This is a genomic window from Burkholderia sp. AcTa6-5 (assembly GCF_017815075.1).
In the GTDB taxonomy this organism is placed as follows: Bacteria; Pseudomonadota; Gammaproteobacteria; order Burkholderiales; family Burkholderiaceae; genus Burkholderia; species Burkholderia sola.
Genome location: NZ_JAGIQE010000001.1, coordinates 172605 through 633977 on the forward strand (window position 1 = coordinate 172605; position 461373 = coordinate 633977).

General features: G+C 67.7%; 402 protein-coding genes, 2 pseudogenes and 1 riboswitch (2 of these 405 running past the window's edge). Of the genes and pseudogenes, 196 read left to right on the top strand and 208 right to left on the bottom strand.

From position 1 onward, the window contains the following. On the top strand, positions 1-64 hold the end of the coding sequence (locus tag J8I33_RS00700; RefSeq protein WP_209929306.1) for a DUF3331 domain-containing protein. 410 nt of this gene lie to the left of the window's left edge; 64 of the gene's 474 nt are visible here — the last part of the coding sequence; the start codon falls outside the window, past its left edge; its stop codon occupies positions 62-64. A 24-nt stretch (positions 65-88) separates the two neighbouring features. Here the strand turns inward: J8I33_RS00700 and J8I33_RS00705 are convergent, their stop codons facing one another. After that, the gene (locus tag J8I33_RS00705) at positions 89-1291 is read right to left on the bottom strand and encodes a GNAT family N-acetyltransferase (RefSeq protein WP_209932597.1); all 1203 of its coding nucleotides are present in this window, start codon (positions 1289-1291) and stop codon (positions 89-91) included. A gap of 195 nt (positions 1292-1486) precedes the next feature. On the opposite strand from J8I33_RS00705, the gene J8I33_RS00710 reads away from it, so the two are divergent. The 7 genes from J8I33_RS00710 to J8I33_RS00740 all read left to right on the top strand — a co-directional run bounded on the left by J8I33_RS00710 (position 1487) and on the right by J8I33_RS00740 (position 9634). Next, positions 1487-2965, top strand: a complete 1479-nt coding sequence (locus J8I33_RS00710; RefSeq protein ID WP_209932599.1) for a PLP-dependent aminotransferase family protein — start codon at positions 1487-1489, stop codon at positions 2963-2965. Positions 2966-3007: 42 nt separating this feature from the next. Next, positions 3008-3409, top strand: coding sequence for a hypothetical protein (locus J8I33_RS00715; protein WP_244140539.1), 402 nt, complete (start codon positions 3008-3010; stop codon positions 3407-3409). A 368-nt stretch (positions 3410-3777) separates the two neighbouring features. Further along, a complete protein-coding gene (locus J8I33_RS00720; protein WP_209929304.1) occupies positions 3778-4623 on the top strand; it encodes a type II CAAX endopeptidase family protein in 846 nt (281 codons plus the stop codon). A gap of 44 nt (positions 4624-4667) precedes the next feature. Further along, positions 4668-5573, top strand: a complete 906-nt coding sequence (locus tag J8I33_RS00725; RefSeq protein WP_245170536.1) for a hypothetical protein — start codon at positions 4668-4670, stop codon at positions 5571-5573. A gap of 347 nt (positions 5574-5920) precedes the next feature. Next, complete coding sequence (locus J8I33_RS00730; protein ID WP_209932601.1) at positions 5921-7522, top strand: trypsin-like peptidase domain-containing protein; 1602 nt, start codon at positions 5921-5923, stop codon at positions 7520-7522. 227 nt (positions 7523-7749) lie between these two features. Further along, on the top strand, positions 7750-8961 hold the full coding sequence (locus J8I33_RS00735; protein WP_209932603.1) for an MFS transporter: 1212 nt from the start codon (positions 7750-7752) through the stop codon (positions 8959-8961). A 133-nt stretch (positions 8962-9094) separates the two neighbouring features. Continuing rightward, a complete protein-coding gene (locus J8I33_RS00740; RefSeq protein ID WP_050012752.1) occupies positions 9095-9634 on the top strand; it encodes a DUF4303 domain-containing protein in 540 nt (179 codons plus the stop codon). A gap of 55 nt (positions 9635-9689) precedes the next feature. Here the strand turns inward: J8I33_RS00740 and J8I33_RS00745 are convergent, their stop codons facing one another. From J8I33_RS00745 to cobA, 6 genes are all read right to left on the bottom strand, one after another. Next, the gene (locus J8I33_RS00745) at positions 9690-10388 is read right to left on the bottom strand and encodes a fumarylacetoacetate hydrolase family protein (protein ID WP_050012751.1); all 699 of its coding nucleotides are present in this window, start codon (positions 10386-10388) and stop codon (positions 9690-9692) included. Positions 10389-10505: 117 nt separating this feature from the next. Continuing rightward, on the bottom strand, positions 10506-11447 hold the full coding sequence (locus J8I33_RS00750; RefSeq protein WP_050012750.1) for a helix-turn-helix transcriptional regulator: 942 nt from the start codon (positions 11445-11447) through the stop codon (positions 10506-10508). A gap of 90 nt (positions 11448-11537) precedes the next feature. Further along, a complete protein-coding gene (locus J8I33_RS00755) occupies positions 11538-12137 on the bottom strand; it encodes a uracil-DNA glycosylase family protein (protein ID WP_209932605.1) in 600 nt (199 codons plus the stop codon). A 121-nt stretch (positions 12138-12258) separates the two neighbouring features. Further along, positions 12259-13311, bottom strand: coding sequence for a CmpA/NrtA family ABC transporter substrate-binding protein (locus tag J8I33_RS00760; protein WP_176015753.1), 1053 nt, complete (start codon positions 13309-13311; stop codon positions 12259-12261). A gap of 5 nt (positions 13312-13316) precedes the next feature. Then, positions 13317-13910, bottom strand: coding sequence for an ANTAR domain-containing protein (locus tag J8I33_RS00765; RefSeq protein ID WP_050012747.1), 594 nt, complete (start codon positions 13908-13910; stop codon positions 13317-13319). A 120-nt stretch (positions 13911-14030) separates the two neighbouring features. Continuing rightward, positions 14031-14792, bottom strand: a complete 762-nt coding sequence (cobA, locus tag J8I33_RS00770; RefSeq protein ID WP_050012868.1) for a uroporphyrinogen-III C-methyltransferase — start codon at positions 14790-14792, stop codon at positions 14031-14033. A 659-nt stretch (positions 14793-15451) separates the two neighbouring features. On the opposite strand from cobA, the gene J8I33_RS00775 reads away from it, so the two are divergent. The 4 genes from J8I33_RS00775 to J8I33_RS00790 are packed head-to-tail and all read left to right on the top strand — an operon-like array spanning position 15452 to position 23968. After that, the gene (locus J8I33_RS00775; protein ID WP_050012746.1) at positions 15452-16777 is read left to right on the top strand and encodes an MFS transporter; all 1326 of its coding nucleotides are present in this window, start codon (positions 15452-15454) and stop codon (positions 16775-16777) included. A 21-nt stretch (positions 16778-16798) separates the two neighbouring features. Continuing rightward, positions 16799-19372 (top strand): nitrite reductase large subunit NirB, encoded by a 2574-nt coding sequence (nirB, locus tag J8I33_RS00780; RefSeq protein WP_209932607.1) that lies wholly within the window; start codon positions 16799-16801, stop codon positions 19370-19372. 38 nt (positions 19373-19410) lie between these two features. After that, positions 19411-19758 (top strand): nitrite reductase small subunit NirD, encoded by a 348-nt coding sequence (gene nirD / locus J8I33_RS00785; RefSeq protein WP_209928396.1) that lies wholly within the window; start codon positions 19411-19413, stop codon positions 19756-19758. Positions 19759-19774: 16 nt separating this feature from the next. Beyond that, positions 19775-23968: a bifunctional nitrate reductase/sulfite reductase flavoprotein subunit alpha gene (locus J8I33_RS00790; protein WP_209932609.1), complete on the top strand. Its 4194-nt coding sequence runs from the start codon at positions 19775-19777 to the stop codon at positions 23966-23968. 139 nt (positions 23969-24107) lie between these two features. Here the strand turns inward: J8I33_RS00790 and J8I33_RS00795 are convergent, their stop codons facing one another. The 5 genes from J8I33_RS00795 to J8I33_RS00815 form a co-directional block, all read right to left on the bottom strand. After that, positions 24108-25211: a type VI secretion system ImpA family N-terminal domain-containing protein gene (locus tag J8I33_RS00795; protein ID WP_209928403.1), complete on the bottom strand. Its 1104-nt coding sequence runs from the start codon at positions 25209-25211 to the stop codon at positions 24108-24110. Continuing rightward, positions 25208-26281: a type VI secretion system baseplate subunit TssG gene (tssG, locus tag J8I33_RS00800; RefSeq protein WP_209932611.1), complete on the bottom strand. Its 1074-nt coding sequence runs from the start codon at positions 26279-26281 to the stop codon at positions 25208-25210. Before tssG ends, J8I33_RS00795 begins: the two co-directional genes overlap by 4 nt. Then, positions 26281-28170 (bottom strand): type VI secretion system baseplate subunit TssF, encoded by a 1890-nt coding sequence (gene tssF / locus J8I33_RS00805; RefSeq protein WP_124680966.1) that lies wholly within the window; start codon positions 28168-28170, stop codon positions 26281-26283. Before tssF ends, tssG begins: the two co-directional genes overlap by 1 nt. Positions 28171-28202: 32 nt before the next feature. Continuing rightward, complete coding sequence (tssE, locus tag J8I33_RS00810) at positions 28203-28760, bottom strand: type VI secretion system baseplate subunit TssE (protein ID WP_209928407.1); 558 nt, start codon at positions 28758-28760, stop codon at positions 28203-28205. A gap of 133 nt (positions 28761-28893) precedes the next feature. Continuing rightward, on the bottom strand, positions 28894-29565 hold the full coding sequence (locus tag J8I33_RS00815; protein ID WP_050012738.1) for a TagK domain-containing protein: 672 nt from the start codon (positions 29563-29565) through the stop codon (positions 28894-28896). 488 nt (positions 29566-30053) lie between these two features. On the opposite strand from J8I33_RS00815, the gene tssH reads away from it, so the two are divergent. The 17 genes from tssH to icmH all read left to right on the top strand — a co-directional run bounded on the left by tssH (position 30054) and on the right by icmH (position 54707). Then, positions 30054-32747 carry a type VI secretion system ATPase TssH gene (gene tssH / locus J8I33_RS00820; protein WP_209932613.1) on the top strand — a complete coding sequence of 898 codons (2694 nt, stop codon included), beginning with the start codon at positions 30054-30056 and terminating at the stop codon, positions 32745-32747. A 38-nt stretch (positions 32748-32785) separates the two neighbouring features. After that, complete coding sequence (tssB, locus tag J8I33_RS00825) at positions 32786-33328, top strand: type VI secretion system contractile sheath small subunit (protein WP_050012736.1); 543 nt, start codon at positions 32786-32788, stop codon at positions 33326-33328. Between the two features lie 27 nt (positions 33329-33355). Continuing rightward, positions 33356-34849 carry a type VI secretion system contractile sheath large subunit gene (gene tssC / locus J8I33_RS00830; protein WP_124639598.1) on the top strand — a complete coding sequence of 498 codons (1494 nt, stop codon included), beginning with the start codon at positions 33356-33358 and terminating at the stop codon, positions 34847-34849. 93 nt (positions 34850-34942) lie between these two features. Then, on the top strand, positions 34943-35428 hold the full coding sequence (locus J8I33_RS00835) for an Hcp family type VI secretion system effector (RefSeq protein WP_050012734.1): 486 nt from the start codon (positions 34943-34945) through the stop codon (positions 35426-35428). Positions 35429-35515: 87 nt separating this feature from the next. Further along, complete coding sequence (gene tssJ / locus J8I33_RS00840; protein ID WP_209932615.1) at positions 35516-36022, top strand: type VI secretion system lipoprotein TssJ; 507 nt, start codon at positions 35516-35518, stop codon at positions 36020-36022. 31 nt (positions 36023-36053) lie between these two features. Further along, on the top strand, positions 36054-37400 hold the full coding sequence (gene tssK / locus J8I33_RS00845; RefSeq protein ID WP_209928416.1) for a type VI secretion system baseplate subunit TssK: 1347 nt from the start codon (positions 36054-36056) through the stop codon (positions 37398-37400). Between the two features lie 34 nt (positions 37401-37434). After that, the gene (locus J8I33_RS00850) at positions 37435-38520 is read left to right on the top strand and encodes a hypothetical protein (protein WP_209928419.1); all 1086 of its coding nucleotides are present in this window, start codon (positions 37435-37437) and stop codon (positions 38518-38520) included. 140 nt (positions 38521-38660) lie between these two features. Continuing rightward, positions 38661-41198 carry a type VI secretion system Vgr family protein gene (gene tssI / locus J8I33_RS00855; RefSeq protein WP_209932617.1) on the top strand — a complete coding sequence of 846 codons (2538 nt, stop codon included), beginning with the start codon at positions 38661-38663 and terminating at the stop codon, positions 41196-41198. 7 nt (positions 41199-41205) lie between these two features. Then, a complete protein-coding gene (locus tag J8I33_RS00860) occupies positions 41206-42057 on the top strand; it encodes a DUF4123 domain-containing protein (protein WP_124554903.1) in 852 nt (283 codons plus the stop codon). Next, the gene (locus J8I33_RS00865) at positions 42054-44609 is read left to right on the top strand and encodes a T6SS effector BTH_I2691 family protein (RefSeq protein WP_209932619.1); all 2556 of its coding nucleotides are present in this window, start codon (positions 42054-42056) and stop codon (positions 44607-44609) included. Before J8I33_RS00860 ends, J8I33_RS00865 begins: the two co-directional genes overlap by 4 nt. A 1-nt stretch (position 44610) precedes the next feature. Next, complete coding sequence (locus tag J8I33_RS00870) at positions 44611-45552, top strand: DUF6708 domain-containing protein (RefSeq protein ID WP_209928427.1); 942 nt, start codon at positions 44611-44613, stop codon at positions 45550-45552. A gap of 79 nt (positions 45553-45631) precedes the next feature. After that, positions 45632-46552 carry a DUF6708 domain-containing protein gene (locus J8I33_RS00875; RefSeq protein WP_209932622.1) on the top strand — a complete coding sequence of 307 codons (921 nt, stop codon included), beginning with the start codon at positions 45632-45634 and terminating at the stop codon, positions 46550-46552. A gap of 110 nt (positions 46553-46662) precedes the next feature. After that, on the top strand, positions 46663-47733 hold the full coding sequence (locus J8I33_RS00880) for a DUF2167 domain-containing protein (protein ID WP_209928434.1): 1071 nt from the start codon (positions 46663-46665) through the stop codon (positions 47731-47733). Positions 47734-47762: 29 nt separating this feature from the next. After that, positions 47763-48041 carry a PAAR domain-containing protein gene (locus J8I33_RS00885; protein ID WP_209928480.1) on the top strand — a complete coding sequence of 93 codons (279 nt, stop codon included), beginning with the start codon at positions 47763-47765 and terminating at the stop codon, positions 48039-48041. After that, complete coding sequence (gene tssL, locus J8I33_RS00890) at positions 48038-49339, top strand: type VI secretion system protein TssL, long form (RefSeq protein ID WP_209932624.1); 1302 nt, start codon at positions 48038-48040, stop codon at positions 49337-49339. The genes J8I33_RS00885 and tssL overlap by 4 nt, the downstream gene beginning before the upstream one ends. A gap of 25 nt (positions 49340-49364) precedes the next feature. Further along, on the top strand, positions 49365-53474 hold the full coding sequence (gene tssM, locus J8I33_RS00895) for a type VI secretion system membrane subunit TssM (protein ID WP_209932627.1): 4110 nt from the start codon (positions 49365-49367) through the stop codon (positions 53472-53474). Between the two features lie 18 nt (positions 53475-53492). Next, positions 53493-54707, top strand: coding sequence for a type IVB secretion system protein IcmH/DotU (icmH, locus tag J8I33_RS00900; RefSeq protein WP_209928443.1), 1215 nt, complete (start codon positions 53493-53495; stop codon positions 54705-54707). Positions 54708-54912: 205 nt separating this feature from the next. Here icmH and J8I33_RS00905 read toward each other — a convergent pair whose 3' ends face one another. Further along, a complete protein-coding gene (locus J8I33_RS00905; RefSeq protein WP_050012727.1) occupies positions 54913-55689 on the bottom strand; it encodes an SDR family oxidoreductase in 777 nt (258 codons plus the stop codon). Positions 55690-55693: 4 nt separating this feature from the next. Next, positions 55694-56137 (bottom strand): heme-binding protein, encoded by a 444-nt coding sequence (locus J8I33_RS00910; protein WP_050012726.1) that lies wholly within the window; start codon positions 56135-56137, stop codon positions 55694-55696. 105 nt (positions 56138-56242) lie between these two features. On the opposite strand from J8I33_RS00910, the gene J8I33_RS00915 reads away from it, so the two are divergent. From J8I33_RS00915 to J8I33_RS00930, 4 genes are all read left to right on the top strand, one after another. After that, positions 56243-57157 carry a LysR family transcriptional regulator gene (locus tag J8I33_RS00915; protein WP_209928450.1) on the top strand — a complete coding sequence of 305 codons (915 nt, stop codon included), beginning with the start codon at positions 56243-56245 and terminating at the stop codon, positions 57155-57157. A gap of 79 nt (positions 57158-57236) precedes the next feature. Continuing rightward, positions 57237-57671: a hypothetical protein gene (locus J8I33_RS00920; protein WP_124554896.1), complete on the top strand. Its 435-nt coding sequence runs from the start codon at positions 57237-57239 to the stop codon at positions 57669-57671. Between the two features lie 425 nt (positions 57672-58096). Next, the gene (gene mprF / locus J8I33_RS00925; RefSeq protein ID WP_124592815.1) at positions 58097-60691 is read left to right on the top strand and encodes a bifunctional lysylphosphatidylglycerol flippase/synthetase MprF; all 2595 of its coding nucleotides are present in this window, start codon (positions 58097-58099) and stop codon (positions 60689-60691) included. Then, positions 60688-61968 carry an AcvB/VirJ family lysyl-phosphatidylglycerol hydrolase gene (locus tag J8I33_RS00930; protein WP_124680957.1) on the top strand — a complete coding sequence of 427 codons (1281 nt, stop codon included), beginning with the start codon at positions 60688-60690 and terminating at the stop codon, positions 61966-61968. Before mprF ends, J8I33_RS00930 begins: the two co-directional genes overlap by 4 nt. Before the next feature lie 83 nt (positions 61969-62051). Here J8I33_RS00930 and J8I33_RS00935 read toward each other — a convergent pair whose 3' ends face one another. The 5 genes and pseudogenes from J8I33_RS00935 to J8I33_RS00955 all read right to left on the bottom strand — a co-directional run. Next, positions 62052-62489, bottom strand: a complete 438-nt coding sequence (locus J8I33_RS00935; RefSeq protein ID WP_050012721.1) for a DUF934 domain-containing protein — start codon at positions 62487-62489, stop codon at positions 62052-62054. After that, positions 62486-64270, bottom strand: coding sequence for a nitrite/sulfite reductase (locus J8I33_RS00940; protein WP_209932631.1), 1785 nt, complete (start codon positions 64268-64270; stop codon positions 62486-62488). The genes J8I33_RS00935 and J8I33_RS00940 overlap by 4 nt, the downstream gene beginning before the upstream one ends. A gap of 195 nt (positions 64271-64465) precedes the next feature. Then, positions 64466-64855 (bottom strand): hypothetical protein, encoded by a 390-nt coding sequence (locus tag J8I33_RS00945; RefSeq protein ID WP_050012718.1) that lies wholly within the window; start codon positions 64853-64855, stop codon positions 64466-64468. A 95-nt stretch (positions 64856-64950) separates the two neighbouring features. Next, complete coding sequence (locus tag J8I33_RS00950) at positions 64951-66384, bottom strand: PLP-dependent aminotransferase family protein (RefSeq protein WP_209932633.1); 1434 nt, start codon at positions 66382-66384, stop codon at positions 64951-64953. 130 nt (positions 66385-66514) lie between these two features. Then, positions 66515-66754: pseudogene (locus tag J8I33_RS00955) on the bottom strand (MFS transporter); the annotation flags it as partial. A gap of 142 nt (positions 66755-66896) precedes the next feature. Here J8I33_RS00955 and J8I33_RS00960 point away from each other — a divergent pair. Next, positions 66897-68024, top strand: coding sequence for an extracellular solute-binding protein (locus tag J8I33_RS00960; protein WP_209928464.1), 1128 nt, complete (start codon positions 66897-66899; stop codon positions 68022-68024). Beyond that, positions 68021-69793: a GGDEF domain-containing protein gene (locus tag J8I33_RS00965; protein ID WP_209932636.1), complete on the top strand. Its 1773-nt coding sequence runs from the start codon at positions 68021-68023 to the stop codon at positions 69791-69793. Before J8I33_RS00960 ends, J8I33_RS00965 begins: the two co-directional genes overlap by 4 nt. Positions 69794-69877: 84 nt before the next feature. Here the strand turns inward: J8I33_RS00965 and J8I33_RS00970 are convergent, their stop codons facing one another. Both J8I33_RS00970 and J8I33_RS00975 read right to left on the bottom strand, forming a co-directional pair. After that, positions 69878-70177, bottom strand: coding sequence for a DUF4148 domain-containing protein (locus J8I33_RS00970; RefSeq protein ID WP_209932638.1), 300 nt, complete (start codon positions 70175-70177; stop codon positions 69878-69880). A gap of 281 nt (positions 70178-70458) precedes the next feature. Then, complete coding sequence (locus tag J8I33_RS00975; protein ID WP_006478949.1) at positions 70459-70716, bottom strand: hypothetical protein; 258 nt, start codon at positions 70714-70716, stop codon at positions 70459-70461. Between the two features lie 222 nt (positions 70717-70938). Between J8I33_RS00975 and J8I33_RS00980 the strand changes: the two genes are divergently transcribed. Beyond that, positions 70939-71835 carry a LysR family transcriptional regulator gene (locus J8I33_RS00980; protein ID WP_050012712.1) on the top strand — a complete coding sequence of 299 codons (897 nt, stop codon included), beginning with the start codon at positions 70939-70941 and terminating at the stop codon, positions 71833-71835. A gap of 116 nt (positions 71836-71951) precedes the next feature. Then, complete coding sequence (locus J8I33_RS00985; RefSeq protein ID WP_124554889.1) at positions 71952-72578, top strand: LysE family translocator; 627 nt, start codon at positions 71952-71954, stop codon at positions 72576-72578. A gap of 76 nt (positions 72579-72654) precedes the next feature. Here J8I33_RS00985 and yddG read toward each other — a convergent pair whose 3' ends face one another. The 3 genes from yddG to J8I33_RS01000 form a co-directional block, all read right to left on the bottom strand. Further along, complete coding sequence (gene yddG / locus J8I33_RS00990; protein ID WP_148093451.1) at positions 72655-73599, bottom strand: aromatic amino acid DMT transporter YddG; 945 nt, start codon at positions 73597-73599, stop codon at positions 72655-72657. 184 nt (positions 73600-73783) lie between these two features. After that, entirely contained in the window at positions 73784-74071 is a 288-nt protein-coding gene (locus J8I33_RS00995) for a hypothetical protein (protein ID WP_209932640.1), read from the bottom strand. 106 nt (positions 74072-74177) lie between these two features. Continuing rightward, the gene (locus J8I33_RS01000; protein WP_209932643.1) at positions 74178-75863 is read right to left on the bottom strand and encodes a fibronectin type III domain-containing protein; all 1686 of its coding nucleotides are present in this window, start codon (positions 75861-75863) and stop codon (positions 74178-74180) included. 293 nt (positions 75864-76156) lie between these two features. On the opposite strand from J8I33_RS01000, the gene J8I33_RS01005 reads away from it, so the two are divergent. The 7 genes from J8I33_RS01005 (at position 76157) to J8I33_RS01035 (ending at position 81466) form a co-directional block, all read left to right on the top strand. Continuing rightward, on the top strand, positions 76157-76456 hold the full coding sequence (locus J8I33_RS01005; RefSeq protein WP_050012707.1) for a YXWGXW repeat-containing protein: 300 nt from the start codon (positions 76157-76159) through the stop codon (positions 76454-76456). Between the two features lie 237 nt (positions 76457-76693). Next, complete coding sequence (locus J8I33_RS01010; protein ID WP_080334195.1) at positions 76694-77488, top strand: RNA polymerase sigma factor; 795 nt, start codon at positions 76694-76696, stop codon at positions 77486-77488. Then, positions 77485-77904 (top strand): hypothetical protein, encoded by a 420-nt coding sequence (locus tag J8I33_RS01015; protein WP_050012706.1) that lies wholly within the window; start codon positions 77485-77487, stop codon positions 77902-77904. Before J8I33_RS01010 ends, J8I33_RS01015 begins: the two co-directional genes overlap by 4 nt. Further along, a complete protein-coding gene (locus J8I33_RS01020; protein ID WP_050012705.1) occupies positions 77901-78404 on the top strand; it encodes a periplasmic heavy metal sensor in 504 nt (167 codons plus the stop codon). The genes J8I33_RS01015 and J8I33_RS01020 overlap by 4 nt, the downstream gene beginning before the upstream one ends. 231 nt (positions 78405-78635) lie before the next feature. After that, on the top strand, positions 78636-80030 hold the full coding sequence (locus J8I33_RS01025; RefSeq protein ID WP_209932644.1) for a DUF1800 domain-containing protein: 1395 nt from the start codon (positions 78636-78638) through the stop codon (positions 80028-80030). After that, a complete protein-coding gene (locus J8I33_RS01030) occupies positions 80027-81190 on the top strand; it encodes a DUF1501 domain-containing protein (protein WP_176015738.1) in 1164 nt (387 codons plus the stop codon). Before J8I33_RS01025 ends, J8I33_RS01030 begins: the two co-directional genes overlap by 4 nt. Positions 81191-81247: 57 nt before the next feature. Beyond that, positions 81248-81466 (top strand): YXWGXW repeat-containing protein, encoded by a 219-nt coding sequence (locus J8I33_RS01035; protein ID WP_050012702.1) that lies wholly within the window; start codon positions 81248-81250, stop codon positions 81464-81466. A gap of 147 nt (positions 81467-81613) precedes the next feature. Here the strand turns inward: J8I33_RS01035 and J8I33_RS01040 are convergent, their stop codons facing one another. Then, on the bottom strand, positions 81614-82810 hold the full coding sequence (locus J8I33_RS01040) for a tyrosine-type recombinase/integrase (protein WP_209932646.1): 1197 nt from the start codon (positions 82808-82810) through the stop codon (positions 81614-81616). Between the two features lie 296 nt (positions 82811-83106). Here J8I33_RS01040 and J8I33_RS01045 point away from each other — a divergent pair, with 296 nt between their 5' ends. After that, positions 83107-83487 carry a DUF4377 domain-containing protein gene (locus J8I33_RS01045; RefSeq protein ID WP_089489398.1) on the top strand — a complete coding sequence of 127 codons (381 nt, stop codon included), beginning with the start codon at positions 83107-83109 and terminating at the stop codon, positions 83485-83487. 9 nt (positions 83488-83496) lie between these two features. Here the strand turns inward: J8I33_RS01045 and J8I33_RS01050 are convergent, their stop codons facing one another. Next, positions 83497-84885 carry a DHA2 family efflux MFS transporter permease subunit gene (locus tag J8I33_RS01050; protein ID WP_050014114.1) on the bottom strand — a complete coding sequence of 463 codons (1389 nt, stop codon included), beginning with the start codon at positions 84883-84885 and terminating at the stop codon, positions 83497-83499. A 91-nt stretch (positions 84886-84976) separates the two neighbouring features. Continuing rightward, on the bottom strand, positions 84977-86254 hold the full coding sequence (locus tag J8I33_RS01055; protein WP_244137957.1) for an acyltransferase: 1278 nt from the start codon (positions 86252-86254) through the stop codon (positions 84977-84979). Positions 86255-86763: 509 nt separating this feature from the next. Here J8I33_RS01055 and J8I33_RS01060 point away from each other — a divergent pair. The 4 genes from J8I33_RS01060 (at position 86764) to infA (ending at position 88733) form a co-directional block, all read left to right on the top strand. Next, on the top strand, positions 86764-87000 hold the full coding sequence (locus J8I33_RS01060) for a DNA-binding protein (RefSeq protein ID WP_069618041.1): 237 nt from the start codon (positions 86764-86766) through the stop codon (positions 86998-87000). After that, the gene (locus tag J8I33_RS01065; RefSeq protein ID WP_209932648.1) at positions 86987-87403 is read left to right on the top strand and encodes a type II toxin-antitoxin system VapC family toxin; all 417 of its coding nucleotides are present in this window, start codon (positions 86987-86989) and stop codon (positions 87401-87403) included. Before J8I33_RS01060 ends, J8I33_RS01065 begins: the two co-directional genes overlap by 14 nt. A 398-nt stretch (positions 87404-87801) precedes the next feature. Next, positions 87802-88005 carry a cold-shock protein gene (locus J8I33_RS01070; RefSeq protein ID WP_006483056.1) on the top strand — a complete coding sequence of 68 codons (204 nt, stop codon included), beginning with the start codon at positions 87802-87804 and terminating at the stop codon, positions 88003-88005. A 464-nt stretch (positions 88006-88469) separates the two neighbouring features. Beyond that, positions 88470-88733 carry a translation initiation factor IF-1 gene (infA, locus tag J8I33_RS01075; RefSeq protein ID WP_006483034.1) on the top strand — a complete coding sequence of 88 codons (264 nt, stop codon included), beginning with the start codon at positions 88470-88472 and terminating at the stop codon, positions 88731-88733. 245 nt (positions 88734-88978) lie between these two features. On the opposite strand, the gene J8I33_RS01080 is transcribed toward infA, so the two are convergent. Both J8I33_RS01080 and J8I33_RS01085 read right to left on the bottom strand, forming a co-directional pair. Beyond that, positions 88979-89227, bottom strand: a complete 249-nt coding sequence (locus tag J8I33_RS01080) for a hypothetical protein (protein WP_209932650.1) — start codon at positions 89225-89227, stop codon at positions 88979-88981. Between the two features lie 12 nt (positions 89228-89239). Then, positions 89240-90610 carry an MFS transporter gene (locus J8I33_RS01085; protein ID WP_209932652.1) on the bottom strand — a complete coding sequence of 457 codons (1371 nt, stop codon included), beginning with the start codon at positions 90608-90610 and terminating at the stop codon, positions 89240-89242. Positions 90611-91012: 402 nt separating this feature from the next. Between J8I33_RS01085 and J8I33_RS34365 the strand changes: the two genes are divergently transcribed. Together J8I33_RS34365 and J8I33_RS01095 are read left to right on the top strand one after the other, a co-directional pair. Next, positions 91013-91363: a hypothetical protein gene (locus tag J8I33_RS34365; protein WP_245171262.1), complete on the top strand. Its 351-nt coding sequence runs from the start codon at positions 91013-91015 to the stop codon at positions 91361-91363. Next, positions 91360-91608 (top strand): hypothetical protein, encoded by a 249-nt coding sequence (locus J8I33_RS01095; RefSeq protein ID WP_050014104.1) that lies wholly within the window; start codon positions 91360-91362, stop codon positions 91606-91608. The genes J8I33_RS34365 and J8I33_RS01095 overlap by 4 nt, the downstream gene beginning before the upstream one ends. 65 nt (positions 91609-91673) lie before the next feature. Here the strand turns inward: J8I33_RS01095 and J8I33_RS34710 are convergent, their stop codons facing one another. Further along, positions 91674-91802 (bottom strand): hypothetical protein, encoded by a 129-nt coding sequence (locus J8I33_RS34710; RefSeq protein WP_256975775.1) that lies wholly within the window; start codon positions 91800-91802, stop codon positions 91674-91676. 26 nt (positions 91803-91828) lie between these two features. On the opposite strand from J8I33_RS34710, the gene J8I33_RS01100 reads away from it, so the two are divergent. The 5 genes from J8I33_RS01100 to J8I33_RS01120 all read left to right on the top strand — a co-directional run bounded on the left by J8I33_RS01100 (position 91829) and on the right by J8I33_RS01120 (position 95485). Next, complete coding sequence (locus J8I33_RS01100; protein WP_050014103.1) at positions 91829-92128, top strand: hypothetical protein; 300 nt, start codon at positions 91829-91831, stop codon at positions 92126-92128. A gap of 167 nt (positions 92129-92295) precedes the next feature. Further along, a complete protein-coding gene (locus tag J8I33_RS01105; RefSeq protein WP_124639839.1) occupies positions 92296-92940 on the top strand; it encodes a DUF1326 domain-containing protein in 645 nt (214 codons plus the stop codon). Further along, positions 92937-93728 (top strand): DUF2182 domain-containing protein, encoded by a 792-nt coding sequence (locus tag J8I33_RS01110; RefSeq protein WP_050014101.1) that lies wholly within the window; start codon positions 92937-92939, stop codon positions 93726-93728. The genes J8I33_RS01105 and J8I33_RS01110 overlap by 4 nt, the downstream gene beginning before the upstream one ends. A gap of 53 nt (positions 93729-93781) precedes the next feature. Beyond that, positions 93782-94129 carry a copper-binding protein gene (locus tag J8I33_RS01115; RefSeq protein ID WP_124651106.1) on the top strand — a complete coding sequence of 116 codons (348 nt, stop codon included), beginning with the start codon at positions 93782-93784 and terminating at the stop codon, positions 94127-94129. A gap of 264 nt (positions 94130-94393) precedes the next feature. Further along, positions 94394-95485: a collagen-like triple helix repeat-containing protein gene (locus tag J8I33_RS01120; RefSeq protein ID WP_209932657.1), complete on the top strand. Its 1092-nt coding sequence runs from the start codon at positions 94394-94396 to the stop codon at positions 95483-95485. Between the two features lie 111 nt (positions 95486-95596). Here the strand turns inward: J8I33_RS01120 and J8I33_RS01125 are convergent, their stop codons facing one another. Next, positions 95597-96058, bottom strand: coding sequence for an Lrp/AsnC family transcriptional regulator (locus J8I33_RS01125; protein WP_050014099.1), 462 nt, complete (start codon positions 96056-96058; stop codon positions 95597-95599). Positions 96059-96175: 117 nt separating this feature from the next. Between J8I33_RS01125 and J8I33_RS01130 the strand changes: the two genes are divergently transcribed. Then, positions 96176-96808 (top strand): LysE family transporter, encoded by a 633-nt coding sequence (locus tag J8I33_RS01130; RefSeq protein ID WP_050014098.1) that lies wholly within the window; start codon positions 96176-96178, stop codon positions 96806-96808. 70 nt (positions 96809-96878) lie between these two features. Here the strand turns inward: J8I33_RS01130 and J8I33_RS01135 are convergent, their stop codons facing one another. The 7 genes from J8I33_RS01135 to J8I33_RS01165 all read right to left on the bottom strand — a co-directional run bounded on the left by J8I33_RS01135 (position 96879) and on the right by J8I33_RS01165 (position 103678). Beyond that, positions 96879-97223: a DUF6331 family protein gene (locus J8I33_RS01135; RefSeq protein WP_235356228.1), complete on the bottom strand. Its 345-nt coding sequence runs from the start codon at positions 97221-97223 to the stop codon at positions 96879-96881. A gap of 6 nt (positions 97224-97229) precedes the next feature. Then, the gene (locus J8I33_RS01140) at positions 97230-98231 is read right to left on the bottom strand and encodes an alpha/beta hydrolase (protein ID WP_209932659.1); all 1002 of its coding nucleotides are present in this window, start codon (positions 98229-98231) and stop codon (positions 97230-97232) included. 22 nt (positions 98232-98253) lie between these two features. Then, the gene (locus J8I33_RS01145; protein ID WP_348522293.1) at positions 98254-98805 is read right to left on the bottom strand and encodes a TetR-like C-terminal domain-containing protein; all 552 of its coding nucleotides are present in this window, start codon (positions 98803-98805) and stop codon (positions 98254-98256) included. Positions 98806-98933: 128 nt separating this feature from the next. Next, positions 98934-100862 carry a TonB-dependent receptor gene (locus J8I33_RS01150; protein WP_089489393.1) on the bottom strand — a complete coding sequence of 643 codons (1929 nt, stop codon included), beginning with the start codon at positions 100860-100862 and terminating at the stop codon, positions 98934-98936. A 216-nt stretch (positions 100863-101078) separates the two neighbouring features. Beyond that, positions 101079-101272, bottom strand: a riboswitch (cobalamin riboswitch). Between the two features lie 223 nt (positions 101273-101495). Beyond that, positions 101496-102470, bottom strand: a complete 975-nt coding sequence (locus J8I33_RS01155; RefSeq protein ID WP_209932661.1) for a threo-3-hydroxy-L-aspartate ammonia-lyase — start codon at positions 102468-102470, stop codon at positions 101496-101498. Between the two features lie 51 nt (positions 102471-102521). Continuing rightward, a complete protein-coding gene (locus tag J8I33_RS01160; RefSeq protein WP_050014093.1) occupies positions 102522-103160 on the bottom strand; it encodes a helix-turn-helix transcriptional regulator in 639 nt (212 codons plus the stop codon). Continuing rightward, positions 103157-103678, bottom strand: coding sequence for a YbaK/prolyl-tRNA synthetase associated domain-containing protein (locus J8I33_RS01165; RefSeq protein WP_209932664.1), 522 nt, complete (start codon positions 103676-103678; stop codon positions 103157-103159). The genes J8I33_RS01160 and J8I33_RS01165 overlap by 4 nt, the downstream gene beginning before the upstream one ends. A 401-nt stretch (positions 103679-104079) precedes the next feature. Here J8I33_RS01165 and J8I33_RS01170 point away from each other — a divergent pair, with 401 nt between their 5' ends. Further along, on the top strand, positions 104080-105663 hold the full coding sequence (locus J8I33_RS01170) for an isocitrate lyase (RefSeq protein ID WP_050014091.1): 1584 nt from the start codon (positions 104080-104082) through the stop codon (positions 105661-105663). Between the two features lie 789 nt (positions 105664-106452). After that, entirely contained in the window at positions 106453-108318 is a 1866-nt protein-coding gene (locus J8I33_RS01175) for a phosphoenolpyruvate carboxykinase (GTP) (RefSeq protein WP_209928655.1), read from the top strand. A 98-nt stretch (positions 108319-108416) separates the two neighbouring features. Here J8I33_RS01175 and J8I33_RS01180 read toward each other — a convergent pair whose 3' ends face one another. After that, a complete protein-coding gene (locus J8I33_RS01180; protein ID WP_209932666.1) occupies positions 108417-110081 on the bottom strand; it encodes an acid phosphatase in 1665 nt (554 codons plus the stop codon). A gap of 457 nt (positions 110082-110538) precedes the next feature. Between J8I33_RS01180 and ftsH the strand changes: the two genes are divergently transcribed. Beyond that, positions 110539-112515 (top strand): ATP-dependent zinc metalloprotease FtsH, encoded by a 1977-nt coding sequence (gene ftsH / locus J8I33_RS01185; protein ID WP_209932668.1) that lies wholly within the window; start codon positions 110539-110541, stop codon positions 112513-112515. 157 nt (positions 112516-112672) lie between these two features. On the opposite strand, the gene otsA is transcribed toward ftsH, so the two are convergent. Further along, a complete protein-coding gene (otsA, locus tag J8I33_RS01190; RefSeq protein WP_209928659.1) occupies positions 112673-114079 on the bottom strand; it encodes an alpha,alpha-trehalose-phosphate synthase (UDP-forming) in 1407 nt (468 codons plus the stop codon). Positions 114080-114594: 515 nt separating this feature from the next. Continuing rightward, positions 114595-116679, bottom strand: a complete 2085-nt coding sequence (locus tag J8I33_RS01195; protein ID WP_209932670.1) for a TonB-dependent receptor — start codon at positions 116677-116679, stop codon at positions 114595-114597. Positions 116680-117061: 382 nt separating this feature from the next. On the opposite strand from J8I33_RS01195, the gene adhP reads away from it, so the two are divergent. Further along, entirely contained in the window at positions 117062-118090 is a 1029-nt protein-coding gene (adhP, locus tag J8I33_RS01200) for an alcohol dehydrogenase AdhP (protein WP_050014086.1), read from the top strand. Between the two features lie 70 nt (positions 118091-118160). Here adhP and J8I33_RS01205 read toward each other — a convergent pair whose 3' ends face one another. The 3 genes from J8I33_RS01205 to J8I33_RS01215 form a co-directional block, all read right to left on the bottom strand. Beyond that, positions 118161-119606: an exo-alpha-sialidase gene (locus J8I33_RS01205; protein ID WP_209928663.1), complete on the bottom strand. Its 1446-nt coding sequence runs from the start codon at positions 119604-119606 to the stop codon at positions 118161-118163. Positions 119607-120061: 455 nt separating this feature from the next. After that, on the bottom strand, positions 120062-120493 hold the full coding sequence (locus tag J8I33_RS01210) for a MarR family transcriptional regulator (protein ID WP_209932673.1): 432 nt from the start codon (positions 120491-120493) through the stop codon (positions 120062-120064). Then, positions 120490-121407, bottom strand: a complete 918-nt coding sequence (locus tag J8I33_RS01215) for an alpha/beta hydrolase (RefSeq protein WP_209932675.1) — start codon at positions 121405-121407, stop codon at positions 120490-120492. Before J8I33_RS01215 ends, J8I33_RS01210 begins: the two co-directional genes overlap by 4 nt. A gap of 306 nt (positions 121408-121713) precedes the next feature. Between J8I33_RS01215 and J8I33_RS01220 the strand changes: the two genes are divergently transcribed. Beyond that, positions 121714-122673 (top strand): ABC transporter substrate-binding protein, encoded by a 960-nt coding sequence (locus J8I33_RS01220; RefSeq protein WP_050014082.1) that lies wholly within the window; start codon positions 121714-121716, stop codon positions 122671-122673. 70 nt (positions 122674-122743) lie between these two features. Continuing rightward, positions 122744-123838, top strand: coding sequence for an LLM class flavin-dependent oxidoreductase (locus J8I33_RS01225; protein WP_209932680.1), 1095 nt, complete (start codon positions 122744-122746; stop codon positions 123836-123838). Positions 123839-123908: 70 nt separating this feature from the next. Here the strand turns inward: J8I33_RS01225 and J8I33_RS01230 are convergent, their stop codons facing one another. From J8I33_RS01230 to J8I33_RS01255, 6 genes are all read right to left on the bottom strand, one after another. Continuing rightward, the gene (locus J8I33_RS01230) at positions 123909-124841 is read right to left on the bottom strand and encodes an ABC transporter substrate-binding protein (protein WP_209932682.1); all 933 of its coding nucleotides are present in this window, start codon (positions 124839-124841) and stop codon (positions 123909-123911) included. A gap of 34 nt (positions 124842-124875) precedes the next feature. After that, positions 124876-126675, bottom strand: a complete 1800-nt coding sequence (locus tag J8I33_RS01235; RefSeq protein ID WP_209932684.1) for an amino acid ABC transporter permease/ATP-binding protein — start codon at positions 126673-126675, stop codon at positions 124876-124878. Positions 126676-126743: 68 nt separating this feature from the next. Next, on the bottom strand, positions 126744-128096 hold the full coding sequence (locus J8I33_RS01240) for an LLM class flavin-dependent oxidoreductase (RefSeq protein WP_209932686.1): 1353 nt from the start codon (positions 128094-128096) through the stop codon (positions 126744-126746). A 10-nt stretch (positions 128097-128106) separates the two neighbouring features. Beyond that, a complete protein-coding gene (locus J8I33_RS01245; protein ID WP_209932688.1) occupies positions 128107-129156 on the bottom strand; it encodes an LLM class flavin-dependent oxidoreductase in 1050 nt (349 codons plus the stop codon). A gap of 46 nt (positions 129157-129202) precedes the next feature. Beyond that, positions 129203-130156, bottom strand: coding sequence for an ABC transporter substrate-binding protein (locus J8I33_RS01250; RefSeq protein WP_050014077.1), 954 nt, complete (start codon positions 130154-130156; stop codon positions 129203-129205). A 57-nt stretch (positions 130157-130213) separates the two neighbouring features. Continuing rightward, the gene (locus J8I33_RS01255; protein WP_124593377.1) at positions 130214-130774 is read right to left on the bottom strand and encodes a GNAT family N-acetyltransferase; all 561 of its coding nucleotides are present in this window, start codon (positions 130772-130774) and stop codon (positions 130214-130216) included. Between the two features lie 11 nt (positions 130775-130785). Between J8I33_RS01255 and J8I33_RS01260 the strand changes: the two genes are divergently transcribed. Beyond that, positions 130786-131121, top strand: coding sequence for a hypothetical protein (locus J8I33_RS01260; protein WP_209932690.1), 336 nt, complete (start codon positions 130786-130788; stop codon positions 131119-131121). Positions 131122-131246: 125 nt separating this feature from the next. Here J8I33_RS01260 and J8I33_RS01265 read toward each other — a convergent pair whose 3' ends face one another. Beyond that, complete coding sequence (locus J8I33_RS01265) at positions 131247-132170, bottom strand: recombination-associated protein RdgC (protein WP_124639837.1); 924 nt, start codon at positions 132168-132170, stop codon at positions 131247-131249. 214 nt (positions 132171-132384) lie between these two features. Between J8I33_RS01265 and J8I33_RS01270 the strand changes: the two genes are divergently transcribed. Then, the gene (locus tag J8I33_RS01270) at positions 132385-133455 is read left to right on the top strand and encodes a hypothetical protein (RefSeq protein WP_209932692.1); all 1071 of its coding nucleotides are present in this window, start codon (positions 132385-132387) and stop codon (positions 133453-133455) included. Between the two features lie 67 nt (positions 133456-133522). Here J8I33_RS01270 and J8I33_RS01275 read toward each other — a convergent pair whose 3' ends face one another. The 3 genes from J8I33_RS01275 to J8I33_RS01285 form a co-directional block, all read right to left on the bottom strand. Further along, positions 133523-134557, bottom strand: coding sequence for a succinylglutamate desuccinylase/aspartoacylase family protein (locus J8I33_RS01275; protein ID WP_050014070.1), 1035 nt, complete (start codon positions 134555-134557; stop codon positions 133523-133525). A gap of 248 nt (positions 134558-134805) precedes the next feature. Further along, positions 134806-135081, bottom strand: a complete 276-nt coding sequence (locus J8I33_RS01280) for a hypothetical protein (protein WP_050014069.1) — start codon at positions 135079-135081, stop codon at positions 134806-134808. A 253-nt stretch (positions 135082-135334) separates the two neighbouring features. Then, a complete protein-coding gene (locus J8I33_RS01285) occupies positions 135335-136891 on the bottom strand; it encodes a sensor domain-containing diguanylate cyclase (protein ID WP_209932696.1) in 1557 nt (518 codons plus the stop codon). A gap of 453 nt (positions 136892-137344) precedes the next feature. Between J8I33_RS01285 and J8I33_RS01290 the strand changes: the two genes are divergently transcribed. Genes J8I33_RS01290 through J8I33_RS01300 form a run of 3 tightly spaced genes read left to right on the top strand, consistent with a single transcriptional unit; the run spans position 137345 to position 142172 of the window. After that, positions 137345-140221 carry a molybdopterin cofactor-binding domain-containing protein gene (locus J8I33_RS01290; RefSeq protein ID WP_209928688.1) on the top strand — a complete coding sequence of 959 codons (2877 nt, stop codon included), beginning with the start codon at positions 137345-137347 and terminating at the stop codon, positions 140219-140221. After that, positions 140218-140916 (top strand): (2Fe-2S)-binding protein, encoded by a 699-nt coding sequence (locus tag J8I33_RS01295; protein ID WP_209928691.1) that lies wholly within the window; start codon positions 140218-140220, stop codon positions 140914-140916. Before J8I33_RS01290 ends, J8I33_RS01295 begins: the two co-directional genes overlap by 4 nt. Next, entirely contained in the window at positions 140913-142172 is a 1260-nt protein-coding gene (locus J8I33_RS01300) for a cytochrome c (protein ID WP_124630227.1), read from the top strand. The genes J8I33_RS01295 and J8I33_RS01300 overlap by 4 nt, the downstream gene beginning before the upstream one ends. A gap of 87 nt (positions 142173-142259) precedes the next feature. Here the strand turns inward: J8I33_RS01300 and J8I33_RS01305 are convergent, their stop codons facing one another. The 3 genes from J8I33_RS01305 to J8I33_RS01315 form a co-directional block, all read right to left on the bottom strand. Continuing rightward, the gene (locus tag J8I33_RS01305) at positions 142260-142415 is read right to left on the bottom strand and encodes a hypothetical protein (protein ID WP_185731853.1); all 156 of its coding nucleotides are present in this window, start codon (positions 142413-142415) and stop codon (positions 142260-142262) included. A 128-nt stretch (positions 142416-142543) separates the two neighbouring features. Further along, a complete protein-coding gene (gene pal / locus J8I33_RS01310; protein WP_050014064.1) occupies positions 142544-143035 on the bottom strand; it encodes a peptidoglycan-associated lipoprotein Pal in 492 nt (163 codons plus the stop codon). A 420-nt stretch (positions 143036-143455) separates the two neighbouring features. Next, positions 143456-144667 (bottom strand): porin, encoded by a 1212-nt coding sequence (locus J8I33_RS01315; RefSeq protein ID WP_209932698.1) that lies wholly within the window; start codon positions 144665-144667, stop codon positions 143456-143458. Positions 144668-145053: 386 nt separating this feature from the next. Here J8I33_RS01315 and J8I33_RS01320 point away from each other — a divergent pair, with 386 nt between their 5' ends. After that, on the top strand, positions 145054-145863 hold the full coding sequence (locus J8I33_RS01320; RefSeq protein WP_245171265.1) for a hypothetical protein: 810 nt from the start codon (positions 145054-145056) through the stop codon (positions 145861-145863). Positions 145864-146160: 297 nt separating this feature from the next. On the opposite strand, the gene J8I33_RS01325 is transcribed toward J8I33_RS01320, so the two are convergent. From J8I33_RS01325 to J8I33_RS01360, 8 genes are all read right to left on the bottom strand, one after another. Further along, positions 146161-147606, bottom strand: coding sequence for an NAD-dependent succinate-semialdehyde dehydrogenase (locus J8I33_RS01325; protein WP_050011075.1), 1446 nt, complete (start codon positions 147604-147606; stop codon positions 146161-146163). 153 nt (positions 147607-147759) lie between these two features. Continuing rightward, positions 147760-149064, bottom strand: a complete 1305-nt coding sequence (locus J8I33_RS01330) for a cytochrome c (protein ID WP_050011074.1) — start codon at positions 149062-149064, stop codon at positions 147760-147762. A gap of 16 nt (positions 149065-149080) precedes the next feature. Then, entirely contained in the window at positions 149081-151300 is a 2220-nt protein-coding gene (locus tag J8I33_RS01335) for a xanthine dehydrogenase family protein molybdopterin-binding subunit (RefSeq protein WP_124554275.1), read from the bottom strand. A gap of 1 nt (position 151301) precedes the next feature. Then, entirely contained in the window at positions 151302-151757 is a 456-nt protein-coding gene (locus J8I33_RS01340; protein ID WP_006479019.1) for a (2Fe-2S)-binding protein, read from the bottom strand. Positions 151758-151901: 144 nt separating this feature from the next. Continuing rightward, a complete protein-coding gene (locus tag J8I33_RS01345) occupies positions 151902-152201 on the bottom strand; it encodes a putative quinol monooxygenase (RefSeq protein ID WP_050011072.1) in 300 nt (99 codons plus the stop codon). Positions 152202-152293: 92 nt separating this feature from the next. Then, positions 152294-153352, bottom strand: a complete 1059-nt coding sequence (locus J8I33_RS01350) for an NADP-dependent oxidoreductase (protein WP_050011071.1) — start codon at positions 153350-153352, stop codon at positions 152294-152296. A gap of 234 nt (positions 153353-153586) precedes the next feature. Beyond that, positions 153587-154207, bottom strand: coding sequence for a TetR/AcrR family transcriptional regulator (locus J8I33_RS01355; RefSeq protein ID WP_050011070.1), 621 nt, complete (start codon positions 154205-154207; stop codon positions 153587-153589). Positions 154208-154376: 169 nt separating this feature from the next. Beyond that, positions 154377-155396 carry a DNA-binding protein gene (locus tag J8I33_RS01360; protein WP_050011069.1) on the bottom strand — a complete coding sequence of 340 codons (1020 nt, stop codon included), beginning with the start codon at positions 155394-155396 and terminating at the stop codon, positions 154377-154379. Between the two features lie 270 nt (positions 155397-155666). Here J8I33_RS01360 and J8I33_RS01365 point away from each other — a divergent pair, with 270 nt between their 5' ends. The 3 genes from J8I33_RS01365 (at position 155667) to J8I33_RS01375 (ending at position 158259) form a co-directional block, all read left to right on the top strand. Then, entirely contained in the window at positions 155667-156332 is a 666-nt protein-coding gene (locus J8I33_RS01365; protein WP_050011068.1) for a cation diffusion facilitator family transporter, read from the top strand. A gap of 176 nt (positions 156333-156508) precedes the next feature. After that, complete coding sequence (locus J8I33_RS01370) at positions 156509-156916, top strand: helix-turn-helix transcriptional regulator (protein ID WP_050011067.1); 408 nt, start codon at positions 156509-156511, stop codon at positions 156914-156916. Positions 156917-156918: 2 nt separating this feature from the next. Then, positions 156919-158259 carry a type II toxin-antitoxin system HipA family toxin gene (locus J8I33_RS01375; protein WP_209932700.1) on the top strand — a complete coding sequence of 447 codons (1341 nt, stop codon included), beginning with the start codon at positions 156919-156921 and terminating at the stop codon, positions 158257-158259. A 45-nt stretch (positions 158260-158304) separates the two neighbouring features. Here J8I33_RS01375 and J8I33_RS01380 read toward each other — a convergent pair whose 3' ends face one another. After that, on the bottom strand, positions 158305-159432 hold the full coding sequence (locus J8I33_RS01380) for a VOC family protein (RefSeq protein WP_209932701.1): 1128 nt from the start codon (positions 159430-159432) through the stop codon (positions 158305-158307). Between the two features lie 359 nt (positions 159433-159791). Between J8I33_RS01380 and shiA the strand changes: the two genes are divergently transcribed. The 3 genes from shiA (at position 159792) to J8I33_RS01395 (ending at position 163788) form a co-directional block, all read left to right on the top strand. After that, positions 159792-161099, top strand: a complete 1308-nt coding sequence (shiA, locus tag J8I33_RS01385) for a shikimate transporter (protein ID WP_089489376.1) — start codon at positions 159792-159794, stop codon at positions 161097-161099. A 231-nt stretch (positions 161100-161330) separates the two neighbouring features. Beyond that, positions 161331-162632 carry a UDP-N-acetylglucosamine 1-carboxyvinyltransferase gene (locus tag J8I33_RS01390; RefSeq protein WP_124554271.1) on the top strand — a complete coding sequence of 434 codons (1302 nt, stop codon included), beginning with the start codon at positions 161331-161333 and terminating at the stop codon, positions 162630-162632. A 382-nt stretch (positions 162633-163014) separates the two neighbouring features. Then, positions 163015-163788, top strand: a complete 774-nt coding sequence (locus tag J8I33_RS01395; protein WP_050011062.1) for an IclR family transcriptional regulator C-terminal domain-containing protein — start codon at positions 163015-163017, stop codon at positions 163786-163788. A 15-nt stretch (positions 163789-163803) separates the two neighbouring features. On the opposite strand, the gene J8I33_RS01400 is transcribed toward J8I33_RS01395, so the two are convergent. The 5 genes from J8I33_RS01400 to J8I33_RS01420 all read right to left on the bottom strand — a co-directional run bounded on the left by J8I33_RS01400 (position 163804) and on the right by J8I33_RS01420 (position 169889). Next, a complete protein-coding gene (locus J8I33_RS01400) occupies positions 163804-166104 on the bottom strand; it encodes an ATP-dependent DNA helicase (protein WP_124554270.1) in 2301 nt (766 codons plus the stop codon). Beyond that, positions 166101-167795, bottom strand: a complete 1695-nt coding sequence (locus tag J8I33_RS01405) for a VRR-NUC domain-containing protein (protein WP_209932703.1) — start codon at positions 167793-167795, stop codon at positions 166101-166103. Before J8I33_RS01405 ends, J8I33_RS01400 begins: the two co-directional genes overlap by 4 nt. Positions 167796-167889: 94 nt before the next feature. Continuing rightward, the gene (locus J8I33_RS01410; protein ID WP_124554268.1) at positions 167890-168771 is read right to left on the bottom strand and encodes a MipA/OmpV family protein; all 882 of its coding nucleotides are present in this window, start codon (positions 168769-168771) and stop codon (positions 167890-167892) included. A 203-nt stretch (positions 168772-168974) separates the two neighbouring features. Next, entirely contained in the window at positions 168975-169286 is a 312-nt protein-coding gene (locus tag J8I33_RS01415; protein WP_041492268.1) for a hypothetical protein, read from the bottom strand. Positions 169287-169589: 303 nt separating this feature from the next. Continuing rightward, on the bottom strand, positions 169590-169889 hold the full coding sequence (locus J8I33_RS01420; RefSeq protein WP_050011058.1) for a hypothetical protein: 300 nt from the start codon (positions 169887-169889) through the stop codon (positions 169590-169592). Positions 169890-170010: 121 nt separating this feature from the next. On the opposite strand from J8I33_RS01420, the gene J8I33_RS01425 reads away from it, so the two are divergent. The 3 genes from J8I33_RS01425 (at position 170011) to J8I33_RS01435 (ending at position 171667) form a co-directional block, all read left to right on the top strand. Further along, positions 170011-170259: a hypothetical protein gene (locus J8I33_RS01425; protein WP_089489373.1), complete on the top strand. Its 249-nt coding sequence runs from the start codon at positions 170011-170013 to the stop codon at positions 170257-170259. A gap of 373 nt (positions 170260-170632) precedes the next feature. Further along, complete coding sequence (locus J8I33_RS01430) at positions 170633-171064, top strand: CBS domain-containing protein (RefSeq protein ID WP_012340039.1); 432 nt, start codon at positions 170633-170635, stop codon at positions 171062-171064. Between the two features lie 99 nt (positions 171065-171163). Continuing rightward, positions 171164-171667 carry a PRC-barrel domain-containing protein gene (locus J8I33_RS01435; RefSeq protein WP_209932705.1) on the top strand — a complete coding sequence of 168 codons (504 nt, stop codon included), beginning with the start codon at positions 171164-171166 and terminating at the stop codon, positions 171665-171667. Positions 171668-171698: 31 nt separating this feature from the next. Here the strand turns inward: J8I33_RS01435 and J8I33_RS01440 are convergent, their stop codons facing one another. From J8I33_RS01440 to J8I33_RS01455, 4 genes are all read right to left on the bottom strand, one after another. Next, complete coding sequence (locus J8I33_RS01440) at positions 171699-172322, bottom strand: DUF4142 domain-containing protein (RefSeq protein ID WP_209932707.1); 624 nt, start codon at positions 172320-172322, stop codon at positions 171699-171701. A 50-nt stretch (positions 172323-172372) separates the two neighbouring features. After that, positions 172373-172918 carry a hypothetical protein gene (locus tag J8I33_RS01445; protein ID WP_209932709.1) on the bottom strand — a complete coding sequence of 182 codons (546 nt, stop codon included), beginning with the start codon at positions 172916-172918 and terminating at the stop codon, positions 172373-172375. Between the two features lie 79 nt (positions 172919-172997). Beyond that, on the bottom strand, positions 172998-173408 hold the full coding sequence (locus J8I33_RS01450) for a BON domain-containing protein (RefSeq protein ID WP_209925185.1): 411 nt from the start codon (positions 173406-173408) through the stop codon (positions 172998-173000). A gap of 66 nt (positions 173409-173474) precedes the next feature. Then, entirely contained in the window at positions 173475-175451 is a 1977-nt protein-coding gene (locus J8I33_RS01455) for an ATP-binding protein (RefSeq protein WP_209932711.1), read from the bottom strand. A 391-nt stretch (positions 175452-175842) separates the two neighbouring features. Here J8I33_RS01455 and J8I33_RS01460 point away from each other — a divergent pair, with 391 nt between their 5' ends. Continuing rightward, positions 175843-176883 (top strand): sigma-54 dependent transcriptional regulator, encoded by a 1041-nt coding sequence (locus tag J8I33_RS01460; protein ID WP_209932713.1) that lies wholly within the window; start codon positions 175843-175845, stop codon positions 176881-176883. Positions 176884-176904: 21 nt separating this feature from the next. On the opposite strand, the gene J8I33_RS01465 is transcribed toward J8I33_RS01460, so the two are convergent. Both J8I33_RS01465 and J8I33_RS01470 read right to left on the bottom strand, forming a co-directional pair. Further along, positions 176905-178704 carry a methyl-accepting chemotaxis protein gene (locus tag J8I33_RS01465; protein ID WP_089489369.1) on the bottom strand — a complete coding sequence of 600 codons (1800 nt, stop codon included), beginning with the start codon at positions 178702-178704 and terminating at the stop codon, positions 176905-176907. Between the two features lie 186 nt (positions 178705-178890). Continuing rightward, positions 178891-179145 (bottom strand): DUF3562 domain-containing protein, encoded by a 255-nt coding sequence (locus J8I33_RS01470; protein ID WP_050011051.1) that lies wholly within the window; start codon positions 179143-179145, stop codon positions 178891-178893. A gap of 542 nt (positions 179146-179687) precedes the next feature. On the opposite strand from J8I33_RS01470, the gene J8I33_RS01475 reads away from it, so the two are divergent. Then, complete coding sequence (locus J8I33_RS01475) at positions 179688-180122, top strand: hypothetical protein (protein ID WP_050011050.1); 435 nt, start codon at positions 179688-179690, stop codon at positions 180120-180122. 462 nt (positions 180123-180584) lie between these two features. On the opposite strand, the gene J8I33_RS01480 is transcribed toward J8I33_RS01475, so the two are convergent. From J8I33_RS01480 to J8I33_RS01500, 5 genes are all read right to left on the bottom strand, one after another. Then, the gene (locus tag J8I33_RS01480; protein WP_089489367.1) at positions 180585-181520 is read right to left on the bottom strand and encodes a universal stress protein; all 936 of its coding nucleotides are present in this window, start codon (positions 181518-181520) and stop codon (positions 180585-180587) included. Between the two features lie 209 nt (positions 181521-181729). After that, entirely contained in the window at positions 181730-183112 is a 1383-nt protein-coding gene (locus J8I33_RS01485) for an amino acid permease (protein WP_209932719.1), read from the bottom strand. 459 nt (positions 183113-183571) lie between these two features. Next, entirely contained in the window at positions 183572-184597 is a 1026-nt protein-coding gene (locus tag J8I33_RS01490) for a DedA family protein/thiosulfate sulfurtransferase GlpE (RefSeq protein ID WP_209932721.1), read from the bottom strand. 185 nt (positions 184598-184782) lie between these two features. Next, entirely contained in the window at positions 184783-185289 is a 507-nt protein-coding gene (locus J8I33_RS01495) for a cupin domain-containing protein (RefSeq protein ID WP_209932722.1), read from the bottom strand. A gap of 310 nt (positions 185290-185599) precedes the next feature. Then, entirely contained in the window at positions 185600-186070 is a 471-nt protein-coding gene (locus tag J8I33_RS01500) for a universal stress protein (RefSeq protein ID WP_209932724.1), read from the bottom strand. A gap of 321 nt (positions 186071-186391) precedes the next feature. Here J8I33_RS01500 and J8I33_RS01505 point away from each other — a divergent pair, with 321 nt between their 5' ends. Continuing rightward, entirely contained in the window at positions 186392-188494 is a 2103-nt protein-coding gene (locus J8I33_RS01505) for a PAS domain S-box protein (protein WP_209932726.1), read from the top strand. Then, a complete protein-coding gene (locus tag J8I33_RS01510; RefSeq protein WP_006479054.1) occupies positions 188491-189138 on the top strand; it encodes a response regulator transcription factor in 648 nt (215 codons plus the stop codon). Before J8I33_RS01505 ends, J8I33_RS01510 begins: the two co-directional genes overlap by 4 nt. Before the next feature lie 68 nt (positions 189139-189206). On the opposite strand, the gene J8I33_RS01515 is transcribed toward J8I33_RS01510, so the two are convergent. The 7 genes from J8I33_RS01515 to J8I33_RS01545 all read right to left on the bottom strand — a co-directional run bounded on the left by J8I33_RS01515 (position 189207) and on the right by J8I33_RS01545 (position 197232). Further along, on the bottom strand, positions 189207-189611 hold the full coding sequence (locus J8I33_RS01515) for a lysozyme inhibitor LprI family protein (protein ID WP_050011038.1): 405 nt from the start codon (positions 189609-189611) through the stop codon (positions 189207-189209). 298 nt (positions 189612-189909) lie between these two features. Continuing rightward, on the bottom strand, positions 189910-190239 hold the full coding sequence (locus tag J8I33_RS01520) for a DUF4148 domain-containing protein (protein ID WP_105132824.1): 330 nt from the start codon (positions 190237-190239) through the stop codon (positions 189910-189912). A gap of 223 nt (positions 190240-190462) precedes the next feature. Next, complete coding sequence (locus tag J8I33_RS01525; RefSeq protein WP_089489361.1) at positions 190463-191341, bottom strand: PilZ domain-containing protein; 879 nt, start codon at positions 191339-191341, stop codon at positions 190463-190465. 79 nt (positions 191342-191420) lie between these two features. Then, the gene (locus tag J8I33_RS01530) at positions 191421-194006 is read right to left on the bottom strand and encodes a transglycosylase domain-containing protein (RefSeq protein ID WP_209932728.1); all 2586 of its coding nucleotides are present in this window, start codon (positions 194004-194006) and stop codon (positions 191421-191423) included. A 175-nt stretch (positions 194007-194181) separates the two neighbouring features. Continuing rightward, entirely contained in the window at positions 194182-195189 is a 1008-nt protein-coding gene (gene lhpH, locus J8I33_RS01535; protein ID WP_089489359.1) for a trans-3-hydroxy-L-proline dehydratase, read from the bottom strand. A 68-nt stretch (positions 195190-195257) separates the two neighbouring features. Then, on the bottom strand, positions 195258-196379 hold the full coding sequence (locus J8I33_RS01540) for a branched-chain amino acid ABC transporter substrate-binding protein (RefSeq protein ID WP_209925201.1): 1122 nt from the start codon (positions 196377-196379) through the stop codon (positions 195258-195260). A 115-nt stretch (positions 196380-196494) separates the two neighbouring features. Then, positions 196495-197232, bottom strand: a complete 738-nt coding sequence (locus tag J8I33_RS01545) for a GntR family transcriptional regulator (protein ID WP_209925203.1) — start codon at positions 197230-197232, stop codon at positions 196495-196497. A 263-nt stretch (positions 197233-197495) separates the two neighbouring features. Between J8I33_RS01545 and lhpI the strand changes: the two genes are divergently transcribed. The 3 genes from lhpI to J8I33_RS01560 all read left to right on the top strand — a co-directional run bounded on the left by lhpI (position 197496) and on the right by J8I33_RS01560 (position 199810). Beyond that, positions 197496-198431 carry a bifunctional Delta(1)-pyrroline-2-carboxylate/Delta(1)-piperideine-2-carboxylate reductase gene (gene lhpI, locus J8I33_RS01550; RefSeq protein WP_209932730.1) on the top strand — a complete coding sequence of 312 codons (936 nt, stop codon included), beginning with the start codon at positions 197496-197498 and terminating at the stop codon, positions 198429-198431. 181 nt (positions 198432-198612) lie between these two features. Next, on the top strand, positions 198613-199017 hold the full coding sequence (locus J8I33_RS01555; protein WP_050011030.1) for a response regulator transcription factor: 405 nt from the start codon (positions 198613-198615) through the stop codon (positions 199015-199017). 16 nt (positions 199018-199033) lie between these two features. Further along, a complete protein-coding gene (locus J8I33_RS01560) occupies positions 199034-199810 on the top strand; it encodes a helix-turn-helix domain-containing protein (RefSeq protein WP_089489355.1) in 777 nt (258 codons plus the stop codon). A 29-nt stretch (positions 199811-199839) separates the two neighbouring features. On the opposite strand, the gene J8I33_RS01565 is transcribed toward J8I33_RS01560, so the two are convergent. The 6 genes from J8I33_RS01565 to J8I33_RS01590 form a co-directional block, all read right to left on the bottom strand. Then, positions 199840-200190, bottom strand: a complete 351-nt coding sequence (locus tag J8I33_RS01565) for a metal ABC transporter ATPase (RefSeq protein WP_209932732.1) — start codon at positions 200188-200190, stop codon at positions 199840-199842. Positions 200191-200307: 117 nt separating this feature from the next. Continuing rightward, positions 200308-200547 carry a hypothetical protein gene (locus J8I33_RS01570; RefSeq protein ID WP_006479066.1) on the bottom strand — a complete coding sequence of 80 codons (240 nt, stop codon included), beginning with the start codon at positions 200545-200547 and terminating at the stop codon, positions 200308-200310. Between the two features lie 16 nt (positions 200548-200563). Then, a complete protein-coding gene (locus J8I33_RS01575) occupies positions 200564-200854 on the bottom strand; it encodes a DUF1488 domain-containing protein (RefSeq protein WP_209925207.1) in 291 nt (96 codons plus the stop codon). 120 nt (positions 200855-200974) lie between these two features. Beyond that, positions 200975-201373 carry a DUF488 family protein gene (locus tag J8I33_RS01580; RefSeq protein ID WP_050011026.1) on the bottom strand — a complete coding sequence of 133 codons (399 nt, stop codon included), beginning with the start codon at positions 201371-201373 and terminating at the stop codon, positions 200975-200977. A gap of 167 nt (positions 201374-201540) precedes the next feature. Next, complete coding sequence (locus J8I33_RS01585) at positions 201541-202743, bottom strand: amino acid aminotransferase (protein WP_124554254.1); 1203 nt, start codon at positions 202741-202743, stop codon at positions 201541-201543. Between the two features lie 46 nt (positions 202744-202789). Next, positions 202790-204175: an amino acid permease gene (locus J8I33_RS01590; RefSeq protein WP_050011024.1), complete on the bottom strand. Its 1386-nt coding sequence runs from the start codon at positions 204173-204175 to the stop codon at positions 202790-202792. A gap of 324 nt (positions 204176-204499) precedes the next feature. On the opposite strand from J8I33_RS01590, the gene J8I33_RS01595 reads away from it, so the two are divergent. Continuing rightward, positions 204500-204973, top strand: coding sequence for an Lrp/AsnC family transcriptional regulator (locus J8I33_RS01595; protein ID WP_069616529.1), 474 nt, complete (start codon positions 204500-204502; stop codon positions 204971-204973). Positions 204974-205002: 29 nt separating this feature from the next. Here J8I33_RS01595 and J8I33_RS01600 read toward each other — a convergent pair whose 3' ends face one another. Then, positions 205003-205860 carry an EamA family transporter gene (locus J8I33_RS01600; RefSeq protein WP_209932736.1) on the bottom strand — a complete coding sequence of 286 codons (858 nt, stop codon included), beginning with the start codon at positions 205858-205860 and terminating at the stop codon, positions 205003-205005. 402 nt (positions 205861-206262) lie between these two features. Between J8I33_RS01600 and J8I33_RS01605 the strand changes: the two genes are divergently transcribed. Both J8I33_RS01605 and J8I33_RS01610 read left to right on the top strand, forming a co-directional pair. After that, the gene (locus J8I33_RS01605; protein WP_124554250.1) at positions 206263-207936 is read left to right on the top strand and encodes an alkaline phosphatase family protein; all 1674 of its coding nucleotides are present in this window, start codon (positions 206263-206265) and stop codon (positions 207934-207936) included. Positions 207937-208032: 96 nt separating this feature from the next. After that, positions 208033-209454 (top strand): cytochrome c peroxidase, encoded by a 1422-nt coding sequence (locus J8I33_RS01610; RefSeq protein WP_209932738.1) that lies wholly within the window; start codon positions 208033-208035, stop codon positions 209452-209454. A gap of 24 nt (positions 209455-209478) precedes the next feature. On the opposite strand, the gene J8I33_RS01615 is transcribed toward J8I33_RS01610, so the two are convergent. The 5 genes from J8I33_RS01615 to J8I33_RS01635 all read right to left on the bottom strand — a co-directional run bounded on the left by J8I33_RS01615 (position 209479) and on the right by J8I33_RS01635 (position 213869). After that, positions 209479-210210 (bottom strand): class I SAM-dependent methyltransferase, encoded by a 732-nt coding sequence (locus J8I33_RS01615; protein ID WP_124554248.1) that lies wholly within the window; start codon positions 210208-210210, stop codon positions 209479-209481. Positions 210211-210288: 78 nt separating this feature from the next. Then, complete coding sequence (locus J8I33_RS01620; protein ID WP_209932740.1) at positions 210289-211599, bottom strand: FAD-binding oxidoreductase; 1311 nt, start codon at positions 211597-211599, stop codon at positions 210289-210291. Beyond that, a complete protein-coding gene (locus tag J8I33_RS01625) occupies positions 211596-212351 on the bottom strand; it encodes an amino acid ABC transporter ATP-binding protein (protein ID WP_050011017.1) in 756 nt (251 codons plus the stop codon). Before J8I33_RS01625 ends, J8I33_RS01620 begins: the two co-directional genes overlap by 4 nt. Further along, positions 212348-213004: an amino acid ABC transporter permease gene (locus J8I33_RS01630; protein ID WP_050011016.1), complete on the bottom strand. Its 657-nt coding sequence runs from the start codon at positions 213002-213004 to the stop codon at positions 212348-212350. Before J8I33_RS01630 ends, J8I33_RS01625 begins: the two co-directional genes overlap by 4 nt. Before the next feature lie 88 nt (positions 213005-213092). Next, a complete protein-coding gene (locus tag J8I33_RS01635; RefSeq protein WP_089489349.1) occupies positions 213093-213869 on the bottom strand; it encodes an ABC transporter substrate-binding protein in 777 nt (258 codons plus the stop codon). A gap of 159 nt (positions 213870-214028) precedes the next feature. Between J8I33_RS01635 and J8I33_RS01640 the strand changes: the two genes are divergently transcribed. Next, positions 214029-214820, top strand: a complete 792-nt coding sequence (locus J8I33_RS01640) for an IclR family transcriptional regulator (RefSeq protein WP_175977248.1) — start codon at positions 214029-214031, stop codon at positions 214818-214820. 54 nt (positions 214821-214874) lie between these two features. Here J8I33_RS01640 and J8I33_RS01645 read toward each other — a convergent pair whose 3' ends face one another. Then, positions 214875-215327 (bottom strand): type VI secretion system amidase immunity protein Tai4, encoded by a 453-nt coding sequence (locus J8I33_RS01645; protein ID WP_209925451.1) that lies wholly within the window; start codon positions 215325-215327, stop codon positions 214875-214877. Between the two features lie 288 nt (positions 215328-215615). Between J8I33_RS01645 and J8I33_RS01650 the strand changes: the two genes are divergently transcribed. The 4 genes from J8I33_RS01650 to J8I33_RS01665 all read left to right on the top strand — a co-directional run bounded on the left by J8I33_RS01650 (position 215616) and on the right by J8I33_RS01665 (position 219725). Further along, a complete protein-coding gene (locus J8I33_RS01650) occupies positions 215616-216326 on the top strand; it encodes a GntR family transcriptional regulator (RefSeq protein ID WP_060219264.1) in 711 nt (236 codons plus the stop codon). A gap of 73 nt (positions 216327-216399) precedes the next feature. After that, positions 216400-217206: an SDR family oxidoreductase gene (locus J8I33_RS01655; RefSeq protein WP_124554243.1), complete on the top strand. Its 807-nt coding sequence runs from the start codon at positions 216400-216402 to the stop codon at positions 217204-217206. 35 nt (positions 217207-217241) lie between these two features. After that, on the top strand, positions 217242-218174 hold the full coding sequence (locus J8I33_RS01660) for a 3-keto-5-aminohexanoate cleavage protein (protein ID WP_209932742.1): 933 nt from the start codon (positions 217242-217244) through the stop codon (positions 218172-218174). A 222-nt stretch (positions 218175-218396) separates the two neighbouring features. Next, positions 218397-219725, top strand: a complete 1329-nt coding sequence (locus tag J8I33_RS01665; RefSeq protein WP_050011009.1) for an MFS transporter — start codon at positions 218397-218399, stop codon at positions 219723-219725. A 14-nt stretch (positions 219726-219739) separates the two neighbouring features. On the opposite strand, the pseudogene J8I33_RS01670 reads toward J8I33_RS01665, so the two are convergent. The 5 genes and pseudogenes from J8I33_RS01670 to codA form a co-directional block, all read right to left on the bottom strand. After that, a pseudogene (locus tag J8I33_RS01670) lies at positions 219740-219886 on the bottom strand (TIGR00366 family protein); the annotation flags it as partial. A gap of 115 nt (positions 219887-220001) precedes the next feature. Then, on the bottom strand, positions 220002-221261 hold the full coding sequence (locus tag J8I33_RS01675; protein ID WP_209932744.1) for a type II toxin-antitoxin system HipA family toxin: 1260 nt from the start codon (positions 221259-221261) through the stop codon (positions 220002-220004). After that, complete coding sequence (locus tag J8I33_RS01680; RefSeq protein ID WP_338025138.1) at positions 221258-221569, bottom strand: helix-turn-helix transcriptional regulator; 312 nt, start codon at positions 221567-221569, stop codon at positions 221258-221260. Before J8I33_RS01680 ends, J8I33_RS01675 begins: the two co-directional genes overlap by 4 nt. A gap of 255 nt (positions 221570-221824) precedes the next feature. Beyond that, positions 221825-223159 (bottom strand): chloride channel protein, encoded by a 1335-nt coding sequence (locus J8I33_RS01685; protein ID WP_209925228.1) that lies wholly within the window; start codon positions 223157-223159, stop codon positions 221825-221827. A gap of 164 nt (positions 223160-223323) precedes the next feature. Further along, on the bottom strand, positions 223324-224565 hold the full coding sequence (gene codA, locus J8I33_RS01690) for a cytosine deaminase (RefSeq protein WP_050011005.1): 1242 nt from the start codon (positions 224563-224565) through the stop codon (positions 223324-223326). A gap of 335 nt (positions 224566-224900) precedes the next feature. Here codA and J8I33_RS01695 point away from each other — a divergent pair, with 335 nt between their 5' ends. After that, positions 224901-226043, top strand: coding sequence for a porin (locus J8I33_RS01695; RefSeq protein WP_209932749.1), 1143 nt, complete (start codon positions 224901-224903; stop codon positions 226041-226043). 213 nt (positions 226044-226256) lie between these two features. Then, positions 226257-226559 carry a DUF4148 domain-containing protein gene (locus J8I33_RS01700; RefSeq protein ID WP_050011003.1) on the top strand — a complete coding sequence of 101 codons (303 nt, stop codon included), beginning with the start codon at positions 226257-226259 and terminating at the stop codon, positions 226557-226559. Between the two features lie 110 nt (positions 226560-226669). Here the strand turns inward: J8I33_RS01700 and J8I33_RS01705 are convergent, their stop codons facing one another. Further along, positions 226670-227617: a LysR family transcriptional regulator gene (locus tag J8I33_RS01705; RefSeq protein ID WP_050011002.1), complete on the bottom strand. Its 948-nt coding sequence runs from the start codon at positions 227615-227617 to the stop codon at positions 226670-226672. A gap of 198 nt (positions 227618-227815) precedes the next feature. On the opposite strand from J8I33_RS01705, the gene J8I33_RS01710 reads away from it, so the two are divergent. Both J8I33_RS01710 and J8I33_RS01715 read left to right on the top strand, forming a co-directional pair. Continuing rightward, complete coding sequence (locus tag J8I33_RS01710; RefSeq protein WP_209932754.1) at positions 227816-229999, top strand: FUSC family protein; 2184 nt, start codon at positions 227816-227818, stop codon at positions 229997-229999. 136 nt (positions 230000-230135) lie between these two features. Continuing rightward, positions 230136-230348, top strand: coding sequence for a hypothetical protein (locus tag J8I33_RS01715; protein ID WP_012338215.1), 213 nt, complete (start codon positions 230136-230138; stop codon positions 230346-230348). A 168-nt stretch (positions 230349-230516) separates the two neighbouring features. On the opposite strand, the gene J8I33_RS01720 is transcribed toward J8I33_RS01715, so the two are convergent. Then, entirely contained in the window at positions 230517-231626 is a 1110-nt protein-coding gene (locus tag J8I33_RS01720; RefSeq protein WP_209932758.1) for a P1 family peptidase, read from the bottom strand. A gap of 64 nt (positions 231627-231690) precedes the next feature. Next, entirely contained in the window at positions 231691-233097 is a 1407-nt protein-coding gene (locus J8I33_RS01725) for an APC family permease (RefSeq protein ID WP_209932760.1), read from the bottom strand. 132 nt (positions 233098-233229) lie between these two features. On the opposite strand from J8I33_RS01725, the gene J8I33_RS01730 reads away from it, so the two are divergent. Then, a complete protein-coding gene (locus J8I33_RS01730; RefSeq protein ID WP_050010997.1) occupies positions 233230-234033 on the top strand; it encodes a helix-turn-helix transcriptional regulator in 804 nt (267 codons plus the stop codon). Between the two features lie 97 nt (positions 234034-234130). Here J8I33_RS01730 and J8I33_RS01735 read toward each other — a convergent pair whose 3' ends face one another. Then, positions 234131-234508 carry a nuclear transport factor 2 family protein gene (locus tag J8I33_RS01735; protein WP_050010996.1) on the bottom strand — a complete coding sequence of 126 codons (378 nt, stop codon included), beginning with the start codon at positions 234506-234508 and terminating at the stop codon, positions 234131-234133. A 406-nt stretch (positions 234509-234914) separates the two neighbouring features. On the opposite strand from J8I33_RS01735, the gene J8I33_RS01740 reads away from it, so the two are divergent. After that, positions 234915-235289 (top strand): hypothetical protein, encoded by a 375-nt coding sequence (locus tag J8I33_RS01740; RefSeq protein ID WP_050010995.1) that lies wholly within the window; start codon positions 234915-234917, stop codon positions 235287-235289. 128 nt (positions 235290-235417) lie between these two features. On the opposite strand, the gene J8I33_RS01745 is transcribed toward J8I33_RS01740, so the two are convergent. Both J8I33_RS01745 and J8I33_RS01750 read right to left on the bottom strand, forming a co-directional pair. Beyond that, positions 235418-236935 carry a CoA-acylating methylmalonate-semialdehyde dehydrogenase gene (locus tag J8I33_RS01745; protein WP_209932761.1) on the bottom strand — a complete coding sequence of 506 codons (1518 nt, stop codon included), beginning with the start codon at positions 236933-236935 and terminating at the stop codon, positions 235418-235420. A 49-nt stretch (positions 236936-236984) separates the two neighbouring features. Continuing rightward, positions 236985-238340: an aspartate aminotransferase family protein gene (locus J8I33_RS01750; protein ID WP_175976165.1), complete on the bottom strand. Its 1356-nt coding sequence runs from the start codon at positions 238338-238340 to the stop codon at positions 236985-236987. 105 nt (positions 238341-238445) lie between these two features. Here J8I33_RS01750 and J8I33_RS01755 point away from each other — a divergent pair, with 105 nt between their 5' ends. Then, a complete protein-coding gene (locus J8I33_RS01755; protein ID WP_209932763.1) occupies positions 238446-239396 on the top strand; it encodes a LysR family transcriptional regulator in 951 nt (316 codons plus the stop codon). Between the two features lie 18 nt (positions 239397-239414). Here the strand turns inward: J8I33_RS01755 and J8I33_RS01760 are convergent, their stop codons facing one another. The 3 genes from J8I33_RS01760 to J8I33_RS01770 are packed head-to-tail and all read right to left on the bottom strand — an operon-like array spanning position 239415 to position 241496. Beyond that, positions 239415-240656, bottom strand: a complete 1242-nt coding sequence (locus J8I33_RS01760) for an MFS transporter (RefSeq protein ID WP_050010991.1) — start codon at positions 240654-240656, stop codon at positions 239415-239417. Then, complete coding sequence (locus J8I33_RS01765; RefSeq protein WP_209925241.1) at positions 240653-240988, bottom strand: hypothetical protein; 336 nt, start codon at positions 240986-240988, stop codon at positions 240653-240655. Before J8I33_RS01765 ends, J8I33_RS01760 begins: the two co-directional genes overlap by 4 nt. A gap of 37 nt (positions 240989-241025) precedes the next feature. Continuing rightward, positions 241026-241496, bottom strand: coding sequence for a MarR family transcriptional regulator (locus tag J8I33_RS01770; RefSeq protein WP_209925243.1), 471 nt, complete (start codon positions 241494-241496; stop codon positions 241026-241028). 168 nt (positions 241497-241664) lie between these two features. Between J8I33_RS01770 and J8I33_RS01775 the strand changes: the two genes are divergently transcribed. Further along, entirely contained in the window at positions 241665-242156 is a 492-nt protein-coding gene (locus J8I33_RS01775; RefSeq protein WP_050010988.1) for a 2,4'-dihydroxyacetophenone dioxygenase family protein, read from the top strand. Positions 242157-242257: 101 nt separating this feature from the next. Here J8I33_RS01775 and J8I33_RS01780 read toward each other — a convergent pair whose 3' ends face one another. After that, positions 242258-243406 (bottom strand): epoxide hydrolase family protein, encoded by a 1149-nt coding sequence (locus tag J8I33_RS01780; protein ID WP_209932768.1) that lies wholly within the window; start codon positions 243404-243406, stop codon positions 242258-242260. 78 nt (positions 243407-243484) lie between these two features. Then, a complete protein-coding gene (locus J8I33_RS01785) occupies positions 243485-244444 on the bottom strand; it encodes a GlxA family transcriptional regulator (RefSeq protein WP_050010986.1) in 960 nt (319 codons plus the stop codon). Positions 244445-244577: 133 nt separating this feature from the next. Between J8I33_RS01785 and J8I33_RS01790 the strand changes: the two genes are divergently transcribed. Next, positions 244578-245378 carry an SDR family oxidoreductase gene (locus J8I33_RS01790; protein WP_050010985.1) on the top strand — a complete coding sequence of 267 codons (801 nt, stop codon included), beginning with the start codon at positions 244578-244580 and terminating at the stop codon, positions 245376-245378. Here J8I33_RS01790 and J8I33_RS01795 read toward each other — a convergent pair. The 3 genes from J8I33_RS01795 to J8I33_RS01805 form a co-directional block, all read right to left on the bottom strand. Then, positions 245375-246724 (bottom strand): MFS transporter, encoded by a 1350-nt coding sequence (locus J8I33_RS01795; protein ID WP_124638105.1) that lies wholly within the window; start codon positions 246722-246724, stop codon positions 245375-245377. The two genes, J8I33_RS01790 and J8I33_RS01795, sit on opposite strands and share 4 nt — an antisense overlap. Before the next feature lie 94 nt (positions 246725-246818). Next, the gene (locus J8I33_RS01800; RefSeq protein WP_124679545.1) at positions 246819-248171 is read right to left on the bottom strand and encodes an MFS transporter; all 1353 of its coding nucleotides are present in this window, start codon (positions 248169-248171) and stop codon (positions 246819-246821) included. Positions 248172-248354: 183 nt separating this feature from the next. Next, entirely contained in the window at positions 248355-249314 is a 960-nt protein-coding gene (locus J8I33_RS01805) for an MBL fold metallo-hydrolase (RefSeq protein ID WP_050010982.1), read from the bottom strand. Positions 249315-249491: 177 nt separating this feature from the next. Between J8I33_RS01805 and J8I33_RS01810 the strand changes: the two genes are divergently transcribed. Further along, complete coding sequence (locus J8I33_RS01810) at positions 249492-251141, top strand: IclR family transcriptional regulator C-terminal domain-containing protein (RefSeq protein ID WP_209932770.1); 1650 nt, start codon at positions 249492-249494, stop codon at positions 251139-251141. 804 nt (positions 251142-251945) lie between these two features. On the opposite strand, the gene J8I33_RS01815 is transcribed toward J8I33_RS01810, so the two are convergent. After that, positions 251946-252428 carry an Lrp/AsnC family transcriptional regulator gene (locus J8I33_RS01815; protein WP_006479115.1) on the bottom strand — a complete coding sequence of 161 codons (483 nt, stop codon included), beginning with the start codon at positions 252426-252428 and terminating at the stop codon, positions 251946-251948. Between the two features lie 285 nt (positions 252429-252713). Between J8I33_RS01815 and J8I33_RS01820 the strand changes: the two genes are divergently transcribed. The 3 genes from J8I33_RS01820 to J8I33_RS01830 all read left to right on the top strand — a co-directional run bounded on the left by J8I33_RS01820 (position 252714) and on the right by J8I33_RS01830 (position 256034). After that, positions 252714-253379 (top strand): LysE family translocator, encoded by a 666-nt coding sequence (locus J8I33_RS01820; protein WP_209932772.1) that lies wholly within the window; start codon positions 252714-252716, stop codon positions 253377-253379. A 90-nt stretch (positions 253380-253469) separates the two neighbouring features. Next, the gene (locus J8I33_RS01825) at positions 253470-253901 is read left to right on the top strand and encodes a YqaA family protein (RefSeq protein ID WP_050010979.1); all 432 of its coding nucleotides are present in this window, start codon (positions 253470-253472) and stop codon (positions 253899-253901) included. Positions 253902-254039: 138 nt separating this feature from the next. Beyond that, positions 254040-256034, top strand: coding sequence for a methyl-accepting chemotaxis protein (locus J8I33_RS01830; protein ID WP_209932774.1), 1995 nt, complete (start codon positions 254040-254042; stop codon positions 256032-256034). Between the two features lie 37 nt (positions 256035-256071). On the opposite strand, the gene J8I33_RS01835 is transcribed toward J8I33_RS01830, so the two are convergent. Beyond that, positions 256072-257724 carry an acyl-CoA synthetase gene (locus tag J8I33_RS01835; RefSeq protein ID WP_050010977.1) on the bottom strand — a complete coding sequence of 551 codons (1653 nt, stop codon included), beginning with the start codon at positions 257722-257724 and terminating at the stop codon, positions 256072-256074. Between the two features lie 168 nt (positions 257725-257892). On the opposite strand from J8I33_RS01835, the gene J8I33_RS01840 reads away from it, so the two are divergent. From J8I33_RS01840 to J8I33_RS01870, 7 genes are all read left to right on the top strand, one after another. Further along, complete coding sequence (locus J8I33_RS01840) at positions 257893-258636, top strand: Crp/Fnr family transcriptional regulator (protein ID WP_050010976.1); 744 nt, start codon at positions 257893-257895, stop codon at positions 258634-258636. A gap of 185 nt (positions 258637-258821) precedes the next feature. Then, complete coding sequence (locus tag J8I33_RS01845; protein WP_209925253.1) at positions 258822-261989, top strand: efflux RND transporter permease subunit; 3168 nt, start codon at positions 258822-258824, stop codon at positions 261987-261989. Positions 261990-262025: 36 nt separating this feature from the next. Further along, positions 262026-263255, top strand: coding sequence for an efflux RND transporter periplasmic adaptor subunit (locus tag J8I33_RS01850; protein WP_050010974.1), 1230 nt, complete (start codon positions 262026-262028; stop codon positions 263253-263255). A gap of 5 nt (positions 263256-263260) precedes the next feature. Continuing rightward, positions 263261-264772, top strand: coding sequence for an efflux transporter outer membrane subunit (locus J8I33_RS01855; protein WP_209932943.1), 1512 nt, complete (start codon positions 263261-263263; stop codon positions 264770-264772). Positions 264773-264805: 33 nt separating this feature from the next. Next, positions 264806-265501: a heavy metal response regulator transcription factor gene (locus J8I33_RS01860; protein ID WP_124554216.1), complete on the top strand. Its 696-nt coding sequence runs from the start codon at positions 264806-264808 to the stop codon at positions 265499-265501. After that, the gene (locus J8I33_RS01865) at positions 265498-266982 is read left to right on the top strand and encodes a heavy metal sensor histidine kinase (protein ID WP_209932776.1); all 1485 of its coding nucleotides are present in this window, start codon (positions 265498-265500) and stop codon (positions 266980-266982) included. Before J8I33_RS01860 ends, J8I33_RS01865 begins: the two co-directional genes overlap by 4 nt. Before the next feature lie 98 nt (positions 266983-267080). After that, on the top strand, positions 267081-267668 hold the full coding sequence (locus J8I33_RS01870; protein ID WP_050010964.1) for a LysE family translocator: 588 nt from the start codon (positions 267081-267083) through the stop codon (positions 267666-267668). Positions 267669-267680: 12 nt separating this feature from the next. Here the strand turns inward: J8I33_RS01870 and J8I33_RS01875 are convergent, their stop codons facing one another. Further along, positions 267681-268526, bottom strand: coding sequence for an AraC family transcriptional regulator (locus tag J8I33_RS01875; protein WP_209932778.1), 846 nt, complete (start codon positions 268524-268526; stop codon positions 267681-267683). Positions 268527-268686: 160 nt separating this feature from the next. Between J8I33_RS01875 and J8I33_RS01880 the strand changes: the two genes are divergently transcribed. Further along, on the top strand, positions 268687-269481 hold the full coding sequence (locus J8I33_RS01880; RefSeq protein ID WP_050010962.1) for an SDR family oxidoreductase: 795 nt from the start codon (positions 268687-268689) through the stop codon (positions 269479-269481). Between the two features lie 39 nt (positions 269482-269520). Here the strand turns inward: J8I33_RS01880 and J8I33_RS01885 are convergent, their stop codons facing one another. The 5 genes from J8I33_RS01885 to J8I33_RS01905 form a co-directional block, all read right to left on the bottom strand. Continuing rightward, complete coding sequence (locus J8I33_RS01885; RefSeq protein WP_089489329.1) at positions 269521-269895, bottom strand: hypothetical protein; 375 nt, start codon at positions 269893-269895, stop codon at positions 269521-269523. Positions 269896-270115: 220 nt separating this feature from the next. After that, on the bottom strand, positions 270116-271186 hold the full coding sequence (locus tag J8I33_RS01890; protein WP_050010960.1) for an AI-2E family transporter: 1071 nt from the start codon (positions 271184-271186) through the stop codon (positions 270116-270118). 139 nt (positions 271187-271325) lie between these two features. Next, positions 271326-272435, bottom strand: coding sequence for an NADH:flavin oxidoreductase/NADH oxidase (locus tag J8I33_RS01895; RefSeq protein ID WP_209925273.1), 1110 nt, complete (start codon positions 272433-272435; stop codon positions 271326-271328). 138 nt (positions 272436-272573) lie between these two features. Continuing rightward, positions 272574-273260 (bottom strand): type 1 glutamine amidotransferase domain-containing protein, encoded by a 687-nt coding sequence (locus tag J8I33_RS01900; RefSeq protein ID WP_050010958.1) that lies wholly within the window; start codon positions 273258-273260, stop codon positions 272574-272576. A gap of 373 nt (positions 273261-273633) precedes the next feature. Continuing rightward, positions 273634-274662, bottom strand: a complete 1029-nt coding sequence (locus tag J8I33_RS01905) for a substrate-binding domain-containing protein (protein WP_209932780.1) — start codon at positions 274660-274662, stop codon at positions 273634-273636. A 187-nt stretch (positions 274663-274849) separates the two neighbouring features. On the opposite strand from J8I33_RS01905, the gene J8I33_RS01910 reads away from it, so the two are divergent. After that, a complete protein-coding gene (locus J8I33_RS01910) occupies positions 274850-276433 on the top strand; it encodes a glycoside hydrolase family 68 protein (RefSeq protein WP_050010956.1) in 1584 nt (527 codons plus the stop codon). A 173-nt stretch (positions 276434-276606) separates the two neighbouring features. Then, positions 276607-278244 carry a glycoside hydrolase family 32 protein gene (locus tag J8I33_RS01915; RefSeq protein ID WP_209932783.1) on the top strand — a complete coding sequence of 546 codons (1638 nt, stop codon included), beginning with the start codon at positions 276607-276609 and terminating at the stop codon, positions 278242-278244. Positions 278245-278289: 45 nt separating this feature from the next. Here J8I33_RS01915 and J8I33_RS01920 read toward each other — a convergent pair whose 3' ends face one another. The 3 genes from J8I33_RS01920 to J8I33_RS01930 form a co-directional block, all read right to left on the bottom strand. Continuing rightward, a complete protein-coding gene (locus J8I33_RS01920) occupies positions 278290-279039 on the bottom strand; it encodes an SDR family oxidoreductase (protein ID WP_209932786.1) in 750 nt (249 codons plus the stop codon). 122 nt (positions 279040-279161) lie between these two features. Beyond that, a complete protein-coding gene (locus J8I33_RS01925; RefSeq protein ID WP_089489325.1) occupies positions 279162-280079 on the bottom strand; it encodes a LysR family transcriptional regulator in 918 nt (305 codons plus the stop codon). A 144-nt stretch (positions 280080-280223) separates the two neighbouring features. After that, on the bottom strand, positions 280224-281516 hold the full coding sequence (locus J8I33_RS01930; RefSeq protein ID WP_124593318.1) for an MFS transporter: 1293 nt from the start codon (positions 281514-281516) through the stop codon (positions 280224-280226). A 308-nt stretch (positions 281517-281824) separates the two neighbouring features. Here J8I33_RS01930 and J8I33_RS01935 point away from each other — a divergent pair, with 308 nt between their 5' ends. Then, entirely contained in the window at positions 281825-282730 is a 906-nt protein-coding gene (locus tag J8I33_RS01935; RefSeq protein WP_209932788.1) for a ketopantoate reductase family protein, read from the top strand. Positions 282731-282879: 149 nt separating this feature from the next. Here the strand turns inward: J8I33_RS01935 and J8I33_RS01940 are convergent, their stop codons facing one another. The 4 genes from J8I33_RS01940 to J8I33_RS01955 form a co-directional block, all read right to left on the bottom strand. Further along, entirely contained in the window at positions 282880-284343 is a 1464-nt protein-coding gene (locus tag J8I33_RS01940) for a catalase (protein WP_209925283.1), read from the bottom strand. 210 nt (positions 284344-284553) lie between these two features. Beyond that, the gene (locus J8I33_RS01945; protein WP_245171274.1) at positions 284554-285396 is read right to left on the bottom strand and encodes an anti-sigma factor; all 843 of its coding nucleotides are present in this window, start codon (positions 285394-285396) and stop codon (positions 284554-284556) included. 20 nt (positions 285397-285416) lie between these two features. Then, on the bottom strand, positions 285417-285965 hold the full coding sequence (locus tag J8I33_RS01950; protein ID WP_050010948.1) for an RNA polymerase sigma factor: 549 nt from the start codon (positions 285963-285965) through the stop codon (positions 285417-285419). Between the two features lie 216 nt (positions 285966-286181). Next, a complete protein-coding gene (locus tag J8I33_RS01955) occupies positions 286182-286598 on the bottom strand; it encodes an organic hydroperoxide resistance protein (protein ID WP_209932792.1) in 417 nt (138 codons plus the stop codon). Between the two features lie 252 nt (positions 286599-286850). Here J8I33_RS01955 and J8I33_RS01960 point away from each other — a divergent pair, with 252 nt between their 5' ends. After that, entirely contained in the window at positions 286851-288116 is a 1266-nt protein-coding gene (locus J8I33_RS01960; RefSeq protein WP_348522255.1) for a condensation domain-containing protein, read from the top strand. Positions 288117-288150: 34 nt separating this feature from the next. Here the strand turns inward: J8I33_RS01960 and J8I33_RS01965 are convergent, their stop codons facing one another. The 4 genes from J8I33_RS01965 to J8I33_RS01980 all read right to left on the bottom strand — a co-directional run bounded on the left by J8I33_RS01965 (position 288151) and on the right by J8I33_RS01980 (position 291898). Next, positions 288151-289341, bottom strand: coding sequence for an MFS transporter (locus tag J8I33_RS01965; protein WP_209932794.1), 1191 nt, complete (start codon positions 289339-289341; stop codon positions 288151-288153). Between the two features lie 172 nt (positions 289342-289513). Next, on the bottom strand, positions 289514-290590 hold the full coding sequence (locus J8I33_RS01970) for a HAMP domain-containing sensor histidine kinase (RefSeq protein ID WP_209932796.1): 1077 nt from the start codon (positions 290588-290590) through the stop codon (positions 289514-289516). Between the two features lie 142 nt (positions 290591-290732). Further along, complete coding sequence (locus tag J8I33_RS01975; RefSeq protein ID WP_050010944.1) at positions 290733-291116, bottom strand: response regulator; 384 nt, start codon at positions 291114-291116, stop codon at positions 290733-290735. A gap of 128 nt (positions 291117-291244) precedes the next feature. Beyond that, positions 291245-291898 carry a response regulator gene (locus tag J8I33_RS01980; protein WP_089489320.1) on the bottom strand — a complete coding sequence of 218 codons (654 nt, stop codon included), beginning with the start codon at positions 291896-291898 and terminating at the stop codon, positions 291245-291247. A 599-nt stretch (positions 291899-292497) separates the two neighbouring features. Between J8I33_RS01980 and J8I33_RS01985 the strand changes: the two genes are divergently transcribed. The 3 genes from J8I33_RS01985 to J8I33_RS01995 all read left to right on the top strand — a co-directional run bounded on the left by J8I33_RS01985 (position 292498) and on the right by J8I33_RS01995 (position 294001). Continuing rightward, on the top strand, positions 292498-292728 hold the full coding sequence (locus J8I33_RS01985; RefSeq protein ID WP_209932798.1) for a DUF4148 domain-containing protein: 231 nt from the start codon (positions 292498-292500) through the stop codon (positions 292726-292728). Between the two features lie 110 nt (positions 292729-292838). Further along, on the top strand, positions 292839-293384 hold the full coding sequence (locus tag J8I33_RS01990; RefSeq protein WP_209925291.1) for a sigma-70 family RNA polymerase sigma factor: 546 nt from the start codon (positions 292839-292841) through the stop codon (positions 293382-293384). Positions 293385-293569: 185 nt separating this feature from the next. Beyond that, positions 293570-294001 carry a universal stress protein gene (locus J8I33_RS01995; protein ID WP_050010940.1) on the top strand — a complete coding sequence of 144 codons (432 nt, stop codon included), beginning with the start codon at positions 293570-293572 and terminating at the stop codon, positions 293999-294001. 23 nt (positions 294002-294024) lie between these two features. Here J8I33_RS01995 and J8I33_RS02000 read toward each other — a convergent pair whose 3' ends face one another. The 3 genes from J8I33_RS02000 to J8I33_RS02010 all read right to left on the bottom strand — a co-directional run bounded on the left by J8I33_RS02000 (position 294025) and on the right by J8I33_RS02010 (position 296685). Next, complete coding sequence (locus J8I33_RS02000) at positions 294025-294486, bottom strand: DUF3331 domain-containing protein (RefSeq protein ID WP_245171298.1); 462 nt, start codon at positions 294484-294486, stop codon at positions 294025-294027. An 87-nt stretch (positions 294487-294573) separates the two neighbouring features. Further along, positions 294574-294963, bottom strand: a complete 390-nt coding sequence (locus J8I33_RS02005; protein ID WP_050010938.1) for a BON domain-containing protein — start codon at positions 294961-294963, stop codon at positions 294574-294576. A gap of 339 nt (positions 294964-295302) precedes the next feature. Continuing rightward, positions 295303-296685 carry an ATP-binding protein gene (locus J8I33_RS02010; RefSeq protein ID WP_050010937.1) on the bottom strand — a complete coding sequence of 461 codons (1383 nt, stop codon included), beginning with the start codon at positions 296683-296685 and terminating at the stop codon, positions 295303-295305. A 332-nt stretch (positions 296686-297017) separates the two neighbouring features. Here J8I33_RS02010 and J8I33_RS02015 point away from each other — a divergent pair, with 332 nt between their 5' ends. From J8I33_RS02015 to J8I33_RS02070, 12 genes are all read left to right on the top strand, one after another. Next, positions 297018-297695 (top strand): TetR family transcriptional regulator, encoded by a 678-nt coding sequence (locus tag J8I33_RS02015; protein WP_050010936.1) that lies wholly within the window; start codon positions 297018-297020, stop codon positions 297693-297695. 56 nt (positions 297696-297751) lie between these two features. Continuing rightward, positions 297752-298606 carry an FAD binding domain-containing protein gene (locus tag J8I33_RS02020; RefSeq protein ID WP_050010935.1) on the top strand — a complete coding sequence of 285 codons (855 nt, stop codon included), beginning with the start codon at positions 297752-297754 and terminating at the stop codon, positions 298604-298606. Next, positions 298587-301409, top strand: a complete 2823-nt coding sequence (locus J8I33_RS02025; protein ID WP_209932800.1) for a molybdopterin cofactor-binding domain-containing protein — start codon at positions 298587-298589, stop codon at positions 301407-301409. The genes J8I33_RS02020 and J8I33_RS02025 overlap by 20 nt, the downstream gene beginning before the upstream one ends. A 29-nt stretch (positions 301410-301438) precedes the next feature. Beyond that, positions 301439-302716, top strand: a complete 1278-nt coding sequence (locus J8I33_RS02030) for an MFS transporter (protein WP_050010933.1) — start codon at positions 301439-301441, stop codon at positions 302714-302716. 103 nt (positions 302717-302819) lie between these two features. After that, positions 302820-304304 carry a PLP-dependent aminotransferase family protein gene (locus J8I33_RS02035; protein WP_050010932.1) on the top strand — a complete coding sequence of 495 codons (1485 nt, stop codon included), beginning with the start codon at positions 302820-302822 and terminating at the stop codon, positions 304302-304304. 95 nt (positions 304305-304399) lie between these two features. Further along, positions 304400-304837: a carboxymuconolactone decarboxylase family protein gene (locus tag J8I33_RS02040; protein ID WP_209932802.1), complete on the top strand. Its 438-nt coding sequence runs from the start codon at positions 304400-304402 to the stop codon at positions 304835-304837. 10 nt (positions 304838-304847) lie between these two features. After that, positions 304848-305267, top strand: coding sequence for a cupin domain-containing protein (locus J8I33_RS02045; RefSeq protein ID WP_124630287.1), 420 nt, complete (start codon positions 304848-304850; stop codon positions 305265-305267). Between the two features lie 273 nt (positions 305268-305540). Then, positions 305541-306236, top strand: coding sequence for a TetR/AcrR family transcriptional regulator (locus J8I33_RS02050; RefSeq protein WP_050010929.1), 696 nt, complete (start codon positions 305541-305543; stop codon positions 306234-306236). Next, entirely contained in the window at positions 306233-307198 is a 966-nt protein-coding gene (locus tag J8I33_RS02055) for an HlyD family efflux transporter periplasmic adaptor subunit (RefSeq protein WP_124554191.1), read from the top strand. Before J8I33_RS02050 ends, J8I33_RS02055 begins: the two co-directional genes overlap by 4 nt. Continuing rightward, on the top strand, positions 307195-308145 hold the full coding sequence (locus tag J8I33_RS02060; RefSeq protein ID WP_124638088.1) for an ABC transporter ATP-binding protein: 951 nt from the start codon (positions 307195-307197) through the stop codon (positions 308143-308145). The genes J8I33_RS02055 and J8I33_RS02060 overlap by 4 nt, the downstream gene beginning before the upstream one ends. Beyond that, entirely contained in the window at positions 308142-309296 is a 1155-nt protein-coding gene (locus J8I33_RS02065) for an ABC transporter permease (RefSeq protein WP_050010926.1), read from the top strand. The genes J8I33_RS02060 and J8I33_RS02065 overlap by 4 nt, the downstream gene beginning before the upstream one ends. A gap of 10 nt (positions 309297-309306) precedes the next feature. Further along, entirely contained in the window at positions 309307-310785 is a 1479-nt protein-coding gene (locus J8I33_RS02070; RefSeq protein ID WP_209932804.1) for an efflux transporter outer membrane subunit, read from the top strand. A 68-nt stretch (positions 310786-310853) separates the two neighbouring features. On the opposite strand, the gene J8I33_RS02075 is transcribed toward J8I33_RS02070, so the two are convergent. Both J8I33_RS02075 and J8I33_RS02080 read right to left on the bottom strand, forming a co-directional pair. Beyond that, positions 310854-312068 carry a porin gene (locus tag J8I33_RS02075; RefSeq protein ID WP_050010924.1) on the bottom strand — a complete coding sequence of 405 codons (1215 nt, stop codon included), beginning with the start codon at positions 312066-312068 and terminating at the stop codon, positions 310854-310856. 464 nt (positions 312069-312532) lie between these two features. Next, on the bottom strand, positions 312533-313597 hold the full coding sequence (locus J8I33_RS02080; protein WP_050010923.1) for a phytoene/squalene synthase family protein: 1065 nt from the start codon (positions 313595-313597) through the stop codon (positions 312533-312535). A 369-nt stretch (positions 313598-313966) separates the two neighbouring features. Here J8I33_RS02080 and J8I33_RS02085 point away from each other — a divergent pair, with 369 nt between their 5' ends. Then, positions 313967-315112 (top strand): glycerophosphodiester phosphodiesterase, encoded by a 1146-nt coding sequence (locus J8I33_RS02085; protein WP_209932806.1) that lies wholly within the window; start codon positions 313967-313969, stop codon positions 315110-315112. A gap of 70 nt (positions 315113-315182) precedes the next feature. On the opposite strand, the gene J8I33_RS02090 is transcribed toward J8I33_RS02085, so the two are convergent. Both J8I33_RS02090 and J8I33_RS02095 read right to left on the bottom strand, forming a co-directional pair. Continuing rightward, positions 315183-316808 (bottom strand): rhodanese-related sulfurtransferase, encoded by a 1626-nt coding sequence (locus tag J8I33_RS02090; protein ID WP_209932811.1) that lies wholly within the window; start codon positions 316806-316808, stop codon positions 315183-315185. A 105-nt stretch (positions 316809-316913) separates the two neighbouring features. Further along, positions 316914-317480: a cysteine dioxygenase gene (locus tag J8I33_RS02095; RefSeq protein WP_006482085.1), complete on the bottom strand. Its 567-nt coding sequence runs from the start codon at positions 317478-317480 to the stop codon at positions 316914-316916. Positions 317481-317497: 17 nt separating this feature from the next. Between J8I33_RS02095 and J8I33_RS02100 the strand changes: the two genes are divergently transcribed. Next, a complete protein-coding gene (locus J8I33_RS02100) occupies positions 317498-318472 on the top strand; it encodes a LysR family transcriptional regulator (RefSeq protein WP_179233168.1) in 975 nt (324 codons plus the stop codon). A 79-nt stretch (positions 318473-318551) separates the two neighbouring features. Here the strand turns inward: J8I33_RS02100 and J8I33_RS02105 are convergent, their stop codons facing one another. Beyond that, a complete protein-coding gene (locus tag J8I33_RS02105; protein WP_204384240.1) occupies positions 318552-319910 on the bottom strand; it encodes an acyl-CoA dehydrogenase family protein in 1359 nt (452 codons plus the stop codon). Positions 319911-320150: 240 nt separating this feature from the next. Between J8I33_RS02105 and J8I33_RS02110 the strand changes: the two genes are divergently transcribed. The 10 genes from J8I33_RS02110 (at position 320151) to J8I33_RS02155 (ending at position 329968) form a co-directional block, all read left to right on the top strand. Further along, complete coding sequence (locus J8I33_RS02110; protein ID WP_209925307.1) at positions 320151-321236, top strand: LLM class flavin-dependent oxidoreductase; 1086 nt, start codon at positions 320151-320153, stop codon at positions 321234-321236. Positions 321237-321259: 23 nt separating this feature from the next. Beyond that, positions 321260-322099, top strand: a complete 840-nt coding sequence (locus J8I33_RS02115) for a class II aldolase/adducin family protein (RefSeq protein ID WP_209925309.1) — start codon at positions 321260-321262, stop codon at positions 322097-322099. Between the two features lie 33 nt (positions 322100-322132). Continuing rightward, positions 322133-323167 (top strand): ABC transporter substrate-binding protein, encoded by a 1035-nt coding sequence (locus tag J8I33_RS02120; protein WP_027782912.1) that lies wholly within the window; start codon positions 322133-322135, stop codon positions 323165-323167. A 4-nt stretch (positions 323168-323171) separates the two neighbouring features. After that, positions 323172-324269, top strand: a complete 1098-nt coding sequence (locus J8I33_RS02125) for an ABC transporter permease subunit (RefSeq protein ID WP_209932812.1) — start codon at positions 323172-323174, stop codon at positions 324267-324269. Then, on the top strand, positions 324263-325084 hold the full coding sequence (locus J8I33_RS02130; protein WP_209925317.1) for an ABC transporter ATP-binding protein: 822 nt from the start codon (positions 324263-324265) through the stop codon (positions 325082-325084). Before J8I33_RS02125 ends, J8I33_RS02130 begins: the two co-directional genes overlap by 7 nt. A 50-nt stretch (positions 325085-325134) precedes the next feature. Continuing rightward, positions 325135-326319, top strand: a complete 1185-nt coding sequence (locus J8I33_RS02135; protein ID WP_209932814.1) for a cytochrome c — start codon at positions 325135-325137, stop codon at positions 326317-326319. Between the two features lie 33 nt (positions 326320-326352). Beyond that, positions 326353-327306 carry an ABC transporter substrate-binding protein gene (locus J8I33_RS02140; protein ID WP_050010912.1) on the top strand — a complete coding sequence of 318 codons (954 nt, stop codon included), beginning with the start codon at positions 326353-326355 and terminating at the stop codon, positions 327304-327306. 94 nt (positions 327307-327400) lie between these two features. Then, the gene (locus J8I33_RS02145) at positions 327401-328267 is read left to right on the top strand and encodes an MOSC N-terminal beta barrel domain-containing protein (protein ID WP_050010911.1); all 867 of its coding nucleotides are present in this window, start codon (positions 327401-327403) and stop codon (positions 328265-328267) included. Between the two features lie 117 nt (positions 328268-328384). Beyond that, positions 328385-328951, top strand: coding sequence for a TetR/AcrR family transcriptional regulator (locus J8I33_RS02150; protein ID WP_089489307.1), 567 nt, complete (start codon positions 328385-328387; stop codon positions 328949-328951). 63 nt (positions 328952-329014) lie between these two features. Beyond that, positions 329015-329968 carry a quinone oxidoreductase gene (locus J8I33_RS02155; RefSeq protein ID WP_245170193.1) on the top strand — a complete coding sequence of 318 codons (954 nt, stop codon included), beginning with the start codon at positions 329015-329017 and terminating at the stop codon, positions 329966-329968. A 77-nt stretch (positions 329969-330045) separates the two neighbouring features. Here J8I33_RS02155 and J8I33_RS02160 read toward each other — a convergent pair whose 3' ends face one another. From J8I33_RS02160 to J8I33_RS02170, 3 genes are all read right to left on the bottom strand, one after another. Continuing rightward, complete coding sequence (locus tag J8I33_RS02160; RefSeq protein WP_209932945.1) at positions 330046-331449, bottom strand: sensor histidine kinase; 1404 nt, start codon at positions 331447-331449, stop codon at positions 330046-330048. A gap of 151 nt (positions 331450-331600) precedes the next feature. Continuing rightward, on the bottom strand, positions 331601-332275 hold the full coding sequence (locus J8I33_RS02165; protein WP_050010908.1) for a response regulator: 675 nt from the start codon (positions 332273-332275) through the stop codon (positions 331601-331603). A 125-nt stretch (positions 332276-332400) separates the two neighbouring features. Beyond that, a complete protein-coding gene (locus J8I33_RS02170; protein ID WP_209932817.1) occupies positions 332401-333642 on the bottom strand; it encodes a multidrug effflux MFS transporter in 1242 nt (413 codons plus the stop codon). Positions 333643-333744: 102 nt separating this feature from the next. Between J8I33_RS02170 and J8I33_RS02175 the strand changes: the two genes are divergently transcribed. The 5 genes from J8I33_RS02175 to J8I33_RS02195 all read left to right on the top strand — a co-directional run bounded on the left by J8I33_RS02175 (position 333745) and on the right by J8I33_RS02195 (position 340719). Beyond that, a complete protein-coding gene (locus J8I33_RS02175) occupies positions 333745-335223 on the top strand; it encodes a PLP-dependent aminotransferase family protein (protein ID WP_209932819.1) in 1479 nt (492 codons plus the stop codon). 192 nt (positions 335224-335415) lie between these two features. Next, positions 335416-336516 carry an ABC transporter substrate-binding protein gene (locus tag J8I33_RS02180; RefSeq protein WP_124593296.1) on the top strand — a complete coding sequence of 367 codons (1101 nt, stop codon included), beginning with the start codon at positions 335416-335418 and terminating at the stop codon, positions 336514-336516. A gap of 121 nt (positions 336517-336637) precedes the next feature. Continuing rightward, positions 336638-338410 carry an iron ABC transporter permease gene (locus tag J8I33_RS02185; protein ID WP_209932821.1) on the top strand — a complete coding sequence of 591 codons (1773 nt, stop codon included), beginning with the start codon at positions 336638-336640 and terminating at the stop codon, positions 338408-338410. Further along, positions 338403-339470, top strand: coding sequence for an ABC transporter ATP-binding protein (locus tag J8I33_RS02190; protein WP_050010903.1), 1068 nt, complete (start codon positions 338403-338405; stop codon positions 339468-339470). Before J8I33_RS02185 ends, J8I33_RS02190 begins: the two co-directional genes overlap by 8 nt. 157 nt (positions 339471-339627) lie before the next feature. Further along, a complete protein-coding gene (locus J8I33_RS02195) occupies positions 339628-340719 on the top strand; it encodes a porin (protein WP_089489303.1) in 1092 nt (363 codons plus the stop codon). Between the two features lie 142 nt (positions 340720-340861). On the opposite strand, the gene J8I33_RS02200 is transcribed toward J8I33_RS02195, so the two are convergent. The 5 genes from J8I33_RS02200 to J8I33_RS02220 all read right to left on the bottom strand — a co-directional run bounded on the left by J8I33_RS02200 (position 340862) and on the right by J8I33_RS02220 (position 344393). Continuing rightward, the gene (locus J8I33_RS02200) at positions 340862-341215 is read right to left on the bottom strand and encodes a hypothetical protein (protein ID WP_245171301.1); all 354 of its coding nucleotides are present in this window, start codon (positions 341213-341215) and stop codon (positions 340862-340864) included. A gap of 143 nt (positions 341216-341358) precedes the next feature. Further along, positions 341359-342546 (bottom strand): DUF6402 family protein, encoded by a 1188-nt coding sequence (locus J8I33_RS02205; protein ID WP_209932823.1) that lies wholly within the window; start codon positions 342544-342546, stop codon positions 341359-341361. Between the two features lie 78 nt (positions 342547-342624). Then, positions 342625-342969: a hypothetical protein gene (locus tag J8I33_RS34370; RefSeq protein ID WP_245171304.1), complete on the bottom strand. Its 345-nt coding sequence runs from the start codon at positions 342967-342969 to the stop codon at positions 342625-342627. Between the two features lie 178 nt (positions 342970-343147). Continuing rightward, complete coding sequence (locus J8I33_RS02215) at positions 343148-344110, bottom strand: zinc-binding alcohol dehydrogenase family protein (RefSeq protein WP_209932825.1); 963 nt, start codon at positions 344108-344110, stop codon at positions 343148-343150. 31 nt (positions 344111-344141) lie between these two features. Beyond that, positions 344142-344393 carry a hypothetical protein gene (locus J8I33_RS02220; RefSeq protein WP_050010900.1) on the bottom strand — a complete coding sequence of 84 codons (252 nt, stop codon included), beginning with the start codon at positions 344391-344393 and terminating at the stop codon, positions 344142-344144. Positions 344394-344488: 95 nt separating this feature from the next. On the opposite strand from J8I33_RS02220, the gene J8I33_RS02225 reads away from it, so the two are divergent. Next, on the top strand, positions 344489-345280 hold the full coding sequence (locus J8I33_RS02225) for a helix-turn-helix transcriptional regulator (protein WP_089489301.1): 792 nt from the start codon (positions 344489-344491) through the stop codon (positions 345278-345280). A 75-nt stretch (positions 345281-345355) separates the two neighbouring features. Here J8I33_RS02225 and hpaI read toward each other — a convergent pair whose 3' ends face one another. Genes hpaI through J8I33_RS02260 form a run of 7 tightly spaced genes read right to left on the bottom strand, consistent with a single transcriptional unit; the run spans position 345356 to position 351254 of the window. Continuing rightward, positions 345356-346162: a 4-hydroxy-2-oxoheptanedioate aldolase gene (gene hpaI, locus J8I33_RS02230; protein WP_050010898.1), complete on the bottom strand. Its 807-nt coding sequence runs from the start codon at positions 346160-346162 to the stop codon at positions 345356-345358. 12 nt (positions 346163-346174) lie between these two features. Continuing rightward, positions 346175-346978 (bottom strand): 2-oxo-hept-4-ene-1,7-dioate hydratase, encoded by an 804-nt coding sequence (hpaH, locus tag J8I33_RS02235; RefSeq protein WP_089489299.1) that lies wholly within the window; start codon positions 346976-346978, stop codon positions 346175-346177. A 20-nt stretch (positions 346979-346998) separates the two neighbouring features. Continuing rightward, positions 346999-347391, bottom strand: a complete 393-nt coding sequence (locus J8I33_RS02240; protein ID WP_209932829.1) for a 5-carboxymethyl-2-hydroxymuconate Delta-isomerase — start codon at positions 347389-347391, stop codon at positions 346999-347001. Between the two features lie 28 nt (positions 347392-347419). Beyond that, positions 347420-348268, bottom strand: a complete 849-nt coding sequence (gene hpaD / locus J8I33_RS02245; protein WP_050010896.1) for a 3,4-dihydroxyphenylacetate 2,3-dioxygenase — start codon at positions 348266-348268, stop codon at positions 347420-347422. A 46-nt stretch (positions 348269-348314) separates the two neighbouring features. Next, positions 348315-349778 (bottom strand): 5-carboxymethyl-2-hydroxymuconate semialdehyde dehydrogenase, encoded by a 1464-nt coding sequence (gene hpaE, locus J8I33_RS02250; protein ID WP_050010895.1) that lies wholly within the window; start codon positions 349776-349778, stop codon positions 348315-348317. 25 nt (positions 349779-349803) lie between these two features. Further along, the gene (locus J8I33_RS02255) at positions 349804-350568 is read right to left on the bottom strand and encodes a fumarylacetoacetate hydrolase family protein (protein ID WP_050010894.1); all 765 of its coding nucleotides are present in this window, start codon (positions 350566-350568) and stop codon (positions 349804-349806) included. Continuing rightward, positions 350565-351254, bottom strand: coding sequence for a fumarylacetoacetate hydrolase family protein (locus J8I33_RS02260; protein WP_050010893.1), 690 nt, complete (start codon positions 351252-351254; stop codon positions 350565-350567). The genes J8I33_RS02255 and J8I33_RS02260 overlap by 4 nt, the downstream gene beginning before the upstream one ends. 152 nt (positions 351255-351406) lie before the next feature. Here J8I33_RS02260 and hpaR point away from each other — a divergent pair, with 152 nt between their 5' ends. Further along, a complete protein-coding gene (hpaR, locus tag J8I33_RS02265; protein ID WP_050010892.1) occupies positions 351407-351847 on the top strand; it encodes a homoprotocatechuate degradation operon regulator HpaR in 441 nt (146 codons plus the stop codon). Between the two features lie 55 nt (positions 351848-351902). Here the strand turns inward: hpaR and J8I33_RS02270 are convergent, their stop codons facing one another. Then, positions 351903-353114, bottom strand: coding sequence for an SDR family oxidoreductase (locus tag J8I33_RS02270; protein ID WP_124554172.1), 1212 nt, complete (start codon positions 353112-353114; stop codon positions 351903-351905). 650 nt (positions 353115-353764) lie between these two features. Here J8I33_RS02270 and J8I33_RS02275 point away from each other — a divergent pair. Further along, positions 353765-354112, top strand: a complete 348-nt coding sequence (locus tag J8I33_RS02275; RefSeq protein ID WP_050010890.1) for a DUF3564 family protein — start codon at positions 353765-353767, stop codon at positions 354110-354112. Between the two features lie 414 nt (positions 354113-354526). Further along, positions 354527-356389, top strand: coding sequence for a penicillin-binding protein 2 (locus J8I33_RS02280; protein ID WP_209932832.1), 1863 nt, complete (start codon positions 354527-354529; stop codon positions 356387-356389). 27 nt (positions 356390-356416) lie between these two features. On the opposite strand, the gene J8I33_RS02285 is transcribed toward J8I33_RS02280, so the two are convergent. From J8I33_RS02285 to J8I33_RS02300, 4 genes are all read right to left on the bottom strand, one after another. Beyond that, positions 356417-358132: a cation:proton antiporter gene (locus J8I33_RS02285; RefSeq protein WP_050010888.1), complete on the bottom strand. Its 1716-nt coding sequence runs from the start codon at positions 358130-358132 to the stop codon at positions 356417-356419. 209 nt (positions 358133-358341) lie between these two features. Then, entirely contained in the window at positions 358342-359769 is a 1428-nt protein-coding gene (locus J8I33_RS02290; RefSeq protein WP_209932834.1) for a cytochrome c, read from the bottom strand. Further along, complete coding sequence (locus J8I33_RS02295) at positions 359766-361544, bottom strand: GMC family oxidoreductase (RefSeq protein ID WP_011547848.1); 1779 nt, start codon at positions 361542-361544, stop codon at positions 359766-359768. The genes J8I33_RS02290 and J8I33_RS02295 overlap by 4 nt, the downstream gene beginning before the upstream one ends. Further along, complete coding sequence (locus J8I33_RS02300) at positions 361544-362284, bottom strand: gluconate 2-dehydrogenase subunit 3 family protein (protein ID WP_209932836.1); 741 nt, start codon at positions 362282-362284, stop codon at positions 361544-361546. The genes J8I33_RS02295 and J8I33_RS02300 overlap by 1 nt, the downstream gene beginning before the upstream one ends. 591 nt (positions 362285-362875) lie before the next feature. On the opposite strand from J8I33_RS02300, the gene J8I33_RS02305 reads away from it, so the two are divergent. After that, entirely contained in the window at positions 362876-363463 is a 588-nt protein-coding gene (locus J8I33_RS02305; protein ID WP_209925349.1) for an RNA 2'-phosphotransferase, read from the top strand. Positions 363464-363482: 19 nt separating this feature from the next. Here J8I33_RS02305 and J8I33_RS02310 read toward each other — a convergent pair whose 3' ends face one another. Further along, a complete protein-coding gene (locus J8I33_RS02310) occupies positions 363483-363899 on the bottom strand; it encodes a DUF3995 domain-containing protein (protein ID WP_050010881.1) in 417 nt (138 codons plus the stop codon). A 287-nt stretch (positions 363900-364186) separates the two neighbouring features. Between J8I33_RS02310 and ald the strand changes: the two genes are divergently transcribed. Beyond that, positions 364187-365302: an alanine dehydrogenase gene (gene ald / locus J8I33_RS02315; RefSeq protein WP_124650926.1), complete on the top strand. Its 1116-nt coding sequence runs from the start codon at positions 364187-364189 to the stop codon at positions 365300-365302. 274 nt (positions 365303-365576) lie between these two features. Here ald and J8I33_RS02320 read toward each other — a convergent pair whose 3' ends face one another. The 3 genes from J8I33_RS02320 to J8I33_RS02330 form a co-directional block, all read right to left on the bottom strand. Then, the gene (locus tag J8I33_RS02320) at positions 365577-365969 is read right to left on the bottom strand and encodes a TraR/DksA family transcriptional regulator (protein WP_050010876.1); all 393 of its coding nucleotides are present in this window, start codon (positions 365967-365969) and stop codon (positions 365577-365579) included. A gap of 384 nt (positions 365970-366353) precedes the next feature. Then, entirely contained in the window at positions 366354-367760 is a 1407-nt protein-coding gene (locus J8I33_RS02325) for an undecaprenyl-phosphate glucose phosphotransferase (protein ID WP_209932841.1), read from the bottom strand. Positions 367761-367771: 11 nt separating this feature from the next. Further along, positions 367772-368554, bottom strand: coding sequence for a Crp/Fnr family transcriptional regulator (locus tag J8I33_RS02330; protein ID WP_050010874.1), 783 nt, complete (start codon positions 368552-368554; stop codon positions 367772-367774). Between the two features lie 916 nt (positions 368555-369470). Here J8I33_RS02330 and J8I33_RS02335 point away from each other — a divergent pair. From J8I33_RS02335 to J8I33_RS02360, 6 genes are all read left to right on the top strand, one after another. Continuing rightward, entirely contained in the window at positions 369471-370253 is a 783-nt protein-coding gene (locus J8I33_RS02335) for a Crp/Fnr family transcriptional regulator (RefSeq protein ID WP_175976075.1), read from the top strand. A gap of 180 nt (positions 370254-370433) precedes the next feature. After that, positions 370434-370685 (top strand): acyl carrier protein, encoded by a 252-nt coding sequence (locus tag J8I33_RS02340; protein WP_006490451.1) that lies wholly within the window; start codon positions 370434-370436, stop codon positions 370683-370685. Continuing rightward, complete coding sequence (locus tag J8I33_RS02345; RefSeq protein ID WP_176015334.1) at positions 370682-371878, top strand: acyl-CoA dehydrogenase family protein; 1197 nt, start codon at positions 370682-370684, stop codon at positions 371876-371878. The genes J8I33_RS02340 and J8I33_RS02345 overlap by 4 nt, the downstream gene beginning before the upstream one ends. Further along, positions 371875-372858, top strand: coding sequence for an amino acid--[acyl-carrier-protein] ligase (locus J8I33_RS02350; protein ID WP_124554166.1), 984 nt, complete (start codon positions 371875-371877; stop codon positions 372856-372858). The genes J8I33_RS02345 and J8I33_RS02350 overlap by 4 nt, the downstream gene beginning before the upstream one ends. Next, on the top strand, positions 372855-373910 hold the full coding sequence (locus tag J8I33_RS02355; RefSeq protein WP_050011084.1) for a DUF1839 family protein: 1056 nt from the start codon (positions 372855-372857) through the stop codon (positions 373908-373910). The genes J8I33_RS02350 and J8I33_RS02355 overlap by 4 nt, the downstream gene beginning before the upstream one ends. Beyond that, positions 373907-376393 (top strand): glycoside hydrolase family 2 protein, encoded by a 2487-nt coding sequence (locus J8I33_RS02360; RefSeq protein WP_209932846.1) that lies wholly within the window; start codon positions 373907-373909, stop codon positions 376391-376393. The genes J8I33_RS02355 and J8I33_RS02360 overlap by 4 nt, the downstream gene beginning before the upstream one ends. Positions 376394-376434: 41 nt before the next feature. Here J8I33_RS02360 and J8I33_RS02365 read toward each other — a convergent pair whose 3' ends face one another. Then, complete coding sequence (locus J8I33_RS02365; RefSeq protein WP_175976070.1) at positions 376435-377826, bottom strand: sigma-54 dependent transcriptional regulator; 1392 nt, start codon at positions 377824-377826, stop codon at positions 376435-376437. Between the two features lie 1197 nt (positions 377827-379023). On the opposite strand from J8I33_RS02365, the gene J8I33_RS02370 reads away from it, so the two are divergent. Together J8I33_RS02370 and J8I33_RS02375 are read left to right on the top strand one after the other, a co-directional pair. Continuing rightward, positions 379024-379602, top strand: coding sequence for a drug:proton antiporter (locus tag J8I33_RS02370; protein ID WP_050011082.1), 579 nt, complete (start codon positions 379024-379026; stop codon positions 379600-379602). Continuing rightward, positions 379599-381176, top strand: a complete 1578-nt coding sequence (locus J8I33_RS02375) for a mannose-1-phosphate guanylyltransferase/mannose-6-phosphate isomerase (RefSeq protein ID WP_124594676.1) — start codon at positions 379599-379601, stop codon at positions 381174-381176. The genes J8I33_RS02370 and J8I33_RS02375 overlap by 4 nt, the downstream gene beginning before the upstream one ends. 62 nt (positions 381177-381238) lie before the next feature. Here the strand turns inward: J8I33_RS02375 and J8I33_RS02380 are convergent, their stop codons facing one another. After that, positions 381239-382525, bottom strand: a complete 1287-nt coding sequence (locus J8I33_RS02380; RefSeq protein ID WP_209925359.1) for a right-handed parallel beta-helix repeat-containing protein — start codon at positions 382523-382525, stop codon at positions 381239-381241. 289 nt (positions 382526-382814) lie between these two features. Between J8I33_RS02380 and J8I33_RS02385 the strand changes: the two genes are divergently transcribed. The 4 genes from J8I33_RS02385 (at position 382815) to J8I33_RS02400 (ending at position 387614) form a co-directional block, all read left to right on the top strand. Then, positions 382815-383861, top strand: a complete 1047-nt coding sequence (locus J8I33_RS02385; protein WP_209932848.1) for a glycosyltransferase family A protein — start codon at positions 382815-382817, stop codon at positions 383859-383861. Positions 383862-384181: 320 nt separating this feature from the next. Continuing rightward, positions 384182-385330 carry a glycosyltransferase gene (locus J8I33_RS02390; RefSeq protein ID WP_209925369.1) on the top strand — a complete coding sequence of 383 codons (1149 nt, stop codon included), beginning with the start codon at positions 384182-384184 and terminating at the stop codon, positions 385328-385330. Positions 385331-385351: 21 nt separating this feature from the next. After that, positions 385352-386431: a glycosyltransferase family 1 protein gene (locus tag J8I33_RS02395; protein ID WP_209932947.1), complete on the top strand. Its 1080-nt coding sequence runs from the start codon at positions 385352-385354 to the stop codon at positions 386429-386431. Positions 386432-386561: 130 nt separating this feature from the next. Further along, positions 386562-387614 (top strand): acyltransferase, encoded by a 1053-nt coding sequence (locus J8I33_RS02400; protein ID WP_209932850.1) that lies wholly within the window; start codon positions 386562-386564, stop codon positions 387612-387614. 42 nt (positions 387615-387656) lie between these two features. Here the strand turns inward: J8I33_RS02400 and J8I33_RS02405 are convergent, their stop codons facing one another. From J8I33_RS02405 to J8I33_RS02415, 3 genes are read right to left on the bottom strand one after another with little or no spacing between them, the layout of a single operon-like run. Further along, positions 387657-389039, bottom strand: a complete 1383-nt coding sequence (locus tag J8I33_RS02405; protein ID WP_245170195.1) for an oligosaccharide repeat unit polymerase — start codon at positions 389037-389039, stop codon at positions 387657-387659. Continuing rightward, positions 389036-391315 (bottom strand): polysaccharide biosynthesis tyrosine autokinase, encoded by a 2280-nt coding sequence (locus J8I33_RS02410; RefSeq protein WP_209925372.1) that lies wholly within the window; start codon positions 391313-391315, stop codon positions 389036-389038. The genes J8I33_RS02405 and J8I33_RS02410 overlap by 4 nt, the downstream gene beginning before the upstream one ends. A gap of 59 nt (positions 391316-391374) precedes the next feature. Continuing rightward, on the bottom strand, positions 391375-392592 hold the full coding sequence (locus J8I33_RS02415) for a polysaccharide biosynthesis/export family protein (protein ID WP_050010859.1): 1218 nt from the start codon (positions 392590-392592) through the stop codon (positions 391375-391377). A gap of 134 nt (positions 392593-392726) precedes the next feature. Here J8I33_RS02415 and J8I33_RS02420 point away from each other — a divergent pair, with 134 nt between their 5' ends. Continuing rightward, positions 392727-393158 (top strand): hypothetical protein, encoded by a 432-nt coding sequence (locus tag J8I33_RS02420; protein WP_124680717.1) that lies wholly within the window; start codon positions 392727-392729, stop codon positions 393156-393158. A 161-nt stretch (positions 393159-393319) separates the two neighbouring features. On the opposite strand, the gene J8I33_RS02425 is transcribed toward J8I33_RS02420, so the two are convergent. Then, a complete protein-coding gene (locus J8I33_RS02425) occupies positions 393320-395173 on the bottom strand; it encodes an alpha/beta hydrolase (RefSeq protein ID WP_209932852.1) in 1854 nt (617 codons plus the stop codon). A 558-nt stretch (positions 395174-395731) separates the two neighbouring features. On the opposite strand from J8I33_RS02425, the gene J8I33_RS02430 reads away from it, so the two are divergent. Beyond that, complete coding sequence (locus tag J8I33_RS02430) at positions 395732-396991, top strand: oligosaccharide flippase family protein (RefSeq protein WP_050010854.1); 1260 nt, start codon at positions 395732-395734, stop codon at positions 396989-396991. 501 nt (positions 396992-397492) lie between these two features. After that, positions 397493-399694, top strand: a complete 2202-nt coding sequence (locus tag J8I33_RS02435) for a glycoside hydrolase family 3 C-terminal domain-containing protein (protein WP_209932854.1) — start codon at positions 397493-397495, stop codon at positions 399692-399694. Between the two features lie 82 nt (positions 399695-399776). Here J8I33_RS02435 and J8I33_RS34720 read toward each other — a convergent pair whose 3' ends face one another. Both J8I33_RS34720 and J8I33_RS02440 read right to left on the bottom strand, forming a co-directional pair. Next, the gene (locus J8I33_RS34720) at positions 399777-399899 is read right to left on the bottom strand and encodes a hypothetical protein (protein WP_280884144.1); all 123 of its coding nucleotides are present in this window, start codon (positions 399897-399899) and stop codon (positions 399777-399779) included. After that, complete coding sequence (locus tag J8I33_RS02440; protein WP_209932856.1) at positions 399899-400477, bottom strand: DUF4865 family protein; 579 nt, start codon at positions 400475-400477, stop codon at positions 399899-399901. The genes J8I33_RS34720 and J8I33_RS02440 overlap by 1 nt, the downstream gene beginning before the upstream one ends. A gap of 130 nt (positions 400478-400607) precedes the next feature. On the opposite strand from J8I33_RS02440, the gene J8I33_RS02445 reads away from it, so the two are divergent. Beyond that, positions 400608-401465: a LysR family transcriptional regulator gene (locus tag J8I33_RS02445; RefSeq protein ID WP_209932858.1), complete on the top strand. Its 858-nt coding sequence runs from the start codon at positions 400608-400610 to the stop codon at positions 401463-401465. A gap of 163 nt (positions 401466-401628) precedes the next feature. Continuing rightward, entirely contained in the window at positions 401629-402216 is a 588-nt protein-coding gene (locus tag J8I33_RS02450; RefSeq protein WP_124630314.1) for a YigZ family protein, read from the top strand. A gap of 142 nt (positions 402217-402358) precedes the next feature. On the opposite strand, the gene ppk2 is transcribed toward J8I33_RS02450, so the two are convergent. Both ppk2 and ggt read right to left on the bottom strand, forming a co-directional pair. Beyond that, positions 402359-403309 (bottom strand): polyphosphate kinase 2, encoded by a 951-nt coding sequence (gene ppk2, locus J8I33_RS02455; protein WP_050010849.1) that lies wholly within the window; start codon positions 403307-403309, stop codon positions 402359-402361. A gap of 298 nt (positions 403310-403607) precedes the next feature. Further along, positions 403608-405329, bottom strand: coding sequence for a gamma-glutamyltransferase (gene ggt, locus J8I33_RS02460; protein WP_050010847.1), 1722 nt, complete (start codon positions 405327-405329; stop codon positions 403608-403610). Between the two features lie 398 nt (positions 405330-405727). On the opposite strand from ggt, the gene J8I33_RS02465 reads away from it, so the two are divergent. From J8I33_RS02465 to J8I33_RS02475, 3 genes are all read left to right on the top strand, one after another. Then, positions 405728-406252 (top strand): metal-dependent hydrolase, encoded by a 525-nt coding sequence (locus tag J8I33_RS02465; protein ID WP_209932861.1) that lies wholly within the window; start codon positions 405728-405730, stop codon positions 406250-406252. Positions 406253-406529: 277 nt separating this feature from the next. After that, positions 406530-411041 carry a DEAD/DEAH box helicase gene (locus J8I33_RS02470; RefSeq protein ID WP_209932863.1) on the top strand — a complete coding sequence of 1504 codons (4512 nt, stop codon included), beginning with the start codon at positions 406530-406532 and terminating at the stop codon, positions 411039-411041. A 139-nt stretch (positions 411042-411180) separates the two neighbouring features. Beyond that, a complete protein-coding gene (locus J8I33_RS02475; protein WP_124650949.1) occupies positions 411181-412455 on the top strand; it encodes an amino acid permease in 1275 nt (424 codons plus the stop codon). 96 nt (positions 412456-412551) lie between these two features. On the opposite strand, the gene J8I33_RS02480 is transcribed toward J8I33_RS02475, so the two are convergent. The 4 genes from J8I33_RS02480 to J8I33_RS02495 all read right to left on the bottom strand — a co-directional run bounded on the left by J8I33_RS02480 (position 412552) and on the right by J8I33_RS02495 (position 415211). Beyond that, positions 412552-412848 (bottom strand): XRE family transcriptional regulator, encoded by a 297-nt coding sequence (locus J8I33_RS02480; RefSeq protein ID WP_012338300.1) that lies wholly within the window; start codon positions 412846-412848, stop codon positions 412552-412554. Positions 412849-412921: 73 nt separating this feature from the next. Then, positions 412922-413281: a type II toxin-antitoxin system RelE/ParE family toxin gene (locus J8I33_RS02485; protein ID WP_124554150.1), complete on the bottom strand. Its 360-nt coding sequence runs from the start codon at positions 413279-413281 to the stop codon at positions 412922-412924. A 128-nt stretch (positions 413282-413409) separates the two neighbouring features. Continuing rightward, positions 413410-414396 (bottom strand): pca operon transcription factor PcaQ, encoded by a 987-nt coding sequence (gene pcaQ, locus J8I33_RS02490; RefSeq protein WP_050010839.1) that lies wholly within the window; start codon positions 414394-414396, stop codon positions 413410-413412. A gap of 77 nt (positions 414397-414473) precedes the next feature. Further along, positions 414474-415211 (bottom strand): helix-turn-helix transcriptional regulator, encoded by a 738-nt coding sequence (locus J8I33_RS02495; RefSeq protein ID WP_050010837.1) that lies wholly within the window; start codon positions 415209-415211, stop codon positions 414474-414476. A 120-nt stretch (positions 415212-415331) separates the two neighbouring features. Between J8I33_RS02495 and J8I33_RS02500 the strand changes: the two genes are divergently transcribed. From J8I33_RS02500 to pcaG, 3 genes are all read left to right on the top strand, one after another. Then, positions 415332-415898, top strand: coding sequence for a YiiX/YebB-like N1pC/P60 family cysteine hydrolase (locus J8I33_RS02500; RefSeq protein ID WP_050010835.1), 567 nt, complete (start codon positions 415332-415334; stop codon positions 415896-415898). 275 nt (positions 415899-416173) lie between these two features. Next, complete coding sequence (pcaH, locus tag J8I33_RS02505) at positions 416174-416881, top strand: protocatechuate 3,4-dioxygenase subunit beta (protein WP_006489685.1); 708 nt, start codon at positions 416174-416176, stop codon at positions 416879-416881. A gap of 3 nt (positions 416882-416884) precedes the next feature. Then, positions 416885-417478: a protocatechuate 3,4-dioxygenase subunit alpha gene (gene pcaG, locus J8I33_RS02510; RefSeq protein ID WP_050010832.1), complete on the top strand. Its 594-nt coding sequence runs from the start codon at positions 416885-416887 to the stop codon at positions 417476-417478. Positions 417479-417907: 429 nt separating this feature from the next. Here the strand turns inward: pcaG and J8I33_RS02515 are convergent, their stop codons facing one another. Beyond that, entirely contained in the window at positions 417908-418687 is a 780-nt protein-coding gene (locus tag J8I33_RS02515) for a helix-turn-helix transcriptional regulator (RefSeq protein ID WP_209932865.1), read from the bottom strand. A 143-nt stretch (positions 418688-418830) separates the two neighbouring features. Here J8I33_RS02515 and J8I33_RS02520 point away from each other — a divergent pair, with 143 nt between their 5' ends. After that, positions 418831-419610 carry an alpha/beta hydrolase gene (locus J8I33_RS02520; protein ID WP_209932869.1) on the top strand — a complete coding sequence of 260 codons (780 nt, stop codon included), beginning with the start codon at positions 418831-418833 and terminating at the stop codon, positions 419608-419610. A gap of 35 nt (positions 419611-419645) precedes the next feature. Here J8I33_RS02520 and J8I33_RS02525 read toward each other — a convergent pair whose 3' ends face one another. The 8 genes from J8I33_RS02525 to J8I33_RS02560 all read right to left on the bottom strand — a co-directional run bounded on the left by J8I33_RS02525 (position 419646) and on the right by J8I33_RS02560 (position 428967). Next, positions 419646-420473 carry a M55 family metallopeptidase gene (locus tag J8I33_RS02525; protein WP_209925387.1) on the bottom strand — a complete coding sequence of 276 codons (828 nt, stop codon included), beginning with the start codon at positions 420471-420473 and terminating at the stop codon, positions 419646-419648. Further along, positions 420470-421552, bottom strand: a complete 1083-nt coding sequence (locus J8I33_RS02530; RefSeq protein ID WP_209932871.1) for a P1 family peptidase — start codon at positions 421550-421552, stop codon at positions 420470-420472. Before J8I33_RS02530 ends, J8I33_RS02525 begins: the two co-directional genes overlap by 4 nt. After that, positions 421552-422445 (bottom strand): glutathione ABC transporter permease GsiD, encoded by an 894-nt coding sequence (gene gsiD / locus J8I33_RS02535; RefSeq protein ID WP_050010827.1) that lies wholly within the window; start codon positions 422443-422445, stop codon positions 421552-421554. The genes J8I33_RS02530 and gsiD overlap by 1 nt, the downstream gene beginning before the upstream one ends. 7 nt (positions 422446-422452) lie before the next feature. Next, the gene (gene gsiC, locus J8I33_RS02540) at positions 422453-423373 is read right to left on the bottom strand and encodes a glutathione ABC transporter permease GsiC (RefSeq protein ID WP_050010825.1); all 921 of its coding nucleotides are present in this window, start codon (positions 423371-423373) and stop codon (positions 422453-422455) included. A gap of 67 nt (positions 423374-423440) precedes the next feature. Then, positions 423441-425003 (bottom strand): glutathione ABC transporter substrate-binding protein GsiB, encoded by a 1563-nt coding sequence (gene gsiB, locus J8I33_RS02545; RefSeq protein WP_089489285.1) that lies wholly within the window; start codon positions 425001-425003, stop codon positions 423441-423443. 102 nt (positions 425004-425105) lie between these two features. After that, complete coding sequence (locus J8I33_RS02550; protein WP_209932873.1) at positions 425106-427010, bottom strand: dipeptide ABC transporter ATP-binding protein; 1905 nt, start codon at positions 427008-427010, stop codon at positions 425106-425108. A gap of 26 nt (positions 427011-427036) precedes the next feature. After that, complete coding sequence (locus tag J8I33_RS02555; RefSeq protein WP_209925389.1) at positions 427037-428026, bottom strand: isoaspartyl peptidase/L-asparaginase; 990 nt, start codon at positions 428024-428026, stop codon at positions 427037-427039. Further along, complete coding sequence (locus J8I33_RS02560) at positions 428023-428967, bottom strand: MurR/RpiR family transcriptional regulator (protein WP_089489282.1); 945 nt, start codon at positions 428965-428967, stop codon at positions 428023-428025. The genes J8I33_RS02555 and J8I33_RS02560 overlap by 4 nt, the downstream gene beginning before the upstream one ends. A gap of 472 nt (positions 428968-429439) precedes the next feature. Between J8I33_RS02560 and J8I33_RS02565 the strand changes: the two genes are divergently transcribed. The 5 genes from J8I33_RS02565 to J8I33_RS02585 all read left to right on the top strand — a co-directional run bounded on the left by J8I33_RS02565 (position 429440) and on the right by J8I33_RS02585 (position 437107). Continuing rightward, positions 429440-430711 carry an MFS transporter gene (locus J8I33_RS02565; RefSeq protein WP_124594658.1) on the top strand — a complete coding sequence of 424 codons (1272 nt, stop codon included), beginning with the start codon at positions 429440-429442 and terminating at the stop codon, positions 430709-430711. Between the two features lie 27 nt (positions 430712-430738). Continuing rightward, complete coding sequence (locus tag J8I33_RS02570; protein ID WP_209932875.1) at positions 430739-433159, top strand: glycoside hydrolase family 31 protein; 2421 nt, start codon at positions 430739-430741, stop codon at positions 433157-433159. Between the two features lie 115 nt (positions 433160-433274). Continuing rightward, positions 433275-434462 (top strand): porin, encoded by a 1188-nt coding sequence (locus J8I33_RS02575; protein WP_209932877.1) that lies wholly within the window; start codon positions 433275-433277, stop codon positions 434460-434462. A 315-nt stretch (positions 434463-434777) separates the two neighbouring features. Next, a complete protein-coding gene (locus J8I33_RS02580) occupies positions 434778-436799 on the top strand; it encodes a BCCT family transporter (RefSeq protein ID WP_124594655.1) in 2022 nt (673 codons plus the stop codon). Beyond that, positions 436796-437107: a hypothetical protein gene (locus J8I33_RS02585; protein WP_124554138.1), complete on the top strand. Its 312-nt coding sequence runs from the start codon at positions 436796-436798 to the stop codon at positions 437105-437107. Before J8I33_RS02580 ends, J8I33_RS02585 begins: the two co-directional genes overlap by 4 nt. A gap of 103 nt (positions 437108-437210) precedes the next feature. On the opposite strand, the gene J8I33_RS02590 is transcribed toward J8I33_RS02585, so the two are convergent. Next, a complete protein-coding gene (locus J8I33_RS02590; protein ID WP_176015344.1) occupies positions 437211-438059 on the bottom strand; it encodes a class I SAM-dependent methyltransferase in 849 nt (282 codons plus the stop codon). Positions 438060-438222: 163 nt separating this feature from the next. Between J8I33_RS02590 and J8I33_RS02595 the strand changes: the two genes are divergently transcribed. The 3 genes from J8I33_RS02595 (at position 438223) to J8I33_RS02605 (ending at position 441452) form a co-directional block, all read left to right on the top strand. Continuing rightward, entirely contained in the window at positions 438223-439686 is a 1464-nt protein-coding gene (locus J8I33_RS02595) for a metallophosphoesterase (RefSeq protein WP_209932879.1), read from the top strand. Continuing rightward, on the top strand, positions 439683-441077 hold the full coding sequence (locus J8I33_RS02600) for a cytochrome c peroxidase (protein WP_209932881.1): 1395 nt from the start codon (positions 439683-439685) through the stop codon (positions 441075-441077). Before J8I33_RS02595 ends, J8I33_RS02600 begins: the two co-directional genes overlap by 4 nt. Before the next feature lie 96 nt (positions 441078-441173). Then, on the top strand, positions 441174-441452 hold the full coding sequence (locus J8I33_RS02605; RefSeq protein WP_209925398.1) for a hypothetical protein: 279 nt from the start codon (positions 441174-441176) through the stop codon (positions 441450-441452). Between the two features lie 84 nt (positions 441453-441536). On the opposite strand, the gene J8I33_RS02610 is transcribed toward J8I33_RS02605, so the two are convergent. Then, positions 441537-443030 carry a PLP-dependent aminotransferase family protein gene (locus tag J8I33_RS02610; protein WP_209932883.1) on the bottom strand — a complete coding sequence of 498 codons (1494 nt, stop codon included), beginning with the start codon at positions 443028-443030 and terminating at the stop codon, positions 441537-441539. A gap of 204 nt (positions 443031-443234) precedes the next feature. On the opposite strand from J8I33_RS02610, the gene J8I33_RS02615 reads away from it, so the two are divergent. Beyond that, entirely contained in the window at positions 443235-443585 is a 351-nt protein-coding gene (locus J8I33_RS02615; protein ID WP_124638530.1) for a hypothetical protein, read from the top strand. Between the two features lie 109 nt (positions 443586-443694). On the opposite strand, the gene J8I33_RS02620 is transcribed toward J8I33_RS02615, so the two are convergent. From J8I33_RS02620 to J8I33_RS02650, 8 genes are all read right to left on the bottom strand, one after another. Beyond that, on the bottom strand, positions 443695-444117 hold the full coding sequence (locus tag J8I33_RS02620; RefSeq protein WP_124554133.1) for a DUF6691 family protein: 423 nt from the start codon (positions 444115-444117) through the stop codon (positions 443695-443697). Between the two features lies 1 nt (position 444118). Next, on the bottom strand, positions 444119-444553 hold the full coding sequence (locus J8I33_RS02625; RefSeq protein ID WP_209932885.1) for a YeeE/YedE family protein: 435 nt from the start codon (positions 444551-444553) through the stop codon (positions 444119-444121). Continuing rightward, positions 444543-444893: a metalloregulator ArsR/SmtB family transcription factor gene (locus tag J8I33_RS02630; protein ID WP_050010798.1), complete on the bottom strand. Its 351-nt coding sequence runs from the start codon at positions 444891-444893 to the stop codon at positions 444543-444545. Before J8I33_RS02630 ends, J8I33_RS02625 begins: the two co-directional genes overlap by 11 nt. Before the next feature lie 98 nt (positions 444894-444991). After that, the gene (locus tag J8I33_RS34725; protein ID WP_256975748.1) at positions 444992-445126 is read right to left on the bottom strand and encodes a hypothetical protein; all 135 of its coding nucleotides are present in this window, start codon (positions 445124-445126) and stop codon (positions 444992-444994) included. 82 nt (positions 445127-445208) lie between these two features. Then, positions 445209-446477, bottom strand: a complete 1269-nt coding sequence (locus tag J8I33_RS02635) for an FAD/NAD(P)-binding oxidoreductase (protein ID WP_209932887.1) — start codon at positions 446475-446477, stop codon at positions 445209-445211. Then, the gene (locus tag J8I33_RS02640; protein WP_050010794.1) at positions 446474-446707 is read right to left on the bottom strand and encodes a 2Fe-2S iron-sulfur cluster-binding protein; all 234 of its coding nucleotides are present in this window, start codon (positions 446705-446707) and stop codon (positions 446474-446476) included. Before J8I33_RS02640 ends, J8I33_RS02635 begins: the two co-directional genes overlap by 4 nt. A gap of 130 nt (positions 446708-446837) precedes the next feature. Continuing rightward, positions 446838-447965, bottom strand: a complete 1128-nt coding sequence (locus tag J8I33_RS02645) for an FAD-dependent oxidoreductase (RefSeq protein ID WP_209932889.1) — start codon at positions 447963-447965, stop codon at positions 446838-446840. Next, positions 447962-448894, bottom strand: coding sequence for a 4-hydroxyproline epimerase (locus tag J8I33_RS02650; protein ID WP_209932953.1), 933 nt, complete (start codon positions 448892-448894; stop codon positions 447962-447964). Before J8I33_RS02650 ends, J8I33_RS02645 begins: the two co-directional genes overlap by 4 nt. A 251-nt stretch (positions 448895-449145) precedes the next feature. Here J8I33_RS02650 and J8I33_RS02655 point away from each other — a divergent pair, with 251 nt between their 5' ends. From J8I33_RS02655 to ilvD, 5 genes are all read left to right on the top strand, one after another. Beyond that, a complete protein-coding gene (locus J8I33_RS02655) occupies positions 449146-450066 on the top strand; it encodes a dihydrodipicolinate synthase family protein (RefSeq protein WP_089489277.1) in 921 nt (306 codons plus the stop codon). Between the two features lie 236 nt (positions 450067-450302). Continuing rightward, complete coding sequence (locus J8I33_RS02660; protein WP_124680050.1) at positions 450303-451928, top strand: APC family permease; 1626 nt, start codon at positions 450303-450305, stop codon at positions 451926-451928. A gap of 72 nt (positions 451929-452000) precedes the next feature. Then, positions 452001-453593 (top strand): aldehyde dehydrogenase (NADP(+)), encoded by a 1593-nt coding sequence (locus J8I33_RS02665; protein ID WP_209932891.1) that lies wholly within the window; start codon positions 452001-452003, stop codon positions 453591-453593. Beyond that, positions 453586-454608: an Ldh family oxidoreductase gene (locus J8I33_RS02670; protein ID WP_209932893.1), complete on the top strand. Its 1023-nt coding sequence runs from the start codon at positions 453586-453588 to the stop codon at positions 454606-454608. The genes J8I33_RS02665 and J8I33_RS02670 overlap by 8 nt, the downstream gene beginning before the upstream one ends. Before the next feature lie 337 nt (positions 454609-454945). Next, positions 454946-456805, top strand: coding sequence for a dihydroxy-acid dehydratase (gene ilvD, locus J8I33_RS02675; RefSeq protein WP_124594646.1), 1860 nt, complete (start codon positions 454946-454948; stop codon positions 456803-456805). A 120-nt stretch (positions 456806-456925) separates the two neighbouring features. Here the strand turns inward: ilvD and J8I33_RS02680 are convergent, their stop codons facing one another. Beyond that, entirely contained in the window at positions 456926-457771 is an 846-nt protein-coding gene (locus J8I33_RS02680; protein WP_209932899.1) for an SH3 domain-containing protein, read from the bottom strand. Between the two features lie 28 nt (positions 457772-457799). Further along, the gene (locus tag J8I33_RS02685; RefSeq protein WP_124594644.1) at positions 457800-458222 is read right to left on the bottom strand and encodes a hypothetical protein; all 423 of its coding nucleotides are present in this window, start codon (positions 458220-458222) and stop codon (positions 457800-457802) included. Positions 458223-458519: 297 nt separating this feature from the next. Here J8I33_RS02685 and J8I33_RS02690 point away from each other — a divergent pair, with 297 nt between their 5' ends. Both J8I33_RS02690 and J8I33_RS02695 read left to right on the top strand, forming a co-directional pair. Then, positions 458520-460046, top strand: a complete 1527-nt coding sequence (locus tag J8I33_RS02690) for a sigma-70 family RNA polymerase sigma factor (protein WP_124554123.1) — start codon at positions 458520-458522, stop codon at positions 460044-460046. Positions 460047-460228: 182 nt separating this feature from the next. Next, the gene (locus tag J8I33_RS02695) at positions 460229-461110 is read left to right on the top strand and encodes a helix-hairpin-helix domain-containing protein (protein ID WP_124650978.1); all 882 of its coding nucleotides are present in this window, start codon (positions 460229-460231) and stop codon (positions 461108-461110) included. 146 nt (positions 461111-461256) lie between these two features. Here the strand turns inward: J8I33_RS02695 and J8I33_RS02700 are convergent, their stop codons facing one another. Beyond that, a protein-coding gene (locus J8I33_RS02700) for a helix-turn-helix domain-containing protein (protein ID WP_050010773.1) crosses the window boundary here: on the bottom strand, positions 461257-461373 show its final stretch. It continues 309 nt past the right edge of the window; the window shows 117 of its 426 coding nt (coding positions 310-426); its start codon lies beyond the right edge, outside the window — the gene reads right to left on this strand; its stop codon occupies positions 461257-461259.

The window sequence follows — 461373 nt, forward strand, 5'->3', positions numbered from 1 at the left end:
TTCGGCGTGCGATGGCGCGCCGGAGGACGGCGACGCACGCCGGACGGCCGATATTCATGGCTGAACATCGGCCGTCCGGGCGACGACGTTACTTCTTCAGATCGTGCCGGTACTGGATGAACCCGGCGTTGTTCGCGAGCTTGTCGTACAGCGCACGTGCGGTCGTGTTGGTTTCGTGCGTGAGCCAGTACACGCGGTTCGCGCCGGCTTCGCGGGCCCGTTCGTACACGGCCTCGATCAGCGCGCCGCCCGCGCCTTGCCCGCGCGCGTCGGGCGCCGTGTACAGGTCCTGCAGGTAGCAGTACGGCCCTTCCGTCCAGCACGAGCGGTGGTAGATCGCATGCACGATCCCGACCATCGCACCGGACGCGTCGAACGCGCCGAGCCCGAACATCGGCTCGGCCGGGTCCATCAGGCGCGCCCAGGTCGTCGCGAACACCGCGCCGCTCAGCGCGGTGTCATAGAACGTCTGGTAACCCTGCCACAGCGGACGCCACGCGGCTTCGTCGGCGGCGACGAGCGGGCGCACCGTGACGCGCGTGGCGTCGTTTGCGCGGCTGGCCGCATCGCGCGCGGCGGCTTGCGCGTGGCGGATCGCGGTGAGCGACTGGCGCTGGTTGCCTTCGGCGTCGAAGTTATCCGGGGCGAGCCACGCGTCGAACGCGGCGCGGACGTCCGGCCATTCGCCGTCGATGATCGAGAACCACGCGGTGTCGCGATTGCGGCCGCGGTAGACGATCGCCTGCCGGAACGTGCCTTCGTAGCGGAAGCCGAGGCGCGCAGCCGCCTTGCGCGACGGCGCGTTCAGGTCGTCGCACTTCCATTCGTAGCGCCGGTAGCCGAGCGTGTCGAACGCATACTTCATCAGCAGGAACTGCGCTTCCGTCGACACCGGCGTGCGCTTGAGCAGTGGCGAGAACGTGACGGAGCCGACCTCGATCACGCCGTTGGCCGGATCGATGCGCATCAGCGCGAGCGTGCCGACCGCGCGGCCCGTGGCGCGATCGATCACCGTGTAGTGGAGCGGATCGGCGCTCGCCTGCGCGCCGCGCGCGTAGTCGCGGTAGCTGGACGCGTCGGCGTACGGGCCGTGCGCGAGATAGGTCCAGTCGCTGCCGTCGGGCGCTTGCGCGTAGGCGGCGTACAGGTCGGCCGCGTGGCGCTCGGCGTCGAGCGGTTCGAGTCGGCAGTAACGGCCTTCGAGCGCGATGCGCTCGGGGCGCGGACGCGCGGACCAGTCGGGAACGGGGTGGCCGATGGGCTGCTGGAAAGCGTTGGTGAGCGTGGGCAAGGTCGATCTCGCTTCGGTTGTCGGCCGGCGACATGCCGGCATGCAGACGATCGTAGTCCCGGCGAGGTACCATGAGAAGCGCCAGAGTATGGCAAATTTATGGTGCCACGAGCGGTGGCCGTCAGGCGTATGAGCGCTTACCGGTGCGCCACCGCCCATCCGTCCCGTTCCCACCTTTCACGCTGCAATGTTCCGATGACGACTGCCTTTCCTTCCGCCGACGCGCCGTTGCTGCCGCTCGATGCGCCGCTGGCGCGCGCGCCCGGCGCGCCTTCGCTGCAGCGCCAGTTGCTGCGCCGCGTGCGCGACGCGATTCTCGGCGGCGCGATGCCGGCCGGCACGCGGCTGCCCGGCACGCGCGCGCTGGCCGAAACGCTCGGCGTGTCGCGCAATACGACGGCCGCCGTGTACGAGCAGCTCGTCGCCGAAGGCTTCCTGCAGTCGGATCGTCGTGGCACGCGGGTTGTCGGGCTGTCGCGGCCGGCGCCGCCGCGCCGGCGTGCGGCGCCGCCGGCCGTCGCGCAGCGGCTCGGCCGGATTCGCCCGAGCCTCGTCGGCACCGGCGAATCGGAGGGTTTCCGGCCGGGCGTGCCCGCGCTGTCGCATTTCCCGGTGGACGCGTGGCGGCATGCGATCGACCGTGCGTTGCGCCGCGCCGGCCGCGACCTGCTGGCGTACGGCGATCCGCTCGGCGAGCCCGCGTTGCGCGAATCGATCGCGCGCCATCTGGCCGTCACGCGCGGCGTGCGCTGCGACCCGGAGCAAATCGTGATCACCGAGGGCGCGCAGGGCGCGATCGCGCTGTGCGCGCAGTTGCTGACGAATCCGGGCGATACGGTGTGGGTCGAGGAGCCCGGCTATCGCGGCGCGCGCACCGCGATGCAGGCGGCGGACCTCGACGTTGTGCCGATGCCGGTCGACGCGGAAGGGCTGCGCGCGGAACCGGACGACTGGCGCGAGCGACCGCCGCGCCTCGTCTACACGACGCCGTCGAACCAGTTCCCGACCGGCGCCGTGCTGTCGATCTCGCGCCGGCTCGCGCTGATCGATGCGGCGCGCCGCCATCGCGCGTGGATCATCGAGGACGACTACGACAGCGAATTCCGTCACACCGGCGAGCCGATCGGCGCGATGGAGGGGCTCGCGCCCGATTCGCCGGTCGTCTATCTCGGTTCGTTCAGCAAGACGATGTTTCCGGCGCTGCGGATCGGCTTTCTCGTGCTGCCCGACACGTTGCTGGCCGCCGTGCGGCCGGCGCTGCCGGAGATGCTGCGCGGCGGGACGCGCCACGTGCAGCTCGCGCTGGCCGATTTCATCGAGACGGGCGAGTACGGCCGGCATCTCGGGCGGATGCGCCGGCTGTATCGCGACCGGCGGCGTTTGCTGCTCGCCGCGCTCGACAGCAGCCTGAGCGTGCCGCACCAGGTCGAAGGCGGTCCATGCGGGCTGCACCTCGCGCTGCGGCTGCCGGCGCGTTATCGCGATCGCGCGATCGTCGAAGCGGCACGCGCGCATGGCATCGGGCCGTTTCCGCTGTCGGGTTTCGCGATCGATGCGGCGCGGGCCGGCAACGGACTCGTGCTCGGTTTCGGCAATACGTCGGCCGACGCGTTCGAGCCGATGTTGCGGATGGTGTCGGCGATCGCGGAGCGGGTGGGCGCGGGTGGCGCGTGATGGTATGGTTTCGCGATTTCAACTGCTTGCTGCCCGATCGTGATGACGCTCCGCCCATCCCTGCTGTTCGCTGTCATTGCCTGCACGTCGTGGGCGACCGTCGCCGCTCACGCGCAACCGACGCACGACGGCTTCATCTGCGATACCGACAAGCATCACATCGTGATCGACCACGCGGCGGATCGCGCATTGCGCTACCGCGCATGGAACAAGCCGCATCCGGTCGACGGGAAGCCGGACGTCGACGTGCGCGGCGGCACGGAAACCACGGGCGGAACGGATCCGTGCGTGAGCACCGACTGGTCGTTCAAGCGCGGCAATATCACGTACGAGGTATCGGACAGCGCCGCCTGCACCGACGGCAAACCGCCGCGCGGCGCTTACGGGACGGTCTCGGTGACAATCAACAAGGAATTCGCGGCGCGTTACTGGTGCGTCAAGTAACCGGTGCTTTAAAACACCGAAAGGCTGCGCCGTCGGCAAAACATTCAATATTTTAAAAAATCGGCCGATATCCCGATATTGAAGTTTCCTGAACACGCGACGTGAATCGAAAGTCTTGCTTTTTCGATCGTAAGGAATGGTCAATGGCGCTTGCCACGACACATGCCATGAGCGACGATTCTGCCCCGTGACAAGCGGTTACTTTTTCACGATGAATGGATAGTGGAGGACGAAGGCCGGCGCAAGTCGCGATGCGTCGCATCGGCCATGTGCTCCCATAAATAAAAATGCCGATCCGATGAGATCGGCCGCAGGCATCCGAGCGCGCAATCACCGCGTGTGCCGTCTGCGAAATCGAACCGAGCCAGATGAAATCCGATTCAAGCCACTATTGCTTCCCGAATCTGCTGGAAGCATTTTTTATCGTCGTCGTGCTGAACCTGGTCGAGTATTTGACGAACTCGATTATCTGGTCGCTCGGCCGCAGCGCAGGGCTTCAGACGATGGCGATCGCCAGCATCGGAAGGGTGCTCGCGAACGGGCTCTTATTTACGGTGCTGCTTCATCACAGCAAATTGACCTACCGTAGCCTGCTGCACGACAGCGTGGATTCCTGGCGAACGACGATCAGGCGATTTCTCGTGCCCGTTTTGCTGATCACACCGGCATTGCTCGTGGCGATGAGCGTGCTTGAAGTCGGCATCGGGCAGTTTTTCCCGTGGAGCGGAAGCCGGGAGGACGCCGGCGAGGTTTATGCGAATGGCGGACTCGGCCTGATCGTATTGACCTGCCTGATTGCGCCGCTACTCGAAGAGATGTTGTTTCGCGGCGTGATGCTGCGCAGCTTCTTGCGACAGTACCCGGAGGGAACGGCTATCGCGCATTCGGCCGCCGTGTTCGGTCTCGCACACTTGAATGTGTATCAGTTCGCGCTCGCATTCGGACTCGGTTTGTTGATCGGAAAGCTCTATGCGGCTACCCGATCGTTGTTGCCGGGAATGTTGATTCACGCCTGCTACAACACCGCGGTGGTCATCGTCGCACTGAAATCGCCGTTCGTCCTCACCCGGGAGAGCTTGCTCGAGATCTGGCCGACGTCCTGGTGGTTCGGCGCGCTCGCGTTGGGCGGCGTCGGCGCATGGGGGCTGGTCAAGTCGGTGGATGCGCTGCGAATGGCGCCAGCGCGTACGGCAAACGACAACGGCGCGAACTGAGCGCGCGTCATGATGGTTTCTACAACGAGAAAACGAGGTAAAGCATGCGGGGCAAGCAAGTCTGTCTGGTGGGTCTGGCGAGTACGGTGTTGATGCTGGCGGCGTGTGGCGGCGGCGATGACGGTGGCGCGGCCAAAACGGGCAGCAACGCATCGAACAACGATACGGCGGGAACGCCGACGGTCACGCCGCCCGCCACGCCGGCGCCGGGCGCGCCTACCCAGCCGTCCGCGCCCACGGCCTGCCGACCGAACGGCCGCTTCAGCTATTCGGGCGCGGCGTCGCCGGTTGCGGCGAACAACGGCCAACTGGCGGTGCTCGTGGTGCCGAATTTGCCGAGCGAGTGGGCGAAGAACCGCAACATGACGGCGGTCAATGTGCCGGCGACGAGCCTGGTTCAGCAGGGAAGCGGCGCGTTTACGACGCTGGCGTCGTCGGCGGCGGCGACCGACTGCCTCGGCCTCGACCACGGGGCCGTGACCGAGATCCAGGGCGTCGGCACCGATGTGGCGATCGGCCGGTGGAATCGCGCGATGGACACCGACGGCAATACCTATACCGATGCGCAGGGCGTGCACTACGCAGTCGGCACGCCGCTGTCGTTGCCCGCCACGGGCGCTCCGCTTTCGTGTACGCAGGTAATCTCCGACACGGTGGCGAGCAACAACGGCGGCGCGGACGGGACGCTCGTTTCGGCTTCGGCCATGCTGGATCCGGTCACGCGCATGCTCACCACGCTGAACCTGTCGATCCAGCTCGGAAGTGCGCAACACGGGCTGACATATATGCAGGTGCCGTTGAACGGTGTGTTGAAGACCACCGGGCCCGCAACGATTCAATCGATCGTTGTCGGACATGACGCGGCCCAGCCGCTGGTCGCCGTCGGTTACACGGCTGCGTTGCCGAACACGCAAGGCGTCGGCGGGGTGGCGGTATTGTCGTGCCACTGAACGGAGCGGGTGCCGGCGCGTCGACGGATGCGGACCGCTGACCGGCCATCCGCGGTTTGCATGCTGTCTGTCTGTGATGCGCGACAGCTGATGATTGCCCGCAGACCGTCACGCTGACGCCGACACGCGCACCGCTGCGTGGTGGATATTCGGATTGACGAACCGCGCGCTTTGTTCGAAACGAACGCCGTCGCGGTTCCGCCGCCACGGCGCCTCCCGGCATACGGGTTTCGATTCGTGTGTTCCAACCGGCGCGTGCGCTATAAATGGTGGGGTGTACCGGTGCTTGTCGGGCGCCTGCGCGTCTCGCGCAGGGTAGCGTCGCGGCTGCCGGGGGAGGTGGCACCGTGGTTTGCCAGACGCTTGCTCGCGCCGTGCTTCGCACCGCGTTGATCGGGGGCGTGTTTGCCGGATGTTGGCCGCCGCCCGCCGCCGTTGCCGGCACCCTCGCACCGCACGCCGCACCACCGGCGATGAAGGTGCGGCCGCCCGCCGCGCCTTACGCGATGCCGGTCGATTTCCCGGCGATCGTCGAGCGCTACGGCCCGGCGGTCGTGACCATCGTGGCCGCCACACCCGATCCGCAAACCGGCGGGCCGGCCTTTGCCGCCCTCGATCCCGACGATCCGCTCGCCGCGTTCTTCCGGCACGGTGCGGCGCCGCCCGCACCGGCGGCGCCGGCGCCCGATACGCCGCCGCGTGCGGTGTCCGGCAGCGGCTCGGGTTTCATCGTCAGCGCCGACGGCCTGATCCTCACGTCCGCCCACGTGGTCGACGAGGCGACCGACGTGACGGTGCGGCTCACCGACCGCCGCGAATTCAAGGGGACGGTGCTGGCCGTCGATCCGCAAAGCGATGTCGCCGTGCTGCGCGTCGACGCGACCAAGCTGCCGTTCGTGCGCGTCGGCGATTCGTCGAAGGTCCGCGCGGGCGAACCGGTGATGACGATCGGCGCGCCGGACGGATCGGGCAACACGGTCACGGCCGGCATCGTCAGCGCGACGTCCCGCCGCTTGCCGGACGGCAGCGCGTTTTCGTTCTTCGAGACCGACATCGCACCGAACCCGGACAACTCGGGCGGCCCCGTGTTCAATCGCGCGGGCGACGTGATCGGCATCGCGGTGCAGGTCTATACGGGCACCGATCGCTACGCAAGCACGACGTTCGCCATCCCGATCGCATTCGCGGCAAGGATGCGCGCCCAGTTGCGCGCGCAACAGCAGGCGCAGATGCAGACGCAACAGCAGGCGCAGCAGGCCCAGGCGCCTGCGCCGGGCACGCCGTCGGGCAATGCGTTCGGCGCGGACGTGCAGGACGTCGGCGTCGGGCTGGCCGCGGCGTTCGGGCTGCCGCGTCCGGCAGGCGCGCTCGTCAATGGCGTCGCGCCCGGCTCGCCGGCCGCCGCGGCCGGCCTCAAGCCCGGCGACGTGATCGTGAAGATGGGCGACAAGACCATCGGTCGCTCGGCCGAACTGGACGACCTGGCCGCCGCGCTGCCGCCCGGCGCGAAGGCGCCGCTGCGCGTGATCCGCAACCGTGCGCCGGTGAAGCTGACGATCACCGGCGCCGACGACGCGGGCATGAGCGCGGCCGCCACGGTCGGCATGGCCGCACCTAAGTCCGCTGGACGGCCGGGGCCGGGACCCGGCGAGCCCGGCGACGGCGGTGCCAGCGGTGACCGCGGCGATCGCCTCGGGCTGACGATGCACGCGCTGAGCGACGCCGAGCGTCGGTCGACGGGGCTCGCGGTCGGGATGATGGTGGACGCGGTGCACGGCCCGGCCGCGCGCGCCGGCATCCTGCCCGGCGACGTCGTGCTGGAACTCAACGACACGCTGCTGGAGACGCCGGACGACGTGCAGACGCTCGAAGCGAGCGGCGGCAGCGTGATCGCCGTGCTGATCCAGCGCAACAACGCGCGGAAGTTCGTGTCGGTGCGCGTGCGGTAGGGCGTTGACGCGGCTGCTAGCGTCCGCCTAACATCGTCCGGTATCGCTGGCGGTCCGCCACGCATTCAGGAGCCACTCGGCATGAAAACGGCTTGCTTCATCGTAGTAGTCCACAGGCGCAGGGTCCGGTAGCGGCACCGCGCCGGCACCCATGCGCCCCCGACTCGTTCGGGGGCTTTTTTTGTGTTGCGCACGGCCGTGCGGCCCGTGCGCGGGAGGGCATCCGCTTGTCATCGAACCTGTCGACCGCTTCCGATCCAGCGTCGCCGCGACACGCAACGTTGATCCTGTTGTGCGCGTTGTCGGTGCTGCCGCTGAGCCTGTTCCTGCCGTCGCTGCCGGCGATCGTGCGCGACCTGCACACCGACTATGCGCTCGTCGCGCTGTCGCTCGGTGGTTATGCGGCGGTGGCCGCGTCGCTCGAATGCGTGACGGGGCCGCTGTCCGACCGGTTCGGGCGGCGGCCGATCGTGCTGACGAGCGTCGCGATATTCGCGCTCGGTTCGCTCGGCTGCGCGATGGCGACCGATATTCGCGTATTTCTCGGCTGTCGGATGATGCAGGCGGCGATCACGTCGGTCTATCCGGTGTCGATGGCGGCGATCCGCGATACCGGCGGCGGGGCGCGCGCGGCGAGCCGGATCGGCTATGCGGCGATGGCCGCCGCGTTCGCGCCGATGCTCGGCCCGACGCTCGGCGGCGTGCTCGATCAGACGGTCGGGTGGCGCGCGAGCTTCTGGCTGCTCGGCGCCGTCGGCAGTGCGCTGTTCGGCTGGTGCGCGTTCGATCTCGTCGAAACCCATACGCGCCGGCCGTCGAGCTTCGCGCAGCAGCTTCGTGCGTATCCGGCGCTGCTGCGTGCGCGCCGTTTCTGGGCCTATGCGCTGTGCATGGCGTTTTCGACGGGCACGTTCTATGCCTTCCTGGCCGGCGCGCCGCTCGCCGCGAAAACGCTGTTCGGCATCGCGCCGGCGGAGATCGGCTTCTACATGGGGACGATCACGGCCGGTTTCGTGGGCGGCAGCTTGCTGGCCGCGCGGGTCGCGCGCCGCTACGCGCTGGCCACGACGATCCTGTGCGGGCGGGTCGCGGCGTGTGCGGGTCCGCTGACCGGCCTCGCGCTCGTGTTCGGCGGCGCGACGCACGCGCTCGCATGGTTCGGTCCGTGCGTGCTGGTCGGCATCGGCAACGGGCTGAGCAATCCAGGCGCCCATGCGGGCGCGGTGTCGGTGCGCCCGGAGCTGGCAGGCAGCGCGTCGGGGCTGGCCGGCGCGATGACGATCGGCGGCGGCGCCGCGCTGTCGTCGCTGACAGGCGCGCTGCTGACCCCGCGCAATGCCGGCTACCTGCCGCTCGCGATGATGCTGCTGTCGGCGGCGATCGCGCTGGCGGCCGCCGTGTGCGTGCGGGCGTTCGACGGGCAGGACGCCGGGCGGTGAGCGCGGGTGCGCCCCGGTACCGGCGCGCGGCCGATTGACGGACAATCGACAATCCGCCGCATGCCGGGAGACGACGCATGATCCGCGCGCCGCGTGTCCCGGCGAGCGCGAAGGGCGACTGGACGAGGATGCGATGAGCGACTTTTCTGATTTCCAGCGGGACATTGCCGACGCCGCGAGGGCGACCTTCAGGGCGCTGCGGGCGTTGCACCCGGACGAGCATTTCTATGCGTTTGCGCTGTACACCGACAGCGGCGCGATGACGGTGGTGCCGGCCGCCAATTCTGTCGAAGGGCTGCGCCGAATCCGCGCGCAACAGGCGGTGGCGGACGACGATCCGTGGTTCGTGTGGGGCGTGTCCGAATGGGCGTACGCGGCGGCCGAGGCGTCGCCGTTCAACGCGATCTGCGGCAGGCTCGCCGACGAAGTGCTGAGCCCGCAGTTCGTCCAGTCGCGCTTCAGCGAATTTTCCCGGCAACTGCACGTCGACATGATCGCGGCATTGCGGCTGCTCGATCGCGACGGCGTGTTCGGCACGGGCGACGACCGGGCGGCCATCACGCTGTTCGTGTCGATCAGCGACGACGACGCGGCCGAGGCGCTGGAAAACGCATCGGCGAAAGCGCTGAATCCGCCCGCCGTCGCCGACGCGTTCCTGCGCCGCTACGACTGACCGGCATCAGAATCTCGTACGGCGGCCCGGGCACGCGGCCGCCGCGCATGTCGCGTTACGGCTTCGCGCCGACCACGAATTCGAACGTCGCGATGCCGTCGACGCCGCCCGTCACGCGATCGCCCGGCTGCAGCGCGCCGACGCCGGCCGGCGTGCCGGTGAAGATCAGGTCGCCGGCCTTCAGCTCGACCGAGCGCGACACGTACGCGATGACGTCGGGCACGGGCCAGATCATGTCGGCGAGGTCGCCTTGCTGGCGCGTGTCGCCGTTGACCGCGAGCCAGATGCGGCCAGTCGCCGGGTGGCCGGTGGCCGTCGCCGCGCGCAGCGCGGTCACCGGGCCCGATGCGTCGAAACCCTTCGCCCAGTCCCACGGCCGGCTCAGCTTCTTCGCTTCGGCCTGCAGGTCGCGGCGCGTGAGGTCGACGCCGACGCCGTAGCCCCACACGTGCGACAGCGCGTCGGCCGGGTCGATCGACCGGCCGTCCTTGCCGATCGCGACGACCAGCTCGATTTCATGGTGGAGGTCGTTCGTCAGCGGCGGATAGGCGACCGTGCCGCTGGCCGGGACGATCGCGTCGGCCGGCTTCGTGAAGAAGAACGGCGGTTCGCGGTCGGGGTCGGCGCCCATTTCGCGGGCGTGGTCGGCGTAGTTGCGGCCGACGCAGAAGACGCGGCGCACCGGAAAGCGCGCGGACGACTGTTCGACTTCGACGGAAGGACGCTCGGCGGCGTCGATGACATAGGCGGACATCGGATTGGCCTCGTTCGGTAGGAAGACGGACGACCGGCGCGTCGGCCGGCATGCGTGCAACGATACCCGACGCGCGTGCGCGCGGATGCGACGCAACTGCGTTTTACCGGGACAAAACTACGCGTCGGCGGCCGGCTGCGCGTCGTCGGCGGCGGGCAGCGCGGCGTTCGCGTCGCGGTACGCCTTCGGCGACACGCCGACCCGCGCACGAAAGCGCCGTGCGAAATAGCCTTCGTCGCGAAAGCCGACCGAGCGTGCGATGTCCGCGATGCGCCGGCTGGTATGGGCCAGCAGCGACTGCGCGAGCGCGATCCGGCGCTCGGTCACGAGATCGGTGAAGGTGCTGCCGGTTTCCTTGCGCACCAGGTGCGCGAGGTAGTTCGGCGACAGAAACGCGGCTTCGGCGGTCGCGGCGAGCGTCAGGTCCTCTCGGGTCAGGTTCGCCCGCACGTGGCGCAGCACGCGGGCCAGTGCGTCGCGCCGGCCGGCGCGCTGGGCGCCGCGTTGCGCGAGCTTGTCGAGCGCGCCCGCGTACTGCGTGCAGACGAGCCCGATCAGTTGCAGCAGGTAGCCGCGCAGCAACGTGGTCGAGCCGAACGTGCGCACGCGATCGGCGTCGAGCATGCACAGCGCGAGGCGGCGCGCTTCGTCGTACGTATCGCCGGTCAGGATGAAATCGACGTGCTCCTGGAAGCGGAACGGCGTCAGCTCGGGGAAGCGGTGCGCGGGCACGTCCTCGAGATCGAGCGGATCGACGTCGAGATCGGCGCGCAGGAACGCCTGGCTGAAGTTGATCACGATGAAATGCGCGCCTTCCGGGTGCGGAATCAGGTGCTCGCGGTGCGGCAGCACGAACGCGAGCGCGCCGCGCGGGAACGGCCGCGTGACGCCGCCGATGCGCTGCTCGGTGTCGCCGCCGAGATTGAACTGGATCTGGAAATACGCGTGCCGGTGCGGCTCGGTGATCGCCTGGCGCGACGCCTGGTCGCGGATGTAGAAATCGAGCCGGTCGCTGCGTTCGGGCATCCCGTACAGGCGCGGCGGGGCGGTGGAGGGCATGAAGGATTGTGCTGTTCGTGACGCGGTGGAGCCGCGATGGTACAGCGAACCGGGCGCGACGGGGACGGGCGCGGCCCCGCGCCTACCCGGTCAGCCCGTCGCGAGCGGCGCGACCCGGCGCCGCAGTTCGGGCACGACGTCGGCGTCGAACCACGGATGGCGCTTGAACCATGCCTGGTTGCGCGGCGACGGATGCGGCAGCGGCAGGATCGCGGGGCCGTAGTCGCGCCAGGCCTGCACGGTGTCGGTCAGCGTCGCCTTGCGCGCGCCGCGCAGGAAATGCCGCTGCGCGTACTGGCCGATCAGCAGCGTGAGCCGGATCGACGGCAGTTCGGCCAGCAGCCGGTCGATCCACAGTGGCGCGCATTCGGGGCGCGGCGGGTTGTCGCCGCTCGCGCCGCGGCCCGGGTAGCAGAAGCCCATCGGCACGATCGCGAAGCGCGTCTCGTCGTAGAAGGTGTCGGCGTCGACGCCGAGCCAGTCGCGCAGCCGCTTGCCGCTCGCGTCGTCCCACGGGGTGCCGCTCGCATGGACGCGCGCGCCCGGCGCCTGCCCGACGATCAGGATGCGTGCGTCGCGATGCGCGCGCACGACCGGGCGCGGGCCGAGCGGCAGGTCGGCTTCGCATGCACGGCACGCGCGGATTTCGGTGAGCAGCACGTCGAGCGGCGCGCGCGTTGGTTTCGGCATTGATTCGGAGCGGGGATGAGGTGGCAACGCGGTGTCGCCCGAGCGGCACGAGCGGCCGGCGGTCGGCGGCCGGGCCCCCTCCGGGGCGCCGGCGGGTACCGGCTGCACTGCGCGGTGCGCGCTACGCCAGCGACAGACCCGCCGCGCCGCCTTCGGCGACCGCAGCATCATACAACGCGGTCTGCGCGATCGCCGCGGCGATGCCCGCGTCGTCGTGCGAGCCGTCGAGCATGCCCCAGCGCCGGTATTGCGACAGGAACCACAGGCCCTCGCGCGGATCGGGCCGGTTCACCGCGCCGCCGTCGTGAAAGCGGATCGGCAGCGGCGGCGTCGCAAACGGCCCCGCGCCGTAGTCGCCGAGCAGGCGCGGCGCGATCAGCCGGGCCGGCACGCCGAGCGCGTCGGGCGACGCGAGCCAGTCGGCCGCCTCGCGGCGGTGCGCGGCGCTGTCGAGCCACGCGCATGCGTCGACAAGCGTGCGGACCAGCGCACGTGAGGCGGCCGGATACAGTGCGACGAAATCGCGCCGGGTCGCGAGCACCTTCTCCGGGTGATCGGGCCAGATCTCGCTCGTGACGGCGACGGTGCGGCCTGCGCCGCACGCTTCGGCCACCGCGTGCCACGGCTCGCCCGCGCAGAAGCCGTCGAGCTCGCCGCCCGCGAGTGCCGCGACCATCTCGGGCGGCGGAATCACGACGCTGCGCACGTCGCGCAGCGGATCGACGCCGTGCGACGCGAGCCACGCGTTCAGCCACATCGCGTGCGTGCCGGTCGGGAAAGTTTGCGCGAGCAGCGGCTTGCGGCCGAGCGTCGCGAACGCGGCGCGCACGCTGCCGGTCTCACGGTAAGCGTCGGCGAGGCCGCGCGATAACGTGATCGCCTGGCCGTTGCGGTTCAGCACCATCAGCGCGGCCATGTCGGCCTGCGGGCCGCCGATGCCGAGCTGCAGCCCGCAGACGAGCCCATACAGCGCATGCGCGGCGTCGAGCTCGCCGCTGAGCAGCTTGTCGCGCACGGCCGCCCACGACGGCTGGCGGCTCAATTCGAGCGTGAGGCCATGACGCGCACCGAGGTTCAGGCGTTGCGCGACGATCAGCGGGGCCGCGTCGCTGAGCGCGACGAACCCGAGGCGAAGATGCGCGCGTTCCGGCGCGGCGGGAGGAGAGGTATTCATTGGACTCATGACTGGGGTGACGCGTCGAGCAATTGTCGCGCGACGTCGACGATGCGCAGGCCCTGATCCATCGCGCGCTTGCGCAGCGCCGCATAGGCGTCGTGTTCGGACAGCTTGCGCTGGTCCATCAGCACGCGTTTCGCGCGGTCGATCAGCTTGCGCTCCTCGAGTTCGCGCTCGACGTCGGCCAGCCGGCGGCGCAGCGCGTCGTCGTGCGAGAAGCGCGCGAGCGCGACTTCGAGAATCGGCGCGAGGCGCTCGGCCGACAACCCTTCGACGAGATATGCGCTGACGCCCGCGCCGACCGCCGCGCGGATCAGTTCCTGGTCGGCGTCGTGGCTGAACATCAGCACGGGGCGCGGCGCGGTTGCATGCATGACCGCGAGTTGCTCGAGCGTGTCGCGCGACGGCGAATCGGTATCGATGATCACGACGTCGGGGCGTTGCTCCTCGACGGCCGCCGGCAGGCGCGCGGGCGTCGCGACGTCGTTCAGCATCTCGTAGCCGAGGCGCGCGAGCGCGTCGCCGAGTTCGCCGATCGGCTTGTCGGTATCGGTGACGAGCAGCACGCGCAGGCGGGCGGGGGCGGACGAACTCATGAGGCGGGCAACAGGAGCAGTGATGCGTCGGTGCAACCGGCGAGCGATGCAGGCAGGCCGCACGCGCGGCCGGGGCGAAAGGAAACGGAGAGCGGCTGAGGCCGCGCGATGCCGCGCATGTCAGGCGGCCCGCGCAAGCGCCGCGTCGGCTGCCGCGTCCGCGTCCTGCGCGGCCGCTTCGCCGATCGCGCCGCCGACGAGGATCACGGCCGGGCTGCCGAGCCGCGCCGCTTCGACGCCGCGCGCGAGCGTGCCGAGCGTGCCGGTCCAGCGGCGCTCGTCGGGCGTGCCGGCCCATTGCACGGCTGCCGCCGGCGTCGACGCGGGGAGCGCGGCGAGCAGGCCGGCCGCGATGCTGTCGACGCGGCTCATCCCCATGTAGATCGCGAGCGTGGTGCCGGTCGCCGCGAGCCGTGCCCAGTCGGGTTCGCCATGGTCCTGGCGGTGCGCGGTGACGAACGTGACGCCCTGGCAGTGCTCGCGGTGCGTGAGCGAGATGCCGAGGCTCGCGGCGGCGGCGAATCCCGACGAGATGCCGTTGACGATCTCGACCGGAATCGCGGCCGCGCGCAGCGTCGCGAGCTCTTCGCCGGCGCGCCCGAACAGCAGCGCGTCGCCGCCCTTCACGCGCACCACGTGCGCGCCGCGCAGCGCGTAGCGACGCATCAGCTTCTCGATGAACGCCTGCGGCGTGGAGCGGCAGCCGCCGCGCTTGCCGACGCGGATCACGCGCGCCTGCGGCGCGAGTCCGACAATGCCGGGCGCGACGAGATCGTCGAGCAGCAGCACGTCGGCGGCGGCCAGCGCCTTTACCGCCTTCAGCGTGAGGAGATCGGGGTCGCCGGGGCCGGCGCCCAGCAGCGTGACTTTGCCTGTCGTCATTGTCGTATTCCTGTGCCGCATCGCATCGCTGCTGCGGTCTGATGTCGCGTTGTTGCGCGGCGGCGGCGGGCGGTCGAAACGCACCGGCATCCGGCCGTGCCGTGCACGGGGGGACGCCGTTGTCCTGTCGGACCCGCCGTGAAGGGCGGGCAGGGTTTTGCGGGGACTGCCCACCGGCGCCGTTGCCGGTGATGCATAGCGTTCAGCAATATCCGGGCCAACCGACGCAACGCGCGGTCAGCGCATGCCGCGATGCACTGCGCGATGGCCGCACGCGTGCATGCGCATGCCTCACATAGGCCGTCGCCATGTCGCATGGGTGTGCATCGTGCGCCGTCCGCGCGCACCGCGATGTCGCACGGCGACAGTGCTGCAGCGCACCACATCTGTGCCTCGGTGCATCGCGACGGAGAGCGCGCGATGCGTCGCCTCGCGTCGCGTGCTGTCCGGCAAGCCTTGTGCGAAGAGGCTTTCGGCCGGATTCGTGCCGATATGGCACGGCGTTTGCGTAAGCTGGTTCGGGCGGATCAACGGCGATTCGCCCGCAGTACCGAATACTGACGCGCCCGGCAACGGGCTTCATGGGCAACGGCGTCCTACGCATCGGGTCTCGACGAGACCGGGTGCGCAGGACGCCGTTTTTCGTTTGGGCGGACGACATGACCGACAAAGCTACCCGTATCGATCTCTTCAGCCTCCGCACCGCGCCGATGCGCGCGTTCCATCTGACGTGGATGGCGTTCTTCGTATGCTTCTTCGCGTGGTTCGCGTGCGCGCCGCTGATGCCGCTGATCGCGCGCGAATTCCATCTCACGGCGGCGCAAGTCGCGAACATCAACATCGCCGCGGTCGCCGCGACGATCGCCGTGCGGCTGCTGGTCGGCCCGATGTGCGACCGCTTCGGCCCGCGCCGCGTGTATGCCGGGCTGCTGCTGCTCGGCGCGATTCCCGTGTTCGCCGTGTCGTTCACGCACGACTACCTGTGGTTCCTGATCTGCCGGCTCGGCATCGGCGCGATCGGCGCGGGCTTCGTGATCACGCAGTACCACACGTCGGTGATGTTCGCGCCGAACGTGGTCGGCACCGCGAACGCGACGACGGCCGGCTGGGGCAATGCCGGCGCGGGCGCGACGCAGGCGCTGATGCCGCTGCTCGTCGCCGCGGGCCTGATGCTCGGCTTCGGCGAGGATTCGTCGTGGCGCATCGCGCTGGTCGTGCCGGGCGTGGCGATGCTTGTGATGGCGTGGGCGTACTGGCGTTTCACGCAGGACTGCCCGCAAGGCGATTTCGTCGCGCTGCGCAAGCAGGGCGTAACGATCGACAGCGGCAAGAAGGGCGGCTGGGCGAGCTTCTTCGCGGCCTGCGGCAACTACCGCGTGTGGATGCTGTTCGTCACGTACGGCGCGTGCTTCGGCGTCGAGGTGTTCATCCACAACATCGCCGCGCTGTACTACGTCGATCATTTCAAGCTGTCGCTGAAGGACGCCGGCTTCGCGGTCGGGATGTTCGGGCTGCTCGCGCTGTTCGCCCGCGCGCTCGGCGGCTGGCTGTCCGACAAGATCGCCGCACGCCGCAGTCTCGACGTGCGCGCGACGCTGCTGTGCGCGCTGATCATCGGCGAAGGGCTCGGGCTGATCTGGTTCTCGCATGCGCAAGGCATCGGCATCGCGCTCGTCGCGATGCTCACCTTCGGCCTCTTCACGCACATGGCGTGCGGCGCGACCTACGCGCTGGTGCCGTTCATCGACCGCAAGGCGCTCGGCGGCGTCGCGGGCATCGTCGGCGCGGGCGGCAACGTCGGCGCGGTCGCCGCGGCTTTCCTGCTGAAGGGCGTCGGCGACGTGCAGCACACGTTGAGCCTGCTCGGCCTTGCCGTGACCGCGACCGCGTTGTGCGCGATGGCCGTGCGCTTCAGCGAAGAACACAAGGCGCGCGAAGCCGAGCTGCGCGATCGCGCGCTGGCCGCCGCGAGCGCCGCGAACTGATCGACCGAAGGAACCGTCATCATGAAACTCATCGTCATCGGCCACGGCATGGTCGGCCACAAGCTCCTCGAATGCGTCTCGGCGCAAGCCGGCGTGGCCGGCGCGCTGCAGGTCACCGTGCTCGGCGAGGAGCCGCGCCCGGCCTACGATCGCGTGCATCTGTCGGAATTCTTCGCCGGCAAGTCGGCGGACGAGCTGTCGCTCGTCGAACCCGGCTTCTTCGCGCGCCATCCGCAATTCGACCTGCGCCTGAACGCGCAAGTCGCATCGATCGACCGCGCCGCGCATACGGTCACGCTCGCGTCGGGCGAAACGCTCGCGTACGACAAGCTGGTGCTCGCCACCGGCTCGCGTCCGTTCGTGCCGCCGGTGCCGGGCCGCGATCGCGCGGGCTGCTTCGTGTACCGGACGATCGAGGATCTCGAAGCGATGCAGGCGTGCGGCGCGCACGCGAAGCGCGGCGTCGTGATCGGCGGCGGGCTGCTCGGCCTCGAATGCGCGAAGGCGCTGCGCGACATGGGGCTTGAAACGCACGTCGTCGAATTCGCGCCGCGCCTGATGGCCGTGCAGGTCGACGACGGCGGCGGCCGGATGCTGCGCGCGAAGATCGAGGCGCTCGGCGTGACCGTGCATACCGGCAAGAACACGCTCGAAATCGTCGACGGCGACGAAGGCGCGCACCGGATGGCGTTCGCCGACGGCTCGCATCTCGACACCGACATGATCGTGTTCTCGGCCGGCATCCGTCCCCGGGACGAACTGGCCCGCGCGTGCGGGCTCGAGATCGGCCCGCGCGGCGGCATCGCGATCGACGACGCGTGCCGTACGAGCGACGCCGACATCTATGCGATCGGCGAATGCGCGGCCTGGAACGGCATGGTGTACGGCCTCGTCGCGCCCGGCTACGACATGGCGCGCGTGGTCGCGAAGCAGCTCGCGGGCGACGCGGACGAAGCGGCGGACGCCGCGTTCGCCGGCGCCGACATGAGCACCAAGCTGAAGCTGATGGGCGTCGACGTCGCGAGCATCGGCGACGCGCACGGCACGACGGCCGGCAGCCGCACCTACCAGTACGCGGACGAGCGCCGCCAGGTCTACAAGAAGCTCGTGGTGTCCGACTGCGGCAAGTTCCTGCACGGCGCGGTGATGGTCGGCGATGCGGCCGAGTACGGCACGCTGCTGCAGATGATGCTGAACCGCATCGAGTTGCCCGAGTCGCCGGAATTCCTGATCCTGCCGTCGTCGGATGGCGCGGCGAAGCCGGCGATCGGCGTCGATGCGCTGCCGGAAGGCGCGCAGATCTGCTCATGCAACAACGTGTCGAAGTCGCAGATCTGCGCGGCCGTCGCAGACGGCGCGACGAGCCTCGGCGCGCTGAAGACGTGCACGGGCGCCGGCACGTCGTGCGGCGGCTGCGTGCCGCTCGTCACGCAGATCATGAAGGCCGAGATGAAGAAGCAGGGCCTCGCGGTCAACAACCATCTGTGCGAGCACTTCCCGTATTCGCGCCAGGAGCTGTTCCACCTGATCCGCGTCGAGCGCATCACGACGTTCGACGCATTGCTGCACAAGCACGGCCGCGGGCTCGGCTGCGACGTGTGCAAGCCGGCCGTCGCGGGCATCCTCGCGTCGTGCTTCAACGAGTTCGTGCTGAAGAAGGAGCACGCGGGCCTGCAGGATTCGAACGACTACTACCTCGCGAACATCCAGCGCGACGGCACGTATTCGGTCGTGCCGCGCATGCCGGGCGGCGAAGTCACGCCGGAAGGGCTGATCGCGGTCGGCCAGGTCGCGAAAAAATATGGCCTCTACACGAAGATCACCGGCGGCCAGCGCGTCGACCTGTTCGGCGCGCGCGTCGAGCAACTGCCGTCGATCTGGGAGGAGCTGATCGCGGCCGGCTTCGAATCGGGGCACGCGTACGGCAAGGCGCTGCGCACGGTGAAGTCGTGCGTCGGGTCGACGTGGTGCCGCTACGGCGTCGACGATTCGGTCGGCCTCGCGATCGACCTGGAAAATCGCTACAAGGGGCTGCGCGCGCCGCACAAGATCAAGTTCGGCGTGTCCGGCTGCACGCGCGAGTGCGCGGAAGCGCAGGGCAAGGACGTCGGCGTCATCGCGACCGAGAAGGGCTGGAACCTGTACGTGTGCGGCAACGGCGGGATGAAGCCGCGCCACGCGGAACTGCTCGCGTCCGATCTCGATCGCGACACGCTGATCCGCTATATCGACCGCTTCCTGATGTTCTACGTGCGCACGGCGGACCGGCTGCAACGCACCAGCGTGTGGCGCGACAACCTCGAAGGCGGCCTCGATTATCTGGCCGGCGTCGTCGTGCACGACAAGCTCGGGATCGCGGCCGAGCTCGAAGCCGACATGCAGCACGTGGTCGACACCTACGAGTGCGAATGGAAGCGCGCCGTCACCGATCCCGACACGCGCAAGCGCTTCCGCCACTTCGTGAACAGCGACGCGCCGGATACGACCATCGAGTTCGTCGAGACGCGCGGCCAGATCCGGCCCGCGACGCCCGGCGAGCGCGGGGGCGGGAAACCCGTGTCGATTCCCGTCGTCGCCGAACCCGCAACCGTTTGACTCTGACCGACACCAGCGTCTTTTCCAAGGAGCTCATCATGAACGATCGTCTTCCGCTGTCCTGGACCCGCGTGTGCCCGCTCGACGACATCGTGCCGAACACCGGCGTATGCGCGCTCGTCAACGGCGAGCAGGTCGCCGTGTTTCACGTCGCGCATGCCGAGGAAGGCGGCGTGTTCGCGATCGACAACGTCGATCCCGTGTCGCAGGCCGCCGTGATGTCGCGCGGGCTGATCGGCAGCCTCGGCGAGCGCGTCGTCGTCGCGTCGCCGTTGTACAAGCAGCACTTCGACCTGCGCACCGGCGAATGCCTGGAAGCGCCCGATAAATCGGTGAGCGCGTATCCGTCGCGGGTCGAGGACGGCTTCGTATGGATTGCGGCCTGAGCGCCCCGGAGCACGCATGACCGCCACCCCCGTCAAGAGCGTGTGCCCGTACTGCGGCGTCGGCTGCGGGATGGTGCTGCACGTCGAGGATGGCGAAGTCGTCAAGGTGTCCGGCGACGCCGACCATCCGACCAACTTCGGGCGGCTGTGCACGAAGGGTTCGTCCGCGCACGTCGCGCTGCGCCGCTCGGGGCGGCTCGACCGTGCGTTCGTGCGCCGCGCCCGCGAGGACGACCTCGTGCCGCTGCCGGCGCGCGACGCGATCGCCGAGACCGCGCGGCGGCTGCGGGCGGTGCTCGATACGCACGGGCCCGATGCGCTGTCGTTCTACGTGTCGGGGCAGATGTCGATCGAGGCGCAGTACCTCGTCAACAAGCTCGCGAAGGGCTTCGTCGGCACCAACAACATCGAGTCGAATTCGCGGCTGTGCATGGCGAGCGCGAGCACAGGCTACAAGCAGTCGCTCGGCGCGGACGGCCCGCCCGGGTCGTACGAGGATTTCGATCGCGCGAACCTGTTCTTCGTGATCGGCGCGAACATGGCCGACTGTCATCCGATCCTGTTCCTGCGGATGATGGATCGCGTGAAGGCCGGCGCGAAGCTGATCGTCGTCGATCCGCGCCGCACCGGCACCGCCGACAAGGCCGACCTGTTCCTGCAGATCCGGCCGGGCACCGATCTCGCGCTGACCAACGGGCTCTTGCATCTGCTGCATGCGAACGGGCGCACCGACGCCGCGTTCATCGATACGTACACCGAAGGCTGGGACGCGATGCCCGCGTTCCTCGCCGACTACACGCCCGAGCGCGTCGCCGAGATCACGGGGCTCGCGGAAGCCGACATCCGCACGGCCGCGCAATGGATCGGCGACGCGCAGGAATGGATGAGCTGCTGGACGATGGGGCTCAACCAGAGCACGCACGGCGTGTGGAACACCAACGCGATCTGCAACCTGCATCTCGCCACGGGCAAGATCTGCCGCACCGGCAGCGGGCCGTTCTCGCTGACCGGCCAGCCGAACGCGATGGGCGGGCGCGAGATGGGCTACATGGGCCCCGGGCTGCCGGGCCAGCGCTCGGTGGCATCCGACGACGATCGCCGTTTCGTCGAGAACCTGTGGCGCGTGCCGGCCGGCACGCTGCGCAAGGAGACGGGGCAAGGCACGGTCGACCTGTTCTCGCGGATGGCGGCCGGCGACATCAAGGCATGCTGGATCGTCTGCACGAACCCGGTCGCCACGGTGCCGAACCGGCAGAACGTGATCGCCGGGTTGCAGGCCGCCGAGCTCGTGATCGCGCAGGATGCCTTCCTCGACACCGAGACCAACCGCTATGCGGACATCCTGCTGCCCGGCGCGCTGTGGGCCGAAGGCGACGGCGTGATGATCAACTCCGAGCGCAACATGACGCTGATGCGCGCGGCGGTCGCGCCGCCCGGCGACGCGCTGCCCGACTGGCGCATCGTCGCGGAAGTCGCGCGCGCGATGGGCTTCGGCGATGCGTTCGACTATGCGTCGGCGGCCGACGTGTTCGACGAGATCGTCCGCTTCTCGAATCCGGCGACCGGCTACGACCTGCGCGGCGCGAGCCATGCGGCGTTGCGCGACGGGCCCGTGCAGTGGCCGGTCGCGCCGGGCACCGCGCGCGAGCGGCACCCGATCCGCTACCTGAACGACGGCGTGAACCAGGCGCTGCGCCCGGCAGCCGTCGGCAACGACGCGCCGCGCATCGTGTTCCCCACGCCGTCGGGCAAGGCGCGCTTCTTCGCGCGGCCGCACGTCGATCCGGCCGAGCTGCCCGACGACACGTTCCCGATCGTGCTGAACACCGGGCGGCTGCAGCATCAGTGGCACACGATGACGAAGACGGGCAAGGTCGCGATGCTGAACAAGCTCAACCCGCGCCCGTTCGTCGAACTGCACCCGGACGATGCGAGCGCGCTCGGCATCGCCGCGAAGGACAGCGTCGAGATCCGTTCGGCGCGCGGCCGCGCGGTGCTGCCGGCCGTCGTGACCGACCGCGTGCGGCGCGGCAACTGCTTCGCGCCGATGCACTGGAACGACGTGTACGGCGACGACCTGTGCATTAACGCGGTGACGAACGACGCGATCGACGCGGAATCGCAGCAACCCGAACTGAAATACTGCGCGGTCGCGCTGACGCGCGTCGACACGGACGCGTTCGCGTCGACCGCCGACGACACGGCGCGCACCGACGCACGCGAGGACGATGCACCGCCCGCGTCCGTGCCCGCGATAGCGCCGATCACGGCCTCACAGGAATCCGACATGGCAGACATCGACACTTTCGCGGCCGCGCTCGGCGTCGCCGATTTCGCGCCGCCGCCGCTGACCGACACCGAGCGGCTGTACGTGGCCGGCCTCGTCAGCGGGTTGAAGGCGAGCGCCGGCCGTCGCGAAGGCAGCGTGCCCGTGCTGCCGGCCGGCGCGCCGTTGACGCCGCCCGTGCGGTTCTGGCTCGACGGCATGCTCGCGGGGCTGTTCAGCCGCTCGCTGCCCGCGCACGCCGCGGAGCGTGCCGCGCCCGCGCTGCCGCCCGACGCTGCGGCGGCCGGCGGCGTGCGCATCGTGCGCCCGCGCCCGAAGGTCACGTTGTTGTGGGCGTCGCAGACCGGCAACATCGAATCGTTGACCGACGATTACGCGACCAAGCTGATGAACGCGGGCTTCGAGATCCGCACCGCGTGCATGTCCGACTATCCGGTCGCGTCGCTGGCCGGCGCGCAATACGTGCTGCTGATGACGAGCACGTTCGGCGACGGCGATGCGCCCGACAACGGCAGCGAGTTCTGGGACGCGTTGCAGGGCGGCAGCGCCGCGCGCCTCGACGGCGTGCATTTCGCGGTGCTCGCGTTCGGCGACCGCAACTACGACCAGTTCTGCGGCCACGGCCGCCGGCTCGACGCGCGGCTCGCGGAACTCGGCGCGGCGCGCCTGTGCGCGCGCGTCGATTGCGACGTCGAATTCCAGCACGATGCCGATCAATGGCTCGAGCGCGTCGTCGCGCGGATCAAGGAGGCCGATGCCGCGCTGCACGCGGTGCCGGCCGGTGGATTGAGCCCGTCGGGGCTGCTGCCGACGAAAGCGCATCCGGCGCCGTCGAAACTCGTCGCGAACCTGCGGCTGAACCGGCCGGGCGCCGCGAAGGACACGCGCTACGTGTCGCTGTCGACCCAGGGCGCGAACCTCGAATACGAAACCGGCGATGCGCTCGGCGTGTGGCCGACCAACTGCCCGGAGCTGGTCGACGAACTGCTGTCCGTCACCGCGCTGAAGGCCGATGCACCCGTGTCGGTGCCGGGCGTCGGCGATATCCGGCTCGGCGACGCGCTCGCGCGCCACTTCGACATCACGCGCCCGCATCCGGACACGCTGGCCTTCATCGCGTCGCGCAGCGCGAACGGCGCGCTGAAGTCGCTGCTCGGCGACGATCGCAAGGCCGACCTCAAGCAATGGTTGTGGGGGCAACAGCTTGCGGACGTGCTGCACGAATACCCGGTCGAGCTGTCGGGCGCGGAGCTGGTCGGCATGCTCAAGCGCATGCAGCCGCGCCTGTATTCGATCGCGTCGAGCCCGAGCGCGCACGCGGGCGAGATTCACCTGACCGTGTCTGCCGTGCGCTATCACAACGGCCGGCGCGCGCGCAAAGGCGTCGCGTCGACGTTCCTCGCCGATCGCGCGGACGACGGCCGCGTGCCCGTGTTCGTGCAGAAGTCCGCGCATTTCCGGCCGCCGGTGAACGGCGACGTGCCGATCGTGATGGTCGGTCCCGGCACCGGCGTCGCGCCGTTCCGCGGCTTCCTGCACGAGCGGCAGGCGCGCGGCGCGCGCGGGCGCAACTGGCTGTTCTTCGGCGAGCAGCACGCGCAGACCGACTTCTACTACGGCGACGAGCTGAGCGCGATGCGCGACAGCGGGTTCCTCACGCGGCTCGATCTCGCGTTCTCGCGCGACCAGGCCGACAAGGTCTACGTGCAGGACCGGATGCGCGAGCAGGGCGCCGAGCTGTTCGCATGGCTGGAGGAAGGCGCGCACTTCTACGTGTGCGGCGACGCCGCGCGGATGGCGAAGGACGTCGATACGGCGCTGAAGGCGATCGTCGCCACGCACGGCGGCATGTCGGACGAAGCCGCGAACGATTACGTCGCGCGGCTTTCGAAGGCACGGCGCTATATGCGGGACGTGTATTGACCGGGCGAGCGACGGGCGTCTTGGGGCGCTTGCCGCTCCGCCGTCAGCTTGGAAACGCTAACCACATGAATGGCGGGGCGATTAATCCGTCGCGCGCTCGATGAGCCTATACGATGTTTCGCTGACGAGGAGGCCATGGTCATGAACCGCTGGTTTCTTCCCACTGCGCCAGAAGCTCGGCCGGAATTGCCGTGACGACCTCAGCGTAAGGCTTGCCGACGAACCGCTCCGCACGCTTGAGCAATACGGGAATCGGGCTGCTGGGTTCGTGGGTCTCGAACCATGTTCGCGCCGTACGAATCAGAGTGAGCGCGGCCTGGCGGTCTGCGGGTGAGGATGTCGGTCGGGCCGTGATGTGGTCGTTGGCAGCAACCGTTTTGTCATTCGCCGGTTCTAGTTGCACCGACGCATCGCTCTCTGAGGATGCGTCGTGGACTCGAGCAGGATCGGGGGCTTCTTCCATCTGTTCGGGGGTGTTCGCCGACACCGTGACACTCAGCTTGCCGAGCAGCCGAGTGAGTGACGCCAGATCGGGCAGATATCCTTCGAGATGACGGGCGCACCACGCATCGACTGCAGCGAGATGCGCAATCGCATCATCGAAACCCGTCATCACCTCTGGCTGCACCGCGCGCACATCCAGCAACTGCTGCGTAACGGACTCGGGCGCGAGCGCATCGGCGGGGCGAGGGTGCGCAAAAGCACGCTCGACATCGCGCACCTGCAGTCGCGCCAGCGTCGACTTCGAAAGCACGATCTCGCGCACGTCTGCGAGCAGTCCTTCCGGATCGGCGAGGGCCTGTATCGCATTCATCCGTACTTCACTTGCGGCGCCGTGCCCACCGTCGATATCGGGCTGGGGATGGACGTGTTCGGCAAATGCATCGAGCCACGCGGCCAGCAGTTTCGTGCCATCCGCGAGACCTGCGGCACCGGCGAGCCGCGTGCGACACCGCGTATATAGCACGGCGACCCGAATGTCTTTCGTCCGCACCATGAGCCGTCGGCAGTCGCGCTCGAGCTCGCTCCAGTTGATGGGATCGGGTGCGCCGACGAACGCGCCGTACTGCACATCCTGCCTGGGCGCCGCACGCGCGAACAGCACGACGAAATCGTGGTCGTATTCGAGGTCGGGGCCGCAGGGCATGGAATCGCTCACGGGCGCGAGCCAGTCGCGATGCGGCGTGTCCTTCGCGGTACCTTGACCGGATACGGACCGTCGGGTTGATTGCTTTTTGCTCATGGTCGATTGTCGGATTCAGCCGTGCGCCGTTCGAAATGCCGTACGTAACGCTCGGGTTCGAACCGCATGCCGGTAATCGGCCGGTCGGGGTTCGGGCGGCCAAGCCACCCGGACCATCCGATGCGTTGGCGGCCGCCCATCACGGCCGGCGGCGCACTTTCGGGCTTGATGCGCAGTTCAAGTTCCCATTCCAGTTCGTAGCCGACGAATGCCCGCACCCATTCGACGAGGCGCGGCAGATCCTCGCCCTGCGGTGTGAAGCGCAAATACGCGTCGAGATCGATGGGGCCGATCACGATGCGGAACCGGTGCTGACGGTCCGGTGCCACGCGACCGAGCATCGCGGCTTGCCCCATCGTCGCGGCGGGGCCAGGCCGGCCCATGCGTCCCTGATCGGCCGCATCGATTGCGATCCAGTGGAACACGTGCTCGTCGATCGCGACCGGCACGCCGAAGTAGTGCTCGAGTGTGGCGCGCAGGCCGTCCGCGTCGCGCGACTCGCGGACGAGATGCGCGGACGCCGCCAATCGCGCGTGCGAGGGCAGGGGGCGCCGCGCGATTTCCGCGGTGTCGTGGCCCGTGAGGCTCGCAACGTAGAACGAAAACCGCTCGTCGTCTTTCCGGTCGAGGCCGGCTGTCGACTGTGCCGATGCCCACGCACGATAGAACAGCGTCAGGAACCGGTGATGGAAGATGTCGAAGAAGTCGACCGTCGTCGTGTCGCGACGGCTCTCTTCGCGTTCACGCGCCCATTCGGTCACATGGATCGGCAGGGGCCCGTTCGGACCGAGCATGCCGAGACCGAAGAGCCGTACCTTGAGCCGTCCCGCCGCTTCCTGGACGCTGGCGATTTCGCGCGGCGCGAAAGCGAGACTCGGTTGTTGTCCGAGCCGGAACGGCTCCGACCGTGGTCGGCGGGCAGTGCCGACGGGGTCGACCGCGGGATTCGCGCCGATGCGCCGCAGCAGTGACAGGAACCCGAAGCGCCACGGCTCCATTTGAAGACTCTCCAGCAGGTCGGGCGAGAGCGTGCTGTCGCGCACGAGTGCCGGCAAGGTAGCGCGTTCCATCACAGCACTCCGCGGGTCCCGGTGCGCACGGGCCAGCGTGCGATACGGCCGCGCTGCATCGAATGCAATTCGGTCTGAGTGAAGCTGTTGATCGATACATGCCGCGCCAGCCAGTGCTCGAGAATCGTACCGAACAGATAGGGGCTCACACCGGAGAAACCGGTCTCGTCGACCGTGACCGCACACTCGATGCCACGCCCGAACGTCATCGGGCCGGTGCCCGGCAGCTTGCGCGTGACCGCGCGAGTATTGACGCCGACGAGGCTTTCGATCTGCCGCAGCTGTTCATCGTTGTCGTTCGACACGGTCAGGCGCAGCAGGTCACGTATTCCCTGCCCCCCGTCACGATGATCGAGACCTTCGAGCGGCAGGTAGTTGAAGTTGAGCTGGCGGATCAGGCGCCACGCCATTTCTCGTTCCGCATACGGCGCTTTCGGCGGACTCGGCGGGCGAATGAGGCCAATACTTTCGACTGGCGTGGACGCGTCGGTTGTGAGGTCGCGCACGCCATTGCGCGGCACGAGCGTGGCGAGATCGCGGTTCGTCAGCAGCGCGGCGACCGACAGAAAACGAATGTTCTCGCCATAAGGCGCCTCGTTCTGATCGACCAGCGAGAGGAACACTTCGGTGCCGACGTAGGGCGTCCGTGTGCCGTAACGGCGCGCTGAATCCGACACGATCCGTCGTTCGCGCCGTGTCGAGAAATACCGGCCGTGATTGCCTTCGTCGTTGTTCAGTGTCTGATAGAGCGGACGGAATTCCAGTTCGTTCGAGGTTGCAGCGACCTGTCCATGCACGGTCTCGACCGAGAACACTTCGTAATCGAGCGGTGCGAGCCGGGCGGGCACCAGATGAGACTCGGTCTCGCGGGGAGAAATCTCGATGCGGTCGGTGTGCCGTTTGAAGAGATTGATGACGGGGGTGCAGAACAGCGCGAAACGCGACGCATCGACGAGGTTCGCGAGTTGGCCCGGCGCTCGGTCGAGCAGCACGACGATTTCGACCTCGCGACCGTTCACGCGAGACAGCCCTTGCGCCAGACCGTTGAGTGCGAAGAACCAGAATCGTGCGGGGCACGCGAAGTATTCGTGCAGCAGGTTATGGCCGTGAAACTTCGTCCAGGTCAGTGGCAGCAAGTTCTGATCGGTGCGCAAGCCCTCGTGTTCGATTGCGCCGTGCGTCACGGCGGCGGGAGCGCCCCCCGGTACGCCGAACTCGCCCGGCGCGGCAATCACGGACGCGACGCCGGCGACGTGCAGCAGCTCGAACAGGTGAGAGGCGACCTGTTCGTCGCCGGCCAGATACACGGGCAGCCGATCGAGCCCCTTCAGATCGGCGATGAGCATGTCGCCTGTCGTCGCCAGCCGCAGCCGTAATGCGCCGCGCACCTGTCGGTCGGGTGGAACATAGCGGTCGAGCGCCGGGATGTCGGGCGGAATGCCCGTCAGGCGCGCATCGGTGATCGTGAGCGGCCAGAGCGTGACGTCCTGGCCACTCGTAAACTGGCAGGCGGTTTTTTCGCCATCGGGAATCCGCGCCTTGAACGACGTGCCGCGCGCGATACGGTAGCCTGCGGCCAGATTGCCTTCGGCCTGGCCGGGATACAGGCGCGCGACCGCGATCGACGGCGTGGGCGCGACGTAATTCGGGTAGATCACTTCCAGTAGCCGCCCGGTGAAGCGCGGAAACTCCGCATCGAGCTTGAGCTGCATGCGCGCGGCCATGAAGCAGAACGACTCGATCAGGCGCTCGACGTAGGGGTCTGCCACTTCGCCGGCCTGCATGCCGAGCCGGCGCGCGATTTTCGGATGCGCCTGTGCGAACTCGGTGGCGAGTTCGCGCATGTAGACAAGTTCCTGGTTGTAATAGTCGAGTAGCCGCGGGTCCATAGGAAAGGTCTCGTTGTGTCGTTGTGCCGTGCCTACCCGGCGCGCATGCCGGTGATCTGGATCTCGCTCGTCTCGAGATCGAGCGAGCTCTGCACCATGAATTCGAGCGGATACGGATCCATGTGAACCAGGCCGCGCACGTCGAACGCGAGCACATTGTGATGACCGCTGGCGTCGTCACCTTGACGGGGCGACACCACCAGCGAATCGGCGATCAGCCGCGGCTCGAAATCGGTGATGGCCCGCCGGATCATCTGCTCGATGTCGTTCCATTGGCGCGACGCGAGAAAAGTGCCGGCGAGCGGCGGCACGCCGAAATTGACGGTGGACGCGGCCGCCTGCGGATAGTGCGCGCGCTCGATCTGGTCTTCGATGCTCGTCGTGTTCAGCAGATAGGCGAGATCGCGCTGGACGATATCGCGCATCTGCTTGCGCGTGACGGCGTATTCTTCGGGCGCTTCGACGAGTCGAAGCGGTGCGTCGTCCCGCAGCCGGTCCAGCAGGGTCGGCATCAGGCGCGCGTTTGCCTGCCTCGGTGGGCGGGGAACGGCCGAGTCGCCCCGCACTGGACGCTGTTTGCGCTCGGTCATCGCCCGATTCTCCGGTAGTGGTGGCCGCCACACACGAGCCAAATTACGCGCGGGCCAGCTCGAAGAGACCGAAATCCCCGCGATTCGTTGTTCGGGGCGTGACTGGACGGCTCTGCGGCTGCAAATGGCATCTTCATGCTTCGCTCTCGCGTACAGGCGCGGACAGCGGGCTGTCGACCGACAGCGCGTGATGCTCACGCCGGGTGAGCGCGGGCGGCAGAGGCGGTGCGCGGTGCGCTTGCGCCGCATGGAATTCGGCCGGCGCAAAGAGGCGTAACACTTCCGGAACGGATTCGACTTCCAGATCGGGCATCAAACTCTGCTCCAGCTGTCCGAACGCGTCCTCGAGATTGTGTTTGCCAGATAGCAGCACTTCGATGGAACCAGCGCTGGCTGGATTTGCCGGTGTCAGCTGTACGTCGTGCAAATCGGGCATCACTGACGCGACAGGCGTCGCAGGGGAGTCGAGCTGTTCGCGCCATGAGTCGGACAGGGCGGTGTGCGGGTCCGTTAGCGCGCGCCAGTACTGCGCGTGAAGCGTTTCGACGAGGTCGTCGGTGCGTTCAGGGGCCGGCGTCGCAAGCGATCCGCCGCCGAGCTTCTCGCGGACGCCGTTTCCGCTGATACCGTGGCTGCCAATCAGATCAAGGATCGACTGACCGCGGCCAGCGAGACCCGACGATTCGAACGGGAGTGCGGCTGCGCCGTCCTCCTGCTTGTCGGGACCGCGCGGCGCGTTACGCAACTCGGGCTCGGCAAGCGAGGTGTCGAGTCGACGGTGCCACGGCAAGCGGAATGAGCGCATGGAAGAGTCAGTGATGGCGGATTGCGCATTTTACTCATGGATGTACGTAATTGGACGATTTTAAATGGGCCGATCAATTTGAAAATATTATCGAGATGAAATCTCAAAATGATAAATTCATGTGATGCATGGATTACGCGCGTCGAATATTGGGATAGTTGGGGTTGGCGGGTGATTGTAAAAAATTTCGTTCACGTTTAATTTCGTATTTTATCAATTTAATCAATTGGTTAGTGGGTTTGTCATTTGGGTGGTTGCCTCTCTCGTTCGGTACGTGGGACGAACGCGGAATAGCTTTGATTGGCTGGGTGCTTGCCCGTTTGAGTGGATTGACGGCGGAGAAAGTTAATTGAAATAATGTTCGGCCTGAGAGGCTTGCACATTATTTATGTGCGAAATGCGGCAGCAGGCCAATGCCGCATGAACAGGATTCCTGATCGCTCCGGCCAGAGCCGGGAAAATATCGAATCAACAACAAGAAGGTTCGCATGACGATTTCACGCCAGGCGCTGTTCGGCAAGCTCGGGGTTCAGCTCTACCGCAGCATCGAATCGGCGACACGGTTCTGCAAGCTGCGCGGTAATCCGTACGTGGAGCTCGTCCACTGGTTGCATCAGCTGCTGCAGCAATCCGACAGTGACCTGCATCGCATCGTGCGGCACGCTGGCATCGATCGCGACGCACTGGATCGGGATTTCGCAACCGCGTTGGCCGCGCTGCCGGCCGGTGCCAGTTCGATCGGCGATTTCTCGTGGCACATCGAGACGGCGATCGAACGCGCGTGGGTGCTCGCGACGCTGAGTCACGGCGATCGGCGAGTGCGCGGCGCATGGCTCGTCGCTGCGCTTGTTTCGACCCCCGAGTTGCGGCGCGTTCTGCTGTCAATCTCTGTCGCGTTCAGCAAGATTCCTGTCGACGGGCTGGGCGACAAATTGCCCGCATGGATCGACGGCTCGCCGGAAGCCGCCGATGCGCCATACGATCACAGCGACTTTTCGGCGGCAACGCCGGGCGAAGCGTCCGGTGCAATTCCGGTCGTATCGAAGGGCGGTTCGCTCGACCAGTACTGCGCAGACCTGACAGCGCGCGCTCGCGCGGGCGAGATCGATCCGGTCATCGGCCGTGAACTCGAGATTCGCACGATGATCGACGTCCTGTTGCGCCGTCGGCAGAACAACCCGCTGATAACGGGGGAGGCCGGCGTCGGCAAGACGGCCGTCGTGGAAGGGCTTGCCCGGGCAATTGCATCGGGCGATGTGCCGCCGAAGCTGGCCGACGTGCGACTGCTGTCGCTCGACGTTGGCGCATTGCTCGCTGGCGCCAGCATGAAAGGGGAGTTCGAAGCGCGCCTCAAAGGGCTGCTCGAAGCCGCTGCAAAATCCCCGGCGCCGGTGATCCTCTTCATCGACGAGATTCACACGCTGATCGGCGCGGGCGGTCAGGCGGGTACGGGCGATGCCGCCAATCTGCTGAAGCCCGCGCTTGCGCGTGGCACGATCCGTACGATCGGCGCGACGACCTGGGCGGAGTACAAACGCCACATCGAGAAAGATCCGGCGCTTACCCGACGCTTCCAGGTGCTGCAGGTCGCGGAGCCGTCCGAGGCTGCCGCGGTCGATATGGTACGCGGGCTCGTGCAAACGTTTTCGCGGCATCATGGTGTCGTGGTGCTCGACGAAGCGATCCGCGCGGCGGTGACGCTCTCGCACCGTTACATTCCGTCGCGTCAGCTGCCGGACAAGGCCATCAGCCTGCTTGACACCGCCTGCGCGCGTGTGTCGCTGTCGCAGCATGCTGCGCCGCGTGAACTGGACGATGTGCGCCAGCGCTTCGCGGCCGCACGTGCCGAGGAAGCGTTGCTGGTGCAGGAAGCCCGTATCGGCCTGGATACCGACAGGGCGCTGACGGCCGTGCGCGCGCGCATCGATACGTTGGCGAGCGAAGAGTCGGCAATCGAACATCGCTGGCGCGCTCAGGCGGCTGCCGCACAGGCGCTGCTCGCCGCACGCGAAGCCATTGAACCCCACGACGGCGAAACCCCGCAGGACGATGCGGCAGCGCTTCCGAAGCTGCGCGAACTCGAACGCGCGCTCGCGGCGCTGCAAGACGATGCGCCGCTCGTCTTTCCCGAAGTCGACGAGGCGATCGTCGCGGCAATCGTGTCCGACTGGACCGGCATCCCTGTCGGCCGGATGTTGACCGACGAGGTCGCCGCGGTGCGCACGTTGCCCGACACGCTCGAGGCACGCGTGATCGGCCAGGCCGATGCGCTGCGTCAAATTGGCGAACGTGTGCAGACTGCACGCGCAGGTCTCACGGATCCGAAGAAACCACTCGGGGTGTTTCTGCTCGCCGGCCCCTCTGGCGTCGGCAAGACGGAAACCGCGCTGGCGCTCGCCGAAGCGCTGTACGGTGGTGAACAGAATCTGATCACGATCAACATGAGCGAGTATCAGGAGGCACACACCGTCTCGGGCCTGAAGGGCGCGCCCCCGGGTTATGTCGGCTACGGCGAGGGCGGAGTGCTGACCGAGGCGGTGCGCCGCCGTCCGTATTCGGTGGTACTGCTCGACGAGATCGAGAAGGCCCACCGCGACGTGCACGAGATGTTCTTCCAGGTATTCGACAAGGGCTACATGGAAGACGGCGACGGCCGCTATATCGATTTCCGCAATACGACGATCCTGCTCACGAGCAACGTCGGTTCCGAACTGAGCACGAGTCTTTGCGCCGATCCGTCGCTTGCGCCGGATCAGGACGGCCTGCGGGCAACACTGATGCCTGAACTCCTGAACACATTCCCGGCGGCATTCCTCGGGCGCGTGACCGTCGTGCCCTACCGGCCACTTGCCGACGGTGCGCTCGCCAGCATCGTCCGCCTGCATCTGGGCCGGGTCGTCAAGCGTATGGCCGACGGCCATGAAATCGCGCTGACGTACGACGACGCGGTCGTCGATTACATCGTCGGCCGCTGTCTCGTGCAGGAAACCGGCGCACGCGTGTTGATCGGATTCATCGAGCAGTACGTGCTGCCCCGCTTGTCGTCGCTGTGGCTCGAGGCCTTCGAGGCGAAGCAGACCCTGTCGCGTATTTCGATCGGCGTGGTCGATCCGTCCGGCGCACCGGGGCAGGCCCTCGCGTTCGACGCTACCGCCCTTCATTCAGACGAGCCGGTTCGCTGAGCTCGCCGTCCCACCACCACTGTTCAGGAGTTTCATTCATGGCCGCTTCCAGCAGTTCGCAGAAATTCATTGCGCGCAACCGTGCGCCGCGTGTGCAAATCGAGTACGACGTCGAGGTCTACGGCTCGGAGAAGAAGGTCGAGCTGCCGTTCGTGATGGGCGTGCTCGCCGATCTGTCGGGCAAGCATCCGGCCGAGCCGCTGCCAGCGGTATCGGACCGGCGCTTTCTCGAAATCGACATCGACAATTTCGACGAGCGCATGAAGGCGATCCGGCCGCGTGTCGCGTTCGCCGTGCCGAATACGCTGACGGGCGACGGGCAGATGATGGTCGACATGACCTTCGAGAGCATGGAGGATTTTTCGCCTGCCGCGATCGCGCGCAAGGTCGAGCCGCTGCGCCAACTGCTTCAAGCGCGCACGCAGCTCGCCAATCTGCAGACCTACATGGACGGCAAGTCGGGTGCCGAGGCGCTCGTCACGCAGCTGCTTCAGGACCCGGCGCTGCTCAAGTCGCTGGCCGCGGCGCCGAAGCCCGAGCGCCATGCGGACGAAACCGCCGCACAAGACGGCGCGAACTGACCGACGAACCGATAAAGGATGACCATCATGGCGAAACAGGAAGCACGGGGCGCAGTGGCGCAGACGAATACCGAATCCGATTTCACTCAGCTGCTGGAGCGCGAATTCCGACCCAAGACCGACGACGCGCGCGAAGCCGTCGAACTGGCCGTTCAGACGCTCGCCGAGCAGGCGCTGGCTCAGACGGCAACGATCAGCGACGATGCGTACAAGAGCATCGCGGCGATCATCGCGCAGATCGATCACAAGCTCTCCGAGCAGATCAACCTGATTCTGCACCACGACGATTACCAGGCGCTCGAATCCGCGTGGCGTGGCCTGAATCACCTCGTGTCGAACACCGAAACCGACGAGCATCTGAAAATTCGCTTCATGGATGTCTCGAAAGCCGAGCTGCATCGCACGATGCGTCGCTACAAGGGCTTGGCCTGGGATCAGAGCCCGCTTTTCAAACAGATCTACGAAGAGGAATATGGTCAGCTCGGCGGCGAACCGTACGGGTGTCTCGTCGCAGACTACTACTTCGACCATACGCCACCGGACGTCGACCTGCTCGGCTCGATTGCGAAGGTCTCGGCTGCCGCACACACGCCGTTCATCACCGGTGCCGCACCGTCAGTTTTGCAGATGGAGTCGTGGCAGGAGCTCGCGAACCCGCGTGACCTGACGAAGATTTTCACGCAGAACCTCGAATACACCGCGTGGAACTCGATGCGCAACACCGAAGATGCGCGCTATGTGGGGCTTGCAATGCCGCGATTCCTCGCGCGCTTGCCGTATGGCGCGAAGACCAACCCGGTCGACGAATTCGATTTCGAGGAAGACACGAACGGTTCGGACCATGGGCGCTATGGCTGGGCGAACGCGGCGTACGCGATGGGCGTCAACGTCAACCGCTCGTTCAAGCAGTACGGCTGGTGCTCGCTGATTCGCGGTGTCGAATCGGGCGGCACGGTCGAGAACCTGCCGACCCACACGTTCCCGACCGACGATGGCGGCGTCGACATGAAGTGCCCGACCGAAATCGCGATCTCGGACCGACGCGAGGCCGAGCTGTCGAAGAACGGCTTCATTCCGCTCGTGCACCGCAAGAACACCGATCACGCGACGTTCATCGGCGCCCAATCGCTGCAGAAGCCGGCCGAGTATCACGATGCGGACGCGACGGCCAACGCGAACCTGTCCGCGCGCCTGCCGTACCTGTTCGCGTGCTCGCGGTTCGCGCACTACCTGAAGTGCATCGTGCGCGACAAGATCGGCGCGTTCAAGGAGCGCGAGGACATGCAGCGCTGGCTGAACGAATGGATCATGCATTACGTCGACGCCGATCCGACCAACTCGTCGCAGGAGACGAAGGCGCGCCGGCCGCTTGCGGCCGCTGAAGTGGTGGTCGAGGAGGTCGAGGGAAACCCTGGCTACTACAACTCCAAATTCTTCCTGCGTCCGCACTTCCAGCTCGAAGGGCTGACCGTCTCGCTGCGGCTCGTGACGAAGCTGCCGTCGATCAAGGAAGCGGCTTAACCATCCGGTAGGTCCAGCAGGGGCGGACATCGAACGCCTTTGGTGGACGATGATCGCCCGGTTTCAAATCATTTAATAAGAGGAGTACTACGCATGGCACAAGACATTTTCCTGAAGATCGACGGCATCAACGGTGAATCGCTCGACGACAAGCACAAGGACGAAATCGAAGTTCTGACCTGGGAGTGGGACATCCAGCAGGAATCGACGATGCACGCCGGTAGCGGCGGCGGCGCCGGCAAGGCCACCGTCAAGGACCTGACGTTCGAGCACAACATCGACCGCGCCAGCCCGAACCTGATGAAGTACGCGCTCACGGGCAAGCACATCGACCAGGCAACGCTGGTGATGCGCAAGGCCGGCGGCAACCCGCTCGAATACCTGAAGCTCACGATGAGCGACGTGATCGTCACGCGCGTGAAGCCGTCGGGCAGCAAGAACGACGCGGAAAAGAGCCGTGAATCGGTGTCGCTGTCGTTCGCGAAGGTCAAGCAGGAGTACGTCGTGCAGAACGCGCAGGGCGGCAGCGGTGGCGCCGTGACCGCGAGCTTCGACATCAAGGGCAACAAGGAAGCGTAATCGCATCGATGCCTCGCAACCGGTGCAGGGGAATCGTCTCCGTCGGTTGTGGGGCGTCCCACATTGGGAATAAGGGTTCATAGCTGCATGCGCTCGATACCGACCGTCGCCACACTTGTCTGCGCGCTCGCGCTTTCCGCTTGCGCAAGCAGTGGCGAGCCGAAGCAGAAGGAGCCGATTCGGCTCGATATGCGCGTGAACGCGCTGCCCGATGTCAATCCGGACGACCGGGGAAGGGCTGCGCCGATCGTCGTGCGCGTTTACGAACTGAAGAACGACGGTGCCTTCGAGGCAGCCGACTTTTTCACGCTGCAGACCCAGGACAAAACGGTGCTGGCCGACGACGTGGTGAAACGCGACGAGTTGCAGTTGCGCCCTGGCGAGCACCGGACGTTCGTGCGCCGGCCCGATCCGGCCACGAAGGCCATCGGCGTGATCGCGGCTTATCGCGACTTGCCGAATGCGGTGTGGCGAGCAGTTTATGTGATGCCGACCGCACCGGACAAGGCGTGGTACCGCCTTTTCACGCCGAAGCTGAAACTGACCATCGATCTCGAGGCCAAGGCCGTCAAGATCACGGAAGCGAAAAAATGAAACACGTCGCGCAACAAAACGGACGGCACGCATGAGCTGGTACGCCAAGGTCGCCTGGCAGGAAGGGCTGTTCTTCCGCCCGCAGCTGTTCCAGCAGCAGGACCGCTATTTCGAGAAATACGCGCATCAGCGTGCGGCGCCGCTGTCGCCGTTCTTTTTCGGCTTCACGCACTACGCGCTCGACCATGAAGCGCTGGCGCTCGGCAAGGTGGTCGTCAAGTCGGCGGCCGGGGTGTTCGCCGACGGCACGCCGTTCGATGCGCCGGGCAACACGCCGTTGCCGCCGCCGTTGACGATTCGGCAGGAGCATCTGGATCAGGTCATCTATCTGGCCGTGCCTGTCCGGTTGCCGAATTGCGAGGAGACCACCTTCGACAACACACCCGATTCGCTCGCACGTTATCAGGTGTTCGACACGGAGCTGCGTGACACGAACTCGATCGGCCTTGCGCCCGAATCGGTGCAACTGTCGAACTTGCGAGTGCGCCTGCTGCCTGAAAAGGAGTTGGGCGATGCATGGATCGGTCTCGCACTCACGTGCGTGAAGACGATTCGCGCGGATGGCAGCATCGCGCTCGACGACACGCTTGTGCCGCCCGTATCCGGTTACGGCGCGAGCGATCTGCTCACGAGTTGGGTGACAAAGATTCATGATCTCGCGCGCTTGCGCGCGAATGCGCTGGCGCAGCGCCTGGCCGGAACCGATGACACCACCGCGAGCGCGGCGACTGTTACCGATTACCTGCTGTTGCAGATTCTCAACCGCTACGAGCCGCTGCTTCAGCATCTGCTGCGGGTGCCGGCGACATCGCCATCGGACGTATACGCGCTGCTGATCGGCATGGCTGGCGAGTTGTCGACGCATCTGCGCACCGATACGCGCCGTCCGCTCGAAACGCATCCGATGTATCAGCATACGACGCCGCATGTGTGCCTGAAGCCGGTTGTCGACGACACGCATCGGCTGCTCAACGCCGTGCTGGTGCGCAGCGCGCAGAGCATCGCGCTCGAGGATCGCGGTCACGGCATGCGCAACGCGGTGGTCGATCCGGTCGACATGCAAGGGTTCACCGCGCTGGTGCTGGCCGTGCATGCGGCAATGCCTGCGGATGCGCTGAAGCAGCAGTTTCTCGCGCAGGCGAAGGCGGGGCCGTCGGACAAGCTGCCGAGCCTCGTGCGCAGTCACTTGCCGGGTATTGGCCTCGAAGCGTTGCCGGTGCCCCCGCGGCAGATTCCATTCAACGCGGGCTACATCTATTACGAATTGACTCAGGGCGGGCCGCTTTGGGAGGAAGTCGTGCGGCATGGCGGCGTTGCGTTGCATGTCGCGGGGGAGTTTCCGTTGTTGAGGCTTGAGTTGTGGGGCGTGCGCGCGTAGTCAGCGACCGTTAATTTTTGGATAAATCTCGTATATGCGCAATATTTTTCTCTTGAAAAGAAGTATTCCGGCGTTGATTTTGTCGGTTCTCGCAAGCGGGGTGTTGGCAGCGTCAGACTCGATGATCAGGCTCTGTCAGGACGAAGATTGTCGGATGCCGTTGGTAAGCGAACCTTATAAATGGATGACGATCGGCGGGCGGACTCTGATCGGTGGGGTGACTGATGAGAACGGTAACGCTCGCGTCGTTTCCGAATCCGACGCGACGGAGTATGTGCTTGAAACTGTCAATCGTCGCCTGGACTATTACGTTGAGCCGCGATGCTGGAACGCCGACTTCGAACGTTGCGTCAAGATGAATGATTCGAGACATATTGACGGTTTCGATGCGCCAGAATCGCGCAAGAGGCGTGGGCAGGAAGCTGCGATCGAAGAAGCCGAGAAGAACCAAATAGTCCAGACGCAGCTGAGTATTTATAGAGAAATAGCGGAAAATAATGACGATCCACTGGCGTGGCTTGGGCCGTTGCCGAAAGAATGGCCGCAAGACGATGTGCGCTTGCGCTGGAGCAGACTCACGGATCGCATATCAGAGGATGTCGTCGTGTTTGCCGAATCGGGCGATTCATTCGAGAATTTTCGTTGCAAAACACCTGCGGAATTTGGCGCAGTTCCGGACAAAAGCGCCGTGGAGAATTTCATGGCCGAGTCTGGCTCTGGCAAGGTGAATGACGCTACGTGGGACGGTGTCATGCTGGCGGCCCGAAAGGGCAATTGGCAGGCTCGATGGTTCGTATATGCGAAGTACAGAGATGTTATCCGTCGCGGAAACAATCTTGCATTGTTTTACCGAGTGCTGCAATTGAAGGAATGGTTGGTGTCTCACCAGATAGGTCCGGTCTATTTGGAATTCTCGAATGATTTGGCTGCGACTGGTCTGGGGGGCAGGTTCTCTGGATCTATGTCGCCAGAAATTCTTCTGGCTGCTCAGCGAGGTAGCTATACGGCAATGTCGAAGGTGGGGCATTCGCTCGAGCACGACGAATCGCCTGACCTTAAAAGGATAGGAAAAGCTATGGTCGCTTGTGCGAAGTCCGTCGTGCCGGAAGCGATGCGATGAAAGGCAGTAGATAAAGAAATTCGAGGCTGGGCTAGACAGTTGACCTGCGCGGTGGTGCGGGCGTTGGCGCCAGTGGCAACGAAGAGACCCGCATAGTTATAGCTCGTCGGTGAATCAAGTGATTCAATGGAGATGCCGGAATGGCTTTATTTGATGTGAGCCGGACATTGTCGGTTTCCGGTGCTGCGCTACCGCTGTGCGGCGGGCAGTCGATCCTGACGCCCGTAAAACTCACTGGTGACGAAACCATTGGAGAACTGTTCGAGTACACGCTTGAGTTGAAAACACCGGATTCACTCGGGTTTTCGCAGAGCGTCGCGGCGAACGTCGAACTCGACGAGCTGATCGGCACGGAAGTGACCGTATCGATTCAGCTCGAGGGCAAGGGCCGCTTCATCCCCGGCTTGGCCGGCAATGCTGGCATGGCCAATCTCGGTGCGGGCGCACGCGAGATCACCGGTATCGTCAGCCACGCGACGATCGTGCGCGAGGATGGTAGTTCGATCGTGTATGCGCTCACACTGCGGCCGTGGCTCTGGCATGCAACCAAGAATTGCGACTGTCGTATCTTCCAGGGCATGTCCGTGATCGAGATCACTGATGCGGTGCTCTCGTCCTATCCGTTCCCGGTCGAAAAACGGCTCACGACACCGCGGCCGAACAAGGCATGGCCCAAGCGGGACATTCAACGCCAGCACCTCGAAAGCGACTGGGTGTTCCTGCAGCGTCTGTGGGAAGAGTGGGGTATCTACTACTTCTTCGAGCATAGCGAAGGCAAGCATCGGCTCGTGCTATGTGACTCGATGGGCGCGCTCAAACCGCTTGGTGACGCTTATGTTGCGCTTCGCTACGAGCCGCCGACTGGTCGGCGGCTTGACGAGGAGCACATTCAGGATTTCTCGGTCTCCCATGCGCTGACCACAGGTGCGGTGACGAGCGTCGACTACGACTATACGTTGCCGCGTGCGGATCTGAAGGTGACGCGCGAAGATCCTCGCGACACGGGGCTCGCCCACCAGGAGCAATACACATGGGGCGATTACGCGCAGCCGCAAGCTGGTGCGGCTGGACTCTCGGGCGATCACAACGAGCCGCGCACGGAAGCGGAGTACCTGACGCTGGTGCAGATGGAGGCTTGGCGTTGTCAGGGGTTGAGGGCTTACGGCAAAGGCAACCTGCGTGGCGTGGTGACCGGCCAGACATTCGTGCTGTCGCACTATCCGCAGGATGCGGCGAATCGCGAGTATGCGGTGATCTCCTGCAAGCTGACGATCGAGGAGATTGGCGAAGCGTCGGGTTCCGGCCAGCGATACAGTTGCGAAGCTGATTTTACGGTGCAGCCGACCAATGAGCCATTCCGGTTGCTGCGTACGATTGCGAAGCCGCGCATGACGGGCGTTGAATATGCCATCGTGACGTGTCCGGAAAATCAGGAAATCTGGACCGATGCCTATGGCCGGGTGAAGCTCCAGTTTCTGTGGGACCGGCTTGGCAATAACGACGAGCGTTCAAGTTGCTGGGTGCGCGTGGCCGGCGCGTGGCATGGCGATCAGTTCGGCGGAATTTTTCTACCGCGCCGAGGCCATGAGGTCGAAGTCGCTTTCGTCAATGGCGATCCGGACTTGCCGATCATCATGGGGAGTGCGGCCAATGCATTCAACATGCCGCCGTTCGCATTGCCGGAGAATCAGGCACTGGCCGGCTATCGCAGCAGGGAGATCGGCGGTCGTCGGGCGAATACGCTCGCCTTCGACGATACGAACGGAAAAATTCAGGCGCACCTGTCGAGTGACGAAGGCGCCTCGCAGTTGAATCTGGGGTATATCACGCGCATTGCCGGGAATGCGGGGCGGCAGGATGAGCGTGGTCGGGGCTTCGAATTAGTAACGAGCCTGTGGGGCGTGGTGCGCTCGGCGATGGGAATGCTGATTACGACCGAGGCACGGCTGGATACGCAGGGGCGTGCCAAGGATATGGGTGAGACGGTCCAGCGACTCACGGACGCGCGCGACACCCATGAACGTTTGACTGAGCTGGCTCAGCAAAACTTTGCGCAGGACGCGAACGGCGATCAAAGTGAGATAGCGGCCGCGTTGAGCGTTCAGAACGATGCGATACGAGGTGGAGCAACGTCAGACGATGCCCCGTTTCCGGAGTTTGTCGAGCCACACCTGACGCTTGCCAGTCCGGCCGGCATCCAGACAACAACAGCGCGTAGCACGCACGTCGCAAGCGGTGAGCACTTGGCGTTGACGACGGGCGAACATCTTGGCATTGCGACTGGACGATCGCTGTTTGCAACCGTCAAGGAAAAATTGCGGATATTTGTCTACGAGGCGGGGATCAAACTTATTGCCGGCGCTGGCTCAATCGACATCGAAGCCCTCAAGGACGCCATTAACCTGATGGCGAAAATCAGGATCCGGCAGACCGCGACGCGGATTGAAATCTGGGCCGAAGAGGAACTATCGCTACGTGGCGGGAAGAGCTTCATCACGCTCAATCATTCCGGTATTACCAACGGCACGCCGGGACAGTGGCAGTCCTATGCCGCAACTCACCAGATGCCGGGACCGAAAAGTTCGCCGGCAGATGTGCCGGCCGCCGAACTAAAGGTCTGTGAGCTGAGTACGGTCAAAGCGGCGGCTCAGCATGCGGCGATCGTGCCGCTTTCGTGAGGGACGCATGCAAAGCTACTCACTTTCCGATGCAATGTCGGTCAGTACGCATCTGCTCGCTGATCGTCTCCTCATTCAGGATTGGGCGGAAGATTTGCCTTGGCATGATGTCATGCCTGACTGGCTTGCAAATGAACGCCATTTGCTCCCGGCAGTGCTTCGCCTCAAGGAGCTTGATGATACCCAGCGTGAACGGGTCGAGCAGTATCTGATCAGTGACTCTGCAGAGGTCGGGGCGGCGATGTTGATCTGCAGCGAATTGAGTGCCGAGGCCCAAGCGCGTCAATTGGCTCGCCACGTCGTCATCACATTGGACGATGACTCGCGTGCGCTGCTGCGCTTTGCAGACCCTGCCGTGTTCGTTCATCTGCTGTGGGTGTTGCCACTTCCGCATCTTGCCTCGCTTTGCGACGGCGCGAGTCGCTGGTGGCTGCCCTTTCAGGGCCTCTGGTATGAACTCGAGTTCAGCGGCAGACCGGAAGCCCGGTGGAGCAAGCTCGACGAGTTCCAATCGATTGCGTTGACCAACGTGGGGCTGGTCAATGATGCGCTCGCGACAATGCCGGAACCCCTAGACATAAAGAGGATGTGGCGCCGCAGTCAGGAGATAAATCAATGGCTGGGCGTGGCTCAGAGCGAGTTCGGTCTGGTGAATGCGCACGACTGCGTGGCTTTTGCGCGGCACGGTTACCTTCTCGGCCGCGGTTTCAGCAACCACCCGAAGCTGGTGCCTCATCTCCGAGATGCGGTCGCAACGCCCGGACTCTACGCACAAGCGACGGCATTGTTCTCGGAGAAAGAATGGAACAACTTGATCGCAGACATCGAACGGATTAACCAGAAGCAGGAGGCACCGTGACCAACGCAAGTTCTTCATCGACATCATTGGCTAAGGCAAAAGAGACTGCATTGGGCGACTGCGAGTTTTGCCGAAAATCAGGCCTTGCAATTCTCCCGATTCGCGCAGCAGTCATGCATCCCGATTCTGGCGCACCAAAGCTGCCTGACAATCTGCATCCCGTTGATAGTGATGGGGGAAAGAATCTTCCGTTGAAAGGAGCGGCCGCCTATACGGGCCGGACATTGCGCAGTGGCTTCCTATACGTGTACGACGAACGCGGGGTGTGGGAGAAGTACTGGATTACCAAGCATGGCTATCTGATGAAGGTGCCGGTGGGCGTGCCGTTGAATGGTGCTTATGCCGTGGGCCGTGAACCTTGCGACAAGACAGGGCATCGGGAAATCGCGGCCTGCATTACGGTAAAAAACCCAACTAGCGCGAGGCGAATCTGGGTTGGCTATTCCGATGCGGAATGGACGATGCGCGTGCTTCAACTCCATCAGGACGAGGGGTATCGTAGTCGCCACATGCGCGTATTCGATGTGAAAAAGTGGATGGGAAACCGTAAGGCATCTCATGCCGAGACCTTGAACGACGTGGCATCCGTTGTGGCGGAGTATTCGCCGAAAGCGAAGGTCGAAACCTTTGCCTTTTCACCCTATGGGTTCAACTCTCGGGCGTCGACAACAGACGGCCTGTTGCGCGCCGCCTCGTCACTGGGGCCCCAACCTGCTGCCATGCTGGTCGTAGATGATCCAGCAAGCATGGCTGCAGAAATCGGCGCTCGAACCATCGAGCTTCATGACAGCTTTATGGCCGTTGCCGACCGATCGAGAAAACTGAGCGTCTCTACCGCAATTCTGAGCCTTCAGGGTGCAGTCGCCGATCGGGCGGAGATGAATGAGATTGTGGCGGGCGACGAACTTGAGGAAGACGGACATTACGTTCCGGATGGGCTTGGGCGTATCACTTACGTGGCCAATCCACCGAAACTTCCTGATACCACGGTGGCGGATCTACGCAAAGTTTCATCGAAATCGTGGGCGAAGTATGCGCTCGACTACGACGAAGATGCGCGTGGTAAATGGCAGGGTGAGTTCAACAAAGAGTATGGTCGGTTCCGCGACGAGACGCTGCATCCGTTGGCAGCGTCTCACGTTCAGTGGATGACAAGCAACCAGATGCGGAACTATCTGGAGTGCACACACGACGACACTTCGGCCGACGTTGGGCTCGTCTACGCTCGCATTCTCACCGCGTGCATCCAAGGCACGGAGCAATTCAAGCCTTGCGCGCAGTTGTATGGGCGCTGGCTTAACGGCGTGATTTCCGATGACAAGAATATCGTGTTGCGCGGCATCGTTCTGAATCTTGAAAGCAACAAGAGGAAATTTTCGGAAAGCCTCAAGCCAGAGGTCACGTGGCAGGCTGTCGGCTGGGACGGTCTGATGCTGGCGTTCAACAATTCCATCGATGGTGTAGCCAAGCAGGCGCCGGAGGTGCTGGGTAAATTGCTGGCATCGCTCGGCGGGTCGATCACCCAGGTGCTGCAAAGTGCGGCGGATGGGCCGGTTCGTCATGCCCTGGTCGCGTGCGGCGTGATTAGCGGCCGAGCGGTCGTGCCGGTCGCGTTGACTGGCTCGTACAAGACATATCGCGCGTCGCTTATCCGTCAACTCTTGCAATCATCGGGCAGTAAGGATATTGGCAAAAATGCTCTCCAGAGAGAGGTGTCGCTCGCCTTGCGCCGTCTCCAGATTCGGGGGGAGCCGATGAGTACGGTCGTCTCGTCGAAGTTCCTGGTGATGATCGACGAGGAGTCGATCAAAGGCATGCCAAAAGGACGGAGCAAGACCGAACAGGCCAAATGGCTCGCGAACTCAATTCGTTCCGCCGAGGAGATCGAGAGACTGAATCTGTCGGCTTGGCGGGAACGGATCAATCTGTCGCAGAGGGTAGCAACCGCGGGTAAAGCGATACCGTTTGTCGGCAACATGCTAGCGGGACTATTTCAGTGGGCTGCATATCAAAAGGTGTCGAAAGATCTGGCGGGTTCGATGAAAGGCGACATGCTGGAGAGTCAGTTCCGGTTGGGCAGCGCAGTGATCGCGTTGGGCTCCACGGTGGCCGACTCCATAGCGAGGGCTGCTGGCAGTTTGGCTGAGACGACTTTGCTAAGAGGGCGTGCCGTGATGTTGGAGGTCGTCGGACGTGTGTTCGGGGTTGTATCGAAAGGTCTGGGAATCTTGGCTGCTGGAATTAACGCATTTTGGGATGGGAAGAATGCGTTTGAAGCTTATCAGCAGAAAAACTTCGCGCTATCGGGAGCACTTTTTGTTTCGGCGTTTTCGGGAATGGCTGCCGCACTCCTGATCGCAGTCGGTTCTGTACTTTGGTCGATTTTTGCGATTTTGGTTTTCGTTGGATCGGGCGTGATTGCCACATTTCTGCAGGACGACAAGATCGACAAGTGGCTGAAGCGTTGCTACTGGGGAGTCTTGGACGCGAAAGACCGCTATCAAAATGTAGATGCTGAAATGAGCGACTTGGTGATCGCGACTGGGGGGTGACATGGACTACACGGGACTTTATGCGAAGAAATACCGTATCAATCGAAAACTGACTGATGAGGAGAGGTCCAATCGGCTCTGTCAAGGAATGTCGCTCGATATTTCACCGTTCTACAACATTTCCGTGGTCAGAATGAATTCGACGTATCTCGAATGTGTTGATCGTTGGTTTATTCATCGGGGATTCATGACGGCTATATGTCTGTATTTTTTTTCAATAACTGCGAGCGTGATTGCAATGCCGTTGTACATGCTCTCGCCGGTGCATTTAATTCCGAAAATATCGGATTTTAGTTTCATGTTTTTTGCTCTTCCTTTTGTGGCTCCATTGTGGCTGCTCCTTATGTGGGGGCTGTTCAAGGAGTCATTTGGGTTGACACATTTTCCAATTAGATTTAATTATAGAAATCGTATGGTGTATATTTTTAAGCCGAATGGTTCGATTTTGAAAGCGAAATGGAGTGATATATTTTTTACCCTTGGGCGTTGTGAGCGAATGGCTGGTCGGCAAAATTGGGATATTCGCGGCCATATACTCGATGCAGATGGAGAAACGGTACGAGAGACATTCGCTCTGCCCGGCGACACAATGCTAGCGGATCAGTTGAAGCACAGTTGGGAGTTCATCCGGCGATACATGGAGGAAGGTCCGGCCTCGGTCTATCGCGACGTCTACTGGTGCCACGATATTGCAGAGCGGCGTGAAAAATACAGGGTTGGCCTCAGGTACATGTTCTTTTCGCTAAATGGTCAGCCTATCGGCCAGATATTGCTCTCTCCCGTTTTCTTTGTGGCGTCGTTGGGCCGATGGTTCGCGATGCGCACGAGCAAGATTCCGGTATGGCCTGCTGAAATTGAGGCTGCGTGCCAGGTGGATCCTTTTGATCCGTATCTTCGTGATGCGTCGCGCAACCCCGAGAAAATTCCGATGGAGCCGATGTGAAGTGGCAGCTTGACTTAGAAGGCACTATCTAGATTCGGAAACAAAATGCGCGGCCTAGTGACTGCAAGCGAGAACTGACATGGACTACACGGGACTCTATGCAAAAAAATATCGCGTCAATCGAAAGCTGACAGATGAGGAGCGATCCAATCAATTTCGCCAAAAGATGCGAATCGATATTCTGCCGTTTTATAACATCTCAGTTGTGAAAATTAATTCAACATATCTGGAGTATGTTGATCGATGGTTTATTTATAGGGGGGCGATGACGGCTGTCTGTTTAATTGGTGTGATGGTCCCGATTTATTCATTTTTTATTCCGCTTATTTTGACGGTTGGGGTGGAGTTTTTGGGGCTGTTGATCTTTTTGGGGGTATCTATCCCGTACTGGATGCTGATGATATGGCTGCTTTTGAAAGAGTCATTTTCATGGACGCATTTCCCGATAAGATTTAATTATAAAAATAGAATGGTGTATGTGTTCCGGCGAAATGGAACGGTGATGGAAGCTAAGTGGGACGATATATTTTTCACTCTCGGTCGTTGTGAACGAATGGCCGGTTGGCAAAATTGGGATGTTCGCGCCCATGTACTCGACATGGATGGAGAAACGGTCCGAGAGACATTTGCTTTGCCCGGCGACACGATGTTGGTGGATCAGTTGAAGCACGGCTGGGAATTCATCCGTCGATACATGGAGGAAGGCCCGGCTTCGGTCTATCGCGATGTCTACTGGTGCCACGATATTGCCAAGCGACGTGAAAAATATAAGGTCGGTCTCAGGTATATGTTCTTTTCGCTGAATGGTCAACCTATCGGACAGATATTGCTTTCTCCTGTTTTCTTTGTGGGATCGCTGGGACGATGGTTCGCGATGCGTACAAGCAAGATTCCGGAATGGCCGACGGAAATTGAGGCTGCGTGCCAGGTAGATTTTTTTGATCCGTATCTGCGCGATGCGTCACGCAATCCGGAGAAAATTCCAATGGAACCTGTTTGAAAATGTTTGATTGATGCGTTGTGACTGGAAACTGAAATTGGCTACACGGGATTCTGCTCAAGGAAGTGCCTCGTCAACTGCAGGTCGCCTTCAGGGTGGGAAAATACATCATGAGAGTTTGGCTGTGCTTTGCGTTGCTTTTCATTGTGCTCGGTTGCAATCTGAATGATTCTTCCCATGCTTCCGATCTCAATTCATATCGATCATCCGTATTGAGTGAAATTTATGAGGAAACTGAGAATGTCACCCCGGAGAACGATGATTCGATGTCCATTCTCAGGGTGCAATCAATACGTGAAAACGAGTCGATGTCAGGAAAAGGCCATGTTGCAGGATGGCAGTACGGACCGGCGCTTATCCGGTTAGATGGTTCTGCAAGTATCGAATTGCCTCCCGGATACCGCTATCTTCCGCCAGGTAAGGCTGCTCGATCACTTTCTCCAGGAAAGCGAGGCGAGAGCGTTGGCAAAATCGATACGCTACATGCATCGATCGGCCCTGAGGACGGAAGTTGGACGGCACAACTCGTTGTGAAAAGGCCGGGATATATCCCGGCGAACGAATTTATAAACGATAATGCCACGTTTGATCTTGAAAGTGTGAGGCTGGTAATACGAGAAAATGAAACCGGCAAGATGCCATTCCACGTCGTCTCCGACGTCTTTTGGGTTGATCATCCGTCATGGGATGCATCCCGTCACCGGGTCGATTGGGCATATATGGTTTTCCCATTCCTCGATGGAAGCCTTGACGTGAACAAAGTAGGCGAGCCAGCACTGCAGGCTATTGGGCGACCCGAGCCTAAAACGTACTACAACAGTCTGACACTTGGTCGACGCGATATGGTCATGCTGCGTACCACCGCCATAGACGAGACAGCAACTCGTGATATGGCTGTTGTCGCTGAATTGGCCCTGCGCGGCAGATTTCCAGATCAATTTCGTGCATTGGCCGATGGCATTAGATTCGATAGTGACGAAAGCTATGCGGATCATCGTGCGGGAGACAGGAGAGCCAAATTTAAATTGAGCGAGTTCATTTCCGGGGAGGCTCTAAGAGCAGCGCCGAGCTTATTTGACAGATGCAGCTGGCTGGCCAGTCCACGACTCTTGCTTGGATATTCATTGTTGCTCATGTTGCTTCTGCGATTGCGATGGCCGCGAGCCAAGAAATCCCGATAACGATGAAAAACGTGCAGCGAGGAAAAATTATGTCTATTCCCATTGCAGTATTAGGAGACGGCACCGATCACGGAGGCCGGATCATTACAGGCTCCGCCACACACACGGTCAGCGGCAAGCCTGTCGCGCGACTTCACGATCTGGTTGATTGTCCCCAACGTTATCCGGATGGTCGTCTGCACGGAGTAAACAGGATTATCGAAGCTCACCCGACGCTGATGGTCGGTGGAATTCGAGTGGCTTTGCACGGGCATCGCACCGAGTGTGGATGTGCGCTAGTCAGCAATACCGTTGCGAGGATCGGATGATGGATCGTGCGAAATATCTGGGTGGCCAGAAGCAGGACGTATCGGTTCCCGTCGATGCTCCAACGTTTGCCGATACCGTCGATCCAGATCTAAACCTGAAGACTTACGTCATCCCGTCGGGAGAAGTTGAATCGCAGCGACTGAATGCAATCCTGGCCGCTCGGAACCCGTTGCTCGAGGCATCGCGCGTCTTGCTGCGTGCGCAGGCCGACATGCCCGAAACGTTTGAGTCGAAAGATGCAGTCGTGCTGTTGCGCAGGCTTCTTGTGGAGGAGGTCCACGCGTTCGAGAAGCTCTGCGAGCAGGCAAACATCCGCCGCGACCACATGATCGGCGCGAGCTACTGCCTGTGCACGGCACTCGACGAAGCCGCAACGCAAACCGCATGGGGCAATGAAGGCTCGTCGGCGATCGAATGGATCCAAGGGGGACTTGCGACCACTTTCCACGGAGATCTCAAGGGCGGCGACAAGGTCTATCTTCTGATTGGGCGCTTGCTGGAAGATCCGGATGAGCACCGGGACCTCCTTCAAGTGATCTACCGCATTCTCAGCCTCGGTTTCCAAGGTCGCTACCGGGACATGACCGACGGCAAGCGCAAGCACGACGCGATTCGTCAACGGCTCTACAACGTGATCACGTCTCAGCGCGAACCCGTGCCGCTGACGCTATCGCCCCACTGGCAATCGCCCGCGACAGGCAAACGCTTGTCGTTCACCGATTTTCCGGTATGGATCACCGTCACGATCCTGTCGGTCATCCTGCTCGGCCTGTTCGGATGGTTCAAGTACGAACTGTTCAGCCGCAGCGCGGACGTCCAGAAGCAGATTGCCGACATCGCCCGCATGACGCCGCCGCCTGCACCGCCTCCACAACTGCATCTCAAACAGTTGCTCGAGGACGAAATCGCGGCAGGCACGGTAAGCGTCGTCGAGGATGCCCGCCACAGCGCCGTCACGTTCCGCGGCGACGCCATGTTCAAGCCCGGTGGCGCTTCGGTTCAGGCATCGATGAATCCGCTGATTTCGAAGATCGCCACAGAGATCGCCAAGGTGCCGGGCAAGGTCACGATCATTGGCTACACGGACAACGTGCCGATTCGCAGCCGACATTTCGCATCGAATCAGATGCTGTCGGAAGAACGCGCCACCCAGGTCATGCAGATGCTGCAAACCGCCGGCGTGCCGGCGAACCGGCTCGAAGCCGTCGGCAAGGGCGATGCCGATCCGGTCGGCGACAACCGCACCGCGCAGGGGCGCGCGCAAAACCGGCGCGTCGAGATCGACGTCGCACGCTAAGCCAGATCCGTTTCCGGAATAACACATGAAGAAGTTCCAGTTCCTGTCGTTTCTGGCCTCGCGCCAGTTCCTCGCGTTCCTCGCACTGATCGTCGTTTCGCTCGTGATCTGGTTCGTCGGCCCGTTTTTCGCGTTCGGCGGGCTCAAGCCGCTCGCCGGCGCCGGCATCCGCGTGCTGCTGATCGCGCTGTTGCTCGCCGGTGTGCTGCTCTGGCTCGTGGGCGTGTCGACGAGCATCGTGTTCATCGCGTTGCTGTGCCTGCTGATCTGGTATGCGGCGCCGCTGCTGTCGCTTGGCCATGCAACGCCGTTCGAGCCCGTGTCGGCCCGACTCACCGCGATCGCACTGATCGTGGCGGCTTTTGTCCTCTTCTGGATCGTCCGCGTGTGGCAAAAAATGCGCGAAGACGATGCGTTCATGAAGAAGATGCTGCGCATGGATCGCCGCAAGAATGAGTCGCCTGCTGCAGCCCGCCTGCGGAAAATCGAAGGGATCGTGACGAGCGCGCTCGTGCGCCTGCAATCGATGCGTACCGGCGCGCGTGGTCTTGGCAAGCTATTCCAGGGCAAGCGCTATTTGTACGAACTGCCTTGGTACATCACGCTCGGTTCGCACGCGTCCGGCAAGACGAGCGTACTGATGAGCGGTGGGTTGGCGTTTCCCGTTGCCGAGCAGATGCAGCGCGCGGCCGGGACGCCTGTCGGCGACGCTGCCGCGGTGGACTGGTGGTTGACCAACGAGGCTGTATTGATCGACACGGCCGGCTACTACACGCGTCATGGCACGTCGACGGCTGATGACGTCGGCGCGCCCACTGAGGAAACGGGAAAGCCCGCAACCCGCGTTCCGGGCAAGGCCGGCGCCGATGCCGAGCCGGCTGCGGATGGTGCTGGAGAAGATGAGAAGCAGAACGAGGCGTCGCACTCGAAAGCCGCTGCAACGTCGATGGCCAGCGGCCATGTCGTGTCGCCTGGCCCGGGTACGGGCGAACGCCGACAGAAGGTGGATCGTGCGGAGTGGCTCGGATTTCTGGGCATGCTGCGCCGGCATCGTCCTCGCGCACCGATCAACGGCGCGTTGCTGACGATCGATCTTGCGACGTTGGCAAGCGCCGACGAACAGGCGCGCGTGGCGGAGGCTGCCGCGTTGCGCGCGCGGCTGGCGGAACTGAGGCAGGAGCTGGGTATTCGTTTTCCTGTTTATGTGGTCGTCACGAAGATGGATCGTCTGACAGGCTTCGCCGAGTATTTCGGCGCGCTGACAGCCGAGGGGCGGGCGCAGGCATGGGGCTTCGCGCTTCCGTATGGCAAGGAAACCGTTGCGAAGCAAGGGCTGCGCGCGCGCTGCCATACGGAACTCGCCGAACTTGCGCAACGGCTCAGCGCTTCGATCGATACGCATTTGCAGGACGAATACGAATCGCACAAGCGCCGATCGCTTGCCGCGTTGCCCGAGGAGTTCGCCGCGCTGCTCGGACCGCTGCTCGAGATGATCGACCGCGTGTTCCTCGATTCGCGTTACGACGACACCCAGCTCCATTCGACGTTGCGCGGCGTATATTTCACGAGTGCGCGGCAACGGGATGGCGAGCTCGTTGCGAAGCGCAACACAGTCGTTCAACGTCTTCTGTCGACTCAGAAACACGCGCCCGTTTCACCCGCGCGCGCCGAGGGCAATCAGGGTTTCTTCTTGCACGATCTCCTGACTCGCGTCGTGTTCCCTGAAGCGCATCTGGTGAGCCCCAACCTGCGCTGGGAATATCGTTACCGCCTCTCGCGCCTGATCGGCCACACATTGGCGCTGGTGTTGTTCGTGTGGCTGGCAATCGGACTCCGCGCGAGCTTCGGCCACAACAGCGACTATCTCGATGCGGTTGACCGCAAGGTGCAGGCGCTTGCGGCGCGCGTCACCCAGCTCTACAAGGCACCCAAACCGGAGGCCGTGCCGGACACGCTGACCGACGCGCGCGATCTGCCGACCTTCCCCGGTCTGGACCTGTCGAATCCGGACAGCACGTGGCGCTACGGTCTCTACACGTCGGCGGACATTGCCACCGAAAGCCGCCATGCGTATGACGTGCTGGAGGACAACCTGTTGCTGCCGCAGATCGTGCACCGCCTGGAAGACGTCATGTCCCGGGCGATCGCCAGCAAGGACCCGAAGGCCGCCTACGATGCGCTGCGCGTCTACCTGATGCTGTACGACAAGGCGAAGTTCAACGCGGATGACGTCAAGGCATGGGTGCTCGACGACTGGGCGAAGACCGACAGCGCGGCGGTTTTCGGTGGACGTGTGTCGATGATCGACCACGTGCAGCAGCTTTTCTCCGGAGCGCGCGTGGTGCAGTCGCCGCTCATCCGCAACGATGCGCTGGTGCAGCAGGCGCGCGCGTTTCTCGACGGCAGCAACGCAACCGATCGCCTTTACCAGCGCGCGAAGGCAGCCATGCTCAAGGAGGCGCCCGACGAATTTACGTTGCTGCGCGCGATCGGCCCGCAGGCCGGCACGGTGTTCACGCGAGCGAGCGATGCACCGTTGTCGCGCGGCGTGTCGGGGCTCTTCACGTTCGAAGGCTATCGGAATCTGTTCGACAAGCGATTACCGGAATTCGTGCAAATCGCGCGAGACGACGATGCGTGGGTGATGGGGCGCTCGTATCTGGCGGGTTCGTCGGATTCGGCTCAAAAAAAAACGGCTGAGATCGTGAGCAGCGCGACCGGCGCGGACGATGCGTTGACCGACGCGGTCCGCCGCGAATACCTGATGGAATATGCGCAGCAATGGGACGCGTTTCTCGACGACATTCGCACCGTGAGCGGTACGAGCCTTGCGTTCAATCTGAAGGTGCTGCGCAGCTTCGCGGCGCCCGATTCGCCGCTCGTGCGGCTGGCCCGCGCGGCCGTGCGCGAGACGACGCTCACGCAGCCGCTCGCTGCGTCGGACGGTTCGCTGCTGCAGCGGGCCGCCGACCAGCTCAATCAGAAGGCGGACAAGGCGTCGGGTATTCGGGCGTCGGAGCGCGTTGAACGGGAACTCGTCGACAATCACTTCGCGGCGCTGCGCGAGGTCGTGACGGGGAGCGTGGATGCGCAGTCCGATACGCAGCCTGTTGCCGCGCGGGCGGACAAGACGGGGCTGGATGGCGTCACCAACCTGCTGAACGACTATTACACGGCGCTCACCGTCGCCGACAATGCGTTGTCGAACAACAGCATGCCACCGGCGAGCGACGTCGCCGCGAAATTGAAAATGACGGCCGACACGATGCCCGCGCCGTTCCGCGCGGTATTGCTGCAGCTCTCGGCCGACGGCTCGCGCGAAGTCAATCAGGGGATTGGCCACCTGCTGTCGCGCCAGATGCAGGCGGTGGTGGGCGATACGTGCCGGCTGATCGTCGAGGGCACCTATCCGTTTTCACCGGACAGCACGCGGGACGTCGGCATCGACGATTTCACGCGGGTATTTGCGCAGGGCGGCTTGATCGACGACTTCTTCACGAAAACGCTTGCCCCGTTCGTCGACACGGCCGCGAAGCCGTGGCGCTACCGGACGCTGCCTGGCGCAACCGAACCCATGCGGGGACCGGACCTGGAGCCGTTCGAGCATGCGAAGGCCATTCGCGATGTCTTTTTCAACGATCCCGGCCACAAGCAACTGACATGGAAGGTCGACATCCGGATTCCCGAGCTTGACCCGACGATCATGAGTCTGTCGCTCGACATCGACGGACAGACTGCGCTCTATCAACACGGTCCGGTCGCGCCTTTCACGGTCACGTGGCCGGGGCCGCGCGGTGGCGTCCACACGGAAATCACGGCCAGCCCGCGGATTCGGCCGGACACGTCGACGATCGCAGCGGACGGACCGTGGGCGTTGATGCGCCTGCTCCAGAAAGGTCGCGTGGTGGACACGGCGACGCCGGGCCGTACGCGCATCGCGTTCAGTTTCGACGGTCGACAAGCGGCGCTCGACGTCGTGAGCGCCGGGAGCGTCGCGAATCCGCTCACGAGCGACGTGCTGAAGACGTTCCGGTGCCCCAGCACGATGTCGACGTTCAACCTGCCGGACAGCGGCCCGCCGCCGGGGTTGCCGCGAGGCATGTTGCCGGTGAGCACGGAAAGCGCCTCCCGCTGAATCGGAAGGAATCGATCGATGACTCTTTCGACATCTTGTCCGCAGGGCGACGCAAGAGCTGTGGCGTCGTTGCCTGTTGCCGCACGTCTCGAGGCTGCCCGGCAAGCGATCAACCCGCTACTCGAAGCGTCGCGCGTCCTGTTGCAGGCGTTGGCCGATACGCCGGAAACGCTCGATGCCGATGCGATCGCACAGCGGCGTCGATGGCTGGGGCACGAAGTTCGCCTCTTTACCTGGATCTGCAATGCGCTCCCGGTCCGACCCGAGCATGTCCGTTCCGCAAGCTATTGTCTGTGCTCCGCGCTCGACGAGGCGGCGATGCAGACGTCTTGGGGAAAGGGCGAAGCAACCGGCGTCGAATGGCAGGACAACTGCCTGGCGAGTGCGTTCGGACATGATCGTCAGGGCGGCGACCGTGTTTTCCGACTGATCGACGAGGCAATGCGCGATCCGCGTGCGAACCTCGATCTGATCGAGCTATACCAGAACGTACTCGATCTCGGCTTTCGTGGGCGCTACCGGTTTGAAGCCGGGGGGCAAAAGCGCCTGCAGGTCATTCGCGAACACGTACACGACGTGGTCACGACGGGGGGACACGGCGTGAATCGCGTCAGCAAGCCGCCGAAACGTCAGCGACAGACGGTCGATCCGTGGGTACGTCCCGTTTCGGTGCGTCGATCGCGAGCGAGGTTCGCCGGAGGTCTCGCCGTCGCGTTATTGCTGGGGGCCGGGGGCTACGCCGCGGTGGACCGGTGGGTTCACGCGAAATCGAGGCGACCGGCGTCGACGCTCGATGCACTGGTTCGCAATCTGGAACTGCGGCTGCGCGATGAAGTCGCGGCAGGGAATGTCGAACTGATTCGCGACGCCGGGCGCCACGCCGTGACGCTCCGATTCAGCGGAATGTTTGGGCCCGGCGACGCAACGGTGGCGCCGTGGGGCGCTTCGGTCGCGGCTTCGGCAGGCCGGGAAATCGCGACCGTGACCAAGGACGCGACCGTCCGAGTGGCAGGATATGCGGACAGCACACCGATCAGTTCGGCACGTCAAGCATCCAACTACGCGCTTTCCGAAGCACGTGCCCGGCACGTCGCCCAGATTCTCGCTGCGGCAGGCGTGCCGGCGCCGCGCATCATCGTCGAGGGAAATGGCGATGCCGATTCGCTGGCGGACAACGTTACCGCGTCCGGAAGGGCGAGAAATCGTCGTGTCGAAGTGACCATTACGGATTGACGTTCGATTGCGAGCGACAATTTCAGCCCTGAGCAGGCGACGAGTGCATGTCCAGCAAGATCACGGGCACAGCCGTGTTCGCGGGCCCAGTCACCGACTACCTTCTCGCCGAGGGAGGGAGAAGTCAGGGGCTCATGTAGTGGGAGCTGTTTGAGGACCCTGACACATTCAAACAGCCCCCGGCCTTTCATCTCATTGGCGTTTCTTATTGCTGCCGTTCCCACGCACGCGCCTGCTCGGCGCGCACGAACGCTTCCGACGAGGCCGGCAGCAGGTTGCGGAACGCGCCGCCGTCGCTGTCGATCACGTCGACCATCTTCGCGATCATTTCTTCCGGGTCGTGCTGTTCGAGCGGGAACGTCAACCGCTCGGGCGTCACGGTATGCACGGCCGGATCGTGCCAGCGCCGCGTCGTTTCCATCATCCGGTCGTTGAAGCCGGTGCGATACGGGCCCGGGTTCACGACCGCGACGCGGATGCCGTGCGGCGCCAGCTCCGCGTGCATCGCCTCGGCCACCGATTCGACCGCGTGCTTCGACGCGCAGTACGCGCCGGTGAACGGCCCCGTGATCAACCCCGCGATCGACGACACGAACACGATCTTGCCGCGTTTGCGCGCGAGCATCCCGCGTGCGATCTGCTGCGTGAGTTCGAGCGGCCCGAACACGTTCACGTCGAACAGCTCGCGCACGATCTCGATCGGCAGGTCGACGAGCGCGCCGGCTTCGCCGACGCCCGCGTTGTTCACGAGCACGTCGATGTCGAGTTCGGCGGCGCGCGCGCGATCGTAGGCCGACGTGACGTCGAGCTTCACCGCGCGCAACGCGGTGTCGCGCTGCGCGGCGGCGTCCGTCAGGGCGTCGATCTCGACGGCCGTGCGCACGCCGGCCGTCACGTCGTGGCCGCGTTCGGCGAGCCGCAGCGCGACTTCGCGGCCGAAGCCGGTGCCCGCGCCGGTGATGAAGATGCGTTTCCGTGTCATGTGCTTACCTCGTGGAGTGAAGGGTTGCCTGAAAAAGGTCGCGGCAGTGCTGCGCGATCGCGGCGTCTTCGTCGACGCTGCCGCCCGAGATGCCGATCGCGCCGACGCAGCGCCCGTCGCCGTCGACGAGCGGCTCGCCGCCGCCGAACGTGACCAGGCCGCCGTGACTGTGTTCGATGCCGCGCAGCGGACCGTCGCCCGACATCGCACCCAGCGCACCGGTCGACGTGCGAAAGCGGACGGACGTCAGCGCCTTGCGCTGCGCGAGGTCGATCGCGCCGAGAAAACAGTCGTCGGTGCGCACGAACGCGAGCAGGTTCGCGCCGGCATCGACGACGGCGATCGCGACGCCGGCCACCTGCAGCGACGCGGCATGCGCGAGCGCAGCGTCAATCGTGCGGCGGGCGACGGCGAGCGGCAGCGGAAGTGAGGCAGTGAGCGGGTTCATGCGAGGCTCCGAGGGACGACAGCGCCAGTGTAGGCAGTTGCGGTATATGGGAGAATCCGTATTCCGCTCGAAGCAGTTTCAAGTTTTTCTAATGATGAACAGACGATGAGCAGACGCGATCCGATGGCCGGCCTGCACGTGTTCGTGACCGTCGCGACGGCCGGCAACTTCACGCGGGCCGCCGCCGCGCTCGGCCTGACGCCGGCGGCCGTCAGCCTGGCGATCGGGCAGCTCGAGGGCGAGCTGAACGTGAAGCTGTTCAACCGCAGCACGCGCGGCGTGAGCCTCACCGAAGCCGGCCAACGCTACCGGCGGCAGACCGAGCCGGCATACCGGCAGGTCATGCAGGCACGGGACGAACTGAAGGATGCGCGCAGCGAGCCGAACGGGCTGTTGCGCGTGACCGCGCTGCCGCTCGCGCGCTTGCTCGTGATCGCGCCGGTGCTCGCCACGTTCCGCGAGCGCTATCCGAAAGTCCGGCTCGAAATTCGCTACGAGAACGAACTCGTCGACATCGCGAAGGACGGCTTCGACGCGGGGATTCGCCTGGCCGATCGATTGCAGCCGGGCATGATCGGCGTGCGGATCGCGCCTGCGCTGACGTGTGCACTGGTCGCGTCGCCCGGCTATCTGGCGCGGTACGGTGCGCCGGAATCGATTGCGCAGCTCGAGCATCATGCGTGCGTCCGTTTCCGGTTCTCGGAAAGCGGACGCCTGCATAAATGGCTGCTGCGCGACGGGCGACGCGACGTCGATCTCGATCCGGACGGCGTGTTCGTGACGAACGACGACGATGCGGTGATCGACGCGGCGCGCGCCGGTGTCGGCATCGCGTTCGCGTTCGTGCGCGAGCGGATCGAGCAGGACCTGCGCGACGGCACGCTCGTCGAGGTGCTGCCGGGCGCGTGCCGCACGCTGCCGCCGATGTGGCTGTACTACGTGAATCGCAAGCACATGCCGGCCAAGCTGCGCGCGTTCATCGACGTGCTGCGCGAGCGCGAAGGCGCGGGTGCGGCGTAAGCACGTCGGCCGCTCGCTGCAGCAATGGGTCCGGCGGCGCATGATGGCGGCTCCCCCCACGAAGCCATGGAGTCGCGTGATGACCGTATTCCCGCATTTTCCGATTCGAACGTTCGTGATTGCCGCCGCGCTGGCGGCCGCCGCGGTGTGCAGCGCAGCGGCCATCGGCCAGACGTCGACGGTGCCGGCCGGCACGGCTGTCGCAACGCCCGACAACGCGGTGCTGCTGACCGTGTTCCTGAAACACGACCAGTCGCGCCCGCTCGCCGAGTTGAATGCGCAGCTTGCGAAGCAGGGGTTCTACAAGGCGTTTCCGCCGCCGGGCGTCGAGGTGGTGAGCTGGACGGTGACGATGGGAATCGGGCAGATCGTCGTGCTGCGGCTGCCGGCGTCGCGGGTGCGCGAGGTCAATCGTGTGCTCGAGGATACGGCCTGGGGCGCGTACCGCACGGAGTTCTACCCGACATACGACTACAAGGCGATCGGGATGGGGGAGCATGAGCGGGCGAAGTAACGCGCGGTGGCGTATGTCCGTACCGGCGGTGCGCCGCGGAGGGGCGCAGCGAATCGGCCCGCCGCCATTCCGCACCGCGCCGCGCCCTCGCGTTTTCGTCCTCACCCGGCGGGCTCGGCGCGGTAAATTCCACCGAAATGCATCACAAGTCATTCATCCGATGAAAAAACGACCTCCGTTGCCGGTATGATGCGCACCTTGCGTTCGTGGGACGCACGGTTTCTTTATGCGTTTCGATGCGCGAGAAACCACAAATCCGCACAAAGGCGACGTGAAAGATTCTGTAATATAAGTTCCGTATACTCGTAAGTTCTGATCCAGGCGCCACGCCCGTCTTCGGCCGGCCGCCCATGCAGAACAACCAGACAGGTCGCCGCCCGGCCAACCCGCGCCGCGACACGCTATGCACCACCACTGAACACGTTATGTCTTCCCGCCACCCTGGTTCGCCCGGCCGTGCCGAGGCGGTGATCGCCCGTGCCCGGGCGCTGATCCGCCACGAGCGCGTGCTGTCGCCGCTGCTCGCGCTCGGCATCGGCCTGCTGCTGATCGTGGTTTTCCAGCATCTGTCGGAATCCGTCGACTACCGCTCGGTGATCCGCCAGTTGCGTCACATGTCCGTCGGCGAGTGGGGCGCGTCGCTCGCCGCGACGGCCCTCAGCTACCTCGCGCTCGTCGCCCGCGATGCCGTTGGCCTGCGCTATGTCGCGGCCAAGGTGCCGCGCGTCGCGTTGTGGATCGGCGCGATTGCCGGTTCCGCGCTCGGCAACGCGACCGGCTTCGGCGCGCTGACGGGCGGCGCGGTGCGCGCCCGCGTGTACGGCGTGTCGGGCGTCACGCCCGCCCAGATCGGCCGGATGACGGTGTTCACGAGCGGCACGCTGGCGCTCGCGATGGTGCTGATGACGGCGGTCGGCATGGTCTGCGTGCCGGAGGCGCTCGCCGCGATGCTGCACGTCGCGTCCGGCGTGCTCACGTGGACGGGCGCCGCGTTGCTCGTCGCGCTCGCCGCGCTGGTCGTGCTGTGCGGTAACACCGCACGCCCGGTCGTCACGCGCTTCAAATGGCTGTCGTTCGACGTGCCGGCGCGGCGCGATCTCGTCGCGCAGGTCGTCTACGCGGTGCTCGACGTCGTTGCCGCAGGCCTCACGCTGTGGGTGCTGCTGCCGGCGGCGCCCGTCGGCTTCCCGACCTTCATTACCGTTTACGCGGCCGCGTTGCTGCTCGGGATGATCGGCCATACGCCGGGCGGGATCGGCGTGTTCGAGGCGGCGATGGTCTTCACGCTCGGTCGCGAAGTGCCCGCGCACGCGATGGTCGCCGCGTTGATCGCGTATCGCGCGATCTACTTCGGCGTGCCGCTCGTGCTATCGGCCGGCCTGCTGGCCGGTTTCGAGGGCCGCGCGCTGCGGCGCCGGCTCGTGACGCGGCAGGCCGTGCGCGTGTCGCAGCTCGCGCCGGTGTTCCTGAGCCTCGTGACGTTCGCGGTCGGCGGGATGCTGGTGATCTCGAGCGCGACGCCCGCGTTCTGGCACCGGATCGCGATCCTGCGCCACATCGTGCCGCTGTGGGTGCTCGAAGGCTCGCAGGTGATCTGCAGCGTGCTCGGCGTCGCGCTGCTGTTCGTCGCGCGCGGGTTGCTGCGCCGGCTCGACGGCGCGTGGTGGATGACCTTCGCGTTGACGCTCGCGAGCCTCGCGCTGTCGCTGGCCAAGGGCCTCGCGTTCGTCGAGGCCGGCGTCCTCGGCACGCTGCTCGTGCTGCTGCTCGTCAGCCGTCGCCGGTTCAACCGTCATTCGTCGCTGCTCGCCGAGCGCTTCACGGTGAGCTGGTTCGTGTCGGTGGCGATGGTGCTGATGCTGGCCGTGTGGGTGCTGTTCTTCGCGTTTCGCGACGTGCCGTACACGCGCGATCTGTGGTCGCATTTCTCGTTCGATGCGCGCGCGCCGCGGGCGCTGCGCGCGACGCTCGCGTCCGGCGTGTTCGTCGCGCTGTTCGCGCTGTGGCAACTGCTGCGCCCGGCGCCCGGGCGTTTCGTGAAACCCGCGGAGCAGGACCTGATCGACGCGGAGCAGATCATTCGCGCGCAGGAGTGCAGCGACGCGGGCCTCGCGCTGATGGGCGACAAGTCGTTCCTGTTTTCCGAATCGCGTCGCGCGTTCCTGATGTACGCGAAGAACGGCCGCACGTGGGCCGCGCTGCACGACCCGGTCGGCCCGCGTGAAGAGTGGCCGGCGCTGATCAGCAAGTTCATCGCGCTCGCACACGCGCACAGCGGCCGCGCGGCGTTCTACCAGGTGCGCGCGAACGCGTTGCCGCTGTATCTCGACGCGGGGCTCACGCTGATGAAGCTCGGCGAGGAAGCGCATATCGCGCTCGACCAGTTCGACCTGAAGGGATCGAACCGGTCGCACCTGCGCTACGCGCTGCGCCGCGGCGACAAGGATGCGCTGACGGTCGAGGTGATCGCGCCGGGCGACGTGCCGGCCGCGCTGCCGGCGCTGCGCGACATCTCCGACGGCTGGCTCGACAGCCGCGATGCGCGCGAGAAGAGCTTCTCGGTGGCCGCGTTCCACGACGGCTATCTGTCGACGCAGTCGGTGATGCTGGTGCGTCAGGCCGACAAGCCGATCGCGTTCGTCACGTTCATGACGACCGACCTCAACACCGAGGCGACGGTCGGCGTGATGCGCCATCTGCCCGACGCATCGCCGTACGCGATGGAGTATCTGTTTACGCAGCTCGCGCTGCATCTGAAGGAAGCGGGGTTCCGCAAGCTGAGCCTGGGCATCGCGCCGTTCTCGGGGATGGGGGCGGCGAAGATGCCGTCGCCGTTCCACCGGCTCGGCCTGATGGTCTGGCGCTTCGGCGGCCGCTTCTACAACTTCCGCGGCTTGCGCGCTTTCAAGAGCAAGTTCGAACCGCACTGGGAGCCGCGTTATCTCGCGGCCTCGGGCTCGGTCGGCGTGTTCGTCACGCTCGCGGATCTGTCATTGCTGGCTGGAGGTCGGCGTTCATGATGTCGAAGAAGTTAATCGCGCGGGCGGCAGCCGCCTGCGCGGGAATGATGCTGGCCGGCGCCGCGTGCGCCGCGCAGCCGGCCGCAGTGAAAGCCGAAACCGTCTCCGGCGGCCGCTACGGGCCCGTGACCGTCACCCGGCCGAGCGGGCCGCTGCGCGGTTTCGTCGTGCTGTTCTCGCGTGAGGCCGGCTGGCATGCCGCCGATCAGCAGGCGGCCGACGCGCTCGCGAAAGCCGGCGCGATGACGGTCGGCGTCGATTCCGGGCGTTACGCGGCGAATCTCGCCGCGAAGCAGGAGGCCTGCCACCACCTCGACGGCGACGCCGAGGCGGTCAGCCATCAACTCGAACGGCTTGCGCAGTCGTCGCGCTATTTCACGCCGATCGTCGCGGGCGTGGGCCAGGGCGGCGCGATCGCGAAGCAGATCCTGTCGATGGCGCCGGAGAACACGATCGCCGGCGTCGTCGCGGTCGGTCCGGCCGCGAAGCTCGATCCGCGCTTCAAGCCGTGCCCGCCCGATTCGACGATCGTGCGCCGCGCGATGCCGGGTTTCGTCGAAACGGCTGCCGCGGGCGACACCGCGAAGCTCGTATCGCTCGTCACGTCGCACCTGCGCGACACCAGCAGCAGCGACGAACTCGACGTGTCGGACCTGCCGCTCGTCGAACTGCCCGCCAAGGGCGGCAGCGACCGGCTCGCGATCGTGATCTCGGGCGACGGCGGCTGGCGCGATCTCGACAAGACGATCGCCGAGGCGCTGCAGCGCGACGGCGTGTCGGTGGTCGGCATCGACGCGCTGCGTTACTTCTGGAGCGAGAAGCCGCCCGCGCAGGTGAGCCGCGATCTGGCCCGCGTGATGCGCACGTACACGGCGCGCTGGCATGCGAACCGCGTGGCGCTGGTCGGCTACTCGTTCGGTGCCGACGTGATGCCGTTCGCGTACAACCGGCTGCCGGCCGACCTGCGCGACAAGGTCGCGGTGATGTCGCTGCTCGGCTTCGCGCCGTCGGCCGATTTCCAGATCCGCGTGACGGGCTGGCTCGGCATGCCCGCGAGCGACAAGGCGCTGAAGGTCGCGCCGGAAATCGCGAAGGTGCCGCCGGCGCTCGTGCAGTGCTTCTATGGCGCGGAAGAGACGGACACGATGTGCCCGGCGCTCGCGAACACGGGTGCCGACGTGATCAAGACGCAGGGCGATCACCACTTCGGCCGCGATTACATCGCGCTCGAGAAGAAGATCCTCGGCGGGTTCGGCAAGCCGGCGGCGGCGCGCTGAACGCCGGCGGCGCCCGCGTGACGGCGGGCGCCGGCCGGTTTTGCTTCCGGTTCATCGTACGGGCGGCCAGCGAGCCGCCCGTTTCATTTTCCGGGCTGCGCTGCCGCGTCCTGCGGCGGCATCGTCGTTCTCGCATCGCGCTGATAGAAGCCCGGAAACCGGTCGAGCTGCCGCCGTGCGGCCGTGAGGTCGGTGTCGTCGCCGAGCACCGCGCTCGAAAACCCCGTGCGTTCCATCAGCAGCAACTGGTCGACCAGGACGTCGCCGGTTGCGCGCAGGTCGCCGGCGAAGCCGTAGCGCTTGCGCAGCAGGTAGGCCTGGCTGTATGCGCGGCCGTCGGTGAACGACGGAAACTGCAGATCGATGCGCTCGGCCTGCGCGATGCGCGCGGCGAGCGGCGGCAGTGCCTCGTCGTTGCCGATCGTCAGCGTCGTCGCGCCGTGCTGCTCTGTATCGTCGGCATGGTCGGCCGGCGTCAGCAGCCGGATGCGTTCGTTTGCGTTCGCGATCTCGTGGTTCATACGGGTTCTTCCTGATGACGCGCGGCGTTCGCGGCGGCCTTGAACGGCTCCGTTCCGACGCGGCGCACCGTGTCGATGAATCGTTCGCAGCGGCCGTTCGCGTCGACGCGCGCGTCGAGATACGCGTTGACGATCGCGTCGACGACGTCGACGATCTCGTCCGCCGAAAACGACGGGCCGATCACCTTGCCCGGCCGCGCGGGGCCGCTTGCGATCGAGCCGTCCGACCCGCCGAGCGTGACCTGGTACCACTCCGCGCCGTCCTTGTCGACGCCGAGGATGCCGAGGTGGCCGCTGTGATGATGGCCGCACGAGTTGATGCAGCCGCTGATGTGCAGGTCGAGGTCGCCGATGTCGTGCAGCAGGTCGAGATCGTCGAAGCGCTCGGCGATCGCGTCGGCGACCGGAATCGAGCGGGCGTTCGCGAGCGCGCAGAAATCGCCGCCCGGGCACGCGATCATGTCGGTCAGCAGCCCGACATTCGCGCTCGCGAGCCCGATCGCGCGGGCGTTTTCCCACAGCAGGAACAGGTCGTCGACGTGTACCCACGGCAGCACGACGTTCTGCGTGTGCGTGACGCGCGCCTCGCCGGCCGAGAAGCGGTCGGCGAGATCGGCGAGCGCGTCGAGCTGGTCCGGCGACGCGTCGCCGGGCGCCTGCAGGCGGCGCTTGAACGACAGCGTGACGATGCGCAGTGCCGGGTCGCGATGATCGGCGACATTGCGGGCGAGCCAGCGCGCGAACGCCGGATGACGGCTCGCCTGCGCGGACACGCGCGCGTTGGCGTCCGCGAGGTCGAGCGTGCGCGGCTTCAACCGCGGCGGGACGAACGACGCGGCGACGCGATCGAATTCGGCCTGCGGGATCGTGTGCGGGCCGCCGTCGTGGACGACGATCTGGCGGAACTCTTCCTCGACGTCGTCGATGTAGCGTTGCCCTTCGGTCTTCACGAGGATCTTGATCCGCGCCTTGTACTTGTTGTCGCGCCGCCCGTAGCGGTTGTACACGCGGACGATCGCCTCGACGTAGTTCATCACGTGCTCCCACGGCAGGAACGCGCGCAGCAGCATCGCGATCGTCGGCGTGCGGCCCATCCCGCCGCCCACGCTCACGCGAAAGCCGAGCGCGCCCGCGTCGTCGCGCACGAGCTTCAGCCCGACGTCGTGCCAGTCGGTCGCCGCGCGGTCTTCGGTCGCGCCCGTGATCGCGATCTTGAACTTGCGCGGCAGGAACGCGAATTCCGGATGCAGCGTCGTCCACTGGCGCATCACTTCGGCGAACGGGCGCGGATCGGCGATCTCGTCCGGCGCGACGCCCGCGCGTTCGTCGCACGAAATGTTGCGGATGCAATTGCCGCTCGTCTGGATGCCGTGCATGTCGACGGTCGCGAGCAGGTCCATCACGTCGGCCGCCTTCGCAAGCGGAATCCAGTTGAACTGCACGTTGGTGCGCGTCGTGAAGTGCGCGCTGCGGGTTGGCAGGCGCAACGTGCCGAGCAACGCCTGGGCGTCGCACGCGGCGCGGTAGGCGGCGTCGTCGGGTACGTCGTAGTCGCGCGCGATCCGCGCGAGCATGCGAAGCTGCGCGCTCGACAACTCGCCGTACGGCACCGCGACGCGCAGCATCGGCGCGTGGCGCTGCACGTACCAGCCGTTCTGCAGGCGCAGCGGCCGGAACGCGTCCTCGCCGAGCGTGCCTTGCTGCCAGCGTTCGAGCTGGTCGCGGAACTGGGCGGCGCGGCTGTGCACGAGCGCCCGGTCGAAATCGGTATATCGATACATGACGTGATACGCGAGAGGCGCCACGGCGAATGGCGCGCGGCGCGGGAAGGCGTTGCGACGGATGTCAGGCAACGGAAGACAGCGTAGGGAACGCGATGCGGCGCGACAAGCAGCAGATCGGAACGAAAAAGGCGCAGCAGATGGCCGGCGGGGCGCCGGCGTGGGCCGGGCATGCGCGCATGCCCGTGGCCGAGGTCATGCGTCGACGACGAGCGCCGGATCGAGCGCGCGAATGCGCTGGTCGATGAAGTAGCCGCCGCCTTCCTGGTAGCGCAGGAACAGGCGGCCGCACGCGCGACAGCGGCTGACGGCGCAGCGGTTGTACGGGAAATGGCGCGGCGCGATCGGCGCGTCGTCCGACGCGTAGCGCGTGCCGGCCGGATGATATTCCGCGTAGGTCGGCTCGGGCTCGCCCGGCGGGATGAGCGTGGCCACTTCGATCAGTTGGGTGTCCGGCAGCGACAGCGGCAGGGTCGTCCAGCCGGCGAGCGAGGTCTTCGTGCACGTGCACGGCAGCGTGACGTGCGCCGCTTCGGCCGTCAGTTTCAGCAGCGCGTCGTGATCGAGGTAAGGCAATTGGCTCATGGGCAATCGGGAAAGGGCGGCGGGACCTGCAATGTAACCCGCGTACGGATCGTCTGCATGGCCGTGACGTGGCCGGCGCAGCGCGCGTTGCGCGATCAGCCTGCCTTGCGGACCGACGGCTGCGCGACCAGTTCGCCGAGCACGCGGATCGCGCGCTCGATGTCGCGGCTCCACGGATGGCCGAAGTTCACGCGTACGCAGCGCTCGAAGCCGTGCGCGGCCGAAAACAGCGGGCCCGGTGCGAAGCTGATACCGCGTGCGATCGCCTGGCGATGCAGCTCCATCGCGTCGATCGCGTCGGGAAACGCGAGCCACAGGAAATACCCGCCGTCGGGCCGCACCCATTCGACGCCGGCCGGCAGCCAGCGCCGCAGCGCGTCGTCCATCCGGTCGAGCTGCGTGTGCAGCGCGCCGCGCAGCTTGCGCAGGTGCCGGTCGTAGCCGCCGTGCTCCAGATAGTTCGCGATGCCGGCCTGCGCGGGAATGCTGGCCGACAGCGTCGTCATCAGCTTGAGCCGCTGCACCTTCTCCGCGAACCGGCCCGCGGCGGCCCAGCCGATCCGGTAGCCGGGCGCGAGCGTTTTCGAGAACGAACTGCAGTGCATCACGAGGCCATGACGGTCGAACGCGCGGGCGGGCAGCGGATAGTCCGGGCCGAAATGCAGTTCGCCGTACACGTCGTCCTCGATCAGCGGCACGTTGCGCGCCGCGAGCAATTCGACGAGCGCGCGCTTTTTTTCGGCGGTCAGCGTGACGCCGGTCGGGTTCTGGAAATTGGTCATGAACCAGCACGCGCGGATGTCGTGCCGGTCGAGCGCGTTCGCGAGCGCATCGAGATCGAGGCCCGTGCGCGGATCGACGGGAATCTCGACCGCGCGCAGGTCGAGCCGCTCGATCGCCTGCAGCGCCGCATAGAAGCCCGGTGCTTCGACGGCGACGACGTTGCCGGGGCGCGTCACCGCCATCAGGCACAGGTTCAGTGCTTCGAGCGCGCCGTTCGTGACGACGATTTCGTCGATCGGCTGCGAGATGCCGGTCGCGAGATAGCGCCGCGCGATCTGCTGGCGCAGCGCCTCGTTGCCGGGCGGCAGGTCGACGACCGTGCTCCACGGGCTCACGAGCCGCGTGGCCTGCGCGAGCGACTTCGCCAGGCGTGGCAGCGGAAACAGCTGCGGCGCCGGGAATGCGGAGCCGAGCGGCACGATGCCGGGCTGCGTGGCCGCATCGAGCACGGAGAACACGAGGCTGCTGATGTCGACCTTGCGCGTGACGCCGGCGCGGCTCGCGCGGCGTTTCGTCGTCGGGCTCGCGGCCGGCTGGGCGCCCGGCGCGACGTAGTAGCCCGAGCGTTCGCGCGCGCGGATCAGTCCCCACTGTTCGAGCAGGTAGTACGCGCGAAACACCGTCGACTGGCTGACGCCATGCTGCGCGATGATCTGCCGCAGCGACGGCAGGCGCGTGCCGACTGCAAGGTTGCCGTTGCGGATGTCGTCGGCGATCGTATGGGCGAGGGTTTCGTAGCGTTTCATCGGCGTGGGCGGAGCGCGTCGTCGCCGTGCGCGGGCCGGAGCGGCGCCGCGCCGGCGGGCGCGGCACATTGTCCGATGCGCGGCCTGAAAAGGAAAGGCGCGGGTGTGTCGGCCGCGCCGTCCCGCTGCGTCAGGCCGCGTTCGGCTCGGCAATCGGCCCGCTGCTGCCGCGCGGCGGCGGCGGCACCGGCTCGACCTTGCCGACCACGACGACGCACAGCCCGCCGGCCACCGCGAGCGGCGCCACGAACGAGCCTGTCGCGATCGACAGCATCACGTCGGTGAAGGTCGTGATGAAGATGCCCGCGAAATTGCCCGCGCAGTTCCGGATGCCGCCGCGCGATGCGACGTGCGCGGGCGTCGGCGCGACCCCCACACGGGCCCCTGTAATGGGGGACGTTCGGCCGTGAGGCCCGCGAATATGCGCGATGTGCGGCTTGTTCCGATTGCGTGACCCTGCGTTTTATGGTCTCGTTGCGGGATATCGCATCGACTCAAAAAAGGACAGTCGGATGCAGGCGGCCGATTCACGCGGGGTCCGATTGATCAGGGGAATCGGCGCATGCGCGCGCGCCCGCGGCGCCGTGCGCATGCTGCTCGTCATATCGATGCTGCGCTGGCTCGCGCCCGCTCTGCCGGCCTTCGCCGTCTCTCCCGAAACCGTCAACGACAACGTGCTGCGCGTGCTGGCCTGGCCCGGTTACGCGGATAGCGATATCGTCAGCGCATTCGAGACGCAGTTTCATGTGCGCGTCGAAGTGACGCTGGTCGATTCCGACGAAGCGCTGTGGACGCGGATGCACAGCGCGTCGCCGCCGCCGTACGACGTGCTGGCCGCGAACACGGCCGAGATCCAGCGCTATGCGCATGAACGCCTGCTCGCGCCGATCGACCTGACGCATATCCCGAACCGGCGGCGGCAATTGCCGAATTTCCAGCAGCTCGCGACGATCGGCGGCCTCGTGCAGGACGGCGCGTCCTACGCGATCCCGTTCACGTATTCGTCGATGGGGCTGATCTACGACCGCAAGCAGGTGCCGGCCGCGCCGCGCTCGATGCGCGAGTTGTGGAACCCGCGCTATCGCGGCAAGGTGCTCGACTTCAACAGCGCGCAGCACAATTTCTCGTTCACGGCGCTGGCGCTCGGCTATCCCGATCCGTTCCGCCTGTCGCCCGCGCAGACGCTTGCCGTGGCCCGCAAGCTGATCGACTTGCGCCGCAACCTGCTGACGTACTACACGCTTCCCGAGGAAGCGACCGCGCTGTTCATCCAGCATCGCGCGGCGCTGATGTTCGGCAACTACGGCACGCAGCAGGTCGAGCAGTTGCGTCGCGCCGGCGCGGACGTCGGCTACGTGATCCCGGACGAAGGCGCGCTCGCGTGGCTCGATTGCTGGGCCGTCACGCGAGGCGCGCGACGGCCGGAGCTTGCCTTCGCGTGGATCAACTACATGCTCGAACCGGCGATCGGCACGCTGCTGACCGAGCGTCAGGGGCTCGCGAACACGCTCGAGCCGCGCGGCCTGGATACCGGGCGCCAGCATCTCGTGTGGCTTCAGCCGGTGGAGGACATCGCGCGCCGCGAGTCGCTGTGGAGCCGCATCGTGTCGGGCGATCGGCCGGAGCGGTTCGCAAAATGATCCGGCTCGGGCTCACGTCGAAGCTGTCGGTGCTGTTCGCGTGCATCGGCGTGATCGCGTCGGGCACGACCGGCTACTACGCGTATCGCGCCAACCGCGCGATGCTCGTGCAGGAAGCGCAGCACAGTCTGCTGATGTCGACGCAACTGCTCGGGCAGCGCTTCACGACCGCGCTCGCCGACGTTGCGGACGACGCGCTCGTGCTCGCGCAGTTGCCGTCGTCCGCGGCCGTCGCGGGCGGCGACAATGCGGACAACGCGCGACGCATGCGGCTCGAGCAGGTGTATTACAGCTTCATGAGAAATCATGCGGAATACCTGCAGATCCGCCTGATCGCGAGCGGGCATTTCGGGATCGAACGCATTCACGTGGATCGCGATGCGCGCGGCATCGTCGTGCTGCCCGAAAGCGCGTTTCAGGAGAAAGGGCAGTTCTCCTACGTATTCGATACGCTCGCGACGGCGCCCGGCCATATCTACCTGTCGCCGATCGTGATCAATCACGAGACGGGATCTCATGCGGCGCAAGGGCTGCCGATCCTGCGCGTCGGGACGCCGGTGGTCGACGCGTCGGGCCAGACGGTCGGCGCGCTCGTCGTCGATGTCGAACTCTCCCGGGTGTTCGACCGGATCGAACGCGATCTGCCGGACGACTATGCGGTTTATCTCGCGAACGAGTGGGGTGATTTTCTCGTGCATCCCGATCCGGAACAGGCGTTCGGTTTCGATCGCGGCCGGCGCGTGCTGATGCAGGACCGTTTTGCCGTCACGCGCGTGCTGTTCGACGGCGGGCGCACGAACGTGACGCTCAATGGACTCGCGCAGCCCGATCAGGCGCCGGGCCAGATGTTCGCGTTCGTGCGCACGCCGTTCGGGCACGACGAGGGCAGCCGCTTCGTCGTGCTCGGGATGGCGCGCCCGCTGGCCGACGTGCTCGCGCCGGACGGCATGCTGGGCGAACGGATCGTCAGGATGGTGCTCGTGTCGAGCGTGCTGGCGGTGATTCTCGCGATCCTGTTCGCGCGTGCGATCACGCGGCCGCTGCAGGCGCTCGCGCGCGCGGCGACGCACGTGTTCGACGATTCGGCTGCCGAACGGCTGCCGGTCGCGCGGGCCGACGAGATCGGCGTGCTCGCGCGTTGTTTCGACAGCATGCGCGTCGAGATCCGCACGCAAATGGCGATGCTGCGTGCGAAGCAGCAGGAGCTCACGCATCTCGCCGGTCACGACCCGCTGACCGGCCTGCCGAATCGCCTGCTGTTCATGGAGCATCTCGATGCGGCGATCCGGCATGCGGCCGCGGCGCGCGAGGGGCTGGCGGTGATGTTCGTCGATCTCGATCGCTTCAAGCAGATCAACGACCAGCACGGCCACTCGGCCGGCGATCGCACGCTCGTCGCGGTCGCGAAGCGGTTGAGCCAGGTGCTGCGCGGCGACGACATGGCTGCACGGCTCGGCGGCGACGAATTCATCGTGCTGATTTCGGACGTGCATTCACCGGCGGTGATCGGCGATGTCGCGACGCGCATCCAGATCGTGATGGCCGAGGAGCTGGAGTTCGACGAAGGGCGCATGGCCGTCGGCGCGAGCATCGGCGTCAGCGAGTTTCCCGCGGACGGCGCATCGGCCGAGGAGCTGCTCGTCAAGGCCGACGCGGCGATGTACGCGGCGAAGGCCTCCCCGCAGTGCGTGTGCGTGCGCTATCAGGATCTGGTCCGCGGCGGCGTGCCCGACGGGACCGACCGTGCCGCATCGAGCAGCAGCGACTGACGGCGGGGCGAAACGCGACGAGCCCGTCGCGGGACGGGCTCGTCACGGATGCGGGCTGCACGCGCAAGGCGCGCAGCGGCACGCTTAGTGGCCGAAGTAGACCGAGTCGCGCGGGCTGTGTGCCCGGCCGACCGGTGCGCCGCCTTCGACGGTCGCGGCCGGTTGCGCACCGTAGCCGCTGTTGTCGATGCTCTGCACGCGGGCTTGCGCGGCCTCGAGGTCGGCCGGGTAGTGCGGGCTCGCCTGGCTGGGCTTGTAGCCGGCCTTTTCGAGCTGGACCAGTTCGTTGCGCACTTGGGCGCGGGTCACGGTGCTTTGCGCGAATGCGCCGAACGAGGCGGACAGGGCGACGGCGGCAACGACTGCGGAAACGAGCGATTTCATGATGACCTCCGATGTTTATTGGCTTTCCGCGTTCGACACCATGTCGTCAGCGGTTGAATACATCGTAGGCGTCGGCTCACCTAGGGTAAACGTGACTTTCAGCGAAAGATCGTTGCTTTACGGGTAATAATTCGACGCAAACGCGATCCGTCCCCATGCTGTATTGCGAGAATGGCAAGCAATCGCGGGAGAAGTGGGGGCGGCGGCTGGGGCCCGCGCCGGACGGTAAACGACGGGGCGAAGAGCTCACGGCGGAACCGCAGGGCTACAGCGCTGCCGGATCAGACCCCGTCGTCGTCGATTTCCTTGCGCTCGCGACGTTCCTCGTTACCGCGGCGCGCGCGCAGGCGCTGGCGCGACAGGACGGCAATCACTTGCTGGGTCGGCGCGCCGGACGGCAGCTCGTTGCGGATGCGATCGGGCACCATCGGCAGGCCCGCGCGCTGTCGGCGCAGCGCCTTGGCGATCGCGCGGCGGCATTCGTCGCCGTGGCAATCCCATTCATCGCGGATTCTCTGGCAATAACGACATTGTTCCATCCGAATAGTCTAACGCGTCTTCGGGAATGGAGCAGGGCGTGGCGCCGGACGGATGACGCGCTGGGCGGTTGACGGCCCGCGGTACAGGCGCGTCGCAGCTTTCGGAACCCCTGCGCGATCCCGCTCGCGCCCGACGTATGACCGTCGAACCGGTTCAATATAATTCAACAGAACTGGCTGCCTCATGCGCGGCGTGCATATCCCCGAACGAAAGGAAATCCGATGACGCTTGCCCAGTTGCAGGCCCTGGCCGCCGTGGTCGAACTCGGCTCGCTGACGGCCGCGGCAGACCGGCTCAGCCGCAGTCAATCCGCGATCAGCCACGCGCTGACGGAGCTGGAGGACATCACGCAGGTCAAGCTGCTCTGGCGCGACCGGCAACCGGTCGTCCTGACGGCGGCCGGCGAACGCCTGTGGCCGTATGTCCAGAGCGTGGTGCGGGAAGCGCAGCTGCTGCGCCAGCAGTTCAGCCTGTCGCGCGGCAAGCTCGAAGGGAAACTGGTGGTCGCATCGCTGCCCAGCGTGTCGCTGGCGTTCGTCGTGCCCGCGCTCGAGGCGTTGAAGGACATGCACCCGGGTGTATCGGCGGTGCTGCTCGAAGGTACGGACAGCGAAGTCGAAGGGTGGATCGACGACGGGACGGCCGACGTCGGCGTGGTGGCCGGCACGAAGACGTTCGCGCACCACCTGCCGCTGCTCGACGAGGATTTCGTCGCGGTCGCGGCAGACGATCTGTTCGCGAGCCGCAAGAGCGTGTCGGCCAGGCAACTGGCCGCGGCGCCGTTCATTTTCTCGAAGGCGGGGTGCGGGCCGGTGATCGCGGATTACTTCGCGCGCGGCGGCGTGCCGCTTCGGGCCGCGTTCAACGTCGTCGAGATGCGCACGATCCTGTCGATGGCGGAGGCCGGCATGGGCGTGTCGATCGTGCCGCGCATCACGCTCACGTACACGCCGTTCGGCGGCCGCGTGCTGGCGCTGTCGCCACGGCTGCATCGCTCCGTGCGACTGGCGTGGAATACCGCCGGCAATGCGGTTGCCGATGAGTTCGTGCGGCTCGTCGACGCGCAGCGTCCGAAGGCCGAAAAGACGATCCGGACGCGCGCGAAAAAGGGCAAATAGCGAGCGGCGAACGCGATGAACGGCGCTCATGGGCGACGTGCAGTTTATTCATGCTGACGATGGCCGGGATGCAATACATTGTTCCTACCTCGTCATCGATCCCGAAGGAGTGTGCCGTGCCGGCCCTGCCCATCCTGTTTGCGTTCGGACTCGTGTCGCTCGGCATGGCGCTGACGCCCGGACCGAACATGATCTATCTGGTGTCGCGCTCGATCTGCCAGGGCCGCCGCGCCGGGCTGGTCTCGCTCGGCGGTGTCGCGCTGGGATTCGTGTTCTACATGGTGTGCGCGGCAGTGGGCATCACCGCGCTGCTGATGACCGTGCCGTATGCGTACGATGCGCTGCGCGCGGCCGGCGCGCTGTATCTGGCCTACCTCGCATGGCAGGCGCTGAAGCCGGGCGGGCGCTCCGCGTTCCAGGTCCGGCAGTTGCCGCACGACAGTCGCGTCAGGCTGTTCATCATGGGCTTCGTCACGAACCTCGCGAACCCGAAGATCGCGGTGATGTATCTGTCGTTGCTGCCGCAGTTCATCGTGCGGGGGCACGGCAGCGTGCTCGCGCAATCGCTGGCGCTCGGCTGCGTGCAGATCGCGGTGAGCGTCAGCGTCAACGCGCTGATCGCGTGCGCGGCCGGTTCGATCGCGGGTTTTCTCGCGGGACGGCCGCGCTGGGCGGCGGTTCAGCGCTGGCTGATGGGCACGGTGCTGGCCGGGCTGGCCGTGCGGATCGCGCTGGAATCGTGAAGCTAGCGCGCGTCGATCAATGGTTCCGGGAATCGCCGGCAGCGATCCGGCGTTGTGTCGACGGCACCCGGCATCGTCACCCTTGGCAATTGCTCTTCGCTTCCTTGGCGATCGGCACGGGCTCGGTCGTGTCACGACGCCGTCCGCGCGTCGCGAGCCAGCACAGGATCGAGCCGCCGCACACCATCGACGCGCCTTGCCAGAATTCCGCCGACAGCGGCGCGTGCAGCAGCGTCGCGGCGAGGGCGGCGGCGAGCACCGGCGTGAAGTACGATGCGCCGACGATGACCGTCACGTTGCCGTGCATGATGCCGGTGTTCCAGGCCGCATAGCCGAAGCCGAGTGCCGACGCCGCCAGCACGAGATACGCGACCGCACGCAAACTGAACGTCATGCCGCCACCGCCTTCGATCGCGAACTTGATCCAGAGCACCGCGGCGACCAGCATGAAGAACGGCGTGACGCCGTTCTTGCCGTCGGCGATGCGCGCGGTCACCGTGCAATAGGCGGCCCAGATCAGCGCGCCGAAGAACGCCAGCCCGTAGCTCAGCGGATTGTCCGCGACGTTGCGCAGCATGCCGGCCGGATCGAGCCCCTGGTCGCCGCCGAGCACCCAGCAGATGCCGAGCATCGACAGCAGGACGCCGGGCACGACCAGCAGGTTCGCGCGCTGCTTGTTGAACACGATGGCGGCGACGAGCGTGAGGCTCGGCCACAGATAGTTGACCATCGCGACTTCGATCGCTTGTCGAGCGTTGCTCGCATAGCCGATCGACAACGACAGGCACACCTCGTACGACACGAACAGCAGCCCGCCCCACAGCAGATAGTTTTTCGGGAACCGGCTCAGGTCGGGGAAGCCGATCGAAAACAGCAGAAGCACGGACGCCACCGTATAGATCATCGCCGCGCCGCCGGTCGCGCCGAGGTTTTCGCTGACCCCGCGCACGAGCGCGACCACCGACGCCCATAACAGCACCGCGCCGAGCCCGACGAGCGTTGCGTTGTTCTTGCGTTTGATGTTTGCTGCCTGTTTCAACATGCTGATTCGATTTCGGATGATTCGGGTCGGCTCGCGCATGCCGTCATCGCGAGCAGCGATACAAAACGGAGATTTCGCCGGAAGCGCGCATTTTACGGGGGCGCAGCCGTCGCGGCGATTCAGCCGGACCGGCGTGTCCGGTCGATTCGGTCGTGCGAGCCGATCACGCGTCGTCGATACGCCACGGTGCACCGATTTCCGACAGCGCACGTCCGATCGAATCGAGCATCGCGTTCCGCGTCGGGCCCAGCGTCGTGACAAGGAGGAAACCGGCTGCTTCGATCGACAGATCGATGAGCGGCCAGCCGTTGGCCGCATCGCGAATTTCAAGCCGTCGTTCGTGTGGATCGACGTCGATGTCGACGTCGCCATGCGCTTGTCGCAGCACATTGGCGATGGCGTCGAATGCGTCGGCCGAAGGGGGCGTGCGAATGCGGTATTCGAAACTCATCTGCGTGGACCGGTGTGCGAGGCGGGCAGTCTAACCCGCGCCGTGCTTCCCGTCCGTCGACTGTAACGCATCGGGCGCCCACCGCAGCGGGCGCCCGATGCGTCGATCACCGCTCGCGCCGCTTCTTGCTCAGCTCGATCGTCTCGAACAGCTCGTATTGCGCGGTCGGGTGCTGGTCGGCGCCCGGCGCGTGGTAGTAGCGCATCGTGATCGTCGTGTGGCCGCCCGGCTTGCCCGGATCGTGATCGAACACCGCGATCCCGTAGCCGGTGCCCGTATCGCGGCGCGCGGACCAGATCGCATCCTCGAGCGCATCGGCCGGCTGGCGCACGAACGTGTTCGGCGCGGTGCCCCGCACCGGCCGGTTCGGCTTCGTGAATACCTTCGCCTGCGCAAAGCCGGTCGACGGGTTTTCGCCGTACACGTCGAGCGGCGCGCTGGTGCCGCCGCCGCCGAGGATCAGGTGGATCGTGCCGTGGCTCGTGTCGAACTTCGTGCGGTCGGGATCGTTCGAGCCGACCGGGCGCGGCTGCAGCGTCTCGACCACTTCGCCGGTCTTCGCGTCGACGCCCGCGCGGTGATTGCAGCCGCGCACCGGGTAGCTGCGCTCGTAGTCGTGATCGTGGCCGCACAGCACGAGATCGACGCCGTAACGGTCGAACAGTGGCAGCCACGCTTCGCGAATGCCCTTGTCGGACCCGTTGCCCGTCTTCGACGAACTGAGCGCGTCCTGGTGCATCTGCACGACGATCCAGTCGATGTCGTCGTCATGCGCGGCATGGCGCAGCGTGCGCTCGAGCCAGCGCGTCTGCTCGCCGTTGCTGTAGCCGCGCACGTAGAACGACGTGCCGGGCTCGATCGGCGGTCGGCCGGTGCTCGCGGCCGGCACGAGCGGCGCGGGGCCGCCGACGAACGCGGCGGCATCCTGGTACACGACGTCGTCTGCGTCGAGCGACACGAACAGCACGGAGCTCACGCGGAAGCTGTACCAGCGGCCCGGAAAGTGCGTGCCGTTTTCCGGCAGCGTATAGCGCGCGAGGTACGAGTCGAGCCCTTGCGGGCCGTTGTTGAACTCGATCTCGTGATTGCCGGGGCACGGCATCCACGGGCGATTCGCGGCCGACGTCTGGTTGTTGTTGCCGAAATCGCGCCACACGTCGGGCTGGTGCGCCGGGTTCAGGTTCGCGTAGCAGAGGTCGCCGTTCAGCAGGTGAAACAGCGGCTGGAACTGCTCGACGGCCTGCACCGCGAAGCGGCTCTGCGGCGACGACAGGACCCACGCACCGTTCGGCGTCGCGAGGTCGCCGTAGCTCGTGAAACGGAACGGCGCCCGGCCGCGCGGCGCGGTCGAAAAATTCGCGGAGAACGGCTGTGCGGCGTTGCTGTCGTTGTCGGCCGTGATTTCGTAGCGGTAGCGTGTGTCGGGCTTCAGCCCGTGCACGCGCGCGTGATACGCAAACACGGTCTCGCCGTTCAGGCCGTCGGTGTACAGGCGCTGGACGCCGTGCACGGTGCGCGGCGGCTCGCCGTCGGCGACGATGCGCGCGCGCGGATTGACGGCCGCGGCGAGCGATGCCCACGAGATCACGACTTCGGACGTCGGGTCGTTGCCCCACGTCAGGTGAACCTGTTCGGGCGTGCCGTCCGGATTCGACGCGGCAGCGCGGGCGACCGCGAGCCCGCCGGCGGCGGTTGCGAGGCCGGAGACGCCCGCGAGTTTCAGGAAGCCGCGACGCGACACGGAAGCGGCCGGCTCGTTCGGCTGATCAGGGGAGGTGTCCTGGTTCGACATGGTCGGTGTGTTCGTTGATGGGACGCGAGAGGGGAGCCGCACGGCCATGCGCGAGCGCGGCCGGGGCGTGGGCCGGAAACGAGCGGGATCCCGGTCGCATGCATTGTCGAAGGGCAGTTTTGCCGCGTTGTGACAGTTCGCAACCCGGCGTGTGCGCTGGCCGATACATAGGGTCCCGCGCCGCGCGGCCTCCGCGAAAATTATTCGCCGATGTCGCGACGGATTTCTCCCGCCTGCTCCGTTTAACGCATGAACGACCGCTTCCGGTCAATCCCATTACTTCGGAGTCTTTCATGAAACTTTCTGTTCCATTGCGATGGGCTGCCGGCTGCATGGCTGCGTTCGCGACGTCCGCCGTATTCGCGCAGGCCGTCATCGTCGCGCCTTTTGCGCCGCCGCCGCCGCGCGTCGAAGTGATGCCGGCGCCCCGGGCGGGCTACGTCTGGGACCAAGGGCACTGGCACTGGCGGCAGGGCCGTTACGTGTGGATTCCGGGCCACTGGCAGATCGTGCGGGTCGGTTACCACTGGGTGCCCGGGCATTGGGCGGCGCGCGGCCCGGCCTGGCGCTGGGTGCCGGGCCACTGGGCCTGACGGGCCCTGACGTGCACGCCGCCGCGCGTCGAAGCGATGCGCGCGCGGCGGATTCTTCATGCAACATCATGAGTCGAAGCGATGCTTTTTCGAACCATCGTGATACTGGCGGCCGCGGCCCTCGTGCTGGCCGGCTGCGTCGTGGTGCCGGCCCGTCCGGTGTATTACCGGCCCGCGCCGGTCGTCGTATATTGAGCGCGCCGGCCGACGGTCGCGCGGCCGGCAGACAGGATCGACATGCGGCGTGAACCGGATGTCGATGAAACCGGCACGGCCGATGCCGTGTGCGACGCCTGGCGCGACGCGCGCGGAGATCCCGAACCATCGGAACCGTCGGCATGGCGCCGTCCGGCGATGGCCCGACGCATGCAAGGAGAGCACGACGATGAGCTTCAGCCGGGCGGCGGGTCCTTCTGCCGTGACAATGCGGCGCCCGCGCGCCGCGCAACGGAGCAGGCGGCGTTGAACGATCGCGGCGACCGCGATCCGGACGCGGAACTCGTCGCGCGCGTCGGCGCACGCGATGCATCGGCGGTGCGCGTGCTTGTCGCACGCAAGCTGCCGCGGCTGCTCGCATTGGCGACGCGCATGCTCGGCGACCGGAACGAAGCCGAGGACGTCGCGCAGGAGACGTTCTTGCGAATCTGGAACCAGGCGCCGCGCTGGCGTGAAGGCGAAGCCCGCTTCGACACGTGGCTGCATCGCGTCGTGCTGAACCTGTGCTACGACCGGTTGCGCAGCCGGCGCGAGGAGCCCGGCGACACGCTGCCCGACGTGCCCGACACGCAGCCGGAGCCGGCCGTGCATGCGGAACTGCGTTCGCGCGACGCGCGCGTGCGGCAGGCGCTGGCCGCGTTGCCGCCGAGGCAGCGGGAAGCGCTGGTGCTCCAGTACTATCAGGAAATGTCGAATGGGGAAGCGGCCAACCTGATGGGCATCACCGTCGATGCGCTGGAAAGCCTGCTCGCCCGTGCGCGGCGCAACCTGCGCGCGCAACTGGCCGGCGACCCACCTAGCGAGGACAAGCGATGACACCCGAACGATTTCGTACCATCGTCGCCGCGTATGGCTCGGACGCGCGGCGTTGGCCGCAAGCCGAACGCGCGGCGGCCGAAGCGTGGGCGCACGCGCATCCGCGCGACGCACTGAACGCGCTCGACGAGGCCGCCGAGCTCGACGCGTGGCTGATGCAGGATACGGTGGCGCCGCCCGCGCCGGCGCTGGTCGAACGTATCGTCGCGACGGCGCCGCCGCCGCAACGCGCGCGCCGCCGCGGCCGCGTGTGGTGGTCGGGCGCCGCGTTCGCAGGCGTCGGGCTGGCCGGCGCGCTGGCCGGTGCGGTGGCCGTGTCGATGCTGATGCTCGGCAGCGCGCCGATCGCGCAACACGAACCGGGCTACCTGACGACGACGTTCGGCGGCCCGAGCATCGACGGAGCCGACGAATGACCGAACGCGGCTGGAAATTCACCCTCATCGGCTCGGTCGTGCTGAACGTGTTCATGCTCGGTGCGATCGGCGGCGGCGCGTATCAGTGGTTCTCGACCCATCGCGACCTGCACGCGGCCGGCACGCCCGCATCGCGCACCGCGTTGCGTTTCGCCGCGGATGAATTGCCCGATGCGCGGCAGCGCGAGTTCGCCGCCGCGCTGAAGGCGGCGCGCAAGAGCGGCCGCGATTTCGCGCGGGAAGGGCGCGACGGCCGGATCACCGTGCTCGACCTGCTCGCGGCGCCGCAACTCGATCGGGCGGCGATCGATGCGGCGCTCGACCGCACGCGCGCGGCCGACACCGCGATGCGGGCGCAGATCGAGCGCAGCGTCGTCGATTTCGCGGCGACGCTGACGCCCGACGAGCGCGTGAAGTTCGTCGACGGCTTGCAGCACAGCGGAAACTGGCGTCTGCCGCCGAGGCTGCAGAAGAAGCCGGACGCATCGGCGAGCGAGTAAGCCGAATAAACACCGCGCGCGCGGGCGGCATGCAATCTGCGTGTTGCTCGCGCGTCATGCGTGTGCCGCTTCCGATGAATCGCGCGGTCGTTATCCATCGACGACGCACGCCGCCGCGCTGCGAGACTTTCGCCCGCCGTTTCCCCGATCACAAAAAATATTTCCCTTCCCGCGACGGATTTCTTGGTGTGCTTGCGTTGAACGTAAGTACGCACCGCAAGAGAGCCCGTCATGGACCACCCGAACGACGCCACACCGGCCGCGATCGCGCTGAACCGCTTCGGTCTCGGCGCGCGCGCCGACGAAGCCCCGCCCGCCGACCCGAAGGCCGCATTGCTCGCCCAGTTCGACCGCTACGACGCAGGGCCCGCCCCATGGGCGAGCGAGCCGGACGCGATCATGCTCGCCACGCGCTTCGCGAACACCCGCAACGCGATGACGAGCGACGACCCGGCCGCCAAGCGCGCAACCGAGCAATCGATTCGCCGCGACGGCTACGACGCGTATCGCAGCGCCGTCGCCGCGCGCATGAACAGCGCGCTGACTACGTCCGCGCCTTTTGTCGAGCGTCTCGTGCATTTCTGGGCGAACCATTTCGCGGTATCGGTCGACAAGGGGCAGGTGGCCGCGTACGCGGGCGCGTTCGAGCGCGACGCGATCCGCCCGCACGTGCTCGGCCGTTTCGAGGACATGCTCGTCGCCGTCGAGCAGCATCCCGCGATGCAGGTGTTCCTCGACCAGGCGCGCTCGGTCGGCCCCGACAGCCCGGCCGCGCTGCGCGCGCAGGCACGCAATCCGTCGGCGAAGCGCGGGCTCAACGAAAACCTCGCCCGCGAGATCATGGAACTGCATACGCTCGGCGTGCGCACCGGTTACACGCAAGCCGACGTGACGGAATTCGCGCGTGCGCTGACCGGCTGGAGCATCGCCGGCGGCCGCGGGCCGCAACCGGGCGATGCGGCGCCCGGCGCATTCGTGTTTCGCGCGAATCTGCACGAACCGGGTTCACGCACGGTGATGGGCCGCACCTACGATCAACCGGGCGAAGCGCAGGGGCGCGCGGTCCTGCACGACCTCGCGCGATCGGAGGCGACGGGCCGGCACATCGCGTTCCAGCTCGCCCGTCATTTCGTCGCCGACACGCCGCCGCCCGCGCTGACCGACCGGCTCGCGCGCGCATTCGACGCGAGCGGCGGCGACCTGCCGACCGTCTATCGCGCGCTGGTCAATGCGCCCGACGCGTGGTCGCCGGTCAACCGCAAGTTCAAGACGCCGTGGGAATGGGCCGTATCGTCGCTGCGCGGGCTCGGCTGGCGCGACACAGCTGATCTCAAGGCCGCGCCGCTGCTCGCGCAGCTCGGCCAGCCGGTGTGGCGCCCGGGCTCGCCGGCCGGCTACGACGACGTCGCCGCGAGCTGGGCGGCGCCCGACGCGCTCGTGCGCCGCGTCGAGATCGCGCAGCGTCTGGCCGCGCGTACGGGCGACCGGCTCGATCCGCGCACGCTGGGCAACACGCTGCTCGCCGGTTCGATGAGCGCGCCGACCGCGACCGCGGTCGCGCGCGCCGAAAGCGCGACGACCTCGCTCGCGCTGCTGCTCGTGTCGCCCGATTTCCAACGGAGATGACCATGACACTGTCCCGCCGACAATTCCTCCGCGTGGCCGCCGCCGGCGCGGGCGCGATCCTCGTCGCGCCGCGGATCGTGTTCGCGAACGTCGAGACCGACCGGCGCTTCGTGTTCGTGATCCAGCGCGGCGCAGCCGACGGCCTGAACATCGTCGTCCCGTATGCGGAGCCCGCGTATGCGTCGCTGCGCGGCCCGCTCGCGATCGACGCGGCGGCCGCGACGCGACTCGACGGCACGTTCGCGCTGCATCCGTCGCTCGCGCGGACCGCGCAGTTGTACCGAGACGGGCAGGCGCTGTTCGTCCATGCGATTGCGTCGCCGTATCGCGACCGCTCGCATTTCGACGGCCAGAACGTGCTCGAAACGGGCGGCCGCGCGCCGTACCAGGTGAAGGACGGCTGGCTGAACCGGCTCGCCGCGCTGCTGCCGGCGACGCGCGACAACGCGATCGCATTCGCGCCCACCGTGCCGCTCGCGCTGCGCGGCACGGTGCAGGCCGCGTCGTATGCGCCGTCCGGTTTGCCGGCCGCGCCGGACGATCTGCTCACCCGCGTGTCGGCGCTCTACGAAGCCGACGCGCAGCTCGGCCCGTTGTGGCAATCCGCGATGGAAGCACGCGGCCTCGCCGGCGACGCGCATGCACGGCAGGACCCGGCCGGCGTCGGCAAGCTCGCCGCGACGTTTCTCGCGCGCGACGACGGGCCGCGGATCGCGATGATCGAGACGGGCGGCTGGGATACCCATAGCGCGCAGAACGCGCGGCTCGCGAATCAGTTGAAGGCGCTCGACACGATGCTCGCCGCGCTGCGCGACGGCCTTGGACCTGCGTGGCAGCAGACCACGGTGCTGGTCGCGACCGAGTTCGGCCGCACGGCCGCGGTGAACGGCACGGGCGGCACCGACCACGGGCAGGCGTCGGTCGCGATGCTCGCGGGCGGCGCGGTTGCCGGCGGGCGCGTGATCGCGGACTGGCCGGGGCTGCGGCCGGGCGACCTGTACGAAGGGCGTGACCTGAAACCGACCGCGTCGCTCGACGCGCTGATCGCGGGCGCGGCCGCCGACAGCCTGCGGCTCGATCCGCGCCGCACCGCGTCCGCGTTATTTGCGGAAAGCGGCGCGACACGGCCGATGAGCGGCCTGATTCGTGGGGTCGCGTAACGTGGCGCATGCCGCGCGCGGCCCGATCAACCTATTACACAACACGGAGAATCGACATTGAAGATCCAATCCGTTTCGCTGGCCGTGCTGGTGAGTGCGAGTGCCATGCTGATGTCCGCCTGCGTAGTCGAGCCCGTGCGGCCGCCGCAGCCCGCGCCCGTCGTCGAGGTGGCGCCGCCGTCGCCCGCACCCGGCTATCGCTGGGCGAAGGGGCATTACCGGTGGGCCGGCAATCACTGGGCGTGGGTGCCGGGGCATTGGGTGGCCGTGTACTGACACGGCAAGCGCATCGACGTGCTGCTGTGCGGCGAGATCGACGTGCCGGCCACGAGCGATCGTGCGAAGTGCCGCAGCAACGGCGGTCTCGGCGGGCTCGACCTCGTACGCTGAGCGGCGCAACGCAGCCTAGGGCGTGTTCACGCCCTAGTCCCACCCGATCCGGTGCTTCTCCTCCGTCTCGCGATGGCGCCAGTCGTCGTCCGCGTGAAGATACTGGCTCGTCGTCGTGAGCGATACATGGCCGAGGTTGTCGCGCACGAGCCGCAGGTCGACGCGGCCGTCGGCCATGTGCGAGCCCGCGCTGTGACGCAACCAGTGCGCGGATGCCTGTTCGAGCACGCGCGCCGCCTGCTCGCCGGCCTCGCCATTCGCACGTAGCCGGTCGGCCGCGTGCCGGAACACCTGCTTCACGATCCGGTGCAGCGCCGCACGCGTGAGCGGCTTGCGCGTCTGGCCGACCGGCAGCACGAGCGGCGTCGGTTCGCCGTCGAGCGGCAGTGCGGGCAGGCCGTGCGCATGCCGGTAGCGCGACAGCTCGGCCATCATCTCGTCGGTGGCCGGCACGAGCCGCTGCCGGCCGCCTTTGCCCGTCACGTCGAGCCACCAGCGCGCGTGCCCGTTCGCGTCGCGCCGGCAGAAAAATTGCCCCATCGTCGTATCGGCCGCTTCGGTGATGCGCAGCCCGCCGAGATACAGCAGCGTGAAGAGCCACCGCGCGCGATCCGCATGGAAGCATGCGCGTGCATCGTCGCGCGGCATCGCGGCGATCGCATCCTTCACCGATTGCCACAACGGCTGCCCGAGATGGCGCGTGACGCGCGGCGCGGGCCGGCGCTGCCGCTGACGCGACAACGCGAGCGGGTTGCCGGCCAGATAGCCGGCCTGCACGAGCCACGAGAACATCACGTTCAGGATCACCAGCGCCTGCCGCTGGCTCGCTGCCGACAGCGGCCCGTAGAACGGCCGCCAGCGCGGATCGTCGCGCGGATGCTTGCGGCCGCCGTTCGCGCACCATAGCTCGGCCGGCGCGGGCGCGAGCAGGAACTGCCGGTAGACGACGAGATCCTCGTGCGTGAGCGACGACAGCGGCTTGCCGCATGCGATCACGGCCCACAGCAGCAGGCGTTCGGCTTCCTTGCGGTAGTTCTGGAGCGTGGTCGGCGTATCGACGAAGCGCGCGAGCCACGCACGCACGGCGTCGAGGTCGTTGGTCGCGGCGATCTGCGGATGCGCGCTGCCCGACCGATTGGTGCCTGAGCGTCCGTCGAGCGCGGCCGGCACGGTCAGCGTATCGATCGGCAGCGGGCGGAGTGCAGTGTCGGGCGAAGCGGATGCGGTCATGCGAAGGAAACGCGCTGCGCGAATCGCACGGGCGTGGCCGGGCGCACGACCGCAGCGCACGAAAGCGTATCGGGAAGCGCCGATGGTACACGATCACCATACGGTGAAGCCGCCGTCGACGGCGATCGCCCGGCCGGTGACGAAGCGCGCGGCGGAACCGGAACACGGTAACGTATCGGCTCGCACGCGACATCCGATAAACGACGGCAGTCGAGCACGTTCAGTAAGGTGTTTGTGAACCTTCTCACCGGGCGGTTCGTCTAATTGGCCCTCCAACGCTCGCAGAGGCATACCAGATGATTCACAAGATTCGAACGCTGCTCGGCGCGGCCGTCATTGCCGGCAGCACGCTCGTCGCCGGATGCCAGACCGACGCCGCTGCCATCGCGCCGAGCGCGGCGCGCCCGGCCGACGGCACGCCCGTGACGAAGACGGTCTATGTCGCGCCGCAGTCCGCGCGCTGCACGGGCGTCGCGCCGATGGAGTGCCTGCAGGTGCGCAGCAGCCCGAGCGAGCCGTGGAGCCTGTGGTATGCGGGAATCGAAGGGTTCGCGTACCAGCCCGGCTACCTGTACACGCTCGAAGTCGACGAATACCGCGTCGCGCGGCCGCCGGCCGACGGTTCGTCGATCCGCTGGGTGCTCAAGCGCGTCGTCGAGCGCAGCCAGGTGAACTGACGGCCGCGATCACGCGGAAGGGCGCGCCGCCGCACCGGCCGGCGGCGCGGCCGTATCGATCCGCCGGAACACGACCGACGACAGCAGCGTCACCGCGCCCATGCACGCGAACGACAGCATGAACCCGTGCGCCATCGAGCCCCGATAGGCAGCGAACAGGTTGACGAGCCCGCCGCCGATCGACACGCCCAGCCCCATCGCGAGCATCTGCATCATCGTGAACAGGCTGTTGCCGCTGCCGGCATCGGCATGCGACAGCCCCTTGAGCGTCACGCCGTTCATCGCGGCGAACTGCATCGAATTCGCCGCGCCGAACACGATCAGCAGCACGCCTTCCAGAACAGGCGCGGGCCGCGCCGACACCAGCGCGAACCCCGCGATCGCGAAGCCGACGATCCCCGTATTCACGACCAGAAACGCCGCATAGCCGAAGCGCTTCACGAGCGGCGCGATCCAGCGTTTCGCGACGACGCCCGCGATCGCGGCCGGCAGCATCATCAGCCCGGATTGCAGCGGCGTATAGCCGAGCTGCACCTGCATCAGCAGCGGCAGCAGGAACGGCACCGAACTCGTGCCGATCCGGCACAGCAGGTTGCCGAGCAGCCCCGAGCCGAAGTTCGGCTCGCGGAACAGCCCCAGCCGGAACAGCGGCTGAGTGCGGCGCCGCGCGTGGGGCAGGTACGCCAGCGCGCTCGCCAGCCCGAGCCCGGCGAGCCCGGTCGCCCACGCGGTGCGGTGCGCGGACATCGGCGGGTCGATCGCGAGCGACAGCGCGATCATCGCGGCCGACAGCAGCGCACAGCCGACGAAGTCGAACGGCGGCGGCTGCGTCGCCTGGTCGTGCGGCAGGTAGCGTTGCACCGCGATGAAGCCGATCACGCCGACCGGCACGTTGACGATGAACACCCAGTGCCACGAAATCGCCTGCGTGAGCCAGCCGCCGAGCGTCGGCCCGACGATCGGGCCGAGTTGGCCGGCGATCGACACGAACGCGATCGCCGCGACGTACTGCTCGCCCGGCACGCGGCGCAGCACGGCGAGCCGCCCGATCGGCAGCAGCATCGAGCCGCCGATGCCCTGCACGGCGCGCGCGACGACGAGCTGGCCGAGCGTGTGCGACGCCGCGCAGCCGATCGACGCGACCACGAACACGAGGATCGCGACCGAGAACACGCGGCGCGTGCCGAACCGGTCGGCGAGCCAGCCGGAGGCCGGCGTGAGCATCGCCATCGTCAGCGTGTAGACGACCACGACGGGCTGCATCGCGAGCGGCGACGCATGCAGGCTTTGGGCGATCGACGGTAGTGCGGTGTTGACGATCGTCGTATCGAGCGACTGCATGAAGAACGCCGCGGCGACGATCCAGAGCAGCGCGGAATGTGTGGGTTCGCGGGACATGGTGAAATCGGTGGTACGGAAGACGGGCGCCGGCGCGGGGTCGCGCGGCGGCCGCCGGGCCTCAAGCGCTCGATGGTACCGATTCCGCCGGTCATCGGGAAGCGGTCTCGCCGACCGCATCGAGGGCATGTTCGTCGTCGGCGGGACGCTGCTCGACGTGGCGCAGGCGCGTTTGCGCGGTCGCGCGGCGTGCCGCGCGTGCGTCGTGGCGCTTGGCGATGAACGGATGCTCGACATAGCGGTAAGTCAGCAGCGAACACAGGACGGCAACCAGCGCGCATGCGAGCGCGAGCGCCCAGATGCCGGAATCGCCAGCCGAATTGATCGGGAAAACGAACTTGTTGAACGCATGAATGATCATGTACACGATCACCATGTGGATCATGTAGATACTGAAACTGGCGGTGCCGAGCAGCGCGAGCGGCCGGGTGTCGAGCAGGCCGTAGAACGTGTTCCCGCTGGCGATGCAGAGAAACACCGGGAGCAGCGGCAGCGCGCCTTCGATCGAATAGCGTTCGGCCGGGGACGGCGACATCGCGAGGATCAGCACCGCGACGGTCGCCGCCGGTTTCGTCGCGAGCCGCGCGCGGATCGCGGGATGCCGCGACACCTCGTAGGCCACCGCGCCGAGCGCGAACAGCAGCGCCATGCCGCCGGGCGGCCCGAACAGCGCCGCGCACGCCGTGACGATCGCGAGCGCGAGCAGCTTGCGCCACGCACGCGTGGCGACGAACCAGGCGAGAAACGGAACGGCGACGTAGAACCGCCATTCGTAGGCGAGCGTCCACCAGACGCCGCTCAGATACGGCGTCCGCTCCGCTCCGTTGATCGGGAACGCGCCGAACCAGCCGAGCGAAACGGTCTTGAGCAGGTCGGCCAGCAACTGCGTCGGTGCGCCGACGGCGTTGCGGGGAAACCAGTAAAGCGTGCAGACGACGATGACGGCCGCGTAAAACAGATAGAGCGGCGCGACGCGTCGCACGCGTCCGACGAAGAAGGTCCGCACGTCGAGCGCGCCTCGGCATGCGCGTTCCCAGAACAATAGCCCGGTGACCATGAAGAACATCGCGACGGGAATCGTGCCGAGATTGCGCAGGAAATCGGTGCCGGCACCCCAGACGCCGGTCGACAGCAACGCCTGGTTGCACGCGAAATGATGGAAGACCACGGAGACGGCCAGCAGGCCGCGGAAACCGTCGAGATTGCGATAGCGCATCGACAGCGACTTGTCGACGGCCGACCGGTAGAACGGCACGTGTCGCGCGACGAGCCACGCGATGATCGCCACGGCCGCAACGCATGCCGGGAAGTAGAGTTTGTCGGGTGTCGGGGAGAACAGGGTTTCCAGAGAGGGCGTAACAAAGTCCACTGAAGAGCGTCTCGTGTCTTGGATCGGGATGTCAGGCACGGATGGTCGGATGGTCCGCGTCGATGCAAGGTCTTCTGCGCGCTTCGCACGGCTTTCGATCGCCGGTCTTGTGATCCGATGGTATCAAACGATTGCGAGCGTCGCGGGCGATGTGGCGGCCCGTTGTGCAACACGATGTTTCAGGGCGAATCGATGCGGGCGCGTACTCGTCGTGCTGGTCGCCTGCGGGGCTCGCCTCGCAAATCCTGTTCCTCGCCGGTCGGACATTCGTCGTCGTCAATGGCACGCGACTGGCCATTCGGCCGGCTTCCCCGTCGTCCGGCGCGGGCTTACCTTGAGCGACAGCAGTTCGATGCGTCGGGCCAGCGGCGGAAGAAGGGCGGATTCCTGCCGTCCGCTGCCGCTGGTCTACGCCGACCCGGGATCCGTCCGGTCCTGAAGGTGATAGCAATGCTTGCAATTTACCTTCATGGCGCTATCATTGCTAGCAAATCTGGATGGAGGTACTCATGGCAAATCTTCTGGTGCGTAACGTGGATGACACTATCGTTCAAAGCCTGCGCGAGCAGGCCGCGGCTAATGGCAGGAGCGCCGAGGCCGAACATCGAGCCATTCTGGCCGAAGCGCTCGGCCGACCGAAGCGGCGCACATTCGCGCAAGTGCTGATGAGCATGCCGGAGGTGGGCGAAGACGCGGATTTCCAACGTGTTCAGGATTCAGGCGAGGTCAGGCGTGTTTTTGATTGATACGAACGTCATCAGCGAAATCAGGAAGGGCAAGCGAACCAACCGCGGCGTGCGGGCGTTCTTCAGGCAGGCCGAAGCCGAAGCGAGCCCGCTTTACCTGTCCGTCGTGACGGTGGCCGAGCTGCGGCGCGGCGTCGACCTGATCCGTCATCGCGGCGATCACCCGCAGGCGTCGGCGCTCGAGGCCTGGATGGCGATGATCGTGTCCGGCTATGCGCCGAACATCCTACCGGTCGATATCGAGATCAGCCAGATGTGGGGGCATTTGCGCGTGCCCGATCCGACGCACGAACTCGACAAGCTGATCGCGGCCACCGCACTGATCAATGATCTGACGGTCGTCACGCGCAACGTCGACGATTTCGCTCGCACCGGCGTTCGGTTGTTGAATCCGTTCGACTAGCGCCGGGGGCGGGCTCGATGCCGCGTGCGACGCATTCGCTGTTCGCGCCGGGCACCATGGCGCTGTAGACCGACATGCTGGGCTTCGTGGTGGTGATACGAATCGGAGCCGCAGTAAAAGCGGGCGGTCAGCAAAGAATGAGGGATGCATTCAAACGGGTTGTGTCGACTCAAAACCTCCGTCATGGAACGCGTCCGAAGCGCTCTTGCTTGTGCGCCGCATCAAAATAACTTGACGAAACGTCCGGTACCGCGTAGTGTCCGAGACCGAAGTCATCAAGAAGTCCGATTGCTCATCATTGGCCGTACACCGTGCGGCAGTCGTTGGTCTCTCCCTCTTTGATTCTTTCTGTGCCCGTCGCGGGCGCATGTTCAATTATTTGTATTAAGGAAGTATTTGTGGATACCGGTACCGTCAAGTGGTTCAACGAAACCAAGGGCTTTGGTTTCATTTCCCCGGACAACGGCGGCGACGATCTGTTCGCCCATTTCTCCGAAATTCGCGGCACGGGCTTCAAGACCCTGGCCGAAGGCCAGAAGGTCAGCTTCGAAGTGAAGCGCGGCCCGAAGGGTCTGCAAGCGTCGAACATCACGCCGCAGTAAGCCGCATCGGCAGCGGTCGCCAAGCGGCGGCCGATGCCGGATGGAGTATCGCGCGGGCGCCGCATGACGGCGGCCTGTGCGTTCCGATGCGCACGACCGATGCATCGCGACATTCACGATGCATCGGTCGTGACGCCTCCCTCATCGCATGCGTGAACCGCATGCGACGCAACGCCCTCGCGAAGCGCACGTCGTTTCGCGAGCGCATCACCGCTTCAACGCATCAACCCGAGCAGACCGCCGCCATGCCGTAGCTGGCGCGGTCCCGACTTGCGCGGCGCTGCTGGCGCCGCAGCCACCGACCGCCCGAACGTCGCAACGCGCCGGGCTCCGATCGCAAGACAGGCCCGAGGCCCGTCTGAACGAACCGATCCCGGCTGCCTGCCGGCCGCCGTCCCGTTTGCGGGAGCGGCGCCGGGCAGTTGCCGCGGCCGCGGTCAATCACCTTGTCTGGAGGAATTGGTTTGGCAAAAGAAGAACTGCTGGAACTGGACGGAATCGTCGACGAAGTGCTGCCGGACAGCAAATACCGTGTCACGCTGGAAAACGGCGTCGTGGTCGGCGCGTACGCGTCGGGCCGCATGCGCAAGAACCACATCCGCATTCTCGCGGGCGATCGCGTGACGCTGGAACTGTCGGTGTACGATCTCACCAAGGGCCGCATCAACTTCCGGCACAAGGACGCGAATTCCCCGCGTCCGCCGCGAAGCGGGCAGCCGCGCCGCTAAGCGGCCAGGACCGGTGCGCAGCAACGCGCACCGATCGCCAACTGTCCGGCCCCGTGGCCGGACGAACCGGATGAACGGCGCACGGTGCGCCGTTCGTCGGTCGCCAGCGGCGCCATCGCGCCGCGGCGGCTACTTCTACCTCTCCCGCCTTTGCCGGCGCCGCGCGTGTTCCTCGCTCAGGCGGCCGCGTCCCGCAGGAAATCCTCGATCGCCATCGCGAAATACAGCGAACATTCCGGCATCGGTTAATGCCCGCCATTCGGTATCGTCACGAGCCGCGCGTTCGGATCGCATGCGACAAACGTCGCCTGCATCGCTGAAACCGCACGGGCCGACGACCGACCGTGCACGCTGCGACGCCGTTCGCCCGCGGCTTTACGCGCGGGCTGGCGTGGCAGTACATCGAGGAACTGATGCCGGCGCTGCTGCAGAGACGCGCCGAGCACCGGACGCGCAAGTGTGGCGGGAAGCATCGTCGAGCGAAGGGCGAGCATGCAGCTGACGCGTCATGCGGCCCGCTGCACGCTGACTGCCGATACCATTGCGCCCGTCAGTTGAACCACCGCGCCGGCGAACATCGCCACGCGCAGGCTGGCCGCGCCGCCGTGCGCGGCTGCGAACGCCGTGCCGAGCACCGCGATCCCGAGCGTCGCGCCGGTCATGCGTGCGACGTTGACGAGTGCGCTCGCGGTGCCCGAGCGCGCGGCGTCGACCGCGCCCACCGCGACGGTCATCAAAGGACCCGTCGCGACCCCCATCCCGAGCCCCGTCAATGCGAGCCCGATCTCCGCGCCGAGCAGACTCGACGAACCGGCCGATGCGCCGATCGCGGCGAGTCCGCTCGCGATCACCACGACGCCGCCGGCCGTCGCCGCCCGCGTGCCGACGCGCTCCGACAACCGCCCGGAGCACGGCGACACGGCGACGAACAGGAGCGCCATCGGCAGCAATGCGAGGCCCGCGCCGGTCGAATCGAGGCGGCCGGTGCTCTGCCACGTCAGCGGCAGCAGGAACAGCACGCCATACATCCCGAACGTCATGCCGGTGGTCGCCGCGATCGCGCTGCGAAACGCGCTGATCCGGAAAATGTCGAGCGGCACCAGCGCGGATTCGCCGTGGCGGCGCTCGATCGCGACGAACGCAACGAACGACGCAACCGCGATGCAACCGGCGACCGCACATGCGACCGGCGCCTCGCGGAACACGATCGCCGCATACGCGAGCGCGCCGAGCGCGAGTGCGCCCGTGACTTGCGCCGCGCCGTCGAAATGCCGGCCGTGCGGATCGGACGACTCGGGCACGGCCGGGATCGCGAGCAGCATCGCGGCGATGCTCAGCGGCACGACGACGAAAAAGATGCTGCGCCAGCCGAAATGCCGGATCAGCACGCCGCCGAGCGTCGGCCCGATCGCCATCGCCACGCCGTTGCACGCGGCCCAGATGCCGAGCGCGCGGCCGCGTTCCACCGGGTCGCGCCACACGACCCGCACGATCGCGAGCGACGCCGGCAGCAACAACGCCGCGCCGACGCCGGCCAGCGCGCGTGCGGCGATCAGCACCGACACCGACGGCGCGAGTGCGCACAGCAGCGACGCGATGGTGAAGACGGCCGTGCCCGCCAGGAAGACGCGGCGGCGGCCGTACAGGTCGGCGAGCAGTCCGCCGGTCAGCAACAGCACCGCGTACGTGAGGTTGTAGCTGTCGACGACCCATTGCAATGCGCCGACACCGGCATGGAAATAGGCGCTGATCGCGCGTGTGGCGAGATTGACGACGGCCGTGTCGACCTGGGCGACGAGTACGGCGAGGCACAACGTGAGCAGGGTCACGCCGCGGCGTTCGAGGGCATGGTCGGCGCGTTCTCCGGTATGGGCCATGGCGACGTTCCTCGGCAGGCGATCGTGCGACCTTAAGCGTGGCCTGCTGCCAGCGTGATGTCAGCAGGCGTGTGCATCAGGCAAGGGCAGCGGGCGACGCAAGCGTCATGCCCGCATGCATGCGCGGGCCGGCACGTCCCGCGCCCGCGGCAGCTTGAGCAGCACGTCGGCGTTCATGTCCTACAGGCTGCCGGCGAGCCGCTGACGGGTCCTGTTCGACGGGAATGTCGCATGCCGGCATCCCGCACTTCGGTTCCGCGCGCGTCACGAACAGCAGGAACGACGAGCGGGCGCCCGCATGGCCTAGCGGTAGCGCATCGCGGTCGAGGCGGGTCGGCGCGTCCAATGATCGGCCCGACGAGATCGCCGGCGGCGTTCGGAATCGCGAGCACGTCAACGTCTGTGTCGATCCTCACCCGATTGCATGCCACGTCGAACAGTTCCAGTGGCATTGTTGTCCGCGTACTGCGGCAGGGCGTCGCGGAGCCCATCGACTTCCACGAATACCGATGCGCACTTGCCGTCGAGCACACGGCCGGTTCTTCAGCGAATTCCTCGACGTTCTTGAGCGCGACCGGATCGATCGAGCGCGACGACACCGTTGCGACGATTCCGCCGTGCGGCGCGACCGCTGCATGCGCGATGCCGCGTACACCAGCGGTCGACACCGGATCGATTGCGTCACGCATCGCCATTGGCTTAAGATCGTCGGGAGACCATCCCACGACCATCCCACGCCTTCAGCGTCAATGAAAAAGAGCCTAAGCCTGCGGGTCGCCGTCATCGCGTCGGCGGTTGCCGTGTACAGCATCTACATGCACGTCCAGCAGTTGATCAGCGGCTGCATGTGGGTCAGGGGCCATCAGCGCTGCAGCTTCGAAAACAGCACGAATTTCCAGGGCTGGATGGATCTGGACCTGATGATCACTTGTTGCTGGGTCGCCGCGGCGGTGGTCGGGTGGATTTCCGTTGCGCAGGGCACGAAGAAACCGGGTTAGCCACGTCATGCAGGTGCTGCCCGATTGAACGGGCACGAAATACCGCTCGACCCGGATCGAATCCGTCAATCCGTGACAACGCGCATTCGCTGACGAGTGGAGACGGTGCGCTCGATGCATTCGCGCCCCAAACGAACGCTGATTCCGCTGCCGGCGGACGAGATCATGCTGATCTCCGGCGACAGGCGTTGCATCGCGCGCTGCGCGAGGGGAGGTTCCCGTGCAATTTCCAGCAGGATCGGTGGTCGCGCTCAGCTCGGCCGCGGCGACGATGTTCTCGATCGGCATGCTGTTTCTCGGCTACTGGGGATGGCACGAAGCATTGCCCTGGCGGTTCGGCGACTACGTCGTGATCGTTCCCGCGCTGGCCGGGTTCGCGTGCCTCGCCAGCGTGCCGTTTCTCGCGACGTCGCCGATGAAAACGCCCGACGACGAGTCGCGAATGTTCGTCGCGCGACGCGTGTTTCTGTGCGGCGCGAGCGCGGTGTGGTGTGCAATCGTCGTGTCGCTGTTCGTGTGAGAACGGGGTGACCGGACGGTTGCCGGCACAACCGCGCGAACCCATCCCGAAACGTCTTACGTGAGGCCGAAACCCGCGGTTTTCATGCTGTCGTTATCGCTTTGCTTTCCCCGGTCGCGTGCACTAGATTCGAAGCGTTCGTCCGTTTCCGAGCGCGAGGTGAAGCCATGACGCCGTGGGAGATTCAGGGCACCGAAATGATCAGTTGCAATTGCTCATACGGTTGCCCTTGCCAGTTCAATGCGTTGCCGACCAACGGCAACTGCGAAGCGATGGGCGCGATTTCGATCGACCGCGGCCACTACGGCGACGTGGTGCTCGACGGCGTCAGGATCGCGGTGGTGTTTCAATGGCCGGGTGCGGTTCACGAAGGGAAAGGCAAGTGCCAGCCGATCGTCGACGAGCGCGCGAGTCCGGCGCAGCGCGACGCCGTGCTGAAAATCATGACCGGTCAGGATACCGATCCATTCGCGACGATGTTCTCGGTGTATGCGTCGACGCTCGAGCACGCGTTCGATCCGATCTTCACGACGATTGATTTCGACGTCGATGTCGACGCGCGGCGCGGCCGGATTCACGTGGACGGTGTGTTCGATGCCGCCGGCGAACCGATCCGCAATCCGGTGACGGGAGACGAGCACCGTGTGCGGATTGACCTGCCGCACGGTTTCGAATACGAGCTGGCCGAGATCGGTTCGGGAACGGGGCGCTCGCAGGGCAACATCGAGCTGAATCTCGACGGAACCTATGCGCAATTCGCTCGGCTGCATCTGAACAACCACGGGCTGATCCGGCATCGCGTCGCGGCATGACGCCGGTCGATACATGGCTCGCGCGCGAGCGCGCCGTCACGCTGCTCGGCATGGCCGCGCTCGTCGGCCTGTGCTGGTTTTACCTGTGGACCGGCGCGGGAACCGGCATGTCGGCACGGGAGATGACGACCGTCGCGCTGTTTCCGCATCGGCTGGCGGATGGCATGGGCAGCATGGATCCGTCTCTGCCGACCGTGATCGCGATGTGGTGGGTGATGATGATCGCGATGATGACGCCTGGCGCCGCGCCGCTCGTGATGCTGTACCGGCGCGTGCTGCGGCAGCACGGCAACGGAGCGGCGGGATCGGCGTTCACGTCGGTGGCGCTGCTGGCCGGCTATCTGACGACATGGCTCGCGTTCTCGATCGGCGCGGCGTTGCTTCAGGCGCTGCTGCAGCCGGCCGGGCTGATCTCCGCGATGATGCTGTGGTCGAAGAGCGCACTCCTTTCCGCCATCGTGCTGGCGCTGGCCGGGCTCTATCAATTCTCGCCGCTGAAACGCGCGTGTCTGCGGCAATGCCGTGCGCCGGCGGCGTTCCTGGTTGCGCACTGGCGTCCGGGCGTTGCCGGCAGTTTCCTGCTGGGCGCGCGGCACGGTGTGGTTTGCGTGGGCTGCTGCTGGTTGCTGATGGCGCTGCTGTTCGTCGGCGGCGTAATGAATGTCGTGTGGATCGTCGCGTTGTCGCTGTTCGTGTTCGTGGAAAAGGTCGTGCCCGGCGGCGATCGTATCGGCCGCGTGCTGGGTGTCGTGCTGATTGCGTGGGCCGGTGTGACGTTGATCGTGTGATGCGCGGCACCGGCTGGCGGCAGAAACACGCCGGGTGCGACGGGAGACGCTCGATGAAGATCCGCTTTCACACTGTCGCCATGTCGTTTGCGATGGCGGTCATTGCAATGCCGGCGCTCGCGGGCGGCGACATGTCGGGCATGAATTCAGGCGATGCGAGCATGTCGGCGCAGGATTCGAAAATGACCGATGCCGAAGTCAAGGAAATCGACGCCGGGCGCAGGCGCGTGACGCTGAAGCATGGCGCGCTCGACAACATCGGGATGCCGCCGATGACGATGGCATTCAGGGCCGGCGACGCGGCGATGATCCCGTCGCTGCATGTAGGCGACAAGGTTCGGGTTCGGGTGGAAAACGTCAACGGCACACTGACGATCGTGAAGCTGGTGAAGCGACCGTGACGACGATCCGGCGTGCGCACGGGTGGGCGCCGTCGGTTTTTCCCTTCTTGTGCTACGTAACGCAGGGCCGGTGTTACGTCAGTGTTATCGGAATGCCTGCCCGGGCTGAGCCGGGCAGCACGATCCGCATCCGATGCGCGCTTCCCCGCCGCGCGGCGTGGACGTCCATTGCAAGGCGACTGTGAAACTGTGAAGGAGGCCGATGGAAATGGCACGGTAGATGCTTGGTGGAGTGATCGCGCTGAATAGCGAACGGGGGCTTCCATGCAAGATCACTTCATCAAGGCGAATGCTGCACTCGCCGCCGCTGCCGCTGCGTGTGCACTCGCGGCGTGCGGCGGTGGGGACGTTACGGCACCGACGCCGGCAGGTAACACCATCGGGACGAGTACGAGCGGAACTAGCGGAACTAGCGGAACTAGCGGAACTAGCGGAACTAGCGGGACTAGCGGGACTAGCGGCATCGGCGGAACGAGCGGAACCAGCGGCACACCCGGCACGAACGGCATCATCAGTTCCGCCGGCGCAGTCGTGCTGGCCGCAGGGGCGACGCTCGGCGACGTGACGTTGCCCGGGGTCGGCAAGGCCGCGACGGCCGGGCCGGCCGACACGGTCACCGGCGTCGGCACGATCATCCGCGATACGACGAATGCCGTGAGCAACGGTATCGGCCAGATCGGCTTCACGCCGAACCCTGTCGGCGGGACGGTCGCGGGCCTCGGCACCCTCGTCGGCTCGACCGGCAACCCGGTCAACGGCCTCAGCGAAACGGTGAAGGCGCTCGGCGCCGGCCCGCTGTCGCCGCTCGCGCCGTTCGCGACGCCCGTCGGCGGCCTGCTCGACACGGTGGCCGGCGGCCTGAAGTCGGGCGGCGCCATGCTCGGCTCGGCGCTGTCGTCGGGCCCGGTCCAGCAGGCGACGCAAGCGATCAGCACCGCGATCACGCCGGTCGTGACGACGGCGGGCCAACTCACGCAGCAGGTCGGCACCGCAACCGGCCTCGGGCAGCCGGTCGCGGGCCTGCTCGGACAGGTCGGCGGGGCGATCACGTCGGCCGGATGGCAGGTGACGTCCACGTCGCCTCAGCCGATCGTCGGCGCTGCCGGCAGTCTCGTCCGGGCGGTCGGCAACACGGTGACCAATGCGGGCGGCCTCGTGAACCCGAGCGGCGCGAATGGCGCGGCGCCGATTGCCGGTCTGGTGACGAGCGTGGTCGGCGGCATCCCGGCGACCGTGCACAACGGCTCCGCGACCAGTACGAGCGGCGGCGGCTCGTCGCTGGGCGGTCTCTCCAATCCGCTCGCGCCAGTGACGTCGCCGGTGGGCGGCCTGCTCGGCGGCGTGGCCGGAAAATAGCCGGCCCGTGCCGCGTCATACGGGAACCCGGCCGAATGACCAGGGAAGGACCGCCATCGGCGCTCACGGGTCCCGCCCGGGACCATCGGACAATCCCGAAACCGTGGCCCGCTACCTGCGCGTGTCGCCGGGCTTCGACGCCGGCCGCGCGAGCCCGCGCGCCGGCAGCGGCGTCGACATCACGATCGACGTGCGCGTTTCGCCGTACAGGTTGATGCGTTCGATCAGCTGTTCGAGATGGGCCATGCTGACGGCGACCAACCGCATCACGTACGAATCCGCGCCCGTCACGTGATGGCATTCGACGACTTCGGGAATCGTCTCCAGCAGCTTGAGGAACTTCGCTTTCGCCGGTTGCTGCACCGTGATGCCGATCAGCGCGCTCACCGGATAGCCGGCCGCGGACGGATTGATCCGCGCGGTGTAGCCTTCGACCACGCCGGCTGCTTCGAGCCGCTTCACGCGTTCCGTCACGGCCGGCACCGACAGGTGGACCTGGCGCGCGAGCTCCGTATAGCTGAGGCGTCCGTTGTCCTGCAACAGCGCCAGTATCTTCCAGTCCAGATCGTCCATCGCGGCGGGAGTTTTTAAGGTAGAGCCGCCATTTTTCCTCAAAAACCGCATTCAGCGGGGCGCGGATTTTCCCTACGATGCCTGTTCGAGCCACTGGATGTGGGAAAGGAGCAGGCGATGTTGTTCATCAAATCCGTCGTGATGGGGCTGTCGATCGCGGTGCCGGTCGGCCCGATCGGCATGCTGTGCATTCAGCGCAGCCTGAGCCGCGGCTTCCGGGCCGGATTCGCGACCGGCATCGGCGCCGCGTGCGCCGATGCGATTTACGGGCTGCTCGGCGCGCTGGGCGTCGCGGGCATCGTCACCGCGTTCCCGATGCTGACCGTCGGCCTGAAGATCGGCGGCGGCGCGTTTCTCGTGTGGCTCGCATGGACCATCGCGCGCCAGCCGCCGGCCGCACCGGTGGGGCAGCGCGAGTTGCCGCGTACGACCGTTCTGCGCGATTTCCTGACGACGTTCGGACTCACGCTGTCGAACCCGATGACGATCGTGTCGTTCGTCGGGATCTTCGCGGCGCTCGGCCCGTTGCCGGGGGCGCGGGAAGGCGCGATGTGGGCGACCGTCGCGTGGATGGTGGCCGGGGTGTTCGTCGGCTCGGCCACGTGGTGGCTGTGCCTGAGCAGCGCGACCGCCGCGCTGCGCGCGAAGCTGTCGTTCGCGTTCATGCACGGGCTGTCGCGCATGTCGGCAGCGGTCGTCGCGGTATTCGGCGCGATCCAGCTGGTCGCGGGCGTACGTGGCTTGATCTAGGCGCGCGGGGCAGCGCGGGTCGAGCGGATCGCGTCGACCGTCGTCCGGATATGGGCGAGCAGCTCGAGCATCACCGTTTTCCGGAAGTACTGGTTGATCGCATGCTGACGACGATATCGGACGGCAGCGCCTCGATCGCGTGCCGAACCGACAGCAGATCGTCGACGAGCCGTGTCAACGCGTCGGGTTCCCATGTGTCGAGCGCAACGGCGATGTCGTCCGGCCAGAGGCCGAGCGCATCGATGCCGCAGCATCCGGCGACACAGTGGATCTCCAGCGCGTCGATCAACGGCATGACGGCCGCCAGATGCGGATCGACGTCGATCGCCTGCGCGTGGCCGCCGGCAAGATCGCCGCAGGCGATCCAGCGATCCGGGCCGATGCCGATGTCGTTCTTGTGTGCGTTGCCGTTCATCTTCGCTCAATTCGATGCGTGCAAATGCAAGTGCGCATGCACGAAGCGTGCGATTTCCTGGCTCAGCTCGATATCCTCCGGCGCGCCCATGAACCCGCCGTGCGGCATCCCTTCGAATATGTGCAGTTCGGTCGGCGCCTGTGCGCGGCGCAACGCGCGATGCAGCCGCACGGCGTTCGACAGGAACAGGTCGCGCGTGCCGCTCTGGATGAAGGTCGGCGGGAAGCCGGCCGCGAAATCGCCGAACAGCGGCGACAGATACGGATGGGCGAGATCGGCGCCGTTCGCGTAGAGCAGGTTGTTCGCCATCAGCGGCGCCGGCAGCACGACATCGACGAGCCGGTTCGTTTCGAAGCTGTCGCCGGATTCGGTCAGGTCGGCTTCCGGCGACAGCAGCACCAGCGCGGCCGGCAGCGGCAGGCCCTCGTCGCGGGCGCGCAGCACCATCGCGGCCGCGAGATTGCCGCCGGCCGAACGGCCGCCGATGACGACGTTTTCCGGTGCGTAATGCTTCAGCACGTAGGCATAGGTTGCGACGCAGTCGTCGAGCGCGGCGGGATACGGATGCTCGGGCGGCATCCGGTAGTCGACGCCGTAGCATCGAATGCCGAGCCGGTCGGCCTGCATTTGCGCGCCGGCACGGCACGCGGCGCCGCCGCCGACGATCAGCGCACCGCCGTGCAGGTCGATGATTGCGCATGCGCCGGACAGCGCCGCTTCGGGTGTCGCGACGTGCACGTCCGCAGCGCCGACCCGGATCGTCTCGACGCCCGAACGCAACGAGCCGGCGAACTGCGCGACAGCGGTCGCGTAATGCGCGTCGGCGCTGGCCTTCACGCGCATCCATGCGTCGATGTCGTCGACGGCCGGCATCGCGTGCAGCGCGTTCAGCGGCACGCCGTCGTCGCCGGTCAGGCGTTGCAGCGCGGCGCGCGCTTCATCGCTGATCGAGGTCGGGAAGGGAACGACACGGCTCGGCAGCACGACGCCGTCGGGTTTGTCTGTCATCGCTTGGGTTCCGTTCGGGGCGTCATGCGGGCGAAGGCCAGTGGCGCAGCATCGCGTCGAGCGCATCGAGGCTGCGCGACCACGACGCGTCGGCATCCGGTGCGCTGTGCGAGAAGCCGCCGGCGTTTTCGAGCGTCACGTAGCCCATGAAGAAGCCGCCGAGCAGGCGGATCGCATGCGCGTGCTCGGCATCCGGCAGGTCGTAGCTGCGCAGCACCGCCGACGTCATCCTGACGAGCTGCCCGCCCGCGCTCGCGGCGGCGCGCTCGGCGCCCACCGGATGGCGCGCGGCGGCGAAGCGGCCCGGATGCGCCCGTGCGTAGTCGCGATAGACGTTCGCGAGCGCGGCCAGCGCGTCCTTGCCGGTGCGGCCGGCCAGCGCGTCGGCGGCGCGATCGGCCAGTTCCTGCAGCGCGAACAGCGCGATGCGGCTCTTGAGATCGTCGAAGCTCGGGATATGGGAATACAGGCTCGCCAGCTTCACGTCGAAATGCCGCGCGAGCGCCGCGCCGGTGAGGTGCTCGAAACCGGCTTCATCGGCGAGTTGCGCGCCGGCTTCGACGAGTTTGTCCACGGTAAGGCCGGCACGCGCCATGACGAATGCTACGAAGATTAGTCAAAAACCTAATTCTATTAGCTTTCGGCGCGATGTCAATTTCATGCGCGTGCCGGCGTGGCGCGTTGCGCCGATGCGTGGGGCCGTCAGAACGTATAACTGACCTTGCCGAACGCGGTACGCCCGAGCGTGTTGTAACCGTACGCGGTCATGTACTGCCGGTCGAACAGGTTCGACAGCGATGCCGACACCGTCAGGTGCGAATTGATCCGGTACGACGCGCGCAGGTTTACCGTCAGGTACGACGCCAGATACTGCCGGTTGGCCGGATCGTCGAACGTCGAGCCGCCGTACAGCAGCGACGCGCCCGTGCTCAGCGCATGCAGCTTCAGTTCGTCCCACGTGTGATCGACGTTCAGGCTGACCGTTTGCCGCGGCCGGCGGCTCAGCCACGTCCGGTTCGTTTCGTCCTGCGGATTCAGGATGCCGACCGCGACGCTGATCGGCGTCGAGCGGCCGATCGTGCCCTTGTACGACAGGTCGATGCCGCGAATATGCGAGCGGCCGATGTTCATCGGCGAGAACGTCGCCGGGTTGTACGCGATCAGGTTGTTGACGCGCGTGTCGTAGATCGCCGCGGTGAACGTGCCGTACGCGGTGTTCGCGTCGAGCGCGGCCTCGACCGACGTGCTGCGTTCCGGGCTGAGGTTCGGGTTGCCGTAGCCGGGGTAGTACAGGTCGTTGAACGTCGGCAGCCGGAACGCGTTGCCGTACGACATGCGCGCCGTGTAGACCGGCGTGATCGCCCACGACAGTGCGGCGTTGCCGGTGTTCACCGCTTGCCCGGCGATGATCTCGTGACGGCCGGCGACGAACATCGTTACGCTGCCGAGCGTCGCCGACTGGTGCAGCGAGAACGCGGAATCGTTGCGCGTCGGCACGCCGCCGGGAATGTCGACCGGCAGGAACGCCTGTTCGCGCGTGAAGTCGTACGCGAGCTTCGATTCGCCCGACAACGGCAGGCCGAACAGGTGGAATCCGTGCTCCTGATGAGTCAGCGACGTCGACGTGCTGATCCGCTGCGAATTGATCTGGTCGGTCGCGAGGGCCGGGTCGTCCGCGTAGATGAACTGGCGGTCGTTCGCATAGCCGAACGACTGGTCGAACTGCGTATCGGGCGTGATGTCGAGATGGAACGCAACGCCCGTCGTCAACTGGTGGTCGAGCTCGCGATTCGCGTAGCCGCTGTTGTCGTAGGACAGATCGGAGCGGTGATACAGCGCGAACGTCGAGATCGACCAGTTGTCGCGCGCATAGCCGAGCCGCGCGTCGAGATCCTGCGCGTGATACGGATTGCGGCCGTCTTCGTGGCCGTAGAAGAACGGCCGCGTCGCATCGATGCCGGCCGTGTTGTAGTCGTGCAGCCCGAGCGAATAGGTGAGGCCGCCGAGCGCGGCCAGCGGCCCGGTCGACGGCACCGTGCCCGACGTGCGGAACTGCGTGTCGAACGTCTTGTTCGAGCCGCCGCCGGCCGACACGGTGGTCCGGTTCGGCTGGTTGGCGGCGCGGCGCGTGAAGAGTTGCACGACGCCGCCCATCGCGTTGTTGCCGAACGACGCGGCGGCCGGGCCGGAGATCACCTCGACGCGCTCGAACGCTTCGGTCGGCAGGTCGGCCCACGGCGCGATTCCGGTGGTCGGCGAGCCGATCCGGATGCCGTCGATGAACACGGCGACCTGACTCGCCGACGAGCCGCGGATGCTGACCGACGCGGACGAGCCGGGCCCGCCGTTCTGCGCGACGGTCACGCCCGGCAGCGTCGCGAGCGCCTGCGTGATGCTCGGGTCGGCGGGCGACAGCCGGTCGAGGTCCTCGCGCGTGAGCACCTGGGTCGACGCATAGCGTCGGTCGAACGATTCGGGCAGGTGCCGCGTGTCGGTCACGCTGATCGTCGGCAGGTCCGCGCCGGGCGCGGGCGCGGCGGGCTGCGCGAGCGCCGTTTCGCCGGCCGCGTGGGCGAGCGGGGAAAGCAGCGCGGTGGCGGCGGACGTGGCGAGCAGGTGACGAATGTTCATGAGGCGGCGGGACGAGGCGTGTGACGTGTACGGCGATCGCGGGCGGAGGGCGGGCAGGTGGCGCATGCCGACGGCGCGTCGGTGCGACGCTTCGGGTCGGGAAGCGGATTCGGGAACGATGGACATCTGACGGATCCTGAGGTCGGGCCGTCCATGCAACGGGCGACCGCCGGGGGCGGTGCCGCGCGCATCGGGACACCCCGCCCGGTGCGGCTGCGTGGACCTCGGGTCGATGGCAGGTCTCCTGGCTCGCGGGTCCTCATCCGTGCAGGCCTTCCCGGTTTCCCAGTGGCATGCGGTGGCACGGATTCGCCGCTCACAGTTGCGGGGGCAGCCGCAGATTCGGGGCGTTGCCCCTGCTGCGTTCCCTTTTGATCCCGTCTCCGGGAACCATCAGCGCGCAAGGGTAATGGCGGGCGGTCAGGGACGTCAATCGTCCGGCCGCGCGCGGGTGCGAAAAAACGTCATTGCCCGGCGGCGGCTTTCCGAATCCTTTCGTTCGAGGGGCGCGGGCCGTGTTTCAGGTCTGAAGAAACGGCCGGGTTCGAACGCGTCCGGTCGCGCCGGAACCGGCGGCCGTCGTTCCGAAGGCCGACGGCCGGCGCGTGTCGTTATCGATGCGTGCCGCGACGCTCAGGCCGGTGCCGACACCAGCGCGCAGAAGTTCTCGAGATCGACGTTGCCGCCGCTGATCACTACGCCGACGCGCTTGCCCTGCAGCGCATCCTTCATTCGGCGCACGGCGGCGAACGACAGGCAGCCGGTCGGCTCGACGATGAGCTTCATACGCGTGGCGAAGAAGCGCATGCAGTCGACGAGTTCCGCGTCCGTCGCGGTGAGGATGTCGTCGACGTCGCGACGCAGGATCGGGAACGTGAGGTTGCCGAGGTGCTGCGTCTGCGCACCGTCGGCGATCGTGCGCGGGGTGTCGATGTGCACGATCGTGCCGGACCGGAACGATTGCTGCGCATCGTTGCCGGCTTCGGGCTCGACGCCGTACAGCTTCGCGTGCGGCGACAGCGCACGGGTGGCGAGCGCGGTGCCCGACAGCAGCCCGCCGCCGCCGAGCGGCGTGAACACCGCGTCGAGCGGGCCGACTTCGTCGAACAGTTCCTTGGCCGCGGTGCCCTGGCCGGCGATCACGTCCGGGTGATCGTAGGGCGGCACCAGCGTGAGCCCGTGCTTCTCGGCGAGATCGCGCCCGATCTGCTCGCGATCCTCGGTGTAGCGATCGTAGGTCACGACGTTGCCGCCGTAGCCGCGCGTCGCGGCCATCTTCGCGGCCGGCGCGTCCTGCGGCATCACGATCGTCGCGGGAATGCCGAGCATGCGCGCCGACAGCGCGATCGCCTGCGCATGGTTGCCCGACGAGAACGCGACGACGCCGTGGCGCCGCTGTTCCGCGTTGAAGCGCGACAGCGCGTTGAACGCGCCGCGGAACTTGAAGGCGCCCATGCGCTGCAGGTTCTCGCACTTGAAGAACACCTGCGCGCCGAGCGCGTCGTCGATCGTCCGCGACGTCATCACCGGCGTGCGGTGCGCGTGGCCTTCGAGCCGGGTCGCGGCGGCGGCGACGTCGTCGTACGTGGGGAGAGCGGGAGAGTTCATGGTTGCTGGAGGATTGAAAAGTCAGTCGACTGGAATGGGGGGCGCACCGGGTCACTTCGCATCGTTGTAGACGGTGGCGCGCGACACGCCGAGATGCTGCGACACGATCTCCATCGCGCGGCGCACCTCGAGGAAGCCGTCGGCCTTCAGCGTCTGCATCAGCTCGCGGCGCTGGTCGGTCTTCAACTCGCGCGGCGTCGTCGCAAGGCGCGTCGCGAAGGCGTCGATGCGCTGCCGGATCGCGTCCGCGCCGGCCGGGTCGAGCGTGTCGACGACGGCTTCGCCGTCCGTGCGGCAGAACTGGTTCAGCATGCCCTGGAAGCCGCGGAACAGCGTGACGTCGGCATTCAGGCACAGCGCGGCCACATAGCGCCCGGTCGAATCCTTGATGCCGATCGACGTGCTTTTCGCGGTGCGGCCGTCGGCGAAGCGGTTCGGGTAGTTCGCGAGCACCTGCGGGAAATCGTCGTCGGCGATGCGCGCGAGGCCGAGTTCGGTCGCGGGATCGCCGACCGCGCGTCCGGACAGGTTGTTGTGGATCGCGAGGATCGCGTGCTCCGGCGTGCGCAGGTCGTGCACGACGACCTCGGTGAACGGCGCGAACATCTCGCCGAGTCCTTCGGCGATGCGCTGCACCTGTTCGATCAGCGATGCCTGCTCCGACAGCAGCGGTTTGCGGGTTGTACTCATGCGTGATCCTGGTGTGTCGGGGCGTCCGTCGTTTCCGGCCGCGTGATGTCGGCCAGCAACGGGCGCGCGATCCGGACGTAGTCGGTCGCGTCGAGCACGACCGAGCGATCGAGGCGGCCCGCGTTGAACGCGATCTCGGCGTTGCGCTCGACCAGCGCGGGATCGACGACGAGCGCCACGTTCGTATCGAACACGAACGGCGGTACGGCGCCCATCACGCAGCGCGTGACGGCGGCCGCGACGTCGGGCGACGCGAGCGTCGCCTTGCGCCGGCCGACCGCATCGGCGACCTTGCGAAAGTCGATTTTCAGATGGCCGGGAATCACCGCGAGCGCGGCGCCGTCGCCGCCATCCTTGAACGTACAGAGCATCGCCTTCGCGCCCTGTTCGGGGCGGGTGCCGCGCAGCGCGGCGATCGCGTCGGATTTGCCTTCCGCCGGATGCTCGAGCACGCGAAAACGCGCGCCGGATGTCGTCAGCAGTTCGCAAAGCGTGTCGAAAACGGGAGAGTCGTTCATGTCGCTCCAGGCAGGCCCACGCGTCGAGGCGCACGGGTCAAATAATCGTCCAAGTATAGACGTTTTGTCATTGATATGACAAAGGGCGGCGGGCGTCGTGGCGCCAGTGTGCGCGAAGCGCGCCGATTCTTCAGCAGCCGAAAGGGGGTTTCATATTGCGGGATGCAGGCCGAATTCCTGCCGCCGCGTTTTACCGCCGCTTGAAACCGTGTTTTGCATCGCAAAAACGACTGGCTATCTAATTGAAAAACAAGAGAAATTTATATCTTATGTCTTATATAAGACTTCGCCGAAAACGCGTGGGACAGGATTACTATTGAGTCCATGCAGTTCGCTTCGTCACACGCGGCGGGCACGCTGAACCCCTTTACTCAAATGCGCTTCGTTCCCAGGAGATAGACATGTCCCAATATCAAGACGACATCAAGGCAGTGGCTGGCTTGAAGGAAAACCACGGCAGCGCGTGGAATGCCATCAGCCCCGAGTATGCGGCCCGCATGCGTGCCCAGAACAAGTTCAAGACCGGCCTGGACATCGCGAAGTACACCGCGAAGATCATGCGCGCCGACATGGCCGCGTACGATGCCGATCCGTCCAAGTACACGCAGTCGCTGGGTTGCTGGCACGGCTTCATCGGCCAGCAGAAGATGATCTCCATCAAGAAGCACTTCAACAGCACCGAACGCCGCTACCTGTACCTGTCGGGCTGGATGGTCGCCGCGCTGCGCTCGGAGTTCGGCCCGCTGCCTGACCAGTCGATGCACGAAAAGACCTCGGTCAGCGCGCTGATCCGCGAGCTTTACACGTTCCTGCGCCAGGCCGACGCCCGCGAGCTGGGCGGCCTGTTCCGCGAGCTGGATGCCGCGAAGGACGCGACTGCGAAGGCCGCGATCCAGCAAAAGATCGACAACCACGTCACGCACGTCGTGCCGATCATCGCCGACATCGACGCCGGCTTCGGCAACGCGGAAGCGACCTACCTGCTGGCCAAGCAGTTCATCGAAGCGGGCGCGTGCTGCATCCAGATCGAAAACCAGGTGTCGGACGAGAAGCAGTGCGGCCACCAGGACGGCAAGGTCACGGTGCCGCACGAGGATTTCCTCGCGAAGATCCGCGCGATCCGCTACGCGTTCCTGGAACTGGGCGTGGACGACGGCATCATCGTCGCGCGGACCGATTCGCTGGGCGCGGGCCTGACCAAGCAGATCGCCGTGACGAACACGCCGGGCGACCTGGGCGATCAATACAACGCGTTCCTCGATTGCGAAGAACTGTCGGCCGACCAGCTGGGCAACGGTGACGTCGTCATCAAGCGCGACGGCAAGCTGCTGCGTCCGAAGCGCCTGCCGAGCAACCTGTTCCAGTTCCGCGCCGGCACGGGCGAGGCGCGCTGCGTGCTCGACTGCATCACGTCGCTGCAGAACGGCGCCGACCTGCTGTGGATCGAAACCGAAAAACCGCATATCGCGCAGATCGGCGGCATGGTCAGCGAGATCCGCAAGGTGATCCCGAACGCGAAGCTGGTGTACAACAACAGCCCGTCGTTCAACTGGACGCTGAACTTCCGCCAGCAGGCCTACGATGCGATGAAGGCCGAGGGCAAGGACGTGTCGGCTTACGACCGTGCGCAGTTGATGAGCGTCGAATACGACGAAACCGAACTGGCCAAGCTCGCCGACGAGAAGATCCGCACGTTCCAGGCCGATGCATCGCGTGAAGCAGGCATCTTCCACCACCTGATCACGCTGCCGACGTACCACACGGCTGCGCTGTCGACCGATAACCTGGCCAAGGAATACTTCGGCGACCAGGGCATGCTCGGCTACGTGGCGGGCGTGCAGCGCAAGGAAATCCGTCAGGGCATCGCGTGCGTGAAGCACCAGAACATGTCCGGTTCGGACATCGGCGACGATCACAAGGAATACTTCAGCGGCGAAGCGGCGCTGAAGGCAGCGGGCAAGGACAACACGATGAACCAGTTCTGATCATCGTCAGATCCGCAGCACGACGCCAGCTCCTCGGGGCTGGCGTTTTTTTGTCTGCGCGATCGCCGTGCGTTACCCGTACATGGCCTTTACGACGTACTGCGTACTGGCTCGTCGACACCACGTCGATCGGTTCGAAATCGATGAAACGCCCGCGGCGGTTCATCATCTCGGCGCACATTGCGCTGGAATTTCTCGTCATTGCGAACGCTGTCGAACAGCGTGCGCACGTATTACCCCGGATTGCCGCGCGCACCGTTTTAAGCAGGGGCGTGCATCGGGTATTCGAACGGGATGTTTGTGTACACAACCTAATTCAGGGTTTGCCTGAGTAGCGAAAACGCTAACTCGCACGGCGCGGGTTCGCGTGGTTCGTGCGCACGGCCGGCAGGTTGAAATTGCCGTTCGTGCGAAACCCTTGCGGGGCGGTCGTCGCGCTCGTTTCGTCCCCAAAGCGCGCGGGACGACGCCGTAAAAAGCGCCTGTCTGCAACGCGCATGCCGGCACGTCGTCACAATTGTTTCTTGTTGCAACGCAACGCCTCGTCAATAACGGCGATGGTATGCTGGCCGGCATGGAGTTGTATGGCAGGTTGCTTGCATGGCGAAACTCGTGTTCGCACTTTCTAACGAGACTTCATCTTCTCTCGCCCGCATCGCGGCATCGACGCGCGCTCCGCTCGCGCGTCCCGTCCTGCGCGCCGCATCTTCCTGCGCTCCGCACGCATTCCCCATCTCGCGGGCTCGCCCCGCATCCCCCATCCCCGCCCAATAATCTGGAGACATCCTCATGTCGCAAAACACTTTGGCCGAAGCGACACACGGCCCGCTGATCGCTCCGCCGGCCTTCGTCAAACATCGCAAGCTGATCGACTGGGTCTCGCGCATCGCGGCGCTCACGGAGCCCGAGCGTGTCGTGTGGTGTGACGGATCGCAGGAAGAATACGACGCGCTGTGCCAGGCGATGGTCGACCAGGGCACGCTCACGCGCCTAAACCCGGCGAAGCGCCCGAACTCGTATCTCGCGCAATCCGATCCGTCGGACGTCGCGCGCGTCGAGGATCGCACGTTCATCTGCGCGGCGTCGCGCGACGACGTCGGCCCGACCAACAACTGGATCGAGCCGGCCGAAATGCGCGAGACGCTCAACGGGCTGTTCCGCGGCGCGATGCGCGGCCGCACGCTGTACGTCGTGCCGTTCTCGATGGGCCCGCTCGGCTCGCCGATCGCGCACGTCGGCGTCGAGTTGTCCGACAGCCCGTACGTCGCGGTGAACATGCGGATCATGACGCGCATGGGGCGCGACGTGTACGACGTGCTCGGCGAGGACGGCGATTTCGTGCCGTGCGTGCACAGCGTCGGTCATCCGCTCGAAGCCGGCCGGCAGGACGTGCCGTGGCCGTGCAATCCGGTCAAGTACATCGTGCACTTTCCGGAAACGCGCGAGATCTGGAGCTTCGGCTCGGGCTACGGCGGCAACGCGCTGCTCGGCAAGAAGTGTTTCGCACTGCGCATCGCGTCGACGATGGGGCGCGATCAGGGCTGGCTCGCGGAACACATGCTGATCCTCGGCGTGACGTCGCCGGCCGGCAAGAAGTATCACGTCGCGGCCGCGTTCCCGTCCGCGTGCGGCAAGACCAACTTCGCGATGCTGATCCCGCCGCAGGGCTTCGACGGCTGGAAGGTCACGACGATCGGCGACGACATCGCGTGGCTGAAGCCCGGCCGCGACGGCCGCCTGTATGCGATCAATCCGGAAGCCGGTTTCTTCGGCGTGGCGCCGGGCACGGGCGTGAAGACCAACCCGAACGCGATCGCCACGCTGAAGGAAAACGTGATCTTCACGAACGTCGCGCTGACGGAAGACGGCGACGTGTGGTGGGAAGGGCTGACCGACACGCCGCCCGCGAAGCTGACCGACTGGCAGGGCAATCCGTGGACGCCCGAGATTGGCAAGGAAACCGGCCGCAAGGCCGCGCATCCGAACTCGCGCTTCACCGCGCCGGCCGCGCAGTGCCCGTCGATCGACGACGACTGGGAAAACCCGGCCGGCGTGCCGATCGACGCGTTCATCTTCGGCGGCCGCCGCTCGACGACCGTGCCGCTCGTGACCGAAGCGCGCGACTGGGTCGAAGGCGTGTACATGGCCGCGACGATGGGCTCCGAGACGACCGCGGCCGCGGTCGGCCAGCAGGGCGTCGTGCGCCGCGATCCGTTCGCGATGCTGCCGTTCTGCGGCTACAACGTCAGCGATTATTTCGCGCATTGGCTCACACTCGGCAAGCAGCTCGAAGCCGCCGGCGCGAAGCTGCCGAAGTTCTATTGCGTCAACTGGTTCCGCAAGGACGCGAACGGCAAGTTCGTGTGGCCGGGCTTCGGCGAGAACATGCGCGTGCTGAAGTGGATGCTCGATCGTCTCGAAGGCACGGGCGGTGGCGGCGAGCATGCGTTCGGCGTGTCGCCCGCGTATGAAGATCTGCACTGGGATGGCCTCGATTTCACGCGCGATCAGTTCGATGCGGTGACGTCGATGAACGCCGACGAATGGCGCGAGGAACTGAAGCTGCACGCGGCGCTGTTCGATACGTTGAAGCTGCGCTTGCCGGCTGAAATGACCGAGACGATGAAGAAGATCGAGCGGCGTATCGGCGGCTGACGAGCGGCATCGACGTCACCACCTGAAAGCGGCATGAACGCCCCGGGCCATCCATCGCATGGCCCGGGGCGTCGTCGTTTCTGGCGCTCGGCCGGGTGTCAGCCGAGATCGAGCGCGTTCGTCAAATCGCCCGGCGGCGTCGCGCCGCGCGCGGCGAACGCGTTGTTGCGCAGGACCACGCCGTCGAGCGGCGCGAGGCCGTGCACGCGGCTGATGAAGCGCAGGATCGAGTTCGTGTCGTACAGCGTGTGATCGACGAAGCCCTTTTTCGCGAACGGCGAGATCACGAGCGCGGGAATCCGCGAGCCGGGGCCCCAGCGATCGCCGACCGGCGGCGCGACGTGATCCCACCAGCCGCCGTTCTCGTCGTGCGTCATCACGATCACGGTGTTTTCCCATTGCGGGCCGCGCCGGATATGGTCGATCACGGTCGCGATGTGGCGGTCGCCCGATTCGATGTCCGCATAGCCCGCATGCATGTTCAGGTTGCCTTGCGGCTTGTAGAACGTGACGGCCGGCAGGCGGCCCGCGTCGATGTCGGCGATGAAGTGGTTGGTCGACGGCTCGTCGCCGAGCCCCGCGTCGCGCAGATGCTTGCGGCGCGCTTCGGTGCCCGGCGCGTAGTTCACGAAGTAGTTGAACGGCTGGTGGTGGTACTGGAAGTCGGGCACCATTCCCGTGTCGCGATGCTCGAGCGCATACTGCCATGCACCGCTGTACCACGCCCAGTCGACATTCTTTTCCGACAGGCGGTCGCCGATCGTCGCGTAGCCCTGCGGCGGCATCACGCGATGGTCGGCCGGATCCGCATACGCGGCGTTGCCCGGATCGGGCGGCGGCACGTAGCTCGGCTGGTACGGCGGCGCCATCGTGTTCACACCGTAGCCGTCCGGCGTCAGCGGGCCGTCGACCGCGAATTTCGGCGGACCGTCGAGCGCGGACGCGGGCGAATCGTCGGCGAGCTTCAGGCGCGTGCCGGCCGGGTCGTCGCCTTCGACCTTCGACAGCAGTTTCGCCGCATGCGGATGCTTGTGCGCGTCCGGATACAGCGGCGGCTGCGCGGAAATTAGGAACATGTGGTTCATCCACGAACCGCCGAAGGCCGCCATGAAGAAGTTGTCGCACAGCGTGTATTGCCGCGCGAGACTCCACAGTCGCAGCGTGTCGGCCGAATTGCGGTAATGGCCCATCACGAGGCCGCCCGAATCGGCCCACGCGGCGAACTGGTTGTTGCGGCCGCCCGCGATCTGCATCTGGTTCTGGTAGAAGCGATGCCACAGGTCGCGCGTGATCACGCCGTTCGGCAGCGGCTTGCCTTGCGCGTCCGAAATCCGGAACGGCGCATTCGGCAGCTTGTCGATGTCGCGCTCGGCGATCGCGTAGCGCTTGCCGTCCACTTCCTGCGCTTGCGGCACGAGCCCGCCCCAGATCTTCGGCAGCGCCGGCAGCGGCGTCTTGCCGTCGCGATCGAGCTGCTGCGCGTGTTCGGGCCGCACTTCGCTCAGTGGATACCGCACGCCCGGGAAATCGCCGTACAGGTTCGCGAAGCTGCGGTTTTCCGCATAGATCACGACGATGTGGCGCACGCGCTGGCGCAGCGCTTCGTCGATGCGCAGGTCGGCGGCCGAACGCGGCGCGTTGCCCGCGGTGGTTTCGCAGCCGCTGAGCGCGACACCGGCGCCGAGTGCGGCGAGGCCGCCGAGCACACGGCGGCGGTCGGGATCGGCGGGTAGGTCGTCGGGGCGATCGGGGGTGTCGTTCACGTCGTGGGCTCCTCGGATGGGCGGGTGGGCATTGTCGTTCGATGCGCGCCGGCGCCGCGCGGGCTGCCGCGACGCGGGACGGGATGAGACGGCCGGCCTCGCGCGCGGCGGCGCGAGGCGACTGTCACAAAAATGTCATGCACGCGACTATAACGCGGCAAGGGGGCGGATGAAAGCCGTTCGTCCGACGATTCGACGCTGCGCGGCGAGCGGCGCGACGCCCGCGCACGAACTAGACTGGAATCGAGGGCGGTGCGTCACGGCGTGCCGCCCGGGCGAGGATCGCCCGGCAATGCCGACGACGGTGTTGTCGAGGCGGCATCGATGCGACGAACGACGCGAGACGGCGAGGCGACGATGCGCGGATGCAAGTCGTTTTCGCATGGCGGCCGCGTACCGGTTGCGCGCGTGCCGGCGTGAGCGCACGCCGCGCAGCGGAGATGGCAGGCCCGATGCGATGGACAGGAAATTCGACTACCCGGGATTGCTGATCGCGGCGGGCTTCTTCGTGCTGTTCGCCGCGCAGTTGCTGATGCTGCACCCGACGTCGACGCCGATCGCGTACAGCGATTTCCACCGGCTCGTCGCCGCGCGGCTCGTCGACGATCTCGAGGTCGGCCCGGCGTCGATCTCGGGCGCGCTGAAGATGCCGCAGGCCGGCGCGATGCTGCCGGCGTCCGACGCGGCGGTCGTGCAGCAGGTTGGCGCGCCGTGGCGCTTCACGACCAGCCGCGTGACCGACGAACACCTGATCGACACGCTGACCGCCGCGGGCATCCGCTATCACGGCACGCCCGACACCGGTTGGATCGCGTCGCTCGCGTCGTGGCTGCTGCCGCTGATGCTGCTCGTGTTCGTGTGGAACATGATGCTGCGCAAGCGCGGCGGGCTGCAGGACTTCACCGGCATGGGCAAGAGCCGCGCGCGCGTGTACGTGCAGCAGGAGACCGGCATCACGTTCGATGACATCGCGGGCATCGACGAAGCGAAGGCCGAACTGCAGCAGCTCGTCGCGTTCCTGCGCAACCCCGATCGCTACCAGCGGCTCGGCGGCAAGATTCCGAAAGGCGTGCTCGTCGTCGGCGCGCCGGGCACGGGCAAGACGCTGCTCGCGCGCGCGGTGGCCGGCGAGGCGGCCGTGCCGTTCTTCTCGATCAGCGGCTCGGCGTTCGTCGAGATGTTCGTCGGCGTGGGCGCCGCGCGCGTGCGCGACCTGTTCGAGCAGGCGCAGCAGAAGGCGCCGTGCATCGTGTTCGTCGACGAGCTCGATGCGCTCGGCAAGGTGCGCGGCGTCGGCCCGATGTCGGGCAACGACGAGCGCGAACAGACGCTCAACCAGTTGCTGGTCGAGATGGATGGCTTCCAGGCCGGCTCCGGGGTGATCATCATGGCCGCGACGAACCGGCCCGAGATCCTCGATCCCGCGTTGCTGCGCCCGGGCCGTTTCGATCGTCACATCGCGATCGACCGGCCCGACGTAAACGGCCGCCGCCAGATCCTCGACGTGCACGTGAAGCGCGTGAAGCTCGCCGCCGACGTCGATCTCGGCGAGCTCGCGTCGCGCACGCCGGGCTTCGTCGGCGCCGATCTCGCGAACGTCGTCAACGAGGCCGCGCTGCATGCGGCCGAACTCGGCAAGCCGGCGATCGGCATGGCGGACTTCGACGAGGCGATCGACCGCGCGCTGACGGGCCTCGAGCGCAAGAGCCGCGTGATGAACGAGCAGGAGAAGCTGACCATCGCGTATCACGAAGCCGGCCATGCGCTCGTCGCGGAAAGCCGCGCGCATTGCGATCCGGTGAAGAAGGTGTCGATCATTCCGCGCGGCGTCGCCGCACTCGGCTACACGCAGCAGGTGCCGACCGAGGATCGTTACGTCCTGCGCCGCAGCGAGCTGCTCGACCGGATCGATGCGCTGCTCGGCGGGCGCGTGGCGGAAGAACTCGTGTTCGGCGACGTGTCGACCGGTGCGCAGAACGACCTCGAACGCGCGACCGCGATGGCGCGCCACATGGTCATGCAGTACGGGATGAGCGAGAAGATCGGGCTCGCGACGTTCGACGACGGTGCCGCGCGCCAGGGCCTGCCCGGCGCATGGCATGCGGGCGACGGCCGCTGCAGCGAGCACACCGCGCGGATGATCGACGACGAGGTGCGCACGCTGCTGGCCGATGCGCATGCGCGCGTCGCGGCGACGCTCGGCGAACGTCGCGACGCGCTCGAACGCATCGCGCGACGGCTGCTGCAATGCGAGGTGCTCGAACGCGACGCGCTGCAGGCGCTGATCGACGCACGCATCGAACCGTCGTTGGCCGCGTCGGCCTCGTCGGGCGACGACGCCGGTGCGCGCGGCGGCGCGATCGAAACGGAGCAGGCGTCCACCGTCGAGCGCGATTTCGTCGCGTACGGACGGTCGCACGAATCCGATCGCTGAAGCCGCTGCCTGGACCGGCGCGCGCCGATATTCCGACGTCGCACGCTTTCTTTATGGTCTTTCCCACCACGACGTCGCGCTGAGCGACGCGCACGTATCAGTCGAACGGCGGCGCGCTCGAATGCATGACGACGGGGCGTAGGCGCGCGTCAGCGCGTCAGGATTCGGTCGCGGCCGCGACTTCGGCCGCTTCGGCGAGCGCTTCGAGAAAGCGCGTGCGCCACCAGTGCACGTCGGTCTTGCGCATGATCGCCATCAGCGCCGCGTGACGCTGGCGGCGCTCTTCGAGCGGCATCGTGAGCGCGCGCTGGATTGCCTGCGCGGTGCCTTGCGTGTCGTACGGATTGACGAGCAGCGCGGCCTTCAATTGCTCGGCCGCGCCCGCGAAGCGCGACAGCACGAGCACGCCCGGATCGGCCGCGTCCTGCGCGGCGAGGAACTCTTTCGCGACGAGGTTCATCCCGTCGCGCAGCGGCGTGACGAGGGCGACCCGGCTCGCGCGGTAGAGGCCCGGCAGGCGCTTGCGCGCGACGGTGCGGTGAATGTAGCGCATCGGCATCCATTCGAGCTCGCCGTAGTCGCCGTTGATCGCGCCGCACAGGCTGTCCATCTCGCGCCGCAGGTCGTCGTACGCGCCGAGATCCTCGCGGCTCGGCGCGGCGATCTGGATCAGCGTCGCACGGTCGCGGTTCTCCGGATACTGTTCGAGCAGCTCGCGGAACGCATGCACGCGCTGCGGCAGCCCTTTCGTGTAATCGAGCCGGTCGACGCCGACCAGCAACTGACGGCGCGAATACTCGTCGCGCATGCGTTCGAACATGTCGAGGCCGTCGCGATCGCGCGCGAGCGATTCGAACTCGTCGACGTTGATGCCGATCGGGAACGCGCCGGCCGACAACGTACGGCCGAACGCGCGCAGCCGGCCGTCCGGCAGCCGCGCCGCACCGGCTTCCGCTTCGACGTAATGCTCGAAGTGGAGCAGATCCGATTCGGTCTGGAAGCCGACGAGGTCGTACGCGAACAGCGAGCGCATCAGCCATTCGTGTTCCGGGATCGCGGCCATGATCGGCGGCGGCGGCATCGGAATGTGCAGGAAGAAGCCGATCGGATTCGTGCAGCCCATCGCGCGCAGCTCGGCCGCGAGCGGAATCAGCTGATAGTCGTGGACCCAGATGACGTCGTCGGGCCGCAGCAGCGTGCGCAGCTTGCGCGCGAACAGCTGGTTCACGCGCCGGTAGCCGTCGGCGAAGCGCCGGTCGAACTGCGCGAGATCGAGCCGGTAGTGAAACACCGGCCACAGCACGTTGTTCGAGTAGCCGAGATAGTAAGCGTCGTAGTCCTGCGGATCGAGATCGACCGTCGCGAGCTGAATGCCGCCGACGTTCTGGATCTGCACGTCGTCGCCATGCGTGGGGCGATCGTCGCCGCCGCGTAGCTTGCCGCTCCAGCCGAACCAGACGCCGCCGGTTTCCTGCAGGCTGTCCTTCACGGCGACGGCGAGCCCGCCGGCCGCGGCTTTACGGGGATCTGCAATGCGATTGGATACGACGACGAGTCGGCTCACCAGCTCTCCTGACGATTGTTGGGGAAAGGTTCGTGCGGCCAGGGCGCGACAGGCATACGCCGCCATCGGCGCGCGGTGCGCGATACGACGGGGCCGCATGGCGATCGGACGGGAGTCAGGGGCACGCGATTCGCCGTCCGGTCGAAAAGTGCTTTTTTAGGATACTCGTCATTCGTGCGTTTTAAAAGTCCGGGTCGACGAACGGCGCGCGCGAACCTGTCGCGCGGTATCCCATGACGGCGGTGCGGCAACGGGCGATGCCCGAGCGGGACCGAAATTTGCTGCACGCTGTGACGCAGTGGGCACAAGGCTGTGCGGCGAGCGGCGCGAATGACGCGTGATCGTACCGACGCATGCGCATGCGTGCATGACGGCATGCGCATCGTCGTCTCCGTCGCGTATGCCGTCACGCGGAAGCCGGTCGCCAGTGGCGCATGTCGGCTTCGTGCGCGTGCAGCCAGTTCGGATTCGCATCGGTAAGCGGCCCGCGGCGGGCGCCGCGAGCCGTACCGCGGTTAGAACGTCGTGCGCAATCCGGCCATCACGCTGCGGCCGCCTTGCGGTGCGAAGCCGCGCACGACCGACGTCGAGTAGCGAATTTCCTGATTCGTCAGGTTGTCGCCGCGCAGGTACGCGAGCCAGTGCGTCGGGCCGACGCGGAACTTATACGTCAGCATCACGCCGAGCGACGTGTAGCCGTCCGTCGAGAAGTCGTCGTCGGGCACCCGATGCTGCGACCACGCATGCGTGACCTGCGCACGCGCACCGAACGGGCCGTAACCGTAGTCGGCCGCGAGCGTCGCGCGCAGCGGTGCGATGCGCGGCAGCGGCTGGCCCGTGTCGACGTTGCGCGCGTGCGTGTAGTCGGCCGTCAGTTCGAGATCGACTGTGTGGCCGCGCCGCGCGAACGCGCGCCATTTGCCGTCCAGCTCGATGCCGTAGAACTCGGCGCGCACGCCGCGATAGATCGCCTCGTTGAGCGAGCCGTCGGTGCCCGGCGCGACGGGCGCGCCGTCGTCGTCCACCACGCGGCCGGTGTTGTATTCGGTCAGGTAGTTCGAGAAGCGGTTGTAGAACACGCCGACGCTGCCGCGGTTCGGCCCGCTCGCATAGCGCAGCGACAGGTCGGTCGACACGGCTTTTTCCTTCGACGCGTTCGGGTTGCCGATCAGGAACTGGCCGGTCGCATCGTGCGGGCCGTTCGAATACAGCTCGTAGAAGGTCGGCGCGCGTTCGGTGTACGCGACGTTCGCGGCGACGGACCAAACCGGCGTCAGCGAGAACAGCGCGCCGGCCGACAGGCTGCCCGCATTGAAGTCGCGCGGCTGCGCGCCCGCGAATTTCTCGATGCCGGCCGGATCGGGATCGACCTTCACGTGCTCGAAGCGGCCGCCTAGGCTCAGCTTCAGCGCGGGGACGACCTGCCATTCCTCGAGGCCGAACAGCGCGACGCTGTTGGTGCGCGTGGACGGCACGAGCATTTCGTCGCCGAGCGCCGAGAACGTGTTCTGGACGAACTGCACGCCGATCGCGCCTTCGAACGGGCCGATCTTGCGATGGCGCGCCTCGATGCGCGCCTCGTAGCCGCGGTTGCGGAAGGTGGTCGCCGTCTCGCCGTTGTCGACTTCCTTGTGGCGATAGTCGGTGTACGCGAAATCGAATTTCAGCTTCGTGAACGGCCCGCTCAGGTTGCGCACCTCGGACGCGAACGCGAGGCGTTCCTGGCGCATCCGCAGCCGCACGTCGCTTTCCGCGACGGAGCCGTAGTTCGATTCGTAGCCGCTGTACGAGAGACCGGCGAAGCCGTCCGCCCACGTGTACGACGCGCCGACCGCGCCGCCGTGCACACGCCCGTCGCTGTTCGGTACGTTGCCTTCCGGCTGCGGCGTGTCGGGGCCGTCGATCGCGCGTTGCTGGCTGCTGCGCGCGTAGCCGGGAATCCGCAGCTTGCTCGTTTCGCGGTCGAACGCGTCGACGTGGAACGCGAAGCGGCCGTTGCCGCCTTCGACTTGCGCGGCGCCCGCGCGCACCGAATTCGCGCCGCCGTAGCGCGCATCGAGCGCACCGGTCACGCCTTCGATCGCTTCGCGCGGAATCCTGTTGTCGATCGTGTTGACCACGCCGCCCACCGCGTTGCCGCCGTACAGCAGCGCGGCCGGGCCGCGCACGATCTCGACGCGCTCGATCGACAGCGGATCCTCGGGCACCGCATGGTCGTACGACAGCGACGACGCGTCATACGCCGCGACGCCGTTCTGCAGCAGCCGGATCCGGTCGCCGTCCATCCCGCGGATGATCGGACGGCCGACCATCGGCCCGTAGGTGGTGGTCGACACGCCGGGCAGCCCGTTGAGCGTTTCGCCGAGCGAATCGGCCTGGCGGCGCGTCAGCGCCTCGCCGGAAAGCTGGATGGTCGGCGCGATCAGTTCGGTGTCGCCGAGCGGGTTCGCGGTCACGAAGATCGGCGCGAGCGGCGCGGCGGCAGGCGTATGGGTGCCGGCCGCGGCGGGGACGTCGGTCTGCGCGTGAGCAGCGGCGGCGAACAGGATCAACGACAGGGACGAGAGCGGGCGAAGCGGTAAGCGAGGAAGGTCGCGCATGGTCGGTGAATCGGTTGGAATCGGATCGGATAACGAGCGATGCGGGTCACCGCTGGATACGATATATTGTTGCGTCACTGGCGCGCAATGACCCGCTGGAACGTGGCTCGGCGAGGCCCGGCCACCTGGGTTGAAACGGCGTCAGGCGGACGAGCACGCGAATGATATGTTATATCATTTCAAATTCCAAGCCGAATGGCGGGGCTCCGTCGGGTTTCTGTCGGATCGGTGAAATAGTCGCGTGAGCGGCGGGGCAGCGTGCGGCCGCCGGCTCGGGCTGTCGCGTCGACCGTCGCATCGTTCCGATGCGTTGACGCGTATCAACGTGCTCCGATACCGAAACCGGATACTGGTTTGCTCATCGACCAGACAGGAGCAACGCATGACCCAGACCATGAAAGCGGCCGTGGTACACGCGTTCGGCGAGCCGTTGCGCATCGAGGAAGTTCCGATTCCCGCACCGGGGCCGGGCCAGATTCTCGTCAACATCAAGGCGTCGGGCGTCTGCCATACCGATCTGCACGCGGCCGACGGCGACTGGCCCGTCAAGCCGTCGCTGCCGTTCATCCCGGGCCACGAAGGCGTCGGGATCGTCGCGGCGGTCGGCGCGGGCGTCACGCACGTGCGCGAGGGCGATCGCGTCGGCGTGCCGTGGCTCTACACGGCCTGCGGCCATTGCGAGTACTGCAGCACGGGCTGGGAAACGCTGTGCCATGGCCAGCAGAACACCGGCTATTCGGTGAACGGCAGCTACGCGGAATACGTGCTGGCCGATCCCGATTACGTCGGCCAGTTGCCCGCGCAGGTCGCGTTCGACGAGATCGCGCCGATCCTGTGCGCGGGCGTCACGGTCTACAAGGGCATTCGCGTCACCGACACGCGGCCGGGCCAGTGGCTCGCGATCTCCGGCATCGGCGGTCTCGGGCACGTGGCCGTCCAATATGCGCGTGCGATGGGCCTGCACGTCGCGGCCATCGACATCTCGCCCGACAAGCTCGCGCTGGCGCGGCAACTGGGCGCGCACCTGACGATCGATGCGTCGGTCGACGACCCCGCGAAAGTGATCCAGAAGGAAATCGGCGGCGCGCACGGCGTGCTCGTCACGGCCGTGTCGCGCAGCGCGTTCGCGCAGGCGCTCGGGATGGTCCGTCGCGGCGGCACGGTCGCGCTCAACGGCTTGCCGCCGGGCGATTTCCCGTTGCCGATCTTCTCGACCGTGCTGAACGGCATCACCGTGCGCGGGTCGATCGTCGGCACGCGGCGCGATCTGCAGGAGTCGCTCGATTTCGCGGCGGACGGCCTGGTGCGCGCGCACATCCATCGCGACCGGCTCGCCAACATCAACGACATCTTCGCGAAGCTGCGGGAAGGGAAGGTCGACGGCCGCATCGTGCTGACGGACATGCATTGATGCGGTGAACAGGCGCACGCCGCCGCGCGACGGATGGCGTCGCGGCGGCGGCGTGACGGTCATCCTCGCATCACGGCGCGAAGAATACGTCGGTGCGGTTCGTCAGGTTGCCTGCGTTGGTCTGGACGAAGAACGGATGGAACGACGACGACGGGCGAACGTCGAGCCCCTGATAGTCGCCGATGAAGAACCCTTCGGCGTTGGGCGCGAGCTTCATGTCGAACGGGCCGCCGACGCGCCGCTCGTCGGCGAACGTGGCGCCGGCGTCGTGCGAGATCTTGCGCCAGAAGCCGGTCGGCAGCGTCGTCGTGTTGCCGGCCTGCAGGTCGCGGAAGTCGTAGTACGTGACCATCACCGCCCCCGTGTTGTCGACGCGCACCGAGGGATTGAACGCGGGGCGCCCGGTCGGCGTGTTCACCTGTTGCGGCGCGCTCCAGGTCGCGCCGCCGTCCTTCGAGGTCGATAGCGCGATCTCGTCGTACGTGCCGCCGTTGAAGCGGCTGTCCTGCCACGCGACGTAGAGCTGGCCCGATGCCGGGTCGATCGCCGGCTCCGGAATGATGTCGCCGGTGCGCACGGGTTCGCCGGTGTTCGGATCCGTGACGCCGACCGTCTGCAGCCCCGCGATGATCCGCGGCTTGGTCCACGTCGCGCCGTCGTCGGTCGACTTGACGAACGCGACCTTGCCGGCCGCCTTGTTGAACGGCGGCTGGATCAGGTCGAAGAAATCGTAGAGCGTGCCGCTCTTCGGATCGACGACGATCTGGTTGCCGATCGTCTGCTGGCGCGACGGCACGTCGACGATGACCTTCGCGGCGCTCCACGTCTTGCCGCCGTCGGTCGTCTTCGAGAACAGCGTCGGCCCGCGGTACGCCGCCGTGTGCAGGTTCGCGTACGGATTGCCGTTCGGCAGCTCGAGGCGGTCCCATACCGCATACGCGGTGCCGGCCTTCACCGGGTTGGCGGTCACCGATTCCTTGTCGTTGAAGAACTGCGTCGTCGGTTCGTCGTTTGCGATCAGCACGGCCGGGCTGCTCCATGTCTGGCCGCCGTCGGTCGACACCGACGCGCCGACCGCGTTGGCATTGTTCGACTGGTTGAACGAGATCGATACCGAATACGCGGTGCCTTCCGGCCCGAACGAGACCCACGGATCGGACGCGCGCTCGTACTTGAGCCCGCCCGGCGCGCAGGCGCTGAACGGCTGCGGCGTGCGCGCCCACGTTGCGCCCGCATCGAACGTGTAGCCGGCGACGAGCCCGTGGGCGCCGCCGTTCGACCAGCGGTCCTGCTGCCACACGCCGATCATGTTGTTCGGGTTCGCCGGGTTGACCGCGAGCCACGGTTCGACTTCTGCATTCACGTAGTTGGTGCCCGGGCCGCCGATGGTGCACGCGGCGAACGGGCTCGGGCCGGACACGACGACGGGGTCGGCGTGCGCGGCGGCAGCGGCGGCCAGCGCCATCGCGGCGGACAGGCGGGTGACAAGCGGATGGGACACGATCATGCGTCGCATGGACGACTCCTCGGTGAGGTGCGGGGGCGATGGCGGGGCACGACGAGGCAATGCGAACCGAAGCGCGGCCGATCGTGCCGCGCACGTCGTGACGTCCGGTTCAGCGTGCCGCTTCAGTCATCGCAATCCGCGTGCGCTGGATGCCGCCAGCGCTTCGGTTAAGACTCCTCTTCGTTTTCAATGCTTGTCGGGTGTGTCTGCGATGTCGACCCGACGGGAACGCCAGTCAGGGCATGCGACGAATGTGTCGAAGTGGATTGCAATGTAGGCGATTCGAATGTCGCGCGACAGGCGGTTTTTTGTAACAGGACGTAGCCGGAAAGCGTTGCCGGAAGCGGGTGGCCGGCATGCAAGATTTGCCGTTGCGGCGGCATGAAAATCGAATCGAAAACGCGAATCGCAATCGCTTGCGATGGATGCCGGCGCGAGCCGGTCGCCAGCGCGCGATGCGCTGCTCAGCGCTCTGCCGGAAACCGTTCCTGCAACGCGTGCAGCCAGCGCGCGACGACGTCGAGTTCGTCGTCGGAAAACCCGTCGCACAGCTTGCCGTTGAGTTCGCGCAGCAGCACGCGCGCACGCTTGAGCGCCGCGTGGCCTGCGTCGGTCAGATAGAGCCGCGTTGCGCGGCCGTCGTCCGAATCGGCGTGACGCGTGATGAGGCCGGCCTTCGCCATCCGGTCGGCGAGCCCCGTCATCGCGGACGGCGCGAGCTGCAGCGCGGCGCCGACTTCGCCGATCAGTGCGCCGTCCCGCTTCGCGAGGCAGAACAGCGCGCCGGCCTGCGCGGCGCTCGCGCGCGTGTCGGTTTCGGCGTTGCGGTCGATCCAGCGCTGCACGCGCCGCTGGCCGATGTTCAACATGAAAAACAGTCGTCGGTCTTCGCTCAAGCTGGGTTCCCGGCTGCAATGGAAAGGGACGGACGGCTCGCGCTGCGCGGCGTGTCGATTGCCTGCGCGAGCCAGTCGGCGACGTCGGGCCACAGCACGGCGCCGGGCCGGCTGCGAAAGAAGCCCATGTGCCCGACCGGGCCGCTGCCCGCCGCGCGCGGATCGATCTGGCGGCGTTCGACCTTCGCGCGGGCCAGATAGCTTACCAGCAGGCCGATCGCGGCCGGGTTCGCCCACGGATCGTCGTCGAAGCCGAGCGCGAGGATCGGCAACTGCTGCTTCGAGAAGCGCTCGGCCGCGCCAAGCGTCGGATCGTCGAAGAAGTAGTGCGGCAGCGTCGTCCAGCGGCTCCATTCGCGGAACACGCCGGCCGGTAGATCCTCGCCGAGCCCGAGCCGCTTGCCGGGTACGTAGCCGAGCAGCGCGGACATCAGCGGGCCGAGCACGCGCAGGATGAGCCGGACCTTCACGCGTTCGGCCGCCTGCGCGATCAGCCGCGTGCTGCCCGCATGCGCGGCGACCAGCACGGCCGCGCGCAGATGCGGCGTCGCGCCGGACAGCCCGATCGCATGTCCGCCGACGCTATGGCCGACCGCCAGCAGCGGCAGCCCTTCGTAGGCGTGCCGGGCCCATGCGGTCGCGGCGCCCACGTCCAGCTCCATCCAGTCGCGCATGCGGGCCCGCAGCGCGCCCAGGCGCGCGGGCCGCGATGCGCCGATGCCGCGATAGTCGTAGGTCAGCGCCGCGAAACCGCGCTCGGTCAGGAAGCGTGCGAAGCCCGCATACAGCCGCTCGGGCACGGCCGTTGCCGGATGGATCAGGACCAGCGCGCGCGGCGTCGCGTCCGGCGACCACAGCGTGCCGTGCAGCACATAGCCGTCGGCCGCGGAAAACTCGATGGGTTGGGAGGTCATGGCCATCCTCGATCGGGCAGTTATTTCGTATGCGAAATATAGTTCAGGATTTATTTCGTGTGCGAAATATATATCGAGGAATCGTTCGAAATTCACGAAGCGGCGGCCGGCGGCGAGCCCCGCTCATGGACGAATGCTTCATAAAACATTCGCATCTTTACATAGAAGAATATTGCGTTTGTGTCATGAAGTGGATCGACGTATCTTCACCGGTTCCATCCGTCTCGCCGGCGGTTTCGCTCGGCGGACGAAACGGACAAAAGGGCGCCGCGGTCGCGCGGCTGCCCGCCAACCTTCCGGGAGATCATGTTGTTGAGCCGAATCGTCACGGCGCTCTTGCTGGCGCTCGCCGCGCAGCCGGGCATCGCCAAAGACACCGTCACGCTGCGCGTCGGTGAACAGAACTACTTCAACATCCAGGCGTCGATGGAAGCGTCCGGCGTGCTGAAAGACCTGCCTTACACGATCGAGTGGAAGCACTTCCAGGCCGCCGCGCCGGTGGCCGAAAGCCTGAACGGCAACGCGATCGACATCGGCTTCCTCGGCGATTCCGCGCTGCTCACGCTGGCCGCGCGCGGCGCGCCGGTCAAGGTCGTCGCGGTGTCGCGGCAGAGCCTCGACGGCGTCGCGATCCTCGTGCCGAAGAACTCGCCGGTGCGCACCGTGGCCGACCTGCAGGGCAAGACCATCGCGGTTTGGCGCGGCGCCTGGAGCCAGCAGCTCGTGCTGCGCGCGCTCGAACATGCGGGCCTGCGCGCCGATTCGGTGAAGTACGCGTACCTGATGCCGATCGACGCGACCAACGCGCTCGCGAACGGTTCGGTCGATGCGGTATCGCTGTGGGAACCGTTCGTCAGCACGCTCGCGTTGCGGCAGGGCGCGCGGCCCGTGACGACCGCGCAGGGGCTGATGCCCGCGCTGAGCTTCGTCGCCGCGAACGAGCAGGCCGCGTCGGGCAAGCGCGCCGAGATCACCGATTTCCTGCGGCGCGTGGTGGCCGCGCGCCAGTGGGTCGACAGTCATCCGCGCGAGTACGCGGACCTGTGGGCGAAACGCGCGAATCTCGAACCCGACGTCGCGTATCGCTGGCTCAACAATGCCAAACAGCGCGTCGGCCCGGTCGACGAAACGGCCGCGAAGGATGCGCAGAACACGGCCGACTTCCTGCACAAGTCCGGCGTGATTCCGGCCGCGTACGACACGTCGAAGCTGCTCGACCGCTCGTATGCGGGTGCGTTCGCGCAGAAGACGGCAGCCGCGCAGTGACCGTGCGGCCCGCTTCACGATTCCCGCGATTTCCGCGATTCCCGATCGACATGCCCAAGGACACCCCGACATGCCAGTCGACATCATCGGCATGATCACCGCGACACCCGGCGCGGAGGTCGACGTACCGGGCGGCGCGGCCGTCCAGCCCGACTACGTGCGCCGCTTCGCGCAGGCGCACGAGGCGGCCGGCTTCGACCAGATCCTGGTCGGCCATTTCAGCAACGCGGCGGACGGCTTCATCGTCGCGTCGTTCGCGGCCGCCGCGACCGAACGCATCCGGCTGCTGCTCGCGCACCGGCCGGGCGTGATCGTGCCGTCGGCCGCCGCGCGGCAGATCGCGACGCTCGACGTGTTCAGCGGTGGCAGGCTCGCGCTGAACGTGGTGTCCGGCGGCGACGATGCGGATCTGCAGCGCGACGGCGATTTCGTGCCGCACGATGCGCGCTATCGCCGCACCGGCGAATATCTCGACGTGCTGAAACGGATCTGGCGGGCCGATGCGCCGGTCGATCACGACGGCGCGTTCTATCGGCTGCGCGGCGCGTCGCCGGTCGTGAAGGGCGCGCAGCGGCCGCACGTGCCGATCTACTTCGGCGGCTCGTCGCCGGCCGCGCTCGCGGTCGCCGGTGAGCATGCGGACGTCTACATGACGTGGGGCGAGCCGCTCGACGCGGTGCGCGAGCAGATCGCGCGCGTGCGTGCCGCTGCCGCGCCGTTCGGGCGGGCGCCGCGCATCAGCGTGTCGTTTCGGCCGATCGTCGCCGATACCGAGGCGGCCGCGTGGGAAAAGGCCGAGGCGATCCGCGAGCGCGTGCGCGCGGCGCGGATCGCGAACGGCCAGCCGATCGCGGGTCACGCGCCGCAGAATGCGGGCTCGCAGCGGCTGATGGCGGCCGCCGCGCAGGGCGACGTGGTCGACGAGCGGCTGTGGATGGGCGTCGCGAACCTGACCGGCGCGCGCTGGAATTCGACCGCGCTGGTCGGCACGCCCGAGCAGGTCGCGCGGGCGCTGGGCGCGTATTACCGGCTCGGCGTATCGACGTTCCTGATTCGCGGTTTCGATCCGCTCGACGATGCGCTGGCTTACGGGCGCGAGCTGATTCCGGCGATTCATGCGCATGTCGCGGAGCTCGACCGGTATCGGGACGCGGTGTCGGCGTAGGCGAACAAGCAGTGAGTCGAATCGCCCCGGCATCGCCGTCACGGCATGCCGGGGCGAGTGCATTGAACGCTCAAAACGACGGCAACCCCGGCGGATTGGTCTCCGCCCGCGCGATCGCCTCGCTCTGCAACCCCCAGCGCGCGAGCGCCTGTCCGTAGCGGCCGTTGCCGATCAGCGCATTGGTCGCGAGCGTCAGCGCGGGCGCGAGCCCGCTGCCGCGACGCGTCGCGATCGCCACATCCGCATTCGCCGGCCAGCCGGCATTGACGACGCCGACACGGCGAATTTTGCCGCTTCGCGCGGCCTCGTACGCGAGCGACGCGTTCGGGTTCAGCTCCGCATCCGCGCGTCCCGACAGCAGCGCGACGCGCGCGGTCGCATCGTCGTCGAAATAGAGCAGCTCGGCCGGCTTCAGCCCCTGCGCGACGTTGCGCTTGCTCCATTCGAGCAGGATGCGCTCCTGGCTCGTGCCGGCGCCGGTGATGATCCTCAAACCCGCGACGTCCTTCGGCTCCGCGATCTTCGCGATCGGGCTGGCGGTGCGCACGTAGAAGCCGTGCAGCCCGAGCCGGTAGGTCGTGAAATCGTATTTCTCCTTGCGCTTCTCGGTCACGCCGACGTTCGAGATCACCGCGTCGTACTTGCCGGACGTCAGCCCGAGCGGCCAGTCGGCCCACGCGATCGGCACCAGCACGAGCGTGCGGCCGAGCGCGTCGGCGACGAGCTGCGCATAGTCGGGATCGGCGCCGACCACGGTGCGCGCGTCGGTCGCATAGGTCGACACCGGCGGTGCATGCGGCGAGATCGCGACCGTGAACGCGCCGTCGCGCACCCAGTGGTAGCCGCTTGCCGCGCGGATGGCCGCGTCGTCGGGGCCGGCGCGTGGGCGGCCGGCCTGGCGCGGATCAAGATCGGCGGTGGCGGCCGCCGCGCGCGCCGCATGCCACGGCAGGCCCGATGCCGCGACCAGCGCGGCCGTGATGAATCGGCGTCGATCGGTCATCGCGCGGCACCTCGCAGGTGGGAAGCGGCGCGCATCACAGCACCCGCGACAGGAACGCACGGGTGCGCGAATGCGACGGCGCGTCGAGCACGACGGCGGGCGGCCCGGCCTCGACGATGCGCCCGCGTTCCATGAACAGCACGTTGTCCGCGACTTCGCGTGCGAAGCCGATCTCGTGCGTGACGATCACGAGCGTCGTGCCCGAGCGCGCGAGTTCCTTGATCACGTCGAGCACTTCGTTGACGAGTTCGGGATCGAGCGCCGACGTCGGTTCGTCGAACAGCAGCACCTTCGGTCGCAACGCGAGCGCCCGCGCGATCGCGACGCGTTGCTGCTGGCCGCCGGACAACTGGCGCGGGTACGCATCGGCTCTATCCGCGAGGCCGACCCGCGCGAGCAGCGTGCGCGCGGTGTGCTCGGCGGCATCGCGCGTCACGCCGGCGACGGCAATCGGCGCTTCGATCAGGTTCTCGAGCACCGTCAGGTGAGGGAACAGGTTGAAGTTCTGGAACACCATGCCGACGGCCGTGCGTCGCTTCAGCACATCGCGTTCGCTCAATTCGTGCAGCACGTCGCCGTCGCGGCGATAGCCGATCAGTTCGCCGTCGATGTCGATGAAACCGTCGTCGACGCGTTCGAGATGGTTGATCGTGCGCAGCAGCGTCGACTTGCCGGAGCCCGACGGCCCGACGATCACGGTCACGCTGCCGCGCGGCGCGACGAACGATACGTTGTCGAGCACGCGCTGCATGCCGAACTGCTTCGACACGCCATGCACGGCCACTTCGCCGCCGGTGCGCGACACGGCCGCCGCGGTATCGGCGCGCGTGCCGGCATCGCTGCGTGCCTGCGCGATCGATGCCGCGCGGCGCGATGCGACACGCCGCCAAAGCCCGGCTATGCGCGCGAGCGCGAACGTGACCACGGACGGTGGCGGATTGCGCAGCGCGCCGCGCGCATAGTGCCGCTCGACCTGCACCTGGATCGCGGACAGCGCGGTCAGGATGATCAGGTACCAGACGGTCGCGACCATCAGCAGCGGAATCACTTCGAGGTTGCGGCGGTAGATCACCTGCACCGTGTAGAACAGCTCCGGCATCGCGAGCACGTACACCATCGACGTGCCTTTCGCGAGCGAGATCAGATCGTTGAACGCAGTCGGCAGGATCGCGCGCATCGCCTGCGGCAGCACGATCCGCGACGTCTGCCGGCCGCGCGGCAGCCCGAGCGCGGCGGCGGCTTCGAGCTGCCCCTGGTCGACCGCGAGAATGCCGCCGCGGATCACTTCCGCGGAAAACGCCGCGTGGTTCAGCGTGAGGCCGAGCACGGCCGCGAGGAACGGGCTGATCAGATCGGTGGTCGGCGTGTCGAACCACACGATGTCGGTGAACGGCACGCCGAGCCGCACATGCTCGTACAGGTAGCCGAGGTTGTTCAGGATCAGCAGCAGCACGATCAGCGGAATCGAGCGGAACAGCCACACGAAGGTCCAGGCGCTGGCGGACAGCAGGCGCGAACGCGACAGCCGGGCCAGCGCGACGAACGCGCCGAGCACGAAGCCGAACACCGCGCCGAGCAGCGTCAGCACCAGCGTGCGCGCGAGCCCCGACAGCACGGGCGGCGACAGGAACCATTCGGCGAACACAGGCCAGCCCCATTGCGGATTGCCGAGGATCGAATGCAGCGTGATCGCGATCAGCACGAGCGCGAGCACGGTGCCGGCCGTGCGCGACCGGTGGCGCGCGGGCACGATCCGCACATGCGTGCCGGGCTCGCGTGTGCCGGGGGAAGAGAGCGGCGGCAGCGCGCCGCCGAGGTGGGTCGTGTCGCTCATGTCGTGGGAATCCTCGAATCGATCGATCGGGCAGATGCGCCGCGCCGCGCACGGGCGGCGCGGCGGCGTCAAGCGTGCGCTTCGGCGGCCGCTTCCTGTGCGGCGCCAGGCGTCGCGTAGCGGCTCGCCTTGCGCGGCAGACCGAGGTGGTCGCGCAGCGTGGCGCCGGGCAGGTCGCGGCTGTAGCGGCCGCGCGCCTCGAGCACCGGAATCACGAGCTCGATGAAATCGTTGACGCCCTGCGCCTGCACCGGAAAACCGAGGATGAAGCCGTCGCCGGCGCCCGCGTCGTGCCAGCGGATCAGTTCGTCGGCGACGTGCTCGGCCGTGCCGATGAAGTTCGGGCGCGGCGTCGCGACCGCGAGCGCCGTCTCGCGCAGCGTCAGGCCTTTCTGTTTCGCATCGGCCTTGATGCGGTCGGTGGTCGAGCGGAAGCTGTTGCGGCCGAGCTCGCCGAGTTCCGGGAACGGCGCGTCGAGCGCGTACTGCGTGAAATCGTGGTGATCGAAATAGCGGCCGAGGTACGCGAGCGCTTCGTCGATGGTCAGCAGGTCGCGGATCGCCTGGTACTTGTCCTCCGCTTCGGCGGCCGTGCGGCCGACGATCGGCCCGACGCCCGGGAAGATCTTCACGTCGCCGGCCTGCCGCCCGTGCTCGATGGCGCTCTGTTTCACGCGCCGCGTGAACGCGGCCGTTTCGTCGATCGACGGCGAATGCGTGAACACGGCATCCGCGTATTTGCCCGCGAGGCCGATGCCGGTATCGGACGAGCCGGCCTGGAAGATCACCGGCTGCCCCTGCGGCGAGCGCTGGATGTTCAGCGGGCCCGCGACCTGGAAGAAGCGGCCGTGGTGATCGAGCGTATGCAGCTTGTCGCGGTCGAAGAAGCGGCCGGTCGCGCGATCGCGCACGAATGCATCGTCGTCCCAGCTGTCCCACAGACCCTGCACGACGTCGAGATATTCGTCGGCGATCTCGTAGCGCAGTTCGTGATCCGGGTGCGCCTTGCCGTAATTCTTCGCAGTGCCTTCGAGCGGCGTCGTCACGACGTTCCAGCCCGCGCGCCCGCCGCTGATCGCGTCGAGCGACGCGAGCTGGCGCGCGACCGTGAACGGTTCGCTGTACGACGTCGAAATCGTGCCCGCGAGCCCGATCTTCTTCGTCGCGACCGCGAGCGCCGACAGCACGGTCAGCGGCTCGAAGCGGTTCAGGAAGTGCGGGATCGATTTCTCGTTGATGTAGAGGCCGTCCGCGACGAACGCGAACGCGACGCCGGCGGCTTCCGCCTTGCGCGCGACGCCGATCGCGAAGTCGAGGTTGATGCTTGCGTCGGGCGGATTGCTCGGATGCCGCCACGCATTCATGTGGCTGCCTGCGCCTTGCAGCATCAGGCCGAAAGGGATCGATCGTCGGGTCGTCATGATGAGAGCGTCACGCGTTCTGGTCAGGGGAGAGGGAGCGGTCGGCCGCGAAGGCCGCCTGCAACGGCGTGGTGGACAGCGCGCCGCCGAGCCATTCGGCCGACGCGAGACGCGCCGCATAGTCGGATACCGGCGAATCGATCACGAACGCGTCGACGTCGAGCCGCCGGCTCAGTGCGTCGAGCGCACGATGCACGCGCTCGGGCGTATCGGCCAGCACCGTCGGGCGCAACTCGTCGATCCGGTAGTCGGACGCGCCGCTTTGCCGCGCGAATTCCGCGGCGGCCTGCGCGCTGCCGAGATTGAAGCTCTGGCCGCCCGCGAACTGCAGCTTGAAGATCTTCAGCGGCCCGATCAGCCGCTCGGCCTCGTCGCGCGTCGGCGCGGCGACCGCGTACAGCGCGACGAGCGGCTTCTCGCCGCCCGCGCTGCGGTACGCGTCGAGCGAGCGTTCGAGATTCGCGTCGTCGCCGTTGAAATGGCCCGCGTAGCAGAAGCGCCAGCCGTTGCGCGCGGCGAGCGCGCCGCTATCCGGCGAGCCGCCGAGCAGGATGCGTTCGGGCAACTGCGGCGGCACCGGCATCGCGACCGCGCCAGCGAGCGGATGATCTTCTGCCACGCCCCAGCGGAGAAACGCGTCGAGCTCCGCGAGCTGCCCCGCGAAATCGGGCTTGCGCGTCTTGTCGTGGAACCACTGCAGCGCGCGCGTGGTCAGCGGCAGCCCCCCGGGCGCCTTGCCGATCCCGAGATCGACGCGGCCCGGCGCGAGCGCGGCCAGCAGCTTGAACGTCTCGGCGACCTTGAACGGGCTGTAGTGCTGCAGCATCACGCCGCCCGAGCCGATGCGGATGCGCGACGTGTGCGCGAGCAGGTGCGCGACGACGATCTCCGGCGCCGAGCTCGCGAACCCCGGCGTGCCGTGATGCTCGGCGACCCAGAAGCGTTCGTAGCCGAGCTGTTCGGCGCGTTGCGCGAGCGTCGTGGTGAAGCGCAGCGCATCGGCGGCGTTCGCGCCGTCGGCGATCGGACTCTTGTCCAGCAACGAAAGCGAATAAGACATGGTGAGCGGCGTTCCTGCGTGAGCGTGGATGGACGGTTGCGGGCGCTCAGCTTTTCGGCAGCCCGGGCGGATTCGTGCGCGACTGGTCGATCGCTTCGGACGCGAGGTTCCAGCGGTCGAGCACCTGCTGATAGCGGCCATTCTTGATCAGCCCGTTCAGCGCGACGGTCAGCGGATCGGCGAGGCCGCTGCCGCGACGCGTCGCGATCGCGATGTCGGCCGTGCGCGGCCAGCCGCCGCTGATCGCGCCGACGAGCCGCGTCTTGCCTTGCTGCGCGCTTTGATACGCGAGCACCGAGTTCACGCTGAACACCACGTCGGCCCGGCCCGACTGCACGGCGACGATGCGCATCGCCTGGTCGTCGTAGTACTGGATCTGCACGGGTTTCAGCCCGTGCGCGACGTTGTCGCGGTCCCACGCGAGCAGGATCTTTTCCTGGTTGGTGCCGGCGTCGGTCACGACGCGCAGCCCCGCGACGTCCTTCGGCTCGCGGATCGACTGGATCTTGCTGTCGTTGCGCACGTAGAAGCCGACCTGATCCTTGCGGTAGGTCGAGAAATCGAACTTCTGCTTGCGTTCCTCGGTGACGGTCACGTTCGAGATCACCGCGTCGACTTTCCCGGATTCGAGCGCGAGCGGCCAGTCGGCCCACGCGAGCGCGACGATCTTCAGCTTGCGGCCGAGGCTGTCGGACACGAGCTGGCCGACGTCGGCATCGAAGCCGATCACCGTGCGTGCGTCGGTCGCATACGAACTGATCGGCGGCAGGCTCGGCGCGATGCCGATCGTCAGCGTGCCGGGCTCGGCGAACTTGAACGACGCGGGTACCGCCCGCTCGACCGCCGCATCGGCCGCGCCACGCGGGCGGCCGCGCTGCTCGGGGCTCAGGTCGAAGGTCGCGGCGGCCGCGGCCATCGCGGCGGCGAAGGCGCTCAGGCCGATCAGCGCGGCGGCCAGCGTGCGCACGGCACGGGATGAAAGCGGTACGGCTCGATGCATGAAAACGTCCTGTCGTGGAAGCGGGGAATCGTTGAAAGCGGAACGGGTGCCGTGCGATCAGCGCGGCAGTGCCGCTTCGGGCACGGGCGCCCACAGGTCGGCCAGCGTCGACGTGCGCGACGGATCGACGAGATCCTTGCCGAAACGCAGGTGGAAATACGCTTCGGGATCGATCGACGCATCGAACAGCCGCGTGTAGCCGGTGCGGTCGTACAGCGCCCACGCTTCGGGCTGGCGAAAGCCGGTCGTCAGGTAGAGACGGCGATAACCCTGCTGTGCGGCGCGCAGTTCGAGCGCTTCGACGATGCGCCGCGCGAGGCCCTGGCGGCGCAGGTCGATGCGCGTCCAGATGCGTTTCAGTTCGGCGGTCTGCGCGTCGTAGCGCTTGAACGCGCCGCCGCCGATCGTCTCGCCGTCGCGCAGCAACAGCACGAACGCGCCTTCGGGCGGCGCGAACAGTTCGGCCGGGTAGCGCGCGAGTTCGTCGCGGGCCGACGCGCGGCTGTCGGGGCGGTATGCGTCGTAACGGGTCGAATACTCGTCGATCAGTGCGTCGATCAGCGGCTGCGCGCGGACGTCGAGCGGCGTCGTGTCGATGATGCGGTCGTTCGTGGCCATGGGCATCGCGAATGGCGCGCGATGCGGACGTTCCTGGCGGGGTGCGGGCACGCGGCCCATCCGGTCCGTTCCGTTATCGCGACGCAGTTGTCGTGATGGCGGCGGCTGTCGTGCTTCGTGCGATGCATCGGGCGCGCCGCCGCCGTTTTGAACACGTTAGCGGCGCGGCCGGCAAAGACGAACGAAGCAATTTCGATAAGGATTTCGACGAAGGTGGAAGAAGGCTTGCAGGAGAAGTGGGGTGGGGCGAACGGGCGGGGTGGCGGCCATGCCCGTTCGAGGTGTGTAAGACGTGGATGATCGCCGAGGATTGGCGCGGTGTCGTCGTTTCGACGGCCGACTGGTGAGGCCGATTCGAGGCTGGCTCGTCAGGATCGCGAGCGCTCGGCCGAGGCCCGCCGCCAGCGTGGCGACGGGTTCTCCCCGAATTGTCGGGTCAGCGCGGGGCGACGATCGACGACGACGGCGGCGTTCAGGCTGCCGCCGCCTGAGGAATCGCGTCCTGCCGATCGCCCCCCAGGATCTCGACAAGACTGGTCAGCATCCGCGCCAACTCACCCGTCATCAGCGTGAAGTCCGAATCGAAGCGTTCATCGTCATTCTGCGCGGTCGGGTCCGCCGCCTCCTTGATCACGTCGAGCGGCGTGACGCGCTTGATCGTCAGCGACGGTGTCAGCACGAACGAGATCCGGTCATCCCAGGTCATCGCGAGGCGCATGCACTGTTTGCCGGCTTCGATGTGCCGGCGCATGTCGTTCGCTTCCAGCGCGTGGCCCACGTATCGCACCGTGGCGCCGCCTTCACCGGTCGAACGCAACTCGGCGTCCTGGTCCACGGTGAATCCGCCCGGCGCGTCGCCGGACAGCAGCCAGTCCGTCATCGCGGCGACCGGCGAGCGCGCCACCTGAACGCCGGCGAGCGGCAGTTGGTCGATCGATTTGACGAGCAGGCTGCGAACGTCGTCGGCAAGCGCCTGCGCAGCCGCATCGATGACGAGCCAGCCGTTCGCCGTGTCGATCCACACGCGGGTATCGCGGCGAATGCTGAACGCGCGCGGCAGCAGTTCGTCGGTCACCTGTTCCTTGAGTTCGCGCATTTGCTTGCGGCCGACCTTGAAGCCCTGCTGCTCCTCGATTTCGAGCGCACGCGCTTTGGTCACCTGATTGACGACCGACGCCGGCAGCAGCTTCTTTTCGGCACGAAACAGCAGCAGCATCTGCCGGTTGTTCGAATACACGAGCGCGCCGTCGTCACGCGGCGACGCCCATCCGGCGCGCTGCATTTCGACGCTGCTGCCCGGCTGGAACGCGTGGGGCGCCAGCCATTTTTCCATCTGGTCGGCGGTAACGGCCCAGGGTGCGGGAAGACGGTGAAGCTGAAGGTTCTTGAACCACATAGGCGTACGGGCAAAGCGCGTCATTCTAGCTGACGAGGCGAGTAGCGGCCAGTTGCGGACATTTGATGCCTCGTTAGCCCGAGAACTCATCGAGCTAAACCCGCACGTTCCTCCGGAAATGTCGAGATGACTGTCCGCTATCGAAAAAGAGACAATCGACGGTTGCATCAAGATTGATGACAATGGAAACCAGTCGAACAACGGGAAAAAAACAATGATGACTTCCGGCGACGGCCTGACCAGCCCGGCGCGGCTCCTGCGACTCGCCTCCTGGGCGATTGCGATCATCTTCGCCGTCTTTCTGAACATGCTCGGCAGTCTCGTGATCCGCGACATGGCGTTCGCCCCGAGGGGCGGGCCGCCCGTCATCGAGCAATTCGCCGACGCGCCGGCAAAAGCGCGGCTGGACGCGGCGCGGCGCCAGTTGCGGGCGCAGCGCGACGCGCTTGCCGAGAAGGCCGACACGATGGAAGTGGCGCGCGGCCGCGCCGCGAAGGAATACGCGGCCGAGAAGGAAAGCTTCCGCAACTGGCTGGCCACCCGCGCGGTGACAGGTGACGGGACGAGGGACCCGGACATTCTGGCGAGAACGCGCACGCTCGATACGCTCCAGGCCGTGGTGGTCAACTGGCAGCATCAGATCGATGCGATCGGCGACCAGCAACGGGCACTGGCATCGCAGCAGGCTCAAGTCGACACGCAAATCGCCGAAGCGGACGCAGCCGCCGAACGGCGCTTCGACGACGCAACGCGGCGCTACGAGATGCAGGTGTTCGGGCTGCGACTGGCGCTGACGCTGCCGATCCTGCTGGTTGCGACCTGGCTGTTCATCCGCTGTCGGAAGGCGCGCTACTGGCCGTTCGTGTACGGTTTCGGCCTGTTTGCATTGAGCGCGTTTTTCATTGAACTGGTGCCGTACCTGCCGAATTTCGGCGGCTATGTGCGGGTCCTGGTCGGTATCGTGCTGACGGTATTCGCCGGCCTTTACATGATGAAGGCCTTTCAGCGCTATGCCGAGCGCAAACGGCTCGAATTGCAGCAGGATCGGGGCGAACGCGCGCGGACAATCGGATACGAAAAAGCCGTCCGGTCGCTCGAGAAAAAGCGTTGCCCGTCATGCGACAAACAATGGAATCTCGGCGGCGACGACTCCACGTTCTGCGTGCATTGCGGATTGAGGCTTTTCAACGTATGCGAATGCGGTGGCCGGAATTTCTTCTTCTTCCCGCATTGCCATCAATGCGGCGTTGCGCAGGGCAATGAGTCGCCGGCGTCATCCGACTGACGGTCCGCGTGTACGCACCGGCGTCGGCGTTGGCGTACGACGGTCCCGAACACGCGAGTCGCGTTCCTCACTCGATGACGCGCGGCGGCGTCGACAATTCCGCCAACTGAAACAGACAATCCCCGCGCTGGACCTGCGCGGGCACCCGCTTGCACACCACTTCGCCATCGCCGTTGAACCGGTGCAGCACCGGTTCGCGTAACGGCGTATCGGGGAAATGCACCCACGCGGCCGGCTGGCCGGCTTTCACCTGGTCGCCGAGTTCGACGAGCGGCTCGTACAGCCCGCGCTCGTACGCATAGACGAAATGACGATCGCCGTCGACGCGCATGAAACGCGTGACGGTCGGCGGCGCGTCGGGCACGAGCGCGCCATGCAGCAGGCCGATATAGCCGAGGTAATGCAGCAGCCCGTGGCGGCCGAGCCGGATCAGCGACGGATCAGCCATGCCGGCGCCGCCGAGTTCGGTGACGATCGAGATCGCGCCTTGCCGACGCGCGGCCGATGCCGAATGCACGGGATTCGGCGCGTGCAGCAGCGCGTTCTGCAACCCGAACGCGACCAGCAGCCCGTTGAGCTTCTCGGCTTCGTCGGCATCGAGCGGATCGATCGCGAGCATGTTGCCGCCCTGGTACAGCAGCGAGCTGCCGCCCGAATGCAGATCGACCAGATACTGCGCGCGCGACAGCAGCGCGTGCTCGATGTAGTGAGCAATCATCTGCGTCGGCGTGCCGGTCGGGTCGCCGGGAAAACTGCGGTTCAGGTTGCCTTCGTCGAGCGGCGACACGCGCAGGCCCGCATCCGCCGCCGGGAAATTCGCCATCGGCAGCAGGATCAACTGGCCGCTGACCATGTCGGGTTCGATCTCGCGCATCAGCTGCGACACGATAATCTGGCCTTCGTACTCGTCGCCGTGGTTGCCGGCCATCACGAGCGCGACCGGGCCGTCGCCGTTGCGGATCGACGCGATCGGAATCGGCAGCCAGCCGTAGGCGGAGCGGTGCACGGAGTGCGGTAGCCGCAGGTAGCCCGCGTGCTTGCCTTGCGCGTCGAGATCGATTTCGCAGTGGATGGGATTTCGCGGAGAGGAAGAGGCGGTCATGGCGGTATCGTTCGATGAACGGAATCTGCCATCTTATAGGGGAAACCGGCCGCGCGCGGCGGGCGGGGCGGGATCGACCGCGAGACGCGCGGCCGCGGCCGGGCGCGTTGCCGTGCGTTGGCGGCCCTCCACGCGCGGCCGCGCGATGTTGCAGCGATGAACGCATGCCGGTGCGCCAGCCGGCTGCATTCGCGCGTCGCGTTTCGCGCCGATCCCTTGTCGCGACAGGGCCGGCGCGTACGACCGGCTTACCGGCCGGATGTTTCAGCTTCGAGACGTCCTTCTTCCCACAGTGCCCAGAAACGGCTGCCGGCGCGATACGGATTCGCACGCCGCGCGGCGTGATCGGCGACGCCCTGGCGAAACGCGCCGTACAGCGTGAGCGGCGGATTGTCGATGCATGCGGCATCGTACGCGGCCGGCATCCGGCGGTCGGACACGAGCCGGCGGATCAGCGATGCGCCGTCGATCACCGCCTGTTCGTCGATGATTTCGGTTCGCGCGAGGACGTCGACGGTATTCATGGTGAGCTCCCTGAAACGTTCTTTCCCCATCAAGGAGCAATAAGAATGCCAGCCGGTAAATACCGCGCTCGGCCTCGATCGTGCGGGCTTCTGCCGTCATCGTGCGGGGCGCCGGACGGCGATGTTACGGAACACGTCACGTGACATGCGAACGCGCGGCGTCACGTGCGAACCCGCAAAGCGTTTCGGAATTGAATCGTCGGGAGGCGGCGGCAGGCCGGGAAAGGGCGGAGGCGCGGCGCGCGTCGGCGGCTCAGGTCGTGGCGGCCGGCGCCATGCGGCGGCTGCCGCTGCCGCTCGAGTAAAAGCAGTAGATGCCCTTGCCGGCCGACTTCGCGTCGTACAGCGCGCTGTCGGCGTGCTGGATCAGCTCGTCGGGCGAGCCGTGCCCGTCGTCGAGCGCGATGCCGATGCTGATGCCGATGCAGACGGTCTCGCCGATCGACAGCGCGTACGGCGCGGAAATCTGCCGGATGATCCGCGCGGCGAGGATCGAGCACGCCTGCATCGTCGTGTCGTCGATCGCGACGACGAATTCGTCGCCGCCGATGCGTGCGGCGAGCTCGCCCGGCGGCAGCGTCTTGCCGAGCCGCTCGGCGACCTGCGTGAGCACTTCGTCGCCGGCCTGGTGGCCGAAGCGATCGTTGATCGACTTGAAGCCGTCGAGGTCGAGATACATGACGGCGAGCGCGGGGCTCGGCAGCCGCGGCCGGCGCGCGAGCATCCGCTTGAGCGCCGCATGCAGTTCGTGGCGGTTCGGCAACCCCGTCAGCGCGTCGTGCCGCGCGAGGTGCCGGATCTGTCGTTCGGTCTGGCGGCGCGCGGTGACGTCCTCGACGATGATCACCGCGTTGCCGTCCGGCACGCGGTGGCGCGTCAGTTCGAGCTGGCGGCCGTCGGCGAGCACGATGTCGAGCGGCCCGGACTCGGCGCGGTTCAGCCATGCATCGCACTGCGCGGCGAGGCCGGCGCCGCCGGGATCGGTCACGGCATGCGTGCCGAGCGCGGCGACCACTGCCGGCAGCGGCGTATCGAGCATGATCTCGCGCGGCGAGCCGAACAGTTGTGCGGTGCGCCGGTTCGCGACGATCACGCGGCTGTCGCCGTCGATCATGCACAGGCCGTGCGGCATGTAGGTGAGGGCGGCGTCGAAGCGCGCGACGAGTTCGGCGTTGCGCTGGCGCGCGGCGATCAGCGCGACCAGCACGCGGTAGTGGCGCTGCACGACCGTACGCATCGCCGCCAGATAGATCGCGAGCGGCGGCACGAGCAGCCACGCGCCGGTTCGCGGCGCCAGCAGCGCGCCGACGCCGATCGGCAGCACGCCGAGCACGACCTGCGTCATCGCGAGCCGCGGCAGCGCCGAATTGCGCGACGCGATTCCGCCGAACACGCCGCCCGCGACCATCACGGACAGCGTGCCGAGCTCGACGTCCGCGGCCTGCACGCAGCCCATCACGCCCAGGCCGAGCACGAAGCACGCGACGAGCGACACCGGCGCATAGCGCATCGCCCAGTACTCGATGCGATCGTCGCCTGCGTCGCGCCGCACCGTGTAGGCTCGTACGATCCACAGGCGCGCAATGAGCAGGCCGACGTCCAGGACGAGCCACGCGAGGCACCACAGCTGCTGCAGCCGCATCAGTGCGACGGCCGCGACGAAACCGCTCCCGAGCCCGGACAGTGCCATCGGGCGGATGTCCTCGAACAGCGTCACGAGCATCGACGGACGCAGCGCGGCCGTCACGCGGTGGTTGCCGGAGGGGGGAGTGGCGAGAACGGAGTTCAGGAGAGACGCCCTGACTGCCATGATTGTCGACCTCGACACGATGTTGCGATGGCTGGCGGCTCCGCACGGCACGTGGCGGAAGCCCGGCCGAGCCGGATGCGCACGACATTACCACGAAAAACCGGCGTCGCGGGCCGGTTGGCGGCGCCGCGCATCGTCTCGTGCGCGGGTTGTCAGCCCCGGCGGCGGGGGCTTGCGGATGCGGCGGCGCGAACGCAGCGTTCGTTGCGAACGGAACGATGTGCGGCGGCCGCCGAAGCCGGCGCGACTGCCTCCGCCGCAAGCAAACCGCAAACGAATCGCCGCTGCGACCACCCGCCGCAGCCCGGCTGAAAACCGCTATAAGAATTCCAATAAGTATTTCATGCGGGAAATACTATAGGCGATATATCCAAAACAATGCCAGAATGCGCGCCGCTCCGGACGCCGCGACACCCGATCGCCGTCCGAGCCGCCTCAGGAGGTTCCCCCCAAATGAAAAACCACGGCCTGTCACGGCGGGGTTTTCTGAAAGCCAGCGTGCTGGCGGGCGTCGCGGTGTATGTCGCGCCCATCGGCAGCCGCGCGTTCGCGGCGCTCTTCGAAGAAAAACTCCTCACACCCGTCAAATGGGATAGCGTCACCGGCATCCCCCAATTCCGCATCGACGGCATCGCGAAGGTCACGGGCTCGAAAGTGTTCGCCCGCGACGTGCGCGCGGCCGACATGCCGCACTGGCCGCAGCAGCAGTCGCACGCGCTGATCCTGCGCGTCACGCAGGCCGACCGCACGTACGAGGGCTTCGACCTGTCGCTGCTCGGCGACGAGCTGAAACCGGACCGCGTGGTCACGGCCGACGATCTCGCGCGCGACGGCGTCGCGTTCCCGGCGTTCTACGGCGACGACATGCTGTTGCCGGCCGGCAAGACGCCCGCGTATCTCGGCCATGCGGTCGCGATCCTGATCTATCACGACTTCGCGCGCTTTCGCTTCGCGAAGAACGCGCTGAAGTTCCGCGACGACGTGATCCGCTACGGCGCGGTCACGGGCCCGCTCGAGCGCGATCCGTGGGGCACCTTCCGCTACGTGCGCGTGGGCGGCAAGACGGCTTATGACGACGACGTCTATTCGAGCCTGAAGGACGCGCCGATCTTCCCGAGCATGATGCGCAAGCATCTGCCGGTCTGGCCGGACGGCAAGGAGCACGGCAAGCTAGACGAGCAGGGCATGTTCCTCGCCGGGCAGATCGCCGCCGAACTCGACCAGCCGTCGGCCGACTGGCTCGTGTTCGACCGCGAATACAACACGCAGTCGGTCGACACGGCCGCGCTCGAGCCCGACAACGCGAACTGCTGGTACGACGCCGCGACGCAATCGCTGCATCTCGTCGTGCCGACCCAGTCGCCGCTGGAAGTGTCGGAGAACGCGGCCGAGATGGTCGCGAAATGCCGCTTCCCGGTGAAGAAGCTGTTCGTGCATCCGTGCTACACGGTCGGCTACGGCTCGAAGGATCACTTCAACGTGCCGTTCTACGGCCTCGTCTGCGCGCTGTACGCGGACGGCCGCCCGGTGCGTTTCGCGAACGATCGCTACGAGCAGTTCCAGACGTCGCTGAAGCGTCACGCGTTCAAGATGCATTACCGGATCGCGGTCGACCGCAACACGGGCCTGCTGCAGTCGTTCAAGGGCGACTTCGAGGCGAACGGCGGGGGGCGCTCGAACTTCTCGCCGTCGGTCGCGATGGTCGGCGCCACGGCCGCGCAATCGATCTACTACTTCCCGAAGAGCGACCTCGCGGCCGTCGCGATCGCGTCGCGCGCGATCGACGCCGGTTCCGCGCGCGGCTACGGCACGCTGCAGAGCATGGCCGCGACCGAGATGGCGGTCGACGAGATCGCCGCGCAATTGAACATCGACCCGATCGACTTCCGGCTGCGCAACGCGCTGCGTTCGGGAATGAAGAACACACAGGGGGCGATTCCCGCCGGCGCGCTGCGCGTCGACGAAGTGCTCGAGCGCGCGAAGCAGCATCCGCTGTGGACGCGTCGTGCCGCGCGCAAGGCCGAATTCGAGGCGGCGCATCCGGGCAAGCGCTACGGCGTCGGCTTCGCGTGCGTGCAGAAGGATTTCGGCACGGGTGCGGAAGCGTCGTTCGCGAAGGTCGAATTCGACGCGCACGGCAAGGTGTCGCTGCAACACACGGCGGCCGAGATCGGCACCGGGATGTCGACGTCTCAGGCCGTCGCGGTCGCGAAATGGCTCGGCCGTCCGGCGACCGACGTGCGCGTCGCGCTGACCGAATGGCCGGACCTGCCGGTCGAGACGAGCGGCGACCCGTACCTGATGTCGCAGGCCGATCAGGACCGCCTGAGCGCGAACCCGCGCTGGTCGCCCGGCTATGCGTCGCCGTCGAGCGCGACGAACTCCGCGTACTACTTCACGCACAGCACGCGCGAAGCCGCGCGCGCCGTGTTCCGCTACGGGCTGTGGCCGGCCGCGATGTCGATCTGGACGCGCGGCCTCGGCGGCGGCCAGGCCGCGCCGTACACGATCCGCATCGAGGACGCGCGCTGGGTCGACGGCAAGCTGACCGCCGACGGCCTCGAGCCGCTGACGTTCGAGCAGCTCGCGAAGCAGGCGCATGCGCTCGGCCTGCCGACCGGCGCCGTCGTGCACGTGTTCAACCGCTGGCAGTGGACCGACGCCGAATTCGAAGTGGGCGGCGCGGTCGAGCGTCTGCCGATCGACGGGCTGTCGCTGCGCGTCGGCGCGCCGAAGACCGGCGACGACGGCCCGCTGCCGGGCACCGCCGCACCAGCCGGCGCGACCGCGCTGCGCGGCACGCTGCCGCCGACCGCGAACGGCTATCGCGTGCTCGATCGCAAGCGCGTGTTCGTCCCGCCGACGAGCCGCAACAACGCGGCCGTCACGTACTACACGGCGGTGGGCACGCTCGTCGAGCTGGCCGTGCACGAAGCGACCGGCAAGGTCGAGCTGCTCACGCATCACTCGATCATGGAATGCGGGAACCAGATTTCGCCGCAACTCGTATCGGGCCAGTTGCAGGGCGGTCTCGCGATGGGCATCGGCCATGCGCTGCACGAGTATCTGCCGCTCTACGAGGACGGCCCCGGCAACGGCACGTGGAACTTCAACCGTTACCAGTTGCCGCGCGCGTCCGACGTCGCCGTATGGACGCAGACGGGCGACGTGCTGCCGCCGCTGTCCGAGACCGATCCGCCGAAGGGCGTCGCCGAAGTGGTGATGATTCCCGTCGTCGGCGCGATCGTGAACGGCATCGCGCACGCGATCGGCCATCGTTTCACCGACCTGCCGGTGACCCCGCAAAAGATTCAGGAGGTGCTCGCATGACGACCGCCCAAACCGCGGCTTCGCCCGCGAGCGCCGGCGCGGCTGCGACCGGCGCGTCCGCGTCGAACGCGGCTTCGGCCGCTCCGGCATCCGTGCCCGTCGCACCGGCTGCACTCGCTGCGGCGCCCGTCGAGCGTCCGCTCGTCCGGTTCCAGCAGAAGCCGCTGTCGCTCAACATCAACGGCAAGTCGGTCGGCCCGATGCAGGTGCCGGAAGGGCTGATGATGATCGAGTTCCTGCACGAGTACCTGGGCCTCACCGGTTCGCGGCTCGGCTGCGGGCAGGGCATCTGCCACGCGTGCGTCGTGATCGTCGACAAGCCGGACGGCACGAGCGACGAAATGCGCACGTGCATCACCGGCGCGCACTTCTTCCACGGCCGTTCGATCCGCACGATCGAAGGCCACGCGAAGCGCAATGAAGCCGGCGAGGTGGTCGAGCTGTCGCCGATCCAGCAGAAGTTCCTCGAGCACTTCAGCTTCCAGTGCGGCTATTGCACGCCGGGCTTCGTCAACGCGGCGACCGTGCTGATCGAGCGCCTGAAGCGCGAGCCGATCGCGAAGGCCGACGTGGAACGCACGATCACCGACGCGCTCGACGCACACCTCTGTCGCTGCACGGGCTATGTCCGCTACTACGAAGCCGTCAAGGACGTGGTGCTGACGACGCCGGGACTCGTGAAGGAAGCGCCATGAAACGCACATTCGCTCATCGTGCCGCGCGGGCCGCGGGCCTGCCCGCGCTCGCGGCGTCCTTCGCGCTGCTGCTCGCCGCGTGCGGCGGCCACGACGCGCCGGCGTCGAGCGCGGCGTCCGGCGCGCCCGGTGCCGACGCGGTCGCGCGCGGGCGCTATCTCGTCAAGGCCGCCGACTGCGCGGCGTGCCACACCGCGAAGGACGGTGCGCCGTTCGCCGGCGGCGCGGCGCTCGAATCGCCGTTCGGCACGTTCTACGGCTCGAACATCACGCCCGACAAGGATCACGGGATCGGCGGCTGGAGCGCGGACGATTTCTACGCCGCGCTGCACGACGGCAAGGCGCCGGGTAAGCGCCTGTATCCGTCGATGCCGTACACGTCGTACCGGCAGCTCACGCGCGCCGACGCCGACGCGATGTACGCGTACCTGATGACGGTCAAACCTGTCGCGCAGGAAAACCGCGCGCACGACCTGAAGTTCCCGTACAACCTGCGCTTCGGCATGGTCTTCTGGGACATGCTGTTCCTGAAGGACAGTCTGCCGGATGCATCGGCCGGACAATCCGCCGACTGGCAGCGCGGCCGCTATCTCGCGGGCGCACTCGGTCACTGCGCGGAATGCCACACGCCGCGCGCGTTCACGGGCCAGCTCGACGGCGCGAAGCCGTTCGCGGGCGCCGCGCTCGGCCGCGTGGCCGCGCCCGACATCACGCCGGCCGGCCTCGCCGCGCGCGGCTGGACGGGCACCGACCTGCAGACGTTCTTCGGCGTCGGCATCGCGCCGCAAGGCTCGGCGTTCGGCGAGATGTATCCGGTCGTGCATCTGAGCACGCAATACCTGACGAAGGACGACCTGCGCGGCCTGTCGACGTACCTGCTCGGCGATACGCCGCCCGCGCCGCAACCGGTGAAGCCGGTGTCGGCCGATGCCGCGCAACTGGCGGCCGGCCGCTCGGTGTATCTCGCGGTGTGCGCGGGCTGTCACGGCTTCAACGGCGAAGGCAAGCCGCACGTGGCGGTGCCGATGAACGGCAATTCGACGGTGCGTCAGGCCGACTCGCGCAATCTGCTGGTCGCGATGCTCGATGGCATCGACGAGCAGAAGTTTGCCGGCTTCGAAAACCTGCAGCCGATGCCGGGTTTCGCGAAAACGCTGAGCGACGACGAACTCGCGCAGCTCGCGAACTATCTGCGCGCGACATGGGGCGGCCAGCCCGCGAGCGTCACGCCGGCCGACGTGAAGGCGATGCGTTGAGTCGCGTCTCGGGGTAGTGCACCGCGCGCGAGCAGCCGGCTTCCGGTGTTCGCGCGCGATTTCGCGCCTCTTCCTTGCGGCGGCGCGTCAGTAGCCGCCGCCACCGCCACCGCTGCCTCCCGCGCCGCCGTACCGGCTCATGCCCGGTCCTTGCGACGTACCGCTGCCCGACGACGTACAGCCCGTGGACAGCACAAGCACCAGCGCCGCGATCAGCGCCGCAGCCAACGTTGCCGATTTCATTGCGATCTCCTTGCTGCGCGCAGGCAACAGGAAAGGCGGTTCGCGTGAACCGCGTCTGCGCGATGACAAGACGTTTCGGCGGGGCGCTTATTCCATGCTTTTTGCGTATCGCCGCGGCGGTGCCTGGATCAACGATAGACGAGATCGGCGCGGCGATTCTGCGCCCACGCTTCCTCGTCGTGGCCGAGCGCGACCGGCTTTTCCTTGCCGAGGCTGACAGCCTCGAGTTGCGTCGCCGGCACGCCGAGCGTTTCGAGCGCGCTCGCCACGGCCTGCGAGCGGCGCTGGCCGAGCGCGAGGTTGTATTCGGACGTGCCGCGCTCGTCGGTGTTGCCCTGGATCAGCACGCGCCGCGCGGGATGGCTGCGCAGGTAGTCGGCGTGCGCCTGCAGCAGCGACTGGAATTCGGGCTTCACCGAGTACTGGTCGAAATCGAAGTAGATGCTGCGCTTCGCGAGCGGGCTGTTCGGATTGTTCAGATCGTCGGCCGTCACCGTCGCGACGGTTTCACTCGACGGCGTCGGCGCCGCGCCGGCATTCTCGGGCGTCTTCGCCGCGTGGTGGCAACCGGCCAGCAGGACGAAAGTTGCCAGGACCGCAATTCGCTTCATTTTGCTCATCGTTCTTCTCCAGCGGTTGACTGCGTTGAAAGCGGGGCGCGTGCCATTCGCACGCAGCCGTCCGGTCGCCATGGCGCGAAAGGTCCGGCTCCGTTGCCGTGATGCAGGTTCGTAAGCCGGTGGTGCGCCCGATGAAAGAATGTTGCAGGCCGGAACGCCGGAGCGCGGCGTCGCTGCAAACAGATTAGGAAAAATGTCACAACGTGCCCAGTTTCTCCGCATTTTTTGCGCAAACGCGACAGCCGGGAGGCATTCTTGCTTCCGCGCCTGGGGTGCGGTACGCGATGCCCGCCACGGTGAAAAAGGCCGCGCAGAGCGCGCGGCCTTGCCGGTGCCGGACACCGCGATCGGGTGATGGAGGAAGCGCTCGCCGAATGCAGTCGGTCAGCCGCGTGACGGCGCCGCCCACACGCCGCATCGTCAGAACTTGTGGCGCAGCCCCAGCGCGACGACGGCCTGATTGCTGTTCGCGGAAGGCGTCATGGTCCAGACCGTCGCGTTGAACGCCGGATTGCCGTTGCCGCCGCTCACGCTCTGGTAAGTGCCTTCGAGATACGCATCCGTGCGCTTCGACAGCGCATAGTCGGCCTGCGCGACGACCTGGTTCCATTTCGGGCGGGTCTGTCCCGTGCGGGTGTCGAAGCGGCCCATCGTGTACGTGTACGCGGCGGCGACGCTCAGCGCGCGCGTGACGAAGTAGCGTCCGTCGATCGAGAAGTTGTCGAACACCAGCGATTCGCCCTTCAGCGGCGCGATGTTGCCGCCCTGGAGCACGCCCGTCACGCCGTCGGTGGTCGAATGCGACCACGCGGCGCCGACCGAGTGCGGCCCGAACGCGTAACGGCCGGCCATCGCCCAGATCTGCTGGTTGCCGCCCGTGATGGTCGCCGAGCCGTCGACCGTGCTCAGCGCGCCGTCCGGATTCGGCGCATTGCGGTCGCGGCTGATCTTCAGGTAGCCGGCGCCGAGCTTCAGCGGCCCGTTCTCGTACGACAAGCCCGTGCTCCACACCGCGTTGTTGGAGAACTGGCCGGGCGTGTTCGAGAACCCGATCATCGCGCCGAAGGTCAACCCGCGAACCGTCGGGCTCGTGTACTTCACCGCGTTATTGATGCGCAGGTTGCGGTTCGAATCGTCGTTGTCGTACGGGTGGACCGCAAGGTTGCCGCCCCAGCCGGGGCCGGACGCGCCGAGCGGCGTCACGAAATCGAGGATCAGGTCGTACTGGCGGCCGAAGGTCAGCGCGCCGGCCGTCCTGGATTCCACGCCGAGCCACGCCTGGCGGCCGAACAGATCGACGCCTTTCTGCGACAGCTTGCCGGTGGTGCCAGAGAAGCCGTTTTCGAGCGCGAAGACCGCGGCCAGTCCGCCGCCGAGATCCTCGCGACCGCGCAGCCCCCAGCGCGACGCATTCAATGCGCCGCTCGTCATCGCGACGCCGCCGCTGCCGGGCGAGCCGGCACCGCGCGTGCGCTGGTTGGTGGAGTAGGTGATCGACGTGTCGATCAGGCCGTACAGCGTCACGCTGCTCTGGGCAAGCGCGACATCCGACACGAAGCCGGTCAGGCAGGCGGCAATGATGGTCCCCGCGACGCGTGCGCCGGCATGCTGGTTCGTTTGGCAGGAATGCATAGGCGTTTTGTTGTTGTTGGGCCGGCCTGGCGGCCGACGGATCGAGCGGCCATTATTGGAGATCGTGCGGCGGTCGATTAAGGCGTTGCACAGGAAAGGTCCTCTGCCCAATCACTCGGAATCGCGGTGGGGCGACTTGCGGGGAGGCGGTCGGGAAGGAGCGGGTGAGACGGTGCGTAGGGTTCGGCGCGCCATCGCGCGACGGTGGTGTGCCGAACGTCTAGACCCGGCCCGAACGCTCGCCGTAGAAATCCCGAGACCGGAATCCACCACGATCGGACGCGATTCCACCTGGAACGACATGGAGCAGGGCAGAATAGGGCGCGCGTGGCGCATGCCGACCGCTGTCGGCAGCGCGCCGATTCACGAAAACCTGTCGAGTCTCCATGGCGTTTCCGATGTCCCCTATCTTGCGTCCCATCCGGTCGGTGTCCCGAACGACGGCCGGTGTTGCATTCGTCGTCAGTCTGCTGTCGGGCTGCGCTGCGCTGTCTTCATCTGCGCCGGTCGACCCTCAGCAGCAGTTCGTTGCGGAGCAGCGAAATGCGAACATGCGATACATCGACAGCCTCGCGGCGTACAAGCCCGTTTTCCAGAATCCCGGCAACTATAGTCGAGCGCAGGTGCTGGAAAAGTACGACGCGGTTCTCTATCAATACTCGCTCGCTGCGGCGAGCTGGGTTCGCGCAATCTATCCTGCCACCCGGCAGACGTTGCCGCCATCCCTGCAACCATTGCCTGCACCGTCCGGGCCGCTCAGCCTGGCGGACGTGAACCGACACTACGAACACGCGCTCGGCATGAACGCCGGCATGTGGGAGATCAGCATGGCCGCGGATTTCGGCAAGCCGTCGAAACTGGCGGTGCCGCGATATGACGGGCCGTTGCTTTTCATGCCGTTCGCACCGCCTTTGCCGCCGCTGCAGGATGTTCGCGATCCGCAGTTCGCGCGGCTGGTAACCATGACGAAGAAGCTGGACGACGCGCAGAAGGCGGACCTCGCTCGACAGAACGCGGCGACCGCGAAACAGATGGCGGAGAACGCCGCGATGCACGCGGCAAACCATCCGCCCGGCCCGAATCCGCTGGACTCGATCGATCCGCGGACCGGGTTGCCGTATCCGGCACCGCAACAGGACACGCAGCGCTGGTGCACGATGATGGGCAACGGTGTGGGTGGTCGGGTGCCGTGTTGAATCGGAGCGGACGACGGCGGGCTGATCCGATGTGACGTGGACGTCATGGTGATCGTCCCAGTCGCGTTCGTCGCCGGCGCTCCCAAGGGTGCAGACGATCAACCTACAGGCCAAAACACGACATTTCTAAAAAGCTACTACAACAAAAAATATCGATAATTCACCTTATGTCAAATTTTAAATAGCCATGATCACCCTCTATGGCGCGGGTTCGGCAATCTCGAATACGTCCATACGCTGAAAAATCTGCCAATCGGGCGCGCCCCCAACTGCAGCGCGCCCACCCTCAACCGACCATCAAACCGCCATCACCGTCACCGACTTCGTGACGAGATACGGCTCCAGCGCTTCCGGCCCGCCTTCCGACCCGTAGCCCGAATCCTTCACGCCGCCGAACGGCATTTCCGGCCACGGCGTCGCCGGCTGGTTGATCCACAGCATCCCGACTTCGAGGCGTTGCGTCAGCAGATGCACGTTCGCGAACGAACGCGTGAACGCGTAGCCGGCCAGACCGAACGGCAGACGGTTCGCCTCGGCGATCGCATCCTCGAGCTTGTCGAACCCGCGAATCGCCGCGACCGGGCCGAACGGCTCGTTGTTGAACACGTCCGCTTCGAGCGGCACGTTCGCGATCACGGTCGGGGCGAAGAAGTTGCCTTCCGCGCCGATCCGCTCGCCGCCGGTCTCGATGCTCGCGCCGACCTTGCGCGCGTTGTCGACGACCGACGCCATCGCGGTCAGGCGTCGCGGGTTCGCGAGCGCGCCGAGCGTCGTGCCTTCGTCGAGACCGTTGCCGATCTTCAGCCCTTCCGCATGCTTGACCAGCGCGCGCGTGAATTCGTCGCGGATGCTGTTGTGCACGAGGAAACGCGTCGGCGAAATGCAGACCTGTCCCGCGTTGCGGAACTTCGCCCCGCCGGCGGCCTTCACTGCGAGCGCGACGTCCGCATCCTCGGCGACGATCACCGGCGCGTGGCCGCCCAGTTCCATCGTCGCACGCTTCATGTGCTGGCCCGCGAGCGCGGCCAGCTGCTTGCCGACCGGCGTCGAACCCGTGAACGTGACCTTGCGGATCACCGGGTGCGGAATCAGGTACGACGAGATTTCAGCCGGATCGCCGTACACGAGACCGATCACGCCCGCCGGCACGCCCGCATCGACGAACGCGCGCAGCAGCGCGGCCGGCGACGCCGGGGTTTCTTCCGGCGCCTTCACGAGGAACGAACAACCAGTGGCGAGCGCGGCGCTCAGCTTGCGCACGACCTGGTTGACCGGGAAATTCCACGGCGTGAACGCCGCGACCGGGCCGACCGGTTCCTTCACGACCGTCTGCTGCGCACCGAGATTGCGCGGCGGCACGATCCGGCCGTACACGCGGCGCCCTTCGTCCGCGAACCATTCGATGATGTCGGCCGCCGACAGCACTTCGACGCGCGCTTCGGTGAGCGGCTTGCCCTGCTCCTGCGTCATCAACTGCGCGATCGCGTCGGCGCGTTCGCGCACCAGCGCGGCCGCCTTGCGCATCGTCGCCGCGCGTTCGTGCGCGGGCACCTTGCGCCATGCTTCGAAGCCGCGCTGCGCGGCGGCGAGCGCACGGTCGAGATCGGCGATGCCCGCGTGGGCCACCTTGCCGATCGCCTTGCCGGTCGCCGGGTTCACGACGTCGATCGTCTTGCCGCTCGCGGCGTCGACCCACTCGCCGTCGATCAGCAGTTGCGTATCCGTATAAGTCACGTTAGCCATCCAGACACCCCTACATTGCGTCGATAAAACGCGCGCGGCCGCGAACGGCCGCACGCCGGTTGACAGAAAAAGCCAAGCCGCCGGGGCAGGCACGCACCCGGCGGCGTCGACGGCAGGCACGCCGGCCCGCCATCGTTGCGCGGCGCACCGCGTTCAGTGCGCGGCCGCCGTCGCCTTGCGGAGTTTCGCGACGTCCGCCGCCTGCACGGCCGGCGCGCCGTTGTTCCAGCCGGCGCGCATGAACGTCAGCACGTCGGCGATCTGCCGGTCGTTCAACTGGTTCGAGAACGCCGGCATCGGATACGCGGACGGCACGCCGCCGATCACGAGCGTGTCGCTGCCGTTCAGCGTCACGTTGATCAGCGACGATGCATCGGCCTCGAGCACGTTCGGATTGCCGGCGAGCGGCGCGAGCAGCGGCGCGTAGCCGCGCCCGTCCACACCGTGGCAATGCAGGCAGTAAGCGTTATACACCTTCGCGCCCGGATCCGTTGCCGGTCGGCCCAGCGCGGCCTGCGTCGCCTTCGGATCGTAGCGGTACGGCGGCGCGCCCGTGCCGCCTGCCGCCGGCAGCGATTTCAGGTAGCGCGAGATCGATGCCAGATCGTCGTCGGTCAGTTCCTGCGTGCTGTGGTTGATCACGCTTACCATCGAGCCGAACGCGGTCGCGTGCTGGTTCGCGCCGGTCTTCAGGAACTGCGCGACGTCGGCCTCGTTCCAGCGGCCGAGCCCGGTGTTGTGCTCGCCGGTCAGGTTCGACGCGAACCAGTTGTCGATCGACGCGCCCGACAGGAACGCCGCGCCGCTTTCGTCGAGCGCCTTCTCCTGGAAGCCGACACCGCGTGGCGTGTGGCACGACCCGCAGTGCCCGAGCCCCTGCACGAGATACGCGCCGCGGTTCCACATTGCGTCCTTCGCCGGCTTGTCCGCGTATGGCGTCGTGTCGAGGAACACCTTGTTCCACAACGCGAGCGGCCAGCGCATGTTGAGCGGCCACGGGATGTCGGATGGCCGGTTCGCCTGCTTCACCGGTTCGACGCCGTGCATGAAGTACGCATACAGCGCCTTCACGTCGTCGTCCCTCAGCTTCGCGTACGACGGATACGGCATCGCCGGATACAGATTGTGACCGTCCTTCGCGACGCCCTTGCGCAACGCGCCGGCGAACTCGGCTTCGGTATAGCCGCCGATGCCGGTCTCCGGGTCGGGCGTGATGTTGGTCGTGTAGATCGCGCCCATCGGCGTGACCATCTTCAGGCCGCCCGCGAACGGCGTGCCGCGCGGCGCGGTGTGGCACGCGACGCAGTCGCCGGCTTTCGCGAGATACGCGCCGCGCGCGACGAGTGCGCTGTCGGCGGGCGCCGCTTGCGCGGCCTGCGCGGCCGTGCCGGCCAGCAGTGCGGACAGCGCGAGCAGCGACGCGCGGAGTGCATTCGGGTTCAGGGTGAGATGTCGCATGGTCGTCCCCTCCTCCTCAGGCCGTTTTCAGCTGGTTGCCGACCGGCAGCTTGCGCAGCCGCGTGCCGGTCGCCGCGAAGATCGCGTTCGCCAGCGCCGCCGCGGTCGCGGCCGTGCCCGGCTCGCCGATCCCGCCCGGCGCCTCGGCGCTCTTCACCAGATGGACTTCGATCGGGGGCACCTCGTTGATTCGCATCATCCGGTAGTCGGTGAAGTTGGTCTGCACGACGCGGCCGTCCTCGATCGTGATCTCGCCGTACAGCGCGCCCGTGATCCCGAAGATGATGCCGCCCTGCACCTGCGCCTCGATCGTGTTCGGATTCACGACCATCCCGCAATCGACCGCGCACACGACGCGCTTGACCTGCACTTCGCCGTCGTCCACCGCGACGTCGATGACGATCGAGAAGAAACTGCCGAACGCATGCATCACCGATACGCCGCGCCCTTGCCCCTTCGGCAGCGACGCGCCCCAACCGGCCGCCTTCGTCGCGACGTCGAGCACGTTGCGGGCGCGCGGCGTCTTGTCGAGCAGCGCGCGACGGTATTGCACCGGGTCGGTCTTGGTCTGCACGGCCAGTTCGTCGATGAAGCTTTCGACGACGAACGTGCTGCGCGTCGGCCCGACGCCGCGCCAGAACGCGGTTGGCACGTGGCGCGGCTCCTGGCGCACGTAGTCGACGAGCTGGTTCGGCAGGTCGTACGGCAGCTCGGCCGCGACCTCGACCGCGTCGGGATCGACGCCGTCCTTGACCGCGGGCGGCGCGAAGCGCGCGAGAATCGACGAGCCGACGATCCGGTGCCGCCACGCGACCGGCTTGCCGTTCGCATCGAGGCCGGCCGAGAGCGTGTCGTAGTAGCACGGCCGGTACATGTCGTGCTGGACGTCTTCCTCGCGCGTCCAGATCACCTTCACCGGGGCATTGACCTGTTTGCCGACCTTCACGGCCTGCCCGATCATGTCGGTCTCGAGCCGCCGGCCGAACCCGCCGCCGAGCAGATGGTTGTGCACGACGATCTTGTCCGGCGACAGGCCGGTCAACTGCTGTGCCGTGTCCCGTGCGCGGGTTGGCACCTGCGTGCCGACCCAGATATCGCAGCCGTCGCCGCGCACGTGCACCGTGCAGTTCACGGGCTCCATCGTCGCGTGCGCGAGCAACGGCTGTTCGTAGACGGCGTCGACGCGCGTCTTGGCGTTCGCGAACGCGTTGCCGACGTCGCCTTCCTTGCGCGCGACCGCGCCCTTGCCGTTCGCCGCCGCCTGCGCGAGATCCGCGAACAGGTCCTTCGTCGACACCTTCGCGCCCGCGCCTTCGTTCCACTTCACGACGAGCGCCGATGCGCCGCGCTTCGCGGCCCACGTGTGGTCGCCGACCACCGCGACCGCGTTGTCGACACGCACGACCTGGCGCACGCCGGGGATCTTCTTCGCCGCCGTGTCGTCGACGCTCGCGACCGTGCCGCCGAACACCGGGCTGTTCACGATCACCGCGTACAGCATGCCGGGCAGGCGCACGTCGAGCCCGAACTGCGCGGTGCCGTCGACCTTCTCCGGCGAATCGAGGCGCTTCGCGGGCGTGCCGATCAGCTTGAAATCCGCCGGCTGCTTCAGCGCGACGTCCTTCGGCACCGGCAGTTTCGCCGCGGCGTCGGCCAACTGGCCGTACGATGCGCGCCGGCCGGTCGGCGGATGCTGCACTTCGCCGTTTGCCGCGCGGCAACTGGCCGGATCGACGTTCCATTGCTTCGCGGCCGCCGAGACCAGCAGCGTGCGCGCGGTGGCGCCCGCGCGGCGCAGCGGTTCCCACGCGTAGCGCACCGACGTCGAGCCGCCGGTGAGCTGGCCGCCGAGCAGCGGATCGAGGAACAGCTTCTCGTTCGGCGGCGCATGATCGAGCGTGACGCTCGACAGCGGCACCTCGAGCTCTTCCGCGATCAGCATCGGCAGCGCCGTATAGACACCCTGCCCCATCTCGACCTTCGGCATCACCAGCGTGATCTTGCCGGCGCGGTCGATCTGCACGAATGCGTTCGGGGCGAACACGCCCGACGGTGCGGGCTCGGCTGCGTCGCCGCCGATCACCGAGCGGCGCGCATCGTCGCCCGCCGCCGGCAGGCTGAAGCCGAGCAGCAAGCCGCCGCCGGCCGCCGCGCCGAGCGACATGCCGAGTTTCAGAAACCCGCGGCGCGACACACCGGCGCCGACCCTGCCTGCTTCGAGGAGTCCTCGCGACATGTCAGGCCTCCTTCGCGGCTTGTTTGACGGCCGCGCGAATGCGGTGGTACGTGCCGCAGCGGCAGATGTTGCCGGCCATGGCCGCGTCGATGTCGGCATCGCTCGGGTTCGGGTTCGATGCGATCAGCGCGGTGGCGGCCATCACCTGCCCCGACTGGCAGTAGCCGCACTGGACGACGTCGAGCTCGCGCCACGCCTGCTGGACCTTGTGGCCGGCCGGCGTCGCGCCGACGGCTTCGATCGTCGTGATCTTGCGGCCCGCGACGGCGGCGACCGGCAGCACGCACGAACGCGCGGCCACGCCGTCGAGATGCACGGTGCACGCGCCGCATTGCGCGATCCCGCAGCCGAACTTGGTGCCGGTCAGGCCGACGACGTCGCGCAGCACCCAGAGCAAGGGCATGTCGTCGGGGGCGTCGACCGAGCGGGTTTCGCCGTTGATGTTGAGGGTGATCATTCAGCCTCCGGGGCCGTTGTATTGGGGAGCGGCGCGAACGATGCGCGCCGCGTCATGGGGGCGTCGCCGTTGCGTCGTGCGCAACGGGTGCCGCGCGGCCCGGGTGCGGGCGAGCCGCGGCGGTGGTGTTGCGGGCTTGCGTCGTTACTCGGCCACGTCGATGGCCGACAGCACCTTGATGACGGGCGGTGCGGTGAACCAGTCGGCCGACTTCGTGCGGAATTCGCCGAAATACGGGCTGGCGAGATGCGCGTCGAACGCCGCCTGGTCGTCGTAGATCTCGTACAGATGCAGGGTTGGCGCGCCGTCCTGCTCGCGGAACAGGTCGTAGCGCCGGTTGCCCGGCTCGGTGCGTGTCTTCGCGACCATACCGCGCAGTTCGGCCTCGGCGGCCTGCGCGTGTTCGGGTTTCAGGAACAGCGAAGCAATCACGTGAAGCGCCATTTTCTACTCCTTTGAAAACGGAAACGAGCATGCCACAAGCCGGCGTCTCGCGACGCCAGCGTGCAGCGGTTGTCTGTCGCCGAACGGCGGGATCAGGCCAGTTCGTCCGGGCCGACGCGCACGACGACCTTGCCGAAATTCTTGCCGGCCAGCAAGCCGATCAGCGCTTGCGGCGCGTCGGCGAGATCGGGCACGACGTCTTCGAGCGTCTTGACCTTGCCCTGCGCGACCCACTCGCTCATGTCCTTCAGGAACGGCGCATAGCCGGTTGCATAGTGATCGAGGATGATGAAACCCTGCACGCGAATGCGCTTGCGCAGGATCGCGCCCATCAGCGCCGGCACGCGGTCACGGCCGGTCGACACGGCCTTGTCGTCGTAGGCCGCGTCGTTGTAGTGCGCAATGATGCCGCAGACCGGCACCCGCGCATGGTCGTTCAGCAGCGGCCACACTGCGTCGAACACCGCGCCGCCGACGTTCTCGAAATACACGTCGATGCCGTTCGGGCACGCGTCCTTCAGCTTCGCAGCGAACGCCGGATCGCGATGGTCGACGCACGCGTCGAAGCCGAGCGTGCCGGTCACGTACGCGCACTTGTCGGCGCCCCCCGCGACGCCGACCACGCGGCAACCCTTCAGCTTCGCGATCTGGCCGACCACCGCGCCGACCGCACCGCTCGCGGCCGCGACGACCACGGTTTCGCCGGCCTTCGGTTCGCCGATCTTCAGCAGCCCGGTGTATGCGGTGAAGCCCGGCATGCCGAGCACGCCGAGCGCGTACGACGGGTGCGCGAAATCGCGGCCGAGCGGGATCAGGTCGCGCCCGTCGGACAGCGCGTAGTCCTGCCAGCCGGCGCCGGCGACGACGAGATCGCCTTCGCGAAACGCGGGCAGGTTCGACGACACCACGCGGCTGACCGTGCCGCCGACCATCGGCTGGCCCAGTTCGGCGGGCGGCGCATAGGACGGCGCATCGCTCATCCGGCCGCGCATGTACGGGTCGAGCGACAACCAGACGGTGCGCAGCAGCACCTGACCGGGGCCGGGAACCGGCACGTCACCGGTTTCGGCGCGGAAGTTGTCCGGCGTCGGTGCGCCGACCGGGCGCGAATTCAGGACGATCTGGCGGTTTGCGATCTTGCTTTGCGGCATGTGTGCCTCCGTCAACAGGAATGAACGTGCTTCGTGGGCACGATCGGATCAGGGATGGACCAGCGGGAAGTGCGCGTCTGCGGCGGCATCGGCAAGCAGGCCGGTGCGGTCGCAGGCAGGCGGTGGGAACGATCGGGACAGCGTAACGCGGCGTGAAGCGTTCGTCATGAGTGATTGAGTAGACCAGTCGTCTAGGGTCAAGGCAAAAACAAGGCGCGCCGATGCGCGCCCGGACTACGACTGCGCACCGTCGGATGCGGCCGGCGGCAGGCTCAGCATGCGCCGCGTTTCGGCCATCGCCCTTTCGAGCGGCTGGCGGTTGCGGTGAATCTTTTCCAGCAGTGTCGCGCCCAGCCACAGCTCGTACAGGATCGCGGCCGTGTGCGACGGATCGTCGACGCCGCTCAGCGAACCGTCGGCGAGCCCGGCCTCGATGCCGCCCGCGAGCCGCTCGATGATCTGGCTGGTGCCGCGCCGCAGCACCGCGCGCATCGCTTCCGACAGATCCGACACTTCCGCGCCGAGCTTCACCGCGAGGCACTTGCCTTCCGGATCGTCCGCGCATTGCGTGTGCAGCCAGTTGCCCCAGTACGTCATCAGGCGCTCGGCGCCCGTGCCGGCCTGCTGCTTGAGCAGCTTGTCGAGATGCGCGAGATAGCCTTCGAAATACGATTCGAGCAGCGCTTCGCCGAATGCTTCTTTCGAGCCGAAGTAATGGTAGAACGAGCCCTTCGGGATGCCCGCCGCAGCGAGAATCTCGTTCAGACCGACCGCCGAGAACCCCTTGTGGAGCATGATCGGCTTCGCGATGTTCAGGATGTGCTGGCGGACTTCGGCGCCTGAAGATGCATTCATGATGGCGTATGGTAGCAACGATTAGACCGGTCGTCTAGTAACGTCGAGCCGGCATGTTGAGCGGCACTTTACCCGATCCCAGTCGTGCGCCCAATGCCCGGCCGGCGTGCTGCTCGCCCGCGCGTGCCGTCTGCGCGTGGCGCGTCATGTCGACGACTCGGTTTCGCCGTCAGCGCGGCGCTTCGTCGGCACGCTTTCTCGTGCGCGCCCGCCGCTCGCTCCGCTCGACGGCCGGGATGGTCTTGACGCCGCGCAACGGCGGCCGGCGCACCCGCGCCGCCATCTCGCGCCTCAGCGCGTCAAGTTCGGCGCTGCGCGCCGCGTCGGCCGCCAGTGCGCCGTCGAGCTGCCCCTGAAGCACGCCGCAGCGATGCAGCGCGTCACCGAGTTGCGCCTGTAGCGCGGCCGCTTCCTTCCGCTGCTGCGCGTCGCGCTGTTCCGCGCGCGATGTCGCCGCGTCGAGTTCCTTTTGCAAGCGCGCGGTCGCGAGCCGCTCGCGATCGATTTCCTGAAGCGCCCGCTTTTCCGATGCGCGCAGCCGCTCTTCGGCGCGCCCGGTGTCGTCGCGCAGCCGGTCGAGCTGGGTGGTGAAGTCCGCACGGGCCTGCGCGAGTGCACGGTCGCCCTCCGCGTTGTCTGCCTTCAGGCGTTCGATATCCGCTTGCATTGCCCGCCGCGATGCATCGTCCGCCGCTCTTGCCTGCTCCAGTTCCTGAATGCGGACCTGCGCAGCCAGCAGCGCGGCCGTGCGTTGCTCCAGCGCGGTTTCGGTGCGGGCCAGTTCGGCTTGCAGCGTCGCCACTTCTGCTTGCGCCGCTGCCCGCTCGGCCTCGACTTCCGCGCGCAGCGCGTCGAGTGCGGCGGCCGCGTCGGTGCTCGACCGGTTCCATAGCGCCGCAACCAGTTCGCCGGCCGCCGCCTGCAGATCGGCCGGCAGGTCCGGATGCTCGATGCGCACACGGCTCTTTTCCCGCAGCTCGGCCCAGAACTCCCCGAGAACGGCTGTCGGCGTGCTCATGCTGCCCTTGCGCACGAGCTGGTACAGGCGGTTGGCCGTCGGCGTGATGCCGAAACGGAAGAACAGCAGTGCGCAGGCTTCGCGGTACAGCTCGCGGGTTTTCGGGAAGTCGGCCTTGAGGCGCTCGATTTCGGCGGTCAGGCGGGGTTCATCGGCGGCGAGGTCGGACATGGCGGGCTTCGAAGGAAATTTAGTAAGTAATATAACGTAAACCGTTAAATACCCAATTTTTCAGGGTTTAGATTTGACATTATTTCTATAATGTTGAATCGTCGGCTTCGGGCGGCCCTCCCCGATCACAGCGTTGAATCTTCCCGCCCAGCCCGCCTTCGCGTCGAGCATCGCGCCCCGTTGCCCCGCTATCCGGCCGCCTGTCACGGACCTGCCATCGTCGACCGGTAGCGTTCGAGCTTCCCCCCGTTTTCTACAGACGAACCCGCCATGCAGCGCCCGTCGCGCGCCACGTCCCACGTTTACACAGCCACGTCCCGGGCCCTCGCCGTCAGCCTCGCGATCAACCTGCTGTTGCTCGCCGTCGAGGCGGCGGCGGCATGGTCCGCGCATTCGTCGGGGCTGCTCGCGGACGTCGCGCACGCGGCGATCGATCTCGCAGCCGATGCGCTGCTCCTCGTCGCCTGCCGGTTCGACGCGCGCCTGCCGCCGGAGCGCCGCCCGACCTACGAGCCGCTCGCGCTCGCGGGCCTCGGCGCATTGCTGGCCGTAACCGGTGCGCAGATGATCTGGCATGCGCTGACGCGGTTCGATACGCCGCCCGTCGTGCAGCCGGGCGCGACCGCGCTTGCGCTGGTTGTCGTCACGCTCGCCGGCAAGGCCGTGCTGTCGTACTGGATGCTGCGCAAGGCGCGCGAGACCGGCTCCGCGCTGCTCGAGGCAAGCGGCTGGCACGTGCGGACCGATGCGCTGTCGTCGTTGCTCGCGGCGCTCGCGATGAGCGCGGCGCTGGTCGGCTTCGGCCGTCTCGACGACCTCGCGGCGCTCGCGATCGGCGCGCTCGTGATCCGCACGGGCGCCGGGTTCGTCCGTCGCGGCTGGGCGCAGTGGCCGGCATGGGCGGATTGGGCGAATCGCTCGACGCGCGGGTCGTGAACGCCGCGGGTGTCGCCCAACGCCCGATTCGCGCCCATGCCTGTACGATCGGCCCCGCGTAACAGGCTATCGTTTGTTTTTCGTTGATACAGGCTATGATTTGTATTTGTACAATACATGCCATAAACTGTATTTTCCGATTACAAACGATCGCCTGTCATCTCGCGGAGCGCCCGATGGCCTTTCCAGTCCAGACCCTGACCCAGTTGCGCCCGATACTCGTCGGCTTCCGGAAATCCGCGGGGCTCACGCAGGCGCAACTGGCCGCCCGCCTCGGCATCACCCAGCAATCCTATGCCCAGCTCGAAGCCAACCCGTCGGCGGTCAGCATCGAACGGCTTTTCAAGGTGCTGAACGCGCTCGGCGTTCGGATGATGCTCAGCCCGGACGAACGGGATGCGCCGGCGGAAGCGGCCGATTCGGCTTCCGGCGCCGAGCCGCCGGCGCGCCGCAAGCCGGTCGCGAGCAAGCGCGGCGCCACGGCCGCCCAGGCCTCGACCGGAGCCGCGGCCGACGCCGCGCGGAAGCGCCCGGCAGCGACGACTCGCGCCAGGCCACGCGTGTCGAAGCGGGAGGACTGGTGACGATGGCCGCACGTGCCCGCCACGACCGGCTCGACCTGTGGATGAACGGCATTCCCGTCGGGTACTGGGAAATCCGCCGCGGCGTCGAACGTCTCGTCTACCTGCCGGACTGGCTCGAGGATCCCCAGGGCCGGCCCCTGTCGTTGTCGCTGCCCTTCACGCCCGGCAACCAGCCGCACCAGGGCGCGATCGTGGCCGACTACTTCGACAACCTGCTGCCGGACAGCGAGCCGATCCGCCGCCGCATCGCGCAGCGTTACCGGCTCGGATCGACGGCGCCGTTCGAATTGCTCGCGTCGATCGGCCGCGACTGCGTCGGCGCGATCCAGATGCTGCCGCCGGGCGAGACGCCGGTCGATCTCGAGGCCATCGAAGGCGCGACGCTCGACGACGCAGCCGTCGCCGACGTGCTGCGCCACGCGACCGCCGCGCCGTTGCCCGGCCGCGCGGAGCCGGACGCCGACCTGCGCCTGTCGATTGCCGGCGCGCAGGAAAAGACCGCGCTGCTGCGTCGGCGCAATCGCTGGCTGCGGCCGTCGGGCAGCACGCCGACGACGCACATCTTCAAGCTGCCGCTCGGGCGTGTCGGCAACATGCAGGCCGACATGCGCACGTCCGTCGAAAACGAATGGCTGTGCTCGAAACTCGTCGCCGCGTACGGCCTGCCGGTCGCGCCGTGCGAGATCGGCCGGTTCGACGACCAGAAGGCGCTGATCGTCGAGCGCTTCGACCGGCGTCCGTCGCGCGACGGCTCGTGGATCCTGCGATTGCCGCAGGAGGACATGTGCCAGGCGACCGGCACGCCATCGGGAGCGAAATACGAATCGGACGGCGGCCCCGGCATCGAGACGATCATGGGCATCCTCGCGAACTCGGCCGAAGCGTCGCGCGACCGGATGAATTTTTTCGTCGCCCAGCTCGTGTTCTGGGTGCTGGCGGCGATCGACGGCCACGCGAAGAATTTCAGCATCGCGCACCTGCCCGGCAATGCGTATCGAAGCACGCCGCTGTACGACGTGCTGTCCGCGCATCCGATCATCGGCACGCGCCGCAACCAGATTCCGCCGCGCCGCGCACGCCTCGCGATGGCCGTCTGCGGGAAGAACCGGCACTACGTGATCGGCGAAATCCAGCCGCGCCACTGGATCGCGCAGGGCCGCCGCGTCGGCCTGACCGAAGACGACGTGCGCGTCGCGATGGCGGCCGTCGCCGCACGGACGGAGCCCGCGATTGCCGAAGCCGCCGCTCAGATTCCGGCGGATTTTCCCGCGGACGTGGCCGACGCGATCTTCGACGGCATGCGTCGGCAAAGCCGCAAGCTCACGGCGGCCGATCCGGCGTGATCGAAGGCGTGCGCGGCGGCATAACGGCCGCCGGCGCCAGGTCGTTCAGCCGGCGTCGCGCGCGCGGGCGAGTGCCGCGAGGTTGCCCTCGCCGAAACCGTGGTGCCCCTTGCGCTGCACGATCTCGAAGAAGATCTCGCCGGGGCGGCGTTTGACGAAGGTCTGGAAGAACAGCCTCGGCACGCCGTCGCTGCCGATTTCGCCGTCGACCAGCACCGCGCGGCGGCGCAACGCGTCGAGATCGACGCCATGCGCCGGCAGCCGCGCATCGACGTCGTCGTAATAGCGTGCGGGCGGCTCGATGAACTCGACACCGTTCGCACGCAGCGCATCGACGCACGCCAGGATGTCGTCGGTGGCCAGCGCGACGTGCTGCACGCCCTCGCCCGGATGGTCGGGCAGGTACGCATGCATCAGCTCGGTGCGCCGCGTACCTTCCTCATAGACCGGAATCCGCACCGCGCCGCACGGCGACACCATCACGCGCGATTCCTCCGACACATGCCAATGCGCGTCGATCTGGTGGATCTCGCGGAAATGCAGCAAGTCATGGTAGAAATCCAGCCACTCCTGCATGCGGCCCGCGCCGACGGTTTGCGTGAAGTGGTCGACCTGCTGCAGGCCGACGCCCGCGCAATCGAGATCGGTATGCGCGGTCGCGATGTCGATCGGCCGGAAATCGATGTCGAAGATCGAGATGTCGCCGACGCCGCCGCGCTGGCCGTCCCGCCCGCGCCACCGGTCGACGAAATACAGGTGCGAATCGCCGATGCCCTGGATCGCCGGAATCTTCAGTTCGCCGACGCCGACCTTTTCGCCTTCGAACGCCCACGCACCGAGCTGGATCGCGCGCTCGAACGCGCGCCGGGCGTTCGCCACGCGCAACCCGATCGCGCACACGCCCATCCCGTATTCCTCCGCATAGCGCGCGGCGAACGACTCGGGTTCGGCGTTGATCAGGAAATGCATCTGCCCCTGCCGGTACAGCGTGACGTTCTTGCTAACGTGCCGCGCGATCGCCTTGAACCCGAACTGCTCGAAGCGCTGCGCAAGCGCGTCCGGCACGGGCGCCGCGAATTCGACGAATTCGAGGCCGGCCATCCCGAGCGGATTGGCGGCCGGATCGGCGACGGGCGGCGTATCGCTGGACAACGGGTGGGAATTGCCGGGCATTCCAGTCTCCGGGGGCATGCGGTCGATGGGGGAATGGTGCCTGTCGCGTGCGGCATGCGCGGCCGATGTGGCGGCCGCACTTCCGCCCCGGACGGGCGAGTTGTCGATGCTGCAGATTTTAACCAGATCGTTCACGGCGGCACACCCCGGCCGAACGGGATATCGACACGCCGCCTAGTGCAAACCCGAAAATCGTTCGATAATCGCACGAAATTGAACGATAATCGCGCACATTATCCGATTGGCCAATTGCCGCCGTGCGGCGCGCGCCCTATTCTCCGTTCACCCATCGACTTCAATGCAGCATCGGACGCGGCGCCGCCACGATTCCACGATGCGCCGTGCCAGGAGACACCGCCATGACCCCTACCTTCGACACCCTCGACGCCGCCGCCGGCGCGCGTGCACGCAGCCAGGCCCGCAAGGCCGCGATCGGCAGCTTCGTCGGCGCCGTCGTCGACTGGTACGACTTCCTGCTGTATGGAATCGTCGCCGCGCTGGTATTCAATTCCGAGTTTTTCCCGAAAGTCAGCCCGACGATGGGCACGCTTGCGGCGTTCGCCACCTTCGGCGTCGGCTTCCTGTTCCGGCCGCTCGGCGGCATCGTGTTCGGCCACTACGGCGACCGGCTCGGCCGCAAGCGGATGCTCGTGCTGACCGTGATGCTGATGGGGCTGTCGACGGTCGCGATCGGCCTGCTGCCGACGTTCGCGACGATCGGCTGGTGGGCGCCCGTGCTGCTGGTGCTGATGCGCGCGATCCAGGGTTTCGCGGTCGGCGGCGAATGGGGCGGCGCGGCGCTGATGGCCGTCGAGAGCGCGCCGAAGCAGAAGAAGGCGTTCTACAGCAGCGGCGTGCAGGTCGGCTACGGCGTCGGGCTCGTGCTGGCCACCGGCATCGTCTCGATCCTGAGCCATACGCTCGGCGAGGCCGCGTTCAAGTCGTGGGGCTGGCGCCTGCCGTTCGTGTTCAGCATCGTGCTGGTGCTGATCGGGCTCTGGGTGCGCAAGAACATGGACGAATCGCAGGAGTTCGTCGACAAGGTCGAGCACGGCAACCGCAAGCTGCGCCTGCCGGTGCTGGAAGCGCTGACGCGCCACCCGAAGGCGTTCCTGCTGATCGTCGCGCTGCGGCTCGCCGAACTGTTCACGATGTACATCGTCACCGCGTTCGCGCTCAGCTATTCGACGACGAACCTCGGCATGTCGCGCGACCTGTTCCTGAACATCGGCCTGCTGGTCGGCGCGGTGAGCTGCGTGACGATCCCCTGCTTCGCGTGGCTGGCCGATCGCTACGGCCTGCGCCGCATCTACCTGATCGGCGCGCTGATCGGCCTTGCGTCCGCGGTGCCGTTCTTCGTCGCGCTGGAGTCGCGCTCGATCGCGTGGATCGTGATCTTCTCGATCCTGCTGGCGAACGCCGCGCACGACATGGTCGTGAGCGTCCAGCAGCCGCTGTTCACCGAGCTGTTCGGCGCCGAATATCGCTACAGCGGCGCGGGCGTCGGCTATCAGTTCGCGAGCGTCGTCGGCGGCGGGTTCACGCCGTTCATCGCGGTCGGGCTCGTCAGCGTGGCCGGCGGTTCGTGGCACCTCGTGGCCGGCTATCTGGCGGCCGGCTGCCTGATCTCGCTGGTGGTCGCCGCGCGGATGCGGGCGGCGCAATGATCGCCTGACCGGATGGCCGACCCGATTCACGGTCGGCCAAGCGGCCGGTCATGCGGCCATGCCGGCCGACATTCGACCTGCTGCAATTCGACCTGCTACATCGCGGGCGCGACGTCAAACACTGTCAGTTACGCGCGCCGATTCCCCTTTTCCCCCTCCGAACATTCCACGCCGCGTGCCGACCAATGGCATCATATGGGCCTACGTCAGTCACCGATACGCCCCCATATCATGTCGAATCTCATCGTCCACGGCGGCACTCCGCTGCGCGGGGACATCAAGCCGTCCGCGAACAAGAACGCCGTCCTGCCGATTCTGTGCGCCACCCTGTTGACCGATCAGCCGCTGCGTCTCGTCGGCGTGCCGGACATCACCGACGTGCGCAAGATTCTCGATATCTTCCGCACGCTCGGCAGCGACGTGTCGGTCGATTTCACGACGGGTCTGCTCGAGCTTCACCATCGCAACACGACGTTCGATCCGGCCGTCCATCGGCTGCCCGAGGCGATGCGTTCGTCGATCATGCTGATTCCGCCGCTGCTCGCGCGCTTCGGTGTTGCGCGCCTCGAGAACGACGTGAAAGGCTGCACGCTCGGCGTGCGCGAGATCGATCCGCACGTCGAGGTGTTCGAACGTTTCGGCGCGCACATCGAACGCACGCCCGATTCGCTGATCGTTCGTACCGACGGCCCGCTGACGGCCAACGATCACTGGCTCGACTACGCGTCGGTAACGACCACGGAGAACTTCGCGCTGTGCGCGACGGCCGCGAACGGCACGTCGACGCTGATGAACGCGGCCTCCGAGCCGCACGTGCAGGAGTTCAGCCAGTTCCTCGCGATGATCGGCGTCGCGATCGAGGGCATCGGCACGTCGCGGCTGTGCGTGACGGGCGGCGGCAAGCTCGGCGGCGGCGAGTTCCGCTTCGCCGAGGACTTCCATGAAATCGCGACGTTCCTCGCGCTCGGCGCGATCACCGGCGGCGACATCACGGTGCGCAATTCGTCGCCCGAGCATTTCCCGCTGATCGACCGCACGTTCGCGAAATTCGGCGTCACCGTCACGCACCGCGACGGCTGGTCGCGCGCGGAACGCGACGGCCCGCTGCGCGTGCGCCGGCCGTTCACGCAGAACATCCTGACCAAGGTCGAGGCCGCGCCGTGGCCGTACCTGCCGGTCGACCTGCTGCCGATCTTCATCGCGCTCGGCGTGCGTGCGGAAGGCAGCGCGATGTTCTGGAACAAGGTCTACGACGGCGCGCTCGGCTGGTCCGGCGAACTGTCGAAGTTCGGCGCACACGTGCTGCTGTCCGATCCGCACCGGCTGATCACGTTCGGCGGGCTGCAACTGACGCCGGCGCGCGTCGAGAGCCCGTACATCATTCGCGTCGCGATCGCGCTGCTGATGGTGGCCGCGAGCATCGAAGGCCGTTCGGAAATCATGAACGCGCTGCCGATTCGCCGCGCGCATCCGCATTTCGTCGAAAACCTGCGTTCGGTGGGCGCGAACGTCGAGTGGACGAGTAGCGAGTAAAGTCATGACGGATGCGGCGCGCGTAACGGTCGCGTCGCATCCGGTTCTCGCGCTTTTCATGCCGTATCGGTCGCTTCCATGCGCGGCCGCGCTGCGCTCTGCCATCGGCCGCCATCTATTCACGTCAGCACACTGCGTGCTGCTTCACGCTTCTTCCCGCAGTCTGCGCCAGCCTGGCGATGCATCGTCGGAACGTCTACTTCCGCGACCCGTCGGCCTTTTCCCGCTCGCCGAAAACCAGATTCAGACCTGTCCAATTGCCGAAACGTGAGCCCCTATCCGGCGGGCAAGGATCGCGGATCAACCGATCTCCCGTTCCCCCACCAGTCGCGCGATAATCGCCCACTCCTGCGCGAACACCGCGCGCCATAGCCCATCCGTGATGACGAAAAAGCCCGAACTCGACCGACGCGACTGGATTGCCGGCCTCGAAAAAGGCCTGATGATCCTGGAGGCTTTCGACAGCCAGCACGCGCGCATGACGCCCACGCAGGCCGCCGCACGCACGGGCCTCACGCGCACGGCCGCGCGGCGCTACCTGTTGACGCTCGAATCGCTCGGCTACGTGTACACCGACGGCAAGCTGTACGGCCTCACGCCGCGCGTGCTGCGGGTCGGCTGGTCGTACTTCGATTCGGCGCGGCTGCCGCGCACGGTCCAGCCTTATCTGCAGCAACTGAGCGCGTCGCTGAACGAATCGGCGTACGTCAGCGTGCTCGACGGCTGGGAACTCGTGTTCATCGCCCGCAACGGCGTGTCGCGCGTGATGACGACGGGTTTCGTGCTCGGCGCGCGCGTGCCGGCGCCGCTGACGTCGCCCGGCGTCGTGCTGCTCGCCCATCATCCCGATCGCGAAGCCGTGCGCGCGTGGCTCGACGAGACCGAGCTGCCGCCGTTCACGCCGCACACGATCACCAACAAGGCGCGGCTGCTCGAACAGGTCGACCATGCGCGCGACGCCGGCTACGCGGCGATCGAGCAGCAACTGCAGGTCGGCGTTCGCGGGATCGCGGTGCCGCTGAAAAACCGTCACGGCGAAGTCGTCGCCGCGCTGAGCACGAACATGCCGATCGGCGCGGAGACAACCGACGCGGCCGTGCGACGTGTGCTGCCGCATCTGCAGGAAGCCGCGCTCGCGATGCTCAACGTGCTGTAGCGACCGACGCCGCCGTCACCCGATCCGCCACCACCGCGGCAGCAAGTTGCGCACTTCGCGCCGTCGGTAACGGTCGTCGATCAGATGCACGACGCCCTCGTCTTGCTCGGTGCGGATCACGCGCCCGGCCGCCTGCACGACCTTCTGCAGCCCCGGATACAGGTACATGTAGTCGTAACCGTTGCCGAAGCGCGCGTCCATCGCGCGCCGCATCTGCTCGTTGATGTCGTTGACCTGCGGCAGCCCGAGCGTCGCGATGAACGCGCCGATCAGCCGCTCGCCGACCAGGTCGACGCCTTCCGAGAACGCCCCGCCCAGCACCGCGAAGCCGACGCCGCGTCCGCCCGCGTCGAAGCGCGCGAGAAACGCGTCGCGCTCGCTTTCGGCCATGCCGGGCGCCTGCGCCCACACGGGGACGTCCGGATGGCGCGTCTGCATCAGCGCGACCACGCGCCCGAGGTAGTCGAAGCTGCTCAGGAAGCCGAGATAGTTGCCGGGCCGTGCCGCGTATTGGGCGGCGATCAGGTCGGCGATCGGTTCGAGCGAACGATCGCGGTCGCGCCAGCGCGTCGACACGTGGCTCGCGACACGCACCGTCAGCTGCTCGGCGCGGAACGGCCCGTCGACGTCGAGCCAGCCCGTATCGCCGGGCAACCCCAGCGTGTCGCGATAGAAATGGAACGGGCTCAGCGTGCCCGAGAACAGCACGGTCGCACGCGCGGCTTCGTAGCGCGGCGCGAGGAAACCGGCAGGGATCACGTTGCGCACGCACAGCGTCGACTGGACGCGGCGTCGACGGCCGGCCGTCGCGACGCCGTCGAGCGCCGGCTGCCGCGGCATCGGTTCGCCCTGCAGCGTCGCGTCGAAGATCGACGCGCTGTCGAACGCCTCGGCCAGCACGCCGAACTGGATCGCCTCGAAATGAAAACGCAGCAGCGCGTCGCCGTTCGCGCGCGGCGCGTCGGTCAGGTGTTCGCCGATCGCCGCGACGAGGTTCTGCACGGCCGACACGATCGGGCCCGGCACGTCGGGATAAGCCGCATAGCGCTCGGCCTGCGCGCGATTGAGCGTGCCCCACGCGCGGGCGAGCCGGTCGAATGCCTTGCGCAACGCGGCCGGCGCGGCTTCGCGCGCGGCCGCGAACGCGAACGGATCGAGCGACGCGCTGTACATCTTGCGGGCGCGGTCGAGCAGGTTGTGCGCTTCGTCGACGAGCACGCCGACGCGCCACTGGTTCTGCTGCGCGAGCGTGTGCAGCATCGCGCTGCCGTCGTAGTAGTAGTTGTAGTCGCCGATCATCATGTCCGACCAGCGCGCGAGTTCCTGCGCCAGGTAGTACGGACAGACGTCGTGCGCGAGCGCGGCGGCGCGCACGGTATCGCGATCGAGCAGCCCGGCCTCGATCGCCGCGTCGCGCGCGGCCGGCAGCCGGTCGTAGAAGCCTTTCGCGAGCGGGCACGATTCGCCGTGGCACGCGAGGTCCGGATGCTCGCACGCCTTGTCGCGCGCGACGAGTTCCAGCACGCGCAACGGCAGCGCGGGCGTGCCGGCGCCGAGCGTCGTCGCCGCTTCGAGCGCGAGCGCGCGGCCGGGCGTTTTCGCGGTCAGGAAAAATACATGGTCGAGCTCGCCCTCGCCGCATGCCTTCAGCAGCGGGAACACGGTGCCGAGCGTCTTGCCGATGCCGGTCGGCGCCTGCGCCATCAGGCAGTGTTCGTTGCGCGCCGCGCGATAGACGGCCACCGCCAGCTCGCGCTGGCCGCTGCGGAACTGCCCGTGCGGGAACGCGAGCGCGCGCAGCGCCGCATCGCGCGCGGCGCGGTGGGCCGTCTCGCGTTCGGCCCAGCCGACGAAGCACGCGCACTGCTCGGCGAAGAACGTCGCGAGCGTGGCGGCATCCAGCGTTTCCGTCAGCACCGTCTCGCGCTCGGACACGATGTCGAAATACACGAGCGCGACGTCGATTGCCTCGAGGTCGCGCGCGTCGCACATCAGGTGCGCATAGACCTTCGCCTGCGCCCAGTGCAGCGCGCGATGGTTGGCCGGCATCGCGTCGAGGCTGCCGCGATAGGTCTTGATTTCCTCGAGCCGGTTCGCCACCGGATCGTAGCCGTCGGCGCGGCCGCGCACGGTGAGCGTGCCCCACGTGCCCGTCAGCGCGATCTCGGTTTCGTAGCGCGCGCCGCGCTTCGACGTGACCGCGCCGTGGCCGGCGATGCCTTCGAGCGCGGTCGGCGCGGGCGTGAAGCGCAGGTCGAGATCGCCGCGCCGCGCGGTGAACTCGCACATCGCCCGCACCGCGACCACGTAGCTCATGCGGACAACCCTGCCGCCTCGGCGTGCGCGACGTCGTCGCCGGCCCATTCGACGTCGACGACGCGCACCGGCATCCGGTGGGCGAGGCAGTACGCGAGCCAGCGCGTCTGGTTGTCCTGCAGCCGGTCGCCGGGGCCCTTCACCTCGATCAGCTCGTAGCGGCGCTCGTCGGGCCAGAAGCGGACGAGATCGGGCAAGCCGGACCGGTTGCTGCGGATATCCGCGAGCAGGCGCGTGAACCACAGCCGCAGGTGCTCGGGCGGCAGGCAGGCGAGCGCTTCGTCGAGCAGCGCGTCGGTCAGCACGCCCCAGAACACGAACGGCGACTGCAGCCCGGCCTTCGTCGCGAAATGCCGGCGGATCGTGTCGCGGTACGCGCCCGAATCGAGCTGCGCGAAGCAGGCGTCGAAGGCCGCCGCGCGGCGCACGGCGAAATCGGGTGCGTGCAAGTCGGCCGGGCCGCGCTGGAACGGGTGAAAGAATGCGCCGGGCACGGCCGCGAACACGGGCTCCCAGCACAGCAGTCCGAACAGCGAATTGATCAGCGTGTTTTCGACGTAGTGGACCGGCGAAGCCGGCTGCGCCAGATGGTCGCGCACCGCGAATTCGACGCTGATGGACGCGTCGGGACGCGCAAGCACGAGCGTCTCGCGCGGCACGTCCGCGGCAGCGGTCGCGCGTTCGACGCGCTGGCCGGCACGGCGCTGCAGGCGCGGCAGCATGCGTTCGACGCGCTGACGCTCCTCGTCGCTCTCGAAGCCGCCGCGGGCGTCGAGCGCCAGCGCGAGCGCGTCGTCGTCGCGCCCGCAGCGTTCGAGCACGCGGATTCGCCGGTGGCGGCTGCCGGGCCACGCGCTGCGCGCGTATGCGTCGAGTGCGGCGCACCAGTCGGCGCGGCGTTCGCACGCCTGGCCGAGCGCGAACAGCAACTTCGCGCGGCGCGTCGCGAGCCACGGTTGCGCGCAGTCGACTGCATCCAGCGCGCGGATCAGGTCGTCGAACGGCAGATCGTCGGGCCATGCATCGAGTGCGTCGCGGCACATCTGTAGCGCGAGATACGCGTCGACGTCGCCGCGCTGCTGGAACGCGCGCGACGATGGCGCGATCGGCACGCTTTCGTACTGGAACACGCCGAGATCGGCGAGCACGAATTCGCTCCAGTCCTGATGCAGATTGCCGAAGAACATCAGCCGCAGCCGGTCGCACAGCGCGCCGACCGTCACCCGTAACACCCGATCGCCGGGCTGCGCGCACCACGCGTCGAGCGGTTGCGCGACGTCGTGCGCGGGCCGCAGCCGGTCGAGCCAGTCGGCCTTGCGCTCGCCCGCATGCGCGGCGAGCGCCGGGAAGATGCGCAGCAGATCGGCCTTGGTGGACAGCGCGAACAGCTCGTCGAGCGTGAGCGCCGGCGCCGGATCGACCCAGCCGAGCGCGACGAGCGGCGCGGCGGCGTCGAGCGTGCAGCCGATCTCGTCGTACACGAGCTTGGTCGCGCGGAAATCGGACCCGTTGCGCATCAGCATCCGCACGAGCAGCGCGCGCGACGCCTGCGGCAGCGTCGCGAACTGCCGGACGAACGCATGCTCGTGCGCGTCGAACAGGTCGTCGTAACGCTCGCCGAGCCAGGCCAGCGCGCGTTCGAAATTGGTCAGGTAGTAAAACGCCGGAGGCGTCGGCGAGGCAGGCGTCACGGGGATCGATCACTGTACATTTGTACAGGTCGCAATCATATCAAATATGACGGGCAATGCCGCACGCGGCATCGCCCTTGCGCTGCCCGGCCGGTCAGAACTGGTAATTCACCGACATGTCGAACACGCCGTTGGTCGACTGCTGCGTGATCGGGCTGCGCGCCGCGCGGCCGACGAGCTGCTCGAGCGCGCCGTCCACCGTGACGAACCAGTGCTTGTTCACGAACCACACCATCGTCATGCCCACGCCGGCCGACTTGATCCCGGCCCCCGACGAATAGGCCGGCAGCCCGGAGCGCGCGGCCGCGCCCTGGTTCACGCCGAACCAGCTGTTCATGTAGCGGGAATCGGCGAACGTCACGGTCGGCCCCGCGAACCAGAAGAAGTGCTCGTTGCTGCCGGGCATCGGCATGTACGCGGAGAAATCGCCGGTCCAGCCGTTCGACCCGCCGATGCTGCGCCGGATGTCCGCGCGCAGCACGAGCGGGAAATCCTTCGAGACCACGTAGTCGGCCGCGAGCTTCATCACGGGCGCCGCGTTGATGTTGTCGAGACCGTTCAGGTGACCGAGATCGTCGGCCGACCGGCGCCCGAGGTCATAGCCGACCGACAAACTCACGCGCCAGTTCGGCCCGCGCAGCACGTTCGCGCCGAGGCCCTCGCCCGTCGACAGGAAGAACAGGTCGCGATAGCGGATGTCGAAATTCGGGCCGCCCATCACGCGATAGCGGTCGGAGCCCGCGTAGCGCGGCTGCAGCGTCATCGCGGCGCCGACGCTCACCTGCCACGTGGGGATGTTCGGATCGAAGAGTTTCTGGAGCGGTACACCCGCCGTGTATTGCCATTCGCCGAGCGGCGAAGGCGTCTGGGCCGACGCGTCGCGGGCGCCGGCGGCGGCGAGCGCCGCGAATGCCGACAGGCCGGATACGAACCGGCGTACGCCGGTGGACAGCAACAGGCGAGCAACAGTGGTCAAGGCGGTCTCCGTCGGTTGCACGAAACGAACCTGAGGGAAAGCGCGTCGCGCTTCATCGGCTGCAACGGCAGGCAGCCTGCGGCGCGAACGTAGCATGCGCTGAATTAACGGACATCCTACGCGACGCGCGCGCAGACGCAAAGCGCCCGTTGTGGGCGGGCACTTTGCCGGAAGCCGGCACGAGCCGGCGGACGAGTGCGGAATCAGAAACGCTCGACGTGATAGTCGCCGGCGAGCGCGGCCGGACTGCGGGTCGACATCATTCGCGAGAAGCCGTCGGCGAGCCGGCCGAGCGCGAGCTGCTTCTGGCTCGCGTCCCAGTGCGTGTAGGTGTCGTAGGCGGCATCGTCGAACGAAACGGTGACGGCGACCGGACGGCCGCTCGCGCGAAAGCCGATCTGCAGCACGCCGCCCGGCAATTCCTCGATGTGATAGCGGAGCGAACGCGATTCGAAATAGCGGCCCAGTACCTGAGCGATCGCGCGCTTGTCTGGCGATTGCACGTGAATGTCCATGACGGTCCTCCTTTTCAATGTTCGCGTGGCCGGTCGTGGCGCACGGCGCCCGCCCGGCATCCGCATCGGCGGCGGGTTCGACGGCGGATCGCCTTGCGGCAGCCCGTCGGGCACGGGCGGATCGACCGGGTCGTCGTGCCCGGGCGGCGGCGGATCCGGGTCGACGTCGGGTGTCGTCGGTTCGGGGCGGTGCAGCATGGATGGCGTGTTCATGTCACTCCTGCGCGGCGGCGCGCGCCGTTCAATGGCGAGGCGAGCCCTCGCAAGCGGCGTGCCTGCTGTCGCGCCCCTTGGCCGGTCGGCTCACGCGTCGTACGCCGCCATGACGAGCCACATCGTGCGCCCCTCGGCGGTCAGCTGCACGGCGAGCGCGAACGGATCGGACGGTTCGCATTGCGCGACGAGTGCCTGCTGCGCGCGTTCCGGGCCGTCGTAAACGGTGTCGTTCAGTTCGCGCACCTCGTCCTTGCCGTCGAACATGCGCCGCTCCGGCCGATAGAGCCGAGATTCGCGTTTCCACGTATCGAAACGCTCGCGCACATGGCCGAAATCGCCACCGCATACGTTCGCGTCGTAACGTATTCTTTCCCTGGCTGCATTCATCACGATGTCCTCTCGTCCATCCCGGACGCGTGCCGGCTGGTTCCGCCGGCTTGCAAACGCCGTGCCCCCGGCTGCCGCGGGTACGGCGCTTGCGGCTTCTCATCGACAAGGAGGTTCGACCATGACCGTATACTCCACCGGCCGCCGCGACGCCGTGTCACCGGCTGCCGGACTGCTCCGGCTCGCCTCGTCGCGTCCGCCGTCTGAAGACAAGACGGAGGAGCGCATCGACGAAGGGCTCGAGGAGACGTTTCCGGCCAGCGATCCGCCCGCCGTCGGCGGTGCGACGCGTATCGACCCCACCAAGCCGTCCGGCGAGCGCGAACGTCGCGCGCCGCACGTCCCTTCCCCGCCCCGCGATCACGGCTGACGGGGGCACCCGGCGCGCGTTGCGTGGCAGCGCAGCCCCGCGTCGGCTCAAATCAGGAGCGATCCGATGAAAGTCCTTGAACGCAGATGGCATGAAATCAGTGGCGCGGCCGGCGTGGCGGCGCTCGCCGCGATCGAAAGCGCGGTGGTGCTGGCAATCGTCACGATGACGGGCATCGGTCACTGACGCCCCCGTCGCCAGGCCGCGGCTGCCGCCGTGGAAGATGTACAAGCGCGATGGCAAATTTCTCCGTCGCCCGGCAAGCCAGGTGCAGGTGCGTTATCAGCGTGAACAGGCCTTGGCTCCGGTGTACGCGCCGTGCGCGTGGCACAAGCGGTGCTCCCGTATCGTCCCGATCACGAAGGAGGCGTTCATGTATCGCGTCAACGAGATCATGTCGCGCGACGTAGTGTGCGTCGCGCCGACCGACACGATTCGCCATGCGGCCGAATTGATGCAGCGCTTCGATATCGGCGTGCTGCCCGTTTGCGACGGCGCCGAGCTCGTCGCGATCGTGACCGATCGCGACCTCGCGGTGCGGGCGCTGTCGCACGGCCATTCGCCCGATACGCCGGTGCAGGCGGTCGCGTCCAGGCCCGTGCAGTGGTGCGTCGAGGACGACGGCGTCGGCGACGTTCAACAGCGGATGGCCGACGTGCAGCTGCACCGCTTGCCGGTGCTCGACCGCAGCCTGAAGCTCGTCGGCATGGTGTCGCTCGGCGACATCGCGACGCGCGCGGGCGGACCGGCGCGCGACGAGCTGGCCAATACGCTCGAGGACGTCTCGTTGCCGCGCCGCCGCTGACCGGCGCCCCGATCATCCCGCGGCCTGCCGCCCCGGCGCACTACCCGCGCGACGAGTCTGCGCGCGGGCCGGGCTGCCGCTTCGACCAGGAGGTTTTCGATGACAACGGACAAACCGTCGCGCGACGCCGCGCGCATCGTCGGCGCGAATCCGCGTACGGCCGCCGGCGGGCCGGGACCCGACGTGATGGCCGCCCGCACGCTCGAAGGCGATCGCGTGCTGACGATGGACGGCGACGACATCGGCAAGATCGCCCACATCATGCTCGACGTGCGCACCGGGCGGATCGCGTATGCGGTCGTGTCGTCCGGCGGTCTGCTCGGGATCGGCGACAAGCTGCTCGCGGTGCCGTGGAACGCGCTCGTTCTCGATGCCGAACGCGAATGCTTCGTGCTGCCCGTCGACACTGCACGTGTGCGCGAGGCGCCCGGCTTCGACAAGAGCTGCTGGCCGACGATGGCCGACCCCGAGTGGGCCGAAGCGCTGCATGCGTATTACGGCCGTTCGCCGTACTGGCTGATCGAGGAAGGCGAAACGGCGCTCGATTCGCCGCCGTACGAGGCGTCGCCGGGCGGCCCGGAAGACGGGTCGCGGCAGCACTGAACGCTATCCGAACTGTCCGCCCGAAAGCCGGTCACTGCGCGGTGGCCACCGCCGTCGCGAGTTGCCGCGCGGCGCCCAGATGCGCGTTCAGCGTGGGCAGCGTGCGGGCCGCGAATGCGCGTAGCTTCGCGTCGCGGCCCTCTTTCGCCTCGGCTTCGTAAAGCCGGACCGCCGCTTCGTGCGCGCGTGGGCCGGCCAGCGCCACATACGCCGTATCGAACGCGCGCCCGTTCTTCGCCCGCAATGCCGTCACGGCCGGGTCCACGAGCATACGCGTCTGGACCGGCACGCCCTTTTGCGCGCCAAGGTGCCGCAGTTCGTCCGCGATACGCGCGTGATCGTCGACCATCCGGCGCGCGAAGGCCTTCACGTCCGCGTTCGACGAGCGATCGAGCGCGAGCTGGCCGGCCTGCCGTTCCACCTTGCCGATCATGCCGGCCTTGTCGACGAACTCGGCGTCGATGCCGGTCGGCCGCTGCGTCATGCCGGCCTCGTCGGCGGTCGGGCCGGGGAGGATGACGCCCGGCGCGACCCGGGCGGACGAAGCCGGCGTCTGCGCGTGCGAAGCCGCGCACGCCAGGACACCGGCGATGGCCGTCAGCACGCTGCCCAGCGGCCGACGCGTGCGTTGCTCGATTCGGTTCGTTTTCGTCATCCGGGCCTCCGTGTGGAACGACGGAGCAGGGCCGGCCGCGCCGCTTGCCGTCACGCGGGACGATGGTCCGACGTGAAGAAATCCGTCCACGCGCCGTTGTGCCATGCGCCCTCGGTGCGCTCCACCGACAACGCGCCGGCCGCGAGCATCGTCCGCTCCGCGAACGTGATCGTGCGCCGCGTCACATGCGCGGCCAGCACGACGCCGTTTTCGCATTGCTTCAACGCGCCATGCCCCTCTGGCGCATCGCCGCGCATCTTGCCGAGCGCGCCGCACAACGCGCCGACATAGCCGCCCACGAGCGGCACGCCGATCCACGCGAGCGGCGAATGAAGGCCGCCGAGATACAGCAGCGCGGCCCCGGCGAGCCCGACGACCGCGCCGACGGCCACGCCTTCCAGCGCGCCGAGGCCGCCGGGCCGCGCGGCGGAGTCCGCATAGACGTCGCCGCCGAGCCAGAACAGCGCGTGCTGCCCGGGCGGATTGAGAAAGAAGACCTTCACGTCGTCCCGATGGATCGCGTGGCCGCGCAACTGCTCCGCGCAGCGTTCCGCCTGTTCGAGCCGCGAGAAGCGGCCCGCGATGATGGTGTCCATGTCGAACCTCCTGCCCGGTGACGCGCAGGGTCGCGGGCGCGCGACGCCCGATCGGTCCAGCGCTGGCCCGCGCATCACGTTACTTCCGGCGAATCTGCAGCTTGTCGCGCACGCCGCTCACGCCGCTGACGTCGTGCGCGACGCGGATGGCGGTCGCGCGTTGCCGCTCGTCGGGTACGTTGCCCGTGAGTTCGACCACGCGGTCGCGAACCTGCACGTCGATGTCGCTGGAGGCCAGGCCGCGTTCGGCGACGAGCGCGGCCCTGACGCGGGACGCGAGCGTCGCATCGCGGATCTGGCCCCCGACGGCCGACGCCTGGCTCGCCAGCTTCGCACGGGTGCTTTCGTCGGCCGATGCGTAGCGGGGCGTCGCGAACCATGCACACGACATCATCAGTATGCTCGCGATCGGCACGACCGGCGTCCTGCGTCGGGTGCGTGCCGGCTTGCCGTCCGTGCCGTCGCGCCGCGGGTTTTCCGTTGCGTCCATCGCGTCTCCTTTTTCGTATGTGCTCAGCGTCAGGCGACCGGCGTGCCGCGCCGTCCGTGTGCGCCGCTACTGCTCGCGCGGCTTCCCGCCGCTCCTGTCGTTCGGGTCGTCCGGTACGACGTCGACGATCACGCTCGCGAGCGTCGGCATGTCGACCGGCTTGCACAGATAGGCATCGAACCCGGCGGCCATCACGCGGCGCCGGTCTGCCTTGCCGGCGTGCGCGGTGACGGCGACGACCGGCAGATGCCCGCCGCCGTTCGGCAGGCGCCGGATCCGGTCCAGCAGCCAGTAACCGTCGCCGTCCGGCATCGCGAGATCCGACAGCACGACGCTCGGCTGCTGCCGCTCGACCGCCTCGAGCGCATCGTGCCCCGACTGCGCGGTCGATACCTGCGCGCCCATCGTTTCGAGCGCCACCGCGAGGCTCGTCCGCGACGTCGGGTCGTCGTCGACCACGAGCACGCGCTGGCCGTCGAGCGCGACCGTATCGGACATACGCTTCGCGCGTGGCGGCTGCTCCACCGGATCGTCGGCGTCCCAGCCGGCCGGCAGCGTCACCGTGACGGTCATGCCGCGCCCCGCCCCCGCGCTCGTCGCGACGACCTCGCCGCCATGCAGCTGCGCGATGTTGCGCACGATCGACAGGCCGAGCCCCAGGCCGCGCTTTGGCGACGTGAACGCGCCTTCCGGCCGGCTGAACGTGTCGAACAGGTGCGGCAGGTATTCCGGCGCGATGCCTTGCCCGGTATCGGAGACCGACAGCCGCACGCGCTCCCCGGCACGCGTGAGCGACACGTTGATGCGTCCGCCCGGCGGCGTGAACTTGATCGCGTTCGACAGCAGGTTCGACAGGACCTGGCGCAGGCGTTCGCCGTCCGCCGGAATCACGCAGGCCGGCATCGCGTACTCCGTCGACAGCACGAGCCCGTTCGCCTCGGCCGTCGCGTCGAGTTCGCGCGCGGCGTCGCGCACGATCCGCACGAGATCGACCGGCACGCGTTCCAGGCGCAGCCGGCCGGTCGCGAGGGACGACGCGTCGAGCAGGTCGGCGACCATGTGCGACAACGACCGCGCGCTGCGATCGATCGCGTCGACCGCCTGTTGCGCGAGGCCCTGCCCGTCGGCGTTGCGCAGCACCTCGACCCAGCCGTAGATCACGTTCAGCGGCGTGCGCAGTTCGTGCGACACCGTCGCCAGCAGTTCGTCCTTCAGCCGGTTCGACGCGTCGGCCTGCACGCGCGCGTCGCGCGCGCCGCGCAGCGAGCGCAGGTGGTGGCGTTCGCCCGCTTCGCGCAGCGTCAGCGACAGGCCCGTGCAGTTGCCCTGCGCGTCGACGAGCGGCGACGCGGCGAAGGTGGCGCGAAAACGGCCGCCGTCGGGGCGCACGCACAGGACGTCGAGCGGCCCGACCGGCGTGCGCAGGTTCGCGAACGACGCCGGCACCGCATGCCGGCGCAACCAGCGCGGCGCGATCATCGTGACGATGTCGCGTCCGCTCGCCTGTGCCGGATCGATGCCGAAGATGTGTGCCGCGGCCGGATTCCAGCTGACGATCCGGCGCTCGGCGTCGGTCCCGACGATCGCATCGGGCGACGCATCGACCACGCGGCGCAGCAGCCCGTCGTCGGACACGCACGCGACGGACGACGGCTCGCGATGCGGCGGAGACGGATCGTCGTCGTGGTCGCCGGTCCCGTGCGGACGATCGTTCGCGAGCAGCGGCTTCACCGCCGCCACCAGCACGCATTCGACGAAACCGATCGCGACGAACGCGCTGGCTTGCGCCAGCAGCGTAACCAGCGGCGCGTCGCGCCACCACAATGCGGAGATCACGCCGACGCTCGCGACGGTCGCGACGAGGCCGCCGCCGAACGACGTCAGCCATGCGGCGGCCGCCACGCCGGCATAAAAAGGCAGCGGCGCAAAGGGCGCGTGCTGGCCGACGGCCCGAATCGCCCACGCCTGCAGCGCGGACGCCAGCCCGACGGCCAGCACGACCCATGCACCCTGCCGGAACAACTCACGGGTCAGAGTCCTCATTGCGTCCTTGCATCGCGCCGGCTCCCGTCGTGCGGGGGGATGCCGCCTTTCGGCCATCCGGCATACCGTCGAGCGCGCCGGGCGAGCAGGAAAACGCCAGCAAACGACGTACCCGATGGTGGCCGCGCGCGGCGTTCCGGGGAACGGATGGCCGGCCCCCCCGCCCGCGTCGGCTGCGGCCCGGATGGGTGGCTGCCGGTGTTGCCACGCGCACCGTCGCAATGGGTCGCCGGCCGCTTTTTTCATCGAGTTTCTGTAAAAAAGCGCCGGTTATCACCTGACCGACGCGTCGTGCAAGGGTGCGCGAAAAACGATGGACGATTTCTTTCGCTCGCGCCGCGCACATTGGAATTTTCTATTCCGCGGCACCTTCGCGGTCGTTTCGCTGTCGATGATAAATATTGCAATCAACGGGACGCGTGATGCCGTTTTTCAAAACGGCCCGCGAACGCCTATGGGTGAATCCGCCAACCGGACGAAGCAGCGCGCAGACGGTCGCCGGCTGTCCGGCCGGTCCGCCGCGATGCGCGCGCTGCTCGCCCGTATCGACAAAATCGCGCCCACCCGCGCGAGCGTGATGATTGCCGGCGAAAGTGGGGTCGGCAAGGATATCGTCGCGCGCCGGCTGCACGATCTGAGCACGCGGCGCGACGGCCCGTTCGTGCCGATGAACTGCGGCGCGATTCCGGCCGATCTTGCCGAGGCGCAACTGTTCGGGCACGAGAAAGGCAGTTTTACCGGCGCGATCACGCAGCGCGAGGGTTTCTTCGAAGCCGCGCGCGGCGGCACGCTGTTGCTCGACGAGGTCGCGGAAATGCCCGCCGCGCTGCAGGTGAAACTGCTGCGGGCGATCGAGTCGAACACGATCGTACGCGTGGGCGGCACCGAATCGATTCCGCTCGACTTGCGGTTCGTGTCGGCCACCCGCCACAATCCGGCCGACGCGGTGCGCGACGGCCGGCTGCGCGAGGACCTGTTCTACCGGCTCGCCGCGTTCGCGATCTACGTGCCGCCGCTGCGCCAGCGCGACGGCGACGTCGAGACGATCGCGCAGGAATTCGTCGACACGCTGAACGCGCGGCATCGCGCGCACAAGCGGCTGACCGACGCGGCGATCGCAGCATTGCGCGCGTATTCGTGGCCCGGCAACGTGCGCGAACTGCACAACACGATCGAGCGCGCGTACATCCTGGCGGACGAAGGCATCGACGTCGCCCTGCCGAAGCAGCCGATGCCGGTGGCCGACAGCACGTCGGAAGGCGCGATGGCGCTGCCGGTCGGCGCGACGCTGCACCACGCGCAGCAGCACTTCATCGCGGCGACGCTGCGGCACTTCGACGGCAACAAGCCGCGCGCGGCCAAGGCGCTCGGCATCAGTCTGAAGACGCTCTACAACCGGCTCGCGCTGATGCGCGACCAGGACGGTTCGTAAGCGGCGCGGTCGGCCGCCGCGTCAGGCGACCTTGAACTGCCCGACCGTCGTCGCGAGCGCGTTCGCCTGCGACTGCAGCGCGGTGGCGGCCGCGGTCGACTGTTCGACGAGCGCCGCGTTCTGCTGCACCATCTCATCGAGCTGGCTGACCGCGCGGTTCACTTCCTGGATCCCGCGCGTCTGCTCGTTCGCCGCATGCGTGATCTCGGAGATGATGGTCGTCACGTTCGCCACGTTGGCCACGATCTCGCGCATCGTATCGCCGGCCTGGCGCACCTGCCCGGACCCGGCCGACACGCTCGCGACCGTCGACTCGACCAGCACCTTCACTTCGCGCGCGGCCTGGGCGCTGCGTTGCGCGAGGCTGCGCACTTCCTGCGCGACGACCGCGAAGCCGCGGCCCTGTTCGCCTGCCCGCGCCGCCTCGACGGCCGCGTTCAGCGCAAGGATGTTGGTCTGGAACGCGATCCCGTCGATCACGCCGATGATGTCGCCGATCCGGCCCGATGCTTCCTCGATCTTCCCCATCGTCGCGACGACGTCCGACACGACCACGCCGCCGTGCGACGCGATCCGCGACGCGGCCGCCGCGCGCTCGTCGGCCTGGCCGGCGGCCGCCGCCGACTGACCGACGGTCGCGGTGATCTCTTCCATCGACGCCGCGGTTTCCTCGAGGCTCGCCGCCGCCGATTCGGTACGCGACGACAGGTCCTGGTTGCCCGCCGCGATCTCGTTCGCGGCCGTGCGCACCGATTCGCTCGCGTCGCGGATCTGGCGCATCACGTCGTTCAGCTTGTCGACGAAGCTGTTGAACGAGCGCGCGATGTCGGCGACTTCGTCGCGGCCGTCGGCCGGCAGCCGCTTCGTCAGGTCGCCGGCGCCCGAGCCGATCGCGGCCATCGCCTGGCGCACCTGGGACAGGCGGCGGAACGCGGTCGCGGTGATCGCGCCGATGATCAGCGACGCCACGCCGACGATCACGATCAGCGTGATCAGCGACGCGGTCAGCAGCGAGCGCATCCCGGCCGTCGCCTCGGTCTTGTCGAGCAGCACCAGCGCGTACCAGTCGGTGCCCGGCACCGGCTTCGCGCGCACCAGCTTCGCGTCGCCGCCGACGCCGACCTCGACCGGCGCGTTCGCCGCCGCGATCGACGCCACGCCCAGCGAGCCGAGTTCGGGCGACACGTCGGCGACCGGCTTCAGCGTGAGCTTGGCGTCCGGGTGGGCGACGACGTGGCCGCTGCTGTCGACCAGCATCCCGAAGCTCGCCGGCGTCGGGCGGATCGACTTGACGTTGGCGATCACGCTGTCCATCGACAGGTCTGCGGCGACCACGCCCTTCAGCGCGCCGTCGCGCAGGATCGGCACCGCGAACGTGACGACGAGATTGCCCGTGCCGGCATCGACGTACGGCGGCGTGACGACCGGCTTGCCGGCCTGCGCGGCCTGCTTGTACCACGGGCGGCCCGTCGGGTCGTAGTCGGGCGGGATGCCGGTCGGGTCGGAGAAGTGGAACGCCTTGTCGGCATAGCCGGCATAGACGTTCGTGAAGCCGCCGGCCGCCGCCATCTGCTTGAACACAGGCAGCGGGTCGGGCGTCAGCGCGGCATCCTGCAGCGACGCGATCATCCGGCTGCGGGTCGCGACCCAATCGGCGATCCCGACCACGTGGCCGCTGGCGACGGAGGTCAGGTTGCGGTCGATCGCGTCGTCGTTGTACGCGCGTGCGATGAAATAGTTGATCAGGGTCGTGGCGACGAGCGCGAATACGACGATGGCGACGCACGCGGCAAGGATGCGGGCGCGAATGGACGAGAACATGGCAACGACTCGGTAAGAGAGCAGGAACGCCCGATTGGACGAATTCACCGTGTAAACGGCAAATCGGGCCACTTACTTGAGGTCGTTGTGACGATTCGATGAAACGTATGACGACAGGTGTCTGCGACTGCCAATAAATCGTCAGGATGGCCGGGTTCGACCTGCGTGCTGCCCGCCGGCTACTCCCTACAGCCGGTGGCGCGGACGTGGATCGGCGTCCGCGGGCGCCGCATCGGCCCGGGTGTCGCGGTCGAAGACGTCCTTCTGGCGCATCCGCTCGCGCAGGTGCCGGATCGCGAATACGTGGATGTAGTCGTGCACGCGCGCGCCGGACGACAGCGCACGCACTTCGTCGTCGAGCATCGCACGCAGCTGATCCGCGCCGATCGCGCGCCGTTCGGCGGCTTCCTTCAGTGAATCGAGCAAATTGTCCTTGGACATCGACAGACTCCTGACGGTCGAGGAACGAAAAGATGACGGTACTGGAAGCTTAAAGACTGGACAGACACGCGGCGTACGATGCGCCGGCGCGGGTTTGCGCGCGATCAACGGCACGTTGCGTGCCGCCGCGTCGATCCGTTTCCGAACCGTTCGCGCAGGTTCACGGTGCACATGGCCCGCGAACGAGACTGGATGGAAGCCTTGCCACGCCACCCCGGGGCGCGGCATGGGCGACGGGCGGCGGGTGGACCGCCGCGCGACGCCGATGCAGTGGGGAAACTTAGACCGTCCGAAATCATGCGTCAAGCGCCCGCCTTGCGATGCATTCGTCGGACGAACGCGGCGCTGCGGCCGATCATCCGCCGCGCGTGTCAGCGGATTCCGATAGCGCCGCGCAATTTCCTGACAGCGACTTCAGCGCGCGCCGCTTGGCAGCGCGCCGTCGCCACACGATACTGATCACATGAACCAGGCGTTCATACCGGAACATCGCTCAGTCGGCCATCGAGCCGGCACGCGGGGGCCGGCGCAGGAGACCAACCATGGCACATCGCACCTTACCGGGCCGGGACGGCCAGCGGCGCGCGTCGGGCAACGCGCGCGCCCTGCCCGCCCGGCCCGCGTCGGCCGGCAACCGTCCGTCCGACGACCTCGACACCTTGCTCGCGCTCGCACGCGAGGCCGGATTGCTCGTCACGCTCGACGGGCAGATCGGCCGCGAAAAGTATCAGAGCGTCGCGGGGTCCGTCCTCGCGTTGCAGCGATTCGCCGCGGCGCTGTCCGCGCGCAACGCGGCCGACGCGCCGGCCGCATCGGAGCCGCGTCGCAAGGCGCGCCCCGGGTGGCCCCATGCGAATCGTTTGCGCAGTCGCACGTGCAGCGTATGTGCGCCGCTCCATGTCGTGCGTCCGCATGCGCGGGTCCGTCGCTGCACGGGCCGCCGGCACGACCTGCGATCGATTCTTCGCTCCCTCTGATCTGCGCACGTCACCGGCGCACGGCACCGCGCCGTGCATGCGCGCTGTCCGCCGCGATCCGTATCGAAGCGACCGCGCGCGATGACGCGCGGCTCGACGCGGCCGCATTCCAGACGATTCGTACGGGGAAATGAATTCGGCGGGGCCAGGCGGAAAGCGGACGGGGTGACTTCCACCCCGCCCGTCCTCCAAGGCAACCGTCGGTTGCCTACCCTCGTGCCAGAGAGTTTCCGGTCGGATGGCGCGCCGGACACACACGCGGCGCGGCGCCCGAACATGATGTGGCGGCGAGTGCGACAGCGATCGCCTTTCATCGCCTTTCGCACGCCGGCGCGGCCTTGGTCCCGCATGCATGCGAAGGCCAGCCGCGTCGCGGGGACGCTCCCCCACTGTCTCACGCGACATGCGCCGCGTTTCTGATGCAGGTCAATCCATACCGCTTCGATCGCGACGACACGCGATTCATTCCGCACCGCGCACCAGCAGCACCGGCACCTGCGCGAGATGCGCGACCCGCCGCGCGACGCTGCCGATCAGCCAGGCGGCGATGCCGCGACGGCCATGCGTGCCGACCACCAGCAGCTCCGCCCGCCAGTGCACCGCATCGCGCATCAGTGCATGGGCCACGTCGTCGCTGGTCGGATGCGTTTCGACGATGCCGCGCTTGGTCGGGTTGCCTGTCGCATGAAACAGCGGGCCGATCTTAGCGAGCGCATCCTCGCCCTCTGCGCGGTACGCATCCTCGAGGGCGCGCACCGGCACGACATCGGTCAGACGAACCGCGCGATCGATCACGTACGCCGCATACAGCAACGTCGTCGGCGCCGCGAAGCCGAGCCCCACGCGCACCGCGTGCAGCGACGGCTCGCTGCCATCGACCGCGAACATCAGCCGCTGCAGCGTGCCGTCCGACGTCCGTGCATAGGCCGACGGCACGATCAGCAGCGCGCAGCGCGCGCGTTTCGTCAGCGTGTCCGACATCGCGCCTTCGACCAGCCGCAACAGCCCGTGATGCGGATTCGCGCCGATCGCCAGCACGTCCGCGTGCCACGTCGACGTATCGTTGACCAGTGCGTCGGCGACCGAGCCGCCCGTGACCGACGTGTCGACGACCACTTGTTCGACTTCGATCCCGCTGTCGGCGAACAGCGCCGCGATCCGCTCGCAGGTGGCCTGCGCGTCGCGCATCATGTCCTCGCGCGCCGACGTCAGCAGCGCGTCGATGCGCGGAATGTCGGGCAATACGAGACGCGGATTGTCGATCGCGCAAATGATGCGCAATCGCATGCCGGGACGCAGCAGCGTGCGCACGTAACGGGCGGCGGTCAGCGATTCGGGCGTCGGATCGACGGCCAGCGCGATTCGCGCGAGCGTCGGGATGGGCTGGGCAGGCTGCATGGCGAAGGTCTCCGTGCGTGCACGTCGTCGCCGGGCGACGACGGGGCGTTTCGCGCGGCGGCCGGACAGCCGCTACGGTCAGGGATCGGCGGGATGCCACGCGAAGCGCGGACAAGCAATGCGTTCGTTCAGCATAGGCCGTCCGGCCCGCGCGTGCATGATCGCGATCAACGATCGCGAACGGTCGCGCGGCACCCTGCCCGCGCGGCTTACGACTTCGTCGGCACCGACGCAGCCGGACGGTTCGCGTAGAACAGCATGTACGCGATGCCGAGCAGCACGATCCACACCGGCCCGATCACGAGCGCGACGCGCGTATCGGGCGTGAACGCCATCAGCACGACGACCAGCATGAGAAAGCCAAGCGCGACGAACGAACCGAGCGGAAAGAGCGGCACGCGGATCGGCAGGCGCGCGATCTGGTCGGCCGACAGCGTGCGACGAAAACGCATCTGCGCGATCAGGATGACGCACCACGTCCAGATCGCGCCGAACGTCGACACCGACGTGAGCCACGTAAACACGTGCTGCGGCGCGAGATAGTTGAGTAACACGCCGATCAGCAGTAGCGCGACCGACACGGCCACGCCATACACGGGCACGCCGCTGCGGTTCACGCGACCGAGCGCGGCCGGCGCCTGGCCCTGCTGCGCGAGGTTGTAGAGCATCCGCGCGGTGCTGAACAGGCCGCTGTTGCACGACGACAGCGCCGCGGTCAGCACGACGAAGTTGATGATGCCGGCGGCGGCCGGAATGCCGAGCCGCGAGAACGTCATCACGAACGGGCTGCCCTGCGTGCCGATCTGGTCCCACGGATAGAGCGACATGATCACGAACAGCGCGCCGATGTAGAAAATCAGCACGCGCCAGAACACCGAATTCACGGCCTTCGTCAGCGACTTCTCCGGATTGCGCGCCTCGCCAGCCGTGAGGCCGAGCATCTCGACGCCGAGATACGCGAACATCACGATCGGCAGCGCGGCGATCACGCCGTTGATTCCGTTCGGCATGAAGCCGCCGTGCGACCACAGGTTCGAGATGCCGGTCGCGATGCCGCCGTTGCCGATGCCGAACGCGATCATCAACCCGCCGCCGACGATCATCAGCACGATCGTGACGATCTTGATCAGCGCGAACCAGAATTCGAATTCGCCATACAGTTTGACCGCGATGAAGTTCACCGAGCCCATCGCCAGCAACGCCGCGAGCGCCCAGATCCAGTTCGGCACGCCGGGAAACCACATGTGCATGTAGACGCCGACCGCGGTGATTTCCGCCATGCAGGTGACGATCCACACGAACCAGTAGGTCCAGCCGGTCAGATAACCGGCGAGCGGGCCGAGGTAGTCGCGCGCGTAGCGGCTGAATGCGCCGGCGACCGGATTGGTGATCGCCATCTCGCCGAGCGCGCGCATGATCAGGAAGATCGCGAGGCCGCCGAGCAGGTAGGTCAGCAGGATGGCTGGGCCGGCCGTGCGGATCGCGGTGGCCGAGCCGAGGAACAGGCCGACGCCGATCGTCGCGCCGAGCGCCATCAGGTTGATGTGGCGTTCTTCCAGCCCGCGGTGCAACTGGTCTTCAGGTTGTTTCAAATTCGTCTCCTGGCAGCCGCGAGCGGGCCGCCGTCATTGTGTCGATGACCATGCGCGACCGTTCATGCCGATTTTGGCGGCCGAAAACGAAATAATCCCCGCTGTCGATTCCCGAATGAGAAACGACACGGATGCCGCGTCAATTCGGTTGGAATTGGCGCGGATTATCCGCATTTCACCGAACAAGCCGGAAATACGGATAGGGTCTTTTCACGGAATACACCCGAGCGCCCCGCGCGACGCGGCTGTGCGCGTGACGAGCGGTAACGGGATCCATCGCTTTCGGCGCGAACGAACGCGCGTCGAATGTGCGCAATCAAGCGCACGCAATATGCAGGCGGGATTATAGGGAGGATCGGCGGCTTCACGCCAGGCGATTTTGGGGAAAATCGCGGTGGGGGAAGCGGCGGTTGAATTTGAATGCGAGGGACGCGGCGTACGTATTTACGGCCTGCGGATTTATTTCGACAACGTCGCCCGCACCGTATATTCGCCTTCCAGCCCGCCCTGCTCGGGCCGCACGAAATACCGCGACGAATCCAGATCGGCCGGCAGCGGCTCGACCGGATAACCGTGCTTTTCCCACGCATCGAGCCCGCCCTTCAGCGCGCGGACGTTGTGGATCATCTTCTTGCGCTGCATCTTCGCGATCAGGCGCTTCGCGGTCGCTTCGTTCGGGCACACGCAATAGACGACGATCGGCCGCTTCAACACTTCGGGGTCGAGCAGGTCCGGCGAATCGAGATCGACCGGCACCGCGCCGGCAATCCGGTACGGCTCGCGTTCGCGAATCGCCTTCGGCCGCGCGTCGAAGATCAGCGGCGGCTCGTCGGACGTCATCATTTCGACGAGCTGCGGCGGCGAGATGCGCACCTGCGCGAGATAGCGGCGGAACTGCACGCGGCGCACCCAGCGGTACAGCAGGAACGTGATGAAGATCGCGAGGAACGCGTCGAGGATCGTGCCGCCGCTCGCGCGCACCCACAGCACGAACTGGACGATCTGGTCGTGAATGGCCGCGCCGCCGATCAGCCAGAACGCCGCCCACAGCGACGCGCCGGCCAGATCCCAGAACAGGAACACACCGATGCCGATCGCGGTCGTGCCGAGCAGCGGCGCCGATACGAGGCCAAGGCCCGGCAGGAATTTCGACAGCACGAGCAGCGGCGCACCATACCTTTCGAATACGTTACGCGCGAAACGCAGCGTCGTGTCGAGCGACAGCGAGAAGCGCACGAGGCCGTTCAGCAGGCGCCGGCCACGCGTGCGGCCCATGAAGAACCACAGCGAATCGGCCAGCATCGTCGCGCCGATCGCCGCCGCGAACATGCTGACCCAGGACGCCTGCCCCATCGCCGCCATCGTGCCGCCGAGAATCAGCATCGGCACGGCCGGCACCGGCACGCCGAGCTGCGTGATCAACACGCTCGCGAACACGGCCCACGGGCCGAGCGACGATGGAATTGCGATGGGAAAGTGCCACACGGCGGCGCTCCTGGAAGACATGCGGGCCGCGCGACAGGGCCGTCGGTACGGCGGCGCAACGGCCACCGCGGCATGTCCGCGACCAACCGGTGCATCCTGCGCATTCTAAACGGGTTTGGCCTCGACCGCGCGGAACACGGGCCGTCCGCACGGGCTTTGCGCCCGGCGTGACGCGACCGTGACGGTCACACGTCCGGGCGCTGCGCGAGTTGCGCGACATGTTCCGCGTAGTCGGGAAACTCGGCCGCGAGCGCGGCCGCGTCCGCCAGCTCGAATTCCGAGAATTCGAACCCCGGCGCCACCGTGCAGCCAACGAGCGCGACGTGCTCCGGCGACGCGCAGCGCGCGCCGAACCAGCTGCCGGCCGGCACGACCGCCTGGAACACGGTGCCCGGATGCGTGAGCGGGTTGCCGAGCCGGTGGATCGTCAGCCCGTCGCGCGCGTCGAGCACCCACACTTCGATCGGATCGCCTGCGTAGAAATGCCAGACCTCGTCGGAGCGGATGCGATGCCACGACGAATACGTGCCGTCGCACAGCAGGTAGTAGATCGCGGTCGACGCGGCACGTGGCGCGCCGTCGGCCGGACGCACGACCGAATCGGTCGCGCGGTAGGTTTCACGGAAATAGCCGCCTTCGGGATGCGGCTGCAGGTCGAACTGGCGAATCAGGTCGGTCGCGGAAATCGGCATGGCGGATGACGTCGGTAAGGGTGAAAACCGGCATCCGGCGGGGTTGCACGACCCTCATTCTTGCGATCGCGTGCCGCCGGATGTCCCTGCGTCGATCGCCGCGGCCATGCGCGCGGCGAACAAGCGGACACCGGCCGATGCTGCCAGAACTGCGTGCCGGGAGGCAACCGCCGACGTGCAATCACGCACCGTCGAACGTACCGGTGGCACGGCGCAGTACGCCGATCACGCCCATGTGCGGTCAAGCACGCGGCGCCCTGCGGCGCGCCAATGCGCGGGGCAGGCAGCGTCGACCGCCGCACCGCGTCGCTTATGCGACCGCCGGCGTCCCGCCCTCGGCGTGCCGCACCAGCAGCACGGGCCGGTCGGCCGCGCGCAGCAACGATTCCGCTACGCTGCCGAGCAACAGCCTGCGCAGGCCGTGCCGCCCGCTGGTGCCCATCACGACCAGATCGGCGTCGGCTTCGGCCGCCGTGCGCATCAGCACCGTCGCGATGTCCTCGCCGTACGCGTCGAGCGCGCGCACCGTGCCCCGCACATGCTGCTGCGCGAGCGCGGCTTTCGCGTCGTCGAGCACCGGCGTCGCGGCATCGGTCGCGGCGACGTCGCCGTCGCGCTCGGCTGCGAAGCCGGCGTCGACGTCGACGAGCTGCGGCCGATGTTCGACGACGTACGCACACGTCACTTCGCCGCCGGACGCGGCCGCGATCCGGATCGCCTCGTTCAGCGCGAGACGTGCGCTCGGGCTGCCATCGAGCCCAACGAAAATCCGCTTGTACATGGTCCGTCCCTCCGACCGGGCGTGCGTCGCGCGTTGCGCAACCACGGCCCGTTACCGCGAGCCGGCCCGGCGCCGGCTTGCCTGCCGAACAGTCTGCCCCACGTGCCGACGCGTGCGTTGACGCGCGTCAAGCGTGGCCGGCGCGCCCGCTGCTGCACGCCGTTTGCCGCAATTTCAACTGCCCCCATTACAAAAAATGTGTAAAACGCGCACAATTTCGTCCTGAAAATCGTCGTTGCACGCAGCCGGTGCGAGTTTCCCCCCGGTTTTGCCGCGCTGCCCGCGTGCCCCGGGCAGCCCGAACAACAGAATGGCCATCGAATGACCGTCAGTGGAACCCCGACGCGGGACGCCCGAGAGCCGACGCGCCTCGAGATCATGTTACGCCAGCCGCTCGCGGCCGGCGTCGTTGCGCTGTGCGCGGGCGCCGTGCTGTCGCTCGGCGTCGCGCTGCTCGTGCGCGAGCAGTGGCAAACCGCCGTTCATACGCGTTTCGAACGCCGGACCACGCACGTGACCGCGATGCTGCGGCATGAACTGCAGGCCGGTGTCGCCGTGCTCGAAGGTGCGCGCGGCGCGTTCGGCCTCGTCCCGGACATGACGCCCGGCCAATGGCGCCGGTATGCGGAGACGCTCGATCTCGACAGCGGCCGCTCGCCGGTCCGGCAGATCGGCTATGCGCCGCTGACGCGCGCGGCGCGCGGCGCGCTGGCCGGCGCGAAGCCGCTGCCGGCCGATCCGCTCGCGGCAGCGACGCTCAGCGCGCCCGTGTCGAACTCGCCGGTCGTGCGCTTCGGTGCGTCCGACGCGGCGCCGCTCACGCGCGCGCTGCGGACCGGCGATATCGCGCTCGGCGTCCACCCGGCCGACGACGACGCGTCCCGCGACGCCCGCACCCTGACGCTGTTCCTGCCCGTGACGAGCTCGCCGTTGGCCGCCGCCACGCCGTCCGGCACGCGGGAAGCCGGCGTCGACGGGATGCTGTTCGCGGCGCTGAGCCCGCGGCGCCTGGTCGAGCGTGCGCTCGACGCGGAACGCGGGATCGATCTGTGGATGACCGCCAGCGGCGATTCGCGCGCGATCGTCAGCGTCGAGACGACGACCGACGAAGCATCGGCGTCGCCCGACCTGATGCGGCGCACCGATGTGCTGAATTTCGGCGGCACCGCGCTGACGCTCGCCTATTCCGCGGACGGCCGGCCGAGCGCGACCGGCGCGCAGCGTGCGGCCGGCACCGTGCTCGCCGCCGGGCTGATCGCGTCGTTCGGGTTCGCGGTGCTCGTCCATGCGCTGCTGCGCGGCCGCGCCGATGCGGGCGCGAGCAGTCGCGGCAGCCTCAACGAAGCGCGGATGATGGGTATCATCCGGTCGTCGATGGAAGCGATCATCACGATCGACGAGAAGCAGACGGTCGTGATCTTCAATCCGATGGCCGAGCAGGTGTTCGGCGTGTCCGCGATGGAGGCGATCGGCGCGCCGCTGTCGCGCTTCATTCCCGAACGGTTCCGCGCGGCGCACGCGAAACACGTCGACCAGTTCGGCGTGACGGGCGTGTCCGAGCGGCAGATGGGCCGCCAGCGCGTGCTGTTCGGGCTGCGCGCCAACGGCGAGGAATTCCCGATCGAAGCATCGATCTCGCAGATCCGCGACGCGTCGGGCAAGCTGTATACGGTGATGCTGCGCGACATCACCGAGCGGCTGCGGGCCGAGAACGCGCTGAAGCAATCGCGCGAGGAATTGCGCGAACTGTCGGCGAACCTGCAGAACGTGCGCGAAGAGGAAAAGACCCGCATCGCGCGCGAGCTGCACGACGACCTCGGGCAGCAGCTCACCGCGCTGAAGATGGATCTGTCGGTCGTCGAACAGCAACTGCGCATGCCCGGTCGCGCGCAGCCCGACGCAGGCCTGCAGACGCATCTGCAAGGCATGCGGCGGCTGATCGACGCGACGGTCGCGTCAGTGCGGCGCATCGCGGCCGACCTGCGGCCGGTAATGCTCGACGACCTCGGCCTCGTGCCCGCGATCGAATGGCTCGCGAACGATTTCACGAACCGCTACGGGATCGATGTCGAGCGCCACATCGAAACGGGCGGCCTCACGTTCACCAGCACGGGCGCGACCACGCTGTTCCGGATCGTCCAGGAAGCGCTGACGAACGTCGCGCGCCATGCGGATGCGACGCGCGTGGCGTTGCGGCTCGACATCGAGGAAGGCTTTTGCGTGCTGCGCGTCGCGGACAACGGCCGCGGCGCGGCGCCCGGCGGGCCGGCCCACGAGGACAAATCGTTCGGCCTGATCGGCATTCGCGAACGCGCACACATGCTGGGCGGCACCGTGACCATCGATACCGCGCTCGCGCGCGGTTTCTCGATTACCGTCTCGTTTCCGCTCGGCACCGTTCAACAGGACACGCTCATCACATGATCAAGGTGCTCATCGCCGACGACCATACGCTCGTACGCGACGGTCTGCGGCACATCCTCCAGAACGCCACCGGATTCGAGGTGGCCGGCGAAGCCTTCGACGGCCCGTCGACGATCGCGCTGGTGCGGGCGACGCCTGCGCAGGTACTCGTGCTCGACCTGTCGATGCCGGGCCGCAACGGCGTCGAACTGATCAAGCAGATCAAGGACGAGAAGCCCGCGCTGCGCGTGCTCGTGCTGACGATGCACGCGGAGCAGCAATACGCGGTGCGTGCGTTCCGCGCGGGCGCGTCCGGCTATCTGACGAAGGAAAGCGCGAGCGCGGAGCTGGTCGGCGCGGTCACGAAAGTGGCGTCGGGGGGCGTCTACGTGAGCCTCGCGATGGCCGAGCAGTTCGCGCAGAGCCTGAACGAGCCGGCCGAAACGCTGCCGCACCAGCGGCTGTCCGACCGCGAATTCGACGTGTTCCGGCGGATCGCCGCCGGCCAGACGCTGACCGAGATCGCGAACGCGTTGTGCGTGAGCGCGAAGACGGTCAGCACCTACAAGACCCGGATCCTGGAAAAGATGCAGATGCCGCACGAAGCGGCGCTCGTGCGTTACGCGATGCGGCACAAGCTGCTCGACGAAACGGACGACGTGTAACGGACGACGTGTAGCGGACGACGTCTGGCCGGCGTGGTGCGGGCCTCGGCAGGCCCGCGCATGACGCGTTACTTCGCGGGCACCGGGCACGCGAGGTCGCCTTCCTCGCAGGACAGATAGCCTTTCAGCGTTTCGGTGCGCACTTTGGTCAGATCGTCGAGGCAGGTCGATACGACCATCGGGTATGCACTGCCGCCCTCGGCATTCGCACTCGAGAAATGGCATTCGGCGTCGCGGTACGCGATCCACGCGCGCTGCGCGTCCACGAGCTTGTCGGCGAGCGGCCGCGCGCCGCGCAGGCGCGCGGTGACGGCCTGGTAGATCCGGTTCAGTTCCCCGTCGGATTTCTTGTACGCGCGATCGGCACACGCCGTCATCGTCGCCTGATCCGTCGCGTCCGCACAATTCGCCTGCGCATGGGCGACGCTCGCCACCAGCGCCAGCGAGCCCAGCAGACCGGTCAAGACACGCATGGATGCTCCTTTGTTGTTCGTTGAAGTGTGGAACCCGGTGCCTTGTTGCGCCCCGTGTGCATGGGCCGCGCCACCGCGTCGACATCGACCGCGATGCTAGCGCACGCGCGGCGGATTGTCAGCGGGTGCCGGGGTGACGCCCGAGACGCGATTTCGCCGGTTGTCGTGTTTTCCCGACGGCGAAAGCATCCGATCGCTGCGCATCATTGAAAAAGCCCGCACTCGGAACTGAACCGAGTGCGGGCTTTCTCGACAAACCTTCAGCCACGGTCCCCAGGGCCGCGACACAACGGCCGACTTAGTGGCCGAAATACACCGACGAGCGGTCGCTGACGGCCGGCACGACCGCGCGCTGGCCCGACTGGGACGTCGCGACCGGGTTCGAACCGTAACCGGTTGCGTCGGCTTGCGCGCCCGTGTTCTGCGCGGCGGCGATCTTGGCCTGGGCGGCCTGGATGTTTTCCGGATAGTTGATCCAGTCGTTCGGGTTGTAGCCGGCCTTTTCGAGCTGGACCAGCTCGGCGCGCACTTGCGCGCGCGTCAGCGGCTGTTGGTTCGATTGGGCGAACGAGACGACCGGTGCAGCCACGAGGGCGGCCAGTGCAACTGCCTTGATCAGCGATTTCATGATGCGTTACCTCCAGGATTGTTTTGTCAGGCGCTTCGGACTCGGGGTCGTTGCGCATGAGTAGAAGTCTAGGAGTCGCGGCTATCAGGGTAAATACTTAAATCGCAAATTCACTGTTGACCGAAACCGTACAATCGCGCGGGAATAACGCGATTCATCAGACGATTATCGACGCTCGCACACCGAATGCCGCTCTTCGGCATCCGGCACGCTCGGCAGCGCGTCAGCGCGGGCGATCGGTATCCACCGACGCCATCTGCCTGTCGAACAGCAACGCCTTGAGGCGCACGCGATCGTCGGCATCGATGTCGCCGAACGCCGCATGATGCAACGTCAGCGCTGGGGCCGCCGGGTCGGCATGCACGGCCCGCACCGTGCCGTCGAGCGCCAGTTGCTCGACGCGGCCGCCGGTTTCGTACGGAAGCAGCACGCGCAACGGCTCACCGGTGGCCGCGAGCGGCCGGTCGACGGCGATCGACAAGCCGCTCAGGCTGATGTCGTGCACCATTCCGATGCCTTCCGCCCCCTGCGCCGCGCCGCTGCAGCGGGCGGCGATGCGCACCGGCACGCGCGGCTCCGCGCGCGCACGCAGCCGGTCGACGAAGCCGGGCGGCGACAGGATCATGAACGGCGCGGCGCCTGACGCCTGCACCGATTCGACCGTCGCGCCGAAACGGAACACCGCGGCAGCGCCGATCGCCACCGCTTCAACGTCGTCGCCGCGTGCGAACTCGAGCACGGCGGCGGGTAGCGGTTCGACGAACAGCGCGCCCGACGCACCGACACCGATCAGCCGGCAGCGTTGCAGCGCACGCGTCGTGCCGACCCGGCGGCGAATGCCGATCGCGGCGCCCGCCGACAAGCCCATGCGCGTGGCGGGCGCGCCCGCCGCCCCGGGCACGCTCGGCTCGATGCCGCTGCCCTCGCGTCGGCGTACGGGGTGGAAATGGTCGAACAGGAACGCATGCTGCGCGGCATCCTGCAGCGTCGTGCCGGCCGGCAGCAGCGCGGCACCGTCGGCGTCGTAGAGGTCGAAGCCGAGCGGGACGCCGGCGGAAAGATCGTCGCGCGTGAGCGCGACGTAGTCGGTGGAAAGCCGCATCGGAGAAGCGCGGAGCGACCGCGCGAGCTATCGTGACAACTTGATTACGGCAGCATCGCGCGGAATCTGAACGGCTTCGTTACTGCGACGCACCCGTGGCATCGGGCGACGCCGGGACCGGCACCGGCACTGGCGGTGGCGGAGCCGGCACGGCCGACGGGGCGGCGCCGACGCCGGTGCTGCTTCCGCTCGTGATACTGGCGCCTGCTGGCGGCTGCGCAGGCTGCGATGCGCTCGCCGACAGCGCCGCAGCCGACGCGGCCACTTCGGACGCCGGCACCCATTCCTCGACGATGCCGCCGGACGCGGCATCCGGCGCCGAAGCCGCCGAAGCCGCCGACGCCGCCTCTTCGTCGGTCTCGGCCGGACGCTCGATACGCTGTGTCCTGACCGGCGTGGGCGCCTTCTTCGCCTCGGGCGGGAACCACGTGTCGAACAGGTCGGTCACGCGCTCGCGCAGCGATCCGAACCAGCCCGGCGACGGCTCGGTATCGAATTTCGCCTTCGTATCGACGATCCGGGCGCGCTGAGCGCGCTGGAAGAAATCGCCGACGATCGGCAGCGCGCTGTGCGCGCCCTGCCCCCAGTAATCGCTGCGCAGCGTCACGCGGCCGTCGTCGAACCCGACCCACGCGCCGGCGACGAGGCCCGGCTGCATCAGGATGAACCAGCCATCCGCGTTGTCCTGCGTCGTGCCGGTCTTGCCGGCCACGTCGCCGCGGATCCCGAAGCGGGTGCGGATGCTGCCGCCCGTGCCGCGCGTCACGACGTCGCGCATCACGTCGAGCAGCGTCTTGTCGGTTTCGGCATCGAGCGCACGCTCGGGCGGCGCCGGTGCGTATTCGGCGAGCACCTCGCCCTGGCGGTTCTCGATGCGCGTGACCATCTGCGGCTCGACGTACAGCCCGCCGTTCGCGATCGTCGCGTACGACGCGACCATTTCCTTCAGCGTGACCGGGCTCGTGCCAAGCGCGAGCGACGGCACGCGTTCGAGCGGGCTTTCGCGCACGCCCATGTCGCGCGCGAGCCGCGCGACGGCGCCCGGCCCGACCTTCTCCATCACTTGCGCGGTGATCCGGTTGCGCGACAGCGCGACGGCGTCGCGCAGCGTCATCGGCTTGCCCGTCGGCGGCGCGTCATCGTTCGGTCGCCAGATCTCGCCGCCCTTCAGCGGAATCTCGACCGGCTGGTCGATGAACGTGTCCTCCGGCTTCATCCCGCTCGCGAACGCGGCGCCATAGACGAACGGCTTGAACGTCGAGCCCGGCTGGCGCCGCGCCTGCGCGACGTGGTCGAACGGCTCGCGCGTGAAGTCGCGGCTGCCGACCCACGCGCGGATCTGCCCGTCGCGCGGATCGATCGCGAGGAAGCCGGCCTGCACGTCGGTCTTCGCCTTGCACAGCGCATGCAGGAAGCCGCGGTCGGCCGCGAGCAGCTTCATCGCCGCCGCGTCGTCCTTGCCGGCGTCCTGCGCGGCCTTGTACTCGGGCGATTCGCGCATGAAGGTGCGGAACACCTCGTTGTCGGTGCCGCAGCCGTCGCGGCCGCTCCACGCGTTGTTCGCGATGCCCTGCAACTGATTGCCCTGCAGCGTGAGCGCCTGCGTCGCCATCTGCTGGAGCCGCGAGTCGATCGTCGTGCGCACGATCAGCCCGTCCGAGTAGATGTTGTAGTCGTTGCGGTCGGCCCACGCGATCAGCCACTTGCGCAACTGCTGCGCGAAATGCGGCGCCGGCCCGGGCGGCTCCTTCTGGCGCTCGAAGTCGATGCGCAGCGGCCGGCGCTGCAACTGCGCGAATTGCGCCGGCGACAGCTTGCCGTACTTCACCATCTGGCCGAGCACCGTGTTGCGCCGTTGCAGCGCGCGCTCGGGGTTCAGCACCGGGTTGTAGTAGCTGTTGCCCTTCAGCATCCCGACGAGCGTCGCGCTGTCGAGCACGTCGAGTTCGTCGGCCGACTTGTCGAAATAGGTGCGCGCGGCCATCTCGACGCCGTACGCGTTGTACAGGAACGGCACCGTGTTCAGGTAGGTCTCGAGGATCTGGTCCTTGCTGTAGACGGCCTCGATCTTCAGCGCGGTGATCGCCTCCTTCACCTTGCGCGTGAGCGTCGGCGCGCGGCCGATCTCGTCCGGGTACAGGTTGCGCGCGAGCTGCTGCGTGATCGTCGAGCCGCCCTGGCGGCTGCCCGAGAACGTATGGAGCGCGGCCGACGCCGTGCGCTTCCAGTCGAGGCCGTGGTGTTCGTAGAAGCGATGATCCTCGGTCGCGATCAGCGCGTCGACCATGTGCGGCGAGATCTGCTTGAGCGACACCCATTCGCGGTTCGACGGCTTGAATTCGGCCAGCAGCTTGCCGTCGGCGGACAGCACCTGCGCGGGCTGGTCGACGCGCGCCTTGCGGATGTCGCCGATGCCCGGCGTGAACGGGATCAGCGCGACCACGTACACGGCGAACAGCGCCGGCACGGCGGCGGCGGCGAGCAGCGCGCCACGGCGCGTCGGGTGGCGGACATGGCGCCACGCGGCGGCGGCGAGAGGCTTGACCCGCGCGACGGCGGCCGCCGCGACGGGTTGGGCGCGCGCGACCCATCTGGCACAGAAGGCACGCACTGACGGCACGTTTCGGCGATTCACGCGGGTGGGGCTCGGCTGAAAAGGCTGCATCGTACCAAACTCGCGCGGCCGTCCGACCCGCGGCGGCCTTGGGCTGGCACACGCGGTGCGGTGTTACGCCGGCGCTCACGCAAAAAAAGGCGCGTGTCCGGCAATCGGAGCGACGCGCCAAACCTGGTACCACAACCGGAACGCCGCGCGACGGCGGCGTGCCCCGCGCCGCGGCTCAGCGCACGAGAAATCCGTACGTGAGCGGATCGCGCTCGTCGACGATCCAGTTCGCGAACCCGCAGATATGCGCGCTGCCTTCCACTTCCGGGATCACGGCCGGGATGTCGCCGACCGTCGTTTCGCGCAGCACGCGGCCCTTGAAGACCGTGCCGACGATCGATTCGTTGACGAGCGTGTCGCCTGCCGCGAGCAGCCCGCGCTGGTAGAGCTGCGCGACGCGCCCGCCGGTGCCGGAGCCGGTCGGCGAGCGGTCGACCTCGCGATCCGCGAACACGCAGCAGTTCGCCTGCGTCGAGCCCGCGTGGCGCGGCGCGTTCGCGATGATCGTGCCGTAGATATGGTTGATTTCCGGGATCTCCGGATGCGCGACCGGATATTTCGCGTTCGCGGCCGCCTTCACCTCGGCGCCGAAGCGAATCAGTTTCTCGACTGCCGATTCGCGCACCGGCAGGTCGAACGGCGCGCCGTCGACATAGAAATAGAACGCGCCGCCATACGCGATGTCGCCGGTCACGGTGCCGAACGACGGCGTGTCGACCGACACGTCGCGCTCCCAGATGAACGACGGCACGTTGACAAAGCGCACGGGCCCCGCATGCTCGCCGTCCCACCGGACGAACGCCTCGATGAAGCCGCACGGCGCGTCGATGCCGACTCGCGTCTCGGGCACCGTGCGCTGCACCCAGCCGAGTTCGACGGCCGCGGTCGACAGCGCGATCACGCCATGTCCGCAATGGTCGCTGTAGCCTTCGTTGTGCACGAAGATCACGCCGAAATCGGCGTTCGGCGACACGGGCTCGGTCAGATAGCCGCCGTACATGTCGGCGTGGCCGCGCGGTTCGAACATCAGCGCGCGGCGGATTTCGTCGGCGTGTTCCTTGAGCCACGCGCGGCGCTGGACGATCGTGTCGCCGGGCAGGCGCGGCAGCCCGCTCGTGACGATGCGGAACGCCTCGCCGCCGGTGTGCACTTCGACGGTGGACAGGGATCGGGAAATTTTCATGGGGGATCGGGTGCGTTGAAACGAAGGACGGCGGCCGGGCCGCCGTCCGGTGACGGGCCGTGCGGCAATTACTTCGCGTACGGTTCCGGCAGGCCGTTGCGGATCACGTAGACGGTGGTCGGCGCGCCTTTCAGGTCGCCGTTCGCGTCGAACGAATAGGTGCCCGCGACGCCCGCGTAGTTCGTCTTCGCGAGCTGCGCGATCAGCTTCGCCTTGTCGGTGGTCGTGCCGGCCTTGACCATCGCATCGGCAAGCAGCTTCATGCCGTCGTAGTAGTTGACGCCGTAGACCTGCGTATCGGTGCGATAGGCGTCGTGGTACTTCTTCAGGAATTCGCGCCCGGCCGGCGTCTTCTCGAGCGCGACGCCGCCCTGCGCGCAATAGACGATCGACGCGGCCTCGCCCGCGACCTTGCCCATGTCGGCCGAACAGATGCCGTCGCCGCCGAGCAGCTTCGCGCGCAGGCCGCGCTGCTTCATCTGCTTGGCCATCGGCGCACCCTGCGCCGCATAGCCGCCGAGGAAGATCACGTCGGGGTTGGCGGCCTTGATCTTGGTGAGAATGCCGAGGAAGTCGGTGGCCGACGAATTCGTGTATTCCTGGTCGACGATCTTGATCCCGTTCGCCTTCGCGACGTTCATGAACTGCTCGGCGACGCCCTGCCCGTACGCGGTGCGATCGTCGATCACGGCGGCGGTTTTCGCGTTCAGCGTCTTCGCGGCGAACGTGGCCATCGTGCCGCCGAGCTGCTCGTCGCTCGCGCCGATCCGGAAGATGTTCTTGAAGCCCTGCTTCGTCAGCGCCGGATTCGACGCGACCGGCAGGATCGGCACGCCGGCCGTCGAATACACGCGCGACGCCGGAATCGCGACGCCCGAGTTGTACGGGCCGAGCACGGCGACGACGCCCTTGTCGACGAGGTTCTGCGCGACCTGCACGCCGGCCTTCGGGTCGGCCTGGTCGTCTTCGGAAACCAGTTTGAAGGTCACGGTCTTCCCGCCGACCTTCACGCCGGCCTTGTTGAGCTCGTCGACCGCGAGCCGCGCGCCGTTTTCGTTGTCCTTGCCGTTGGCGGCCTGCGGGCCCGTGAGCGGCGCCGAATGGCCGATCATCACGACTTCCTGCGCATGCGCGGAAGTCAGCGCGCCGGCGGCCACGGCCACCGAGAGCGCGGTCATGAGGTGTCGCATGGTGTCTCCTGATTGGTTTTGTGTGAAACCAATGTAGGACACGCGTGGTCACATCGCAAGCAATTTCAAAATAATTATCGGGATTTTGGTCACATTAAAGACCAAACCGTTCCCGTTACTTCGGCGCAATGTCGCGCCGCACGCGGCGAATGTGCTGTTCGACATAGAACGCGGCCGCATCGGCATCCCCGGACACGATCGCCTCGTAGATCAACCGGTGCTCGGACACGTACAGCCGGATCCGGCCCGCGTCGTAGATGCCATCGTCCTTCAGCCGCTTCCACAGCGGCTGGTCCATCGTCTTCGCGACTTCGTCCGCGATCTTCACGATCAGCGCGTCGCCGGTCATCAGCGCGAGCTGCCGGTGGAACAGCCGGTCGCTCTCGTTCCACAACGCGCGCTGGTGCGGATCGTCGACGTCGGTGATGGTCTCCATTTGCGCGAGATAGCGCTCGGCACCGGGGTCGGCGCGGCCATGAGCGGCCGCGAGGCGCGCGATCGCGGGCTCGAGGATCAGCCGCACGTCGAGCGTCGACGTCGGACTGAAGTCGGCCTCGGACGCCGCGTGCGCGTCGCCGCGCTGTGCGAGCACGTCGAGCGGGGCCGCGACGACGTAGGTGCCCGAGTTGCGCTTCGTGAACACGAGCCCTTCGTTCTGCAGCGCGCCGAGCGCCTCGCGCACGGCCGGCCGGCCGACCTGGAACAGCGACGCGAGCTCGCGCTCGGACGGCAGCCGCGATTCGGCCGCGTAGCGCCCCGCGCGGATCTCGTCGCGGATCTTTTCGGCTACCTGCTCGTAGATCTGCAGCGGCCTGAAACCGCCTTCGAGTGAGTCGGGACGCGCGGACATCATCGTGTGGCTCCTGCCCGTTCGCGGGCGTGGATCTGGAATGGGTTCGCACTATACCGGAGCGGCGCGGGCAGCGCGGCAGCGGCGAGCCTTCTGGCCAGATATTAGAACCAAAATCACCGGCACGCTTTATTTTCTGGGTTGCCGACGCGCCAGCAAGTGGTATAGATTCGATCCACACTGCCCTGTGTCACGGTACCGGCAGACCTGCGGCGGGCGCGGCATGCGTCCGCCGTCCACGCTCACTGACCGCCAAGACGTACACGATGACCGCCTTCTCCCCGATTCCCGTTTTCGATGCGGCCGACACGGCCGCGCTGCTCGACTACCCGGCGCTGCTCGCCACGCTCAGGCAAGCGGTCGTCGAGTACGCGGCAGGCGACATCGTCAGCCCCGAACGCCTGGTCGTGCCGCTGCAACGCGGCGGCGTGATGCTGTCGATGCCGTCGAGCGCACACGATCTGGCGAGCCACAAGCTCGTGAACGTGTGCCCCGGCAACGGCGCACGCGGGCTGCCGACGATTCTCGGCCAGGTCACCGCGTACGACGCGACGACCGGCGAAATGCGCTTCGCGCTCGACGGCCCGACCGTCACCGGCCGCCGCACGGCGGCGATCACCGCGCTCGGCATCCAGGCGCTGCATGGCGCCGCGCCGCGCGACATCCTGCTGATCGGCACCGGCAAGCAGGCGGCCAATCACGCGGAAGCGCTCGCCGCGATCTTTCCGGACGCGCGCCTTCACGTGCGCGGCACGAGCGCGGACGGCGCGGCCGCCTTCTGCGCCGCCCACCGCGCGCATGCGCCGCAGCTCGCGCCGCTCGACGGCGACGCGATTCCCGATGCGATCGACGTGGTCGTCACGCTGACGACGAGCCGCACGCCCGTCTATCGCGACGCCGCGCGCGAAGGCCGGCTCGTGGTCGGCGTCGGCGCGTTCACCGCGGATGCCGCGGAGATCGACGCGAACACGGTGCGGGGCAGCCGGCTCGTGGTCGACGATCCGGCCGGCGCGCGCCACGAAGCCGGCGACCTGATCGTCGCGCAAGTCGACTGGCAGTACGTCGCGTCGCTCGCCGACGTGCTGAACGGCACCTTCGCCCGCGGCGGCCCGCTGCTGTTCAAGAGCGTCGGCTGCGCCGCGTGGGATCTGGCCGCGTGCCGCACCGCGCGCGACGCACTGGCCGCGCGCCGCGCCGGCTGACCCGGCCGCGCAACCGTTCGCGCCACCGTGCGCGCCGCTCGCGCGGCATCGCATCGTCGGATTCACACCGGCGATTTCCCGTACGCGGTGTAGGAAACGCCCTACACCGCGTCGAAGCGGCCTACACGAAGTTCCAATTCGGCCGATTTCAATTTCGGCGGCGCAACACGATACTGCCGGCATGAATGCCAGCCTGTCACCCGCCGCACTCAGGGTGTTTCTCGTCGATCACGCGGTTGCCGTCCGCCAGCGGATCGCGCTGCTCGTCGGCGCGATTCGCGGCGTCGCCGTCGTGGGCGAAGCGGAAGACGGCCAGGACGCGTGGACGCATATCCGCAGCAGTCGCGCGGACGTGGTGATCGTCGACGTGCGGCTCGCGGACGGCAGCGGTCTCGACCTGATCGGGATGCTGTCGAAGGCCGCGCCGCGCATCGTCACGATCGTGCTGACGAACCACTCGGCGCCGGCATTCAGAGAGGCATGCGCGACGGCGGGAGCCGACTACTTCTTCGACAAGACCGTCGAATTCGACACCGCATGCCGTGTCATCGAATCCCTGGTGCACGCTCGCGTGCGCCGCCCCTGACGAGCCGGAGCGCCTCATGTCCACCGCCACCGCCTTCGCCGACGTATCCGTCGTACCCCGGCCGACGATTCCGCCGCGCCCGGCCGCGCGCGCCGACGCCGCCAAACACCCGGCCGCACGCTGCTCGGCCTGCGCGATGCGCTCGATGTGCCTGCCGCCGCACCTGACGCCCGCCGAATACGGCCGCCTCGACGCGATCATCTGCACGACGCGACAGGTTCGCCAGGGCGACGCGCTGTTCCGCACCGACGATCCGTTCCAGAGCATCTACGCGGTGCGCGCGGGTTCGTTCAAGACGGTGATGATGCATCGCGACGGCCGCGAGCACGTGACGGGCTTCCAGATCGCCGGCGAAACGCTCGGGATGGACGGCATCGGCAGCGGCCAGCACTGTTGCGACGCGATCGCGCTGGAGGACAGCGTGGTGTGCATCATCCCGTTCGGCGCGCTCGAAGCCGCGTGCCGCGAGATCAAGCCGATGCAGCACTTCCTCTACCAGATGCTGAGCAGCGAGATCGTCCGCGAATCGAGCCAGATGCTGTTGCTCGGCACGATGTCGGCCGAGCAGCGCGTCGCGCATTTCCTGCTGAACCTGTCGTCGCGGTTCGAGGCGCGCGGCTATTCGGCGACCGAATTCAACCTGCGGATGACGCGCGAGGAAATCGGCTGCTATCTCGGGATGAAGCTCGAAACGGTCAGCCGGATGTTCTCGCGGTTCCATCGCGACGCGCTCGTCGAAACGCGCGGCAAGCGCGTGCGCATCATCGACCCGCAAGCGCTCGCGCGAGTCTGACACGCGGCGCCGCGCTGACAGGCGCGGCGTCACCGCATCGCGTCGCCGGTCGCCGCGTCGCGCAGCGCAACCGTTGCGGCGCCTGCCTGCCACGCGAGCAGCGCCCGTTCGGCCTGCGCGAACGCGCGACGCAATGCGTCGTCCACGTCGGCCCCGACGCACGGCGGCAGCGACCGGAGCGTCGCGTCGCGCATCACCAGCTCCAGCCGCACGTCGTACCGGCGCGCGCCATCGGCCGCCGTGCGCGATTCGATCGCGAGATGGCAGCCTTCGATCCACGCGCGAAACCGTTCAAGTCGCACCAGTTGCGCGCCGGCTTCGGCCTCGACCGCAGCCGAACCGGTGAATCCGAGGCAGGCGATCTGCATGCCCACGCCCATGTCGTCTCTCCTGACGGGGCCGCCCGCTCGTCGACCGCCTTGCAAGTGCCGGCCGCCTCACGATGGGGCGGCCCGTGTTTCCCGTGGTCTGCCCGCGCCCGACAGGCGCGGGACCGTTCAGACGTTGAAGGTCTGCGACGCCTTCATCTCGATCCACGTCATGCCGGCCCGCAACCCTTCGATCATCGCCTCGCGCTCCGTCGGATACGCGTGGCTGTGCTCGAACGTATGATGAAACCGCGCGGCGCCGGCGCCGTGCTCGACCGACACGCGGCAGCGGAATTCGCCCGATTCGCACGGGCGCGTCTCCACTTCGACCGACCAGTCGCGTTCGTGAATGTTGCCCTGCAGTGTCATGCGCCCTCCTGCGGTATCAGCCTTCGAGCCGGAAGTGCCCGCTGTGCAGCAGCACCGGCCGGCCGCCGATTTCCTCGAGCATTCGTCGTGCCATCGCCTCGATGGCCGACCGGTGCGCGTCGAATGCGCCCAGCAGATCGCGTTCGAGCAGCGACCGCGCGCCGAAATGGTCTTCCAGCGCCTCGGCCGTGACCGCGCACTGAACGCAACGCCCGTCGACCAGCGCCGAAAACGCGACGACCAGATCGCGCGCGCAATATTCCGGCGGCTCGGACGGGAAAACGATGTGCATCTGTCGGTCTGTCATCGTCGTGATGGCTCCATGACGAGAGCATAGTGGCGCGCGCGGCCGCGCGCTTGACCCACGTCAACAGGCTCGCTGCACCGCACGATCGCGGTGTAGCCGCGCGCCGCCGCTTCCTCTGCTTCAGCCGGCGTCGGGCTCGATCGCCGCGCCGCGCTGCGCGAGCAGCTCGCGCAGCACGCTGCGGTGGCAATGGTTTTCGTCGTCGCAGTAGCAGCCGATCGAGAACGCAGTCGTCGCCGACAGCGCGGCCAGCAGGTCCAGCACCTTGGCCGGATCGCCATGCGCCATCTCCGCGCGGAAGTGGCGCTTGAACGCGTTCCATTCGGCGTCGGTTTCAGCGGCCTGCGCTTGCGCGACGAGCTCGGGGCTCGGCGACAACGTCGGCAACCATACATCATAGTAGTTGCGCGACGCGAATTCCGCCTTCGGTACGCCGCGCGGCGGCCGCCGCACCGTGCCGATCCGCAGGCCCTCGCCGGCCGCGCGCGGCGTGCCGAGCTGGATGATCCGGATGCCCATGTCGCTCCTCTGCTCCCCTGCATTGCGTACGATCCCGTGATCGTACCGCCGCGCCCGCCCGTGCGTCATCCGCGCCTCGCACATGACGGCCGCCCAACAAAAAACCGGCTGTTCCCGCGACGGGAAACAGCCGGTTCTTCAGCGTTGCGCGCCGGGGCGCGCCGCGTTCAGACGCCGCTCTTCAGTACCTTGCCGATCGCGTCCGCGACGATGCCGACGTTCGAGTCGTTCAGGCCCGCCACGCACATCCGGCCCGAGCGCAGGATGTATACGCCGTGCACCTCGCGCAGCGCGTCGACCTGCGTTTCGGTCAGGCCCGTGTACGTGAACATCCCGCGCTGCTTCACGTAGCGCGTGAGCGCTTCGCCGCTCACGTGGTCGCGCAGGCCGTCGTGGATCGACTGGCGCATCCGCGCGATGCGGCGGCACATCGCCGACAGCTCCTCTTCCCACTGCTTGCGCAGCGCCGGCGTGCCGAGCACGGCCGCGACGACCTTCGCGCCGTAGGTCTGCGGGTTGCTGTAGTTCGAGCGCACGGCGCCGGCCAGCTGGCCGAGCACGCGCTCGGCCGCGGCCGCGTCCTCGCAGACGACGCTCAGGCCGCCCACGCGTTCGCCGTACAGCGAGAAGTTCTTCGAGAACGAGTTCGCGACGAGCGTCGGCACGCCGCGGCGGGCCAGTTCGCGCACCGCGAACGCGTCCGCGTCGAGGCCCGCGCCGAAGCCCTGGTACGCCATGTCGACGAACGGCAGCAGCCCGCGCGCCTCGATCACGTCGATCAGCTTCTCCCACTGGCCTTCGTCGAGATCGACACCGGTCGGGTTATGGCAGCACGCGTGCAGCAGCACGATGCTGCGCGCCGGCAGCGCGTCGATCGCCGCGAGCATCGCGTCGAACTTCAGGCCGCCCGTGGCCTCGTCGTAGTACGGATACGTGTTCACCGTGAAGCCGGCGCGCTCGAAGATGAAGCGATGGTTTTCCCAGCTCGGATCGCTGAGCCACACCTGCGAATCCGGGAAATAGCGCTTCAGGAAATCGGCGCCGACCTTCAGCGCGCCCGAGCCGCCGAGCGTCTGCAGCGTCGCGATGCGGCCGGCCGCGCGAGCCGGGTGATCCGCACCGAACACCAGCGCTTGCACGGCGTCGCGGTACGCGGCCAAGCCGACCATCGGCAGGTACGGCTTCGGGCCGCTGTCGCGCTGCAGCGCGGTTTCGGCTTCGCGCACGGCGCCCAGCACCGGAATCCGGCCTTCGGCGTCGAAATAGATCCCGATGCTCAGGTTGACCTTCTGGTCGCGCGGATCTTTCTGGAAGTTCTCGTTGAGCGTCAGGATCGGGTCGCCCGGGTACGCGTCGATGTGTTCGAACATGGCTTGAATCGGTCTCGTTTGGAAGAATGGTCGGTCGTGGCCTGCGTCAGCGTGCGGACGCACCGTCGTGCACCGCAAAGCCGGCATTCTTCTGACGGAAGCGATACCCGATCGCGAGCACCGCGAGCCATACCGGGATCAGGTACACCGACAGACGGAGATCCGGCGTCAGGTACATCACGACGAGAATGCCGGCCATGAACGCCAGGCACAGGTAATTCGTGAAAGGATAGCCCAGACTGCGGAAGGAAGTCTGCTCCCCGGCAGCACGCTTGGCCTGGCGGAACTTCAGGTGGATCACCGTGATCATCGCCCAGTTGATGATCAGCGCCGACACGACGAGGCCCATCAGCACCTCGAACGCCTTGCCCGGCATGAAGTAGTTGACCAGCACGCACACGCCGGTCGCGAGCGCCGATGCGCCGAGCGCGGCGAGCGGGATGCCGCGCTTGTTGACCGAGCACAGCACCTTCGGCGCGTTGCCCTGTTGCGCGAGGCCGAACAGCATCCGGCTGTTGCTGTACACGCCGCTGTTGTAGACCGACAGCGCGGCCGTCAGCACGACGACGTTCAGCACGTTCGCGACCAGGTTGCTGCTCAGCGCGTGGAAGATCAGCACGAACGGGCTGCCGCCGGTGACGACCTTCTGCCACGGATACAGCGACAGCAGCACGGCCAGCGCGCCGATGTAGAAAATCAGGATGCGGTAGATGACCTGGTTGGTCGCGCGCGGAATGCTGCGCTTCGGATCGTCGGCTTCGGCCGCGGTGATGCCGATCAACTCCAGCCCACCGAACGAGAACATGATCGCGGCCATCGACATCACAAGGCCGGACACGCCGTTCGGAAAGAAGCCGCCGTGCTGCCACAGGTTCGCGACACTCGCTTCGGGCCCGGCATGGCCGCTCACGAGCAGCCAACCGCCGAAGCCGATCATCCCGACGATCGCGGCGACCTTGATGATCGAGAACCAGAATTCCGTCTCGCCGTACGACTTCACGCTGGCCAGGTTCAGCAGGTTGATCGCGACGAAGAACACCAGCGCCGACACCCAGGTCGGCACGCCGGGCCACCAGTACTGCACGTAGATCCCTACGGCCGACAGCTCGGCCATGCTGACGAGGATGTACAGCACCCAGTAATTCCAGCCGGACAGGAAGCCGGTGAAGTGGCCGACGTATTTGTTCGCGAAGTAGCTGAACGAGCCGGCGACGGGCTCGTCGACGACCATCTCGCCGAGCTGGCGCATGATGAAGAACGCGACGATGCCGGCCACCGCATAGCCGAGCAGCACGGACGGGCCGGCCATCTTGATCGTCTGCGCGATGCCGAGGAACAGCCCCGTGCCGAGCGCGCCGCCGAGCGCAATCAGCTGGATGTGCCGGTTCTTCAGCCCGCGCTTCAGGCCGTCGCTCTCGTTTCCAGAAACCATGTCTTCTCCACTTTGTCCGCCCCCGCCTGCAGCGGGGTGCGGCGCGCCTCGGTGTGCCGGGCGCTGTTTTGCTGTGCCGGCGGCCGTTCGTGGGGGCGCCGGGTTGGGGACTGCAATTTTCGCGTGCGGCGGCAACCGATTCGCGTCAGCGCGCCGGTCAGACTGGCCGCCGACTCGCCCGCTCACGCCGCACTGCTGCGGCCGCACACGAAAATCCGGCGTCAGTTTAGCGTCGCGACCGCGAAATCGGGTTGCGTAACCCGCTCATGCAAACCCTACATTATGAGATAAGATTGCATCCGGGAGACGAATGAGGAAACAAAAATGCCTGACCCGGTTCTCGATCGTATCGATCGTCAGTTGCTGTCGGTGCTGCAGGAGAACGGCCGCGCGTCGAACCTCGATCTGGCGAAGGCCGTGGGGCTATCGCCCGCGCAGACGCTGCGACGTCACCGCCGGCTGGAGGAAATCGGCGCGATCCGGCGTTACGAAACCCGGCTCTGCCCCGACACGCTCGGCTTCGGCGTCACCGCGTTCGTGCACGTGACGATGGAGCGCGGGCATATCCGCGACCTGTCGAAGTTCCAGAAGCTCGTGTCGGATCTTGCGCAGATCCAGGAGTGCTTCTCGGTGACGGGCGACATCGACTACGTGTTGAAGGTCGTCGCGCACGATCTGAAGGGCTTGTCGCGGTTCCTGCTCGAGACGCTGATGCGCATTCCCGGCGTGAGCGGCGTGCATTCGAGCGTGTGCCTCGACGAGATCAAGTGCACGAGTGCGATGCCGGTGGAGAGCTGATCCGCCCGACGCGCATCAGGCTGACGCGCTCACCGCACCGCCTCGAACGCACTGATCAACAACGCCCCGCAAGCGATCACCAGACACCCTGCCGCCCGGCGCGGCGTCAGCCGCTCACCGAGATACACGCGCGCGATCAGCGCCGCGAACACCACGCTCGTCTCCCGCAGCGCCGACACGGGCCCCATCGGCGCACGGTCCATCGCCCAGATCACGATGCCGTACGCGAGCGCCGCGAACACGCCGCCGCAGGCAGCCTTCGCGGTTTCGCCGACCGCCTGCGTCAACCGCAGCGGCCCCGCCCGCAGCCGGTAGTACACGGCCATCAGCGCGCCCGTCAGCACGAACATCCACGCGGTATAGCCGACCGTGCTGCCGCTCTCGCGCACACCGATCCCGTCGACCACGCTGTACGCGGCGATCGACACGCCAGTCGCAAACGCGGTCGGCAGCACCTGCATCATCCGGTGTTTCGCGCCGCGCCCGCGATCCAGCCCGATCGCCAGGATGCCCGCGCAGATCAGCACCAGCCCGCCTTGCGCACCGACGTTCAGGTGCTCGCCCGCGAACGCCGCCGCGCCGAGCGTGACGAGCAGCGGCGCCGTGCCGCGCGCGACCGGGTACGCGACGCTCAGGTCGCCGTGCTTGTACGCACGGACGAGCAGCAGCGTATAGACGACGTGGATCACGGCCGACGCGACGACGCAGAGCCAGCTCGCCGGCGCGATCGGCGCGGCAGTCGGCAGGAACAGCAGCGCGAACAGCCCGATCGCGATCTGCAGCACCGTGGCCGAGCGCAGCCGGTCGCCGCTGCTGCGCACCAGCGCATTCCATGACGCATGCAGGAATGCCGCGCACAGAACGGCAAACAGAACGGGGATCGGCACGCTGAAACCTCGCTGACGGGTCGGAGGCCGCGCGGTGCGCGGCAGGCGTCCATCGTATGAATGCGTCACCGGATTGTCAAAAAAGCGACGCACGGCGCGCCGTCAACGATCCGGCCGCCGGCTCTCCATCGCCCGCCCCGCATCGCTTGCGCCGCAAGCAGCCGCCAAGCCGCGACATGTGACGCGGAGATTGCGGGCGGTCCGCCCCTTTCCGTTCTCTTTCGCCTCGCGCCGCACCGTAATGAAACCGATACCGGAGCGCAACCGTCGCGAAAACACTCCGTCCCCATATTTTCATACGCGGCTGTTCCAATGCGCGTGCTCCCTCACGAGCTTCGCGCCGAACCGACACGGCGACGGGGCCGTTCTCCACCATCGAAGACCTTACCCTGGAGTTTCCCGATGTTCCGTCAAGCCTTGCTTGTCACCGCGTGCGCAGCCGCAGCGCTGGCGCTGTTCGCCTGTGGCGGCAGCGACGATTCCACGCCGACGCCCGCCGTATCGTCGCAGGATGCGCTGCAGACCGCCACGCCGATCAAGCACGTCGTCGTGATCTACGGCGAAAACATCTCGTTCGACCACTACTTCGGCACCTATCCGAACGCGACGAACCCGTCGGGCGAACCGGCGTTCACCGCGAAGTCCGGCACGCCGACGTCCAACGGCCTGACGGGCACGCTGCTCACCGCGAACCCGAACTTCACGAACACGGCCAACGGCACCGACGCGGCGAACCCGTTCCGTCTCGACCGCACGCAGGCCGCGACCGCCGACCAGAACCACGCGTACACGGCCGAACAGCAGGCCGAGGACAACGGTCTTGCGGATCTATTCCCGAAATACACCGGCAAGGGCTCGTCCGGCGGCGCCGGCGCATTCGGCACGAAGGGCCAGGTGATGGGCTACTTCGACGGCAACACGGTGACCGCGCTGTGGAACTACGCACAGCGCTTCGCGATGAGCGACAACACGTTCACGACGGTCTACGGCCCGTCGACGCCGGGCGCGCTGAACGTCGTCGCGGGGCAGACCAACGGCATGCAGATCGTCAAGACGTCGAAGCAGCCGTCGACGCTCGCCGCGACTTCGTACTACATCAATGACGGCCAGGGCGGCCTCACGATGATCAACGACGTCGACCCGGGCTTCGACGTGTGTTCGAGCACGACCGACCAGGCGATGATGACCGGCAAGAACATCGGCGACCTGCTGAACGCCGCGAAGATCACGTGGGGCGGCTTCATGGGCGGCTTCAACCTGTCGACGACGAACGGCAACGGCACGACGGGCTGCGCGCGCAGCACGGTCGCGACCGCCGTGAATGCCGCGACGGCCGACTACATCCCGCACCACAACTGGTTCCAGTACTACGCGTCGACCGCGAACCCGCAACACACGCGCCCGAGTTCGATCGCGGCGATCGGCTCGAGCGTCGAGACCGACGGCAAGACGGCCGAACCGGCGAACCACCAGTACGACACGGACGACTTCTTCGCCGCCGTGAAGGCCGGCAACTTCCCGTCGGTCAGCTACCTGAAGGCGCCGGCCGCGCAGGACGGGCACGCGGGCTACTCGGATCCGCTCGACGAGCAGGCGTTCGTGACGAAGGTCGTCAACTTCCTGCAGCAGCAGCCGGACTGGCAGAACACGGCCGTGATCGTCACCTATGACGACTCGGACGGCTGGTACGACCACGTGTACACGCCGCCGACGCACGCGTCGTCGGACCCGGTCGACCAGCTCAACGGCGCCGGCAAGTGCGGCACGGGCGGCACCACCGGCGTGAACGGCGCGACCGTGAACGGCCGCTGCGGCCCGGGCGTGCGCATTCCGCTCGTCGTGATCTCGCCGTACGCGAAGCAGAACTACGTCGATCACACGATGCTCGACCAGGCGTCCGTCGTGCGCTTCATCGAGGACAACTGGCTCGGCGGCCAGCGTATCGGCGGCGGTTCGTTCGATGCGACGGCCGGCGACCTGCGCAACCTGTTCGACTTCACGTCGAAGCCGAACACGACGCCGCTGTATCTCGACCCGACGCTCGGCACCGCATTGAGCGCGGCCCCGGCGATCTGACCGTCACGGCCTGACCGCATGGCCGGCGCATCACGCGTCGGCCGTTTCCATTTCAACGCGTCGCTTCGTGCGACGCCCGTTTTTTCGACCGACAGCATGACAGCTCGCCCCGCGTTTCCGTCTCCCGATGCCGCCGGCACGCCCGCGCCGCGCGCCCCTTCCCGCCTGCTGCGCCGCGCGGCGTTCGCGCTCGGCGCGGCCGTGCTCGGCTATGGCGCGTTCGCCGTCGCGTTTCCCGCGCGGGTGCCGACGGCGATCGGCACCGTGGTCGCCGACTGGACCGGCGCGAACCCGCATCCGGTCGTGCTGCAGCGGCCCGCCGCGCAGCCGCTGTCGGCGGTCGCGCAGCTCGGGCGCGCGCTGTTCAACGATCCGTCGCTGTCGGCGTCGGGCAAGCAGTCGTGCGCGTCGTGCCACAGCCCCGATCATGCGTACGGCCCGCCGAATGCGCTCGACGTGCAGCCGGGCGGCCTCGCGATGACGCAGCAGGGCTATCGTCCGCCGCCGTCGCTGATGTACCTGTACCGCCAGCCGAACTTCAGCATCGGCCCCGATGCCGGCGAGAACGACGCGGCGCCCAGCGTCGCGCAGCAGGCGACGGCGGCGGCCGGCGTCGTCAAGGCGCAGAAGGTGGCCGGTACGTCGGCCGCGCCGCAACTCGTGCCGCAGGGCGGGATGTTCTGGGACGGCCGCGCCGATACATTGCAGCAGCAGGCGTTCGGCCCGCTGTTGAATCCGGTCGAGATGGCGAACGCGAGCGTCGACGATGTCGCCCGCAAGCTCGCGCAGTCGTCGCATCGCGCGCAGTTCGAGCAGTTGTTCGGGCCGCGCGTGTTCTCCGCCCCGCAGCTCGCGGTGTCGGAGGCGATGTTCGCGATCGCGCGCTATCAGGTCGAGGATCCGTCGTTCCATCCGTACGACAGCAAGTACGACCGCTGGCTCGAAGGCCGCGCGCGCCTCACGCAGGCCGAACTGCGCGGGCTGCGCCTGTTCAACGATCCGGACAAGGCGAATTGCGCGGGCTGCCACCTGTCGAAACCCGGCAAGGACGGGCTGCCGCCGATGTTTACCGATTACCAGTACGAGGCGCTCGGCGCGCCGCGCAACCGGGCGCTCGCGCAGAACCGCAACCCGGCGTTCTACGATCTCGGCGTGTGCGGGCCGTTCCGCGACGACCTGAAGGACCAGACGCAGTATTGCGGGATGTTCCTGACGCCGACGCTGCGCAATTCGGCGACGCGCCACGTGTTCTTCCACAACGGCGTGTTCCACACGCTCGATCAGGTGATGGCGTTCTACAACGAGCGCAGCATTTCGCCGCAGAAGTTCTATTCGCGTGGTGCGGACGGCAAGGTCGACGAATACGACGACATCCCGCCGAAATATCGCGCGAACGTCGACGTGACGGACGCGCCGTTCGATCGCAAGCCGGGCGACAAGCCTGCGATGACGGCGCAGGACATCAAGGATATCGAAGCGTTTCTCGGCACGCTGACGGACGCGCCCGCGCAGCACTGAGCGCCGGCCGCGCGCCGCGCCGCATCAGCAGCGCGCGCGGATGCACAGGAATGCCGGCGCCAGCGACAGCTCCGCATGAAGCCGTTCGGATACGGCTTTCATCTCCGGCAGCGGCCTCGGTTCGACGAAGCGGTCGAGCCGCCAGCCGCCGTCGGCGACCGCGTTCAGGATGTCGGCGAGCGGCCGCCGCCACGCTTCGACGTACGGCCTCGGTTCGCCGAACCCCGACCAGTGAAAACCGAAGCGCGACGTGTCGAAGTACGTGCCGTCGCCGCGCGTGCGTTCGTCCATCCAGTCGCGCATCGGATGCGCCATCGAGAACACGAGCGTTCCTCCCGGACGCGCGACGCGCCGGAATTCGCGCAGCGTCGGCGCGAGATCGCGCACGTAGTCGAGCGCGAGCGAGCACAGCACCTTGTCGACCGACGCATCGGGCAGCCACGCGAGCGGCGCTTCGAGATCGCCTTCCCTGACGTCGACCGGCAGGCCCGCGCAGCGCGTTCGCGCGAGCGCAACCATCTCCGGCGTCACGTCGAACGCATGCACGGTCGCGCCGCGACCGGCGAGATGCGCGCTGCAGATGCCGGGCCCGCAGCCGGCGTCGAGCATCGTGAGGCCGTCGACGTCGCCGAGCAGCGCCATCGTTGCCGGACGCTCGTAAAGCGCGTTGTGCGCCTTCGTCGGCGCGAGATCCGCATAGCGTTGCGCAAAGCTCGCGTACGCGCGGCGGCCGGGCGGTTCGTTCGGTTCGGTCATGCGGCATCCGTCGGTCGACACTGGGCAGGCCGATTCTGCCCGATCGGACGACGAATGGCGACTGCCGTCACGCTTGCGTCAGGACAGGCTGTCGAGCAAGCGATACCAGGCGACACCGGCCGCGATATAGAAGCGCTGCAGCCCGTGCAACGGAATGGGCCGGATCGGCGTGACGCGCAACGGCAGCGGCAGTTGCGCATCGCCCGACAGATGCGCGGCCAGATGCTTGCCGAGCGTCGTCGCCATCGCGATGCCGCGGCCGTTGTAGCCGAGCGCGATCGTCACGCCCGGCGCGGGCTCGTGCACGTGCGGCAGGAAATCCGCGGTGATCGCGACGCGCCCCGCCCAGCGGTAGTCGAACCGGATGCCCTTCAGTTGCGGATACAACAGCGTCGTCGCGCGTTCGAGATGTCGCCAGTCGCTCGGCGCGCGCGGGTCGGCGAACGGGCCTCGGCCGCCCATCAACAGGCGCCCGGCCGCGTCGCGGCGGAAGTACAGCAGCAGACGCCGCGCATCCGATGCGACCTCGCCGCCGGCGAGGATGTCGCGACCGAGCGCCGGCGCGAGCGGTTCCGTCGCGACGATGAAGCTGTTCGCGGCGATCACCGACTGACGCAAGCCGGGCCACAGCCCGTCCGTGTAGCCGTTGGTCGCGATCACGACGCGCTCGGCCGACAGCGTCGCGCCGCCGGACGTCGCGATCCGCCAGCGGCCGTCGGCGCGCGTCAGTCCGACGGCGCGGGTCAAGCCGTGCACGACCGCCCCGCTCGCCTGCACGGCGCGCACGAGGCCGCGCGTATAGCTGAGCGGCTGCACGCTGCCGGCGCGGCGATCGATCCAGCCGCCCGCATACGCCGGCGTGCCGAGCCGCCGCGCGACGTCGTCGCGGCTGAGCACGTCGACCGGCGCGCCGCGCGCCGCCCATTGCTGCGCACGGCGTGCGACCGTGTCGAGCATCGCGGCGGTCGGCGCCGGCTGGATCCAGCCGGCCCGACGCGCATCGCAGTCGATTCCGTGCCGCGCGATCAGGTCGAACACGGTATCGGCCGCACCGCCGACGATGCCGGCAAGCTGCTCGCCGGCCTCGTCGCCGAATCGGCGGACCAGTTCGTCCGGGTCGTATTTCAGCCCGGGAATCACCTGCCCGCCGTTACGGCCCGATGCGCCCCAGCCCGGCTGCGCGCCGTCGATCACGCGGACGTTCACACCGCGTTCGGCCAGGTGAAGTGCGGTCGACAGGCCCGTGAAGCCGGCGCCGACGATCGCCACGTCGCACGACACGGACGTGTCGAGCGCGGGCGTATCGGTCGCCGGCGCGGCGGTCGCTGCCCACAGCGAATCGGGCCACGGCGAGTCGGGCCATCCGGGTGCCGCGTGCGTTGCGCTCATGTTCGATCCGGGTGGTCGGCGCCGTCCGACGCCAGCAGGCGGCGCAGGAATTCCTGCGTGCGGGGATGGGCCGGCTGCGTGAGCACGTCGCGCGCCGGCCCGCTTTCGCAGATGGTGCCGTCGTGCAGGAAGCACACGCGATCGGCCACCTCGCGGGCGAATGCCATTTCGTGCGTGACGACCACCATGGTCATCCCGTCGCGCGCGAGCCCGCGCATCACGCCGAGCACTTCGCCGACGAGCTCGGGGTCGAGCGCCGACGTCGGCTCGTCGAACAGGATCGCCTGCGGCGCCATCGCGAGCGCGCGTGCGATCGCGACGCGCTGCTGCTGGCCGCCCGACAGTTCCGACGGATACGCATTCATCCGGTGCGAGAGCCCGACCTTGTCGAGCAGCGCGCGGGCCTGCTCGCGCGCTTGCGCGGCCGGCATGCGCCGCACGTGCACAGGCCCTTCCATCACGTTCTCGAGCGCCGTGCGGTGCGCGAACAGGTTGAAACGCTGGAACACCATGCCGACCCGCATCCGCAGTTCGTGGATCCGTTTCGAATGCGCGTCGACCTTCACGCCGTCGATCGTGATCGACCCTTCGTCGTACGTCTCGAAGCCGTTGATACAGCGCAGCACGGTCGACTTGCCGGAACCGGACGGCCCGATCAGGCACACGACTTCGCCCGCCTGCACGTCGAGGCTCACGCCCTTCAGCACCGCGTGCTGCTGAAACCGCTTGTGTATCGAATCGATCCGGATCATGCGCCCCTCCTCAGTGCGAGCCGCTTGCCGAGCCGGTTCACGCCGAACATCAGCGGCAGGCCGAGCGCGAGATACAGCAGCGCGACGAGCGTGTAGACGCTCATGTTCTGGAACGTCGACGACGCGATCAACTGGCCCGCGCGCGTGATTTCCGCGACCGTGATCGTCGACGCGACCGACGAATCCTTCAGCAGCATCACCAGCGTGTTGCCGTACGGCGGCAGCGCGATGCGGAACGCCTGCGGCAGCACCACGCGCCGCATGATCATCGGGCCGCGCATGCCGATCGCGTGCGCGGCTTCGATCTGGCCGCGGTCGATCGCCTCGATGCCCGCGCGGAAGTTCTCGGCCTGATATGCCGAATACGCGATGCCGAGGCCGAGCACGCCGGCCTGGAACGCCGATAGTTGTATGCCGAGATCAGGCAGCACGAAGTACATGTAGAACAGCTGCACGATGATCGGCAGCCCGCGGATCACGTTGACGATCGTGCTGCCGGCGGTCGACACGGCACGATTGCGCGACACCTTCAGCAGCGCGAGGATCAGCCCGAGCACCGAGCTGAGCACGAACGCGCAAGCGGTGATCTCGATCGTGACCACCGCGCCCTTCAGCAGGATCGGCAGGAAATCGATCGCGTTCTGAAAAAACATGAGATCTCCTATGCGACGTCCGGACGGCGCGCCGCGATGGATGCCCGCGACGCGCGGGCGATACCGGTCGGGAAGCGAATGCCGACGCTCAGCTCATGTGCCACTTCTGCAGGATCTGCTGCAGCGTGCCGTCGGTCTTCATCTTGCGGATCGCGCCGTTGAGCTGTTCGAGCGTCGCGGTGTCGCCCTTGCGCACGATGAAGCACACCTGCCCCTTCACGACGCTCTGGTATTCGGGCACGAGCCGCACCTGGCGATTGACGCCGTGCTCGATCTGGTACGCGACGATCGGCTGGTCGGCGAAACCGGCCTTGATGCGCCCGAGCGCGACGTCGCGCATGATGTCGGCGATCGAATCGTAGGTCCGGACTTCCTTGAAGATGCCCTTCTTGTTGAGCGCATCGACGAACGCCGTGCCGACCTGCGCGCCGACCACCTGGTCCTTGAAATCGTCCATCGACGTATAGCGGCCCGGATCGTCGGCCTTCACGATCAGGCCTTCGCCGAACGAGTAGACGGTGTCGGAGAAATCGACGACCTGCTGGCGCGCGGGCGTCTTCAGCATCGCGGCCGAAATGATGTCGATCTTCTGCGTGGTGAGCGACGGGATCAGCGCGGAAAACACGGTCTGCTGCACGTCGACGCGAAACCCGGCCGACTTCCCGGCTGCCGTGATCGCATCGACCATCATCCCCTGGATCGAATTGCTCTTGACGTCGAGAAACGTGAACGGCACGCCGGTGGCCGTCGCGCCGACCTTCAGCGTGGGCTCGGCCGCAACGGCGCCCGCCGATGCCGTGGAGAGTGCGATACAGATGGCGAAACCGGCGGCCAGTGCGCCGAACCGCTTGATGAACGGAACCATGGTGACTCCTTCTCGAATAATCCGGGCGCCGGCCGGTCGCTGATCGACACTGCGACGATGACTTGATCTTAAAACGAATCAAAAACATCGCAAACAGATTTTTGCGTATCGATATTCGATACGATATGATGCGATATCGAATCGATCCCGCCCCTCGCCATGGATACGTCACCCGACCAAGCAAACGATCTGCTGTTCAACCAGTCGCTGGAAAAAGGGCTGAACGTGCTGCGTGCGTTCAGCGCGAAGCGGCGCACGATGACGCTGGCGGAAGTGGCCGACGCGGCGGGGATGACGAAAAGCTCCGCGCAGCGGATGGTCTATACGCTCGAGAAGCTCGGCTACATCCGCAAGCATCCGGTCACGCGGCGCTACCAGCTCACGCCGCACGTGATGCGGATCGGCTTCAACTATCTGGCGGCCGATACGTTGATCGACGTCGCGAATCCGTTCCTGTCCGAGCTCACGAACCTGACCGGCGAAACCACCAACCTCACCGAGCCGGACGAGGATGAAATGGTGTACGTCGCGCGCTTCGTGTCGACGAAGTTCGTGCCGATCCACATGCCGATCGGCAGCCGTATCCCGATGTACTGCACCGGCTCCGGGCGCGCGTTCCTGAGCGCGTTGCCGCCGGACGATGCGCGTGTGCGGCTCGACGGCATGGCGCGCACGCCGCATACGCCGCGCACGGTCACGGCGCTCGACGATCTCGTCGCGCTGCTCGACAGCGCACGGCGCGAAGGTTATGCGACCAACCAGGAAGAACTGTTCATCGGCGACATGTCGATCGCGGCGCCTGTGCTCGGCAGCCAGGGGCAGCCGGTCGCGGCCGTGCACGTGGTCGCGCCGACAAGCCGCTGGACGTTCGACGACGCGCGTCGCAAGCTCGCGCCGGCGGTGATCGACTGTGCGCGCGGGATCAGCAATTCGATTCGGACGCTTGAATAGCGGCGGCGAAATGGCATACGGCGCGCCGTTGCATCGCGCAACGACGTTCGATCGCTACTGCGGCTTCGGCGGATGCTCGACCCGGTAGGTACGGTTCGGGCGCGATACGAATTGCTTCGCCGCAGCGTCCAGTGCCTTGCCGTGATACAGATCGATGCACTTCAGGAAGTCGAACTTCACATCCCGGACTTCGGATTCGACAATCGGATTCCGATAGTCGCGCGCCAGATACTTCGCGACCAGCGCGTGAATCACGTCCGGCGCATGCTCCATGTCGTAGTAGGTCCAGTCGCGCAACGCGCTGGCGCTGCTGCCGATGTCCGTGCTCGCGCCGGGCTCGTGCTTATAAGCGGTAGCCAGGCACTCCGCAAGCACCATGTCCTTGAAGTTCTGGAGGTAAGTCCGTGAGCCTGCTTCAGGCGACTGCTGTGCGACGTCCTTCGCCACGACCATCGCCGGTTGAAACGCGATGCACGCCAACGCGGCAGCGATCCAGATTCGCCTCATGACAGGCTCCAAAATTTGCGCGATCGGTACGATACCGCGCACCCGGTTCGTTGAAGTAACTTGGCCGCGCCCCTGGATAAGTCGCCTCCATCGCCATCCGCAGTCGTGCCGCGATGATCGGATCCAACCCCGACGCGGAAAAGTATTGCCGACTGTCGCCGACAGCCTCTTCGTCCATCCCCTGGTTTTCCCCGATCCTGTTCGCCTTGACTCGGCTCCGCCGATCGACAAAACTTCGCACATCGCCAGTGTGATCACAGATCGCAGATCAAACCCAGGAGCCACGCCTTGCCGCCCCGTATCGTCCCGCCCGCACTGAAAGCCATCGAACAGGAAACGATGGCCGACAAGGTCTACCAGCAACTGCGCGAAGCACTGATGAGCGGCCGCTTCGCGCCCGGCCAGGCGCTGAGCCTGCGCAGCGTGGCCGAGGCGGTCGGCTCGTCGACGATGCCCGTGCGCGCCGCGCTCACGCGGCTGCGCGCCGAACGCGCGCTGGTAGACGGCCCGAATCGCGCGCTCGTCGTCCCGCCGATGACGCTCGACATGCTCGACGAACTGCGCGACGTGCGGATCGCGCTCGAAGGCTGCATCGCCGAGCGTGCGTGCGAGCGGATGACCGACGCGCAGATCGCGGCCGTGCGCAAGACCTGCGAGACGATGCAGGCACACGTCGAGGCCGGCCGCTCGCGCGCCTACCTGCAAAGCAATTTCGCGTTCCACAGCGCGATCTACGCGCATGGCGCCAGCGAAAACACGCTCGCGATCGTCGAGAACCTGTGGATGCGCGTCGGCCCGTTCCTCAACATGGTCGCGCTCGACATCCCGCACATGCGGCGCTCGATGGATGCGCACCGCGCGATCGTCGATGCGCTTGAACGTCGCGACGGCGCGGGCGTGCGGGCCGGCATCGCGCTCGACATCGGCGGCGCCGCGCACGATCTCGCCGAGACGCTGCGGGCCGAACAGACGCCGCGGACCGTGAACGCGAAGCCGTAGCGGCCGCTTGCGACGGCCGCCCGACACGCGAGCGGCCGCCATCCCACGACATCAACGATGGAGACAACCCGGCATGACAGCTTCCGACCTGCTGAAACCCTATGACGGCCTGCGCGTCCTCGTGACGGGCGGCGCGTCGGGCATCGGTCTCGAAATCGCCGACGCGTTCGCCGAATGCGGCGCGCGCGTGCACGTGTGCGACGCGTCGCAAGCCGCGATCGCGGCGCTCGCCGACCGGCCGCCGCACGCCGCGGCCGGCGCGATCAGCGCGACGCTGGCCGACGTATCCGACCCGGCCGCCGTCGAGCGCGTGTTCGCCGACGTGTCGACGCGGCTCGGCGGCCTCGACGTGCTGGTCAACAACGCGGGCATCGCCGGCCCGACCGGCGGCATCGACGAAATCGACCCCGTGCAGTGGGAGCAGACCGTCGCGATCAACCTGAACGCGCAATTCCAGTTCGCGCGCCGCGCGGTGCCGCTGCTGCGCGAATCGAAACACGGTGGCGCGATCATCGCGCTGTCGTCGGTCGCCGGCCGGCTCGGCTACGCGTTCCGCACGCCGTATGCGGCGACCAAATGGGCGGTGGTCGGCCTCGTGAAAAGCCTCGCGATCGAACTGGGGCCGCTCGGCATCCGCGTGAACGCGATCCAGCCCGGCATCGTGCGCGGTCCGCGGATGCGCCGCGTGATCGACGCGCGCGCGCAGCAGCTCGGCATCGGCTACGACGAAATGGAAAAGCGCTATCTCGAGAAGATCTCGCTGCGGCGCATGACCGATCCGTCCGAAATCGCCGCGACCGCGCTGTTCCTGTGCTCGCCGGGCGGGCACGGGATCACCGGACAGGCGATCTCCGTCTGCGGCAACGTCGAAGTGCTCTGACGCGTCCTGCATCGTTCATCGAAAGGAATCCATCCGTGGCCAACGCTCGCAAAGTCATCATCACCTGTGCGCCGACCGGCGCGATCCATACGCCGTCGATGTCGCCGTACCTGCCCGTGACGCCGCACGAAATCGAAACGGCCGCGGTCGCGGCCGCGAAGGCCGGCGCGGCGATCCTGCATCTGCACGCACGCAACCCGTCCGACGGCAAACCGACGCAGGATCCGGCCGTGTTCGCCGAGTTCCTGCCGCGCATCAAGGCGCAGACCGACGCGGTGATCAACCTCACGTCGGGCGGCAGCCCGCACATGACGGTCGACGAACGGCTGCAGCCGGCGCTGCATTTCCAGCCCGAGGTCGCGTCGCTGAACATGGGCTCGATGAACTTCGGGCTGTATCCGATGCTCGAGCGCTTTACCGAGTTGAAGCATCCGTGGGAGCGCGAACATCTCGAGAAAAGCCGCGATCTCGTGTTCAAGAACACGTTCGCGGATATCGAGACGATCCTCACGCGCTGCGGCGCGAACGGCACGCGGTTCGAATTCGAGTGTTACGACATCTCGCACCTGTACAACCTCGCGCACTTCGTCGACCGCGGGCTCGCGAAGCCGCCGTTTTTCGTGCAAAGCGTGTTCGGCCTGCTCGGCGGGATCGGCGCGCATCCGGAGGACCTGATGCACATGCGCCGCACGGCCGACCGCCTGTTCGGCGGCGATTACGTGTGGTCGATCCTCGGCGCCGGGCGCAACCAGATTCCGCTCGCGACGATCGGCGCCGCGCAAGGCGCGAACGTGCGCGTCGGGCTCGAGGATTCGTTGTGGATCGCGCCCGGCAAGCTCGCGGAATCGAGCGCCGCGCAAGTCCTGAAAATGCGTCAGGTGCTCGAAGGCCTGTCGCTCGAGATCGCGACGCCGGCCGAGGCGCGCGCGATGCTCGCGCTCAAGGGCGGCGACGCGGTGAATTTCTGATCGCCGGGTCCCGCCCTCAACACGAGCATCCGCAAGCGCAGTGACAAGGCGCCGGCCCGAGCCGGCCGGCGCCAGGACGCCCTTGATCGCCCCGCTCCGTTCGAGCGCCGCCGGCGCGGCTCCGTCGACTGCCCATCCGCTGCCTTGCCGCAGCGGCATTTGCCGAACGCGCCGCGCCGTGCTTGCCGTGCGCGCCGGTTCGCCCTTACCGGAGTCGTCCGCATGTCCACTCATCACGCTCAGGCCTTGTCGTCCGCCGCGACCGATGCGAACGCGTCGCTGAACCGGCTGCTGTTCCGCAAACTCATGCCGCTGCTGATCGCCGCGTATGTGATCAGTTTTCTCGACCGCACCAACATCGCGTTCGCCAAACATTCGATGGGCGTCGATCTCGGCATTTCATCGGCCGCGTACGGGCTCGGCGCGGGGCTGTTCTTTCTCACCTACGCGCTCTTCGAGATTCCGAGCAACCTGATCATGCATCGCGTCGGCGCGCGCTTCTGGATCACGCGGATCATGATCACGTGGGGCGCGCTGTCGGTCGCGATGGCGTTCGTGAGCGGCGAGACGTCGTTCTACGTGATGCGGCTGCTGCTCGGCGTGGCCGAAGCCGGCCTGTTTCCCGGCGTGATGCTGTATCTGACGTACTGGTTCGGCCGCGAGGAGCGTGCGCGTGCGACCGGCTATTTCCTGCTCGGCGTGTGCATCGCGAATATCGTCGGCGGGCCGCTGGCCGGCGCGCTGATCGAGCTCGACGGCACGCTCGGCTTCCACGGCTGGCAATGGCTGTTCGTCGTCGAAGGCATTCCGGCGATCCTGCTCGCGTTCGTCGTGTGGACGCGATTGCCGGATCGGCCGAGCGCCGCGCCGTGGCTCTCCGCGGAAACCAGCCGCGCGCTCGAGCGCAAGCTGGCCGCCGAGCAGGACGCAGGCGTCGCCGCGCACGGCGGCCATGCGTTCGGCGCCGCACTGCGCGATCCGCAGATCTGGCTCGCGATCTTCGTGTACTTCTGCCATCAGTTGACCATCTACACGGTGATCTTCTTCCTGCCGGGGATCATCGGCGCGTCGGGGCGCCTGTCGCCGGTCGCGGTCGGGTTGCTGACGTCGCTGCCCTGGCTCGCCGCCGCGCTCGGCGCAGGCACGTTGCCGCGCTTCGCCCGCGAATCGCGTCATTCGCGGCGGATGCTGTGTGCGGGGCTGGTGATCATGGCGGCCGGGATGGTCGGCGCCGCGCATGCATCGCCGTTGGCGGGGCTGCTCTGCGTGTGCGTGGCCGCGTCGATGTTCTTCGTCGTGCAGTCGATCGTGTTCACGTTTCCGGCGTCGCGGCTCGCGGGCAGTGCGCTGGCCGGCGGGCTCGGGCTCGTGAATACCTGCGGTTTGCTCGGCGGCTTCGTCGGGCCGACCGTCGTCGGCGCGATCGAACAGACGACCGGCAATGCGAAGAACGGGCTGACGCTGCTCGCGGCCGCGCTCGTCGTCGCGGCGTTCGCGAGCCTCGCGTTGCGTCACGGGCACGAGCGCGCCGACGTGCGGTCGCGCGGCTGAAGGCGCGGCTGGAATCAAGCTGGCGGGAGGCGGGTTCCCCCCGCCCCTCGCGCCTCACGCCGTCGGAACAGGTACATTCGCGCGACGAACACAACGCCCGCGAACAGCAGCGTCGTCACGCAATATCCTATGATGTCGCGCACGGCGAGCCCCGCGATGGCGCCCCGCTGCCAAGAGCCGATCCCCATCATGCATGTGCGAGACCGTGAGCCGACGAACGCCCGTCTCGCCGCTTCTCTTTCGGCAACCCCTGCCCCTCGAGGGCATGTTCACGCCCTAGCGCAGCAGCGCAACGTTCTCGTCGATTCGACGCTGAATGTCCGTCAGCGTGTCTTCTGTGATGATCCCCTCGTAGCGGCGCTTCGCAATGGCCGAGAACTGGCTGGCCACTCCGCACATTGCGTCGATCATGTCGCCGGCAGCCGCTGCGGAAAGCTCCGCTTCCTTTGCCAGTCCGACCAATGCCGCCCGGTCGACCCGCAGCGCCTCGCCCATGACGTCCATTTGGTGGTAACCGCCCGGTCCCTCGCAGAATGTCACGTCGTAGGCCGGCGCGAGTGTCCACTGGCCGGATCGCGACATGACGTATGCGAAGTTTTTCGGATGATCGTCGCGATTGTTGAACGCGACATTGAAGACAGCCCGTTCCAACGCCCGCGCCTTCTCGCGTACGTCGTTGGTGCACATGTGAGTCGCGCGCAAGAAGTTCACGTAGTCCAGCGCACCCGGCGTTGTGTAATCGGCACCGGTAAAGGCGGCAACGCTTTGCATGGGCACGCGCAGACCGTCCCGTCGATCGAAACGCCTGGACGCAAATGCCGCCATCCCGTCAGGCAAATCGAAATGCAGCGTGTCCGGGGTCTCGATGCCGCACATGCGCAAGCACTCGGCGTAGACCATTTCGATCGCGCACACCTCGGGATGCTCTTGCCGGGCCGGGAACTTGACCAACCATGCTTCAAAACCCGCCACCGCGGCCGTGGTAAAAACGCCGGACTGCGGATCACGATAGACCAGGGCCTTCGGCCTGGCACCTTGCGGAGAGCCGCCCACCTGCAGCAGTTGATGAAGGAATTCGCCGCCCTCACCATTGAGGACTTCCTGTACCTCGGCCGCGAGCCGGTCGAGAGGAATATCCGGCTGCGGTGCCCGGATCTCGAGCGCGACCGGCTCGAACGACAGGGCGCCCATTGCGTGGTTGCCGATGTAAGCCAACCGCTCCAGCGGCCCGATGCGTGCCGCGTTGAGACCGCGGCGTTTGAACCAGCGGTCCATGAGCAACATGCCCCATCCGTCGGGCAGCGCGTCATAGACTGGGCCGGGCAATCCCAACTGGTGGGACGGAAAGTCCTTGCGCAGCCTCGCCCCATGCAATGGGAGCGCATAAGACGACAGTTCCAGCCCCCTCTTGCGCGCGTCATCGCTATATTCGAATACGATCAACGGGCGCCCCGTGATCGCCGTCGTAGAAACCATCGATCCCCACAGCCAGTGCTCCCCCCAGCCGTCATAGTAGACATCGATCCGCTCGATCATTTCTGGTTGCCCCTCTTGACGCGCTGACGTTTGGCACTTTTTTCATACCGATGAACGTCTTCCAGGCTATCGAGCTTCGGCAGAAACAGTCCTTCGAGTTCCTTGCTTCGTCCCAGGACCATGGCTACACGAACTACCGTCTCGAGGCTCACATTGCGTCCGGCTTCCAGATTGGACACGGTATTGGAACCCACGCCGGCACGCGCGGCTACGTCGCTCTGCGTCAGTTGCAACGCCAGCCGCTCCGTGCGAAGCCTGGCGCAAAGCAGCGTGACGATTTCATCGGGCTTGCGAAAACTTAATTCCAACATAGTGGGGCTTCCGGCGTGATATCTCTCGTAACTCACAATATCACAGAGTTACAGAAGGGATGCACTCGGAAAATATAATTCCCTGATGTTGTATCTTATGGGGAGAATTTCCCGGATAAGCCCCTCCGAAACGGAGGTGATGCGTCAGCGATGCATGCGCTTCCCGTACCCACCCGTCGCCCTCCAGATACGCCACGTCGTGGATGGATCGCCGCGCTCATCGATGCGTACACGAGCCCTGGCGTGAGCCCGCTAGCGAGCAACCGCCTCCGGCGTGCCGACGGCCGCGATCGCGGTCGCTCGCCGCTCCGCCAGCTTCTGCGCAAGCCGATACGCGACAAGCGAACCCGCCACGGCCAGCAACATCGGCACGAGGCTGTCGTGATTCGCACGCGTGAATTCGAGCATCAACACGACGGCCGTGATCGGCATCTGCATCGACGCGGCGAGAAACGCGGTCGCACCGATCAGCGCGCATCCGCCGAGCGATGCGCCCGGCCACACGGCGCTCCACAATCCGCCGAGCACGACGCCGAGCAACGCGCCGTTCGCGAGACCCGGCGTCAGCAGCCCGCCTTCCGCGCCGGCCCGCAGGCTGCCGGCCTCGATCAGTACCTTCAGCACGAGCAGCGTCGCGGCGAAGCCGATCGTCAGCGTGCCGTCGAAACCCAGCGCCGCCGGGCCCTTGCCGTTGCCGAGCAGTTGCGGAAACCCCATCGCGAGCACGCCGATCACCGCGAAATTGAGCAGCGCGAACACCGGCAGCCGCCAGTCCTTCGGCGCGTTCGCGCGCGCGCGGCTCGTGAGCCGCACGAAACCGTACGCGGCGAAACCGAACAGCGGCCCGCAGACGATCGACCATGCGACGAGCGGCGTGCTCAGCACGAACGCCGGCACGGTGTACTGGTGTTCGTTGCCGAGACCGAGCCACGCGACGATCGCCGCGATCGCGGACGTCACGACCGCCACGATCAGCGCGCGCATGTCGAACGTGCCGAGCAGCACCTCGAGCACGAAGATCGCGCCGCCGAGCGGCACGTTGTAGACGGCCGCGAGCCCCGCGCCGGCGCCGCACGCGACCATCAGCCGGCAGTCGTCGGGCGTGAGCCGCGCCGCATGGGCAAACCGCCCGGCGAGCAGCGAACCGATCTCGCGCGGCGCGACTTCGCGGCCGAGCGGCGAGCCGAGCGCGACGGTCACGATCTGCAACAGCGCGTGAACCGTCGTGCTGACGAACGGCATCCGCGGATCGGCCGCACGCACCGCCCGACGGATGCTGACGAGCGGCCGGCCATACCGGTAAAGCGCCCACCAGCCGCCGCCGGCGACGATCCCGCAGACGGCCAGCACCGCGACCCGGCGCAGCGGCTCGGCCGCGGTCACGCCAGCGAGGAAGCTCTCGGACCCGATCACGTGCGCAATGCTGTAGCCGTACGCGACGTGCTGGATCGCATGCAGCAGCAGCGCGAGCAGCATGCCGCCGAGGCCTGCGCCGATGCCGGTCAGGACCGTGACGACGGCCATGCGCGCGAACGGGCTGGCGGTCGGCGAAGCAGCAGCGGGAGCGGACGGAAGATCGAGGCGCATGGGATCGGCGAACGAAGAGGAAAAAGGACGGCGCGCACGTGGCACGCCGTCGTCAGGACCGAATCGTAGGCCCGCGCCTCTCATGAGACAAACGTATTTTTCGAATCGACTGATGCATTCCATGAATACTCAAAGCCGGCGAGCCGCGCTCGCCCGCCTTCCCGTCAATCCGGATACGTCACGCGCTCCGGTTCGCGCCGCATGATGACCTTCCCGTGGCGCATCGACAGCGTGGCCTTCGCCTGCCGGCGTACGGCTTCGTAGTCGCTGTCCGCGTCGAGGACGACGAGATTGGCCGGCCGCCCGACCGCGATGCCGTAGCCATCGCCGAGATGCATCGTCGTCGCGCTGTGGTCGGTCACGAAGTCCAGGCAGCGCTGCAGGTCCTGGTAACCCATCATGTGGCAGATATGAAGGCCCGCGTCGAGCACGCGCAGGATGTTGCCGTTGCCGAGCGGATACCACGGGTCCTTGATCGAATCCTGCCCGAAGCACACGTTGATCCCGGCGCGGTCGAGTTCCGCGACGCGCGTGACGCCGCGCCGCTTCGGAAACGTGTCGAAGCGCCCTTGCAGATGGATGCTCTCGGTCGGGCACGAGATGAAGTTCAGTCCCGCCCGCTTCAGCAGCCGGAACAGCTTCGAGCAGTACGCGTTGTCGTACGAACCCATCGCGGTCGTGTGGCTCGCGGTGACGCGCGCCCCCATGCCGCGCACGCGCGCCTCTTCCGCGAGCACTTCGAGAAAGCGCGAATGCGGATCGTCGGTCTCGTCGCAGTGCACGTCGACGAGGCAGCCCGTGCGTTCCGCGAGATCCATCAGGAAGCGGATCGAGCTGACGCCCTGCTCCCGTGTGTTCTCGAAATGCGGAATCCCGCCGACGACGTCCGCGCCGAGTTCGATCGCCTGCTCCATCAACGCGCGGCCGCCGTCGAACGATTCGATGCCCTCCTGCGGGAACGCGACGATCTGCAGGTCGATCAGCCCGCGCGCCTCGTCCTTCACTTCGAGCATCGCCTTCAGCGCGGCCAACGTCGGATCGGTCACGTCGACGTGCGTGCGCACGTGCTGGATCCCGTGGTCGCGCAGCATGCCGATCGCCGCATGCGCGCGTGCTTTCGTGTCCTCGTGCGTGATCGTCGCCTTGCGCTCGGCCCAGCGCTCGATGCCCTCGAACAGCGTGCCGCTCATGTTCCACGCGGGTTCGCCGGCCGTCAGCACCGCATCGAGGTGGATATGCGGTTCGACGAGCGGCGCAATCGCGAGCCGGCCGCCGCCATCGATATGGTCGGGGTTCGTCGACGCGATCGGTGCGGTTTGCGCATCGATCCGCGCGATCTTGCCGGCATCGACGCCGATCGTGAACAGGCCGTCGCGGCCGCGCAGGCGTACGTTGAACAGGTTCATGGGGGCCTCTTGTCGTATGCATTGACACGGCCGCGCGATCCGAGTCGGCGGCCGTGTGGTCCGGGCAACCAGTATGGAGGAAAAGCAGCGATGCGCGCACGTACCGTGCATGTTGCATCGACACGACAGCCGGGCCGGGCCGGACAGCAGCCGCGGGCCTGCCGTCGCGCAAGAACCGCCGGCCGGCGCGGGCGCATCGCGTCGTGTCGGTTTTGTGAACGACTCTTGCAGGATCCGGAACAGTGCGCTCGCGGCCGCCCGGCCCTTGCGCGCGCCGCGCATTCCTATACTTGCGCCGAACTTTGGTTTCCCGTCCCACACGCAGGAGCTTCACCTTGAAAAAAACCCTGATCGCCGGCGCGTGCGCCGCCGCCCTGTTCGCGCCGCTCGCCCACGCGCAAAGCTCGGTCACGCTGTACGGCCTGATCGACGCCGGCATCGCCTATACCAACAACGTGAACGGTGCGTCGCAGTGGCGCATGGCGACCGGCACGATCAACGGCAGCCGCTTCGGCCTGCGCGGCACCGAGGATCTCGGCGGCGGCCTGAAGGCGCTGTTCGTGCTCGAGAACGGCTTCAACGCGAACAACGGCGGGCTCGGCCAGGACGGCAAGCTGTTCGGCCGGCACGCATATGTCGGCCTCAGCCAGGCCGGCTACGGCACGCTGACGCTCGGCCGCCAGTACGACACGATGGTCGACTTCGTCGCGCCGCTGTCCGCGACGTCCGGCGATTTCGGCGATACGGGCTTCGCGCATCCGTTCGACAACGACAACCTGAACCACTCGCTGCGTATCAACAACGCGGTCAAGTACACGAGCGATACGATCGCGGGCTTCAAGGTCGGCGCGCTGTACGCGTTCTCCAACTCGGCGAACTTCAGCGCGAACCGCGCGTACAGCGTGGCCGCGAGCTACACGAACGGCCCGCTGAAGCTGGCCGGCGCGTACCTGCAGATGAACGGCACGAAGGGCTCGACGAGCGCGAGCCCAGGCGCGACCGATTCGGCCGAAGCGAAAAGCCTGAACCAGGGCGGCTGGTCGATCGGCTCGGACCGCATGCGCAGCTACGGCGGCGGCGTCAGCTACGTGTTCGGCCCGGCGACCGTCGGCTTCGTCTACACGCGCTCGCAGTACGACAACACGGGCGCGTTCGGCTCCAGCGGCCAGATCGCGTTCAACAACTACGACGTGAACGTGCGCTATGCGGTGACGCCGGCCATCAGCGTCGGCGCGGCCTATGTGTACACGGACGCCAGCGTGTCGAATCCCGACAGCAAGCACGGCAGCGATCCGAAGTGGCATCAGGCCAACCTGCAGGCCGTGTACAAGCTGTCGCGCCGTACCGACCTGTACGCGGAAGCGATGTTCCAGCATGCGTCGGGCCGCGGCTACCAGGCGTTCATCAACACGTCGGGCGGCGCATCGAGCACGGCGAACCAGGTGGTCGGCACGATCGGCATGCGCACGCGGTTCTGACCGGCATCGCGCGACGTCGTCCGCCTGCAGGAGCCGTGTGCACACACGGGTTCAGTAGCCGCGGGCGACGCCGCCAATGTTGTTCCTTCTGGAACGCAGCCCTCCTGGAATCGGGGTGTTTGCACGCGGACTCGCTCCGTAGACTGACGTCCAAGGTCGGCGCCGCGCGCAGCGTGTCGATCCGGCCACCCACCCCTTATTCAGGAGAACCTCGTGAAATCGCTCGTCGTTACCGCCGCCGCTGCCGTCCTGCTTGTCGCACCGGCCCTGTCGTTCGCCCAGCAGGCGAAGTCACCCGTCACGCGCGCGCAGGTGCTGCAGGAGCTGATCGACCTCGAATCGGTCGGCTACAACCCGGCGCGCGGGGAAATCGGCAACTATCCGGACGACATTCTCGCGGCGCAGGAACGACTGCAGGCGAAGCGTCTCGCCGAACGGAAAGCGGCGCGGGCCGCCTACGGCCCGACCGGCGAGCCGGCAACCGAATCGGGCGCGGCGGCCAAGCCCGCGCTGTGACGGCGCGCGTCGCTCGCATCCAGCATGGATGGCGAGCGACGCGGTTCCGGCATGGGCATGAAGCAACCCGCCGCGCGCCGATGCGCGCGCGGGGTCCAGGCGGCTTGCGCTCAGGCGGCCTGCGGTTCGCGATCGATCGCGTTCAGCATCTCGACGTCGCGCGCGATCATCGTCGGCACCTGTGCACGCAGCATCTCGACCCAGGTCCGCACCTTCGCATCGACGAAGCGGCGTGACGGGTACAGCGCATACACGTTCATCTTCTGCAGGATATGCGCGGGCAGCACGCGGACGAGCGAGCCGTCGCGCAGCGCGTCGATCGCCGAATACAGCGGCAGCATGCCGATCCCGATGCCGTCGCGGATCGCAAGCGCGAGCGATTCGGCGGTATTGGTCTGCACGGGCCCGGCGACATGAATCTGCTCGACGCCTTCGGGTCCTTCGAGCACCCATTCGTGCGTCGGAAACGCCGGCGTACACAGCGTCAGGCACGCATGCGCGGCGAGATCCTGCGGGCGGGCCGGCACGCCGTGCCGTTTCACGTAGTCGGGCGATGCGCACAGAATGCTGAACGTCGAGCCGAGCAGGTGCGACACGAGTTCCGAATCGGGCAGCGACGACGCGGTGACGACGGCCGTGTCGCTCGTGCCGTCGAACAGGTCGGGCATGCGCTGCGACAGCGACAGTTCGATCGACACGTCCGGGAATTGCGCGTGATAGCGCGTCAGCGTGGGCAATACATAGTGATGACCGACGCTCGCGAAGCTGTGCATGCGCAGCACGCCGGCCGGGCGCTCGTGCGCGCAGCTCGCCTCTTCTTCCGCGCGGTCGACGTCGGCGAGGATCTGGCGGCAGCGCCGCAGATAGCTTTCGCCGGCCGACGTGAGCGCGAGACGGCGCGTCGAGCGATTCATCAGACGGGTGCGCAAACGCGCCTCGAGCTCCGACACCGCACGCGACATCGCGCCCGTCGTCGAATTCAGCGATTGCGCGGCGGCGGTGAAGCTGCCCGTCTCGACGACGCGCGTAAACACCCGCATGTTTTGTAGGGTATCCATTCCTGTGAGCGACCTGTAGCGGAGCCGCCATTTTCCTCCACTGGATGCGACAGATTGTTACTCCCGCTGCAACTATCGTTTCCCGGCAACTGCGTTAATGCACAGGCGCCGCGCTCCTACAATCGGCGCCTCACCAGTCGAACGGACCCGTTCGGACGCGCCGCGGCACCTCGCGCGGGCGGCCTTGGGCCCCTTTTCATGAAGCCACCACCTGCGATCGCGCGACCTTCCATCGAACCGGCACGATGGAGGCGATGGCTCGATCCGCTCGGCAACGCGGCGCGCGACTGGGCCGTGACCGACGGGCTGATCTGGCTGCACCTCGCGAAAACCGTGCTCGCGGCGCTGCTGGCGATGGGCATCGCGATGCGTCTCGAGATGTCGCAGCCGCGCACCGCGATGACCACCGTGTTCGTGCTGATGCAGCCGCTGTCCGGGATGGTGTTCGCGAAGAGCTTCTACCGCGTGCTCGGCACGGCGGCAGGCCTCGTCGGCGCGCTCGCGCTCGGCGGGCTGTTCGCGCAGCAGCCCGAGCTGTACATGGCCGGCATCACGCTGTGGATCGGCGGCTGCATCGCGCTCGCGGTGCGCAACCGCCACTTTCGCTGGTACGGCTTCGTGCTCGCCGGCTACACGGCCGCGCTGATCGGCCTGCCGGCCGTGATGACGCCGCAGACGCTGTTCCAGTCCGCGCTCACGCGCGCCGCGGAAGTCGCGCTCGGCATCGCGTGCTCGGGCGCGGTCAGCGCGCTGATCCTGCCGTTGAGTTCCGCGAAGGCGCTGATGCGCTCGTTGAGCGCGCGCCACGCGACGTTCGCGGCGTTCACGGCCGGCGCGCTGTCGGGCGACGTCGCGCGCGGCGATTTCGAGCGGCGCTTCGCCGATTTCGTCGACGACATCGTCGGCTTCGAAGCGAACCGTGCATTCGCGTCGTTCGAGGATCCGCACATTCGCGCGCGCAGCCGCCGGCTCGCGCGGCTGAACAGCGAGTTCATGAACGCATGTACGCGGCTGCATGCGCTGCACCAACTCGTCAAGCGGCTGCGTGCGAATCGGTCGGACGCGGTGCTCGACGCGCTGGCGCCGCACGTCGACGCGCTCGCACTGCGCTTCGCCGCATTGCGCGACGAACGCCAGCGCGGCATCGCGCCGGCCACCGGCGCGCTGCTCGAACTGCGCCGCTTCCACGGTGCATTGCCGAAGGCCGCGCGCGCATCGCGGCGAGCCATCGAGGACCATGCGGCCGGCGGCCTGCTCGACTTCGATACCGCGATCGAACTGCTGTACCGGTTCATCGGCGAATATCTCGGCTACGTCGACACCTATGCGTCGCTCGACCAGGACGATCACGCGTTCGAGCGCTCGGTCACGCATTACGCGGTGAAAACCAATGCGTTCTTCGTCGGTTTCGCGTTCCTGCGCACGGTGGTTGCCGTCGGCGCGATGAGCGCGTTCTGGATCGCGTCCGAATGGCCGAGCGGCTCGCTCGCGGTGATCGCCACCGCGATCGCGTGCGCGCTCAGCTCGACGTCGCCGCGCGCGCCGAAGTTCGTCGCGCAGATGGGCGTCGGCGCGGCGTTCGCGACCGCCGTCGGCTACCTGTTCCTCTGCTACGTCTATCCGAACATCGACGGCTTTCCGCTGCTGTGCGCGGCGCTCGCGCCGGTGCTCGGCCTCGGCGCGTTTCTCGCGATGCGGCCGGGCCTGTCCGGCTACGGGATCGGCTTCGCGGTGTTCTTCTGCCTGCTCGCGGGCCCCGACAACACCATCGCGTATACGCCCGAAGTGCTGATCAACAACGGGCTGGCGGTCGTCGTCGCGATGCTGGCGTGCTCGCTCGTGTTCGCCGTCGTGTTCCCGACGCACATGCCCTGGCTCACCGGCCGGATCGCGCACGACTTGCGCCGCCAGGTGACGCTTGCGTGCGAAGGCGCGCCGGACGGCCTCGCGCAGCGCTTCCAGTCGAGCACGCACGACCTGATGGCGCAACTGCGTACGCTGCTGGTGCGCCGCACGCGGCAGCATCGCGATGCACTGCGCTGGATGCTGTCGACGCTCGAGATCGGCCACGCGGTCATCGACCTGCGCGACGAGCTGCACATGTTCTGCGCGGCGAGACCGCCGCAGACGCTGCGCTGGACCGGTTCGATCGAGGCGGTGCTGCTCGAACTGCCACGCTTCTTCGACGATCCGACGCCCGCCCGCCATGCGCGCACGCTGAAATCCGTGAATCTCGCGATCCGCGCGGCGCAGCACGCGCTGCAGGCGTGGTACGCGGTGCCCGACGCGCGTCGCAACATGCAGCGGATCGTCGGCTGCCTGCACTTCATGCGCAGCGCGCTGCTCGACAAGGACGCGCCGTTCAACCGGCACCGCCATTGAAGATCGATGCGGGCGCAACGGGATCCTTGTTCCGGATGGAAATAAGCTCTACAGGCGCGGTGATTAATCTTTAAGCAGTGCGAGCCTATAGTTTCCTCACTGCCAGCGAGACTGGCACTCACCCAGGAGAAACAAAATGAAGCCGCTGCACCTCGCCCTCGTTGCCCTGTCGCTCACCGCTGCCGTCGCTCACGCGCAGCCGGCGCCGGCAGACGCCGCACCGCAACAGGCGAACCGCGCCGAGGCGATCCAGGCCGCCGGCCGCGTCGATCGTGCGCAATCGAAGCAGGAAGACCCGAACGCGTGCGTCGGCCCCGTCAGCTTCTGCAACATCTACTTCGGCAGCTGAGCATGACGCCGCGTCGTCACGGCCAGGCCCGCATCGCCCGCACCGCATGCATGACGTGCGCGGACGGACGGCGGTCCGGCCGATCGCGGCCCGGCCGATCGCGGCCCGGCCGATCGCCGCATCGCCGTCCTACACCACGCCGCTTCGATTGAAGCGGCGCGTGCCGTTTCAGGCGCCGCGCCCCAGCCGCCAGCCTACTTCGCGTAACGCATCCAGCAAGCGCGCCGGCCCGAGCCCTTCGACCCGCACCCCGCGCGACGCGACGTCGCCGCCCGCAACCAGCGCATTCACGATCGCTTCCTCCACCGCTTCCGCCGCCGCGACGAACAGCGCGGAGATATGGTCGTTGTTGACCATCCGCACGTCGGTGGTCGGCGTGCCCTTGCTGCCGTAGTTCACCGCCGGCAAGCCGGCGTTGCCGGTCGCGAACGCGAGGAAGATGTCGCCGCTCGAATCCTCGGTGCCGCCGCCGACGCGGGCGAGCCCGACACTCGCGCGCTGCGCGAGACGCGTGCATTGATGCGGCAGCAACGGTGCGTCGGTCGCGATCGTGACGACGATCGAACCCATGCCGGCCTCGCCTTTCGCGTCGGCTTCGCGAAACGGCGAATGCACGTGCCGCAGCACTTCGCCGACCGGGTAGCCGGCCACGCGCAGCATCTCGCGCACGCCGTAGTTCGCCTGCACGAGCGCGCCGACGGTCCAGCCGCCCGCATCGCTCGCCAGCACGCGGGACGCGGTGCCGATGCCGCCCTTGAACTCGTGGCAGATCATGCCCGTGCCGCCGCCCACGCCGCCTTCGGCGACCGGCCCCGACTGCGCGGCTGCCAGCGCGCGCTGCACGTGCGCGGCGTTCACGTGCTGCCCCCAGATGTCGTTCAGCAGTCCGTCGTAGGTCTCCATCACGACCGGCATGCACCAGTACACGCGGCCGGCCGCCGCTTCGCGTTCGTTCGCGACCAGCGCGTCGCGCACCGCGCCGACGCTGTGCGTGTTCGTATAGGCGATCGGCGTGGTCAGCAGGCCGGCTTCGCGAATCCATTCGAGCCCGGTCGCGTCGCCGTTGCCGTTCAGCACGTGCACGCCCGCGAAGCACGGCGAATCGTGCGCGGCACCCGCGCGCGGCTCGATGACGGTGACGCCGGTGCGGATCGATGCGTCGCCGTTCTCGACGTTCAGCGTGCAATGTCCGACCCGCACGCCCGGCACGTCCGTGATCGCGTTGAAGCGGCCCGGCGTGCCGAGTCCGATGCGGATGCCGAGATCCCTCGTGCGCATGATGCAATTCCTCCTGTCTTTCGATGATTCGGTGTAGCGGTGATGCACGGAGTCGAGCCGATGCTCAGAGCGCGCGGAATGCCGTGCTGTGGCGCGCCCATACGACGTACATCACGAGCGCCGCGACCAGCAGCCCCGCGATGATGATCAGGTCGGTCGGCTTCGTCGCCGTCGCCAGCGTCGTGTAAAGCGTATACGCGGCGCCCGCCACCGCGACGAGCGGCGTCACGGGCCACAGCGGCATCCGGTAATGATGCTCGACGTCGCGGCGCACGAACCGGCTCGCGAGCGCGGCCAGCCCCACGACGAGGTAGATCAGCAGCAACAGGTCGACCGTGAATGCGGTCAGTTCATCGAGGCTCGACACGAACACGAGCCCGGCCGACGGTATCGCGAGCGCGATCGTCGCGAGCCACGGCGATTCGAGGCGCGGATGGATCGTCGAGAACGCGCGGTTGCAGGTGCGCGACCACAGCGCATGCCGGCCGCTGCTGTACAGCAGGCGGCCCATCGCGATCACGATCGCGATGATCGCGTTGAACACCGACAGGAAGATCCCGCCGCTGACCACGCGCGACACGGCCGGATTGCTCAGCGAGCGCACGACATAGCCGATCGGATCGGCGCTCTTCGTCAGTTCCGTCAGCGAAGGCGCGCCGAGCACGATCGCGGTGAGCGGCACCAGTTCGACGACGAGGATCACGAGCAGCGAATAGATCACCGCCTTCGCGACGTTGCGGTTGCCGCCGCGCAAGTCCTCCGCGAGATAGGCGGCCGAGCCGAAACCGTTGTAGCAGAAGATCGCGGTGCCGATCGCGGGCACGATGGCCGCGAGCGTGGCCGGCACGAGCGCATTGCCGCTCGCGACGACCGGTGCGATCAGGACGTCGGCGCCGCGATGCGGCGACCCGAAGCCGAGCCCGGCGATCAGCATCAGCACGCCGATTTCGACGACCAGGAACGCGCCGGTGATCCATGCATTCGTCTGGATGTTCAGCATGCCGAGCAGATAGCTGAGCAGCACGATCGTCAGCGCGACCGACTGATTGCCGAAGTGCGTGCCGAGCGCGCTGTTCAGGTACGGCGCGGCGCCGCTCGCGAGCACGGCCGGGATGAACACGCTGACGGACAGCACCGTGATGAAGGTCAGGTAGCCGGGCAGCGTGCCGAACACGCGCTTGGCCATCACGTATTCGCCGCCCGCGCTGCGGTGCGCGGCGCTGAGTTCCGCATAGCAGAGCGCGAATGCCAGCGCGAGCACGCCGCCGAGCACGAACGACAGCACCGCGCCGCTGCCGGCCTGCTGGATCGCGAACGGCGCGATCACGAAGATCGAGCTGGCCGGGGTCACGCCCGATACGGTGATCATCACAGCGTCGCGCACGCTGAGCGTCTGCGACAGCGCGCGCGGCGCGTCTTCCGTTGCAGAGGCCGCTTGCAGCGTACCCGTCGATTCCGACATCATCGCCATTTCGTGCTCCTTTGTTCCTTTGCCGCCTTTTTTTGAACACCCATACTCGGGCCCGATTGATTGCGTGGCAGTCTAGGAAGCCAATTTCAGGACCGCTATTCCCCCTTCGTGTTACGCCCTTCCGGTGGTGGTATGGATCGTCTCTTTTCCGAAATCGCGATGCACCAGGCGCTCGGCCGCGCAATCGATCATCTCGGCCAGCCGCGCTTCTGGCGGTTCCTCGTGCTGCTGCTCAACGAAATGGCGCCGTTCGACAACGCGCTCGCGACCGCGATCGGCCGCGACGGCGTGCCGCTCGTGCTCGACGAATACGACACGGGCGGCGCCGACACCGCGTCGCCGGTGCCGCTTTACCTGAACGGGTTATATCTGCTCGATCCGTTCCTGCAGGCCGCGCACGACGGGCTCGCCGACGGCTGCTACCGGCTCGAGGAAGTCGCACCCGACCTGTTCCGGCAGAGCGAATATTTCCTGAGCTATTTCCGCGACGCGGTCGGCGACGACGAGATCCAGATTCTCGTGCGACCGAACGCCGACACGCTGCTGTCGCTGTCGCTTGGTGCGTCGACGCGCTTCGACGTCGAGCCGCTCGGCAAGCTGACGGCCGCGATGCCGTGGGTGCTCGCGGTCATCCGGCAGCATTGGCGGCTGGTGGGCGATGCCGCGCGCGCCACGCCCGACGCGGACCTCGGTGCGCGCGTCGAGCAGGCGCTCGCGCGCTTCGGCGCGGGCGTGCTGACCGATCGCGAGATGGCGATCGCAAGAATGGTGCTGCGCGGCAATTCGTCGAAGGCGATCGCGGAGCGGCTCGCGATTTCACCGGAGACGGTGAAGGTGCATCGGCGGCACCTTTACGCGAAGCTTGGAATCTCGTCGCAGCCTGAGCTGTTTTCGCGGTTCATTCGGGCGCTGGGGGAAGACGATGCAGCCGGTTGAGCGGCGCGCACGCCGTCAACCGGCGACGCCCCGGCGGGCCGCCCTGCGCGGGCGCCTCGCGACGGCGAAACGTCAGCTTCGCGCCGCGCGATTGCATTCACCTGCCCGATTCGACGAACCCGCCATCGGGCGCCGGGTGCGGCACATACCAGCCGAAATACACCTCGGCCTCGACAAGCCGGCCATCGCGCACGCGCAACCGTTCGGCATTGCGGAACCGCCTGTCGGCGGTCGTCACGGCTTCGTACACGACGTACACGTATTCGCCGTGCACAGCGACGTCGACGAACTCGAAAGCGGCGAGTATCGCGCTGTTCGGCCAGCAACGTGCGAGATACGCATCGCGATCGAGCCGGTTGTCGAGCGGGCTCGTGAAATGGAAATCCGGCGCGATCAGCGCTTCGATCGCGTCGCGGTCCTTGTCGACATACGCGCGATAGCTGGCGCGCGCAACATCGCCTGGATCCTGAAGCATCGTCGTCCCTCCCGGAAGGATCGGCGCGAGCCCGGCTCGCGCTGACGAAGATATTCCGGCGGAATGCGCGCGATGTCATCCAAGCAAACCCGTATCGGGGTCGTTGCCGCCGCAACGCACCCCCGGCGCGGGCTCGGGGACGGATGCCGAATACCCGGGCACGACGACGATCGTCGCGCCGTTGCGCGCCGCGTGCGTGCCGCCGATATGCCCCCCGATCTTCTCGCAGCACCGCCAAAAACCGCCTATCGTGAATAAGGCGCTCCGTTCGCCGCCATTCGCCCCGCCGCGGCTCGCGCGGGCCGGCAGCGACGGCGCCGTGCTCCGGCACCATTCATCGCGATTCCGGCGCACGCTCGCCCGTGCACGCAATCGCGGCCGCCCACCGGATTATCAGGAGGCACTCATGAAAGCCGCGCTGCTCGTCAGCTCCGCCCTGCTCGCCATTGCGTCAGCTTCGGCCACGGCCCAGGGTTCCATCACGAAGGAAGAAAACGGCGCACTCGTCGCCGCGAACGGGATGACCGTCTACTCGTTCGACAAGGACAAGCCCAACGCCGGCACCAGCGCCTGTTCGGGCCCATGCGAAACCCTCTGGCCGCCATACAAGGCCAGCGCGACCGACGTACCGGTCGGCCCCTACACGATCGTCAAGCGCGACGACGGCAGCCCGCAATGGGCATACAAGGGCAAGCCGCTGTACTTCTACTCGAAGGACATGAAACAGGGCGAACGCAACGGCGACAACTTCAAGAACGTGTGGCACGTGGTCGCGCCTTGAGCCGGCTTGCGCCGCGTTCCGCGCGTTTCGCCGGGACGTGAAAAAGCCCGCCGCCGATCGTCGATCGGGGCGGGCTTTTGCGGCTTTGCACGTCGCGCCGGCTGCATGCGGCCGGCGCGCGCGTCAACTCAGCGGTTCGACGGGAAGCTGAACACGGTCCCTTCGCGCACGCCGGCCGACGGCCAGCGCTGCGTGATCGTCTTGCGCTTCGTGTAGAACCGCACCGCATCCGGACCGTACGCGTGCAGATCGCCGAACAGCGAACGCTTCCAGCCGCCGAACGAGTGATACGCGACCGGCACCGGCAGCGGCACGTTGATGCCGACCATGCCGATCTGGATGTTGTCGCTGAAGTAGCGCGCGGCCTCGCCGTCGCGCGTGAACAGGCACGTGCCGTTGCCATATTCGTGCGCGTCGATCAGCGCCATCGCGTCGTCGAGCGACTTCGCGCGGATCACGCCGAGCACCGGCCCGAAGATCTCGTGCTGATAGATCGGCATGCCGGGTTTCACGTTGTCGAACAGGCACGGGCCGAGGTAGTAGCCGCCGTCGTGGCCGTCGACCTTCACGCCGCGGCCGTCGACGACGAGCGTCGCGCCCGCTGCCACGCCCGCTTCGACGAAACCCGTCACCTTCTCGAAATGCTGCTGCGTGACGAGCGGGCCCATGTCGACGCCTGCGCCGTTGCCCGGGCCGACCTTCATCTTCTCGATCTCGGCCTTCAGCCCCGCGACGACCTGGTCGCCCGTTTCGTCGCCGATCGCGACGACGAGCGGAATCGCCATGCAGCGCTCGCCGCACGAGCCGTACGCGGCGCCCATCAGCGCGTTCACCGCGTTGGGGATATCGGCATCCGGCATCACGACCGCGAAGTTCTTCGCGCCGCCGAGCGCCTGCACGCGCTTGCCGTGCGCGCAGCCGGTCGAATAGATGGTTTCGGCGATCGGCGTCGAGCCGACGAAGCTCACGGCCTTCACGCGCGGATCGGTCAGGATCGTGTCGACCGCTTCCTTGTCGCCGTTCACGACGTTCAGCACGCCCGGCGGCAGGCCGGCTTCGAGTGCGAGCTCGGCCATGCGCAGCGTCGACGACGGCGTACGCTCGGACGGCTTCAGCACGAACGTGTTGCCGCACGCGACGGCCATCGGCCACATCCACAGCGGCACCATCACGGGGAAGTTGAACGGCGTGATGCCGGCGGCCACGCCGAGCGCCTGGAACTCGCTCCACGAATCGATCGCGGGGCCGACGTTCTTGCTGTGCTCGCCCTTCAGCAGTTCGGGCACATAGGACGCGTATTCGACGTTCTCGATCCCGCGCTGCAGTTCGCCCATCGCGTCGGCGAGCACCTTGCCGTGCTCGGCCGTGATCAGCGCGCACAGCTCTTCCGCGTGCTCCTCGAGCAGCGTCTTGAAGCGGCTCATCACGCGGGCGCGCTTCAGCGGCGGCGTGTTGCGCCATGCCGGGAACGCGGCCTGCGCGGACGCGATCGCGGCTTCGACGGTCAGCTTGTCGGCGAGCGCGACGCTCTTGTGCGATTCGCCGGTGGCCGGGTCGAACACCGGCTGGACCCGGCTGCCGCCGTCGACGCGCTTGCCGTCGATCAGGTGGCCGACGGTGGAGGTCACATTGCTGTCGTGTTTCATGTGTCTGGCTCTTTGGTGGATTCGGTTGTCGCTACGAGCGAGCCGTGGCTCAGTCCACTTCGTTCAGTGCGTCGGACAGCGCGTTCACGAGATTGTCGATCTCGCGCTTCTCGGCGATGAACGGCGGCGCGAGCTGGATCGTGTCGCCGCCGTAGCGCACGTAGAAGCCCTTCGCCCAGCAGCGCATCGCGATCTCGTACGGGCGCCGTGCCGGTTCGCCGGGCAGCGCGGCGATCGTCAGGCCGGCGGCCAGCCCGTAGTTGCGGATGTCCGTGATATGACGCTGGCCCTTCAGCCCGTGCACGGCCGCCTCGAAATGCGGCGCGAGATCGCGCACGCGGGCCACCGCGTCTTCCTTCACCAGCAGGTCGAGCGCCGCGACGCCGGCCGCGCACGCGACCGGGTGCGCCGAATACGTGTAGCCGTGCGGGAATTCGAGCATGTACTCGGGACCGCCCGCGGCCATGAACGTGTCGTAGATTTCCTTCGTCGCGATCACGCCGCCGAGCGGCTGCACGCCGTTCGTCACCTGCTTCGCGAAGTTCATGATGTCCGGCACCACGCCGAAGGCATCGGCGCCCGTCATCGCGCCTGCCCGGCCGAAGCCCGTGATGACCTCGTCGAAGATCAGCAGGATGTCGTGCGCGGTACAGATGTCGCGCAGGCGCTTCAGATAGCCCTTCGGCGGCACGACCACGCCCGCCGAACCGGAGAACGGTTCGACGATCACGGCCGCGATGTTCGACGCGTCGTGCAGCGCGATCAACTCGAGCAGGCGGTCGGCCAACTCGGCGCCGTGTTCGGGCATCCCGCGCGAGAACTTGTTCTCGGCCAGTTGCGTATGCGGCAGGAAATCGGCGTCGAGGCCCTGGCCGAACAGCTTGCGGTTCGGCCCGATCCCGCCGACCGAGATACCGCCGAAGTTCACGCCGTGATAACCCTTCTCGCGGCCGATCAGGCGCGTCTTCGTGCCCTTGCCCTTCGCGCGCCAGTACGCACGGGCCAGCTTCAGCGACGTGTCGGCCGCTTCCGAGCCCGACCCCGTGAAGAACACGTAGTCGAGGCCGGCCGGCGTCAGTTCCTTGATCTTGTTGGCGAGCTCGAACGATTTCGGATGGCCGAACTGGAAGGCCGGCGCGTAGTCGAGCTGCGCGACCTGGCGGCTCACCGCTTCGACGATTTCCGTGCGGCCGTGACCGAGGCCCGTGCACCAGAGGCCCGACAGGCCGTCGAAGATCTTGCGGCCTTCGCCGTCGGTGTAATACGCACCCTTGCCCGATACGATCAGCCGCGGATCGGCCTTGAACTGGCGGTTGGCGGTGAACGGCATCCAGTGCGCGTCGAGCCAGGCGGCGTCGGTGCGGAGGTTCGTGTCGTCGTGCTGCGCGGTGGTGATGTCGGTCATGTCGGTCGGCGCGGCGCGCCCCTCCTTCTCGTATTGATATTGCGCATTGTCGGGACGCCAATTAGTCTTTTGAATATCGCAATATCAATGTTCACTTGCGCAACTATGCAAGCAAAGAAACCGAAGAGCCGCGCGTTGCTCGGGCAGCTCAGCGACATGGATCTCCGCCTGCTGCGGGTCTTCAAGGGCGTCGTGCAGTGCGGCGGGATGGCGGCGGCCGAACTGGAACTGAATATCGGCATCTCGACGATCAGCCGGCACGTGAAGGATCTCGAAACGCGGCTCGGCCTCGTGCTGTGCCGGCGCGGCCGCGCGGGCTTCACGCTGACGCCCGAGGGGCAGACGGTGTACGAGGAAACGCTGCGGCTGCTCGCGTCGATGGAGGCATTTCGCAGCAGAATCGACGGGATTCACGACAAGATGGGCGGAGAACTGCACATCGCGGTGTTCGACAAGACGGCGACCAACCCGCATGCGCGCCTGGGCGACGCGATCCGCCAGTTCGCGGACGAGGCGCCCGACGTCGCGCTGAACCTGCACGTCGCGTCGATCAACGAGGTCGAACGCGGGGTGATCGACGGCAGCTACCACGTCGGGATCATTCCCGCGCACCGCAACTCCGGCAGCCTCGTGTATTCGGCGCTGTTCGACGAACGGATGCTGCTGTACTGCGGCCGCCAGCATCCGCTGTTCGACGCGCCGCACGGCAAGCTCACGTGGACGACGATCCGCCACCACGCGTTCGCGGGGCTCGGTTTCCATTCGCCGAACATGGAGCTGAGCCATCGCGCGAAGCTCACGCGCAGCGCGACCGCGTCGGACCAGGAATCGATTGCAACGCTGATCCTGTCGGGCCGCTATCTGGGCTTCCTGCCCGATCACTACGCGGAAAGTTTCGACAACAAGGGGCTGATGCAGCCGATCGCGCCGCACCGGTTCAATTACCGGTGCCGGTTCGTGAGCCTGCTGCGGCGCTCGCCGCGGCCGTCGCGGGCGGCGCTGCTGTTCCAGACGTGCCTCGAAGCCGCGCATGCGGCGGTGTTGCCGGCGGCGTAGCGGCGGCTTCGGCTTCGTTCAGGCCCCATCGTCGGCCGCGCGCGGCTGCGCGCGCTCGCGCGTGACGAAATGGGTCGCGACGAGCGCCGCGGCAAAGCCCGACGCCGCACCGAGGCCGAGCGCCCAACGCGGGCCGAGATGGTTCGCGACCCAGCCGGCCACCGGCGCGCCGATCGGCGTGCCGCCCAATGCGACCGCGAGGCGCAGCGCCATCACGCGGCCGCGCATCGCCGGCTCGGTGGAGAGCTGCATCAGGCTGTTCGTGGAATTCATGAAGGTGATCGCGGCGATGCCGGTCAGCACCAGTGCGGCCGCGAACGACCAGTAGCCGGGCGCCAGCGCGGCGAACGTGCAGCCGAGCCCGAACAGCGCCGCGCCGATCCACAGATGACGAAACCGCGGCTGCTCGCGGCGCGCGGCGAGCAGCGCGCCCGAGATCGTGCCGACCGCCATCATCGACGACAGGAAGCCGAACCCGCGCGCATCGACGTGAAACACGCTGGCGGCCATCGTCGAAATGAACAGCGGGAAATTGAGCCCGAACGTGCCGATCAGGAACAGCATCACGAGGATCGCCGTCAGGTCCGGGCGATGCCATACGTAGCGGAACCCGTCGAGCAGACTGCCGCGCGAGCGGCCTGCCCGCACGTTCGCGCGCAATTCGTCTTCCCGAAGCCGCGACAGCGACGCCAGCACCGCAAAGAAGCTGAGCCCGTTCGCGAGAAACGCCCAGCCGGTGCCGACCGATGCGATCAGGAAGCCGGCCGCCGCCGGGCCGACCATCCGCGCGGCGTTGAACGACGTCGAATTGAGCGCGACCGCGTTCGCGAGTTCGCGGTCGCCGACCAGTTCCGCAACGAAGGTCTGCCGCACCGGCGCGTCGAACGCCGACGCGCAGCCGAACAGGAACGCGAACACGTAAACGTGCTCGAGCCGCACGGCGCCGGTGACCGTCAGCACGCCGAGCACGAGCGCCAGCGCGCCCATCAGCGCCTGCGTCGCCATCAGCAGCTTGCGCTGGTCGAAGCGGTCGGCCGCGTAGCCGGTCCACGGCAACAGCAGCAGTTGCGGGCCGAACTGCAGCGCCATCACCGTGCCGACCGCCGATGCGTCGTGATGCGTGAGCTGCGTGAGGACGAGCCAGTCCTGCGCGGTGCGCTGGATCCACGTGCCGATGTTCGACACCAGCGAGCCGATCGCCCACACGCGATAGTTGAAGCTGCGAAGCGAGCGGAACACGCCCGCGGCCGGCACGCTCATCGCCGCTCCCGGTCGGACGCGTTGCCGCCGTGCAGTTCGCCGAAATGGCGCGCAAGGAACAGCCCCAGCACGAGGATGCCGAGGCCGAACGCCGCCGCGTCGGCCGTGATCTTCAGGTCGAAATCGCCGGCCCGGCGCACGAGCGCATAAGCCATGACGAGGTTCACGACGCCCCACACCACGTTCACGGTCGACGACGACAGTCCGCGCCCGGGCGGATGTGCGAACGGTGTCTGGAACGGCTCGCCGCGCAGCCCGCTGACGAGATGCGGCGCGGCATTCGCGAGAAACGCGCCGCCGAAGAAGTACGACACGAGATGCAGGAAGTTCATGGGCGAGCCATCCTTTCAGCGAGCGGGTCGATACGGTTTACGAACGCGCCGGGTCCTGGAATTCGGCGAGCCGCTGCAGCAGCTTCACGGCCGCCGCGAGCTCGGCCTGTTCCGCCGCCGACAGTTGCGCGTGCAGCGCGCGGAACAGCCAGTCGTCCTTGGCCGCGCGGTTCGCTTGCAGCACCTTGCGGAAACCGGGCGTGAGCGCGATCAGCGTCTGCCGGCCGTCGGTCGGATCGGGCGCGCCGGCGACCGCGCCGAGCGCCTCCAGCGTCGCGACCGTCACGCGCATCGACTGCGGGCGCACGCTTTCGGCGCGTGCAAGCGCCGATACGGTCGCCGGGCCGTCGCGATCGAGCCGCAGCAATACCGATTTCTGCGACGACGTGAGGTCGTTCGGATGGGTCTGCTCCCGCATCCGCCGCATCAGCTTGCCGACCGAGATGCGGAGGTCGCCGGCGAGACCGGCCAGGGGGAGCGTGTCGGGGAGAGACGATGGCGAGTTCATCAATTCAAGATAACACATCGACAGTCAAACTGTACAGTTTGACTGTATATTTCATCGTGTAAGGAGCCGGCTGTCGCCCCCGTTTTCGGCACGCGGTCGTGTCCCGTTCGGCCGCGCGATCCGCCTCTGCGATAATGCGGGCTTCCCGTTTCCACCCCGCCTTCCGCCATGACGCAGCCGTCCGCCCCGCTCTCCACCGACCTGCCGCCGATCTCGTGCCTGCCCGGCGACGCGCTGCCGTGGCTGCCGATGAGCGCCGACCTGCCGGGGCTCGCGATCAAGTACCTGCACATCAACGCGGCCGAGGACACGCTCACCGCGCTGCTGAAGATGCCGGCCGGCGGCACGCTTCCGCGCCATCGGCACGACGGCGAGGTATTCGTCCATACGCTGCAGGGTGCGTGGCGCTACCGCGAATACGACTGGGTCGCGCACGCCGGTTCGACGGTGCTCGAACCGGCCGGCTCGGTACATACGCCGGAAACGCTCGGCGCGCCGGGCGAGGATGTGATCACGCTGAACGTGATGCGCGGCGACCTCGTGCTGCTCGACGACGACGGCCGCGAAACGGCGCGCGAGAACTGCCGCGTCGCGCTGCTGCGCCAGCGCAAGCATGCGCGTACGGCGCCGGATGCGGCCACGGCGTTCGTTACGCGGTAAGACTCGAGATAGGCGTCGGCGCGATCCGCGCGATGCGGTCGCACCCGGTTGCCAGGATGGCCACCGGCGTACTTCGCACGCGTCGCCGACCGCCCCGCTCGTTATCGAAAACGCCTGAAAAACCGCCGAATATCGTCGGCCAGCAAATCCGGCTCCTCCATCGCCGCGAAATGGCCGCCCCTCGGCATGTCGGTCCACTGCACCACGTCGAATACGCGTTCGAGCCAACTGCGCGGCGGGCGGCTGATTTCCCTCGGGAAGCGCGCGAAACCGACGGGCACCGCCAGGCGTTGCCCGGGGGCAAACCGCATCGGCTGCAGCCGGTTCTCCCAATACATCTGCATCGACGAGCCAATGCAGCCGGTGAACCAGTAGAGCGAGATGCCGGTCAACAGCGTGTCGTACGAAAACCGCCGCGCGACGTCGCCGTCGCAATCGCTCCACGCACGGAATTTCTCGGCGATCCACGCGGCCAGCCCGAGCGGCGAATCGTTGAGCGCGACGGCCAGCGTCCGCGGCTTCGTCATGTGGACGTGCGCGTACCCGCCTTCCAGCGCCGCCCAGTCGCCGCGCTGCTTCAGGAACGCCTGTTCGTCGTCGGTCAGCGGCCGCGCCGCGTCGATCGGCGGTTCGTAGCTGCCGGGCAGATAGTTCAGATGGATGCCGTCGACCACGCCCTCGTGCCGCGCGCCGAGCGCGACCGACACGCCCGCGCCCAGGTCGCCGCCCTGCGCGCCGAAGCGTCGGTAGCCGAGGCCGGCCATCAATTCCGCCCAGCAGTCGGCGACCTGGAGCGCCGATGTACCGGGCACCGCAGGCGCCGGAGAAAACAGGAAGCCTGGTAGCGACGGCGCGACGATGTCGAATGCGTCGTCCGGATCGCCGCCGAACGCGGCCGGATCGCACAGGCGATCGATCAACGCATGGAATTCGAATACGGAACCGGGCCAGCCGTGCGTGACGACGAGCGGATAGGGTTTCGGGCCTGTGCCGCGCCGATGCACGAAGTGCACGCGCCGGCCGCCGACGTCCGCGACGAACTGCGGCAGCCGATTCAGCGCGCGTTCCGCCGCGCGCCAATCGAAGCCGTCGGCCCAGTACGCGGCCAGCTCATGCAGCCACGCGCCGTCTACACCCTGCTGCCACGGCTCGGCAGGCGCCAGGTTCGGCGGGCGGGTGTCGTGCAGACGTCGACGCAGGTCGTCAAGTGCTTGATCGGGTATCGCAATGTCGAACGGCTCGGCGTGCATCGTGTCTCCTCGCGAAACATGTCGACGGGATTCTGCGCGATTTTCCCGACCGGCGCTGGCGGCGTACGGCTGCGCCCGTCAGCCCGCTTCCCGCTCGCCCGCCCGCGCATCGCGCCGCAGCGCCTGCGGCGGCACGCCGAACCCGCGCACGAACGCGTCGCGCATGTGCCGGCGGTCGCGAAAACCGTTCTCCTTCGCGATCACGTCCAGCGGATGGCGGCTCTGTTCGATCATCAGCCGCGCCGATTCGAGCCGCAGCCGCTCGATCGCCTTCGCCGGCGACTGCCCGGTTTCGAGCGTGAACACGCGGCTGAACTGGCGCGGGCTCAGGTGCACGGCCTCGGCCAGCTCCTCGACGGTCAGTGCGCGGCCGAGATTCTGCCGCGCGTAGTTGAGCGCGTTCTGGATCCGGTCGGATTTCGGCGCCAGCTCGAGCATTTCCGAATGCTGCGACTGGCCCCCGGCCCGGCGCTGATGCATCACCAGCTTGTGCGCGACCGAGCGCGCGGCGTCGGCGCCGAGGTCCTTTTCCACCATCGCGAGCGCGAGATCGAGGCCGGCCGTCATCCCGGCCGACGTCCAGATCGGGCCGTCGACGATGAAGATCCGGTCGTCCTCGACGCGAATCTCCGGGTAGTGCCGCTGCATGTCGCGGCCGAACGCCCAGTGCGTGGTCGCGCGGCGCTGCGCGAGCAGCCCGGCCTCGGCCAGCACGAACGCGCCCGTGCAGATGCCGGCGATCCGCCGCGCCTGCCCGTTCGCGCGGCGCAGGTAGGCAACGACGCCGGCCGGCGCCGGCGAGGCGAGCGGATCGTTGACGCCCGCGACGATCCACGTGTCGACGCCGAGCCGCCCGCGCAGCGCGCGCGTGGCGACCGGCAGCCCGAGCGACGAGCGCACGTCGCCGCCGTCGACCGAATAGCTGTCCATCGCGTAGAACGGCGCGTCCATCCCCATGTTCGCGTACTCGAACACCGACTGCGCGGCGAGCGCCATGATCTGGAAGCCGTCGCTGATCAGAAAGCCGATTCGGTGCATCCGCGTTCTCCGGTTTCGTGCCGATTGGCCCCGATGTCCGAAATCATACCCATCTACGTCATTTGTGTCGCCGCGCTTCGAGGCCAGAATGCCTTCACGCCATCCGGCCATTCTCATCAAAACGGAGTACATCATGACGCAAGCACATCGCGGTACCGCTGTCATTACCGGCGCGTCGTCGGGCATCGGCGCCGTCTACGCGGACCGCCTCGCGCGCCGCGGCTACGACCTGATCCTGGTCGCGCGCAACCGCGACCGGCTGAGCGCCCTCGCCGAGCGCATCACGAACGACACGCAGCGCAGCGTCGAGATCGTCGACGCGGACCTCAACGACCGCGCGGCGCTCGCCGCCGTCGAAGCGAAGCTGAAACAGGACGCGAGCATCACGCTGCTCGTGAACAACGCGGGCATCGGCACGCATGCGCCGCTGCTCGACAGCGACGTCGACGCGATGACGCGGATGATCGACCTGAACGTGACCGCGCTCACGCGGCTGACCTATGCGGCCGTGCCCGGCTTCGTCGCGCGCGGCCGCGGCGCGGTGATCAACATTTCGTCGATCGTCGCGATCTCGCCGGAAACGCTGAACGGCGTGTACGGCGGCAGCAAGGCCTTCGTGCTCGCGTTCAGCCAGTCGCTGCATCACGAGCTCGCCGACAAGGGCGTGCAGGTGCAGGCCGTGCTGCCCGGCGCGACGGCCACCGATTTCTGGCAGACGGGCGGCCTGCCGCTGGAGCACCTGCCGAAGGAAATCGTGATGACGGCGCCGGACATGGTCGATGCGGCGCTGGTCGGATTCGATCGCGGCGAGCTCGTGACGATCCCTTCGCTGCATGCGGGTGACGAATGGGACGCGTACGAGGCCGCGCGCCGCACGATGGCGCCGCATTTGTCGGCCGATACGCCGGCCCCGCGCTACACTGCGGCTCGCTAGGTGTCGGCCGGGCCTGCGCCGCGCGGCGTGGCGCGCACGCCAAGCAGCATCGCGACCGCGCACGCGGCCAGCAATCCGGCGATCATCAGCATCGCCGCATCCATGCTGCCGGTGCGCGTGCGGATCACGCCGACGATCCACGGCGTGATCATCCCGCTCGATACGCCGATGCTGCTGATCAGCGCGATCCCGCCCGCTGCGCCGGCCCCCGCGAAATACGCGGACGGCACGGCCCAGAACACCGGATGCGCGGCGAAGATCAGCATCGCCGCGATCGACAGCAACGCCATCATCGCGACGATGCTCGGCAGGTGCAGCGTCAGCAACGCGAGCGCCACCGCGCCGCCGAACGCGCACGCGGCGAAATGCCGGCGGCGTTCGCGCTTGCGGTCCGAGCGCCGCGCGATCGCGATCAGGCCTGCCGCGCCTATCGCGTTCGGCACGATCGACAGCAGGCTGACGTGCACGACGTCGTGAATGCCGAATTCGCGAATCATCAGCGGCATCCAGAACAGCAGCATCAGCAACGCGGTCGTCAGCGAGAAATAGATGAACGCGAACAGGTAGGTACGCGGCTCGGCCAATACCCGCCGCAGCGAAGCAGCCGCGTGCGCGGGCGCACCGGCACGATCGGCGGCCAGGTCGGCCGCGAGCCGTTGCCGGTCGTCGTCGGACAGCCAGCGCGCGTGTTCGGGGCGGTCGCACAGCCAGAACCATGCGATCGCGCCGAGCAGGATCGCGGGCGCGCCCTCGATCGCGAACATCCATTGCCAGCCATGCAGCCCGAGCACGCCAGACATCGCGCGCATCAGCCAGCCCGACAGCAGCCCGCCGATCATGCCGGCCACCGCGACGCCCGCATAGAAGATCGACAGCACCGACGCGCGCCGGCGCGCCGGATACCAGTACGTCAGATAGAACACCACCCCGGGGAAGAAACCGGCTTCGAACAGCCCGAGCAGGAACCGCAGCACGTAGAACTGCTTCGCGCTGTCGACGGTGATCATCGCGACCGACACTGCACCCCACAGGACCATGATCCGCGCGAACGTGCGTCTTGCGCCGAAGCGGCGCAGCAGCGCGTTGCTCGGCACCTCGAACAGCACGTAGCCGACAAAGAACAGTACCGCGCCGAGGCTGTACATCGCATCGGTCAGGCCGAGATCCTGCCGCATCTGCAACTGCGCGAAGCCGATGTTGCTGCGATCGAGAATCGACACGATGTAACAGACGAACAGGAACGGCACGATCCGGATGCCGATGCGGCGGTACAGCGCGTCGTTGCCGGGCGCGGCGGAACCGGACGCAGCCGCGTGCGCGGCGTCCGCTTGCAAGGGGATGGACATCGATCGTCTCCTCGATGGATGCGAATACGGGCCGGGCGGGAACCGCGACGCCAGTCGCCGCCGCCCACCGACGGCGACCGGCCAAAGCCGACGTTCAGCCGCGCCGCACGGATTCTCCCTTCACGCCCACCATCAGCGCCACGCCGCTCGCGACCAGCAGCGCGGCGAGCAGGTACACGGCGAGATCCATGCTGCCCGTGCGCGTGCGGATCATCCCGATCACCCACGGGCTGACGATGCCGCTCGTGATCCCGATGCTGCTGATCAGCGCGATTCCGGCCGCGGCCGCGTTGCCGGACAGGTAGCGGGTCGGCACGGCCCAGAAGATCGGCAGCGCGGCAAAGATCAGCGTCGCCGCGACCGACAGGCACGCGAGCATCGCCGCGAAGCTGTGCAGGTGCAGCGTCAGCGCCGCAAGCGCGAGGCCGCCGCCGATCGTGCAGCATGCGAAGTGCTTGCGCCGCTCGCCGGTGCGGTCCGAGCGGCGCGCGATCAGCACCAGCCCCACCGCGCCCACCGCATTCGGCACGACCGTGTAGAGACTCACGGCCACGACGTCGGTCACGCCGAAGTCGCGGATCATCAGCGGCATCCAGAAGTTGAGCGTCAGCGACGCACAGGTCAGCGAGAAATAGATGAACGCGAACAGGTACACGCGCGGGTTCGCGAGCGCGGCCAGCACGCTGCGCCCGTCGTGCGCGCCGCCGTGTGCGCGGCCTTCGGCGCACAGCGCGGCGACGCGCGCCTTTTCGTCGGCCGTGAGCCAGGTCGCGTCCTGCGGCCGGTCGACCAGCAACGTGAACGCGGCGAACGCGAGCAGGATCGCCGGCGCACCTTCGATCGCGAACATCCACTGCCAGCCGTGCAGGCCGAGCACGCCGCTCATGTCGCGCATGATCCAGCCGGACAGCAGCCCGCCGAGCACGCCGGCCACCGCGACGCCCGCGAAGAACACGGAGATCGCCGCCGCACGCCGGTTCGCGGGGAACCAGTAGGTCAGGTACAGCACGATGCCGGGGAAGAAGCCGGCCTCGAACACGCCGAGCAGGAAGCGCAGCACGTAGAAATGCGACGGCTGCGACACGAACATCATCCCGGTCGACGCGAGGCCCCACAGCAGCATGATTCGCGTGAACGTGCGGCGTGCGCCGAACCGCGCGAGCAGCATGTTGCTCGGCACTTCGCAAAACACGTAGCCGACGTAGAACACCGCGGCGCCGAGGCCGTACATCGCATCGCTGAAGCCGAGATCGTGCTTCATCTGCAACTGCGCGAAGCCGATGTTGATGCGGTCGAGAAACGACACGACGTAGCAGAGGAACAGGAACGGGACGATCCGCCACGCGATCTTGCGGAACAGCAGCGCATCGCCGAATGCGGATGCGGAAGTCGGCGCCGAAGCGCTCGCGTGCGCGAGCGTCGCTTCGGCGGGAAGCGATTGGGGCATGTCTCTCTCCAAACGGGCCGCGCGATGTCGAGCGCGCGGCAGTCTCCGAGGGCGTGCATGCGCCCTGCTTTCTTGTGAGACCGGATACGGCTGCCGGCGCCGCGGCACGATACCGCCGCGAATGCCGCAACCCTCAGTGAAACGGCGAGGCGATCGTGCGAATGCCGCCCCGCCGCGTGCGATTCACTCCTGCAGCGCGGCCCACATGTCCTTGTCGCGCTGCGCGGTCCAGATGCGCGGATGCGCGATGCCGCTCGCTTCGTCGAACGCGCGCGACACGTCGAACGGCAAACAGTGCTCGTAGATGAACACGTGGCCGAACTTCGGGTCCATCGCCTCGCGCGTGAGCGCCATCGCCGCCTTCAGGTCGAGATTGCGCTCGACGGCCTTGCGGCCCTGCGCGAGCAGCGTCGTGACGAAATCCTTCGTGTAGTCGAGGCCCTTGTTCACTTCGGCCGGATTCAGCAGCGCGGGGCCGCGGCCGGGCACGAGCTTCTCGGCGCCGAGCGCGCGCAGCGCCTCGAGCGTGGCCGGCCACTGTTCGAGCTGCGCGTCGCCGCAATAGCAGGCCGCGTCGTATTCGACGAGGTCGCCCGAGAACAGCACCTTCTGCGACGGCAGCCACACGATCGTGTCGCCCTTCGTGTGGCCCGAGCCGACGTGCATGATCTTCACTTCGAGCTTGCCGAGGAACAGCGTGATCTCCCGCTCGAACACGAGCGTCGGCCAGGTCAGCCCCGGCACCGTCTCGACGCCGGCGAACAGGCGCGGGAAGCGCTCGATCTCCGACTTCATGTCCGCCTCGCCGCGCTCGACGATCATCTCGTACGTGCCGCGGCTCGCGATCACGTGCTGCGCGCCTTCGTCGAAGTACGCGGACGCGCCGAGCACGCGCACCGCGTGGTAGTGCGACAGCACCACGTGCTTGATCGGCTTGTCGGTCACGCTGCGGATCTTCGCGATCAGGTCCTGCGCCATTGCGGGCGTCGCGGTCGTGTCGACGATCAGCACGCTGTCGTCGCCGATGATCACGCCCGAGTTCGGGTCGCCTTCGGCGGTGTACGCGTACGCGTTCTCGGACAGCTTCGTCCAGGTGACTTTCTTCTCTTCCAGATCGGCTTGGGAGGCGAATGCTTTGGCCATTGTGCGTTCCGTGGCTGCGAGCCATGTGTTGAGGGGAATGAGCGGATCATCGGCTTGCGTCGAATATTTGTCAATGGCAAAAGCGCTTGCTATTGTCTAATACGGGTAAACCTGCGGGCTGGCGCTGAAAACGGCGTCGGATACCATGCGGGGTTTCGTCAACGGAAGAATCATCGCGTGCAGAACCACGAAGTCAGCGCGGACGACGCGCCGCCCAAGGCGCAGCGCGGCATCCAGAGCGTCGAGGTCGGCGGCCGGCTGCTCGACGCGTTCGCGCGCCGGCGCAAGCCGCTCGGGCTGTCGGAACTGGCCGCGGCGGCCGAGCTCTCCACCGCGCAGGCGCACACCTATCTCGTGAGCCTGACGCGGCTCGCGCTGGTGAAGCGCGATGCGATCACCGGCAACTACGAGCCCGGCCCGCTGTCGCTGCGGCTCGGGCTGATGTCGATCGAGCGCCAGCCGGCCTACCGCGCGACGCTGCCGCATGCGGCGCGGCTCGCGGAAACGGTCGGCCTGAGCGTCGCGCTGTCGGTGCCGGGCGTGCTCGGCCCGACGATCGTGCGCATCGAGCACGGCGGCTATCCGCTGCACATGAACCTGCACGTCGGTTCGGTGATGTCGCTCGACACCACGGCGACCGGCCGGGTGTTCCGCGCGTTCGGCGACGCCGCGCACATCAACGCGATGGCGGCCAGCCAGGCCGGCGCGGGCGGTACGCTGGCGGGCGCCGAACGCGAGCCGGTCGTGCCGGATGCCGTTGCGCAACACGTCGAACTCGACGCGATCCGCGCGCGCGGCATCGAACGCAGCATCGACCGGCCGAGCCCGGGCGTCAGCGGAATGTGCGTGCCCGTCTTCGATGCGCACGGGCGCCTGCAGCTCGCGTTGACGGTCATCGGTTCGACGGGTTCGATCGATGTCGACTGGAACGGCCCGATCGCCGCGGCGTTGCGCGACGCGGCGCGGCAGGCCACCGCGTCGCTCGGTGCGGTGCGTGCGGAGCCGGCGCCCGCACCGGCGCCGGGCACCGCGCGCGTACCGCCCGCGCTCGCCGACGACGCGAAGGCGCAGCGCGGGATCAATGCGCTCGACAGCACCGGCGACCTGCTGCTCGCGCTGGTGTCGGCGGGCCGCGCGCTGCCGCTGCGCGATCTCGCGACGGCGGCGGGTATGCCTGCGGCGAAGGCGTTTCCGCATCTGGTCAGCCTGCAGAAGATCGGCCTGCTGAGCCGCGACGACGCCGGCTGTTTCGACGGCGGCCCGCTCGCGCAGGCGCTCGGCCTGATCGCGATGCAGCGCGTGTCGCCGACGCGCGACGCGGAAGCCGAGATCGTCGCGCTCGCCGGCGCGACCGACATGAGCGTGGCCGCCGCGACGCTCGGGCCGCTCGGGCCGACCGTGATCCGGCTGGAAGAATCGGCGCGGCCGCAGCACGTGAGCCTGCAGGTCGGCACCGTGATGTCCCTCGTCAATACGGCGATCGGTCGGGTTTTCGCGTCCGGCATGTCCGACGACGTGCTGGCCGACCTGCTCGCCGACGAGCCCGTGCGGCTCGCCGGCGCGCGCACCGCGCCGGACGACGCGGCCTTCCGCTCACGGCTCGCGGCGATCCGCGCGGACGAACTCGATTTCGCGTTCGACGCGCCGGTGCCGGGCATCGGCACGATTGCCGCGCCCGTGTTCGATCACACCGGCAGCATCCGGCTCGTGATCGCGATCATCGGCTCGTCGCGCGGCTTCCCGCGCGGGCCGGACAGCGCGCTGGCGCAGACGCTGCGCGCCGCGACGCGACGGCTGTCCTGGCGCTTCGGGTGGATCGGCCGGTAGCCGCGCCCTTTTCCCCGACGTACGTACGTTCGACTCCGCTTCTTTCTGCCCGCGAGGCCGCGCCGGCACGGCGTCGTCACGCCTGCCCGACAACCGCGGGCCGCCAATATTCATGTTGCGCAGCAGCAACATGAATTGTCAGTAATTCTCATATAACGAAATCGCATTTCACAAGACGGGGCCGCTTCGTTATGATTAGGGTTATCCCTAACTCGCCACCTATATGGGGCTTCGTCATGCAAACGTCTAATGTCTCCGATCGTTCCACCCAATCCACTGGCTGGCTCGCACGCGTTGGCGAGCTGCTGGCGGAAGCCTGGGCACTGCACCTCGAGAACTGCGAAGTCATCGCTGAAGCACACGCGCGCCTGCCGCGCTGAGCGGAGCGCCGGTCGCCTGATTCGCTTGCGCTGACGCGCGCCGACCGCGGCTGTTGCGCGGCGTATTGGACGGGCGCGCCGGTCATGTAGAAAGAGGCCGGGGTCGTCCTTCCCGGCCGGATGCGCTCACCGCATCGGAAGCGTTTCAACGTCGTCTCGAGGCCGTGTTTCAGGCCGAAGCCGGCGCCGATTCGCATCGGCGCGGATCGTCGTCAGGCGGTTGTCCGGGCGGGAAGCCATTCTTCCCTTCCTGCGCGCGCTGGCGCCGGGCCATGCCGGACGGAAGATTCATCCGTTTTTGTGCTCCCGCGGGCCGTCTGCCCGGCGAGCCTTTCCTGTAAGCCGTTCGCCGGTTTTTCTCCGCGCCCGGGTCCGATCGCACCCGCCGTCGTTACAGCGACGGCCGCGCTCCTGTCTCTCCCCGTCACACCTGAATCGAAGGCACGTCCTTCATGCACCGCAGCGCGAACATCGAACGGCTGTGACGGATGCTCGAAATCCGGTACAGCTTTTCGCGCAGGAAGCGCTCGTAGCCGGCCGTGCCGTCCACCGCGACCTTGATCCAGTAGTCGTACTCGCCCGACACCAGATACGCCTCGAGCACCTCGGGCAGCGCCGCCAGTTCGGCGCCGAAGCGCGCCAGCGCGTCGTCTTCATGGCGATCGAGCGTGACTTCGAGGATCACGATGTCCGCGTAGCCGAGCTTGCGCTGGTTGACCAGCGCGACATAGCCGTCGATGTAGCCGTCGAGTTCGAGTTGCCGCGTGCGGTTCCAGCAGGCGGTGGTCGACATGCCGATCTGTTCGGCCAGTTCGGCGTTCGACAGACGCGCATTTTTCTGCAATGCACCGAGGATCTTGCGGTCCTGATTGTCGAGCGTTTTCGGCGTGCGTTCGCGGGTAGCCATGATGAGAAGAATCTTCTACTAAAAATGGGCATTCTATCTGAACGACATTCCGGTTTCAGGCCTGTTTTGCTGGAAAACAGGAAGCCTTTTAACCGGCCCGCTTGATACATTTTCTCCATGCCTGCTGCCCGGCACGCTCCCCGCGATCACCCCCTCGCAACGGGACGCACGGCCGCAATCACGAGTTGCGGTGCCGGCCGGCAGGCATGCGATTCCCCGCCGCCCGCACGCCTATCCGACCGCGTGCGGGGCCGGTGCCTGCTTCCCCGTTCCTGCCCGTCCGTCATGTCGTTCAAGCTTTATCTGTCGTTCCTCGCTGCTTCCGTCGTCCTCATCTACGCACCCGGCCCCGTCAACCTGCTCACGATGAACCAGGCGCTGCGCACCGGCTGGCGCCGCGCGCTGCCGTGCGTCTGGGGCGGCACGCTCGCCGTGCTGCTGCAACTCGCGCTGACCGCGCTGTGCCTGAATTCGCTGGTCCACCTCGACGAACACGCGCTCACCGTGCTGCGCTGGGCCGGCGCCGCGTATCTCGTCTGGCTCGGCGCCAAGCAATGGCTGAGCCGCGCGCCGGCCGGCGCAGCCGCGGCGCCGGCCGAGGCCGGCATCACCGGCACCGGAACGGCAATCGCCGCGCCGGACGCCGACACCGGACGCACGCTATTCTGGCGCGGCGTCGCGACTTCCGGTCTGAATCCGAAGACGCTGCTGTTCTTTCCGTCGTTCTTTCCGCAGTTCATCAGCCCGACTGCCGACTGGAACCTGAACCTTCAATATCTGCTGCTCGCCGCGACGTTCGCGCTGCTGTTCGCGGGCGGCGTCGCGTCGATGGCGCTGTTCTCGCACCGGCTGAGCCGCGCGTTGCAGCGGCCGGCGCGGATGCGTGCGATGAACCGCGTGACGGGCGGGCTGCTCGTCGGAATGGGCGCGATCATGGTCGGCTGGAACTGAGCACCGCCGACGCGTTTCTTTTCACGCGACCGCACGACCGCACGACCGCACGCCCCGCACCGGCGGCGACGCCGCCAGTACAATCGCGCGATGTCCGAATTGCTCACTTACGGCGGCCTGTTCGCCGTGTCGATGGTCGCCGCGACCCTGTTTCCGCTCCAGTCCGAAGCCGTGCTCGCCGGCCTGCTGCTCGCCGGCCGCGAACCCGTGTGGGCGCTGGTGCTCGTCGCGAGCGTCGGCAATGTCGCCGGCTCGGCGATCAACTGGGCGCTCGGGCGCGGCATCGAGCACTTTCGCGAGCGCCGCTGGTTTCCGGTCAAGCCGTCCGCGCTCGCGCGCGCCGAGGGCTGGTATGCGCGCTACGGCCGCTGGTCGCTGCTGCTGAGCTGGGCGCCGGTGATCGGCGATCCGCTGACGATGATCGCCGGCGTGCTGCGCGAGCCGCTGCCGACCTTTCTCGTCATCGTGACGATCGCAAAGGTCGGCCGCTATCTGGCCGTCGCGTGGCTCGTCACGCACTGACCTCCGCCCTCCCTTCGCCCGCCTGCCGGTCCGCGATGCGCGACAGCCGCTAAAGATTTCGCGAAAGTTGCCGTATTAACGGGTCCACGAGCGGTGACGCGTGCGTTCCGCCCCCTCTCACTCCACTCAGGATGTTCCATGAGACTGACCCAATTGGGCCGGGTGAGCGTCGGCGCGCGTCTGGCCGCGCTCGCGTGCACGCTCGTCGCCCTGCTGTTTACCGTGTTCGCGTGGACGCTCGCCCATTTCGCCGGCCAGCAGCTCGCCGAAGAAGCGCACCTGCGGATCGACGACAGGGAGCAGTCGATCCGCGCGATGGTCGACCTGTTCGACAAGGCGCTGACCGCCGAAGCCAGCCGTTCGATGTCGCTGTTCGCGAGCTTCCTGCCGGCCGATTTCTCGCTCGACGCGGCACGCACCGTCGATATCGGCGGCGTCGCCGCGCCGACGCTCCTCGCGGGCGGCCAGCCGCTCGACCTCGATTACTCGATTCCCGATCAGTTCCTGAAGAAAAGCGGCGCGATCGCGACGATCTTCGCGCGCGACGGCGACGACTTCGTGCGCATCACGACGTCGCTGAAGAAGCAGGACGGCGCGCGCGCCGTCGGCACCAAGCTCGACCGCGCGGGCCCCGCGTATGCGCCGCTGGTCGCGGGGCGCAGCTATACGGGCCTCGCGAAGCTGTTCGGCCGGTCGTACATCACGCAGTACAAGCCGGTGACCGACGCGACCGGCCGCGTGATCGGCGCGCTGTTCGTCGGCCTCGACATCGGCGCCGAGCTCAAGCTGGTCGAGGACGGCATCCGCTCGCTGAAGATCGGCGACAACGGCTACTACTTCGTGCTCGATGCATCGCAGGGCCCGTCGCGCGGCGCCTTCGTCGTGCATCCCGACGCGGCGGGCCAACCGGCCGACAACACGCGCGCGCCCTACGCGCAGATGCTCGCGACGGCCCAAGGCCGGCTCGCATACACGTCGACCGACCCGGCCGCGCACGACGCTGGCCCGACCGCGAAAGTCGTGTCCTTCACGACGATTCCGCAGTGGCAATGGCTCGTCGGCGGCATCGCGCTCGACGACGAACTGCTCGCCACGATGCGCGCCACCCGCAACCGCTTCCTGATGATCGGCGCCGTGCTGGTCGCGGCGTTCGCGACGCTGTTCGTGATCGTCGTGCGTCGCGTCGTGAGCCGGCCGCTGGAAGCCGCCGCCCGCGCGTCCGAGCGCTATGCGGCAGGCGATCTCAGCGTGCGCATTCGCGACAGCGCGGGCGCGGGCGCGGTCGAGCAAGGCAGCGCGGGCAACGACGAGATCGGCCGGCTCGTGCAGGCGGTCGACGGGATCGGCGACGGCCTCGCGCGGATCGTCGCGCAGGTGCGCAACAGCGCGGCCGACATCGCGCACGGTACGGTCGGCATCGCGGCCGGCAGCGGCGACATCGCCGCGCGGATCGCGACGCAGGCGAGCAGCGTCGAGCAGACGGCCGCGAGCATGGAGCAGATCACCGCCGCCGTGCAGCAAAGCGCCGAGCACGCGGCGCAAGCCAACGCGCTGGTCGCGGACGCATCGGCCGCCGCGACGAACGGCGACGCCGCAGTGCAGCGCGTGGTCGCGACGATGGACGACATCGGCCGCGCGACGCGCCGGATCGCGGAGATCACCGGCGCGATCGAAGGCATCGCGTTCCAGACCAACATCCTCGCGCTGAACGCGGCCGTCGAGGCCGCCCGCGCGGGCGAACACGGCAAGGGCTTCGCGGTGGTCGCGGCCGAGGTGCGCGCGTTGGCGCAGCGCAGCGCGGCCGCGGTCAAGGAGATCGACGCGCTGAGCGCCGAATCGTCGACGACCGTCGAACAGGGTTACCGGATCGCGGACGCCGCGCGCGGCACGATGCGCGACATCGTCGCGCGGGTCGACCAGGTCCGCACGCTGATCGGCGAGATCAGCGCGGCGTCGCGCGAACAATCGACCGGGATCGAGCAGGTGAACCTGGCCGTCACGCAGATCGGCGAAGCGACACAGCAGAATGCGACGCTGATCTCCGATGCCGAGCGCGCGGCCGTCGCGTTGCGGGACCAGGCCGCGCAGTTGTCGGACGCGGTCAGCGTGTTCCGGCTCGAACGCAACGCGTGACGGGCGACCGATGATCGACCTGGGCCGGGCGGCTCGCTTACTTCTTGTCGCCCGCCAGGTCGATCGCCTTGTCCGAGCCGACCGCATGGCGCAACTGGAACTTCTGGATCTTGCCGGTCGATGTCTTCGGCAGCTCGCCGAAGCGCACGACCTTCGGCACCTTGAAGCCCGCGAGCAGTTGCCGGCAGTGCGCGACGATCTCCGCCTCGGTCGCGCTCGCGCCTTCGCGCAGCTCGACGAACGCGCACGGCACCTCGCCCCACTTCGGGTCGGGCATCGCGACGACAGCCGCCACGGCTACCGCCGGATGCCGGTACAGCGCGTCCTCGACCTCGATACTCGAGATGTTCTCGCCGCCGGAGATGATGATGTCCTTCTTGCGATCCTTGATCCGGATATAGCCGTCCGGCATCAGCACCGCGAGATCGCCGGTATGGAACCAGCCGCCGTGGAACGCCTCGTCGGTCGCCTTCGGGTTCTTCAGGTAGCCCTTCATGCAGATGTTGCCGCGGAACATGATCTCGCCGAGCGTCTCGCCGTCGGCCGGCACCGGCGTCATCGTGTCGGGATCGAGCACCGTCGCGCCCGCTTCGAGGTGGTAGCGCACGCCCTGGCGCGCATTGAGCCGCGCGCGTTCCTCGTCGGAGACGGCGTCCCAGTGCGCCTGCTTCGCGCAGACGGTCGCCGGGCCGTAGACCTCGGTCAGCCCGTACACGTGCAGCAGGTCGAAGCCGATTTCCTTCATTTTCGCGATCACGGCCGGCGCGGGCGCCGCGCCGGCGACCATCGCGTGCACCGTATGGTCGATCCCCGCGCGCAACTCGGCCGGCGCGTTCGCGATCGCGCTCTGCACGATCGGCGCGCCGCAGTAATGCGTGACGCGCTCGCGGCGGATCAGGTCGAACACGGTCTTCGCGTCGAACTTGCGCAGGCACACGTTCACGCCCCCGCGCGCCGCGACGGCCCACGGGAAACACCAGCCGTTGCAGTGAAACATCGGCAGCGTCCACAGATACACCGCGTGCTTCGGCATGTCCCATTCGAGGATGTTACTGATCGCCGCGAGATACGCGCCGCGATGGTGGTAGACGACGCCCTTCGGATCGCCGGTCGTGCCCGACGTGTAGTTCAGCGCGATCGCCTCCCATTCGTCGGCGGGCGGCGTCCACGCGTAGCCGGCGTCGCCGCCCGCCACGAATGCCTCGTAGTCGGTCGCGCCCGCGAAACGGTCGGGGTCGGCCGGCATCGCGTCGGCCACGCTGACGATCTTCAGGCCCGGCACCTCGAGCGCCGCGCGATGCGCGAGCTCCGCGTATTCGGTGTCGACGATCAGCACCTTCGCCTCGCCGTGACGCAGCATGAACAGCACCGACGACACGTCGAGCCGCGTGTTGATCGTGTTCAGCACGGCGCCGGCCATCGGCACGCCGAAGTGCGCCTCGACCATCGCCGGGATGTTCGGCAGCAGCGCCGCGACCGTGTCGCCGCGACCGACACCGGCCTGCGCGAGCGCGCTCGCCAGCTGCTTCGCGCGCGTGCAGGTCTCGCCCCACGTGCGCCGCACGTCGCCGTGCACGATCGCGAGGCGCTCGCCGTAGACTTCGGCCGCGCGGATCAGGAAATCGATCGGCGTGAGCGGTACGTAGTTGGCATCGCGGCGGCCGAGCCCGGCCTCGAACATCTGCGTCATGATCCTGTCTCCCGTGTTCTGTCGACCGGGATGCGTGCACCCCGGATCGTCTTGATGTGGTTCAATGGCCGACAGCCTAACGGGCGCTATTGTGAGCCGTCTGTCGTCGAAACGACAGAGTGCCGCTCAGGCGCTGCGCGTTATCCCTATCCTCGCAAACCCGCACCCATGCACGACCATCCCGACGCGGCCGCCCGGCCAGCCGATACGCTCCCCGAACCGGGCCCGCTGCCGCCGCTCGCGACGCTGTTCGGCCAGTGCGCGTGGTTCCGCACGCTGGCGCCCGAACACCAGGCGCTCGTGCTCGCCCAGTCGCACGTCGTGCAGTGCGACGCCGGCGACGTGATCGCGCGCCGGCTCGCGCCGTCCGCATACTGGATCGGCGTCCATCAAGGGCTGCTGAAGCTCGCGATCTTCAACGTGTCGGGGCGCGGCTGCACGTTTTCCGGCGTGCCGTCGGGCGGCTGGTTCGGCGAAGGCAGCGTGATCAAGCGCGAGCTGCGCAAGTACGAGGTCGTCGCGATCCAGCGCTCGACCGTGCTGTTCGTGCCGGTCGACACGTTCCATGCGCTGCTCGACACGAGCCTGCCGTTCACGCGCTTCGTGATTCATCAGCTGAACAACCGGATGGGCGAATTCATCGCGTCGATCCAGAACAGCCGGCTGCTCGACGTCGATGCGCGCGTCGCGCAGGCGCTCGCGCAGCTCTTCAACCCCGCGCTGTATCCGGATACCGGCCCGTCGCTGTCGATCTCGCAGGAGGAACTGGGGATGCTCGTCGGCGTGTCGCGCCAGCGGATCAACCAGGCGCTGCAGCAGCTCGAGAAGCTCGGCGCGCTGCGGCTCGCGTACAACCAGATCGAGGTCGTCGATCTCGACGCGCTCGCGCGCTTCGGCATGGAGCAGCTGTGAGCGCCGCCCGCTGCACGAAACCGTCGCCATCGCGGCCGCGCATTCCTTCTGCGGAATCGGCCGAAGGCCGGCGTGCCCCAACCTGACCATTCCGCCAGTTTCGCGACAGTAACCCGTTGCGGGCCGACGCCTATCATTCGGGTTCCCTTCACCGACGCCCGATCACCGCCTGCCCCGCTGCCTCCATGTGGATCGTCAATCTCGCGCTCAGGCGCCCCTACACGTTCATCGTGATGGCCATCATGATCGTGCTGGCCACCCCGCTTGCGCTGATGCGCACACCGGTCGACGTGCTGCCCGCGATCAACATCCCCGTGATCAGCGTGATCTGGAATTACAGCGGCTTCTCCGCGACGGAGATGACGAATCGCATCACGTCCGTCCATGAACGGATCCTGACGACGACCGTCAACAACATCCAGCACGTCGAATCGACGTCGCTGCCCGGCATCGCGGTCGTGAAGGTGTTCCTGCAACCGGGCGCGAACGTGCAGACGGCGATCGCGCAGACGGTGTCGTCCGCGCAGGCGATCGTGCGGCAGATGCCGCAGGGCGCGACGCCGCCGCTCGTGATCACCTATTCCGCGTCGAGCATTCCGGTGATCCAGCTCGGGCTGTCGAGCAAGACGCTCAGCGAACAGTCGCTCGCCGACATCGCGCTCAACTTCCTGCGCCCGCAGCTGATCACGGTGCCGGGCGTGCAGATTCCGTTTCCGTACGGTGGCCGCACGCGCGTGGTCGCGATCGACCTCGATCCGCAGGCGCTGCAAGCGAAGGGCCTCACGCCGGCCGACATCGTCAACGCGGTCAATGCGCAGAACCTCGTGCTGCCGACCGGCACAGCGAAGATGGGGCAGACCGAATACCGGATCGACACGAACGCGTCGGCCGATACGGTCGCCGACATCAGCAACCTGCCGGTCCAGACGATCAACGGCGCGACGACCTACCTGCGCGAGGTCGCGGCGGTGCGCGACGGCTTCGCGCCGCAGACCAACGTCGTGCGCCAGAACGGCCAGCGCGGCGTGCTGATCTCGATCCTGAAAAGCGGCGACGCGTCGACGCTCAAGGTCGTGTCGGACCTGAAGGCGCTGCTGCCGAAGGTGATCCCGACGCTGCCCGAAGGGCTCACGATCACGCCGCTGTTCGACCAGTCGGTGTTCGTCAACGCGGCCGTCCAGGGCGTGATCCACGAGGCGCTGATCGCCGCCGTGCTGACCGCGATGATGATCCTGCTGTTCCTCGGCAACTGGCGCAGCACGCTGATCATCGCGATCTCGATCCCGCTGTCGATCTTCACGTCGCTGATCGCGCTGTCCGCGCTCGGCGAGACCATCAACATCATGACGCTGGGCGGGCTCGCGCTCGCGGTCGGCATTCTCGTCGACGATGCGACCGTCACGATCGAGAACATCGAGCGGCACTTACACCTCGGTACCAACCTGCACGAAGCGATCCTCGAAGGCGCCGGCGAAATCGCGGTGCCCGCGCTCGTGTCGACGCTGTGCATCTGCATCGTGTTCGTGCCGATGTTCTTCCTGACCGGCGTCGCGCGCTTCCTGTTCGTGCCGCTCGCGGAAGCCGTCGTGTTCGCGATGCTCGCGTCGTACGTGCTGTCGCGCACGCTGGTGCCGACGCTCGCGATGCTGCTGTTCCGCCCGCAGCAGGCGAGCACCGGCCCCGCCGCTTCGACGTCGCGCTTCGCGCGCATCCATCACGCGTTCAACCATGCGTTCGAACGGCTGCGCGCGTGGTACATCGTGCTGCTCAGCATCCTGCTCGTGCGCCGCCGCTTCTACGCGCTGTGCTTCCTCGCCTTCTGCGTGCTGTCGACGGGCCTCGTGTTCGTGCTCGGCCGCGACTTCTTCCCGAACGCCGATTCCGGCAACCTCCGGCTGCACGTGCGTGCGCCGACCGGTTACCGGATCGAGGAAACCGCGCGGCTCGCCGACCAGGTCGAGCGCGTGATCCGCGAAACCGTGCCGCCCGACGAGCTCGGCGCGATCGTCGACAACCTCGGGCTGCCGGTGAGCGGCATCAACCTGTCGTACAGCAACGCCGGCACGATCGGCACGCTCGACGGCGAGCTGCTGATCGCGCTGAAGCCCGGCCACCGCGCGACCGCGCACTACGTCGAGACGCTGCGCACGCTGCTGCCGCAACGCTTCCCGGGCGTCGAGTTCTTCTTCCAGCCGTCGGACATCATCACGCAGATCCTCAACTTCGGGCAGCCGGCCGCGATCGACGTGCAGGTGCTCGGCAACGATCTCGCGAGTAACATGACCATTGCGAGCAGCCTGATGAAAAAGATCAGGCAAATCCCCGGCGCCGTCGACGTACACGTGCTGCAACGCAACGACGAACCGACCCTGCTGGCCGACATGGACCGTACGCGCATGCAGCAGCTCAATCTCTCCGCGCAGAACGTCGCGCAGAACATGCTGATCTCGCTGTCGGGGAGTTCGCAGACGACGCCGTCGTTCTGGATCAACCCGCGCACCGGCGTCCAGTATCCGCTGCAGATCCAGACCCCGCAATACAACCTGTCGTCGGTCGACGACCTGCTCGGCACGCCGATCTCCGCCAGCGGCCGCACGGGCATGCCGCTGCAACTGCTCGGCAACCTGGTGCAGGTGCGCAGCACCGTGAACCCGGCCGTGATCACGCACTACAACATTCGCCCGGCGATCGACGTGTACGTGAGCGTCGAGGGCCGCGATCTCGGCGCGGTCGCGGGCGAGATCGACCGCATCGTGGCCGACGCGCGCGCGACGCTGCCGCGCGGCACCGACCTCACGATGCGCGGCCAGATCGAGACGATGCGCACGTCGTATGTCGGCCTCGGCGCGGGCGTCGCGATGGCGATCGTGCTCGTCTACCTGTTGATCGTCGTCAATTTCCAGTCGTGGCTCGACCCGCTGATCATCATCAGCGCGATGCCGGCCGCGCTCGCCGGCATCGCTTGGATGCTGTTCGTCACCGGCACGCACCTGAGCGTGCCCGCGCTGACGGGCGCGATCATGACGGTCGGCGTCGCGACCGCGAACAGCATTCTCGTCGTGTCGTTCGCGCGCCAGCGCCTCGCGGCCGGCGCGCCGCCGCTCACGGCCGCGCTCGAAGCCGGCGCGACACGGATCCGTCCGGTGCTGATGACGGCGCTCGCGATGATCATCGGGATGGTGCCGATGGCGCTCGGTCTCGGCGAAGGCGCCGAGCAGAACGCGCCGCTCGGCCGCGCGGTGATCGGCGGGCTGCTGTTCGCGACCGTTTCGACGTTGCTGTTCGTGCCGCTCGTGTTCGGCGGCGTGCATGCGCGACTGGCCCGGCGACGCGCGCGCCAGGCCGGTCACTGACTTTCGCCCCACTACCCGGTTGAACTGGTTGAATTCATGGAAGAGAAACATCACAGCGCCGTCGGCATCCAGGTGGACGAACACGGCATGCACCTGCCGGCGCGCGCGTCGGTGTCGCGACGCGGCCGGATCGTCGTGATCGTGATCGGCGTGCTGCTGGCCGCCGGCGCCGCGCGCACCCTCGTCGTCAACGTGCTGAACCGGCATCGCCTCGACGCGGTCGCCGAGCAGAACACGCGCCAGTACGTGAGCGTCGTGCACCCGGTAGACGCGGCCACCGGCGGCAAGCTGACGCTGCCCGGCACGCTGCGCGGCTTCGTCGAGGCGCCGATCTATGCGCGCGCCAGCGGCTACGTGCTGCGCTGGCAGGCCGACATCGGCGCGCACGTGAAGCAGGGGCAAACGCTCGCCGAACTCGACACGCCGGAGCTGAACCAGGAACTCGCGCAGGCCACCGCGCAACGCCAGCAGGCGCAAGCGTCGCTGGCGCTCGCGAAGACGTCGTTCGACCGCGCGCAGCAGTTGCGCCAGCGCGATGCCGTGTCTCAGCAGGAACTCGACGACCGGCAAGGCGCGTTCAACCAGGGCACCGCGAATCTCGCCGCGGCCGACGCGAACATGCGCCGCCTCACCGAGTTGAAGGGCTTCCAGCGGATCGTCGCGCCGATCGACGGGATCGTCACGCAGCGCAACGTCGACGTCGGCGATCTCGTCAATTCCGGCAACGCCGGCCGCTCGCTGTTCACGGTCGTGCAGGCCGACCGGCTGCGCCTGTACGTGCAGGTGCCGCAGGCGTATGCACAGCAGATCAAGGTCGGCCAGCACGTGAGCGTCGCGCAGGCCGAGCTGCCGGGGCGGACCTTCGACGGCACGATCACGCGCACGTCGCAGGCGATCGACGTCGCCACGCGTTCGCTGCAGATCGAGATCACGCTGCCGAACCCGGACGGGCGGCTGCTGCCCGGCGCGTACGTGCAGGCGACGCTGCCGATGACGCCGGTCGGCCGCCTGCAGGTGCCGGCCAATACGCTGCTGTTCCGCGCCGAAGGCCCGACGGTCGCGACCGTCGATGCGAACGGCAAGGTCCGGCTGAAACAGGTGACGGTCGTGCGCACGATCGGGCAGACGCTCGAAGTCGACGGGCCGATCACGCCGAACGATCGCCTCGTCGCGAACCCGAGCGACGCGCTCGCGACCGGCGACGCGGTCGTCGTGCAGGCGCCGGCGGCGCAGCCGGCCTCGGCCGTCGCGGGAGCGAAGTCGTGAGTGCGATACGCACGCGCGTGCACCCGGCCGCGATCGGCGCCGTCGCGATCGTCGCGGCGGCGGTGCTCGCCGGCTGCACGGTCGGCCCGGATTACCGGCGCCCGGCCGTCGACACGCCGGCCGCGTGGCGGCTCGATCCGGCCGACGCATACTGGCAGCCGGCCGCGCCGGCCCGCGCGCCGCTCGATCCGGCCTCGTGGACCGCGTTCGGCGACACCCAGCTCGACGCGCTGGAAGCCGATGCGCTGCGCAACAACCAGAACCTGAAGGCGGTCGCCGCGCGCTACGACCAGGCGAAGGCGACGCTCGCGTCGGTCGCATCCGCGCAGTATCCGGCCGTCGGGCTGAACGCGAGCGGCCAGCGCTTCAAGATTTCCGCCGACCGGCCGCAGACCAACTACGCGACGAAGAGCATGTCGACCGTGCAGAACGAGATCCAGGTCGGCGCGGCGGTCAGCTACGAACTCGACCTGTTCGGCCGCGTGCGGCGCAACGTCGAAGCCGCGCAGGCCAGCTCCGAGCAGGCGCGCGACGATTTCGCGAACGCGCGCCTCGTACTCGGCGCCGATCTGGCGTCGAGCTATTTCGCGCTGCGCGAGCTCGACACCGAGATCGACGTCGTCAGGCGTTCGATCGAACTGCAACAAAAGGCGCTCGACTACGTGAGCGCGCGCCACGACCTCGGCGCGGTGTCGGGTCTCGACCTGTTGCAGCAGCGCGCGCAGCTCGACGCGACGCGCACGCAGGCGCAGTTGCTGATTCAGCAGCGCGCGCAGGTCGAAACCGCGATCGCGACGCTGGTCGGCACGCCGGCCCCCGCGTTCTCGCTGCCGCCGCGCGTGGTGCCGATCAACGCGCCCGCGCTGCCGACCGGCATGCCGAGCGACCTGCTGCAGCGGCGCCCCGACGTCGCGTCGGCCGAGCGCGCGATGGCCGCCGCGAACGCGCAGATCGGCGTCGCGCGCGCCGCGTATTTCCCGCGCATCACGCTGTCGCCGGACATCGGCTGGGACGCGACGCGCTTCGCGGGCCTGTTCACCGTGCCGGCGCTGCTGTGGTCGGTCGGCGGGTCGCTCAGCCAGCCGCTGTTCGAGGGCGGCAAGCTGAAGGCCGGCGTCGATTTCGCGCAGGCCGGCTACGTCGCCGCGCAGGCCAGCTACCGGCAGACCGTGCTCACCGCGTTCCAGGAGGTGCAAAATGCGGTGACCGGCCTGTCGGTGCTCGCGCAAGCGGCGCAGCAGGCGTCGGCGGCCGTCGACGACGCGCGCAAGCTCGTGTCGCTCGCACAGGACCGCTACGCGGGCGGCCTGACGCCGTTCATCGACGTGCTGACGGCCCAGCAGCAACTGCTGACGAGCGAGCGCCAGGCCGTGCAGATCCAGGGCCAGCGCGCGGCGCTCGTCGTGTTTCTCGCGAAGGCGCTCGGCGGCGGCTGGGACGGCGATGCGTCTAACGGCCCCGCGCCGTCCGACGTCGCGTCGGCGGCCCCGCCGCGCGACGCGGGCGTCGGCCCTTGACCCGCCCTTAACCCGGTTACGCGGACAACGAACATGAAAGTGCTGATCGTCGAAGACGAACCGAAAGTCGTCGAATACCTGAAGAGCGGCCTGACCGAGGAAGGCTGGGTCGTCGACACCGCGCTCGACGGCGAGGACGGCGCGTGGAAAGCCGTCGAATTCGACTACGACGTGGTCGTGCTCGACGTGATGCTGCCGAAGCTCGACGGCTTCGGCGTGCTGCGCGCGTTGCGCGCGCAGAAGCAGACGCCGGTGATCATGCTGACCGCGCGCGACCGCGTCGACGACCGCGTGCGGGGCTTGCGCGGCGGCGCCGACGACTACCTGACCAAACCCTTCTCGTTCCTCGAACTGATCGAACGGCTGCGCGCGCTCACGCGCCGCGCGCGCGTGCAGGAATCGACGCTGATCTCGATCGGCGACCTGCGCGTCGACCTGATCGGCCGCCGCGCGACCCGCGACGGCACGCGCCTCGACCTGACCGCGCAGGAATTCCAGCTGCTCGGCGTGCTCGCGCGGCGCAGTGGCGAGGTGCTGTCGAAAACGACCATCGCCGAACTCGTGTGGGACGTGAACTTCGACAGCAACGCGAACGTCGTCGAGACGGCGATCAAGCGCCTGCGCGCGAAGCTCGACGGCCCGTTCGCGGACAAGCTGCTGCACACGATCCGCGGGATGGGCTACGTGCTCGAGGCGCGCGAGGACGGCGACGTGGAGCGACACGCATGAAACGCTCGATCGCCCTGCGCCTGTCGGCGATGTTCGGCATCGTGTCGCTGCTCGTGTTCACGCTGGTCGGCTGCGGGCTGTTCGTGATGATGGAGCGCCAGTTGCTCGCCGAGCTGCGCGCGACGATCGACACGCGCGCGAAGGTCGCGCAGATGATCGTGTCGCATGCGACCACGGCCGCGCGCGGCCGCGTGATGCAGGAAAAGCTCGCCGACCTCGAACCGCCCGACGGGTCGACGCGCTATCAGGTCGACAGCCCCGACGCCGCTTTCCGCTTCGGCCATCCCGTCGACGGTGTGCCCGACGGCAAGCCATTCGGTGCGTTCCAGCAGTACGCGCTCAACAACAGCAGCTACAACGTGATGACGAAGACCGTCGCGATCGCGGGCAGCGGCGAGCGCCCGGACGTGAAGCTGATCGTCGCGTCGTCGTGCGAGCGCACGCAGCGGATGCTGCGCCGTTTCGTGTGGACGCTGGCCGCGCTGATCGCGACGGCCACCGTCATCACGCTGCTGCTGAGCCGCGCGGTCGCGCGCTTCGGGCTCGCGCCGCTCGACCGGCTGTCGCAGGACGCGGCGAGCGTGAGCGCGACCAACCGTCGCCAGCGGTTGCACACCGACGCGCTGCCGACCGAGCTGCGCGATCTCGCGACGTCGTTCAACGGCGCGCTCGAACGCATCCAGCAAACCTACGCGCGGCTCGAAGCGTTCAACGCGGACGTCGCGCACGAGCTGCGCACGCCGATCAGCATCCTGATCGGCCAGACCCAGGTCGCGCTGACGAGCCGCGACCGCTCGGTCGACCGGATGCGCCAGACGCTGCAGTCGAACCTCGAGGAATTCGAGCGGCTGCGCGTGATCATCAACGACATGCTGTTCCTGTCGCGCAGCGACCGCGGCGAACGCGCGACCGACCTGAAGGACGTGTCGCTCGCCGACGAGGTGCGGCGCATGCTCGACTTCCTCGAAATCCCGCTCGACGAGGCGCAGTTGCGCGCCGAACTGCACGGCGATGCGCGCGCGGCCGTCGATCCGTCGCTGTTCCGCCGCGCGATGACGAACCTGCTGATCAACGCGATCCAGCATTCGGCGCCGGGCGCGACGCTGAACGTGACGATCGCGCGCCGCGACGCGCTCGTCGAGATGACCGTGTCGAACCCCGGCGAGCCGATCGATCCGGTGCAGCGCGCGCACGTGTTCGAGCGTTTCTACCGGCTCGAGGAAGCGCGCGCGAACAGCAAGGAAAACCACGGGCTCGGGCTGTCGATCGTCAAGGCCGTGGCCGAGATGCACGGCGGCGGCGTGTTCGTCGCGTGCTCGGGCGGCGTCAATACGTTCGGTTTTTCGGTGTCGACGCAACCGTGGCCGGGCGGGCCGCTGCGCGCGGCCGACGCCGCTGGCCCGGCCGGTTCCACCGATTCCACCGATTCCACCGATCCGCACGGCGTGCGACCGGCGCACGTGCCGCGCGCGTTGCACTGACGGCGGCGCGCACCGCCGAGGGCAGTTTTCTTCAATACGGGCCGACGCCGCGCCCGTAGTCTCGATGCGACTTTCAACATGTCGCATGGAGACACCTGATGAGCATGCTGGTTTCGATGGCCGCGTTCGCGCTCGCCTCGTCGATCACCCCCGGTCCCGTCAACATCGTCGCGCTCAGCGCGGGCGCGCGCCATGGCCTCGGCGCGAGCCTGCGCTACGCGGCCGGCGCCACGCTAGGCTTCGTCGCGCTGTTCCTGCTGATCGGCCTCGGCCTGCACGCGGCGCTCGCGCGCTGGCCCGCACTGACGACGGCCACGCAGTGGTCGGGGATCGCGTTCCTGCTTTACCTGGCGCTGCGGCTCGCGCTCGACGACGGCCGGCTCGCGGCCGATCCGGACGTGGCCGGCCCGTCGGCGGCGGCCGGCGCGGCGATGCAGTGGCTCAATCCGAAGGCGTGGCTCGCGTGCGTGGCCGCGATGGGCGCGTATGCGGCCGACGGCGACCGCGCGCAGGTCTGGCAGTTCGCCGCGCTGTATCTGGTGATCTGCTTCGCGTCGATCGCATGCTGGGGTTATGCGGGCGCGTCGCTGCGGCACCGGCTCGCGAACGCGCGGCGCATGCGCGTGTTCAACCGGCTGATGGCGCTGCTGCTCGCGGGCAGCGCGCTGTTTCTGCTCGACGTGTAGACACCGTTGCGTTCAGCGCCTCGCGCTGCGGTACTGCCCCGGCGTCGCGGCCGCGATTCGCCGGAATGCACGCTGGAAATGCGCCTGGTCCGCGAAGCCGGCGTCGAGCGCGACTTCGGCGATCGGCCGGCCGCGGCGCAACTCGGTGCGGCCGTACTGCACGCGCCGATCGATCAGGAACGCATGCGGCGTCATCCCGTAACGCGCATTGAACGCGCGGATCAGGTACGACGGCGACAGGTCGGCCGCCGCGCAGATCGCATCGAGCGTGATGGCCTCGCGGCAATGGGCGGCGATGTAGTCGGCCGCGCGCGCGAGCTTGGCGTTGTCGTCTCCGGGCCGTGGGTCGGGCAGTTCGCGGTCGAGCGCGCCGTGCAGCGCCGTGAAGAATTCGACCGCCGCGCTCTCCTTGCCGAGCGCATCGATGGCGGGCGACACCAGCGTGCGGTAGAAGCCGCCAAATTGCGCGAACAGATCGCCGCGCTCGGTCAACTTCGGCGAAAACCCGTGAAAATCGCGGTTCGGATCGCGGCCTAGCGAATGTTGCAGCCGCGCGAGCCACGGCACGTCGACATAGACCATCCGGTACGCCCACGCATCGGCACCGTACGGATTGCATGCGTGCACCTGCTCCGGATCGATGATCACGAGCACGCCGCGCCCGACGTGTGCGTGCGTCGCGCCGTTCACGTACGTGCTCGTGCCGCCGACGATCGCGCCCACCGAAAACGTGTCGTGCGTGTGCTTCGCGTAGCAGATCGCGCGCCCGTCGTCGACGGTGCGCGCCTCGATGAACGGCAGCGCGGTATCGCGCCAGAACGGCGACGGTACGGCGGATCGGTTGGCGGTACGGCTCACGCGGCGGGCTCCCGGTTCGAACGGCGAACGCTCACCGTACAAGACTGTGCGGCGCCGCGCAACAGCGAGCCGACGCTTCGCGGCTGGATCGCCTAAGCTTTGAATTCGGCCGCCGCGGCAGACGCGGCGGGTTCCGCGTCCTCTTCCCACCGGTACACACATGCAGATCGATCTGAAAGGCAAGACCGCGGTCGTCACCGCTTCCACCGCCGGCATCGGCTTCGCGATCGCCGAAGGGCTCGCGCGCGCCGGCGCGCACGTCGTCGTCAACGGCCGCAGCGACACGTCGGTGCAGTCTGCGCTCGGGAAACTGCGCGACGCCGTGCCCGGCGCAAGCTTCGACGGCGTCGCCGCCGACCTGTCCGACGCGGCCGGCGTCGCGCGCGTCACGCAGCACACGCCGAACGCCGACATTCTCGTCAACAACGCGGGCATCTACGGCCTGAAGGCGTTCTTCGACATCGACGACGCCGAATGGGAACATTTTTTCCAGATCAACGTGATGTCCGGCGTGCGGCTCGCGCGGCATTACCTCAAAGGGATGATCGAACGCAATGCCGGGCGCATCGTGTTCATTTCGTCGGAATCGGGCCTGAACATCCCCGTCGACATGATTCATTATGGGTTCACGAAAACCGCGCAGTTGTCGATCGCGCGCGGCCTCGCGAAGCTCGCGGCCGGCACCCGCGTGACCGTCAATTCGGTGCTGCCGGGGCCGACGATGTCGGAAGGCGTGCGCGAGATGCTGAAGGCGCAGGCCGACGAAACGGGCCGCAGCATCGACGACATTGCCGTGGAGTTCGTGCGCAGCGAACGCGCGAGCTCGATCATCCAGCGGCCGGCGACGACGGAGGAAGTCGCGAACCTGGTCGTGTACGTATGCTCGCCGCAGGCGTCGGCCACGACCGGCGCGGCATTGCGCGTCGACGGCGGCGTGGTCGACACGATAGCGTGACGGCCGGATGACGCGCTCGCGCCGCGCGTGGCCGCCGCCCTAGCGCGACGCGCGCTTGCCGGACTGGAGCGTGCCCTTGCGATCGGCGTCCATGCAGGTATCGAAGCCGGACTGCGTGACGACGCCGGCCTTGTCGAACACGACGAAGTACGCGCGGTGATCGTTGCCGTGCTCGATAAAGTAGTTGTAGCAGACGCCGCCGCCGTTACGGACCATCCAGACGCTGCGCGGGTTGCCGGCGACGCGGACGACGTCGGCGCGCGTCGCGCCGTGCCGCGACGCGGCCCGTGCAAGCGGCGTGCGCGAATACGAGAACGGCAGCCACGAGTCGAACCACGCACAGCCATGCAACATCAGGCAACTGGCGGCCAGGGACAGCGTCGCTGCGGGACGGGCCATCGGAATCAATCGCATGCTCGGGAAATCTGCTGCGCCATACCGGCGTGATCGAAAACCCCATGCTACTCGACCTTTGGGTCCGGATCGAAAAGAAATGTAGAGATCTTTATCCGAATCCCTGCGTTTGCAGGCCTTCGCGCCGGCCGAATCGTCATCAATCGTTGCAGCCGGCGCGCGCGCATGCGCATCCGCACCGCCGCACCGTCGTATCGAACCAGTGCAACGGCATGCGCGATCAGGCGATCCATTCGGCCCACAGCATCGTCAGCACCGTCATCAGCGCGGGGCCGACGAACAGCCCGATCAAGCCGAACGTCTCGGCGCCGCCGAGGATGCCGAACAGCACGAGCAGGAACGGCAGCCGCGTCGAACCGCCGATCAGCACCGGCCGCACGAAATGCTCGGCGACGAACACGACGACGAACCCGAGCGCCGCGATCGCGACGGCCCACATGGTCGCCCCCTGCACGAACAGCCAGAGCGCCGCACCGCAGAACACGACCGGCGCGCAGAACGGCAGCATCGCGGCGACGGCCGTGACGAGCCCGAGCAGCGCCGCGTGCGGCACGCCCGCGAGCGCGTAGGCGATGCCGAGCAGCGCGCCCTCGCCGAGCCCGACGACGACGAGCCCCGTCACCGTGCCGTACACGGCCGCGACCATGCGCTCGATCAGTTCCGCGCCGTTACGCCCGAACGCACGCCGCGCGCCCTGCAGCAACGCGCCCGACAGCTTGTGGCCGGCGCGCAGGATCACGAACAGCGTGACGAGCATGAAACCGAATTCGAGCAGCACGTGCGCGAGCTTCGTGCCGAATTGCCGGCCGAACGCGATGAATTTCTCGCTATTGACGCCGTGCATCGCGGTGGCCGCATGCAGCGGATGGCCGAGATTGGCCTGCCACCATTCGGTGATCTGCGCGGCGCCGTACGGCAACCGGCCGATCACGTCCGGCAGCGGGATGCCGTTGTCCTGGATCGTGTGCAGCCACTCGCGCAGGTCGTGCGCCTGCGCGATCGCCTGGGTCGTCGCGACCGCCACCGGCAGCACCACGAGCAGCGAGATCGCTGCCGTGATGACGGTCGCGATCAGCGTCGGCCGATTGCGGAACAGCCGGTGCGATTCGAAGCACTTCAGCAGCGGCCACATCGCGATGGCGATCACGCACGCCCATGCGATGGCGGGAAGGAAGTCGCGGATCACCCACAGCGCGAGCACGAGCAGCGCCGCATACAGCGCGATGCGGGCGACCTGCTGGGCGCGCGGCCGCGCGGCGGAATCGGAAGACGACGGGACATGTGCGCCCATGGCACCTCTGTCGAAATGAAAAAATGGCGGTTCGCCCAGGCAATCGCCCGGACGAACCGCCATTCTATCCATCGGCGCCGGATCGGCGGCACGCGCGCTCGATGCGCAGACCACCCGACGCCGCGTCGACGCGCGCCGCTCAGGCCACCTTGTCGGCGATCCGGTAGCGCTCGAGCCAGTGCGCGTACGGCGCGGGCAGCGTCCACGACGGACGCTCGACGCCGAGCTGCTTGGCCGCGTAGTACGGCCAGTGCGGGTCGGCCAGGTGCGCTCGGCCGACCATCACGAGATCGAGCTGTTCCTGCGCCACCACGCGGTTCGCCAGTTGCGGCGTATCGATTCCCCATGCGGACGACACCGGCAAGCCGGCCTCGCGGCGCACGCGTTCGGCGACCGGCGCCAGGAACGCCGGCCCCCACGGAATCTGCGCGTCGGGCGTCGAGAAGCCGACCGACACGCTCAGCATGTCGAGCCCTTCGAGCTTCATCCGCTGCGTGAGCGCGATCGACTCGGCGAGCGTCTCTTCGTCGCGGCCGTCGTATTCGATCACGCCGAGGCGCGCGGTCAGCGGCAAATGCTCGGGCCAGACCTTGCGAACGGCCGCGAGCGTGTCGACGAGGAAGCGGCCGCGGTTGTCGGCCGAACCGCCGTATTCGTCGGTGCGCCGGTTCGAGTGCACCGAGAAGAAGCTCTGGCCGAGATAGCCGTGCGCGAAGTGCAGTTCCAGCCATTCGAAACCGAGGTCGCGCGCACGCCGCGCCGCCGCGACGAAATCGGCCTGCACGCGGGCGATGTCGTCGTGCGTCATTTCGCGCGGCACCTTCGGCAGGTGCGCGCCGAACGGCACGGCCGACGGGGCGATGGTCTGCCAGCCGCGCGGATCGCCGTCGGCGATATGGTCGTCGCCTTCCCACGGGCGGTTCGCGCTGGCCTTGCGGCCCGCGTGCGCGATCTGGATGCCGGGCACCGCGCCGGCCGCCTTGATCGCCGCGACCGACGGCGCGAAGGCTTCGGCCTGCGCGTCGTTCCACAACCCCGCGCAGCCCGGCGTGATGCGGCCTTCCGGCGACACGGCCGTCGCCTCCGCGATCACGAGGCCCGCGCCGCCGCGCGCGATGCCGGCCAGATGCACGTGATGCCAGTCGTTGACGACGCCGTCTTCGGCGACGTACTGGCACATCGGCGGCACCGCGATGCGGTTGCGCAGCGTGACATCCTTGAGTTTGAACGGTTCGAACAGGGCAGACATCCACGACTCCTTGATTGGGTCCTGCAAAACGGGGAATGCGTCGTGCGGGGCGCACGGCGCAACGATGCGGGCCGTCGGCGGGCCGGCTGCGCCCGGCGACGGCAAGGACGCGGCGCCGGCCGGGCCGGCGCCATGTGTTCAGCGGTGGCCGAGCTTCGCGAGCAGCGCCTCGGCCGCGGGCGCCGACGACGCCGGGTTCTGCCCGGTGATCAGCAGCCCGTCGGTGACGACATGCGGCGCCCAGTCGGCGCTGCGCTCGAATTCAGCGCCGTTGGTCTTCAGCATGTCCTCGACGAGGAACGGCACGACTTCGGTCAGCTCGACCGCCGCTTCCTCGCTATTGGTGAAACCCGTCGCGCGCTTGCCGCGCACGACCGACTCGCCGGTCTGCGGGTTCTTCACGTGGCGCAGCACGCCCGGCGCGTGGCAGACCGCCGCGACCGGCTTGCCGGCCGCGAGCGTGCGCTCGATCAGGCCGATCGAATGCAGATCCTCGGCGAGATCCCACAGCGGGCCATGGCCGCCCGGGTAGAACACCGCGTCGTAGTCGTCCGCCGACACGTCGGCCAGCTTGCGCGTCGACGCGAGTTCGGCCTGGGCCGCCGCATCGGCGTCGAAGCGGCGCGTCGCGTCGGTCTGGGCCGTCGGGTCGCTGCTCTTCGGGTCGAGCGGCGGCTGGCCGCCCTTCGGCGACGCGAGCGTCAGCTCGACGCCCGCATCCTTGAACGTGTAGTACGGCGCGGCCAGTTCCTCGAGCCAGAAGCCGGTTTTCTTGCCGGTGTCGCCGAGCGTGTCGTGCGAGGTCAGGACAACCAGAATCTTCATGATCGGACACTCCTTCGAAAATGAACGGGGGAACGGAGCCGCACGTCGGCGCGGCGCGCCTGATGGTTAGTCCGCCCGCGCGCGGCAACGTGCGATTCATTCATCCGCATGCGATATAAACCTATTAGACCAGTCGTCTAGAAGTAGCCGAAATAAAACGACGGCGTCTCGCGGCATGAAACTGCCGGGGACGTCGCCGCATTCACAAGGACGGATGATAGCCGCGAATTAGACCGGTCGTCTAGAAGAACGCGTATTCGCCCCTGCCGTCGTCATGGCCTTTTCGACGGGGGCGGAGTCCGGCATCGCCGTCGCCGCCCTTCTCCGTTTGCCCGCAGCAGCCGGCCGCTGCAGCCGCGCCGGCTCCCGACGGCTACCCGCGCACAGGCCCGTCCGTGTCCCCCGCTTCGATGACTGGCGCTTCGAGCCGGTGATCGCGCACGCCGTCGTCCAGCAGCCGCAGCATCAGCTCCGCCAGCGCGCGGCCCGAGGCGTGCCCGGTCGGCTGCACGACCGCCGTGACACGATACGGGTGCCCGATATCGGGCGGCACGCCGTCGTAGACGATCAGCGACATATCGGCGCCCAGGCGCAGCCCGCTGTCGACCAGCGCGCGAAACGCGCCGCCGCCCGCGATGTTGTTGTCGACCAGCAGCGCGGTCGGCGGCTCGGCGCGCTCGAGCAGCGCCCGCGCCGCCTGCTGGCCGCCGTCGTGCGTAAACGCGCACTCGACGAGCAGCGCCGGATCGGCCTGGATACCGGCTTCGCGCAATGCCGACAGATAACCGGCGCGCCGCTGCGCGGCGAAATTCAGCGTCAGCGGCGCGCTGATCATCGCGATGCGCCGATGCCCGAAGCCGATCAGCCGGCGCGCCGCGTCGCGCGCGCCCGCCTCGTTGTCGAAGTCGAACCACGCATACGGGCCGGCCGCCTGCGTGCGGCCGTACGCGACATACGGAAACGCGCTCGCTTGCAGGTACGCGAGACGCGGATCGTCCACCTGCGTGCGCGCGACGATCAGCCCGTCGACGAGCTTGCCGTCGACGATGCGCCGATAGGTGTCCAGTTCCGCGTTCGGTCGCGCCGACGCGATGATGAAATCGAGATTGCGCTCGGCGAGCCGCTCGGTGATGCCCGCGACGACCTCGCCGAACCGTGGATCGCCGAGATCGCCGGCGCCGAACGGATAGACGATGCCGATCATGTCGGCCCGGCCGGTCGCCAGCCGGCGCGCGGTCGGATCGGCCACGTAGCCCATTTCGCGCGCGGCCTTCGCCACGCGCTCGCGCGTCGCCTCGCTGACGTCGTCGTAACCGTTCAACGCGCGGCTGACCGTCGTCCGCGACAGACCGAGCGCGTCCGACAGCGCCTTCAGATTCACCTTCACCGTCATTCCTCGCATTCGCCGATCCGCCCGGCCGCCCGAGGTCCGGGATGCGCCGACCGGGTAATTATTTCCATTGAGTAATCATTACCGTCAAATAAATATCTTTTGCGTTCCAAACCGGTTTGAAATAGCATCCAAACCGGTTTGGACATCGATGCCCACTCAGCCGTTCATTTTCACCTGCCAAGGAAACAACGACGAGATGACATACTTTCCCCTTTTCCGCCCGATCGCGGCCAAACGTTTGCTGCTCGCTGGCGGCGCACTCGCCGCCTTCGCGTCCGTCGCGCATGCGCAGTCCGGCGGCACGGGCGCGCCCGTGCCCACGCCCCATACGCAGCAAGCCTACGATCCCGAAGGCAACTTCACGATGCGCTGGACGCGCGCGGACATCCGCCAGATCGTCGCCCAGTCGCACACCGCCGGCGCCGACAAGAACTCGCTGCCGCAAGCGCTGACGATGCCGGACATCCCGCAGGACTTCCCGCTGATCAACTCGAACGTGTGGGTGTGGGACACGTGGCCGCTGGCCGACCTGCGCGCGAACCAGCTCAGCTACAAGGGCTGGGAGGTGATCTTCTCGCTCACCGCCGATCCGCACGCGGGCTACACGTTCGACGACCGTCACGTCCACGCCCGCATCGGCTTCTTCTATCGCCGCGCCGGCATCCCCGCGTCGCAGCGCCCCGCGAACGGCGGCTGGACCTGGGGCGGCCACCTGTTCCCCGACGGCGCGAGCGCCCGGGTGTTCGGCACCGCGCCGATGACCAACAACGCCGAATGGTCGGGCTCCGCGCGCCTCACGAACGGCAGCAACGTCAGCCTGTACTACACCGCGACGTCGTTCAACCGCTCGGCCCCCGGCGGCGCCGACATCACGCCGCCGCAGGCGATCATCACGCGCGCCGACGGCAACATCCACGCCGACGACAAGCATGTGTGGTTCACCGGCTTCGGCGATCACAAGGCGCTGCTGCAGCCGGACGGCAACTACTACCAGACCGGCCAGCAGAACACCTACTTCTCGTTCCGCGATCCGTTCGTGTTCACCGACCCCGCGCATCCGGGCAAGACCTACATGGTGTTCGAAGGCAACACCGGCGGCCCGCGCGGCGCACGCACCTGCACCGAGGCCGATCTCGGCTATGCACCCAACGATCCGAACCGCGAAGATCTCAACGCGGTGATGAATTCGGGCGCAGTGTATCAAAAGGCCAACGTCGGCCTCGCGGTCGCGACGAACCCGCAACTGACCGAGTGGAAGTTCCTGCCGCCGATCCTGTCGGCGAACTGCGTCGACGACCAGACCGAGCGCCCGCAGATCTACCTGAAGGACGGCAAGTACTACCTGTTCACGATCAGCCACCGCACGACGATGGCAGCCGGCGTCGACGGCCCGGACGGCGTGTACGGCTTCGTCGGCAACGGCATCCGCAGCGATTACCTGCCGCTGAACGGCGGCAGCGGCCTCGTGCTCGGCAACCCGACCGACTTCTCCGCACCGGCCGGCGCACCGTATGCGCAGGACCCGAACCAGAACCCGCGCGAATTCCAGTCGTATTCGCACTACGTGATGCCGGGCGGGCTCGTCGAGTCGTTCATCGACGCGATCGGCCCGCGCCGCGGCGGCACGCTCGCGCCGACGGTGAAGGTGAACATCAACGGCACGTCGACGGCGGTCGACCGCACGTATGGACGCGGCGGCCTCGGCGGCTACGGCGACATCCCGTCGAACCTGCCGGCGACGGGGGCCGGCCACAACGACGGCAACGGCCAGGCCAATTAACCAACAATAACCGTCGTCGATAAAGGCACGAGGTTCGGGAGTCGCGTATCGCGCGTGCCGCGTGCGCGCCTCCGCTTTTTTTCGACTTTCTTTTGACCGTTGCGCATGCCGCCGTTGCAGGCGGCCTGCGCCCTCCTTTCCCGCTTCGTCCGACGAAGCGCCTCCGGCACCGCATGAAATCGACGTCTTTCCGCTTTTCCGTCCGCCTCATCCGGCTGCTGCTCGTCTGCATGGCGTCCACGCAGGCCGTCGCCACGCCCTGCCATACGCCGGCCGACAACGGCACGCCGCAGTGGCGGCCCGCCCTCCACTACACGCCGCAGCGCAACTGGATGAACGACCCGAACGGGCTCGTCTACGCGAACGGCCGCTATCACCTGTTCTATCAGTACAACCCGCTCGGCAACGACTGGGGCAACATGTCGTGGGGCCACGCAACCAGCACCGACCTCGTCCACTGGCGCGAGCAGCCGGTCGCGATGCGCGCGAACGCCGCCGAGGAAATCTTCTCCGGCTCGATCGTCGCCGATACGCTGAACACGTCCGGTCTCGGCACACCGGGCCACACGCCGCTCGTCGCGCTCTATACGAGCGTCTACAAGCCCGGCTCGGGTCACGCACCGGGCATACAGGCGCAGTCGCTCGCGTACAGCCTCGACCAGGGCACGACCTGGCAGCCGTATGCGCACAACCCGGTGCTGACGCTCGATCCGGAATCGAAGCAATTTCGCGACCCGAAAGTGTCGTGGTATGCGGCGGGCGGCTACTGGTTGATGACGACGGTCGTCGCCGATGCGCACGTCGTGAAGCTCTATCGTTCCGACGACCTGATCCACTGGTCGTTCCTCAGCGACTTCACGCTGCCGGACGTGCCGCATGCGGGCGCGCTGTGGGAAATGCCGGACCTCATACCGCTACCGCTCGACGGCGATCCGAAGCGAATCAAATGGGTAATGATCGTCAACGTGAATCCGTGGTCGATCGCGGGCGGCTCCGGGGCCATGTATTTCGTCGGCGATTTCGACGGCCGCACGTTCACGCCGGACCGCGTCGCGCCCGCCGGCTCCGATCCCGCGCACTTCCGCTGGGTCGATCACGGCGCCGACTTCTACGCGGCCGGCACGTTCTCCGGCGCACCCGGCGCCCGGCCGGTCGCGATCGCCTGGATGAGCAACTGGGATTACGCGGCAAAAGTGCCGACCACCCCGTGGCGTGGCGCGACCACGCTGCCGCGCGAACTGTCGCTGAAGGCGATCGACGGCGAGCCGACCCTGATCGTCGCGCCGGCCGCCGCCTTCGACGCATGGGCCGACGGCCGGCCGGCCGTGCATGAAGGCGACGTCACGGTCGACTCCGCTACCCGCCCACTGTCGGCCGCCACACGTGGCGTCGTCCAGCGCATCACGGTGACGCTCTCGCCGCAGCGTGCCGCGCGCGCGGGGCTGATCGTGCGGCGTTCGGCCGACGGGTCGATCGGCACCCGGATCGTGTACGACACCGCGAAGCGCACGCTGACGCTCGACCGCTCGCGATCCGGCGAAGCGAATTTCGCCGGCACGTTCAGCCGCGAGCATATCGTCGATCTGCCGCTCGAACGCGGGCAACTGCGACTCGAAATCGTCGTCGATCGCGGCTCGGTCGAAGTGTTCGCGAACGGCGGCCGCGTCGCGCTGACGGACCTGCTCTTTCCGCCGCTCGACGCGGATCGCGTGGCCGTGTTTGCCGAACAGGGCCGCGCGACGTTTTCGGGGTTGACGGTGACGCAACTGGGAACCGGCGACGATACACGCGGCGCCTGTGCGTCCCGATAGGTGCAGGTGACGGGGGCCGGTTACGGTCCCCGCCCGCCTCGCCGCTCAGAGCAACCCCATCCCGCCCGACGCGATGATTTCCGCGCCGACGATGAACGCGGATTCCGGCGCGCTCAGGTGCAGCACCGTCGACGCGATTTCGTCCGGCGTGCCGAACCGGCCGATCGGCACGAGGCCCTTGATCTTGTCGGCCGTCGCGTCGAGCGTCGCCGCATCGAGCCCGAGCTTGCCGTACAGCGGCGTCTGCACCGGCCCGGGGCTCACCACGTTCACGCGCACGCCGTGCGGCAGCAGTTCCGTCGACAGCGTCTTCGCGAACGAATTGACGGCCGCCTTGCTGGCCGCGTACACCGACGAGCCGGGCATCCCGATGTGCGCGTTGATCGAGCCGTTGATCACGATCGATGCACCGCGGTTCAGCAGCGGCACCAGCGACTGGATCTGGAAATACGCGCCCTTCACGTTGGTGTCGAACACGAGATCCCACATCGCTTCGTCGCTGTCGGCGAACGGCGCGAGTTTCGCGACGCCCGCGTTGACGAACACGGCGTCGAGCCGCACGCCGGCGGCGGCGAGCGCGGCGGCCAGCGCGCGGGCCGACGCGACGCTGCCGGCTTCGTTGCGAATCGCGAGCGCGCCTTCGCCGAGCGTTTGGCGGGCCGCTTCCAGCGTGTCGGCGTCGCGCCCGGTGATGATGACCCGCGCGCCTTCGGCCGCGAATGCGCGGGCGGCCGCCAGGCCGATGCCGCTGTTGCCGCCCGTGACGAGGACCGTCTTTCCTTCGAAGCGTTGCATGATGTTCTCCTGTGAACCGGTGAGTTGACCGTGAACACAGGATGCGCGCGGCGCCGGGCCTTGCCGTACGACCGGCGCGACGAACATGTTCGAAAACGTCGAACATGTTGGCGCGAGCAGGTTCAGCCGACGACGTCGATCCCGTCGAGCAGCCGCTGCGCGAGCCGCGGCTCGCGCAATTGCTCCAGCCACCATTGCAGCGCGCGGCCGTCGCGGTCGTCGTGCCATGCGACATACAGCAGGTTCGGCTCCCGCGGGTCGGCTGTCTGCTTCTCGACCAGTTCGCCGCGCGCGAGCAGCGACGCGACGCGCCGGCGCGGCACCCAGCCGACGCCGAGCGCATCGCGCTGCGCGAGGATCTTCGCGCGCATCGACGGCACCGCGAGCACCGCCTGCCCGCCGAGCAGCCCGTACGCGCGGCCGGCCGCGCGCCGCGACGAATCGGCGACGACGACCGATCGGTGCGCACCGATCGCGTCGCGCGTCAGCACCCCGCCCACGGACGCCAGCGGATGGCGCGGCGACACCGCGAACACCCACTCCATCGCGCCGAGTTCGAACCACTTGAGGCCCGGAATCGCCGGCGGCTCGTTCGTCGCGCCGACGACCAGATCCGCGCGGCCGTCGCGCAACGCTTCCCAGGTGCCGCCGAGCACCTCGTGCGTGAAGCGCAGCGACACGCCCGAATCGAGCGCATCGAACGCGCGGACGACCGGCAGCAGCGTATCGAACTCCAGCACCTCGTCGCTGACGATCCACAGCCGGTCCTCCCAGCCGCTCGCGACCTGCCGCACGCGCTGCGTCAGCCGGGCGACGTCGAGCGCCAGCCGCGCCGCCTCGTCGGCCAGCAATTGTCCGGCCGGCGTGAGCTGCAGCCGGTAGCCGCGGCGGTCGAACAGCAGCGCGTCGAAGCGCGTTTCGAGCTGGCGCGCCGCGTGCGACACCGTCGACGGCGCCTTGCCGAGCTGCGCGGCGGCCCGCGACAGGCTGCCGGTGGCGCGGATCGCGTCGAGCAGCGCCAGTTCGTCTTCGGACAGCATGAGGTCGCTCCACGGTGAGGATGTCGTGGATCGTAAGGTACTGGCGCGCCGCGGTCCAATCGGGCGATCGCGGCTGCGCCGCCCGCTTGCCGCGAACGGTCGTCACCGCCGGATCTCCCTGTCCCTATGGCTTCAGCGCACCGCTTACCGTGCAGGCCGCAGCATGATGCCCGTCAGCGCACCCGCCACGCACAGCGCGCCCACATACAGTTCCGGCGCGTGCGGATGCGACTTCAGCAGTACCGAGACGAACACCGGCGTGAGACCGCCGAACACCGCATAGGCGACGTTGTACGAGAACGAGATCCCGGAAAAGCGCACGGCCGCCGGAAACGCGTGGACCATCGCGACCGGAATCGCCGCGACCGCCCCGACGCAGAAGCCGCATAGCGCGTAAAGCGGCAACAGCAGCGACGGATCGACGGCGAGTCGCGACGCCATCAGCCAGTACGACCCACCGAGCATCAGGCAGCCGACGAAGATCGTGCGGCCGGTGCCGAACCGTCCCGCGATCGAACCGGCGACGATGCATCCGATCGTCAGGCAGAACGTCGCGGCCGAATTGGCCTGCAGCGCAAGCGCGGGCGCGATGTGAAATTGCCTGGCGACGAGGGTCGGCGTCATCAGGATCACGACGACGATCGCGGCGGTGAGCGTCCACGTGAGGATCATCGATACCAGCACGGCCCGCCCGTGATCGCGCAGCACGGCTTTCAGCGGCACTTCGCGGGTCAGCGACCGGCTCCGCTTCATTTCGACGAATACGGGCGTCTCGTCGAGCCAGCGTCGCAGCAACGCCGACACAATCCCGAACAGGCCGCCGACGACGAAAGGCAGTCGCCACGCATACGCGCCGATCTCCGCCGGCGAATAATGACGATTGATCGTCGACGCGATCAGCGAGCCAAGCAGGATGCCGAGCGTCAGGCCGCCGGTCAGCAGGCCGCACGCATAGCCGACATGGCGCGGCGGCACGTGTTCGGCCACGAACACCCACGCGCCCGGCACCTCGCCGCCTACCGCCGCCCCTTGCAACAACCGGCACAGGAGCAGCAGCACGGGCGCGGCAATGCCGATGGACGCATAGGTCGGCAGCAGCCCCATCGTCAACGTCGGCAGCGCCATCATCATCACGCTCAACGTGAACATGCGTTTGCGGCCGACGAGATCGCCGAAATGCGCGAGCACCACGCCGCCGAGCGGGCGCGCGAGATAACCCGCCGCGAAAATGCCGAACGTCTGCAACTGCCGCAGCCAGTCGGGAATCGATGGCGGAAAGAACAATTGACCGATGACCGTCGCGAAAAACACGTAAATCACGAAATCGTAAAATTCGAGCGCGCCACCGAGCGCGGCGAGCGCGAGCGTCCGGTGATCGCGGCCGGTCAGCGGGCGATGGGATACAGCCGGAATCTGAAGCGAGTCTGGAAAGTTCATCTCGAAAAAGTCAGGAATCGGGAACCGCGCGCCAACCCGATGACGCGCTACGGATGGACAACACCCGGGCACCCCATGTCATTCCATTGCGCGTCGATTTTCCGCGGCGACTGTTCAAGGCCGCGCTCGGCAACCTCCATTTGGACTGCAGGCGGAGCAATGTCGGCACGCCGTGTCGCGAATCCGGTGCGACGCCGGGAATAAACGGCCGCCGTCGCGTGTTCCATGAGGATGGAGGGCGCACGAGCCTGCCGCTTGCGCGCGCCTCGCCCGTGCGTGACACGTTCACGCCTTCTCCTGGAGCAATCATGCGTTTTGCGGTTCTGGGCGCCGGCGCGGTCGGCTGCTACTTCGGCGGCATGCTGGCGCTGCACGGCCACGAGGTGGTTTTCATTGGCCGTCCGTTGCACGTCGACGCGATTCGCGACCGGGGTCTGCGCGTCCAGACGCGCACGTTCGACCGTCGCGTGCCGGCCGACGCGTCGACCGATATCGACGCCGCGGCATCGGCCGACGTGGTGTTCGTGTGCGTGAAGTCCGGCGATACCGCGCAAGCCGCGCGCACGTTGAGCCGCGTGCTGGCGCCGCAAGCGCTCGTGGTCAGTCTGCAGAACGGCGTCGACAACGCGGCCGTGCTGCGCGCGGAGATCGCCGGCCCGGTCATTGGCGCGGCGGTCTATGTCGCCAGCGAGATGGCGGGCCCGGGGCATCTGCTGCACCATGGCCGCGGCGATCTCGCGATCGAAGCGTCGCCGTCGAGCGAACGGCTGGCGCAGGTGCTGCGGACAGCGGCCATTCCGACCCGGATCGCCGACGACGTGCGCGCGGCGCTCTGGCACAAGTTCATCCTCAATTGCGCGTACAACGCGATTTCCGCGATCGTGCAGTTGCCCTTGGGCGAGATGTCGCATCGCGATGCGTTGCGCGAAACGATGCGTGCGGCCGTCGCCGAGTGCATCGCGGTCGCGGCGGCCGAAGGCATCCATTTCGCCGACGGGCCGGCCGCGATCGTCGAGCGCATCGAAGCGACGATTCCGCCCGGCCAGTATTCGTCGACGGCGCAGGATCTGGCGCGCGGCAGACCCGGCGAGATCGATCACCTGAACGGCGCGGTCGTGCGGCGCGGGCGCGCGGCAGGCATCGACACGCCGGTCAATCGGACGCTCCATCTGCTCGTGAAGATGCTGGAAGCAAAGACGGCCGCGCGTTCGTGACGGGCGGCGCTCGCGCGTGCGTCGCCGACCGCCGCGGCGGGTCGAGCGGCGCCGCGCGGCCGGCGACGTGACGTCGGACGTCGAACCGGCCCGCCAGCCGCGCTGCCGCGCGCCGGCCGCGGCCGAACGCGCGTCGCCAATACCAGCCGCTATTCGCGCTCGCCCGCCAGTCTCGCGAGCGCCGCGGCGATCCCCGCGCCATAGGCCGGGTCGGCCCGCGAGCAGTTGTCGATGTGGCGCTGCCGGATGCCCGCCGACACGCCGGCAAGCTGCCGTGCGGTGGTATCGAACAGGCACTGGCGTTGCCGCGCATCCATCAGCCGGAACAGGTCGCCCGGCTGCTGATAGTGATCATCGTCGACGCGATGATCCCAATGCGCGGCCGCGCCGTTCAGCTCGAGCGGCGGTTCGTCGAGCTGCGGCCGGTCCGACCACGCGCCCTTGCTGTTGGGCCAGTACGACGGCGCCGCGCCGAGATTGCCGTCGGTGCGCATCGCACCATCGCGGTGATAACTGTGGAACGGGCACTGCGGCGCGTTCACCGGGATCTGGGCGAAGTTGACGCCCAGCCGATATCGCTGCGCATCGCCGTACGAAAACAGGCGCGCCTGCAACATCCGGTCCGGCGAGTAGCCGATGCCCGGCACGACGTTCGCCGGCGAAAACGCGGCCTGCTCCGTCTCGGCGAAGAAATTGTCGGGATTGCGGTTGAGCTCGAATTCGCCGACTTCGATCAGCGGAAATTCAGCCTTCGGCCAGACCTTCGTGAGATCGAACGGGTTGAACCGAAACGCTTTCGCCTGCGCGTCGGTCATCACCTGAATGTACAGCGTCCAGCGCGGAAAATTGCCGGCCTCGATGCTGTCGAACAGGTCACGCTGATGGGTTTCGCGGTCCCGGGCGATCAGCGCTTGCGCCTGCGCGTCGGTCAGGTTCTCGATGCCCTGTTGCGAGCGGTAATGGAACTTCACCCAGGTCCGCTCGTTCTGCGCATTGATCATGCTGTACGTATGGCTGCCGAACCCGTGCATGTGCCGGTACGATCGCGGAATGCCGCGCTCGCTCATGACGATCGTCACCTGGTGCAGCGCCTCGGGCAGCAGCGACCAGAAATCCCAGTTGTTTTCCGCGCTGCGCATGCCGGTGCGCGGGTCGCGCTTGACCGCATGATTGAGGTCGGGAAAGCGCAATGGATCGCGAAAGAAGAACACCGGCGTATTGTTGCCGACCAGATCCCAGTTCCCTTCCTCGGTATAGAACTTCAGCGCGAAGCCGCGGATGTCGCGTTCCGCATCGGCCGCGCCGCGCTCGCCGGCCACCGTCGAGAAGCGCACGAACATCGGCGTCTGCTTGCCGATTTCGGAGAAGAGCTTCGCCTTCGTGTACCGCGAAATGTCGTGCGTCACGGTGAAGGTCCCGTATGCGCCGGCGCCCTTCGCATGCATGCGGCGCTCCGGGATCACCTCGCGATCGAAATGCGCGAGCTTTTCGATCAGCCAGACGTCCTGCAGCAGCGCGGGACCGCGCGCGCCGGCCGTCTGGATGTTGACGTTGTTGCTGACCGGCGCGCCGTTCGCATGGGCAATTTCGCGCGGAATCGAATCCTCTGACATGTCCTGGTTCCCCCAACGGTATGTGATTTCAGTTCATGGGTCGCGCGATCCGCCGTCGGTGCGGGCATCGCGCGTCGTGCAGACGGCCATCCGTCAGGCCGTCCGCGGATAGATTGGAAATGGACGACGTATCCGGCGTTTGTCCGGTTTGTATCGGTTTGTACCGGGCTCCGTCGGCAGCCGGTTGCACCACGCGCGTCGCGCCGGCCGTCACGATCGTTCGCTGTCGGCGATCCGGTCGCCGAGCGCGCCGAGGTCCGCATCGCCGGGGGCGGCGATCAGCGCATACGCGACTCCCGAGCGCCGCCACGTCACGACGTCCATGTTGCCGACCTGCTGACGGTCGGGCACGGTGTCCGGCCGCTCGTCCTTCATCACGCATAGCGCGACGGGCGCGCCTTGGTCGGGCAGATAGACGATCTGCACCAGCGGTTTGCGATTGAAATTCAGGCGCTGGATGCGCTTGAACGTCAGCCCGGCCGAGCGCAGGTCCGGAATCCGTATCCCCAGTCCGTCGTCCCGGCGAATCGTGTCGATCGTCTGCGCGGCGGCCGCGAAGTTCGCCGAATCGAATGCAACGGTGTCGCGCGTATAGAGCCGCTGATAATTGACGGCCGCCATGATCCACGGCGACATCCGCGCCCGCGCGACCACCGATGCGGGTGGCGGCGCGAAGCGCAGTACGGCGGCGCTGCAGAACGCGCCCGCGACGAATGCGACCGCGAGCCACGGCGCCATCATGCGAACGCGCGAGCGAACCGGCGTGGACGGCCGCCCACGTACGCCGGGCTGCGCTGGACCCGAGATTTGCCGATGATCGCCGCCGCCGACCGGCCGCGTCGACGGCGGCGCATGCGCGTGCGCGATGTCGGCGACCGTCCGGATCAGACTCTGCGGCACCGGCAGCCATGGGTGACGCTGAAACGCGCGCTGATAGGGCAACACCGATGCTTCGAGCAAGGCCACCCGCGTCGCGATCTCGACCGACGTTCGGATCGCCCGGTCGACTTCCGCGCGCTGGTGCGACGTGAGCGCTCCGTCCACGTATGCCATGAGCAGGACGTCGTCCATTTTCAAGCCCCCTGATCCTCACTGTTCGCCGCGCTTTTCACGGGTCGTTCGTGTCGATCGGCGAACAGCGCACCGATCGCCTGGCGAGCACGCGACAGCCGGCTCATGATCGTACCGATGGGCACGTCGAGCACGTCGGCCGCTTCGCTATAACTGAGTCCTTCCACGCTCACCAGCAACATCACCGCGCGCTGCGCTTCGGGCAGTTGCTGCACGGCCCTGACGATCTGCGCATCCAGCGCCTGCTGCTCCAGTGTCGGCGCGGCGGGATCGGAGATGGTTTCGAGCAGGTCGTCGTCCCAGTCCATGCCCGAGCGCCGGCGCACGCTGCGCGCGCGAAGCTCGTTGAGCCAGGTGGACTGCACGATCGAGAACATCCAGCTGAGCGGTGCCGTTCCGGGCCGCAACTGATGCGCGCGTTCGAGTGCACGCACGCACGCGCACTGCACGAGATCCTCCGCGTCGTGCCGATCGCCGGAGAGGCGCAGCGCGAACGTCCACAGGCGCGGAAGCATCGCGGGCAGCATGGCGGACAGTTCGGCCGCGGTCATCGACGTCGATCTCCGCAACGTGCAAGCCGGCCGACGCGGACGAACGGCCGTATCTGATGTGTATCCATGGGTTTAGGCGAAATTGAACGGGCAACACCCCTACAGCCCACGTAAACAGCTGGACGGCGCAGATATTCCATCCGCGCTCGCGTGTCGCCCGACAGGCCGGATCACGGGGCGCCGGCCGTGCGTCGGCGGCGTGGCGCGCGATGCGCGTCAGATCACCGTGACGACCACGTCGACGTTGCCGCGCGTCGCCTTCGAATACGGGCACGTCTGGTGCGCGGCATCGACCAGCGCCTGCGCGACGTCCGCGTCGACGCCCGGCACGCTGACGTTCAGCCGGGCCTGCAGGAAGTACGCGCCGTCGGCCATGGCCAGATCGATTTCCGCATCGACGTGCGTATCGCGCGGCAGCACAACCTTCAGCCGTTGCGCGGCCAGCCCCATCGCACCGATGAAGCATGCCGACCAGCCCGCCGCCAGCAGTTGCTCGGGATTCGTACCGGGCGCGGCCGAGCCGGGCCCGGCAAGCTTCACGTCGAGGCGGCCGTCGGCACTGCGGGCCGCGCCGTCGCGCCCGCCGGTGGTGCGAGTCTTGCCGGTGTACAGGACTTTGGTTTGCTGGCTCATGATCGGTACCGTGCTGGATGGGGGTGAATGAACGGAGAACGTATTGCGTCGCCGGGATGCATTAGAGCGCGCCCACGTATCGGTCATGTGTCCCGACGCCGGGCTATTGCAACGTCATGTATCCATTCGCGACGCGTACACATTGAGAAACACATCCGCCGCTCCGGGCAAAGCCATTGCCGAAACGAAGCGGGAATAACGCTTCGCCCTGCGGTGTTCTGTTGAGGCAGACAACCCTTCGGGAGTGAAACGGTGCAGAACCCGCAGCAGGAAATCGACGATCGTCCGGCGCCCGCGCACACGCGCGTGCGGGCACTCGGCAGCACGGAACATCTGTTCTGGTTGCTGGACCAGAATCGGCCGACGCATTTCGCGATGGTCGCGGAGATCGACCGGCGCTTTGCGCCCAGCGCATGGCACGCTGCCTTTCAGGCGCTGCAGCGCAGACATCCGCTGCTGTCCACCTGTATCGCCACCGACGCGCAGCACAATTCGGCGTTCCATTCGGTACCCGGCGCCGTGGTGCCGTTGCGCGTGATCGAGCACCACGCGACGTCGTGGCAAACCGAAACGGCCCGCGAAATCGCGACGCGCTTCGACTGGGCGACCGCGCCGCTGGTGCGCGCGACACTGTTGCAGCGCGAATCGACGTCGACGCTGATCCTGGTCGCGCATCACTCCGTACTCGACGGCATGGGCGCCGCGTATCTGATCGACGAACTGCTGCGCACGCTGACGGGCAAGCCCGCGGCGCCGCTGCCGCTCGTGCAGTCGCTCGAGACGCTGCTCGCGGCCGACCTGAACGACGCGGCCACCCTGCCCGCGCCCGTTCCGGCGTCGGAGCCGAAGCCGTTCCGTGCGAATACGACGGCGCTGCCGCACATCGACGCCGTCGCGCTTTCAGCCGAAGCCACGCGTCGCCTCGCCGCGCGCGCCCGGCAAGCGTGCACGACCGTGCATGGCGCGATTGCCGCAGCCGTTCATGAAGCGGGCCGGCGCCTGTCGAGCGACTGGGCCGCGCGCGCGTTGAGGACCGTCACGCCGATCGACGTACGCGCTTTCGCCAGCGAAGCCGGTGTCGCCAACGGCGTGTACATCACGCAGACCGTCACGATCGACGATTACCCGCGCGGGGTCGACTTGTGGGCAGCGGCCCGCAAGATCAAGCAGGACCTCGCGCCGTCGCAAACGCGCGCGAGCGTCGCGGCGGAGCTGAAGGCGCTGGATACCGCGATGGCGGCGCGACCGAGCGTCGAACACGCGGCCGGCTTCCTGTCGAACGTGCTGGCCTTCGACGTCCTGCTGTCGAATCTCGGCAATCAACCCATCGCCGCCACGTACGACGGCGTATCGCTCGACGCGCTGTGGGGTCCGTTCGTGACATCCGGATTCGCGGACGATCAGGTCATCGGTGCCTGCACGATCGACGGCGTCCTGCGGCTCGCGCATACGAGCCATCGCGCCATCCCGGGACTGCTCGGCGAAGTCCGCACGATTCTCGAGCACGCCGCCGGCTGAACGGCGGCCCGGCGCCGCGCCGGTTGCGCCGATTTCAGAACGCCGCGAGCGACACTCGCTTGCGGTGCTCGACGACCGACAGCAGCAGCGCCGCCAGCCCGCATGCGGCGATGAGCGTCAGCAGCATCGTCCTGCCCAGGGTGACCAGCACCAGGCTGCCGAGCGCCGGGAATCCGAACGCGCCGACGAAGTACGATGCGACGAACCACGTGAGCACCGCGTGCCGATGCCGCGCATCGGCGCTGTTGACGGCCTGCGCCTGGACGATCGGATAGATGAGGCCGTAGCCCGTGCCGAGCAGCACGGCGCTGGCCGAATGAAGGAGCGCATGGTGCGGCACGGCGAACGTCACCGCGACGCTCAGGATCATGAAGCCGAGCAGGATCTGCGTGGTCGCGTCGACGCGCATCCGGATCACGAGCGCGCCGAGCAGCCAGCGGATGACGACCACCGTGGCCGAATACAGCCCGAAGAACGTTCCGGCCTTCACGCCGGTTTCCTGCGCCATCGACATCTGGAACGTCATCAGCCCCGAGAAGACGCTCGAGCCGAGCGCGATGATGGCGATCGGATAGATCGCGTGCGTGCGGGCGATCGCCGCCATCTCGCAGCCCCATCGTGGCCGCACCGGCCGCGCGGCGGGCAGCGACGCCGGCGACAGCCGGCCGAAGCATTCCAGCATGACGGCGGCCATCGCGCACAATCCGCCGACGGTGCAGAACACCGTCCCCGTCGTCCAGTGCCAGTTGCGTATCGCGAGCGACGCGACGGCCGGGCCGCCGCCGACGCCCGCCATCTGAAACGACCCGAACCGCAGGAACCAGCGCTCGCGTTCGGTATCCGCGGTGCGCTCGGCTAGCATCATCGGCGCCGCGAGGTAGAACGCGCCCCAGCCGACGCCGACCAGCAGTCCGGGCACGACGCTCAGTGAGCCGGTGCGGTCGATCAGCGCAAACCCGACGACGCCCGCGCCGACGACGAGTGCGGCCAGCGCAGCGGTACGGGCTGTGCCGATCGAATGGGCCAGCCATGCGACCAGCGGCAGGCCGATCAACGCGCCGACCATCGCTTCGACCAGCGCGACGCCGGTATCGACGTCGCCTCCGCCCGCCGAACGAAAATGCATCGACAACAGGAACGTCGCGCCGTATCCGCATGCCGTCAACAGCGCGCCCAGCAGCACGAACGATGCGCCGCGCGCGGACATCGTGTGGGGATCGGCCATCGTGCCTCCTGTCGTCTCGAAATTCCGGCCGGCCTGCCGGTCCTTCAGTTGACCGCGCCATCCAGCGGAATGCCGCGCCCGATTTCCCGATTGGACGCCCGCCATGTATCCGGCGTATGTCGCTCGCGTATCGAAATGTATCGGAGGAAATGAACGGCCCGCGGCGATGCGTTCATGCAGGCGCGAGCGGCAGTATCACCGTCGCCTCGAGGCCGCCGGTGCTGCGATTGTTCAGTTGCAGGTCCCCCTGCATCGCCCGCGTGAGCCGGCGGGCGATCGCGAGCCCCAGCCCCGACCCCGGCGCGCGCGCCGCCGTCTGCGGCGCGCGGTACCAGGGCTTGAACACCGCCTCGAGCTCCGTCGGCACGATACCCGGCCCCGAATCCAGCACGGTCAGCATCACGTGCCGCGCGTCGACGCATACACACAGGCGGACGTCGCCCCCGTAACGCAACGCATTGTCGATCAGGTTGACGAGCACGCGGCGCAGCGCGTGCGGGAACGTCACGAGAGGATGCCCGACCCGTCCGTCGAGATCGACGGTGAGGCCCGCGTCGCGATAGCTGTCGACCAGCACACCAAGCATCTCGTCCGCGTCGACACGGCGCGGCGGCTCCGGCACGCTGCATTGAAGTCGGGCGCACGCCAGGCTCGCGTCGACCAGTTCGCTCATCTCGGCAAGATCGCGCTCGATCGCATCGCGCAGCGCACCGTCATCCAGCATCCCGCTGCGCAGCATCATTCGCGTAAGCGGCGTGCGCAGGTCGTGCGCATAGGCGGCCAGCACGTGCAGCAATTCCGTCATGCGCTCCGCGTGCTGGCGGTGCGCGCCGTTGATCGCGCGTGCGAGCGTCGAGATCGATGGCGCGCCGCGTTCGGCCCACGTATCGGGGAGCGCCTCGATACCTTGCTTGTCGATGGCATCGGCAAGCTCGCGCACGGTCGCATCCAGCCTGAACATCCGCAGCCACGACCACAGCACGGTCGCGACCAGCGCGAACAGGATCGCCACGACGGCGGCGATCAGCAGACCCTCGCTTGCCACCGGGCGCAATGCGTTCGCGAACGTCGCGCGTGCGTCGTATATGCCGGCCGCGACCAGTGGCACGCCGGCGACGAGCAGGAGGCGCACCGACCACACGACGAGTTCGCGCGGATGCGGGAACACTGCGCGGGCGACGCCACGCAGGCTGCGCGTGGCCCGCGATTCAAACACAGTCGCTGACGATAAGGTAGGAATGTGCGCCATCTTCGTTCTCCTGTCGCCGTCGCGGCGGACGGTACAGGACAGATGAAAACACGCGCACGGGGGCGTGCACCATCAAACGAGCGGCCATTCACCCCCTACGAAGGTTTAGGTTGCCGCCGCGGCAACCTAAACCGCCAGACGGTCAGCCGCGCCGGAGCGCGCGGGCGAGCCACCCTTCGAGTTCCCGCGCGTCGATCGGTTTTTCGAGGAGACACAGCGCGGCGCTCGCGCGCACGCGCTCGCGCTGGCGGACGGTGGCGAACGCCGTGACGAATATGGTCGGAATGCGCGCGCCGGCGGCTTCGATCCGCGACAGCACGTCGATGCCGTCCATCCCGGGCATCTGGATGTCGCAGATCAGGCAGCGCGTGCGCGCCACCCGGTCGGACACGAGGAATGCCGGCGCCGACGCGAACTCGCACGCGTCGCCGCCCAGCGCGCGCACGAAGCTTCTCACGGCGGCGCGCACGAACGGATCGTCGTCGACAATCGCTACGAGATCGGTGACTGAGAGTGAAAGAGACATCCGCGCTTATGGCCTGGGGAACGAGCACGCTCGCCCCATACTGCTACACAAGTCGCCAGCATACCGTCACGCCGCCGAACCGCCACCATATCTACGTATGGGTCGGCTTGCTCCCGACGGCGCCATCGCTACCGCGACGGCAATTCGATGCCGAGCGCGGTCATCTTGCGCACCAGTTCCGCGACGGAACGACACTTCATCTTTCGCATCGCCTGGCCGCGATGGATCTTGGCCGTGATCTCGGCGATGCCCATGTTGCCGGCGACCTGCTTGTTCATCAGGCCCGTCGCGACGTGTTGCAGCACCTCCCGCTCCCGCGGCGTCAGCGATTCCCAGCATTCGCGCAGATCGAGCAGCGACTGGCTGGCCTCCAGCCGCTGCGCGTCGCGGTCGAGCGCCGCGACGACCGCATCGATCATTTCCTGGTCATGAAACGGCTTCGTCAGGAAATCCATCGCGCCGGCCTTCATCGCCTTCACCGTCATCGCGATGTCGCCGTGCCCGGTCATGAAGATGATCGGCATCTGCGGGCCGCCATTCTCGACCAGCGACTTCTGGAACGCGATCCCGCTCTGCCCGCGCAATCGCACGTCGAGCACGAGGCAAGACGGCCCCGTCCCCTTCGGCGCCGCGAGAAACGCTTCGGTCGACGCAAACGCGCATACCGCCAGATCGATCGAGCGCAACAGGCTGACGAGCGCGGCACGCACGAATTCGTCGTCGTCGACGACGTAGACGACACGGCCGCTCCGATCGTCGGATGAAGTCGCCACGTTCGGCATTCTGATCTCGGGCATTGAAATATTCGCTGGTGAATTTGCTGGGATGGCCGCGTGGCGGCGCGAAGGCATCTCGATGCACGCGGTGCGGCCGTCGCTCGAAGCGGGATGCCCCGTTCGCATGGTGCGGCCGGGCACGTTGCCGCGACGCATGCGGACGATGCCCCAACGATCGCCCACTCTGCCGGCATCAATGAAAACACGCGAACGCGCCAATTATTCCAGTCGCAATTCACCGATGCAACTGCGTGCGCATCGCGCTCGGCAGTTCATCGGCTTGCGCGGCCTCGTCACAGCGCATGACCGCCGGTCGTGCGTCGGCGTCCGCGCGGAAACGACGCTGCATATCGACCGCGCCGACCGCGTCCGTCGGTTGCCGCTACGCGCCGACGCACCCATGGGTATCCGAATGTATCGGGCTTCGGGGCGGATACATGACATTGCAAAACGCTGCACGCCGGACACATGCGCGATACCTCCCGGAGGCTCAATACACACACGGCGGAACCTGATACGAACACGACGCCGCGGGCCCATGCAGGCTCCCGACGCCATCAGGTGACGCGAATACGTTCCGATCCATCCTTCTTCAGGAGCCCCGCATGAACACTTCGAAAATCACGCTCGCATTCGCCGCGCTCGCGCTGACTGCATCGGCCTACGCGGCGTCCCCGGCGGAAACGGTCGCCGGACATTCCGACGTGCAGGCCGCCACCCAGTCGGCGCCGCTCGCACCGATGGCGAAGACCCGCTCGGAAGTCCGCCAGGAGCTCGTGGCGGCGCGACAGAACGGCGAGCTCGACGCGCTGAGGAAACTCTATTCCGGGCATTGAACGGCAGCCCTCGTGTCGGGCCCGGCACGGGCGGGACACCGCCGGCGTCCTCGCCAGCGCCCGGGCCGTCACTGCATTTCGCCCCAGGTAGGGGGCACGCCCGTCAGCCCATGAAGCCAACCGAATTTTCAGCGATGCTTCCCGACATGCTGCCGCGTCTGCGGTCGTTCGCGCTGCGTCTGAGCGGGAATCGACACGACGCGGACGAGCTCGTGCAGCGCGCATGCGTTCGCGCGCTCGAGCGGGTTCATCAACTGCGGTCCGATACGGCGCCGGTCAGTTGGGTCTTCTCGATCGTCCATTCGATCTGGCTCAACGAGTTGCGGCGACGCAATCGGCGCGACCGCCTGCTGCTCGAGTGCAGCGACGCGCTGCTGGAAACGGTCGCCGATCCGCGCGCAGCGTCGGAGACCGCCGTGGCCGTCCGCCAGATCGTCGACGCCGTCGAACGGTTGCCCGAACCGCAGCGCATCGCGTTGCTGCTCGTCAGCGTCGACGGGCTGAGCTACAGGGAAGCCGCGTACACACTCGACATCCCGATCGGCACCGTCATGAGCCGGATATCGCGTGCGCGCAAGGCAATCCGCATCGCGCTCGGCGGCGGCGCAGCGCGCACGTCGCGGGACAACTTCACGGGTTCGGCGGCCGGCGGCTGATGCACGTTGCCGCGGGCAAGTCGATCGCCGCGGGTCCGCCTCGCTCGCGGCGCGTCGCGGCCATGCACGAACGGCGACGGAATAAACGCCGTGCGTGGCGTGTTCAGTGTAGGCAATCGCATCCGCCGCGGGGGATGCGACCAGGCACCTACTACTCGACACGAAATATGTCAGCACTTTCCAGAATGCTACTCGTCTATGACGGAACCGACGAGGCACAGGCCGCGCTCGCGCGATGTGCGGCGCTGTCGCACGCGCTGTCCGCGGCGGTCGACGTCGTCACCGTCGTGGATCCCGTGACCGCGAACGCGCAGACGGCCGGACTGCTCACCGGTCTCGCCCACCATCGCCTCGAGGAATTCGCGCGCGACGCACTTCAGCGCGCGATCGTCAAACTCGCGGACGACGGCATCGACGCGCGCGGCTTCGTGCGATTCGGACGCGCGGCCGACGCCGTCGCCGCCCACGCGCTGACCACCCGTCCGGACATGATCGTCGTCGGCCATCGCGCGAGCAGCGGGTTCGCGCGCTGGTGGCGCGAGCGCCCGGTTCACTTCGATCTTGCCGAGCGCCTTCGCGGCGCGGCGCTGATCGTCGTGACGGTGCCGTCCGCGTAGGGCCGCCGCTCGCGCCGCGCGCATCACGCGTCCGGCTCGGTCGCGTCGGGCACCGATACGCCGGTGCATGACTGAATGGTCGCCGCGAGAATCATGCGTTGCCGGTTGGCGGGCAGGCAAACGTCGCTCGAGCGCGGACGGAACACGCGATCGCCGCGCGCGATCGCGCTTCCCGTCAACGCGCAGACCGCCGGCTCGCGTGCGCGGCTGCGGCACCAGATCTGCTCGGTATACCGTCCCGAACGCGAGTCGCTCCATGAAACGGTGATCATGGACGACGACAGGCACTCGATCACCTCGATCGCGTCAAGCGGGGCTTCACGTGCGCGCGTGTCGTCGTCGTCGCACCGGCGCCGGCCGAAGCGGCGCGACTTGTATCGCGTGCGCTGCGCTTGCCGGCAAACATCGCGTTGCTCCAGCGAAGGATCGAGGACATTGATCAACGTGCGAATCATGATGTCCGCTTCAGGCAGGGTCGCCATCATCGTTTCTCCCATCCGGTCGTGTCGGTCGTATCGGTCGTGTGAAAGCGGACGCACGCAAGCGGCCACGGCGGTGCGTCCGGCCGTCGCTCAGGCGCCGCCTTCCGAGCGCAGCGTGATCCGGCTGTTCACCGCCGTGACGCCGCGTACCTTCCGCGCCGCCTCGACCGCCAGATGATCGAGGTCTTCGCTTTCGACCTGGCCGGTCAGCGTCACGCGTCCGGTCGACGCGTTGCCGAACACGACGATCGGCTTCCCTTCAAGCCCCTTCGTATGGGACAGTGCCTTCTGCACCGACCGCGAGAACGTGCGATTGGCCGCACGGACCGCCTTCTTCGACGTGCCGGCCGCCGGCGTCGTCGTGAGCGCGGCATCCGCGCCGGCCGTATCGGGTCGTTCGTCCGCGAACGCGCGCAGGTTCATGCCGGCGATCAGGGCGACGGCGAGGCCGCCGGTGACGACGATGTGTCGGAGTTTCATGATGGGTTCCTTGGATGTCTGGTATCGGATCGACAAGCACGTGTGTTCCGGCGACCTGCGTCGTCACGATGCGCACGCATCACGTCCGCGCCGCGTCGCGATTCCGACTCGCTGACGGGTCGGTCGAGCCGTCGTCAACGTGAATCGTGTACCGGTGAAGCGAGCATAAGGTGACGCGTCGGCGTGCTCCATAGCATCTGCAGCTAGCCGCCTGACGCGTCGGCATGAGTCGCCGCATACGTTCGTATAGGCAGCCGGTCCGTTTCCCCCCTGCCCCTTCCCGCGACGTGCACCGGTCGCGCACCGATTCACGCCCCGACACATCGCGCCCGTGCCCGCTCACATCGAAGAAACCGGCAGTGTCACCGTGGCCCGCGTGCCGCCGTGCTCGCGCGGCGCAAGTTCCAGCTGCCCGTTGTGCGCTTCAACGATGGACTTGCAGATGGACAGCCCCATGCCCATTCCGTGCGGCTTGGTGGTGAACAGCGGTTCGAACAGGCGCGCGGCCACCTGCGGATCGAAGCCGTCGCCGTTGTCGTCGATCCGGATGCGCACGAGGTTCCGCTCCAATTCGCATGTCAGCACGATGACACGCTTTCCTTCAGGTGTACCAATCATCGATTCCGCGCCGTTCATCAGCAGGCTGATGATGGCCTGCTGCAGCGGCACGCGTTCGCCGCGCATCGGTATCGCCGACGCACATCCGTCGACGCGCAGGTTCACCTTCATCGCGTCCAGCGTGCTTTCGAGTATCTCCGCCGCCTCGCGCAGCGCATCGGCGAGGTCGAACACGGCGAACACGGGCGCCGTGCGCCGTGCCCTGGCGCGCAGCGCACCGATGATGGTCCGCGCCCGCACCGTGCACGCACAGATGTGCGCAAGCATCTCGCGGGCGGCTTCGATGTTCGGCGCGCCGCGGTCGAGCCATTTCAGCCCGGCACGCGCGGACGTGTCGATCGCCGTGACGGGCTGGGCGACCTCGTGCACGATCGACGCCGCAAGCTCTCCGTACGCGGTCAGCCGACTGGTGCGGTCCATTTCGGACTGGGTTTCGCGCATCGCGGCTTCGACGCTGCCCACGCGTGCGCGCTGCGCGTCCAGCTCGTCGCGCAGCCGAAGATTCTCCAGCACGCATCCGGCATGCGGCGCAATGATCTCGACCAGTGCGGCCTTCGCCGGCGTAAACATGCCCGGCAGGTCGCCATGCTCGAGATACAGCGCACCGATCAGTTCACCATTGCACCGTATCGGCACGCAGATCACCGAGCGCGGCTTGCGGCGGCGCACATAGTCGTCCGTTCGCCAATGGTCGGCGGCGCACGCATCGCGCAGCACCAGGCCGTTGCGCAGGTGCACGGCGGCGGCAATGATCGGCACGGGCAGCCGGTCGACCGACCGCCGCTCGGTGTGCGGTCCGTTCGCGGCCGTCGCGACGGCGGCTGCCTCCCAGCCGCCGTCGCGCAGCACCGCGATCACGCCCCACGTTGCCCCCGCCCCCCGCAGCGCCGACTCGAGCAGTGTCGCGACGCGCGTCGCGGGCGAAGCCTCGTGCGCCATTGCGCGCGAGACGTCGTGCAACACGTGCACGTCGATCGACAGCAGCGATCGAGGCATGAGTTCGTCGAAGGCCGGGCCCGCTTCGGCGCCGCCCGGATCGACGCGCGATTTCCATGGCGTCCGCGCAGCGAGCGCGCTGCAGACATCGTCGAGTTCGTTGTTCATGGGTCTATCTCCTGCTTGCCGGCATCGGCCTCCGGCAACCTGAAATCAACATTTCATGTAGTGAGTACTCCACAAACGAATGGTAGCAGCAGTTTCTCAAAATAAAAATGTGAAGATAGCGTTCACGCCTCCTCCATGCGTGCCGATACGTCGGACACGACTCCCACAACCCATTGAATCAATTACCTATTTATGATTTGTTGCGAACCCGTCGAGAGTTCCGTAGAATCCCGAATTCATGTAGCGTTCCCTGTACGAAAGTTCGAGGAATGCCGCTGTTCCAGGTTTCTTTCAGGCGGCAGGACGAGGTTGCCGGCCGCCATAGGAGCGGTATGACTCAAGCAACAAAAGCCAAGACGGTGCGCGGAACCGGTGTCCGGGAGGCAGCGGCACAGGAAACCCGCGACAAGATCCTGCGCGCGGCGACCAAGGTCTTCGCGCGCTACGGCTACGAAGGCGGCAGCGTGGAGCGGATCTCCAGGCTGGCGAAATCCTATGACCGGATGATCTATTACTACTACGGGAGCAAGGAGGGCCTGTTCGTCGCGGTGCTGGAAGGCATCTATCGGCGCATGGACGAGGCGGAGCTCAAGATGGCGCCGGATCCGTCGAATCCCGTGGAAGCGCTCAAGACCGTGATTCGCTTCAAGCTGGACTACTATTGGCGCAATCCCGATTTCATCACGCTGCTCAACACCGAGAACCTGCACCAGGGCAAGCATTTGGCCAGGCTCGAACGCCGGGGCGAATATTCGTCGCATGCGGTGCAGATCGTGGCCAGGATTCTCGAAAACGGCGCCGAACAAGGATTGTTCCGCACGGAACTGAACGCGCGCGACGTTTTCCTGCTGATCATTTCGGCAGCGTATTTTTATACGTCGAACCGCCACACGTTGTCCGCGTTCCTCGGCGAGGAACTGAATGCGCCGGAGGCCGTGCGCCGATGGGAAGCGTTCGTCATCGACAGCGTGCTGCGGGTCGTTCGCAAGGATCCGCCGATCGGCGATTGAGCGTGTGCCGGCGCCGATGTCGCCCCGCGTGACCATGACGATGCAGACACCTTGAAATGAACTACGTTCGCGCCACTACCCTCGACGAAGCGCTCGGTACGCTCGCGGCGCAGCCGCGGCCGCGCATCGTGTGCGGGGCCACCGACGCATTTGCCGATATCGGGCTCGTGCCGGCGCGCTCGGCATGGCTGGATATCAGCCGCGTCGACGCGCTGCGCGGCATCGAGCTGAACGACGGCGTCGCCCGTATCGGTGCGGCCGCCACGTGGGACGCCATCGCGCGCACGGCATGGCTGCCCGTGGCGCTCACGGACGCAGCCGCGTCGATCGGCCCCCGGCAGATTCGCGTGCAGGGCACGATCGGCGGGAACGTGTGCCATGCGTCCGCCGTCGCGGACGGCATCCCCGCGCTGCTGGCGCTCGATGCGAGCGTCGAACTGGCCAGCGTGCGCGGCATGCGCCGCTTGCCGTTGGCCGAATTCCTGCTGGGCAACCGCCGGACCGCGCTGGACGCCGACGAATTGCTGGTGGCGCTGCGGTTTGCGCAACCCCGCGCGCACGCGCGTACGTCGTTCATCAAGTGCACGAATCGCGACGGCGCGGCGATCGCCGTGGTGTCGGCCGCCGCGCAGTTGCGCGTGTGCGCCGCGGGGACGATCGAGGCGGCCGCCGTTGCCGTCGGCGGCGCCTCCGACGTTGCGCGCCGGATGCAGGTGCTCGAAAATGCACTGACGGGCCGGCGGCGCGACGAACTGGCCGACGTGCTCGCAACGTCGCCGCTGGACGAGCTGTCCCCGGCCGACGACTGCCGGGCGACCGCCCTGCATCGCCTTCATCTCGCGCGGCTGGCCATCTCGCGCGCTTTCACATGCTGCATCGAGGAGAACGCACGTGGCGCATCCGCAGCCTGACCCGCTTGCCGACGTTCGCGAAACGATCGCGGGCGGCGGCCCGGCGATTTCGCCGGAACCGGACTGGTTCGACCTCAACGGCACGCGGCGCCCCCTGCCGGCGGACCGCTCGCAGCGCCTCGTCGACCATCTGCGTGCGGACCTGCGCCAGTTCGGCACCAAGGAAGGCTGCCGCCAGGGCGATTGCGGCAGTTGCACGGTGATCGTCGACGGCGACGCACGCTATGCATGCCTGATCCCGGTCGGGCAGATCGCGGGGCGCCGTGTCGTCACCGTCGAAGGTCTTGCCGACGGCACGCGATGCGGCAGCCGCCTGCAGCAGGCGTTTCTCGCCCATCAGGCGGTGCAATGCGGTTTCTGCACGCCCGGCATGCTCACCGCGGCGGCGGCGGCCATCGACGCCGGCGAAGTCAGCGACCGCGCCGGTGCGCGGGCCGCGATCGACGGCGTGCTGTGTCGCTGCACCGGCTATCAGAAGATCGTCGACGCGGTGACCGAAGTCGGATGCGGCGCCGCCGCACGGTGCCGCACGCCCGCGCCGTCCGAAGGGCCGTCCGTCGGCGTCCCGCTCACGCGTCTCGACGGCCCCGAAAAAGTCGACGGCAGCCAGCGATTCGGTGCCGACGACTACCCGGCCGACAGCCTGTTCGTACGCGCGGTGCGCTGCCCGCATCACCGCGCACGTTTCGCGTTCGGCGACCTCGCCGCATTCGTCGACGCGCATCCGGGCGTGCATCGCGTCCTCACCCACGCCGACGTGCCGGGCATGAATCTGCACGGCGTCGCGACGCCGTACGCGGACCAGCCGGTCCTTCCGGATACCGAGACACGCCACCATCTCGAGGCGGTCGCGCTGGTGGTCGGCGAGCGCGCCGCGCTCGCGGCGCTCGACCTCGACCGCTTTCCGGTGCGGTGGGCGCCGCTGACGCCGGTTCTCGCGATCGCCGACGCCGTGCTGGACGACAGTCCGCAGCTGCACGCCGATCGCCCCGGCAACGTGCTGATCGAGGGCGTGGTGCGCCGCGGCGACCCGGAGCGCGCGATACAGGATGCCCGTCACGTCGTCAGCGCAACGTTCCAGTCCAGTTTCGTCGAGCATGCGTACCTCGAGCCGGAAGCCGGCTGGGCGCGACGCGTGGGCAACGTGATCGAAATCCATTCGTCGACGCAGGCGCCGCATCCGCATCGCGCCGACCTCGCGCGCATTCTCGGCATGGCGCAGGAACAGGTGCGCGTCGTGGCGACCGCGGTCGGCGGCGGCTTCGGCGGCAAGCTCGACATGACGGTCCAGCCGCTGCTCGCGATCGCGGCCTGGCATCTCGACCGGCCCGTCGCGATGGCGTTCTCGCGCGAGGAATCGATGGCCACGTCGACCAAGCGCCATCCCGGCCGCATGACGTCCAGCATCGCCGCCGATGCCGATGGGCGGCTGCGCGCGGTGACGTTCGAAGGCGACTACAACACCGGCGCGTTCGCGTCCTGGGGGACGGCCGTCGCGAATCGCGTACCGGTGCATGCGGGCGGCCCGTATGTGATTCCGCACTACGCGGCGCACACGCGCGCGATTCATACGCACGTGACGCCGGCCGGCGCTTTCCGCGGCTTCGGCGTACCGCAGACGACGATGTCGCAGGAACAGCTGATCGACGAGCTGGCGTTCGCGGCGGGCATCGATCCACTCGAGTTCCGCGCGCTGAATGCGTTGCGCCCCGGCGATACGCTGCCGACCGGGCAAGTGCTTGACGACAGCGTCGGCCTCGTCGCATGCCTCGATGCGCTGCGTCCGGCGTGGCGCGACGCGCATGCGCGGATCGCGACGCTGAACGCGGCGGCGCCCGGCCACATTCGCCATGGCGTCGGCGTCGCGGCGTTCTTTTACGGCTGCGGCAACACCGCATTGCCGAATCCGTCGACGGTCCGCTTCGGCATCCGGCGCGACGGTACGATCGTCCTGCACCAGGGTGCGGTGGATGCCGGCCAGGGCGCGAACACGGTCATTCCGCAAATCGCGGCCGACGCGCTGGGCGTACCGGTCGACCGGCTGCGATTCGTCGGCCCGGATACCGCGCTGTCGCCGGATTGCGGCCGCACGTCGGCGTCGCGGCAGACCTTCATCACCGGTCGCGCGGCCTTCCTTGCCGGCTCCGCGCTGCGCCACCGGTTGCTCGCGTTCGCCGGCGCGGCGTCCGATGCGCGGATTTCGTCCGATGCGCGCGGCATCGCCGTCGACGGCCATCCGCTGGATCTGCGGACGCTGCCCGTCGATGCGCACGGCTACGTGATCGCGGCCGAGGAGCGCTTCGATCCGCCGACCACGTCGCTCGATGCGTCGGGGCAAGGCACGCCTTATGCAACCTACGCGTTCGGCGCGCAGATGGCGGAGGTCGCGGTGGACTGCGAAAGCGGGCGCGTGCGCGTACTCAAGGTCGTGGCCGCGCACGACGTCGGCAGGATGGTCAATCCGACGCTGCTCGAAGGACAGGTCGAAGGCGCGGTCGCGCAAGGCATCGGCATGGCGCTGATGGAGAAGTACCACCCCGGCCGATACAACAATCTGCACGACTACGTGATTCCGACCGTGCACGACATGCCCGACGTGCAGTCGATCTTCGTCGAAGCGCCGACGGCCGTCGGCCCGTACGGCGCGAAAGGCATCGGCGAGCCGGCGCTCGTGCCGACGGCCGCGGCCATCCTGAACGCGATCCATCACGCGACCGGCGTACGCATCCGCGAAGCGCCGGCCACGCCGGACGTCGTGCGGCGCGCACTCGCGACCGGCAAACGGCCTTGCGCGCTTCGATAACGCCATCCCCTACTTCACGAACAACAACAATGACGACAACGAGAGATGCCGACGAAGCCGCGCTGCGAATCGTGCCGCGCGCGTCGTGGTACGCCGAACTCGATTCCGCGGGCAAGCGCGCGTTCAAGGCGGCGTTCGCCGGCTGGGCGACCGATGCGTTCGACTTCATGGTGTTCAGCTTCGTGCTGGCTTCGCTGATCGACCTGTGGGGCCTCGATCGCGGCAAGGCCGGCCTGTTGAGCACCGTGACGCTGATTTTCTCGTCCGTGGGCGGCTGGATCGCGGGCATCCTCGCGGATCGATACGGACGGGTCAAGGTATTGCAGGGGACGATCCTGTGGTTCTCCGTCTGCACGCTGGCAATCGGTTTCGCGCAGAACTTCGAGCAGATCTTCGTGCTGCGCGCGCTGCAAGGGCTCGGCTTCGGCGGCGAATGGGCCGTCGGCGCCGTGCTGATCGGCGAGATCGTCGCACCCGCCCATCGCGGCAAAGCGGTCGGCCTCGTGCAGAGCGGCTGGGCCATCGGCTGGGGCGGCGCGGCGATTCTCTACAGCATCGCGTTTTCGGTCCTTCCCGAGTCGCTGGCCTGGCGCAGCCTGTTCTGGGTGGGTATCGTGCCCGCCCTGCTCGTCCTGTACGTACGCAAGCACGTGCCCGAACCGGAAGTGTTCGTGCAGGCAGACGCCGCCCGCAAACAAGGCGCAGGCCAGCCGTCGGTGTGGGCGATCTTCTCGCGCGCGCACGCACGGCGCACGGTGCTGGCCGCGCTGCTCTGCACCGGCATCCAGGGCGGCTTCTATGCGATGTCGACGTGGCTGCCGGCCTTTCTCAAGATCGAGCGACACCTGTCGGTGCTCGATACGGGCGCCTATCTGTTCGTGATCATCGTCGGGTCGTTTTGCGGCTATGTCGTCGGCGCGTATCTTTCCGACTGGTGGGGACGCCGACGCAACTTCATGCTGTTCTCCGCGCTCTCCCTCGTGTCGGTGTGCGCGTACCTGACCGTCCCGCTGTCGAATGCACAGATGCTGTGGCTCGGCTTTCCGCTCGGCTTTTCGTCATGCGGCATCTTCAGCGGCGTCGGCGCGTACCTGACGGAACTGTATCCGTCGACTTTCCGCGCCAATGCGCAAAGCTTCACCTACAACTTCGGACGCGGCATCGGCGCGCTGTTCCCGAGTCTCGTCGGGATGCTGAGCCATTCGCTCGGCCTCGCGCTGGCCATCGCGATCTTTTCCGGCGCAGCCTATGGCGTGGTGCTGCTCGCCGTCCTGCTGCTGCCGGAGACGAAGGCGACGTCGCTTTGAATGCCGGACGCGGCTGCGGTCGCTAGCCGCGAACAGCCGCCGCGCGGTCGACTTCCGGTATGCTGATCCGCGCAAAATCCCGGAAATCAAGGTAACCACTGCGATGGACATCGCGATCCGCATCGAAGGCCGTCACGACCTGACGGGGCAAATCTTCCGGCAACTGCGCACGGCGATCGTCGACGGGCGGCTCGAAGGCGGCGCGCGGCTGCCGTCGACGCGCGACCTCGCGAAACAGCTCGGCGTGTCGCGCAAGACGACGCTCGACGCGTTCGAGCGCCTCGTCGCCGAGGGCTACCTGACGACGCGCGCGGGCGACGGCACGTTCGTCGCCCGCGGCTTGGCGCGCGTGCCGCATGCCGCGGCGACGTCGGCGCCGTCGATCGTCGACGAGATGCCGCGCATCGACGCGGTCGATGCACGCGCGCTGTGGAACGACCTGCCCGACGCGCTCGCGATGCCCGCGCCGCAGGACGCGCCCGGCTTCGACTTTCGCGGCGGCGTGACCGACAAGACGCTGTTCCCGTTCGACGCCTGGCGGCGCTGCCTGCATCACGCGCTGCGCCAGCAGGCGCGCGGGCCCGGCCAGTATCACGACCCGGCCGGCGATCCGCAGTTGCGCGGCGCGATCGCGCGCTACGTCGGATTCAGCCGCGCGGTCGCCTGCAGCTGGGACGACGTGCTCGTCACGCAAGGCGCGCAACAGGCGCTCGACCTGCTCGCGCGCGTCGTCGTGCGGCCGGGCGACGTCGTCGCGGTCGAGGATCCCGGCTATCCGCCCGCGCGCGCCGCGTTCGCGTCGCTCGGCGCGACGGTGATCGGCGTGCCGGTCGACGCGCAGGGCCTCGTCACGGAACGGCTGCCCGACGACGCACGGCTCGTCTACGTGACGCCGTCGCATCAGTTCCCGCTCGGCATGCCGATGACGCTCGATCGCCGCGTCGCGCTGCTCGAATGGGCGCAGCGCCGCCGCGCGGTGATCATCGAGGACGACTACGACGGCGAATTCCGCTTCGAAGGCCGGCCGGTCGAATCGCTGAAGAGCCTCGACCGCACGGGCCTCGTCGCGTACGTCGGCACGTTCTCGAAGACCATCTTTCCCGAGCTGCGGATCGGCTACGCGATTCCGCCGCGCGCGCTGCGCGGCGCGCTGGCCAAGGCGAAGCAGATCGTCGACTGGCACACGTGCACGCTGACACAGGCGGCGCTCGCGCGCTTCATGCTCGAAGGCGATTTCGCGCGGCACCTGAAGCGCGTGCAGAAGCACTACGACGCGCGTCGCAAGATGCTGATCGCGCACCTGCGCGGCGAACTCGCGCCGTGGTTCGACGCGATCGTGCCGACCGCCGGCATCCATCTCGCCGCGCACCTGAAACCGGGGCTCGACGAAGCGGCGCTGGTCCGCGCGGCGCGCGCGCAGGACATCGGCCTGTACGGGATCTCGGCGTTTCACGTGGGCGGGCCGGTACGCCCGGGGCTGCTGTTCGGCTATGGCGGGATCGACGCGCTGCGCATCGACACGGCGCTCGCGAAGCTGGCCGGCTTGCTCGATGCCGGCATCGCGGGCGGCCCGCCACTGGTTACCTGAATTTCCGTGGAATTGGCTATTCAAGCAGGCCAGTACGGCGCTTAAAGTGGGTCCTGTCGCGCCACCCCGGCGCACCCAACCGAAAAGGACCTGCCATGCAACCGCGCCTGAACTTCTATGCCGCCAGCCCGAATGCGATCAAGGTGATGCGCAACGCCGAGGAATTCCTCGCGAAGAGCTCGATCGAGAAGCCGCTCGCCGAACTCGTCCGCCTGCGCGCGTCGCAGATCAACGGCTGCGCGTTCTGCGTCGACATGCACACGACCGACGCGCGCAAGGGCGGCGAAACCGACCGCCGTCTCGCGACCGTCGTCACGTGGCGCGAAACGCCGTTCTTCACCGAGCGCGAACGCGCTGCACTGGAATGGACCGAGGCGTTGACGCTGGTGGCCAGCAACCACGTGCCCGACGCCGTCTGGGAAGCCGTGAAGCCGCACTTCACCGACGAGGAGCTGTTCGACCTGTCGATGCTGATCGCGACGATCAACACGTGGAACCGCTTCGCGATCGCGTTCCGCAAGATGCCCGAGTAAGGCGCCGACGATGATCCGTTCCCCGCTCCATCGCGTCGCGCTATGCGCCGGGCTCGTGCTCGCCGCGGCGCTGCCGGCCGCCGCTCACGCGCACGACGCCGACGACACCGTGCACGCGATCATGCAGCAGGCCGTGCCCGAAGCGCCCGGCAAGCTCGCTGTCGTCGCGACGGTCGACTATGCGCCCGGTCAGGTGTCCGAACCGCACCGGCATCTCGGCTCGGTGTTCGCCGTCGTGTCGAAAGGCGAAGTGCTGTCGCAGGTGAACGACGGCCCGCTGCGCCGCTATCGCGCCGGCGAAGGCTGGTACGAACCGCCCGGCTCGCGCCATCAGGTGTCGCGCAACGCGAGCGCGACCGAGCCCGCGCAACTCGTCGTGTTCGGGCTGACGGGCGAGCATCAGCCGCTGAAGTCGCCGATCGATCAGTGATGCCGGAACGGGCGCGGGCGCGACAGGGCCCGCGCCCGTGTGCCGCGCGCTCGCCCGCCGGTTTTCCGCCTGCGTTCGCTGTCCGGCTGTTTTCCGCCTGTTTTCCCGCCCTTTCTCGTTAGCCGCTTCCTACATTCCGGCGCGGGTGCCCTGCCCGCCGTCGCGTCGCCCCCCCGCTCGTCCACGCCGCTGCTCGCCGTTCCCCTGATCGCGATCAACGCACGCGCGGATCCTTCCTTGAAATTAACTAACCCATCAATTAGCGTCATCTGCATGAACGCGAAATCCGCCGTCGCCCGGCCGCGCGGGCGCCGCCCGTCGGTGGACGATTTCGACCTGCGCGACCACATGCTCGACGTCGCGACGCAACTGTTCGCCGAACGCGGCATCGCCGCGACGACCGTCGCGCAGATCGCCGCCGCTGCCGGCGTCACGTCCGCGATGGTCCACTACTACTTCACGAATCGCGAGCAGCTGCTCGACGCGATCGTCGACGAGCGGATCGCGCACGCCATCGCGTTCGTGTGGCGGCCGACCGACCCGCCCGCCGACGACCCGTTCGCGCTCGCCGCCGAACTCGTCGACCGCTTCTTCGACGTGACGGGCCGGATGCCGTGGCTGCCGTCGATCTGGCTACGCGAGATCGTCCACGAAGGCGGATTGCTGCGCGAACGGATGATCCGCCGCATTCCGCTCGAGCACGTCGGACACCTCGCCGAACGCATTCGCGCCGCCCAGCGGGCCGGCACGCTGAATCCCGCGCTCGAACCCGCGTTCCTGTTCCATTCGATCGTCGCGCTCGTGATGCTGCCGCTCGCGACCGCGAAGCTGTGGCAAAGCGCGCGCGGCCTGCCGCCGATCGACCGCGACGTGCTGCACCGGCATGTCCGCGCGCTGCTGGATTCGGGCATGCGGCCGCCCGCTGCCGCCCCTCGCGCACGCACGCGCGCGCCGCGGAGGCCGTCGTGAACGCGGCGCGCACCTGGCCGCTCGCGCTGGGCGCGGCCGTCGCGCTGCTCGCCGGCTGCGGCCGCCAGACCGATCGCACGCCGACGTATCAAGGCTACGTCGAAGGCGAATTCGTGTACCTGTCGTCGTCGCAATCGGGCACGCTGACGCAGCTGTCGGTCGAGCGCGGCCAGGCAGTCGCCGCCGGCGCGCCCGCGTTCTCGCTCGAGGCCGTCAACGAAACGGCCGCGCTGCAGCAGGCGCGGCATCAGTTCGACGCGGCGCGTGCGCAGCTCGCCGATCTGCAGACCGGCAAGCGCCCGCCCGAAGTGAACGTGACGAAGGCCCAGCTCGCGCAGGCGGCCGCCCAGGCCGCGCGCGCCGCCGCGCAGCTCGCCCGCGACGAACGCCAGTACGCAGCAGGCGGCATCTCGAAGCAGCAGCTCGACGATGCGCGCACGGCCGCGCAGACCACCGCCGCGCAGATGCGCGAGCTGCGAAGCCAGGTCGACGTCGCGCGCCTGCCGGGCCGCGCGCAACAGGTTGCCGCGCAGGCCGCGCAGGTCGACGCCGCGCAGGCGGCCGTGGCCGAGGCGCAATGGAAGCTCGACCAGAAGCGCGTCGCCGTGCCGGCGGCCGGGCGCGTGTACGACACGCTGTACCGCGTCGGCGAATGGGTGCAGGCCGGCAATCCGGTCGTGCAGATGCTGCCGCCGCAGAACCTGAAGGTGCGCCTCTTCGTGCCGGAGGCCGCAGTCGGTTCGCTCGCGCCGGGCCGCGCGGTCGCGATCCATTGCGACGGCTGCGCGGCCGACGTGCCCGCACGCATCACCTACGTGTCGAGCGAAGCCGAATACACGCCGCCCGTGATCTACAGCAACGAGAGCCGGAGCAAGCTCGTGTTCATGATCGAGGCACGCCCCGCCGCGGCCGACGCATCGAAGCTGCGCCCGGGCCAGCCCGTCGCCGTGAGGGTGCCGTGAACGCGTCGCCGGCCCCGTATGCGATCGACGTCGAGCGCCTGAACAAGCGTTTCGGCGACAAGCACGTCGTGAAGGACGTATCGCTGCGCGTCGCGCGCGGCGAGATCTTCGGCTTTCTCGGGCCGAACGGCAGCGGCAAGACCACGTCGATCCGGATGATGTGCGGCCTGCTGACACCCGATTCGGGCAGCGGCACCTGCCTCGGCTACGACATCGTGCGCGACAGCACGCAGATCAAGCGCCGCGTCGGCTACATGACGCAGCGCTTCTCGTACTGGGAGGACCTGTCGATCCGCGAGAATCTCGACTTCGTCGCGCGCGTGTACGGGATGGCCGACCGCAAGGCCGCCGTCTCGCGCGCGCTCGACGGGCTCGGCCTCGCGAGCCGCGCGGACCAGCTCACCGGTGCGCTGTCGGGCGGCTGGAAACAGCGCCTCGCGCTTGCCGCGTGCATGCTGCACGAGCCCGAACTGCTGCTGCTCGACGAACCGACCGCGGGCGTCGACCCGGCCGCGCGCCGCGATTTCTGGGAAGAATTGCACCGGCTCGCCGCGCAAGGAATCTCGGTGCTCGTCAGCACGCACTACATGGACGAAGCCGAGCGCTGCCACAAGCTCGCGTATATCGCGTACGGCGAATTGCTCGCGCAAGGCACGTCGGCCGAGATCGTCGCATCGCAGGGATTGTCGACCCGCGCGGTCACCGGCGAGCACCTGGCCGAACTGTCCGCGCGACTGCATGCGATGCCGGGCATCGACCAGACCGTCGTGTTCGGCTCCGCGCTGCACGTGAGCGGCCACGACCGCGTCGCGCTCGACGCGACGCTCGCGCAGGTCGCGCGCGACGATGCGGCGCTGCGCATCGCGCCGATCGAGACGGGGCTCGAGGACGTCTTCATCTACATGATGAGCCGCGCGTCCGGCCCGGCCGGCGGAGCGACGCGATGAGACCGTGGGCGCGCCTGCACGAATCGTTCTCGGCCGCGCGCTGGTGGAGCATCGTGCTGAAGGAATTCCTGCAGTTGCGCCGCGACCGCGTGACGTTCGCGATGATCGTCGGCGTGCCGATCATCCAGCTCGCGCTGTTCGGCTTCGCGATCAACACCGATCCGAAGCACCTGCCGACGGCGGTGATCGCCGCCGATCCGAGCCCGTTCACGCGCAGCTTCATTGCCGCCATGCGCAACTCCGCGTATTTCGACATCGTCGAGACCCTGCCCGACGAAGCGGCCGGCCGGCGCGCGCTCGCGCGCGGCGACGTGCTGTTCGTGCTGAGCGTGCCGGCCGATTTCTCGCGCCGGCTGCTGCGCGGCGAACGGCCGTCGCTGCTCGTCGAGGCCGACGCGACCGACCCCGTCGCGACCGCGTCCGCGCTCGGCGCGCTGTCGGGCCTTGCGCAAGCGGTCGCGGCGAAGGACCTGAGCGGGCCGCTCGCGCACCTGAACGGCCGCCCGGCCGCGTTCGGCGTCGTGCTGCACCGGCTGTACAACCCCGAGGGGATCACGCAATACAACGTCGTGCCGGGCCTGATCGGCGTGATCCTGACGATGACGATGGTGATGATGACGGGGCTCGCGATCACGCGCGAACGCGAGCGCGGCACGATGGAGAACCTGCTTGCGACACCGGTGCGGCCGCTCGAGGTGATGACGGGCAAGATCGTGCCGTACGTGTTCATCGGCCTGATCCAGGTGTCGATCATCCTCGCGGCCGCACGCTTCGTGTTCGCGGTGCCGTTCATCGGCAGCCTGCCCGCGATCTACCTCGCCGCGCTGCTGTTCATCGCCGCGAACCTGACGGTCGGCATCACGCTGTCGTCGCTCGCGCAGAACCAGTTGCAGGCGATGCAGCTCGCGGTGTTCTACTTCCTGCCGAACATCCTGCTGTCGGGCTTCATGTTCCCGTTCGCGGGAATGCCGGCGTGGGCGCGGGCGATCGGCAACCTGCTGCCGCTCACCTACTTCAACCGGCTCGTGCGCGGCATCCTGCTGAAAGGCGACGGCTGGGCCGACCTGTGGCCATCGGTGTGGCCGGTCGCGCTGTTCACGGTCGTCGTGATGGGCGTCGCGCTGCGTTTCTACCGGCGCACGCTGGACTAGGCGGCGCGCGATGAAACCGGCTTCGCGTCGCGCGCGCGCCCCCCGCCCGGCCATCGCCGTTTCGCTGGCGGTCGCCTCGTTCGTCGCCGGCTGCGCGGCCGGGCCGGATTTCCGCACGCCGGACGCGCCGACGACGCAACGCTACACACGCGGCGCACCGCCGGCGACGACGGCCGACGCCGTGCAAACATTCGCGCCGGCCGCGCATGCGCCGGTGCGCTGGTGGACGCGATTCGGCTCCGAACCGCTGAACCGGCTCGTCGATACCGCGTGGCGCAACAGCCCGACGCTCGCCGAAGCGCGCGCGCGGCTCGACGAGGCGCGACAGAACCATGTGGCGCAAGCCGGCGCGACGATGCTGCCGCGCGTCGACGCGAACCTGTCCGCGACGCGCGAGAAGGTCGACATCGCCGCGTTCGGCCTGCCGGCCAATGTGCCGAACCCGGGGCCGTTCACGTTGTACGACGCATCGGCGAGCGTGTCGTACACGCTCGACGTGTTCGGCGGCAACCGGCGCGCGCTCGAAGCGCTGCGCGCACGGATCGACTACCAGTCGTACACGCTCGACGCGGCGCGCCTGACGCTCGCGGGCAACGTCGTCGCCACCGCGATCCTGCGCGCGTCGCTCGTGCAGCAGATCGCGCTCACGCGGCAGCTCGCCGACGCGCAGGCGCGGCAGTTGCGCATCGTCGAGGCGCGCGCGGCGGCGGGCGGCGTGTCGCAGGCCGACGTCCACGCGCAGCGCACGCTGCTCGCGCAGACGCAGGCGTCGCTGCCGCCGCTCGCGGCACGACTCGCGCAGGCCGACCATCGCCTCGCGATCCTGCTCGGCGCGCCGCCGGCCGATGCCGACCTCCCCGACCTGACGCTCGATGCGCTCGCGCTGCCGCGTGCGTTGCCGATTACGCTGCCGTCGACGCTCGCACGCGAGCGGCCCGACATCCGTGCGGCGGAGGCGATGCTGCATCAGGCGAGCGCGAACATCGGCGTCGCGACCGCGAACCTGTATCCGCGCTTCTCGATCTCGGCCGGCGTCGGCTCCGAACGCACGAGCGTGGCCGACATCGTGAACGGCCTGAATATCTGGAACATCGGCCTCGGTCTCGCCCAGCCGCTCTTTCGCGGCGGCGAGCTGCGGGCGAAGCGACGCGCGGCGCAGGCCGCCTACGACGCGGCGTTTGCGAGCTATCGGTCGATCGTGTTGCAGGCGCTGCAGCAGGTCGCCGACGCGATGCGCGCCGTCGAGCACGATGCCGCCGAATGGCAGGCGCGGGACACGGCCGCGCGGGAGGCGGAAGCCAGCTGGGCGATTGCCGGCGTGCGCTACGCGGCGGGCGGGATCAACGCGTTCGAGCTGCTCGACGCGCAGCGGCAGGCGCTGCAGACGACGCTCGAGCGCACGCGCGCGCAGGCCGACCGGCTCACCGATACGGCCGCGCTGTTTCAGGCGCTGGCGGGAGACTGGGCGGAGCAAACGGCCGCCCCATGAAAAAACCGGCCCGAAGGCCGGTTTTTTCATACCGCATGCCGTGAGCGGCGCTCGCGCGCCGCGCGACATCAGAAGCGGTGGATCAGGCCAACGCCGACGCCGATCTGGTTCTGCTTCGAACCCGCGCCCACGCCGTCGCCGATCGACGTCGTTGCCGCGATGACCGCCGCGCCGTTGAGCGTGTTGCCGCTCGCGTGCTGATACGCCTCAACCGCGTACAGGCCCGTGCGCTTCGACAGGCTGTAGTACTGCGACAGCGTGACCTGGTGGTACTTGGCCGAGCTCGAGATGCCGTTCGACTCGGTCGCACGCGTGTACGAGTAGCCTGCGGCGAAGTCCCACTGCGGCGATGCCTTCCAGTGCAGCACGGCGCCTGCCGTGTTGAAGATCGCCGTGTTGCGGAACGACGAGCCGACGCCCGGGATGTACTGGACGTTCGAGTACGACGCCGAAATATCCCACGACGGCGTGAACTGGTAACCGGCCGTCACGGCGACGCGCTGTTGCGACTGTGCCGTCTTGTAGCCGTTGTTGATCGACGACACGGCCTGTTCCGCACCGTTGCCGCTCGTGTCCAGACCGTTCTGGGCGGTCGAGTTCGCGCCCCACACACCGCCGCCGAGCGTCGAGTTGTTGATCTTCTGGTAGCCGACCGCGATGCCTGCCGGGCCGTTCAGGTACTGGATCGCCGCGCTCCACGTCGAGCCGCGGTTCGTCGCGCCTGCGACGCCGCCGAACGAGTACGAACCGCCGACCGTGAAGCCGTAGAACTTCGGCGACATGTAGACGAGCGAGTTGTTCGCGCGGTAGCTGGTATCCAGCGAATCGATATCGCCCGGGTGCGCGCCGTAGTAGCCGGTCAGCCAGGTCGTCGGGCTGTACGGCGACAGCAGCGTGTAGTACGCGGTGTACTGGCGGCCGGCCGTCAGCGTACCGTACGTGGAGTTGGTCAGGCCAACCCATGCCTGACGCGTGAAGATGCCGCCCGTCCACTGCGACGAGCCGTTAGCCGTGTTGACGCCGGCTTCCAACTGGAAAATCGCCTTCGTGCCGCCGCCGAGATCTTCGCTGCCCTTCAGGCCGAAGCGGCTGCCTGCCCACACGCCGGTGGACATTTGCACCTTCGAGTGACCGCCCGTGGTCGCACCGACTGCCGACGAGTTGTTCTGCCAGGCGATACCGTTGTCGACGATACCGTACAGGGTCACGCTGCTCTGGGCGTGGGCGGCGGTAGCGGCTGCGAGACCCGCTGCCGTCATGGCAAAAGCGACGCGCTTTTTCATTGATTCTCCGTCCTCAAAGAATGTTTCTTTTCTGGTGTGGTTTTATGACCGACACATGTGCGAGTACATGCCGACGCGATTCTGACGGATTACCGATTGTTTCCCAACATGTGCGGTCGGTCATCGTATGATCGACGCAACGCAGCGGTTCACCAAACGGTTACAAGACAGCCCGAAACGCTTGTGCAGCGGGTGTTTCCGGCATTTGCCGGTGAAAACCCTAGCTTTACATTTTTACGGGTGCAACACGACCGCCTGATGTCGTCAGACGCCTTCGGCGACAAACGTCTTACAAATGCGCGTTCGAAGCTGACGCCGCGATTCACGCCGCCGCGCAGGATCGCCGACATTCGTGACACCCACATTTCGAGACACGAAATCATGAAAACGTTTTTAGTCCGCGTGCCGGAAACCGGACGGGTACGGTCCGGCGAACGCGGACCGGGAGGCGATGCCGGCGATCTTCAATGCCGTGGCGCAGAAGCGAGCCGCGCGGACACCGCATCGGCGAGCGCGGTCAGGCGCGCGCGAATCGCCGTGTTCGAACCGACCAGCGCGAGCGACGCCGCCATGATCCGGTAGATACGCTTTCTCGGCACCTTGGCCGGCTTCGCCGGATCGAGCCACGCCGCGTGGCCGGCCAGCAGCTCGAGCGTTTCGAGCCCGATCATGATCGGCCACAGGCACGCGAGCCGCAGCCGCACGAAACGGCGCGGGATCGCGAGCGTATACAGGCAGGCGTCGCGATACTGGTCGAGCGCGGCGCGCAGCAGGTCGACCAGCACGCCGCGCGCGCGTGCCGAATCCTCGGGCCGCATCAGGTCGGCCACCACGAGCCCGTGCGCGCGCAGCACGTCGTCGGGCAGGTAGCAGCGGCCGATGCGCAGGTCCTTCGCGCAGTCGCGCAGGATGTTGGTCATCTGCAGCGCCTTGCCGAAACGGATGCCCTTCTCGCGCATGTCCGCCAGATCCCAGTCGCGCGCGGCGCGCGTGTGCATCCCCGTCATGTCGGTCCAGAATTCGCCGACGCAGCCGGCGACGAGATACGTGTAGCGGTCGAGCATGTCGCGCGTCGGCAGCGAAGCGACCTGCCCCGACTGCTCGTCCGGAAACGTGCGCAGGTCGAATTCCATCCCCGCCGTCAGCGTCGCGACGACCTTGCGGATCGACGCGCGATCGGCCTCCGGCTGCGCGCGCAGCAGCGCGAGCATCGGCTCCATCGAGCCGAGCAGCAGGTGTTCGTGCGAATCGGTCTGCATCCGCGTCACGTCGTCGAGCGAACGCGACAGCGCCGCGCCGTCGCCAAGCCGCTCGACGTCGTCGCGCAGGTCGGTCAGCAGCGCCGCGCGCCGGTCGGGCGCGACAAGGGCCGTGTCGGCGATCGTGTCGGCCGCGCGCGCCAGCAAATACGCAAGGCCGACCGGGTCGCGCATGCCGTCGGGCAGCACGCGCAGCGTCAGGTAGAAGGAGCGGGAAACGTTCTTCAGCAGCTCGCCGAGCAGATAGGCGGGATCGGTATGGGTCGTCATGGGTCGGGAAAAATCGGCCGGCGCGGGCCCCGGACGCACACGGGCGCCGGGCGCCCGCGCCGGCCCGCGAGTCGCCGCATCGTCGCGCCAGGCGGGCGTCGGCCCCGGTGCGGCGATGCAAAATTCCCGCAAGTTTAGTGCATCCGGCGCGCGGGTTCGCTGTGACGGCCGGAATGCGGTGCGCGCCCGCCTGCCGTCACGCGCGCTACCGTGCGCACTGCCGCCCCAAAACGAAACGGAAAGGTCGAAGTAATACATATGTAATGATTCGATGCGACGATCGCGCACCGTTCGACTCCGCAGCCCGGCGCCCTGCCCGGCCGCCGGCGCGAGCGCCCTTTCCCGACTCCGTTTCGAAGGTTCATCGACATGCCCCTCAAGCGCCCGACCTCCCTGCGCTACGTCCCGTTCGCCTGTGCCGCCGCGTTCCTGCTCGCCGCGTGCGGCGGCGACGACGATCTGACGCGCGATCCCACGCAGCCGATTTCCGCGAAGGTCCAGGTGGTCGGCCATCGCGGCGCAAGCGCGCTGCGCCCCGAACACACGCTCGCGTCGTACCGCAAGGCGATCGAGGACGGCGCCGACGTGATCGAGCCCGACCTCGTGTCGACCCGCGACGGCGTACTCGTCGCGCGCCACGAGAACGAGATCTCGGGCACGACGAACGTGTCGACGCTGCCGCAGTTCGCGAGCCGCAAGGCGACCAAGACGATCGACGGCACGCAGTTGACCGGCTGGTTCACCGAGGATTTCACGCTCGCCGAGCTGAAGACGCTGCGGGCGCGCGAGCGCATCCCGCAGGTGCGCCCGGCCAACACCGCGTACAACGACCAGTTCGAGATTCCGACGTTCGACGAGATCGTCGCGCTCGCGAAACAGATGTCCGCGCAGACCGGCCGCACGATCCACCTGTATCCGGAAACCAAGCATCCGACCTACTTCCAGTCGATCGGCCTGCCGCTCGAGGATCGACTCGTCGACGCGCTGCTGAAGGATGCGTACACGTCGCGCACGGCAACCATCTACATCCAGTCGTTCGAGGTCGCGAACCTGAAGACGATCCGCAACCGGATCAAGTCGAGCCAGCCGAACTGGAAGCTCGTGCAGTTGATGGACGAAGCGGGCCAGCGCCCGTACGACTTCGTGAAGGCGAACGACACGCGCACCTACGGCGACCTGTCGACGCGCGACGGGATGCGCGAGATCGCGACCTATGCGAACGGCGTCGGGCCGTACAAGACGTCGATCATCGCGGTCGCCGCGGACGGCACGCTGCAGCAGCCGACGCCGTACGTGCGCCATGCGCACGAGGCCGGCCTCGTCGTGCATCCGTACACGTTCCGCCCGGAGAACAATTTCCTGCCCGCGTCGCTGAAGGACGGCGGCACGCCGGCCACGCGCAATACGGCCGGCTCGGTGCGCGAGATCCAGGCATACCTGCGCGCGGGCATCGACGGCTTCTTCACCGACGATCCGGCCGTCGGTCGCACGGCCGTCGATACGTTCAAGCGCTGATACCCGGCGCCGACCCGCATCGCGACCGGGCGCCGCGCACGACGTGCCGCGCCCGGTTGCCCCGCGTCGGTCAGATCACGTTGAAGTGGTGCGTGCCGTCCCGCTTCAACTGGTCGACCAGTCCGTACTCCCAGTCGAGATATGCCTGCATCGCGGCGGCCGCATTGTCGGTGCCTTCGTACGGGCGCCGGTAGCGGTCGACGCGCGGCGACGCGAGATGCGTCTCGCCGCTCTCCAGCGGCAGCCCGGCGTCGATCCACGCGGCCGTGCCGCCGGTCAGCACCCGGATCTCGGCCGAGGCCGGCAGCAGCGCGCGCGCGTCGTCCGCCGCGAACCGCGCGAGCAGGCTCGATCCGCACGTGAACACGTAGCGCTTCGCGGGCGGAATCGCCGCCAGCGCGTCGCGCAACTGCGCACGCACGGCAAACCATGCGCCCGGGATATGACGCTTCACGTAGTTCGCGCTGGCCGTCACGTCGACGATCGCGAGTTCGCCCGGCGCGGCTTCCTTCAGCCAGCCGGCGAGCGTCGCGGGCGACACGTCGGCTGCGGGCGGCGTCGCCGGCACGTCGCGCGGCGGCTGGCCGCGCTCGGCGAATGCCGCGGCACCGGCCGGTTCGACGACGCGCACGTCCCAGCCCATCTGCGCGAGCCACGATGCGGTCATGTCCGCGCGCACGCCGTCGTCGTCGGCCAGCACGATCCGCGCGCCGCGCACGGCCGCGTGATGGTCGGTCTCCTGCACGAGTTGGCCGCCCGGCGTGCTCAGGAAGCCCGGCAGGTGGCCGGCTTCGTATTCCTCGGGCGTACGCACGTCGAAGCGGTACAGCGTGCGGCCCGGCTCGTCGAGCGCCGCGACGTCGGCCAGCGCGATGCGCGGCACGCCCGCGCGCTCGGCCACCGCGCGGGCGGCCCGACGCGCGTCGGCGCGCTGCGTCGCGTCGATCTCGTCCGGAAAGCGGCGCGCCGCGCCGCGCTCGAGCGTCTGGCCGGCCAGCGTCCAGCCGATCGTGCCGTTGCGCAGCGCGGCGACCGGGTTCGGCAGTCCCGCGTTGACGAGCGATTGCGTGCCGATGATGCTGCGCGTGCGGCCCGCGCAGTTGACGATCACCTGCGTCCGCGGATCCGGCGCGAGCGCGCGCACGCGCAGCACGAGCTCCGCGCCCGGTACGCTGGTCGACGTCGGGATGTTCATCGTCTGGTACTCGTCGAAGCGGCGCGCGTCGACGATCACGACATCGGCTTTCGCATCGATCAGCGCCTGCACCTCCTGTGCGGACAGCGACGGCGTATGGCGCTCCGCCTCGACCCATTCGCCGAACGACTTGCTCGGCACGTTCACGTCGATGAAGAGCTCGCCGCCCGCCGCGACCCAGCCCGCGAGGCCGCCGTCGAGCAGCCGCACGTCGGTGTAGCCGAGCCGCGCGAGCGTCGCGGCCGCGCGCGGCGCGAGATCCTCGCCACCCGCTTCGCCGAACACGACGACCGGTGTGTCACGGCGCGGAATCCGCGTCCACGCGTCGAGTTCGAGCTTCGACAACGGAAAGTTGGCGGCCCACAGCGGATGGCCCTGTGCGTACGGATCTTCCTCGCGTACGTCGATCAGCGCGATCTCGTCGCGGGCCAGCAGGCGTGCGCGTACGTCCTGGTACGACGCGGCGGGAAAACGGGAAGTGGAATCGGCGGATTGCGTCACGATGTCTCTATGTTGAATGCGTTGAAGTCGGTGAAGAAAGCGGAACAAATCAAGCGTGACCCTGCCCGCGCGCACCCGCAACGGGCCGGGCGTCGCGCGTTCGCGTCAGGCATTCGAATAGCCGGACACGAACGGCTTCACGGTACCGTCGTCCAGGTACACCGCGCGCTCGACCTTGCCGATGTTCGCGCCGTACACGTGGATGCTGATCGATACCTGGTCGGCGAACGCGTTGGTCACGCGGTGCACGTCGCCGATGCGCGGCGACACGGCCTCGACCTCGCCCGGCTGCAGCCGCACGGCGTCGCCCGCGGGCACCGGCTTGCCGGCCGCGTCGAACCGGTACGGCTGCGAGAACTCGCCGCCGCGCAGCATCCCGATCAACCCCCACACCGTGTGGTCGTGGATCGGCGTGGCCTGGCCGGGCCCCCACACGAAGCTGACGACCGAAAAGCGCTCGTCCGGGTCGAGATGCAGCAGGTACTGCCGGTAACGCTCGGGATCGGGCTGCGCGAACGCGTCGGGCAACCAGTCGTCGTGTTCGACGAGCGCGGCAAGCAGCGCGCCGCCCTCGTCGAGAATGCGCGCCTCGTTCGCGCCGGACGCGAGCAGCGCATCCAGCCCCTCGACGAACGGACGCAGCGGCGTCTGCTGCAACGAAAGCGTACTCATCGGCCGGCTCCTCGAATATGATGCGGAATATGATGGATCGTCATGATGCACCCGAAAGACCATGCAGAACAAACATGAAAATTAGCGATATCGACGCTTTTGCAGCGGTCGTCCGCTGCCAGACCCTGAGCCAGGCCGCGGCCGAGCTCGGGATGACGCAGCCTGCGATCACGCGGCGCGTCCAGAATCTCGAGGAAGCGCTCGGCGTGACGCTGCTCGACCGCAACACGAAGCCGCCGCGCCCGACCGACATCGGCCGGCAGGTGTTCGAGCAGTGTCGCGCGATCCTGCGCGAGGTTGACGCGCTGCGCGAACTGACGGCCGGCGAGCAACCCCCGGCCGGCGAATTCCGGATCGGGCTCACGCAAGGGCTCGGCGAGCTGATGCTGCCGGCGCTCATCGCGGAACTCGCCGCGCAGTGGCCCGCGCTCGCGACCCAGGTCACGACCGCATGGGGCGGCCTGCTCGTCGAACGCGTCGCCCGCCGCGAACTCGATGCGGCGCTGGTCTTCCTCGCCCGCGAAATGGTGCTGCCGGCGCAGGTCGAGGGTGAACGGTTGCTGGCCACGCGGCTCGTCGCGGTCGGCCGCAAGGGCGACTGGCCGCGACGCAGCTACCGGCTTGCCGATTGCCACGCGCGCGGCTGGGTGCTCAATCCGGACGGCTGCGGCTTTCGTGCGGGCCTGCGGCGCGCGCTCGACGCGCAGGGCCTGCCGATGCCGGTCACGCTCGATGCGTACGGCCGCGACCTGCAACTGCAGAGCGTCGCGAACGGCTTCGGCCTCGGGCTGATGCCGCTGCCGCTCGTCGAAGGCAGCCCGCTGCGCGATGCGCTCGACATCGTGCCGCTCGCCGATTTCAAGCCGCAGATCGACCTGTGGCTGCTGCGCCGGCACGATGCGGCGCGCCTCGACGCGCCGCTGGCGGCCGTCGCCGCGCATGCGCGCACGGCATTCGCGCTGCCCGAACGATCGCACGACAAGGCCGCCTAACGTGCTGGCGGTGGCTGCGGCCACCGCACAGCGCCTGCCTCCCGCCTCGCCATTTCCGGGCAAGGCAACCCGGCCCGGCTCACGCATCGCGTCGACCGGTTTCGATCCCGTTGCGTGACGTTGCGTCCGCCGCCGCGTTCGTCCGCCCGCGCGTCGTCGCATCGAGCACCGCCCGCCCCGCCGCCACCGCGATCGCGTCGTCCTGCGGCGTATGCACGCGGCTGCACAGCACGTCGCGATAATGGCGTTCGAGCGGATTCGCGCGGCTCAACCCGTGATTGCCGGACAGCTTCAGCGCCTGCTCGACCGTCCGGATCGCGTGCTCGGTCACGGTGCGCTTGACGAGGCCGCTGGTCGTCAGCGACGGCGCGTTGCCTGCGTCGGTGCGCGCGATGTGTTCGTCGAGCAACACGCGATTCGTATGCAGCCAGCCCTCGATTTCGCCGACCGCCTCCTGCACGCGCGGCAGCGTCGCGAGCGGCGCGCCGAGCCCGCTCGGCGCACGCGTCGTCGCGAACTCGACCAGCCAGTCGCGTGACGCGCGCGCCACCGCGTCGTACAGGCTGCCGAGCAGCGCGACCATCCACGCCTGCTGATCGGCCTGCGCGTCGGCATCCGCGTGCGCGGCAGCCGACACGGCCCATGCGTCCGGCGCGCGCACGTCGACTGCGTGATCGGCCGGCAGCGGCACGTCGTCGAACACGACCTCGTGGCTGCCCGACGCGCGCAGGCCAACGTGATTCCAGCTTTCGATCACGCGGATGCGGTCGCCGTCGGTCTCCGGGTCGCGCGGCACGAGAAACACGCCGACGCGCGGCGTCGGCTCGTCGGTACGCGCCCACACGGCCAGCCAGCGCAGCGCCGGGATGCCGGTGCTGTAGAGCTTGTGGCCCGACAGCCGCCAGCCGTCGCCATCGCGGCGTGCGATAGTGTCCGGCAGCCCGCCGCGCGACGGCGAACCGAGCGCGGGCTCGACGCGCAGCGCGTTGATCAGCGCGCCGTGCGCGACCGCGCTGTCGAACACCGCGCGTCGCACCTGCGCCGGCCAGCGGTTGTCGGCGCGGCCGAGCGCGCGATGCTGCAGATACGTCATCGTCAGCACCAGCGCGGTCGCCGGGTCGGCCCGCGCGACGGCGGCGACGATCCGGCTCGCCCGCGCCAGCGTCGCACCGGCGCCGCCATGCTCGCGCGGCACGACCTGCGCGATCAGCCCGGCACGATGCAGCCGTGCGAAGTTCTCGTGCGGAAAGCGGCCGTCGACGTCGTTGCGGGCCGCATCGGCGGCGAGCTCGGGGGCAAGGCGCTCGAGCAGCGCGGCGACGCGCGCGTCGCTCGCCTCGTCGGCGTCTGCAGCGGCGACGAGGTCAGCGGCGTCAGCAGGCAGAAGGCGCAGCGAAGGTTGCGGTGGCGGCGAGGAAGCGGCAAGGCTGGCGGACATCGAAACGGATTCCCTGGGGTAGGTCGAACACGGCGGCGAACGCGGCGGCAAATACAGCGTCAACGCGCGCCCGATCATTCGCGAGCCCATAGCGTATGCGCAACGCATACGGCCCCAAACCATGCAAATCTGATATTCAAATCGGGATTGATTATTTCCATTCCGCATGATCCCGGCGTTAACCTGCGCTCCATTCCTGCCCGGCCGTGCGCCGGGACGTCCCTGTACCGGAGACCCCAGATGAGCGTCGAATTCATCGGCATGATCCAGAGCCAGAAGCAGTCGGAAATCCACCCGGCGTCCGGCCCCGTGGTCGATCCCGACTATGTGCGCGACTTTGCCCGCGCCCACGAAACGGCCGGCTTCGACCGGATTCTCGTGCCGCATCACTCGACCGGCCCGTCGGCGACGCTGACGATCGCGTTCGCGGCGGCCGCGACCGAGCGCATCCACTTCATGCTCGCGCATCGGCCGGGCTTCACCGCGCCAACGCTCGCCGCGCGGCAGATCGCGACGCTCGACCAGTTCAGCCGCGGCCGGCTCGCCGTGCACTTCATCTCCGGCGGCTCGGACAGCGAGCAGCAGCGCGACGGCGATTTCCTCGATCACGACGCACGCTATGCGCGCACCGACGAATACCTCGGCATCCTGCGGCGCATCTGGACCGAAGCGCAGCCGTTCGATCACGACGGTGCGCATTACCGGTTCAAGCAGGGTTTCTCGGAAGTGAAGCCGGTCCAGCAGCCGCATGTGCCGATCTACTTCGGCGGCGCGTCGGAAGCCGCGCTCGCGGTGGCCGGCAAGCACGCGGACGTCTACGCGCTGTGGGGCGAATCGCTCGACCAGGTGCGCGACCTGACGACGCGCGTCCGCACCGAAGCCGCGAAACACGGCCGCCAGGTGCGCTTCTCCGTGTCGTTCCGCCCGATCCTCGCGGCGACCGAGGACGAAGCGTGGGCGCGTGCGCACCGCATCCTCGACGAGACGCGCCGGCTGCGCGAAGCGGCCGGACTCGGCGCCGGCGGCCCGCAGCAGAGCGAAGGCGCGCGCCGCCTGCTCGCCGCGGCCGAGCGCGGCTCGCGCGTCGACAAGCGGCTGTGGACCGAGATCGCGAAGCTCACCGGCGCGCGCTCGAATTCGACGGCGCTCGTCGGTACGCCCGAACAGGTCGCCGACGCACTGCTCGACTACTACGACCTCGGCGTGACGACGTTCCTGATTCGCGGCTTCGATCCGCTGGAAGACGCGATCGACTACGGCCGCGAACTGATTCCGCGCGTGCGCAGCGCCGTCGCCGCACGCGACGCGGCGCGCCGCGCTGCCTGAGACCAACGGAGCCCTACGCGACCATGTCCGCCGTCCTGTCCTCGCCCAACCGTACCGCATCGGGCCTCGTGCTCGCCGATACGCCGCGCCAGCACTTCTGGTTCGATCCGCCCGCGCCGCGCGTCGACGTCGCCGCCGAGCGCCGCCACCGGCAGGAGCGACTCGCGGCCGCGTTCCGCCTGTTCGCGCGCTTCGGCTTCGCGGCGGGCCTCGCCGGCCACATCACCGCACGCGATCCAGAGCTGCCCGACCATTTCTGGGTGAACCCGCTCGGCGTGCATTTCTCGCAGATCAAGGTGTCCGACCTGCTGCTCGTCAACGCGCGCGGCGAAACCGCGATCGGCACGCGGCCGCTGAACAAGGCGGCGTTCGCGATCCACGCGGCGATCCACGAAGCCCATCCGCACGTCGTCGCCGCCGCGCACACGCATTCGACCTACGGCAAGGCCTGGTCGACGCTCGGCCGCCCGCTCGATCCGCTCACGCAGGACGCGTGCGTGTTCTACGAGGATCACGCGCTGTTCGACGACTTCACGGGGATGGTCGTCGACACCAGCGAAGGCGCGCGGATCGCCGATGCGCTCGCGAAGCCGGACGGCACCACGCACAAGGGCGTGATCCTGAAGAACCACGGGATCCTGACGGCCGGCCCGACGGTCGAGGCCGCCGCGTGGTGGTACATCGCGCTCGACAACGTCGCGCACACGCAGTTGCTGGCCGAAGCGGCCGGCACGCCGCAACCGATCGATCATGCGACCGCGCGCCATACGCACGGCCAGATCGGCGGCCCCGACGGCGCGCTGCATGCGTTCGACAGCCTGTTCGCGCGCATCGTCGCCGACGAACCCGACCTGCTCGACTGAGCCGCCTTTCCGCCACACCGGAGACCAGACAACATGACCCACACCACCGCGCCCACGCCTGCCGACGCGCACGACGACCAACGCCGCCGCCTGCTGCGCGCGGCCGGCGCCGCCGCGCTCGCCGTGCCGGCGATCACGCTCGGCCGCAAGGCCTGGTCCGCGCCGCCGCTGAAGAAACTCACGTTCGCATGGAACCAGAACGCGTTCTGCCTGACGCCGATCGTCGTCGCGCAGGAGCGCGGCTTCTTCGAGAAAAACGGGCTGAAGGTCGAACTGATCAACTACAGCGGCTCGACCGATCAACTGCTCGAATCGATCGCGACCGGCAAGGCCGATGCGGCGGTCGGGATGATCCACCGCTGGCTGAAGCCGCTCGAAGCCGGCTTCGACGTGAAGATCATCGGCAGCTCGCACGGCGGCTGCGTGCGGCTGCTCGGCGCGAAGGCCGCAGGCGTCACGACGCTGCAGGCGCTGAAGGGCAAGACGGTCGGCGTCAGCGATCTGGCCGCGCCCGGCAAGCACTTCTTCTCGATCCTGCTCGCGAAGAACGGCATCGATCCCGAGCGCGACATCACGTGGCGGCAGTATCCGGCCGACCTGCTCGGCGTCGCGGTCGACAAGGGCGAAATCCACGCGATCGCCGACGGCGACCCGAATCTCTACCTGCTCGAAAAGCGCAGCAACGGCGCGTATACCGAACTCGCGACCAACCTGTCCGGCGAATACGCGCGCAAGGTGTGCTGCGTGATCGGCGCGCGCGGCGACCTCGTACGCAACGACCGGCCGTCGGCCGCCGCGCTCGCGCGCTCGATCGTGCAGGCCACCGAATACACGCACGACAACCCGAACGAAGCAGCGAAGGTGTTCGCGAAGTATTCGCCGAAGATCAGCCCCGAGGATCTGCGCAAGCTGTACGCGACGCTCACCTACACGCATCACCCGACCAACGTCGACCTCCAGCAGGAAATCGCGTTCTATGCGGACGATTTCCGGCGCATCAGCGTGCTGAAGAAGAGCACGGACCCGCAGCGCTTCGCGCAGCAGGTCTATGCGAACGTACTGGGGTAACGCGATGTCGACGATCGAACACGCTTCCGCCGCACGCGCCGCATCGGCCCCGGCCGGCGCCGCTGCCAACGCTACAGTTTCCGCGCGCGCAGCCTGCACGACTTGCGAAGCCACGCTGGCCGCAGAAGCCCGGCGCGCGCGCACCTGGCCGACCGGGATCGCCGCCGCGCTCGCGTGGGCCGCGCTCGGCGCGCTCACGCAGCTGTGGCCGAACCGGATCGTCGGCTTCAGCGACTGGGCGTACACCGATACGTTCGGCACGGCCGCGTGGACGATCGCCGCGCTGCTGCTCGTCGCCGCGACGCTCGGCCATCTCGTCGCGGCGACCCGCACGCGGCTCGCACGGGTGCGACCGGCCGGCCCGTGGCTCGTCGCGCTGCCGCTCGTGCTCGCCGCGTGGGAAATCGTCACCGCCAAAACCGGCTGGCTGCCGACGCCGTTCTTCGCGCCGCCGCAGGCGCTGATCGAGGTCTACGTCGACGACTGGCCGCGCCTCGCCAGCAGCGCCGGCAACACGCTGAAGCTGCTCGCGCTCGGGTTCGCGTACGGCGTCACGGTGGGCTTCGCGGTCGGCGTGTCGATCGGCTGGTCGCGCCGGATCGGCTACTGGGTGCATCCGGTGCTGCGCGTGCTCGGCCCCGTGCCGGCCACCGCGCTGCTGCCGCTCACGTTCTACTTCTTCCCGTCGAGCTATTCAGCCGCGGCGTTCCTGATCGCGCTCGCCACCGGGTTCCCGGTCGCCGTGCTGACGTGGTCGGGCGTCGCGAGCGTGAACAAGCAGTACTACGACGTCGCGCGCACGCTCGGCGCGAACGCGCGCTTCCTCGTGCTGCGCGTCGCGATTCCGGCCGCGCTGCCGCACGTGTTCGTCGGCATCTTCATGGGGCTGAGCGCGTCGTTCACGGTGCTGGTCGTCGCCGAGATGATGGGCGTCAAGTCGGGGCTCGGCTGGTATCTGAGCTGGGCGCAGGGCTGGGCGTCGTACGTGAACATGTATGCGGCGCTGCTCGTGATGGCGCTGCTGTTTTCCGGGCTGATCGCGCTGCTGTTCGCGGTGCGCGACCGTGTGCTCGCGTGGCAGAAAGGAACCGTCAAATGGTAAGCGCCGCCGTACTCGAATCGTCCGCGGCCACTGTCGCGGCGCCCGCCGTCACGTCGCCGCGCGGCGCACGCATCGACATCCGCCGCGTGAGCCATGCGTTCGACGGCCCCGGCGGCGCGCTGCCGGTGCTCGACGACGTGTCGCTGTCGGTCGCGGCCGGCGAATTCGTCGCGCTGCTCGGCCCGAGCGGTTGCGGGAAATCGACGCTGCTGCGGCTCGTCGCGGGGCTCGACGCCGCGCGGCAAGGAACGATCGCGCAGGACGGCACGCCGATCGAGCGCCCCGATCCGTCGCGCATCGTCGTGTTCCAGGACCCGACGCTGTACCCGTGGCGGCGCGTGCGCGCGAACGTCGCGCTCGGCCTCGAAGCGCGCGGCGTCGCGCGCACCGCGCAGCATCGCGTCGACGATGCGCTCGCGCGCGTCGGGCTGCAGGCGTTCGCGAACGTGTTTCCGCATCAGTTGTCCGGCGGGATGGCGCAGCGCGTCGCACTCGCCCGCGCGCTCGTCAACGATCCGCGCTTGCTGATCCTCGACGAACCGCTCGGCAAGCTCGATTCGCTGACGCGGCTCACGATGCAGGCCGAGTTGACCGCGCTGTGGCAACGCGACGGTTTCTCCGCGCTGCTCGTCACGCACGACGTGGAAGAGGCGCTGTTCCTCGCGCAGCGCGTGATCGTGTTCGGGCCGCGCCCGGCACGGATCGTCGCCGAACTGCGTGTCGACCTGCCCTACCCGCGCCATCGCGGCGACCCGCGCCTCGCCGCATTGCGCCACGACGCGCTGCGGCATCTCGGGCTCGATGCGAGCTGGTAGATGCCGGATGCCGTTCGACGTTTGACTGCGGTACGCCGGAGACGCGTGCGATGAACGCGCCGCCGTTCGCCGACTGGGCCATCGCGTTCCTGCAACTGCTGTATCGCGCGCAGATCGCGTTGGCGCGTGTCCTGCACGCGCTCGGCCTGACCGGCGACGCCGACGGCCAGGCCGCGTGGCCGTGGGCACGCCGCATCGCGCTCGAAACGCTGCACGTCGACGCGGGACTCACGCGGCAACTCGCGTTCGCCTGTGGCGTGACGGCGCTGGCCGTCGTGCTCGCCTGCCTCGCACTGGCTTCGCGCAAGTGGCGTGTCGCGTCGGCCATCGCCGCGCTCGCCGTCGCGTGGTTCGCGCCGTGGCCGCCCGCTTCGCTGTGGCTCGCGCCTGCCGTGCCGACGAGCTTCCAGCGCGATCCCGCGCCGTTTTCCGTATCGAACGTGATGCGCGGCGCGCACCTGTATACGCAACATTGCGCGGCCTGCCACGGCGCGGACGGACGCGGCGAAGGGCCGCTCGCGGCCACGCTCGCGCACTGGCCGCCGACCTTCGCCGGCACGCTGCTCGCGCGTCGCCTCGACGGCGAACTGTTCTGGCGCGTGCGCCACGGCACGCAGGACGAGCACGGCGCAGCGACGATGCCCGGCTTCGCGGCGACGCTCGGCCCGCAGGACACGTGGGCCGTGCTCGACTACCTGAAAGCGTTGTCCGCCGGTAGCGGCGCGCAGGCGGAAGGCGCGTGGCCGGTGCCGGTCCCGCTGCCGGCACTCGACGTGCGCTGCGGCGACGCCGCGCCTCAGGCGCTCCAGCGCTGGCGCGAAGGTCAGCGCGTGCGCGTCGTCGCGCTCGCGCCGGGTGCGACGCCACCGCCGGAAGACGCGCGCTGGCAGACCTTGCTCGTCACCGAACGCGGCGCGCCCGTGCCAACGTCAGCCGGCGCGCGCGCGAACTGCGTCGCGACGACGGCCGATGCGTGGCGCGCATTCGCGACGATTGCCGGCGTTGCGCCCGACGCGCTCGGCGGCACGCAACTGCTGGCGGATCGGCGCGGCTGGCTGCGGGCGCGCGCGTTGCCGGGCAGCGCCGGCTGGTCGGATGCCGACCTGCTGTGCCGCTCGGACGCGGCGGTCCGGCCGGCCGCCGCGCGCGTGACAAGCGGCGACGCACTGACCGCGCTGCTGCTGCGCGTCGATCAGGAACCCGTGCGCGACGTACAGGCCGGGCTCCCGCATTGAACCCACGAATCCTTCCTTCGACAGAACTTCACGATGAATCCGACCCGACGCCACTTCCTCGCGCAGGCGAGCGCCCTTGCCACGATCGTCGCCGCGCCGGCCGCCCTGCGCGCGCAATCCGGCGCCCGCCCGCTGCTGCGCGCCGGCGACCAGAAAGGCGGGCTGCGCGCGCTGCTCGAAGCGGCCGGCGAACTGAACGGCCTCGCATACGACATCGCATGGACCGAATTCCCGGCCGCCGCACCGCTCGCGGAAGCGCTGAACGCGGCCGCCGTCGACTGCGGGCCGATCGGCGACGCGCCGGTGATCTTCGCGCTCGCGTCGGGCGCCCGCATCAAGGTGATCGGCGCGAACCGTTCCGATCCATACGGCACGGCCGTGCTCGTGCAACCCGACGCGGCGCTGAAAGGCGCGGCCGACCTGAAAGGCAAGCGCATCGGCACCACGCGCGGCTCGATCGGCCATTTCGTCACGCTGAAGGCGCTCGACGCGGCCGGCCTGCCGCCCGATGCCGTGTCGTTCCGCTTCCTGCCGCCGGCCGACACGATGCTGGCGCTCGCCACCGGCTCGATCGACGCGTGGGCGACCTGGGAGCCCTATACCGCGCTCGCCGAAACGAGCGGCCGCGCACGCGTGCTGGTCAACGGCCGCGGGCTGTGGTCGGGCCTCAGCTATCTTGCGGCGACCGACGCGGCGATCGCATCGAAGCGCGACGTGCTGCACGATTTCCTGCGGCGCGTCGTGCGCGCGCAGGCCTGGTCGTACCGGCACGTCGACGCGTATTCGGCCGCGCTCGCGCGCATCATCGGCATTCCGCCGGCCGCCGCGAAGCTGCAGTTCGAGCGCCGCGGCACGCGCTGGCAGCCGATCGACGCGACGGTGATCGCCGAGCAGCAGCGCACGGCCGACTTCTACCTGAAGGCCGGGCTGTTGCGCCAGCCGCTCGACGTGCGCACGACCTTCGACACGGGCTTCCCGCTCGCGTGACGGGCCGCGTGGCGGCGCGCGACCGCCCGAACGGCGCGGGCATGATCTGGCACAATCGCGTTTCGATCATCCCGCCTTCAGCCAGCGCCACGTCATGCCAGCCATCGCCGAACTCTTCGTCTACCCGATCAAATCCTGCGCCGGCATCGCGCTGCCGCGTGCGCAACTGCTCGAAACGGGCCTCGCGTACGACCGCCACTGGCTGATCACCGATCCGCACGGGCAGATGCTGACGCAGCGTACGCACCCGCGCCTCGCGCTGATCCGCCCGACGCTCGACAGCGACGCGCTCGTGCTGAACGCGCCGGGCATGCCGGCAATCCGCACGCCGCTGGATGGCGACGCGACGCCCGCCACGCCGAAGATGGCCGCGACCGTGTGGCGCGACACCGTCGATGCGATCGACACGGGCGCCGACACGGCCGCGTGGCTCACCGAATTCCTCGGCACGCCGACGAAGCTCGCGCGCTTCGGCCCCGACGCGCGCCGCGGCTGCAACCGCCAATGGACCGGCGACATCGATACGCATACGCAATTCTCGGACGCCTATCCGCTGCTCGTGATCGGTCAGTCGTCGCTCGACGACCTGAATGCGCGGCTCGCCGCGAAAGGCGCGCCGGCGATCCCGATGAACCGCTTCCGTCCGAACATCGTCGTGTCGGATCTCGACGCGTACGAAGAGGATTTCGTCGAGCACCTCGACACCGACGGCGACACGCCGGTGCGGCTGCGGCTCGTGAAGCTGTGCACGCGCTGCCCGGTGCCGACGATCGACCAGGCCACCGGCACGCCCGATCCCGCATGGCCGCACGAGCCAACCGACACGATGCAGACCTATCGCGCGAACCCGAATTACGACGGCGCGCTGACGTTCGGCATCAATGCGATCGTCGTCGAAGGCGCGGGCGCGTGGCTCGAAGTCGGGCAGCCGGTCGAAGCGGAGATCGGGTTCGGCGACTGAGCGACGATCCGCCACGACGACTGCCGGACAGGCGTGCACATGCGCCGGCAGATCAAGGCTCGGCTCTCCACCCACAATTTTATTGAACGATTGTTCCTGAATTGATATAGTTCGCTCATGGCAAGACCAAGGGAATTCGACACGGATGCAGCGCTTGACGGCGCGATCGCCGTTTTCAGCGAGCATGGCTTCGAGGGCAGCTCGGCCCAGATGCTCGTCAGCGCGATGGGCATCGGGCGGCAGAGCCTCTATGCGGCCTTCGGCGACAAATGGCAGCTTTACCTGTCGGCCGTGCGCCGCTACGGGATGGGCGAATGCGCTGCGCACTTCGACGCGCTGCGCAGCGGCGCACGCGCGATCGACGGGATCGACGCATTGCTCCGTCGCGTGGTCGAAACGGCTGCCCAACCTTGTCTTGGTACGATTTCGGTCTACGAATTCGGCGTGTCCCGCCCCGAGCTCGCCGAGATCCATGCGGTGCTGGCCCATAGCCTGATCGCCGCGATCGCGGCCCGAGTCCGCGATGCGCAGCGCGAAGGCGACGTGGCCGCCGGCCTCGTCCCCGAAGCGACCGCCCGGTTCCTGATCGCGAACATCACCGGCATCCGCGCGGCCGGTCGCGGCGGCGCCGACCACGCAAGCCTGAGCGCGTTGGCCGACATGACGCTGCGGGCGCTACGGTAGATTTTTTTTGGCAAATTAATGAATGATCATTCAATAACAAGGTAAATCATGAAAGCCATTGTGATGAACGGCACCGGCGGTCGCGACATGCTGGAGCAGGTCGAGCGGCCCGCCCCGGTCGCACGTACGGGCGAGGCGCTGGTCGAGATCGCCTTCGCAGGCGTCAACTTCATGGACATCGGCGTGCGACAGGGCATGGCGTGGACGGGATGGCCGAACCCGAAGATTCTTGGCGTCGAAGGCGCGGGCCGGGTGCTGGCGGTCGGCGACGGCGTCGACGGCATCGCACCCGGCCAGCGCGTCGCGTGGGCCTACGCGCCCGGCAGCTATGCGGAGCAAATTGCGATCCCCGCCACGTCGCTGGTGGCGGTTCCGGATACGATCGACGATCGCACGGCCGCCGCCGTGATGATGCAGGGTCTCACCGCCAGCCATTTCGCGACCGATTTCTATCCCGTACAGCCGGGCGACGTCGCTTTCGTCCACGCGGCGGCCGGCGGGCTGGGCCTGCTGTTGACGCAGATCATCAAGCTGCGCGGCGGCCGGGTAATCGGGCGCGTCTCGTCCGAAGACAAGGTCGCCGCGGCCAGGGAAGCGGGCGCGGATCATCTGATCGTCGATACCAGCGGGCGGTTCGCCGCGAAGGCGCTGCGCCTGACCAACGGCGAAGGCGTGCACGTCGTCTACGACGGCTCCGGGCCGAAGACCTTTCAAGGGTCGCTCGACGTGCTGCGCCGCTCGGGAACCTTCTGCTGGTACGGTCCGGTGCTCGGCGGGCCGGGGCCGATCGACCTCATGAGCCTGCCGAGGAGCATCAAGATCGGCTATACGACCTTCTTCGACCATATCTACACGCCCGAACTGCTCCGCGCGCACTCGGCGCGGCTGTTCGACTGGATCGCGGAAGGCCGGCTCAAGGTCCGGATCGGCGGCGAATACCCGCTGGCGGACGCGGCGCACGCGCATGCCGACATGGAAAGCCGCAAGTCCATCGGCAAGCTGCTGCTGAAACCGTGAGCGCCGGGGCGTCCGGTCGGCAGGCCGCGCGCCCCGCCACTCGGCTGCAACGGCTGCGACGCGTGTCGAAACCCTCTCTAACGATGGCTCGCCGCCGGCAGCCGCACCGTGACCACCAACCCGCCGCCGTGCGCATCGGCCAGCGTCACGCTGCCCTGATGCACGCGCGCGATCTCGCGCACGATCGACAAGCCGAGCCCCGTGCCTTCGACCGTCTGCGTCTTGCTGCCGCGATGGAAGCGTTCGAACACCGCATCGCGTTCGTCGGCCGGAATGCCCGGCCCGTTGTCGATCACGTCGAGCCGCGCGTCCGCCCCGTCGCGCGACACGCGCACCGTGATCACCGCATGGTCGCCCACATAACGGATCGCGTTGTCGATCAGGTTGCCGATCATCTCGCCGAGCAGGTCGGACTGCCCGAGCACGTCGACGTCGGCCTCGTGCTCGAAACCGAGATCGATGTCGCGCGCGCGTGCGACGGGCGACCAGTCCAGCGTCACGCTGCGCGCGAGCCGATGCAGCGCGACCGGCTTGTGTGCGACCGCATGACCGCTGTCCGAATCGAGCCGCGACAGCGACAGCAGTTGCTGGACGATCTTCGCGGCCTGCCGCACCGCGCCGTTCGCGCGCCGCAGGTGCACGTTCGCGCGCGGCTGCTCGTCGGGCCGCAACGCGAGCTCGACGCCCGCCTGCACGGCCGCGAGCGGCGTCTTCAACTGATGGGCCGCATCGGCGAAGAAGCGGCGCCGCGCCACCTGCATCCGTTGCGTGCGACCGATGTACTGGTTGATCGAATCGACGAGCGGCGCGAGTTCGCTCGGCATCGCACCCGTGTCGAGCGGCGTCGTATCGTCCTCGGTGCGCGCGGCGACCGTCGCCGACAGCCGGTTCAGCGGCCGCAGCCCGCGCCCGACGCCGAGCCACACGATCCCGAGCGCCAGCACGACGAGCAGCCCTTCCTGCAGCAGCGACCCGATCAGGATCTCGCGCGCGAGCGCCTGACGCGCCTCGATCGTCTCGCCGACCATCACCCACACGATGCGCGACTGCGCGGTCGGCACATCGTGCACGGGAATACGCAACGCGGCCATCCGCAATTGCTCGCCGCGATACACGACGTCGTAGTAGCGCGTGACGAACAGCGCGCCATCGCCCGCGTCGCGGCCATGCGGCAGCGGTAGATCGGGATAGCCGGTGACCGTGCGGCCGTTGTCCTCGCGGATCAGGTAGTAGATCTTGCCGCCGTCGCTCGATTCGAGCATTTCGAGCGCGAGATACGGCAAGTCGACCTCGATCTCGCCGGCGTTGAGCCGCACGCCTTCGCGGATCGACTTCAGCGACGACGACAGCGTGCGGTCGAACGCGACGTGCGCGGCGCTCATCGCGCGCTGGTACGTGAGCCACGAGTCGAGCGCGAGCAGGCCGAGCAGCGGCAACAGCAGCCACAGCGCGACCTGCGCGCGCAGGTTCGGGCGGGTCATCATGCGGCTCGCCGGGCCGTCCCGACGGGCATGGCGGGGCATTCGCGGCGCATTACCCTGCGCCCGGGCCGGAGGTCGTCGTTGCGAAGCCGGCCGGCGACGGCATGCGCCTCCTCGGCGGCCAGTGAATGACGGTGAGCGTCAAGGCGGATCACTCGTCCGCCTTCGCTTCGAGCAAGTAGCCCAAGCCGCGCAGCGTGACGATCGCGACGCCCGTGTTCTCCAGCTTCTTGCGCAGGCGATACACGTAGATCTCGATCGCGTCCGCGTTGACCGATTCGTCGAGCCCGAAGATCTTCTCCGACAGCGTGTCCTTGTTGATCGCGCGGCCGTTGCGCAGGATCAGCACCTCGAGCACCGAGCGCTCGCGCGGCGTGAGCGACAGCGGCTCGCCCGCGAGATGGAAGCCGCGGTCGATACTGTCGTACGAAAGCGGCCCGCATTCGACGCGCGAGTGCTCGTGACCGAGGCTGCGCCGGATCAGCGCGCGGGCGCGCGCCTCCAGTTCGGTCAGCTCGAACGGCTTCGCGAGATAGTCGTCGGCGCCGAGATCGAGCCCTTTCACGCGGTCCTCGACCGACCCGTGCGCGGTGAGGATCAGCACCGGCACCGGATTGCGGCGCGCGCGCAGCCGCCGCAGCACCTCCAGCCCGTCGAGCTTCGGCAGCCCGAGATCGAGGATCACCAGCGCGTAATCCTGCGTGCGCAGCACGTGGTCCGCCGCCTCGCCGTCGGCCATGTGATCGACCGCGAAGCGCGCGGCGCTCAGCGCGTCGTTCAGCGACTGGGCCAGGTTCGGGTTGTCTTCGACGAGCAGCACGCGCATGGGGATTCCGGTAAGGTCAGCGACAGCCCGCTACATTACATGATCCTTTCCGTCTCCACGCCTCGCGCAAACACGGGTTGCGCGGATGTTGCGAAGCGGCCGCGGGCGGCGCCGGCGGCTGCCGCTCAGCGCTCGGCAGCCGGACGGTTGCGCGCCGCGATGCGCGCATCGCCGGTCACACGCCGCTCGCGAAAACCGGCCACCACCGCGACGAACGCGATACTCGCGCCGGCCGTGACGGCGATCATCGGGCGCGCGGTGCCGTCCGACAGCCACGCCAGCACGCCGCCGCACGCGGCCGTGATCGCCATCTGGATAAAGAAGAACAGCCCCGACGCCGTGCCGGCGGTCCTCGTGTACGGCTGCATCACCGCGAACTGGCAGGCCGGAATCGCGATCCCGACCGCGATCATCACGACGAACATCGGTGCGACGAGGGCCGTCACCGAAGTCGGGGCGATCGCGCCGCCGATCCCCAGCACGGCGGCGCCGACGAGATTGACGGCCGCCGCCGCCGCGATGACCGAATCGGCTGACCAGCGCGCGCTGATCCGCGCGAACATATTCGAACCGACCAGATAGCCGAGTACGGTCACGCCGAAGATCGCCGCATAGACCGGCCCGGACACGCCGATTTGCCGCTGGAACAGCGTCGACGATTCCGCGATGAACGGGTAGTACGTGCAGTAAGCAAAGCTGATCGCGAGCGAATAGCGCAGGAAGCGCCGCTCGCGCAGCAGGCCGGCGTAGGTTCGCAGCAACCCCGCGCCGGCGCCGGCTGGCGGCCGCGCGTCGCATTCGCGCGTCTCGGGCAGGTAGCGCAGCACCATCGCGGCCGCGACCAGCCCGCCCGCCGCCAGCCAGCCGAACACGCCGCGCCAGCCGAGCCACTCGGCGATCGCGCTGCCGGCCAGCGGCGCGACCACCGGCGACAGCGCCATGCCGGCCGAGATATGGCCGAGCATCGTGGCCTGCGTCGCGGCCGGAAAACGTTCGCGCACGATCACGCGGCCGATCACGGTCCCGGTGCAGCCGCCCAGCGCCTGGAACATGCGCGCGGCGATCAGCGCAGGGATGCTCGTCGACCCTGCGCATGCGACGCTTGCGACGACGTACATGCCCAGGCCGCCGAGCAGCACCGGACGTCGGCCGTAGCGGTCGGACAGCGGCCCCGACACCAGCATCGACAGCGCATAGCCGACCATGTACAGGGTCAGCGTGAGCTGCAACTGCGCGTCGGTGCCGTGCAGCGCGTCCGCCATCGCGGGCAGCGACGGCAGGTACGCATCGATCGTGACGCGCGGCAGGCACACCACGAGCATCAGCAGGAACAGCCAGCCCCATCGGGGTAATGAGCGCGTCTTCATGCGGTGAGTCCGTTTCGGTCAGGATGGGTGGGGTCGACAGCAATCTAAGGCGAAAGTGATATAAGCTGAAGGGCCATTAAATCGACTATTGACTGGACCACTATGCCGCGAGGCAAAGCCGCGATTCCGCTGGATCTGCCGCGCCCCGCCGGGCTGTCGGGCGGCAGTCCGCAATCGAAGCAGGAATGCATCGCCGACACGATTCGCGACGCGATCCTGAAGCGCCTGCTGCCGGGCGACAGCCCGCTGCCCTCGAGCCGGACGCTGGCCGCGCGCTGGGATATCGCGCGCGGCACCGTCGAAGCGGCGTACGACATCCTGTGCGCCGAGGGCTACATCGGCCGCACGCAAGGATCCGGCACGCGCGTGTGCGCGGTCGTGCCGGACAGCTACCTGCGCGCGACGGCTCAGTCGCGCGGCAGCGCCCCGCGCCCGGCCCCGGCATCCCCCGCGCCCACCGCCCCGGCCGAACCCGAGCACGGCGTGCGTCCGGGCGTCCCGTTCGTCGCGCGGCTCGCCGATCCCGGCCTGCTGCCGATGCAGCAATGGAAGAAGGCGCTCGGCGCCGGCCTGCTCGCCGCAACGGCCGACGAGCTCGGCGCGACGCCGGCCCCAGGCGTCGAAAGCCTGCGCGCCGAAATCGCCGCGTACCTGCGCGAATACCGCGGCATCCCGTGCGAGGCCGGCGACATCGTCATCACGACCGGCATCCGCCACGCGATCGACCTCGTCGCGCGCACGCTGCTCGCGCCCGGCTCGACGGTGCTGATGGAGGATCCCGGCTATGCGTCGGCGTGGCAGATCTTCACGCTCGCGGGCGCGACCGCGATCGACGTGCCGGTCGATCGGGAAGGCATCGACACCGCGTCGCTGGACCGCCATCCCGATGCGCGCGCCGCCTACGTGACGCCGGCCCATCAGGCGCCGCTCGGCGTCACGATGTCGGTGTCGCGTCGGCTCGAACTGCTCGACTGGGCGCAACGCCACCGCACGTGGATCATCGAGGACGACTACGACGGCGAATTCAGCTACCAGACCGCCCCGCTGCCCGCGCTGAAATCGCTCGATGCGTGCGATCGCGTGATCTACTGCGGGTCGTTCAACAAGACGCTGTTTTCCGGGCTGCGCATCGGCTTCATGGTCGTGCCGGCGGCACTGCGGCCGGCGCTGTCCGCCGTGTGGCACGCGACCGCGCGCTCGGTCGGCGTCGCGCCGCAGCTCGCGCTCGCGCGCTTCATCGGCCACGGCGATTTCGCGAAGCACCTGCGCGCCGCCCGCCACGCATACCGTCAGCGGCGCGACATCGTGCTCGACCAGTTGGCGAAGCATGCGGGCGGCCGATACACGGTGTCCGGCGAGCATGCGGGTTTTCATTTCGTGCTGTGGCTGCCGCCCGGCATCAAGGAGGCTGCGTACGTTTCGCAAGCCCGCGCGGCGGGCATCGAGTTGCAGCCGATCCGCGGCTTCTGTCGAAGCGCCCGGTGCGAAGCGGGCGTCGTCGTCGGGTATGCCGCGCTGACGGCCGCGCACGCGCGGCATGGCGGCCGCCTCCTCGGACAACTGCTGGCCGCGTCCGCGTAGCCGGCAACCTCGCCCCCTCTCCCTTTCGAACCCTGCCGCGCGCCGAGAAACCCGCGGCGGCGGCCGCGTCGACCTCGGGAAATCCATGACACGAACGGCACGATTGTGAACGGAAATGAAAGCGGGCTGAAAGTGCGTCGCACTTAACATCCGCGTCACTCGAACAACATCGACGCATCACTGGAGGAAGACATGCCGTTTGCACCGAAGCACCTCGCCGCCGCGCTGGCGGTCGTTCTGGGCGCCGCCGCCGGCAGCGCCGCCGCGCAGGTTCCGGCCGGCTACCCGGGGAACTACCAGGGCGTGATCGACGCCGCGAAGAAGGAAGGCAAGCTGATCGTCTACTCGACGACCGACACGGGCCTCGTACGTCCGCTGATCAAGGACTTCGAAAGCCTGTACGGCGTGAAGGTCGAGTACAACGACATGAACAGCACCGAGCTGTACAACCGCTACATCAGCGAGAACGCGGCGAGCAGCACCAGCGCCGACGTGCTGTGGAGCTCGGCGATGGACCTGCAGGTCAAGCTCGTCAACGACGGCCTGATGGCGTCCTACGATTCGCCGGAAAGCCCGAACGTGCCGCAATGGGCGCAATACCAGAAGCAGGCGTACGGCACGACGTTCGAGCCGCTCGCAATCGTCTACAACAAGCGCCTGATCCCCGAAAACGAAGTGCCGAAGACGCGCGCCGAGCTGATCAAGCTGCTCACCACGCAGGCCGACAAGTTCAAGGGCAAGGTCACGACCTACGACATCGAGAAATCGGGCGTCGGCTTCAACTACCTGACCCAGGACGCGCACGTGAACGAGAAGGTCACGTGGGAGCTGGTAAACGCGATCGGCGCGACCGGCCCGAAGCTGCAGTCGAGCACGGGCGCGATGATGGAGCGCATCTCGTCGGGCGAGAACCTGATCGGCTACAACATCATCGGTTCGTACGCGTACGCGAAGGCGAAGAAGGACAAGTCGATCGGCTACGTGTTTCCGAAGGACTACACACAGGTCGTGAGCCGCCTCGCCACCGTGTCGAAGAAGGCGAAGAACCCGAACGCCGCGAAGCTGTGGGTCGACTACCTGCTGTCCAAGCGCGGCCAGACGCTGATCGCGAACCAGGCGAACCTGTACGCGATCCGCGCGGACGTGACCGGCGAGACGTCGGCCGCGAGCCTCACGAAGGAACTCGGCGATTCGCTGAAGCCGATCCAGATCGGCACCGGCCTGCTCGTCTATCTCGACCAGTCGAAGCGCCTCGCGTTCCTGAAGCAATGGCAGCAGGCGATCAAGCGCTGATGCGCTGATGCGCTGATCGGCTTCGGCTGACCCAGGCTGCCCGCCGCCCGTCGCGCGGGCGGCCCCTTCTCCTCACCGACTTCCTTGAGGCGGCCATCCGGATGGCCGCAGGGGCGAACTCATGCTTTCAACCAGCACACGCGGCACGGCACCGGCCGTTCCGCCCGCCGCCGGCCCGCGCGATGCCGTTCCCGCGCTGCCGGTCAGCCGCCTGCAGCCGCTCGCCGGCATGCTGCGCTGGATCGTCGTCGCGGTACTGACCGTCGCGGTCGCGCTGCCGCTCGGCTTCATCCTGTTCCAGAGCCTGCTGTCCGCGCCGTTCTTCGACGCGAACAAGACGCTCGGCATCGACGGCTTCCGCTTCATCTTCAGCGATCCCGACTTCTGGTCGGCCGTGAAGAACTCGTTCATCATCGCCGGCGGGATGCTGTTCATCTCGATCCCGCTCGGCGGCATCCTCGCGTTCCTGATGGTGCGCACCGACCTGCCCGGCCGCCGCTGGCTCGAACCCCTGCTGCTCACGCCGGTGTTCGTGTCGCCGATGGTGCTCGCGTTCGGCTACGTGGTCGCGGCCGGCCCGGTCGGCTTCTACTCGGTGTGGTTCAAGGAACTGGTCGGGGTGCAGAACGTGCCCTGGAACGTGTATTCGATCTTCGCGATCACGGTGATCGTCGGCCTCACGCACGTGCCGCACGTGTACCTGTATTCGTCGGCCGCGCTGCGCAATCTCGGCTCGGACGTCGAGGAAGCCGCGCGCGTGACGGGCGCCCGCCCGTTCCGCGTCGCGCTCGACGTGAGCCTGCCGATGACGATGCCCGCGCTGCTGTTCGCCGGCGTGCTGGTGTTCTTCCTCGGCTTCGAGGTGTTCGGGCTGCCGCTCGTGCTCGGCGACCCGGAAGGCCACCTCGTGCTCGCGACCTACCTGTACAAGCTGACCAACAAGCTCGGCGTGCCGTCGTATCACCTGATGGCCGCGGTCGCCGTGTGCATCGTCGCGATCACGTTCCCGCTCGTGCTGCTGCAGCGCCGCCTGCTGAAGACCGCGAGCCGCTTCGTCACCGTGAAGGGCAAGGCCGGCCGCGCGACGGTGCTGCCGCTCGGCGTGTGGCGTTGGGTCGCGCTCGCGATCGTCGCGCTGTGGCTGATGCTGACCGTGATCGTGCCGATCTCGGGCATCGTGCTGCGCGCGTTCGTGACCAACTGGGGCGAAGGCGTCGCGCTCGCCGAGGTACTGACGCTGTCGAACTTCATCGAGCTGTTCGAGCAGGACAACCTGGTGCGCGCGATCGTCAACACGCTCGGCATCGGCGTGATCGGCGGCGCGCTCGCGATCGGCTTCTACTCGCTCGTCGCGTTCGCCGGCCACCGTCGCCCCGACTGGGCGACCAGGCTGCTCGACTACCTCGTGCTGCTGCCGCGCGCGGTGCCGGGCCTGCTCGCCGGTCTCGCGTTCCTGTGGATTTTCCTGTTCGTGCCCGGCCTGCGCGAGTTGAAGAACTCGATGTGGAGCATCTGGATCGCGTACACGGTCGTGTGGCTCGCGTACGGGATGCGGCTGATCCAGAGCGCGCTGCTGCAGGTCGGCCCCGAGCTGGAAGAAGCCGGCCGCAGCGTCGGCGCGACGCGCAGCCGCGTGTCGCTCGACGTGACGCTGCCGCTCGTGCGCTTCGGCCTGCTCGCCGCGTGGCTGCTGATCTTCATGATCTTCGAGCGCGAATACTCGACCGCCGTCTACCTGCTGTCGCCCGGCACCGAAGTGATCGGCGCGCTGCTCGTGTCGCTGTGGGCGACCGGCGCCGTCGACCAGGTCGCCGCGCTCTCTGTCATCAACATCGCGATGGTCGGCGCCGGTCTCGGCGTGGCCCTGCGCTTCGGAGTGAAACTTCATGGATAAGCTCATCGTCGACGATCTGCACCTCAGCTACGGCGCCAACCCGATCCTCAAGGGCGTGTCGTTCGAACTGAAGGCTGGCGAAGTCGTGTGCCTGCTCGGCGCGTCGGGCAGCGGCAAGACCACGCTGCTGCGCGCGGTGGCCGGCCTCGAACAGCCGTCCGACGGACGCATCCAGCTCGACGAGCGCGTGTTCTTCGACGGCGCGCAACGCATCGACCTGCCCGTCGAACAGCGTTCGCTCGGCCTCGTGTTCCAGTCGTACGCGCTGTGGCCGCACCGCACCGTCGCCGACAACGTCGGCTACGGCCTCAAGCTGCGCCGCGTCGCGCCGGCCGAACAGAAGCAGCGCGTGCAGACCGCGCTCGACCAGCTCGGCCTCGGCCATCTCGCCGAGCGCTTTCCGCATCAGCTGTCGGGCGGCCAGCAGCAACGTGTCGCGATCGCCCGCGCGCTCGTCTACAACCCGCCGGTGATCCTGCTCGACGAGCCGCTGTCGAACCTCGACGCGAAGCTGCGCGAGGAGGCGCGTGCGTGGCTGCGCGAGCTGATCGTGTCGCTCGGGCTGTCGGCCCTGTGCGTGACGCACGACCAGACCGAAGCGATGGCGATGTCCGACCGCATCCTGCTGCTGCGCAACGGCCGCATCGAGCAGGAAGGCACGCCGGCCGAGCTGTACGGTGCGCCGCGCTCGCTGTACACGGCCGAGTTCATGGGCAGCAACAACCGCATCGACGCGCGCGTCGCCGCGATCGACGGCGAATGCGTGACGCTCGCCGGCGACGGCTGGGAGTTGCAAGCGCTTGCCCGCGACACGCTCGCGCCGGGCCAGGACGCCCAGGCCGTGATCCGTCTCGAACGCGTGCAGGTCGCCGACGGCCCGGGCGCGAACCGGCTGCAGGCCGACCTCGTCACGTCGATGTATCTCGGCGACCGATGGGAATACCTGTTCCATTGCGGCGACATGCGCCTGCGTGCGTTCGGCCATGTGCCGCGCGCGGCCGGCAAGCACTGGATCGAATTCCCGACCAACGACTGCTGGGCGTTCGCGAAAGCGGGCTGACCCGATCGCGGCGGCTCGCGCGCCGCCGCGCAGGCAGTCGAGCGCGTATCCCTTTGCGACTCGCATCGACGGACGCTTCATCGCGTCCGCCGATGGCGCGCTGCGTGCCCGTTTTCCGTTTCACCCCGCCTAAAACAACCCAGGAGACACCGTCAAAATGAAGTCACGCGCAGAACGTTCTATTCGAGCAGTAGTCCTCACCGGTTCGGCTGCAGCCGCCTGTCTCGCCGCGCCGGTCGCGCACGCGCAGTCGTCGGTCACGATATACGGGATCATGGACGCCGGCATCGAATTCGCGAACCATGCGGCCCCGGAAGGCGGCAATTCGATCAAGCTGAAGTCGGGCAACAAGAACACGTCGCGCTGGGGCTTGCGCGGCGTCGAGGATCTCGGCGGCGGGTTGAAGGCCGTGTTCCGGCTCGAAAGCGGCATCGATCTCGCGAACGGTGCGTCCGACGACGGCCCGGACTCGATCTTCGCGCGCCGCGCGACGGTCGGCCTGAAAAGCAAATGGGGCGAGCTGACGCTTGGCCGCAACTTCACCGTCACGTACGACTACATGATGCCGTTCGACCCGATGGGTTACTCGCAGAACTATTCGTGGGCCTCGTCGTCGATGGCGACGGGCGGCCGCAAGGACGGCATGTTCACGCGCTCGTCGAACGCAGTGCGCTACGACGGCGAATTCAGCGGCTTCAAGTTCGGCGCGCTGTACGGTTTCGGCAACGTGCCGGGCAGCGTGAAGACCAGCTCCAAGTACGATTTCGCGATCGGTTACGAGACGGGGCCGTTCGCCGCCGTCGTCACGTTTGACCGGCAGAACGGCGCGGCCGACAGCGTCACGCCGGCCGATACCGTCAACTATATCCAGGGCATTCATGCCGGCCTGAGCTACGACTTCGGCAACCTGAAAACGATGGCCGGATACCGCAATTACAAGCGCACGTTCCGCACCACGGCAGCGAACCAGTTGAGCGACATGGTTTGGCTCGGCGGGTCGTACCAGTTCACGCCGACGTTCTCGCTGATCGCGGCCGTCTATCACCAGAACATCAAGGGCGGCACGGATGCCGACCCGACACTGGTGTCGGTGCGCGCGCAGTACGCGTTGTCGAAGCGCACGGTGCTGTATGCGGCCGGGGCGTTCGCGATCGCGAAACACGACCAGAAAGTCGGCGTGTCGCGCGATTTCAACGGGTATGGCACCACGCAGGTCGGGGTCACGGCGGGGATTCAGCAGCGGTTTTGAAGCTGACCGAATGGCGCGGGCGGCGGTACATGTGGCCGCCCGCCTCTATTCGATGCGGTGCCGGTCCTCGTGCGCCGTCGCGCATTATCCTGCGCCATTCGGGCGCACAATACGGCATCGGATAGGCACGAAGTGCGGTCGACTACGGCAACATAGCCTTGAATCGATCGAACAGTGTAGGCGGTAGCTTGATCTCGCCATCGCCCTCAACGGCAGAATCAAATACCAAGGATTCCTTAGTCCATACCAAACGGACGGCATCCGGGTACGTGTAAGTACGCTCGGCAAGCAATCGCATGTCAGATGTCCGATACAGTCGCAAAAGAATGCGGTCCCCAGGCAGATAGGTGTATTGCGCCGTGTAGCGCCCCCCATCGTTCCTGGAGAGTTCGGTATCAAACTGAGTCGCTCGTGCGCGGACGTGCGCATCCTGATAGTAAGAACCGGCGCAGCCCAACACAGTCACAGCTGCCACGCCAAAACCGAGCGCTCTCATTCCAGATCTCATTCGTGCGGCGCGCCCCTCTTGGTGCGCGAGGCTGTATAGGACAACTGTCAACATGCATGCAGCGATTCCGAACAGCGCGATTGCTGCAAGCGCAACGATACCCGCCCCTTGCATGGTGGTCGCCAATCCGTTCATTCGAAATACACCGTTATTGGTTTGTCCAGCATAATCGGCTTGTAGTCGGAAAATATGATGAAGTCACCGCCTCGATGATGTCTGGCTTGCCAGTCTCGGAACGAGCGATTCCGGACCGGATAGTAAACCTTCCCTGGCTCATAGAGGTTTGCGACCGTACTGCCGGACACGACCGGAAAATCAAACCACGGCTGATCTGCAAGATTCGCTGCAGTGTAACTTGGCACGATAATCACACCGTTTTTGCTCCAGTGGCCCAGGTACTGGGATCGTGAATCTGCAGCCCCGTCAAAGGAATACCCATCCCTGACGTATATAACGATGTGGGTGACCGTCGCCTCCTTACCTTCGGCGTCGAAGATAACGCGAGCTACCCCTGCATACAGATTGAAAGCCCCCAACGCACCGGTCAGGTCGTCAGGAACACCGGCATCCGGAAGCCGCCGCACAGCCTGCAAAGCCTTCTGCTCAAAGGAACTTTCCACAGCCGCTCGCTGGAACTGGAATTCCTTGTGTAGCTTGCGAATATCGTAGCCGCTGACCGTCCAAGGCGATACATCCCCGCGTCTGCGATAGCGACCAAGAATGTCCTTGAGGGTTTCATATGCGCGCGGGCTGTATATGTCGACATTCACGAGATTATCGTACTGCCTCTTGGCACGCGCGTGCTTGAGAACCCAATCCAGTTTTATGGTGGTTCGATCGATCATCGACTCCGGGTAGAGTTCGCCGTTCTGATTGATCTCGTTCCGCTGATCTTTTGATGTGGCCGAGTAGTTAAGCTCTCCTGCAAACCACCGCTCCATCAGTTTCGCCGAAACTGGCATATGCTCTTTGCGCATAGCATCGGGAATTTGCTGAATATCGAAAGGCGGCACCATCCTTTCCTTCTCCATCGGCTTCGGTTGCTTGGGCGGAACAGGCGTATCCAGCCATTTCCTGAAGCGAGAAAACGCAGCCGCGACCCTTTCGATGTCGTCCACCATCTTGTCGAGCGAATCGCGCTTGTCGACTCGCGCAACGGGCGTAGATTGCTCTACTGAGGACTCGCTCACCGGCGGAGCCATTGCTAGTGACAGGCCGAGATCACACGCCGGGATGCCCCCATCGTCCCCGTCGCACAGCTTCCATTTCCAAATCAGCTTGTTGATCCTTAAGTATGGGATTCCATCTTTATCGCGCACCGTGCGTTCCCTTGCGTTGTGGAATCCCGGACCATACAGGCCCACTCACGCCTCACAATGTTCCGCATGCGCCATTCATCAAAAATCACGGATCCGATGGAGTCGCGAACGCGAAGCATTCCGCATCACCTGACATGGATTCCACATGTATTCGTTCGTTTCTGGCGGAAAACGCATGTCTCGAAACAAGCGCCAGGCAGCCTCGCGGTGTAGGACAAGGCTCCCAAGCATCGTTGCCAACTGTGAACGGTGAGCCTGACATTCGTAGCCCATCCCGAACTCCTGCGCTTGCCGACTCAACTCGTCCATCGCACTGGCGCTCGCCTGATCGTGTTCGGTCTTGTAACGCATCGGATCGATTCGAGCAGCTTGATCAGGTGTGGACGGCACCTCACGCTCCGCCGGCAAGATCGTATCGGACATCGAGGTATGGGGCATCGCGCACTCCCAAGCGGGTTCTCAAATGCACCATCTTATTAGCAATGGCGAAATTCGATAGCCTCCCTGACAAGACCTGCGAACCTCGCTCTCAATACGCGCGGTCGCCCGTCTTCTGGCCCTTCCCCTTGGCAGACGATGGCCGTTGCACGCCCGTCGCCGTTCAGTCAGCGCGCATCGTGAATACCAATCGCACGACGCTGCTCGCATCGCCCCAATGTTCACCGACCGCCGACAGCGGCACCGTGCGCGTGTCGATCGTAAGGCCCGCCTCCCCGGCCGCGTCGAACACGTCGCGCACCGACGCCAGCAAGCGCGGCAACGACACGCTGCCGATCCCGCTGCCCATCAGTTCGATCGCGGTCGCCCGCAGCACGGCGCCGGGCACCAGCACGTCCGCGCCGCCGATCGAGCCGATCTGCACGAAACGCAGCCGCCGCCCGCCCGGTGTCGCTTTCGCGGCGGCGCCCAGCAGCGTCCGCGCGCTGGCGCCCCACAGATAATCGAGCACGACATCCACGCCCGCGCGGAAATGCGGTTCGAGCGCCCGCGCCAGAGCGGCGTCGTCCTGCTGCAGCGACACGACGGCATCCGCGCCGGCCTTCAGCAACGCCTGCAACGCGGCCGCGTTGCGGCCCGTCGCGATCACCTTCGCCGCGCCGAGATGCTTCGCGATCCGCACCGCCAGCCGCCCCGACGTGCCCGTTGCGCCATTGACGAGCACCGTCTCGCCCGCGACGAATCGCGCGCGTTCGGTCAGCGCCGCCCACGACGACATCCCCGGAATCGCGATCGCCGCGGCGGTGACATCGTCAAGCGTGTCCGGCAGCGGCACGCACTGCGTATCGGGCACGATCGTGCGTTCGGCCATCGCGCCGAACGGCGTGGGTGCACCGAAGAAGTAGACGCGCCGACCGTCGTCGAGACGCCCCACGCCGTCGACACCGACGACGAACGGATAACCGCCAACGGAGGAGTAATGCGTGCCCGCCGCGCGCCCCTGCGCGATGCGGCTCAGCGCGGACGCCGTCACGTCAATCAGGCTGTGGCCCGGCATCGCGCGCGGCGGTTCGAACTCCGTATAAACCGGACGCTGTCCGGCGCCTTCAACGACTGCTGCTTTCATGGTGGTTCCTTCAATCCTGGACGGTGGGCCCTTACCGGGCATCGAGCCACGCGCGCAGCGCGGGATCGCGTACTTCCAGTACGTCGAACAGGCCGAGCGCACGCAGTGCAGGCAACGCGTCGATCGCATCGGCCTCCGCGCGCGCCCTCTCCGCCGGCGCGGCGTTCGGATCGGTCAACACACGCGCGTTGACCAGAAACGCGCCAACGGTCCCCTTGCGGATCGTCGTTCCGCCGGCATCGATTTGGTTGGCATGGTCGGGAAGCATCTGTTCGGCTCGCATCGCGTCTTACTCCGGTTGTCATCGATGGACGCAGTGTAGGCGTGCGAAACCGGCCAATCTCCGGTATAACGGCCATTCGATACCGATATCCGGCCATGTCCGATCCGCTCCTGCCTGCCCGCTTCGTCACGTCCGACGACGGCCCGTTCGTGGTCGCCGCCGTCCTGTCGCAACGCGACCCGCGCATCACCGCGCCGCATTCGCATGCGCGCGGCCAGCTCGTCGGCGCGCTGAGTGGGCTGGTGACGATCGGCCTCGACGACCAGGAATGGGTCGTGCCGGCGATCCACGCGATCTGGATTCCGCCGCATTGCCGGCATTCGCTGCGCTCGTTCGGGCCGATTTCGGGCTGGTCGGCGTTCGTCGCCGAAGCCCGCTGCGCGACGCTGCCGGCGACGCCGCGCGCGATCCGCACGACGCCGCTGCTGCGCGAAGCCGTGCAGCGCGCCGCAAGCTGGGGCGACTCGGAACTGGATGCCGCGCAGACCCGGATCGCCGACGTGATCCTTGACGAAATCGCGGCATCGGAAGCCGAGGCGCTGGGGCTGGTCCGTCCGCGGGACCCGCGGCTCGTGAAGATCACCGATGCGCTGGCCGCGGATCTCGCGAACGACCGGCGGCTGGAGGAATGGGCCGAATGGGCCGGCATCGGCGCACGAACGATGAGCCGCCGCTTCGTCGCCGAGACGGGGCTGACGTTCGCGCAGTGGCGTCAGCAGGCGAGGCTGCTGCGAGCGCTGGAGCGCATCGCCGACGGCGTGCCGGTGACGACGATCGCGCTCGATCTCGGGTACGACAACGTGAGCGCGTTCATCGACATGTTCCGGCGTGCGCTGGGGACGACGCCGGGGAAGTATATGGAGACGGGAAGGCGAGCGGAGGAATAGATACGGCCATGCGCGTGCATGAAGCCGCACGGCGAACGGCCGGCGGTCAGCAGACAAAAAACGCCCGCCACTACGTCAATACGTGCCGTCGCCCTTCTTCACGACATCGCCGCCGTTCCCCTTGAACTGCGCGGCAAGCCGCTCCGCGCTCCGTGCCAGCAGCGTCGTATCGACGCCGACCGCGACGAACAACGCACCCGCTTCCAGATAGCGCCGCGCAGCCGCTTCATCCGCGCTCAGGATGCCCGGCGCCTTGCCGGCCGCCTTGATCGCGCGGATCGCCCCGTCGATCGCGGCCTGCACGTCCGGGTGCCCGGGGTGGCCGAGATGGCCGAGATCGGCGGCCAGATCGGCCGGGCCAATGAACACACCATCGACGCCGTCGACCCGCGCAATCGCATCGATCGCTTCCAGCCCCGCGCGTGTCTCGACCTGCACGAGCACGGCCATCTCGTCGTTCGCGCGATGCAGGTACGCGCCGACGCGATTCCACCGCGACGCGCGCGCCAGCGCGCTGCCGACGCCGCGCATCCCGTGCGGCGGGTAACGCGTCGCGGCCACCGCCGCGCGCGCTTCGTCCGCGCTCTGCACCATCGGCACGAGCAGCGTCTGCGCGCCGAGATCGAGCACCTGCTTGACGATCACCGGATCGTTCCACGGCACGCGCACGACCGGATGCGACGGATACGGCGCGATCGCCTGCAGTTGCGCGAGGATCGTCGGCACCGTGTTCGGCGCATGCTCGCCGTCGATCAGGAGCCAGTCGAAACCGGCACCCGCGACCACTTCGGCGCTGTACGGATTCGCGAGACCGAGCCACAGGCCGATCTGCGCGTCGCCGCGTGCGAGCGCGGCCTTGAAGACATTCGACGGCATCTGCATCGTTCGCTCACCTCACTCGAAGTAGCACTGGATCGTCCCGAGCGGGCCGTAGTCGACGCTGAACGTATCGCCCGAACGCGCCGCGCACGGCCGCGTAAACGATCCGCCGAGCACGATCTGCCCCGGCTCCAGCGCGACGTCGAAGCGCGACAGCCGGTTCGCGAGCCATGCGACGCCGTTCGCCGGATGGTTCAGCACGCCGGCGGCGACCCCGGTTTCCTCGACCACGCCGTTGCGCGACATGATCGCCGCGACCCAGCGCAAATCGACGTCCTGCGGGCGCACCGGCCGGCCGCCGATCACGACGCCCGCGTTCGCCGCGTTGTCGGCGATCGTGTCGAACACCTTGCGCGGCCGTTTCGTGTCGGGGTCGATCGACTGGCTGCGCGCGTCGATGATCTCGAGCGCCGGCACGACGTAATCGACCGCGTCGTACACGTCGAAGATCGTGCAGTTCGGCCCGGTGAGCCGCTTGCCGAGCACGAACGCGAGCTCGACCTCGACGCGCGGCACGATGAAGCGGCCGGTCGGGATCGTGCCGCCGTCTTCGAAGAACATGTCGTCGAGCAGCGCGCCGTAGTCGGGTTCGTCGATCTGCGACGTGTTCTGCATGGCCTTCGACGTCAGGCCGATCTTGTGCCCCTTCAGCGTACGGCCTTCCGCGAGCTTGAGGGTCACCCACGCGCGCTGGATCGCATACGCGTCGTCGATCGTGATGTCGGGATGGTCGAGCGAGATCTGGCGGATCTGCGTGCGCGCACGCTCGGCGTCGTGCAGACGGTGCGCGAGCTGGTCGATGATGGCGGGTTCGAGCATGATCGGATCGGGAATGGGGTTCAGCCGGCCCGCTTGTAGCGGGCGTGGATGTTGTTGTGCTTGTACGAGCCGCTTTCGCTGAACTCGGTCAGTTCCATCGACAGCGCGAGATAGCGTTTCGCGTACAACTCGGCGAAATGGGCCTTGATCGCGTCGAACAGCGCATCGCACGCGGCTTGCTTCGTTTCGTCGCTGCGGCCCGCGCCGATCTTCAGCGTCACGTGGACGAACGCGTCGTCCTCCGTGCCGTCGGCGACGCAGTAGTCGTGCAGCTCGATCGCGCGCGAGCGGATGCCGCCGGTCGGGAACACGCCGCCCCGCGCGATCAGCGTCGCGTTGATCGTGCGCAGCAGCGCGGGAATGCGCGCGTCGTCGCGAATGTTCGCGGTGTATTCGACGACGATGTGTGGCATGGCAACGCTCCTGATAGGTATGCGGCGCTCAGGCGAGCGGGAAGATCGCGTTGATCTGCCCGGTGCCCGAGCTCGCGAAATAGTCGGTGACGATCTCGACGGGCTGGTCGTAACGATCCCAGCCGAGCAGCCCGAGCAGCATCGCCGTGTCGTGCATCCCGCCTTCGCCGTGGCAATGCACGTTGTACTCGGGCAGCATCGCGCAGAAGGTCTTGAAATCGCCCTGCTTCCACAGCTCGACCACGCGCAGGTCGACCTGCCGGAAGAATTCGCGGCTGATCTGGTGGATCGATTCCTCGGGGCTGCCGTTGTCGTTGAAACGGTGCGACAGCGACCCGCTCGCGAGGAACGCGACGTTCGAATCGCTCTTCTCGATCGCCTCGAGCAGCGCCTCGCCGAAGCGCCGGCTTTCGTCGAGCGTGTGCCACATGCACCAGCCCGCGATCGACACGACCTTGAAGTGCTGGTCGCCGTTCATGTAGCGCATCGGCACGAGCGTGCCGTATTCGAGCTCGAGGCTGTCGATCTCGTGCGCACGCGTCGCGACGCCGCGCTCGGTGGCCGTTTCCGCGATCAGCCGGCCGAGCGCCGGGTTGCCCGGATACGCGTACTGCATGTCGCGGATGAAATGCGGCAGCTCGTTGCTCGTATAGGTGCCCGCGAACCGCGCATTGCAGTTCACGTGATAGCCCGCGTTGACGAGCCAGTGCACGTCCGACACGACGATCGTGTCGACGCCGAGCGCGCGGCAGCGCTCGCCGATCAGCCGGTGACCGCGGATCGCCGCTTCACGGCAGCCGTGATGCTTGCCGGGCAATTCCGACAGGTACATCGACGGCACGTGCGTGATCTTCGCGGCGAGGGACAGTTTGCCCATCGTTAACTCTCCGTATGGTTCTTTGCGGCGAATCGCTACGCGCCCGTTACACACCCCAGCGCGGGACGTGATGCGAACCCATCGAGATGCACACGTTCTTGATCTCCGCGAACACCTCGAAACTGTACTCGCCGCCCTCGCGCCCGGTGCCCGATTCCTTCACGCCGCCGAACGGCTGGCGCAGGTCGCGCACGTTCTGGCTGTTCACGAACACCATCCCGGCCTCGATGCCGCGCGCGAGCCGATGCACCTTGCCGACGTCCTGCGTCCAGATGTACGACGCGAGGCCGTACGCCGTATCGTTCGCGAGCCGCAGCCCTTCGTCTTCGTCGTCGAACGGGATGATGCACGCGACCGGCCCGAAGATCTCTTCCTGCGCGATGCGCATCCGGTTGTCGACGTCGGCGAACACGGTCGGCCGCACGAAGTTGCCGTTGCGCAGATGATCGGGCAGCCCGGCCGGCTTGTCCGCGCCGCCCGCGACCACGCGCGCGCCTTCCTGCTCGCCGATGCGGATATAGCCCGTCACCTTTTCCCAGTGCTGGCGCGTGATCATCGCGCCGAGATTCGTGCCCGGATCGGCCGGATCGCCGACCACCAGGTTGTTCGCGCGGCGCGCGAATTCCTGCACGAAGCGGTCGTAGATCGTGCGCTGCACGAAGATCCGCGAGCCCGCGGTGCAACGTTCGCCGTTGATCGAGAAGATCGTGAATAGCGACGCGTCGAGCGCGCGGTCGAAATCGGCGTCGTCGAAGATCAGCACCGGCGACTTGCCGCCGAGCTCCATCGAATACTTCTTGAGGCCCGCGCGCTCCATGATCCGCTTGCCGGTGACCGTGCCGCCGGTAAACGACACCGCTCGCACGTCCGGATGCCGCACGAGCGCGTCGCCGGCCGTCGCGCCGTAACCCTGCACGACGTTCAGCACACCGGGCGGAATGCCGGCTTCGAGCGCGAGCCGGCCGAGCTGGTCGGCCGTCAGCGGCGACAGCTCCGACATCTTCAGCACGGCCGTGTTGCCGAGCGCGAGACACGGCGCCGTTTTCCACGTGGCCGTCATGAACGGCACGTTCCACGGCGACACCAGCGCACACACGCCGACCGGCTGGTACAGCGTGTAGTTCAGCATCTGGTCGTCGACCGGATAGGTGCGGCCGTTCATCTGCACGCACACTTCCGCGAAGAAGTTGAAGTTCTCGGACGCGCGCGGAATCAGCTGCTTGCTCGTCTGCGCAATCGGCAGCCCGGTGTCCTGCGTCTCCAGCGCCGCGAGCATCGGCACGTTCTTCTCGATCAGCTCGCCGAGCTTGCGCATCAGCTTCGCGCGCGCCTTCGCCGGCGTGTTCGCCCATTTCGGGAACGCATCTTTCGCCGCGCGCACGGCCGCGTCGACCTCGGCCTCGCCGCCCGATGCGACGTCGGTGATGACGTCGCCCGTCGCCGGGTTCAGCGTCGTGAAAGTGTCGCGGCTCTCCACTTCGCGGCCGCCGATCCAGTGCTTGATGGTCATGTGCTCTCCTTCCTTGGCGACGGCCTCAGCCGGCGCGATAGTAGTCCGCTTCGCCGACGATCGTGTTCACGAGCCGGCCGATTCCTTCGATTTCGGTCACGACCTCGTCGCCCGGCTGCGTGTCCGCCAGCCCCTCGGGCGTGCCGGTCAGGATCAGGTCGCCCGGCGAGAGCGTCATGAAGCTGCTGATGTGCTCGATCAGCGCCGGCACGTCGAACACCATGTCGCGCGTGCTGCCGCGTTGCGTCTCGCGGCCGTTCACGGTCGTGCGCAGCGTCAGGTCGGCAGCGTCGCCGATCTCGTCGCGGCTGACGAACCACGGCCCGAGCGGCGTGCAGGTGTCGCGGTTCTTCACGCGCAGGTTCGGGCGGTAGTAGTTTTCGAGGTAATCGCGGATCGCGTAGTCGTTCGCGACCGTATAGCCGGCCACGTAGTCGATCGCCTGCGCGCGGCTCACGTGGCGCGCCGGGCGGCCAATCACGACGGCCAGTTCGCACTCGTAGTGCATGTGCGTGGCGTCCGCCGGGCGCACGGTCAGCGACCGGTGACCGACGAACGTGTTCGGCCCCTTCAGGAAGATCAGCGGCTCGCTCGGCGCGTTGAACGCGAGTTCCTTCGCATGGTCGGCGTAGTTCAGGCCGAGCGCGAACGTCGTGCGCGGCGCGACGGGCGGCAGCCACACCACGGCATCCTCCGCCACCACGCGCCCCGTATCGATGCGGATCGCGCCGTCGCCGGCCGGTTCGGCCGCATGCAGTGCGCCGTTGTAGATCACGCGCGCCGTCTTCATCGTGCTTCCTCCGCCATCAGCGTATGCCGCAGCGTGCCGATGCCGGCCGCGGCGATCTCGATCGTACTGCCCGCGCGGGCATGCGGTGCGCCGCCCGCGACGCCGAGCAGCAGCACGTCGCCCGCGTCGAACGACATGAAGGCCGTCACGTCGGCGATCAGCTCGCGCACCGGGCGAATCAGCGTCGCGGTCGACGCGGACGCAGCCACCTTGCCGTCGATCCGCACCGTCAGCCCGATCGCGTCGACATCGGCGAGCGCGGCGGCCGGCACGATCGCCGGGCCGAGCGGGCAGAAGCCGTCACGGCACTTGAAGCGCACGGCCGGACGGTAGTAATCGGGGTGCGGCACCGATACGTCGCTCGCGAGCGTGAAGCCGTGCACGTAGTCGAGCGCCCGCGCGGCCGCGACGCGCGTCGCGCGCCGCGCGAACACGACGGCCACCGACGCACCGATTTCCAGCGCGTCGACGCCGGCCGGCACGACGACGGCGGCGCCATCGGCCGCATGCGTGTTGGCCGATTTGATGTACAGGACCGGCGCCTGCGGCGGACGGCCGTAAGGCGGTGCGTTCACGGCGTCGCCGAGTGCGGCGAGCGCCCCGCGCTCGTTGAGCAGCGCGCCGTAGACGGTACCGATGGCGACCGGCAACGGCGGCGCCGCGGCGGTCGTGCAAGACAGCTCCATGCGTCATTCCCCTGCCGCGCGTCGCGGCGCATCATCAATAGTTAATATCTTAAGTAAACAATCGGGCGCTGACAACCTCGATTACCCTGATACGCGAAATTCATCAGCTTCGGCTGTTAAGATTGATGCGTCCCCGTCCTCTGCTCACCCCGATGAACCGTACGCTCGACCATCGCAACCTGGCCATGCTGCTGCTCGAGGCCCGCGAAACGCTGATGGGCCTGTTTCGCCCCATTCTCAAGGAATTCTCGCTGACCGAACAGCAATGGCGGATCATCCGCGTGCTTGACGGCGAACCGGCGCAGGCGCTCGAAGCCGGGCAGATCGCGAAACGCTGCTGCATCCTGAGCCCGAGCCTGACCGGCGTGCTGGAACGGATGGAGCGCGACGGCCTGATCACGCGCACGCGCGCGCAGGAGGATCAGCGCCGGCTGCTGGTCAGCCTGACGCCGCAAAGCAGGAAACTGGTGACGGAAATCGGTCCGCGCATCGACGAGCAATATCGTCAGCTCGAAGCGCGATTCGGCGAGGACGGCCTCGACGACATCTACCGCGCGCTCGACCGGCTCATCGAGCTCGGCAACCAGGCATGAAGACGGCGCCCGCGCCCGCCATGGGCGGGAACGGGCGCCGGGGCGATGCGACCGGTTAGTGGATCGCGCCGCGCATCAGCTCGGTCACCGCCACGCCGCGCGACGTGCGCATGCACTCCTCGACGTAATCGATGAACGGCAGCGGCTCGAAATCGATTTCGTCGCGCACGCGGCGATTGTCGAACACGCGATCGACCGTCGCGAATTCGCCGCAGCGCTGCAGCGCCCGGCCGATCACGCGCTCGAGCGCCGGATCGGGCCGCCCGAGCACGTCGCGCACGACGAGCGGCAGTTCGGCCGGCGCGCATGCCGCGTAGCGCGGCGCGCCGGTCATCCCCGCCGCCTCGTCCATCGCGCGCACGATCTGCGCGACCTGCGGCGCCTCGTCGCCGGCCGACACATGATAGACGTCGTGCGCGAGCGTCGGCTTGACGGCCAGCAGCATCGTCGCGCGCGCCACGTCGTCCACCGACACGATGTCGATGCGCGTCATCGGCCGCGCGGTGAAGCGACGCGCCGCATGCGCGAGCCGGAACATCCAGAACGAATTCGGCGCGGGCCGCGTACCGAGCACCGTATGGCCGACCACGTGCGACGGCCGCACGACGACGAGCGGCAGTCCGAGCGCGCGCAGGCGCTGCTCCGTCTCCGCCTTCGCGTGCAGATAGTCGGCCGCGAGCACCGCGCCCGGCAGGCCGTCGCCGGCCCGCGGCACGACGTCGTTCCCCGCGCGCTCCGCCTCTTCCTGCACGATCCCGCCGCGGCCCGCATGCGCGTAAGCGGTGCCGACGTACACGAAGCGTTGCAGGCGCGGCGCGCGCGCAAAGCGCTCGGCGAAGCGCACCGCATCGGCGATGTCGGCCCGCAGGTGCGCGCCGTCGGCCGGCGACGCATGGCCCGCGCAATGAATCACGTGCGTCGCGCCGGCCAGGCGCGACGCATCGGCGCCGTGCCACACATCGCCGAGCGCGCCGACGATCACGTTCGCGTCGGTCAGGCGCGACGCCCAGTACGGCGTGAGCCCCGCGCGCAACGCGGCTTCACGCAGCCGCGCGACCGCATGGCCGCGGTCCTGCGCGCGCACGACGCAGACGATGCGTTCGAGCAGCCCTGCATTGACGAGCGCCGTCAGCACGGTACTGCCGATGAAGCCGGTGGCGCCGGTCAGCACCAGCCGTCCGACGTTCGCCGCCGCGACCGGTGCGCTGGCCGGCGACACGAGGCTCGTCCGCCAGTTGAGCGACAACGCGGTTTTCCAGATCAGCACGATAGTCTCCTTCGAAGAATCGGCCGGGACGGCGCGGCGCCCGCGGTTGCGGGCGCCGCTCGGCTCGCCGGCCGGGCCGGGGCCGACGCGGGCCCCGGCGGCTCCCGATCGGGCGTGCGGCCTGCGATCGCGTCGATCGCGCTCTGGCACGAGGCGGCGGCAGCCGGCGCGGACGGGCGTCCGCGGCACAGGATCGGGGAAGTTCCCAGTGTGGGGCCCGACCGCATGCAAGTCTGTCCCGAAAGTTTCGTGAAAGTGTGCCGATTTGTACGCGATTGTCGGAGTGTGTCGTGCCGGTCGGCTGATTAAAACGACGAAACGTTCGGTCGGCTGCATTCGACCGGTGCCGAAACGCGCCGATCGACCCGGTCGCGATGGCAGCCGGTGCGCGACAGATCGACGCGGCCGGCGGCCCCGTCATCCCATGTCTGGACCGCGGCGCGTGCCCGACCGGCCACGGCTATCGCCGGTATCGCGCGCCTGTGCTGACGCGTCGGGAATGACCATGAATCGTCAGACGTCCTTTCATCTGGAATCGAAATGGGCTCAATATAAATTTATTGCGGATTATCACTTGCGTTTCACACCAGTCTATCTAGACTGTTCAAGTTCAAACGGTCGAATGTGTCTTTTTTTAAGGAGACGATGCAATGCGCCTCACCATTCGGATTAATGGCAGCGAATCGGCAACCCGGCATTCCTTCGCAGTCTTGTGGGTCGATACCGACGAGGGTCTGTGGTCGCGCGAGGCACATCAGGGCATCGACCTTCCGACCTGGGGCAAGGTCCGCGACATCGAGGGCGCGATGGCGCTCTGTGCAGCCGACAGCGGCAATGCCGTCTGTCAACTGAAGGGGCTGTCGTTCGATGCGATGCGCCGCGAACAGGGCCCCGCGGTGCTCGCCGGCGATCATCCCGACGGCGCATGGCGCCTGCAGGCGGTCGATACCTGCACGACCCAGCCGGAATACCGGGAATTTATTTCCGTTGCCCGCTAGGTATTATTGACATGAATCGTCTGCGGTTTTCGGGTTTATTCCGGCAGTAGTGATATTCATTTCGATATTCAGCATGAATGGCGCCTCCGTTCGAGGCGCTTTTTATTTTCGAGATTAGAGAAATAATCGTCGCGCGGGCAATTGATCGCGCGTCGGAACGGTCGCGATCGCGCGATGGCGGAGACCGCGTGTCCGGCTCCGCTCGCGACGGATCGCCCGTGTTTCATCCTCCGCAGCCGCCGCGGCATCCTGCGTCGCCCCCTTTGCTGCGCTTTCCTCCCTTTTCCAGACGGCCTACCCTTCGTCTTTTTGCGGGGCCGGACCATACTTTCCTCACACGGTGTTTACTCATTTATTACAATCGCATTATTCAGACTGACCCACCGCCGCACGGCGGCCCGACCCGGCCATTGCATGAGCGTGAAAAAGAAGACCCACCCCGCCGATCCGTACGCGGCGGCGACCAAGAATCCGATGCTCGCCGCGCGCCTGCCGATGTGGCGCTCGCGGCTGATCGTGGTCGTCGTGTTCCTCGCGTTCGCCGCGCTGATCGCGCGCGCGTTCTGGGTGCAGGTCGCGAACCAGGATTTCTACGTCGGCCAGGGCCAGAAGCGCTATCAGCGCACGATCGAGCTCGACGCGATGCGCGGACGCATCGTCGACCGCAACGGCGCGATGCTCGCGGTCAGCCTGTCGACCTATGAAATCTGGGCGAACCCGAAACAGGTCGCCGACACCGATTACCCGCAAATCGCGAAGCTGCTCGACCTGCCGCTCGCCGAGGTGAAGCGGCGTCTCGGCAACGACAAGACGTTCGTGCTGCTCAAGCGGCAGGTCGACGCGGACACCGCCAGCCGGCTCGACAAGCTCGCGATCGACGGCATCACGCAAATCGCCGACTCGAAACGCTTCTACCCGGAAGGCGAATCGGCCGCGCACGTGGTCGGCTTCACGAACGTCGAGGACAAGGGCCAGGAAGGCGTCGAGCTCGCGGCGAATGCGCGCCTGCAGGGCACGTCCGGCCAGCGCGAGGTGATCCGCGACCGGCTCGGCCGCATCGTGTCGGACACGCGCCCGCTCGTCCCCGCGCAGCACGGCGCGACGATCGAACTGACGATCGACCGCCGCATCCAGCAACTCGCGTTCAGCCAGCTCAAGGCGGCCGTGATCGAGAACAATGCGCTGGCCGGCAGCGTCGTCGTGCTCGACGCGCAGAACGGCGAGATCCTCGCGCTCGCGAACTATCCGACCTTCGACCCGAACGACCGCGCCCGCCTCACCGGCCAGCAATTGCGCAACCGCGCGGTGATCGACACGTTCGAACCGGGCTCGACGATCAAGCCGCTCGTCGTCGCGCTGTCGATCGACGAGCGCAAGGTCACGCCGAACACGATCATCAACACGTCGCCGGGCACCTACAAGATCGGCCCGGCCGTGATCCACGACACGTCGAACCACGGGTCGCTGACGGTGTCGCAAGCGCTGCAGAAATCGAGCAACGTCGCGCTCGCGAAACTGGCGCTCAACCTGCCCGCCGAAACGATCTGGAACAAATACCAGGAGTACGGGATCGGCCGCGCGCCGGAACTGACGTTCCCGGGCGTTGCGTCGGGCCGGCTGCGCGGCTACAAGCGCTGGCGGCCGATCGAGCAGGCGACGATGGCGTACGGCTACGGGTTGTCGATGTCGCTGCTGCAGATCGCGCAGACCTACACGGCCTATGCGGGCGACGGCACGCTGCACCCGGTGTCGCTGCTGAAGAACGGCACCGACCAGCAGACGATCGACGCGCACCGCGGCCATCGCGTGACGTCGCCGCAAACGGCCGCCGCGATTCGCTCGATGCTCGAGATGGCGGTCGGCGAAGGCGGCACGGGGCGCCGCGCGCGCGTCGACGGCTACCGGATCGGCGGCAAGACCGGGACCGCGCGCAAGCAGGTCGGCGCGAGCTACGCGAAGGGCAAGTACCGCGCGCTGTTCGCGGGGATGGCGCCGATGAGCAACCCGCGCCTGATCGTCGCGGTGATGATCGACGAGCCGCGCGGCAAGGGGTACTACGGCGGCACGGTGGCGGGCCCGGTGTTCGCGTCGGTCACGAGCGGCTCGTTGCAGTTGCTCGGCGTGCCGCCCGATGCGCCGGTCGAACCGGAAAAGAATGCACCGGCGCAGGCCGCCGCGCCGCAGAAAACGGTCGCGGCGCCGAAACCGGCGGCATCGTTGAAGACGGCCGCGCAATCCGGTACTCCCGCGCCCTCGAAGGCCGCTACCGCCGGCTGACGATGCCAGGCGCGATGCCGCGCGCCGTCAATGCGCGGCCGCAACCGGCTTCGCCATCCGGCCGAGCACGTGCTCGGTCATCCCGCGCGCGAGTTCGGTCTCGCCCATGAACACGGTGCCGATGCCCTCGCTCGACAGCAGCGCGGCCTCGTCGCCGCTGTTCGTGCACAGCACGACCTCGAGCGTCGGGTTGAGCGTGCGCGAGATCTCGACGATCTGCCGCACGTCGAACACGTCGGGCAGCGTGACGACCAGCATCCCGGCGCGCGCGATATGCGCCTGCACGAGCACGATCGGCTCGATCGCGTCGCCCGACACGGCCGCGGTGCCGTCCGCGCGCAGCTTCTCGACGAGCTCGCGATTCTGCTCGACGACGACATAGGCGATCCCGCGCTCGTCCAGCGCATGCGCGATCCGCGTGCCGACCTTGCCGTAGCCGACGATCACGACCTGCCCGGTCAGATGCGTCTGCGGCGTCGACATCGGCAGCGCGGCGAGCGGATCGTCGCGCGCCTCGAGCTTGCGCGCGAACGCCGAATGCTTGCGAATCCATGCGAGCGCCGGATCGATCATCGCGAACAGCAGCGTGTTCATCGCGATCGAGATCAGCGCGACCGCGAGAATCAGGCTCTGCCCCTCGGCCGACAGCAGCCCGAGCGCACGGCCGAGCCCCGCGAGGATGAACGAGAATTCGCCGATTTGCGCGAGACCCGCGCCGACCGTCAGCGCGGTGTTCAGCGGATAGCGGAACGCGATCACGAGCGCGACCGCCGCGAGCGTCTTGCCGACCAGCACGATCGCCGCGACCTCGATCACGTGCAGCGGCTCTTCGATCAGCACCTTCGGGTCGAACAGCATGCCGACCGAGATGAAGAACAGCACCGAGAACGCGTCGCGCAACGGCAGCGTCTCGTCGGCCGCGCGCCGGCTGAACTCCGACTCGCGCATCATCATCCCCGCGAAGAACGCGCCGAGCGCGAACGACACGTCGAACAGCTTCGCCGCGCCGAACGCGATGCCGACCGCCGCGGCAATCATGCAAAGCGTGAACAATTCGCGCGAACCCGTGCGCGCGACGAGCCACAGAATGCGCGGGAACACGCGCTTGCCGACCACCAGCATCAGCGCGATGAACGCGGCGACCTTCAGCATCGTGACGCCGAGCGTGCCCCACACGCTGCCGCCGGCCGCATGCGCGTCGCCGGGCGGCGTGCCGCCGAGCAGCCCCGCCACCGGCGGCAGCAGCACCAGCACGAGCACCATCACGAGATCCTCGACGACCAGCCAACCCACCGCGATGCGCCCGTTGACCGTCTCGACGAGCCCGCGCCCTTCGAGCGCGCGCAGCAGCACGACGGTACTCGCGACCGACAGCGCGAGCCCGAACACGAGCGCCGCACCGAGGCTCCAGCCCCAAGTGAGCGCGAGCCCGCCGCCGAGCAGCGTCGCGACGGTGATCTGGACGATCGCCCCCGGCAGCGCGATCTTGCGCACCGCGAGGAGATCGCCGAGCGAGAAATGCAGGCCGACGCCGAACATCAGCAGCATCACGCCGACTTCGGCGAGCTGCTGCGCGAGCGACAGATCGCCGACGAAACCGGGCGTGCCGGGGCCGATCACGATCCCGGCGAGCAGATAGCCGACGAGCGGCGGCATTTTCAGCAGCGACGCGAGGTAACCGAAGATCATCGCGAGACCGAAACCGGCCGCGAGCAACGCAATCAGGCTAACGTCATGAGGCATCCCCCCTCCCAAGCTCTTGTAACTATTTAGTAAGGTTCAAGAGTGAAAGGATAAGGGATGAGGCGGAAGAATGGCGCGCAGCCGCGAAAATTTCACGCCGCTGCGCGCGGTGCGGGGTACAACCCCGGCGAAGGGAAAGGCGTCGCGCGGACCCGCCGCGCGTGGGCGCCACCCCAGCAGCAGGCGGGGCTCGCGCCCCGCCGCTCCGGTCAGCGCGACGCTTGCGGGAACCGCGCGCCCGGCGGCGGCTCGGGCCGCGTCGACGGCACGCTCTTGCGCACCTTCGCGACCTGCGCGGCCGTCACCGGCGCGCCCGTGTTGCCCCAGCTCGTGCGCACGAAGTTCGACACGTCCGCGACTTCCTGGTCCGACAGCCGCCAGCCGAACGGCGGCATCGTGAAGGTCGACGGCGCGGTGCGCGTGCCCTGCAGCGCGCTGCCTTCCAGCACGACGTGGATCAGCGACGTCGGGTCGTCGCCCTGCACGACCGGGTTGCCGGCGAGCGCCGGGAAAACGCGCGTGTAGCCGTGGCCGTCGCTGCGGTGGCAAGCCATGCAGTTGTCGCGATAGACGGCCGCGCCCGGCTTGCTCGCGTCGCCGGTCTGGAGCGCCTTCGCCGCGGCCGCGTCGTACACGTGCGGCCGCTCGCCCTGCACGCGCGGCGGCAACGTCTTCAGGTAGCGCGCGATCGCGTTCAGGTCGTCGTCGGTCATGTGCTGCATGCTGTGGCCGACCACGTCCGTCATCCCGCCGAACGCGGCCGTGCGCAGCGTGCGGCCAGTCTTCAGGAACTGCACGATCTCGGTTTCGTTCCACGTGCCGAGGCCGGTGCGCGGCTCGCCGCGCAGGCTCGTCGGCACCCAGCCGTCGATCGCCGCGCCGCCGGCCAGGAAGTCGAGGCCATCGGCGTCGGTCAGCCCGCGCTCCTGCATCGTTGGCGCGCGCGGCGTGTGGCACGCGCCGCAGTGGCCGAGCCCCTGCACCAGATATGCGCCGCGCGCGACGACCGGGTCGGGGTACGACGCCGCGTCGAACGGCTTCGGCGACGGCGCGAACAGCTTGCGCCAGATGCCGAGCGGCCAGCGCATCGACAGCGGCCACACGATGTCGACCTTGCGGTTCTCGTGCTCGACCGGCGCGACGCCGTGCATGAAGTACGCATACAGCGCCTTCATGTCGTCGTCGGTCAGCCGCGCGTACGACGGGAACGGCATCGCCGGATACATCGTGTCGCCGTTCTTGCGCACGCCTTCGCGCACCGCACGCGTGAAGTCCTCGTAGGTCCAGCCGCCGAGGCCCGTCTTCGCGTCCGGCGTGATGTTCGTCGAGTAGATCGCGCCGATCGGCGTGTCGAATTTCAGCCCGCCCGCGAACGGCTTGCCGCCGCTCGCGGTGTGGCAGGCGATGCAGTCGCCTGCGCGCGCAAGATATTCGCCGCGCTTGACGAGGGCCGCGTCGGCCGACTGGGCGGCAGGTGCGGCCGCCGGGCCCGAAGCCGCGGTCGGCGCGGACGCCGGCTGTGCGAACGCGGTTCCACCCGCGAGGCCAAATGCCGCCCATGCCGAGCCGATCGCCAGCGCGCGCCGCAGCGGAGAAACGCAGCGCGCGGCGTTGTGGTGGTTCATCGTCCTCTTCATACGGTCACCAGCGGGGCGGGATTTTTCAGGTATTGCTCGCGAATCGCGCGGGCCGACCAGTAGGCCAGCGCCGCGATGATCCCGGTCGGGTTGTAGCCGATGCCCTGCGGCAGCGCCGATGCGCCCATCACGAACACGTTGTGCACGTCCCAGCACTGCAGGTAGCGGTTCAGCACGCTCGTCTTCGGGTCGGTGCCCATGATCGCGCCGCCGACGAGGTGGGTCGTCTGGTACTGGCGCGAGTCGAAGTGCTTGCCGAACTCGCGCGTCGACACGCCGATCGCCTTCGGCCCCATCGCTTCCGCGATCTTCTTCATCTGGCCGGTCACGTACTGCGCCATCTTGATGTCGTTGTCCTTCCAGTCGAACGTCATCCGCAACAGCGGCTGGCCGTACGAATCGCGATAGGTCGGATCGAGGTCGAGATACACGTCGCGGTACGACATGTTGGTGCCGTGCGCATCCATCGAGATCGTGTGCGCGTAGTTGTCCTTGACGGCCTTCTTCCACGCCGAGCCCCACTGCGGCGTGCCGGGCGGCGTCGCGATGCCGCTGATCGGCTTCACGCCGGCCTGGTTCACCCACAGCGGCGAGCCGCCGACGAAACCGAGCGGGCCGTGGTCGAAGTTGTCCGCGTTGAAGTCGTCCACCGCGACGCCGTTGCCGCCCGCGCCGATAAACGGATTCGTGTAGGTATCCTTGTCGAAGAACGCCTTGATCGTCGACAGGTTCTGGTAGGCGAAATTGCGGCCGACCACGCCTTCGCCCGAGATCGGGTCGTACGGCTTGCCGATGCCCGACAGCAGCAGCAAGTGCACGTTGTGATACTGGAACGCGGCCACGATCACGAGATCGGCCGGCTGGTGCACCTCGCGCCCGGCCGGATCGACGTAGGTCACGCCGGTCGCCCGCTTCTTCGTGTCGTCGAGGTCGACGCGCAGCACATGGCACTTCGAGCGCAGCTCGAAGTTCGGCGCCTGCTTCAGCGCGGGCAGGATGTTCAGGTTCGGCGACGCCTTCGAATACATGTAGCACGCGTAGCCGCTGCAGTAGCCGCAGAAGTTGCACGGGCCCATCTGCACGCCGTACGGGTTCGTGTACGGGCCCGACGTGTTCGCCGACGGCAGCCGGTACGGATGCAGCCCGAGCGAGTGCGCGGCATCGAAGAAGCGCTGCGCCGAATACGTATTGAGCTGCGCGGGCAGCGGGAAATTGTCGCTGCGGTTCGCCTCGAACACGTTGCCGTCGCCGACCACCTTGCCGCCGACCTTGTACGCCTGCCCCGACGTGCCGAACACCTTCTCGGCGAAATCGAAATGCGGCTCGAGCTCGTCGTACGTGACGCCCGTATCCTGGATCGTCATCCCTTCGGGGATGAACTTCTTGCCGTAGCGCTCTTCATAGTGGCTGCGCAGGCGCAGCTCTTCCGGCGTGATCCGGAAGTGCACGCCCGACCAGTGCAGCCCCGCACCGCCGACGCCTTCGCCCGGCAGGAACGCGGCGAGCTGCCGGTACGGCAGCGCGGTGTCCTGCAGGCCGTGGCGGATCGACACGGTCGTCTTCGACAGGTCGAGGAACAGCTTCTTGCGGATGTTGTAGGTCAGCTCGTCGATCGTGTTCGGATACGCGCCGTCCGGGTAGGTGTCGCGATATTCGCCGCGCTCGAGCGCGACGACGTTCAGGCCCGCTTCGGTCAGTTCCTTCGCGAGTATCGCGCCGGTCCAGCCGAAACCGACGATTACCGCATCGACATGCGGCTTCTTGTCTGCGGCCATCAGCTGCGCTCCCCGTTGATCGAGACGGGGCCGTACGGATAGGGCTTGCCGCTCTGGTTGACGAAATCCATGAAGTCCGCGCGCGCGCCCGGGAAACCGATCATCTTCCACGCGGCCATGTCGCGATTGCCGCCATGCACCGGATCGCAGAAGTAGCCTTCGCGCGTGTTCTGCAGCAACTGGCCGAGGAACAGGCCGGGCGGGACGTCGTCGATCTGCGCGCCGCCCTTCTCCAGCGCGCCGAGCACGGCGTCGCGCGTCGGCGCGTCGAGATCCGCGAACGCCTTGCCGTGCGCTTTTTCGCAATAGCGGTTGACCGCCGCGATGCCGAGCCGGTAGATGTCGCGCGGCACCAGCTTCAACTGGTAGCCGAGCTCCGGCACGCCCTGCTGGAACGGCCCCTGCATGTACCACGTCGCGCCGTGCGCATACGGCGTCTCCATCTGGCGATCGATGAATTCGGGCACGCCCGCTTCGAGCGCGCCGGGGCCTTCGGCGTCGGCCGGAATCAGCCGGTCGACCGCGGCCTGGACGAACGCCCATTCCTTCGCATCGAAAAAGGTCGGCCTGTACGGCGCGCGGTCGGCGCCGGCCGACGCAGCGGACGCGTTGCCGGCCGTCGTCGCGGACGGCGACGACGAGCGCAGGTCGCAGCCGGCGACCGACGCGATCGGCACGAGCGCGACCGATGTGCGCAGGAAACGGCGACGCGAATTGGGTTTGTCAGGTGGCGTGGACATGGTCGGATGTTGATCGTTGGGGATCGGGGTTCGGACGCGCGCATTCCGCATGCCGCGTGCCCGGCAGGCAGCCGTGCCGCAGGCGGCCGGTTGCCCTGTTCTTTCGTGTGTTGCGCACAACCTCGATGCTGGCGGCCGGCCGCGATTCGCGGGGACGCCCTCGTTGCGGCCGCGCGGCGCCGCGGATGCCGGCGGCGCGCTGCGCGGATCGACCTCTTCGCGGGCCTATCGTCGGACAAATACCGGCATCGACCTGCATCTGTCCGTCATCGCCCATGACCCTTGTTCAACTTAGACGTCGCGTCTGCCCACGGCAAGCGCAACGCGCACGACCTCTTTCGGGTCCGGCGACGAGTGCGGGCGAATTATAGCTGGAACCGGTTCCATTGCCAGGGGGTTCAATGCAATTCAGTGCATCGAAATTAGCAACAATGGGAAATTCGGAAGCCGGAATGTGCAAGGATGGCGAGATAGCGGACAGCTTCCCGGCCGGGCGGACGATCAGCTGCGGCGCGCGCATGTCGCTTTCCGGCGACGTCCGGACAGATGACGGTATCGAGTTGCAGCGCGCTCTGGTAGCCTCCGCAACTCATGAATACCGAGAAAAACAAACAGCCGGCGCCCGATGCGACCGGCATCAGCAAATATCTGAGCTACCTGCTGCGCCACGAGCCGCAGGCCATCGGCCTCCAACTGGACGCCGAAGGCTGGGCCGACATCGACGAACTGATCGCCGGCGCCGCCCGTCACGGACGCCAGCTCGATCGCGCGACGATCGAAAGCGTGTGCGCAACCAGCGACAAGCAGCGCTTCGCGCTGTCGGATGACGGTCAACGCATCCGCGCGGTACAGGGCCATTCGACGGCCGCCGTGCAGCGCCAATATCCGGCCGCGCAACCGCCCGAGCGCCTCTATCACGGCACGGCGACGCGCTTCCTCGATTCGATTCGCGCGCAAGGGCTGAAACCCGGCGCCCGTCATCACGTACACCTGTCGGCAGACGTCCGCACGGCGCTGGCCGTCGGTGCGCGCTACGGCGTGCCCGCGATCCTCGAAGTCGATGCGCGGCGCATGCATCGGCAAGGCCATACGTTCTTCGTCGCCGAAAACGGCGTCTGGCTGACCGATGCCGTGCCGGCCGAATACGTAGCGTTGATCGACGATACGCGCACGGAGTGAGCCGTGCGCCGGCCGCCACTCACCACGGCCAGAACATCGACGCGATCGACAACGCCAGCGCCGCGCACAGCGGCGAGTAATACAGCGTGTCCATCCGCGCGAAACGCGACCCGCGAATCCGCTTGAAGAAGCCGACGTAGCGGAAATCGCCGACGGCCCGCACCGCGAAGATCAATGCGAGCGCAACGACCGCGAACGCGATCGTGCAGGGATACGCGTTGCGCCCGAGCCAGCCGGCACGCGCGGCGACCACGCCTGCGCCGCCCAGCAGTGCCGCCGCGACGGCAAGCGTGCCGACGGCAGTCGGCCGCAACAGCGGTACGCCGTCCTGCTCCGGAATGGCCGCACGCTTGCCCAGCCGGCCGCCGAACGCCCAGTAGACGTGCACGAGCGCGATGGCGCAAAGCGTCGGCACGCTGAAATACGCACCTGTCATGTCGATCGATGTCCTCGTCCCGTTGTGTTGCCGAAAGGATTCGGCACGCGGCCCCGGCCCGCGCCACGCACGACGATACCGAAACCCGGCCGCGCGCGCATTGCGACGTCCGGTCGCAACCGGTCGCCGCGCATGCTGCGCTGCAGTGCGGATGCGTCGTCGCGCGAGCCGGCTGCTTGACTTCCCTCCGCGCACCACTACGCTGTTATTCCAGTACTGCGATCGGCACGCCGCTGTGCAACCGGCTGCCCGCACGACGACGATAACGAAGGCCATGGAGGCGACTCATGCTGATCGGTGTGCCGAAAGAGATCAAGAACCACGAATACCGCGTCGGCCTCACGCCGGCCGGCGCGCGCGAACTCACGCGGCACGGCCATCGCGTGCTCGTGCAGCGCGGCGCGGGCACGGCGATCGGCCTGCTCGACGACGACTACACGGCCGCGGGCGCATTGCTCAGCGACGGCGCGGACGAAGTCTTCGCGCGCGCCGACATGATCATCAAGGTCAAGGAGCCGCAGCCGGCCGAATGCGCGATGCTGCGGCGCGGCCAGATCCTCTACACGTATCTGCATCTCGCGCCCGATCCCGATCAGGCCGCCGCGCTCGTGAAATCCGGCGCGGTCTGCATCGCCTACGAAACCGTGACGGGCCCCGGCGGCGGCCTGCCGTTGCTCGCACCGATGAGCGAAGTCGCGGGGCGCATGTCGATCCAGGTCGCGGCGACCCACCTGGAAAGCCCGCGCGGCGGCCGCGGCGTGCTGATGGCCGGCGTGCCGGGCGTGCCGGCCGCGCACGTCGTCGTGCTCGGCGCGGGTGTGGTGGGCACCGGCGCGCTGCAGATGGCGGTGGGCCTGGGTGCGCGCGTCACCGTGCTCGACACCAACGTGAACCGGCTGCGCCAGCTCGATCTCGTGTTCGCCAACCGGATCGCGACCGTCTGCTCGAATGCGCATACGGTCGACGAAGCCGTGCGCGATGCCGACGTCGTGATCGGCGCCGTGCTCGTGCCGGGCGCATCGGCGCCGCGGCTCGTCACGCGCGACATGATCGCGACGATGCGCAAGGGGGCGGTCGTCGTCGACGTCGCGATCGACCAGGGCGGATGCTTCGAGACTTCGCATGCGACCACGCATGCTGCGCCGACCTTCGTCGTCGACGGGGTGGTCCACTACTGTGTCGCGAACATGCCCGGCGCGGTCGCGCGCACGTCGACCTTTGCGCTGAACAATGCAACGCTCGGCCATGCGCTCGCGCTCGCCGACAAGGGCTGGAAACAGGCGATGCTCGACGATCCGCATCTGCGCGCGGGCCTGAACGTGTGCGACGGCCATATCACGTACGAAGCGGTCGCGCAGGCGCTCGGGCTGCCCTACGTCCCGGCGACCGGCGTACTCGGATGACCTTGCCGGCATGAGTCGAACGCGTGGCGGCCGGGCGCGACGCGTTCACGCACCCTTCGACCGGCTCCGCTGCGTGCCGCTGCCGCCGGTGCTGCCCGCACCGTCCATCGTGCGCGCCAGCGCGGCTGCGGTTGCGCGAGCGTGCGCGTGTTCAGCACGTCATGCCGCGTCAGCCAGCCGCGCCCGATCGACGGAATCTTCCCGGGATTGTCGCCGTTCGCGATCATCGTCCGGATGTCGCGGCCATGGTCGGCGAGCGTACGCACGCACGACGTCAGAGCGATGCGCGCGGGGTCGTCGCGTAGCGCCGCTCGTAGAGCGACTGGCAATGCGTGCAGCGTTCGGCGGTCGGGCGCGCCAGCAGGCGCTCGTAGCCGACCGAGCCGTCGCAGTCGATGCATTCGCCGTAACTGCCGTCGCGCATCCGCTGCTGCGCGCGGCCAACCGCGCGCAGCTCGGTCAGCTTCATGCCGATCAACGCATGGTCGACGTCGACGAAGAGGTCCGCGTTCGCCTCGTCGCCCTCGTCCGGCGCCGCGCCGGCAAGCTCCGCATAGGATTCCGACGCGCGCTGGTCTTCGCTCGCGCGGATCTCCGCACGCAGCGCCTGCTCGCTCTCGTTCAGCCGCTGCTTCAGCGTCTGCCGTTGTCGTGGGTCGAGCGACATGGCCGTCTCTCCTGTTCCGGGTTCCGCGCGAAACAAGAGCGGCGCGCGGTATCGCACCGGTGCGCGGCGCGCAGGCATGACCTGCGCGGTCGCATCCGGATGGGCGGCCGGACGCGAAACGCCGGACGCATTCGACGCAGGATAAACCCATTGAACACGCGTGTGTTGACCGGAATCAGCGTGCCGTTCACGCAGCGGCAGCGGTGCGGAAACTGGGGACGGACGCGCAATCCCCGCCTGGCGGCGCGGGCGGCGCAGCCCGTCGGCACACCCGCAGCGCAGCAATTTCCCGTGCGGTCGCCGCGGTTCTTTCCGCGCCCGCGGACCGGCATCGCGCGGTCGATACGATCGCTCGCGCAGCGCCGCTGCAATCATTCGGGATCCTCAGAACGCGTTGCGCCCGATGAAGCCGCGCACCACCGTCAGCAGGATGATCTTGATGTCGAACCAGAAGCTCCAGTTCTGCATGTAGAACAGATCGAACTTCACGCGCGCCGCCATCGCCTCGACCTTGCGCGTTTCGCCGCGATAGCCGTTCACCTGCGCCCATCCGGTAATGCCGGGCCGTACGCGGTAGCGGTACATGTAGCAGTCGATCAGTTGCCGATACAAGTCGTCGTGTTCGATCGCGTGCGGACGCGGGCCGACCACCGACATCTGCCCGAACAGCACGTTGAAGAACTGCGGCAACTCGTCGAGCGACGTGCGCCGCAGGAACGCGCCGACGCGCGTGATGCGCGAATCGTTGCGCGACGCCTGCCGCACGACGCCCGGCTGCACGCGATGCACGCGCATCGTCCGGAACTTCAGGATGTCGAACTCGCGGCCGTCGACGCCCTTGCGGCGCTGCCTGAACAGCACGGGCCCCGGCGACGACAGCTTGACCGCGATCGCGAGCATCGTCAGCAGCGGCAGCAACGGAATCAGCACGCCGAACGCGAACAGCCGGTCGAACGCGAACTTGGCCCACAGCTCAGGCGCGGAGCGCGGCGTGGTCGCGAGATTGATCGCAGGCATGCCGAGCACGTCGGTCGCGGAACGATCGACGACCGCCATCTGCCGCACGTCGGGCAACAGCCGCAACTCGACGAACTCGTCGCGCAACTCGCGCACGATCCGCTGGATCCGCCACTCGTGCGACATCGGCAGCGTGAGCCATACCTCGTCGATGTCGCCGCCGCGAATCCGCTCGCGCAACGCGTTCCAGTCGTCGATCACCGGTACGCCGCCGATGCCGCCCGCGGCGGCCGGCGCATCGTCGTCGAACACGCACGCGGCCGCGAACGGGCCGTTCGGCGCGAGCTGCATCCGCTCGATCGCCACACGCCCGTAAGCCGTCGCGCCGACGATGGCGACGCGGCGCTGCCGCGCACGCGGGTCGCCACGCGTCAGCGCGAACGCCAGCAGCGCCGCGCGGCCGAGCAGCAGCGCCGCGTCGCCGGCCAGCACCGTGTGCGCGATCCAGCGGGTCGTCACGGTGCCGCCGCGATTCATGATCCACATCGTGCCGGCCACCGTCAGCACGCTCGCGCACACCACGGCCACCAGCGTGTGTGTCAAAACGTGCGCACCGCCCCGCACCGCCACGCCGCCCCGCACGGTGCGCAGGTAGCGCGGCAGCAGCGCCACCGTCAGCACGCACAGCAGTGCGATCGCGCCGCGCTGCGCGTCGGACAGCGCATGCCAACCGAGCCCCGACGCCGCCTGCGCGGCGAGCGCCCCGGCCAGCACGAGCACGACGTCGGCCGCCGCGATCGCGGCACGCCGGATCGCATTCGTTCCACCGGACATCGACTGCATCGTCACGCACCATGCGCGGGGAATCCGCGGTACGCGTCCGGCATGCGCGGGCGAATCGTCGCCGGCCTCGCATGCTCGCGCGTGCCGAGCAACCGCCGATAGTCGGCGCGAATCAGGCTGTAGCATTCGCACGCGTGATGTTCGAGGCCGTCGCGGTCGAGCACCGTGATGCGGCCGCGGCGTTGTCGGATCAGCCCGGCTTCCTGCAGGTTCCCGGCCGCTTCCGTCACGCCTTCGCGCCGCACGCCGAGCATGTTCGCGATCGTCTGCTGCGTGACGGCCAGCTCGTCGCCGTCGATCCGGTCGTGCGCGAGCAGCAGCCAGCGGCTGAGCTGCTCGCTGACCGAGTGATGCCGGTTGCACAGCGCGCTGCGCGAGATCTGCGCCATCGTCGCCTGGCAGATGTTGAGCAACAGCCGGTAGGTCTGCGCCGACCGCTCGAATTCGGCGCGCATCACGCAACTCGGCACGCGATAGGCCATTCCGCCGATGCGCACTTCGACCCGGCTCGACGCGGCGATACCGCCGACCAGCGTCCCCAGCCCGACCACACCCTCGCGGCCGACCACCGCCACCTCGACCATCGCACCGTCCTCCATCAGGTGCTGCACCGACATCATCGCCGTCGTCGGAAAATGCAGATGACGCATCGGCTCGCCGACCCGGTCGAGCATCCCGGCCTTGATCCTGACCAGTTCGAGATGCGGGGCGATGGCGCGGATGCTGTCCTCCGGGAGGGCAGCAAGAATGGCGTTCGCCGAATAGCTCGAGTGAAGATGAAGCATGTCTGTATCCCTTTTATCGTCCGCGCCGCCAGCGGCAGGCACGGAACTCGTTATCGCGATGCGCGCCCGGACGTTGACAGCGGTTGCGGCCCACAACCCTGAATCCGACTGATCATCGGCTTGTCAACGCCGAATTGAGTCGACTGCCCCGTTTCGACACGCCAGCCCGAATAAGCGATTTACGTGCCAATAGCCGCCCGTCCTTAATATATGAATCACATCCGATTTAGAGCCCCCGAATAACCAACCCCAAAACCGAAAAAACGTCTCATTTCCGGACACTCCCCCATACGACGGACACAGCACGCATTCGACTGATCAATTCCCGCGCGCCGGCTCGGGACGCCGGCGTTGGGGTCGCGATGCTTATCGTTCAAATACTTACAGCCGATTTTCAATTGTTTCCGTGATGTGCGGCGCAGCATTTCCCGGCGTCACCACACCGCACACGCTCGTTTCAAACTGTCTCAAATTTGAATCGGCACACTAATTTCCCGCTCTGTCCACCACCGCACATATCGCCCGCAAGCCGTTGATATAAATATAAAATCTGGCTGACCCCATTTATTTGTCAAATAATGTTCAATGTCTTCCCGCCACTTTCTCTGTACGATTCGTCACGTTGTCCGATTGATTCCGGTCGACATAGAATGACAAGCAGGTTCACGATTCCATTTCCGGATGATTAATTCCGGAGAAAGGAATTCTTAAATCGACATAACGTTTGCGTGCAGTCGAAATCGTCAAACTTTGTGAAATGGCAAAAGGTCGAATTGGCCGAATTCAATTGCGTGCTAGCCTTTTTCGCGAGTATCGTCATTCCGTTTTTTTGATCAACAAAGTCCGCACGATCGTGCGATTTCCATTCCGGGATTCGCCGCAACGACGCGCGACCGCCCACCTGCGAGGATGCGCCGTGACTCATCAGGCCACCGACGCCGTCGCTTATGCGAACGGCATGATCGAGCTTTCCCACAGCTTCGACGCCAACCGGTTTCTCGCGGCCATCGACCGCGACGAACTCGCCACGCTGACGCCCCACCTGCAACTCGTTCACCTGAAATCCGGGCAAGTGCTGTGCGAACCCGGCGAAATGCTCGCCGCCGTCTACCTGCCGGTCACGACCGCGATTTCGCTGCAGTACGTGTCGTCCGGCGGCATGACGCTGGAAGTCGCGGAGATCGGCAGCGAAAGCGTGGTCTGCGACGACGTGATCGGCGGCAGCGGCCGGATGCCCTGCCGCGCGGTCGCGTGCCGCGACGGCTTCGTCTACCGGCTCGACCGGCGCGTCTTCGCGACCGCGTTCGAGGCGTCGCCGGTGATCCGCCATCTCGTGTTCGTCTGCGTGCGGCTGCTGATGGCGCAGGTCGCGCAGATCACGTTCTGCAGCCGTCATCACGTGCTCAAACATCAGTTATGCAGATGGTTCCTGCTCGCGTTCGACCGCACGCGCAGCATCGAGATTCAGGTGACGCACAGCATGCTCGCGCAAATGCTCGGCGTACGACGCGAAACGGTCACGGACGCCGCCGGCGAAATCCAGAAGCTCGGCCTGATCCGGCAATACCGCAGCTCGATCGAGCTCGCGGACCTCGACGGCCTCGAAAAAATGTCGTGCGGCTGCCGCGCGATCGTGCGCGACGAGATGAAGCGCATCCTGTCGGCCGACTCCGGCGTGCCGGCCGCGTCGCGCGCGTGATCGGCGCGCCGGGTCGGGGCGGCGCTTCGGCGCCGCCCGCGTGCCGGGTCAGCCGTTTGTAGGGTGGCGAACAGAACGCCGGGGCTGCCGATGGTCTACTGATGCCGGACTGCCGGGGGGATGTCAGCGCTTATCGCGCGTCTGCCCGAGCGGACGACACCACGCACGCCGGAGCAGCACGTGAAAAACGAAATCAGAACCATCCTGAAGCACGTCGCCCATCTCGAAGCCGCGATCGACTCGATCGGCGACGGGGACGACCTCTACGAAGCGGGCCTCTCCTCGCTCGATACGATCCAGCTGATGCTCGCGATCGAAAAGCAGTTCAACATCGAGATTCCCGACGAGATGCTGAACCGCAACCTGTTCCGCAGCATCGACGCGCTCGCGGACACGATCGCCACGCTGCAACGCACCGAGCACTCCGCATGAGCGCGCTGCTTCCCGAACTCGCGTCCGACAGCGATTCGCATCGGCTCGACGAGGCCGCGCATGCCGTCGCGCAGATCGCCGCGCAGCATGCCGATGCGGTCGATCGCGACGCGCGCTGCCCCGTCGAGGCAATCGAGGCGATGCGCGCGCGCCGGCTGCTCGGCGCGATGGTGCCGGCCCATCTCGGCGGCGCTGGCGCGTCGCTGGAAGACATCGCGTCGGCCTGCTCGATCCTCGGCCAGGCGTGCGCGTCGTCGGCGATGGTGTTCGCGATGCACCAGATCCAGGTGGCATGCATCGTCGACCATGCCGCCGACCAGGGCTGGCACAAGCTGTTCCTGCAGCAGCTCGTGCGTCACCAGTGGCTGCTCGCGTCGGCGACGTCGGAAGACGGCGTCGGCGGCAACCTGCGCGCGAGCCAGTGCGCGCTCGAGATCGACGGCGGCGGGTTCCGGCTGCACAAATCCGCGCCGACGATCTCGTACGGCGACTACGCGGACGGCATTCTCGCCACCGCGCGACGCGATGCGGATGCGCCGGCTTCCGAGCAGGTGCTCGTCACGCTGCTGCGCGACGGCTATACCCTCACGCGCCGCGGCGAATGGGACACGCTCGGCATGCGCGGCACGTGCAGCAACGGCTTCGTGCTCGACGCGCAGGGCGCCGCCGTGCAATGCCTGCCGGTGCCGTTCGCGAAGATCGCCGAGGAAACGATGGTGCCGGTCTCGCACATCCTGTGGGCCGCGGTGTGGATCGGCGTGGCCGGCGACGCGTTCCATCGCGCGCACCAGTTCTTCCGCGCGCAGGCGCGCCAGACCGATGGCGCGCCGTCGCCCGCCGCGCGGCGCATCGCCGAATCGCTCGCGCTGATGCAGGCGATGCAGGCGCGCGTCGACAACGTGCTGCGCCTCCACGCGAACGCGTCGGCCCGCTCGTGGTCGGCCGGCATGGCATGGGCCGCCGAGATCAATACGCTGAAGACCTACGTGTCGGCGACCGCGCTCGAGGTCGCGCACCAGGCGATGATGATCTGCGGGATGGCGGGCTACAAGCAAGGCACGCCGTTCAGCATCGGCCGCCACATTCGCGACCTGCACGCGGCGCCGCTGATGATCAGCAACGACCGCATTGCCGCCAACACTGCGAGCCTGTTGCTCGCGCTGCGTCCCGCGACGCTGGAGAAACATACGTGAACGATCGCCTCGCCGTGCCCTCTGCCGCTTCCGCCCCCTCCGTTCCCGCCGACGCACCGCTCGACCGCGCGGGTGTCAATCCGCTGCGCGACGCGCTGATCGATGCGGGCCTGCTGGTCTCGACCGGCATCCAGGGCCTGTTCGGCCGCAGCGAACGATTCGAGCGCGTGGTCGAAGCGCTCGACGCGTTCGTCACGCGCCTCGGCGCCGACCAGCAGGCCGAAGTGCTGCGCTTCCCGCCGGCGATGAGCCGCACCGAGTTCGAGCGCAGCGAATACATGAAGAGCTTTCCGCAACTGGCGGGCAGCGTGCATGCGTTCTGCGGCGACGAACGCCAGCATCAGCGCGTGCTGCAATGCCTCGATCGCGGCGACGACTGGACCGAAAACCAGAAGCCGACCTACGTCGTGATGACGCCGGCCGCGTGCTACCCCGTGTATCCCGTCGTCGCGCGCGCGGGCGCGCTGCCCGCCGACGGCCGGATCGTCGACGTGTTCTCGTACTGCTTCCGTCACGAACCGTCGCTCGACCCGACCCGCATGCAGTTGTTCCGGATGCGCGAGTACGTGCGGATCGGCACGCCCGAGCAGATCGTCTCGTTCCGCGAGACATGGATCGAACGCGGCACGCGGATGATCGACGCGCTGCGCCTGCCGAATGCGATCGATCTCGCGAACGACCCGTTCTTCGGGCGCGGCGGCAAGATCGTCGCGGACAGCCAGCGCGAGCAGAACCTGAAGTTCGAGCTGCTGATTCCGATCGAGCACGACGACCGGCAGACCGCGTGCCTGAGCTTCAACTACCACATGGACCACTTCGGACTGCTGTGGGACATCCGCACCGCGACCGGCGACGTCGCGCACACGGGCTGCGTCGGCTTCGGCCTCGAACGGCTCACGCTCGCGCTGTTCCGCCACCACGGCTTCGACATCGACGCATGGCCGAGCGACGTGCGCGACGTGCTGTGGGGCGCGCGATGAGGTTCGTTTCCCGCGACGGCGAAGACGCGTCGTTCGAGGGCGTGCGCCACCGCGCGCGCCACTACCGGCCGCACCCGCTGCACAGTCAGGAGATGGTCTGGAAGCAGACCAACTGCTACGTCGACATGTGGCTCGAGGTGCTCCGCTGGTGGGGCCTCAATCCGTATGCGGCGCTGCCGTTTACGATCGCGCTCGATTTCGAGGGCGACCAGTTCACGTTCTTCAAGTTTCCGCACGACGAACTGGAGCGGCTCTACGGGATCGTCGTGCAGGAGCATTCGATCTACGAGCCGCTCGACCAGCACATCGAGACGCAGGTCGCGCGTGGCCACCTGATGATCGTCGAGGTCGACGCGTGGTTCCTGCCCGATACGCGCGGCACCAGCTACCGCACGCAGCATACGAAGACGACGATCGGCATCGACGCGATCGACCGCGAGAAGCACCAGATCGGCTACTTCCACAACAGCGGCTATTACGTTGCCGAGGATTTCGACTACAACGGGCTCATCGGCGCGAGTTCGCCGATGACGCTGCCGCCGTATGTCGAATGCGCGAAGCGACGCTTTGCGCCGCTCGACGAGCGCGCGCTGTGCGAAGCCTCGCTCGCCGCGTTGCAGCGCCACCTGCGGCGCCTGCCGGTCGTCGATCCGATCGCGGCGTTCCGCCGGCAGTTGCAGACCGATGCGCAGATCCTCGCGGAAGCGCCGCTCGAACGCTTCCATGCGTACTCGTTCAATTCGGTGCGGCAGCTCGGCGCGAATTTCGAACTGTTCGGCCACTATGCGCGCTGGCTGCACGCCAGCGGCTGCACCGGGCCGTTCGCCGAGATCCGCGCCGCGTGCGATCGCATCGCGTCCGAAGCGATGGTGCTCGAATTTCGGCTCGCGCGCGCGTGCGCACGCGGCAAGGAAGAACGCGGCGATGCGACGCTCGAAGCGATCGAGGCCGCGTACGCCGACCTCGTCGCGTGCGCGCGGCAGATCGGCGCGCCGCTGCGGCACGTGACGCCCGTGCGCGCCAACGCAGCGCCCGTGCCGGCCATGCGGTGACGCGCGCGCGCACGCTGCCCGCATGGTCGATGCGGGCGACGGCCGCGGGCGCCGTGCGCGAGCCGCGCGACCTCCCGGCCGACCACGACGGCTGGATCGCGGCGCCGGTGCCCGGCACGGTCGCGCAGGCGCTCGCGCTGGCCGGCCGGCTCGACGAAGCCGCGTCGCTCGACGAGCGCGACCACTGGTATCGGCTCGAGCTGCGCGGGCGCGGGCTGCGCATCCTGCGCTTTCACGGCCTCGCGACGCTCGCGCAGGCCTGGCTCGACGACACGCCGATCCACTGCTCGGACAGCATGTTCGTCGCGCACGACGTGCCCGTGTCGCTCGACGGCACGCACCGGCTGACCGTCTGTTTCCGCGCGCTCGCGCCGCACCTGCGCGACGCGCGCGCGACGCGCCGTGCACGCTGGCGCACGCGGCTGGCCGAACCGGCCGCGCTGCGCACGATCCGCACGTCGCTGTTCGGCCATATGCCGGGCTGGTTCCCGCCGTATGTGCCCACCGGCCCATGGCGGCCCATCGACGTGCTCGATCCGTCCGACGGGCCCATTCTTACCGATTGCAAACTGCATGCACGCGTCGAAGGCGACACGGGCTGGCTCGATGCGGAACTGACGTTCGCCGCGCCGCTGCCCGACATGTTCGCGGCGCGGCTGTCATGCGGCGAACATCACGCGACGCTCGAACGCGCCGGCGCCGACCGGCTGCGCACGAGCGTCGCGATACCGAACGTGCGCCGCTGGTGGCCGCATACGCACGGTGAACCGGCGCTCTACGAGATCGCGCTGCATATCGGCGATGCGCGCCGGTCGCTGGGCTCGACGGGTTTTCGCACGATCGACGTCGACGCCGGCGCCGACGGCAAGGGTTTCGGACTGCGCATCAACGGCGTGCCCGTATTCGCGCGCGGCGCATGCTGGAGCAGCGCCGCGCCGCTCGCGCTGCACGCGGACGACGCGACCTACGGCCGCCTGCTGGGGCTCGCGTGCGACGCCGGCTTCAACATGATTCGCGTCGGCGGCACGATGACCTACGAGGCCGACGCGTTCCACGCATGGTGCGACCGGCTCGGGCTGCTGGTCTGGCAGGACTTCGGTTTCGCGAACTTCGATTACGCGCTCGACGATCCCGCGTTCGCGGCCAACGTCGATCGCGAGGCGAGCCAGTTCCTGTCGCGTCACGGCCCTTCGCCGTCGCTTGCGGTGCTGTGCGGCGGCAGCGAGATCGCGCAGCAGGCCGCGATGTCGGGGCTCGGGCCGAAGCAGCGCTTCGTCGAGCTGACCGCCGACCGGCTGGCCGGCCACGCGGCCGCACACCGCCCCGACGTCCCGTACGTGCCCGATTCGCCCGACGGCGGCGTGCTGCCGTTCATGCCGCGCGAACGCGTGTCGCACTACTACGGCGTCGGCGCGTATCTGCGCCCGCTCGACGACGCGCGCCGCGCGGACGTGCGCTTTGCGAGCGAATGCCTCGCGTTCGCGAACGTGCCGGGCGATGCGACGCTCGCGGAACTCGGCTGGCCGGGCGTGCACGAACCGCGCTGGAAGGCGGCCGTGCCGCGCGATCCCGGCACGTCGTGGGATTTCGACGATATCCGCGACCATTATCTGCAGACGCTGTACGACGTCGTGCCCGACCGGCTGCGGCGCGAGGACCCGGCGCGCTACCTCGAGCTGTCGCGTGCGGTGATCGCGGACGTGATGCGCGAGACGTTTTCCGAATGGCGGCGCACCGGTTCGCGTTGCGCGGGCGCGCTCGTGTGGCAGTTCCAGGACGTGATGCCGGGCGCCGGATGGGGCGTGATCGACGCCGCGCACCGGCCGAAATCGGCTTGGTATGCGCTGCGTCAGGTGCTGCAGCCGATCCAGGTGCTGCTCGTCGACGAAGGCCTGAACGGGCTCGACGTGCATGTGGTCAACGAACGCCCGGCGCCGCTGTCGGCCGCGATCGAGCTGGTCGCGCTGCGCGACGGCCGCACGCCGGTCGCGCGGGCCGGCTCCCCGGTGCGGATCGCCGCGCACGACACGGTACGGCTCGGCTCGGCCGAGCTGCTCGGCCGCTTCTTCGACTGGACCTACGCGTACCGCTTCGGCCCCTGCGAACACGATACGGTCGTAGCGACCTTACGCGCCGACGACGGCACGCTGCTGTCGCAGGCGTTCCATTTTCCGTCCCGCACGCATCCGGCCGTGCTGGCGCGTCGCGAACCGGGGATCGAGGCATGCGTGTCGCGCACCGGCGCGACCTGGCACGTCGACATCGACACGCGACACGTCGCCCGCCACGTGCAGATCGACGCGCCGGGCTTCATGCCGAGCGACGACTGGTTCCATCTCGCGCCCGGCACGCCTGCGCGCATCGCGCTCATTCCATTGCGAACGGACGGGAAGCTCGCGGCGGCCGACAACTACGTCGCGCCCACGGTGGAAATCCGGGCCGTCAACGCCGCGCGCGCGGTGCGCGCCACGCAGGCCGGCTGACACGACGCTCGCGTCCGGCGCAAGCGTCATGCCGGCGCATATCAGTCGGACGAGCCCGTCCCGCGCGGTCGCTCGATGCCGTACGCCTCCATCCAGCGATACAGCGTCGCGCGCGACACGCCGAGCTCGCGCGCCGAAGCGGCGACGCGTCCGCGCGTCCGCAATAACGCGGTTTCGATCGCCTCGCGCTCGATCGACTTGCGGATGTCGGCGACCGACGGCGACGCCGCATCGAGACAGTATTCGAGCTCGAGATCCTGCGCGGTGATCAGGCGCCCCTCCGTCATTACGACCGCACGGCGCACGCGGTTGATCAGTTCGCGGACATTGCCCGGCCAGTCGTGCTTGTAGAGCGCCGTGATCGCATCCGTCGAAAAGCCGCGCACGCGATGGCGCGCATCGCCGCGGAAGCGTTCGAGCATGTGGTGCGCGAGCAGTTCGATGTCCTTGCCGCGCGCGCGCAGCGGCGGCTGGTCGATGCGCATCACGCACAGCCGGTGGAACAGGTCGGCGCGGAAACGCCCTTCCTCCATCGCGTCGCGCAGGTCGACGTGCGTCGCCGACACGATCCGGACATCGACCGGCACCGGATCGCTGCCGCCAAGACGATGAATCGAACGTTCCTGCAAAAACCGCAGCAGGCTCGCCTGGCTTTCATGCGGCAGGTCGCCGATTTCGTCGAGCAGCAGCGTGCCGCCGTTCGCGGCCTCGACGTAGCCGATCTTGCGCGCGTTCGCGCCGGTAAACGCGCCGCGCTCATAGCCGAACAGCTCGGACTGCAGCAGATGCGGCGGAATCGCGCCGCAGTTGACTGCGACGAACGGGCCGTTGCGTCGCTCCGAATGACGGTGGATCGCGACGGCCGTGAGCTCCTTGCCGGTTCCCGTTTCGCCGAACACGAACACCGGTGCGTCGGTGCGCGCGAAACGCCGCACCGTATCGAACAGCCGCAACATCGCGCTGCAGGTGCCGACGATGCCCTTTTCCTCCGATTCGAGCTGTTCGCGATCGCGCGCGAACAGGCACTCCATGCCATAGGCATGGCCGACCGTATCGGCGATCCGCTGGTGCGACGCCGGCAGCGTCACGTAGTCGAAGCAGTAGTCGCGCAACAGCGCGCGCACGTTCGGCGACGCCGTCTGGCCGACGTCCACGAGCGCCACCCAGACGACGTCGCGCATCGACGCGCAGGTCGACGCGATGCTGCCGATTGCATCGGCATGGCCACCGCTCAGATCGAGAATGCCGCAGGTAATTTCGCCGGACGTGTCGCGCAGGTCGTTCGCATGCGCGACGACCGTCACTTTCCAGTCGCGGCGCGACAATTCCTTTCGCAGCATCACGGACGGCGACTGCGTCCAGTAAATCAGCGGACGCTGCCCGTTACCGCTCCCCGCGCCGGCGCTCTTATCGCGCGTTATTGGCATATTCATAACGAACCGTCACTCTCTGCACTCCGCGAACCGTCCGCGTGCGCTGCGGCCGGCGGCGCATGGCCGCCCTTCCGCGCTGCGTTTCCGCAGCCTTGGCGAAGATCGAAACTGCACACGGCGAAAACCCCCGGAGGTCGAGCCGGATGTCATCCGGCCTCGTTGTCATCGAACTCGAACGGAATGCGCGGCTGCGGGAGCCATGACATTCCGGCTTTGAAGCGACCCGCCGTCAGGCGGGGCACGCCGGCAAACGGACATTCCGTCCGCATGTGCGTCGCGTCGTACACGACAGTCGCGCCCGATGCTGAACCGGAGGGCTGCCAAACCGCGCCCGGATTGACCGCCCCATTTCATCCGCACCTGAATCTACACCCCGTTTCGAGATGACCTTGTTACCAAAAGATAATCCTGAATCAGTCGGTTACGCTGCCCGTGGCCCCGCGCTGCGCGCTTTTGACCACTGAGATTTGATTATCTCCGACCATTCCCGTCAATCAGTGGCAAATACTACTTTTCCGCAAGATTGATACGATCGATTACCTGCGATTTTCACCGAAATCTCCCAAAAGTGCGTGGGACCGCGCGTCCGGACCGCATAATCGCGCGCGCCGGCGGGTCGCCGCATCGCCTTGCGCCGGCGCGCGGGCCGCCCGGCCGTTACACGTCGTAATCACCGGCCTCGCGCCGCGCAGCCTCTTTTCGGCGAATTCCCCGCCGACAGGCTCGGGTGCCGGGCGCCGGGCATCGGACGCACGCCCGCGCGCCGTGCGGTGCAGCATGACGGCCCTCCCGGCGCGATCGGCCACCGCGCACGTCGCGACCCGAAGCAAACCCACCGGCCGATCACCACGACGGTGCAAGCGCGCGACCGGCAGTCGCGAACCACCGCAATCCTCGGTCCCGCGTCCCGGTGACCCGTTTTGCGCGCGATGTCGGCCGCGCTTCATTGCAGGCCGCCACGATGAAGCAATTATGAAAAGGCACCGGCCCCGACGGTGTGTGCTATCGCACATTGCGACGCTCCCGTGACGCGCACGTCGCGTCGTATCCCGCGCCGTGCATGCGAATCCGGAGCGTGAGTACGCTTTCGAACAGACCGCCGCACCCCGCATCCGGATGATGAAGATCGCCGCGCCGCACGGAACGACCGCGTCCGTGCGGCGCGGCGTGCCGAAGGCATCACGCGAGGACCGCATCATGGAATGGCATTGTTGTGAATTCGAACACCTGAGCGCCGTCGATCTCTACGCAATCCTGCGCGCGCGCAACGCCGTGCTGGTGGTCGAGGATGCGCACACGCATCTCGACATCGACGGCAAGGACGCGGGCGCGCTGCACGTCTATGCGAGCGTGCGCAACGGCGACACGACGGAAGTCGCCGCGTACGCGCGCATCCTGCCCGGCGACGACATCGATCCGGACGTCGTGATCGACAAGGTGCTGACGAGCGAAAGCTGCCGCGACGACGACACGCTCGAACGCCTGATCGGGCGCGCGCTCACCGCCGCGCAGGCCGCATGGCCGGACACCGCGGTGCGCACGCACGTCCCCGCGCCGCGTCAGGCGTTCTACAAACAGTTCGGATTCCGCAAGGCCTACGGCCCGTATCTCGAACAGGGTGCGCCGTTCGTCGGCCTGGTACGGTCGGCCGACCGTGCAGCCGGCGCGCTGCGTCACCTGCTGTCGCGGGCCGTTTCCGTCTCCCGCAACGACGACACGCGCGCGGACGGCCGCGCGCGCACCCGGCTACCCGCCGATACCGGAGCGAACCGATGACCCCTACCCTTCGCCCGGTTCCCGAGCCCGATCTGCCGAGCATCCTGCCGGTGATTCTCGCCGGCGGCTCCGGCACGCGGCTGTGGCCGCTGTCGCGCGAGCAGTATCCGAAGCAACTGATCGAGCTGGTCTCGAACGAGTCGCCGCTGTCGGCGACGGCGCGCCGCCTGAACGGCATCGCGAACGCGTCGCTCGGCGATACGCTGCTGCTCGTCTGCGGCGAACAGCATCGCTTCATGAGCGCCGAGCAGGTGCACGGCCGCTCGGCGCCCGCCCGCATCCTGCTGGAGCCGGCCGCGCGCAACACCGCGCCCGCGCTGACGCTGGCCGCGCTCGACGCGAGCGCGCTCGCGGACGACCCCGTGCTCGCCGTGATGCCGGCCGATCACGTGATCGTCGACGTCGGCGCGTTCCAGGACGCGATCGCACGCGCGGCGCGCTATGCGCAGGAAGGCGCGATCGTCACGCTCGGCGTGCTGCCGCGCCGCGCGGAGACGGGCTACGGCTACATCCAGGTGGGCGAGCCGCGCTCGGGCCGCCACGGCAGCCAGGGCGGCTACGCGATCGGGCGTTTCGTCGAAAAACCCGATGCGGCGCTGGCCGAACGCTATCTGCAATCGGGCGATTACTGGTGGAACAGCGGGATCTTCGTCACGCGCGCATCGGTCTGGCTGAAGGCGATCGGCGCGCTCGCGCCGGACATCCACGCCGCCTGCGAGAACGCGTGGCGCGCGGGCGTCGCCGACGATCCGTTCTTCCGGATCGATGCGGCGGCCTTCGACGCGTGCCCGTCGGATTCGATCGACTATGCGGTGATGGAGCGCCTCGCGCAACACGGCGAGCTCGGCATCGAAGGCATCGTGGTGCCGCTCGCGGCCGGCTGGTCGGACGTCGGCACGTGGGACGCGATCTGGGAAATCATGCCGAAGGACGATCAGGGCAACGTCGCGCGCGGGCCGATCGTGTTCGAGGATACGCAGGACAGCCTCGTGCGCTCCGAAGGCCGCCTCATCGCGTGCGTCGGGATGAAGGACGTCGTCGTGATCGAGACGGCCGATGCGGTGCTGGTCGCGAACAAGCACGACGTGCAGCGCGTGAAGAACATCGTCGCGCGCCTGAAGACCGACCAGCGCCCGCAGGCGAGCGAGCACCGCAAGGTGCAGCGGCCGTGGGGCCATTACGATTCGATCGATTTCGGCGAGCGCTTCCAGGTGAAGCGGATCGTCGTCGAACCCGGCAGGCAGTTGTCGCTGCAGATGCATTATCACCGTGCCGAGCACTGGATCGTGGTGCGCGGCACCGCGAAGGTCACGCGCGGCGCCGAGACGTTCCTGCTGTGCGAGAACGAATCGACGTATATCGCCGTCGGCGAAGTGCATCGACTCGAGAATCCCGGCCGGATCCCGCTCGAAATCATCGAGGTGCAATCGGGCAACTATCTCGGCGAGGACGATATCGTGCGGTTCGACGATCAGTATGGGCGGGCGGTCGTCGGGACGGTTCAGCCATCGTCAAGGACGACTTCCGCGCAACCCGAGCCGGTCGTATCGCTCTCGGCCGGAGAACCCGGTTAGCCGGACGAGCGTCGGACAGGTGCATGCGAATCGCGCCGGCGCGTTGGCCGCGCCCCGCACGATCAATCGACGCCGCGTTGGGACCAGCGCGCCCGTCTGACGGATTCGCGCACGCGTGGCAGCAGTGACGTATCGGCGCCGACGGCGTCGGGCGCGCCGGGCCGAGACAGGCGCGTGCTCGTGCACGGCGCGCCCCTTGCCCGATGGTTCGCGGACGAACCCGCGGACGCGCCGGCGGCGCAATCCGGTTCAGGTCCGACCCGCACCGGCATGCCGCCGATCCCCGACAGCTGATTGTCCGCCAGCCGTATGTCCGACACGTTGCCCCACAACCGAATGCCATCGAATCGCGCATTCGAAACGCGATTGCCGATCACGGTCACGCGCGACACCGAACCGGACCACGTGCTGACCTCGATCGCTGCTTGCTGCGTGAGCGGACGCGAATCGGTCCGACCTGTCGCCGTCTGAATATCGGCAATCACGTTGCGCTCGATCCGGACGTCAGACGAGCCGACCGTGCGGTTGCTGTCTTCCTGAGCGACGAGAATCCCGGCGCTGACCTGCACGTTGCGCACGATGTTGTTTGAAATCGTCACGTTCGCGCCGCCGACGACGGTGATGCCGCGGCCCCACGGGTTGCCCTCCAGCGAGTTGCCGGTAATCATCACGTTGCGGGTCAGCACGCCTTCCGCCTGGTAGCTCACGACGGCGATCATGTCGTCGCCGGTTCCACGCACGACGTTGCCCTGCACCAGCACGTTGCGCGAGCCGTGCGTCATGTGAATGCCGTCCGCCAGCGTCGACAGCACCTCGTTGCCGACGATCGCGACATCCGCACCGCCGAACACGAAAATGCCCGCGCCTGCGCCACCGTCGACGACGTTGTCGAGCACTTGCACGTCGCGCCCCGTTACCTCGATCTTCGTCGACTCCGGCGTCGTGAGACGCGTGGTGCCGGTTCCCGTGAGCCGGAACCCGACGAGCGTCGTACCGTCGCCGTGCAACTCGATCGTCTGATCGTTCGGCGCTGTCGCGATCAGCGTCGCGCCGAAGCCCGACAGCACCACACGCGCCTGCCGCACGACGAGGGACCGGCCGACGACATACCGCCCCGGTGCGAATACAAGCCGCTGCCCCGGCCGCAGCGCGTCGAGCGCGCGTTGCAGCGCGTCGCCCTGATCGGCCGCGGCAGGGTCCGGACGCACGTACGCGTCCGGTACAGCCGCATCAAGCGCGGCCGGTTGGGTCGCGGAGGTGGCGGGCGCGGCGAGCGCCGGCCACGATAGCGCACCCGCCATGCACATGCCGGCGACCACAAAGCGCGACAGGCGTTGCAATTCATGCATATCGTATCGTTTCCCTGACAAGTCTTCGTGCACGTCGAACCGCACGTATTGACGGCCGGCTGCGTGGCCTGTCCGCTAAGCCGACGAAAGCGGCGATGCTCCAACGTCGATTAGATCAGGGGCTCCGAACGGCTTCGGTGCGTCATCAGACCAAGCGCTCCAGTACCGCATCGACGACGCGATATGCCATGCGCGCGCGCACTCCCGAACGGTAGGCTCGCGAACTGTGCGCAGCCGGGCGATCCGTATCATGACCCCGATCGTCCGCGCGCCCGTCCGACTTCCGCACATGACCGACCTGACCATCGCAATCTGCAACTACAACCACGGCAAGTACCTGCGCGACGCGATCGACTCGGCGCTCGCACAGACCGCGCACGGCGTCCGCGTTCTGATCGTCGATGACGGGTCGACCGACGATTCGCGCGACATCATTCGCTCGTATGGCGAGCGCATTGCCGCGGTGTTCCAGGAGAATCGCGGTCAGGTTGCCGCGTACAACCGCGCGCTGGAGCACGTCACGTCGCGCTACGTCATCCTGCTCGATGCGGACGACCTGCTCTATGCCGACGCCGCGGCACGCGTGCTCGCCGCGTTCGCATCCGGCGATTTCGTGAAGGTCCATTTCCGGCTCGACGTGATCGCGCACGATGGCGCGCGAACCGGCGCGAGCGTGCCGCAGTCGGTGATCGATACGGATTGCGGCCGCCTGTTGCGCGCGGGCTGGCTGTACCCGTCGCCGCCTGCATCGGGCAATGCGTACCAGGTCGCTGCGCTGAAACGCATTTTTCCGGTGCCCGTCACTGCCGACAATCTCCATGGCGCCGATTTCTACGCGATCTACGGCATCGCGCTGCTCGGTGCCGTCCACATGATCGATGCGACGCTCGGCGGCTATCGCATGCACCAGCAGTCGAACGCAAGCGCGGCCGACGGCCCGGCCCTCGCGCTCGCCAACTCGGAAGACGCGGCAACCGGTGCATTGAAGGCCGAACGCCGCTGGTCGATCCTGCGCACGCTTGCCGGCACGCGGTTGCGGGAAGCGCTACCGATGGCCCCGCTCGACTTCGCCATCGAGAAGGCGCGCTTCGCGAGCACGCTGTATCGCGCGCCGCTCGCGCGGCGCTGGCGCTGGTTCCTGTGCGAATCGGGACGCTACTGGCACACCGTGCTGCGCAACCCGTTCTGGCGCCCGGCCAAGAAGGTGGCGGTCACCGTGTTGTCGCTCGCGTGCTTGCTGCCCTCGTCAACGCTGAGCAATCGCGCGATCCGCTATCTGTCCAATCCGCTCGCTCGCGTACGCAAGTCGCCCGACCAACGCACCGGCGCGCGATGAATCCCATCCGGACGCGACTGCGGCTGCCGATTCGCTCGTTCGGTTAGCCATCGCACCGAGTGCGTGCGGCGTGCGCTTCACAATGGTCCGGACCAGTTGATGCATGCGTGGCGCGTAGATTTTCGCCGCCACGTGGCGTGTTCGCGCGATCAAGTCCGACAGACCGGAAGCAATGGCGGCGGCGATCGCGTATCAATCAATCAGGAATACGTAATTGATCGGACGTACGGTATGCGTGGCCCGCTGACGACTTGACGATACGCCGCCCCCCATCGCCGCACTGGGTAACGAACAGCGCGACCGAATCGACAGACCGAGAGATGACCCAGGAAAAGATCGTTCATATTGCCGAAGCATTCGGCGGCGGCGTGCTGTCGATGCTCACCTATCTCGCCAACCATGCCGCCGCGGCCGGCGTGGATGTGACGGTGCTGCACGCGATCCGGCCGGAAACGCCGGCCGATTTCTCGACGCTGTTCCGGCCCGACGTGAAGCTGGTCTATGTCGACATGGTGCGCGAGGTCAACGTCCGGCAGGATCTGCGGAGCGTGCACGCGCTCGTCCGTACCCTGCGCGACTGCAAGCCGACCGCGATTCATCTGCACTCGTCGAAGGCCGGCGTGCTGGGACGTATCGCTGCCCGGATCGCCGCCCCGAATGCAACGGTTCTCTACTCGCCACACGGCCTGTCATTCCTGCGCTGCGACGTGTCGCCCATCAAGCAGTTCGCTTATCTGAGCTTCGAGCGCATCGCGGCGCGCATCGGCGGCACCATTGTCGCGTGCTCGGGCAGCGAGCTCGGCGAGATCAACGGAAAAGTCAGGCCAAGATCGGCGGTCCTGGTGGAAAACGGCGTGAACGTCGCGGAGATTCCGGCCCGCCGTACGCGCGACGACCACAAGGTCGTGATCGGGATGAGCGGCCGCGCGTCGTTCCAGAAGAACCATGAAGCATTCGTGCGACTCGCCGACATGTTGCACGGCGCCAGCGTCGAGTTTCTGTGGATCGGCGGCAACGCGGCCGAGATCCCGGATTCCGCCGCGCGCGAGGCCGTCGCATGCAGTGGCTGGGTAACCCGCGAACGCGCGCTGGCGCTGACGTCGGAACTCGACATCTATGTCCAGACCTCCCGCTGGGAAGGCATGCCGGTCGCGCTGATCGAAGCGCAGGTTGCCGGAATTCCGGCCGTCGTGACGAACGTTGTCGGCAATCGCGACGTGGTGATTCATGGTGTGACGGGCTATGTCGCGTCAACCGCCGACGAGATGGTCGAGTACGTGACCGCCCTTCGCGACGATCGGCAGCTTCGCGAGCGGATGGGTGAAGCCGCGCGAAAGCGGGCCATTCAGCGGTTTTCGATGAGCGCGATCTTCCGGCAATGGCATGCGCTTTACGGACTCGGCACCGACGAGCCGCGCGTCGACACGCGCGAGTTCAAGCCGGTTGCAGCGGATCACGTCAAAGCCTGATTTCGATATCCCTTTATGGACATGATCTCGTTCAAGAAACCGAAGCCACTCGTATACAACGGCCGATTCACCACGCAGAAGACAACCGGGGTGCAACGCGTCGCACGCGAGCTGATCGCCGCATTGATCAAGTTTCAGCCGCAGGATCCGGTAACCGTGCTGGTGCCTCCGCAGCCGGGCATCGAGGTAAGCGGAGCGAAGATGGTCGAAGTCGGCTTTTACAAGGGCGTGGTGTGGGAACAGCTGGTGCTCCCGTTGTTCGCACGCCGCGGCCGCATCGTCAATCTCAGCAATTCGGCATCCATTTTCATCGGCAACCAGATCATCTACATGCACGACGCGGCCGTGTTCGACACCCCCGCGCATTTCTCCCGCCCGTTTCGCATGTGGTACCGGGTCATGTTCTGGATCCTGGCGCGAACCTCCGTCTGCGTGCTGACCAACTCCTATTTCTCGCGGGATCGCCTCGCGCATCACTGCGGGGTTGCCGCGGAAAAGATCAGCGTCGTGCCGCTCGGCGCGGATCATCTCGACACCCTGGAACCGGACACCAGCGTGCTCGATAAGCATGCGCTGACACCGAACCGGTTCGTGCTCGCGGTCAGCAGCATGAATCCCACCAAGAACTTCGGCCGGCTGATCGCGGCGTTCAGGCAGATCGACGATCCGTCGGTCGATCTCGTCATCGTCGGGATGCAGAACACCACCGTGTTCGGCAAGCAGGACCTCATGGCGGCGGCGGAACCGAACGTCAAGTACGTCGGCTATATCAGCGACGAACAATTGAAGGCGCTGTATCAGCACGCCGCATGCTTCCTGTATCCGTCGATCTACGAAGGCTTCGGCATACCGCCTCTCGAGGCGATGCGCTACGGCTGCCCGGTCGTAGTCGGCAAATCTGCGGCCCTGCCGGAAGTCTGTGCCGATGCGGCGCTGTACTGCGATCCGTATTCGCAGGACGACATCGCGCGGAAATTGCGGAGCCTGCTCGATTCCGACGCACTCAGGTCCGAGCTCAAACGCAAGGGAAGCCTGCACGCGGAGAAGTATCGCTGGAGCCGAAGCGCCGAGATGATGAAGGCGATATTCGAGGGGCTGTAGGCCATCCGTCGGGCTGCACGACGCTCCACTGTCGCCCACCGCACTGTCCTGCGCATCGGTCCGCCATACAGTGAACGACTGTCCGATATCCCGGCGGTGCGGAACCTGACGGGCCGACCGCCCCTTCATCATGACTGCTCGCGAAACCAGCCTCGATGTCGCCCGCGGCGCGGGAATCATTCTTGTCGTATACGGCCACGTGCTGCGCGGTGCCGTTTCCGCCGACCTTGTGCCGACAGGCGCGGCCGACACGGCATTCGCGTGGACCGACTACGTGATCTACACGTTCCACATGCCGTTGTTCTTCTTCCTGTCCGGCCTGCACGTCTGCAGCTCGCTGCGCCGCGCGCCGGACGGTTTCTTGTGGTCGAAGATCAGGACGATCGTGTATCCGTACCTGCTGTGGTCGATCGCGCAGGGCGCCGTGCAGATTGCAATGGCGTCGCACGGCACCAATCATCCGTTCACGCTGGACGACCTGCTGGCGATCGGCTGGCGACCGTTCGCACAGTTCTGGTTCCTGTACGCGCTGATGCTCTGCATGCTCGGCATCCGGGCTTTCGCGGCGGCCGTGCCGAATACGACGCGTTCACCCATGCCATCGCGGGCGCGCGGCTGGCTCGCCGGATGCGCGGTGCTCGGGCTGGTACTCGGCGCGGCGACGCAGTGGGGCATCCTGTCGATCACGCTGATGAACGCACCGTTCTTCGTGACGGGCGTCATTGCGTCGCAGGCGTTGCCCGGCTGGCTCGCGCGCAACAGCGGGCCAACCGCATGCGCCGCCACGGCAACGGCATTCGTCGCCGCAGTTGTATTCGCTCACGGCTTCGGTGGCGCGACGAGCATCTGGGCGCTTCCCGCCGCGTTCTCGGGCATCGCGCTGACGCTGCAACTCGCGCATCGGTATGCGTCGCAGCCGGCACGCGCGGCATGGCTGGCGGCAATCGGTTGCGCATCGATGCCGATCTACCTGACCCACATCTTCGCGATGGCGGCCGTACGGATCGTGCTGATGCGCGCCGGCATCACCGATCTCGCCTTACACCTCGTACTCGGCACGCTGGCCGGTGTCGCGATCCCGATCGTCGTCTATCTGGTCGCATTGCGGACAGGCTTCGCGCACATTGCCGGCTTCCCCGCGTGGCCAGGACGCGACACGGCGGTACGAACGCGTACCGCTTGAGCTTCGCGCGATCATCCCGAGGTCCGGGCGCCCTGCGAGCTGCTATGCCGTTGCACTGCCGCCCCGCTCGTTCGTTTCCGCGGCGCGCGTCCCGCGTCCGGATCCCGTATGCCCGGAAGGCCCAACGCCCGCCGGGCGCTTCCCGAACCAATGGAACACGATGATCGGCAACACGATCGGCAGGAAATTGCGTCCGCTGAACAGATTTGGCGTACGCATGATTTCCATCAGTGACACGTAGAGCACCGCGTGCGCGCAGCACCAGAATCCGTTGCCGCTGCGCCAGCCCGCATAGCTGCGGCCAACCATCCAGCCGAGCACGGCTGCGTCGAGCAGCCCGAACCAGCCCCATTCATAGAAGTGGACGAAGATCCCGGACGGATTGTTGAATTCCGGGTCCGCGTAGCTGTTCAGAAACAGGTTGAAGCTGTCGCTCGAATCGAACCACGGCTGGAACGTCGCGCCGATCACCGGAAAGCGCATCAGCCAATCGAACGTGAACATCGGATGGCCCTGCCCCCAGCCGAGCACGGCGAGCATCCCCGCACCGTTGTTCAGCGACGTCGAATAGTACAGGCCGAGCCGTTCGAGCGCGAAGTCGAAGATGTTGTCGTAGATGTTGACGTAATAGGCTTCCCATGAACGGTTGTACTCGTTCGCGATAAACAGCGCGAACAACAGCGGGATCGCCGCGTACGGCCCGAGCGTCAGCAGCCGCGCATACCGGCCGTGCAGCCGGAACCGCACGACCATCAACGCGAGCGGCATCACCATCTCGATCAACGCGAGGCGCTCCGCGAACAGGAAGCTGCGCAGCAGCGTCAGCACCGCGAGCACGGCCATGTAGATCTTGTAGCGGTTCAGGCCTTTCGCCGGCGTTCGGAACACGTAGAAATAGAGCGCGACGAACGGCGCCGTCGCCTGCGTGAACGAACTCAACCCGGTGATCCGACCGATCTGCTGGAGCATGTCGTACGCGGTAGCCTGCCCGTGCAGGAACTCGAGCAGCAGCGCCGGACGCGCGATGACTCCGCTCATCATCACGAGATTGCCGAACAGCGCGAGTGCAAACAGGCAATCGAGCACGCGCGGCGGCACCTCGACGGGCGTTTCCGGCGGCCCGCGCCGCGTCCGCGCTTCGGTCGTCGCGAGCCACGCCGTGGCCGCCACCACCATCAGGAACAGCGCGCCGACGAACGCGTAGTAGCCGTCGAAATAGATTCTCGCGATCGACTTCTGGTCGCCCAGCAGGCTGAGCGACAGCAATCCGTACAACGGCAGGATGAACATCAGCACGAGCCGGGCCGGATCTTCCCACCAGTAGCCCGTGTAACCGCCCGCCGCACCGCGCACGCGCGCCATCCCGCGCAACGTCGCCGGGCCTGGTCGCGGCCCGGCTCCAGCCCTGCCCGCTCGCCGGTTCATGACGGGCGTTCCGCCCGTTGCCGCGACGCCATCATCCCCGTCAACCCGGACGTGGCCTGATGCGTGTTCGCATCGTTGTAGCCGTAGTCGTACCGTCCCGGCGCGCCCTTGTAGTCGTTCAGGATCACGCCCCGTACGCCGATATGCGCGTGCTCGAGCCGCCGCGCGCTTTCATCGAGTTCCGTCAACGTCGTCACGCCGCTCCGCGCAACGAGGAACACGGTGCCCGCCAGGCGCCCCAGCACCAGCGCATCGGCGACCGGGAGCAACGGCGGGCCGTCGAGCACGACCATGTCGTAGCGAGACGCGACCCGCTCGATCAGTTCGGCGAGCGCGGGCTGCAGCAGCAGTTCGCCCGGATCGGGAACGACGTTGCCCATCGCGATGAAATCCAGGCCCGGTGCGACGCCGCGCTTGATTGCGTCGTCGAGCGTGTGGGTGCCCGCCACCACGTCGGAGAGCCCTGGCGCGCGGCTATAGCGGAACCGGTCGTGCAGCGAGCCCTTGCGCAAGTCGGCATCGATCAGCAGGACGCGCCGCTTCGCGGCGCCCACGAGCGACGCGATGTTGGCCGCGACGAACGACTTGCCGACGCCCGTCGTCGGGCCGGAAATCAGCACGACGGGATTCGATGCGGCCGGCATCGACAGTTGCAGCGCCGCCCGGAAATTGCGCAGGCTTTCGAGCGCCGCATCCTGTCCGTCGGCCTGGGCCTGCGTCGCCAGCATGCGCTGGCCGCGCCGGCGCACCTTTGACCGCAGCTCCGCTTGTGCCGCGACGGCGCTGTGCGGGACCGTCGCGAACACCGGCAAACCCGTCGCCCACTCGATTTCCTCCGCGTCGCCGATCGTGCCAACGACACGCTGCCGGGCGACCACGATCGCCGCGCCCGCCATCAGGCCGACCATCAGCAAGCCGACCACCGCGACCCCGCGATGCGGACCGATCGGTTGCTCGGCGACCTTCGCCGTATCGACGATCCGCACTGTGCCCGTCTTGCTGGCACGCGCGAGGACCATCTGCTGGCGCGTATTGAGCAGGTTCGTGTACAGCGCGGTGTCGACGGCCACGTCGCGCTGCAGTTGCAGCACGCCCTGCTCGACGGTCGGCAGTTGCTGGATCTGCTTGCGGGCCGTGTCGAGCGAGCGCTGCGCATCGGCGAGCTGCGCATCGACGGCCACGATGGCCGGATGCTTCGGCATGAAGCGCGTCAGCAGTTCCTCGCGCCGCTGCTGCAGCGTCTGCACGCGCGTCTCGATGTCGACCGACTGTTGACGCAATGCCAGTGCCTCATCGCTCGTATTGACCGTCCCGTGCGATGCACGGAATGCGTTGAAGCGGCTCTCCGCCGCTTCCAGCTGCGCCTTCAATTGCGGCAACTGGCCGTCCATGTATCGGATCAGCTTGTCGGCCGCCTCGGACTTGCGCTGCGTGTTCTGCGCCAGATACGCATCTCCGATCGCGTTCAGCACACGGCTGTCGTGCACGGGATCGATGCCGTCGAGCGTCACGCCGATCATGTTCGACTGCTTGCCGCGCTCCGAGATCAGCGCGTTCTTCTGCAGCCACGTCGTCGCCTCCTCGTCGCTGTAGCGCGTCAGGTCGAAGCGTGCGCCGGGCTGGCCGGCCACGTCGCGCACGAACACGTCGATCGGCCCCTGCGGCGTCTCGACGTGCAGCGGTTGGCCGATGCGGCCCTGCCATGCCGGTCCTTTCCGGCCGAAAAAGCCCGTGCGCTGCAGCGTGTAGGCGCCGTCGTCGCCGACGGTCAGCGCGAAACGCTTGCCGAGCAGGCGCTTGGGCACGTCGAAGGTCGGCACGTCGATGCGCTCGGTGCCATACACGTATCCGCCCGGCAACGGCGACGACAGCCCGTCGGCCGCGTTCACGAAGCGCCAGCCGATCAGCGGCAGGTAATGCGGCCGTGCGTCGAGGGCGAGGTTCGTGCTCTGGATCGCGCGGTCGAGCACCGCACGGGATTTGAGCACCTCGATCTCGGTCGATGCATCGGTCTTCAGATCGAACACCGATGACGGATCGCCGGGCGGCGACGTCTGCTTCGAATCGGTCTGGCTTTGCTCGACCTGAAACAGGATGTCGGAGCGGTAAACGGGAGCCGCGAACAGCGCATACAGGCCGCCCGCGAGCGCGCCCGCGAGCGCCGTGCAGACGATCAGTCGCCGGCCGCCATACAGCATGCTCCAGTAGCGGCGCACCGGATAGGACGGCCGCAGAATGCGCCCGCTGTGCGGGTCAGGCAGGGTCGAAGTGTTCATACAGCATCAGTCCCGTATGGCGCGACGCACGGTCGCGGTCACGAAATCCGCCTCGGGCATCACGGCGAAATGGCTTTCGCCGTCAGCGCACCTTGCGCGGACGACGGAATCAGCAGGTTCACGACGCGGCTCCAGCGCACCAGCGATGACGCATCGACGAACACGACGTCGCGCCGCTCGAGCGGAAACTGGTCGGCGAGCGCGAACGACGCGGGCGAGCTGCCGTCGAGGTGGTACACCCGCGGGCGATTGTCGGGGCCGCGGCGCACGACGAACACCTGGCGCGCATCCGACGTGTACTGACTCACGCCGCCCGTGTCGCCGAGCGCTTCGCCGAGGCTCATCCGGCCGTCGGTCAACGTCAGCGTCGCGGGCCGCGATACCTCGCCGAGCACGAATACCTTCGCGTCGCTCGCCGCACGCACGCGCACGAGATCGCCGTCGCGCAACAGGATGTTCGACGGATTCACGCCCGCCGCGATCAGGGCAGGCAGGCTCACGTTCACGGTCGTGTCGCCGCGCGTCACCGAAACCTGCGAGCGATCGGCCGTCGGCGTGAAACCGCCCGCGCGGTCGATCGCCTCGGGCAGCGTCATCGGCATGTCGTTGACGATCTGCAGGCCCGGCGTGCGCACCTCGCCGTCGAGATAGACCCGCTTGCTGCGGTAGCTCTGCACGCGCAGCGCGAGCTGCGGCTTGCGCACGTATTCGCCGAGCCGCTTCGTCAGCAGCGCGCGCGCCTGTGCCTCGGTCAATCCCGCCACGTGCACGAGGCCCGCGTACGCGAACTGGACGTTGCCGGTCGCGTCGACCGTATAGCCCGTCGCGACCGAGCTGGCGCCGACGCCGTCACCGCCGCCGAGCGTCTGTGTCGTCGGCAGGTTCAATTCGGGGTGGTCCCATACGACGATGCCCAGCACGTCGCCGGGGCCGATCGTATACGGCGTCGGCTTGCCGAACAGCCGGCGGATCTCCGCGTCGACATTGGCCGACCGCCCCGCCTGGTGCTGGGCGACGAATGCCGGCGTGATCTCGATCAGATCCTCGCTCGACACGTTCTGCACGCCGTCGAGGCCGCCCGAACCCGATGCGTCGGCGCTCACGCGCGCATTCGCGTCGCGCTCCGCCGGCGCGCGGTAAGTCATGCCCGGCGACAGCGCACATGCGCTCAGCGCGCATGCGGCCGCCACGATCGCCATGCGCGACAGCCACGGTGCGCGACGGGCGCCGGGCCGCGGCGTGCCGCGCGTCGATTCCGGTTGCGTGGTGATTGACATGGTGTCCTTCCAAAACTGTGCGGTAACCCGCCGAACGCGGCGAATTCCGGCATTACGCTTGCCCAGCGCGGCTTGCATTGCAGCTTGCATGCCGCACCACCCTCTTCACCGCACGTCATTCCGTACGATCCGTCATGAACTTCTCTTCGTCGCTTGCGCCGTTCGTCTGCATCGTGTCGACCGGCTTCCTCTGTACCGCCGGTGCGCAAACGCTGTCCGGCACGCCTGCCGATACATCGCCCTTCGCGTCGTCGACGCTCGTTGCGCCGGTGCCGCCACAACGCTCGGCGCAAGCCGCCGGCGCGAGTGCGGCCGCCGAACCCGCCGCGGCTGCGTCCGCGGCTGCATCTGCGGCGACAGCACCCGCGATCGCTCGTTCAGCCGCGAGCGCCGCCGTCCAGCCCGACACGCGGGCCCGCGTCGCGTTGCGCCGGCCGCTCGTGCCGACGCGGCCACATCGCGCGCAGGTCGCCCATGCGCCCGCCGACGACGTATGGCGCAGCGACACGTTGTACGCATCGCCCTACGCGAAATCACCCTATGCGGAGCCGGGCGATCGCGACTGACCCGTCCCGGCCGGTCATGCCGCGGCACGACCGTGCATGCATCGATAAGGGATTGGACACCACGGCGAACGGCGCGTCTGTGAGCGACCCCACCGAACGTCGATCTTCATACGAAGCGGGGATCGCGCCCCAAAGCGCCGACGCATGCGGCACCGCGCGCATCACGGGCTGCCGACCGACACGTTTGCGTACGATCCCGCAGCCGCTTCACGCGCGACGGGATCGGCAACGTGCACGGCCGGCCTCGTCAAGTCGCGACCGAGCGCCTGCAAGCACCGCTCGATCACGATGTCCGTGCCGACCGCGCCGTACACCGCGTGATCGACCTGCGGCTCGAGGTGCAGCCGCACGTGACGCGAGCATCTGAATGCGTGCTCGATCGCGCCGAAGTGGCGCCGGACATCGTCGATGCCGGGATCGAGCGCGCCATATACCAGGGTCGTGCGGACATTGCGTTGCGCAAGCACGTGCATCACGCCGCGTGGGGTGCCGGCGCGCGGCTTCCAGCCGACGCGCGCGGCCGCCTCCTTCACCGGCACGCTGACTCGCGCGATCGCATTGGCGGCGACGGCGCGCGCGATCGGCCGCAAATCGCGCCGTTCGCGCACGAGGCGTTTCCACTTCTGCCAGTCGCGCACCGACAGCCAGTAACCGCGCACCGAGTTGTTCCGCTGCTTCTGCACCGCGTCGAGCGAGAGCCCGGCCGGCCACACGAAGCGCGCCAGGTTTATCGCGATCACGCCGCCGAGCGACGGCGTCTTCACGGCCGCATGCAATGCCGCATAGGCGCCGGAACAGATGCCGGCCGCGACCACGTCAGGATGGCCGAGCGCACGCAGCCAGTCGGCGGCGGCCGCCACGTCGTCGCTCGACTGCGCCGAATACACGACGCGCGACTGGTCGTCGAGCGCAGCCGCGCCGCTGTCGCCGACGCCGTTCACGTCGATCCGCAGCGTCGTGACGCCGGCGCGTGCAAGCGTCCGCGCGAGGCGCACGCTGAAGCGCCCTTCGCCGCTTCGCGGATTCGTCGACGTGTTCGCGATCACGAGCGCCGGAGCGGCGGGATTCGCCGGCCCCGTATCGGCGGGACGGCACAGTACGCCGACCAACCGGTCCGGCCCGACCGCGACGACCTGCTCGGTCATGTCGGTCATGTCGAGCGCGGCGGCCGATTCGCCGTTCCAGGGTGGATCATGCCGCCACATCGGGTCGACGCCGGCGGCCGTGCGCGGCACGCGTTCGCCGATCCAGCGCGCGAGCGTGTCGATGGCCGCGAGCGGCAGGCGCGAGCGCGTCCCGTCCAGCATCGTCGTCGGCCATTCGCGAAACGGATCGGCCGCCACGTTCACGCCCCGCGCGAGCAGCGCATCGCGCAACGCAGGTCCGTCCTGATCGGGCTGAATCAGCAGCATCGCATCAGGCAGCCTCGGGGCAGCGCGCACGACGTCGCACAGATCGACCGCCTTCAACGCGGCGACGAAATCGTCCGGAAAGCGGTGCCCGAGCACGTTCATGCAGGGCTCGTCACGATGGGCGGTGCGAATCGCAGGCGACGTGACGTCAAGCCACTGGCGATGCACGAACGACAGCTCGCGAAGATAAGCGCGTCCGCGCACGGCCGGCGCGAGCGCCACCAATGCGTCGACGCGCGGCGACGGGTGCTGCCCGTCGCCCGCGGCGGCCAGCATCGCGAACAGCGCGCCCGCGCGGATTCCGACGAGCGTCAGCGACGCGACACCGACCTGATCGCGCAGCAGATCGATCGCATCGTGAATGCTGCCGACGGTCGCGGCGTACCGATCGGCGTCACGGTCGTCGCCCGCGGAATCGCCAGTGCACGGATAGTTGAATCGCAACACCGTGACGCCGTCGCGGGCAAGGCGCTCGGCGATCGCCCGCATGAGCTTGTGCGTCCACGATGCCTCGTGTCCCAGCGATTCGCACAGGATCACACCTTGTGTCGTCTGTCCTTCGTGCAGCCACCCCACGCAGCTGCCGAACGTAATCGGCTTCAATCGGTACTCCTCGGATCGGTATTTTTATCGGACGCGGACACGTGTTCGGGCCGCTCCACCGGAATGAGCGATCCACGATCGTGCGACTCGTCGATGAACGCGCGGCAGCGGCCCCCGCCGCGCCCCTGCGCGGCCCGCCCGGTTCCATGCGTTGCCCTGCTCCCCATGCCCGCGGGAGGTGATGTTGCGTGCCCGAGGCATCGTCGGGCGGTTTGCACCGTGAACCAAAACAGTGCGATCGATTAAAGCACTCGGTTCGAACGTCCTTCGGTGCGGCAGCTTACAAATAGATTCATCGCTGTCGCGAGACGACAACGCACGCCGACGCGCGCCGTGCCGCGATTCATGCCGCGCGCACGAACGGAATCCGCGAACGGTAGGCTCGCGAACATAGTCGTCTCGTGCGGCCCGTATCATGGCCGCCATACGATGTGGCCGTGCCCGGCGACGCCGGACGCGCCACCCACCCATGCAACCCGGGTCAGCGCCGACCGGATGCACGCGCGCACCGCGGTCCCATGCCGCCGTACTGCGACACTCACGGCGCCGACCCAGCGAATGTCAAACCTCAAGAAGAATTTCCTGCTGCTGCTGACGCTGCAGATTTCGATGTACGCCGTGCCGCTGCTGATCGCACCGCTGCTGACGCACGCCCTCGGGCCCGAAGGCTACGGGCAGCTCGCGTTCTCGCTCGCCGTCATCGCGTATCTCACCAACTGCACGAGCTACAGCTTCGACCTGACCGCCACGCCGCGCATCGCGCTCGCTCGCGACAACCGCGCCGAACGCTCGCGCATCTTCTGGGCGACGCTATACGCGCAGATCGGCATCGCGGTGATCTGCTTCGTCGTGCTCGTCGCGCTGACCTTTGCGGTCGAGCGCTTCGGCGAAGACCGCGACCTGCTGCTGATCGGGTTCGGGATGGTCGCCGGCGTGGCGTTCACGCCGGGCTGGTATTTCCAGGGAATGGAAAAGCTGCGCGCGCTCAGCATGATCCTGTTCGTCGGGCGCATCTTGAGCCTGCCGGCCATGTTCGCGCTCGTGCACAGCCCGGCGGACATCGACCGCGCGATGATCGTCAACGCAGCGGTGCCGACGCTGTCCGCGATCGCGCTGGCGGCCTATCTGTACCTCAACCGTGAAATCGACTTCGTGCGCGTCGGCGCGGCCGACATCGCCGAATCGCTGAAGGGCGGCTGGCAGGTGTTTCTCGCGTCGACGTCGATCGCCTTCTATGCGTCGACCAACACCGTGCTGCTCGGCTTCGTGTCGGGCAACGTCGCGGCCGGCTACTTCGCCGCCGGCGACAAGCTGATCCGCGCGGCGCTCAGCATGCTGCAGCCGCTGAAGGCCGCCACCTATCCGCGCATCAGCTACCTGATGCGGCATGCGCGCAACGACGCGTTCTCGTTCCTGCGCAAGCTGTTCGTCGTGCAGGTCGCGATGGTGCTCGGCATCTCGCTCGCGATTTTCTTCGGCGCGCCGCTCGCCGTGCGGATCCTGTATGGCCCTTCGTACGAACCGACGGTCCAGGTGCTGCGCTGGATGGCCTTCATTCCGTTCATGGCCGGCATGACCGACCTGTTCGGTGTGCAGACGATGCTGCCGCTCGGGATGAAGTCGGCATTCACGCGAATCCTGATGTCGTCGGGCATTCTGAACATCGTGCTGGTGCCCGTGCTCGCCAGGTATTTCGCCGAGCGGGGCGCCGCCGTCGCCGTGCTGATGGCCGAGGCGGCGGTCGCCGCGGCACTCGCCACCGTCGTCTATCGCGCCGGGATTCCGATGCCCGGCAGTCCGGTCGCTCGACGCGGCTAGCCCACTGTCGGCGCTGCGCCGGTTTCCGCACGGGGCGACCGGCATCCGACGCTGTTCCATTCGATGCGCGCGCAACGAACCATATCGCACGGGCATACACGTCCCGACCTTCCGCCCCTCCGAGCGCCCCATGCGCAGGCAATTCTTACTCTGCCGCGCAGGCCCGATCGGGAACGATGACCGCCTTTCCGCCCCGCCGCGCGTCCCTACGAAATAAAGATCACACGTATCGGTAGAAACACCGATGCTGTAGTCAAACTACATTCGTACGATTAGTCGCTGCAGAGAATCGCTACATCCGATTCGGCAGCATCGGACGGTCCGCGTCGCCGTCCGCGTTGCTCGATCGAGCCCAACCGGCCGTAACGATTCCCCGCCTGGCTGGCATGCCGACGCGCAACCACCCTGCATCGCCAGCCGAATGCGTCCGGTGCGAATCCGCCGGACGTACGCAACTCCAGACATCATTCCAACAACCGGCAATACGATCAGGAGAGCAACATGCGGGACACACTCTGGCCGGCCGTCGTGCTGGCAGCGACCCTCTGCACCACCGCCTACGCCGGCGACGCCGATTTCAATGCGCAGGCTGACGCGACCGACACGTTCGCGTCAGCCGCCGCGCAACGGCGCGCCGACCTGCTCGTGCGCAAGATGACGCTCGACGAAAAACTACAATTCATTCATTCGCAATACGAAATGTCCAAAGTGCCGGGCGGCGGCGCCGGCTACATCCAGGGCGTGCCGCGGCTCGGCATTCCCGATCTCAACATGGTCGATTCGGCGACCGGCTCCGGCAGCACGTCGCAGGCCAGCACGACGTTCCCGGCCACGATCGCGGTCGCCGCGAGCTGGGATCGGCGGCTGTCGTACGACTTCGGCAAGCAGGTCGCGATCCAGTTGCGCGCGCAAGGATTCGGCATGGGCCTCGCCGGCGGCACCAACCTCGCGCGCGAGCCGCGCGGCGGCCGCCTGTTCGAGTATCTCGGCGAGGATCCGCTGCTCGCCGGCGACCTGCTCGCCGAACGCACGCTCGCCACGCAGCGGCAGAAAGTCATCGCCACGATCAAGCACTACGCCGGCAACGAGCAGGAACACGGCCGGATGGGCGGCAATACGCAGATCGACGAGCGCACGCTGCGCGAGCTGTACCTGCTGCCGTTCGAGATCGCCGCGAAGCGCGGCCGGCCCGGCAGCGTGATGTGCAGCTACAACCGCCTGAACGGCACCTATGCGTGCGAGAACCCTCACCTGCTGAACGACGTGCTGAAAAACGAGTGGGGCTTCCAGGGCCAGGTGCAGTCCGACTGGGGCGCCACGCACAGCACCGCCGCCGCGATCAACGCCGGCCTGGACGAGGAAGAAGACGTCGGGCCGAGCGTGTACCTGACGCCGGCGGCCGTCAAGCAGGCGATCGCGAACGGCTCGGTGTCGACCGCGCGCCTCGACGACATGGTGCGCCGCAAGCTCGCGGTGATGATCCGTGTCGGCGTGATGGACGATCCGGCCCAGGGCGGCGGCACGATCGATTTCGCGGCCGGCAACCGGTTCGCGCAGGCGGCCGCCGAGCAGTCGATCGTTCTGCTGAAGAACGACGGCAACCAGTTGCCGCTGGTCGCGTCGGCGCTGTCGCGTATCGCCGTGATCGGCGGCCATGCGGATGCGGCCGTGCTGTCCGGCGGCGGCTCGGGCAACACGCGCGACCCGGTATCGGGTTCGTTCGCCGGCTGCGGCGGCCTGACGTTCGGGTCGTCGACCGGGTGCAGCTGGTGGCGCAATCCGTGGCTCAAGGTCGACGTGCCGATCGTCGCGGCGATCCGCGCGCTGGCGCCGGCCGCCCAGGTCACGTATGCAGGCAACAGCGACCAGCAGTCGCCGTTCCGCGCATACACGCAGCAGGAAATCGATCAGGCCGCGGCGCTCGCGGGCCGCTCGGATGTCGCGATCGTCGTGGTCGCGCAGCCGGCCGGCGAGGATTTCGGCGATCTGCAGAGCCTGAGCCTCGCGAACCCGTCGAACCAGGATGCGCTCGTCGAAGCCGTCGCGCGCGCGAATCCGCATACGATCGTCGTCGTCCAGAGCGGCAACCCGGTGCTGATGCCGTGGAAGGACAACGTGTCGGCCATCGTCGAGGCGTGGTATCCGGGCGAAGCCGGCGGCAAGGCGATCGCGAACGTGGTGTTCGGTGCGGTCAATCCGTCGGGCAAGCTGCCCGTGACGTTCCCGGCGCGCGATCAGGACTCGCCGACGTGGGGGCAAAACGGCACGTTCGACCCCGACCCGGTGTACGCGGAAAAACTGAACATGGGTTACCGCTGGTATGACGCGCGCAACATCAAGCCGATGTTCGAGTTCGGCTACGGCCTGTCGTATACGCACTTCGCGTATTCGGGCCTGTCGGTGTCGAAGCAATGGGACGGCTCGCTGAGCGTCGCGTTCACCGTGCGCAACGACGGGCGCGTCGCCGGCGCCGAAATACCGCAGGTCTATCTCGGCGTGCCGTACAAGGACGAGCCGCCGAAGCGGCTGGTCGGCTGGGAAAAGATCCGGCTGAATCCGGGCGAGGCGCGGCGTGTGCGCGTGACCGTGTCGCCACGGATGCAGAGCGTGTGGGATACGTCGCGCAACGGCTGGAAGCTCGTGCCGGGCGGGACCGTGTATGTCGGCGCGTCGTCGCGCGATATCCGCTTGCAGGGCCACTGAGCAAGCGGCGATGAAGCGACCCGGGGGCGCCGTGCATCGCATGCGCGGCGCCCCTTCTGAACCACCACTGCGCTGAAGCGCCTTATCTGAACAGCAGCGCCAGCATCGTCGCAAGCGCCGCAATCGCGGCGATGCCCGCCACCACACCGGCCAGATGCGCGGCTACCACCACACCGGCCGGCAATCGCGACATGATGCCGGCCATCACGCGCCGCCCGCTTCCAGCGTGTCGAGCAGCGGCCTCGCCAGATGCAGGACCTGGTACACCGTGCCCGCGCCGCCGTCGTCCGGTTCGTGTTCCGTCACGAGCGCACGCGTCAGCCGCCAGCGCAGCGGATCGAGGCTGACGGCCGCCGCGACCACGCCCTGCCGTGCCGCCGCTTCGCGATTGCGTTCGATCTCCCGCGCCAGTGCCGCATCGAGGTCGGCATCCGCCGGAATCTCGATCGTTTCCAGACGCGCGAAACGTCCCGTCGACGCAGTGCCCTTGCGCGCGTCCAGCGCCACCTGCGTGTCGATCGGCGCGCGGCCGAAACTGTCCGTCACGACCCGATAGCGGCCGTCCGTCACGAACCGCGCGAACGCCTGTTCGTTGCGCCACAGGTAAAACGACGCGTAGCCGTATTCCGTCGCGCCGTGGCGGCCTGCCTCGCGCAGCAGGAATCCCTTGAACAGCAGGTCCGGCGTGCCGTCCCACAGGCGGCCGCGCTCGCGCACACGCTGGCGGATGATGTCGAGGTCGTAGTCCGCCGGCAGGCGGTGCACGTAGTACGCGGTCAGCATGATCGACTCCTGGCGAAAGAAACGGACGGCATTCCGGACGGCATGAACGCAGCGTAGAAGACCTTGAATCATTTGAAAAGACGATGGCAGAATATTTCAATGATTCGATTCTGAAATGACCGAGGGTGCGATGAAAACGCTCGACATCGAAGCCGTGCAGGCATTCGTGCTGACCGCCGATCTCAAGAGCTTCACGCGGGCGGCGGAGGCGCTGGACACCACGCAGTCCGCGGTGAGCCTGAAGATCAAGCGGCTGGAAGACGGGCTCGGCCGCCGTCTGCTGGAACGCACGCCGCGGCAGGTTCGTCTGTCGGCCGACGGCACTGCGTTCCTGGAGCCGGCGCGCGAACTGGTGGTTGCTCACCATGGCGCAATCAGCGCGTTCGGCACGAGCCGGCGACGGCTGGTGATCGGCGTCAGCCACCATGTCGTCGGCGCCGATCTGCCGATGCTGTTGCGGCGGATGAGCGAAGCGGAGCCGGCGCTGGTGCTGGAGATCCGCGTCGCCGCGTCGCGCGACGTGCTCGATGCGTTCGATCGCGGCCTGCTCGATGCGGCCGTCGCGCTGCAGCACGACAGCCGGCGGCTCGACGGCGAAACCATTCTGTCGGAGTCGTTCGGCTGGATGGCGGCGGCCGATTTCGAATACCATCCGCCGCAACCGCTGCGGCTCGCCACGCAGGCCGAACCGTGCAGCGTGCGCCGCATGGCGGTCGACGCGCTGGACGAAGCCGGTGTCGCGTGGACGGAAGTCTTCGTCGGCGGCGGCGTGGCGACGATCGGCGCGGCGGTGTCCGCGGGGCTGGCCGTCGCGGCGCTCGGGCATCGCGTGGCGCCCGCCGGCACCGTCGACATGGGGATGCGCTACGGGCTGCCGCCGTTGCCGACGCGCGACGTGGTGCTCTACTCGAATCTGACCGATGCGCACGCCCGGCAGGCGCTGCGCACGCTGGGCGCCGCGCTGCGGTCGTCGGTCGGCGTGCGTTGATGCCGTGCGCAGCGACATCGAAATGCTTCGACGCGCGCCACGGTAAAATTCCGTCTTTGCCCCGCGCTCATGCAGACGATATCCATTCGTCCACGGGCCCCCGTCAAACGCATCGACCAGCTATCATCGCCTTGACTTCCCTACACTTTCCGCGTCGCGACGCATGAGTTACTCGCTCGCCGCCTCCACCATCCGCGAACTCGAAATCCGCAAGAGCCGTTTCATCGCGTACGCGGTTCCGGTCGAGGACCGCGATGCCGCGATGCAGGTCCTGCAACGCCTGCGCGACGAGCACCCGGCGGCCACCCACGTGTGCTGGGCGTTGCTGGCGGGCGGCCAGTCCGGTATGTCGGACGACGGCGAGCCGTCGGGCACCGCGGGCCGGCCGATCCTCGAAGTGCTGCGCCATCACGACCTCGACGGCGTGCTCGGCGCGGTCGTGCGTTACTACGGCGGCGTGAAGCTCGGCGCGGGCGGGCTGGTGCGTGCGTATACGGATGCGATCGCATCGGCGCTGCTCGATGCCGAGCGCGTCGAGCGCATTCGGCGCACGCGGCTCGCGGTCGAGATCGGCTACCCGGAAGAGGCGCGCGTGCGCCGCTGGATCGAACAAGCCGGCTATGAACTGGTGGACAGCGCGTACGGGATGACGGTGAAGCTCGTGATCAAGCTGCCCGAAACCGCCGAAGCCGCGGCAAGAGCCGAACTGTTCGATCTGACGCAGGGGCGCTCGGGGTTTCCTGATCTTTGAGCCGTTGCGGCGACAGCCCGCGCGGCGCGCGCGTACGCATGCACTGCATGCATTCGAACCGCCCACCCTCCGCCAGACCTCAAAAAAACGCGCCGCATACCGCGGCGCGCTTCGTCGCATTGCGATCGACCGGGCGAATCGCTCAATAAACGTCCGGCACGATCATGTTGTCCGGCACCGGCCGGCGAATGTAATCCTCGTGATGCTCGCGCTGCGGCAGATCGATCGTCGGGCGCGGCACCTCGTGATACGGCACCTGGCCCAGCAGATGGTGAATGCAGTTCAGCCGTGCGCGCTTCTTGTCGACGGCCTGCACGACCCACCACGGCGCCTCGGGAATATGCGTGCGCTGCAGCATCTCTTCCTTCGCGGCCGTATAAGCCTCCCAGCGGCGGCGGCTTTCGAGGTCCATCGGGCTCAGCTTCCACTGCTTCAGCGGATCCGCGATCCGGCTCTGGAAGCGCAGCTCCTGCTCGTGGTCGGTGATCGAGAACCAGTACTTGACGATCTGGATCCCGCTGCGCACGAGCATCTTCTCGAACTCGGGCACCGACCGGAAAAATTCCTCGTACTCGTCGTCGGTACAGAAATTCATCACGCGCTCGACACCCGCACGGTTGTACCAGCTGCGGTCGAACAGCACGATCTCGCCGCCGGCCGGCAGATGCGCGACATAGCGCTGGAAGTACCATTGCGTGCGCTCGCGGTTGTTCGGCGCCGGCAGCGCGGCAACCCGGCACACGCGCGGGTTCAGGCGCTGCGTGATGCGCTTGATCGCGCCGCCCTTGCCGGCCGCGTCGCGCCCCTCGAAAATGACGACGAGCCGGTGTCCGGTATTCACGACCCAGTCCTGCAGCTTCACGAGCTCGCCTTGCAGCCGGAACAGCTCGCGGAAATATTCCTTGCGCGCCTCGCGACGCTCGGGCGAGAACAGCAGGTCCTCGCCGTCGTCGAAGCGGCGGTCGTCGAGCTCCATCTCGAGCTCTTCGTCGTAGGCGTCGACGAGATCCTCCTCGAAACGGCGCTGGCGCGCTTCCATCGGGTCCGTATCGGTGCGGTTGTCGGTCTCGGTGCGGGTATCGTTGTCGCCCATGGGGCCTCCTTCCATCATTGACGCAGCCAAACTCGCCCATTATCCCAGCGTCGCGCGTCAAATTCATGAAAACGGGCGGCCAAGCCCGTCGGAAGCGAAATGAGCGGACCGGCATCGGGCACGGCTGCCTCGAGGATCCGCCCGAAGCCATTGCCGCGCGGATCGCGGGCTTCATCCGAACGACCGGCTGAAAAAATTCGGCAGCCGGGTCGAGACACCGGCTGCCGAACGGCGCGCGCGGCGGCTGTCGCCAACGCGCACGCATCGCTTCACGTCAACGTCAACGTCAACGTCAACGTCAACGAATGACCCGCGTCACGCCCCGCCCGCGCGGATCGGCCATCGCCTCCGGCGTCTTGCCATCGATCTTGATGACCTGGATGTCGCCGCTGAAATCCTGCCCCTTCAGCGTATAGCCGCGCGCCTCGATCTGCTTCGCGAGTTCGCCTTCGATCGGGTGGTACGGCTCCCAGAAGATCGTGTTCGGCGGCAGCAGCTGGTGATGGAAACGCATCGCGCCGACCGCTTCCTTCAGCGGCATCTTGAAGTCGTAGATGTTGTTGATCACCTGGAAGATCGACGTGAAGATGCGCGAGCCGCCCGGCGTGCCGATCACCAGCGACACCTTGCCGTCCTTCGTCATGATCGTCGGCGACATCGACGACAGCGGGCGCTTCTTCGGTTCGATCGCGTTCGCGTCGCTGCCGACCACGCCGAACATGTTTGCGACGCCCGGCTTCGCGGAGAAGTCGTCCATCTCGTCGTTCAGCACGATGCCCGTGCCGTCGGCGATCACGCCCGAGCCGAAATAGCCGTTGATCGTGTACGTGTTCGATACCGCGTTGCCCCACTTGTCGACCACCGAGAAATGCGTCGTTTCGGCCTTCTCCGGCATCGTCGTGCCGAGGCCCGGCTGCACGCTCTTCGTGTCCGACGGCTCCTTCGGGTTGACCTCGGCCGCGCGCTTCGCGATGTACGCGTCGTCGGTCAGCTGCGCGATCGGCACCTTGTAGAAGTCGGGATCGCCGAGATACTGCGCGCGATCGGCGAACACGCGCTTTTCGATTTCCGCGACGAGGTGGATGTACTGCGGCGAGTTGAGCTTCACGCCCTCGAAGTCCTGCTTGAGGTCGGCCTTCATCTTCAGCAACTGCACGAGGCCGATGCCGCCGGAGCTCGGCGGCGGCGCGGTGATCACGTCATAGCCGTTCCACTTCGCCTGCACCGGCTGGCGCCACACCGCGCGGTACTGCGCGAGATCTTCGGTCGTGATCAGCCCGTTGCCGTCGCCGGTCTTCATCGACGCGGCGATCAGTTCGGCCGTCTTGCCCTTGTAGAAGCCCTCCGCGCCGCCGTTCGCGATGCGCGTCAGCACGTCGGCGAGATCGGGCTGCTTGAAGTTCGCGCCGGCCTTCAGCCCGGAAAAATACTTGTCGAAGTTGGTCTTGCCGCCAAACTCCTTCGATGCGTCGACGCCGCGCTGCGCGAGCTGTTCGTCGACGACGAAGCCGTCGCGCGCGTAGTGGATCGCCGGCGCGAGCACCTGCTTCCATTTCAGCTTGCCGAAGCGCTTCTGCGCCTCCCACATGCCCGCGACCGTGCCCGGCACGCCGACCGCGCGCGGGCCGTACAGGCTCATGCCCTTGACGACGTTGCCGTCCTTGTCGAGGTACATGTCCTTCGTCGCGGCGAGCGGCGCGCGCTCGCGGTAATCGATGAAGTACGGCTTGCCGTCCTTGTAGATCGTCATGAAGCCGCCGCCGCCGATGTTGCCGGCTTCCGGGTACGTGACGGCCAGCGTGAACGCGATCGCGACGGCTGCGTCGATCGCGTTGCCGCCTTCCTTGAAGATCCGCTCCGCGGCATCCGCGCTGTACTTGTCGGCCACCGCCACCGCCGAGCTCGTCAGGACCGCGGGCTGCGGCCCCTTCGCGTAGGCGGGCGCGTTCGGCAGGAAGCCGATGCCGGCCACCGTCGCCAGCACGGCGGCGGATGATTTGAAGCGATTCAGCGTAGTCATTGCATGTCCCCCATGTGGATCTCCTTCAGGCACGACAAGCACCTGATCCGTGGATGGCCGCTGGCGCGCCGACGGCCATATGCCGGCTTCGTAGTATAGGGGCACAAAAAGGGTCGAACACGCGGCGCGCGACGAAAGCGTGCCGCGTGTGTGCGGCCGGTCACGTTGCGGCGCCGCGACGCACACGTGGAGCGTTCGGCACCGCCTGCGGCGCGCGCCGTCGCGCAATGCACAAAACCGAAAGTTGCGAATCGCGCGGCATGCCGTGCATTGCGCGTAAAAAAATCTGCAAACGCGCCGCGCGCGGCTCAGGCCGATCTGCGAAGATAGCGCCCCGCTTGCGCGCCGCATCATCGTTTCGTGCACGCGCCGCTTCACGTTTCCTCGTCTCGCTCGCTATGGCATCACACAATGCGCATCACGCGTCCGGCTTCGCGGCCGGCGTCGCCGCCGCCGTCCTCGTCGCGCAAACCGGCGCAACCGGCCCGTGGCATTCGGGCATGCTCGCCGCGTTCGCGGCGGGCGTCGCGGGCGGCACCGCGCCCGACTGGCTCGAAGTCGCCTGGTGGAGCCGCAAACGCCGCCTGTGGATCACGCATCGCACCCTCACGCACTGGGGTATCGGCTGGGTCGCGCTGCTCGCGCTCGGCTGGCACGGGCTCACCCATCATCCGCATCCGCTGTGGGCCGCGCCGCTGTTCGGCTTCGCCTGCGGCGGCGTGATGCACCTGCTCTCCGACTGGCCCAATCCGCTCGGCGTACCGTGGATCTGGCGGCGCCATTCGCTGAACCTGTGGAACAGCGGGCGTTGCGACCTGATCGTCGTGGCCGCCGCGTGGGGCGGCACGCTGTGGCTCGCGCAGTCGCTGTGGTCGCGTGCGCCGTTGGTGGAACACTGGCTCGGCTGGCTGCATCGCGTCTAGGAGCGGTTCGCGCTCATCACGCACGTTCCGCTGTTCGGAAAAATTCAGGCTTGGGGCTCGGCCCAGTTGCAATTCGACACAATTCAGCGCGCGCTCGGCGTGCCGGCGGGCACGCAACTTTCCGTCGATTGAAAGCACGGCGCGGGCCCCCATCTGAATTGGAATCGTCGGCACGCATGCCCGGCACGCGCGCGCGGCGTCTGGCACACTGACAATTCGATTCGCGTGCGATCCGTCGCACGCTCGCCCCCCGCTCGCACCCTATTTCAACGCTCCGATGGACGTCACAGCTACCCGCCCTGCCGCCCGCGCGCTCGACGTGTTCCACCCGGCCGTCGCCGCGTGGTTCCGCCGCACGTTCGCCGCGCCGACCGGCGCGCAGGCGCTCGCGTGGCCGCACATCAAGGCCGGCCGCTCGACGCTCGTCGCCGCGCCGACCGGCTCCGGCAAGACGCTCACCGCGTTCCTGTGCGCGCTCGACGATCTGGTGCGCGATGCGCTCGCGCATGACGGCACGCTGCCCGACGCGACGCTGGTCGTCTACGTATCGCCGCTGAAGGCGCTGTCGAACGACATCCACGTGAACCTCGACGCGCCGCTCGCCGGCATCGCGGAATCGCTCGCGCAACTCGGCCTGCCGGTGCCCGCGATCCGCACCGCGGTGCGCACCGGCGACACGACGCAGGCCGAACGCGCCGCGCTGCGCAAGCGCGCGCCGCACATCCTCGTCACCACACCCGAATCGCTGTACGTGCTGCTGTCGTCCACGTCGGGGCGGCAAATGCTGTCGAACGTGCGCTCGGTCATCGTCGACGAAATCCATGCGCTTGCGTCATCCAAGCGCGGCAGCCATCTCGCGCTGTCGCTCGAACGCCTCGACGCGCTGGTCGGCCGCGCGCTGCCGCGCATCGGGCTGTCGGCCACGCAAAAGCCGATCGACGCGGTCGCGCGCTTCCTGGTCGGCGGGCCGGCCGACGCGCCGCGCGACTGCGCGATCGTCGACACGGGCCACACGCGCGAGCGCGATCTCGCGCTCGAACTGCCGAACGTGCCGCTCGAACCGGTGATGGCGACCGACGTGTGGGAACAGGTGTACGACCGCATCGCGGGGCTCGCGGCCGCGCACCGCACGACGCTGGTGTTCGTCAACACGCGCCGCACCGCCGAGCGCATGGCGCGCCATCTCGCCGACCGGCTCGGCAAGGACGCGATCGCCGCGCATCACGGCAGTCTCGCGAAGGAGCACCGCTTCGACGCCGAGCAGCGCCTGAAGCGCGGCGAACTGAAACTGCTCGTCGCGACCGCGTCGCTCGAACTGGGCATCGACATCGGCGACGTCGATCTCGTCTGCCAGGTCGGCTCGCCGCGCGGCATCGCGCCGTTCCTGCAACGCGTCGGCCGCTCGGGGCACCACGTCGGCGGCGTGCCGAAGGGGCGGCTCTTTCCGCTGTCGCGCGACGAGCTGGTCGAATGCGCGGCGCTGCTCGACTGCGTGCAGCGCGGCGAACTCGACGCGCTGCGGATTCCCGAAGCGCCGCTCGACGTGCTCGCGCAGCAGATCGTCGCCGAAGTCGCGTGCACGGAATGGCAGGAAGACGCGCTGTATGCGAGCTTCACGCGCGCCGCGCCGTACGCGCGGCTGACGCGCGAGCGCTTCGACGAAGTGATGAAGATGCTCGCCGAAGGGTTCACGAGCCGGCGCGGCGTGCGCGGCGCATACCTGCATCGCGACGTGGTGGGCGGCACCGTGCGCGGCCGCCGCAACGCGATGATGACCGCGACCACTTCCGGCGGCACGATCCCCGACATGGCCGACTACGCGGTGCTGCTCGAACCGCAGGGCATCCAGGTGGGCACAGTCAACGAGGATTTCGCGATCGAGAGCCTGGCCGGCGACGTGTTCCAGTTGGGCAACCAGTCGTACCGGATCATTCGTGTGGAGACGGGCCGCGTGCGTGTCGAGGATGCGCAGGGTCAATCGCCGAGCATTCCGTTCTGGCTCGGCGAGGGGCTCGGGCGCAGCGACGAGCTGTCGATGGCGGTCGGCCGGTTGCGTGCGCGGCTCGATGCGCTGTTCGCGGAAGGCGACCGGCATCCGCGGGCCGACACGGCGAAGCACGCGAACGTCACCGAGGCCGGCAAGACGACCGCCCGCGGCAAACCCCGAAAAGCGGCCGCTGACACTGACGCGCTGCCCGCCGTCTCGCCCGACAACGCGCCCGGCGGCACCGCGCTCGCCCCCACCGAAAGCCGCCTCGCCCCCGCGTTGCGCTGGCTCGTCGACGATCTGCACCTGTCGCCCGACGCCGCGCGCCAGATCGCCGACTACCTCGCGCGCACCCGCGCCGCGCTCGGCGCGTTGCCGACGCAGGACACGCTCGTGATGGAGCGTTTCTTCGACGAATCGGGCGGCACGCAGCTCGTGATCCATTCGCCGTTCGGCAGCCGGATCAACCGCGCCTGGGGGCTCGCGCTGCGCAAGCGCTTCTGCCGCAACTTCAACTTCGAACTGCAGGCCGCCGCGACCGACGACGCGATCATCCTGTCGCTGTCGCTCGCGCACAGCTTCGCGCTCGACGAAGTGTGGCGCTACCTGCGTTCGGCCAGCGCCGAGCACGTGCTGACCCAGGCGCTGCTCGACGCGCCGATGTTCGGCGTGCGCTGGCGCTGGAACGCGACCACCGCGCTCGCGCTGCCGCGCTTCACCGGCGGCCGGCGCACCGCGCCGCAACTGCAGCGGATGAAGAGCGACGATCTGCTCGCGACGGTGTTCCCCGATCAGGTCGCGTGCCTCGAGAACATCGTCGGCGAACGCGAGATTCCGCATCATCCGCTCGTCGACCAGACGCTCGACGACTGCCTGCACGACGCGATGGACACCGACGGCTGGCTCGCGCTGCTGCGCCGGATCGAAAGCGGCGCGATCGAGCTCGTCGCGCGCGACTTGCCCGCGCCGTCGCCGCTCGCGGCCGAGATCCTGAACGCGAAGCCCTACGCATTCCTCGACGATGCGCCGCTCGAGGAACGCCGCACGCAGGCCGTGCAGTCGCGCCGCTGGAGCGATCCCGAATCGGCCGACGATCTTGGTGCGCTCGACGCCGACGCAATCGACGCGGTGCGTGACGAAGCGTGGCCGCTCGTGCGCGACGCCGACGAAATGCATGATGCGCTGCTCACGCTCGCGTGCGTCGCCGACAGCGAGGCGCACGCGCACGCAGGCTGGCCCGAGCGATTGGCGGAACTCGCGGAACGCCGCCGCGCGACGAAACTCGCCACGCCGGGCGGCGCCGCGCTGTGGGTGCCGGTCGAGCGGCTCGTCTGCCTGCGCGCGCTGCATGCGGACGCCCGTGCGACACCAGCGCTCAAGGTGCCGGCCGCATGCGTGCAGCCGTGGGAAGCCGATGCGGCGCTCGTCGACGTGATCCGCGCGCGGCTCACCGGCTTCGGGCCGTTGACGCTCGATGCGATCGCCGCGCCGCTCGGGCTGCCGCCCGCGTCGGTGGCGACGGCGCTCGCGGCGCTGGAGCGCGAAGGCTACGTGATGCGCGGCCGCTTCACGCCGGGCGCGACGATCGACGAATGGTGCGAACGCCACCTGCTCGCGCGCATTCATCGCTATACGGTGAAGCGGCTGCGTCGCGAGATCGAGCCGGTCGAACGCGCCGATTTCATGCGCTTCCTGTTCCACTGGCAGCACCTGACGCCCGACACGCGCGGCACCGGCCGCGACGCGCTGGCAGCCGTGGTCGAACAGCTCGAAGGCTACGAGGCCGCGGCAAGCGCGTGGGAAGACGCGCTGCTGCCCGCGCGGCTCACCGACTACACGGCGGGCGGCCTCGACGAGTTGTGCCGCTCGGGCAAGCTCGTGTGGACCCGCATCGGCGCGCCGGCGCGCGCGGCCGGCACGCCCGTGAAGACGACGCCAATCGTGCTGCTGCCACGCCGCCATCTTTCCGCGTGGCAGGCGCTGCGGGACCCCGATGCGCAACCGGCGCTGTCCGCGCGCGCCACGCAAGTGCGCGACGCACTCGCCGCGCACGGCGCGATGTTCTTCGATGCGCTGCTTGACGACCTGCGCATGCTGCCCGTCGAACTCGAACAGGCGCTCGGCGAACTCGTGTCGGCCGGCCTCGTGAATGCGGACAGCTACGCGGGCCTGCGCGCGCTGCTGAAGCCGGCCGTCAAGCGCAGCGCGACGTATGCGCCACGCACGCGCCGCGGCGGCGCGCTGATCGGCGGGATGGACGACGCCGGCCGCTGGGCGCTCGTACAGCGTCAGGCACCGCCGGATGACGACACGCCTGCACCGAAACGCAACCTCGCCACGACCGATCCCGACGCGCTCGAACATATCGTGTGGACGCTGCTGCGCCGCTACGGCGTCGTGTTCTGGCGGCTGCTCGAACGCGAAGCCGACTGGCTGCCCAGCTGGCGCGAACTCGTGCGCGTGCTGCAGCGCCTCGAAGCACGCGGCGAGATTCGCGGCGGTCGCTTCGTCGCCGGGCTCGCGGGCGAGCAGTTCGCGCTGCCCGAGGCCATCCCGATCCTGCGCGAACTCCGACGGCAACCGGGCGACGGACAATACCTATGCGTGACGGGCGCCGATCCGCTGAATCTCGCCGGCACGCTGTTGCCCGGCGACAAGGTGCCGGCGCTGGCCGGCAATCGCGTGCTGTTCCGCGATGGCGTGCCCGTCGCCTCGCTGGTATCGGGTACGTTCCATTACGCGCCCGACCTGTCGCCTGCCGCGCGCGAGGACGCGCGCCTGCGGCTCGCGCGTTCCTGCTGACATCGGCTGACACGGTCGCGGCACGAGACTACTCATCGCCGGGCCGCGCGAGCGCCATCGTTCGGGTAGCATCGGTGATCGACCGCGCGGGCTTTCGCGCGTCGTCCACACAAAACAAGACTCCCGGAGACTGCCGCTCATGCCTTCGCATGCCGATTCGCCCGCTGCTCATCACGCGGGTTCGCTGACCATTTTCCAGGGCGCCGCGCTCTATATCGGCGCGGTGCTCGGCACCGGCGTGATCGCGCTGCCCGCGCTCGCCGCCGAAGTCGCGGGGCCGGCCTCGCTGCTCGCATGGGCGGCGCTCGTCGTGCTGTCCGGGCCGCTCGCGGCCACCTTCGCCGCACTCGGCGCCCGCTATCCCGATGCGGGCGGTGTGTCGACCTACGCGCGGCGCGCGTTCGGCCCGAAGGCTGCCGCCATCGTCGGCTGGTGCTTCTATTTCGCGGTGCCTGCCGGCGCACCGGCGGCCGCGATGTTCGGCGGTGCATACGTCGCGGCCGTCACGGGCGGCGGACACACGACGGTCATCGTCACCGCCGCCGCGCTGATCGCGACCGTGTCGGCCGCAAATGCATTCGGCGTCACCGTGTCGGGCCGCATGCAACTGGTGTTGTCGGCGCTGCTCGTCGCGCTGCTGCTCGCCGCGGTGCTTGCGTCCGCGCCGCATGCGCGCACCGCGAACCTGCATCCGTTCGCCCCGCATGGCTGGCTCGCCGTCGGCCAGGCCGCCGCGCTGCTCGTATGGAGCTTCGCCGGCTGGGAAGCGATCACCCATCTCGCGGCCGAATTCCGCCGGCCCGCGCACGACATGCCGCGTTCGGCCGGCATCGCGGTCGTGGTCGTCGGGTTCCTGTATCTGTCGGTCGCCGCCGCGAGCGTGACGGTGCTCGGGCCTTCCGCAGGCGCATCGGGCGCGCCGCTCGCCGAACTGATCGCGGGCGGCATCGGCGGCCATGCGCAAGTGCTGGCGGCGGCCGCCGCGCTGCTGCTCACGCTCGGCACGATGAACGCGTATTTCGCGGGCGCGGCCAAGCTCGGCGCGGCGCTCGGACGCGACGGCGCGTTGCCTGCGTGGCTCGCGCAAGGCAGCCAGGTGGGCGGCGTGCCGCGCCGCAGCCTCGGCGTGATCGCCGTGCTCGCGGCCGTCGCACTGGCCGCCACGGCGCTGTCGGACGTCGGGCCGAAGCCGCTCGTGCTTGTGACGTCCGGATGTTTCGTGATGGTGTATGGGCTCGGCGCGGCGGCCGCGCTGAAACTGTTGCCGCGTGGCGGCATCGCGTATCGCTGCGCGTGGATTTCGCTGATTGCGGTGGCCGGACTGTTCATGACGACCGGCTGGTATTTCCTGTTCCCGCTACTGCTCGCGGGCGGCGCACTGCTTTATCTGCAGGTCGCCGGCCCGCGCAAATGACCCGGCATGCGCCCGCGGGCCGACGCCGGCCCGCTCGCCCCGCCCGGCGCGCGAACCATCACGTCGAGCCGCCCGTGCGCCGTTCGTTCACGCCGGTCAGGCCGGCACCAGCTCGAAGCTGAGCCGTTTGCCGAGCGCGGCGGCCGCGCTCGCGAGCGTCGCCAGCGTGAGGCTCGTGTCGGTTTCGTCGAGCAGACGGTTGAGTGCGGCGCGGCTGGTTTTCATCCGCGCGGCCATCGCCGTTTTCGTGATGTGCTGCGCCTTCATTTCCTGCCCGATCTGCCACGCGATCACGCGCTTGATCGCGGTGGCGGTGGCCGCTTCGAGATTGCCGTCCGCTTCGAGAAAGGCATCGAAATCGCTGCCGATATGCGGATTGTTCGTGGTCGTCATGTCGTACTCCAGTGCATGGCGTTGCCGGCTGCCCGACCGTCGGAGACGGTGTATTCCGGCGCAACCGGGGAATTCAGATGGCGTGCGTCAGCGCTTTCAGGCGCGCGACGGTGACGTCGAGATCGTTCGACGGCGTGGCGCGCGACTGCTTGAAGAAGCCGTGCAGCAGCACCATCGTGTCGCCGACGACCGTGAACAGCACGCGAGCGCTGCGCCCCGGCACCGCCACGCGGATCTCCCAAAGATCCTTCGCCATCTTGCGGACCAGCGGCATGCCGAGCGGCCAGCCGAGTTGAACGGTCTTGATCTCTTCGCCGATCGCCCTTCGATCCACTTGCCCGAGCGCGTTGAGCCATTCGCGCACCGGCTCGTTGCCGCGGGCCGAGCGAAAGAACCGCACGCCGAGCGTGGCCTGAATCTGCTGTCTCGTCATCGTCTTGCCGCCAATCGTATCAAAAACGGTACGATATGCCAAGCACCCCTATGACGGCTACTGGCCGAATGGCGGATCCCTGCAGCAAGAAAGGAGATCGGGCCCGGCGCGTCGCCCGGCCCGATGAATCAACGCTTGCCGCGACCGGGCTTGCGCGCCGCACGCGGCGCCCGGTGCGGGTGCGCATCGCCGAACCGCGATCGCGCGATGTCGCGCACCGCGTCGATCAGCGTCCGCGCGACCGGCGACGGTTGCGCATCGGTACGCAGCACGAGCCCGACCGGCTCGTCCGTGCCCGCCGACGGCAGCGGCAGGCGCGCCAGCGCGCCGGCCGACAGATCGTATTCGGCCGCATAGAGCGGCACGAACCAGACCGCGTCATTCTCGAGCGCCAAGGCGCGCGCGACCGATACCGACAGCACCTCGATGAACGAATCCAGTGGCGGCGCGCCGCATGCGCCGAGCAGTTGCTCGGCGGACTGGCGGATCAACGTGCCGAACGGCGGCAGCACGACCGGATAGCGCGCCAGCTCGGCGGCCGGCGCCGCGCTCGCGAGCAGCGGATGCCCCGCGCGCACGACCGCGACGAGCGGCTCGTTGTACAACTGCTCGAACGCGAGCCCGATCATCCGCTCGGGCTCCGACAGCCGACCGATCGCGCACTCGATCGCGCCGGATTTCAGACGCTCGAGCAACTCGGCGTTCGCGGCCGTCGCGATCCGCACGACGATGCGCGGCCAGCGCGCGGTCAGCGCCTTCATCAAGGCCGGCGCGAGCGAGGCCGCGACGGTCGGCAGCATGCCGATTTCCAGCGTCGCGGCGGCCGCCCCGCCCTCGCGCGCCAGCAGCCCGACGCCCTGCCGCAGCGCCAGCACGCACGCGTTCGCGTGCGGCATGAACAGCTGCGCTTCGCGGGTCGGCTGCGCGCCGTGCCGGCCGCGCTCGAACAGCTTCACGCCGAGGATCGCCTCCAGTTCGGCGATCGTCTTCGACACGGCCGGTTGCGTGATCGACAGGCTTTCGGCCGCCTTCTGCACGCCGCCCAGCTGCGCGACCGCGAGAAAACACTGCAGGTGCCGGAATTTGACACGGCCGTCGGCGATACGGTTATTCATAACGAGTCGTTATGCGAATGATGATGAATCGCCATTTTGCATAACTTTCCGGAAAGGCCCAAGCATTCGGCGCGGCATCACGCATGGCGCCGCAGCGCGTGGAATCCCGTCGGCTCCCAGATTCGTTTCGCGATCAGGAGGGCCGTACCGTGCTTCTGCCCCAGCGGCGCGGACGACGACTCCGCATGCAGCGCCGCCGCCTTGCTGGCGAGCCGCCGCAGTTCCTGTTCGAGCTCCGCGGCAGCCGCGTCCGTCAGCATCCCCTGCAGGAACGTCATCGTCTCGCCCGGGCCGTCGAAGCGGCTGCCGAGAAAGTCGTCGAGCACGTGCGCATGGAAGTAGCGGCGAATCGGCCCGCCCGGCAGCCAGTCGAAATCGCGCGCGACGCGCACGCGAATCCGGTCGCCGGGCAGCAGCGCGATCACGTTCATCCGGTCGAGCATCAGCAGATATTTCACGCACTCGGCCTGCGTGAGCCGATAGGCCGACACGATGTCCTGCACGGTCCAGTAGTTGATCGCGCAGACGGCGACCAGCAGCAGTTTCTCGTCCGACACCAGCAACGCCTCCTGCTGCTCGGTCAGCACGCGCAAGCGCGGCGCGGACGCCGACGCTTCCTGCACGAGCTCGGCGAGCGTATAGCCGAGCAGTTGGGCGATCTCCGCGACACGCTCCAGCGTGAAGCGGCCGCTCGCGAACAGCCGCTTCACGCTCGTCTCGGACACGTCCAGCGCACGCGCGACGTCCCGGTAAGTCATTCCCTGCGCCTTCAGCTGGCGCTTCAGCGTTTCGATCAGTTGGGCGGTCTCGGTCATGGCAGTATCGAAAAATGATGCTCGAGGTCGGATATTAGGCTACTTGCGCATCCACATCAGCACTTTTGGTTACTTGTCTGCATAATCCGCTCCGTCCTGTCACGCAACGACGGAGCCGAAATGACGACCCGAATCGACACTGCCCTCTGCGAACCGCACCACGCCGCCCCGCGCGATGCACGCGACACCGATCGCACGATGCCGCTCGCGACCGTGCGCACGCTGGCCGCCGGCGCACATGTCGGCGATCTGGTGTTCATCCGCGTACCGGCCGGTGCATCGGATGCCGCGGCTGGCGCGGTCGACACCTGGGCCAATCGCTTCGGCATCGTCGTCGATACGTCGGGCGACGAACCGCTGATCGCCGAGTCCACCGCGTTTGCGTGGACGAAGCTCACGCCGCTGTCGCGCTTCGTCGCCCGTACCGACGGCGGACGCATCGCACTGGCGCGCCGCGTCGCGGCAGCGTCGGCCGACGCGCAGCGCCACGTTCATGCGCTGGCCGAACAGCGAATCGATGCGCTGCTCGGCAGTCGCTTGAACCTGCGGGCGCGGCGCAGCTTCTGCGCGCAGTACGTGACCGACGTGCTCGGCGCCGGCCACGCGTCGACACCGTCGGCGCTGCTGCGCAGCGGCACGCTGGTGCTCGAATTCGACGGGATCGTCTTCGATCCCCGCCATCCATGACGACGGGCACGCTCGGGGAGACCGGATAACAACGAGAACGAAAGACAAAAAACAGCGACGGGCTGGCTGGAGGGCCGTGCACGGGGTCGTCACCGACGACGCGAAGCCCGATCGCTTTTTCCGCCGGACAGGTTGCCTGTCCGGCGGAATTTTCATTGTCAGCACGAACATAACGAACGGTTATGCGATTCGCGAAAAAAGGTCATTTTGCATAACTTTCCGGATTGGCTAAAGTCGTGCCATCCACTTCGCGAAAAACTGACAGGAGACGCCCGATGGATTCCCCCACGATCCTCACGCCGCGCGACTGGCCGTCGCATCCGGCCTATGTTCACCCCGAGTACCGTTCGTCCGTCAAGCGCGGCCCGACCCGCCCGCTGATCCCGCTGAAGGAGAAGCTGCGCGACCAGTACGCGCCCGTCTACGGCGCGGAAGATCTCGGCGCGCTCGACCATGACCTGACGAAGAACGCCGTGAAGAACGGCGAGCCGCTCGGCGAGCGGATGGTCGTCACCGGCCGCGTGCTCGACGAAGGCGGCAAGCCCGTGCGCAACACGCTCGTCGAGGTGTGGCAGGCCAACGCGGCCGGCCGCTACGTGCACAAGGTCGACCAGCACGATGCACCGCTCGACCCGAACTTCCTCGGTGCCGGCCGCTGCCTGACCGACGACGAAGGCCGCTACCGCTTCCTGACGATCAAGCCCGGCGCGTATCCGTGGGGCAACCATCCGAACGCGTGGCGCCCGAATCACATCCACTTCTCGCTGTTCGGCGATTACTTCGGCTCGCGTCTCGTCACGCAGATGTACTTCCCCGGCGATCCGCTGCTCGCGTACGACCCGATCTTTCAGGGCACGCCCGAGGCCGCGCGCGATCGCCTGATCTCGCGCTTCTCGATGGACATCACCGAAGAAGGCTATGCGCTCGGCTACGAATTCGACATCGTGCTGCGCGGCCGCGACGCCACCCCGATGGAGCGCTGAACCATGACGACGCTGAAGCAAACCCCTTCGCAGACGGTCGGCCCGTACTTCGCGTACGGCCTGTGCCCGCAGCAATACGACTACGACCTGAAAAGCCTGTTCACGCCGACGATTGCCGCCGCGCACGCCGAAGGCGAGCATGTGCTGCTGGTCGGGCAGGTGTTCGACGGCGACGGCAACGTCGTCGGCGACGCGGTGCTGGAATTCACGCAGGTGGACGGCGCGGGCCGCTATCCCGCGTCGCGCGACGACATCGCGAAATCCGGCTTCACGGGTTTCGCGCGCGTCGGCACGGGCACCGATCCGCAGCAGCGCTTCGTCGTCGAGACGGTGAAGCCGGGCCGCGTCGCCGCCGACGACGCGCCGCACATCAACGTGACCGTGATGATGCGCGGGATCCTCACCCATGCGTTCACGCGTGTGTACTTCGACGACGAGGCCGCCGCGAACGCGACCGACCCCGTGCTGAACGCGGTGCCCGCCGAGCGACGCGCGACGCTCGTCGCGAAACGCGACGCGCAGCCGGGCCGGCCGGTCGTCTATCGCTTCGACATCCGCATGCAGGGGCCGGACGAAACCGTGTTCTTCGACGTTTGACGCGTGCGCCGGCGCACGTCGGCTTCGCCTGCAACCGCACCGCCGCGTGGCGCGATACCGATGGGCATCGCGCCACGCGGCGTTTGGGGGGACTCCGTCGCCCGCATTCGATGGTGCGGCGCATCGTGACCGGCGGAGCCGCGGATGCCCGTCCTCATCGGTTTTCCGCTCCGATATCGAATGCGCAATCGGAACGTATGCTGCGACAGCACATGAATCGTGGGATCGACACGATATCGTTTGCGCGTTATGCAGCGTATGCTTCGTTATCCGCAACGAGCCGGCAGGATTGAATCGGACGAAGCAACAATGATATGGACGATGCGCGACGCTGCCCGACAGGCCGGTCGCGCATTTTTTCACACGGAGTGCCTTTGAACGCGTCTGGCCGAAGTTGGCGGACGCGTATTTTTTGGCGGCAGGCACCGCCTAGCGGCGACTCTCCAGATACCGGCTCGGCGTGTCGCCCAGAATGCGGCGAAACGCCGACGTGAACGCACTCGCGCTCGCATAGCCGAGATCGAGCGCGACGCGCGTCACCGGCTGCCCGTCGGTCAGGCGGGCAATCGCCGCGAGCATGCACACCTGCTGGCGCCACGCGGCAAAACTCACGCCCGTCTGCGCGCGGAACTGCCGCGTGAACGTGCGCCGGCTCACGCCCGCGTCGGCCGCGACCCGGTCGAGATCGGCCGCGATCGACGGCGCCGCGAACAGGTGCCGGCACACCTTCGCCAGCCGCGCGTCGGCCGGCAGCGGCGCATGCAGCGACAGGCGCGGCATCGTCGCGATTTCGGCGACCAGCAGATCCATCAGCTTGCCCGCGCGGCCGTCGACGTCGTACATCGCCGGCAGGTCGATCGCATCGTCGATCAACTGTCGCAGCAGCGCCGACACGCCATGCACGCCGCATTGGGCCGGCAGGCCGGCCGCCTGCGCGGCGTCCGCGGCCACGAACACGTTGAGCATCGTGACCGGCCCGGTCATCGTCATTTCGTGCCGCACGCCGGCCGGTATCCAGCACGCGCGCTGCGGCGGCACCAGCCAGCGGCCGTGCGGCGTCGACACGCTGATCGTGCCGCGCGACGCGAACGCGAATTGTCCGCGCACGTGCGCGTGATCCGGAAACGTCGTGCCCGCCGCATAGTCGTTGGCGGTCACGACCACGCTCCGGGGAATGTGTTCGTAGGGATCTAGCTGCGTATTTCTCACGGCCCGAATTCCATCATCAATGACCCGATATCGAAGGCGGGTCGCCTTCGAACAATCTACGATCCGCTCCACCGTTGCGCGACCTCCCGGCCGCGACACCCGCCGGCCTGGTCGGCCGGATGGCAAACCTCATCGGAGCGGACATGCCCAATACGTTTCATCGCGTGGGGGACGGCCCCCACCCCGTTCTCGTGCTGCACGGCTGGTTCGGCGACGCCCGCGCGTTCGAACCGCTCGAAGCCTGGCTAGCGCACGAGCACTTCAGCTATGTATTCATGGACTACCGAGGTTACGGCCGTATGCACGACGCCCACGGCAACTACACGATCGACGAGATCGCCGCCGACACGCTCGCCCTCGCCGACGCGCTCGGCTTCCCGACCTTCAGTCTCGTCGGCCATTCGATGGGTGGCATGGCGATCGAGAAGATCGCCGCCATCGCGCCCGACCGCGTGCGCGCGCTGGTGGCGATCGCGCCCGTGCCGTGCGGCGGTCTGCCGTTCGACGCCGCGCGACGCGCGCTGTTCGAGCGGGCCGCCGACCACCTCGCCGATCGCCGGACCATCATCGACCGCAGCACCGGTAACCGGCTACCCGCCGCCTGGATCGAGTGGAAAGCCGCGTATTCGGCAGCCTGTTCGTCGGCGCGGGCATTCGCCGCGTACTTCCGCGCGTGGGCCGATACGGATTTCAGCGAAGAGATCACGGGCATCCATCCGGTCAAGGTACTGATCGGCGAGCACGATCCGGCGTTCGACGCGGCGCTGATGGCCCGCACCTACCTGCGGCGCTATCCGCTCGCCAGCGTCGACGTGCTGCGCAATGCCGGCCATTATCCGATGAACGAAACCCCGCTCGCGCTGGTCGCGGCGATGGAAGCATTCCTGCTCGCCGCGACGGTTGGCACCGTCGCGACCGGCTGACCGGCCGCGCACCGGCGGCGGCGTCGCAGCACGCATTACCGCAGCATGAACGACATCGCCGACAGGCTGTTCAGCGTGCGCACCACGTGCTCGACCGACGGCCCGTCGAAGCGCAGCGTCACCGCATCGACGCGCTCGAGCGACGGCAGCACGCAGAACAGGTCGGCGAGCGCGACCGTCTGCACGCGCAGCGTGCAAGCGGCCGGCGCGGGCCGATGCGCGCCTGCGCGCACGCCGGACGACAGCGCATGCGCGACCGTTTCCCGCGCGGCGGTCGCGATCCGCGCGCACGACGCCGACGGCGTCAGCGTCTCGCCGCTCGATGCGCCGCCGGCCGTCTTGACCGTCTCGAAACGCGCGTCCGGAAACAGCGGCTGGGTTTCCTCGGCGAATACGTCGTCGCCGGTCGCGAGCGCGACATGCGCGCCGTATTCGCGCGCCAGCGCGCCGTACAGCCCGGCTTCGCCGAGCTCGACGCCGTTCAGCCATACCTGCGTGAACGCAAAGCTGTTGATCGTGTGCGCGAGCACGCCGCGCGTCTGCGATTTCGCGTGATAGCCGATCATGAACACGAGATCGGGCTGCTGTTCGACGCCCGTCATCATCCCGAGCGTACGCGGCTTGCCGAGCACGACGCGCGCCCGCGCATCGAGCCCGTCGGGCAGCAGGTTGCGGAAGCCGCCATGCGAATCGTTGACCCAGACGGCCAGCGCGCCGCCCGCGAACGCGCCTTCGATCGCCGCGTTCGCCTCGGCGGTCATCCAGCGGCGCGCGCGCTCGTATTCCGGATTGCCGGCGCGCGTCTGCTCGGTCGCGAATACGCCGGCGACGCCCTCGATGTCGGTCGAGATCAGGATCTTCATGACAGGGTCGAACGTCCTTCGTTGTATTCGTTGAACCACCGGTCGAGATCGGGCACCGCGTCGCGCAGCGATGGCCGCACGTGGCCGTCGCGCCCGGCGACCGTTACCGCTTGCAGCAACGCGTCGGCGATCGCGTGCTCGACGCTTTCGGCCGCGGCCATGAACAGCGGATCGAGCGCCGCATCGGCCACGAGGGCCGGCAGCGCGATCGTCGATGCGTCAGGCGCGATCGTGTAGGCGGTCGAGAACGCGAGCGCGATGTCGCCGCTGCCATGCCCGTACACGGAACCGGTGCGGGCCAGCCCCGCCGCCGCGCGGCGCGCGAGCCGCGTCAACTGCCGCGCGTCGAGCGGCGCGTCGGTCGCCAGCAACAGGATGATCGAGCCCTGCTCGGGCGGCGCCGCGTGCGCGGCGTCGGCCGCGCGCCGTTGCGCGACGACGCGGCCGAGCGGTACGCCGCCGAGCGTCAGCATCGGCAGCCGGCCGAAATTCGCGAGCACGAGCGCGCCGACCGTATAGGGGCGGCCGGCCGCGACGGCGACGCGCGACGCGGAACCGATCCCGCCTTTCAAGTCGAAGCACGACATCCCGCGCCCGGCGCCCACCGCGCCGCGTGCGACGTCGCGCGACGCCGCGCGGCACGCGTCGTCGTAATGCGCGGCGGTGACCGCGAACGCCTGGATGTCGTTCAGGTAACCGTCGTTGCACTCGAACACGAGCGGATTGACGGTCGGCCAGTCGCGGCCGATCCGCGGATTCGCGGCGATCGCCGCGCGGATCTGCGCCTCTGCGACCGCGCCGACGCCGAACGTATTAGTCAGCGCGATCGGCGTATCGAGCGTGCCGAGTTCGTCGACCTGCACGAGCCCGACGCTCTTGCCGAAACCGTTGATCACGGCCGCCCCCGCCGGCACCTTGCTGCGGTACACGTCGCCCGGATGCGGCTTCACGACGGTCACGCCCGTCTGCACGCTGCCGGTGTCGAGCGTGCAATGACCGACCATCACGCCCGGCACGTCGGCGATCGTGCCGCGCGGCCCGGCCGGCAGCGTCGCGGTCCACATCGGCGCAGCCTGCATCAACGGCGCTCCAGCTTCGGGTCGAGCGCGTCGCGCAGCCCGTCGCCGAGCAGGTTGAACGCGAGCACGGTCAGGAAGATCGCGAGGCTCGGGAACACCGCGATGTGCGGCGCCGTCACCATGTCCGCGCGCGCCTCGTTGAGCATCGCGCCCCACTCCGGCGTCGGCGGCTGCGCGCCGAGCCCGAGGAACGACAGGCTCGCGGCGGTGATGATCGACGTGCCGATCCGCATCGTGAAGTAGACGACGACCGACGACACGGTGCCCGGCAGGATGTGCCGCATGATGATCGTCCAGTCGGACGCGCCGATGCTGCGCGCGGCCTCGACGTAGGTCATGTGCTTGAGCATCAGCGTGTTGCCGCGCACGAGCCGCGCGAACGCCGGGATGCTGAAGATCGCGACCGCGCAGATCACGTTGACCATCCCGTTGCCGAGGATCGCGACCACGCCGATCGCGAGCAGGATGCCCGGGAACGCGAACAGCACGTCGGCGACGCGCATCGTGATGCGGTCCCACCAGCCTTCGTAATAGCCGGCGAGCAGCCCGAAGAACGTGCCGATCACCGCGCCGAGCGCCACCGAGAAGAAGCCGGCCGCGAGTGAGATGCGCGTGCCCGCGACGATCCGGCTGAAGATGTCGCGGCCGAGCGAATCGACGCCGAACCAGTGCACGGCCGACGGCCCCGCGTTCAGCGCGTCGTAGTCGAAATAGTTTTCCGGATCGAACGGCACGATGTGCGGGCCGACGAACGCGAGCACGACGAGCGCCAGCACGAAGCCGCCCGCAATGAGCGCAATGGTCTGCTTGCGGAACTTGCGCCAGAATTCGCGCCACGGCGTGCGGATCGCGGTCGTTGCGGCCGGCGCCGCGGGCTGGACAGTCGCGTTCATGCGGGCCTCACTTGAACCGGATGGTCGGGTTGATGACCGCGTACAGCACGTCGACGGTCAGGTTGATCAGGATGAATTCCAGCGAGAACAGCAGCACGATCGCCTGGATCACCGGGTAGTCGCGCATCGTCACCGCGTCGACCAGCAGGCGCCCGAGCCCCGGCCAGTTGAACACGGCCTCGACGACGATCGAGCCGCCGAGCAGGAAGCCGAACTGCAGCCCCATCATCGTGACGACCGGGATCATCGCGTTGCGCAGGCAGTGCTTGAGCACGACCATCGGTTCATGCACGCCCTTCGCGCGCGCGGTGCGCACGAAATCCTCGTTCAGCACTTCGACGAACGACGCGCGCGTGAAGCGCGCCATCACCGCCGCGACCGCGGCGCCGAGCGTCAGCGACGGCAGCACGTAGCTCTTCCACGTGCCGTCCGGCACGACCGGCAGCCAGCCGAGCTTCACCGAGAAGATCTCCATCAGCAGCATGCCGAGCGCGAACGCAGGAAACGAGATGCCCGACACCGCGAGCGTCATGCCGAGCCGATCAGGCCAGCGATTGCGCCAGACCGCCGACGCAATGCCGATCGCCATCCCGAACGCCGTCGCCCACCCCATGCTGACGAGCGTCAACAGCAGCGTCGGCATGAAGCGCTCGCCGATCTCGGTCGATACCGGCCGCTTGCTGCGCGTCGACATCCCGAAATCGCCGTGCGCGATCTTCGCGAAGAAACGCGCGAACTGTGCGGGCAGCGGCCGGTCGAGCCCGAGATCGGCGCGCACGAGCGCGACGGTCGCCTCGTCGGCTTCGGGACCGGCCGCGAGCCGCGCCGGGTCGCCCGGCAGCAGATGCACGAACAGGAACACCAGCACCGCGACGATCGCGAGCGTGGGCAGCAGGCCGAACAGGCGTTTGACGAGGAAATTCAGCATGGGACACCGATCGAATCAGCGCACCGGCGGCCCGCGCCGCCGGCACTGCGTGGCGGGCAAACCGCCGTCATTTCAGCGAGATCTCGTCGAAGTTGAACGAGCCGTCCGGCATCACGTACGCGCCCTGCAGCCGCTTGCTGCGCGCATACACGATCTTCTCCTGCACGAGGAAGATCCACGGCGCATCGGCCCAGATCTGCTTCTGCGCATCGGCGTACAGCTCGGCCTTCTTCGCGCGGTCGACCGTCTCCAGCGCCTTCGTCAGGTCGCCGTCCACCGTGTCGTTCTTGTAGTACGCGGTGTTGACCAGCTTCGGCGGCGCCGATGCGCCGGCCAGCAGCGGCGTGATCGCCCAGTTCGCTTCGCCGGTCGACGACGACCAGCCGATGTAGTACATCCGCACCGGCGCCTTCGCCGGATCCGGCGCGCTCTCGACCTTCGCGACGCGTTCGCCGGCCTCCAGCGCCTGCACCTGCACCTTCACGCCGACCTGCGCGAGCTGCTGCTGCACGAACTGGATCGCCTTCTGCGACGTCGAGTTGTTATACGCGGACCACAGCGTCGTCTCGAAACCGTTCGGATAGCCGGCTTCCTTCAGCAGCGCACGCGCCTTCGCCGGGTCGTACGGCCAGGGCCCGAGCTTCGTCGCGTAATCGACGCCCTGCGGCACCACGCCGGTCGACGGCGTCGCGAAGCCGGAGAACGCAACTTTCGCGAGCGCTTCCTTGTTCACCGCGTAGTTCAGCGCCTGGCGCACCTTCGGGTTGTCGAACGGCTTTTGCAGCATGTTCAGCGACACGTAGCGCTGCACGATCGACGGCCGCTCGACCACGTCGACCTTCGGGTTGCTCTTCAGGTCGGCCGCCTGTTCGAACGGAATGCGGAACGCGAAATCGGCTTCGCCCGTCTTCATCAGCGCCGCGCGCGTGTTGTTGTCGACCACCGGCTTCCAGTCGATCGCGTCGATCTTCGGATAGCCCTTCTTCCAGTAGCCGGCGAACTTCTTCACCTTCAGGTCGTCGGTCTGCTTCCATTCGACGAACTCGAACGGCCCGGTGCCGACCGGATGCAGCGCGATGTCGCGGCCCCACTTCTTCAGCGCGGCCGGCGAAATCATCACGGCCGACGGGTGCGCGAGCGTGTTGATGAACGCCGAGAACGGCTCGTGCAGCGTGACCTTCACGGTGGTCGGATCGACCACTTCGGTCTTCTCGATCACGCGGAACATGTTGTAGCGCTTCAGATGGTTCGCGGGATCGGTCACGCGGTCGAAGTTCGCCTTCACGGCCGCCGCGTTGAAATCGGTGCCGTCGTGGAACTTCACGCCCGAGCGCAGCTTGATCGTGTACGTCTTCGCGTCGGGGCTGGCCTCATAGCCGGTCGCGAGCACGTTGACGAGCTTCATGTCCTTGTCGAAGCCGAACAGCCCCTGGTAGAACGACTTGACGACCGCCTGCGACACCGTGTCGTTCGCGTCGTACGGGTCCATCGTCGTGAAGGTCGAATCCACCGCCATCACCGCGGTCTGCTGCGCGAACGCGGGCAGCGCGGCCGACAGCGCGAACGCGCCGGCGAGCGCGACGAAGCATGCGCGCGGACGAAACATCGGAAACGGATGCTGCTTGCTCATTTTGCTGGGCTCCTATCGGTGAATCGGTGACGCCTCACGGGCGTTTCGGTTTCGACTGCCTGCTGGTTCGTGCGCCGTCATCGCAACGCACGGTTTCACCACTCAATACGCGCCGCCCACGCGATGCGTCGCGACGTAATGATCCGGGCCGACCGCGACGAGCGGCGCGACGACCGGCTCGTCGCCGACCGCGCGGATCGGGCTCGGAATCTCGTCCGCCGCGAGCTGGCGCGGCGCATGCCGGCGCGCGGGGTCGGCCACCGGCACCGCGCTCATCAGCTTCTTCGTGTACGGATGCTGCGGCGCCTCGAACACCGCGCGGCGCGGGCCGATCTCGACGATCTGGCCCAGATACATCACCGCGACGCGATGGCTGACGCGCTCGACGACCGCCATGTCGTGCGAGATGAACAGGTACGCGACGCCGAGCTCGCGCTGCAGGTCGAGCATCAGGTTGACGATCTGCGCCTGCACCGACACGTCGAGCGCCGACACCGACTCGTCGGCGATCACGACCTTCGGATTCAGCGCGAGCGCACGCGCGATCGCGATCCGCTGGCGCTGGCCGCCCGAGAATTCGTGCGGATAGCGGCGCGCGGCTTCCGGCGGCAGGCCGACCTTGTCGAGCAGCCAGTCGACGCGCGCCTGCGCTTCGCTGCCGCTCGCGACGCCGTGCACGAGCAGCGGCTCCATGATCGAGAAGCCGACGGTCAGGCGCGGGTTCAGCGACGCGAACGGGTCCTGGAAGATGAACTGGATGTTCCGACGCAGCGCCTGGAGGTCCGGGCCCTTCAGCGCGCTGATGTCGCGGCCGTCGAATTCGATCGAGCCGCTTTGCGATTCGACGAGACGCAGCAGCGAACGGCCGGTGGTCGACTTGCCGCAACCCGATTCGCCGACGAGCGCGAGCGTCTCGCCCGCACGCAGCTCGAAGCTCACGCGCTCGACCGCATGCACGTATTGCGACACGCGGCCGAACACGCCGCTCTTCACCGGAAACCGCGTGACGAGATCGCGCACGCGCAGGATCGGCGGCGCGGCATGATCGACGGGCGGCTGCGCGTCGTTCGCCGCGGACGCCGTCGTCGCGGCCGTGGCCGTCGCGCTCGTGCCGTCCACCTTCAACAGCGGGAATTTCTCCGGTGCGTCGGTGCCCTGCATCGAGCCGAGCCGCGGCACGGCCGCGAGCAGCGCGCGCGTGTAGCGATGCGCGGGCGTCGCGAAGATGCGGTCCGACTCGCCCTCCTCGACCTTCTCGCCGCGATACATCACGAGCACGCGATCGGCCACTTCGGCCACCACGCCCATGTCGTGCGTGATGAAGATCACGCCCATGTTCATTTCGTCCTGCAGCCCGCGCACCAGTTGCAGGATCTGCGCCTGGATCGTCACGTCGAGCGCGGTCGTCGGCTCGTCGGCGATCAGCAGCGCGGGCCGGCACGACAACGCCATCGCGATCATCACGCGCTGTCGCATCCCGCCCGACAACTGGTGCGGATAGCGCGCGAACACGCGGCGCGCTTCCGGGATGCGCACGAGATCGAGTAGCCGCAGCGCTTCCGCGCGGGCTTCGGCCGCGCTCTTCGACTGGTGCAGCGCGATCGCCTCGCTGATCTGGTCGCCGACCGTAAACACCGGGTTCAGCGACGTCATCGGCTCCTGGAAGATCATCGCGATGTCCGCGCCGCGGATGCCGCGCATCGTCGCGGCGCTCGCCCGCGCGAGATCGACCAGCGCGCCGCCACGGCGCCGGAACGCGATCCGGCCGCTCGTGATCTCGCCGCCGCCGTGCTCGACGAGCCGCATCAGCGCGAGCGACGTGACCGACTTGCCCGAGCCCGATTCGCCGACGATCGCGAGCGTCTCGCCGCGATCGACGTGAAACGACACGTTGCGCACCGCGTCGAACGTCGCGTTTTCGCGGCGGAACGTGACCGACAGGTCGTCGACGGCCACCACGCGCTGCTCGGGCAACGTCAGGGGCGACGGGTTACGGCTCGAAGTCATGGCATCTCTCCTCGTGCGATCCGGAATCAGGCCGCATCGTCGCGGTAGATGCCGACGACCGGCGCTTCACCGACGCGCGCGTAGCCGCGGTACATCCCTTCGGTGTTGAACGGCATCGCGACGTTGCCGTGCGCATCGACCGCGATGATCCCGCCGCGGCCCGCGAGGCGCGGCAGCTTGTTCATCACGACGTCGTGCGCGGCGTCCGCGAGCGACGCGCCGCGATACGCGATCTGCGCGGCCACGTCATGCGCGGTCGCGAGCCGGATGAACATCTCGCCGGTGCCGGTCGCGGAGACGGCGCAGGTCGCGTCGTCCGCATAGCAGCCGGCGCCGATGATCGGCGAATCGCCGACGCGCCCCGGCTGCTTGTTCGTGATGCCGCCCGTCGACGTCGCCGCCGCGATATGGCCGTGCACGTCGCACGCGACCGCGCCGACCGTGCCGTGCTTGCGGTCCGGATCGAGCGGCTCGGCGGGTTGCGCGGCGCCGCCGAACGCGAAGCTGGCCGCATCGTGGTCGAGCATCATGCCGGCCGCCGCGCGCGCCTTGACCCACTGCGCATGCCGCGCTTCGGTGTCGAAGTAGCCGGGTTCCGCGAGTTCGAGCCCTTGCGCGGCCGCGAACGCATCGGCGCCCGCGCCGGCGAACAGCACGTGCTCGCTCGCCTCCATCACGCGCCGCGCGGCGAGCACCGGATTGCGCACGCGCGTCGCGCAGCAGATCGCGCCGGCGCCGAGCGTCGCGCCGTCCATGACCGCCGCGTCGAGTTCGTGCTTGCCTTCGGCCGTATAGACGGCGCCGCGCCCGGCGTTGAACAGCGGACAGTCCTCGAGTATGCGCACCGCGACGGTCACGGCGTCGAGCGCGCTGCCGCCGTCGGCCAGCACTTGCTGCGCGGCCTGCAGGATCGCGGTGAGTTCGGCGCGGTACCGACGTTCGGTGTCGGTATCCATCGCTTCGCGCAGGATCGTGCCTGCGCCGCCGTGAATCGCGACGATCGCGGGTGAAGTCATGATTTTTTCGGACGTGGGGAAGAAGGGTTGGCGGCCGGCAGCGCCGCTTGCGGCTGCACGAGCCACGGCAGCAGGAATTCAGTCATCTCGGCGGCGGATTTCGCGGACCGGTGCGTGCGCAGCGCGACCGCATCGATCAGCGCCTCGATCATCGTGAGCACGGCCGCTTCCGACGTGGCCGCGAAACGCCGCTCGGCCTTCACGTACAGGTTCAGCGACGCGATCGGCGCGAGCGGCGATTGCGGGCCGTCGGAGATGCCGAGCACGCGCGCGCCGCGCGCCGCCGCACGACGCGCCAGCTCGATCGTGTCCTTCACGTAGCGCGGAAACGCGAGCGCGATCACGAGATCGCGCGAATCGGCCGTGTACAGGCGTCGCGCCGCATGCGAAGGCCCGCCGAGCAGCGCGAGCGACTGCACGCTGTCATGGCAGACGGACAGGCCATGCTCGATCAGCCCGGCGAGGAACGCGCTCGACCCGGCGCCGAGAATCAGCACGCGCCGCGCGCCGACGATCGCCTCGACCGCCGCCTCGACATCGGCCGCGTCCAGTTGCGCGCGCGTGTTCTCGATGTTGGCGACAGCCTGGTCGAATACCGCATCGATCCAGACTGCGCCGCGTACGCCGGATTCCTGCTCCTGCGCGGAACGCAGCCGCTCGACCGGCCCGAGCGTGGCCTCGAAGCCGCGCACGAGCGCCGCGCGCATCGCCGGATAGCCGTCGAAACCGAGCGCCTTCGCGAAGCGGTTCGCGGTCGCGATCGACGCATTCACGGCCTGCGCGAGCTCGTCGATCCGCATCGTCGCCGCGCGAAACGGGTTCGCGAGCACGAACTCGCCCATGCGCCGGTGAATCGGCGTCATCAACGGCATCGCCGACGCGATCCGCTCGGCGATCGCGGGTTCGTCGTGACTGACATCGGGCGGAACGAGAGGCGTCATGCGAAGGGTTGTTGCAAGGTTCGATGAAAATGAATTTACACAATCTCCCGACTGAAAAGAAATAAATTTTCATCAGGGTGTGTTGCGCCTCAACCGGCGTCCGTCGACCGTGCGGACGATCGTTCGGCCCCGCCCCACGGGCCTTTGACGGCCGATCGCCCTGCGTCGCCGCTCACGGTCGCCATCCGGTCATCGGGAAAACCCCGAGTACGTTCGTTCGAATGCAGATTCACATTGACCGGATTCGCATTCGAACATAGGATGTTCGAAAATGATCAGTCGTCAGATAACATTGCAGCTTTGTGACGACGAAATGTTCGCTCGAACACCGTGATTTCGATATGAACCGGCAAAAACCGGCGTGCATCAAGATCGGACATCGTACGAACCAGAACGAAACAAGCCATTCCGACGGATGGCCCTCATGGACCGGGCAGGCGCCGCGCGCCGCCCTCCCTGACAGGAGACAGCAGTGAAGACAGTCAAGGCGTTGCGCTGGTGGATCATCGTGCTCGTATGTCTCGGCACGATCCTCAACTACCTCGCACGGAATTCCCTCGCGGTGCTCGCGCCCGAACTCAAGCAGGTGTTCGCGATCTCGACGCAGCAGTACTCGTACATCGTCGGCGCGTTCCAGATCGGCTACACGATCATGCAGCCGGTGTGCGGCTTCATCGTCGACCTGATCGGGCTGCGACTCGGCTTCGCGCTGTTCGCGATGCTGTGGTCGGTGGTCGGCGTCGCACACGGCTTCGCATCGGGCTGGCTGTCGCTCGGCATCCTGCGCGGCTTTCTGGGCCTGTTCGAGGCCGCCGCGATTCCGTCGGGGATGAAGGCCGTCGCCGAATGGTTTCCCGATCGCGAGAAATCCGTCGCGGTCGGCTACTTCAACGCGGGCACGTCGCTCGGCGCCGCGATCGCGCCGCCGCTCGTCGTGTTCATCTCGATGCGCTTCGGCTGGCAGGCCGCGTTCATGGTCACCGGCGCGCTCGGGTTCCTGTGGGCCGCGCTCTGGTACACGCAGTACCGGTCCCCGGCCGACCATCCGCGCCTCACGCCGCAGGAGCGCACGCTGATCCGCGACGGCCAGGCGACGATGCCGCCCGTGTCGAAGCGCCGCATCCGCGACGTCGTCACCGCGCGGCGCTTCTGGGCGATCGCGCTGCCGCGCTTCTTCGCGGAACCCGCGTGGCAGACCTTCAGCTTCTGGATTCCGCTGTACCTCGCGACCGAGCGCCACATGCCGCTCACGCAGATCGCGGTATTCGCGTGGATGCCGTTTCTCGCAGCCGACCTGGGCGGCATCGCGGGCGGCTACCTGTCGCCGTACCTCGCGAATCGCTTCAAGCTGCCGCTCGTGTGGTCGCGCGTCGCCGGCGTCGCGCTCGGCGCGGTGCTGATGCTCGGGCCGGCGATGATCGGGCTCGTGTCGTCGCCGTACACGGCGATTGCGCTGTTCTGCGTCGGCGGCTTCGCGCACCAGATGATCTCCGCGCTCGTCAACACGCTGTCGGCCGACGTGTTCGACCCCGAGGAAGTCGGTACCGCGAGCGGCTTCGCCGGGATGGCCGCGTGGATCGGCGGCCTCGGCTTCTCGCTGCTGGTCGGCGCGCTCGCCGACAAGATCGGCTATGCGCCGCTGTTCGCGTGCCTCGGGCTGTTCGACATCATCGGCGTCACGCTGCTCGCGCTGCTGATCCGCGGGCAGTCGAAGCAGGAACGCCTGCTCGCGCAGCACGCCTGACCTCCGTTTTCACCAGGAATCGCATTCATGACTTCGCTCCTTCATCCGCCCGTGTTCCGCGTCGCCAGCCACCACGCGAACCGCGTGTTGCTCGCGTCCGATACGGGCGCCACCGTCGAAATCTTCGTGCTCGAGGACGACATCGTGCGCGTGCGCGTGCTGCCCGACGCGACGGCGCGCACCCCGCGCACGTGGACGATCGCACCCGGTCTCGACGACGTGCCGCTCGACGGGCGCGACCGCCTCGACCTGAGCGGCTTCGCGCTGCCCCACTACGACTTCGTCGAAGACGACGACGGCGTGCGGATCGAAACCGCGCAGGTCCGGCTTATGGTGCGCCGGCGAGGCGGCCATTGCACGTGGTCGATGCGCGACGCGAACGGCGCATGGCGCGTCGCGCTCGCCGACCGCGCGACGCAGGCATACAACTTCGGCTGGTGGGACGATCGCGCGTATCACTACGTCGCCCGCGAGCGCGGCGACAAGGTGTTCGGCCTCGGCGAACGCGCGGGCGAACTCGACCGCACGGGCGCGCGCTTCGAGATGCGCAACGTCGACGCGATGGGCTACAGCGCGAAAAGCACGGACCCGCTGTACAAGCACATCCCGTTCTACATCACGTGGTCGCCCGATGCGTGCCAGGGCTTCGGGCTGTTCTACGACACGCTGTCCGACTGCGTGTTCGACATGGGCCGCGAGCTCGACAACTATCACGGGCTCTATCGCTATTTCGTCGCCGAGCACGGCGATCTCGACTACTACTTCATCGCGTCGCCCGCGACGCCGCTCGCGGCCGCGCGACGCTTCACGTGGCTGACCGGGCGCCCCGCGCGCACGCCGAAATGGGGGCTCGGCTATTCGGGTTCGACGATGAGCTATACCGACGCGCCGGACGCGCAGCAGCAGATGAACCAGTTCGTCGAGCAGTGCGACGCGCACGACATCCTGTGCGATTCGTTCCACCTGTCGTCGGGCTATACGTCGATCGGCGCGAAGCGTTACGTGTTCAACTGGAACCGCGACAAGTTTCCGGATGCGAAAGGCTTCGTGCAGCACTATCGCGACCACGGCATCCGCCTGTGCGCGAACATCAAGCCGTGCCTGCTGCGCGACCATCCCGCCTTCGACGACGCCGCGCAGCGCGGGCTGCTGATCCGTTCCGCGTCGGGCGAGCCCGCATGGGTGCAGTTCTGGGACGAGGTCGGCGCGTACATCGACTTCACGCAGCCGGACGCCTACCGCTGGTGGCAGGAGCAGGTCACGTCGGCGCTGCTGGAATACGGGATCCAATCGACCTGGAACGACAACAACGAATACGAGATCTGGTCGCCCGACGCGATCGCGCACGGCTTCGGCCAGCCGTTTCCGGCGCGCGAAGCGAAGGTGCTGCAGACAATGCTGATGATGCGCGCGTCGCGCGACGCGCAGCGCGCGCATGCGCCGGCGCGGCGGCCGTTCCTCGTGTCGCGCTCCGGCGGCGCCGGCATGCAGCGTTACGTGCAGACGTGGTCCGGCGACAACACTACGTCGTGGGAAACGCTGCGCTACAACCTGAAGATGGGCCTCGGGCTCGCGCTGTCGGGCGTGTCGAACATCGGCCACGACATCGGCGGCTTCTCCGGCCCCGCGCCGTCGCCCGAATTGCTGCTGCGCTGGGTGCAGTTCGGCATCTTCATGCCGCGCTTCAGCATTCATTCGTGGAACGACGACGGCACCGTCAACGAACCGTGGATGTACCCGGAGATCACCGCGCAGGTCGCGTCGCTGATCAAGCAGCGCTACCGGCTGCTGCCGTACCTCTATCACCTGCTGTGGCTGTCGACGACGCGCTACGAGCCCGTGCTGCGGCCGACCCTCGCCGATTTCCCCGGCGATGCGCGCTGCTACGACGCGTGCGACGACATGATGCTCGGCGACGCGCTGCTGGTCGCACCGGTCGTCGATCCCGGCCGGACCGAACGCACGGTGTACCTGCCGTCGGGCGCACGCTGGACATGCTATTCGAGCGCGCAGTCGTTCGACGGCGGCGCGAGCGTGACGCTGCCCGCGCCGCTCGACACGCCGGTGATGCTGCTGCGCGAAGGTCGCGTGCTGCCGTTGAACGTCGCCGACCAGCATTTCGGTGCGCGTGCCGACACGCGCGGCTTCGTCGTCGCACCGCGCATCGAAGACGGCGTCGCGTACGGCGAATGCGTCGAGGACGACGGTGAGACGGAAGCGTGGCGCGACGGCGAATACGGCCTGTGGCGCATCGAGGCCGGCCGCGAGGCGTCGGGCGAGCTCGGCGTGTCGGTCCGCTGGGACGGCCGCCCGGCGCGCCCGGCCGACCGCGTCGAGATCCTGCTGCCCGCGTCGCTGCAAGGCCCGGTCGCCGTGCGCGGCGCGCGTGTCGAGCAGGATGCGGGGGACGGTGCGTGGCGCCGCCTCGTCGTCGCGTTCGACCACTGAACCACTGAAGCCAACCCGATCAGGCGGGCCGTTCGCGCGGCCCGCCGCCTGCCACAGAGGAGGCATTCAACCTCCCGCCCCTTGAAAAGATGAAGCCCCCCCCCGGAGATCGACAATGACATCACCCGTCAACCGTTACGCAATCCTGATTTTATCGGCCGCGTCGCTCGGCGCGACCGCCGCCCATGCGCAGAGCAGCGTCACGCTGTACGGCGTCGTCGACGATTCGCTCGCGTACGTGAACAACCAGCAAGGGCACTCGAACATCTACCTGCGCGACGGCAACCTGTATGCGTCGAAGTTCGGGTTGCGCGGCGACGAGGATCTCGGCGGCGGCACGCATGCGATCTTCGACCTGCAGGCCGGCTTCAACCTGAATACGGGCGCGCAGGCCGCCGCCGGCACGATGTTCAATCGCCAGGCCTTCGTCGGCCTGCGCAACGTGAGCTACGGCACGGTGACGGCCGGCCGCCAGTACACGCCCTACTTCCTGTTCGTCGGCCCGTACGCGTCGAGCAGCTGGCTGACCGGTGCGACCGGCGCGCATCCGGGCGACATCGACGGCCTCGACACGACGATTCGCGTGAACAATTCGGTTACCTATACGTCGCCGACCTTCGCCGGGCTGACCGCGAGCGCGATGTACGCATTCGGCGGCATTGCCGGCGCGACCGGCAAGGGCAACACGTTCAGCGCCGCGCTGCGCTACGCGAACGGGCCGATCGGGATCGCGGCCGGCTATCTGCGGATCAACAGCTCGGGCTCTTCCGTGGGCTTCCTGAATCCGGCCACCGCGTCGTCGGGCAGCTTCGCGGTGTCCGTGCTGAACCAGGGCTACCTGACCGCGAAGGCCGTCGAGCAGGTCGCGGCGGCCGGCAACTACACGCTCGGCGACCTGACGATGGGGCTCAACTATTCGAACGTGAAGTACCTGCCCGGCAACGGCTCGGCCTTCACCGATACGGCCGTGTTCAATACCTACGGCGCACTCGCCGCGTACCGCTTCACGCCGACGTTCTCGGTGGCCGGCGCATTCGCGTACACGCTCGCATCGAAGGCGAACGGCGTCGCGAACGCGGCCCGCTATCAGCAGTACTCGCTGAAGGAGTCGTACAGCCTGTCGAAACGCACGACGCTCTATGCGCTGCAGGCGTACACGCATTCGAGCGGGCGGACGCTCGGCGCGCAAGGCGCCGGCCACATCGTCGACGCGGCGCCGATCGTCGGCGATTCGCAGCAGCTCACGCCGTCGACGACGCACGGCCAGTTCGTCGGCATGGCCGGGATCGCGGTCACGTTTTGAACCCGCCCGACGGCGCCTTCCGCGCGCTGTCTTCTACCTGGACGCCTGGACGCTGCGCATGCCGTGCGCGCCGTCCGGGTGTCCGATATGCGTTCGCCGCGGCGTTTTTCCCGGCCTCGCCGGCCCGCCGCACGCACCGCGCGGGTTTTCTCGCTCGCCCCGATACCTTACAATTCGTCAGGTTTACCCTTCTGCATGCCCTATTCTTGCAGTCCTGACACCGCGGTACACTCGACGCACGCCGTATCAGGGTCCGACGCGCACCACGCGCCGGGCGGCGTCGCGCCTCGTTGCGCCCACAACTGGATACCCGCCATGCCGGATTCCCGTCCCTCGCCCCGCACGACATTCAAGCCGCAGGTCGTCCTGCCCGCGCTCGTCGTGATCGGCGCGCTGCTCGTCGTGTGCGCACTGCGCCCGAGCGAAGCCGGCGCGCTGTTCTCCGCCGGCCAGCAATGGGTCATCGCACGGTTCGACTGGTTCTACGTGCTCGCCGTCACCGGCTTCCTCGTGTTTCTCGTGCTGATCGCCGCCAGCGATTTCGGCAACATCCGGCTCGGCCCCGACGATGCCGAACCCGAATTCAGCTTCGTGTCGTGGACGGCGATGCTGTTCGCGGCCGGCATGGGCATCGGCCTGATGTACTTCGGCGTCGGCGAGCCGATGCAGCATTTCCTGAAGCCGCCGACCGTCGACCCCGGCACGTCCGCCGCCGCGCGCGAGGCGATGCTGATGACCTTCTTCCACTGGGGTTTCCATGCGTGGGCAATCTACGGGCTGATGGGGCTCGTGCTCGCGTACTTCGGCTTTCGCTACAACCTGCCGCTGACGCTGCGCTCGGGGCTGTATCCGGTGCTGCGCGAGCGCATCAACGGCTGGATCGGCCACACCGTCGATGCGTTCGCGCTGGTCGGCACGGTCGCCGGCATCGCGACGACGCTCGGCTACGGCGTGATGCAGATCAGCGCGGGCCTGCATACGGTCGCCGGATGGGACACCGGCAGCAACCTGTTTCGCATCGGGCTCGTCGCGCTCGTCGTGATCCTCGCAGGGCTGTCGGCCGCGAGCGGCCTCGACAAGGGCGTGCGCCGGCTGTCCGAGCTGAACCTGCTGCTCGCGTTCCTGCTGCTCGCGTTCGTGGCCGTCGCGGGCCCGACCGCGTTCCTGCTGCGTGCGCTCGGCGACAACATCGGCCAGTACCTGTCGAGCCTCGTCGACCTGTCGTTCCGCACCTATGCGTACGCACCGCCGCGCGAGGAAGGCTGGTTCGGGGGCTGGACGATCCTCTACTGGGCGTGGTGGGTGTCGTGGTCGCCGTTCGTCGGCATGTTCATCGCGCGCATCTCGCGCGGCCGCACGATCCGCCAGTTCGTGATCGGCGTGCTGCTCGTGCCGACCGCATTCAATCTCGTCTGGATGACCGTGTTCGGCAACAGCGCGATCTGGCTCGATACGCACGGCGCGGCCGGCGCGCTCGCGCAGACGGCGACCAACGTCGATGCGCTGCTGTTCCGCTTCTTCGATTTCCTGCCGTTGCCGCAACTGCTATCGATCGTCGCGATCGTGCTGATCGCGGTGTTCTTCGTCACGTCCGCCGATTCGGGCGCGTTCGTGATCGATCAGATCGCGACGCGCGGCAGCGCGCATTCGCCGGTCTGGCAGCGGCTGTTCTGGGCCGCACTGCTCGGCGTGACGGCCGCGGTACTGCTCGTCGCGGGCGGGCTGGGCGCGCTGCAGGCGATGACGCTGATCGCCGCGCTGCCGGTCGCCATCATCATGCTCGCGCTCTGCTACGGGCTGTGGCGCGGGCTCGCGGCCGATCGCGCGCACTATTCGCAGGACGTTGCGCCTGCAACGAGCTTCTGGACCGGTCAGCACTGGCGCCATCGCCTGACGCACATCCTGCGGCAGACGACCGAGGCCGAAGCGCGCCAGTTCATCGCGGAAACGGTCGAACCGGCGCTGCGCAAGGTCGCCGACGAGTTGCGCGCGAGCGGCGTCGATGCGCACGTACAGCACGACAGCGACGATGCGGTGCGGTTGACCGTGCCGACAGCCGAACATCGCGATTTCGTCTACGGCGTGCGCGTCACCGCGAAATCCGCAGCCGCGTTCCTGGTGCGCGAGACGGCCGAGCCGGACGAGGCACGTGCGCACGTGTATGGCATCGTCACGTTCTTCGAGGATGGCCGGCTCGGCTACGACGTCGAATACCTGCGCGGCGACGAAGTGATCGCCGACGTGCTGCGCCAGTACGAACGCTACGTATCGCTCGCGGCAGACACCCGCACGCATCTGCTGAGCCGCGCGCCGGGGCACGCGACGGAGGCCGAATGAGCGGACTGCTGCAAAGCCGCGCGGTCGACGTCATCGCGCTCGGCACGCTCGCCGTGCTGTACCTCGGCGGCGCCGGCATCGCGCTGTGGCGAATCCGCACCGCGGCGCCGCTCGGCAAGGTCTACTGGATCGTCTGCGCGGCACTGCTTGCCGGCGGCGCGGTCGCGATGGGCGGCAACCTGTCGCCGGTGCCGAACAGCGGCGAAATGCCGCCGGGTTTCGCACTCGGCGCCGAGGCCGTTCTGCTCGGGCTGGCGCTGGTCGCCGGTGGCTGCGCGTGGTTGATGCTGCGCGCGCGCAAACGCTGACGCACGCAGGTCGCGCAGCCCCAGCTTCGTCACGCGGGCACGGTCGCGTGCGGGGCGAACGGGCGGCCATGCCGTTCCTCATCCGCTGCTTCCACGCTACATGTCATGCGGACGGCGCGCGCGCCGTCACCAGCCAGCACGCCGCATCGAAGCGCACCTCGGCGCCGTGCACGTACCGCTCGAACGCCGCGCGCATCGTGTCGATCACGCGCCGCCGCGTCGCCTCGTCCGTCTCCAGCAACGCCAGGCCGACCGGGCCCAGCCGGGCAAGGTAGTCGTCCAGCGCGGATTCCGACAGCACGCATGCCCGCTCGACCGGCTCGATCGCAACGTCGGCCCAACCACCGTCCGACAGCACCGACGCAATGCGCTGCCGATCACCGAACGCGAACTGCCCCGGCGCGCCGGGTTGCCGCGCGGGCAGATTCGGCAACAGCGGCGCGGCCGCCCGCTCGGCCGTCGTCATGAACGGGTTGTCGGCCGCGCCGCGCCACGCGACGAACCGCATCTGCGCGCCGGGCCGCGCCGCATGCCGCAGGTTCGCGAACGCACGCACCGGATCGTCGAAGAACATCACGCCGAGACGCGACACGATCAGGTCGACGCTCGCCGGCTCGAACGCGTGCGTCTGCACGTCCGCGCACACGAACCGGGCGGGCAGACCACTGCGTCCGGCACGCCCCCGGGCGGCGTCGATCATTCGAGCCGAAATGTCGATGCCCGTGCACTGCGCGTTCGCGCCGAGCCGCCGCGCGATCGCGAGCGTGACCGCACCCGTGCCGCAGCCGACGTCGAGCACGCTGCTGGCAGACGACGCTGCCGCGCCATCCGCCAGCAGCGTTTCGAACGGCTCGAACATCCGGTCCAGCAGCGCCTGCGCATCGACCCATGCGCGCCCCGACGGACCGTTCCATAGCGCGGATTGCGCTTCATTGGGCCGGTTGGCTTCCATCGTCGATCCCCTTCCGTTTCATTGATCACGAACCGGACTGTGCCGCTTCAAGCCGGCTTGAAGTCAAGGACTGCCGGTGTGCGCCCCGTCACGCCCCGTTTTCACATTTCTTACATTCGCGCTGCGTATCGTTGACGACTTTCCTACGGTGCCTGCCCCTCCCATGCGACGATTCCTCACGCGCGGCCTGCTCGTGCGCTGCGCTCCCCTTGCTGCCCTCGCCGCGCTGTCCGCGTGCTCGAATCACATCGATACGCCGGACGATCCGGCCAGCGCGTCGGCCAACGTCCAGGCCGCATGGGTCGAGATCGGCGATGCGAACCAGGCGATCGCGCGCGTGATCACGAACTACACGCCCGCGTCGGCCGGCGACCCGCTGTGCCCGCAACTGAGCGTCGACGGCAAGGTGTCGCGCATGGCGCTGCGCGCAGGCGCCGCGACCGTCCCCCAGCGGCCGACTGCCAGCGACCCCGCCGATTCGAAACCGTCGAGCTTCCCGGTGTCCGTCTGCGAGGCGACGCTGCCGGCCGGCGCGCAGGCGGCAAGCGTCGCGGGCCGCACGCTGCCGCTGCCGAAAGCGCAGCCGCAGCGCATCGCGATCATCGCCGACACCGGCTGCCGAATGAAGAAGGCCGACAACGCATGGCAGGCATGCAACGATGCCGCGGTCTGGCCGCTCGACACGATCGCGGCCAGCGTCGCGAAGCTGTCGCCCGATCTCGTGCTGCACGTCGGCGACTACCACTATCGCGAGAACGCGTGCCCGCCCGATATCGCCGGCTGCAAGGACAGCCCGTGGGGCTACGGCTGGGATACGTGGCAGGCCGACCTGTTCCGCCCGGCCGCGGCCTTGCTCGCGAAGGCGCCGTGGGTCGTCGTGCGCGGCAATCACGAGGAATGCGCACGTGCGGGCCAGGGCTGGTTCCGCTTCCTCGACCCGCGCCCGTATTCGGCCGCACGCTCGTGCGACGATCCGGCCAACGACAACAACGCGAACTATTCGGAACCCTATGCGGTGTCGCTCGGCAGTGGCTCGCAAGTGATCGTGTTCGACACCGCGAAGGTCGGCCGCACGCCGCTCAAGACGACCGACGCGCAGTTCGGCATCTACCAGAAGCAGTTCCAGACGGTCGCATCGCTCGCGTCGAAGGCCGGCATCACGACGACGATCTTCACGAACCATCATCCGATCCTCGCGTTCGCGCCGATCGCCGGCAGCACGCCCGCGCCGGGCAACCTCGCACTGCAGTCGGTGATGTCGAGCCTCAACGCGCAGGCGTACTACCCGCCGGGCGTGCACGTCGCGCTGCATGGTCACGTGCATGATTTCCAGGCGATCAACTTCTCGTCCGGGCACCCGGCGACGATCGTGTCCGGCAACGGCGGCGACAACCTCGACGTCGCGCTGCCCGACCCGTTCCCGGCCGGCCTGACGCCCGCGCCGGGCGCGGTGATCGAACGGCTGTCGCACAACAACAGCTTCGGCTTCCTGATCATGGAGCGCAACGCCGCGCCGGCGACGGGCTGGACGTTCCATGCGTATTCGGCGGCCGGCAAGCTGCTGGCGGCGTGCAATCAGTCGGGCCGGACGCTCGCCTGCGACAAGACGGGGTTCATCGCGCCGTGACGGAAGAAGTTCGATGCGACGGCCGCGGCAAGCGTGGCCGGCAGACGCTGCACACGCTTGCCGCCACCGTGCTCGCCGGCCTGACGCTCGCGGTTCACGCCGCGCCGGCCGAAACGGTGCTGCTTCCCGGCGCGCCGCCGTCGCGCGTCGTCGACACGATCGGCAACGGCACGCCGCAGGTGACGGGCAAGATCGACGCGGCCACCGCGCGCTTCGCGCCGGACCCGACGCTCGTCGCGCTCGGCCGCCGGATCTTCTTCGACCCGCGGCTGTCCGAGCCGCGCGGCATGTCGTGCACGGGCTGCCACGATCCGGGCCGCGCGTTCGCGCCGACACTGTCGGCCGCATCGCTCGCGGGGCCCGGCGTGCCGGAAGGCAGCCGGCCCGGACGCTTCAGCCAGCGCAATGCGCCATCGCTGCTGTATGTGCGCTACGTGCCGCGCCGCCACTTCTACCGGGACGACGATGCGCCCGCGCCGTCGCCGTTCGGCGGCCTGTTCAGCGACGGTCGCGCGGATACGCTCGCCGAACAGATCCGCGGACCGCTGTTCGATCCGAACGAGATGAACAACCGGTCGCCGGCCGCGCTGCTGCGCAAGGTCGATGCGACCGAACTCGCGCCCGATCTCGCCGCGCGCTTCGGCGCGCCGGTGCGGCGCGATCCCGAGCAACTGGTGCGCGCGCTGGGCGCGGCCGTCGAAGCCTATCTGCAGAGCGACGAGATGGCGCCGTTCACGTCGCGCTTCGACGCATTCCTGCGCACGCGCAAGCCGCTCGCGCCGGCCGAGATGCGCGGCCTCGCGCTGTTCCGGAATCCGGACAAGGGCAATTGCATGACCTGCCATACGCTGTCGGACACGTCGAGCCGCCCGGAACGCTCGCTGTTCACCGATTTCGGCTACGACGCGATCGCCGTGCCGCGCAACCGCGCGCTGCCGGCGAACCGCGATCCGCGCCATTTCGACAATGGGCTGTGCGACACCGCGCGTCGGCTGCGCTGGCCCGAGCCGACGCAATGGTGCGGCTACCTGCGCACGCCGGGGCTGCGCAACGTCGCGCTCAAGCAGACGTTCATGCACAACGGCGTGTTCACGACGCTGCGCGACGCGGTCGCGTTCTACAACACGCGTTCGACCGATCCCGGCTTCTGGTATCACGGCGCCAAGACGTTCGACGACGTGCCGGCCGCCTATCGCGGCAACATCAACGTGAATTCGACGCCGATGAACCGCCGGCCCGGCACGCCGCCCGCGCTGACCGACGCGGAAATCGACGACATCGTCGCGTTCCTCGGCACGCTGACCGATGCGCGCTATACCGGCCGGGCCGCGCCTGCCGCCTCTGCGCCTCCTGCGGCCCGGGTCGCGCGCACTGCCGCGCCGGTGCGCTGACCCTGGCCGAACGGCCAGCCGACGCGCCCGCGCTTGCGGTTCGCGCAAACACTGGTTATATTTACAGTACTGTATTTATGAACAGTGAGGTGCGCGATGGAACATCTGGTCCGTATCGTCAACGACACCGATCGCCAAGTGCTGGCGTGGCTGCGTGCCCAGGTCGGCGATGCCCGCGTCGAGCGCGCGGCGCGTCAGCTCGGGCATACGCGCAAGCCCTTTCCGTCCGCCGTCTGCCGGTACCTGGGCATGAGCGCGCCGGCCACGCTGCGTCCGGCCCCCGCCCGGCCGCGCGCGGCACTCGATTTCTCGGTCGGCGATCGTTATCTGTCGCTGATCCGCCAGCACCTCGCCACGCATTCGGTCGGCCGATGAAGTGGCGGCGGCTTGCCGCTTCGGTACCGCGTCCGGCCGGAGCACTCGCGTATTCGGAAATCCGGCCCGCTGCCGCCGTCGCGCTTACGCGGCCGCCATGGCTTCCCGTACGAGGCGGCCGAGTATGTCGAACGCCGCCTCGTGCGCCGCGTCGAATACGCGCGTACAGGCAAGCCGGATATAGCCGTCGAAACGGTCCGAATTCGAGAAGATCGAACCGGGCGCGATCTTGACGCCATGCGCCAGCGCGGCGTCGAACAGCGCATCGGAGCGCACGCCTGCCGGCAACGCGATCCACAGCAACATCCCGCCCGGCGGCTGGTTCATCCGCGTGCCGGCCGGGAAATGCCGCGCAATCGCGTCGATCGTCACGTCGCGCTGCACGCGCAACTGTTCGCGAAACCGGTGCAGGTGTCGATCGAATGCGCCGGAGCCGACGAATTCGGCGGCCACGGCCTGCAGCAACGCGGCGTTGTGTCGACTCTGAGCGAATTTCAGCATCCTCACGCGCGCCTGCCAGCGGCCCGCACTCATCCAGCCGAGCCGCATCCCGGGGGCCAGCACCTTGTTGAACGACGGGCAGTAGATCACCGTGCCGTCGCGATCCCATGCCTTGACCGGCCTGGCCGCCGTCGGCGCCTCGACGAGCTCGCGATAAGGCTCGTCCTCGATCACGGCCACACCGTGGCGCGAACACAGCGCGACGAGCGCGGCCTTGCGCTCGTCGGGCATCACGCAGCCGAGCGGGTTTTGCAGGTTCGGCACGACGACCACGGCCCGGATATCCGGATAGGCAGCCAGCGCCACGTCGAGCGCCTCGATCGACAGGCCGGTCGTCGGGCTTGCCGGAATTTCGAGCGCCTTCAGGCCGAGGCTTTCGAGCAACTGGATCAGGCCGAAGAAGGCCGGCGATTCGATCGCGATCGTGTCGCCGGGCCGCGCGACCGCCCGCAATGCGAGATTCACCGCATCGACGCCGCCGCTCGTCGACATCACGTCGTCCGGCGTCAGCGTCACGCCGTAAGACAACGCGCGTTTGGCCATCGTCTGCCGGAATTCGGGCGAGCCGCCGACGGGCCCCGCGTCGGTCAGCAACGTGGGCTTGCGCCGCAGCAGCCGGATCGCGAGCGCCTGCAGGCGCTCGGTCGGATACAGCGCGGCGTGCGCGGATGCGCCGCCGAGATTCAACGCATCGGTCGCCGCGTTCGCACGGTCGATCACGCGCGATACGCGCTCGTGCAGCCCCGCGAACGGCGGCTCGACGCTCAGCGGCGGCCCGTCGCTTTCCGGCAGCGTGTCGAGCACGGCCGCCGCGCGGCGGCGCACGAAGTAACCCGAACGCGGCTTCGCGTCGCACCAGCCTGCATCCTCGAGCCGCCTAAACGCATGGATCGCGGTCGACAGGCTCACGCCGTGCTGCGCCATGCACGCGCGGACCGACGGCATCCGGTCGCCGGGCGCCAGCGTGCCGGCCGCGATGATGCGGCGGTAATATTCGGCGAGCCGTTCGTAAAGCGGCTCGCCGTCCCTCGGCAAAGGCGTGCGGGATGCGTCGGCGAGAATCGTCATGCGGACCATCGTGCCCGCTGCCTCCCGCGCACGCCAGATACAGATCCGGGGAAAACCCACCGATACAGCAGCCCGAAATCGTCGCCTGCACCGCAACAGATTCCCGTCCCCTGAATCTGTCGTGCGCACGTCCGTTTCCCTAACCTGATTGCACGATGTCGCCTCGTCGTCGCGAGGCCGCACAACCGGAGTAACCGGAAAAAGGGAATCGCCATGCGGACGCAACACCTCCGGCTCGACGCCGGGCAAAGCCACTTTGCGTGGTTCGACAAGGGCAGCCAGTTGATCGTGCTGGACGGCGCGCTGGCGGTCACGCTGCGCCATGGCGGGCTCGACTGGCTGCCCGATGTACCGCAATACGTTCGCCGCGAACTCGACGAAGGCGAATGCCTGACGCTCGAAACCGCCGGTCATGTCGCGCTGTCGGCTCGCGGCAGCCGCGTGGTCAGCACAACGATCGTTGAACCCTCGGGGCAACGAGGCATGCTCTCGGTGTGGCGCGGCATCCTGCGCCGGCTGTCCGGGCGAGCGCACGGCGGCCGCCACGTAAGCGAGCATGTCTGACATCGCGACCTGCCTGCCGCGGGAAACACTGGGAGCTCATCGCATCATCGCGGTGACCGACGAACACATGATGTTCCGGGCAACCGTACCCGGCGAGCGTGCACCGGCGTCACCGCCCGTTCCGCCGACGCTCGATCCACTCGAACAGGGCCATCCCGGCCAGCATCGCGACGACGAACCCGATCCCCTTGGCCGACCCGAAGCCGATCGACACGATCGCGGGCCCCGGGCAGAACCCGGCAATTCCCCAGCCGATGCCGAATACCGCACTTCCTGCAACGAGGCGCACGGTAATCGCCCGCGATGCCGGCAACTGCATCGGCAGGCCGAGCCACGACCGTGTCCGGCGCTTCGCCCACGCAAACGCGAACACGGCGACGCCGATCGCGCCCGCCATCACGAACGCGAGCGACGGATCCCAGCGGCCCGCCAAGTCGAGAAAACCGAGCACCTTCTGCGGATTGGCCATGCCCGACACGATGAGGCCGACGCCGAACAGCAGCCCCGCCAGAAACGCGAATCCTGCTTGCATGTCAGCCTCCCGCCACGTGCAGCCGCACGAAGACGGTCGCGAAGCCCGCGACCATGAAGGTCGCCGTGGCGACCACCGAACGCAACGCCCCGCGCGATATCCCGCATACGCCGTGACCGCTCGTGCAGCCGCCCGCGTACCGCGTGCCGATTCCCACCAGCAGCCCGGCCGCCAGCAATTCTGGCCAATTGGCGTCGACCTGCGGCGTCAGATCGCTCCCGACGACACGCATCGCGACGGGCGCTGCGATCAACCCGGCGACGAACGCGGCGCGCCAGCCGCGCTCTGCGCCGCCCGCCGTCGGCAAGCCGCCCACGATCCCGCTGATACCGGCAATCCGGCCGTTGAACGCGACGAGCCACGCTGCCGCGAGCCCGATCAGCACGCCGCCGGCCAGCGACAGCCACGGCGTGAAATGAAGCGCATCAACCTGCATCGCGCGCCTCCTTCGCGGTCGCCCCGCAAAACTGTTCGTACAGCACGCCCATCACCGCGATCACGGCCGGACTGTCGAGCGAATAGCGGATGGACTTGCCTTCACGGCGCGTACGGACCAGCGCGTTGTCCCGCAACACACCGAGCTGCTGCGATAGCGTCGGTTGACGGATGTCGAGTCGCGCCTCGAGATCGCTCACGCCGCGCTCGCCCTGCGACAGTTCGCACAGCAGCAGCAGCCGGTCGGGATTCGACATCACCTTGAGGAGCGCGCACGCCGATTCGGCGGCGGCGCGCATCTGATCGAGGCCGGGCAAGCCGGCGGGAAGATCGTCGTTCATCGGGGCGGGATACGATTAAAGAACTAATATTATATAACTTTATATATTGTTGTATCCCGCTGCTTCCCGGATCGGCAATCCGGCCGCCCTTCCTTCTGTCAGGCCTGCTTGCCCGCCAACCCGTCGGCGGCTGCCGCGCGTACCGCACCTCCGCGAACCACGCCGAGCGCGAGCATCACGACCGCCGCGATCACGCGTGGCGCGGTAACAACGGCGAACGCGGTCAACAGCATCGCGTCGCCGATCCGAAGTGGAGGAAGAGTAAAAGGCGCGGCCCGGCCTGAACCGGGCCGCATCACCGCGACGCTGCATGCGTCACGCGCGGTCGCAGGATTCCGTGCCGTCGAGCATCAGCGTGCCGACCCGCGCGGGCACGAGCGGCGTGCGCGGCGCCGGCGGCGTCCAGCCGAACAACACCTGCGCGGCCGCGCCGCACACACGGCCCTGGCACGCGCCCATCCCGCAGCGCGATTGCAGTTTGGCGGCCGTCCAGCCCGGTTCCCGCGCGACCGCATCGAACCGCACGTCTTCGCAACGACACAGCAGCGTGTCGGGTCGCGCGAGCCGGCGGATCGGCTCCCGGATCGCGAAGCGCTCGCGCACGGCATCCGCGAACGCCTGCCAGTGCGCGCGGCGTGCAACCAGCGCGGCCAGTTGTGCGGTCTGCCCGGTCGCCGCATAGCCGGCGATCTCGCCTTCGACCATCGCCAGCTCGCTGCCGCCGACGCCCGTGCACTCGCCCGCCGCGAAACATCCGTCGCGGCTCGTGCGCTGGTGCGCGTCGACCGCCACCGCGCCGTTGTCGATCCGGCAGCCGAGATGACGCGGCAACACGGTGTTCGGCACGAGGCCGAAGCCGCACGCGAGCCGGTCGCAGTCGACGTCGAATTCGCGATCGCCCTGGCGAATTCGCACGCGTTCGAGCCGCTTATCGCCGAATGCCTCGACGACGTGCGCAGCGGGCCGATACGCGGTCGTAACGAGCTTCGCGGCCTGCGCGAGCTTCGACGGCCAGCGCCACAGCCCCGCGCCGAAGCCGGCCACGTCGCCCCATGCGGCCTGTTCGACCACGTGCGACACGCGCGCGCCGGCCTGCCGGGCCGTCGCCGCGCTGGCCAACAACAGGGGCCCGCTGCCCGCGATCACCGTACGCTGCCCGCGCACGTCGAGCCCGTATTTGATCAGCGCCTGCAAGCCGCCCGCGCCGGTCACGCCCGGCAGGGTCCAGCCCGGAAACGGCAGCAGCAGCTCGCGCGCGCCGCAGCAGAGAATCAGCGTCCGGAAATCGAGCAGCAGCCCGCGTTCGTCGTCTTCGAGCAGCAGCGTGCCCGGCTGCGTTTCGGCGACGATTCGGGTCGCCGCGAGGTGCGTGACGTTCGGCTGTCGCAGCACGGCGACGCGTTCGGCGGCGGCCGGCGTCGGTACAGCCGCTGCCGGCTGCCGCCAGATCTGCCCGCCCGCACGCGGGTTGTCGTCGACGATCGCAACGGTCGCGCCGCTTCGCGCGGCGGCCCGCGCGGCCGACAGCCCAGCCGGACCCGCGCCGACGATCGCGACGTCGACGCTCAGTCGTTCCTGTTTCATCGCGTGCGCTCCACCTGCATGCCGTCGCGGCACAGCGTCTGGCACGCGAGCCGGCGGCGGCCGTCGATCGTCATCCGGCATTCCTGGCAGATGCCCATCCCGCAAAACGGCGCGCGCGCCGCGCCCGTGCACGACACGCGCGTCGTGTCGTCGCCGCTCGCCGCGACGACGGCCGCGACGGTCGCGCCGTCGGCCACCGTCAGCGCGCGGCCGTCCAGATGAATGATCATGTCAGCCTCCGCCGCCGGGCCGCGCCAATGAGGCTGACCGCCCCCTCGGGGAGAGCGTTGCATGGGACCGGAGTAAGCGCTGATGCACCAACTCCGGTCGACAGCGAACAAAGTGAGCGTGGGGGTCGTTTCATGTCAGCGCTCCGGTGACGAGGGACACGCTCAGGAAGCGTCCCGGCAAATACGGTTCGATATCGATGGGCGGCCGCTCGCCGGCCATCAGCGCGGCGACGAGCCGCGCGCTGCCCGGCGCGGTCGTCACGCCGAGCCCTTCATGCCCGACCGCGAGCCACACGCCCGGCCGCGCCGGGTGCTCGCCGAGCAGCGGCAGGCCGTCGGGGCTCGCGGAGCGGAAGCCGGTCCATGCGCGGATGCCGTTCAGGTCGGCCAGATCCGGCAGATAGCCGACCGCGCGGCGCAGCATCCGCGCGAGCACCGGCGGCTCCACCTGCGCGTCCTCGGTGTCGAACTGGCGCGACGAGCCGATCAGCAACTGGCCGGTCGGCCGCGGCTGCACGTTGAACGCGACGGACGTGCCGTCGCTTGCGTGCGCGCTCGCCGCATAGCCGAGCTCGACGAGCTGGTGCGACACGTGGCCCGGATAACGGTCGGTAATCAGCAGATGGCCCTTTTTCGGGCGCAGCGGCAGTTCGGGCAGCAGCGTACGCGCCGCGACGCCATTCGCGACGACCACACGCTCCGCGCGCAGCACGTCCCCGCTCGCGAGCGTCACGCCAGGGCCGTCGATCGCGACGGCCCGCTCGCGGCGCAACGTGATGCGCGGCGCGCGCTGCAGCAGCCAGTTCGCGGTGACGGGCGCATAGAGGATCGCGTCGCCCGGAATCCTCAGCGCGCCGCCGAGGCCCGCGCGCAGCATCGGCTCCAGTCGCGCGAGCGCCGCCGCGTCGATCAGCTCCCCGGCCACGCCGTGGGCAGCGAGCGTCGCCTGCTTCGCGCGCGCCAGATCCATTTCGTGCGCATCGGCCGCGAGCCACAGCGTGCCGCAGTTGCGGTATGCGCAGCCGTCGGGCATCTCGCCACTCAACGCGCGCCACAGTCCGATCGAGTAATGGCTCAGCGCGAGCTCGGCCGCGTTGTCGTCCATCGCGACGAGGTGCCCCATGCCCGCGCCGGTCGCGCCGCCGCTCGCGTCGTCGACGACTAGCACGCGCAGCCCGCGCTGCGCGAGTTCGTGCGCGCACGCCGCGCCGACGATGCCGGCGCCGATCACGACGACGTCGGTCTTCGTTTCGCTCACGACCCGATGCCCCAGCCGAACGGATCGTCTTCGTCGATCAGCAGCGTCGCTTCCGCGCTCAGGTGCGCGCTGCCGCGAATCGTCGGCACGATGCCGCCGTCGGCCAACTCGTAGCTTGCGTGGAACACACTGCCGATCACGCTCGCCTGCCGCCACACGACGCCGGGCGCGAGCTTGCCGTCGGCCGCGAGGCACGCGAGCTTCGCGCTGGTGCCGGTGCCGCACGGCGAACGGTCGTAGGCAAGGCCCGGGCACAGCACGAAGCTGCGGCTGTCGTGCGCGGGATCGTCGGCGAACAGCTCGATGTGATCGATCTCGCCGCCGTTCGCACCGGTGATGCCCGCGCGTTCGAGCCCTTCGCGCACGGCCGACGCATACGCGGTGAGCGCCGCGACGTTGTCGCCGGCGACGCGCTGCCCGTGGTCGCTGATCAGGAAGAACCAGTTGCCGCCCCACGCGACGTCGCCCTTCACGGGGCCGTATCCCGGCACGTCGAGCGCGACGCCCTGCGCATGGCGATACGCGGGCACGTTGCGCACGCTGACCGACAGGTCGTCGTGCAGCGTCGCCTCGACGGTGCCGACCGGCGTCTCGATCCGGTGCACGCCGGGTGCGATACGTCCCATGTGATGCAGCGTGCGCACGACGCCGATCGTGCCGTGCCCGCACATCCCGAGATAGCCGCTATTGTTGAAGAAGATCACGCCGGCTGCCGCGTCCGCCGACACCGGGTCGCACAGCAGCGCGCCGACCAGCACGTCGCTGCCGCGCGGCTCGAGGATGCATGCGGTGCGGTAGCGGTCGTACTCGCGCGCGAGCACGTCGCGGCGCTCGGCCATCGTGCCGTTGCCGAGCGACGGAAAGCCGGACACGACGAGCCGAGTGGGTTCGCCGCCCGTGTGCGAATCGATGATCTGGATGCGCTTCATCATGAGCTGTCAGAAGTGGGGAAAGGAGCATAGCTTCCTCCGTCGCGCGTCCGTCCGCTTGTGGCTTTTCGATGAGGACGACGACGAAATCGGCATAGTGCGACGCACCCTTCGCGCCCCTGCCGGCCGCTGTGCCGATTTCGTCATTTTGCTCCGCGATACGACTCAAGCGTGATGGACGTTTGCGCGGCGATACTGGTTGCCACACCGACACACCCGTCGGCCGACCGATACGAACGTAGGAGATTTCAGTGAGCCGCAAAGCCATTCAGTGGACCGGGGTTTTCCCGGCCGTCAGCACCCAGTTCAAGCCGGACTTTTCCCTCGACATCGACGCCACGCACCGCGTGGTCAAGAACCTGGTGAACGACGGCGTGTCGGGCCTCGTGGTCTGCGGCACGGTCGGCGAAAACACGTCGCTGTCGACGAGCGAGAAACTCCAGGTGATCGAGGCCGCACGCGACGCGGCCGGCGGCAAGATTCCGGTGATCGCCGGCATCGCCGAATTCACGACCGAATTCGCGCGCAACACGGTGCGCGAAGCGCAGCGCGTCGGTGTCGACGGCGTGATGGTGATGCCCGCGCTCGTCTACTCGGCGAAGCCGCACGAAACCGCCGCGCACTTCCGCGCGGTCGCAACGAGCACCGACCTGCCGGTGATGGTCTACAACAACCCGCCGATCTACAAGAACGACGTGACGCCCGACGTGCTGATCGCGCTTCAGGATTGCGAGAACATCGTCTGCTTCAAGGATTCGTCGGGCGATACGCGCCGCTTCATCGACCTGCGCAACGCGGTCGGCGATCGCTTCGTGCTGTTCGCGGGCCTCGACGACGTCGTGGTCGAGAGCATCGCGGTCGGCGCCGAAGGCTGGGTATCGGGCATGTCGAACGCGTTCCCGAAGGAAGGCGAGACGCTGTTCCGCCTCGCGAAGCAGAAGCGCTTCGACGAAGCGCTCGCGCTGTATCGCTGGTTCATGCCGCTGCTGCACCTCGACGCACGCCCGGACCTCGTGCAGTGCATCAAGCTGTGCGAAGAACTCGTCGGCCGCGGTAGCGCGGTCACGCGTCCGCCGCGCCTCGCGCTGCAAGGCGAGACGCTCGCGGAAGTGAAGGCCATCGTCGCGAAGGCGCTCGACACGCGCCCGGCGCTGCCCGACGTCGGTCTCTGATCGACGCCTCTGCGGCGGCGGTGCGCGGGCATTTCGCCTGCGTGCCGCCGTCTCCGGTCCGGCATGGCCTGCGGGCCCGTTCGCCCCCGGCGCCAGCCCGCGCCGCGCGTGAATGTCCCGCAGCCCGCCCCGGTCGCTCGAACCGGGCGTTGCCGGCCGACAGGCAGGCGCGGCTGCTCCGTCGGAGCGCGGCGCACCTCAAGCCTGTGCCGATATTCCCTCCAGGAGACACGCCCATGCCAGGCCAAGGCAATGCACACCCGTCTGTCCCGCTTTCCCGTTCCGCGCACCCCGGCGCGGGTCACGGCAAGTTCAAGAAACAGCTGTCGCTGACCGATCTCACGTTCATCGGTCTCGGCGCCATTTTCGGTTCGGGGTGGCTGTTCGCCGCGAGTCACGTGTCGACGATCGCGGGCCCGGCCGGCATCTTCTCGTGGCTGCTCGGCGGCTTCGCGGTGCTGCTGCTCGGCATCGTCTACTGCGAACTCGGCGCCGCGCTGCCGCGCGCGGGCGGCGTGGTGCGCTACCCGGTGTTCTCGCACGGCCCGCTGCTCGGCTACCTGATGGGCTTCATCACGCTGATCGCGTTCTCGAGCCTGATCGCAATCGAAGTCGTCGCCGCGCGCCAGTACGCGGCCGCGTGGTTTCCGGGCCTGACGGTCGAAGGATCGAGCGACCCGACCACGCTCGGCTGGCTCGTGCAGGCCGCGCTGCTCTGCTTCTTCTTTTACTTGAACTATTCGAGCGTGAAGACGTTCGCGAAGGCGAACAACATCATCAGCATCTTCAAGTTCATCGTGCCGCTCGCGGTGATCGGCGTGCTGTTCACGTTCTTCAAGCCTGCGAACCTGACCGTGCACGGCTTCGCGCCGTTCGGCATGCCGGGCATCGAGATGGCCGTGTCCGCGGGCGGCATTATCTTCGCGTATCTGGGGCTCACGCCGATCGTGTCGGTCGCGAGCGAGGTGCGCAATCCGCAGCGCACGATCCCGATCGCGCTGATCCTGTCGATCCTGCTGTCGACGCTGATCTACGTGCTGCTGCAACTCGCGTTCATCGGCAGCATTCCCACCGACATGCTCGCCGCCGGCTGGCACGACGTGAACAAGGCGTTCTCGCTGCCGTACCGCGACATCGCGCTCGCGCTCGGCGTCGGCTGGCTCGCGGTGATGGTCGTCGCCGACGCGATGATCTCGCCGAGCGGCTGCGGCAACATCTACATGAACGCGACGCCGCGCGTGGTCTACGGCTGGGCGAAGACGGGCACGTTCTTCAAGGTGTTCACGCGCGTCGACGAAGCGTCGGGCATCCCGCGCGCGGGCCTGTGGCTCACGTTCGGACTCGCGATCTTCTGGACGCTGCCGTTCCCGTCGTGGGAAGCGCTGATCAACATCGTGTCGGCCGCGCTGGTGTTGAGCTATGCGGTCGCGCCCGTGTCGGTCGCCGCGCTGCGCCGCACCGCGCCCGACCTGCCGCGGCCGTTCCGCGCCAGCGCGTTCGGCCTCACCGGCCCCGCGTCGTTCGTGATCGCCGCGCTGATCGTCTACTGGTCGGGCTGGAGCACGGTGTCCTGGCTGCTCGGGCTGCAAATCGCGATGTTCGTCGTCTATCTCGCGTGCCGCCGCTGGGTGCCGACCGCGCACCTGAGCCTCGCCGAGCAGGTGCGTTCGTCCGCGTGGCTGATCGCGTTCTATGCGGCGATGATCGTGCTGTCGTATCTCGGCGGCTTCGGCGGCACGGGCCGGCTCGCGCATCCGTACGACACGGTCGTCGTCGCGGCCGTCGCGCTCGTCATCTACTACTGGGGCGCGAACACCGGCGTGCGCGCCGACAAGCTGCAACTCGACGACGACGAGGACTGACGCGCCCGCACCCTTTCCCCTTCCATCGGCCGGGCGCTCCACGCCCGGCCCTGCTTTTTTCCGAGGAAAACCATGCAACTCACAGGTCAGCTCCTGATCGGCCAGTCGGCCGTCGCCGGACAGAACGGCACCCTCCACGCGCTCGCCGCCGCCACCGGCGAGCCGCTCGAACCGGCCTTCGGCGGCGCGAGCCTGCACGATCTGGAAACGGCGTGCGCACTCGCCGACGACGCGTTCGACACCTATCGCGAGACGTCGCTCGAAGCACGCGCCGCGTTCCTCGACGCGATCGGCCGCCACATCATGGCGCTCGGCGACGACCTGATCGAGCGCTGCATCGTCGAAACGGGACTGCCGCGTGCGCGCATCGAGGGCGAACGCGGCCGCACGGTCGGCCAGCTCGCGCTGTTCGCGTCGCTCGTGCGGGACGGCGGCTTTCTCGACGCGCGGATCGATCCGGCTCGCGCCGAGCGCAAGCCGCTGCCGCGCGTCGACCTGCGGCTGCGCAACGTCGCGCTCGGGCCCGTCGCCGTGTTCGGCGCGTCGAACTTCCCGCTCGCGTTCTCGGTGGCCGGCGGCGACACGGCATCGGCGCTGGCGGCCGGCTGCCCGGTGATCGTCAAGGCGCATTCCGCGCATCCGGGCACGTCGGAGCTCGTCGGCCGCGCGATCCAGCAGGCCGCGCGCGAATGCGGGATGCCGGCCGGCGTGTTCTCGCTGCTGTTCGACGCATCGCGCGAGATCGGCCAGGCGCTCGTCGCCGATCCGCGCATCAAGGCCGTCGGCTTCACCGGGTCGCGCCGTGGCGGCGTGGCGCTGATGCATATCGCGGCGGCGCGAGCCGAACCGATTCCGGTCTATGCGGAAATGAGCTCGATCAACCCGGTGCTGCTGTTTCCGGCCGCGCTCGATGCGCGTCACGACACCATCGCATCGCAGTTCGTCGCGTCGCTTACGCTCGGCGCCGGGCAGTTCTGCACGAATCCGGGCCTCGTGCTCGCGGTCGACGGCCCCGCGCTGCGCGCGTTCGAAGCCGCAGCGGCCGATGCCGTGCGCGCCGTCGCCGCGCAAACGATGCTGACACCGGCCATCCACGCGAGCTATGCGCAAGGCGTCGCGGCGCTGCGCGATCACTCGGCCGTCGAACGGCTGGCCGAAGGCGTCGAAGGCGGCCGCCATCAGGCCCGCGCGGCGCTGTTCGCGACCTCCGCCGACGCGTTCATCGCGCACCCCGAACTGCGCGACGAAGTGTTCGGCCCCGCGTCGCTGATCGTGCGCTGTCCGGACGCCGACACGCTGCATCGCGTGCTGAAAGCGCTCGAAGGCCAGTTGACGATCGCCGCGCATCTCGCCGACGGCGACGCGGCGCTGTTCGCCGCGCTGCGCCCGACGCTCGAACGCAAGGCCGGCCGCATTCTCGTCAACGGCTTCGGCACGGGCGTCGAAGTCGGCCATGCGATGGTGCACGGCGGCCCGTTCCCGGCGACGTCCGACACGCGCACGACGTCGGTCGGCGCACGCGCGATCGAGCGCTTCCTGCGCCCCGTGTCGTACCAGGACGTGCCCGACGCGCTGCTGCCGGACGCGCTCCGCAGCAGCAATCCGCTGCACGTGCCGCAACGCATCGACGGCGTGCCCGCCCCGCGCGAGGTGAACCATGTCTGAGCGCACCGCCGAAGTCGTGCTGTCGCTCGACGAAGTCCACGCGCTCGCGCTGCGCGTGCTGATGCACAACGGGATGTCCGACGCGCATGCGCGCGCCATCGCCAACGTGATCACGCAGGGCCAGCGCGACGAATGCCATTCGCACGGCGTGTACCGGCTGCTCGTCTGCGTGCGCTCGCTGAAGAAAGGCAAGGTCGATCCGCAGGCCGTGCCGACGCTGCGCCGGCTGTCGTCGTCGGTCGTCGCGGTCGACGCGCATCGCGGCTTCTCGCTGCTGAGCTTCGAGACCGGGCTGCCCGTGCTGGTCGAGATGGCGAAGCAGCACGGCATCGCCGCGATGGCGATCAACCACTGCTATCACTTCTCCGCGCTGTGGCCGGAGGTCGAGGCGATCGCCGCCGAAGGGCTGGTCGGCATCGCGATGAACCCGAGCCATAGCTGGGTCGCGCCGGAAGGCGGCCGCGAGCCCGTGTTCGGCACCAACCCGATCGCGTTCGCGTGGCCGCGCCCGGGCGGCGAGCCGTTCGTGTTCGATTTCGCGACGAGCGCGATCGCGCGCGGCGACATCGAGCTGCACGCGAAACAGGGCAAGGCGATTCCGGCGCACTGGGCGATCGACGCGGACGGCCAGCCGACCACCGACCCGAAGGCCGCGCTGCAAGGCGCGATGCGCACGTTCGGCGGCCACAAGGGGTCGGCGCTCGCGGCGATGGTCGAGCTGCTCGGCGGCGCGCTGATCGGCGACATGACGAGCCGGGAATCGATGGACTTCGACGAAGGCGTCGGCGCGACGCCGTGCCACGGCGAACTCGTGATCGCGTTCGATCCGAACGTGTTTCTCGGCGACGATCTCGACGCGGGGCTCGCGCGCGGCGAGCGGATGTTCGAATCGATCGTCGCGCAGGGCGCGCGGCTGCCGTCGCAACGGCGCTTCGACGCCCGCGCGCGCAGCATCGCGAAGGGGGTGCGGATTCCGAAGCCGCTGTACGACGAGATCCTGACGTTGCTCGATTGATGCGCGATCGCGGACGGCATGGCACGGCTTCATCGTCGGCAAGACGGGCGATGAAGCCGCTGCCGGGCTCCGCTGGCGATGGCCGGGTTCCGAATTCGCGCGTTCCCGCCGTTCCGTCTTCGCGCCTTCGCGCCGCGCTTCGTTTGCCTACGCGCTGCCCACCGCGCCCGCCCCGCGCCGGTCGGCCTTGTCCGCCGGCGCCGCCCGCCCGGCGGCTGTGGGATAATCGCGGAGTTTGCCCAGGGCGCAGCTCAAGAGGTTGTTCGCACGGGCGCGAGAGAGGCCTTTATTCCCCGAGCCTCCACCCTTTTCCCGCGATATTTCTTCAGCCATCACCATGCCCACTTACCGTTCCAAAACCTCCACCGCCGGCCGCAACATGGCAGGTGCGCGCTCGCTGTGGCGCGCCACCGGCATGAAAGACGACGATTTCTCGAAACCGATCGTCGCGGTCGTCAACTCGTTCACGCAATTCGTGCCCGGGCACGTGCACCTGAAGGATCTCGGCCAGCTCGTCGCGCGCGAGATCGAAGCCGCGGGCGGCGTCGCGAAGGAATTCAACACGATCGCGGTCGACGACGGCATCGCGATGGGCCACGACGGCATGCTCTATTCGCTGCCGAGCCGCGACATCATCGCCGACTCGGTCGAATACATGGTGAACGCGCACTGCGCGGACGCGATGGTGTGCATCTCGAACTGCGACAAGATCACGCCGGGGATGCTGATGGCCGCGATGCGCCTGAACATTCCGGTGATCTTCGTGTCGGGCGGCCCGATGGAAGCCGGCAAGACGCGCCTCGCGAACCCGGTCACCAAGGCCATCGAACTGAAGAAGCTCGACCTCGTCGACGCGATGGTGATCGCGGCCGACCAGTCGTATTCGGACGCCGACGTCGCCGAAGTCGAACGCTCGGCGTGCCCGACCTGCGGTTCGTGCTCGGGCATGTTCACCGCGAACTCGATGAACTGCCTGACCGAAGCGCTCGGCCTGTCGCTGCCCGGCAACGGCACGGTGGTCGCCACGCACGCCGACCGCGAACAACTGTTCAAGCGCGCCGGCCGCCGCATCGTCGAACTGACGCGCCAGCACTACGAGCAGGACGACGAACGCGTGCTGCCGCGCGCGGTCGGCTTCAAGGCGTTCGAGAACGCGATGACGCTCGACATCGCGATGGGCGGCTCGACCAACACGATCCTGCACCTGCTGGCGATCGCGCGGGAAGCCGGCATCGACTTCACGATGAAGGACATCGACCGGCTGTCGCGCATCGTGCCGCAGCTGTGCAAGGTCGCGCCGAACACGAACAAGTACCACATCGAGGACGTGCACCGCGCAGGCGGCATCATGGCGATCCTCGGCGAACTCGACCGCGCCGGCAAGCTGCACACCGACGTGCCGACCGTGCACGCGCCGACGCTGAAGGATGCGCTCGACCAGTGGGACATCGTCCGCACGCAGGACGAAGCGGTCCGCACGTTCTACCAGGCCGGCCCGGCCGGCATCCCGACCCAGGTCGCGTTCAGCCAGAACACGCGCTGGCCGAGCCTCGACCTCGACCGCGCCGAAGGCTGCATCCGCTCGTACGAGCATGCGTTCTCGAAGGAAGGCGGCCTCGCGGTGCTGACGGGCAACATCGCGCTCGACGGCTGCGTGGTGAAGACGGCCGGCGTCGACGAAAGCATCCTCGTGTTCGAAGGCTCGGCGCACGTGACCGAATCGCAGGACGAAGCGGTCGAGAACATCCTGAACGACAAGGTCAAGGCCGGCGACGTGGTGATCGTGCGCTACGAAGGCCCGAAGGGCGGCCCGGGCATGCAGGAAATGCTCTACCCGACCAGCTACATCAAGTCGAAGGGGCTCGGCAAGGCGTGCGCGCTGCTGACGGACGGCCGTTTCTCGGGCGGTACGTCGGGTCTGTCGATCGGCCATTGCTCGCCGGAAGCGGCAGCGGGCGGCGCGATCGGCCTCGTGCGCGACGGCGACCGGATCCGCATCGACATTCCGAACCGCACGATCGACGTGCTGGTGTCGGACGAGGAACTGGCGCGCCGCCGCGAGGAGCAGAACGCGAAGGGCTGGAAGCCCGCGCAGCCGCGTCCGCGCAAGGTGTCCGCGGCGCTGAAGGCCTACGCGAAGCTGGTCATGTCGGCCGACAAGGGCGCGGTGCGCGATCTGTCGTTGCTCGACGACTGACGCAGCGGGCTGCGAGCGACCGGTAGCGCGTGACCTCGCCCCCGCTTGCCTGATCCCGAAGCCGCTCTCCGGAGCGGCTTTTTTTCGTCCGGCGCCGGAGCACCCGCGGCACCGGCGCGGTCAGTGCCGGCGTTCGTCCGGGCCGCCGCCACCGCCGCCGCGGTTACCGCCACCGTTTCCGCCGCCCTGCGGCTGCGCATAACCGCCGCCACCTCCGGCTCCCTGCCGCACCGGCGGCGGCATCGTGCGGGCCTCGCCGCCCGGCGCGGGCGGCGGCCGGAGCACGGCCGGCGGCGGGCCGGCCGGACGCGCGTTGCCCGCTCCGCCCGGCATCGGCGTTGGCGCCGGGCTCGCCGGACGCGCATTGCCCATCCCGCCCGGCATCGGCGTTGGCGCGGCCGGCGGCGGCATCCGGTTCGCACCGTTCCAGCCGCCGCGCGTCGCCGACGGCCGCGTGTCATGCACGGGCGGCGGGCCGCCCGGCGCGACCTGTATCGGCGCGCCCGGTTGCGGACGCCCTTGCGCCGGCGGCATGCCTCCGGGGCCGAGCCTCGGCTCCGGACGGCGCGCCCAGCGGTCGCGGTCCGGATACCACGGGCGGTGCCGGTAATAACGATCCCAGTACGCGCCGATCGCGAATCCGGTCACCGGCACGCCGATGATCGCGCCGTACTCGAGCAACGGCACGTAGCTGCCTTGATACGGATAGTCGAGCAGTTGCGCATCGATCCAGCCGCGCACGCCCGGCAGCGCGACGTCGCACCACGTGTAGTCGCTCAGGCAGCCGAATACGCCCAGCGCGGTGCCGGGCGGAATCTGCGCGACCACCGGGTAATCGGGCGCCGGCCCCGCATACAGCTCGGCCGGCGAATTCGTGTAAGCGCTGCTCTGCGCATCGGCGACGCCCGGCGCGGCCGCGAGGCCAGCCAGGACGATGCACAGACTTCGGACAATCGTGTTCCTCACGATGCTCTCCCGCGCCGCCGCGCGCCGGTCAGTGCCGATGGCCGCCACCCCAGTGACCGCCACCCCAATGCCCGCCGCCCCACGGACGATGCCAGTACCCGCCGCGCCCGCCCCAGTATCCGCCGCCCCAGCGGCCCCAGAAGCCGATCGTCACGGGCGGCCCGTACCAGCCGGAGTAGTACGCCGGGTAGTAATACGGATACGGTGGCGGCACGTAGGCCGGGGCGACGTACATGGGCACCGCCGTGCCGGCGTCGACCTGCGCCTGCGGCACGGTCGACGCGGCCGGACCGGACGCAGTCGGCGCGGCCGGGATCTCGCGCTGCGTCACCGTGGCGGGCACCGGCGCGTAATAAGGTGCATAACCGTACGGGCTCGTGTAGTAGCAGCCGCCCAGCGTCAATGCGGCCAGCGCGACGACGGCGGGCCTCGCGGCGGAAATCGGGTTCATCTCGTACTCCAGCAGAATCCGCGCGCCGCCGCCGGGCGCGCGCCTGACTCTAGCTTACGTCCCCTGCAGATTTCCGCGCGTATGATCGGTTACTTTTTGTTTCCTGCGCCGGACGGCCGCGCGGGCACGCCGCGTGCTGGCCCGTCCGCGGCGCCGGCGTTGAAGTTGGCGCAAATGCCCTCAACTTGGACGATGTCGGGCTGACCGGCGCGGACGGGCGTCCGCGGTCCACCGGCAACCGCAAACCGGCGAGCTTCGGCCCGCCCTGACAGGAACGCGGCTCGCGCCGCCATCGACATGACTACGCCACGCCCCACTCCCCGGGCGGACACACCGCTCGATCCGATCATCCAGCTGCTGGCCCTTGCCGGCGAGCAGGGTTATCTGACGCACGCCGACCTCGTCGACGCGCTGCCGCCCGAAAGCGACAGCCCCGACGCGCTCGAGGTCGTGCGCGCCGCGCTGGCCGACATCGGCATCGCGGTACTCGACGAGCCGGCCGTGCCTGCACCGTTCGCCGGCGCGGCGCCGGTCGAGGTCGATCGCGACGCGCTCGACGAAGGCCGCGCCATGCTCGGCGACCTCGCGCGCGGCACGAGCGCGTCGACCGATCCGCTCGCGCTGTACATGCGGCGCATGCACGCGGTGCCGCTGCTCACGCGCGAAGGCGAAATCGTGCTCGCCCGCGAGATCGAGACGGGCCGCCATCAGATACTGCATGCGATTGCCGGCTATCCGCCCGCGGTCGACGCGCTGCTCGAGCGCCATCGCGCGACGGGTGCAACCGGATCGCCCGATGAAGAGGATCGCGAAACGTCCGCGCCCGCCCGCTACGACGCGCTGCACGCAGCGGTGTCGGCATTGCGCGACGCGTTGCATACGCATGGCAGCCGTTCGGCCGACTACCGTGACGCGCGCAACCACGTGGCGACCCTGCTGGGTTCGCTCGCGTGGGTCGCGCCGGCCGTCGACGACGCAAGTCGTGCCGTGCGCGCACTCGCCACCGCCCGCGATGATCCGTCGGCGACCGACGCCGCGGGCTTCGACGCGGTCGCGCGGCGCGCCCTCGCAGCCGCGCTGAGCGACGGCCAGCAGAAGGTCCGCGACGCGACGCGGGCGATGCTCGAGGCGAACCTGCGGCTCGTGCTGTCGATCGCGCGCAAGTACCTGAACCGCGGCGTCGACCTGTCCGACCTCGTGCAGGACGGTTGCCTCGGCCTGATGCGCGCGATCGAGAAATTCGAATACCGGCGCGGGTTCAAGTTCTCGACCTATGCAACCTGGTGGATTCGCCAGGCGATCGCGCGCGCGGTCGCGGATCGTTCGCGCACGATCCGCGTGCCGGTGCACGTCGGCGACCAGTACCAGCGCGTGCAGCGGCATGCGCTGCGCTTTCGGCAGCGCACCGGCCGGCGGGCCACGCCGGCCGAGCTCGCGGCCGAAACCGGCCTCGACGAAGGCAAGCTGCGCGCGGTGCTCGCGCTGCCCGCCGAGCCGGTCTCGCTCGACACGCCGCTGCCCGACGCGGACACCGGCCTCGTGGAGCTGATCGAGGATCAGGCATCGGCCAGCCCGTTCGAGCAACTGGCCGACACGCGCATGCGCGAATGCGTACGGGCGCTGCTGCGTTCGGTCACGCCGACCGAGGCCGACGTGCTGCGCCGGCGGTTCGGCCTCGGCGGCGCCGAGCCCGACACCTACGACGCGATCGCGCAGGATGCGGGGATGTCGCGGGAGCGCGTGCGGCAGATCGAGAAACGGGCGCTCGCCGCGCTGCGTACGGCCGCCGAGGCCGAGAACGCGCAGTCGTTTCTCGACGCGTAACCGCATCGCGCACGGCGCACGGTCATGCCGCACTCCGGCACGACCGTGCGCCGCGCGCCTGTGTTACGTTTGCCATTGACGCGCATCAAGTTTTCTTCATCGCGCGTCGCGACAATGGTTGACAGCCGACCGGCGCGTCGCGCGCCGCGTCCATTCCGTTTGTGCTTTCCGGGTCTCTTGCCATGCAGTCGACCGTCAGCCAGACGTACGAGGAAAACCGGACTGTCGCGGCCTGCCTGCGCGAGGCCTCGCAGTGGCTCGTCGACCAGGGCGCGAACCCGTATCGGGTCGCCGCGTACCGCGCGGCGGCCGATACGGTCGACGCGCTCGACCGCGACATTCGCGGCGTGTTCGAAACCGGCGGCGTCGAGGCGCTCGGCGCGCTGCCCGACATCGGCGCGGGCGTCGCGCAGGCGATCGCCGAGTTGCTGGTCACGGGACGTTGGCGCCAGCTCGACCGCTTGCGCGGCGACGCGGAACGCGCGTCCGCCTTCGAAGCGGTGCCGGGCATCGGCCACGCGCTCGCGCTGCGCATTCACGACGCACTGCACATCGACACGCTGGAGGAGCTCGAACGCGCGGCCCGCAACGGCCAGCTCGAAACGATCGCGGGCGTCGGCCCGCGACGCGCGGTCGGCATCCGCGCCGCGCTCGACGACGTGCTGAGCCGCCGCCGGCGCTGGCAAGGCCATATGCGACATGCCGGCCCCGGCACGGAGCCGCCCGTCGAACTGCTGCTTTACATCGATCGCCAGTACCGCAACAAGGCGGCCGCCGGCGTGCTGCCGACGCTCGCGCACCGGCGCCTGAACGCGGACGGTTACGTGCCGCCGCCCGTGATGCACATGACCAAGGGCGGCTGGCATTTCACGGTGCTGAGCCAGCATGCGGCCATGCGCACGCCGGAAGCCGGGCGCCCGACCGACTGGGTGTCGCTCTACTTCTACGACGCCGTGCAATGCGAGCACCAGCGCACCGTGTTCACCGGAACGTACGGCGCGCTCGCCGGCAAGCGGATCGTGCGCGGGCGCGAGATGGAATGCCGCGTGTATTACGCAGGGTGATGCCGGCGTCGGCGGTTTCGCTGACGTCGAAGGCGGCACAGGCCGCGTCGCCTTTTCGCGATTCGACGGGTCGAACGCGTTACGTCGCCACGTAGCCTCTCCTGCCGCACCGCTACCGCACCGCCCGCTTCGCGCAGGCTCGCCGCCTACGCACCTTCCGCCTTCGCGCGGCGCGCCGGATGACGATGCGCGGCAATGCGCAGCAGCTTCTGGAACGACGGGCATTCGAGGTGGTTCACGGCCGGGCACACGGCCGCATGCCG

Bases quoted from the DNA above. Each gene is read 5' to 3' on its own strand.
- J8I33_RS00710 (WP_209932599.1), top strand. From the start codon at position 1,487: ATGACGACTGCCTTTCCTTCCGCCGACGCGCCGTTGCTGCCGCTCGAT.
- J8I33_RS00715 (WP_244140539.1), top strand. From the start codon at position 3,008: ATGACGCTCCGCCCATCCCTGCTGTTCGCTGTCATTGCCTGCACGTCG.
- J8I33_RS00720 (WP_209929304.1), top strand. From the start codon at position 3,778: ATGAAATCCGATTCAAGCCACTATTGCTTCCCGAATCTGCTGGAAGCA.
- J8I33_RS00725 (WP_245170536.1), top strand. From the start codon at position 4,668: ATGCGGGGCAAGCAAGTCTGTCTGGTGGGTCTGGCGAGTACGGTGTTG.
- J8I33_RS00740 (WP_050012752.1), top strand. From the start codon at position 9,095: ATGAGCGACTTTTCTGATTTCCAGCGGGACATTGCCGACGCCGCGAGG.
- J8I33_RS00745 (WP_050012751.1), bottom strand. From the start codon at position 10,388: ATGTCCGCCTATGTCATCGACGCCGCCGAGCGTCCTTCCGTCGAAGTC.
- J8I33_RS00750 (WP_050012750.1), bottom strand. From the start codon at position 11,447: ATGCCCTCCACCGCCCCGCCGCGCCTGTACGGGATGCCCGAACGCAGC.
- J8I33_RS00755 (WP_209932605.1), bottom strand. From the start codon at position 12,137: ATGCCGAAACCAACGCGCGCGCCGCTCGACGTGCTGCTCACCGAAATC.
- J8I33_RS00760 (WP_176015753.1), bottom strand. From the start codon at position 13,311: ATGAATACCTCTCCTCCCGCCGCGCCGGAACGCGCGCATCTTCGCCTC.
- J8I33_RS00765 (WP_050012747.1), bottom strand. From the start codon at position 13,910: ATGAGTTCGTCCGCCCCCGCCCGCCTGCGCGTGCTGCTCGTCACCGAT.
- cobA (WP_050012868.1), bottom strand. From the start codon at position 14,792: ATGACGACAGGCAAAGTCACGCTGCTGGGCGCCGGCCCCGGCGACCCC.
- J8I33_RS00775 (WP_050012746.1), top strand. From the start codon at position 15,452: ATGACCGACAAAGCTACCCGTATCGATCTCTTCAGCCTCCGCACCGCG.
- nirB (WP_209932607.1), top strand. From the start codon at position 16,799: ATGAAACTCATCGTCATCGGCCACGGCATGGTCGGCCACAAGCTCCTC.
- nirD (WP_209928396.1), top strand. From the start codon at position 19,411: ATGAACGATCGTCTTCCGCTGTCCTGGACCCGCGTGTGCCCGCTCGAC.
- J8I33_RS00790 (WP_209932609.1), top strand. From the start codon at position 19,775: ATGACCGCCACCCCCGTCAAGAGCGTGTGCCCGTACTGCGGCGTCGGC.
- J8I33_RS00795 (WP_209928403.1), bottom strand. From the start codon at position 25,211: ATGAGCAAAAAGCAATCAACCCGACGGTCCGTATCCGGTCAAGGTACC.
- tssG (WP_209932611.1), bottom strand. From the start codon at position 26,281: ATGGAACGCGCTACCTTGCCGGCACTCGTGCGCGACAGCACGCTCTCG.
- tssF (WP_124680966.1), bottom strand. From the start codon at position 28,170: ATGGACCCGCGGCTACTCGACTATTACAACCAGGAACTTGTCTACATG.
- tssE (WP_209928407.1), bottom strand. From the start codon at position 28,760: ATGACCGAGCGCAAACAGCGTCCAGTGCGGGGCGACTCGGCCGTTCCC.
- J8I33_RS00815 (WP_050012738.1), bottom strand. From the start codon at position 29,565: ATGCGCTCATTCCGCTTGCCGTGGCACCGTCGACTCGACACCTCGCTT.
- tssH (WP_209932613.1), top strand. From the start codon at position 30,054: ATGACGATTTCACGCCAGGCGCTGTTCGGCAAGCTCGGGGTTCAGCTC.
- tssB (WP_050012736.1), top strand. From the start codon at position 32,786: ATGGCCGCTTCCAGCAGTTCGCAGAAATTCATTGCGCGCAACCGTGCG.
- tssC (WP_124639598.1), top strand. From the start codon at position 33,356: ATGGCGAAACAGGAAGCACGGGGCGCAGTGGCGCAGACGAATACCGAA.
- J8I33_RS00835 (WP_050012734.1), top strand. From the start codon at position 34,943: ATGGCACAAGACATTTTCCTGAAGATCGACGGCATCAACGGTGAATCG.
- tssJ (WP_209932615.1), top strand. From the start codon at position 35,516: ATGCGCTCGATACCGACCGTCGCCACACTTGTCTGCGCGCTCGCGCTT.
- tssK (WP_209928416.1), top strand. From the start codon at position 36,054: ATGAGCTGGTACGCCAAGGTCGCCTGGCAGGAAGGGCTGTTCTTCCGC.
- J8I33_RS00850 (WP_209928419.1), top strand. From the start codon at position 37,435: ATGCGCAATATTTTTCTCTTGAAAAGAAGTATTCCGGCGTTGATTTTG.
- tssI (WP_209932617.1), top strand. From the start codon at position 38,661: ATGGCTTTATTTGATGTGAGCCGGACATTGTCGGTTTCCGGTGCTGCG.
- J8I33_RS00860 (WP_124554903.1), top strand. From the start codon at position 41,206: ATGCAAAGCTACTCACTTTCCGATGCAATGTCGGTCAGTACGCATCTG.
- J8I33_RS00870 (WP_209928427.1), top strand. From the start codon at position 44,611: ATGGACTACACGGGACTTTATGCGAAGAAATACCGTATCAATCGAAAA.
- J8I33_RS00875 (WP_209932622.1), top strand. From the start codon at position 45,632: ATGGACTACACGGGACTCTATGCAAAAAAATATCGCGTCAATCGAAAG.
- J8I33_RS00880 (WP_209928434.1), top strand. From the start codon at position 46,663: ATGAGAGTTTGGCTGTGCTTTGCGTTGCTTTTCATTGTGCTCGGTTGC.
- J8I33_RS00885 (WP_209928480.1), top strand. From the start codon at position 47,763: ATGTCTATTCCCATTGCAGTATTAGGAGACGGCACCGATCACGGAGGC.
- tssL (WP_209932624.1), top strand. From the start codon at position 48,038: ATGATGGATCGTGCGAAATATCTGGGTGGCCAGAAGCAGGACGTATCG.
- tssM (WP_209932627.1), top strand. From the start codon at position 49,365: ATGAAGAAGTTCCAGTTCCTGTCGTTTCTGGCCTCGCGCCAGTTCCTC.
- icmH (WP_209928443.1), top strand. From the start codon at position 53,493: ATGACTCTTTCGACATCTTGTCCGCAGGGCGACGCAAGAGCTGTGGCG.
- J8I33_RS00905 (WP_050012727.1), bottom strand. From the start codon at position 55,689: ATGACACGGAAACGCATCTTCATCACCGGCGCGGGCACCGGCTTCGGC.
- J8I33_RS00910 (WP_050012726.1), bottom strand. From the start codon at position 56,137: ATGAACCCGCTCACTGCCTCACTTCCGCTGCCGCTCGCCGTCGCCCGC.
- J8I33_RS00915 (WP_209928450.1), top strand. From the start codon at position 56,243: ATGAGCAGACGCGATCCGATGGCCGGCCTGCACGTGTTCGTGACCGTC.
- J8I33_RS00920 (WP_124554896.1), top strand. From the start codon at position 57,237: ATGACCGTATTCCCGCATTTTCCGATTCGAACGTTCGTGATTGCCGCC.
- mprF (WP_124592815.1), top strand. From the start codon at position 58,097: ATGTCTTCCCGCCACCCTGGTTCGCCCGGCCGTGCCGAGGCGGTGATC.
- J8I33_RS00930 (WP_124680957.1), top strand. From the start codon at position 60,688: ATGATGTCGAAGAAGTTAATCGCGCGGGCGGCAGCCGCCTGCGCGGGA.
- J8I33_RS00935 (WP_050012721.1), bottom strand. From the start codon at position 62,489: ATGAACCACGAGATCGCGAACGCAAACGAACGCATCCGGCTGCTGACG.
- J8I33_RS00940 (WP_209932631.1), bottom strand. From the start codon at position 64,270: ATGTATCGATATACCGATTTCGACCGGGCGCTCGTGCACAGCCGCGCC.
- J8I33_RS00945 (WP_050012718.1), bottom strand. From the start codon at position 64,855: ATGAGCCAATTGCCTTACCTCGATCACGACGCGCTGCTGAAACTGACG.
- J8I33_RS00950 (WP_209932633.1), bottom strand. From the start codon at position 66,384: ATGAAACGCTACGAAACCCTCGCCCATACGATCGCCGACGACATCCGC.
- J8I33_RS00960 (WP_209928464.1), top strand. From the start codon at position 66,897: ATGCAGGCGGCCGATTCACGCGGGGTCCGATTGATCAGGGGAATCGGC.
- J8I33_RS00965 (WP_209932636.1), top strand. From the start codon at position 68,021: ATGATCCGGCTCGGGCTCACGTCGAAGCTGTCGGTGCTGTTCGCGTGC.
- J8I33_RS00970 (WP_209932638.1), bottom strand. From the start codon at position 70,177: ATGAAATCGCTCGTTTCCGCAGTCGTTGCCGCCGTCGCCCTGTCCGCC.
- J8I33_RS00975 (WP_006478949.1), bottom strand. From the start codon at position 70,716: ATGGAACAATGTCGTTATTGCCAGAGAATCCGCGATGAATGGGATTGC.
- J8I33_RS00980 (WP_050012712.1), top strand. From the start codon at position 70,939: ATGACGCTTGCCCAGTTGCAGGCCCTGGCCGCCGTGGTCGAACTCGGC.
- J8I33_RS00995 (WP_209932640.1), bottom strand. From the start codon at position 74,071: ATGAGTTTCGAATACCGCATTCGCACGCCCCCTTCGGCCGACGCATTC.
- J8I33_RS01000 (WP_209932643.1), bottom strand. From the start codon at position 75,863: ATGTCGAACCAGGACACCTCCCCTGATCAGCCGAACGAGCCGGCCGCT.
- J8I33_RS01005 (WP_050012707.1), top strand. From the start codon at position 76,157: ATGAAACTTTCTGTTCCATTGCGATGGGCTGCCGGCTGCATGGCTGCG.
- J8I33_RS01010 (WP_080334195.1), top strand. From the start codon at position 76,694: ATGCGGCGTGAACCGGATGTCGATGAAACCGGCACGGCCGATGCCGTG.
- J8I33_RS01015 (WP_050012706.1), top strand. From the start codon at position 77,485: ATGACACCCGAACGATTTCGTACCATCGTCGCCGCGTATGGCTCGGAC.
- J8I33_RS01020 (WP_050012705.1), top strand. From the start codon at position 77,901: ATGACCGAACGCGGCTGGAAATTCACCCTCATCGGCTCGGTCGTGCTG.
- J8I33_RS01025 (WP_209932644.1), top strand. From the start codon at position 78,636: ATGGACCACCCGAACGACGCCACACCGGCCGCGATCGCGCTGAACCGC.
- J8I33_RS01030 (WP_176015738.1), top strand. From the start codon at position 80,027: ATGACCATGACACTGTCCCGCCGACAATTCCTCCGCGTGGCCGCCGCC.
- J8I33_RS01040 (WP_209932646.1), bottom strand. From the start codon at position 82,810: ATGACCGCATCCGCTTCGCCCGACACTGCACTCCGCCCGCTGCCGATC.
- J8I33_RS01045 (WP_089489398.1), top strand. From the start codon at position 83,107: ATGATTCACAAGATTCGAACGCTGCTCGGCGCGGCCGTCATTGCCGGC.
- J8I33_RS01050 (WP_050014114.1), bottom strand. From the start codon at position 84,885: ATGTCCCGCGAACCCACACATTCCGCGCTGCTCTGGATCGTCGCCGCG.
- J8I33_RS01060 (WP_069618041.1), top strand. From the start codon at position 86,764: ATGGCAAATCTTCTGGTGCGTAACGTGGATGACACTATCGTTCAAAGC.
- J8I33_RS01080 (WP_209932650.1), bottom strand. From the start codon at position 89,227: ATGCTCGCCCTTCGCTCGACGATGCTTCCCGCCACACTTGCGCGTCCG.
- J8I33_RS01085 (WP_209932652.1), bottom strand. From the start codon at position 90,610: ATGGCCCATACCGGAGAACGCGCCGACCATGCCCTCGAACGCCGCGGC.
- J8I33_RS01095 (WP_050014104.1), top strand. From the start codon at position 91,360: ATGAAAAAGAGCCTAAGCCTGCGGGTCGCCGTCATCGCGTCGGCGGTT.
- J8I33_RS34710 (WP_256975775.1), bottom strand. From the start codon at position 91,802: ATGCAACGCCTGTCGCCGGAGATCAGCATGATCTCGTCCGCCGGCAGC.
- J8I33_RS01105 (WP_124639839.1), top strand. From the start codon at position 92,296: ATGACGCCGTGGGAGATTCAGGGCACCGAAATGATCAGTTGCAATTGC.
- J8I33_RS01110 (WP_050014101.1), top strand. From the start codon at position 92,937: ATGACGCCGGTCGATACATGGCTCGCGCGCGAGCGCGCCGTCACGCTG.
- J8I33_RS01115 (WP_124651106.1), top strand. From the start codon at position 93,782: ATGAAGATCCGCTTTCACACTGTCGCCATGTCGTTTGCGATGGCGGTC.
- J8I33_RS01120 (WP_209932657.1), top strand. From the start codon at position 94,394: ATGCAAGATCACTTCATCAAGGCGAATGCTGCACTCGCCGCCGCTGCC.
- J8I33_RS01125 (WP_050014099.1), bottom strand. From the start codon at position 96,058: ATGGACGATCTGGACTGGAAGATACTGGCGCTGTTGCAGGACAACGGA.
- J8I33_RS01130 (WP_050014098.1), top strand. From the start codon at position 96,176: ATGTTGTTCATCAAATCCGTCGTGATGGGGCTGTCGATCGCGGTGCCG.
- J8I33_RS01135 (WP_235356228.1), bottom strand. From the start codon at position 97,223: ATGAACGGCAACGCACACAAGAACGACATCGGCATCGGCCCGGATCGC.
- J8I33_RS01140 (WP_209932659.1), bottom strand. From the start codon at position 98,231: ATGACAGACAAACCCGACGGCGTCGTGCTGCCGAGCCGTGTCGTTCCC.
- J8I33_RS01150 (WP_089489393.1), bottom strand. From the start codon at position 100,862: ATGAACATTCGTCACCTGCTCGCCACGTCCGCCGCCACCGCGCTGCTT.
- J8I33_RS01155 (WP_209932661.1), bottom strand. From the start codon at position 102,470: ATGAACTCTCCCGCTCTCCCCACGTACGACGACGTCGCCGCCGCCGCG.
- J8I33_RS01160 (WP_050014093.1), bottom strand. From the start codon at position 103,160: ATGAGTACAACCCGCAAACCGCTGCTGTCGGAGCAGGCATCGCTGATC.
- J8I33_RS01165 (WP_209932664.1), bottom strand. From the start codon at position 103,678: ATGAACGACTCTCCCGTTTTCGACACGCTTTGCGAACTGCTGACGACA.
- J8I33_RS01170 (WP_050014091.1), top strand. From the start codon at position 104,080: ATGTCCCAATATCAAGACGACATCAAGGCAGTGGCTGGCTTGAAGGAA.
- J8I33_RS01175 (WP_209928655.1), top strand. From the start codon at position 106,453: ATGTCGCAAAACACTTTGGCCGAAGCGACACACGGCCCGCTGATCGCT.
- ftsH (WP_209932668.1), top strand. From the start codon at position 110,539: ATGGACAGGAAATTCGACTACCCGGGATTGCTGATCGCGGCGGGCTTC.
- J8I33_RS01195 (WP_209932670.1), bottom strand. From the start codon at position 116,679: ATGCGCGACCTTCCTCGCTTACCGCTTCGCCCGCTCTCGTCCCTGTCG.
- adhP (WP_050014086.1), top strand. From the start codon at position 117,062: ATGACCCAGACCATGAAAGCGGCCGTGGTACACGCGTTCGGCGAGCCG.
- J8I33_RS01205 (WP_209928663.1), bottom strand. From the start codon at position 119,606: ATGCGACGCATGATCGTGTCCCATCCGCTTGTCACCCGCCTGTCCGCC.
- J8I33_RS01215 (WP_209932675.1), bottom strand. From the start codon at position 121,407: ATGACCTCCCAACCCATCGAGTTTTCCGCGGCCGACGGCTATGTGCTG.
- J8I33_RS01220 (WP_050014082.1), top strand. From the start codon at position 121,714: ATGTTGTTGAGCCGAATCGTCACGGCGCTCTTGCTGGCGCTCGCCGCG.
- J8I33_RS01225 (WP_209932680.1), top strand. From the start codon at position 122,744: ATGCCAGTCGACATCATCGGCATGATCACCGCGACACCCGGCGCGGAG.
- J8I33_RS01230 (WP_209932682.1), bottom strand. From the start codon at position 124,841: ATGACCGATCGACGCCGATTCATCACGGCCGCGCTGGTCGCGGCATCG.
- J8I33_RS01235 (WP_209932684.1), bottom strand. From the start codon at position 126,675: ATGAGCGACACGACCCACCTCGGCGGCGCGCTGCCGCCGCTCTCTTCC.
- J8I33_RS01240 (WP_209932686.1), bottom strand. From the start codon at position 128,096: ATGACGACCCGACGATCGATCCCTTTCGGCCTGATGCTGCAAGGCGCA.
- J8I33_RS01245 (WP_209932688.1), bottom strand. From the start codon at position 129,156: ATGTCTTATTCGCTTTCGTTGCTGGACAAGAGTCCGATCGCCGACGGC.
- J8I33_RS01250 (WP_050014077.1), bottom strand. From the start codon at position 130,156: ATGCATCGAGCCGTACCGCTTTCATCCCGTGCCGTGCGCACGCTGGCC.
- J8I33_RS01255 (WP_124593377.1), bottom strand. From the start codon at position 130,774: ATGGCCACGAACGACCGCATCATCGACACGACGCCGCTCGACGTCCGC.
- J8I33_RS01260 (WP_209932690.1), top strand. From the start codon at position 130,786: ATGGCGCGCGATGCGGACGTTCCTGGCGGGGTGCGGGCACGCGGCCCA.
- J8I33_RS01265 (WP_124639837.1), bottom strand. From the start codon at position 132,170: ATGTGGTTCAAGAACCTTCAGCTTCACCGTCTTCCCGCACCCTGGGCC.
- J8I33_RS01270 (WP_209932692.1), top strand. From the start codon at position 132,385: ATGATGACTTCCGGCGACGGCCTGACCAGCCCGGCGCGGCTCCTGCGA.
- J8I33_RS01275 (WP_050014070.1), bottom strand. From the start codon at position 134,557: ATGACCGCCTCTTCCTCTCCGCGAAATCCCATCCACTGCGAAATCGAT.
- J8I33_RS01280 (WP_050014069.1), bottom strand. From the start codon at position 135,081: ATGAATACCGTCGACGTCCTCGCGCGAACCGAAATCATCGACGAACAG.
- J8I33_RS01285 (WP_209932696.1), bottom strand. From the start codon at position 136,891: ATGGCAGTCAGGGCGTCTCTCCTGAACTCCGTTCTCGCCACTCCCCCC.
- J8I33_RS01290 (WP_209928688.1), top strand. From the start codon at position 137,345: ATGAAAAACCACGGCCTGTCACGGCGGGGTTTTCTGAAAGCCAGCGTG.
- J8I33_RS01295 (WP_209928691.1), top strand. From the start codon at position 140,218: ATGACGACCGCCCAAACCGCGGCTTCGCCCGCGAGCGCCGGCGCGGCT.
- J8I33_RS01300 (WP_124630227.1), top strand. From the start codon at position 140,913: ATGAAACGCACATTCGCTCATCGTGCCGCGCGGGCCGCGGGCCTGCCC.
- J8I33_RS01305 (WP_185731853.1), bottom strand. From the start codon at position 142,415: ATGAAATCGGCAACGTTGGCTGCGGCGCTGATCGCGGCGCTGGTGCTT.
- pal (WP_050014064.1), bottom strand. From the start codon at position 143,035: ATGAGCAAAATGAAGCGAATTGCGGTCCTGGCAACTTTCGTCCTGCTG.
- J8I33_RS01315 (WP_209932698.1), bottom strand. From the start codon at position 144,667: ATGCATTCCTGCCAAACGAACCAGCATGCCGGCGCACGCGTCGCGGGG.
- J8I33_RS01320 (WP_245171265.1), top strand. From the start codon at position 145,054: ATGGCGTTTCCGATGTCCCCTATCTTGCGTCCCATCCGGTCGGTGTCC.
- J8I33_RS01325 (WP_050011075.1), bottom strand. From the start codon at position 147,606: ATGGCTAACGTGACTTATACGGATACGCAACTGCTGATCGACGGCGAG.
- J8I33_RS01330 (WP_050011074.1), bottom strand. From the start codon at position 149,064: ATGCGACATCTCACCCTGAACCCGAATGCACTCCGCGCGTCGCTGCTC.
- J8I33_RS01335 (WP_124554275.1), bottom strand. From the start codon at position 151,300: ATGTCGCGAGGACTCCTCGAAGCAGGCAGGGTCGGCGCCGGTGTGTCG.
- J8I33_RS01340 (WP_006479019.1), bottom strand. From the start codon at position 151,757: ATGATCACCCTCAACATCAACGGCGAAACCCGCTCGGTCGACGCCCCC.
- J8I33_RS01345 (WP_050011072.1), bottom strand. From the start codon at position 152,201: ATGGCGCTTCACGTGATTGCTTCGCTGTTCCTGAAACCCGAACACGCG.
- J8I33_RS01350 (WP_050011071.1), bottom strand. From the start codon at position 153,352: ATGCCGCAAAGCAAGATCGCAAACCGCCAGATCGTCCTGAATTCGCGC.
- J8I33_RS01355 (WP_050011070.1), bottom strand. From the start codon at position 154,207: ATGAATGCATCTTCAGGCGCCGAAGTCCGCCAGCACATCCTGAACATC.
- J8I33_RS01360 (WP_050011069.1), bottom strand. From the start codon at position 155,396: ATGTCCGACCTCGCCGCCGATGAACCCCGCCTGACCGCCGAAATCGAG.
- J8I33_RS01365 (WP_050011068.1), top strand. From the start codon at position 155,667: ATGCAGCGCCCGTCGCGCGCCACGTCCCACGTTTACACAGCCACGTCC.
- J8I33_RS01370 (WP_050011067.1), top strand. From the start codon at position 156,509: ATGGCCTTTCCAGTCCAGACCCTGACCCAGTTGCGCCCGATACTCGTC.
- J8I33_RS01375 (WP_209932700.1), top strand. From the start codon at position 156,919: ATGGCCGCACGTGCCCGCCACGACCGGCTCGACCTGTGGATGAACGGC.
- J8I33_RS01380 (WP_209932701.1), bottom strand. From the start codon at position 159,432: ATGCCCGGCAATTCCCACCCGTTGTCCAGCGATACGCCGCCCGTCGCC.
- shiA (WP_089489376.1), top strand. From the start codon at position 159,792: ATGACCCCTACCTTCGACACCCTCGACGCCGCCGCCGGCGCGCGTGCA.
- J8I33_RS01390 (WP_124554271.1), top strand. From the start codon at position 161,331: ATGTCGAATCTCATCGTCCACGGCGGCACTCCGCTGCGCGGGGACATC.
- J8I33_RS01395 (WP_050011062.1), top strand. From the start codon at position 163,015: ATGACGAAAAAGCCCGAACTCGACCGACGCGACTGGATTGCCGGCCTC.
- J8I33_RS01400 (WP_124554270.1), bottom strand. From the start codon at position 166,104: ATGAGCTACGTGGTCGCGGTGCGGGCGATGTGCGAGTTCACCGCGCGG.
- J8I33_RS01415 (WP_041492268.1), bottom strand. From the start codon at position 169,286: ATGGACATTCACGTGCAATCGCCAGACAAGCGCGCGATCGCTCAGGTA.
- J8I33_RS01420 (WP_050011058.1), bottom strand. From the start codon at position 169,889: ATGAATGCAGCCAGGGAAAGAATACGTTACGACGCGAACGTATGCGGT.
- J8I33_RS01425 (WP_089489373.1), top strand. From the start codon at position 170,011: ATGACCGTATACTCCACCGGCCGCCGCGACGCCGTGTCACCGGCTGCC.
- J8I33_RS01430 (WP_012340039.1), top strand. From the start codon at position 170,633: ATGTATCGCGTCAACGAGATCATGTCGCGCGACGTAGTGTGCGTCGCG.
- J8I33_RS01435 (WP_209932705.1), top strand. From the start codon at position 171,164: ATGACAACGGACAAACCGTCGCGCGACGCCGCGCGCATCGTCGGCGCG.
- J8I33_RS01440 (WP_209932707.1), bottom strand. From the start codon at position 172,322: ATGACGAAAACGAACCGAATCGAGCAACGCACGCGTCGGCCGCTGGGC.
- J8I33_RS01445 (WP_209932709.1), bottom strand. From the start codon at position 172,918: ATGGACACCATCATCGCGGGCCGCTTCTCGCGGCTCGAACAGGCGGAA.
- J8I33_RS01450 (WP_209925185.1), bottom strand. From the start codon at position 173,408: ATGGACGCAACGGAAAACCCGCGGCGCGACGGCACGGACGGCAAGCCG.
- J8I33_RS01455 (WP_209932711.1), bottom strand. From the start codon at position 175,451: ATGAGGACTCTGACCCGTGAGTTGTTCCGGCAGGGTGCATGGGTCGTG.
- J8I33_RS01460 (WP_209932713.1), top strand. From the start codon at position 175,843: ATGATAAATATTGCAATCAACGGGACGCGTGATGCCGTTTTTCAAAAC.
- J8I33_RS01465 (WP_089489369.1), bottom strand. From the start codon at position 178,704: ATGTTCTCGTCCATTCGCGCCCGCATCCTTGCCGCGTGCGTCGCCATC.
- J8I33_RS01470 (WP_050011051.1), bottom strand. From the start codon at position 179,145: ATGTCCAAGGACAATTTGCTCGATTCACTGAAGGAAGCCGCCGAACGG.
- J8I33_RS01475 (WP_050011050.1), top strand. From the start codon at position 179,688: ATGGCACATCGCACCTTACCGGGCCGGGACGGCCAGCGGCGCGCGTCG.
- J8I33_RS01480 (WP_089489367.1), bottom strand. From the start codon at position 181,520: ATGCAGCCTGCCCAGCCCATCCCGACGCTCGCGCGAATCGCGCTGGCC.
- J8I33_RS01495 (WP_209932722.1), bottom strand. From the start codon at position 185,289: ATGCCGATTTCCGCGACCGACCTGATTCGCCAGTTCGACCTGCAGCCG.
- J8I33_RS01500 (WP_209932724.1), bottom strand. From the start codon at position 186,070: ATGTACAAGCGGATTTTCGTTGGGCTCGATGGCAGCCCGAGCGCACGT.
- J8I33_RS01505 (WP_209932726.1), top strand. From the start codon at position 186,392: ATGACCGTCAGTGGAACCCCGACGCGGGACGCCCGAGAGCCGACGCGC.
- J8I33_RS01510 (WP_006479054.1), top strand. From the start codon at position 188,491: ATGATCAAGGTGCTCATCGCCGACGACCATACGCTCGTACGCGACGGT.
- J8I33_RS01515 (WP_050011038.1), bottom strand. From the start codon at position 189,611: ATGCGTGTCTTGACCGGTCTGCTGGGCTCGCTGGCGCTGGTGGCGAGC.
- J8I33_RS01520 (WP_105132824.1), bottom strand. From the start codon at position 190,239: ATGAAATCGCTGATCAAGGCAGTTGCACTGGCCGCCCTCGTGGCTGCA.
- J8I33_RS01525 (WP_089489361.1), bottom strand. From the start codon at position 191,341: ATGCGGCTTTCCACCGACTACGTCGCGCTCACGCGCGACGATCTTTCC.
- J8I33_RS01530 (WP_209932728.1), bottom strand. From the start codon at position 194,006: ATGCAGCCTTTTCAGCCGAGCCCCACCCGCGTGAATCGCCGAAACGTG.
- lhpH (WP_089489359.1), bottom strand. From the start codon at position 195,189: ATGAAAATTTCCCGATCCCTGTCCACCGTCGAAGTGCACACCGGCGGC.
- J8I33_RS01540 (WP_209925201.1), bottom strand. From the start codon at position 196,379: ATGCGACACCTCATGACCGCGCTCTCGGTGGCCGTGGCCGCCGGCGCG.
- J8I33_RS01545 (WP_209925203.1), bottom strand. From the start codon at position 197,232: ATGATGTCCGCGCGTCCCGACTCACTCGAAGGCGGTTTCAGGCCGCTG.
- lhpI (WP_209932730.1), top strand. From the start codon at position 197,496: ATGACCGCCTTCTCCCCGATTCCCGTTTTCGATGCGGCCGACACGGCC.
- J8I33_RS01555 (WP_050011030.1), top strand. From the start codon at position 198,613: ATGAATGCCAGCCTGTCACCCGCCGCACTCAGGGTGTTTCTCGTCGAT.
- J8I33_RS01560 (WP_089489355.1), top strand. From the start codon at position 199,034: ATGTCCACCGCCACCGCCTTCGCCGACGTATCCGTCGTACCCCGGCCG.
- J8I33_RS01565 (WP_209932732.1), bottom strand. From the start codon at position 200,190: ATGGGCGTGGGCATGCAGATCGCCTGCCTCGGATTCACCGGTTCGGCT.
- J8I33_RS01570 (WP_006479066.1), bottom strand. From the start codon at position 200,547: ATGACACTGCAGGGCAACATTCACGAACGCGACTGGTCGGTCGAAGTG.
- J8I33_RS01575 (WP_209925207.1), bottom strand. From the start codon at position 200,854: ATGACAGACCGACAGATGCACATCGTTTTCCCGTCCGAGCCGCCGGAA.
- J8I33_RS01580 (WP_050011026.1), bottom strand. From the start codon at position 201,373: ATGGGCATCCGGATCATCCAGCTCGGCACGCCGCGCGCGGCCGGCGAG.
- J8I33_RS01585 (WP_124554254.1), bottom strand. From the start codon at position 202,743: ATGTTCGAACACATCGACGCGTACCCGGGCGACCCGATCCTGACGCTC.
- J8I33_RS01590 (WP_050011024.1), bottom strand. From the start codon at position 204,175: ATGGTTTCTGGAAACGAGAGCGACGGCCTGAAGCGCGGGCTGAAGAAC.
- J8I33_RS01595 (WP_069616529.1), top strand. From the start codon at position 204,500: ATGCCTGACCCGGTTCTCGATCGTATCGATCGTCAGTTGCTGTCGGTG.
- J8I33_RS01605 (WP_124554250.1), top strand. From the start codon at position 206,263: ATGTTCCGTCAAGCCTTGCTTGTCACCGCGTGCGCAGCCGCAGCGCTG.
- J8I33_RS01610 (WP_209932738.1), top strand. From the start codon at position 208,033: ATGACAGCTCGCCCCGCGTTTCCGTCTCCCGATGCCGCCGGCACGCCC.
- J8I33_RS01615 (WP_124554248.1), bottom strand. From the start codon at position 210,210: ATGACCGAACCGAACGAACCGCCCGGCCGCCGCGCGTACGCGAGCTTT.
- J8I33_RS01620 (WP_209932740.1), bottom strand. From the start codon at position 211,599: ATGAGCGCAACGCACGCGGCACCCGGATGGCCCGACTCGCCGTGGCCC.
- J8I33_RS01625 (WP_050011017.1), bottom strand. From the start codon at position 212,351: ATGATCCGGATCGATTCGATACACAAGCGGTTTCAGCAGCACGCGGTG.
- J8I33_RS01630 (WP_050011016.1), bottom strand. From the start codon at position 213,004: ATGTTTTTTCAGAACGCGATCGATTTCCTGCCGATCCTGCTGAAGGGC.
- J8I33_RS01635 (WP_089489349.1), bottom strand. From the start codon at position 213,869: ATGGTTCCGTTCATCAAGCGGTTCGGCGCACTGGCCGCCGGTTTCGCC.
- J8I33_RS01640 (WP_175977248.1), top strand. From the start codon at position 214,029: ATGGATACGTCACCCGACCAAGCAAACGATCTGCTGTTCAACCAGTCG.
- J8I33_RS01645 (WP_209925451.1), bottom strand. From the start codon at position 215,327: ATGAGGCGAATCTGGATCGCTGCCGCGTTGGCGTGCATCGCGTTTCAA.
- J8I33_RS01655 (WP_124554243.1), top strand. From the start codon at position 216,400: ATGACAGCTTCCGACCTGCTGAAACCCTATGACGGCCTGCGCGTCCTC.
- J8I33_RS01665 (WP_050011009.1), top strand. From the start codon at position 218,397: ATGTCCACTCATCACGCTCAGGCCTTGTCGTCCGCCGCGACCGATGCG.
- J8I33_RS01675 (WP_209932744.1), bottom strand. From the start codon at position 221,261: ATGATCGAGCGGATCGATGTCTACTATGACGGCTGGGGGGAGCACTGG.
- J8I33_RS01685 (WP_209925228.1), bottom strand. From the start codon at position 223,159: ATGCGCCTCGATCTTCCGTCCGCTCCCGCTGCTGCTTCGCCGACCGCC.
- codA (WP_050011005.1), bottom strand. From the start codon at position 224,565: ATGAACCTGTTCAACGTACGCCTGCGCGGCCGCGACGGCCTGTTCACG.
- J8I33_RS01705 (WP_050011002.1), bottom strand. From the start codon at position 227,617: ATGGATACCCTACAAAACATGCGGGTGTTTACGCGCGTCGTCGAGACG.
- J8I33_RS01710 (WP_209932754.1), top strand. From the start codon at position 227,816: ATGAAGCCACCACCTGCGATCGCGCGACCTTCCATCGAACCGGCACGA.
- J8I33_RS01715 (WP_012338215.1), top strand. From the start codon at position 230,136: ATGAAGCCGCTGCACCTCGCCCTCGTTGCCCTGTCGCTCACCGCTGCC.
- J8I33_RS01720 (WP_209932758.1), bottom strand. From the start codon at position 231,626: ATGCGCACGAGGGATCTCGGCATCCGCATCGGACTCGGCACGCCGGGC.
- J8I33_RS01725 (WP_209932760.1), bottom strand. From the start codon at position 233,097: ATGGCGATGATGTCGGAATCGACGGGTACGCTGCAAGCGGCCTCTGCA.
- J8I33_RS01730 (WP_050010997.1), top strand. From the start codon at position 233,230: ATGGATCGTCTCTTTTCCGAAATCGCGATGCACCAGGCGCTCGGCCGC.
- J8I33_RS01735 (WP_050010996.1), bottom strand. From the start codon at position 234,508: ATGCTTCAGGATCCAGGCGATGTTGCGCGCGCCAGCTATCGCGCGTAT.
- J8I33_RS01740 (WP_050010995.1), top strand. From the start codon at position 234,915: ATGAAAGCCGCGCTGCTCGTCAGCTCCGCCCTGCTCGCCATTGCGTCA.
- J8I33_RS01745 (WP_209932761.1), bottom strand. From the start codon at position 236,935: ATGAAACACGACAGCAATGTGACCTCCACCGTCGGCCACCTGATCGAC.
- J8I33_RS01750 (WP_175976165.1), bottom strand. From the start codon at position 238,340: ATGACCGACATCACCACCGCGCAGCACGACGACACGAACCTCCGCACC.
- J8I33_RS01755 (WP_209932763.1), top strand. From the start codon at position 238,446: ATGCAAGCAAAGAAACCGAAGAGCCGCGCGTTGCTCGGGCAGCTCAGC.
- J8I33_RS01760 (WP_050010991.1), bottom strand. From the start codon at position 240,656: ATGAGCGTGCCGGCCGCGGGCGTGTTCCGCTCGCTTCGCAGCTTCAAC.
- J8I33_RS01765 (WP_209925241.1), bottom strand. From the start codon at position 240,988: ATGAACTTCCTGCATCTCGTGTCGTACTTCTTCGGCGGCGCGTTTCTC.
- J8I33_RS01770 (WP_209925243.1), bottom strand. From the start codon at position 241,496: ATGAACTCGCCATCGTCTCTCCCCGACACGCTCCCCCTGGCCGGTCTC.
- J8I33_RS01775 (WP_050010988.1), top strand. From the start codon at position 241,665: ATGACGCAGCCGTCCGCCCCGCTCTCCACCGACCTGCCGCCGATCTCG.
- J8I33_RS01780 (WP_209932768.1), bottom strand. From the start codon at position 243,406: ATGCACGCCGAGCCGTTCGACATTGCGATACCCGATCAAGCACTTGAC.
- J8I33_RS01785 (WP_050010986.1), bottom strand. From the start codon at position 244,444: ATGCACCGAATCGGCTTTCTGATCAGCGACGGCTTCCAGATCATGGCG.
- J8I33_RS01790 (WP_050010985.1), top strand. From the start codon at position 244,578: ATGACGCAAGCACATCGCGGTACCGCTGTCATTACCGGCGCGTCGTCG.
- J8I33_RS01795 (WP_124638105.1), bottom strand. From the start codon at position 246,724: ATGTCCATCCCCTTGCAAGCGGACGCCGCGCACGCGGCTGCGTCCGGT.
- J8I33_RS01800 (WP_124679545.1), bottom strand. From the start codon at position 248,171: ATGCCCCAATCGCTTCCCGCCGAAGCGACGCTCGCGCACGCGAGCGCT.
- J8I33_RS01805 (WP_050010982.1), bottom strand. From the start codon at position 249,314: ATGGCCAAAGCATTCGCCTCCCAAGCCGATCTGGAAGAGAAGAAAGTC.
- J8I33_RS01815 (WP_006479115.1), bottom strand. From the start codon at position 252,428: ATGGCTACCCGCGAACGCACGCCGAAAACGCTCGACAATCAGGACCGC.
- J8I33_RS01820 (WP_209932772.1), top strand. From the start codon at position 252,714: ATGTCGTTCAAGCTTTATCTGTCGTTCCTCGCTGCTTCCGTCGTCCTC.
- J8I33_RS01825 (WP_050010979.1), top strand. From the start codon at position 253,470: ATGTCCGAATTGCTCACTTACGGCGGCCTGTTCGCCGTGTCGATGGTC.
- J8I33_RS01830 (WP_209932774.1), top strand. From the start codon at position 254,040: ATGAGACTGACCCAATTGGGCCGGGTGAGCGTCGGCGCGCGTCTGGCC.
- J8I33_RS01835 (WP_050010977.1), bottom strand. From the start codon at position 257,724: ATGACGCAGATGTTCGAGGCCGGGCTCGGCCGCCGCGATGCCAACTAC.
- J8I33_RS01840 (WP_050010976.1), top strand. From the start codon at position 257,893: ATGCACGACCATCCCGACGCGGCCGCCCGGCCAGCCGATACGCTCCCC.
- J8I33_RS01845 (WP_209925253.1), top strand. From the start codon at position 258,822: ATGTGGATCGTCAATCTCGCGCTCAGGCGCCCCTACACGTTCATCGTG.
- J8I33_RS01850 (WP_050010974.1), top strand. From the start codon at position 262,026: ATGGAAGAGAAACATCACAGCGCCGTCGGCATCCAGGTGGACGAACAC.
- J8I33_RS01860 (WP_124554216.1), top strand. From the start codon at position 264,806: ATGAAAGTGCTGATCGTCGAAGACGAACCGAAAGTCGTCGAATACCTG.
- J8I33_RS01865 (WP_209932776.1), top strand. From the start codon at position 265,498: ATGAAACGCTCGATCGCCCTGCGCCTGTCGGCGATGTTCGGCATCGTG.
- J8I33_RS01870 (WP_050010964.1), top strand. From the start codon at position 267,081: ATGAGCATGCTGGTTTCGATGGCCGCGTTCGCGCTCGCCTCGTCGATC.
- J8I33_RS01880 (WP_050010962.1), top strand. From the start codon at position 268,687: ATGCAGATCGATCTGAAAGGCAAGACCGCGGTCGTCACCGCTTCCACC.
- J8I33_RS01885 (WP_089489329.1), bottom strand. From the start codon at position 269,895: ATGCGATTGATTCCGATGGCCCGTCCCGCAGCGACGCTGTCCCTGGCC.
- J8I33_RS01890 (WP_050010960.1), bottom strand. From the start codon at position 271,186: ATGGGCGCACATGTCCCGTCGTCTTCCGATTCCGCCGCGCGGCCGCGC.
- J8I33_RS01895 (WP_209925273.1), bottom strand. From the start codon at position 272,435: ATGTCTGCCCTGTTCGAACCGTTCAAACTCAAGGATGTCACGCTGCGC.
- J8I33_RS01900 (WP_050010958.1), bottom strand. From the start codon at position 273,260: ATGAAGATTCTGGTTGTCCTGACCTCGCACGACACGCTCGGCGACACC.
- J8I33_RS01905 (WP_209932780.1), bottom strand. From the start codon at position 274,662: ATGCGAGGAATGACGGTGAAGGTGAATCTGAAGGCGCTGTCGGACGCG.
- J8I33_RS01910 (WP_050010956.1), top strand. From the start codon at position 274,850: ATGACATACTTTCCCCTTTTCCGCCCGATCGCGGCCAAACGTTTGCTG.
- J8I33_RS01915 (WP_209932783.1), top strand. From the start codon at position 276,607: ATGAAATCGACGTCTTTCCGCTTTTCCGTCCGCCTCATCCGGCTGCTG.
- J8I33_RS01920 (WP_209932786.1), bottom strand. From the start codon at position 279,039: ATGCAACGCTTCGAAGGAAAGACGGTCCTCGTCACGGGCGGCAACAGC.
- J8I33_RS01925 (WP_089489325.1), bottom strand. From the start codon at position 280,079: ATGCTGTCCGAAGACGAACTGGCGCTGCTCGACGCGATCCGCGCCACC.
- J8I33_RS01930 (WP_124593318.1), bottom strand. From the start codon at position 281,516: ATGAACTTTCCAGACTCGCTTCAGATTCCGGCTGTATCCCATCGCCCG.
- J8I33_RS01935 (WP_209932788.1), top strand. From the start codon at position 281,825: ATGCGTTTTGCGGTTCTGGGCGCCGGCGCGGTCGGCTGCTACTTCGGC.
- J8I33_RS01940 (WP_209925283.1), bottom strand. From the start codon at position 284,343: ATGTCAGAGGATTCGATTCCGCGCGAAATTGCCCATGCGAACGGCGCG.
- J8I33_RS01945 (WP_245171274.1), bottom strand. From the start codon at position 285,396: ATGGCATACGTGGACGGAGCGCTCACGTCGCACCAGCGCGCGGAAGTC.
- J8I33_RS01950 (WP_050010948.1), bottom strand. From the start codon at position 285,965: ATGACCGCGGCCGAACTGTCCGCCATGCTGCCCGCGATGCTTCCGCGC.
- J8I33_RS01955 (WP_209932792.1), bottom strand. From the start codon at position 286,598: ATGAGCCAGCAAACCAAAGTCCTGTACACCGGCAAGACTCGCACCACC.
- J8I33_RS01965 (WP_209932794.1), bottom strand. From the start codon at position 289,341: ATGGCCGATCCCCACACGATGTCCGCGCGCGGCGCATCGTTCGTGCTG.
- J8I33_RS01970 (WP_209932796.1), bottom strand. From the start codon at position 290,590: ATGGCGCACATTCCTACCTTATCGTCAGCGACTGTGTTTGAATCGCGG.
- J8I33_RS01975 (WP_050010944.1), bottom strand. From the start codon at position 291,116: ATGTCTCTTTCACTCTCAGTCACCGATCTCGTAGCGATTGTCGACGAC.
- J8I33_RS01980 (WP_089489320.1), bottom strand. From the start codon at position 291,898: ATGCCGAACGTGGCGACTTCATCCGACGATCGGAGCGGCCGTGTCGTC.
- J8I33_RS01985 (WP_209932798.1), top strand. From the start codon at position 292,498: ATGAACACTTCGAAAATCACGCTCGCATTCGCCGCGCTCGCGCTGACT.
- J8I33_RS01990 (WP_209925291.1), top strand. From the start codon at position 292,839: ATGAAGCCAACCGAATTTTCAGCGATGCTTCCCGACATGCTGCCGCGT.
- J8I33_RS01995 (WP_050010940.1), top strand. From the start codon at position 293,570: ATGCTACTCGTCTATGACGGAACCGACGAGGCACAGGCCGCGCTCGCG.
- J8I33_RS02000 (WP_245171298.1), bottom strand. From the start codon at position 294,486: ATGATGGCGACCCTGCCTGAAGCGGACATCATGATTCGCACGTTGATC.
- J8I33_RS02005 (WP_050010938.1), bottom strand. From the start codon at position 294,963: ATGAAACTCCGACACATCGTCGTCACCGGCGGCCTCGCCGTCGCCCTG.
- J8I33_RS02010 (WP_050010937.1), bottom strand. From the start codon at position 296,685: ATGAACAACGAACTCGACGATGTCTGCAGCGCGCTCGCTGCGCGGACG.
- J8I33_RS02015 (WP_050010936.1), top strand. From the start codon at position 297,018: ATGACTCAAGCAACAAAAGCCAAGACGGTGCGCGGAACCGGTGTCCGG.
- J8I33_RS02020 (WP_050010935.1), top strand. From the start codon at position 297,752: ATGAACTACGTTCGCGCCACTACCCTCGACGAAGCGCTCGGTACGCTC.
- J8I33_RS02030 (WP_050010933.1), top strand. From the start codon at position 301,439: ATGACGACAACGAGAGATGCCGACGAAGCCGCGCTGCGAATCGTGCCG.
- J8I33_RS02035 (WP_050010932.1), top strand. From the start codon at position 302,820: ATGGACATCGCGATCCGCATCGAAGGCCGTCACGACCTGACGGGGCAA.
- J8I33_RS02040 (WP_209932802.1), top strand. From the start codon at position 304,400: ATGCAACCGCGCCTGAACTTCTATGCCGCCAGCCCGAATGCGATCAAG.
- J8I33_RS02045 (WP_124630287.1), top strand. From the start codon at position 304,848: ATGATCCGTTCCCCGCTCCATCGCGTCGCGCTATGCGCCGGGCTCGTG.
- J8I33_RS02050 (WP_050010929.1), top strand. From the start codon at position 305,541: ATGAACGCGAAATCCGCCGTCGCCCGGCCGCGCGGGCGCCGCCCGTCG.
- J8I33_RS02065 (WP_050010926.1), top strand. From the start codon at position 308,142: ATGAGACCGTGGGCGCGCCTGCACGAATCGTTCTCGGCCGCGCGCTGG.
- J8I33_RS02070 (WP_209932804.1), top strand. From the start codon at position 309,307: ATGAAACCGGCTTCGCGTCGCGCGCGCGCCCCCCGCCCGGCCATCGCC.
- J8I33_RS02075 (WP_050010924.1), bottom strand. From the start codon at position 312,068: ATGAAAAAGCGCGTCGCTTTTGCCATGACGGCAGCGGGTCTCGCAGCC.
- J8I33_RS02080 (WP_050010923.1), bottom strand. From the start codon at position 313,597: ATGACGACCCATACCGATCCCGCCTATCTGCTCGGCGAGCTGCTGAAG.
- J8I33_RS02085 (WP_209932806.1), top strand. From the start codon at position 313,967: ATGCCCCTCAAGCGCCCGACCTCCCTGCGCTACGTCCCGTTCGCCTGT.
- J8I33_RS02095 (WP_006482085.1), bottom strand. From the start codon at position 317,480: ATGAGTACGCTTTCGTTGCAGCAGACGCCGCTGCGTCCGTTCGTCGAG.
- J8I33_RS02100 (WP_179233168.1), top strand. From the start codon at position 317,498: ATGATGCGGAATATGATGGATCGTCATGATGCACCCGAAAGACCATGC.
- J8I33_RS02105 (WP_204384240.1), bottom strand. From the start codon at position 319,910: ATGTCCGCCAGCCTTGCCGCTTCCTCGCCGCCACCGCAACCTTCGCTG.
- J8I33_RS02110 (WP_209925307.1), top strand. From the start codon at position 320,151: ATGAGCGTCGAATTCATCGGCATGATCCAGAGCCAGAAGCAGTCGGAA.
- J8I33_RS02115 (WP_209925309.1), top strand. From the start codon at position 321,260: ATGTCCGCCGTCCTGTCCTCGCCCAACCGTACCGCATCGGGCCTCGTG.
- J8I33_RS02120 (WP_027782912.1), top strand. From the start codon at position 322,133: ATGACCCACACCACCGCGCCCACGCCTGCCGACGCGCACGACGACCAA.
- J8I33_RS02125 (WP_209932812.1), top strand. From the start codon at position 323,172: ATGTCGACGATCGAACACGCTTCCGCCGCACGCGCCGCATCGGCCCCG.
- J8I33_RS02130 (WP_209925317.1), top strand. From the start codon at position 324,263: ATGGTAAGCGCCGCCGTACTCGAATCGTCCGCGGCCACTGTCGCGGCG.
- J8I33_RS02135 (WP_209932814.1), top strand. From the start codon at position 325,135: ATGAACGCGCCGCCGTTCGCCGACTGGGCCATCGCGTTCCTGCAACTG.
- J8I33_RS02140 (WP_050010912.1), top strand. From the start codon at position 326,353: ATGAATCCGACCCGACGCCACTTCCTCGCGCAGGCGAGCGCCCTTGCC.
- J8I33_RS02145 (WP_050010911.1), top strand. From the start codon at position 327,401: ATGCCAGCCATCGCCGAACTCTTCGTCTACCCGATCAAATCCTGCGCC.
- J8I33_RS02150 (WP_089489307.1), top strand. From the start codon at position 328,385: ATGGCAAGACCAAGGGAATTCGACACGGATGCAGCGCTTGACGGCGCG.
- J8I33_RS02155 (WP_245170193.1), top strand. From the start codon at position 329,015: ATGAACGGCACCGGCGGTCGCGACATGCTGGAGCAGGTCGAGCGGCCC.
- J8I33_RS02160 (WP_209932945.1), bottom strand. From the start codon at position 331,449: ATGACCCGCCCGAACCTGCGCGCGCAGGTCGCGCTGTGGCTGCTGTTG.
- J8I33_RS02165 (WP_050010908.1), bottom strand. From the start codon at position 332,275: ATGCGCGTGCTGCTCGTCGAAGACAACCCGAACCTGGCCCAGTCGCTG.
- J8I33_RS02170 (WP_209932817.1), bottom strand. From the start codon at position 333,642: ATGAAGACGCGCTCATTACCCCGATGGGGCTGGCTGTTCCTGCTGATG.
- J8I33_RS02175 (WP_209932819.1), top strand. From the start codon at position 333,745: ATGCCGCGAGGCAAAGCCGCGATTCCGCTGGATCTGCCGCGCCCCGCC.
- J8I33_RS02180 (WP_124593296.1), top strand. From the start codon at position 335,416: ATGCCGTTTGCACCGAAGCACCTCGCCGCCGCGCTGGCGGTCGTTCTG.
- J8I33_RS02185 (WP_209932821.1), top strand. From the start codon at position 336,638: ATGCTTTCAACCAGCACACGCGGCACGGCACCGGCCGTTCCGCCCGCC.
- J8I33_RS02190 (WP_050010903.1), top strand. From the start codon at position 338,403: ATGGATAAGCTCATCGTCGACGATCTGCACCTCAGCTACGGCGCCAAC.
- J8I33_RS02195 (WP_089489303.1), top strand. From the start codon at position 339,628: ATGAAGTCACGCGCAGAACGTTCTATTCGAGCAGTAGTCCTCACCGGT.
- J8I33_RS02200 (WP_245171301.1), bottom strand. From the start codon at position 341,215: ATGAGAGCGCTCGGTTTTGGCGTGGCAGCTGTGACTGTGTTGGGCTGC.
- J8I33_RS34370 (WP_245171304.1), bottom strand. From the start codon at position 342,969: ATGTCCGATACGATCTTGCCGGCGGAGCGTGAGGTGCCGTCCACACCT.
- J8I33_RS02215 (WP_209932825.1), bottom strand. From the start codon at position 344,110: ATGAAAGCAGCAGTCGTTGAAGGCGCCGGACAGCGTCCGGTTTATACG.
- J8I33_RS02220 (WP_050010900.1), bottom strand. From the start codon at position 344,393: ATGCGAGCCGAACAGATGCTTCCCGACCATGCCAACCAAATCGATGCC.
- J8I33_RS02225 (WP_089489301.1), top strand. From the start codon at position 344,489: ATGTCCGATCCGCTCCTGCCTGCCCGCTTCGTCACGTCCGACGACGGC.
- hpaI (WP_050010898.1), bottom strand. From the start codon at position 346,162: ATGCAGATGCCGTCGAATGTCTTCAAGGCCGCGCTCGCACGCGGCGAC.
- hpaH (WP_089489299.1), bottom strand. From the start codon at position 346,978: ATGCTCGAACCCGCCATCATCGACCAGCTCGCGCACCGTCTGCACGAC.
- J8I33_RS02240 (WP_209932829.1), bottom strand. From the start codon at position 347,391: ATGCCACACATCGTCGTCGAATACACCGCGAACATTCGCGACGACGCG.
- hpaD (WP_050010896.1), bottom strand. From the start codon at position 348,268: ATGGGCAAACTGTCCCTCGCCGCGAAGATCACGCACGTGCCGTCGATG.
- hpaE (WP_050010895.1), bottom strand. From the start codon at position 349,778: ATGACCATCAAGCACTGGATCGGCGGCCGCGAAGTGGAGAGCCGCGAC.
- J8I33_RS02255 (WP_050010894.1), bottom strand. From the start codon at position 350,568: ATGAAGACGGCGCGCGTGATCTACAACGGCGCACTGCATGCGGCCGAA.
- J8I33_RS02260 (WP_050010893.1), bottom strand. From the start codon at position 351,254: ATGGAGCTGTCTTGCACGACCGCCGCGGCGCCGCCGTTGCCGGTCGCC.
- hpaR (WP_050010892.1), top strand. From the start codon at position 351,407: ATGAACCGTACGCTCGACCATCGCAACCTGGCCATGCTGCTGCTCGAG.
- J8I33_RS02275 (WP_050010890.1), top strand. From the start codon at position 353,765: ATGCGCCTCACCATTCGGATTAATGGCAGCGAATCGGCAACCCGGCAT.
- J8I33_RS02280 (WP_209932832.1), top strand. From the start codon at position 354,527: ATGAGCGTGAAAAAGAAGACCCACCCCGCCGATCCGTACGCGGCGGCG.
- J8I33_RS02285 (WP_050010888.1), bottom strand. From the start codon at position 358,132: ATGCCTCATGACGTTAGCCTGATTGCGTTGCTCGCGGCCGGTTTCGGT.
- J8I33_RS02290 (WP_209932834.1), bottom strand. From the start codon at position 359,769: ATGAAGAGGACGATGAACCACCACAACGCCGCGCGCTGCGTTTCTCCG.
- J8I33_RS02295 (WP_011547848.1), bottom strand. From the start codon at position 361,544: ATGGCCGCAGACAAGAAGCCGCATGTCGATGCGGTAATCGTCGGTTTC.
- J8I33_RS02300 (WP_209932836.1), bottom strand. From the start codon at position 362,284: ATGTCCACGCCACCTGACAAACCCAATTCGCGTCGCCGTTTCCTGCGC.
- J8I33_RS02305 (WP_209925349.1), top strand. From the start codon at position 362,876: ATGAATACCGAGAAAAACAAACAGCCGGCGCCCGATGCGACCGGCATC.
- J8I33_RS02310 (WP_050010881.1), bottom strand. From the start codon at position 363,899: ATGACAGGTGCGTATTTCAGCGTGCCGACGCTTTGCGCCATCGCGCTC.
- ald (WP_124650926.1), top strand. From the start codon at position 364,187: ATGCTGATCGGTGTGCCGAAAGAGATCAAGAACCACGAATACCGCGTC.
- J8I33_RS02320 (WP_050010876.1), bottom strand. From the start codon at position 365,969: ATGTCGCTCGACCCACGACAACGGCAGACGCTGAAGCAGCGGCTGAAC.
- J8I33_RS02325 (WP_209932841.1), bottom strand. From the start codon at position 367,760: ATGTCCGGTGGAACGAATGCGATCCGGCGTGCCGCGATCGCGGCGGCC.
- J8I33_RS02330 (WP_050010874.1), bottom strand. From the start codon at position 368,554: ATGCTTCATCTTCACTCGAGCTATTCGGCGAACGCCATTCTTGCTGCC.
- J8I33_RS02345 (WP_176015334.1), top strand. From the start codon at position 370,682: ATGAGCGCGCTGCTTCCCGAACTCGCGTCCGACAGCGATTCGCATCGG.
- J8I33_RS02355 (WP_050011084.1), top strand. From the start codon at position 372,855: ATGAGGTTCGTTTCCCGCGACGGCGAAGACGCGTCGTTCGAGGGCGTG.
- J8I33_RS02365 (WP_175976070.1), bottom strand. From the start codon at position 377,826: ATGAATATGCCAATAACGCGCGATAAGAGCGCCGGCGCGGGGAGCGGT.
- J8I33_RS02370 (WP_050011082.1), top strand. From the start codon at position 379,024: ATGGAATGGCATTGTTGTGAATTCGAACACCTGAGCGCCGTCGATCTC.
- J8I33_RS02375 (WP_124594676.1), top strand. From the start codon at position 379,599: ATGACCCCTACCCTTCGCCCGGTTCCCGAGCCCGATCTGCCGAGCATC.
- J8I33_RS02380 (WP_209925359.1), bottom strand. From the start codon at position 382,525: ATGCATGAATTGCAACGCCTGTCGCGCTTTGTGGTCGCCGGCATGTGC.
- J8I33_RS02385 (WP_209932848.1), top strand. From the start codon at position 382,815: ATGACCGACCTGACCATCGCAATCTGCAACTACAACCACGGCAAGTAC.
- J8I33_RS02390 (WP_209925369.1), top strand. From the start codon at position 384,182: ATGACCCAGGAAAAGATCGTTCATATTGCCGAAGCATTCGGCGGCGGC.
- J8I33_RS02395 (WP_209932947.1), top strand. From the start codon at position 385,352: ATGATCTCGTTCAAGAAACCGAAGCCACTCGTATACAACGGCCGATTC.
- J8I33_RS02400 (WP_209932850.1), top strand. From the start codon at position 386,562: ATGACTGCTCGCGAAACCAGCCTCGATGTCGCCCGCGGCGCGGGAATC.
- J8I33_RS02405 (WP_245170195.1), bottom strand. From the start codon at position 389,039: ATGAACCGGCGAGCGGGCAGGGCTGGAGCCGGGCCGCGACCAGGCCCG.
- J8I33_RS02410 (WP_209925372.1), bottom strand. From the start codon at position 391,315: ATGAACACTTCGACCCTGCCTGACCCGCACAGCGGGCGCATTCTGCGG.
- J8I33_RS02415 (WP_050010859.1), bottom strand. From the start codon at position 392,592: ATGTCAATCACCACGCAACCGGAATCGACGCGCGGCACGCCGCGGCCC.
- J8I33_RS02420 (WP_124680717.1), top strand. From the start codon at position 392,727: ATGAACTTCTCTTCGTCGCTTGCGCCGTTCGTCTGCATCGTGTCGACC.
- J8I33_RS02430 (WP_050010854.1), top strand. From the start codon at position 395,732: ATGTCAAACCTCAAGAAGAATTTCCTGCTGCTGCTGACGCTGCAGATT.
- J8I33_RS02435 (WP_209932854.1), top strand. From the start codon at position 397,493: ATGCGGGACACACTCTGGCCGGCCGTCGTGCTGGCAGCGACCCTCTGC.
- J8I33_RS34720 (WP_280884144.1), bottom strand. From the start codon at position 399,899: ATGGCCGGCATCATGTCGCGATTGCCGGCCGGTGTGGTGGTAGCCGCG.
- J8I33_RS02440 (WP_209932856.1), bottom strand. From the start codon at position 400,477: ATGCTGACCGCGTACTACGTGCACCGCCTGCCGGCGGACTACGACCTC.
- J8I33_RS02445 (WP_209932858.1), top strand. From the start codon at position 400,608: ATGAAAACGCTCGACATCGAAGCCGTGCAGGCATTCGTGCTGACCGCC.
- J8I33_RS02450 (WP_124630314.1), top strand. From the start codon at position 401,629: ATGAGTTACTCGCTCGCCGCCTCCACCATCCGCGAACTCGAAATCCGC.
- ppk2 (WP_050010849.1), bottom strand. From the start codon at position 403,309: ATGGGCGACAACGATACCCGCACCGAGACCGACAACCGCACCGATACG.
- ggt (WP_050010847.1), bottom strand. From the start codon at position 405,329: ATGACTACGCTGAATCGCTTCAAATCATCCGCCGCCGTGCTGGCGACG.
- J8I33_RS02465 (WP_209932861.1), top strand. From the start codon at position 405,728: ATGGCATCACACAATGCGCATCACGCGTCCGGCTTCGCGGCCGGCGTC.
- J8I33_RS02470 (WP_209932863.1), top strand. From the start codon at position 406,530: ATGGACGTCACAGCTACCCGCCCTGCCGCCCGCGCGCTCGACGTGTTC.
- J8I33_RS02475 (WP_124650949.1), top strand. From the start codon at position 411,181: ATGCCTTCGCATGCCGATTCGCCCGCTGCTCATCACGCGGGTTCGCTG.
- J8I33_RS02480 (WP_012338300.1), bottom strand. From the start codon at position 412,848: ATGACGACCACGAACAATCCGCATATCGGCAGCGATTTCGATGCCTTT.
- J8I33_RS02485 (WP_124554150.1), bottom strand. From the start codon at position 413,281: ATGACGAGACAGCAGATTCAGGCCACGCTCGGCGTGCGGTTCTTTCGC.
- pcaQ (WP_050010839.1), bottom strand. From the start codon at position 414,396: ATGAATAACCGTATCGCCGACGGCCGTGTCAAATTCCGGCACCTGCAG.
- J8I33_RS02495 (WP_050010837.1), bottom strand. From the start codon at position 415,211: ATGACCGAGACCGCCCAACTGATCGAAACGCTGAAGCGCCAGCTGAAG.
- J8I33_RS02500 (WP_050010835.1), top strand. From the start codon at position 415,332: ATGACGACCCGAATCGACACTGCCCTCTGCGAACCGCACCACGCCGCC.
- pcaH (WP_006489685.1), top strand. From the start codon at position 416,174: ATGGATTCCCCCACGATCCTCACGCCGCGCGACTGGCCGTCGCATCCG.
- pcaG (WP_050010832.1), top strand. From the start codon at position 416,885: ATGACGACGCTGAAGCAAACCCCTTCGCAGACGGTCGGCCCGTACTTC.
- J8I33_RS02520 (WP_209932869.1), top strand. From the start codon at position 418,831: ATGCCCAATACGTTTCATCGCGTGGGGGACGGCCCCCACCCCGTTCTC.
- J8I33_RS02525 (WP_209925387.1), bottom strand. From the start codon at position 420,473: ATGAAGATCCTGATCTCGACCGACATCGAGGGCGTCGCCGGCGTATTC.
- J8I33_RS02530 (WP_209932871.1), bottom strand. From the start codon at position 421,552: ATGCAGGCTGCGCCGATGTGGACCGCGACGCTGCCGGCCGGGCCGCGC.
- gsiD (WP_050010827.1), bottom strand. From the start codon at position 422,445: ATGAACGCGACTGTCCAGCCCGCGGCGCCGGCCGCAACGACCGCGATC.
- gsiC (WP_050010825.1), bottom strand. From the start codon at position 423,373: ATGCTGAATTTCCTCGTCAAACGCCTGTTCGGCCTGCTGCCCACGCTC.
- gsiB (WP_089489285.1), bottom strand. From the start codon at position 425,003: ATGAGCAAGCAGCATCCGTTTCCGATGTTTCGTCCGCGCGCATGCTTC.
- J8I33_RS02550 (WP_209932873.1), bottom strand. From the start codon at position 427,010: ATGACTTCGAGCCGTAACCCGTCGCCCCTGACGTTGCCCGAGCAGCGC.
- J8I33_RS02555 (WP_209925389.1), bottom strand. From the start codon at position 428,026: ATGACTTCACCCGCGATCGTCGCGATTCACGGCGGCGCAGGCACGATC.
- J8I33_RS02560 (WP_089489282.1), bottom strand. From the start codon at position 428,967: ATGACGCCTCTCGTTCCGCCCGATGTCAGTCACGACGAACCCGCGATC.
- J8I33_RS02570 (WP_209932875.1), top strand. From the start codon at position 430,739: ATGACTTCGCTCCTTCATCCGCCCGTGTTCCGCGTCGCCAGCCACCAC.
- J8I33_RS02575 (WP_209932877.1), top strand. From the start codon at position 433,275: ATGACATCACCCGTCAACCGTTACGCAATCCTGATTTTATCGGCCGCG.
- J8I33_RS02580 (WP_124594655.1), top strand. From the start codon at position 434,778: ATGCCGGATTCCCGTCCCTCGCCCCGCACGACATTCAAGCCGCAGGTC.
- J8I33_RS02585 (WP_124554138.1), top strand. From the start codon at position 436,796: ATGAGCGGACTGCTGCAAAGCCGCGCGGTCGACGTCATCGCGCTCGGC.
- J8I33_RS02590 (WP_176015344.1), bottom strand. From the start codon at position 438,059: ATGGAAGCCAACCGGCCCAATGAAGCGCAATCCGCGCTATGGAACGGT.
- J8I33_RS02595 (WP_209932879.1), top strand. From the start codon at position 438,223: ATGCGACGATTCCTCACGCGCGGCCTGCTCGTGCGCTGCGCTCCCCTT.
- J8I33_RS02605 (WP_209925398.1), top strand. From the start codon at position 441,174: ATGGAACATCTGGTCCGTATCGTCAACGACACCGATCGCCAAGTGCTG.
- J8I33_RS02610 (WP_209932883.1), bottom strand. From the start codon at position 443,030: ATGGTCCGCATGACGATTCTCGCCGACGCATCCCGCACGCCTTTGCCG.
- J8I33_RS02615 (WP_124638530.1), top strand. From the start codon at position 443,235: ATGCGGACGCAACACCTCCGGCTCGACGCCGGGCAAAGCCACTTTGCG.
- J8I33_RS02620 (WP_124554133.1), bottom strand. From the start codon at position 444,117: ATGCAAGCAGGATTCGCGTTTCTGGCGGGGCTGCTGTTCGGCGTCGGC.
- J8I33_RS02625 (WP_209932885.1), bottom strand. From the start codon at position 444,553: ATGCAGGTTGATGCGCTTCATTTCACGCCGTGGCTGTCGCTGGCCGGC.
- J8I33_RS02630 (WP_050010798.1), bottom strand. From the start codon at position 444,893: ATGAACGACGATCTTCCCGCCGGCTTGCCCGGCCTCGATCAGATGCGC.
- J8I33_RS34725 (WP_256975748.1), bottom strand. From the start codon at position 445,126: ATGCTGTTGACCGCGTTCGCCGTTGTTACCGCGCCACGCGTGATCGCG.
- J8I33_RS02635 (WP_209932887.1), bottom strand. From the start codon at position 446,477: ATGAAACAGGAACGACTGAGCGTCGACGTCGCGATCGTCGGCGCGGGT.
- J8I33_RS02640 (WP_050010794.1), bottom strand. From the start codon at position 446,707: ATGATCATTCATCTGGACGGCCGCGCGCTGACGGTGGCCGACGGCGCG.
- J8I33_RS02650 (WP_209932953.1), bottom strand. From the start codon at position 448,894: ATGAAGCGCATCCAGATCATCGATTCGCACACGGGCGGCGAACCCACT.
- J8I33_RS02660 (WP_124680050.1), top strand. From the start codon at position 450,303: ATGCCAGGCCAAGGCAATGCACACCCGTCTGTCCCGCTTTCCCGTTCC.
- J8I33_RS02665 (WP_209932891.1), top strand. From the start codon at position 452,001: ATGCAACTCACAGGTCAGCTCCTGATCGGCCAGTCGGCCGTCGCCGGA.
- J8I33_RS02670 (WP_209932893.1), top strand. From the start codon at position 453,586: ATGTCTGAGCGCACCGCCGAAGTCGTGCTGTCGCTCGACGAAGTCCAC.
- ilvD (WP_124594646.1), top strand. From the start codon at position 454,946: ATGCCCACTTACCGTTCCAAAACCTCCACCGCCGGCCGCAACATGGCA.
- J8I33_RS02685 (WP_124594644.1), bottom strand. From the start codon at position 458,222: ATGAACCCGATTTCCGCCGCGAGGCCCGCCGTCGTCGCGCTGGCCGCA.
- J8I33_RS02690 (WP_124554123.1), top strand. From the start codon at position 458,520: ATGACTACGCCACGCCCCACTCCCCGGGCGGACACACCGCTCGATCCG.
- J8I33_RS02695 (WP_124650978.1), top strand. From the start codon at position 460,229: ATGCAGTCGACCGTCAGCCAGACGTACGAGGAAAACCGGACTGTCGCG.